Source organism: Reichenbachiella ulvae (assembly GCF_025833875.1).
GTDB lineage: Bacteria > Bacteroidota > Bacteroidia > Cytophagales > Cyclobacteriaceae > Reichenbachiella > Reichenbachiella ulvae.
This window is the reverse complement of the sequence record NZ_JAOYOD010000001.1, coordinates 5057501-5495834: the sequence shown is the minus strand read 5'-3', so window position 1 is coordinate 5495834 and position 438334 is coordinate 5057501. Positions and strand designations below refer to the sequence as shown.

Here is a 438334-nt window from a genome sequence, read left to right as displayed (position 1 = left end):
ACAGGTGCTAGTTCTATTGATAATATCACAATAGTCGTAAATCAAGCACCTGTCGCTCTAATAAGTAAAGAGACAGAAACAATTAAAACCGGGGAATCTGTAGAATTGGATGGTTCAGGATCTTCTGATCCAGATGGCACAATTACTTCATATGCGTGGACGATCAGTTCTGGACCTTCAATCCCAACTATTGATGATGCTGACAAGTCCAATGCCTCCGTCTCAATAGACACACCTGGTATATACACCATCACTCTGGAAGTCACTGACAATTTTGGACTAAGCTCCACTGACTTAATCACTATTACCGTTGAGAATAGAGCCCCCATTGCTCTCATTAGTAAAGAATCAGAATCTATCAATATAGGAGAGCAAGTGACTCTAGATGGTACAGGGTCTTCGGATCCTGATGGTACGGTCGCGTCCTATTTATGGACAGTTAGTTCTGGACCATCTACACCATCGATCCAAGATGCAGGTAATGCCTTAGCTTCTACTACCATTGATATCCCAGGTGAGTATGTTATTTCGCTGGAGGTAACCGATGATCTTGGAGCAAGTTCAATTGATTTAATCACCCTTATAGTCGGTAATAAGTCTCCAATTGCTATAATAAGCACGGATTCTCAAAACCTTCAAGTGGGAGAAACATTAACATTAGATGGATCGACCTCTTCTGATCCAGATGGCACCATATCCTCGTACCTATGGATTGTAAGTTCTGGACCTACTACCCCAACAATTGAAAATTCAGATAAAGCCACCGCTTCAGTAAAATTTGATCAAGTAGGAGAATATGTAATTACTTTAGAGATTATAGATAATTTAGGTTCGAGTGCTACTGACAACATCTCTATCTTAGTTGAAAACAGTGCTCCCATTGCTCTAATCAGCGAGGAAAAAGTAACAATGATGGCTGGTGAAACAATTGAACTAGACGGGTCTCAATCGACTGATTCTGATGGTTCTATTGCAGAGTATAAATGGAGTATCAGTTCAGGACCTGCCAAACCATATATTAAACAAGCTGATCAAGCCATTGCAACCATAAGCATAGACGTTCCGGGAGAATATGTGATTACTTTAGAAGTAACAGACAATACTGGAAACAGCTCGTCTGATGATATCCTTATTACTGTAGAAGCATTACCTATTCAACCTCTTTCTGTTGATGACCAAACTATTAATCCTCAGATCATCTTGAACCTCTATCCCAATCCTTCTATTCAGGGTATTGTCAACCTTAATTTGAATATTGAGACAGGAGAAACCGTAACTTTAGAGATTTTCACCCTAGATGGTAAAAGTGTTTTTTATCAGCAGCTTCAATATGAAGAAAATAATACCCATCTTGATTTATCAAAGGATATATCTAATATGAAATCTCAATTGGTCATTCTTTTGGTCAAAACCAATCAAGAGTATGATACAGAAAGATTAATAATAAAATAGAATAACTATTGTAGTGATATGTAGATATAAAAAAAGGAGCTCATGAGCTCCTTTTTTTATGTCTAATTCCTAATACTTTTTAAGCTCCTTTAATCCACCTGTTAACAAAGGTGGAATAAAGAGTTTTACTATTTGTTTCACTCTTTGCTTTCTAGCAAATTTATTCGCCTCTTCATCATCCTTACGATATTTAAAGATCGTTCTATGATCCTCTAACCCTTCTACTACTTCTCCATCAGGTCTACCGTTGGTATAGTAATACAGAGCAATCGACTGTCGTGTACGATCTTCTGGACAAGACAGTGGAGTTGGGTGTCCATGATAAGAAAAAGATGTTGTGGAAAACATAGCAATCCTATTAAATAAGGGCAATATCTTCTTTTCACATTTTTTCATTTCAGTGTCCCACAACTCAAAATGTCCTCCATATGATTCATCCCAATCTTTATTCAGATAAATCAAAAAGTTCAATCTTCTATCCAGTCCCAAATACCGATTTTTATTAAAGTCCGCATGCACTTTCAGCATTCCTCCTGGTTCAATTTGATGACAACCTGCTCCCTCAAAATAAGGATCAGGAATCAACTTATCAATACCCGAAACCTCGGCTAGAAAATTTAAAAATGGTTCCGAATTCAAATAATGCATAAACGCCTTGGTCTTAGGACCAAATCTACTTTCGCCTTTTGAGGCTAATTTCTTTTCGTTAGGGGTTTCAAACTTTAGATCAGGCTTTTTACGCATATCTGGAAATTCCTCTAATACCTCAGATAGCATTTTTTCATCAAAAAAATCATCAAGGTAAAAATTAGGAAAAGGTGACGCATTCTGATACAACTCCTTGCATTCAGCAGCAGTCTTTTTTAGATCTCGATATTTCTCACTTACATATTCCATTATATTCTTGATTTAATTTACATCTTCTAGATCCCTTCCTATCCACATCTCCAATTCTAATTTAGCGTTTTCCATCTCTGCTTTTGCGGCGAATAATTTTTCGACATCCAATTTATAGTTTTTAGCTACATTGTTATACAGTTCAAGTTCAATTTCACCGTTTGTAAATTTGTCTTCCATATTCATCAAAATTGCATAGGCCTCTTCCGCAATCTCTATTTTCAAATCGTATACCTCCTTATACATCAAATAATCATTATAGGAGGATAATACTTCCTTCTTCAGCATCATCCAGGACACTTCATGATTGTATAAACTAATCTGATGCATCTTTTTTGCAATTTTCGTGTGCGTAGGCTGCCTTACAAAAATTCCAACCGGGATTCTTACTCCAAAATTATATCTGGGGTAATAAACATTAGGCACCATATCAGAACTCGGTGGGTCTATTACAGACTCATTAATATTGGCGCTGACTGTTAGTTGATCCAACCATGCGTATTTCGATAATTTAACCTCTAACTCAGCAATTGCAACTTCCTCATCCTTGATAGAAAAACCAGGATAATTGAGATAAGCAAGATCTACCAATTTTTCACCAAATGCATCAATTCTCTCTTGCTCCTCAATGGAACGAATGTGATATTCCCTTGTTTGTGCCGAAAGTCCGCCGATCAATAAAATTGACTGAAAAGAGAGGAAAATTATGACTTTATTAATTTTCATTGTTAGGGTTCTGGTTTATTACTTCTTCTATTTTCAATTGAATTTTTCAGATATTAAACGTGACATTTTTGCCACACTAAAGTCCCATGAATTTGAAGATGCCATATCGATACGTTCTTTCATCAAGTACCTATCTGGCTCATCTAGAGCTCTCTCCACACTTGCGATAAACTCCTCATGTGTATCACCAGTATATACAAGTGAATCAAACTCAGGTAACTCGGAAAAATTTGACTTTACCACTGGTAAGGCCATTGCCAAATACTCATTAATCTTTAAAGGATAAATATTCTTGGTAAATACTGTTTTAAGAAATGGAATCAAACCAACATTAAATTTAGACAACTCTTTTGGCAACTTTTCATATTCTAATGCCCCAATCAGTTTGATATTTTCAACTCCCCGTATTTCTTCCAATAAATCTGGATAAACTACTCTACCAATTAACCTTACCTCAGCATCGGAAAACTGTTCAGCTATCTTTCTAATCAAGGCATAATCAATCCTTTCATCTAAACTACCTACATATCCAATTACAACTTTATCCGGCTCACGACTATATCCATTTTGTATGTAATAGTCATTGAAAAATTTAAAATCTACTCCATTTTGAATCAACTCACAATTTGGATTTGTTTTAGCCTTTGATTTCTGAAGGGTTCTAGAGGATACAAAAATCATATCAACCATCTTCATATAATCCAACTCTACTCCTGCGCCATATTTCTGAGCCCAAGGAGAACCGCTGATCTCATCATAACAATAATAGCAATGCAAGGCTTCATTGAGCTTTCCTACTGAATCCAAAGCAAAGAAGGGATTATAAGCACTTACAAAAGCTATTTTATCCCACTTCATTTTTTTAACAGCACTTTTGATTTTCCTTCGAATCAACCAACTATTCACTTTTAGTCCAAAACGAAAAATGCTTTCAGAATCAATCCAATTGATAGGAAAAACAGGCGGTAAGGAAAGCACATTCACATCAGTCCCTTGATCAGTTCTCTCAACTCTTAGGCTCTTTTTGGTACCGATTATTGGTCCCACATCAAGGTCACTTTTACCTAAAAATCTGTATAGTACATCCTTAAAGGTAAATTGATAATCCACATATATTATCTCATGGTTCCTCGCTAATCTATTGATCAACTGAGTGGTACTTTTAGCATAATTACCATTCCAAGGGGTAAATCCAAGACAAACAATTGGGGGATATATTATTTCTTCGCGATTTTGGTTAAGGTCCATTTAAACATTTGCGTGTAATAGTTAATCGTATATTTGAATACAGCACTGGTTGAAATGCCACCTACTTTTTGAAGAATTAACTGACATGATACAAACCCTATAACATATGAAATTAAGGTCGCAATAGCTCCGCCTAAGATACCAAACATACTAATCAATTGGTAGTTCAAACCTATGTTTAATAAGGCAATACATAAAACAAAGTAGAAGTTATAATGTGGCTTATTCAAAGTATTCATCACGGTCCCAAATTGCTTCAGAAAGGGCAAAATGATAATACCTAAAATAGTGACTCTAAGTATAGGAGTCGCTTCAATATAATCCGATCCTGCCAGCAGGTATATAATAAATTCTGGCACAAGCTGAACCACTATGATCACAGGGATCATCGGCACCAAGGTAGCAGCTACTGCCTTTTCATATAATGATTTCACAGCGTTGACCCCATCATCTTCATTGGCTCGAACAGTTTTAGGATATAATATATCAGCAACAGCTACTGAAGGAATTACAAACACATTCGTAATCCTAGCCGCTACATTGTGAATGGCGACTGAAGTAGATGACAGCAGCCCCCCTATTAATATATGGTCTGAGGTGGTAAGAGCCGAATTGCTTAAATTAGTATATAAACCATATTTCCCAAAAGAAAACAATTTAGAAATCCACTCTGATGATAAGCGCAGATTATACACCAAGTACTTCCTGGAAGTAATATAGGATGATACTGCGCCTAGAAAAACACTAATGGCCTGAAATAAAACCAATTGGATTAAACTAATATTTTGATCCAGAATTAATATCAGAAAACAGATAGTTGCAAAGAACCAACCTTGCTTTACGAAATAGCTGATAAATATCCCTTTGAAATTCAAATTTGCCTGTTGGACATATTCCAAATGAGAAAAGGGAATAAATAGCACAGCACTTATGGAATAGTACAAAATCATTTGACCAAGTTGATCTGATTCAAAAAAACCTGACAAATAACCACTGCTAACGACAAGCAATACCTGAACTATCGTTGTATAAATCAAATTGATATAGAATGCGCTGCTCAAAACCTCCTTCTTATGCTCATCTACAGCTTCAGTAAAAAACTTCACCATAGCAGCCTTGATCAAGCCATTTCTTCCAACCTCTATCGCCGTAGTGATACTCATAAAAAGAGCCCAAACCCCCATCTCCTCCTTCGTTAAACTTCGGATAATAATGAGAAAAGTACCTACACCAAAAAGTGGAATTGAAATACGCTGTGAAATCGCGAAAAAACCGGATTTAACCCAATAATTATTATTATTCTTGCCCAAATTTCATTCTTAAAAAGAGTCGTAAATATACAATGTCAGTAAGTAAAATCACCGGTATCAGTAAGAACAATATTGCCAGACTTGGCTGGATTGATTATGCCAAAGGAATCGCAATTATTTTGGTGGTGTATAGACATATTTTAATAGGTGTTGAACGCAGCGGATTAGAAGTAAGTAGCTGGCTTATTAACGCGAACGAAATCGTATACAGTTTTAGAATGCCACTTTTCTTTATGATCTCCGGCCTTTTCGTTTCCAAGAGTATTGCCAAAAGAAATACATTCAAAGCCTTTTTTGGATATAAAATCAACACGATTTATTACCCCTACTTGATCTGGGGTATCATCCAGATTAGCATTCAGATTCTTTTATCGAAGTTCACTAATGCAGAAAGAGGGTTAATTGACTTTGGTTTATTATTAGTTCACCCCCGTGCCATTGATCAACTTTGGTATCTTTATGCATTATTTAATGTGTCCATTCTATTCTTTTTTCTAAATACAACTCTAAAGATAAACGACAAGCTTCTTTTTTTTATTTCTTTGATAGCTTTGGGCTGCTCAACTTTTGTGAAAGAATACAGCCTCATTCATGATACCTTATACTTTTTGATATTCTTCGTAATTGGTCATTTACTTAGAAGTTTCGTTTTGGATGAATCGAAAAGTGAACTCTTTCAATCCTTTATACCTTTCTTAATCTTATTTCCATTCTTCTGGGGTACGCAATACTATTGGCTTACTCATCAGGACATGAATATCTACTTCTTTGCTTTGATAGCTGTTCTGGGCACACTATTCGTATTTTCCTTGTCTTTTATTCTGAATAAATATCAAATACTATCTTTTCTAAAAATCGTGGGAAGACATTCGCTCCAGGTATATCTGATGCACTTAATAATCGTATCAGCGGTTAGAATCATAATGGTCAAATTCCTGTCTATTGACTCTCCTATTGCCATTCTACTTACAGGATGGGTTTTGGGAGTATATATACCCATTTTAGCTTATCAATTATTAATACCATATGGATTTGGCTACTTTTTCAAATTCAAAAAGTAGTTTCTAGGCATCCATTTCCTTCATTTCCACATCATTAAGAACAGCGCCTAAATTTTTCTCTTTTAAGCTTTCTAAGAAATCAATCGATTCATAATCTGTTTGACTAAGTGAAGATTTTGCAGAAACCACTGTCAATACTCCATCTACAAAAGCTGACAATTCTCTTGAATCTGAGTTTTCATTTAAACATGCACCTTCCAGAAGTATGAGATCATAAGATCCCTTAACTACCTCAATAAATTTTTTGAATTGTTCTGGAGAACATAATTTCCAAAGGTGAGTAGTCTCCGCCTTTACATCCAATGATATCCACCTTTGGGAGTTTCGTTTTCTTTATCATATCGGCTTTCAAGACTCCTTTTGCGCCAATAGTTGACTCTAATTGATCTCCCCCTTCTAACACTTTGGTTAATGTGTTATTCGTAAAATTGGTGTCTACTATTAGCACTTTCATTTGACTTTGGCTGATAGAAACAGAAAGAGCTTGGATCAGATTTGATTTTCCTTCAGCATTCTTCATACTTGTCACCAAAATGGTCTTCTTTCGAGAACTTATAATGAAATATCTCAATTTCCTAAGCTGATCCCTAAATATCAACCGAGCCTTATGCTTAGCATTGAACTCTGGGTTGAAAATTGTGTATATATCCGCCTTTTTTAAATCAATATTATTAAGCAGTCCAACTAATTTGAGATCAACCAGCGTTGTAAAATTTTTACTATTCTTAATAGATGAATCCAAAAATTCAACAAGAACAATAGTCAGCACAATTAATACAAAAGTACTCATCCCCGATATTCCAGAAATAATAATTCTTTTTGAAGGTTCTGGCTCTGTCGCAGGTAAGCCTAGTAAAATTTGATTTATTGAATCTCCAGAAGCCATCGACACATTCAAAGCCTGGCTATACTTCTCTTGTGCGGCTTTGTAATCCTCACTTGCAAGATCTACCTCCCTTTCCAATGCATCTATCCTAGCTTCTTTAGAAGCAAACCCTCCCACATCGACATTAGCATTAGAAATATTCTCTTCCAAAGCCTTAATATTTTGTTCAGCGATTTGAAGATCTACTTCAAGCTCACGTTTAGTCGCCTGTAACTGCTCATAGCTGGTAACTTCATTCTCCTGAGAAACTATTCTTATATACCTCTGTTGTATATCCCTTAAAATAACTAATGAATCCTTCAAGTTTTTGTCGACATATCCACTGTTCCGATACCTCTCATTCATTTCGTTAATTTCACGTCGAATTTCGACAACATCTTGATTAGTTATTCTCTCTAAATCATTGACTCCTGAAAGTCTCCTTTTTACATCGCGAAGTTGCAATGAAATAGCCCTATGCTTTTTATTTTCCTCCGCAAGATCTAGCTCCAATTCTGAGATTCTAGAGATTTTATTTTCCCTTTCCATTTCAAAATTCACCATGCTATTGTAGCGTTTAAACTTCTGAAGATTGTCTGTCGCTAAATCAAGTTCTTTTCGTTTTTCCTGAACTAATTTGGCAAATGTCTCTACGGTATTGCTCTTTCTAGTATTGACAAGCCTAACATTAAAGCGAAGTAACTCCTTACATAAGGTGTTCACCATGTAAGCTGACAGCAATGGATTTTCTGTATATGCATCGATTGAAACATAGTCCGTACTTTTTACTCGTCCAACGTTTATATTTTCCTTCAATGTTTCAAAATCATACTCATATAATTCCATTAATTTCTGAGCCTCCTTCTCTTCTGGAATAAGGGTGTTTAGAATTAACATTGAATCCAATTTTTGATGGTAGAGGCCAATTAACTTCCCTTTATCAATTGAGTTGAGAAAAGCGATATCCTCCTCATCTTCTATATTCAATTTCGTAAATTTAGATTTCCCATCTACTTCCAAATCATGAATAATCAGGTTATAAGAAAGTAGAGATAAAACCCTAGAGGATTTCATAGTTTCAATTAGGTTATTGAATTTAACCTCAGAGTCATAAGGACTAAAACGCTCTGAAGTAATGTTCACCTCTTGAGAAATGGTGAAACCTGTAGAGAGCTGGGCCGTCGATCGATAGAGCTTTTTAAAATCAGAAGTTAGAAGAAAGGTCAGGATAACTGCCAAAACTGGCAACCCAATCAAATACCAAACTTTACGATAAAGAACTTTGAATATGGTTAATAACTCCATAAAAATTTAAAATCTAGAGATAGAATTGGATATAAATCACAATATTAAAATATGTATTCGAATTAATGTCTTAGCTAGAAATAATTGTGACGCTTATTTTGAACAAGTAACTTGCATGCCGATACTTAAACTTAATTTATTCAATGAAAAAGACCCTAGCCCTTTTTGATTTTGATGGTACAATTACCTCCAAAGACACCTTATTCGAAATAGCAAAATTTTCGACAAGTAAAACGTTATATTGGGTTAAAATCTTAAGTCTTCTTCCAATATTCTTTTTAATGAAGATTGGAATAATTCCTAAATCAAAAGGAAAAGAAACATTCCTATGGGTCTTTTTTCATGGTTTAAATGAAGAAACATTTAATGCGCTTTGTTTTGAATTTTGCTTGGAGAAACTTCCAATGCTATTACGTCCAAAGGCTATAAATAAAATTTCAGAACTACAGAAGAAAAATACAGACATCTACATTGTTAGTGCTTCACCTCAAAATTGGATTATCCCATGGGCCAAACAATTAAACATTAATGTTCTAAGCACGCAACTTGATTTTAGCAACTCTTCTTTTACAGGGAAAATAAAAAACGAAAATGTTAACTACGAAGAAAAGGTTAAGATTATCCAGAGAAACATTGATTTATCTCAATACAATGAAATTCTAGCATTTGGTGACACAAAAGGCGACATACCAATGTTAAACCTTGCATCTAGCTCCCATTTTAGGCCATTTGAATAACTCAGAGATTTTCCACAATTTCTAATCTTCTACCCAAGTCAGAATTTACTTTCCCTTTGGGGTTAACCTCTTTCACTATTTGTTCGAACTTTTTGGCATTGGGATAATTATCCTTAAAAATATTCGGTCGCATCCTAGCATCCTTCGACAGATAAATCCTTCCCCCATAAGAGGCAACTATTTCATCCAGCTCATCTAAAAATTCAAAAAGTCCAGGCTTAATTGGAAAATCCAGTGCTAAAGTATAGCCTTCCATCGGAAATGAAATAAAGCTTTCTTTATCACCAAACAGTTTTAATACAGCCAAAAAAGATCCCCATCCTTTCGCTCTTATCTTTCCAAGTATTTCAATCAAACCTTCCTCACTGTTCTCTAATGGTAAAACAAATTGATATTGAACAAACCCCTTTTTACCATACATTTTGTTCCAATGAAGGATTGAATCTAAGGGATAATAAAAACCATCATAGTGAACCACATTTTCCTGAACTTTCCTTATATTTTTATTATAATAAAGCCAATTAAATGCCTTTATCGATAGTTTATTTAGAACAAATCCAGGGAGATAAAATGGCATTGTCAGTTTACCCTTTAAACTAACTGCTAAAGGGTTTTTCCTAGTCTTTGAATCTAATTCATCAATTTTTGCATGTTCCCCACTGATAAAAATGCTACGCCCAAATGAATCACCTCCTTTTAAACAATCTATCCAAGCCATTGAATAGGTAGCATCCTTATTTTCTTCAAAAAGCCTAATAATCTCCTTTAGGTTAGAAGCTTTGATCTGTTTTTGCTTTATATAACTTGATTCGACTTTTATCAGCTTGAAAGAAACAGTATTGATAATACCTGTCAATCCCATACCGCCCCTTGTGGCTTCAAATACTTCTGAATTTGTACTAGGACTACAAATCATCTCCTCTCCCGAGCTTAAGATCAATGAAATTTCAGAAACATGGTCTCCAAAGCAGCCCATTACGTGATGGTTTTTACCATGTACGTCTGAAGCCAATGCACCTCCGACTGTTATATATTTGGTCCCTGGAGTTACTGGGAGAAACCATCCTTTTGGAACAAAGACATCCAACAAAGTCTCAAAAGACACTCCTGATTGACATACAATTTCTCCTGTTTCAGAATCAAAGGAAAGTATTAAATCATGTTTTAAAGTACTGTATACTAAATCCCCGATTGCAGCATCTCCATAACACCTTCCTAACCCACGTGCTATAAAAGTTTTATCCTCTGCCACTCCATCATTCTTCCAATCGACCAACTCTACTGATCTCTTTGGATAATTATTCCAGTTTGAAATTTCCTTCTTCATTTTTTGCGGAAATAAGTTTATTTTAGGTTGAATTGCTTGGGTACAAATATAAGAAATAGTACGGCCTATTTTTGGACTTTTTTAATATTAGCGAAGAATTCTTTTCATAAAAGATCTATAGAATTGTATTATCTTCACTACGCTGTATTAGTTTTGATTTTTAAACATTTCAAACCTTTCACCTAAATGGAAATATTGTTTTGGGCCATGATCGGCCTTGTAGTTTACACCTATGTAGGATATGGAATAGTGCTTTATATGCTGGTCAAGATCAAAGGCAGTTCTATTAAAGAAGAAATCTTTACCCAAACCTACGAAGTACCCATTACGCACATCATCGCTGCCTACAACGAAGAGGACTATATCGAAGAGAAAATCGAAAACGCTATTAACCTCAACTATCCTTCTGAACTCAATCAAGTTTGGGTAGTCACAGATGGTAGCTCGGATAGCACTCCCGAAAGAGTCAAGAAATTTCCCAATGTTAGACTGTTTCATTCTCCTGAAAGAAAAGGAAAAATTCATGCAGTCAACAGGGTCATGCCTGAGGTCACTACCCCCATAGTCGTCTACTCAGATGCCAATACTGTTTTGAATTCCATGGCCTTACACAACATTACCAGACATTACCTTGATCCAAAAGTGGGATGTGTATCTGGGGAAAAAAGAGTAAGACAGGAAGATTCGGATCAGGCATCCTCAGCAGGTGAAGGGATGTATTGGAAATATGAATCCTTTCTAAAGAAACTAGACTACCAACTTTACTCTGTAGTAGGTGCCGCTGGAGAACTCTTCTCCATACGTACAGATCTCTACGAAACCATCCATACAGACACACTAATAGAAGACTTCTACTTGTCGTTATCTATTGCCCAAAAGGGCTATAAAATCGCCTACGAACCAGACGCTTACGCACTAGAAAACAGCTCTGATTCAATCAAAGAGGAATCTAAAAGAAAAATAAGAATTGCAGCTGGTGGACATCAGGCGATTTGGAGATTGCGATCGTTGATGAATATTTTCAAATATGGCTGGCTCAGCTGGCAGTATGTTTCCCATCGTGTATTGAGGTGGACACTGACTCCTTTGGCTTTGCTTGGCGTACTGATTCTAAATTTTTACCTGGCACTGGATTCTGGCTTCTACCGAGTCGTGCTGGTTCTACAGATGGGGTTTTATTTCTTAGCTTTCTTAGGCTTTGTACTTCAGACTCAAAAGATCAAGGTAAAAGCACTTTTCGTCCCTTTCTATTTCACCTTCATGAATGTTTCCGTATTTCAGGGCTTTGCCAGAATCATCAGAGGGAGACAATCGGTACTATGGGAAAGAGCGGCAAGAAAGAAGTAATCAGTGCATTCTATCCGAGCGCACTTCTAAGTTTTTCATTATCTCGGCTTCTTTTTCTAAGAATTCACCCCACCTCTTCATGGTGTATTCTTCTCCTTTGTACTTTTTAGCCAGATCGAGGAAGGTATGATAATGACCCGCTTCTGAAACCATTAGCTCATAATAGAATTTGGACAAGTCCTCATCTTCGATATTTTGCCAAAGCAACTTGAAGCGCTCGCAGCTCCGTGCCTCTATCAAGGCATTGAGAAGTAGCTTCTCTACCAACTGCTCGTCTCTGCTACCACCGCTCTTCAGAATTTTAGAAATGGCAGCTACGTACTCGTCATTACGTTTGCGACCGAGCGAAATGCCTCGATTCTTCATTTTCTCCAGCACTCTTTCGAAATGCCCCCACTCTTCGGCAACCAAATCAGTCATGATCTCCACAAGGTCCTCTCTCTCTGGATAAGTAACGATCAAAGATATACCCGAAGATGCTGCTTTTTGCTCACAATAGGCATGATCAATCAATATCTCTGCTATATCCTTCTCAGCAATGTTAACCCATCTTGGATCTGTAGGCAGATTGAGTCCCAAAGTCGTCTTTTCCATTTCCTTAGTTGCTTATTAATATCCTTTAAACTCTTGATTTTTAATCAAAAAACATCCATCTCACCCCTAAATCAATAGCTCTCCGCTGTCCTGGATAATAGGGTGAAGCAAAGTAACCACTGTCTCTTTGCTGATTGATGTAAACCCAGTTGAAGAAGAAAGTCAGGTTATTCGCCTTCATCACGAAAAACAAGTCCGAGGTGAAATACATAGGCATTTTAAAGTCATTCTGAATATGGAATTGCTGAGTAATAGGATCATAAGCTTTGGCATAATAAGCTGTCTGCCATCGCAGGTCAAATCCAACTTCAAACTCCATGAAATCATTGAACACGATATTCTTATAGTACACCTTGCCATAGTAGTTCCAATCAGGCATTCTCATGGCAGCCGCTCCTCCTCCTGACAAATTGTTCCATACCAATCTATTATCAAGATGAATATGCTTACCTAGTGTAAGATTTGCCTTCACAGAATACTTGTTAATGAAAATCGGATCACTTTCCTGAGTAGGTTTCTTATCCAATCCAAAATACACATACTCATCTACACTAGATATATCAACAGATGGCTCTAGATACAGAAATGGCAACTCATAAAACAATGACCCCTGAATGGAATTGGCGATAGTAGAACCAAAAGAATTGTTCCATTCGTAATGATTACCAAAATATCTATCCGTCATAAATGCAGGTTTATACAAACTGCTGATATAGCTAGCCTTCAAGAAATTGTTGGTGAAATTTCCTTTGAAATAATAATTGCCATCTTGCATCACCTCTGCCTGACCAGACAGGGTATACTTGTCTGTTAGGTGAATTTTGATGTCGCCACCAAGATAATTTTCTGCCTCATTCTCAAATGGCGAAATGTACCTATACTCCATTTTCACATCCCTCCTCTTTACATAAGCAGAATAGAAAATACGACTAGCTACACGTCCCTTGATACCCGCTTCGATATTGGACTCTTTGTACAGAGAGGCATCCTCTGTAGAGTCTATTCGAATCAGATATTGATCATAATAACGGGCTTCTATCGATTGGGTCAATGGCGTATCTGTGTATTCATTTTTCACTTCCTTGTAGGTGACACTATTGTACACCTCAAAGAATGGCCTCAAAGAATACTCATGATATAAGAAAAATCGATTCCGTTTGTCAAAACTTTGGGCATTGCGCAAATAGATATTCGCATCTTCGTACTGATACAGATCATCCGCATCTTCGTAGACTACCTCCCCTCCTGTTTCTAATACCGTCTGATCATGCGAATAAGCATGAAACATCATATGGTACTTTAGATCTTTGGATCTATAAAAGGTATAAATATCGGCCGCAGTTAATTTGACTTGATTTTCCCTAACCGAAGAGGTGCCTATTTGTTTTTGAGAAGAAATGTGCAGGATGTCGAAACCCACATTCCACTGAGGATTGATATTTCTGGAGAAGTTAAAATCAACCATATTTCTACCCTTTCCACCGAAGTAGGCTCCCAGAGTTATGAAGGGCGACTTGCTGTCATAGTACCTAAAGTCTTCAACAGTTTTAACGTAAGGTTCATAGGCATGAAACCCCGTAGTTCTTCCTACCAATTCAGGAATAGCATAATATATAGGTTTCAGAGCGGTACCATTATTCCCCAGATCTTGATAGTCGATTTTAGCTCTTCGATGCACTTCAAAATTCTCTACATTGTGGATAGAAGTATCCATCACATGATATAAGGTATCACTATGCTTGAGATCACCCACGGTGATGTATCGGGTAGAAGTAGGTCCATAGACCAACTTGGTAGAATCATCTACAATCTGTGCGAGAGCTGCCAGAGTAACATTCAGAAATATGAAAAGTAATGAGATTTTTCTAACCAAAATTCCGAGCTATTTCGTTCCAAAAAGCGAATTTATAAACAAGCGGACAAAGGTATCACGATCCGTTGCAAATTCTGATCCATCTGGTGAATAATATACCTCCATTGTCTCCTGATTTATTGCGCTCGATTCCCGCACAAAGCATACCAAAGTTTCCTTTCCACAAAAGCTTCTCGCCTCTTGATCAATGGCTATTAAATCCGCTAACTCCTTATAAAAAATCAAACATACATCTATACAATGGAGTTGATTCAAAGGCTCCAGCCTGTTTCCCACTGGAGACATCGTTTCATTCCAAAAAAGCCGTTCCGAAGAAGTCAACAAAAGATTGGATTGTTGTCTGATTTCAAAATTCAGCTTTCTGGTTGGGACCAAGATGCTCTTCATATCGGAATACAAGGCAAAACACTCCGACACTGCCAGTACCATACTCTGACGATAGCCTATCACCTTTGAGTCTCCCTTCCGCAAGGTTGAATAATTTGCACCGTCTATGGGATCTAATGTTTCTCCTGCATTCAGAAGGGAAAGACGTGGTATAAATGAAATCGAACCTCCATCCATGAGATTATTGAGAAAAGGCAAATAAGTCAATAACTGCTGGGTTCGAAAATGATGCAGAACAGCAATCGTTGGCAATTCAAATTCCACCGATTTCCATCTTCCCGTCTTGAACATGATACGCCTCCAACGAGCCATTATTAAAGTAATCCATGTAAAAGGCAACAATAACATTTTCGCTATCCATTCCATCACCGCAAAACTAGGTGGATGCATCTGAAAAGTTTTAGATTTGAAGCGATACTTAATCACTGAAGCAAAATGAAAATCAGCGAAGTAATAGGAATACTAAATCAATGGGCACCTCCAGCCTATCAGGAATCTTATGACAATTCGAGATTGATCACGGGTGATCCCAATCAGGAACTAAAAGGCGTCCTCATCTCACTAGATTGTACAGAAGCAGTGGTCAGAGAAGCCATAGAACAAGGTTGCAACATGATAGTAGCCCATCACCCCATTGTTTTCAAAGGATTAAAAAGCCTGACAGGAAAAAACTATGTGGAACGTACTGTCATTCAGGCCATCAAAAATGACATTGCGATTTTCAGCATCCATACCAACTTGGACAATGTCCAGACAGGAGTCAATTATAAAATTGCCAAAAAAATAGGCCTGGAGCAATGTCAAATTTTGGCACCCAAAGGCGAAATTTTGACCAAACTGACCACATTCATACCCAAAGCACATACTGATGAAGTACTAAAAGCCATGCATCAGGCAGGGGCTGGAGAAATCGGCAACTACGACCACTGCAGCTTCTCGGTAGAAGGAACTGGAAGATTCAGAGCCAATGAATCAGCTAACCCACATGTAGGCAACAAAGGTGAGGTTCATCAGGAAAATGAAAACCGAGTAGAGGTAATCATCCCCTCCTATCTACAAAACAAAGTGTTGCGTGCGCTTAAAAAAGCACACCCATACGAAGAAGTGGCATATTACCTCAGCAACCTAAACAACCTCAATCAAGAAGTGGGCGCGGGAATGGTTGGAAAACTGCCTACACCTATCCCGACCAAAGAATTCCTTCAATTACTCAAGGATCGATTCAATCTCTCAGTAATCAAACATACCTTTATTCATACCGACACGATCGAAAAAGTAGCCCTATGTGGTGGAGCTGGCAGCTTTTTATTGGGGACAGCCAAATCCTCTGGGGCTGACATATTTATCACTGGGGATTTCAAGTATCACGAGTTCTTTGATGCCGAAGATTCCATCATTATTGCTGATATCGGACACTATGAAAGTGAAGTGTTTACAAAAGAATTGATATATGATTATTTGAAAGAAAAAATCGCTAATATTGCACTCAATTTCTCCAAGGAGAATACAAATCCGGTAAAATACTTTTAGAAAATTCATGGAAAGTACTGTAGCGCAAAAGCTTGAAGCTCTCACTAAATTACAATCAATAGATTCTGAACTTGACGAAATTAAAAAGGTTCGCGGTGCACTACCTGAAGAGGTAATGGACCTTGAGGATGAGGTTGCTGGTTACGAAACCAGAGTAGCCAATCACAACAGTGCTATTGAAGATTTAGAATTGTCCATCACGAACAACAAAACTGCCATCAAAGATGCAGAAAAGCTGATCCAGAAATACGAGGAGCAGCAAATGAACGTGAGAAACAATCGAGAGTATGATGCTATCACCAAAGAGGTGGAATTGCAACAACTCGAGATTCAGATCCTGGAGAAAAGAATCAAAGAAGCTCACGCCAAAATCGAAGCGAAAAACGAGGAAATCCTCGATACAAAAAACGCTTTAGAGGAAAGACAAAAAGATCTTGACAATAAGAAGGGCGAGCTAGACAACATCACCGCAGAGAGCGAGGAGGAAGAAAGCAAATTGATGAAAGATAGAGAGAAGGCTTCAACAAAAATTGAAGAGAGACTTCTCAATTCTTACAACAAAATCAGAGGAAACGTAAGAAATGGATTGGCCGTAGTTCCTGTTAAAAGAGGAGCTTGTGGCGGATGTTTCAACGTGGTACCTCCCCAAAAGCAAGCTGAGATCAGAGAGAAGAAAAAACTGATCGTATGTGAGCACTGTGGTCGAGTATTGGCAGATGTAGAAGAAGTAATCGAAGAGAAGAAACCTACTAAGGCCAGAAGAACTAAAAAGAAGGCATAATTTGAACCTTTTGGGTCGACATATTAAGAATTTAAAGGTGAGTTATGCTCACCTTTTTTTGTTTATTCTTTTGCTCCTTAGCCATTTTCCTACCTTTGGACAAAAGTCAATCGACTCCTATCCGCGCATTTACCAAGCCTACCAAAACATCCTCAAACTCAAGTTCGAGGCAGGCAGAGATCAGCTCAAGGCAATCATTCCAAGTCAAGAGGAACTTGGTCACTACCACTACACCATGAGCCTTGCAGACGCTATGGAAATCTTAATTTCTGAAGACGAGTCACTCTTTAAAAAATATGAAGACAGTGAAGATAATCATCTGGAAGGAGTTGAAGAATTAGATGATGATGATCCCTACAAAAAATTCTATTCTGCTGAGATAAAGATACACTGGGCCATAGTCAAAACACTATTTCAGGAAGAAATGAGAGCAGGCTGGGCACTAAAAAATGCCTACAGCGAAATCAAAGACAATATTGAAGAGCATCCGGACTTTAAACACAATTACAAATCTCTTGGTACACTTCATGTGCTTTTCGCCGTGGTGCCCGAAAGTTACTATTGGGTATTAAGGTATTTTGGACTTAGAGCCAATGTCATAGAGGGCTGGCAAGAATTAAGCGAGATCGATTTCAAAAACCCCTACTGGCTCGAGACCAGTTTGATCAAATGTCTGATCGCCATTAACATCGTCAACAAAGAAGAGGTCACCATGGATTTGCTTCAAGACATCCTGCAACACAACAAGGACAATCTTGCCGTAAATTACTTCTACAATCTCGCCCTGATCAAATATTCACACAGTGAAGATGCCCTTAGCTCTTTGACGAGACTAACCTACGTAGGGGGTGAGTATTATTCAATCTCTTATATTTTATATCATCTTGGAGAAATCTATCTGCAGAAACAAGAGTACGACATGGCCAGACTGTATTACTCCAGATTCCTGAATATGCACAAGGGCAAAAATTACATCAAGGATACCTGGTTCAAAATCTTCCTTTGCTACTGGTTAGAAGGACAGAAAAAAATAGCAGAGTTGCACTGGGAAAAGGCCCAAAAATCGGGACAGGAATTCGTAGCAGCAGACAAAAATGCGGCAGACTATCTATCCAGAGACAAATACCCGAACCCAGAGCTCTATAAAGCCAGATTGGCTACCGATGGTGGATACTTTGATATTGCGCATCGCACACTCAAAGGCATCAAACAGCAAAGTATAAAAAGCGAAAAAGAGGAGGTTGAATACTTTTATAGATATGGAAGACTCTACGACAAGGAAGGAGAAAAAGAAGAAGCCATCTTCCACTACCTAAACGCTATCAAAAAATCAGGGGATGAAAACTGGTATTTTGCTCCGTCGGCATGTTTATACACGGGCTATATCTACGAATCTCGAGGAGACTATGAAAAGGCAGCATACTACTTCAACAAGGTCTTTTCTTATAACAAGTACAAATACAAAGACGGTCTGGACTACAAGGCAAAAGCTGCCCTACTACTCATAAAGGATAAAAAATAAGAAAGGGAAGTCCTAGGACTTCCCTTTCTTATTCATGTTTTGAGCTATATTTAGTTGTAAGGTTCTTTCTCCATAAACTTCACTTCCTGGTCTACCAATTGATCATCAGCGCTCTGACCATTAAGAATTTCCAATATTTTTATATTTCCGTCAAAGCCTTTCTCTTTCGCATACTCTGATAAAGTAGAAGCCTCAGTTTCTTCAGCTCTCAACAGTTTTGTAAATACTCTGGCTCTTTCTTCTTCATTAATTAATCTAAATGAAGAGATTGACTGCTGAATTTTATTCAACTGCTCTTCACTAGATGTACTACCTACCAACTGTATCAAACCATTGACACCATCAAACTCGATCCATGTCACAACGGTCGTATTTGATTTTCCATCCTCTACCAACAATTCCACAGCATTAAAGCCCCCGATTTCCTTTTTCTTATCCACTGTCAACATGAGTCCTTTTTGTCCCTTTAGACTCTTTGCATAGGCCTTGTAGGCCGCTTTAGCAGACTCATTCTCTTCGTCCAGCCCCAGTCCCAAACCTGATCCAGACTTCCTATCAGTAGCAGTCAGAGACTCAGGAGTATTCTTCGACCCCCAGCCTTCTGGCAATTGAAAAGATATGTTCAAATCGGAATGCAAAAACAAATTATCCTCCAGGACAACACCATTCTTAGGGTTTTGTCCCAAAATCAATCCATCGATAGCGGGCAAAATTGATTTTTGCACATATCTATCTGACATACTCATGTCTGCTGTTAATTCCTTTAGGTTATCTACCCTCTTCTTGGTCAATGGATGGTCGTCAAAAAGATGAAAACTACTTTCTTCTTCTGTCAGGGTTTGCACAAAAAACTCGAGCTTGACCAGTGCTGAACTCAATGCCTTTGGATCAAAGCCAGCCGCAGCTGCCAATTCTACTCCACTCTTATCGGCATGGTTCTCCTGACTTCTGTCAAATGCAGAATTGACTGTCTTGGCCGTCACTTCTATGGGGTTATTCATCAAAGCGCCTAAAAGCTCACTGAACATAGACCCCACCAGATTACCTGGGATCTCCAGTACTTTAGGAAAAATTGTTCGACCAATTTTCTTCTCACTATGCTTAAGTAAGATATGACTAAATTCATGTCCAAGTACGCCAGCTAACTCATCCTCCGTGTCCAACAAGGCCAATAATCCGCGTGTGACATACACGTATCCTCCTGCCGTAGCAAAGGCATTTGGGTCCTCAGTATCTACTAAAAAATACTTGAATTGTTCGTCGTGCTCGGGCATTACCTCTTCCAATCGCCTACCTATATCCATGACATAGTCCAACAATTCCTCGTCTTCATAAATCCCCATGGATCTCTGCACTTCCGCAAAGGTGGCAGCCCCCATTTTATCGCTCAATGTGGAACCTTGACCAAAAACTGCAACACAGCTAAAAAGAAAAACTCCTGTTAAAATAAATCGGATCATTATAAGTTGATTTGGTTATTTTTTCTCGAAAGATAACAAGTCATTAATAGCTATCCATCGAACGGCCTCAAAAAAAGAAAAGGAACTACTAAAACTGGTGTGTAAAGGACGGATATGGAAAGGAAACAGGTTCAGCATCATGCTCCCAAATCGAAAATATCGAACTACCACTACCTGACATAGCAGCATAAATAGCACCTTCACCATACATTTTCTCTTTGATTTCCTCCAATTCCGGATGTGCTGCAAAAACTGGTTTTTCAAAATCATTGACCAGCTTATCTTTCCAGCTATCCACCGGCTTTATAACTACATCTTTTGGCCAATGAGTCGGGTCCTCTGGTGTTATGGACTGAAAAGCCTGACCCGTGTTAACATGAATCCCAGGAAAAACCACTTGCAACTGATACCCTTCTAAAGAGAGGTTAACAGACTCGAAAACCTCCCCTATACCTCCAACCAGTTTGGCTTTATTCTCAATAAAAAAAGGACAATCTGCCCCCAACTGAGTTGCGTACTTCTCCAACTCGGTGACAGGTAGTTTCAGATCAAATAAGTCATTCAAGATCTTCAAGGTAAAAGCAGCATCCGAAGAACCGCCACCCAATCCAGCTCCCATTGGAATTACTTTATGCAGATGAATACTGACTGGAGGCAAATCATAGTTACCTTTCAATAAATGATAGGCCTTGATGACAAGGTTAGTATTCTCATCCCCTGGGATGGGTATACCTGTTGACTGAAATTGAAATTGATCGGATTCAACAATTTCTAGTACATCACACCAGTCGATCGGAATAAAACAAGAACTAAGGTTATGATAACCATCCGGCCTACGAGAGAGGATATTGAGGCCTAAATTGATTTTGGCATTGGGAAAGGCAATCATTGTTGGATCAAGAGTCAACAGTCGGTAGACCAGAGTCCTATGAGAACTCTGGTCTACCGACTCCAGACTATTCTATTATTTTTTCAACTGCTCAACCAGACGATCTGTGATTCCCGAATAAGAGAATCCACCATCGTGCATCAAGTTTTGCATAGTCACCATTTTTGTAAAATCTGAGAACAAAGTCAGACAGTATTCTGCGCAAGCCTCAGCTGAGGCATTTCCTAATGGAGACATTTTATCTGCATAGTCCATGAATACGTCAAATCCACCCACACCAGAACCCGCAGTGGTCATGGTAGGAGACTGAGAGATTGTATTCACTCTTACATTTTTCAATCGGGCAAAACGCTCACCATAACTTCTTGCGATAGACTCTAACATAGCTTTAGCTTGAGCCATATCTGAGTAATCAGGGAAAGTTCTTTGTGCTGCGATATAAGTCAAGGCCAAAATAGAACCCCACTCATTCATTGCATCTTGCTTTTCAGCCACGGCCATTACTTTGTGAAAAGAGATAGCAGAAATATCCATGGTCTTGAGCATCCAGTCATAATTCAAGTCTCCATAGTCCTTTCCTTTTCTCACGTTAGGGCTCATTCCGATAGAGTGCAGCACAAAATCAAGCTTACCTCCTAAAACCTCTGTAGATTTCGAAAACAAAGCTTCTAAATCCTCTACTGAAGTAGCGTCAGCAGGAATAACTTCAGACCCACATTCTTCTGCTAATTGATTGATGGCTCCCATTCTGAGTGCTATCGGTGCGTTTGTCAACGTAAATGAAGCTCCTTGCTCTTTAGCCTTCTGGGCTACTTTCCATGCTATGGAATCTTCATTCAATGCACCAAAAATGATTCCTCTTTTTCCTTTTAAAAGATCACTAGCCATTTGATATTATTTTATTTGATTGTTCGTTTATTGCTATTTGAGAGGCAAAGATATGAGATTCTTTGACTTTCATTTTCTAATTTCTATCCTATTAACTCTCGTGCACTATTGATGGCCACTTCGGACGGATTATCCCCTCCTATCATCTTTGCAATGGCTTCCAGTCTAGACTGGTCGTCCAGCAATTTGATTGCACTTTGAGTCTTATCTGATTGGTTATCCTTGTAGACAAAATAATGTCGATCGCCTTTGGCTGCCACTTGCGGCAAATGACTGATGGAAATCAACTGGTGATTGGCTGACATCTTTTTCATCAACTGTGCTAACTTAATAGCAATCTCGCCTGACACTCCCGTATCTATCTCATCAAAAATGACCGTAGGCATGGCTGTCTTACTTGCCAGCACATATTTGACGCAAAACATCAGTCTGGAAAACTCCCCACCAGAAGCCACTTTTGACAAAGGCTCAGGTGATATCCCTTTGTTGGCAGTGAATAAGAACTCCACTTCATCAATACCCATCTTCCATGGATCTACCCGCTTGTAGGCCACTTCCAGATAGCCATCAGGCATTCCCAATTCCTTCAGCAATTCGGTAATTTGATTACAGAAAGTATCGATTTTGCTTCGTCGCAATTCTGAAAGCGATTCCGCCTCCTGCACCATTTTTTTCTTCAACTCGGACAATTCCGTTTTCAAGGACTCTAACTTCTCGTCCATATCCATCACTCCACTGGCCTCCTGCTCCAACTTAGTTTGGATATCCAACAAGGCACCTACCGAATTGACCTGGTGTTTTTGCTGAAGCTGAAAGATCAAATCTAATCGACTCTTCACTTCTGCAATACGCTCAGGGTTATGTTCTACGGTTTCCTGTACAGCATTAATCTCACCGATCACATCGACTATTTCTGTCACAGCAGAACTCAACCTCTCCCCTAAACCTTCAATTTCCTTCCCAAAAGAAGCCATTTTGTTCAGAGCACTTACAGCCTCCTTTAATCGATCATTGACTCCCATGTCCTGACCATCAAATTCGTTGTAAATCTGTGAAAGTTGAAGTTTAATTTCTTCGGCATTTTCCAACACCGACAACTCCTCTTCTAGCTCCTCTTGTTCACTAGACTGTAGATCTGCTTTGACTAGTTCATCTAACAGGAAGTTCTTGTAATCCGCATCTTGCTTGGCACTTTTCGTTTGCTCTAGCAAATCATTGAGTTCTCTTTCTACACGGTTGTATTGCCTAAATACTGACTGATAACCAATCAGTTGTTTCTTGCTTTGAGCAAAGTCATCTAAAACTTCCAGTTTCACCTCTTTCTTACTCAATTGGAGGCTTTCATTCTGAGAATGGATATCAATCAGTTTCAATCCCAGCTCCTTCAAAACATCCAAAGTCACTGGAACATCATTGATAAAAGCTCTTGATTTGCCCTTAGGACTGATCTCACGACGAATGATACTATGATCTTCATAGTCCAAATCCAGTTCTTCAAAGAGAGTGTTGAGGCCCAAGTCTTTGACTTCAAATTCTGCTTCAACTATGCACTTTTTTTCCTTATCCAGCAGCGCTTTGACATCTGCACGATTTCCTAATAGCAAGCCTACCGCTCCTAGCATAATAGACTTACCTGCACCAGTCTCGCCTGTGATCATATTCAAACCTTGGTGTGGTTCGATATTGAGCTCGCGGATGAGGGCGTAATTGCTTATAGAAAGATGCGTAATCATAAGGTTTTCAGACAGAAAATGATAGCCACGAAAGAAAAGCGAATCTAAAAAATAATCCGATCTAGTTGGTCAAAATCTTTTTGAATTCATCATCCCTGGATGGGTCAATTGTCTTCAAAATATCATATGCCTCCCGACGAACATTCATATTACCCTCAGAGAATACACTGACCAGCTCATCCGCTTTGGTATCCATAAAGGTGATCACCATGATCGATCGCGGTTTGGCTCGGTTTACCTGATTGATTTTTTTGATGGCTTCTAAAATATTAGCTCTTCCCTTCTCTGGATCCTCTGCCATAATATCGAGCCCTTGTCGGTGATAAAGGTACATGGCTTCCCTAAACCCTTTCATCACTTGATCCAGGGCATTTTCTGACCACCAATAGCGGTTTCGCACGCTACTGAATTGATCCCATCCACCATATCCACCCTGCTGAGCCAATCCAACCAATTGCCACGAATTTTCGAACAGTCGATCTCCTCCTAAATTCTCAAAGGTATCATAGTCATAAGCCAAAATCATATAGGCATAATAAGCCAGTAGTGAAGTGATATTGGTAGTATAGGCATTGTCCGAATAGTTGAGGGGCTGCGATTGGGTGTATTCAAAATTGAAATCACGATCCGCAAAATTGATAATGGAGGTTTCGTAATTGGTACCATAGACTGGCCGAATCGACAATACTTGAACACTTGCCTTAAAATTAGACACGTCGGGTTGGCTCTCCATATTGATCATGATCGCGCACTTGATCTTTTCATTATTCTGGAACTCACCTTCGGTCCACTTCCTGTCATTCAAAAACCGAGTGAACTCATCCTCCATTTCATCAAACACCCTACGTTCGGTGGTTTGGAGCTGCTGAGCATTGATTTGAACACGACAGTCCAGTTCCTGCGCTTTTAATGAAAAGCAGATAACCGTAACCAGAATTAAAAACAGAATTCTCTTAAAGCAAATCATAAATGGCATTCACAATATCCAGGGCCACTTCCTTCTTGCTTTTCACGCCGAATGGAATGGCTGTACCTTGGCGGTTGAAGATAGTAATTTTGTTGGTATCATGCGAAAATCCAGCCCCTTTGTCATTCAATGAATTTAAAACTATCAAATCAAAATTCTTCTTTTCTAATTTCTGCTGGGCATGAACTTGCTCATTTTCAGTCTCCAGAGCAAAACCTACATTGATTTGATTATCAGACTTTAGTTTGCCCATCTCAGCGGCTATATCCTTATTTTTTACCAACTCGATGGTCATGCTACCATCCGATTTCTTGATCTTTTGATCCGCAATCTTGGCCGGGCGATAATCAGCAACAGCAGCTGCAAAGATGGCAATGTCTGCTTGTCCATATTTTGAAGACACTTGCTCATACATTTGTTCGGCTGATTGAACCTGTGTCAAGAATACCTTCCCTGACTCAATAGGATATTTCCCAGGCCCAGCAACTAACTGAACTTCTGCTCCCTGATCTGCCAAAGCATGTGCAAGTGCCAGCCCCATCTTTCCTGAAGAGTGGTTTCCAATAAACCGAACAGGATCTAGCGCTTCATAGGTAGGACCAGCAGTAATCACTACCTTTTTATCCTTAAACCGTTGATTAGACTGAAACAGCTTTTCTACAAAAGCCAAAATATTTTCTGGTTCGGCCATGCGGCCAGTACCTGTCAAACCACTGGCCAACTCACCATGTTCGGCATCTATGATTTGGTTTCCAAAGGATTGGAGTTTTTGAATATTGGCAAGCGTGGATGGGTGTTGATACATGTCCAGGTCCATCGCGGGCGCGATAGCTACAGGACATCTTGCTGATAAATAGGTTGCGACCAGCAAGTTGTCGCAGATTCCATTGGCCATTTTGGCTATGGTGTGGGCACTAGCAGGAGCTACCAACATCAGGTCCGCCCAAAGACCCAAATCGACATGATTCTCCCATTCACCCGATTCATTTTTAACAAATTGGGTGGCCACTGGATGCTTAGATAGCGTGGCTAAGGTCAATGGAGTGATAAAAGACTGTGCAGATGGTGTCATCACCACCTTGACCTCTGCCCCTGCTTTGACCAGCAATCTGATCAGAAGAGCAGACTTGTATGCGGCGATACTACCGCATACAGCTACTAATATCTTTTTTCCCTCCATGAGGGTAATTTATACGTTGATTCCGCCTTCTTCGCTATCCGCGTCTCTGAACATTACCTTTTTCTCAAGGAATTCTTCGATAGCTACCTTACTTGGCTTAGGCATTCTTTCGTAAAACTTCGAAATTTCGATTTGCTCTCTGTTTTCGAAGATCTCTTCAAGGTTATCGACAGTAGATGCGAATTCTGCTAGCTTACCGTTCAACTCTTCTTTTACGTTAGAAGAAATTTGTCTTGCTCTCTTAGAAATCACAGAAATTGATTTGTAAACATTTCCTGTTTGCTCAGAAAGCTTAGCTACATCTCTTGTTTCGATTGAAGGATTAATTGCCATAATATGTATGATCTAAATTGATAATTTTTCTAATTCACGGACAGATTCGATATAGATCTTTTCTGCCTCCTTTATATACTTACTCTCAGGATATTCATCTACTAACTCCTGATAAAGCTCAATGGTTTTGTCGTAGCGCTCTTTTTGTTTAGCGCGTATACTTTGCTGGGCATAACTAAACTCCGCGTCCACAGCCAGATACTTCACATCTTCGTTCAATTTCGAATCTGGAAATTCCTTTTCGAATGTCTCGAAAGCCACTCTTGCAGCTTCCCATCTTTCCAGTTTATGATAGTGCTTAGCATTTTCATATGCCTTCTTCTCCAGCTTTTGCTGCATCTCATCTATCATTTTATTAGCATCCTCGGTATAGTCTGTATAAGGATTTCTATTCAAAAAAACCTGAAAAGCATTGATAGCTGCATAGGTACTTTGCTGATCCAAATTGTAATCCGGAGACTGGAGATATAAAGAATAGGCCTCCATATAAGAAGCCTCTACTGCCCATTCGCTTCGTGAATACACTCTTGCAAAATCACCGAAATAACTCGCACTTAGGATGTATTGTTTTTGGTGGTAATAAGAGTAGGCTCTATAAAAAGTAGCCTTTTCCCCATCAACTGTACCTTTGATCACAGGCAAAACCTGATCTAACAAGGTACCTGCCTTATAATATTCTTCTTCTTCGTAATATGCCAGAGCTGCCTGATACTTCGCATTCCAATCTGTACTTTTTTGAAGTTTCCTGAATTCGCTACAGGAAGTAGCCGCAATCAGCCCCAAAAACAGTACAAAAACCCCAAAAACTCTTGTTTTTCGCATAAGCCTGCAAATATAGTGTGCTTAATAGTAAAATCCTTATTTATTGAGTCCGATCCTATGTCCTCTTCGTACTAAAATGCAATTATCTTGACCTTCGTTGCATGGCCTCTTGCTTTATTGCTCTTTGTTGATCCGGAGGGACTTCCTTATCCAATTTCTTCTTCATCTTCTGGGCTGTGTCATTAAGATTTGGAATATCTGAAGGATCAGCAGGACGGATAGCTGTGTTTCTTTGAATTACATCCTCTTTGCTAGGTTTTTCATTCCCTCTCCATTCAAAGCCCTCTAAAAAATGCATGTCAGACATCAACTCAATGGGCGGAATAAACTGAGCCTCTGGTTGATTGTAAAAGGATATATTCTGCATGCTATTGTTTTCAAAACGAATACGCATCCTACTACAGAAAATTTTATTCATCCCAAGAAACAAACTATCTCCCTCCAATACAAAATAATGACTCTCTCCATTTCCATCTACATCCATGGTCTGAATCATCCCGAGTGAATCGAACTGGCCAATCATGTTGCGCCCCTTAATTTGATTGTATTGACCCATGGTATCCAAAGAAGAAAGAAAAGACTGTCGCGTCAAGTTCATCTTATAGATCAAATCATTCTTGAATGTAAGATCAATCGAGTCTGCCACCATTTGACTGTTTTCATTCCATAAAATCGGGTCTTTGTACATGTGTATGGTAGAATCCGAAAGAAAATAAGCCAGCGAATCACATCGCCCTTGCAATCCATCCTGATACATCAATATTTTGTAATAACCCAAAACCCTTTCTTTGTCTTTGTCTACATTCTCGACAGCCACCAGGGTATCTGCTGACATATACAAAGTATCTGCATCCTCCATGATCTTTTTCATCACAGGCTTACCGTAGACTTGGCTGATTCCCTCCTCCTTGTTGTAAAGAGCCTCATCGCCAAAAATGATAATATTATCCTTTTTGGATGTCATTACCACATTGCCCTTCGCTTTGTAAAACTTTTTAAGCTCGTCTATAAAGATATCATCTCCGACAATGATATAATTTCTCGTTTCAATTGTCCCTTTGGCAAAAGTCGTTTGCTCCTTGGTCGTAGCATAGGTTCCTCCTTTAGAATCGACCGTTGTTCCTTGCCTGTCGTCTATGTAAGTTGGGCCTTTTGAAATGGCCACCTTACTAAACGAAGAATACTCCAGACTATCTGTTCGAAGGTTAAAATCAGGAGATACCAACAATACATCATTGTAGAAATAAGCCTTCTGACTTTTGGAATAGTAGATACCATAACTACTTGTGAGGGTATTTTGTTCATCGACCAACTTACCATCATTTTTGAATTCGGCCACTTCCGTATTCATATGGTAATCCAGGAAATCTGTATAAAGTCGCTTTCTACCCTTTCTATAAACCACATCTTCACGTAGCAGCGCCTTTTCTGAATCCCCTTCATAAATCAATTTTTTGGCAGTGATCGTCACCGAATCACCTTGTTTGATCCTCACTCGACCATAGGCTTCCATCACATTTCTCTTCGTGAAGAAATAGGCCGAATCACAATAAACGATCGTCTCATTTTGGGTAAAAACCACTCGATCAATCAGTTTTTTGTAACGCTCGCCCTCGTCTGAACGTGCATTGGTAAGCTTTTCGGCTTTGTATCGAATTTTATCTTTGCGCTGAGCCTGTATGCTCTGAGCTGTTAGAAGGGATCCCAACAGGATTAATAAGAAAATTTTTCTGCGCATATTCTATTTAGTAGAAGGCAAAGCTAATTCGTATGAATAACGAAAAAAACCTAAGTTTGATCTAAAATTTAATAGGTGACAAATCTCAGCACACAATTTCAACAATTCATCCAAAAGCATCAGCTTTTTTCGAATACCGATTCTCTACTAGTGGCTGTCAGCGGAGGCGTAGACTCCATTGTCATTTGCCATCTGCTGCAAGAAATGAGCCAGAAATTCGCAATCGCACACTGCAATTTCCAGTTGAGAGGAGAAGAATCCGACAAAGATGAAGAACTGGTCAAATCCCTGGCAGATCAATACCAGGTTCCTTTTCATACGATCCGGTTCGAGACGGGGAGTGTAGCCGAACAAAAAAAAATCTCTACTCAAATGGCTGCAAGAGAATTGAGATATGACTGGTTCGAACAGCTGATGAATACGCATGCCTATGGCTATCTGGTGACCGCACATCACAGCAACGATCTCCTGGAAACGGCCCTATTCAATTTTACCAAAGGAACCGGAATCGCCGGACTCAGAGGAATAAAAAGGAAAAAAGACAAGGTGATTCGGCCACTCAGCTTTGCTAGCAAAAAAGAAATCCTCCATTATGCCAAGGCGCACAAGCTGATTTGGCGAGAAGACGCCTCCAATGAGAGCAACAAATACCACCGCAACAGGATTAGAAATTTAGTCATTCCTGAATTGAAAAAAATCAATCCAGGTTTGGAAAAAACCTACGCACAAAATCAAGAAAGATTCGAATCGCTAGAGCTCCTACTCAAGAGTCGTACTCAATCCATTTTGAAGAAATTCTCCTCGGTAAAAAACGATGTGCACAAGCTGGACATGAGCTGGATGGATGTTAAAAATGGTGGCTTGGTTATCTTAGAAGATATCCTCAGACCTTACGGTTTCAATCTGGATCAGTGTAAAGCCATCATCACAGCGCTCAGTAGTTATTCTGGCAAACGATTTACCTCTGAACAGTCAGAATTGATCGTCGACCGTGATCAACTGGTAATCACACCGATTGATCAGGAAAAAATCGAAAGTTGGATCCAGGCGGATGACCAAAAAATAGAAATTGGAGACCAACAGTTCAGCCTGACATACATTGATTTGGCTGCAGAATTCTCTACCGACCCTAATTTGGCTTACTTGGATGCTGACCTGCTCAAATTCCCCCTTAAAATAAGGAATTGGGAAGAAGGAGATCGATTTTACCCACTAGGGATGAAGCAACAAAAAAAGATTAGTGATTTTATGATTGATGCCAAAATTCCACTAAACTTGAAAAACAAAGTGCTATTATTCGAATCAAATAATGATATCATTTGGGTAGCAGGACATCGGATCGATGACCGCTACAAAATCACTGACTCCACAAAACGAACGCTCATCATAAAAATGGAAAGAAATGTATAACCCCTTCAAAAAAAGGTACAGTAAGAATGAATTGGAAATCTTTTCATTTCTCTCCAACATCAAGCAATTCGAAAAGCTGAATCACGACGAACTGGCTCTATTTCTCCCCTACATGTATCTGCGAAAATACAAGCAGAATGAAGTGGTGTTTTTCAGCGGAGACCCTAGCCATGCACTCTATATTGTAAAATCCGGTGTAATCTCCATGAACATCGACATCAAAGGGAATACCGAAGAATTAGCCAAAGTGTACGCAGGCAATTCTTTTGGCGACAATGCTTTTATTGAGGGTAGCAAGCGCATTTACAATACCCTCGTTATTTCTGAACAGGCGGATCTGTATGTGATCCCCCAAATCAATATTTTTGAGATCCTGGACAACCACCCTGAAATCAAAGGAAAAATCATGGCCTCCATCGCTGAATTGTACAATCAGTACACTGATAATGTGTTCAAAGAGTACAAATCTAATTTCGGCTTTTTCCAGCTAGGAAGCGTGTATCAGAATAATCCATGATTTTGCTCATAAAAGGGCTTTTAACTATCATAAAGGCATTTTTTTAACTACATTCGCTCCAGAAAACAATCACAAGAGAATCTTTTAATTCTAAATAAAAGCGAAATGAAAGTAACCGTAGTAGGAGCTGGTAATGTAGGAGCCAGCGTAGCTGAATACTGTGCCATGAAAGAATTGGCAGATGAAGTAGTTCTTCTAGATATCAAAGAAGGTTTTGCAGAAGGTAAAGCCATGGACCTTAACCAATGCGCCACGCTGAATGGTTTCAACACCAAGGTAGTAGGTACAACTGGTGACTACAGCAAAACTGCGGGTTCTAAAGTAGTAGTAATCACATCTGGTATCCCAAGAAAACCAGGAATGACTAGAGAAGAGCTAATCGGTACCAACGTAGGTATCGTTAAGACTGTAACCGAAAACCTGATCAAGCATTCTCCAGATGCTATTTTGGTTGTGATCTCCAACCCAATGGACACCATGACTTACTTGTCTGCTAAGTCTAGTGGACTACCTAAAAATAGAGTAATCGGAATGGGTGGAACTTTGGATAGCTCAAGATTTAGATACAGACTGGCTGAGGCCCTTGACTGTAACCCTAACGATGTACAAGGTGTTGTAATCGGCGGACATGGTGACACTACTATGATTCCTTTGACTCGCCTGGCTACTTACAACTCTACTCCGGTATCTAACTACCTGTCTGAAGAGAAATTAGAAGAAGTAGCTAAAGCTACTATGGTTGGTGGTGCTACATTGACTGGTCTATTAGGAACCTCTGCATGGTATGCACCAGGTGCTGCAGGTGCTGCAGTGGTAGAAGCGATCGTAAGAGATCAAAAGAAATTGATGTCTGCCTCTGTATACCTGGAAGGTGAATACGGACAGGAAGACATCTGTGTAGGTGTACCCGTAATCATCGGAAAAGATGGATGGGAAGAAGTAATTGACTTCAAATTGAATGATGAAGAAAAAGCGAAATTCGAAGCAAGTGCTGCTGCTGTTCGTAAAATGAATGATGCATTAGAGCTTTAATTCGAGTTTTACTCAAACAATACACAAAGCACTTAGGGTACCTAAGTGCTTTTTTTGTACCTCCTCAACCCTGCGTCTAGGTGATTTTACCTATAAGATTTTTTACTCAATCTGGTTCAAATTTCAGTCGACTTACTAATTGAAATAGTTGTTTATCAAATTTAATTTTGCATTAAACAACATTTAGCAGCTATGAGAATTTTAATAGTAGACGATTCGGTTTACAGTATCGGGTTGATCAGTTTGGTAATCCAAAAAATGGGACATCAAATCGTGGGTGAAGCAAAAAATGGAGAAGAAGCCGTAGAGATGATCCAAAATTTGAATCCTGATATTATCACTCTGGACAACACGCTCTTAGACATGAAAGGTATTGATGTTTTAAAGAACCTGGGTTCACAATTTGACAAATCCAATGTCATCCTAATCAGTGGTACGGATAACCCGGTCACGCTTGGAGCATATAGATTGATGGGGGTTACTGAGTTCCTGACAAAGCCATTTCAACCTACCCAATTGGCAGAAGCAATTGAGAATATTTCGACTAGTGTGGCATCCTAATCGATCACAATTGACTAACCATAGACTTCTTCTAACCCCTATTTTCTTAAACAATACTGCTTTGTAAACAAAGTGAATTGTGACTTATTATATGTATATACATTTATTTAGGCGTTTCACTGATTCAGCGCTTTAAAGTCCTAAACTTGAAATTAGGGCAGATTACCAATTGTCCCGGATAGGCTGTTGGCCCATTTTTGCCCAAAATAATCAATCAGTAAGGATGAGAGTATTAATAGTAGACGACTCGGTATATAGTATAGCGCTAATCGGGTTAATTGTGAAGAGAAAAGGTCATGAGGTTGTGGGCGAAACTAAAAATGGTGAAGAGGCAGCCGCCATGATCAAAGAGTTAAAGCCAGACATCGTCACCCTGGACAATATGTTGAATGACATAGATGGAACAGATGTATTGGCCAAATTGGAGGGAGACTTTAATCCCAACCAGTTTATTGTCATCAGCGGTTCGTACGAAGAAAGTGTCCTAGCAGAATATAAAAAATTCGGCATTACACGTTTCCTCAAAAAACCCTTTGAACCACAAGAGCTCGAAGAAGCTCTGGAAAAAGCAGCAGGGTCGTTATTGACAAAATAAAACTCAAAAAAACTCAAAAGGCAAGTAGCACTGTGAACCATGTTCCAGTGCTTTTTTTTATATCTACCCAATAAACTCACCCCAAAACGGATTTCACTCACGTTTCAGAAATTATTAGAATAATACAATTACAAAACGTGTAAATTCATATAATCAAAGCTTATCCAACCAAAACTAAGCTAGACCCACTAGGTACCGATTAGGCATTTTACCGACATACAAGGCCTTTAGAGCATCTAAAATTAGGCTAGTTTACGAATTGATTCTCTCGTTCAATCAAATCATTTTTGTATTAAACAGCAGAGAGTATGAGAATATTAATAGTAGACGATTCCGTTTACAGCATAGGCCTGATCAGCCTGGTTGTAAAAAAGATGGGGCACCAGGTAGTAGGTGAGGCAAAAAACGGAAAGGAAGCCATCAAATTGATCAAAGAGCAAAAGCCTGATATCATTACACTGGACAACATCCTGCACGACATGAAAGGCTTGGAAGTGCTGGCAGGAGCAGGACCGAACTTTGACAGCTCGAAGGTCATTGTAATTAGTGGCACCACGCAGGCAGACACCCTCAATAATTACAAAAACCTGGGGGTAACCGAATTTCTAAAAAAACCCTTCGAATTGCATGAATTAGAGGCACTAATCAATAAAGCTTCGGACTCAGTATATGCCTAGCTGGGACGTTTGACCAAAATCAAACTATGTTGCTTGCCCTTAAAATGATTGTATATCAATAGATGTTCTGTGCCGACATGTGCTCCTTGATAAAGAAGTACGGCAGGTACAGTATCTCTATTCAACAACTCGCTGGCAAGCCACAAAGCAAAACCAGCAGTGGTATGATATTCACCCACTAGGTGCTTAAAAGTATACACACTCTGATTGGAGAATCTTTCAGAGATCAGATCATGGTACCAATGGTCTGTTCGTATGTCTCCGTTTGCCCCAATCATGAGGCTTACATCTTTTGTAGACAATTGATGCTTTGACAACAGCTGATCAATGGATTCAATTAATTCCTTTTGATCGACATACTGAAGCTGAACCACATCCAGGACCTGGGCTTTGGCATCAGCTGCCTCTTGGCTCATGATGAACATGGAACTCCCTTCACCTTTTACAGTCCCCCCTGTTCCGGAACCCAATAAGTCTTCGGACTTGATAGATTCTGATTTGAAATAGCCTGCTTGAGCATCCATATTGTAATTATGGTCTGAGATCTCCTCAAATGCACCGACTAATAAGTGACGAGCTTTTCCTTCCTCAAAAAGCATCATCGCATCCAAAAGTGCAGACTCAAAGGCCAAACCATAATTGACATGAGTATTGTTATAGCCTGTATTTTTGGTCATAAGAGCCAGGCTACCCGCCACTGCATTTGGTGTGCTTTGCACAAAATTGGTAGGTGTCAGTGTCCCCTCCTCGTACTCCAATATCTGATGAAGGAACTTGAAACTATCATCAATCCCACCATTGGCCGTACCTAAAATAATGCCATCCATTTCGGGTTGATCCTTGAGAGTCATCAGACCAGATCCTACCCCCATGCGTACCGCTTTGTTCATCCTCCTAAGCAGTGCTCGTGGAATCATATCAGCATAACTTGGCTCGCTAGCATAGTATTTAGTCCCTTCATGCGCTAAGATTTCATTCTCAAACAACTTGAGATCAATCGAGTGTTGAGGTGATATCGCCTTGGCTGATTTGATATACATGATCAGGCTTTTTTGAAAAGTAATGAAGTACAATTCCCTCCAAACCCGAAAGAGTTGGACAATACTGTCTCTACCTTCTGATTGGAATGAAACTGAATAATTGGTAATTCGTTGATCGGCTCTATGGCTTTCGAGCAATTGAGGCTTGGGTATAGCTCTCCATATTTCATGGATAGTAAACTAAATACAGCCTCAATACCTCCTGCTGCTGCTAGCGTATGTCCAGTATAGCTTTTGGTTGAATTAAATGGTGGAATGGATTTGAATAATTTATCAAATCCAGTTACCTCTGTCAAGTCATTGTTACCCGTCGCTGTGCCGTGTGCATTGACATAATCGACTTCTGAAGCTAATACTCCTGCTTCCGCCAAAGCCCCTTCCATAGCGGCCAATACGCCGACTGCATCTTCGGACAAGGAGGAAGCGTGATAGGCATCGTTGCTATTCCCATAGCCAGCCACCTCCGCATATATTTTTTCAGTATCTGCTACTTCTTCTGATTCTAAAACCAGATAGGCTGCCCCTTCTCCCAGATTCAGTCCCTTTCGATTTTGATCAAAAGGCTGACAAAGCTCATCCGAAAGAATCTGAAGGGAATTGAATCCATTGACCGTGAATTTGGCCAGGCTATCAGCCCCACCGACGATCATCCTTTTGGCTCTACCGGACTTGATCAGACGAGCCCCCATCATGATGGCATTGGCTGATGAAGAACAAGCTGTATTGATCGTATTGGTTATTCCCTTGATTTTGAAATATTCTGTTAGCCTTAGCGTGTGTGAGCAATAGTCATAGGATTCTAAAAACTCTGTGGACTTGGCTCTCATATTGCTATCCTCGAACACCTGATCTGTGAGAACCATCCCTCCCACCGTACTACCAGAAATCAACCCGGTCTCTGAATGAGAGAGAAATTCTGAAGTCAACCCGGCATCCTGAATCGCTTCTTCAAATGCCTTGAATGCAATAAGGTCTGTACGCGTCAAGCCCGTCAGGTCTTTAACAGATATTGCCTTGGCGATCTCATCATTAGAAGCTTTGATTTCGCCAAAAGGGTGACTCTTGGTGTATTTAGAATTGAAATATTGGGAATCTCTGGCTAGCCCTGTTCTTCCGTTCACCAGACTTTCATGATTTTCCGCTACGTTGTTGCCAATCGCCGAAATCACTCCAATACCGGTCACATAGACTTTGGTCATATTTTAGGGGAATTCTCCAAAATGTAATCTGCCATCACATTGACATCTACGAGTATCTTTCTTCCCTCGGTAGGGTTATTAATCTTGATTCCGTATTCACGCTCCAGCAACACTACCAATTCGATAGAATCAATCGAATCCAGTCCCAGTTCTGGGCCAAAGAGCGGCTCGTCATCCTTGATATCTTCCGGTTTCATATCCATCAAATTTAAGTATTTGATGATCTTCTCCTTTAGCTCTACTTTCAGTGCTTCTTTGTCCATCTTGGTAATTTTAGAGTAATTTCTCTGTTCGCAATCGGCTCAGGGTGATGCCCTGACATACCAACACAAACACAGATATGTACGAAATTATAGGAAATAGTTCTTTCCAACTTCCTCCTTTTAAAAATAAAATATAGAATCCTTCCAGACACCAGTGAAGTGGTGACACCACAGTCAGGGCCTGCATATAATCTGGCATCACGAATGTCGGTACCCATATCCCTCCTATCGCTCCGAATATTATGACCGACACTGCACCAATACCGATGCATTGCTCCATGGTATTAGAGATTGTCCCGACCATTAGGGAAAAGCTGACAGCAGCCAGACTGCTCAGCACCACTACAGTCAAAAACGCGCCCATGGCCTCTGGCAAAACCAAAACTGGCAAACCCAGTCCGGGAAAAACCAGCATGCTGACACCAAAAATCAAAGCAATCTGCAAAATAGCCACAGTGACATATACCAACAGCTTTCCAAAAAGCACCATGGCAAAACTGGTAGGCATAGTTTTCAGTCTCATGAAGCTACCATTGATTCGTTCCTTCACCACATTAGCCCCCAGCGACACCACCATAAAAAACATGGCAAAGAGCGTCCATGCAGGGACATTGTGCTGAGTGGAATTGGGAAGAATGGTTTTTTCTGAATGAGAGGCTGTATGCTTTTCTATCTTTACTTTGTTGTTCAACATTTGACTCGCGAGCGCCTCTTCATTGAGCTCCTTTCCCATCAATTCATAGACAGATGCTATCATGAGTTTATTCTCTAATACGTCCAAATAAGAAGAGAGCATTCTGGAGATGGATTCCGAAAAATTTTCCTGTAAAACAGGGTCCTTATAAAAATGTAAGGTAGGAGCAACTGCTGTTTCTGAGGAGTCCTTTTCCATCAGCCCCAACTCAGACATCATCGTATTACTCACCTGACCAGCCTTGGCTTTGAGGCTTACACTAAAATCGCCTGGGATATAAAGAGCGGTAAGGATATCGTCATTCATCAGTGCCTTTTCCAGACTTGCAGAGTCAAGATCACTATTTTCTTCAATTACGAAAAAACCAGATACAGAAAGCAATTGAACCAGGGCCTCTCCCTGCTCGCCCTCATCCTGATTGGACACGATCATGCTCAACTTATTCTCATTGACGATCTTGTAGGCGCTATCCTGAATGATCGTAATGATAAATACCAGCAACATGGGCATCACAAACATGACTGTAAGCCCGAGCTTATCGCTGAGCAGCAGAATCAATTCTTTCTTTATCGAACTTCTGAATCGAAACATATCAGTTGCGGTACTCCTCTCCTGTTAAATGAATAAATAAGGTGTGTAAATCTTCCTCGCCATGGGTGGCTAATAAATTGGCGGTCGCTCCCTGAGCTACGACCTTGCCATGGTCGATCAATACCAATTCGTCACAAAACTCCTGCGCCTCATTCATATGATGCGAAGTATATATGATCGTGGCATTCTTTTGATTCAATTCGTTCAGAAAGCGAATGATGGCGTGCTTACTTTGTACATCTACGCCGACCGTAGGCTCATCCAAAAAGATGATCGAAGGGTTGTGAATGATTCCAATCGCCAGATTGACTCTTCGTTTCATTCCGCCCGAAAAGTTGGCTACCTTTTTATCGGCTACTTCATTCAACCCTAGAATATCCAGAAGCTCTACACTTCGCTCATGGATTACATCAGGTTTCATATTGTACAAGGCACCGAAATACTCCAGATTTTGCATAGGTGTCAATTCACCATACATGGCATACTCCTGAGGCACAAAACCAATGATGGATTTGAGTCCCTTTCCGACTATTTCCTCTCCTTCATTGGACAAATATTTTACTCCTCCGCTACTGGCTTCCAGAAAACCACAAAGAATGGAAATCATAGTCGTCTTGCCCGCCCCATTTGGCCCCAACAAACCAAATTTGGTACCTGCCTCGATCGTAATATTGATATCGCTAAGACTGTCCTGATGGGCGTTTTTGTAGCGTTTATAAAGATTCGATATTTCTATTCTCGAAATAACTGACATCAATTCAGCTTGATTTTGCTCAGTTTCTTGAAAGTTTCTTTTTCCTTTTCGTAGATCGCAATCATCATATCTGCAGTTTCATCAAAATCCTTCTGCTCTGTGATTCTCCCCTTGTACACTCCAGCCATCTGAACCGCAGTATTTCGCCACATATCTCCGGCCGCAGTGATGTCTTCCGAGACTTTCAGTAACTCATCTTTTCCCAAAATATCTGCAGCCTGCTCTAGAAATGCGCCATAGATAAAACGAAATCCACCTCCTCCGGTACCTATTTCTTCCTGCATCCTAACAATCTGACCTAGATATAACCCCGCACGACGAACGCCTAACTTCTCTCTCCATTTGCGAACCTTTCCTGCTGTGTATTTGATCCCTGACACTCCTGCAATACTGCCAGGAATTTTCAGCATATCTCTCACGTTCCTTTTGATCCCAGTTCTCACCGCTTTCTTCAAGGTCTCAGGATCTACTTCTTTGATATTCTCAGGATAATAAATATGCCCTTTAGGTGCTAAAGCTCCCTGAGCAAAACGCACTTTGGTCAGTTCTTCTTCAGTCAAGCGATTGGTTCCTTCCATCACTGGGTCGCTCACCAGATACTCTCCATTTTCATATCCATACACAATCAAATTGTGTGCATTGAAATGGAACCGATATTCTTTTGGGAAGTAGGGCAAATGAAAAACTCCAACCTGGCACCCGACAGGTATACCCTGATCGAGCATTTGCTTGAGGTAATCATTGGCCGCCTCTTCAGATCTGAATTTTTTCCTTTTGACCTTAATATCCAAGGCCTTAGCAGTACGCTGAAAAATAGCCCCAGGCATAGTGCGAAAAGACAAAGCAGGCCCACCATTCACCACCATAAAAGGAATGTGGATATAAAACAGACCCGATCCGATACCAAATGCCAATGGCTCATTGATGATATCAATGCCATGGTGCTTGAGCAAACTGGTAGTCACGCCATTTTCACAATGCGCGGCCTGAATATGATTAAAGTCGTTGATCACGATAAGTCAGGGGATTTAAGTTCTTCGATACTGATATCAAAAGCTTTGGCATAAATAGCCAGTTTTTTGTCACTCAATTTTTTGAATACGCTGGGTTTGAAATGTCTCTTGACGGTAAAGGACCAAAAACCTGTATAACCTGTAATTGTCGGCATATCCATCAAGGTCTTTTCTTTGAAATAATAAATGGGACTTTTCTCCCCATTGATTACGGCCTGTTTGGCTTCCTCTATTTTCTCATTGACGTCATCCCAGGCATTGTCCAAGGCTTCCTTCTTCACGTTCCAACCCTGGCTCAGAGAAGATACATATTTCCCATCTTCGCCTTTGGCATACACCACCTCTCGGGTGACATCTTTCAAAGCACTTTCATCTTGAGGAATATCTTTCTCTTTCATACGGGTGTGGTTTAGTGAATCATTTTAGCAAACGGTCAAGTAGGCAAACACATAAGAGAATCGAGAACTCTCAGGCACAGCCAAAAGAATTTTCTGCCCCTTCTCCAATTTGCCACTTTTGATCAGTTCGTCTACCATCAGGTAAATCGATCCTGCTCCTACATTCCCTTTTTGGGACAGATTGGTAAACCATTTTTCTTTTGGAATTCCCATCCCGTTGGATTCCAGGATATCTGCTATTTTATCTTCGAAGAAAAAGCTGGACAAATGAGGAAGGAAATAATCCACCTCATCTACTGACTGATTCTTTTTCTTTAAAATCTTAATCAAGTGATTGAAGCCCAGGCTTACAATGTTCTTATCAAGCAGTCTCGTATCCTGCTTGATACTTAGAATCGAGCCTTGCATAAGCTCCTCTGGCGCATAATCCATATAGCTCTTGAGCGTACCATCTTCCATTTTGTCTGAGGCCATATACATACATGGCTCTTCGCGGTTGGCATATGAGATACCATCTACCCAATCTACCCTAAGGTTGATTCCATCAGGATTAGGCTTGTCCTCTAACAAGAAACTAGCTGCTCCATCAGATAGCATCCATCTCAAAAAATCCTTTTGAAAAGCCACAATTGGATTTTGCTCCAACTCCTCCAAGCGCTTCACTTCATCCTCGAACTGCTCCGATCTTAGAATCCTCGAAACACGCTCAGAACCAGTAGTTACAGCCTTCGATTTGTCACCTATTTTGATGGCCATGTAAGCATACTTGAAAGCATGCATACCCGAACAGCAAACTCCCGATGGAGAAACCACCTCGATAGACTCCATCTCTGGCAACCACCCATGTACCATGACGCCATGCGACGGCATCATCTGGTCCGGGGTAGAAGTACCACAAGCCAATAGTTCAACCTCCTTGATCTCTTCAGGATTCGAGCTAAACAATTCTTTTATAGCCAGGGACACCATCTCCGAATTGGTATGTGTTGCCTTCCCTTCCTTGGTAATAGCATAGTGACGTCCCTTGATCTTATTATTTCTTAATACAATGGCTTTCGATCTCGACTTAGCACCATTGACATAGCCCAAATAATCCTCCATTTCTTCATTGCTGATCAGATCATTTGGTAAAAATCTTGACGTTCTCGTAATATAAACTTCCGGCATCTCTCTTGTCAATTTACCCCACAATAATAAGCTTTTTTCTTTTTAATAGACCTCAGGGTAAAGGGTCTTAAAAGTAAATTAAAAATTGTAAGTACAATCGGCGATACTATAAATAATGCAAATACCAAATAGTATTTAAACACCTTTAACCAACGCCTCCTTTTTGTCTCAGTTGTTCCTTTTTTCTTAATGATTCCTGCCCAAATCAAGAAGAGCCTTTTGGCTCTCTCTTCGATAAATAAAATATTGGTGGCAATGCTAATTTTATTTAGCCCCAAAATTTTAGTCTGTAGGTCTTCATACGACTTTTTATCCCATGCATCTTTGACCACTTGCCCCAGTTCGTCTGCCGAGGCAATATCCTCATCACTCACTCCTGGTTTAGGGAATATACCCCACTTCTTTTCTTTTTTACCGTTGAGCATCCAGTGCAGTATCGATATCGCACTGGTCAGGTTGTTGGATGTATCGATCAGGGGCACATTGCCTACCAATCGACCACCTGACTCCTGGATCAGCTTTTTGACCGCTTCCTGCGAGTTGAGCCACATATTTCGCGCACCAATGACGGTAACCACTGGCGTATCTTTCAGCACTGATTTGAATCGCTCATTTTTGAGTAAAGAGGTAGTAGGTATGGAGGGAGACAAAAACCAGGGCTGATAGCCCAAAATAATGAGATCGTATGATTCGTGAGCCAAATCGAAATTCTCAAGCTCCGCAGGCTCTTCCAAAACTGACTCAGGCATAGCATCAAAAAACACGTCACTCTGCCATGGAAAGGCAAACGGCTTTTTCATCTCAATCTTTACTCTGTCAATATTTTCAGATTCAAAAGGAATCAGAAATCGATCTAAGATTTGATCCAATTGACCCGTTTGAGAATAGTTGATTGCTAAAATTTTGTTCATTGAAGGCGGTTAGGCTTATTGTGGCAGGTCTTCTGGTTTTAGATATTTTGATCGCGTCGCAAATTGACTAATTTGTTTTTTGAGACGCCCATCGAGGGACGAATAATTTTCAATTATTTTCTGTTTGTCCTCCTCAATGTTATCTTGATACCCGAGAATAGCCGGGCTTTTTTCCTGAATGGCCAATCGTAAAAATCGAAATTCAACATTGTCTGGATAGGCCTTTATTTCCTCTTCCAGCATCATGGCTCCTTTCTTGAAGGCCTGGACTTTATCTGCCACGCCTTTCAGTTTATCTGCTTCTTTGGCGTAAAGGGCAGCTTTGTAGGCACGAATCAAGGGGCTATCTTCTTCCGAATTGAGTTTGCTCAATGCCACTTCTATATCTTCCAGCGAGCCACTGTATAGCGCCTTATACACCAGTTTGGAAAGGTCGACCGGAGCAGCCAATAGTACAAAAGATAATACTAAATAGATAGCAGTTTTCATTTGGGTTTTGATTTCTGAATGCGTTATTCTGACTTACTCAAGTCAAATTCGTGCCAATCCATGAAATTTTTGCAATATATGGATTGACTAACTAAAATTAAATTCGATTGATCATTATAGTTCAATTAAATTTAAGCCGAAAAGCAGATGTGCTGGTAAAAGTTGAAATATCTAACAAAAACAATAGACTATGAAGGAGCAGTATGATGTAATATTGATGGGTGGCGGATTGGCCGGACTGACCTTATCTCTACAATTGAGACAAGAAAACCCTGATATTTCTATCCTGATTTTAGAACAAAGAAAATCTGATGCTCCAACAGCCGCTCACAAAGTGGGCGAATCTACTGTAGAACTAGGCACCTACTACCTGCGTGAGGTATTGGGATTAAAAGACTATTTGGATGCTGAACAATTGCCCAAACACGGTTTGCGTTTCTTCTTTTCTCCTAAGCACAAGGACAATATTGAAAGAAGAGTGGAGCTAGGACCTAGAGAGAGACTACCTATCCCAAGCCATCAATTGGACAGAGGAAGTTTCGAAAACGAATTGATCCGAAGAAGCAAAGCATCTGGCAATGAATTCATATCAGGCGCAAGAGTGAAAGGTGTTGAATTTGGTGAGGAGTTCCATACGGTCAACTTCATGCACAATGGAGAAGCACACAACATCCAGGCTCGATGGACCATCGACTGTACAGGGCGCGGGGCAGTACTCAAGCGCCAGATGGACTTCCAAAAGCCAGTGGAACACAATATCAATGCTGTTTGGTTTAGAGTCAAAGGTGAAATAGATGTTCACGAATGGTCTTCTAACCAAAAATGGTCTGATTTCTTAAAACCAGGCTTGAGACGCTTAGGCACGGTTCATTTGATGGACACAGGATATTGGCTATGGTTTATCCCGCTATCTTCTGGCAATACCAGCGTCGGAATAGTAGCAGACCCTCGTTTCCATGAGTTCACGGACTTCAACACCAAAGAAAAAGCCTTCGAATGGATCAAGAAAAATGAACCACAAGCTTACGAAAAAATTGGCAGCAGGCAAGACGATGTCTTAGACTTCCTGTTCCTGAAACACTATTCGCACCACAGTGGAAAGATTTATTCAGAAGACCGCTGGGCGGTAACTGGTGATTCAGGCGTATTCCTAGATCCCCTTTACTCTCCAGGTACTGACTTCATCTCCATGAACAATACCTGGATCACTGATTTGGTCACTAGAGATTTGAAAGGAGAACCTATTTTCATTCATGCGGATGTATATGAAAAAACCCACTTCGGTATTTTCGAGCATTGGATCCCTACCTATCTGGACAAGTACCAACTGATGGGCAACACACAAATCATGGTCGCTAAAATATTCTGGGATTGGGCGGTATACTGGTCATTCTTCACACTGCTATTTACCAACAAAGGCTACACCAACTTGCGAGTATTGAAAAGTCTGTTTGCCAACAATGATGCACTTGGTAGAAAAGTGGGTGTATTGAACAAAAACGTGCAGGACATGTTCATCGCATGGAGACCTTATGACACAGCTGACATTACCGATAGATATGTAGATCCGTTCGATTTGAAATGTCTAAGAGACTTTCACCATGGTCTGGAAGTACAATATGATACAGCCGGTCTTTTAGACAAGGTACAAGAAAACATCAAGGTGGTAGAACGATTGGCTGCAGAACTATTCAGACAGGTTAGTCATCAAGTTCATGGCACACCATTAGACATGCCAGTTGATCCGTACACCATGGACCTGAACAACATCAACGAAAATCCTGAAAACGGCATATTACCAGATGAGGAAATGAGACAAGACTTGTCCTCCATGTGGTTTTATGATATGGCAGAAGCTTGATAGTGCATGAAGGTATACGCTATTAGTGGACTTGGAGCCGATGAACGAGTATTTCAAAATATTGATATTGGGTACGAGCTCATTCATCTCAATTGGATAGAGCCCCGCACCCATGAGTCTCTCTCCTCCTATGCCCAAAGGTTAGCTGAAAAAATCGATCAGGGTGAAGAATTCATTCTGATGGGCGTCAGCTTTGGTGGCATTCTGGCAGTCGAGATGGAGCAAATTTTGAATCCAAAAGTGACTATCATTATTTCTTCAGCTCAAATCAGAAAAGACTTGAACCCGGTGTTTCGATTGATTGGCAGAACTAGCCTGCTAAAGGTGCTGCCCACCGCAGCCTTTCAACCTCAACCCAAATATGTAGCCAAGCTATTTGGTACCAGGCCAGAGGACAGGGCGGTGTTAAATGCCATACTAGAAGATAGCGACAGTGCATTTGCCAAATGGGCTATGAATCAAATCTCCCAATGGCAAAACATGCATCGCTCAAAACGCGTAGTGATGATTCATGGCACCAAAGATAAAGTCATGAGTTGCCCAAGGAGAAGTGAAGTATTGAAAATAGAGGGAGGTGGACACTCAATGATTATGGATCGTGCCAGTGAAATCAATGAATTGATTCGAGGGATTCTTAATCAGCACATATGAAAATTTCACCCAGGCTTAAAAGGAGAGTTAAGAGAGCATTACTCATCTCAATTATTCTTTTTTCATTGCTTTTTATTTCATTAGCTTATTTCTTCATTGTCAATGAAGCGCCCATTCTGCAGGGCGAAGTAGAATATCATATACCTTATAAGAAGGATCAAAACCTGGACATCTATCTACCGATAGTAGATAAACATGAAAAGCGTCCTGTCATCATCTATTTCCATGGGGGCGCCTGGATTTCTGGTCGAAAAGAAGCCATCAACGTCAATCGATACAACGACGCGATCAACCAACTGAGACGGTCTGGGTACGCTATCATCACGCCTGAATATACGCTAGCCGATCAAAACACTTCGCCTTTTCCTGATTGCTTGCTAGATGCCAGCGATGCACTCGCCTGGGTGGTGGATCATGCAGATGAATACAATCTTGACATCCAAAATGTCGGAGTATTTGGCGAGTCAGCTGGTGCTCACATAGCCATGATGGCTGCCTTCGATAATCAACACACCTTCAATCTTCCACAGCCAAAGCCAAGGATTAATTATGTGATAGATATATACGGTCCAGCAGAAATGGAATCCCTGTATCATTCTCAAACCTACGACAGCATCAAAACCCTGCTAAACAAAGTCCCGGAACCTATCGCCAACAACCTGGATTTCACTTTAGACATTTTTGGATTTGACCCTATGGCAGACACTGCCCGCACCAAAGAATTCATGCAGCGATATTCGCCTATCCGCTACCTTCATGATAGCATCCCACCCCTACTCATTATCCATGGCACGATCGATAAAATCGTACCCTTAGATCAAAGTCAGCAATTGAAAAAAAGTCTGGACAGCTTACAACTGCAAAATGAATACCATGAACTAAGCGATATGGGGCATGCCTTCAGAAATGCCACGGATGCACAAAAGGACAGTACACAAAAATGGATTGTTGATTTCATCAAAAGGAACTATCAGGAGCACAAAAACTAACTCCTTCAATCCTTGAATGACTCACCACAGTCTTTGCATACCCAATGCATTTTTTGCTTTCCCGCTGGGATCAAAAACAAACCAATCATGATGGCATTCAGAATTGACTTGAAAGGCTGCTTGATCAATCTTAAATTGATAGATCCACAAGAAGGACACGAAGTTTTGGAATGAAACTCGCCTATGATTTCTTGTGCCTGGGCCAATTGTTCGGACATGACCATGACTCGGACTCCTCCTCCCAAAAATTGGTTGTGGTGCGGCAAAAGATTGTTAACGTTTTCATTGTGTAGAAAACAGGTGATCCCTTCGCTTTCCAATTTGGTTCTGACCAAATCGGCATCAATGTTATGTTCGCAGGTAGTCAGTAAGCTTAGGGCCATGTTTTAACAGAGCTTAACTCGAAGCAATCAGCAGAAGTACAAAGGCACCCACCATCACCCAAAACTTGTAGGAAGCCAGAAATGGAATGATGACCAAATTGAGTTGCATCAACACCATAAAAACGACCAAAATGATAGCGATAAGTTTAAGTGTAAATCTTGTTTGACTGCTCATATTACGCTGATTTTAATTTGGCTCAATATTACAGAAAAGATTCCAAAATCAAGATTTGAAACTTGAGATTTGGCTGGTGAGTTGTACGATTGATTCACTATTAGAACCAGGATTTAAAACACCATTAACTTATTCCATCTCGCAATAATGAGATTTTTGGATATCTTGCCCTCATGATTTTAGATGACAAGAAAACCATCAACGCCTGGTGTTCCTATGACTGGGCCAATTCCGTTTACAACCTAATCGTAACTACTGCCATTTTCCCGATCTACTACAATAGCGCTACCAAAGCTGCTTTTGGTGGGGATCAGGTGACCTTTTTCGGATTGGAAATCAACAGTTCTGTACTCTACTCTTACGCGATATCTTTTTCCTTCCTAATAGCGGTGATTCTCTACCCTATCTTGTCTGGGATAGCAGACTACCGTGGAGCCAAAAAATCTTACATGCGCTTCTTCACCTACCTGGGTTCGGCCGCCTGCATGGGACTATACTTTTTCAATGGCGCTAACATCGAACTAGGAATTTTACTTGCCATCACTGCTAGTTTGGGCTATGCCTCATCGGTCGTTTTCTACAATGCCTTCCTTCCAGAAATTGCTTCTGAGAGCCGAATGGACGCAGTAAGCGCCAGAGGTTTTTCGATGGGATACATAGGCAGTGTTTTATTACTGATCGTCAGTTTGGTCATGATCCAAATGCCTGAAACATTCGGGTTCGATGGAGCTGGTTCTGCCACCAAATTTGTATTCCTGATGGTTGGACTCTGGTGGTTCGGGTTTGCGCATATTGCTTTTGCCAAATTGGAGGACAGACCAACCAAAAACAAAATCACTTCTGAGGTATTAAGTTCAGGTTTTAGAGAACTGAAAAAAGTATTTCACAGCCTCAAAGAGAACATCCACGCCTTAAGATATTTATCCTCCTTCTTTTTCTACAGCATGGGAGTACAAACCGTAATGCTACTCGCTCCCTTGTTCGCCGCAGAAGAAATAGGAATGGAATCAGCAGAAATGATCATCGTTATTCTGATTATTCAAATGGTAGCGATTGGCGGAGCATACCTGTTCGCCTGGATTTCAGACAGAAAGGGCAACAAAACCTCTATCATGACCGCCATCTTCATTTGGATCTTAATCTGCGTGTTCTCTTACTTTGTCGAAGACAAAAATCTATTCTATGGTTTAGCCGGCTTGCTCGGATTGGTGATGGGTGGTATCCAGTCAATATCTCGATCGACCTATTCCAAAATGATTCCAGAAGGAACCAAGGATACTGCTTCCTACTTCAGCTTCTATGACGTCACTGAGAAAATTGCCATTGTAATCGGTACGCTCACCTATGGGACCATACTGAACCTAACCGGCACCATGCGCAACTCTATCTTGTTCATGGTCTTGTTCTTTGGAGCTGGGATTGTCATTTTGATGTTCACTAAGTTGAGAAGGAAAGAAGCATAAAGCAGACAGCCCTGATAGTCAGAGATAAATATTAGGCTCATACAATTCCTGTTTCAAGCTTGGCATCATTAATTCATATGCAAAATGGATTTGCTTTTAGCTATTGGAATGCAGATATTGTTTGAAGCATCTAAGAACTAAAAGGACAAAATTTGATTTACCAAATACTACGTTGGATCACTCAGCTGGCGATTCATATCTACTATCGACGCATAGAGATCAATCGACCAGAGCTGCTTGGAATCAAAGGGCCACTGATCATCATGTCCAACCACCCTAACACGCTGATGGATCCCCTCATACTGGCCGCCCTGTTCAAACACCAGGTGGGCTTTCTTGCTAATGCCTCGATATTTGTCAACTCCATGGTCAATCGTGTATTTCGCTACTTGCAAGTGATCCCGGTCTACCGCCAACAGGATCTAGCTCCTGGCCAGGTACTGGACAATACCAAAAGCTTCGGAGCCTGCTACCAACACCTCGAAAAAAATGGCTCCTTGATGATTTTTCCTGAAGGGTCCAGCATACACGAGCTGAAGCTTAGAAAAATAAAAACTGGAGGTATTCGCATTGCATTCGGTGCAGAGGATAGAAACGATTTTGACCTTGGCATTCAAATCTTGGCAGTGGGGCTTTATTACAGCAACCCTCTTAGATTTCGCAGTAAGGTCTATTTGAATTTCGGCGAGCCTTTTACACTCAAAAATTATCAAGAAAACTATCAAAAGGATGAAATCAACACTGTCCAGACCCTGACCGCTCAATTAAGAAAATCCATGGAGGAGTTGACCATTCATATCCCAGATGAGGGGCAGGAAAAATTATTCATCCAAATTAAAAAACTGTTCAAGAAAGAACTGACCAGGGACCTGCGAGCCGAGCAAAACCAAATTGCAGAATTCAACATCAACAGAGAAATTTCCTCAGGTATTCGTTTCATCAGCCAATACTATCCCGAAAGCTTCGACCAGCTCAAAGACAAAATCAATACACTGGATCAATTGGACGAACAATTGCACGTCAAGAGCAATTTTGAAAGAGGAAGATTGAAACAATGGATGCTTTCGTTCGTGAAAATACTAAGCATGTTGCTAGGCCTGCCTTTCTACCTCTTTGGGGTCATCCACAACTATATCCCCTATCGGATTCCGCGTATTCTTGCAGAAAAAATCACCCACGAAAAGGAATACCACGCCTCAGTCTCGATGGTGATCGGTATATTCATATTCCCACTATTTTATGGGATATACCTATGGAGTCTCACATGGATTTTCTCTCCACCCCCGCCAGACTTTGCATTGGCCTTATATTTCATATTGATGGCCATCACGGGGCTTTTCAGCTATTCCTATTATAGATTTGCCTTGCGCAATAGTTATTTTCTCAGGATAGTATTGAGCGCTTCAAAAAAGGATCGTCTGCAACACTTTCTGGATCTTAAAAAAGAAGTAAAGAGAGATTTGGATTGGGCCAAGACCCAATATGTAGAAAGAAACAAAAACGAAAAATGACTAAAATATATCACAACCCCAGATGTCAAAAAAGCCGACAAGCACTTAGCATTCTGGAAGAGAAAAAAGAAGAATTCGAAATCATAGAATACCTAAAAACACCGCCAAGTCAGGAAGAGCTCAAAGGACTCATCCAAATGCTGGGAATCACAGCTGAAGATTTGCTCAGAAAGGGAGAAAAAATCTTCAAAGAGGAATTCAAAGGCAAGGCGCTGAGTGAGGACGAATGGATAGAAGCTATGGTCAATAACCCCAAGCTGATCGAGCGCCCAATCGTAATCAAAGGCGACAAAGCAGTGATAGGACGTCCTCCAGAAAAGGTCATCGAAATTTTGTAAAACCTAAATCCAAGGGACTCAAAGCCTTAAAAATTAATCCGAAATTTTTAGGCTTATTTTCCTTTCTCACTTTGCAGTTCTCAAAATAGTTATACTATATTTGCATCTCGTTTTTGAGGGGTACGAAAGAGTACTCAGGAAATGAGGAGAATTTAGTCCCGGAGAGGTGGGTGAGTGGCTGAAACCACATGTTTGCTAAACATGCGAACGGGTTAAACCGTTCCGGGGGTTCGAATCCCCCTCTCTCCGCAATAAGTTCTGGTCTGCTAGCTCAACTGGATAGAGCAACTGCCTTCTAAGCAGTAGGTTTCAGGTTCGAGTCCTGAGCGGATCACCAGATTAAAAGTTCGGGATGTGGCGCAGTCCGGTAGCGCACCTGGTTTGGGACCAGGGGGTCCCAGGTTCGAATCCTGGTATCCCGACGAACTTTACAAAAGCTCAGCATGTTGCTGAGCTTTTTTGTTTTAAGGCTTTCCTTTCGTTCCAATGATCTCCATACATGAGTCAACATGATATAGCTCAGCTTTTTATGTAACAATTGTAACACATGGCAGTTAGTGGTGTTTCTAACTTTCTATAAAAGTTTTTCGCCATGTACAACCGTCGGGATTTCATCAAAATTACATCTCTTGGCCTGGGGAGTGCCGCACTTGCCACGACATTTTTTGATTCTACCACAGCCAGCATTTTTGCTTCTCAGATAGATAGCACTATCAAATTCTCCCAAACCCCTACCTACTGTGAAGTCTGCTTCTGGAAGTGTGCAGGTTGGGTTACCAAAAACGAAGAAGGAGAAATATGGAAAGTAGAAGGTCATAAAGATGATCCACACTGTAATGGGCGACTTTGCCCAAGAGGTACAGGTGGCGTAGGTATGTATCATGACGAGGATCGACTGAAGAAGCCGCTGATGCGGGTAGAAAAAGATGGCAAGCAGACTTACGTAGAGGTGAGCTGGGATGAAGCACTGGACTTCATCGCCAACAAAATGACCGAGATCAAGGAAAAGTACGGTCCTGAATCTATGGCTTTATTTACCCATGGTTCTGGTGGTAAATTTTTAGGTCATCTGATGAAATCCTATGGCTCTCCGCATATCACGGCACCTTCTTTTGCGCAGTGCAGAGGCCCAAGAGAAGTGGCTTTCTATTCTACTTTTGGGGAAGGGGTTTACTCACCGGAGCGTACGGATATCCGGGATACACGCTGCTTGGTTTTAATCGGGTCTCACATTGGTGAAAACATGCACAATGGTCAGGTGCAGGAAATGTCCGAAGCGATAGAAAAGGGCGCGACTATCATTACAGTTGATCCCCGTTTTTCTACCGCGGCTAGTAAGTCCAAACATTGGCTCCCAATCAAACCAGCGACAGATTTAGCTCTGTTATTGGCCTGGACTCACGTGATCATCAACGAGGGCTGGTATGACAAAGAATATGTAGAAAAGTACTGCTTTGGCTTTGATCAGCTTAAAGCGCACGTCCAACAATATACGCCAGAGTGGGCCTATGGGGTCACCACACTGGAACCAAAGCAAATCATAGAGACGGCCAGAGAGATGGCCAAGGCTGCTCCTGCTGTGATCGTTCATCCGGGTCGTCACGTTACCTGGTATGGTGATGATACGCAGCGCTTGCGTGCCGTGGCGATCTTGAATGCACTGCTTGGATCCTGGGGTCGCAGAGGAGGTTTTTACTTCCCAGATAAAATTTCCATCCCAAGCTATCCACACCCAGAATATCCAAAAGCGACAAAATCCTATTTGGATGCTATGAAAGGCAAGTACAACCTAGCCTCTGAAGTGATATCCAATGGTCTCTGCGAAGTGACTGTTCCTTCGCCAGAACGGGATTGGAATATCAAAGGCTGGATCGTGAACGGCACGAATCTAATTCACACCTTGCCTGATCAAAAGAAAACCATGGAAGCCATTCAGAGCCTTGAGCTGATGGTGGCCATCGATACCATGCCAATGGAGATCACTGGATATGCAGATGTGGTGCTGCCGGAGTGCACCTACCTGGAGCGCTATGATGCGATTAGGAATTCTCCTCATCGCGATCCGGTCATTTGCCTACGTATGCCTGCGGTCGAGCCAAAATATGATTCTAAGCCAGACTGGTGGATTGCCAAGGAGCTGGGGGAGAAGCTGGGTTTGAAAGAATACTTCCAATATAAGGACATCGAAGAGATGCTGGACTGGCAGCTCAAGAAAGTAGGCAGCTCGCTCAAAGAGATGCAAAAAATAGGCGTGAAGACCTTTAAAAGAAAATTTGATGATCTGTATCTGATCGACGGGCAGGATTTTGAATTCAATACCTCTACCGGTAAAATAGAACTCTACTCTACCGAACTCGCCGCAGAAGGTTTTGATCCACTACCGAGCTTTACAGAGCACAAACAACCGCCTGCCGGATTCTATAGACTCAACTATGGTCGGGCACCGGTGCACACCTTTAGCAGAACAGCTAATAATCCGAATCTCTCTGCCATTATGAAGGAGAATGACCTTTGGGTCAATCCTAAGGTTGCCAAGCAATGGGGCTTGAAAAATGGCCAGTATGTATGGCTGAAGAATCAGGATGATATCGTTTCTACCTTTTCTATTAAGGTGCGCGTAACGGAACGTATCCGCTGGGATTCTGTCTATATGGTTCATGGCTTTGGTCATTCGGAGAAGAATCTGAGCCGAGCTTTCGGCAAAGGAGCTAGTGATACCGAACTGATCAGCAATGTGAAGGTCGACCCGATCATGGGCGGGACTGGTATGCGTGAGAATTTTGTGACTTTTCTAACTGAGGACCCTAAACCAAAAGAAGAAGTATGAGATACGCTATGGCCATAGACACCAAGAAATGCGTGGGATGCAACGATTGTGTAGTCGCCTGTCAAATCGAAAACAAGGTACCGGAAGGATTCTGCCGGGATTGGGTGGTAGAGGCCGTGAGCGGAACCTACCCCAATCTGGAACTGGAATACAGATCTGAAAGGTGCCACCATTGTGCGAATGCACCCTGCGTACGCTGCTGTCCAACGGGCTCCAGCCATATTGTCGAAGGAGGTATAGTGCTAGTGGATCATGATAAGTGTATTGGTTGTGGTGCCTGCATCGCTTCCTGCCCATATGATGCCAGGTATCCGCACCCGGACGGCTATGTGGACAAGTGCACTTTCTGCATTCACAAAGTCAGGAAGGGGGAGCAACCGGCCTGCGTATCCGTGTGCCCAACGAACTGCTTGTACTTCGGAGATTTAGACGATCCGAATAGCGAAGTGTCCAAAAAAATCAAGGAAAGAAAATACAAAAGGCTGAAGACAGAAGCCGGAACTGACCCACAGTTGTACTTTTTAATTTAATGACATGGAAGAGGAACTTATCATCAGCGGCAGAATGAATGATCGGGTAGACCCGACGTTGAACATATGGCATTGGGAGATTCCTTTCTACCTATTCGTAGGAGGGTTAGCAGCCGGAATTCTTTTCTTCGCAGCTTTCTATTATCTCAATGGCAAGGAAAAGGACTATCCCACAGCTGTAAAGATCGCGCCAATGTTTACGCCCTTTTTGTTGATCTTAGGCTTGATCGCTTTGTTTCTGGATTTGAATCATAAGCTTTATTTCTGGCGCTTGTATACGACGATCCGCTTGGAGTCTCCCATGTCCTGGGGAGCCTGGACCCTCATGGTGGTGACGCCTTTGTCTTTCATTTGGTCTGCCATTCACCTCAAGGAGGTCTTCCCAAAGTGGGATTGGAAATTTGAGGTCATCAATAAACTGGAGCAGTTTTTTATCAATCACAAAAAGCATCTGGCCTGGCTGATGGCTGTTTTTGCAGTCTTGTTGGGGATTTATACCGGCGTATTGTTGAGAGCCTTCAATGCACGACCACTCTGGAACACTTCGATTTTGGGACCGCTGTTTCTGGCTTCTGGCTTATCGGCAGGCGCGGCAGTAGTCGTACTATTAACCAAAAATGAACTGGAGCGCAAGCTGTTTAGCAAAATAGACATCATCATCATCGTCGCAGAGCTGTTCTTTATCATCCACATGTTCATGGGCTTATTAGCGAGTACACAGGTACAAATAGAAGCTGCTCAGCTGTTTTTGGATGGTCCTTATACCTTGCCCTTCTGGATTTTTGTGGTGTTTCTTGGGATGCTGGTTCCGGCCTTGTTGGAGTTTTTGGAGTTGCGCGGACAAAGGATCCCGGCAGTCATTCCGGTTGCCTTGATTCTCATGGGTAATGTCATGCTGAGGTTTGTCATCGTGTATGCCGGACAGGCGAGTCGATACTTGTATTAAATAATTGAATGATGGAAAATCATAATTACATCACGCACAAAACCAAATATATGAACCCCTACATCGCGGGGTTGATCTTGGGATTTGTGTTGTTAGGTGCATTCTACCTGACTGGTCGAGGCTTGGGTGCCAGTGGCGCGATGAAAAGCGTAGTGGTCACCAGTGTAGAGACCGTATCACATGAAAAGGCTGAAAACTCAGCTTTCTATTCGAAGTATATCGCGGATGGCAAAAATCCGATGAGTAGCTGGCTGGTGTTTCAGGTACTGGGCGTGTTGGTTGGAGGCTTTTTGTCTGGAGCCTTATCTGGTCGATTGAAACTGACCAATGAGCATTCTCCTAATATTACTTCCCACAAGCGTATCGTCATGGCGGTATTGGGAGGCATGTTGTTCGGGTTTGGTTCCCAGCTGGGGCGAGGGTGTACGAGTGGAGCAGCACTGAGCGGGATGGCGACTCTTTCGCTGGCTGGGTTCGTGACGATGGTGGCCATCTTTGGTACTGCTTTTTTGTTTGCTTACTTCTTTAGAAAAAACTGGATTTGATATGGGACCTATTATTCCAATAAATGAAATTTCTCAGGAGCTGAATTTTCTTATCGCCTTTGTGATTGGGATAGGATTTGGTTTTGCTCTGGAGCAGGCCGGTTTTTCTTCCAGCCGCAAGTTAGCCGGTATGTTTTATGGCTATGACACTACCGTGCTGAAGGTGTTTTTTACCGCGGCGCTTGTTGGGCTGATTGGCCTGGGCTTGCTCAATCATTTTGAGATGATTGACATGAGCATCGTCTATATCAACGAATACTATATGAACTCTGCCATAATCGGCGGGGTGATTATGGGGATCGGCTTCATTGTGGGGGGATTCTGTCCTGGTACCAGTGTCTGTGCCGCCGCTATTGGCAAGATAGACGCGATGGCTTATCTGGGAGGCTCTTTGATTGGTATTTTCATTTTTGGAGAAACCTATCCTTTGTGGAAAGATCTGTATATCAAAAACTATCTGGGTGACATCAAGTTGTCCACTGCTTTGGGATTGTCTGATGGGCTGATGGTCTTTCTGGTGATCATTGCCGCGGTAGTCATGTTTTGGGTTGGAGAATGGGCCGAGAAGAAATTTAATCGTCCGGATATCACTAAAGAGATTTAATCATGAATGTGCGTCAAATATTATCGGTCTTGTTCCTGATGATAGGAACCATCGCTGCGATCCTACCGAATGAACCGACCAAATACAGGAAGTTCAGTATGGAAGAACTCGACCAGGAGATGAAAAAGGACATGTACTATTTTTCTACTGATGAGGTGGCTCATTTGATTATTTCTGGAGATCCTTCTTTTCAGCTGATAGACTTGAGGCAAAAGGCAGATAGTATGATCAATGGGGCGATCAATATTCCGGCAGATAGTGTGCTGAATGAAAAATACGAGGGCTTGCTTTACCAGTCTGCTCGTCAGACCATTTTGTATGGGGATGATGAAGCAAGGACAATTAGTGCGTGGAAGGATTTGAAGTTTCGAACTTACCCCAATGTCTATATGCTGAGAGGTGGGATTCAGGCCTGGAAAAGCGACATCCTGAATCCTGAACATCCAGGAATCAGCGCAGCGCAGGATGAGCTCGATATCTACGAGCGACGAACAGCGGCCAGACAGTATTTTACAGGAGCTAAGGCGATTAAAAAGGCGGATATTCAAATCGTATTGCCAGCAGGTGGTAGAAAGAAAAAGAAAGTGCAGGGAGGCTGTAGCTAAGGACTATCCAATAAAGTATGATGAGAGATTAAGGTTAAGAGGCTCGGTGTAAGTCGGGCTTCTTATTTTCTATAGCGATCGTGCAACCCTACTCCTGCCAAAATCAACGGCTTCATTTTTTCCAATCGAGCTTTCTTGGTTTCCACTCTTTTGGCATTGAGAATATGCTCGGCGAACTCTCTCTTTTTAGAATGCGAAAAGGCTTCAAATGCTTCATACAAAATCGCATCTTCATCCAGGGCGGCTTGCAACTCTTCAGGCATTACGATTTCCTTCTTCTGAGGTTTAATCATCTTTCCAGCCTTCTGGTTATCGATTGCTTCTTGAATGTAGGCAAGCACCAAATCCTCCTCTATCTCATCAAAGGAATTGAAACGCCACTGCCTCATGCCCTGTGCGGAACCATCTGCAGTCACCAACCTATTCTTCACATCCTTCAGAAAAACACCCTGAAAAAACCAAAGGCCAAAGTAGGACTTAAATGCTCCTAACCCAACAACATTTTTATTATCTAAGGTATACACCGGAAATCCCCATTTGATCGTTTCTTGCAATTCTGAAGTCGCAAGGAGTCCTCTCAGGTAGATCAATTCTTCTTGCCATTGTTTATTTCTGATGATGTACTCATCTACGGTTTTGCTCATGTCCATAGGCATAGATTTAGACGATCTTGACTATTTGCTGGAAGGCTTCCTTCCTGTTACTCACACCCATTTTGGAATAGCTGTTCCTCAAATGAAACTTTACCGTATTGACAGAGATAAAAAGCTTATCGGCAATCTCAGTATTGGACTTTCCCTCGACTCCCAACTTAAAAACCTCAAATTCCCGCTCAGTCAGGGGCGTATTCAGTTTATAATTAAGCTCAACCATATTCAACTCCATTGACAGCTCCGAAGGTCCTGCCTGTAGTTCCATGAACCGCTTTTTCAAGGCCTCATTTTGAAGCTCCTGTGCTTCTTTCTCAGCCTTCATTTTTTTGGCTCTAAGCGAGTAAAAAACCACAGTCAATACGACCAACAAAATCCCCACCGTGATGGCCCCATAGAGGCTCGTCTGAGCTTGGGCAAGATTAGCATCCTTCAACTCATTGGCAAGCGAAAGCCGTTCGATCTCGGCTTGCCTTTTTTCAGCCTGATACTTCTCCTGAAGTTCATTGATTTGCTTGGATTTTTCAGAATTGAAAACCTCCTCTTTGGCTGACTTTTCTTTCTTCAAGAAGGCCAGAGCAGCTTCGTAATCCCCTCTTTCCTCTGTGATACCCGTCAATAGTTCAAGTGCAAATATCTCATCCTGAACCAGGTGCTGTTCCCTTGCCAACTCTAACGCATCCATGGCAATAGTCTGAGCTGCTGCCAGCTGACCTGCAGCCAATTTATTCTCCGACATACTCAGCAGGGTATTCTGCACCCCTGACTTGGAATTCAGTCCTTTATACACTTTGAGCGCCTGGTCATAAAACTCATCAGCCCTGTCAAAATCTTCTAATTCGGTGTAAACCGTCCCGATATTCAAATAAGCATTACCCAGACCATAAGCATTACCAATCTTCTTAAAAACAGCCGCAGATTGCTCATAATAGGGCAACTCCTTTTCATGCTTACCTAGATAATTATAAATAATGCCAAGATTGTTAAGCGCATGACCCCAACGTATCGAATCTCCAAATATCCGAGACATAAATTCTACTTTCTTGAAATAATCGAAGGCCAAAACGTAGTTCTCCTGATACATGAAATCGATCCCTAAATTATTGAGACCATCGATCAGGGTCAGTGTGTCCTTGTATAGCTCTGCCTTTTTTATTGACTGAAAAGAATAATAATTGGAAGAATCATAAGAGGCTAAAAAACTGTATGAAGTGGCTATGGCTAAATAAGAACGGGCAGAAAGTGAATCCCACTCATTATCAGTGATTTCCTTGTGTGCTTTTTGAGATAAATACAATGCGGTATCTGGATCCAATTCGGCATATCGCTTAGCGAGATCTACAAGCAAATAGGCATGTTCCTGATCCCCTACTTCAAAATGTTCGAGCGCTCTACTCAAACTATCAATTTGATTTTGTGCCAGTACATGATGGCAAAAGAATAGTAGAAAGGCAGGTAATATAGTTCTCACAAGATGAAATTAACCATCTCATCGAGTAGTCCCAAATAAATAAAGAATTTTAGCAGCTTTGATCTAAGCTGCTTGAGGCTTATTCATTCGAACGGAGGCCATGATACCGGTTTGTAAGCTACGCCACCAATAACCTATGTCCAATTTAGATTTGTCTCTTACGAAAGCAATCGGGCCTTCTTTATAATTGATTTGGCCGGGTTGATTTTTCTTCTTTATCACGAATGCATTGGCGAGGAAACTGCTAAGGTTTTGATTCAGGTTCCGTGTCTCATTGCTATGATCCACAAACTGCAACGCCAAATCATCATAATGCATGTGAAGCAATCCCTTGGATTGATGTTCATCATATTGAAAATCGAAATCCAGATCGCTTAGCCATCCCGACTTGACTTTTACCCCAAACGAAGAAATGGTCATCTCATTCACCTTTTTCATATCCATAGCTGACAGGGTTCCATTAACTTTAGTCTGCCCTGGAGAGGGCTGAAACTCAAAATGTGCATTGAGCCTTCCCGCCTCTTGGAAACTGGCCTGGGCATCCATGATCACTGGCATATCAGGAGTCGTATTCAAATTATAAATACTCGCGTATAGACGGTCAAAATGCAAATTCCCCATTCTGTCTACCCCATGTTTCTCTCGATAAGAAACTGAAGCTTGAATGACTGTCACTGTATCCAAATGAATCAACAATGGTATTTCCTTTAACTGATCAATCAAAAGCTTCATATCTGATTTTTCACTTTCGGTCAAGGTCTTGTCCTTGTAGATTTTTATTTCTGCAGAGTCCAGAGAGACTCTCTCGCATTGAAAGCCATTGGCCTCCCACTCGGAAAGGTCCATACCATTCATTTTCAAACTAGGCAGCGCCAAATCCACCCAATCCCTCTGATGAGGAAACTGATCGACAAAAGCCGCCTGATCCAAAGAGCTTTTGTAATGAATCCCATTGGCCAGCAATTGTCCCAAATCCAGATCCACCCACAGAGAATCTAAAGTCACCAAAGTAGCGGCTTCCAACGATCTGTGCTGCAAATCGTGGAGCGTTAACAGGCCCTGGCTTACCCCTTCACCCATATCTCCTCTCAAAGCCTCCAACTTGAAAACAAACTGTGTACTATTGTCCTCACCTGTGTAATCAAATTGCCCATAGGCAATATCCAGACGATCTACACCAAAATGCTTACCTGACAATTGAAACATCTGCTTGGAGGTATCTGCTTCGATAGATTCCTGCTCTAATGCTATCAGCAAAGAATCCATACTGACGGATTCTGCTTTGAAACCAAAGGCAGGCAACATACTCAGTAGATTAATCTTCCTTACTTTTAAATCAACGAAAGAAATACTACCGTACTGATCAGAACTAAAGGTGATCTTGTCAAAGGCGACCGATCTGGAGAGCAAATCAAAATCGGCTCCTGTTGATTCCACTTGTATATCTTGCTTGCTAAGTCTGCGATCTATGAAATACCCTATGTTATCCTCAGCCAAAAAATAAAGGCCTGGGATCACCAGTAGGAAGTAAATAGAAAAGATAATTCTTGATCGCTTTTGATTCATAATTCGGTTTATGAGAGTGCTTTTGGTCTCAGTTGGTCAAGGATGACATGAGTATTACAAAAACTTTGCCGAAAATCTACCCGCCCTATGATGAGAGTAAATCAAATAGCTCCAAAACAAAAAAACACCATCCGTCCAGATGGTGTTTTGAGTAATCATGCTTAGTTATGATTTTGACATTTAGTCCATGGATTTGACCTCTTCATTTAGCTTTTCGATGGTAGCTTTCGCATCACCGAAGAGCATTTTGGTTTTATCATGGAAGAAAAGTGGGTTTTCAATTCCCGAATATCCTTTGTTCATACTTCTCTTGAGTACGATCACATTTTTACTTTTCAATATCTCTAATACTGGCATACCATAAATCGGGCTACCCGGATCATCCAATGCCGATGGATTCACTACGTCATTGGCACCTACTACCAGACACACATCCGTATCGCTGAGCATCGCATTTGCATCATCCAAGTCGATGAGTTTGTTGTATGGCACATCCGCCTCTGCCAATAACACATTCATGTGACCAGGCATACGTCCCGCTACAGGGTGTATCGCATAGTTCACATTCACACCACGCTCGGTCAAACTCTTATCCAGTTCCTTACATGCTTTCTGTGCCTGAGCTACCGCCATACCATATCCAGGAATCACCATTACATTAGTAGCATATCGCATCATGATACCTGTATCATTGGCAGTGGTTTCTTTCACCTCTCCTTCAGGACCGCCAGCAGCTGAGGCAGTAGAACCTCCGAACCCTCCTACGATCACGTTGATCAGAGAGCGGTTCATCGCCTGACACATGAGTACTGTCAGGATCGTACCTGAAGAGCCCACCAAAATCCCTCCTAAGAGCATCACCATATTGTCATAAACAATACCAGCCAAAGCAGCTGCAATACCCGTAAATGCATTGAGTAAGGAGATAACCACTGGCATATCCGCTCCACCAATAGGTAGTACGAAAGTAAATCCATAGATCAGAGAAACAGCCAGAATGATCAAAGGCAAGTATTCGATCTGCCCCATGGCCACTACTTCGTATCCAATCAATCCCAAACACAGCGCCAACCATATCAAGTTGAAGTAGGAAGAGATTCCGCTCCTCCAGTCATTGACCTTTCCACTGAGCTTGCCATAGGCAATCAACGAACCAGTGAAAGCTACGCCACCTATGAACAAGGCCATATAAGTGGTAGCTCTTGCGCCAATACTCGTAGCAGCATCAAAATTGTAAACCTCGATGATAGAAATGGCTACCGCACAGGCTCCACCAAAACCATTGAAAAGCGAAACCAATTCGGGAATGGCAGTCATAGCGACTTTCTTAGAAAAAACCAGACCCAAAACAGACCCAATTGCGAGAGTAATGATGATCAAGGCATAATTCCCCTGATCATTTTCGATGGGATCGAACATGGCTACCAAAATAGCCAATCCCATACCGCAAGCGGCAATAATATTTCCTTTTGCCGCTGTGGCTGGACTACTGAGGCGTCTCAGCCCGATGATCAAAAGGACAGTTGATAGTATATATAATAAGTTGATGTATTGCATTTTATTTCTTTTTGAACATTTCCAACATACGGTTGGTCACAGCGTGCCCCCCTACTACATTGATGGTGCCGAGGATGATTCCTAAACCACCGATAGCCAGAGACAAATAGTCGTCGCTAGCTGACTGTCTCACGAGGATAATCGCCCCGATGATCACAATGCCACTAATGGCATTAGATCCAGACATGAGTGGTGTATGCAATACAGTTGGGACCTTGGAAATCACTTCAAAGCCCAGGTATATCGTAATGATCCATAAGTTAATGGTCAATACATTATCTTTTAGATAATCTAAAATTTCTAACATTTCTTCAGGTGTTAAATATCAAATAAGACTAAGCTGAAACCGATTCTTCCTGCTCCACTTTGAGCAAAGTATTCTTGACGATTTCATTGTCATAAGGAATGTTGTCTTTCCCTTCCTTCAGTACAAAGGATAGAAAATTGTATATGTTGTTGCTGTATACAAAGCTAGACTGTGCTCCCATATGATTGTAGAGTTTAGTATCACCTATAATTTTGACACCTTCAATCTCTACTGTTTCATTGTCCTTTGACAAAGCGACATTACCTCCACTGGCAGTAGCCATATCGATGATCACTGAGCCTGCCTTCATGGCCTTGACTGTTTTTTCCTCGATCAATAGTGGTGCCTGTCTGCCCGGAATGTTTGCTGTCGTGATTACTATATCAGACTTCATGGCTGTCTGATGAATCAACTCCTTTTGCTTAGCGATGTATTCGTCTGACTGCTGGATGGCATATCCACCGGCATCTGCACTCTCCTGTGCTCCTTCTACTTCGATGAATTTGGCTCCCAAACTTTGAACCTCCTCTTTTACTGCAGAACGAACATCAAAAACCTCTATCATTGCACCCAGACGCTTGGCTGTAGCGATGGCTTGTAGACCGGCTACTCCTGCCCCCAGCACCATTACTTTAGCTGGCGGAATCGTACCTGCAGATGTAGTCATCATCGGTAGATATCCCCCGAAATTATCGGCACCCAACACGACTGCTTTGTATCCCGACAGAGAAGCCAAAGAGGACAGCACGTCCATTGATTGTGCTATGGTTGACCTTGGCAACAAGTCCAGACTGTATGCATTGGCCTCACATTGCTTGAGAGCTGTCAAAAGCTCAGATTCTACTCTACCGTTAAACTTACCTATGATCATGGCCTCTTTTTTGACCTGATCCAATTCGTCGATATTGATTCCAAACACTGTCAATAATATATCGGACTGGGCGAGCACCTCTTTTCTCGGTGCTACCTTTACTCCCAGCTCTTCATATTGATCATCTGGATAGTTCGAAGCAGCGCCGGCACCTGTTTCTATCATGATCTCAAAATCCCCTTTTTGGTATTTCGAAACCACCTTTGGCACCATGGCTACTAAGTTTTCTTCAGTACATTTTAATACCCCTATTATCATCACTGATTTTTTATGTTTTCAAAGACTTAGCTACTTGCTAAATATCAAGATGGGTGAGTGTTGTTGTTTAGTTTTTTGGTGTGGCGAAGATATGAGTTTGATGAAAAAACTACGTAGTAATTATGTTAATATATTAACACATGTTTTTAATTCTACACACAAAAGACCATGATTGATACATATTATTTCACTCTTCCAGTTGATTTCAGCAAATATCCCAAAATTCTGGTATTACATACTAAATATCAGCGCATTAACTTTTTCACTTTAAAAGTGAAAAGCGATGATTACAACCCTAACCATAATTGGACTTGGCCTGATAGGCTTCATTACACTGGACGTGATCCAAAGAAAAAAAAATAAAAAGAGCCTTGATACACTCCAGCAGGATATCAACAAATATCACATCTATGGCAAATTCCATCATCTGGAAGTTGAAACACTCAACGGTCTGATTAAATCCAACGATGAAGAGCGCAAAGTAGTGATCAACGAACTGCACGAAAACATTGGAAATAAGATCGCTGCTGCTAAAATGCAATTTGGTGCCATCCAAAATCAAGAATTGATAGAATCTAATTATTATCAAAGAGGACATGTCCTGCTAGATGAGGCTGTCAATGACACCAGACAGTTGGCTTACAACATGTCTGATCGGGAAATATCAGAGTTCAACATTATCAATTCGCTTAACAACATCAAGCAAACTATTGACAAAGAGGGACAAATTCATTTCGGGCTGTTTCACCATGGAGTCGATAAAAAATTGGGTAACGAACTTAGTCTGACACTTTTCAGAATGGTTCAGGAACTCATCACCAATGTTCTGGTTCATTCTAAAGCCAACCATGTCACATTGCAGTTAAGCAAGTATGCTGGAGAATTAATTCTCACTGTAGAAGACGATGGTATTGGATTTGATCCGCAAGCGCTTAACTTTATAGAAAGAAAAGGTTTAGGTCTGAAAGGAATCAAACAAAGTATCAATCGTCTCAGGGGACAGTTGTTCATAGATTCCACTCCGGGTCATGGAACCACAGTCACTATAGAGATACCAGTAGCAGCATGATAAAAGTATTGATAGCAGATGATCACGAAGTAATTGTAGAGGGTTTAAAAGCCCTGTTGAATACCAGTAAAGAATTAGAAATTTTAGGACATGCCAGCAATGGCCTGAAAGTGATGGAGTTTCTCAGATCCAAAAAAGTGGATGTGATCTTGCTCGACATCAACATGCCCGAAATGGATGGGATGGAAACAACCAAAGCCATCCGAAAAAACTACCCGGATGTAAAAATCCTAATCTTATCCATGTACAACAAAGCTGAGTTTATCAGAAACCTAGTCGAACTCGGCGCACATGGCTATGTACTAAAGAACACCCCACATGCAGAACTCGTGGCTGCCATTAAAAAAGTCCATTCAGGTCAGGAACATTTCAGCACAGAAGTACAAAACACCATTGAGGAAAGCCTAAAGGCTAATGGTAAAACTGGACCAGCCTACCTCACAGATAGAGAAAGAGACATCATCAAACTTTTGGCCGAAGGAAATACCACCAGCGAAATTGCCAAAAAACTCTACCTAAGCACTCATACCGTTGACACCCATCGCAAAAACCTGATGGCTAAATTGGGCCAAAAGAACATCGCTTCATTGGTTCGCTTTGCAGTGGAAAATGGATATGCGGGGGAGCAATTTTGAAACTACTTCCTCCTCTTCTTACTGAAGTTTTTCTTTTTGTTAAAAGGCCTTTTACCCTTAACCTTTGATTTAGCGCTATCGGTGAAAGGCTGCTTTTCCAACACATCCTGCACGATTTGTCGACTCAAGAGCTTTTCGGCTAAATCTCTGCGGCCTTTGTTCACCAGTTTGTCTTTGATGCGCTGCTGGTACTCCTTCTTGTGCCAAAAGAAGAACATGTGCTGAGCCCGTTTTTCCTTCTCTGATTTAGGCACGTACATTTTGTCCATCGTATAGGGATGGTAGCCTGAGTAGTAGATCACAGTAGCCACCGTCATCGGTGTAGGCGTAAAATCCTGCACTTGCTCCAGCATGAAGCCCATATCCTTCGTCTCTGCTGCGAGATTCGCCATATCCTCCTCCTTGCAGCCCGGGTGACTGGAGATAAAGTATGGAATCAAAGGCTGATTCAGATTGTGCTTTTTGTTGTAGTGATCGTATTTCTTTTTAAAATCATGAAAGTGCTTGAAAGAAGGCTTTCGCATCACTCGTAGCGTTTCGTCTGCCGTGTGCTCTGGGGCTACTTTCAATCGACCCGAAATGTGTCGAGTCACCACCTGCTCCATGTATTCGTTGATGCTGTCGTTGGCATTTTTGTTATAGCCCTCCACTAACAAATCGTATCGAATGCCACTGCCTACAAAGGCCTTTTTGACCTTAGGGTGTTTGTCTACTTCCCTGTATAGTTCGGTCATAGAGGAATGATCCGTATCCAGATTACTACAAATCACCGGGTGAATACAAGAAGGACTGACACATCGGTCGCAAATTTCCTGAACCTTTCCTTTCAGACCATACATATTGGCAGATGGACCGCCAAGATCCGAAATGTATCCTTTGAAGCCTTCCATCTCCGTCACCTGATCCACTTCTTTCATGATCGACTCTTTGGATCTACTCGCAATGAACTTGCCCTGATGAGCAGAAATGGTACAGAAACTACAGCCACCAAAACAACCACGGTGCATGTTGACCGAGAACTTAATCATTTCATAGGCCGGAATCGCTCCACGTTTCTTGTATTTCGGGTGTGGCAATCGTGTATAGGGCAAATCAAATGACTGATCAATTTCTGTCTCTGTCATCGTGTAGTAAGGTGGGTTGATCACCACCGTATGATCGCCTGCTGCCTGAATGATGCGATCAGCTTTCAACTTGTTGGACTCCTGCTCTACGTGTTTGAAGTTCGCCGCATAGGATTTTTTATCTCTAAGGCATTTTTCATGGCTACTCAGAGCGATAGTCTTCCACTGACTGTCTGGTACAGGTTCGTGTCGAGGTGCCAGATAACTCGTTTGAGCGATATTGGTCAACTGATCAAATGGCGCCCCTTTACCCAACAATCTCAATAGTTCACGTAAAGGCTGCTCACCCATGCCATAGACCAACATGTCTGCCCCACTGTCCACAAGGATGGAAGGCATCAGCTGATCCGACCAATAGTCATAGTGCGTTACACGTCGCAGGCTGGCTTCTACCCCACCGATCACCACGGGTACGTCAGGGTAGAGTTCTTTCAGTATTTTGGTATAGGTAATGGTTGCATAGTCAGGCCTAAAACCCGCTTCGCCTCCAGGCGTATAGGCATCATTGGATCTCCTTCTTTTGTTGGCCGTATAGTGATTGACCATCGAGTCCATACAACCAGAAGTCACCCCAAAAAACATTTTGGGCTTCCCGAATTTTTTAAAATCTCTCAAATCATCCTGCCAGTTGGGCTGTGGGATGATGCCTACTTTGTAGCCTTCGCTTTCTATGATTCGCCCGATCACAGCACCACCAAAGGCCGGGTGATCCACATATGCATCTCCGGAAATAATGATTACATCGAGTTCGTCCCATCCTCGTTCTAGCACTTCTTTTCTGGTTATGGGCAACCAATCCGTAATGGGCCTATTTGAGATCATAAAGCAAAGGTAGCTAAGTAATGCGGGATCAAATGATCACAGGCTTAAATATTCACTTTGCGTAAGCCAGCAAACAATTCACATTAAAATCATGACCCTATGACTTTCAACACATTAAGAAAAATACCTACAAATGGATTTAAGCGATTCCTGTATTTCCTTAGTCTCTCAAAATGAGGAAATTTGAGTAAGAATTAAAACTTGATAAAAGATGAAAATGTTAAAAAGGTCAATTTTGTTTTATACTATTTTATTGAAGACATTACCAGTAATGCTCTACTTGATCTTAGTATAATCAGCTTGTAGTTTCGACTCTATGAGCCAACCTTTACCCTCTTTTTCCCAAAGAGACGGCCGATTTATTCGGCTTTTTTTGTACCTAACCCATCATAAGAGTTGGCGTATTTTAGGTTTTCTTTTGTGACTACCTCCAGTGGCATGAACTGGTATTGCTTCACCTCTGTATTCACAATCAGTTTTTTGTAGATCGCTTGTATACCTTGTTGGCCTTGCAACTTGGGGTTCTGATCCAAAATAAAGTCAACACGTCCTGAATCCAGCGCTTCTGCATTTTCTCTAATCAAATCATAGCCTACAATCCTGAATTGTTTGTCACCGGCCTTCAAAGCAAGGCGCTTCGCAATCTGATGCGCACGTGAGTTCGGAACAAAAACCAGCGCCGAATCCTTATCAAAGATCTCATCCGGATCAAACTCCTTCTTTACATTGACTTCTTTGATCAGATCGGTTTTCCATTTCTTCTCCTTATAAAAGGACTTAAAACCTTCTAACCTTTCATCAATGGTTTTGTTAAGACTGTCAAAGTCAGCATATTTCAAAACGAAAACCTCCGGCCCTTCCCATAAACCATAAGTCAATAGCTTAGCTGCCAAATAGCCACTTTGTACCGAATCCTGCCCTATGAATGCCAGAGGAGAAAGTCTTTCCAGATTAGAATCAACAAAAACAAAAGGGATTTTCAATTTGCCCAACTGACTACAAATGTCCGTTGCCTCCTCCTCCATCAGGGGAGCCAATATCACCGCATCGGGTTGGTCCTCTATCGCCATAGCTGCTTTGGATAGAAAGGAGCCCTGATTGCTACGATCGAAAGGAAAGAACTTCAACTGCAAACCCAAAGACTCATATTCCTCAGCAGCTTCCTGGATTCCGCTTTGCTGAGTCTGCCAGTACTCATTGTCGAGCGGAAGGATAACGGCTATCTTGTGAACTTGATTCAGCTTTAAGCTCCGAGCGAAGACATTAGTCGTATAGTTTCCTTCCTTGGCTATCCGCAGTACTTCCTTCTTGGTAGCCTCTGCTACTTCTCCTCTGTTGTGGAGTACTCGATCTACCGTTCCTACAGATACACCCGCCCTTTTGGCGATTTCCTTGATGGTAATTCTTTTCATGAATTTATTTTTTGCAAGCAAGCCCTTGAGGCAGTTGCAAGTTTTGTCATTCTACCGAGTATTTCGGCAATAAATATCAGGCAGCGCCTGTTTCATTGGGCCAAAGATGAAAAAAAATGTCGAATATATTTGGAAGGCAGTACTTTAATATTACATTTGTACTCGTTCGTGTTCGTACACGCAACAATCACCCTTCACTGAAGGGCTTTTTTAGCAAAAACACCGTGAACGTACACGGGATTCGACAAAATAGAGAGATTATGAAAAAAGTAGTAACATTCGGAGAGATCATGCTCCGTTTAGCTCCCCAGGGTTTTTTAAGATTTTCACAGGCCAATTCATTCGACGTAGTTTACGGTGGTGGTGAATCCAACGTGGCAGTTTCATTGGCCAACTACGGTGTTCCTGTAGATTTCGTAACCCGTCTACCAAAAAACGATATCGGAGAGTGTGCGCTAATGGAAATGCGCAAAAGAGGTGTAAACACTGAAAACATTATCTTCGGTGGCGACAGACTAGGTATTTATTTTCTAGAAACCGGTGCTGTGAGCCGAGGTAGCAAAGTAGTATATGACCGTGCACACTCAGCCATGTCTGAGATCAAAGCTGGCATGGTAGATTGGAAGAAAGTGTTTGAAGGAGCGGGATGGTTCCACTGGACTGGGATCACTCCTGCTATTTCGCAAGGAGCTGCAGACGCTTGTCTGGAAGCAGTAAAAGTAGCAAGCGAAATGGGTATTACCATTTCTACTGACCTCAACTACAGAGCAAAACTTTGGAAATACTGTGACGATGCGAAGCGTGAAGAAATCATGACTGAGCTAACTGCCTACTGCGACGTAGTATTAGGAAATGAAGAAGATGCAGAAATGCACTTTGGAATTAAGCCAGAAGGCATCTCAGTACAAACTGAAGGACATAATGTGAAGGCTGAAGCTTTCTTATCAGTATGTCAGCAAATGATGGAGAAATTCCCTAAAGCGAAAAAAGTAATCACTACGTTGAGAGGGTCTATCTCTGCCTCGCACAACACATGGGCTGGAGTATTGTACGACGGTACTAAGATGTACGAAACTCGTCAGTACCAAATCACTGATATCGTAGACCGTGTAGGGGGTGGTGATTCATTCATGGGTGGATTGATCTACGGATTGTTGAAATACCCTGAGGATGACCAAAATGCATTGGATTTTGCTGTGGCCGCTTCTTGCTTGAAGCACACGATCAAAGGAGATGCGAACCTGGTAACAGTCTCTGAAGTAGAAAAACTAATGGGCGGCGATGCTTCTGGTAGAGTAGCCCGATAAACAATATCTCCTAGATGGGGGCTGGTGTTTGATTGCGAAGTACCCTGGTACAAAAATCCAGCCCCCCATTTTTTCCCTCACCCTCACTAAACCCTCATGACAAAAAAATCTGTAGCGATCATATGCGGTGGCGGTCCTGCTCCTGGCATCAATACAGTCGTCAGTACAGTAGCCAAATTATTTTTGAACGATGGCTATGAAGTATTAGGCGTCCACGAAGGATACAAAGGCCTTTTTTCACCCGATCCAAAAGTCATATCATTCGACTTTAGGTATGCGGATCGAATTTTCAGCAGAGGTGGTTCCTCCATCCTGATGAGTAGGCACAAACCAAAAGATCACGAGTTCAACAGTGATTTTTTCATAAAAAACAACGTAAAACTGCTGGTAACCATAGGCGGAGATGATACTGCCAGCACAGCCAATAGGATAGCCAAATTCCTAAAAAAGGAAAACCTGCCTATCTCTAATATTCACGTTCCGAAGACCATAGACAATGATCTACCGCTTCCGGATCGCAATCCTACCTTTGGTTTCCACTCCGCCAAGGACGAAGGTGTCAAAATCGGAAATACGATCTACGAAGATGCGATCACCAGCAACAACTGGTTCATTATGTCTGCTATGGGAAGATCTGCAGGGCATTTGGCATTTGGAATTGCCTCTGCCTGTCATTTCCCTATGTTGATCATCCCAGAGATGTTCAACAAAACCAAAGTCACCTTGAGTAAGGTGGTAGATCTCATTATTTCTTCTATGCTCAAAAGGAAGATTCTCGGGATCGACTATGGAGTAGCACTGGTCAGCGAAGGTGTCTTTCATATCATCGAAGAAGAGGAACTGAAAAACTCGGGCATCCTTTTCACCTACGACGACCATGGACACCCGGAATTGGGCAATGTCAGTAAGTCCAATATTTTCAATGTTTTAGTTCAGGAGCAGCTCAAAGAACTGAATATCAACATCAAAAGTCGTCCAATTGAATTGGGATACGAACTGAGATGCTGCCGACCAATTGGCTATGACCTCACCCTGTGCACGTTGCTGGCAAGTGGTGTAAAGAAACTGTTCGACGAAGGAGTTACAGGATGTATCGTCACCACTAACTCACGTGGGGACATCACACCGATGTACCTTTCAGAATTTGAAAACAGCGATGGAGTGATTCCTCCCCGACTTGTGGATATAGATGCTGAAATTTCTAAATTGAGCTTTAAGAATCTACATTTCATCGTTGAAAGTGATTATAAAAAATTGGGTCAGCTAATCCCTGATCCAGATAGATTTGATTTTAACAAAATATTAAATTGGTAATAAGATGGCAAGATTTACACGAATAGAGGTAGCATTAAAAATGAAGGAAACCGGAGTAGTTCCTGTTTTCTACCACAAAGATCTAGAGGTATGCAAGGAAATTTTAAAAGCCTGCTATGCCGGAGGTGCAAGAGTATTCGAATTCACTAATAGAGGAGACTATGCACATGAAGTTTTTGGTGAGCTGAACAAATTTGCAGCTAAAGAAACTCCTGAAATGATTCTAGGTATTGGATCGGTCATCGATGCAGGTACCACTTCCCTTTACATCCAATTAGGGGCCAATTTTGTAGTTTCTCCAATTTTGAATGCGGACATGGCGAAAGTTTGCAACCGTAGAAAAATCGCCTGGTCTCCAGGATGTGGTTCGTTAACAGAAATCTCCTATGCGGAAGAGCTAGGTGCTGAGGTAGTTAAAATATTCCCTGGATCTCAAGTCGGTGGCCCTTCATTCGTAGCAGCTGTCAAAGGTCCTTTCTCCTGGTCTAGCATCATGCCGACAGGCGGTGTAGAGCCAACAGAAGAAAACATGAAAGGCTGGTTCGATGCTGGCGTTCACTGTGTTGGCATGGGATCTAAACTTTTCTTAAAAGATTCCAATGGCAATTTCGATTATGCTGGTATCGAAACTAAAGTCAAAGAGACTTTAGCAATCGCTAAAAAACTAAGAAAGTAATAGGTTAGTTGAGTATATTTCATAGAAGACCTGCTGCCCTTACAGGTCGCGTCTAAAGCCTCTCCTTTGTGAGAGGCTTTTTTGTTACGATGTTTTTTTCCTCTCTTTATACTTAATCATCTCCAATCCCGTTCTACAAACAACTTAACTATCAGTAAGATACAGATTGACTTTCTAATGAAAGACCTGTAAATTCATAATTAAAATCCAAAACCTGTAGAACCAAAACCACTATGAAATCCACCCAAAAATTGCCAGCTTTAGTTCTGGTTATCGCCTTATCTATTGCCTTATTCAGATGCATCGAAAGTGGCTCTGACCCTATACCAGGAGCAGACGGACTCAGTGCATTAATAGAAATGACCAGTGAGCCTTCAGGTGCTAATTGCACTTCGGGAGGAACGAAAATCACCATAGGACAGGACCTCGATGAAGATGGGGTCTTAGATGCCGGTGAAATTAAAGCGACCAGTTTCATTTGTAATGGCAGTGCCGACAATTTAATGGCCGTCACTTCGGAGCTTGTGCCTGACGAAAATTGCGAAACTGGAGGAGTACTTGTTGAAATCGGAGCTGATCTGGATGGAAGCGAAAGCCTGGAACCCGAAGAAATCCAAACCTCTTATTTCATTTGCAATGGTAGCACTGGCGCGAATAGCTTAATGACTGTCAGTCCGGAGGCAGCAGGAAGCAACTGCAGTGCAGGAGGCACTAAAGTAGAAGTCGGACTAGATGCTAATGCCAATGGAACTCTCGATGTAGAAGAAGTTTCATCGACCTCCTATATCTGTAATGGTGAAAATGGCTTATCAGGCACCAATTCCCTGGTAAGAGTAGACACAGAACCTGCTGGCACCAATTGTAGCACTGGAGGGTTAGCTGTATTTGTAGGATTAGACAGCGACAATGATGGTGTGCTTAGTGACACTGAAATAATAGGAGCTGCCAACTACATCTGCAACGGTAGCGATGGCAACAACGGGGCAAATGGCAATGATGGGAGAAGCCCAATCGTGGTGAGTGCACCATCCAGTAGCTGTTCTAATGGAGGCACCGAATTGATTTTTGGCTATGACGACAATGGCGATGGCAGTCTGAACGCCACTGACGATACCATCTTAGAAACCCTGTCTGTATGCGATGGAATTGACGGTATCAATACGCTAATTAGCACCAGCACCTCAGGAATCAATTGCGAAAACGGAGGCGTGAGGATTGAATTCGGTCCAGATACCAATGGAAACAATGTACTAGATACTGAAGAAATCACAGCCAATCAGGAAATATGTAACGGTATCGACGGATCCAACAGTCTTGTAAAACTCACAACACTAAGTGTAGGCAATTCAAATTGCTCAGGTGGTGGAGTGCGAGTCGAAGTGGGTATAGATGCTGACGGAGATGGTGTGTTAGACCTATCCGAAATCGACAACACTCAAACCTCGTATGTCTGCAATGGCAGCAGTGATGGTATTTATGAATTTTATTTCACCCAAGGAGTAGATGGGTACACTGGTGTGGTTGAATGCACGATGGACAATTATGCCGCAGAGTTGACTACTGATAGTTTGATTGCCGGTTATTTTCCTAGTGCAGTCATAGGAGTAGCCAGTGGGCGTACAAACGCTTTCGCACTGCCAACTAACGCCAGTAGTTTTTTACCCTTGCTCAGGTTTGAAGGATTGGAAAGTATCGCTTCAGAAATTAGCGGAAGCTACCACGTTGTAGAAGCTACTTTGTATGTGTATGGCTCCCTAGCCAGTACTTATTCAGGTAATCGACTTGCTGTCAGTCACTTGAACTACCCTGCCGACAATATTTTATTCGGAACTGACGCTACGGTGGCACAAAAAACTGCTACACCAACAATAACCACATGGATCAATGGAAATTTTTCTATCGATGATCAAGGCCCTACCTATGACATGTTCGATATGCTGCAACGTGGAACCTCTGACACTACATTTGTAGGCTATATACCCTTGGCGCTAGACCGGTCCAGTGTAGACCAATGGATCGCAGGGCAAAACCATGGTGTAGCACTTGCCTTAATTGATGACATAATTGAAGGAAGTGAAATTCTGTTTATAGAGAATTCGAATGTTGCAAATTTATACCATAGGCCTACTCTTTATATTAAAGTAAAAGAACTAGCCACTGCGGGAAGGAGCAATCCAAAACCTGAAGATGAATACAAAAACTGGTGGTCTACATTGAGCTACGAAGAAAAATTAGGGCCACTCAAAAGAAGATGATTTCAACAACGAAAAGACCAACAGAAATCAGTTGGTCTTTTCTTTTTTTCAATTCATTGATCGAAAAATCCCAGCATTGAACGACTAGAGTTCTTTGCTGATCGATTCAGATTGCTGATCTTGGGTCCTTTCAGTAGTTTTACAGCTTAACCGAAAAAACAATACTTAGTTAACGAACCTGTTATGAAAGTTTCACCCATAAGATCAACCGTAGCAATCTTACTTTCAATTGTTCTCTTTCTTTCCAATTGTATAGAAGAAGGATCAGATCCCATACCTGGAGACAATGGAATCAACTCCATAGTAGATGTAGTGAATGAAGCTGCTGGCGACAACTGTAGCAGCGGTGGGATAAAAGTTACCGTAGGCCATGACTTGAATGCCAATGGACAATTAGAAGCAGAAGAAATCCTATCTACCAGTTTTGTTTGTAATGGCAATAGTGGTTCCGGAGGCACTGCCAGCCCATTGTTGGTCAACACCACCGCAGAACTACCTGGCACCAATTGTAGCAATGGAGGAACATTGGTAGAAATTGGTACTGATATCAACAACAACGAAACCTTAGAAAGCACTGAAGTTCAAAGTTCCTATTTTGTATGTAACGGAACTGATGGTGCGGACGGAACCAATGGAACTGATGGCACAGACGGAACCAGCGGGACCGATGGAGTAGATGGTGCTGATGGAGTGACCAGCTTGGTAAGAGCTACTGCCGAAACTGCTGGGAGCAATTGTACCACCGGTGGAATGAAACTTGAAATCGGTCTAGACACAAACGGAGACGGCACACTCAATACTGAAGAAGTTCAATCTACCTTCTATATCTGTAATGGTGCAGATGGCACTAACGGAACCAATGGTACGGATGGCGTAGATGGATCAGATGGCCTTAAATCACTAGTAAGAGTAGAAACAGAGCCAGCAGGTACGAATTGTGCCAATGGCGGAATCGTAGTGAGAGTAGGTCTGGATTCAGATGGCAATGGAATATTGGAAGAAGGAGAATACATGGGTACTCCACAGTATATCTGTAATGGTGCAGATGGAAGTGGATCTGGCACCAACGGTACGGATGGAGCTGATGGCAAAAGCCCAATAGTGGTGAGTAATACAGATGTCACCACCTGTGCCAATGGCGGAACAGAATTGATTTTTGGATATGATGAAGATGGAGATGGCAGTCTGGTAGACGGTGTAGATACCATCTTAGAAACCGTAACCATATGTAATGGTGCTGATGGAACAAATGGTACCGATGGCACGAATGGAACAGATGGAACCAACGGAACTGATGGCACTAATGGCCTCAATACCATTATTCAAACTACAGCGGATCCAGCAGGCTGCTCTAATGGTGGAGTGCTATTCAACATAGGTCTGGATGATGATGGCAATAATGTGCTGGATGCTGGAGAAATCGATGCTACCCACACCATCTGTAATGGAATAGACGGAACAAATGGTACAGATGGAACAAATGGTACGAATGGACTCAATACATTAATCAAAGTAACTGCTCTGGGAAGAGGTGAATCATGCGCTAACGGAGGTATTCAAATCGAATCAGGTCTAGACACTAGTGGTGATGGAATCCTTGATGCTGGAGAAATCACAGCGACTCAAACGGTATGTCATGGAACCGATGGAGTAAATGGAACCAATGGATTAAACACCATCATAGAATCCACTAATATAGGAGTTGATTGTCCAAACGGTGGAGTGAGTCTATCCATGGGAGTGGACGATAATTCTAATGGAGTACTTGACGCTGGAGAAGAAGATGCCTCTGAAACCATCTGTAATGGAACCAATGGTAGCCTTGTAGATATAGCTACATTTTCTGGCTCTGCGAACGGCTGTCCCAATGGTGGATTAATCATTAGATCAGGTGTCGACGATAGCGGCGATGGAGTTTTGGACGCTGGCGAAGTAGACGACACACAATATGTCTGTAACGGCACCAATGGAACTAACGGAACGGATGGCACATCAGATGGGGTATATGAATTCTTCTATGCACAGGGATTGAATAGTTATGCAGCTGCTCTTGATTGCACAATAGATGAAGTAAATGTGGATGTAGCAAACGGAACTAGTGCTACACTTAGCGTATCTGCTAACAACCCAGAAGCTAGTATTGATAATGTAAATGCACTATTGAAGTTTGATCAAATCTCAAAATTGGCAGAGAAATTAACAGGCACCTACTATGTAATGGAAGCCACTTTATTTGTTACTTACTATCAGGATGATAAATCTGGGCATACCACAGATGGTTACCTTGGAGTAAAAGCACTTAAACCTGTGACTCCAGACATTACAGAAGGAGCAACCTGGAATACCATGAATGGTACAGATTCTTGGTTTGACATTGAATTAGGCTTCACAGCTAGTGATGCGGATGAATTTTCGGACGTTTACTCAACTGTCGAAATGGTTGGATCTGGAACCATCCCACTTCAACTCGATAGATCTAGAGTTGAAGAATGGATTAAAGGAAAAAATGAAGGCCTATGTCTTGAGATTTATAATAATAAAACATTAACCTCAAATCAAAAGACGGCAGTTTCACTTTACAGTTCTGACTACAAAGATGCAGACGCTACTACTGAATATGAGCTATACAAGCGCCCTACACTTTACATTAAAGTAATGGATCAAAATGCTGCAGGTCGTATGATGAAAGAATCTGAATCTGATTACAAAGCAAGATGGGCTAGTATGAGCTATGAAGAAAAAATGGCTCCATTGAAGAGAAGATAATCTCAAGACCAAGGAGGTTTAAAATCTCTTTGACTTAGACAAAACAAAAAAGCCCTTGAATCGAAAGGTTCAAGGGCTTTTTCTATTTCAGAATCTCACTGTTTCAAATAATGAACATCTGATAGTTCTCTTAATCGCTGTGCAGCCGACTCTGCCGTTATATCTCTTTGTGGATTGGCGAACATCTCATAGCCCACCATAAACTTCTTGACCGTAGCAGATCGAAGTAAGGGCGGATAAAAAGACATGTGCCAATGCCATTCAGGATGCTCACGGTTGTCATAAGGCGCCTGATGAATACCTGCCGAATAAGGGAATGAAGTCTCGAACAAATTGTCATACTTGATCGTCAGGTGCTGATAGGCCTCCGCAAAAGCTTGTTTCTCTGCGTCGTTCATCCCGGTGATATAAGCCATTCTCTTTTTAGGCAAAATCATAGCTTCGAATGGCCAAACTGCCCAATAAGGAATCAAAACCACCATATGCTCATTCTCGAAAAGAACACGCTCTTTCGATTCTAGTTCCTGTTTGATATAATCCTCTAGTAGATCACCGCCATGATCCAACCTATACTTTTCCTGCTGAAACTGCTTTTTCATCGGCTCTACAGGAATGGACTCTTGCGCCCATATTTGGCCATGTGGATGGGGATTAGAACACCCCATCACACTGCCTTTGTTTTCAAATATCTGAATGTGATTGACATAATCCATTTTGCCAATCTCCTCACATTGCTCAACCCAAAGGTCAATCACTTTAGCAATCGCATCTACGTCCATCTCTGGAATGGTCAAATCGTGTCTTGGTGAAAAGCAAATTACTTTGCAGATCCCACGCTCACTTTTCGACTTCAATAGACCATTGTTTTCTCCCCCCGAAGGAATATCTCCCTGTAAGGCAGCAAAGTCATTAGTGAAAACGAAAGTATCCTTATAATCAGGATTTATCTCGCCTCCCACTCTTTCATTGCCTGCACACAAATAGCAGTTAGGATCATGAGCAGGTCTCCTTTCCTGTTCCAATTTCTCTACCTGGCCCTGCCATGGTCTTTTGGACCTGTGTGGAGAAACTTGTACCCATTCTCCTGTCAGAGCATTCCATCGTCTGTGAGAGTGTTCCTTTGAATCAAACATGATAATTTATATTCTTATTATTTTACCAGAACAAGGCATATAATATGGCTGTCAGTAGACAGATCACAAATGCCGAAATATTAAAAGTAGGACTCGTCTTAAATAGATCCTTGGTAATCTCGATGCCCTTTGGATCTTCTTGCCCTTTACCCGTGACCTGGCTAATGATCGCAATCACAATCATGGTACCGATGGCTGTCAAACCCATTTGGTTCATGAAAGGCATACCAGGTACAAATTTCAATGCCACTGCAATTGGAATAGACAAGATTGCACCCCAGATCGCAGCTGAGTTGGTCGTTTTCTTCCAGAATAGTCCTAGTAGGAATACCGCTAAAATACCCGGACTCACGATTCCTGTATACTCCTGAATGAATTGGAAAGCCTGGTCAATTCCACCCAACAATGGGGCCATAATACAAGCCACTACCAAAGCTATACCTGCTGTCAGACGTCCTGTGCTTACCATTTGTTTTTCAGAAGCATTCTTGTTGATGTACTCCTTATAAATATCCATGGTAAAAATCGTCGAAGTAGAGTTAAGCATAGAGGCCAAAGATGATACTACTGCAGCAGTCAAGGCAGCAAATGCAATTCCTTTCAGTCCTGAAGGCAGCAATTGAAGCAGCCATGGATAAGCTTTATCAGCCTGTCCCACTCCTGGTAAGTTCATCTGACCCGCATCTCCGATTCTAGCCATCATTTCAGGGTCGTTGATGATAACATAGGCAGCAATACCAGGTACTACTACAATAAATGGAATGATCAACTTCAAAAAGGCCGCCAACGCAATACCTTTTTGTGATTCTTCCAGTGACTTAGCAGCCAGGGTTCTTTGAATGATGTACTGGTTGAATCCCCAATAATAAATATTGGCAACCCACATACCACCTATCAATACCCAAATACCCGGAAGGTTCATGTATTGGTCATTTGATTCTTCTAAGATCATATGGAAACGATCTGGCGCTGCATCAATTAAGTGTTTGAATCCAGCCATCATACCTGCTCCATCAGAGACTACATCTAGTGCCAGATACGTGGTAATCAACCCTCCCAAAACCAGGAAGATAACCTGAATCACATCAGTCCAGGCTACAGCTGACAATCCACCATAAAGGGAATAAGCAGCAGCAAAAAGTGCCAGTCCTATCACTCCATACATCATCGGGATACCCATGATGGTTTCAAGAGCCAAAGACCCGAGATACAATACAGAACTTAAATTCACGAATACATAGAGTGCAATCCAGAAGATCGCCAAAATCGTCTTCAGATTCGTACTGAATCGTTTCTCTACGAATTCAGGAATGGTATAAAGTCCTTTTTCGATGAAAATAGGGAGAAAGTACTTTCCTACAATCAAAAGGGTAATGGCAGCCATCCATTCGTATGAAGCAATCGCCAATCCCAGAGCAAAACCAGAACCAGACATACCGATAAATTGCTCGGCTGAAATATTGGCTGCAATCAACGATGCACCAATCGCCCACCAGGGCAGTGACTTACCCGCTAAAAAATAATCCTCTGCACTCTTTTCGTGCCCTTTTTTGTCTCGAGAGACAAACAATCCTACTCCTAAAATCACGGCACAATAAGCACCGAAAATAATAAAATCTAACGTTGAAAAATTCATGTTGTAAATAGTAATTAGTTTTAAAGTTTAGTGGCTCCATCGCCAGGGGCGACAAGATAATATTTTAGATCCACATCGGTCAACGCTTTATACTTTTCGACTACTACTTCAATCGTTTTTTCTACTTCACTTGACTTTATCAGGTTGATGGTACAGCCTCCAAAGCCTCCGCCCATCATTCTGGCTCCAATTATATTTTCATTCTCTTGAGCTATGTCATAAAGGATATCCAGCTCTTTACAACTCACCTCATACTTCTTGCTGAGTCCCTCATGAGTGGCAAACATCAACTCTCCCAACTCATGAATGTCTCCATGTCTTAAAGCCTCAGCAGCCTTCAAGGTTCTTATGTATTCTTCGATCACATAGGCACATCGATCGTAGACCTTTGCATCTAGTTCGTCTTTCACCTGATTCAATTGCTCGAGATTGGCATCTCTCAAAGAATGAATTCCTGAAAAATGCGTTTGCAATGCTGCCACTCCCCTCTCGCACTGTTCCCGACGTACATTGTACTCCGAACTAGCCAAATTGTGTTTCACAGCTGTATCGAACAATACCAACTGATACTCTCCCAATTCGCAAGGGATGTATTGGTGTTCGAGTGAGCGACAATCCAAAAGCACGGCGTGATTGGCTCTACCAAGGCAACTGGCATACTGATCCATGATCCCACATTTGACCCCAGCAAAATTATGCTCAGCCTGCTGGCCCATGAGTGCCACATCGATCAATGACACCTCATGACCAAACAACTGACTCAATGCGTACCCAAAAGAACATTCCAAAGCCGCTGAAGAGGAAAGTCCTGCCCCCAATGGCACATCACTGGTAAAAACCATATGAAAGCCTTCCAGTTTCAATCCCTTTTTGTTGTATTGATCAATTACTCCCAGAAAATAATTGACCCAGCCTTGTTCCACAGGTGCTAGAGTGTCATGGATAGAAAATTCATAGCTCTCATCGATATCAAGCGCGATCAATTTGCACTGATCACTGCCACTCTTAGCGATAGACACATATGCTCCCTTGTCGATAGCAGCAGGCATCACAAAACCTTCGTTGTAATCTGTATGCTCTCCGATCAAATTGATCCGGCCTGGTGATTTCACCACAATTGGCTCTTCGCTAAAAAACTCTTTGTAACTAGCCAACAAGGCCTCTTTTTTTTCAATAGTCGCTTCCATTACCCCTACTTAATTTTGTTCTAACTTTTGCTGCCACTGCCATGCCGATGACATCATATCATCAAGACTCAGTTGAGCTTCCCAGCCCAATTCGCTTTTAGCGTAGCTATTATCAGCATATATCTTTTCAATATCACCAGCTCTACGATCGGCGATTTTATAATTCACTTTCACTCCATTCACCTTCTCGAAAGATTGAATGATTTCTAAAACGGAATAACCTGAGCCTGAACCCAGATTGAAAAATTCATAAGATTCTTTTTGCGTGCCATTCAATTGTCTCTCCACAGCTATCACATGAGCCTTAGCCAGATCTACTACATGGATATAGTCTCTTACTGCAGTACCATCGGGTGTATCATAGTCATCACCAAACACACTTAACACCTCTCTTTCACCAGTTGCGACTTGCATCAGATAAGGCATTAGATTGTTAGGCACTCCTTTGGGTCTCTCTCCTATCAATGAAGAACTGTGCGCTCCGATAGGATTGAAGTAACGCAAAGCGATGGCTTGAATTCCCTCATAAGCCCTGGCACTATCCCTGAGTATGTCCTCCCCTACTTTTTTGGTATTCCCATAGGGGGATTCTGCAGGTTTAATAGGTGTCTGCTCAGTAACTGGCAGCACATCTGGCTGACCATATACAGTACAAGAGGATGAAAACACGATGTTAGACACACCGTGTTTTTTCATTCCTGCAATCAAACTTACCATACCTAGAAGATTGTTGTGATAGTACAAGAGTGGGTTCTCAGCAGACTCCCCCACCGACTTAGAAGCAGCAAAATGAACAACCGCATCGAAACTTCCTTCAGCAATCAATGCTTCAACTGCCTGTTCATTTTTCAAATCTAACTCGGTGAACATCGGTCGGCTCCCCACGATCTGCTCTATCCGATCTAATACGTTCTCCTCGGCATTCGACAAATCATCAACGATATGAACTTCATACCCAGCCTCCATCAACTCCACCACTGTGTGAGAACCGATATAGCCTAAACCTCCTGTTACTAAAATCTTCTTTTTTGACATGGGTTACTAAACTTTAACTATTAAACGTAAATTTAACGTTTTTAATTTAAACGTACAATAAACGTTTAAATTATTATCTTTGACTTATGAGTGAAAATTCAGAAAATAAAGTTGCCCAGCACAATGAAACTTACAAAGACGGAAAGCCCATCCTTGTGGCAGTGGACAATGTAATCTTTGGATTTGATCCTGAAGAAGAAAAGCTAAAGGTACTGTTGTTTCAAAGACAAGTTGAACCCCAAGCTGGTAACTGGTCACTCATCGGTAGTTTTGTAGGACCAGACGAATCTGCTGAATTCGCCGCTCAGCGTATCTTGACCAAGTTCACCGGACTTAAAGATGTCTACCTGGAACATTTTCAATCTTATTCGGAAGTAGAACGAGATCCTGGAGCTAGAGTAATTTCCCTGGGCTATTACAGTCTGATTCGAATTGATGAGCAGAAAGATGAGCTGGTCAAATCTTTTAATGCCAAATGGTTTAATGTCGATGAAATACCCGATTTGGTCATCGATCACAATCAAATGGTAGAAGATGCACTTCACATCCTACAAGACGACTCCAGAAGAAAACCCATTGGCTTCAATCTATTGCCTGAAAAATTCACCATTCCGAAGTTGTTGAAACTGTATCAAGAAATACTACAAGTAGAACTTGATGACCGCAACTTCAGAAAGAAAATTCTATCTGCGGGCTATCTGGACCGACTGGATATTAAGGACAAATCCAGTTCAAAAAAAGGAGCTTACTTTTATCAATTCAATGTAGAAAAATATTTCGAACTCATCCAAAACGGCTACAACTTACTATTGCCATAATTCTTCCAGACTAAGAATTCAACAATATACACTCGTATTTACCAGCCCCATCCAAAAATACTCTCATCTAAAGAAAGAAAACCAAATATTATTCTGAATTAACGCCCTGATAGTGATAGAAATAGTTTTCAATTCGTTAACTTATAGAAAATTATTTTTTACCTAACCAATTAAGATTATGAATTACTTTAAATTATCCCTACTTGGGCTAGTAGGGCTCGTACTATTCTTTCCTGCCCAATCACAATTGATCACCATCTCCACTGCACACTGGTCTGCTGATACTACAGGATCTATTGAAGGGTGGTATGAGGTAGAAACTGAGATTCACGAAAAGACGGTCGTGCCCAATGAAAAAATCACAGGTGCATGGACACTTTATCACTATTACACAGATGACAATTCAGAAATCCTATTTGTGAACATGTACGAAGACTGGAATGCCATAGATGAAGCAGGAAAAATAGGTGGTGAGCTAGCAGAAAAAGCCTGGAAGAAAGAAGAGGATCGTCAAGCATTGGGCAAAAAGCGAAGCAAGTACTATTCGACCATGCACTCAGATGAAATCTATTCTGCATTACCCAACGCTAAACCATTGGCTCAGAAGCCAGATAGCGGCTTGATCGTGTACATGCAAAAATTCAGGATAGCACGAACTCCTGAAGGCGGCTCGACGGATGAAATCATGAAGCTTTCGGAAGAGTTTGACAAAAACGTAATTCACAAGAATGATATGATTTTGGGCTACTATCCCATGCGTCACTTCTATGGTGCAGACAGCCGAGACTTAATCAAAGTCTACATTTTGAAATCCTTGGCAGATGTTGAAAAAATGGCAGACAAGAATAGAGAGCTAGTCATGGCGTATTGGCCTGATGAAGAAAAAAGAAAGGCCTTCTTTAAAAAGTATAATGCATATACTGAATCCTGGCATGGGGATGCCATCTATTCGATGGAGGCAAAATTGTATAAGTAGATTGTCACAATTTTAATGAAAAACCTGAGCTGGTGACTCAGGTTTTTTTATGCCTTAAAGCTTATCCTCCATATCACTCAACTCGATATTGAGTGCCTTAGTAGAGATTTGAATTTCGATAAGGGAAAACACCAAAGAAAGTAGAAGTGCTACGAGCGCCGCACCAAAGAGGTAGTTGGCCACCTCATAACTTTTTTGAAAAAGGGCAATCATGCAAGTCACAGTCAGCAGAAAACTCAACACACCTAGTGCCTGCATTCTTCTAATCATCCCCAAGCGAGTTCTTAGGTTTTTGATCTGCTCAACTACGGGTTGATAATTTTGATCCTGATGATGGCGATTGTGCAAATCTCGGATAAGGGAAGCTAAACCTAAAAAACGATTGGTATAAGCCAGCAACAAAAGTGTAATGGCTGGAAATAATAAGGCCGGTGTAGATATATCTAGCTGCAAAAGGAATTATCCTTCTATGATAGAAATGAGTTCTTCAGCATCCCAGGGCTTGCCCATGCTACCGTCTAACCCGAATTGCTTGATTGCTTCACGAATGATTTCATCATTGACATACTCGGAAATCACGATTGTCTTCATTTCAGGATATTCATCTCTTACGATCTGAAGCATTTCTACTCCAGTCATACCAGGCATTCTGTGGTCACAGACGATGATGTCAAACTTTTCATTTTTCAGAAGTTCTAGCCCTTCTTCTGCACTACCTGCAGTCGTCACTTGGTATCTTCTCTTGAATGCTATTCTAAACACATTGAGGTTGGCCACCTCATCGTCGACATACAGTAATTTTTTTTTCTCCGCCATAAATTAACGTCTTTTTCCTGCTGGTTGACCGCAAAAATAAATAAATCAAATTTCAAAAGGCCTCTCGCACAGACAAATAAAAGGCAGATTGCCCATTGTCTGTAAAACCGACATCCAATCTAATGTTAAGTTTTCGATCTCGGATCGCCTGAAATCGTCCACCCAAACCATATACGAATCTAGTGTTTTTAGCATCAAAATCAGAAAAGCTGTTGAATACCTGCCCCATACCTGCGAACAAAACACCCCCAAGTCGCCAAAATAGCTCCTGTCTACCCTCTACCTGAAAATACATACTTTGTCTATCGGTGTACAATCTATTGTGCTCAATGCCGCGCAAGCGCTTTTCCCCTCCCATCATATTCAACTTGTAAAAGGGTACTTCATCACCCGAGATCATGTCTGTCCTGAATTGATAGGCAACTACATTTTTTGGACCTAGAAACTCGAAGTAATGGCGAAAATCCAGGGAGTATTTCATATGATTATATTCCCCGCCTAAAACCTGACCAAAATACGCGACAGAAGCATTGATCAACTGGCCCATTGTCGGGTAGATCGTACTATTTCTAGAGTCATAGGTGAATGCTGGACCTATCCCCATGTTCCAACCCCCGTTCGTCCCCGAAGGATTTTGTAGCTCAAGCAACCCTCCTGCTTCTGGTTCTATAGAGTTGTATTGCAGATCGTAGGTCAAGCCATAGAAAATGTTCGAGCTGTAAGGCTTCATTAATTTGCCCTCAAACTGGACAAAGCGATTACCATATCGCTCGAATACGTCAGGATCATTCTCATTGCCTATACCATAATAAGAATCAGGAAACTTGAACACACGCGCCTCTAGCCCCAGGTTCAATCCATTCTTGAAATAGAAATCAAATTCGGACTTGATCTGAATTTGCTTGTTGGTGGTGAATATAATGTAGGGAGTGATAGACGTGGGTCTGTGATATTCAGATTTTTCCGTCCCTTCCTTATCCAAAACAAAAAATGCGATCGCACCCAGATTGAGTTTACTCTCAGGAGAGTAACCCAGCACCGGATACACCGCATAGTTTTTTTTCTTTTTGGAAAGAAGGCTATCTGCTTCCTGTCCCTTGATCTCGAAAGACAGAAGGGCAATTATTACTAAAAGCAGATAGCACCTCACGCTTATTCGTTTGGCAATACATCTAATCCCAATTCTTCCAATTGATCTTTCGAGATCGGAGAAGGAGATTCAATCATTACGTCTCTTGCAGATGTGTTTTTAGGGAATGCGATAAAGTCGCGAATAGAATCTGATCCACCAAACATAGAACACAATCTATCGAAACCAAATGCAATACCGCCATGAGGAGGGGCACCATATTCGAATGCTTCCATCAAGAAGCCAAACTGCGCTTTGGCTTCCTCATCGCTGAACCCAAGATGCTTGAACATCAATGCCTGTGTTTCCTGATCGTGAATCCTGATCGATCCACCGCCAATCTCTACACCATTGATTACCAGGTCATATGCATTGGCTTTTACTGATCCTGGATCCGTGTCCAAAAGTGGGATTTGCTCCTCCTTAGGAGAAGTAAATGGGTGGTGCATCGCATGATAGCGCTGAGTCTCCTCGTCCCACTCCAGCAATGGAAAATCCAATACCCATAGCGGCTTGAAGTTCATTGGGTCTTTCAACTCCAACAAATCACCCATATGCAGCCTCAGTTCATTCATTTGCTTACGAGTAGCATTCTTATCACCAGACAGCACCAGGATCAAATCTCCTGGTTTAGCACCCGCCTTATCTGCCCATTCTTTCAGGTCTTCCTGAGAGTAAAATTTATCTACAGAGGATTTGAAGGTTCCGTCCTCATTACATTTTACATGTACCAATCCTTTGGCTCCTATCTGTGGTCGCTTCACGAAATCAGTCAAAGCATCTAATTGCTTTCTAGTCCAATCCGCACATCCTTCTGCACAGATTCCTACCACCAATTCAGCCTGATCGAAAACATTGAACCCTTTATTTTGAGCCACATCATTCAATTCGACGAACTGCATCCCGAAACGTACATCCGGCTTATCCGAACCGTACAATCTCATCGCATCGTCATACTGCATGTGCACAAACTCGCCAACCTCAACATTCAGGGCCTCTTTGAACAAGAATCTTGTCAAGCCTTCGAAGGTCTCAAGAATATCCTTCTGCGTCACAAAAGACATCTCACAGTCTATCTGAGTAAACTCCGGCTGTCTATCCGCTCTCAAATCTTCGTCTCTGAAACACTTCACGATCTGGAAATAACGATCAAATCCAGACACCATCAAAAGCTGTTTGAAAGTCTGTGGCGACTGAGGAAGGGCATAAAATTCGCCCTTATTCACTCGAGAAGGCACGACAAAGTCACGCGCTCCTTCTGGAGTGGACTTGATCAACACCGGTGTTTCCACTTCCATGAAGCTGGAATCAGAAAGGTACTTTCTAGTCGCCTGCAACATCTTGTGACGAAGCATCAACTTATCTCTCACCTCTCCTCTTCTCAGATCAAGGTATCGATACTTCATACGAAGATCTTCTCCTCCATCCGTATCATTATCAATAATGAATGGAGGTACCTTAGAGCGATTCAGTATTTCCAGATCAGAAACCTTAATTTCTATATCTCCAGTCGGGATCTTATCATTTTTCGCGTAGCGCTCCACTACTTCACCCGTAGCTTTCAGCACAAATTCGCGGCCTATTCCTTTCAGATTCTCCAATACTTTGGCATCCGTCTCCCCTTCATCAAAGATGAGTTGAGTCACGCCATATCTATCTCTGAGGTCTATCCAGACCATCCCTCCTTTGTCTCTTACTTTTTGTACCCAGCCGCACAATGTCACCTGGTTGCCGGCATTTTCGGCTCTTAATTCTCCACACGTGTGAGTTCTAAGCATGCTTCTTTTTCTTTGTCAGTAAAAATCGAGGCGCAAATTTAATCATTCACAGGTATTGGGCTTCATGGCCTACTACTTTAATTTTGGATTTTTACAGCTCAAGTCCTTTAGATTTAAGAGCTTTGGGATTAGAAAATCATGACATTTTTAAATCAGCACTCATGCAAGTACTATTCATTGCGACTCAGCTAATATTCGCTTCCTTTTTTCAAAATTTGACAGATACGCAGGTCACTGAAAACATCACCATGCCTATCCCTTCAGGTTTTCGTCCGATGACTGATGATGAAATCGTAAGCAAATATTTCACCACCAAGAAGCCTTTGGTGTTGTACACCGACGAATCACTACAGGTGGACCTGGGAGTCAATCAATCCGTGACGCAATGGGCTGAAAAGGATGTAGAGATCATGGCCAGCTTTCAGAAAAGCAATATTTATAATCTCTACGACGATGTGCAAGTCATCTCAGAGGGGATTAAGGAAGTCAATGGCAAGCAAGCCGCTTACATGGAATTCGTATCTACTATAAAGCCTGACGAAAACTCCTTCAGAGACGATGGTAGCATTGTCAAATACACCTACATTCAATACATCATAGTAGGACGACATGCATTGGTGTTTAATTTTACCTGTCCAGCAGCATACAAAAATGAGTGGCAAGAAACTGCCAAAAAAATCATGGACGGTGTATCCATTAAAGGCAAAATCAAATGATCCCTGGACTACATAGCGATGAGGCGTATATGAAAGAGGCCCTTAAGCAGGCTCAATATGCCTTTGAGGAAGGAGAGGTTCCTGTCGGAGCAGTGATCGTTTGCGAAAACAAAATCATCGCCCGAGCATACAATCAATCCGAAAGGCTGAATGACGTGACCGCTCATGCGGAAATGCTCGCCATCACTTCTGCTGCCAATTATCTTGGTGCCAAGTACCTGGCCAAATGTAGGTTGTATGTGACCCTGGAACCCTGCGTGATGTGCGCTGGGGCTACCTATTGGTCGCAACTCGATGAAGTGATTTTCGGCGCATATGACGAAAAAAGGGGTTTCTCTCAAGTGAGTGAAAAAATACTCCATCCCAAAGCCGAATGGAAAGGCGGAATTCTAGAGGCCGAATGTGGCCAACTAGTCAAAGACTTTTTCGCAAAACTAAGAAAGTAATTTCCTAACGAGAATTGAATCTTGTAGTGGCTCACTTCGTTGTATTGATTGAGACTATGAGGCGATCGAATAGAATGATGTTTTTTTCTTTCATTCTGTTGAATAACCTCTACTTTTACGATAAATAATTTTTGAACATAAAAACGAAACAATCATGGCTTTTGAATTACCATCATTACCATACGCACATGATGCATTGGAACCACATATCGATAAGGCAACTATGGAAATCCACCATGGTAAGCACCACAATGCATACGTAACGAAAGTAAACGATGCAATTGCAGGTACTGACATGGACTCTTTGTCTATCGAAGATTTGATCAAAAACCACAGCGACAATGCTGCTGTAAGAAACAATGGAGGTGGACACTTTAACCACACACTTTTTTGGTCGATCATGAGCCCAAATGGTGGCGGTAACCCTACAGGTGATGTAGCAGCAGCTATCGACGAGGCTTTCGGCTCTTACGATGCTTTCAAAGAAAAATTCGCTGCAGCTGCGGCCACTAGATTTGGTTCTGGTTGGGCTTGGTTGTGTGTAGTGGATGGCAAATTAGAAGTTTGCTCTTCTGCGAATCAGGACAACCCAATCATGCCAGGCGTAGGATGTGGTGGAACACCTATCTTGGGTCTAGATGTATGGGAGCACGCGTACTACTTGAACTACCAAAACAGAAGACCTGACTACATCTCTGCATTCTTCAATGTGATCAACTGGGATGAAGTCAACAAAAGATTTGCAGCTGCGAAATAATTTCGAAGTTGAACATAATAATTTCAAAACCTCTTTAGTTCTTACTGAAGAGGTTTTTTTATGCTTTGACGAAAAATACCAAATGCTATCGGAACCGATCCTTCCATTTTGGCGTTAGAATTGGGTAAATTGTAGAAACCCCAAATTTCACTGACTATCCAAGCTTTAAAACCTCAAAAAACAGAAGATAATTGTCTCGCAGTTTTGCGAGACAAATACATCAAAGTTCGCGCTCAGTCTGAAAAGCTGTGCCATCCGCTAAAGGCAGAAGACTACGTGGTACAGCCTATCGTAGATGTCAGCCCCCCCAAATGGCACTTGGGCCACACCACCTGGTTCTTCGAAAAAATGCTTTTAGAACCGTATCAAAAGGACTATCAGATTTACCATCCTGAATACAATTATGTATTCAATAGCTACTATGAAACAGTCGGAAAGAGAGTCCTGAGAACCAACAGAGGTAACCTGAGCCGCCCTACGGTCGACGAAGTATATGAGTATCGATCCTATATCGACGAGCAAATGGCAGTCTTCTTTACCACCAGAGCATCGCTCAGTCCAGAGGAGAAAAAAATCATCGAAATCGGCCTGCAGCACGAACAACAACATCAAGAGCTCCTTCTATACGATATCAAATACATCCTCGGCACCAATCCCCTTTTCCCATCCTATCTGGCTTCAACACCTTCTCTATCGACACCAACTCAAGCCTTAGATTTCCTTCCCATCAAAGAAGGGATTTACACGATTGGACATCAGGGAAATGACTTTTGCTTTGACAATGAATTGGGTCTACATCAGGTTTTTCTACATGACTATCAGATAGCCAACCGCCTCGTCACCAATGCAGAATATTTAGAATTCATAGAAGATGGAGGCTACCAAAATTTCCGTTTTTGGTATTCCGAAGCATGGGATTGGGTACAAAAGGAAAACAAAACTGCCCCCTTTCATTGGCATCAAATCGACGGTCAGTGGCACCAATACACCCTCCACGGATTGAAACCCATCGACCCAAATGAACCCGTAAGTCATGTCAGTCAATTTGAAGCAGCGGCTTTTGCCCAATGGAAAGACATGAGACTCCCTACTGAATTTGAATGGGAAGTGGCCTGCCGAAATTATCAACCCACGATACCTGATGCAGCCAATTTCGTCGAATCAGAAAACTACAAGCCGATGACAAAAAGCTCCGACAACTATCAGTTTTATGGAGACTTGTGGGAATGGACACAATCAGCCTACCACCCCTATCCCTATTACAAAACTGCTGAGGGAGCCCTTGGCGAATACAATGGAAAATTCATGATCAACCAAATGGTCTTGAGAGGCGGATCCTATGCCACTCCTAAAGATCACATCAGAGCTACTTACCGCAATTTTTTTCACCCTCACCTGAACTGGCTTTTTTCAGGTATCAGACTTGCAAAGCATGATTGACAGCATAGAAACAAAAATTGATTCTACATTTCTCGTAGATGTATTGGAAGGCTTGCGTTCCAACCCAAAAAGACTTTCCTCCAAATATTTTTATAATGAGGTGGGTGATCAACTTTTTCAAAAGATCATGAAGTTGGAGGAGTATTACCTTACTAATGCTGAGCATGAAATATTCCAATCCCGGAAAGAAGAAATTCTCAAGGCTTTTAGCCCCAATGGAGAAGCTTTCAATTTGGTAGAATTCGGAGCAGGCGATGGTTACAAAACCAAAGTACTATTAAAGCATTTCATAACTGAGAAGGCAGATTTTGAATACATGCCGATTGACATATCTGCTCATGCACTGGAGGGACTGGAGGAAAATTTAAAGTTGGAAATACCCGAACTAAAAATCTCACCGCTGCAAGGAGATTATTTTCAGGTTCTGGACGAATTGAGTCATTCGAGTAGCAAAAGAAATATCATTCTATTTCTTGGATCCAATATTGGTAATTTCACAACCAATCAAGCCATTAATTTTTTATCCCAAATTAGAAAAGACATCAATCCAAATGACCTTTTGTTCATAGGGATAGATCTCAAAAAAGATCCTGACACCATTTTAGCAGCATACAATGACAAAGAGGGTGTAACGGCAGAATTCAATTTAAACCTTCTCCGGAGGATCAATTGTGAACTAGATGCAGATTTTGATGTTTCCAAATTTCGCCACTACCCTCATTACAATGCGGATACAGGAGAGTGCAAAAGTTCTCTGATTAGCCTTGTAGATCAGGAAGTAACCATTGCCGGAGAACGCATTCATTTGAAACAATGGGAATCCATCCAAACCGAAATATCCAAAAAATATGACCTCCAGGAAATTGAATTTCTAGCCAAAAAATGTGGTTTTGTGGTGGATCAGCACCTCGAAGATGACAGAGGCTATTTCGTAGATTCGATATGGCGAGCAGTTTAATTTCAGAATGTGATGGAAAATTCATCATTAATTCTATTTTTGCAATCCCAATTCAAGCGCACGTGGTGAAACTGGTAGACACGCCATCTTGAGGGGGTGGTGGGCTTATGCCCGTGGAAGTTCGAATCTTCTCGTGCGCACAATTTTTTCAATAAAAATATGCACAAGGTTTAGGTTGCATTACGCCCGTGTAAAACAACCGTTGCTCCGATCGAGCTCTTTTTGTGCGCTCAATTTTTCTCTTATTAATGCATTCCTATTTCCCTTTTAGCATTTCCCAGGAAATAATGTGGGTTGATAGCCGACCATATAGAATGCTTCCATTTTATTTGTATCACTATGACATTTAATACGACACTACTCAAGCAAGTTTGTGAAATCGCAGGTGCGCCTGGTTTCGAATCCAGAATCAGAAATCTGATCATTGAAGAGATCAAAGACCATGTAGATTCCTACTCAATAGACAACATGGGCAACATCATTGCCATCAAGAAAGGGGAAACCGATAAAAAAGTGATGGTAGCTGCGCACATGGACGAAATTGGATTCATCGTGAGTCACATCGATGACAATGGTTTTGTTCGTTTTCAACCATTGGGTGGGTTTGACCCAAAGACTCTGACCGCACAACGTGTGATCATTCATGGCAAAGAAGACATTGTAGGTGTAATGGGAAGCAAGCCCATCCATGTCATGAGCCCGGAGGAGCGTCAAAAAGTGGCTAAACTGGAAGATTATTTTATCGATCTGGGCATGAGCAAAGAGGAAGTAGAGAAAGTCGTAGCAGTAGGTGACTCTATCACACGCGAAAGAGAATTGATCGAAATGGGAGACTGTGTCAATTGCAAGTCTATTGACAACCGCGTATCGGTCTTTATTCTGATCGAAACATTGAAAAAAATCAAGTCTCCTTCAGCGGATCTTTATGCTGTCTTTTCCGTGCAGGAAGAAGTCGGGTTGAGAGGGGCCAATGTAGCTGCACACAGCATCAACCCTGATTTTGGGATTGCGCTGGACACTACGATAGCCTACGACCTACCAGGCGCTCAACCACACGAGCATGTCACCAAGCTGGGTGGCGGGACAGCCATCAAAATATTAGATGCTATGACCATCTGTGACCAGCGCATGGTTCGTTTCTTGAGAGAAACTGCCGACGAAAAGAATATCAAATGGCAAAATGAAATCCTGGTTGCTGGCGGTACCGACACAGCAGGGATTCAGCAAAGAGGAAAAAATGGAGCCATTGCTGGTGCCATTTCCATCCCTACTAGACACTTGCATCAGGTAATAGAAATGGCGCACAAAGATGACATCACTGGCTCTACAGATCTATTAGTTGCAGCGCTAGAAAAAGTAGCCGATCACGATTGGAGCTGGTCTTAAGTTGAAAGTATAAAGTTCAAAGTTTGAAAGTTAGTTATCGAGTCTAGCTTTCTTTACGAAGGTTTTATATTGCGGCATAATCTAAGAGATCAAAAAATATCAAGTCATGGGATTTAGATCGATACTGAGTAAGCCTTTTGCCAAATACATCGTAGGCCAACAAAAAAAGTGGTCAATGGATGCTGTCAATACTCAGAATAAAATCCTTAAGTCTATAGTAGAAAAGGCCAGGCACACCCAATTCGGAGAGGATCATGGGTTTGATCAAATAAGTAACTATGAGGACTTCAAAAAAGCAGTACCGATCGTTGATTACGAAGGGCTGAAATACTACATAGAAAAAATCAAGCAAGGTGAAAAGGACGTGCTTTGGCCTGGGCTGCCGGCCTATTTTGCTAAAACTTCAGGCACTACGTCAGGCACCAAGTATATTCCAATCACCAAAGACTCGATCCCCAACCATATCAACAGTGCCAGAAACGCCCTGCTCACCTATGTGCACAATTCTGGCAAGAGCATATTCTTGGACAAGAAGTTAATCTTTCTTTCGGGCAGCCCCATATTGACACAGACCTCTGGCATCCACACTGGTCGACTTTCCGGTATCGTCAACCATCACGTGCCGGGCTATCTCCGCTCCAACCAAATGCCCAGCTACGAGACCAACTGCATGGAAGACTGGGAGGCAAAAGTGGACCAGATCGTAGAAGAAACTTTAAACGAAGACATGAGTTTGATCTCAGGCATTCCGCCATGGGTTCAGATGTACTTCGATCGGATCACAGAAAAGACAGGCAAAGCCATCAAAGACGTTTTCCCAAACTTCTCACTGTTTGTATATGGCGGGGTAAATTTCGAACCCTATAAAGCCAAGCTCTTTGATAGCATAGGCAAAAAGATTGATTCGGTAGAAACCTACCCAGCATCAGAGGGCTTCATCGCCTATCAGGATACATTGGATGAAAAAGGATTGCTCCTACTTATTGACTCTGGCATTTTCTTCGAGTTTGTTCCTGCTGATGAATATTTCAATGAGAACCCTACCAGATTGAGCATTGGTGAAGTTGAGTTGGGAGTGAACTATGCACTCATTATCAACAGCAATGCTGGCCTATGGGGCTACTCGATTGGTGATACGATTCAATTCGTATCCAAAGACCCCTACCGTATTTTAGTCACAGGGCGTATCAAGCATTTCATCTCTGCATTTGGAGAACATGTAATTGGTCAGGAAGTGGAAAAAGCCATGAACCATGCCGTTTCTCTTCACCCAGAGACAGAGTTGATAGAATTTACCGTAGCACCGCAAGTCACACCAGAAAGCGGTCTTCCAAGACACCAATGGCTGATAGAATTCAATCAACTACCTCAAGACATGGAGGCTTTTAGAAGCGTACTAGATCAAAAGCTAACAGAACTAAACAGCTACTACGACGACCTGATCACCGGCAACATACTCGAAAAACTAGAAATCGTCCCATTGAAGAAAAATGCCTTCATCGATTACATGAAATCTCAAGGCAAATTGGGAGGACAAAACAAAGTACCGAGGCTTTCGAATGATCGAAAAATTGCGGATGATTTGATAAAATTAAGATTGACTCAATAATACAACAGACCTTGAAAAAAACGATCTCAATACTTGGCTCCACTGGCTCCATTGGCACGCAGGCACTGGAGGTGATAGAAGCCAATCCTGACAATTTTGAACTGGAAGCCATTTCGGCCTACAACAATGCGGACCTACTGATATCACAAGCACTCAAATTCAAGCCCAACGTAGTAGTCATTGGCAATGAAGACAAATACGATCAGGTTTTTGATGCACTGGACAGCCATGACATCAAAGTATTTGCCGGGGAAGGCGGGCTTTGCCATATTGCTGAACTGGAAGCAGTAGATATTGTGCTTACAGCCTTGGTGGGGTATGCTGGTCTAAAACCAACTATCCATGCGGTAAAAGCTGGTAAAACCATTGCCCTAGCCAACAAAGAAACGCTGGTGGTAGCGGGCGAATTAATCACCCAATTAGCCCTAGAACATAAATCCGCCATCCTTCCAGTAGACTCAGAGCATTCAGCCATTTTTCAATGTCTGACTGGAGAAATTGGCAATCCGATTGAAAAAATCATCCTTACTGCCTCTGGAGGACCTTTCCGAGGTAAGGATAGAGCGTTTCTATCCACTGTAAAAAAGGAAGCCGCACTCAAGCACCCCAATTGGGACATGGGAGCCAAAATCACGATTGATTCTGCCTCGCTTATGAACAAGGGCCTGGAAGTAATTGAAGCGAAATGGTTGTTTGGGTTGACTCCCGAACAAATAGACGTAGTGGTTCACCCTCAGTCTATTATCCATAGCATGGTGCAATTCGAAGATGGATCGATCAAGGCGCAGATGGGACTGCCCGATATGAAACTCCCAATTCAATACGCCATGACTTTTCCTGACCGAATTAAAAGTACTTTTCCTAGGTTCAATTTTACAGAATACCCATCTTTGACATTCGAAAAACCGGACATGGATACTTTTAGGAATCTGGCGCTGTCTTTCGAAGCATTGAAAAAGGGCGGAAACCAACCCTGCGTCCTTAATGCAGCGAATGAAATCGCTGTATCGGAATTTTTGAAAGATCGTATAGGATTTATAGAAATGTCTGATTTGGTTGCCTCATGCATGCAAGAGGTAAGTTTTGTAGCCAAACCTAGTTTGGAAGACTACATAGAAACCGATCAGGAAACAAGAAGATTAGCTTTAGAAAAAATAACTGAATGGAAGGATTAATCATGGCAGCCCAACTGATGTTGGGACTTTCGATATTAGTGGGATTGCACGAACTGGGGCATTTGCTTGCAGCAAAGGCTTTCGGTATGAGAGTGGAAAAATATTCGATCGGCTTCCCTCCAAAAATCTTTGGATTCCAATTTGGAGAAACAGAATACTCATTTGGAGCTATTCCTTTGGGTGGATTTGTAAAGATCTCTGGAATGATCGACGAATCTCTGGACACAGAAACCATGTCTGCCGAACCTCAACCATGGGAATTTAGATCCAAGCCAGCTTGGCAAAGATTGATCGTAATGATGGGCGGTATCATTGTGAATGTGATCACTGGTATCGTGATTTTCATCTTTATGAATTATAGCCAGGGAGAATCTTACCTGACCAAGGAAGCGCTAAACCAGCACGGTATTGTTGCTTATCCTTTAGGCGAAGAAGTTGGATTCAAAACAGGTGATAAAGTCCTGGAGGTAAATGGAAGCGATTACAATCGTTTCTCTGACCTGATCAACAACGATGTGATTCTTAAGGAGAATTCAACTTTCAAAATTCAAAGAGAAGATTCCATTTTTACTTTGACCCTTCCAACTGGTTTTCTGGACAAGTATGCTGATAAAAAGAAGTATGACGGCAAGTTCATCGGTTTCCGCAAACCATTCGAGGTAAGACAAGTGATGGCAGGAAGTGCTGCCGCAGATGGAGGGCTGGAAGAAGGAGACCAATTCCTAACAGTCAATGACAAACCAGCAAAGTACTTTGAAGAGTTTCAAGCACTGTTAAAAGAAAACAAAGAAAAGAAAATAGCAGCCGTGGTTAAAGGCGCCAATGGTAGCGAAAGAACCTTGGCCTTGAATGTGACGGAAGACGGGACATTGGGCTTCTATCCTGAGTATAGACTTGACTTTGCTCATGATGAATATACTTTCGGAGAGTCAGTTGAAAAAGGAACGACTGAAGCTTTCAACGTGGTTTGGGTCAACATCAAAGCCTTCGGTAAAATATTCCGAGGCGAAGTATCAGCTTCTAAATCCCTGAGCGGCCCTATTGGTATCGCGCAGATGTTCGGCGGTACCTGGAACTGGAGCAAATTCTGGGGATTAACCGGTCTACTATCCATGGTACTCGCATTCATGAACTTCTTGCCAATTCCTGCATTGGACGGAGGGCATGTAGTGTTCTTGACTTATGAAATGATTTCAGGGCAAAAGCCATCAGACAAGTTCCTTGAAGGCGCTCAGAAGGTAGGAATGGTTTTGCTACTAGGCCTAATGGGCTTTGCTATCTTCAATGATGTCTTCAAGGCATTTTTCTAAAAAAAGGAAAGCACAAAAGAATTTGATAAGGGAAGCTGATAGCTTCCCTTTTTTGTTTATTCATACACCAATATAGCTTCCCCTTCTTCACAAACCACTCCTGTTGGTTGGGCTGGAACCGAACAGTCACTTCCAATTCCATTGGCTTCATTGTAAGCTGACTGTGCCGCAGTATATTTAGCTACCAAATCCAGAAAGACTTCCGTATCTATAGTCGTAGGATAAGCTATATAACCTACAGGTCCTCCACAGGCTTTGGACCCATAGCCTGTGTAAGCCCAGTCTGCAGGGTCAGTACAATCTACACTAGAAGCTATCGTCTGAATCTCATCCATCATTTCATTCAAATCCTTCAATTGCTCTTCCTGGATTGTCTCTTCTTCACAGGCTGACATAAACAGAAATATCAATGATAATACTAATACAACCTTTTGCATGCTCTTCTATTTTGGTATACCCTTAAGACACGAAGAAACAACCTTTAGTTGGACAAATCTTGAATCTTGAATTAATTTCTAACTCCCACTTCCTCCATCGCCTCAATAAACTCTCGAGTAATTTCAGCTTGCTGCAAATGTCTTCCTGCTTGTACTTTCCATTCTCCATCAACCATCGTACCCATCACGTTAGAAACATCTGTGCTATAAACCATCGTATTGCAGAGATGCTTAGCAGCTGATGCAGCAATCAAAGGGGCTTGCGCATCCATCACCACACAGTCCAAGGATTCCCCAACCCCAAAGAAATGATTCTGACTTGCTCCCATCGCTGCTCGCCCAGCCTTCCAGGCCATCTGGATCGCATTGAAACCACTGTCTCCACTGGTCTCGCTCACATAGGTTTCTCTACTGTGCGAACGAGTACGCTGACCATAATCTAATATCCTCAATTCCTCTAAAGGATTTAACCCTACATGGCTATCTGTGCCGATGCTCCATCGACCACCTTGCTTTTTGAAATCATCAAAGGAGAACAAACCATCTCCCAAATTGCCTTCTGTAGATGGACAAATCACTACATGTGCTCCGCTCTGAGCTATGCCCTCCACCTCGGCATCAGACAGATGTGTCGCATGCACCAGGTGATAATTTTTATTTACTGGGCAGTTATTCAATAGCCATTCCACCGGTCGCTGGCCATGATAATCCAGGCAGGCTTCTACTTCTTTTAATTGCTCAGAGATATGAATATGAAAAGGGAGCGTTGGATCCATCGATTGACCATATTGGATCACATCATGTTCAGCCACTGCACGCAGCGAATGAATCCCACTGCCCAAGCTCGCATGATCATATTGAGCCACCATAGCTCTTGTGCTTTCAAGCAAGGCTTGATAATCATCTATTGTTTTTGATAAAAAGCGCCTCTGCCCTTCGCCCGCTTCCTGACCAAAACCTCCTTTCTGATAAAACATCGGGACCAGAGTGATTCTAATTCCCGCCTTCTGCGCAGCGACTACTAATCGCTCTCCCATTTCACAGGGATTGTCATAAGACTTGCCGTTCTGATCGTGATGCAGATAGTGAAACTCTGCAACCGAAGTGTAGCCATGTCGCAGCATCTCAGCATAAAGCATGGTGGCAATCGCCTCCAGCTGATCTGGCGAAATACTAAGAGCCACTTTATACATGGAATTTCTCCAGGACCAGAAGTCATCGTTTCGTTGAGCTGGATCGTGCATCTCTGCCAGACCCGCCATCGCATACTGAAAAGCATGCGAATGTGCATTCTGAAAGCCAGGCAAGGCAAAACCATCAACATACTCTCCTTCTGATGAGTTGGATTCTATGGATCGTATTTTCCCTTTTTCATCCAGGGAAACTAATGCATCTTCCAGCCATCCTTCCTCTGTCAATAAGCCTTTGAATCGATACTGCCTTCCCATCAGCTATTCTCTTGGATTAATTTTCGCATCATGTCCATGCACTTGTCCAACTGCTCCACTGCCACAAATTCATTAGCGCGGTGGCCCTGATCCATCGAGCCTGGCCCACAAATGATAGATTGAAAACCGCCATCCGCATATTGCCCTGCCTCCGCAGCATAAGCCACGGTATGCAACTCATGATTACCCGTCAGGCGTTTCACTAAATCTACTACATCGGAATCAGCTGCTGTATCCAATGGTAACACCAATGGGTGATCTACAATTACGTCAATCTTGAAATCTGGAAACACCTTTCTTCTCTCCTCTTCTCTGGCCATACAATGCGCTCTGAATTCGCCTATAATTTCTTCAACATCATCTCCAGGAATCACACGCACATCCCAAAAGAATCGTACATCATCTGCTATGATATTGGGAGCGATACCGCCATGAATCTTCCCCACGTGGAGTGAGGAGTGGGGTGGATTGAATCGATCGTCCAAATGTCCCTTGGCGATTAAATCATTCATTTTATCTTCTAACCAAACCACCAAGCGTGCCGCCTCATGAATGGCACTTACTTCTTGCTTGATTCTGCTGCTATGACCAGCTGATCCATTGACGCGGGTTTCCATTACACAGATTCCTTTCTGACCCACGATCGGTTCCATAGAAGAAGGCTCCCCAATGATCGCATACTTTGGCTTTTCAGAATAGTACGCATTGATAGCCGCCACCAAATCCGGCCCGGCCAGACATCCAATTTCCTCATCATAGGAAAAGGCAAAGTAGATCGGAGTTTTCAAATCCGCCTTTACCATCTCCGGTAGCATAGCCAGACAGCAGGCCACAAAGCCTTTCATGTCACATGAACCACGCGCATATAAGCGATCGTCTCCCTTGCCGACCAATTCGAATGGATTGGTGTGCCAATCTTGTCCTTCTGTAGGCACCACATCCGTGTGTCCAGAAAGAATTGTGCCTCCATCTACAGCTGGGCCGATTCGGCAGTGAAGAGAAGATTTTGTACCTTCTTCGTTAGGAACCATGTGCGTTTCTACGCCATGGGACTCGATGTATTCCTTGATCCAGTGGATGATTTCGAGATTACTCATTCCTCCCAGTACAGGGAAAGAAACCAGTTTGGCTAAAATTTCTTTTACGTTCATATTCATGGGTTACTATTCAAAATTAGTTGTCATTTCGACGTAAGGAGAAATCCATTTGCGAAATGTATTTTATTACATGTTTAGTTCTCTCCTGCCGTCGAGATGACATAACATTCGAGTATATTCAATTATTTACCATGCTCTTCTAGCAGATATTTTGTGATCAAATCATGCAATACTGGGTTTCTATTTTCAAGACTCCAAATGGCATATAATGTCGTCTTGAAAGGCAGTTGGTTCAGTCGGATGAATTTCACTTTTGGGTTCTCCTGCATGAGCGATTCAGGCAAAATTGATACGCCTAGATGATGCTCCACCAATTTGTAGATGGTGCCTGCATGCACCGTGTTATGAGAAACAATTGGCTCGAATCCACTATAATAAAACAGCTCCATCATTTTATCATAATATGAAGGACTATAGGACTGCTCGAAAAGGATAAAATGTTCCATTTTGAATTGGGAAAGGCTCCGAAAAGAATCCTGATCCAAAGGATGGTCAACCGGCAAGACCAGCACAAATGACTCCTCCAGTACGGGGTGCATCTTCAGTCCAGCAGGTGCTCGCTCCAGACGAACAAATCCCAAATCAATTTTCTGAGAAAGAAGTGCATCCGCTTGTTTGAGGTTATCCATTTCTTGCAGATTGAATTGCACCTCGGCATTCTTATCGGAAAAGCGGGTAAGCAGATCAGGAATAATCTGTTGCATAGCCGAACCGACATAGCCTAAATTGATACTTCCCATCACTCCTTTCTCAATTAAACGTGCATGATCAATCGCGCCATCCACATTTCGAAGGATCAATTCGAACTCCTCTTGCAGGTAAGCACCTGCTGCCGTCAACTTCACCTTTTTACTGTCTCGAACGAAAAGCTGCACACCGATCTTCTCCTCCATCTGGTGAATCTGTCGACTCAAGCCAGGCTGAGACACATAGAGTTTCTCTGCGGCCTTTCTGAAGTGCAGATTCCTGGCTACCTCTAGAAAGTATCTGATATGTCTTAATTCGATCTGATAACTCATAAGCATCAACTGATAAACTAATTGATCTTGTTGGTTATCAAAGCTAAATCTAATTTTGGAAAAAAGAAAAGCATATGTTCCAGTACGGCATAGACCACCTGACAGTATCGAAAGCACTAGCCATCGCCAAAGGCGAATTGGAGGCCGCTTTGACGCCTACCTGCAAAGAAAAGGTAGAGCTGTCCTACCAATATGTGTTGGCTATCGCGCAAGACGAACCCGCGGTTTATGGCATAAATACGGGTTTCGGACCACTCTGTGACACCAAAATCAACAAGGAAGAAACCACCAAGCTGCAGAGAAATATACTATTGAGCCATAGTGTGGGAGTAGGTGATGCAATCGATCCTGAACTATCCAAGCTGATGCTGATTTTTAAGGTTCACGCCCTGGCACAGGGACACTCCGGGATATCTTTAGAGATATTGGAGCGACTGATCTGGCACATTGATCAGGATGTAATTCCTGTAGTACCAGAGCAGGGTTCTGTTGGAGCATCCGGTGATTTGGCTCCTCTTTCGCATTTGGTATTGCCGCTGATTGGGGAGGGTGAAGTTTTCCATCAGGGCAAGAGAATCAAAACCGTTGAGCTATTCAGTTCTACAGGGATGCAAAGCGTGGAACTGCACGCCAAGGCAGGTTTGGCCTTGATCAATGGCACGCAATTCATCCTCGCACATGCTACTCGACTGGTGGACGAGTTGTATGCAGGGTTGGCACATGCAGACATCATGGGCGCGTTGATGATCGAAGGTTTATTAGGATCGAAAGCTCCTTTCGATGACAGACTGCATGACCTCCGCCCTTATCCGGGTAACATTCACGTGGCAAATAGAATTTGGAAGTTCCTTGAGGGTTCAGAAATTTTGGATTCGCATAAAAACTGCGACAATGTGCAGGACCCTTACTCTTTGCGCTGCATGCCGCAGGTACACGGTAGCTCGCGTACGGCTTGGCTACACTTGAAAGAAGCCGTAGAAGTCGAACTGAATGCCGTGACTGACAACCCCGTCATTTTCTCCAAAGAAGACAGCATCAGCGGGGGCAACTTCCACGGACAGCCGCTGGCACTGCCGATTGATTACGCTTGTCTGGCTGCTTCGGAATTAGGAAACATATCGGATCGTCGCTCTTATCTCTCTTTGGAAGGAAAAAGAGATCGCACGCCCAAACTGCTGATGACAGAGACGGGAACCAATTCTGGTTTTATGATCGTGCAGTACACTACCGCTGCACTGGCCAGCGAAAACAAAGGACTTTGCTTCCCATCTAGTGCGGACAGCATTCCTACCTCTCTCGGACAGGAGGACCATGTGAGCATGGGCTCAATTGGAGCTCGAAAGGCCCTGAGAGTTTGCGAGAATCTGACGAAAATACTAGCTGGTGAATTGCTCTGCGCAGCGCAGGCTTTTGATTTCAAAAAACCTTTACGATCCAGTGCAGTATTGAATCATGTGCATGACCACATTCGTACGGTCATCTCACATGCTAAGGAAGATCGCATTTTCTCCGACGATCTCAACAAGGCCATTGAGTTGTTGAAAAGTCGTGAGCTGATCCAGATCACCAAGGATCATTTGGAAAGCTTCAGCAGCTACGACGAATTATTTGAGCAGTATTAGTTAATGGTTAATTGAAAAAAAGTAAATAGAGTCCTCCTAGATTTTTGCCGCTACGGCGGACCGCTACTTTTTATCAATGAAAAAGTAGGAACCTGTCCGCCTGCCTGCCGGCAAAGGCTGGGCTTGAGGACAAAAGGTTGAGTATACTGGAAAATCCATTTTTGAATTGGTTTCCACTATAACCACATAGAACTAAAGATGAAAGTTATGAATGAGTTTCACCAAGCTATATTACAAGGAATTCCAGAGCAATTACCTCCTCCGCATGTGCACCCGGAAGGGCTGAACCATGCGCCAAAGCGAAAGGACATTTTATCTCCCGAGGAGAAAAAGCTGGCGATACGAAATGCACTGCGATACTTCCCAGTCCAATGGCATCAGGAGTTGGCCACTGAATTCGCAGAGGAACTGAAAACCTACGGACGCATCTACATGTTCCGTTTCAAGCCGGATTATGAAATATATGCCCGACCCATCGAAAAGTACCCTGCTCAATCTCGACAGGCAGCAGCCATCATGCTCATGATTCAAAACAATCTGGATCCTAAGGTCGCACAGCACCCAGAGGAGTTGATCACCTACGGAGGTAATGGAGCGGTCTTTCAAAACTGGGCGCAGTATCTGCTGACCATGAAATACCTGGCCACCATGACCGACGAGCAGACCCTGCACATGTACTCAGGTCATCCCATGGGCCTATTTCCATCCGGCACTCACGCACCGCGTGTCGTGGTGACCAATGGCATGATGATTCCCAATCACTCTACGCAAGACGACTGGGAACGCTACAATGCCCTGGGTGTAACTCAGTATGGACAGATGACCGCCGGTTCCTTCATGTATATTGGACCACAGGGAATAGTTCACGGTACTACGATCACCGCCATTAATGCCTTCAGAAAAGTACTGGACAAGGGAGATACTCCGAAAGGAAAAATCTTTCTTACCTCAGGTCTGGGGGGTATGAGTGGTGCGCAACCCAAAGCGGGCAACATTACCGGATGCATCACAGTCTGCGCGGAGGTAAATCCGAAAGCGGCACACAAGCGACATGAGCAAGATTGGGTAGATGAAATCATTGAAGATTTAGCTGTTCTAGTAGAAAGAGTTAAAAAGGCTCAAACAAAAGAAGAAACTGTATCCATTGCCTTCGTAGGCAACGTGGTGGAAGTATGGGAATGTTTCGATCAAGAGGACATCTACGTGCACATCGGTTCGGATCAGACTTCCCTGCACAATCCATGGTCGGGTGGCTACTACCCTGCTGGATTGGGCTATGAGGAAGCCAACCGAATGATTGCCGAAGAACCAGAAGCTTTCAAAGTGAAGGTCAAAGAATCACTTGTACGTCATGTGGCAGCCATCAACCAACACACCGCCAAAGGCACTTACTTCTTCGACTATGGCAATGCCTTCCTTTTGGAAGCGTCCAAGGCAGGAGCAGATGTGATGGACGAGGCAGGACAGGATTTCCGTTATCCATCGTACGTTCAGGATATTTTAGGACCGATCTGTTTTGATTATGGATTTGGACCTTATCGCTGGGTTTGCACTTCGGGTAAGGCAAAGGATTTGGATAAGACAGATGCCATCGCACTTCGCGTGATGAAAGAAATCAAAGAGACAGCCCCTGAGAGCATCCAGATGCAGCTGCAGGACAACATCACCTGGATCGAAAATGCCAGAGCAAACCAACTAGTCGTTGGGTCGCAAGCGCGTATCTTGTATGCGGATTGTGAAGGCAGGACGAAGATTGCACTGGCGATGAACGAAGCAGTAAAAACCGGAGAGATCAGCGGACCGATTGTGATCGGAAGAGACCACCACGATGTAAGTGGCACGGATTCGCCTTATCGTGAAACCAGCAATATCCGGGACGGCAGTCGCTACACGGCAGACATGGCCGTGCACAACGTAATCGGCGACAGTTTTCGTGGTGCGACCTGGGTCTCCATCCACAACGGTGGTGGAGTCGGCTGGGGCGAAGTGATCAATGGTGGTTTCGGTATGGTGCTAGACGGCAGTGAAGCTGCTGCACAACGCATCGAGAGCATGCTCTTTTATGACGTCAACAACGGAATCGCTCGTCGTAGCTGGGCCAGAAACCCGGAAGCTATAGAAGCCATTCAGCGCGAACTGGATCGCTCTAAGAATCTAAAAGTCACCATTCCGCAGCTGGTAGACGACCAGTTGTTGGAAGGATTGTTTTAGCCAGGAACCAATTGCACGTCATTCCCCTTACTTGATAGGGGAATCTGCCTGCAAACAGATCGGGAGATGCCCCGGTCAAGCCGGAGCATGACGAATAAATCGAACGATAACAATTAGAATCCAAATGAAACTCATAGGCCCATTTACCCAAGTACTGACCATGAACCAGCTGCCGATCAAAGGCAGTCTGAAAGACGAACAATTGGAGATCATCTCCGATGGAGGCATCCTGGTTCAGGATGGGAAAATCCTATCCTTGGGATCATGGAAGGAGCTGAGAGCTTCGCATCCCAATGCAGAATTAGAGCAAGTCGAAGACCCAGCTGTGGCATTGCCAGGCTTCATCGATGCGCATACACACATCTGCTTTGGGGGGAGCCGAGCGATGGACTATGCCGCCCGCAACAACGGCAAGAGCTACCTCGAAATCCAAAAAGCCGGTGGCGGAATCTGGAGTACGGTGCAGCATACCCGTGCAGCCAGTCAGGAAGAACTGACCGCTTTGATGCAGCAAAGAATCCAGCGTCTTAATCAAAATGGCATCACTACTGTAGAGGTAAAAAGTGGCTATGGACTCAGCGTAGAAGAAGAACTCAAAATGCTCCGTAGCATCCAGTCCGCAAAGGACACAAATAGGGCTAACATGGACATCATCTCTACGTGTTTGGCTGCTCACATCAAGCCGAGAGATTTCGATGGAGATCACGCGGCTTACTTGCAGTACATTCTGGATCAACTGGCTCCCGTCGTAAAAGAAAAAAGACTGGCTCAGCGTTTTGACATTTTTGTGGAAGATGGAGCCTTCGATCCTGCTATCTCTAAACCTTACCTAGAACAACTAAAAGACATGGGATTCGAATTGACCATCCATGGAGATCAATTCACAACTGGCGGCAGTCAATTGGCAGTTGAAGTTGGTGCTCGAAGCGTGGATCATCTGGAAGCCAGTGGAGAAAAAGAAATCGAGCTTCTGTCTAAAAGCGAAGTGGTCCCGGTAGCATTACCTGGCGCATCTTTGGGACTAGGTTGCGGTTTCACTCCTGCCAGAAAATTACTAGATGCAGGCTGTAGTCTCGCAATCGCCTCAGACTGGAATCCGGGTTCTGCTCCACATGGAGAGCTACTGACTCAGGCCGCCCTCCTCGGTGCGCAACAAAAACTCAGCGCCGCAGAAGTTCTCTCCGGCATGACCTTCCGCGTAGCAAATGCACTAGGGCTAAATGATCGAGGTAGATTAACTGAAGGCAGCCTGGCAGATTTCATCACCTTCCCATGCGAAGACTATCGCGAGATTCTTTATCATCAGGGGAGTTTGAAGGTGGGTGAGGTTTGGAAGAGGGGGAAGATGTTGTAACAATACATATCCTACCTCCGTCCCCTTGTCATGGTGAGTTTATCGAACCATCAGACAAGCCGCTGCGAGATTTCGGCCTTCTACCAAACCAAAACGTGCTGAGAATAGCTGCTAGCAGGGCTATTTCGGAGCGGCCTGCCTATCCTTCGATGAACTCAGGATGACAGGGAATCAACAACTCATTTTCTTAATGATCTTCTAATAAATAATCAAGAAGAACTCAAGTGTCTTATGTTCATTATCTATTACTACACCCTTGCTGGCACCTTTGGAAACAACAATTTTTCGTTTATCTGGATATATCAATTCTTTCACTTCGCTAGAAAGAACATTAGTATTATACGTTTTAAGCAAATAGACCTCTAGATGTTTATTCCAATCATGCATTAATATTCCATTAGGCTCAAACACATTAGGAAATACCAATTTCGATGAATCACAAATAAATAGTCTTCCATTCCGAAAACAAGTATTCTCGACCTCCTTCAAATCAACCAAATTGTCATTCAGTCTAATTAACCTTTTAATGTCTTCAAATTCATTTGAAGACAAAACGCTAGTCCGCGCTGAATAACCTGCATATCCAGCTTTATTTAAAGCGACAGGAAACACGCGGATTGCTTGGTCAAATTTGTAATCTAAAATGCTTATTTCTTTACCCCATTTGAAATCAATGGAGACCAATTGATTATGATAATTAATAATATCAGCATGGCCATTATTACAAGAGGATAGAAAACTCAAACAATAGGCTATTACCACTAAACGATGAATACTCTTCATAATGCAGATTTACAAATTTCCTTACTGTCTCCCCTCGAAAAACTTCCTTATCCTACCAAAAGGAGGTAGAGAATAATAGTAAACTACTAAACACACGATTCCAATTAGAATCAAAAACCATCCGCTGTATCCGCTACCTTGCTGAGTTAAATAATCAATACCTATAACTACCTTTCCAGCAATTAACATAATTACACCCAGAATTAGGAAAACAACTCCCCAAAACAAGGCATATAATTCACCATATTTTTTGTGTTTCTTTTTGGTCACTGAAACCTATCAATTATAATCCAACCCAAATTAGCTTAGAATTAGTTGATTAAAAAAAACTCCTATATTCTCGCAGCATCTCCCCTTGTCATGCTGAGGCTCTCGAAGCATCAGACAAGCCGCTGCGAGGATTCGGCCTTCTACCAAACCAAAACGTGCTGACTTATGCTGCTAGCAGAACAACGTCGGAACTGCCTGCCTACCCTTCGAGAACCTCAGGGTGACAGGGAAACGTGGTGCAAGATGACAGAGAATAGAGCCAGGAAGAAGCCTGCAAGAGAGAACCGTCATTTCAGCATTTCCTAAAGAACACTTACCTTTCTCCTCTAACCAAACTGAATCAACCATGTACACCGTGTATATTTTACTCTGCAGTGATGGCAAATATTATACTGGGGTGACCAATGACATAGAACGCCGATTTTATGAGCATCAGTCTGGGTTTGATAAAAAGGCGTACACCTATTCTCGCAGACCAGTCAAGTTGGTATTTCAAGAACACTTTCAAGACATCCATCAAGCCATCGCATTCGAAAAACAAGTCAAAGGTTGGCGAATAGAAAAGAAGAAAGCACTCATCAACCTTGAATGGGAAAAGTTGCCGGAATTGGCAAAGAAGAAAAAAGAATAGAATCGCTCAATGCACCATCTTTCGAACTCCATGGACCTGTAGCGCCCCATCCTTGTCATGGTGAGTTTATCGCCCGCCTGCCGGATCGGGCAGGAACCATCAGACAAGCCGCTGCGAGGATTCGGCTTTCTACTAAACCAAAACGTGCTGAGAATAGCTGCTAGCAGATCATCCTCGGTGCTGCCTGCCTACCCTTCTAGAACCTCAGGGTGACAGGAAGTCGATGAACTCAGGATGACTGGGAATCAGAGTGCCTAATTATTTTCACTAATCCCTCATTTAAACGTCCAACAATCTCCCTCCTATCCTCACCCCCAAACTTCTGACTCACCTCGATCTCTATCCCGAGATAGGCCTCAACAGAGAAACGAGTTCGGAGATAAGTAGTCAAGCCATCATCCGCACCATGGTAGGGTTCATTGGGTATGGCTGTGTGATTACAGCTTGACTGCAGCTGCTCTAACCATCGCTCGCAGAAATGTTTTTCGGATGATCGCTGATCATCAAAGAGCAGACCTATCTCCACCTCTCTTTCTTTTCCTTTCCAAACTGGTGTAAAACTATGCATGCTCAGGTGGATGACCTGATATCCGTCTTGTATATGTTTCTCTATTTCTTCCTCGATGCGGTTTCGATAAGGCTGGTAGTAGTTAGCTACCAGCCATTGCTTTTCTTCCTCTGATAAATCAATCGAATATTCCGAAAACAGCTGAGGACTACCCAGCGAGCGATTGGGCTCTATGAGTAGTCGGGTATATGGATACAAATGAGGCTGCACTTCTAATCGTTCTGCAAGATCAAGCGTCATCTCTAGAGCACCGGGATCCCAGCCGCGATGTGACTGCAAAACCTCCTCTGCCCCTTCGAATAGCTTCTTATATTTCTCAGGCACATCATTAGTCGCATGTTCGCAGCTTACGACAAAACGAACTCCTTTCATGGCACGAAACAGCTGTTGCTCTCCAGACAATCCGCCAACTGATTATAAACCTTTTTCAGGTTGTCTTTCTCATAGTTGTCATTGACTGCCTTCATGATTCGCTCTGCCAGTGTACCCTGCTGAGCGATGACCTCCAAAGTAGCCCTCCAGGGCTCCATTTCTTTAGGATATTCTGCAAAGACCTTGTCCATGATTCCCCTCCAGAGCTCAGCGCAAGTTTTCTCTTCCTTATAGCCCAATGCTCTCAGGTAATTCATATGACTCACCTCCGTAGCTGAAGCATGCTTGATAGTCTGTTCGAAGATATCGTGTAGTTCCATTGTATTCAGAGACTGTTGGGTCTCGAAATTGATCCACTTAGCCTTCACCAACAACTTGAGTAAGTGTATCACCAGATTGACAATCGCAAGATCAGATTGCGGGCACTCCTGAATATCCATGATGCGGATTTCTATCGCACCTCGATCAAAGCGCGCAATTGCACCTCTGGAATTCAACCAAACCGGATCAAAAATTCCCTCCTGATCAAAAGGCTTGATGGCCTGAGTAATTCTATCATAGATATGCTTCTGATAGCCATATTTCGAATACACCAAATCAGGAATCACCTTTCCGGTCAGCACAGGGATTTTGGATTGGTTACTTTGATAGTAATACAGTCGCTTATCCATATACTTACTAAATTTCCCTCCCAGGATCGGCGAAGAGGCTGTCAAACCAGGAAGAATCGGCAATATGAACCTAATCGCCGTATGCAAACGAGAAAACTCCTCATCGTCATAAAATGGCAAGTTCAAGTGGGTACTTTGCAGGTTAGACCAGCCGTGCCCCTTGCAGTTGAAGATGCGATCGTAGGCATGATAGATGTCCTGATTCTCATGCTCCCAAATCTTCGTTTCCTCCGCAGGCACCATCCAGGGGTGAGCTGCAGAGGGCAACAACTTCGCTCCAGAAGCTGCCAACCGTTGATTGATTTGCTTCACATTATTATGCAGAGATTGACTCAGCTTCTGCAGATCTGCCGTAGGACCATTAGACTTGATTTCGATCACATGGCTGACCAATTCGTTGCTCCAGGCCACGTCATCAAATTCCATCTCTCCCTGAATATTCCCCTGCTCATCTCTGAGTACCGCATCAGCAATCGGACGCACATCCAGACTGTCCTGATCGACGATCATGTATTCCAGCTCCACTCCATATACCTGAAATAGATGCCAGCGTGATTTATGTTCCATTGTTAACCTGAATGAAATTCAGGAGTTATTTGTTATTCGTTAATTGCTATTTGTCCAGTTTATCGAAAGGTTAATACTAGCTAAAGTCCCGTTTCAGCCCATTCAAAACTTTTTTAGACTGACATCCCCCTCCCCCCGAATCGTCGAAACGCTTCAAAGTGGGATTATAGGAGCTTTGAATGGACTGAAACTTCCGGTCTAAGGAAAATTCTCCTATTAACTATTTATCTATTAACCTACTAGTCTATTCATCAGTTCCTGCATGATTGTTACATACAGTTGCTGCTTCAGTACCTGATCTTCCACCCCATGATCCAGGCTAGGGTTGTCATTCACTTCGATCACGTAGTACTTCTTGCCAACCTGCTTGATATCCACACCATAAAAACCGTTTCCAATGAGTGAAGTAGCCTTGATAGCCAGATCGACCAATGCTTTAGGTGCATCCTCTACCGCCAGAGTTTCCGAATCTCCCTCCTCCATCACACCCGTCTTCCAGTTCATGATCTGCCAGTGATTGGCTGCCATGTAATACTTGCAGACGAACAAGGCCTTGCCATTGAGTACACCTATACGCCAGTCAAACTCCGTCGGGATAAACTCCTGCGCAATGACCAGTTCGGAAGTCTGAAAAAAGTCCTTGAGGACACTTAAAAACTCCTCTTCGCTCTTGGCCTTTTTCACGCCTTTCGAGAAAGAACCATCAGGTTGCTTTAGGATAATCGGGTAGTCCAAATTGTATGACTTCAACTGGCTCAACTTGTCCTTTTTGATGATCCAATACTTAGGCGTGGGTACCTGATGCGCTCGTAGGAGTTCACTCAAATACACCTTGTTGGTACACTTCAGGATGGAATCCGGATCATCGATCACCACCAGTCCCTCAGAAGCCGCCTTCTTGGCAAACTTGAAGGTGTAATGGTTCACATTGGTGGTCTCTCTGATGAATAACGCATCGTACTGAATCAGCTTCGCAAAATCGTTTTTGGTAATCAGGTCAACATTAAAGCCCACCTTCTCTCCCGCCTTTTGAAAATTGCGAATGGCCTTTTGATTCGAAGGAGGGGTTTCCTCCTCGGGATTGACCAAAATCGCCAGATCGTACTTCTTTCGACTGTAGCTCTTTTGCAAGCGCTTCTTTCCTTGTAGATACTCCTCCAGAGAGGCTTTCAAATGATCAGAATGAATAGTCGGAAATTCATTCAAGTTCAATGGCTTCAATTGAGCCAGCACCCATTTATCCTTTTTGATGAAAACCGCTTTTAAGATCGGCACCTGAAAGAGATTGAACATAAGCGTACCGATCTTGTTGAACTCCGGCAGATGAGTCTTACCAAAACAGATCAATAGCTCCAGCTTATCCGTCTTTTCCTTTTTCAGTCCCTGCTGAATCAGTTCTTCAAAATCCTCCGCATCTTCTCGCACCAAAGAAGGAAAACGAAAATCCAGCAAAGTAGAAATCTCAGGCATCACCTTGTGCCTTCTGGCCTCTGCCAAAAGGGACACATAGTAGCCCAGACTATGATATTGAAAGGACTTACACAGGTTGATCACCCGATACTTTTTGGCCTTTTGAAAGGCCTCATCGGCGAAATATTCGCCAGGTGTAACCACATCGATGTCCAGCTGTAGGTTTTGCCAGTCAGCCGGAGTGTCGGTTACGATTATCTTAAGAGACATTTTTAATAATTAAAAGGTTAGCGTCGTAGGTGACGATTCCCAACAAAATAGCATTGATCAGTCGCTGCAGATTCACTGCATAGTACTGTTTATCACTCAAGGGGTTTTCACTTAGAGGATCAGCGATCTGAGCGGTTTTCTTCAGTTGATCATAACCATGGATCACCACAAAGTGACCTGCTGGAGTCCCCTTCACATCATCATACTCGTTGATCTCACCGATCTCACGCGCACAGTTGTAGAGATAGGTCGCACTCAGACCGGTCAGGATCGGAATGCCCTTATTCAGAATGTCGCGTATCAATTTCACATTCAACTCCTCAAACTTGATTTGTCCTCCTGCCTCTATGAATTTGAGGTAAGCATCAGTGGCCTGCAAAAACTTCTTCTTTTGCTTATGCTTTCGCTGCTCCAAAAGCTTCTCTTTGAGATCGACTCCATTTGTAAACCAGGTCGGGTCAAACATCATCAAGTTGTAAGTAAATAGCGTTACTTCATAGCCTCTGCTCAAGGCATGATTGCCCAGCATGACAGCCAAAGTCCCCCCGGTATTCAGGGTTTTGACTTGTTTGATCACATCGTTGAGGGAGAGCTCATCGTCATAGTATTGATAGACAGCCTGTAGGCAAGTGGGCCCGCAGGTTTCGTCATTGGGCTGTCGCTGAATTTTCAGCTCAAAGGACTTAAAGTCTAGTCCGGGTGTCGTTCGATTGACCATGATTTCCGCATAATTGGCTCTTCGTTAATTGATGAGTCAAGCGCATGATATACGCTTTCTATGTTCGAATAGTTGTTGTGAAATTCAATCTTTTTTAAAGAAATATTTCTACAAGAAAACCCGCTCGTAACTAACTGATTTAGAGAAACATTATCACAATACCTTTTATTCAAATAACAGGATAAATGAACTTCAAATATTTACAAACTTTCATTAAAAATACTACCCATCTTGAAGATGTAAGAAAACACCCTCCTGGAAAATTTGAATCTGACATTGGATATCCAAAGGAAAAGTAATTGTGATTAACAACCGAGGTACCGAACACCTCTCCGCCTTGGACGATTAGGATAGTTCTGTTAGCTTTAGCCTCCTTAAGCATGTAAGACTAAAATCTAAGACACTATTGACATTAAATCACCTGGGCACTTCCTAATAGTACTCGCAATCTTCTTGGCATCCTGTTCAACCAACAAAGAAGAAAGCAATTATTCTATCACCAAAACCAACGTATTAAACAGTATCAAGCAAGTCAACAACAAGTGGCAACAGGATCACAGGATAGAACCTTGGGCTTTTTGGCATCCAGCCACCTACCACATCGGTAACTTAGCAGCCTATGAAGTGACGGGTAACGATGATCATCTGAAATACACCCAGCAGTGGGCCGAAGCGAACGAATGGATGGGAGCTAAATCAGACAATCCAGAAGAATGGAAGTTTAGCCATGGCGAAAGTGACGAATATGTATTATTTGGTGACTGGCAGGCTTGTTTCCAAGTATATATCGACCTCAACACCATAGACCCAGCCCCTCACAAAGTGGCTCGTGCCAGAGAGGTAATGCAATACCAAATTAATACTGACGAAAGCAAATACTGGTGGTGGATCGATGGTTTGTTTATGGTTATGCCTGTGATGCCACGCATGTACGAACTGACTGGTGATAGTACCTATCTGAATAAACTGCACGAGTACTACAGCTACACGAAAAGCCTGACCTATGACGAGGAAGATGGGCTGTGGTATCGTGACAAGAAGTACATATACCCTGGTCATAAAACCAACAACGGCAAGAAGGACTTTTGGTCCCGAGGAAACGGCTGGGTGATCGCAGCTCATGCCCGTACATTAGATAAATTACCGAAGAGCGATCCACACTATGATGAGTATACCGAGGTGTTCACTCAAATGGCCAAAGCATTGAAAGCTTCACAGCAGGAAGAGGGATACTGGACACGTAGTTTGTTAGACGAACAACAAGCCATAGGCCCAGAAACCAGCGGCACAGCATTTTTCACCTACGGCATGCTATGGGGAATTAATCAAGGTATACTAGACAAGGGCAGTTATGGCCCAGTGGTAGAAAAAGCCTGGGAATACCTCGCCACCACTGCAATCCAAAGCGACGGTACGCTGGGATATGTACAACCTATAGGCGAGCGTGCTGTACCGGGTCAAATCGTAGACCAACGATCCACCAGCGATTTTGGTGTTGGAGCATTTTTACTCGCCGCTTCTGAAATGATTACTTACCTCGAAAACAAATAATTATGACGAGCAAAAAGAACATTCTGGGACTTCTCACCCTACTTTTTATTGGATTTCAGCCACTATCTCAGGATAGTGGATACTTGACAAAGGATGGCACCTGGTGCTGGTTTTCAGATCCTCGTGCCATCAAGGTAGATGACAATATCATCACCGGATGGGTAAAGGCTGATGGCAGTATAGAGGCCCGTAGGTTGAACATAGAGAATCAAGCAGTAGACAGCAGCGAACTCTATTTTATGCTCGAAAGAGACGATCATGACAACCCTGCCTTTACAACCACTGGTAATGGCGAAGTGATTACCCTATACACACGTCACATTCGTAAAGACCTTTTCATCAATCGTCTGACCGATCCCGCAGGAGAGTTTGAGTTTTCTAAACCTGAGTTTATCCACCCAATGGATCCCAAGGAAATCGAGAAATTCCCCAGACCTACGATGACATATGCAAACCCTTTCCGTCTGGAAAATGAAAATAATCGCATTTATTGCTTTGGTCGCTGGGTAGGTTTCAAACCCAACATGATATGGTCCGATGATGACGGAAAAACCTGGACCAAAAGCAAAGTTTTCATCACCAACTACCCATATAATGCCAATAACAGACCCTACGTCAAATACTATTCGGACGGAAAGTCAAGAATCCATATCACCTTTACAGATGGGCACCCGAGGGTAGAGCCTACCAATTCTGTATACTACGCCTACTATGAAAATGGCAGTTTCTACAATGCAAAAGGCGAGTCGATTAGCACGATGGATCAAATCCCCTTCGAACCAAAGGATGCATCGATAGTCTACACCTCCAATCCAGAGCAAGGTCGTGCCTGGGTAGCAGATATTGGGCAAGACAAAAAGGGTAAACCCGTAATTTTGTACACTAGAAGCCCAACGGAACAGAACCATGAGTACTGGTACGCCCGCTATACTAAGGATGGCTGGATCGACCAAAAAATCTGTGACTCAGGACCGTGGTTTCCGCAGACACCGGATGGCCGCAAAGAATGGGAGCCCCACTATTTCGGAGGCATGACCATTCACCCAGACAATGCCAATGTAGTATACCTCTCCCGTCAGATCGATGGCGTATTTGAGATCGAAAGGTGGGAAACCAAAGACATGGGAAAAACATGGTCTACAGAGACCATCACAGAGAATTCGGAGTTTGACAATGTCAGGCCTTATCTACCCAGAGGTCTAAAGGCCAAAGAAGACGAAGTAGTACTGTGGATGGAAAATCAGAAATATATCCACTACACAAACTACCATACTTCCATCAAATATTTGATCAGGAAATAGTCACCTGACATGGTAAAACAAATTAAAAAAACATCCATTCAGAATACTATCTGAATGGATGTTTCCATCATAGTGCATTTGCTTTTCTCTGGCATTTCTTTCATATTTAGACAATTACTAACCAAAGACTAAAGCGCTATGTCCACCGACCAAAAGCAAACCGAAGAGGAGTTGCAGGAGCAATTCATTGTAGAACTTCAGAACAACGAGAAAATCATCAAGCATTTTGCTGAATACGACGAGAAGGATGTAAATCAACTCCTCTCAGAATACAGCAGACAAAAAGCCCAGCTCAAAGTTCGGGGCAATTTTACTCGCATCCATCACGAAAGAGTGATGACAGAGTGGACCAACCGCTGCTGGTTTGCACTATGTGAGATTCAGGCCAAAAAATTATTAGATCTACAATGCCAATGGCGGGCCGAGCAAATTGAATTACCTGGCATGAAATGGACCTGGCAATTTCTATTTCCCAGCATGCCGTTGCTAGATTACGAAGGAGTGCCCGATGTGACACCAGAGGAAATCGAGGGGTATATTCGTTTTTTGGATACACCAGCGGGAATGGCTACTTACATGTATGGTTTTGATAACCGCCATCACTATGAAACGATCAAAGAGGCCCACCATGATGGATCTGGCGAAATGCCCGAATACTACAACTTCCACTATCAGACTACTGGAAATACCATGCTACTCAGCCTACCGGACATTCGTGGCAAAGAAGAAGACCGCCTACTTAAAATAATCCGAGAACACGACAAAGCCACCGAAAAAGCAAGCCCGGCAGCTAAAGTGACCGAAAGCAAACCACCTAAAAAACATCTTTTTCCCTACAACCACGAAGTGCAGCTATCTGTCGCTCAGCTTTTAGGAGAGAAAGACATGGCAGGATTCATCAAGGATCTAAAGAAATGGCAAAAGGAAAGGACAGAATCAGAAACAGAGTGGTGCTGGTACTATCTAAATTCCTGTTTTCCTGAAAATGTCCCCATACCGGCCGCCGATCGATATCAAGATGCAATAGAACAAGCTGCCCTCCAGCACATCACCAAAAAAACGCAAGAGTTTTTGCCCGTGATCTATGAGGAATATCTAATGAAAAAACAGTTGGGCTCTGCCATAGGCTACACATCCAGAGAAAACGAGAGAGAAAGTGACTTCCCAATAATCCATATGCTCGAAAAAGCAGCGAAATTAGATCGAGGCGAAGACCCTGATTCACTTCCTGACTAAGAGACCTATTCTATTTCTACCTTCAGCTTGCTATTTACTTATTAAACCTGCTTTATGCAGTAGTTAATAGTTATTAGGCTATTGGGATAATAGGAGTTGGTTTTGATGAAAAATGTTGTCAAGATTGCTGGTTCATAATCAGGATTAAATTTTAACGCTGATGTATATGCAGGCATCAGTAACGACCTGGATTGAATCGATGATAGAAACAACGTGGGTGGAAGGATAAAACGAATACCCCAATAGCACCCTTCCCCTACCTAAAAGACGACTCTACCCACCTCCGAAGCGAATCAATTCGTGTCGGAAGTGGGCTAGTTCACCAAAAACATGAACTCACTGAGCAAAAACATGAACCAATTCGCCTAAAACATGAACTAGTTCGGCTCAAAGGTGAACTGGTTCGGTTCTAAAGCGAACTAGTTTAGTAAAAAGATGAACCAGTTCATCTTTGAAGTGGCAGGGTGTACTTATATAAGTGGGTAGGGGGCATAGGTATGTGGGGGTACCCACTTCGGAGGTGGGGTATCTAGACCATAATGTCGTCAAGGTTTGGAACCTCGACGACCTTGATAGAGTCTACGCTCTTTGCTCTCCCGCAGGTTCTCAGAACCTGTGGGACCAATGAAACTTAGGACTCTGTCCGTATCACTTGTACTTCGCACTAGCCAACTTGCCACCATTCACGGGCACAGCTCCACCTACGGCGGACAGGCCTACGTCCCATAGTGATTACAGGTTCGGAGAACCTGCAATTGATTAGTTGAACCATATAAACAAGAACACTTCCCAAACCAAGCTCACCCTAATTAGGATTTTCATATAGACTCGGCATCAACTCTCCACCCCACTTGGCGCGTAGTATGGCATTGTTGCCATTATTAGTTGGATCATCATCCCAAAAACTAAAACCAAACTTTTCGCGGTGAAACCAGGGTCCTGTGTGACCACCCCAAAATCCTTCAGCCCCTACAGTCTGGGATATGACCCTGCAGATTTTTATTGACCATGGTATATTAGATTTAGCAGCCGAAAAGACTCCCTCAGAACCAGCAGGCGTTCCACAGATGGCATATCCATCTGGCAAGTAGGGAACTTGGTCCGCTTCATTAGGAACAAAGCTCGCTCCGCAGTGTGCATTATCCGAACCTTGACAGGGTCCATAAGCCGACCCGTTATCACCCGGATACTCGCTATCCCACATGGTAGTAAACTTTCTTTCGTCTCCCCACAAGGCACGTGCAAAGAGACAGTAGTCCTTCTTGATTTGACGGTCTTCGCTGGTATACCCCACAAGTGCTCTTAGGTGGTTGATCACAATTCTATGCCACTCGTCAACTTCAGCTTTAGTGGGGTTCTTGACATCTGCAAAAGGTTTATTTTCATAATAGAGGTCATAGATACCCAGGAGTATATCGCCAGATTCTGGAAACAAACAATTCTGAAATTCCGATCGAGTCAATTGAGTAGGATCACAGATGCTTTGACCGTCCCATTTAGAGTTTTCCCATTTATCCGCACTGATCCAAAATATGCCATCGGGATCATGAGAGGTATTACCTGCCTCTATTGGCTTGGAGGCGAATGTAGACCAATCCGCCTGATCCGGAGTATACTGCTCCAGATCACTATTGACTAAGTCCTCCTCGCTAAGCCCACTATCATCTGAGCAGGAGAATAAAATTACAGTTAAAACAATCAATGGAAAATATCTAAACTTTAGATTCATAGCTTCTTGGATGTATTCTAATTAAACGCCTTTAGAAAATAATATTACTGCAATTTAGAAAACATTATTTCCCTCTCGCAGGTTCTCTGAATCTGAAATAGTGAGTACCATACGAAAGAAAATAGAGTCATTTGCATTGGCAATTACATTACGATACTTTTATAGAAATTTGACACGCCCAGCCTACAAATAATAGTTGGTCGCCATATGCAATAAAGCCATGAGACAGATTATCTTAATATTCGCAGTTGCTACTTTTTATTCTTGCACAACTTCATCCAGCACTAACTCAGATAAAGTAGAAGCTACTGATATAAAAAATACTGCATCTGAACTAAAAGCACCCATATCTCTGTCGTATTCCACAATCGCCTTGAAATTCATTAATGCGTATGTTGATAATGCTAACAAAATGAGTCAGTCGGTTGAGATGCAAGATTGGGTGAATTCATCTGATCTCGTATCCAATGACTTCCGGGCAGAATTAGATAAAATCATTAAAGAAGCATTTGAAGAGGATCCTGAATATGGTTTGGGATTTGATCCTATTTTCGATGCTCAAGATTATCCAGAGGAAGGTTTAGTGCTTCTGAATTACGACTCAACTTCGAACATTGCAACTGTAAGAGGAAAACAATGGGAAGCGTTTTTATTGAACATTAGAATGACAAACCAAAACGGACAAGTGCTTGTAGACGGTTGTGGAGTTGTGAACATTCCCCTAGAACTAAGAGCTAAACGATGAAATAAAAAAACAGGGGGTGTAACTCGAGAGATTAATAGGTTGATCTTAACCAAATTGAACGATTAACGCCAGAGAAACAATTCACATTTTAGAACCGAATATGAAGTCGAATTGAAATAAAAATTGAGTATCAACTCGAATGAAAAACTTCCCTCCCGCAGGTTATCTGAATCTGCACTATGGAATTTGTAATCCCGAAACTATATCGAAGGTTTAGCCATACGAATGCTCATATCGGATTTTAAATCCCCTTTTCCAATCTATAATTCGATCTAGGGAGACACATAAATCACCACCGCACCGATTAGAATAATCACTCCTCCTAGCCAATCTGATTTTTCGAGCTCATACCCTTCGAACATCATGGCCCATCCCATGGAGGTCAACATAAATACCACACCATACACGACAAAGACTTTCGAAAAACCGACTGTATGTTGACTGGCTAGCCATCCGTATCCCACCAATAGGAAGGCTCCCAAAAGACCATACAAAAGACCTTTGTCCGATCGGACGAACTGCCAAATCAGGTAGCATCCACTTACTTCAAAAATGGACGCTACCACAAATAACAAAACGGTTTTAAGCATTCGTACCTGTCTTACAAGTACAATCTATATCACAAGAAGGACCGCAAGTCCCCGCCTGATGTTTCTTGCGATAATGATGAATGGCAAACAAAACTCCTGAGACCCCTAGTGCCACTATTCCTATTTTTTCTGCCATCATTCCAAAGGCAGTTAATGAACCAATTCCTGTGATAATACCAATCAGCGGCAATGCACAACATAAACCACAAAGGCCAATACCTGCCCAGGCAAACTTCTTAAACATAATTTCTTCTATTTAACGGTTATACATATTTCCAGGTCGCACCACCTTCGGGTTGGTTAGCAATTACAGGCTACTCTCAACCGACGATGGGCAACACAACAATTAACCCTCTCTGTTTTATTGATTTACAAGGGTTATATTGCAAGTATAAACCGTGGAGTATAGTCAACGGTCAAGGAAAAATTCGAAAAATTTATGCTAATAGGTGAAGTAGTCAAAAGAACAGGTCTATCAAAGGATACCATCAGATTCTATGAAAAGAAGAAACTGATCGAACTCTACAGAACCGATAGACGAAGCAACAACTACAAGGAATATTCGGAGGAGATGGTTCAGAGACTACTGTCTATAAAAAAGCTGAAGGCGCTCGGGTTTACCCTTAATGAAATCTCAGAGATTCTCACCATGATCGAAGAAAACGATGCTACCTGCGATAACATCAAGCACAGAATAACATCCAAAGTGGACCTGATAGATCAAAAAATAAGGCAATTAAAAGATCTCAAAAGTCAGCTTCTGACTGGAGCGGAAAATTGTGATAGCACCTGTATTACCCCCGAAGAGCTAAACTGCTCCATAGTAGCTTAGTTCTACATCGTCATTCTTGAGCCAATCACTTCCTCGTCAACCTCGGACGTTTCTTAACTGGTCGATCCGTATCGCTTTCTGGTGCAGGTTTAGGTTTTGGACTCGGTCTGGACTCGGGGTCTCTTCGAGAGCCATCATATAGCTCGTACTCCAGTAGTCTACAATCAATCTTCGCATTCTGAAACTCGGTGCGGCTTTTGGTTCTTAGACCGATCACTTTGGCCAGTTTGGAGTTTCCGGTGAAGATATACCCCATTTTGCCCTGACAGGACTGCTTGAAGAAATCACCAATGTCCTTATATACGGATTTAAGTAACACCTCCTCGCCCAATCGTTCGCCGTACTCGGGATTGAGTATGATCATACCCGGCCCCTCTGGTATCGGACTCTGCTCAAAAGGCATCTTCTCAAAATGAATCATATGATCCACGCCAGCCAGCTTGGCATTGATTCGGGCTGCTTCGATCGCGTCACCATTCCAGTCAGTAGCGATGATTTTAGATTTGATTTTATTCTTGATTTTGACCTTCGCTACTGCTTCTTCCCACATCTGAGGATCATAGGTATTGATGTGCATAAAGCCGAAGTTCTTCCTACGGTAACCAGGCGGTATTTCTGCCGCCATCATGGCTGCTTCGATCGCCAAAGTACCACTACCACACATGGGGTTGACAAAAGAACCTTTGTCGTCATTCCAGCCGGCAGATAATAGACAAGCACTCGCGAGCGCCTCGATCATAGGCGCTTTAAAAGGTATCTTTCTATAACCATGCTTGGCAATCGTCTCTCCTGATGTATCGATGTAGACCCATACCTTGTTGAGGTGCCAATAGAGATAAACCACGGTGCGGTCACGCTCCTTGCCAGAGTCAGGTCTTATGCCATTTTCTTCATGCATGCGATCGACGATCGCATCTTTCAACTTGAGATTGGCAAATCGGATGTCACGGATAAAGTCATTCTTCACATAAGACTGAATCGAAACATAGCCATCCTTAGGAATGATCTTGTGCCAGGGAATCTTCTTGGCCTCCTCATACAGCCGATCTGGATTAGTCGCCTCAAAGGATTTAATTAACCAAAGTACCCGGGAGGCGGTCCTCAGATTCATATTGAGATCGATCACTTCCTGCCAACCTCCTTCGATGGTCACTCCATTCTTTTCAGCTCGCAGAATTTTATAACCAAGATCTTCTACTTCCTTCTTCAAGAAAGGTGAAATACTTGGCTGACAGTTGATGACTAATTTGGATCGACGCATGAAAGAATAAGATTTAAAATTCCAGATTCAAAATTCAAAGTCACCTTGAACCTTGAATCTGAAACTTTGAACAAAGTTTATTTTTGTGCAAAATATTGGTGGAACCAGGTAATCGTCTCAATTCCCTTGTAGTAATTGAAAATACCATAGCTCTCGTTTGGTGAGTGGATCGCATCTTCGTCCAAGCCCATACCTAGCAGCACAGAGTCTACTTGCAGTTGGTCAGAAAACAAAGCCACAATCGGAATACTACCTCCATCTCTGGTTGGGATCGGCGCTTTGCCCCAGGCTTTTTCGATTGCCTTGGCAGCAGCTTGATACCCCGCTCCTTCAGTAGATGTCACCGCTGGATTACCCCCATGATGTGGAGTCACTTTCACTTTGACATAGTCTGGAGCGATCGATTCCAAATGATTTTTGATTAGCTCGGTGATCTCTTTATTATCCTGATCGGGTACCAGACGAGTAGAGATTTTAGCATAGGCTTTCGAGGGTAAAACTGTCTTAGCTCCTTCGCCAATGTATCCACCCCAGATGCCGTTGACATCCAACGTTGGGCGAATACCCACTCTCTCGAGTGTCGTGTATCCATCTTCGCCTTTCACCTCTTTGATACCAAGATCTTTTTTGTAATCATCCAGATTAAAAGGTGCCTTGTTCAGTTCGTCTCTTTGCTCCTGCGTCAGCTCTACCACCTTGTCATAGAATCCAGGAATCGTAATTCTACCCTTGTCATCCATCAACGAGGCAATCATATCACAAAGTGTATTGATCGGATTCGCAACGCCCCCGCCGTATACACCAGAGTGCAAATCGCGATTCGGACCTGTTACTTCTACTTGCAGGTAACTCAGTCCTTTCAGTCCTACTGTGATAGAAGGGTGCTCATTGCTGATGATACTTGTATCGGAGATCACGATCACATCAGACTTCAATTTCTCTCTATTTTCCGCAACGAAAACGCCAAGATTGTCAGACCCTACTTCTTCTTCCCCTTCGATCATAAACTTGACATTGCAAGGCAATTCGTCGCAGGCTACCATCGCCTCAAAAGCCTTGACATGCATATACATCTGACCTTTATCATCACAAGCACCACGGGCATAGATGCGCTCATCCTTCAGCACTGGCTCGAATGGAGGCGAATCCCACAGTTCGTAAGGATCAGCAGGCTGCACATCGTAGTGCCCATACACCAAAATGGTAGGCTTAGATGGATCGATGATTTTCTCGGCATATACAATAGGATGTCCCGCCGTCTCACAGATTTCAACATTGTCTGCTCCTATTTTTTCAAAATTGGCTTTCAGGAATTCCGCTGCTTTTCTCACATCACCTTTGAACTTAGAGTCCGCACTCACCGACGGTATGCGCAGCAACTCAAACAGCTCATCCAAAAACCTTTGCTTGTTTTCTTCTATGTATTTTATACTTTCCATATTCGGGAATATTTGTTGTTTCTAAATTGTCTAAATACTAGGTACTAAATACTCTGTACTAGAGTAGCCATTTCCCCCTGAAGCTTCTTCGCTTCTTCTCTCGCCTTCTCAGCAAAATCCTCACCATTGGAAGCATAAATGATCCCTCGGGTAGAATTGATCAAAAGCCCACATTCTGCGTTCATACCGTATTTGCATACCTCCTGCAAATCCCCCCCCTGAGCACCCACACCTGGCACTAGCAAAAAGTGATCTGGGATGGTCTTGCGTATATCGCTGAGGTATTCGGGTCGGGTAGCACCTACTACATACATCATATTGTCAGCGGTGCCCCATTCCTTAGATTTTGCCATCACATGTTGATACAGTGGCTTGCCATCCGCCTGCAAAAACTGAAAATCTTTACCTCCTTCGTTAGAGGTAACACCGAGCAGAATCACCCACTTTTCTTTGAAATCCAAAAAAGGTTTGACAGAGTCAGAACCCATGTATGGCGCTACGGTCACCGAATCAAAATCCATTTTCTCAAAGAAGGCTCTGGCGTAGAGCTTTGAGGTATTACCTATATCTCCACGTTTGGCATCTGCGATAGTAAAAATTTCTTTGGGAATATAATTGATGGTTTTCTCCAAAGAAACCCAGCCCTCTGCACCCATTGCTTCATAAAAAGCGATGTTAGGCTTGTAGGCCACTGCCAAATCCTTTGTAGCATCGATGATCTGCTTGTTGAACTCAAATACCGGATCCTCTGTATCCAATAGATGAGCGGGAATTTTATTCAAGTCTGTATCCAGTCCCACACATAAAAAGGACTGCTTTTTTTGTATCTGTTCGAATAGTTGTGCTCGGGTCATGCGGCAAAAATAAGGATACCAAATTCAAAAAACTTGAGATTAGACGTATCTAATTAAAATAAGTAATTTTGCCAGCAATGGACTCTATACTAATCAGGCCAAAAGACGAACAAGAACTCCGCTACATCCTGGAGTTGATGGATAATATCGGTGCGATTCACAAAACGATCAGTGAAGAAGCCACCGAGGAATTCGAAATGGCCATGATGATGAAAGAGGCGATCAGCACTACGGGAATTATCCGTACCGAAAGAGAGGCTAGCAAGTTGACTCCTAAGCAGTATCAGATGCTGTCTCGTAGCGAAGAGGACATCAGAGAAAAGCTGATCGTAACCGAAAAGAAGATCCAAAGCGAAGAAGAGGAATGGTTAAAGCGGTAATCTGGACACTCACTGCTCGCGTGGCTCGCCAGCAAATTTTAGAGAGTATTTATAAAAGAACAGGAGATAAGGTTGAGTGTAGAAAGTTCACCCTGCTATTGCGTCTGCATTTAAAATATATCGCCAAGTACAACTTTGCCGGAATAGAATCGAAGTATACAGGCATGCGCGAAACGACCTGTGGGGACTACAAAATTTTCTACAAAATTCGCTCAGGCTCCATCAACATCACCGGCCTTTTCGAATCAGATCCTAACTGATTTTGCGACTGGTTCACCATCCCATATTGTGCAACTACTACGTGACCTATCGCTGCAATGCGAAATGTGGATTTTGTGACATTTGGGAAAGGCCCTCTCCCTATGTAACCTATGAGCAAGTAGAACAAAACCTAAAGTCACTCAAAAAGCTCGGCGTTAAGGTCATTGACTTCACCGGTGGAGAACCATTGCTACATAGAGACATCGATCGCTTTGTGCATTTGGCCAAGGAGCTCGGCTTCATCACGACCCTCACCACCAACACCCTACTCTACCCCAAATACGCCGAAAAGCTGAAAGGAAACGTAGACATGCTGCATTTCAGCCTGGACACTGCCGATCAGGCTAAACATGATGAAATGCGCGGGGTTGCCTGCTACGATCACGTGATGCAATCCATCCAGATCGCCCAATCTCTGGACGAAAGACCCGACATATTGATGACGGTCTTTGAAGAAAACATCGGAGACATAGAAACGCTATATCAGCAAGTGTGCCTGCCCAACAATCTGGTCTTGATCCTAAATCCAGCTTTCGATTACAACGAAGTGGAAACCGGGCAGCAGCTGTCTCCCAAAAGCCTTGACATCTTAAAAAAGTGGGGAAAGAAAAAGAACATCTACATCAATGGAGGCTTTCTAAAACTGAGGAAAGAAGGTGGTAATCAAACCACCAACCCCATATGCAAAGCAGCCAGCACCACGATTGTCATCAGTCCAGAAAATGAATTGATCCTCCCCTGCTATCATTTGGGGCAGCAAAGCTTCCCAATCGAAGGCAAGCTCGAAGAAATCTATCAATCACAAGAAGCCCAAAAACTCATCGCACTTGAGGGCCGGTTGCCCGAGTGCCAGGGCTGCACCATCAACTGCTACATGCAACCCAGCTTCGCCGTGAATGTGAATAAGTATTTTTGGTCAGCACTACCCAGCACGCTCAAATACAACCGGATGAAAGGGACCTGGAAGGCACTTCTTTAATGGAAGAATCACCTCTTATAAGAGATCTGAAATATGTTCATATACATCCCAATAGAATACACGGTCTTTCTATGTCAAAATCATTTACCAAATGATTCTTGTTTCCTAACGACTTTTAGGTTTTAACCTTTAAGTATTACCTATTTATTCTCTTATATTTGTGCCCAGAAAAATTGAGACGGAAAATTTAATTTACAAACAATGTCCTTTATCATAATCACTTCAATAGTCGCCTTCACACTCGTGATTCTTCTATTGGTTTTTATACTTCTTTTTGCCCAGTCTAAGCTGGTGCAATCGGGTGATGTAAACATCGTAATCAATGGCGATGAAAGCAGCCCAGTCGTAGCTTCAGCGGGTTCTACGCTATTGAGCACGCTTTCAGCACAAAAAATATTCTTGCCTTCTGCCTGTGGTGGAGGGGGTACTTGCGCCATGTGTAAGTGTAAAGTACTAGACGGTGGCGGAGATGTACTACCTACTGAGGTAGGTCACCTGAACCGTACAGAACAAAAGGAAAACGTAAGATTGGCATGTCAGGTGAAAGTAAAGCAGGACATGAACATCGAAATACCTGAAGAAATCTTCGGTATCAAGAAGTGGGAATGCGAGGTAGTTTCTAACTACAACGTGGCAACCTTCATCAAGGCTTTCATCGTGAAGCTGCCAGAAGGCGAAACGCTTGATTTCGAAGCGGGTGGATACATCCAGGTAGATGTACCTCCTGTAGAAGTAGATTTCAGCAAGGACATTGACATCAAACCAGACCCAAGCGATCCAGCTGGTCCGGACAAGTTCAAAGAGGATTGGGATAAATTCGGTCTGTGGGACTTGAAAATGAAAAATGATGAGGAAGTATTCCGTGCTTACTCCATGGCCAACCACCCTGCAGAAGGGAACATCGTGATGTTGACCATTCGTATCGCAACTCCTCCTTGGGATAGAGAAAAGAATCAATGGATGGATGTGAATCCAGGTATCTGTTCTTCTTATGTATTCTCTAGAAAACCAGGAGACAAAGTAACTATCTCTGGTCCTTATGGTGAATTCTTCATCAAAGAGACTAACGCAGAAATGATCTACGTAGGTGGTGGTGCTGGTATGGCTCCAATGAGATCTCACCTTTTCCACCTATTCCACACCTTGAAGACTGGTAGAAAAGTAACTTACTGGTACGGTGGTAGATCTAAAAGAGAGTTGTTCTACATCGATGACTTCAGACAAATCGAAAAGGAATTCCCTAACTTCCAGTTCGAAGTAGTATTGTCTGATCCACTTCCAGAAGATAACTGGACAGAGAAAAAAGACATGGACGATACTGAAGGAGACGGTTTCTTAGGATTTGTTCACAATGCAGTAATTGAGCAGCAGTTGAAGAAGCATGATTCTCCAGAAGATATCGAATTCTACTTCTGTGGACCTCCAATGATGAACCAGGCGGTATTGAAAATGTGTGACGACTGGGGCGTGCCTCCAGAAAACGTATCATTTGACGATTTCGGTGGATAAATCATCGCGTGAAAGATTTTTAAAGCCCTGGCAATTCTGTCAGGGCTTTTTTTGTAGCTTTGGTTCAGCATCCATTTGCAGGAGCAAATGAATGAGTTAATAAAAAATAGTTGATTAGTTACTAGGGATTATCTTATCTCAAGACTCTTTTAGTTGACAGAAACTAGTCATCCATTTTTCATATATCAATTAACTATTTTCTCCTGAATTGGTAAATTCAGGTTGATTCAAAATTCATCTTATCTGAATGGACTTAAAACTCTTTTTCAATCCCATAGACGCCAGCCTCAATCCTGAAAATTTTGATAGCGACTCGTTGATTCAATCCATTTATATCAATGAAAACAAAATGCCGAGCCTGGAGGCCATCGACATTGCGATCATTGGACTTAGCGAGACAAGCGGCAGTGCCAACATCAACGATGCTGGCCTCAAATACATTCGCCAAAAACTCTACAGCCTGAAAAAAGGCGAAGGCATGTGCAACATCATCGACCTGGGAAACCTAAGGAATGGGCCTGAAAGAGAAGAAACATACAAGCGCATTCAGGCCGTCTGCCATCGATTGATGCAAAAACAGATTCTACCTATCCTAATCGGTGGTTCGCACGATCTGGATATGGGACAGTTCATGGCTTACGAAGAAGAGGAAAAGATGGTCAGCATCCTCAATGTTGATTCTCGATTTGACATTGTAAACAAGGCGCACTATGCCGCCAACCAAAGTCATCTACATAAGATCTTCACCCACGAACCCAATTACCTATTCAATTATACACAGCTCGGACATCAGTCTTATTTAGTCAATCCTGGAGCGCCCAAAGTATTGGACCAATTGGGCTTTAGCAGTTTGAGACTGGGAGCCATGAGAGAAAACTTCCGCCGCGTAGAGCCCTTAATCAGAGAAGCAGATATGCTCAGCTTCGACCTGTCCGCCGTACAAAAAATGTATTGCCCAGGGGCTGATCATGCCGAGGTATTTGGACTGACTGGAGAGGAAGCCTGCCAGATCATGTGGTACGCTGGCATGAATGACAAGCTTAGCTCTGTGGGTATATATGAATACAATCCAGAAAAAGATACGGAGGATCGCCAATCTGCGATGGTCATCGCTACGATGGTGTGGTATTTCATAGAAGGCTTCAAAAATCGTAAAAACGAAAAAGGCTTTCAAACCAATGACTATGTCAAATATGTTGTAGCACTGGATGTCAATCCTGAGTCTATCGTGTTTTACAAAAGTCGACTGTCAGACAAGTGGTGGATGGAAGTCCCTAACGTGAATCACACGGGTATTTATGACAGAAACTATATGGTCCCCTGTGATCACTCGGACTATATAGAAGCGACTAAAGGAGAAGTCCCCGAAAGATGGATTCAAACTTTTTCGAAGCTTTAAGAGTCCTGATTCAGGACTCCTTTTCTTCGAACTCTTCCTCCTCTATGTATTCCTCAGTGGAAGCTTGGTCATCATCTATTTTTTCAACGAGATTGACCAGTTTCATATCTCCTCGGAGGGTAAACTTAGCTACTCCATCCTTGAGCTGTTTCGAGACATCATTGAGCCAATTGGATTTCTCAATATAGTTATTCATCCCGGCCGATAGCTCTGTAGCTGAGCTAGACACCTCCTCAGTGCCCGCTGCAGTCTGTTCAGCAATCACTACTACTTCTTCTGTGATATTCACGACCTTACCGATATTATCAGACTGCATATTAGTCGCTTGAAGAATCGCTTCTGAGTAACCTAGAGTTTCAGTAGAAGCATTTTCAATTTCCTGGAAGACTATCTCAGCACGAGATGAGGCATCTACTGTAGACTTTACGATACCATTCATGGTATCAATCACGCCTGCAGCCTCCGCAGTATCTTTCTGTACATCTGCAATCAGTGTTTCAATTTCACTGGCAGATTTTCTTGATCCTTCAGCCAACTTACGAATCTCCTCTGCCACTACAGCAAATCCTCGACCTGCATCACCCGCTTGAGCCGCCTCTATCGCTGCATTCAGTGCTAACAAATTGGTCTGAGACGCAATATCCGTGATAACCCCCAACACTCTGGAAATTTCCTTAGAACGCTCAGTCAACACCTTCATAGATTCAGTGGTTTTATTGGAGTACTCAGAGATCTCTCCTACACTGTTCACCACATACTTGGCAATCTTTGCACCTTCTTCACTGCTGCTCACTCCTTTTTTGGCTGCACTGTTGATGGAATCTGTTTTTTCTCCCATTTCACGGGCATTGTTCATCATGACTTCTACAAGGGTCGAAGACTGATCTACACGCGACACTTGCGTCTGGGCACCATGACTCATCTGCTCAATAGCACTGGCAATCTCACGTGTATTCGTGTTCATTTCTTCACCAGAAGTCAACATTTCATAAGCAGACTCTCCAATCTCCTGTGCCCGGTTAGAAATAATTAACAAAATATCATTCAAATTGTCCAAAGCCCTATTCAAGCCATTCGTCATCTCATTGATCTGACCATTGGCCTCCAGCTCGTATCTCTGAGTCAAATCTCCCTGCGCCATCGCATTGACTACCCTATTCACTTCTAATACCGGTGTGGCAATTGAGGATAGCAATTGATTGACAGACAAAGTCAATTCTGCCCAAACCCCAGCTTTATTCGCCACGTCAATTTTGGCCTTCAGGTTGCCATTAGCACCTGCCTCCTTAACTACTTCATTGGTTTCTCTTACGACCTCACTCAACTTAGATTGAAGAGTGATCAAGGATTGACCTAAAACATCTCTGTCACTCAAAGCTTCAAATTTGACACCCAAATCTCCATTCCCCATGGATTGAGCAAAGGAAGAAGCCTCTCTAAGCTTTTCAGTAAACCCGTTTAAGGATTTGAAAAAACGACCTATTTCATCATTTCTCTTCAAATCTTTGTCAGACACATCCATGGACAAATCTCCCTGCCCCAGGGTATCAAAAGATTCATTGATCTTTTTCATCGGGAGCTCGACACTCCTACTCAATGCATAGAATGCTTTGAATATGGTGACCAAAGCTATTGGAACTAAGTACCATAAATGAACCAACCCAAAAAAACCAACCACACTCGAGTTGATGGAAATGGTAAACATGGATAGTATGATCCAATTAATTGGACCATAGATAAAAGACTTTCTAAAAAGGTACCAATTGGTTATATAAGAAAAAGGGACACAAACACACGCAATGATTGTTACGAAAATTAAAAAATCACTCATTTTAGCTTTTTTGGTTGATCACAAGAAATGCTCTCAACTGGTTGAATAATAATATTTCGGTCGGCCTTCATTCCAGAGTACAAAATAACAAATTCTGTCTAAGTTGATGTCCCCATTTTTAGGTATTCTTAAACAAAAATGATTTTTTTCATATTATTAACTTGACAATACAGTTATATGTAATTACCTTTTGCTAAGAATTTAATTTTTCAACCAGTAAACTTAGAAACCAGCTATAATCAAACCATGAAATCCAACCCTATTCCTAGCCATGCACGACAAGTGCATGCTCAATCACAATACCGTTATCTAAAAGAAGAATTTTTTCGGACACTTCCAAGTCCCGGAAGAGTAAATTTTTTCTATATCGGATAAGAAATGCCTGATGCGCTATCCGCATCTACCTATTTATATTTTTTCACCTTTATCCCCGAACTTCAATGCATAAAGAAGAAATTGCAATTGTAGGCATAGGATGCCAAACACCTGGACAGATCCATGGACCAGAATCATTCTACTCACAACTCATGAATGGAGTTGATGGAATCACGGATATCCCCAAGGACCGCTGGAATCACGAAGAATACTATGACCCCAACCCCAACAAAGCAGGAAAAATCAAAACGAAAAAAGGCGGTTTTTTGGATCGAGTGGACCTTTTCGACAATGAATTCTTTAAAATTTTCCCAAAAGAAGCAGAAAGAATAGATCCACAACAACGACTCTTACTGCAAACAACATTTGAATCCATCGAAGATTCAGGAGATACCCTCTCAAAAGTACGCGGCTCTAACATGGCAGTCTTCATGAGTGTATTCACCAATGACTACTGGGACATGCAAATCGAGCAGGACAGCAAATATGCCATCAGTCCTCATGTCGCCATGGGAGCCTCCCGAACCGCTATAAGCAATAGAATATCCTACTTCTATGATTTGAAAGGACCGAGCGTATCAGTCGATACTGCTTGTTCAGGTGCTTTGGTCGCTGTACACCTCGCCTGCCAGAGCATCTGGGATCAATCGGCTACTAGTGCCATGGCCGGAGGAGTCAATGTAATCATCAATCCAGAATCTACCATGATGATGTCCAAAGGAAACTTTTTGAGTCCTGATGGATATTGCAAATCCTTTGACGAACGAGCCAATGGATACGTGAGAGGAGAAGGTGTAGGAGTCGTATACCTGAAACCCCTTTCACAAGCCCTCAAGGACAAAAACAAAATCTACGGCTTGATCAAAGCGACGGCCTGCAACTCGGATGGAAATACGGTAGAGGGATTTACCGTACCAAGTGAAACTTCTCAAACAGCCATGCTGACCAAAGCCTATCAGATGGCGGGCGTTGATGTGGACAAACTGCAGTACATCGAGGCACATGGTACTGGTACTCCGGTAGGTGACCCTATCGAGACCAAATCATTCTCCAATGTCTTTGGAGGTAGATCAGCAGATAGCCCTTTGATGATCGGATCAGTCAAAACTAATATTGGACACCTCGAAGGTGCAGCAGGTGTGGCTGGTTTAATCAAGCTGGCCCTTTCGATGAAAAACAAGAAAATCCCGGGCAACCTCCACTTCCAGAAAGTCAATCCTAAGATTGATTTGGAGGGTTGGAAACTCAAAGTAGTGAGCGAAAACACGGAATGGCCTGAGCAAAAAGATGGTAGCCCCAGAATCGGTGGAGTCAACTCCTTCGGTGCTGGCGGAACCAATGCTCACCTCGTGCTACAAGAATATGTAGCAAAAGAGGAAGCGCCTTCTAAAACACCAGAAGAGAATATGTATCTCTTCAAAACCAGCGCCATGTCCCTCCCAGCCCTCAAGAATCTGCTATTGGAATACAAGCAGTTCATTGCCGAGGACAAATACTCCTTGAGAGACATTTGCTACAACGCAGGGGTCAGAAGATCTGATTTGAAACACCGAATCGCGATCGCCTTCCATGACAAAGCCGACATTCTGGACAAAATAGATGCCTATCTAGCGGGTAATGTATTGTCAGGCGTGACAGTTGCAGAGGTAGACGTAGCGGCCAAAAAACTGGGTTTTGTATTTACAGGTCAGGGCCCTCAATGGTACGCCATGGGACAAGAGCTAATCGCGAACGAACCCCTGTTCAAATCTACGATTCAGACCATCGAAGGCTACTTCAAAGAAATAGCCGGTTGGTCACTACTCGAGGAGATGAACAAGGATGAGGAGAACTCCAATATCAATGACACCCGAATCGCACAGCCAGCCATTATGGCCATTCAAATCGCTCTGGTTGAGCTCTGGAAAAAGCATGGCGTCACGCCAGAAGGTGTCGTCGGGCATTCGATAGGTGAGGTCGCAGCAGCATATACTTCGGGTGCACTCACCCTTGAGCAAGCTGTATCTGTTATCTTTCACAGAAGTCGCGGACAGCACGCTGCTACTGGAAAAGGCAAAATGCTGGCAGTAGGCTTGAAGCTAGCGGAGGCAGAAAAACTAATCGAAAAGGTAAATAACGTTGTTTCCATAGGTGCGGTCAACGGACCTGAAATGTGTGTACTCTCTGGAGATGAAGCGCCTTTGGTCAATATCTCAGAACAGCTGACCGAAAAGGATATTTTCAATAAGTTTCTACGAGTTACCGTTCCTTTTCACTCCCATCACATGGAGCCACTGAAGGATGAGTTGATTGATTCTCTGAAAAGTTTAGTTCCATCCAAAGCTAAAATCGACCTATACTCAACCGTAACGGGCAAGCAAGAAGATGGCAGCCATCTGGTAAGTGAATACTGGTACGACAATGTGCGTGAACCGGTCTATTTCGCATCAGCATTGGAACAAATGGTAGAGGATGGCTATGATTTCTTTATCGAAATTGGCCCTCACCCAGCCTTATCATCGGGCGCGGAACAAGTCTTTGAAATGAAGAACTCAAGTGCCGTCATCTTCCCTTCTATTAAAAGAAAGGAAAACGAAAAGCTTCGATTCTTGCAAACACTTGGAAGTCTATACACCCACGGAATCGAGTTGGATTGGGACGCCATCTATCCAACGTCTAACCTCATCTACGATCTACCCAATTATACCTGGGATCTAAAATCCTTCTGGCACGAACCTGCTAAACACAGAGCCAGAAGGCTGAACAAAAAACTTCACCCATTGATCAAAGAGTATAAAGAATCGGGGTTAGGAGAAAATGACTTCAGCTTTGAGGTGATGCTGGACAGAAGAACAGATCCCTACATCGACGATCACCGTGTCAATGATGCCATCATCTTTCCTGGAACCGGTCATTTAGAGATTGCCACTTCAGCAGCCATGATTGCCTTTGAGCAGGAGTTCGGATTTTTGGAGGACATCAATTTTGACAATGCACTGTTTCTACCGGAAGAAGGAGAACCAGCAGAAGTAAAAATAGAAGTATTCTCTGAGGAAGGCAGGTACTGCATCCTGACCAAGGATACTCAAAAAGAAGATGCGCAGTGGATTAAAAACTCGAACGGAAAAATGAACATGCTGGGAGATCAATTCATCTCCAAGCATGTGAAACTGAATGAAATCAAGCATCGAGTGAATGATCGATTGCCTGTCCAGCCCATGTATCTGGAACTCAAAAAATGTGGGCTTCAGTACGGACCCGCATTCAAACTCATCAAAAACCTGTGGGTAGTAGGACCAGAAATTCTGGCTAAAGTAGACCTGCATGAGTCATTGGAATATGGAGTAGAGGACTACAACCTCCACCCTGCAGTCCTGGATGCTTGTCTCCAAAGTATGTTCGCGGCTAAAATGAGTGATGATGACGAAGAGCGGGGCATTTACCTCCCCACTCACATCGATCGATACAAGTTTCATGCGAAACCCAAATCCAAATCTGTCTACAGCTACATTCAGGTGGAAGAAGCCAGCTCAGAGTTTCTAAGAGGAGACTTTTGGATCATGGATGAGGATGGCAGTTTGGTTGCCGAGATCCAAGGCATCGATTTCAAATACATCGAAGGGTCAAGAAAGCAGGAAGAAGATGTTTCTTATTCTGGCTGCTTCGAATTCGAGTGGGACGAAATCAAGCCTTCTGAATTCAAGCCTTCACACAATACGATTCTTGTCATACGTGAAGAAGATTTTGTGATCAAAAGCCTGAATAAAAAGTTGGTTGACAATAACACAACTTTGATTCACTCGATGATTACAGACTACTCTGACAGAGAAATGGTCCGCGCTGAGTTGAAGAAGGTCAAGGAAATGAACCCGACCTTGAACCGAGCAATAATCACTCTACCACTGACTGAAAAACAAGGGGATCTGAAGAATAATGCGGTAAACCTCAGCTGGAAAATCCTGAATATCTTCAATGCCATCATTCAGGAAGAACTACAGTTCTCCATCTGGATTGTCAATCAGAATGCTGAAAATGTACTGGAATCAGATCCTCAAATCAACCTGGCTCAGGCACCAACTTATGGACTATCCAGAGTTATGTTCAACGAATACCCGATGGTCACTTGTAAAGTCGCCGATCTATCGGATATCGAAAACGAAAAGGAAACTGCCAATCTGGCCAATATCATCTCTTCTCCATCCAATGGAGGAACAGAATCTGATTTGGCCTTTAGAGGCAAGCGAATATTCTCCAAGCGTCTGCAAGCAGTCAGCAAGGAAAAGGTTCAGGAAGAGTCTTCCTTGGAATTGGCCGCTTCTGGTTCTTACTACCAGACTGTCCTGAGAGAACAGGGCATGATCGATTCTATCGCTTTCCGTCAAACAGTTGCTCAACCTTTGTCAGATTCAGAAATTGAGATAGACATCAAAGCAGCAGGAATCAATCGCCGAGATTTATGGAACATCCAGGGATCTCTGAGCGAAGAAAGCCTGGCAGGCGGACTAGCCGGCAGTCAGATTGGACTCGAGTGTAGCGGAGTTGTTTCCAGAATTGGCAGCAAAGTATCCCATGTCAAACCTGGCGATGATGTTCTCGCCTATGCAGCAAATTCTTTTGCGGGCAAAACGATTAGTCAGTCTCACTGTGTAGTCAAAAAGCCGAATACGCTCTCCCATGAGGCTGCTGCTACTATCCCAGTCGCTTATCTCACTGCCTATTATTGCATGGTACAGCTTGGGCAGATCGAAAGCGGGGAACGCATTTTGATCCATCAGGCAACGGAAGATGCAGGCTTGGCAGCCATCTCCCTGGCCAAATGGAAAAAGGTAGAGATATATGCCACAGCTGACACAGATGACCAACGAAAGCTGTTGACAGAAATGGGCATCTCCTACGTCTACGACAGTCAATCTGCGACCTTCTACGATGAAGTCATGAAAGACTCCAATGGAGAAGGTGTAGACCTGGTACTCAATACCCTGAGTGGAAAGGCGATTGTTCAAAGCATCAAATGTCTTCGTGCCTTTGGTCGTTTCATTGAGTTGGGCAAGAAGGATATTTACCAGGATATTAGCCTGCACCTGAAACGATTCGGAAATAATCTGAGTTACTCCGCAGTGGATCTGGACAGACTCATGGCTCAGAAGCCTCAAAAAGCTGCGATCATGTTCAGAGAAGTCATGGAGCTGATAGAGAACAAATCTATCCAGCCGCTGACCCAACAGGTATTCAGCATCAATGATCTATCAGAAGCGCTTCAGTCTTTATCGAAAGAAGAATCAATTGGCAAAACGGTGGTAAGCATGGAAGGAGAAACAGTCCATGCCCTTCCTCTAGAGCAGATTCAATTCGCTCCTGACAAATCCTACATCATCACAGGTGGTGCCAGCGGATTTGGAATAGAGATAGCCAAATGGATGGCCGAAAAAGGTGCCAAGCACCTGGCTCTGGTCAGTAGAAGCGGTCCGAAAAACGACTATGATTACAGCTGGATCAACAAGATGAAACAGAGTGGCGTAGATATCATGATCGAAAACCTCGATTTGTCTCAAATCGAACAGGTCAAAAAGATGACGCAAAGAGTTCACGAACATGCACCGATTGGTGGAGTGATTCATGGTGCGGCTGTATTGCAAGATGCTACCATCTCCAGAATGGACAAAGCCCTCTTTGAGAAAGTCTTCGTACCAAAAGCCATGGGTGCCTGGAACCTACACCAGACTACCGAAGACTTAGATCTAGACTACTTCCTTTGCTTCTCATCTGTGTCGTCAGTGGTAGGCGTACCGGGTCAGTCCAACTATTCCTCGGCCAACAACTTCCTGGACAAGTTGGTGGACTACAGAAAGCAAAAAGGCCTCCATGCCCAAAGCATCAACCTGGGTGTACTGGGACAATATGCCGGTATGACCAAAGATGGAAACGGGGCTGTCTTGAATGTATTGGATAGTCAGGGCTGGATCCCATTGACACTGAAACAAATCCTGAGCAAACTGGAAAAGCTAATGCTAGAAGGCGATCGCATCCGTATGGCTACCAATGTAGACTGGTTGCGCTTCAGAGATTTTTTCCAGCACTTGAGAAAAGATGGAAAATTTGCTCACCTGTTGACGGACGAGGTGCTAAAAGTAGGTGCTTCAAAGAGCAATGGCGAAGGATTGCGTGAAACCATCATCGCAGCAGAAGATCAGGCCCCAGCGCTTCTTATCGAGCACTTGAAAGGTTCACTGGCCAGAATACTGGGTACTACGGCTGATAAGCTGAACGAAGGTAAATCCATCTCTGCCATTGGGTTGGACTCTCTGATGATGAACCAATTGAGAAACTGGATACTTCAAAAACTGGAAATCAACTATCCATTGATGAGACTGTCGAAAGGTCCGAGTATAGTGGAAATCGCTGACCATTTGCTGGAGAATCTAAAAAGCTCTGCCAACGAAAGCGTAGAGCAAGTCCTGGAGGATGAATCAGGTATCACTTCAGAAGAGGATATCGAGGTGATCAACGAATGGTTCGTTCACAAAAAGCGAGAGGCCAGTGAAACAGAAGGCAAAATCAAGCTCTTTATGTTTCACTCCATGGGAGCGGGTGCTTCGATGTTCGATCACTTTCTCTACAATGTACCTGATGGCACAGACGTCTATGCCGTGCAGATGCCAGGACGGGAAAACAGAAAGCACGAAGATCTCTACACGGATTTCACACTCCTATTGGATGATCTGGAAAACGAAATCCTGCCACTATTGGATGAACGCTTCGCTTTCTTTGGACACAGTTTTGGTGGTATGGTGGCCTTCGAGCTTTCCAGACGATTGCGTCGAAAGTATGGTAAAACACCGCTGCATTTCTTCTGCTCGGGGACGATGGCTCCTCAGATGACCATAACCTGGAAGAACCGCGATGTACTGAAACAGTCTGCCATCTCGAGCAATTCGGAACAGAAACTTTTGGGACTGATGAGCTATATCGATGATGTCAACTATGTCAAGAAAATCCTTCCGATTTTGAGACTAGATATGGCACTATTGACGAGCTACGAGTTTCAGGAAGAGGATCGATTCGATTTCCCCATCACGGTTTTCTCTGCGATAGAAGATGAGGTGACATTGCCTGAAGAGATGCGTCCATGGGAGGACCTCACGAACGCCAAATTCAAGCAGGAACTGGTGCATGGCGATCACTGGTTCGTTAGTCGCAACAAGGACTTCATCAGAGAGAAAATCAGCGATGATCTGAGAACGGCCTTGACCATCGACGAAGAAGTATTGATGCAAAAATAAATATCCACATCGGCTGTCTGAGCTTCAGGCAGTCGATGTTTTTACCCCCTAAAACCAGATTAATCTCAACTGATAATCATACAACCAGCTAATTATTAATGATTGACATTTTCTTGCCTGAAGAGGCTCGAGCTTGCTTTACCAACCAAAACTTAGGTGCTGAAGTATTACATGCTGAAGAGCTTTCCATTTATCAAAATTTCGAACCCACCAGACAATTGGATTTTTGCAGAGGGCGATACAGTGCCCACCAGTGCCTGGAGCATTTCGGAGCAGATGCCCCGATACTTAAAGACCAGGAAGGTGCACCCATCTGGCCTGAAGGATATTCAGGATCAATCAGCCATACGAATGGAATGGCAGGTGCTATGGTCACCAAAAATGTTTGGATTCGCTCTGTAGGTCTAGACCTGGAAAGAATAGGTAGAATCACCCGAGAGCTATGGCAACTGCTTTTTACTCCCAGGGAAATCAATCAACTGAATCAATGCTATCCAGAGAAAGCCGACTTCCTAAGTACTTTGTTCTTTTCTATAAAGGAAGCTTTTTACAAAATGCAATTTGCCATCAGCAGGCAATTCATGGGTTTCCATGACTGTGAGATCGTTTATACAAAAGAAAAATGTCATCTAAGCCCTTTGGTCAAGAGTACCGATGCACTCTATCAACCAAGCTTCTATGACATTCACTATCATCGTCACGATGATTTGATTATTTCCTATGTTTTACTCCGGCATGATAAACCAAAGCACGAGATAGATAATCACCCCTGGGAAACCAATCGACATGATGGTCATTAGCACATATGCCAAACGTACCAATGTATAGTCCCATCCCAGGTAATCAGCAATACCGCCCAATACCCCTCCAAAAACTTTGTCCTGTGATTTTTTCAATATTCGTGTCATCTTCTTATTGGTTTAGTTTGAAATATGTTTGAACGCCTCGGCTGATGTCCGTAAGCGAGATCAGCCTTGGTAACTCAACCTGTCCGATTGAGGCATGGTTGGCTTTCACCCAGCCGCGTTCCACAGACAGATCCGAAGCATTAGAAGAATACCCAATGATCACTGCGGCTATTACACCCAGCAAAATTATTAAGACTCTTTTATCGTTCCATTTCCATCCGCTTGACATGGCTCTTTTGGTTTTATTTATTTTGAGTTTTGACCTTTGACTCTATTATGCCAAAGCTTGTGCCAAAAAACTAAAACCGCCTAAACAGCTAGAAAACAAACATTTCAGAATATCACCATAAAATACATGTAACGATATCGGACACTCGGACAACAGGAATTGTCCGCTTTGATCAGGCCAACTCTGAGAGCTCGAGCCAGCGCATCTCTTTTTCGTCCAGCGAATCGTTGACTTCCTGCAGTTCCTGAGACCAGGTAGATAGCTTTTCATGATCCATTTCGCCCGAGTTCATCCACTCCTCCAGTTCAGCCTTTCGCTCGTTGAGCTTTTCTATCTCAGACTCCAGGGATTCAAACTCTCTTTTTTCGTTGTAGCTCAACTTGCGCTTCTCCTCAGTTCGCACCTTGGTGGTGTTGTCTGTTTTTGGCGCACTACTCTGAGCATGTTGGGCCTTCTTCTCCTCTTCCAGTTGGGTTCTGTAATCGGTATAGTTGCCCGGAAAGTCCTTAATGGTCGCGCTTTCGTCAAACACGAACAAATGATCCACCAGCCTGTCCATAAAACACCTATCGTGAGACACAATCATCAGGCAGCCCTGGAAATTGTCGAGATAGTCCTCCAGCACATTGAGCGTAACGATGTCCAGGTCGTTGGTAGGCTCATCGAGGATCAGGAAATTAGGATTGGAAATAAGGACCTTGAGCAACTGCAATCGACGCTTCTCTCCCCCACTCAATTTGGCCACAAAGTCATGTTGCGCCTTGGGAGGAAAAAGGAATTGGTTGAGCAATTGAGAGGCTGAAATCGTGCTGCCATCCTCCAGCTGAATCGCATCGGCGATCTCCGATATTACATCGATCACCTTTTTGCCCGGATCCTCCTCTATGGTCTGCTGATGGTAATAGCCAAAGACCGTATTCAGTCCCTGATCGATCTCTCCTGCATCTGAGGCTACACTACCGGTGAGCACATTCAAAAAAGTAGACTTTCCCGTTCCGTTCTGTCCGACGATACCGACTTTTTCTCCTCGGGTAAAAACATGGGAGAAATTAGAAAAGATGGGTTGATCCGCCCAGGATTTGGCCACATCCTTGAGTTCAAGGATTTTCTTACCCTGTCTACGGCCCGACAGCTTGATTTCCATCTGCTGCTTGCTCAGATCTACCTTCGCCTTCTTTTTCGTTTCGTGAAAAGCGTCTACACGATATTTTGCTTTGGTACCACGCGCCTTTGGTTGTCGGCGCATCCATTCCAGCTCCTTGCTAAGTAAGTTTTTGGCTTTGTCTTTTTCGACCTGTTGGATTTCTTCCTGTTCGGCTTTTTTCTCCAGGTAGTAGGCATAGTTGCCGTTGTATTTGTGAATCTGCCCTCGGTCGATCTCTACGATCTCGTTGCACACCCGATCCAGAAAATAGCGGTCGTGCGTCACCATCAGCAAGGACAGATTGGCGGTATCCAGATAATCTTCGAGCCATTCGATGATATCGAGATCCAAATGGTTAGTCGGCTCATCTAGAAGCAGAAAATCCGGCTGGTCAAGTAGGGCTTTGGCAAGCGCAATTCGCTTTTGCTGGCCCCCGGACATGCTGCTGATTTTTTGCCTTAGATCGTTGATGCCCAGCTTGCCCAGGATTTCTTTCAGGCGAAATTCGTAATCCCAGGCATTGATCGCATCTATTTCAGACACCAGCACCTCGATACGCGCCTGATCGGCATCCGTCGGCGCATCCTTCTCTACCAATTGCCAGTATTCTCCCAGCAGTCGGGATTCAGGATGTGTAGGATCAAAAATCGAATCCAATACGGTTTCGAAACCCGACAAATCAGGAGACTGAGCCAAATAGGAAACTTTCAAGTCCCGCTGAAAGGAAACCTCCCCTTCGTCTTGCGTATCCTTGCCAGAAATGATATTGAGCAAAGTCGTTTTACCACAACCATTTACTCCGACCAGGGCCACCTTCTGTCCCTGATCGATTCCGAAAGTGATGCCTTCGAAAAGCTGCTTTTCGTTATAACTCTTGCTTAATTTTTCTACAGAGACGGCAATTGGAGGCATACACTTCTTCTTTTGATTTGTGTCGCAAAACTAGCCGAACTTCGCGTCTGCCCCATGTCTCTGGGAGGATTAATTCTATTAAGATTTTTTCTTGAATGCCGCTTCGGCTGCCAGCTTGATTTCTTCTGCTGCTGAGGCCAGGTGATTTTTGATTTCCTCCCACTTGCCTTCGTTCTTGTTTTTGAACTCAGTATAGTCATCCTCCAGGTCTTCTTTCTTCTTTTTCAGCTCCTGGATTTTCTCTTCTACTTCATCACGGATTTCATCTTTGGCTCCTTTGGCTTCTTCTATCAAGTCGTCGATTCTACGACCCAGTTCGTTTAGGATTTGCTCTACTTGTCCTTTGTGTTTTTCACTCATTACAATTATGATTTAGATTGTTGGACTAAAGATAGAAACTTACAGGGAGTTAATGCGTCCTAGTCTGGTTTTATCCACAGAGGCGATTAATTTTGCAGCTTTAGTACCGAAAACAAACAACATTGAGCGATTCTAACTCTCCATACGTGGTAGGTATCTGTGGCGGAACAGCCTCAGGCAAAACCAAATTACTCTCAGACCTGCAAAACTCTTTCGAGCCAGACCAGATCAGCGTGCTGTCGCTGGACAATTACTACCGGGATATCGAGGAACAATACGTGGACGAAGGAGGAGTGGAAGATTTTGATCGTCCCAGCTCGATCGACCTTCTGGCCTTTGCAGAGGATCTGAAAAAGCTGAAAAATGGAGAGAGCGTCCGTCGCAAAGAATACACATTCAACAATCCTGATGCGGAGATCAAATACGTCGAAACGAAAGCAGCCCCCATTATCATTGTAGAGGGGATTTTCATCTTTCATGAGGCGGAAATCAGAAACCAAATCGATCTGAAGGTATTTGTAGAGACCCAAATACATCTGGCCATGAAACGTCGCATCAAGCGAGATGCCATCGAACGCAATTATGACCTGGATGATGTCTTATACCGCTTTGAGCATCATGTCATGCCTGCCTATCAGCAGTACATCGAGCCTTACAAAACCATGGTCGACCTGATCGTGCCCAACAATGGCAGCAACTTTGATACGGCCAAAAACGTGATCCAGAGTTTCTTGAGAACCCGACTGAAATGATCCCCAATATCCAAAAAGTGGCAAAGACCGACTATCCCGAAATAGTCGAGGTTTGGGAAGCTTCTGTCCGAGCCACACATGACTTCCTGAAGGAAGAAGACATCCAATATTTCAAGCCATTGATCCTGAACACCTACCTGGATGCCGTTGAACTGCGCTGTGTAAAAAATGAATATGGCAACATCATCGGCTTTTTGGGTGTAGCGGATGGCAATTTGGAGATGCTCTTCATTCACCCCGACTTCAGAGGAAAAGCCATCGGCAAAGGGCTATTGAACTACAGTGTCGATCATCTGAATGTAAGCAAAGTGGATGTCAATGAGCAAAACCAACAGGCAATCGGTTTCTACCTTCATTCGGGTTTCGAATCTGTCGATCGCTCCGAACTGGACGCTACGGGCAAGCCCTACCCCATCCTCCACATGGAGTTGAAATCGAAAAATTAAGTTTGGAATACATTAGATTCTCAGCGCTATTTCACGGCTCACCGAATCTAACCCATTGGTCTGACGGAATTCAAGTGATTGCCTGGGACAAAGAAGTAGTCTAAGCACAGCTGCCAGTCTGATGACAGTTATCTAGATTTTTCCTATTTTTAAAATTCAGGATATAAGCTTACTGGAAAAAGAGACTGAAGTTGAGTCCTACAAAACACCAACAAATTAACTCCAATGAACTGCCCAAACTGTAATCAAGTCATTGAGCAAAAATATTGCTCTAACTGTGGTCAACCTGCACAACTTCCCAGAATAGATTTTCAATACATCAAAAGAGAAATAGCAAGTGTCTTGAGTCTGGACAAAGGGATATTGTTAACTATCCGAGAACTTATACTCCGTCCTGGTGAAAACATCCGATCATTCTTGCAAGAGGATCGAAACAGACTGGTCAAACCTGTTATTTTCTTGATTCTATGCTCATTGGTCTACTCAATAGCTCAAGGAATCCTCAAGTTTGAAGATGGCTATATCAATGTGCATTCTGATGAAAGCACATCTAGTGTGATGATGATATTTAACTGGGTGCAGGGAAATTACGGTTATGCCAACATTATGATGTCCTTCCTCTTTGCTCTGTGGGTCAAATTATTCTTTCGGAAAAACAATTACAATTTCTTCGAAATATTGGTTCTCATGTTTTTCGTGATGGGCATCGGCATGCTTATCTATGCCGTCTTCGGAATTGCAGAAAATATTACTTCTCTTAAAATCCTTCACCTCGGTGGGATGTTAGGGCTGATATACGTTTCCTGGGCCATCGGCCAGTTTTTCCAACCCCACAAAGCAATCATTTATGTTAAAAGTTTTCTTGCCTATCTCCTTGGGATGGTAAGTTTTGTAATTACTCTAGTTTCAATTGGCATCTTATTGGATTGGTGGCTTCAGTAGCCGACTTAAGTAATGGATTCTCAATTACCCCAATAGATTTGAATATTGGCTGTTGATATATTTCCTCAATAGCCGGAATCAAAAGATAGATACGGGCCTGTATTTTCAAATTGGCAAGGTGATTACGAAAAGTAAGACCATCCCCCTCTGGCTTGATAGTAAGAGGAAACAATATCTCTTCGAAATAAGTTTAAGAATATAAGCTTTTGGATAAAAGAACAAGCTTATAGAAATTCAAAGTGTTCATGTAATCCTGCATTCAGGATAAAAACAATTCCTTCTCACCCATACACCTCCCTTGGATAGCGCTGTGTTTTGAAGCCTGGCTTGCTAAACTCTCTGAGGGCATCCCTGGCGATCCAATGGGCAGACTTGTGGTCCTGCTGGAGGAGAGATTCACAACAGGCAATGGCTCGTTCGGTTAAGTCATCGTTGCGCTTGCCTATGGTTCTCAGCGCCCAACTTAAGGCCTTCTTGACGAAATTGCGTCCATCAAAGGCATACGTTTCGATCAAAGGAAGGAAGGCTTCAAAATCCGAATTAGGCGCTTTCTTATGACCGAAATGATAGCCTATCATCAGCGCTATACCTGCACGTCTTTCGAACTCACTTTCACGATCAATCCATTCGGAAACCTTCGCATAGGCATAGGGCGTCTGTCCCAAAAAACTCATGCAAAAGTGATCACAGATCTCCCAGGATTCAAACTGCGTCACCCATTGGTCCATCAATTCTGGCGTCACCATTTTAGGGCTAAACAATAGGGGCAACAGCATTCGAGCTTCGTAGACACCCGTCTCGAATAACCCAAGTGCCAGTTCATTGTCCTTTTCGATTCCTCGGGCTATCTCTTTCAACTCCTTTATGGTCAGTCCCAGTGAATCATTGGCTGTGATGCCAAACTTACTGGCGCGCTGCTCCCTGACTTCAGCGTTGGATTGGGCTTCTAGTAGCTTCATCACCTCAGGGACGGTGAGAGACTGTTTTTGCTTGCTCATTTTAAGAAATACTACATGCTATATTATCTCAATGATAAGTATTCCTTCCTGATTATCTCATTCAAGCAGAGGGTTTTAACACAAAAATAATTGTGAGAAAACGACCCAATAACATAGCTAATCCACTTTTGTAAATAAACGATCATGAACTACTCTCCTTCCTTCCCCGCATTCAAAGTGAAATCCCACCCTTCCAAAAGAAGCAAGCTCATCTACCTATTCAGGTGGCTGCAAGAATTCCTCTTTTCACTGGTAGCGCAGTTCATCAACCCACTGCGGTCACCGCTAAAGTCCAACTAGATGAAAAACAAAAGAAACGTAGACATACTGGTGCTCTCCGATATCCATCTGGGCACCTATGGGTGTCGAGCCAAAGAACTCCTGGCCTACCTCAAGAGCATCGCACCTCAAAAGGTGATCCTCAATGGAGACATCATCGACATCTGGCAATTTAGCAAGCGCTACTGGCCCAAAAGCCACATGAAAGTGGTGAGCCAGATATTCAAATGGATCTCAAAAGGCATCCCTGTCACCTACATCACGGGTAACCATGACGAGATGCTCAGAAAGTTTGAAGGCTTCTCGGTGGGATCTTTCGAGCTACAGAACAAACTGGTATTGGAGCTGAAGGGCGAAAAAGCCTGGGTATTTCATGGGGACGTATTTGATGTGACCATGCAGCACTCGCGCTGGGTGGCCAAACTGGGCGCCATTGGGTACGATTCGCTGATCTGGATCAACCAGGTGGTCAACTTCGTTTCGGAGTTCATCGGTCAGGGTAGGATTTCGCTATCCAAAAAAGTAAAGAACAGCGTGAAAAGCGCCGTGAAATTCATCAATCAATTCGAACAAACTGCCACGGAGATCGCGGCAGACAATGATTTCAAATATGTAATCTGCGGTCATATCCACCACCCTGAAATGCGGGAATATGTAACCGAAAAAGGTACGGTGATGTACCTCAACTCTGGCGACTGGATCGAAAACCTAACTGCCCTGGAATATAGCGAAGGAGAATGGAGCGTCTTTCAGTTCAGAGACGAGGACTTCCCAGAATTGGGCCATAAGAAAAAAGACGAGCTAGAAATGGATCTCGAAGAGCTGGCAGACCTCTCCCAAAAGTCCCCAAAGGAACTCTATGGAAAGATGCTGCAAGAAATGCTGAAAAACTAAAGAATGAAAATACTATACGCGATACAAGGTACTGGCAATGGCCACCTGAGCCGAGCACTGGATGTGATCCCCGCCCTGTCCCGAAGAGTGACTGTGGATGTCCTGATCAGTGGCATACAGGCCGACCTCAAACTTCCCTTTCCAGTCAAATACCGATACGAAGGCCTCAGCTTTATCTTCGGCAAAAACGGTGGAGTTGATATCATTGAGACTTTCCGCAAAGCCCATACAAGAAAACTCCTTTCAGAGATCAAATCCTGCCCGGTAGAAGAATACGATCTCGTGATCAACGATTTTGAACCCATATCCGCCTGGGCCTGCCGCATCAAAGGCATCAAATGTATCGCGCTCAGTCACCAAAGTGCCTTGAGATCGAAGCTCGTTCCCAAACCCAAACACCGAGACTGGTTTGGCTCCTGGATCTTGAAAAACTATGCCCCCGCGCACGAATACTACAGCTTTCATTTTCGCAAATACGACAATCAAATATTCACTCCCATCATCCGCAATGACATCCGAAATCAGGAAATCAGCGACGAAGGACACTACACGGTTTATCTTCCAGCCTATGGTGACAAAAAGCTGATCAAACACCTGAATAAGATCAAGAATGCGAAATGGGAGGTCTTCTCCAAGCATACCCTAAAAAGCTATCACAAGGGCAATGTGCATATCCAACCCATCGATGGGGTCAGTTTTGTTCAGAGTATGGCTGGTAGTGCAGGAGTGCTCTGTGGTGCGGGGTTCGAGACACCCGCCGAAGCACTTTACCTCGGCAAAAAACTGATGGTAATACCCATGAAGCGCCAATACGAACAGCACTTCAATGCAGAAAGTTTGAAAGAACTAGGCGTACCCATCATGCCCAAGTTGGGCAAAAAACGAATAGCTGATTTACAAAAATGGGTAGACGATGGCAGGGTGGTTCCTGTTTACTTTCCTGAGCAAACCCAGTTTATCATCGACAAGGTGCTGCAAGAGTACATCTCGGCACCCGAAAAGGAGGTCAAGAAAGCTCCCCTATTTTCTCTACCGAAATTGAAGATTCAACATTAAATGATATTTACTAAAGATGATTTTGGTCCTGATTTTCATTGGGGCGTGAGTACGGCTGCCTATCAGATAGAAGGTGCACATAACCAGGATGGCAAAGGCCCCTCGATCTGGGATCAATTCGTAAAGAAAAAGGGCAAGGTGCAGGATGGTAGCACAGGTGATCATGCCTGCAACCACTACCATCAGTACGAAGAAGATGTGCAGCTGATCCGGTCGCTCAATATCCCCAATTATCGCTTTTCTATCGCCTGGTCCCGGATCTTCCCCGAAGGGACCGGCCCCATCAACCCTGACGGAGTAGACTACTACAACAGACTCATTGATGCCTGCCTTGCTGTGGGTATTACCCCCTGGATCACGCTATACCATTGGGACCTGCCGCTGGCACTGGAGAAAAAAGGCGGCTGGGTCAACCGCGAAATCCTCAACTGGTTCGAACATTACGTCAGTACATGTGTGCGTTTGTTTGGGGATCGGGTCAAACACTGGATGGTGCTCAACGAACCGATGGTTTTTACCGGAGCGGGTTACTTCCTCGGCTATCACGCTCCTGGCAAAAAAGGGATCAACAAATTCCTGCCTGCCATGCACCATGCTACCCTGTGCCAAAGCCTCGGTGGGCGAATCATTCGGGATTTCGATCCTGAAGCCACCATCGGCACGACCTTTTCCTGCTCCCATATCGATCCGGCCTCCGAAGACAGCAAAGACATCAAGGCAGCCCAAAGATTCGACGCACTCCTAAACCGACTGTTCATCGAACCTGCTATGGGCATGGGCTACCCCATCCAGGAACTCCCCATTGCCAAACGAGTAGAGGACTACCTGAAGGCTGACGATGAAAAAAACATGGCTTTCGATTTCGACTTTGTAGGACTACAAAACTATACGCGCGAGGTGGTCAAATACAACTGGTATATGCCCTACCTACAGGGACAAATCGTAAAGGCAGAAGAGCGAAATGTAGACCTGACGACTATGGGATGGGAAGTCTACCCTCAGGGCATCTACAAAATGCTGAAGCGATTCCAAGCCTACGAAAACGTACGATCCATTATCGTCACAGAAAATGGAGTGGCCTTCGAAGATCAGTGTGAGGATGGCCAGGTCAAAGACATCAAACGCGTCCGCTTCCTGCAATCCTACATCCGAGAAGTACTCCGAGCCAAGAAGAATGGCGTGAAGGTGGATGGCTATTTTGTTTGGTCACTGATGGACAACTTCGAGTGGGCCGAGGGTTATGAGCCGCGCTTCGGTCTCATCTACAATGATTTTCAGCTACAAAAGCGCATCGTCAAAGAATCGGGCTACTGGTACTCACGGTTTCTGAAATCATCCAAGGTGATGCTGACTGATGAGCCGCAAAAGTCTGAGTTCTGAGCGATTTTAGTGTTTTTCAGCCCAAATAGCAGAAACATGGATGTTTCGACCCTTCCGACATTCCGGAAACACTGAAACACGGATGTTTCGACCTTTCCGACATTCCGGAAATGCTGAAACACGGATGTTTTGACCTTTCCGACGTTCCGGAAACCCTGAAACATGGATGTTTCGACCCTTCCGACGTTCCGGAAGAGCTGAAACATGCGTGCGCCAGCCATCACTGTGAGGCCTAATTCTGGGGCAAGGTGCATTTTATTAAATGCAAACAATCAATTACCTGAAAAATCCCATAATAAATTTAAATACATGGTAAATAATGACACCCTAACAATTTTTCATTTCAACGGGACAAATAGAGCCAGTTACCGAATAGTTGAGGACAAATATTTTGAAAATTCAGAAACAAAAGAGATTTATGTGCTGAGGAAAGAATTTGACCAATCACCTGATATTGCGGTCTATTATAACCAGAAATATTATTGGATAGACACGCCTGAAACTTCGAATGGAATAGTAACAAAGGATGGAAAAAAGAATAGAAAACTTAGCCGAGTTTTGAACAAAATGGATACATCAATGTTTGAAGTGAAAATTTATAAAAACTATGAAGCGTTTAAAAAACACGGCCATAAATATGTTTTCGGAATAGTCGAAATAATCGACAAAAAAGGAGGCTAATATGGTCTCCCTCCCGCAGTTTCTCCCTGTCCTCCGGAAGGAGGGCGAACCTGTGGACACCATGACCCCAAGGACTCTGTCCGTTTCCCAACCATTGATGACGCACTACTTTTACTAAAATACACGGGCAAAGGCTCAGCCTAAATCAAACAGGTAATGCCAGCAATCCGATTACTTCGAGTAATCGGATTACTCAAGGACGCCTCACATGCAGCCCGAAGAGATGTCTATGTAGATTACGAGAGCTATGTGCAGAGCAAAGGCTTAAGGCAACAGCACTTCTTGCAGCTTCTTGTCATCAGCTTTTACTGCTTTGGATAGGACAATCTCTCCATTTTCGTCCAAAACAAAATAGCGAGGAATCCAATCCAGCACGATATAATCGGTCAACGGGCTGTGCCATCCGGTGCTTATCAAATAGTGATCCCCAACCAGGTTATACTTTTCGATGGCCTGCTTCCATTTGGTCTCTTCTCGATCCACCGATAGGAAGACAAAGGCAACCTCCTCACCCTCGGCCTGAGCCTGCAGCTTCTTGAGATTGGGCATACCTGCCACACAATCCTTGCACCAGGAGGCCCATATATCTACAAAAACCTTTTTACCCTTCACCCCCTCTAGTATCTGAGCAAATGTGGCTTCTTCTCCCCCTACAGACTGGAAAGTCATCTGAAGAACCGAATCAGGAAAATTCTGATTCATGAGATATTGAGGAGCTGGATCGTTTTGGGCTTGTAACTGGAGAGCGATCAGACTAAGGAAAAAGGATAATGCAAGTACTGTTCTTTTCATATTTGATTGATTTTTAACTCCAAGTTAAACCATCCCATCGAAAAATGGGTTCCACTGCTAGCACTCATTTCCTCAGTTTTTCCATATCTGCTATGATTCCTTTCAATTTGTCGAAGGTTCGCCCGTAGATCAACTTGACATCCAGCTTGTAAATCGGTCGAGCAAAGATTCCAAAAATCAAAGCATAGCCCCAAATCGCCCCTAGCCAGATAACTGGTAGTCCCATAAAAAGATAAGGTTCATAGCCCCCGTTGATGCTGTAGACCCATGGTTGCTCATAAAATGGCCTGGGTTGCATAAAGAGCATTCCACTCAACCCAATCCCAATCAAAAGCGGATACAAGAATCTATAGATCTTGATGTATCGCTCAAAGCAGAGTTGAATCCAGTCATCGTATGCCTTGAGATAGTGATAACTATCCTGGCTTTGATCGAGATTTTCTAATTCGGTGGACATTTTCATGCTGATATAAACCAACCAATATAAAAGGCCGGCAACTCCGATTCCTGACCATACGATTTGTGCCCAAATCGAAAAAATCAGGTAAAGGCCAGCAAAAATTGCGATTGACCATAAATTGATCTTGTACATGCGTCCTAGCTTCTCTATGATCTGCTGGGACTTCTGGCTATACAGGTTATTGATCTTAGGAGCGACGAGCGCCTCGTCCCGCAAAAAACCCTCCTTCCAGATTGATTCAATTGACTTTTCCATCTAATATTTTCTTTAAGCGTTCTTTGATCCGTGAGATGCGCACCCCGATATTATTCGGGTTGGTACCGATGATCTCGGCTATATCCTGGTAGCTCTTTTCTTCCAAATAGAGCAGAATTACCGCTCTGTCCACCTCAGATAGTTGTCGAATGGCCTTGTACAGTTCATTAAGGGACTCGTCTGCAAAGGCACCACTATCTTCGCTCAGCTCAGGAATATAATCAGAGACAAACTGCTTGCGCTTGTTTCTCTTAAGCAAGGTGAGGCAAACATTGAGAGACAGGCGATAGATATAGGTAGACCACTCGGACTGGCCCTGAAAGCGCTCCCTCGATCGCCATATCTGCAGACAGACCTCCTGATAGTAGTCCTCAAAGTCCTCCTGACAGTTGGTATATGCCCGGCAAATCTTGATGATAATTGCCGCATAGGGCAGTATGGAAGATTGATAAAAATCGCTACTCACGGAATCTTTTTACTTGTTTAGTGGCTGATCCAAAGAATCATTACACCCAAAGTAAAAGTTTTTCAATTGCCAATGGGACGAAAGGTCAATCCCACTCCATTTTGATAGGAAAAGTCATGATGAAGGATGTACCCTTACCAAGCTCACTTTCGACTTCAATACGACCTCTGAGTTTTTCTACCAGGGCCTTAACGATAGACAAGCCCAAACCACTCGAACTTTCTCCCTCGGTAGGTTTAGCGGAGAGTTTTTGGAACATCTCGAACATTTTCTCCTTGTCTTCTTCACTGATTCCCGGGCCTTGATCGGTAATGGTGATCGAATATTCCTCCACCCCAGGATTAATTCCCATGTGAATGAGCTTTCCCCTTTCAGAAAACTTCATCGCATTCGTAAAAATATTGTCCAGAATCCTGCGCAATACATCCTTATCTGATTCTACCATTAGGCCTGCCAAAGGAAAATCCAAATCCAAAATCTGCTCCTTTTTCTCAAGATCGGTCTTGTAGTTATCCAACCAATCACCTATGTATTCCTTGATATCAAAAGACTCAATATTTAGCTTGATATCAAATTGTTTCATCCCACTGACATAGAGCAAATCGCTGATCAGCAAAGTACCCTGATCTATCAATTGGTTAATCAGTTTGTAGTACTTCTGCTCTTCTTCCTCATCATTAGATTTCTTCAATAGATTGACAAGTCCTTTGATGTTATTGAGTGGAGATCTAAGGTCATGAGCCACGATCCCGATCATACCGTCCTTTTGCCTGTGAAGATCCTTCAGCAATTCGTTTTTAGACAAGATATCCTGATTGTACTGCTGCAGCATTTGCGCCTGGTGTTGCAGTGCTTCTTTTTGCTCTACCACTTCGGCAGTTCGATTTTTCACTTCTTCTTCGAGTGCTCTCTTTTGATTATAGATGAATTTCATACGCACCTGATAGGCAAAATAAATCACCGTGATTACAGCCAGGGTCATATAGACTCTAAACCACCAAGTCATCCACCAGGGGGGATTGATAACAATTCTTAGATAGGTAATCTGGTCCATCCAGACCCCTTCTGTATCAGTGGCCTTGATACTCAACATATACTCTCCCGCAGGAATATTAGTATAGGTCACAAACCTACGATTGGAGTTAGTCACGATCCATTCCTTTTCGAAATTGTACAGACGATAGGCGTAATTCACCTGCTCAGAAGCGATGTAATTGAGCGCAGAAAACTCAAAGCTGAATACCGACTCTGTATGCTTTAATTCTAAGGTAGGAATCGAGTCCATGCTTTCTATCATGTAGTCTGCCATATTCTCAGATTGATTGAATACCTGAAAATCAGTAATAGCCACTTTTGATTCTTGTCTGATATCAACGATGCTGTCAGGATGAAAGGAGTTAAACCCATTAGTACCTCCAAAGTACATATAACCATCCTCCGTTCGAATACACGACTCCAGATTGAATTGATTGTTTTTAAGCCCCGTACTGAAGTTCCTGATTTCATAGGTTTCAGTATTGATTTTACTAATCCCTTCATTTGTACTTACCCATAGGTTTCCGTTTTTATCTTCCAGAATACCTGCAATATTTTCACTGGACAACCCATCTTTCTTGCTGATAGACTCAAATTCACCCGTCTTTCTATTGAGACGATTGAGTCCTCCCCCCTGAGTCCCTATCCAAATCCTGTTTTTCGAATCTTTGTACAAGGCCTGAACCGTATTGTTTTGAAGGCTGGTGCTATCTGATGGATCATACAAGTAGCGTTTAAAGATACCAGTTTCACGATTGAGTATATTCAAGCCCTGATTGGTCCCTACCCAAACCAGGCTGTCTCCATCCAACAGCAGCGACCAAACATTCTCATGACTCAAGGCAGTCGTGTCGTTAAAATCCCACCCAAAGTTGCTAAATGTATCTGTAGCCCTATCATACAAATTCAATCCACCTCCGATGGTTCCAATCCAAAGGTTGCCCTCCGAATCTTCTTCTATCGCCCATACATTTCCATTGTTCAGCATCCCTTTGTGTGCAGGGTTGGCCGGGTACTTCTTGATTATCCCAGTTTTCGGATCCAGTCGATTCAAGCCATGATAGTAGATACCCGTCCATACATAGCCTTCCGAATCCTGAAACACCTCCATGACCGACGAACTGCTCAATCCATACTCGCCATTTCCATTGGGTCTATAGTGGGTGATTTTATTCTTTTTTCGATCCCAATAGTCCAGCCCAGAGTGATCTATGGCAATCCATAAATTCCCTTCTGGACTTTCAGAAAATCCTGTTATGTTATTGCCTTGTATGCCTTGCTTATTCAAGGGGTTGTAGGTGACATGAGCAAAAGAAGTATAGCTCGGATGAAAATAACTGACTCCACCACTGTAAGTTCCTATCCAGATGTTGCCTTGATTGTCCTCCTCGATGCACCAGGCCTCATCACTGCTAATCGTCATGATATCAATCTCATCATGAAGATAATGGGAGAACCGGTCATGTTTGGGATCATAGAGATTCAGACCAAACTGCGTTCCAACCCAAAGGTTGTTGTTGCTATCAAAACATATAGCACGTATCTGCCCCTCAGTAATGGTCGTAGAGTCTGCCTCATCATAGACGAAATTTCTAATCTGCTCCTGTTCTGGATCATACCTGCTTAAGCCCGTTTCTGTACCCAGCCACAATCTACCCGTATTGTCCTCTTCTATCTTCCAAACACTGTTGTTGATATGAGAGTCATCAGCAAGTAATATTCTATCAAAGTGATTTCTTTCAGGGACATAACGATTGAGATAGTTGCCGACAGTCCCTATCCATATTCTTCCCTTGTTATCTTCATAGATGTCCATCACCCAGTTTTGTGACAGACTCTTGGGATTATCTGATGCATTTTCAAAATGAGTAATCTGAACATTAGGGAAGTCTTCCGGGTTCTCAATTCTGTTCAATCCTCCGCCAAAAGTTCCAGCCCATATGCGACCCTTGTTGTCCTGCATAAGTGACCATACCGAGTTATGACTAATGGTATTTCGATCACCAGGCCTATGAGTTAAATTGGAAAAGCGCTTCGTTTTCTTATCAAAACGGCTGATGCCATTAGTAGTAGAGACCCACAAATAGCCATCCTTGTCCTCAATAATATCTGTAATCAAATTAGAAACCAAAGTAGTAGAGTCACCAAACTGGCTGCTGTAGGTGGTCACACGATATCCATCATATTTGCACAAACCATCGAAGGTAGCTATCCAGATGAAACCTTCACTGTCTTGGAGAATCGCATTCACATTGGCATGTGTCAATCCTTCTTCAATCGACAAATGATTGAACCAAAGACTGGGCTGTGCGTCTATCTGAATAGGCAATAAGTATATCGCCCAACACAATAGACTAATGCGGAGGTTTAGTATGTTGTTTATGTTTGAAGCCATCCTAATACATCTCTTCAGCATTCATAGAACCACCAAAGAAACTTTATCAAGACAATACAGGAAGAGTGATTTTACGGGTTAATAATTAATAAATGTTGTTAATTGTTGTTTTCGGGATATGGTAAATATAATACATCATTATATAAGTCATTTTATATTTGATAGGATTATTTATTCATAATTGAACGAAATAACCTTAAATTAATGTTGATACATCAAAACAGACTTTGCTATGAATAGTTCATATATGACTTGCCTAAAAACTTTCAAACTGCAAAAAACACCATTGAAGTGGGCGTTACCCGTCCTGCTACTATCCTTCATTCTGCTCTCTTGCGATGATGGAGATGAAAAGTCTGAAGAAGAAGTCGCCGATGAGGCTTATATTCAAGAACTACTAGACCAACACAACACCTACCGCAGCGATGTTGGGGTTTCAGATATTCAATGGTCGGAAGAACTGGCCCAATCGGCTCAGGCCTGGGCAGATGAATTAGCCAAAACTTGTGTCCTGGCACATTCCAGTACAGAAAATGGTGAGAATATCTGGAAAGGCACCAGTGGCTTCTTCACAGCCAAAGATGTGGTGAATACCTGGGGGTCAGAAAATTCTTTTTACAACTATTCTGACAACAGCTGCGACGATGGCCAGGATTGCGGACACTACACGCAAATCATCTGGGCAAAATCTACAGAGCTAGGTTGTGGGATGAGCACCTGCGATGGCAATGACATCTGGGTCTGTCAGTACAGCCCTGCAGGCAATGTCATAGGTGAGAAACCCTATTGATGAAGTGTATATCTCAAGCCCAGAAATCCACGAATACCCTGATTAGGAGCATATACATAAGAAGGATCGAAGGTTAAGGCATTGGGGTTTTCTGGTGTACTCAATACATTTCCATTCGTATCAAATTGTACATTTTCATCAAAAGGATCATGCGCTCTGGCAATGCTATTGGCCGGCGGAGTAAAATTCAGCAGGTTTTTGACCCCTCCATAGATCTCCAGGCCATTGACAAACTTTTTAGTAACCTGAATATTCTGAATGCTAAACCAGGGCGAATAATCACTTCGATCATCCAGCTCGCCCAATAAGGGCAATCGCATGGGGCCATAGAGATTGCCCGTATAATCGACCGATATCAAACTCGCTCCGAAGGTGTATCCCACATTCCATACCCCAGATACCTGTTCAGTCAGCAGTTGCCTTTTGCTCTCTCCATTTTCGTCTAATCGTACATCCATTACAGTAGCGCCTACCAGGGCATTGAGTCCATTTTGCCAGGAAAGATCGAGGTTGAGCGAAACTCCTTTAGAAACTGCCGACCCATCCAGATTGCCATATCGTATCTCGTTAGGATCGCTTTCATAATCCGGCACGATACGGTTGTCGAAATAGGTGTAAAAAGCGGTCGCATCTACACCTATGAAAGTCTGATTGCTGGTCGTCATTTTTTTCACAAAGTTGAGGTTGGTGTTCCAAGATCGCTCAGGATCCAACTCCTCCTCGAATACCACATCTCTGGCTCCTGTCAGGGCAGCATGATCTTCAGTAAAGACATTGGCGACCCGATAACCATTGCCAATACTCAGGCGTATCGTATTCTTTTTGTCCATACTAGTCCATTTATAATTTAGGCGAGGAGATAATATTTCTCCATGAATGGAATTGTAATCGAATCGCATTCCCGCCAAAAGTTTATGCTGCGAATTGATTTCAAATTCGTCCTGCACAAACAATCCAGGCAAATAGGTCAGGTGCTCATCCTCTGTAGCGACGGTATTGTCATTGTAGTAAGTGACCCGATAGGCCGCACCTACCAGTAGGTTGTGTCGCTCAATACTCTTATGCCAGGTCAATTGATTGAAATAAATGTTCTGCTGTGCTTGATAGGACAAGTCGCCGTAGTACGAATCCTGGTTGTGACCATTGGCGCTAAACTGAAAATTGATGGTCTCACGAAAGGGCAATTGATAGACACCGAAAACCTCCCATCTACGGGTATAAATACTTTCTCCATAGACATCCGTTCCCCCACGATTCTCGGGAGTCCATTGCATTTCGCCTCCCCAGCGATCCTCATAGACATAGCGCCCCGCTATCGAAAACTGCCTGCCTTGCTTTCTTTTCATCGTCCATTTATTGAAAACTGAAATACGATCCTGCAGCGTCAGATCAGTAAAATTATCTCCGTTGTTATCGATAGGGTTTTGGTAATAGAAGTAGTTCAAACCTACAATTGACTGAAGGTTTTTCCCCACATTGAATTTATAACCAAGATCGGAATTGATCTCTCCCCAGCTCGTAGCAAAAACATCTGCAGAAACCTTAGGAGCACGATCTGCTGTTTTGGTAATCAGGTTCAGCAAACCACCGACTGCCTCCGAGCCATAAAGGGTCGATGCAGGCCCCTTTACCACCTCTACCCTTTCAATCAAGGCCTGAGGAATACCCGTCAAACCATATACAGTAGACAGGCCACTCACAATCGGCATACCATCGATCAATATCATCGTGTATGGTCCTTCTAAGCCATTGATATGAATATCTCCCGTATTACATACATTACAATTGATCTGCGGGCGCACCCCATTTACATTTTGCATGGATTCGAATACTGAGGGGTTAGGATTGGCTTTGAAAAACTTAGGCGAGTAAACATCAACCGATACAGCACTTTCCATTTTACTAATCTCAGTCATCGTGCCTGATATCACCACCTCATCTAGCGCCGTACTTTCCTCTTCCATTATCAGCTCGATGGCCAGTTTTGACTGATCCAAAACAATAGATTGCTTGATTGACTTATATCCAACCATTCTCACTAAAAGTTGATATTCTCCATAAGGCACTTTAGGTATTGATATCCTACCTGATTCCTCCGTCGAACCACCGTAGTGCGTGCCTTGCAACCCCACACTCACAAACTCTAACGGCCCGGTTTTATTAGAAACTTTTACATCCAGTTGACCAAAATCCTGAGCTCTCAAGATCCAAGGGAACAAGAATAAAACAATAAATACCGCTTGTAGCAACTTCATAAACAACAGATTGTGATAATTATTTAGATATGCAAACTTAATTATTTAGTCTAACCTAAAAAACTAATTGGTATTTTTAAAAAATATTATTAGCAACACTTGATTATTACACTTAAAGATTTGATCTCATTTTGTTAACACATCTAAAGCGACTTTTTGATTCATCCTGAATTGATTTGCGGCTTATTTCACAATACTATGAGTATCAATCAAGCCATGAGAAAAATTCAAATCCTATCTCTGTTCATTTTACTATTCTCTTCTTGTAGCCCTGGCAAACAAGAAAAAGCTACCCTTAGAATAAAAGGCAGTGAATCAATGCATGAAACATTTATTGCCTTAAAAAAAGATTTTGAAAAGCTCCAGGATACACTGGCTATAGAAATCGAAGGAGGAGGAAGTAAAACGGGTTTGATGGCCATACATGATCAATCGGTAGATATTGGACTGTCTTCCTATGCCTTTGATCTGGATTCAGTACTGGGGTCCAGTCATGGCGTGGCTGAAAAGGTGGTAGCCCATGATGGAATCGTTATCATCAACAACGACAACAACCCCATCGGGCAACTCACAAAAGAACAAATTGGTAAAATCTATCGAGGAGAAATCAAAGACTGGAGCGAACTGGGAGGCAAACCGGGTGAGATACTTCCGCTCGTGAGAGATGGCAACTCCGGTACACAAAAGTACTTTTCAGAGTACTTCGGATTGGATAAAACTTCTGAGCGCGTAGAAGTGGCAGAGGACAACAAGGAAATCGTTCAAAAAGTCTACCAAGATGATCGCAGAATTGGCTTCATCGGATTTGCCTATGTCACCTTGCATGTACAAGACCTGCAACTGCCTTCCAACATAGAAAAAGACACTTTCTTTATTTCTCCTTCGTTCAATTCTATCAGAAAAGGTGAGTACCCTTTGAAGCGTGATTTGAGAATATACTATCAAAAGGAAGGGAACAGTCGAGTCAATTCGTTTATGACCTACCTGGCCTCCGAAAGAGCCCAAAACATCATCGAAAGAAATGGGTTGGTACCCAGCCAATCAGAAAACTATTTAAGCGAACTGACCCCATAAAATAGGAAGGGCCGGAGCGCAATGCCCCGACCCTAAATCCAAACCACCTAACCTACTCTTTACTCACATGGTGAGTCCTGAATGTTGCAAACTACGTTTTGCTGTATTCAGCTTATTTCTTTCTTGCCAGGTAGTGAAGGCAAGTCGACTTATTTGAGTCTATAGTTGAGGCCAATGCCATACATGGCGCCAATCTGACTCAAGGTTGCGTTTCTTATGTTGTCTGTATCTGCAATCATCCCAGTATTACTGATATCGTTACCGAATGCATAAACTGACAACTTATCTTCTACAAATTTCTTTTCAACTCTCAAGTTGATGATTGTTCTACTGCTGTTTTCAGCCACCGTAGCTCCATCATATCCAGGGAATACTACATTCTCGATCAATGATGCATATCGCTCTGAATCATAGATGTAACTAGATTCAGTTCTAAATTCAGAAGTCTGAATCAAACTGGCGACCACATTGAAACCCTGACCAAATGAATAATCCACTTTGAACCTGAATATGTGTTCAGGAATAAAAGCTGGGTCTGGTGTAGGATCGTCCGTAACCGTAGCTATATCAAAATCGCTATTCTCTTGATATTCCCATTCCGTTTGGTTCCAGGCATGAGAGGCTTCCATCACCAAGCCAGCAATTGGGAAAAACTTCAAAATGGTTTCTGAACCCACTGACTGACCTTTCACATAATTGCCATAAAGATAGTAATCGGTGATTCGATCATCTGTGATCGAGACTTGATCAAATTCAATTGCATCTGCACTCTCACTGATACCATCTGCAATGTTGTTCAAGTAGAGACTCGTATTGAACTGAAACTTATCTCCAATATTCGATTTCAAACCAATCTCCCAGGTTTGAAATTGTGTAGGCACTGTTTCGGACCCATTCTTTGCTGCGATGTTGGGCGCGCTCTGAGTTTGAACCAACCCTGATATATCTTGTTGACCTTGAGCTGAGTTAACATAACCATTAGCTTGAGCTTGTGCTGTAGCATCATCTGCTCCTCCCTGGATCGCATTTTCATAAACTTGCTGATAAACTGCATTTGTAAAAATACCCGTCCATGTCGCTTGATCTGGGGTTTGAAAAAGGAACAAGTTTACGTTGGTACTATTGAAACCGGGTGTGGTATACGACTGAGTAAACCCTCCCCACAGGGTTATGTGTTTGCTTGCAATGAAAGAGGCTTTGGCCATGGGAGACAAATAATACTTGTCGTTTACCAGCGAGTAATTTTCCGCTTTTACACCGAGAGTAAAGTTCAATTTACCATCCAGCAGCTTCACCTTATCCTGAATAAAAACTCCTTTTAAGCTTTCATTTGCTTGAGGGTCTACATAGTTGATGTAGTCGGTTGAGTTGATGTTATGAATATCAAAGTTGACAAATCGATAGTTGGCACCTATACTCAAATCATTAAACTCACCTAACGAAAAGTTATCCTGAATTTCCAAATCAAAAATTGAATTGGAAATATTCATTCCTCCTCCAACTTGATAAAAATCATTCTCGATGTTGGTAGATGCTCTGACGAACAAACTATGACTTTCACTAAAATCGTGATCGAACCTAATGTTGGCCACTGTACGGTTGGCATTCACCTCATTGAGATAAGAAATATCATCTTGCGAAATCAAATAATCTGTGCCATAAACGCTGGTGTAGACATTTTGATTGTAGGCATTGAAATGTATTCTGGCTGAAAACTTTGATCGATCAGTCAAATTATAGTTCAACTTAGCACCTGCACTGTAATAATTAGATGTTTCATAGTCCTCCTCAAAGTCAGACGCCGTTACATTCGGATTGTCATCACCATTTTCATATTTACCCGCCAAAGATTCCCAACCAGAGAAATATCTGTACTTGGCATATGCTGAAATCGCTAAATCCTCAGTCACCTTTCCTCCTGCCCTTACGGACACAGCTGCATATCCTGGAGCGGCTCCTTCTGCCTTTACATTGATGCCATCGTACTTCTCTGGGTTTTTGGTAAAGATATTGACCACACCAGTAGCCGAATTGGCTCCATATATTGTCCCGCCAGACCCTTTGATCACTTCGATACGATCAATCTCATCTAGTGGAATGTCAAAATTGTGAAAGTTAAAAACTGACCCCATTACATCCTGAATAGGAGTCCCGTCTAACAAATAAAGCACTGTACCCGGATCAGTGTTGACCGGTGTTGAATTCCTCACTGATGAGAATACATGGGAATATGAGCTTTGCATTCCCCAGTATCCTGGTACATTTCTTAATACTTCGTGCAGGTTGGTCGCACCAGACTTGCTGATATCTTCTGAAGTCACTACATAGATGGCAGACGCTACGTCCTGCAATCTTTCGGCTTTTTTGGACACAGAGGTAATCTCCATGTTCATCAGTTCCTCAAGAGATAAATCCAATATCTCCTCGTCACTTTGAGCGTTTGCCTTAGTAAAAATTAGGCATAGCAAAGCCAGGCTCAATAAAATTGAGTTCAAATACTTCATTAAAAAATTGATTTTAGTTTATCTAGAAAATGTTGTTAACTGCTTAGTTAATACTTTCTCCAAGGGCCAATAGTTTGGAACTAGGCACCATCTTTTTGGATTCTATGTTTTGCTTATCGATTTTGAATCTCAGCTTTCCTCCTTCCAAAAAGAAGCCAATATCCGCACCGTTGCCTACTTTGGAACTGTTGTCAGATACGAGCAGAATGCTCTTCTTAGCAATGAAATTGGTGTACAAGCTAAGGTTTTTATCTTCTGAAGAAGGCACATATAGCATGTGACATTTCGCTGCATCAGATGCAGAATTGATAGAGATTACTTCTATCCCTCCTTTGGTTGCGGCAAAGCTCGCCAACTTCTCTTTCACGTCGGTAGATCCTACGATCCCTACTGTCAAAGTACCTGGATTGGTTGGCCACTGCACGTACTCAGAAAATTTATATATAAACAAGGCCTTAAACTTACTCTCCTGTGCAAACGCCTGCTGAGATACACAAACTGCCGAGAGTAGGAAAGTTATGATTATTAATGTCTTTTTCATTTTATCGAATTATAAAGTTTTACCAGTTGATGATTGATGTCTATTGTCTAAGGATAAATTGTCCTGCAAACTCCTTCAAAGATGCTGCCACTTTTGTCAGCTCTTCTGATTTTTCGTTATAGTTGTTCATTCCAGAAGAAAGTTCTGTGGCCGAACTCGCCACTTCTTCGGTACCTGCAGCTGTTTGTTCTGCGATGACTACTACCGATTCGGTAATGGTTACTACCTGATTGATACTCTCCCCCTGTTCTTTAGTCGCATTCATGATATCCTCTGACAAGGCCAGAGAGGCATTAGTCGACTCTGCGATTTCGTTAAAGGCGGCTGAAGCCTCAGTGGTAGCAGACGAACCCGTACTAACACTCTTGTTCATCGTCTCCATGACACTTGAGGCTTGTTGCGTATCCTTCTGTACATCTTCTACCAGCTTTTCGATTTCCTGGGCTGAATTTCTCGAATCCTCCGCCAGCTTTCTAATCTCCTCTGCTACTACTGCAAACCCACGACCTGCTTCACCGGCCTGAGCTGCCTCGATCGCAGCATTCAATGCCAACAAGTTCGTCTGAGAAGCAATGTCCGTGATCACACCCAATACTCTGGTGATCTCAGCAGAACGCTGGGTCAATACATTAATTGACTCATAAGTTTCTTTGGCATAGGTAGCAATCTCTTGCATCGCACTACCGATATTATCGATCATGGTTCTACCACGCTCACTCTTAGCCACACTGGCTTTCGCCGCCTGATTGATAGACTCGGCCTTGCTACGCATTTCATTGGATGAGTTCAGGATGCTTTCTACCAGATTAGAAGACTCATCTACTTTGACCACCTGATTCTGAGCGCCAGAGCTCATCTGAGCAATAGCCGAAGCGATTTCGTCGGTGTTCGAATTCATCTCCACACTCGCATTCAGCATCTCTAAGGATGATTCATCCACAATCGCCGCATTCTTCACGATGTTAGCAATCAAGGTATTTAGGTTATCAGATGCGGTATTCAAACTGTCGATCAACAATCTGATTTCCCCTTTGCCTTCGCCATTGTAGTGAGGTCTCAAATCCCCTTCTGCCATGGCTGCAATAATTCTTTTCACTTCAACAATCGGAGTAGCAAATGAATGCAATAGATCATTGACTGCAGAAGCCAAATCTTTCCAGGCCCCGTCTTTATCATCCACGTTTACTCTGGCCTCCAACATACCTTCTTGTCCAGCCAACTTCACCACTTCGTTGGTTTCTTCGATTACTCTGATCAGGTTGTTTCTCATGGCGAGCAATGCATTTCCTAATGCATCTTCACTGCTCAATGAAGTAAAATCCGCGTTCAGGTTTCCTTTGCCAATCTGCTCTGCAAATTCGGAAGAAGATCTAAATCCTTCGATCACCGAATTGATCCCTTCACTCATGGCGCCAATTTCGTCTCTGTTCTTGATTGTGATTTTTTCAGGGATCTTACCAATTTGAATTTGGCTTATCGTTTCTTGTAGATATTTAATTGGGGAAGTAATGTTTCTAGACAGCCAGTTGGAGATCAAAAAGGCAAATACTGCTGCCACAACACCTAAGAAAATAATCGTGGTAGTAAGGCTGCTGAAAGAAGACTGCATGGTCTCTTTCAATTCTTCAGAATGTTGGTTTTTAATTTCTATAGTAGCATTTAACCTCTCGATCAAATCATCACTTTGCGGCACAATGTTACTTTCGATCAGATCTTCACAGATGAACACTGTCATAGGATCTTCATAGTCCATTCCTGTTTGAAGACTTTCCATGACTGTTTTCTGATCAGCCAGAATCTTTTCGTAAGAATCAATAATCGACGTTAATTCCTCCTTTTCTTCTGCCAACTCCATCTTGTCGACCATTGATAATACCTTCTCCTTTTGAGCGGGATATAGGGTATTATGGATTTCCGTCAGTTTTTCTTTGTCTTTCTGATAGGTGCTGATATAAACCCAGTTGGTACTGTAGGTTTTGCTCTCAGAGATCAAGTTGTTGAAATCTCTTAACGTCTCCAGCGTAGGATTCACTTCGTCCGAAATGGTATTGAGCACGCCAATACTGGTGTTCAGGGTCAGTGAGGTATATACGACGTTGAACAATATGACTAGAATCAAAACCAAAAAACTGGTTCGTATCTTCTTGCCTATAGTCACGTTCATGTTTTGAAAAAATGACTTTACCTTCATGAGAAAGTTGGTGTTTTGGACATTCATTATATTCAGTAGATGTTTATGGTTAATAAACTAGGTTTTGGTGTTATCTACCGTGCAATGCTTCCCGTTTGGAATCAAATACAAGGCAAAATTGGCTGAAAGGGATGTCTAAAACAATCCGTCAATTCTCATAAATTTCGCCTCGGTATTTTTGCCTAGACTTTCTATAGGTAAGCTTCAGGCACATATAGGACACAATGTCCTCCTTGTGAGCGAGTTAGAAATGCTGCGAATACTGTTTTATTTTCCCTTTTGCTGCCTGAGACCAAAATAAATATCTGGTCACATTCAATTTACAAAATAATATTCTAAAATTAATTCAAGCTGTTGAACTCAAACATAGAACAGCCACAAATTTTAGAAATGAAAAGATAGGGGCTTTTATACTTTAATATTCTAAGTAAATCCCCTAAAAATTGTGATTTCATTGAAAACAAACAGATTTTTCGCAGAAGATTATTTCTGCTTCCTTTCCAGATTTGAATATTTTGGTCCCATCAGCAAGCCAACAACCGGACCGATGGCCAAAAGTGGTAGTAGATATGGAAGTGCATAGGAACTCTTCAAGAAATCCAACAATTGGATACTGAAGATGGTAAGAGCAAACCCCAGACAGTTGACTAAGGTCAAGGCGCTACCTTTCAGCTCAGGGATGGCTGAAGAGGCTACCAACTTAGAAAACATAGGTGAATCGGCGATAACAAAAGTTCCCCAAACCGCTAAAAACAAATAACCAATAAATGTAGGTGCATAGAGCAGCACGAATGGTGAAACCAAACAGCACAATGCAGAGACCATCAGGCTCAAACGCGCCACATTACCACTGCCCCATCTCTGTGAACTTAATCCTGCGAGTACGCAAGCTCCAGCTCCTATGGCAATGATGACAAACGATAGAATAGAAACCTGATAAGGTTCAACCCTTTGCATGGCAAGAATTGCCGGCACCAAAGCCCAAAAAGTATACAACTCCCACATATGCCCAAAGTACCCAATGGCTGCCTCTCGGAATGCGGGGATTTTAAAAACCCGCAAGGTATGTTGAAAATTAACTCCAGATCCTGGTCGACGAAAAGGCCCGTCTGGCACAAAAACCAGAATCAACAAACCACCAATTAGGCAAAGAACTGAGGTTGACACAAATACTGCTTGCCAGGGGAGTTCAATCAATAAAGATCGGAGCAAATGGGGCAATGCAGTTCCTAATACCAGAGCCCCAACCAAAAAACCCAAAGACCTACCTAAGCCTTTCTCGAAATAGTCAGCGGCAATTTTCATCCCGACTGGATAGATCCCTGCGAGGAAAAACCCAACGAAAAATCGGAATACTGTAAAAAGAACAATTTCTGGAGATAATAATAGAACAGCGGAATTGCTAAGTGCAGCCAGTAGGGCACTCACAAAAAACACTCGCGAAGGAGAATGGCGATCTGCTAAATTGAAAAATGCGTAGAATAAGGTGCCGCAAATAAATCCCAATTGCACTGCAGAAGTCAGCCAACCCATCGCCTGATCCGGAAAACTATAGGCCGCCATCAAGGCTGGCATTACGGAATTGCTCGCAAACCACACCGAAGTGCAGAAAAACTGAGCCAAAACGATAAAGATTAATACTTTGGTCTGATTCACATGTTTCGATTATGTGCCTTCAACCCTATTTCAGCTCAGACAGTTCCCTGTTTCTATTTTTCGCTAATTTGAATACCGGCCATTTTCAGGTGATCCCAGTATTCAGGGTAGGACTTTACGACTACTTCTGGTTCGTTGATGATCACATCATAGTGCATACACACGGGCGCCAAAGCCATCGCCATCCGGTGATCGTCATAGCTATCAAAAGTGATCGGCTGACTCACCTCCTGACCTGCTGGCATTGGAGTCAGTTCCCAAACGCCTGCTGAAGTCTCTTCTAGTTTAGCTCCCAGCTTAGCTAGCTCAGTAGCCATAGCCGCTGTACGATCTGTTTCTTTGATTCTCAGACTTTCCAACCCAGTCATTTTCAGGCTCACTCCTTTCACTGCTGCACATACAAATACGGTCTGAGCCAGATCTGGACAGGATTTGAAATCAATATCCAAATGAGATTGAATCTCACATGGGGTCAAACGCACACTGTCACCATCGAATTCTGATTTGACGCCTAAACCTTCCATGATCTGCACGATGGCACTGTCGCCCTGATTGGATTTTTCTCTCAATCCTTTTAGTGTGATATCGGCATCAGAGGCCAATGCCGCAATGCTGTACCAGTAACTCGCTCCTGACCAATCTGATTCGATGGTATAGCTATTGCCCTGGTAGGCCTGTGGTTTTACGCTTATGGTTTTTCCTTCGAAGCTACTTTCTATACCAAAGTGCTTCATTAGGTTCAATGTCATTTCGATATACGGTCGACTGTAGATTTCCCCTTCTAGTTGTAAGGTCAATCCTTTTGGTAAAGTAGGTGCGATCATCAGCAGCGCCGAGATATACTGGCTACTGATATTGCCAGGTATAGTTAACTCTTCAGTCTTTTGCGTCCCAAATGGTTCGAACTGCAAGGGTGGATATCCTTCCTCTCCCAGGTAGCTGATGTTGGCTCCTAAATCGTTCAATGCCTCTGCCAATATTTTGATGGGACGTTTACACATGCGCGGCGTACCAGTGATCTTACGTGACTGAGAACCAGTTGCCAAATAGGCTGTCATAAAACGCATCACCGTACCGGCATCCAATACATCCAGCATTTCCTCATCAGAAGACAACAATCTTTTCATGGTAACTGTATCTCTGGCTGTGGATAGATTGTCCAAAGCAGCCTGATCATGTCCCAGTTTTTGTATGAGTAAGGCCCTATTGCTTTCGCTCTTAGAAGAGGTCAGGGGCACTGTCAATTCCACTTTTGGGTCATGTTTTTTGAGAAGTATCGCGTCACTCATGTTTACTCGTCTATAATTTGAACGGCAATATTAATCCGAAAATCAGAGAGGCGCTACTCCGATGACGGGATTTACCCCTTGTTCAAAAAAATATTTTAGGAATATTGAAGTAGAGATAAACTGAAACAAATACTTTTTCGTTAAAGAATCATCCCGACATGGCAATGTTTTTGCTATTACAGAGATAAATAAAGTGTGAGATGAAAAAGAAGAACAAAAAGGAAAGAAACAGCTTCTTCCCCACATTGATTGCAGGGTTGACAGCTACAGCAATTGGATTTGCTACCTACACGATGATCAAAGGCGACAAGCCCCCCAAGCGAGTAGAGCGATATGATTCAAAGAAAAAAGAGGAGCGGTTATTTATATAACCGCTATTTTTTTGTCTCTTCTTTACGTACTTAATAAGTTTCGATCACTCTTCTTTTGAAGATAAAATCACCTCCTTCGTCTCCTGTATTTCTAATCTCACCAAACTGAGGCGTATTAGGACTGTTGTTCAGTACCGCAGGCTTTAATTGGTAAAACAATTGTTCTGAAGCCAAGTACTTCTCCTCATTTCTTTCCAGGTTTTTCAAAAGGTATTTCATGAAGACACTTTTATCTGGCACTTCAGTAAGTGTACCGCTGGTCATGGCCTTTCTACTAGGGATTTCATACAGTTTATTGATTCCCATACTGGCGTCTTTAAATGCCTTTCTGGTTTTGAAGATCGATCCTCCAAAACAAGCATCTGTAATCAGCAAAGTATGTTTAGAGTTGATTTCACGAATGTACTCTGTCACTGCACTGTTACGCATCCAATCCCTTTTTTTATCCTCTTCTGCATCTCTTGGCAACCAATATCCATTTTGTGCCTGCTCATCCCAGTAGCCATGTCCCGCATAAAAAATGAGCAAATTATCATCTCTGGTAACCTTGGAGCTCAACAGGTCCAAATTATCATAGATTTCATCACGTGTCGGGTTTTTAAGCAAAGTTGCGTTCTCTGGATCAAAGGTATACTCCTCGGTCAACATGGTATAGAGGGCCATAGCATCGCTGATCGGATTGTCCAAATCTGTAATAGCTGGATCGTCATAATCCTGAATCCCTATAATCAAAGCATAGTATTTTCCCTCTGCCTCCATAGTTGGTGGTGGGGGTGGCAACTCTCTTTCCATCTGATAAGTACGAGAGAAGGTATTCCCTTTTACATCCACTGCCTCAAAACTTAGGGTATTCATGCCCATCTCCAAAGGCACCTGAGCAACAAAACGTCCTGTCTCCTGAGAGGGAATTACAGCCGAATTGTTAATCCAAAGTCCCTGAACACCATCCTCATCCGTGATGATTCCTTCTACCTCCACGTATTCTACCATGACTTTTTGAATGAAGCCTCGGCTCTTGTTCTCCTCAGTCAGGTATTCTGGACTAATGATGTCCAGGTACATGGGTGAATTAGTCACATAGTTCAGTGACACCTTTGCACTTTTTCCTGATACAGTCTGACTGTATCCGGCCGTAATGGCCAAAAAAGTGATTGCAATGAATAAAAAGACCTTTTTCATAATTGATTCATTATCTAATATAAACTACGCGCTTATTAAATACTTTTCTATACGAAGCTGTTACCACCTCTACTCTCACCAGGTAGGTTCCTGATCTAAAATCTACAGCCGCACCTTGTCCTGGATTCACATTGAACTCATGGAAACCCTGACCGAGATCACTATGAGTTTGCAATAGTATCTCCCTGCCTGAAAGATCCAGGAGCGTGATGTTCAAATCAGTGTTTTCAGACTGAGTCGCTACAGGTATTACAAAGTCATCATTAAATGGATTTGGATAAGGACTGCTCATCAAATCCGCATTCAAATTAATCTTGGACAGCAACTCATCTTTTCGTCCATAGTACAATTCAAAACTCGTACTTACTCCTGATGACTTAAATGTATAACCAGTAGTCTGAGACAAGTCAACTAGCTCTTGATTATCAACATCCCATAGTAATAATCCATATGTATTCCCCTGAAGAACCATATTGTCCCAAGATAGAGTCACCTTACCTCCAGTGGTTGAGTTCACGTCAAACTCCCATTTGTGGTAGTCACCAGAAGAAACTATCTCCTTAGTCAGGTTCTCGGCAAATTCGATATCCAAATACTCCGGCAACCTAGGAAGCACATGGGCATCATTTTTGTCGAATCCAGCTTTAGAGTCCTGATTCATACCTATCTGAGTCACATTGTAGCTCAACTGAGCATCTTGAACTTTCAATCCAAAAGACCAATTATCAGAACCCAAGATCCCTTCGTTCACCGTAACGCTGCTTCTAGATTGGATTCTGGCAGAATTAATAGCTGTGACTGGTATCATCAATGAAGAAAGCCCATCTACATTTTCGAAGAACCCTCCTTCAAAAACATTAAGTGTTGATGAATTACCCCAACCCCCTTCATATACAAAAAGTGATGAAGCAATACCATTTGCTGCTAAAACCTCATTCCAGTCTATCGCATATGGATATGGGTTACCGATTTGGTTCCATCCAGTATTTAGAGTGATTTCGAAGGGGGTATCAAAACTGGCCGATACCGTTTCCCCAGTAGGTATAGAGAAACTCGTTTGCTGCGTATTCAGGAACCAGTACCCTTTACCCGCTTCTAAATTGGAAGTAGAACTTAATTCAGTATTACTAGTCCCATTGTATCTCAGCAATCTCCATACATCTTTTCCTTGTCCACTCAGATCACTGAACACATCTGAAACGCTTACTGACTTCAATGGAATACTTATGATTCTATAATTTGAGGACAAAGATCCAGTCGAAACATTGACATTACCCACAGAAGAATTGTCAGAGGAAATAGATGTAGAGATCGAATAAACTTCTGAAGAAGTAGTAGACCCTGAAAAATCAGTTACATTAATAAAGAAAGTTAATCCCAAAAGATCAAAACCAGAGGTTGGGATACTGAATTCGTAAACTCCATTATTCAAAACCCCATCTACAAATCCAATAAAATCAGGATTGAAATTGAGGAGTACTTCTTTATCTGTAGAACCAAAATAACCAATTGATGCACTTTCAATACCTAGACCATCAGGGTCAAAGGCACCTGCAGAGACCATGACCGTAGAAGTCGTAGACAAGTCGACAGATGAAGGAAAATTCACTTGCTCAATAATTGGGAATTCCTCTATATTTTCAATCGAAATAGTGAAATCCTGCTCAATTACCGAACCTCCATTATTGTAACTCACAGTGATATCATAGCTCGATTGAGCCTCAAAATCAAAAGATCTGGCTGATACCAAACTGGTCCCGCTAATGCTGAAATCAGAAGAGCCAGATACCAAAGTATAGGTTCCTTCCTCTGAGAACACTCCGATTTCAGTTCCAGATTCAAGGTTCTCAGCTATAGTTGAATTTGATAAATCAAAACCAGACGAAGTTCTTTCGGATTTATAAATATCTACAATTTCTGAAGTTGTTAAAGACCTTCCATAAATCCTAATATCATCAACTACTCCATTAAATGTATTTGCTACACCAGATTCGGACCCACCGATAGATGTCAAGTTTGAAACTGTAGTTGGACTATGGGCAGTTTGTGTGGCATCCAAATAACCATTAATGAAGAATGAAATTTGATCGCCTGTTCTGGTAAATGCAATTAAAGACCATTTACCTGCAGATAATGCACTTGAACTAAACACAGTAGAGTTATTAGTTCCTTCTTTATAATTATAAGCCAATCTTCCGTCTGACCAGATTATGAAATCTCCATACTCACTTCCAGAATCCCATGTAATACGACCATTTGACCCAATCTCATTAGGGTTAACCCACAAAACAACAGACATATTACCTGAAATATTTATTCCTGAACCATTGTTGATGGACAAATAATCATCCACGCCATCAAAGCTATATGCACCCGAATTATTCTCATACCTATCAACAGCAAGCGACGGATTCAGACCCGTTGACGATCCATCCCCAAGGGCAACATCATTCCCATTCAATGACTCATCAACCAAACTCCCTCCAGTAAATGGATAATAAGCTACCAATCCAGCTTCCTGAGTTACATTTAAGATCCAGGTTTGTGTGGTAAAACCATTTTCTGCTATGACATCAATCGCTACTGAAGAGGTAAAATCGACCGGAGATACCGCACTCTCAAGTGCCACTCCATTCAATTCCGCACTAGCACCTGTTGACAGTGAATAAGTCACTACCTGATTGGTGATGTCTCCAGCAGATGCAATGTTATGCTCGATTGTTTTTGTATCAGGATCTATCAGCGCCACACCAATTTGATTCGTCAATTGGAAGCTTAAGAATTCCGTTTCGTTAGAAAGTCCTTCCCATCCTTGTTGATAAAGATTGGAAGCTTGTGTGGGTGTAATCAGGTCAGAATAAATTCTAATATCATCCAAATCGCCAATAAAGAAATTATTCAAATTGGTATTGCCTGCATCAGAAGCTACCCCAATCAGCAAGTCTTCAATAGTATCAGGATTAATACCATTGCTCAAGGTGGTGCTTTGCTCTGAAAGCATACCATCTATATATATATTGATACCATTGTCACGATCAATGCTGATGGCATAATGGTGCCAATGACCATCATTCATTCCTGTTCGGCTAGTGGTCAAAGAGGCATTGCCTACCCCATCCTGAACCATAAAGAATTGAAGTGATCCATCACTCAACAACAAGGTCAAATAACCTGTCGCTCCGTTAGATTTATCGAAGAGAACACTTTGAGCAGCATTGCTGGATTTGAACCACCCAGAGAATGAGAAGTCCGTACTTGTTCCAACATCGAAGGCTGAATTGCCGTCAACCACTATATAATCGCCTCCATCAAAGGTATAAGCAGAACTAGCATTACTCAACCTATCAGCGACAGCCACTGGCATGGTCGATATATCAGCCCCATCTCCTAACTGGCCGTTAAAACCATTACCACTCTCGTCATTTGCATTGGCATTGAATGGATAATAGGCAGTCAATAAACTGGCTGTCTGCACAGAATTATAGGCAGCCACTGATTGTGTTGTTCCTGCTACTGCGACTAACTCGACAAAATAAATCGTCTCAGAATTAAGTCCTGTGGCAGTAAAGCTAAAGGTAGCAGCATCCAGTGATTCACTGAATTCTGGAGAGTCGAACACATCGCTATCGTCTATCACCAATTGATATCCCTCAGCATCTACCACCTCTTCCCAGTTGACTGTAAAAGAAGAACTGGTGATACCTGTAGTAGAGGTGAAGACTGGCAATGCCAACTCTACATCTACACCCGCATCATTTGGATTGAAAATTAAATCTTTTGCACTGCTGGTAAGATCAGGAACAGAGAATGATCCATCGCCTAAATCCGTGGTAGTATTGAACTGCCAATAGCCCACCAATCCGGTTTCAGTACCCACCAATTCATTTTGAAGGTTATTAGAAATCTCAGTTTGTGTTCTGGCTATATTCCAGAATCTAAGCTCGTCGATCTTGGCATCCATATTTGGCACCACATCCAATCGCGAAACATTACCTCCATTCAACCATTCAAAAGCCTCTTCCTTTACTAAAAATCCATTCATATAAATGTATTTCATCCCATTCGAGTAAACGAAAGCAAAATGATACCATTTGCCTGGATCAAAACCTCCTAGTTCAGTATCATTCACAGCAGTCCAGCTATCCACAGAACCTGCCTCACCATCTCCTGTATGAAACTCTACATTCCTAAATGTCTGAGCTTCATCTTCGATATACTGAATATTTGTATTTTGTAGTTGCACAAACTGCCCATAAACTCCAGCAGCAGGAAACTGATCTACATTCACTAAAAACTCGATGGTCATTTCCGTGGATACCTGATCAGAAAAATCATCTGCTCCAAATCCACCTATACCATCTGCATCACCAAACTTAGATAGTGGCTCCAAAACATCCGAAAAGATGGTATAATATGCTTCCCAGCCTTGTGATACCACCAATTGATCCGATTCGAATACCACCAACATGGTATTGCCAGTTGAGGTAAGCTCACTAGGAATAGATTGTCCTGAGAATCTACCTAAAACAGGAGCACCCGTATCGCTACCGTCATAAATGGTTACAAAATCATAATCTAATTCAGTATCAAATGAGTTAAAACCAAGGGTGATCTTTTGTCCTGTACTTCCCTCTATCAACCATGAACAGCTAAAACCATTTTGATATTCATATTCATTACTGCCATCATTAAAGGTGCCTTGACTAGCTGTCAATACCTCGTTTTGACAGATGATTTCAGGAATGACCTCTAGTTGAACTTGAGTTGTGTCACTTAATCCCAAGGCATCTTCTACGGCCAATCGAATATTTAATATCGGATTTACATCAAAATCCAAAGCGGTCTCTAATATCAATTCATTCTCGGTAATACTAAAGAATGCATTGTGAGTATCTCCAGTACCGGCAACCAAAGTGAAGGTATGGGTGTCTCCCGGGTCATCCTCTGTACTCAAGTTAGCCACGGTTGTACCTACTTCATGAAAGTCAAAAACAGAGCTAGTGGAAAGATTAACCCCTACAGGAGCCGCATTCACACCATCACTAACCAAATAATTGGCACGACTGATAATCAAATTGGGTGCTGCGGTATTGGTCATTCTCACTGTGTAGGCACCTTCTAAGCCATCGGCCATTACAAAAGAATAATCTATCGCAGTAGCTCCAGGAATCGTGTCGTTGTTATAGAACCATTGGTAGACAGTACCTGCGTATGATTCCGTCGTACTCAAGTTGGCAGTGACTCCATTGGCCACCTCTATCAACTCCTCCTGCTCTATGAGCTGAGGATGATAGACATAGGTGTTCCCAGCATTGGCTATCCCCATATTGGCAACTATATCCGCAAAACCTATTTTATTGTAACGGACATAAAGTCCTTTTTCTACAGTAAACGGAAGAGCACTCAAATCAGGGATAGAAGTAAATTCGTTATTATTTAGATAGAGCCCTTCAAGATTGGTCAAATTAGCAAGTTCCGCTGGAACTGCTCCCGTTAGGTTATTGAACGAAATGGCTATATCCGCTGCGTTTGTCAGATTACCTAGCTCTACTGGTATGGTTCCAGTAAGCTGATTTCTATACAAGTACAATAAATTCAAATTAGAAAGCTGACCTAAACTAGCTGGTATGGTTCCTGTTAAGTTGTTATTGTTAAGGTAGATTTCAATCAAATTGCTCAAATTCCCAATCTCAGCTGGAATGCTACCTTCAAACTCATTGAGACTGATGCTCAAAATTTCCAGCTTAGAAAGATTTCCAATCTCTGTTGGGATCGTTCCCGCTATCGAATTAGAATGAATCGACAGATTTCTTAACTCAGTAAGATCCCCAATTTCAGCGGGTAAAGAACCAGAGAGATTATTATCTGGCAAAATCAAATCCGTGACTCTTCTATTGGCATCCAAAGTGACTCCATACCAGGTATCCATTGGCTGGGAAACATTCCAACCATTGACCCATGCTTCTCCAGCGGTACTACCATAGAATGTAACGAGGGCCGCTGAATCTGTCGAAGAGCTATAGTTCGTGGTAAGCGCCTCAACGGTGTTAGAATAGGCTGAAGTATTAACGCCATCTGTTGCATTGACTCTGGCGAAGTAACTCGTACCTTGAGTCAATCCTGTGGCAGTAAAGGTCGTTTCGGTCACTGCCTGATCGATCACTGGTGAGGTAAAAACATCATCCGTGGCTACCTGTACATTGTATCCTGTTGCATCAGTAACTGCACCCCATGACAAATCAAAAGTAGTATTGGTCAAATTGAAAGGTGCATCGACCACCGGAGCAACAATAGAAGGTAAAGACCCTCCTTCACTGACAAACACATCTTGAATGGCATTCACCCCGATGAACTCATCGTAAATTCTAACATTGTCAATGGCTCCAGTATAGAAAGTATTTTTAACACTGGATATATCCTGACCAGAGCCTATCAAAAACTCACGTGTATCGGTAAAATTATAAATGTTAGTTGCCAATGCATTTCCCGCATCAAACGCGCCATCTAAATAGATGGCCATCCCTTGATCTCTATCGAGTACTACAGCCACATGGTGCCAGGTACCATCATTCAGTCCTGTGGTATTACTGGTTAGGAATTCTCCGCCATATAAATTGATTGTCCCAGTGGCATCAATGGCTACTATTAAACCATTCGTTCCGTCTTCTTTGAAGATCAAATCACCATAAGTCGTAGAGGTAGTATTGAACCAACACATGGCAGTCACATCCACATCTGTTCCCCAATTGAATCCTGCATCATGAGGCACAGCTATATAATCTCCTCCATCGAATGAAAAAGCCTGACTGGCTACACCATCTCTATCTGCAGTTAAGGTTGGGAAGGTTGTAGCTGTCACTCCATCTCCCAGGTCCCCTGTTCTGCCATTACCACTGTCGTCAGTAGCATCTCCAGCATCGAATGAATAGTAAGCCAATAAACCATCTGCCACTGTCACTGTAACCGTATAATCTTGCGTCACATTGCCATTGTTGGAAGTGACCGTGTATACTACTGAGTTTGTAAAATCATTCGCTGTTGTTCCGCTGGTTTGAGCGACACCTCCGATATCTACCGGACCTCCTCCAGTAGTCTCAAAACTAGCCACCAGGGCAGTTACATCTGTTCCAAATGCTACCTCTATATCTACTGTATTGCTACCGATGGTTGCTGTACCTGTTTGCTCTGGGAAGGAAAATGAACTCAATGTCGCATCCTCATCTATACCATAGTAGCTAGATACTTCCCAAGCTTGAGTAGTTACTCCATCTTGAGCCGTGATTGTATAAGTAACCGGAGAACTGTAGTCATCTGATACCCCGCTGGTACGGCTCAATCCATCCACAGTAGCAGTAGCGCCAGTGGAAAGTGTAAAATCAAAAGTCAAATCAGCAGGATCAGCCAATGCATCCAATTCTATCCGAATAGTATGTAAGTCTGTGTCTATCGTCGTGCTGTATACATAGTCAGAGTTGTTAGCTGCTGCAGTTGCAGTAAAAGTCAGAAAGTCTGTTTCTGTACTGGCTGCTACTCCATACAAATCTGTAACCTCGCTAGCAGTAAGTGCCTTGGTATAAACAGCTATGTCATCCAGGCTACCGTTAAAGAAAAAATCCAAACCAGTATTATCCACACCGCCTGCTACACCAATCAAAAAGTCCTCTACACCATCTGGGTTGATCACATTAGTTAAGGAAGAATTACTGGTACTCAATGCCCCATCGATGTAAATCTGCATTCCGGCATCTCTGTCAGCAATCACAGTGTAGTGATGCCAGGCATCATCAGCAAATCCGGTGGCGCTTGTCAGACTGAAGCTTGTCGCTCCATTGACCATGTACCAGTAGATTGAGCCATCTGACTGAACCATTGCAAAATAACCTACTGTTCCATCAGACTTATCAAACAGCACTCCCTGGGTAGTAGTTTTGAACCAACCTGATACAGAAATATCGGTAGCCGTCCCAATGGAAAACGAACCAGAAGTCGGCACAGCGATATAGTCACCTCCATCGAAGGAGTAGGCCGCACCTGCAGTAGCATCTCTATCTGTAGTTAATGTCGGGAAGGTAGTAGCTGTAACACCATCACCAAGTGCTCCATTATTGTTATAGCCCGTAGCATCATTGGCATTTCCTGTGAAGGAATAATCGGCTATTAGTTCAGTAGGCGCTTCATCATTGTATAGATTAGTAACCTCCGAGGCTGTTAATGCGTAGTTATAGATTTTAACTTCATCCATCGCCCCAGAAAAAAACGCATGCGTTAAAGCATCTCCGAGTGTTATTGGAAGGGTAGAGTTAAAAGCATCGGCAGTATTGGTAGTATTGAGTACTCCTACCTCTGTACCATTTAGGTAGGTTTTAACACCCGTTCCAGATTTCCAGGTCATCACTACATGACTCCAAGCGTTCAAAGCTGGAAGCCCTCCAAAAAGAAAACCTCCTCCGAAAACCTCTACTTTGAGTTCATTGGCCTGAGTACCTCCATTACTAGAAAGTAGAAAATCAAAACCACTGGTATTATCATAATTGGATGCGATAGTTGTCTCACCTTCCGGGAAGCTACTTGGTTTGATCCAGGCAGAAACAGTAATACTACCATCTGTAGAAGGCATAGAAGTACTTCCTGACAATTCCACAAAATCATCTACCCCATCAAACTGGTATGCCTGATCAGCTAATCCAAACCGATCTGCTGTACCAACCATTGTTCCGTTCAAAACACCGTCATAGCCGTTACCAGTCGCGTCAGTAGCATTTCCTGAGAAAGGGTAGCTAGCTAGCAATTTATCCTCTAAGGTTAGGGTATATATGTCTACAGTCGAAGTGTATGTAGAACTACCTATTTCTCCTCCGGCAAAAAACACTTGATCCCCAACACTTGCAGCCCCAAACCAGGCGCGCGCTTCAGATAAAGCCGCACTACTCCAAGTATTCGTAAGATTATCATAAATATCTATATTAGATGACCATACAGACCCAGCTGTTTTACCACCAGCAAAAAAGGCCTTACTTCCAAGATTTACAGCAGTCAATTGATCACGTGCTACAGAAAGAGATGTTGTACTCCATGTATCAGTACTATTATTGTAAATATCGACGGTAGCTAATCTAACAGATGCATTCCACCCACCAGCAAATATGGCCTTATCACCAACTGTTGTTGCACTCAAAAAATACCGCGCTTCAGAAAGTGTTGAAGTAGTCCAAGTTCCTGTACTATTGTCATAAATATCGACCCTAGAAGATGGTCCTGACCCTCCTGCAAAAAAAGCCTTGTTCCCAACTGTAGTTGCACTCAATTGCTCACGAGCAACCGAAAGTGTGGCTGTAGACCAAATTCCTGTACTATTATCATAAATATCGACTACTGCCGAAGAAGCACCATTATAACCACCTGCAAAAATAGCTTTGTCTCCTACAGTAGTTGCACACAAAAGCCTGCGAGCTTCCGTAAGAGATGCTGTGCTCCAAGTATCGGTACTATTATCATAAATATCGACTACTGCTGAGTTCGTTGCTGAAGTTGAATTATAACCTCCAGCAAAAATCACCTTATCTCCTACAGTAGTTGCACTCAACAGCTGCCTATCCTGTGATAAGGTAGCTGTAGTCCAAGCATCGGTACTACTATCATAAATATCGACTACCGCTGAGGTAGATGCAGCATTAATCCCCCCCGCAAACAATACTTTAGTTCCAACACTTGCTGCTGCCATATGTGACCGTGCCTCTGAAAGCGTGGCAGTACTCCACTGACCATAAACTGAACTTGAGATCAAAGTAGATACTATCGTTATCAAAAGCATCAAGTGGAAGGTGGGCTTTATATTTTTTGTCATTATTTTCATAATTAAGACGAATTCTTTCCTTTTAATAGTACTGATTGAATGGGTTAAGGCAATGCTGGTGGATCTGGTAATGAATTGACATCACCTCCGCCTCCACCACCAGGCTCACCACCCTGCATACCAAACACATAATAGGCCGCTGCACCAGCAGCTAGTACAGGAAGTACTTTGACAATAAAAGGAACTCGTGCTTTCACCTTGAACTCTGGACTCAACACCCTGTTCAAAGAATTCTTTTCTGATTGTATGGCGATTTTATAATTGCCCTTTTTCTGTTTTTTAGGCATCATCCAGCTGTAGCTACCGAATTCATTGTTTTGATCAAGGGTTTGCATCTTCACCCCGTCTTTGTATAGGTCTACATTGAAAGTTTCATTTTCAATCCCTCCATGCCACTTGACCTGTACCATGCTACCTCGCTTGTACTTTTCTGATTGATAAGGTCTGTCTATGACTATAGGTGCGTATACCATAGTTGCCACTATCTGGAAATCAACCTCGCCTTTGAACTCGGCAAAGTTTTCCATACCATCCAGCACATAGACCATTCGTCTATTGATGGCAGGCACGTCTTTCAACTGTCCCTCCTTGACAGTAAGTGGCTTTGAATAATTATCCCTGGAAGAATAAATCTCAATGTCATATTTCTCCTGAATACTAGATTTATAGCCCAGATCAAAAGAAACATTGATATTGTCCCCATCTACTTCTACCTGTACATTTTCGATGCTTTGTGCTTGTACTTCGGAAAGTACAAAAAACAAAGAACCAAAAAACAGCATCAAAATTCTTCGTTGGTAAGCGTATGCCATATAGTTAATTAGTTAGTACCTAAAATAATATTTTGTCAAAGCGAACAAATAGTTCATCCATTTTAACAAAAAACAGAACGTTCAAAAATATCAATTTATATACTGAAAAGGATATATCCTGCTAACTATTTGACTTCTATCAATATAGAGCAAAGTATTATTAAAATAATACAATTTCACCCTACCCCAAATGAGGTATATCGCTTGCGGTAAGTCTCTTGAATCAAAAACGAGGAGATGCATACAGGTGTACCCAGCAGTCTATCAGAATTTGGGCATGGCAAAACGCATCTAAGCAACCAATAACTATACGATTCTGCCACCTATTTTTTAGCAGAGCGAATGCTCTCTATGATCACGGTTGCGAGAATGATAGCCCCTCCTATCAGCACTCTACCCTGAGGGATTTCTGAAAGGAATATGATGCCTAAAACAATACCGAACAATGGAGTCAAACTGCTAATGATACTAATAGCAGTAATAGAAAAATACCTGAAACTTAAGACAAACAAGGTATGACCTGTAGCGGTAGTCAAAACCCCAAGCAACAAGAGAGATTTCCAGCTATCCAAGACTCCATCCCAGTTTGAACCAAAATCCCCCATGTACATGACGGGAAACAAAACCAGGCTTAGCACGGACAACTGATAAAACATCAAAGTCACGCCAGAATGCTCTCCTACATTTTTCTTCATCAGAATGTTGCGTAGGGAGTAGCACAAGGCGGATACCACTCCACAAGCAATCCCAATCGTCACCTGATTACCGAGGCTATATTCTGGCACGAGGAAAAACACTCCACTAAAAGCAAATAAGGCAATCAACACATCCGTCCATTGGTGCTTATACCCCAGCATCAGAGGTTCCAGCAAAGCCGTGATCACAGGATAAGTAAAAAGTGACAGCATCCCGATCGCTACCGAGGTATATTGCAAAGCATAAAAATAAGTCACCCAATGACCGCCTAAAAACAAAGCGCCAATCACCACACGACGAAAGGTTCTCCCCCAGCCAATAGAAACTGGCGTATTTCGTACTTTCAAAACGAGAAGCAGGGTAAGCGCTCCGATGACACATCTGACCCAGATTGTTTGCTCCGGAGGGATACCGATATAGCGTCCCAAAGTCCCCGAAGAACTCATGATCAATATGGCCAGACCTAATTGTAGAAATTGAAATATCTTCTTGTCCAAAGTGCTTTTCTCGAAATGAAGTTCAATATTAGAAAATATCAGAGGATTATCCTTGGCAATCGCCGGCAATCAATTCACTCCGTTGTTTAATTTTTTCAACAAAAAAACCTTAGATTTAATCACCATAATTAAAATAAACAGCAATGCCCGATAACAATTTCCCCCACTTACTGCTTCGTACGGCCTTTTCTTTTATGACTTGCGATGGCCATATCGACAAGAAAGAAATCGTTTCAATTATGAAAATGGCCCAGGAAAAATACCTTTTTGGTCAGGTTGAAGTCGATAAGGAGTTAGAAGAAATGCTGGGAAAAATCAATCGAATAGGAACAGAGTATCTCAAAGATTTTTTCCGAAAGGTTCACCGCGCACACCTCAGCGACGAAGAGCAATTGCAAATGATACAAGTAGCTGTCGATATCATTTATGCTGATTTGGAGGTAAAAGAAGACGAGGTGAAATTCTTACGTGTGCTTCGTACCATGTTGGACGTCTCGGACAGTGCGATACTCAACAACTTCCCACAATTGGCCAAGGATTTCATGTGGGAGGACGACTTTACAGATGCCTATGTCAAGCAGCTTTATGCCAATTACTTCAAAGACAAGAAAATGCCGGTCTTCGATGTATCTGATGTAATGGACATTACGCAAGAAGTATTAGAAGAATTAAAGTAAGTATTATAACCCAAATTGCTTTCATGAAGCATTGAAAATCCAGGCATTCTTGGATATTTAATCTGCTCCTTCCTAGATTTGATTATGTTTGAAAAATCCGATCCCACTCCACTCGTTGCTATCGAGGATGAATTGCTCCAAGAGAAGAATCTCAAGCTGTATATAAAGCGTGAAGATTTGATTGATCCCGAAATATCCGGGAACAAATGGAGAAAGCTCAAATACAACCTGATCAAGGCAAAAGAGCAGGGCAAGGAAATCGTTTTGACTTTTGGGGGAGCCTATTCTAACCACATAGCTGCTACTGCTGCTGCAGCCAAACGTTTTGGCTTTCATGCGATCGGGGTGATCCGTGGTGAGGAGCTCAACGAAAACTCCAACCCAACCCTAAGGAAGGCTCACGAAAACGGCATGCAATTGCTATTCGTCAGTAGACCAGACTACATGTTCAGAACCAGTCCTCACTGGCTCAGCATGCATCAGCAAGAATACAGCGCGTTCATCATTCCAGAAGGCGGCAGCAATCACCTGGCGATCCAGGGGGTAAAAGAGATTCTGAACGAAATAGAAATCGACTTTGACTACATCACCTGTCCGGTGGGTACTGGCGGTACTTTAGCAGGTCTAGCCTCGGGCCTTCACCCACACCAGAAGGCACTGGGTTTTGCTTCCTTGAGCGGGGAAGGTTATTTAGAAAAAGAAGTCGGACAATTGCTGTCTCCAGAGTTCCATTCCCGAAAGGAGATCATTCATGACTATGACTTTGGCGGCTATGCCAAGCATGATCCCAAATTGATCGAGTTCATACAGGAATTTTACAACAAACACCAGATCGCCTTAGACCCGATCTACACAGGCAAAATGATGTATGGTCTGTATGACCGAATCAAAAAAGACAAGTTCGAATCAGGCAAAACTATCATAGCAGTACACACCGGCGGACTGCAGGGGATTGCTGGATTCAATGAAAAATATGGGCTGGAATTGAAAGCTTAATTCGCTTATCGACTGACCTAAAGTGTAGTCGGATCCAATATCATAAAACTGAGCCAAACAAACAGCTGTGCTACCATGAACACATCATGATACAGTTTGTTTTTAAAATCAGCGAAAATAAATATCAGGTAAACGCCAGCATAGATAAATAAGGGAATCTCCTCAATTAAGGTGTATCCAGAAAAGTACATGTTCTGCGCTATGCTGATCAGAATGGTAATAACAAAAAGCGTATAAATCCATCGATAGTTCTGATAGAAATAAACATCCATATCCAATTCCTGACTTCTTGTTCCCGTCGGGAACAATAGCCTCACTTCAAGAAACAGAATAATTGGGAAAGACAAAATCGCCATTAAAGTAGGAAAAGTCCACACTTCGATATGTTTGGAATATTGGTAGCTGTACCACCAATCCTGTAGTGTAACCATAAACAATATGACTATCATCACAGTATGAGAAAAGCTAAATTTGATACGGCTATAGTTAGAGACCATATCTGCTATTCCATTCAGAATCTGAGCCATTGCCAGACCCAGTATCAAAGAAGTCATTGCAACGACGTACTCAAAAGGTTCCATAGTTTGTTTTTTGATTCGGTGGATGAAACATCAAAGGCAAAAAGATAATTCCCTAGAACAGAAAAAAACTAGTACCCCCCGCTATACTTTCTTCCTCCCCACTCAAGTGAGGCCAGAGAAAGCACCAAAATCAAGGCCCACAACAAATTGATAACAGGAAAGGTCTGGTCTTGATAGTGGATTCTACTCTTGTAGTCCAGCTGCCCCAAATCCGACCAAAGAGGAGCCAAACTGTCGAAAGCATAAAAATGCCCTTGATTCTCACTCGCCAGCTGTCGAAGTAAGGTAAAATCTGCTACCTGGTCCAACTGTTCCAGCTGTTCGTCCTTCACCACAAAAGTGCCGGAAGCTGTATGGCGCTTTCCATTGAGCTGCGTCTCGGCCCTGTACTGATAGCTACCAGCAGCCAGCGAGGTAATCTCCAGCTCAGAATATTGAGAAGATGGGGTGAAACTAAATTCTTTCTCAGGCATCTCGTCTGACTGTATAGTAATCACCACCTCTGAGCCATAGACTCGCTCATAAATCTCGTTGTACAATTCTGCCTGAAATGAAACACTCTGATTGGTGACAAACTCATTTTCGACTGGGTAGCAACGAAATTTCCTTTTGTCTACTTTGGTACTGAGGTACTGGATCAACTTAAGAAACAAATCGTCAAAGGTCTCGGTATCTTCATATAGGGCATATTCTTGCAATCTCCATTGCCAAATCCCATCTGCCAGCAAAACCGCCATCTTGCTGCGGTCCAGCTCCTGAACAAACATCAAAGGCTTGTCGATCGTCACTGACCCCACCTTCTGATTCAAGAGCACCTGAGCCTTGGCAGGGGCTTGAATATCTCCATAGGGTACCGAGACGGGCACAAACTCTGCCCATCGCTCGTTGGTCTCATCACTCAAAGTGAAAAGCCCAAAGCCCTGGTTCAATTGCCCTACTACCTGATCTCTCTGGTTTCGTTTCTGATCAATAGTTAGTCCTGGGACATACTTATTGAGTGCATTCAAGTTGGATCTGGGACCGAGAATGTAAAACATAGGGACAGATTGGGCCAACAACTCGTCTAGCTCCTTTTGTGTGCGGTTGTATCTATCAAATGCCTGATGAACTATCGCCAGATCAAACTTCTCCTTTGGCAAAGGCTTTTGCCCCGGGAGGAAAGTGTGTACTTCAAAATTTTTGTTCTGTTCAATCACAGTCCTGAGTGCTTTCAAATCCGGATGAGGGGCAGGCGCAATCAATGCAATTTTCTGCTTGCCATCGATCACATCGATGTATATGTTTCGACGGTTGTTTTCGATCACCGCCTCTCCTGATAGCGCTACCAATTCGATTGTATAGCGTTGCAATCCTTTTGCACTTGCTTCGACCTCCAGCTCGACTCTACTAAGCGATTCTTTGGATTGGAGACGGATCGTTTCAGTCTTAAGCACTTTCGAGTTTTTCTTCACCCTAATTTGAGTCTCCTCACCAGCAAAACCATAATTATACACTTCTGCGATGATTGGAAAGCGATTGCCCTGATAAGCCACCTTATTATAGCGAAGGGTCCTTAGCTCCAGATCCAGCTTTTGTATGGTATCCCCTACTCCGATGGTATGGAGGTCAAATTGCTGCGTCTGATAGATGGGCGAACTGCCGCGATTGAATTTACCATCCGAAACCAGAAATACAGAAGCCAGATTGGTGTTTTCATATCGGGCCTGAATCTCTTGCAGCATGGCTCCCAGATCCGTATTTTCTTCTGTGAATTGCAGGCTGTTTTTGTCTAAGGATTGATTATCCAATCCCACCCAATCCACCTGATAATTTTTCTCTTCGAGCTGGGATTGTAAGGATCCCAGATCCGATTGCAACTGAACGAGCTGCAGACTATCTACCCCATTGGTCATAGAGCTGGAATTGTCGATAGCCAATACAACAGTCGGTTTTTCTACCTGCTCGAGATATTGGTTGACCAGCGGATTGAGCAACAGGACAGCCAGCCAGGTCAGCAATAGCAATCTGACAGCAAATAATACACGCTGAGTGGTTTTGCTCCATGGCCCTTGTTTGGAATACAGCAAAAAAGTCAAGCCCAAAGCCAGTAGAAAATAGAGTGGCAATAGCCAGAGCGAATATTCGAATTGGATAATCGGCAATGCGTTTCTTATTAAGGATCTATTTTAGAAAGAACGAAAGATAGACATAAAAAAACTGTCTCAAAAAACTCCTTGCCCCCATAAAATGAAGAAAGTAGATTTTGAGACAGTCCTTGATATATTTTGATAAGTGCGACGACTTATGTCAACATCGCACCACAGATATTCAATACTTGTCCAGACACATAGGTCGACATGTCTGATCCTAAGAACACACATACGTCAGCCACCTCTTCTGGCTTTCCTCCACGCTTCATTGGGATAGCGTCTCTCCAGCTTTGTACTACTTTTTCGTCTAGCACATCAGTCATCTCAGTCTCGATAAAACCCGGAGCGATGGCATTGCATCGGATGTTTCTAGAACCTAACTCCAAAGCCACCGATTTGGTAAAACCAATGATACCCGCTTTAGAGGCTGCATAGTTGGACTGTCCCGCATTTCCTTTCACCCCCACTACAGAAGACACGTTGATGATCGATCCCGCTTTCTGCTTCATGAAAGTACGAGTAGCCGCCTTTACTGTATTGAAACAAGACTTCAGATTCACGTTGATCACGTCATCCCAAGCCTCTTCAGTTATTCTCATCAGAAGGTTGTCTTTGGTGATCCCGGCATTGTTGACCAAGATGTCCAGCTGACCAAAGTCCTCCACTACACCAGCGATCAACTGCTCTGCTGCATCGAATTTAGACGCATCAGATCGGTAACCTTTCGCCTTCACGCCAAAAGCTTCCAGTTCAGCTACCAAAGCCTCTCCTTTTTCTACACTTGACAAATAAGTAAAAGCCACGTTAGCACCTTGTTCTGCATATTTCAACGCGATAGCTCTACCGATACCTTTAGAAGCACCTGTAACCAATGCAGTTTTTCCTTCCAATAATTTCATTTGATGTATGATTGTTTGATTCCTCGTCAAAAAATTTTGTCCAAAAATACATTCTTTAGACATATACCCGACGATTTTGCACAAAAATTCCCCTCAGCCCTTCTCTATCAAAAGGTGCAAGCGCCATTCCTAGCTGACCGAAAGGCAAAAGCACTCCATCCATTCACACCTACGGACATTAAACACGCATTTCAATGCCTAATAATTGCAAACCCCGTCCTTGCTATCACATTTGAAGGGCTTGAAATCATTCCCACCATAGATAAAGACTCATCCTATCCAGTAGTTATTCCATTTCATTCTACCGCTAAGGCATATACCATAGGTAGACTAACAGCTACCAGGGTAGGTACGACATCTACCAGTCTTGAACTGACAACTACCCCTGTGGAATCACATCTACCGACCTAAAAGCCGCATCTACCGTGAAAAAATCACATCTACGGGCCTGGACATGACAGCTACCGCAGGGAAACTCACATCTACCTGGTAGTTATCATTTTTCTAGTGGTATGCCCCATATATTATTTGATTAGGCATTAGATCAGTCTCGCTTATCCATGGGCTATTTTGTCCTGGCCGACCGATGGGATTTTAAATAACAAAGTGCTATCGATTTGAACTTCAGCTCCCTATCCGAACAAGAATGAAGATTGCCTCTGACAATAAAATTCACTCACTCGAAGAACAATAACCGGGTAAAATCGTATCGTGAAGGTACACGGAGTAAAACAAAAAGCTTTGCATGGAATGGGAATAAGTTTTTTTCTCCCGGCAAAGCGATTAAATTTGTGCGACTTTTAAGCGCCTCGGTATTATCAAGGCCTCATCATCTTATTCAGTAAAAAGAATTATGGCAAACAAATATGACGTAATAGTGATAGGTAGCGGTCCTGGCGGATACGTTGCAGCTATCAGAGCCTCTCAGTTAGGAAAAAAAGTAGCAGTAGTAGAGAAAGCAGAGATCGGCGGTATCTGTCTCAACTGGGGATGTATCCCTACCAAAGCGCTGCTTAAAAGTGCGAGTGTATTCGAATACATTTCTCACGCAGAGAACTATGGCATCACTGTAGGAGATTCTAAAGTGGATTTCGGCGGTATGATCAAAAGAAGCCGTGGAGTGGCCGACACCATGTCCAAAGGGATCCAGTTCCTACTGAAGAAAAACAAAATCGACCAACTGTTAGGTTTCGGAAAAATCGCCCCTAACAAAACTGTAACTGTAACCGACGCAGACAACAAAACGGAAAGCTACACTGCCGACAGCATCATCATCGCGACTGGTGGTAGATCTAGAGAGCTTCCTAACTTACCAATCGACGGCAAAAAAATCATCGGCTATAGAGAGGCGATGAGCATGTCAAAGCAGCCTAAGAAAATGGTAATCGTAGGTTCTGGCGCGATTGGAGTAGAGTTCGCTTACTTCTACAACTCAATCGGTACAGATGTGACGATCGTAGAGTACCTACCGAACATCGTACCGGTAGAGGACGAGGATGTGTCTAAGCAACTGGCTCGTTCGTTCAAAAAGCAAGGCATGGAAATCATGACCAGCGCCGAAGTAACTAACGTCGACACGGCAGGAAAAGGCTGTAAAGTAACAGTAAAGACCAAAAAAGGTGAAGAGCAAATCGAATGTGATGTAGTACTATCTGCAGTAGGTGTATCTACCAACATCGAAGGTATCGGACTGGAAGAAGTGGGTGTAATGACCGACAAAGGAAAAGTAATCGTAGACGACTACTACAAAACCAACATCCCAGGCATCTATGCGATCGGCGATATTGTACACGGTCCAGCATTGGCTCACGTATCATCTGCTGAGGCGATCATCTGTGTAGAAAAAATCTGTGGTGAGTCTCCAGAGCCTTTGGATTACGAAAACATCCCTGGGTGTACTTACTGTACTCCAGAAATCGCTTCTGTAGGTATGACTGAAAAGCAAGCCAAAGAAGCAGGATACGAAATCAAAGTAGGTAAATTCCCATTCTCTGCTTCTGGTAAAGCACAGGCTGGTGGAAATGCTGAAGGTTTTGTAAAAGTAATCTTTGACGCGAAATATGGCGAGTGGTTAGGTTGTCACCTGATCGGTGCTGGCGTGACTGACATGATCGCTGAAGCTGTAGTAGCTAGAAAACTAGAAACTACCGGACACGAAATCATGAAGGCAGTTCACCCTCACCCAACTATGTCTGAGGCTATCAAAGACGCAGTAGAGGATGCTTACGGTGAAGCAGTTCACTTGTAAGAACCACTTCGAACAAAAAACTAAAGCCGATTCTATGTAGAATCGGCTTTTTTTTTATTTCTTAGGGTAAAAGGGCGCTAATCTAAAGATCAGGTCAACTCCCACTGCATGATATAGCTGGCTGTGCTTCCCTCTTCGCAGAGTTCCATACTCGTGGAGTACTCTCCCTTGTTGTTATCTACAAAAAACTTGAAGGTCCCAAGATGGTCATTGAAGGTGAGGTAATCAAAATCCCAAAGCTCCAGCTCATTCCAGCCATCCTGAACTTCCAGATCAATATTTACAACGACTTTGTCTCCTGTATCTATTCGGAAATACCAATCTCCCACTGGCCAAATTTTCTTACCGTCATACTTGAGAAACATCTCATCTTTGTCGATCTCGTCAGGAACTGTACATTGCACAGACTTTATATGAATTTTAGGCATGGTTTTTCATTGCTTATTTCAGCAACAAATAAAATCAATTAATGAATATGATCCATATTTTCAATAAAGTATATGATCCATTAAAAATCATCAATCAAAACCTCCCTATCCTTAAACAATTAAAACCCATAATTAAGAATCTTTGAATCATCTGTAAAAATGAGCTACAAACACCAAATTATCTTCTTCAAAAGACCTCCGTTTGTACAAAATATTCTAGATTGCCGACACTGTAATTGACAGCTCAACAACTGTCACACCCAACAGTATGAGGATTCTACTTATTCAGAAAAGCCCAGATTTAACATCCGGGCTTTTCTTTTTATATACTATTAATATTTACTTGATGTAGCGGAAATCATGACCTTCCTTCAGCTGTACCAAAAACTCGTACATCAGGTCAATCACATTTTGAACATCCTCTAAATGTGCCGTTTCTACCGTGGTATGCATGTACTTGATCGGCAGAGAGATCAGGGAAGAAGCAATCCCCTCCCCACTGTAGGCAAAGGCATCGGTATCAGTCCCTGTAGATCGAGAAGCAGCGGCTCTTTGATATGGAATCTTTTTATTGTCAGCCGTCTCCATGATCATTTTCAGCAGGTTGTTTTGCACAGCTGGACCGAATGACAACACAGGCCCTTTTCCAGCCTTTTGGTCTCCATCCTTCTTTTTGTCATACATAGGCGAGTGCGTATCGTGACATACATCCGTGATGATCGCCACATTGGGCTTGATACGAGCTGCCATCATTTCAGCGCCACGCAATCCGATTTCCTCCTGCACGGCATTTACGATATATAGTCCAAATGGCAACTTGACATTATTCTCAGCCAGCTTGCGAGCCACCTCAGCGATCATAAATCCACCGATACGATTGTCAAGTGCACGCCCGCATAGATATTTCCCATTGAGCTCCATCAGTTCATCGTCGAAGGTGATCACATTGCCTACCTGAATACCCAGTTCCTCAACCTCTTTTTTGGATTCGCATCCCACATCGATGAAGATGTTGTCAAGACCAGGTGCCTTTTCTGATTTGGCATCACGCACATGAATAGCCGGCCAACCGAAGACTCCTTTCACGATTCCCTTGTCGGTGGCGATATTTACGCGCTTCGATGGAGCGATCTGATGATCCGAACCTCCATTGCGAACCACATAGATATAACCTTCATCAGATATGTAGTTCACAAACCATGAAATCTCATCTGCATGTGCTTCTATCACTACTTTGTACTCCGCTTCAGGGTTGATGATCGCAGCTACTGACCCATAGGTGTCCGTGATGTATTCATCCGTAAAGGCTTTGATATATTCTAACCAAATCTTTTGTCCCGAAGACTCAAATCCAGTCGGTGATGCATTGTCTAAATATTCGTAAAGAAACTTTTTGCTCTTTTCATTCATAATTATAATGGAATATTACTGTGTTTTTTACGTGGCAAATTAGCCACTTTATTTTCTAACATACGCAGGCCACTGATCAATTTCAAGCGAGTATTGTGGGGCATTATCACCTCGTCGACAAAGCCACGGCTCGCTGCGGCATAGGGGTTGGCAAATTTTTCGGTGTACTCCTCTACCTTCTCATCCAACTTCTTTTTCGGATCATTAGCCGCTTTGATTTCGGATTTAAAAATGATCTCAGCAGCGCCCTTAGCCCCCATCACGGCGATCTCTGCAGTCGGCCAGGCAAAGTTAAGATCCGCCCCTATGTGCTTGGAATTCATTACATCATAAGCCCCTCCATAGGCCTTGCGGGTAATCACGGTGATTCTCGGCACGGTAGCCTCACTGAAGGCAAAGAGCAGTTTAGCCCCATTCGAAATGATACCGTTCCACTCCTGATCAGTGCCTGGCAAGAAGCCCGGCACGTCCTCAAACACTACCAGTGGAATATTGAAGCAATCACAAAAGCGTACAAAACGAGCAGCCTTCTTACTGGCATCTATATCCAGTACGCCTGCCAGACTCTGCGGCTGGTTGGCCACTATGCCGATACTTTTACCTCCTATCCGAGCAAATCCTACGACGATATTGTCCGCATAGTTTTGATGTACTTCGAAAAAGTCCTGCGCATCTACTACCTCTTTGATTACCTCCTTGATGTCATAGGGCTGATTGGGGTTCTCTGGTATGATGCTATCCAGTTTGTCTCTGGTTTCGTCCTTGGGATCGAAAAGCAGATCCATGGGTTTCTCTTCGCAGTTTTGTGGAATGAAACTCAGCAGTCGCTTTATGTCTCGGATACACTCCACTTCATTGACTGAGGCGAAATGAGTCACGCCACTCTTGCTGCTGTGTGTAGAGGCACCACCGAGCTCCTCTGAGGTCACCTCCTCGTTGGTTACAGTCTTCACCACATTGGGTCCGGTCACAAACATGTAGGAAGTATTCTCCACCATAAAGATAAAATCCGTAATGGCTGGAGAATAAACCGCCCCACCTGCACAAGGTCCCATGATAGCCGATATCTGCGGCACCACACCAGAGGCCAGTGTATTGCGATAGAAGATATCCGCATAGCCACCTAGCGAAACAACCCCTTCCTGAATCCGGGCTCCACCACTGTCATTGAGCCCAATGAGCGGCGCACCATTTTGCATGGCCAGATCCATGATCTTCACGATCTTTTCGGCATGTGTCTCTGACAGGGATCCTCCAAATACCGTAAAGTCCTGGCTATATACATAGATCAGTCGGCCATCCACATTGCCATAGCCCGTGACGACCCCATCGCCCAGAAACTTCTTCTTATCCAACCCAAAATCCGTAGCGCGATGAACCACCAGCTTTCCAATTTCCTGAAAGGTTCCTTTGTCCAGTAGAAGCTCGATTCGCTCTCTGGCACTCAACTTGCCTTTGTCATGCTGGGCAGCGATTCTTTTTTCTCCTCCCCCCAGCTCAGCTTCCTTATTCAGTTGGGCCAGATGCTCAATCTTCTCTTTTTCAGTCTTTAAAGTCATATCATTTACGGGCTTTGTGTTTGATCAAATATAGTCCATTACACCTACAATCTGGCCGCAATGCAAACAGTCCTCGCCTAGCCTCACAGAAGATCAATTAATTTCATAAATTAGCCGGAATTTTGACGAATATGAGAGAAGGCATCATCGACATTGGCACCAATACATTTCACCTCCTGATCGTAGACCGTGCTGCCGATAACGAAGTATTACACAAAGAAAAAGTAGCAGTTCGCATAGGAAAGAACGGCATCAGCAAGGGCTTTATCTCCGACGATGCAGTCGAACGTGCTATAGAAACTCTCACACGTTTTCGTGCCAAAATCAAAGAATACGAGGTAGAAAAAGTAACAGCTACTGCCACCAGTGCCGTTCGCAACGCGGAGAACAAACAAGAGTTTGTAGATGCGATCAGAGAGACTACGGGCATTGAAATCAACATCCTTTCTGGTCACGACGAGGCTTTCCTGATCTATCAGGGAGTCAAAGAATTTTTGACCATAGAAGATCCCGCTTTGATCATGGATATTGGTGGAGGCAGCATCGAATTCATATTGGCAGATGGTGACCATATCATTTGGCTCAGAAGCTATGAGATCGGCGGTCAGCGCTTGATCGATCAATTTCACAAATCTGATCCCATCGCTACCAATGAAATAAATGATCTCAACCAATTCCTGAACGAAACACTGACTGAAGTATTCGAAAAGTGCGAACAATATGGTGCGCAATATCTGATCGGTTCGTCTGGTTCTTTTGACACCTTCTGGGACATGTACAGTGCCAAGGTCAATGCCAGCATCAACGAATCTCCTATCCTAACCCAAGACAGTTTTCAAGAAATATACGATGACCTGATTTCAAAAAACAAGGAAGAACGTCTGGTGATACCCGGCATGGTTCGCATGCGAGTAGACATGATCGTAGGTGCTGCCGTAGTGACCAAAAACGTCATGGACAACTGCGGTTTCAGCCAGATCAAAGTCTCACCCTTCGCCCTCAAAGAAGGCGTCTTGTTTCATGGTCTCCCCAAATCCAATTAAAATGAATTACACTTACGAGCAGCTCCACAGCTTTGCAAAGAAAATATTCATGGCCATCGGCCACAACGAAGAATTGGCTACCGGTGCCGCAGATGTACTCATCAGCGCAGACCTGAGGGGAGTCGACTCTCACGGGATCGCCCGACTGAAAGGATACGTACGTCTATGGGAAGTAGAGCGCATCAACGCCCAACCAGACATCAAAATCGTACATGAAACACCCTCCACTGCAACCATAGATGCAGATGCTGCACTTGGACTGATCGCAGGACCCAAAGCCATGCAAGTCGCCATCGACAAAGCCAAACAAGTAGGCACCGGATGGGTCAGCGTCAAGAATTCGAATCACTACGGAATCGCGGGATTCCACTCCATGATGGCTCTGGAAGAGGACATGATCGGCATCTCTATGACCAACGCCAGTCCGCTGGTGGCCCCTACATTTGGCAAAGAACGGATGCTGGGCACCAATCCTATCTCTGTGGCCATCCCTACCTTGAACGAAACTCCTTTCATAGCAGACATGGCGACTACTACAGCTGCCAATGGTAAGCTGGAGGTATTGCAAAGAAAGAAACTCGATGCGCCACTCGGATGGGTACAAGATCAGGAAGGCCACCCTACTACCAATGCCAATGGTGTGAAAGAAGGCGGTGCACTACTCCCGCTTGGTGGAGATCGTGAGCATGCCTCTCACAAGGGCTACATTCTAGGATCTATTGTGGATATTTTCTCCGCAGTACTTTCGGGCGCCAATTACGGCCCCTGGGTTCCTCCATTTGTGAGCTTTATCGATCCGGTAGCCAACCCTGTCGGGGAAGGCCTGGGACATTTCTTTGGTGCAATGCGAGTGGATGCTTTTCGTCCCAAGGAAGAATTCCTGCAACATATGGACCAATGGGTCGCTCGCTTCCGGGAGACTGAAGCAGTCGATGCAGACAATCCTGTGCAGATTCCAGGGGATTTCGAAAGAGGCATGGAAGCCGAGAGAAGCAAAAATGGCATCCCGGTCCTACAAGCCGTATTGGATGACCTGAAGGAGCTGGGAGACAAGTTTGAGGTGGAACTCTAGATACTCGTAGCTAGACTACTATTTCTAGTCAGTTGTTCTTATGTATTATCGCTGGATAAGTGGTTTCGGTTTGATTTACTGAACCGTCAGGGTAAAAAAGCGATCGCTTGAATCAGTGATTTCCCAAAGCAGAACATCATTGTACCAAAGTGAATTCATAATAAGACTTGATCCCGTATTGCTCAATTCTGTTTTGAATATTCCTTCCTCAACTTCAGGCAAAATCAGTTTGGTCTCAGAAATATTATCAGCCACAATTTCTTCACTGGCAAAAAAACGAAGACAGTTCTCGCTTTCTCGTTCAATGATCATCAAATTGTTAGTGCTGATTTCCCAGCCATCTTCCAGGTGATGGTAAACCTGAATATCTCCTGTAGTCCAAGCCTGATCTCCCTCTAACAGGTTGTGGCCATCCGCATCTTGCAAACGCAGATCTATATAAGTATCAATATTGACGCAGCAGTCAATAGATTCATCTTTGTCGCAGGCGAGTAGACCGATCAACAGTAGTCCCAGTAAGATTTTGGTTTTCATATCAAGTGGATTTAGATCTAAAAATACAAAACATAAGACCCCTTATCAATTAGAATAGTTGGAAGGGTATTTACTTTTTTTCAATCCTCACCTTTACAGATTTACTAATCGGCGTATGGCTCTTGTCTGCGTATTGGTCGTGCGGGATCAACACGTTGGTTTCTGGAAAGTAAGCCGCCAAATTGCCTTGAGGGATATTGTAAGGAACGATCAAAAAATCTTCGGCTCTCCGCTCCACCCCATCATAGCAGCTGACGAGATCTACTTTGTCCAACTTCTGTAATCCCAGCTTTTTGGCATCCGACTCGTGGATCAAAACGACCCTTCGTTCGTTGTATATACCACGATAGCGATCATCCAGGCCATAGATCGTCGTATTGAACTGATCATGGGACCGAATAGTCATGAGCAGAAACTCCTCCTCGTCTAACTCATGACGAGGCAGTCCACACACACTAAAACGAGCTCGCCCCTCAGGCATCTTGCTAAAATCTCCTTGCCTCGCATGATTGGGCAGGTCAAACCCTGATTGACCAGACCTTTGGCTGTAATCTTCAAATCCAGAAAACACCTCAGCTATCTTCTCTCGAATCAAACCATAATCGGTCCCAAACTGCTGCCAGTCGACCGGAGAATCCTTCTTGAAATAAGCACTGGCCAATTGCGCTATGATCTCTGGCTCGCTCATCAACTGATCCGAAGCGGGATCCAACCGACCATGAGACTGATGTACGCGACCCATACTGTTTTCGACGGTCACGTATCTGTTCTCACCATTCTTATGATCCTTTTCGGTTCTGCCCAATGTAGGCAAGATCAGAGCCGTTTTGCCCGTAACCAAATGAGTTCTATTCAGTTTGGTGCTGATAGAAACCGTCATCTCACAGCGCTGAAGGGCCTCTGCAGTATAGTGGGTATCCGAAGCGGCTGACAAGAAATTGCCACCCAATGCCACAAACACCTTTGCTTTCCCTTCATGCATGGCTTTGATGGCATGAACGGTGTCCAGGCCTTCCTTATTGGGAGGTTGAAAACCAAAAGCCTTTTCGATGGAGGCATTGAGTTTGGGGGAGACGTGATGCATGATTCCTACCGTTCGATCGCCCTGCACATTGCTGTGTCCTCGTACGGGACAAGTTCCGCCTCCTATGATCCCTATACTGCCTTTTAGTAACAGCAGGTTCACGCATTCCTTGATATTGTCCACACCATTTTTGTGCTGGGTCAACCCCATGGCCCAGCAGATGATGATTCTTTTCTTCTGAGCCAAAAGCACTATCACCTCGTCCAGCTTCTGCTTTGAAACTCCAGAAAGCGCCAAAAGCTCTTCTTCACTGTAGCGATCCAAATCTGAAAGGACTTCTTCCACTCCTTGTGTTTTGGCTCGGATAAAGTCCCAATCGAATACACCACCATGCTGATTCTCCAGAGTAGCCAGACCTTTCATAATCAACTTTAGCAACGCCACGTCCTGATTGATTTTGACCTGAAGATGAACATCGGTAAGGGCCGTGCCTTTTAGCACTCCGGACAATTCTTGCGGGTTTTTGAAGCGGACGAGACCGGCTTCTTCTAGCGGATTAATTGAAATAACCTTTCCTCCTCGCTCCTTGCATTTTTGCAAAGCAGAGAGCATTCTAGGGTGATTGGTGCCGGGGTTTTGTCCGATGACCATCACCACCTCTGCATCCTCAAAATCCTCCAGCGTAACCGACCCCTTCCCTATACCCAGGGTCTCTCCGAGTGCTGCCCCACTGGACTCGTGGCACATATTGGAGCAATCGGGCATGTTGTTGGTGCCATAAGCTCGGATGAACAAACCATATAGAAAAGCCGCCTCATTGCTGGATCGGCCTGAGGTATAAAACACCGCTTCATTAGGATCATCCAGATCATGTAGTTGCCTGGCAATTAGTTCGAATGCCTCCCGCCATTCTATCGGTTCGTAGTGGATGCTACCCGGACGCAGGATCATGGGATGTGTGAGTCTGCCACTCTTGCCAATTTGATAATCAGTCCATCGGGACATCTCGATTACAGAGTGTTCTTCGAAAAACTTGGGGGTGACTCGCTGGGTAGTCGCCTCTTCGGCGATGGCCTTAACGCCATTTTCGCAAAACTCGCCAAGAGAAGATCGCTTCTTTGGATCGGGCCAGGCACAGCCCGGGCAGTCGATTCCTTCTACCTGATTGAGCTTAGAAAGTGTCGCGACCGACCGAGCCAATCCCATTTCTTTCATGGCATGGTCCAGGGCAACCTTGACAGCAGGCAATCCCGCAGCATAGCTAGGTGCTGCCGCTAGTCGAATTCCTGTAAATGCTTTCGATCCCTCCACTGCCACATCACGTCGGTCTTGCTTACTCATGCCTTTAGTTTTTTTTCAATTGGAGTAAAAATAGGGAAAGAAATTGGAGTTAAGTCTGCCAGTGTCGTAGAGGTTTTGAACCTCGATGACCTTCCAAAGACAACTAGTTGGCTAGGCTGATTTGCAATGGAAATGCAACTGACTTACATGGTTGGATTAAGGAATGAGACATTGAATATGGCTATTAGGTCCTGTTTAAATTCTGGGATGACCATCCTTTAATTTTAAATCACTAATTTTGGGAAAGCAATCCTAAAATTTAAAAAAATGGCTTTTGATAAGAATATACTGGCAGGTAGAATAGTTGATGATAATACTTGGTGGGAAGATGATAGGATTCCCTTTTATGACGAATTTAGTAAAAGAAGATATTATCACGGATTTTTTGAATTAGTATCTCAAAAATTTCCACACAGGGCTGTGGTTTTGATGGGCCCAAGAAGAATTGGTAAAACTGTGATAATGTATCAAGCTATTCAGGATTTGATTGATCAAGGGGTCAATCCAAAAAATATCTTTTATTTCAGCTTGGACACACCAATATACACAAATGTTCCATTAGAAGAATTAATAAGTTATGGACTTGAAATTAATAAAGTTTCTATTGAAGAGTCCTACATATTTTTCGATGAGATTCAGTATTTGAAAAATTGGGAAATTCATTTAAAATCACTCGTAGATAGAAACAGAAAATCAAAGTTTATCGCAAGTGGTAGCGCAGCGGCAGCATTACGGATGAAAAGCATTGAAAGTGGTGCGGGTAGATTTACAGACTACTTTTTACCCCCATTAACATTTGCTGAATACATTGATTTGAATGGATATGATGATTTGTTATCTGAAACTGAAGTCGATTTCGGTGGACCTAGAAGGTTTTACGAGTGTTCTGATATTGAAAGGTTTAACAATCATTTCATCGACTATATTAATTTTGGCGGTTTTCCAGAAATTGCTCTAAACTCAGACAAGGTTAAAAACCCTGAAAGGGTAATCCAAAAGGATATAACTGATAAGGTAATCATGAAAGATTTACCAGGATTATTTGGTATCGAAAACACCTTGGAATTACAACAATTTTTTAATGTATTATCATATCGTACGGGTGAGATTTTGGATTATAAAAAAGTGTCCCAAGAAACTAAAACTGATAACAAGACAATAAAAAAATACATCAAATATTTAGAGGCCGCATTTTTAATTAAAGTACTGCATAGAGTAGACCTAACTGCAAAGCGATTTAAGAACATAACTCAATTTAAAATTTATCTTACCAACCCAAGTTTGTTTACGGGATTGTTTGGTCGAGTAACAGATGGTGACGAAAGATTTCCTCATTTGGTTGAAACAGCTGTTTACGCTCAATATCTACATAGAGAACATGAATTCTTAAGGTATGCCAATTGGAAAACAGGAAAGGATGAAGGTGAAGTAGATTTAATACAAATCAGCAACAACTATCAAGATGTACATTGGGCAGTTGAAATTAAATGGTCAGACAATCCTAAAGCTGGTAAACTAAAACAATTTATGTCCAAAAATAATTTGACAAAAGGAGTTATTACCAGTAAAACAAAGTTTGAAGATTTCGAAGACCTTCTAATTGTTCCCAACAGTATTTATGCGTATGTAGTAAGTAAAAACGCCTTGAGAAAATTGGATGATGAAATTTTTTAATGAACAAACTGTGTATGAAGTGGATAACAAACTGCCCTCCAAGTCCAACTCACCTGGAAAAATTGATTTTTCTACTTTTTCCATCTTGCAGAAACCAGAAAAATGTGTTTTTCTCCATTCCCCAATTTGCAGAGAGCCCACAAATTGATTTTTCTTGATTCTGTAACTCGCGGAAGCTCCAAAAATTGGTTTTTCTGCATTCTCAAGTCTGCAGAAAGCCCAAAAATTGATTTTTCTGCTTTCCGCAGCTTCGCGAAGCTCCAAAAATGCGTTTTTTCAATACTTGATTAAACAGGAAAGACTTTGAATAGCTGTTTATTGGGAACCTTCAGTAAGATTGGGCTTTGCTCTATGTAAATCTTAAGACACCGGAGAGCATAAAAAAAGAGGCTGTCTCAAAAGTAAGAGGCAGCCTTTTGTTCATTTCAGCTTTGCATCATCAACTCTTTGAACTTCTTTTCTCTCATCCGGTATAGATTTTTGTAATGATCCATTCTGGCTTTGCCTTCCTTGTAGAAATCCTGAGCATAAAGAAAATCCTCTTCTTCTATCATGAATTGCTTAACTTTTTGATAACAGGAAATGATAGCTTCGATCGGAAAAGCTTCGATAATATATTCCCTTTTTCCTGGAACAGCCCAGGGGGCTAGCAGCTTAATCATCATCTTTTCGATCAACTCTGCTTGCCAAAAATGGTCCCAGTGATCATGGTGTTCCACCTGAAAACGCTGCCCTTTGTGCTCCTTGTTGTAGTAGCGATACCTAAGACTCCACCGTCTGGATATTCCAAATTTACTCACCCCATTTTCAAGTTTCAACACATAAAAGAAACCAGGCATTTCTAATCTCTCGATCTTCATAATAGTATTAGTTAGAATTAAAAATTTGTTTGTTCACCCGGGAGACGACAAACAATTTTTAAGGCTAACTGATACCCTGCCTTTCAATTGCCCTTCAAACTACTGATAGTACTATTTTTATATTCATGAATGCAACAGTATGGCGCATAAACCGAATCTTTAGAGAGGTAGATGATATTTGGGTACCCAAATATCCGACTCGCTTTTTTTTTAAATATAAATCATGGTATAGAATCAATCAATTGAGACTTATATAGTGATTTTAATACATATTGTATTTTTCAAAGAAAGCAAGTCAAGTCATTTAATGTTTGGGTACCCAAATATCCGACTCGCTTTTCTTTTTCCTCATTCATGTTCTGAAGAATTAGATTCAAGGTCAATCATTACATTTCCAAGAATCAAATGGCTTATTGGGTATTAAAAATTCACTTAGAAGTGATTGATATGAGGTATGGTTAATGAGGCTATAAAAGTATATATCTATATTCTTATACTTCTATATTTATATATTGAGTAAAGGCTATTATTATAAGTCTTATACTCTTATACTCTTATACTCTTATACTCTTATATTATAATAATATGTGAATATAGAAGTATAAGAATATAAAAATATAGAATAGAATCTCAGAAATTGGACTGTCACATTTGCTTATATCTATGCCAAAATATTAAATAAAAAGTGATGCACTTAATCCAAAAAGACATAAAAAAACCGATGATAGCAACAGCCATCATCGGTTCATATTTCATTAATGGAGGGACCTCTTAAAATTTCATTTGGGTTCCTCTATTCTTCTTGTTCTGCATTCTCTGATCCAACTCGTATTGCTTAATTCCCCCATACAGGCCTCTGCCATATTCCGAGTCAGTTCTTAAATTTTTGATCAGTTCTTTTGCTATCTGGGGTTGCAGTTCCATCAGCAAATAGCCCTTGTTAAATCCATCTTGATATTTCATAATTCTTCTGGTTAAAATGTTTCTCTTGCGTTAGCTTCCAAATACTGCTCGATAGACTCACGATCATACAATATGATCTTCCTCTCTGGCTGTGAAAAACGAATACTCCCAGCATCTCGAAGCTTCTGCAGTGTTGATTTTGATTTGATGTTTAGAAGGCTCATTGTCTCTTCATGATTGAGCCACCTTTTGTTGAGATTGTCTAGACGTTCTTTCGCTTCATCCAGAACTTTTGTGATTAGCAAATCCAGTGCTCTGGACTGCAAACATATTACCTCCATATACCGCTGATTTTAAAGTGTTTATAAATAAAAAATTTTAATTAATTGAAATAAAAATTTTAACCCAGTAAAATTTATCTATCTGATCCTCAATTAATTATGATTAATCTAGCAATATATAAAGAAAAGTGAGAAGCAAATAAGGAGACGTGAAATACTCATGAACTTCTCACAAGGAAAAGCCAGCTCCAATATTGACGCTGGCTTAAATTCATGTCTTGTCCTGTAGTATCTTGACTTAATTCGGATCAAATTAAGACTGATTTTTACAGAACTACTTCAAACAAATTACACTCTTTAATAACAAAGTTTCACTCTTCTCAATAACTCATCATGAATACGCTGAGACCAGAATGCAAACCGTTCTTGATTGGCTTTTTCCATGTCTGGAAAATTGGCACCGTTCGATTTGATATCTGAGAGTGAAACACCCCAGTCTCCTAACAAAACCCAATAAGTAGCTGCATCTGAGTGATCCACTCCATTGTGTACATACTTCCCCTCAACGAACATTCTACCAAGGCTACTACTTTTGAACTGTTCGAAATATTCCATGCCTTTTGGGCCTCCACTCACAATTCCATGTTGGCCAATAGCTCCACATTCGTAATACTCGATATGACCATTAAGGGCCATTTCCTTCAAGAATGCGCAAGCAGTGGCATCTTCACGGCAATTGGCCACATGCTCTGGATGCTCGGGAGTTCCTTGATGAAGGCTAGAGTTGGTCCAATGAGCAATAAATTTGAGTTGATTAAATAAATGCACTTGTTTCGTCTGTATAAGATGCTTTACCAATATTGCAGGCTCAGTCAAAGAACCCCAGCAAAGCACATGGATCACTTGATCAGTTGTAAGCATCGAGTCCAGTAGCATCCGTACCGTTGGGTATTTGTCCAATGATTGATAATCGCCTTTGAGATCAAACCTCTCTGCTGTGACTTTGATGGATGACTCGGTAAATTGTATATTCGTCGGGTAACCACCGATATTTTCATTAAGTCCATTAACATCCTTTCGATAGGCATCCCCATAATAACGGTTAGCCCACTCTCCCTGGTCAGGAGTATGAGCATGCTCTTCGCGATGTGTACTGGCAACTATTATTCCTTTAGTATCAAACATATTAGCCATGAGCAAATAACCCGCCATGGCCGAAACATCATCTGGATCATTGATGGTACCCATATGATTATTTCCCGGGAGACTCGGATCAGTAGTATCTGTATAAATCCATACAGAAGGCTTTTGAGCTAATACAATTTGCACTGCAAAAAGGAATGCAAGGGTAAAACTGGCTAATCTCATTTGATACTAATGTTTTGAGTAAACTCTTCATCAACTATGAACTGGTCTCTTTTAAAAGATTGAACAACCTGACCATCAATCATAATATTTTCAAATTGGATATCATGAATGGGATGATACTCATCGTGCCCCATGATCAGACTGGGAATTTGCTGAGATCCGAAATAAGTAATATTCTTAAAATGAAAGTCACTCAAGGAACCTTTGTCAGGATTCCACTTTCCCCATCGATTAGGTCTGGTGACTAGATGAAACATACGCCACTTTGAATTGTATATGCGAATGTCTTCGATCAAGAAATTGCTTATATCTGCCTGCCCTCCATGCACAGCACAAAACACCGCCAAATTTTCGTTGTCCCAGTGATGCTCCACTCGTATGACATCAATATCATACACATGACAATCCCCAAAGTCTGACCTACCATTCCAACTGATCATAAATGGCGCACCATTCTCCATTTGCCAAATCACACATTTCCTAACAGTTGTGTTGCTTTTATACAGTTTGATAGCGTCATCATTGACTTTGAAGAAGCAGTTCTCAATCAAAGTATTTGTGCCAGCTGAGATTCCGTCTGTACTGAACCACCAACCCATCATTTTAATATTGTTGAAGTAGTGATCGTCCCCATTAATGGCAATCATGTATCTGGGCGAATGAATCATAGTGATCCCTTCTACCTTCAGTTGATTTGCATTTCGCATTCGTATCATATGCTCATGCGTCCGTGGCATATAATCCTCTCCGGATATTATGCCTCTCCCACTGATTTTTACATTCTCTACATCTTCAGCATAGATCTGCCCCTTGACATACGCACCTCCCGCCAAATATAAATGCTGCCCGCTTTTGAGCTCTAATCTATCTCCAATCTTATGAAAACCCGGACCGAAATAAACGACATGTTCATCGCTTTTGTCAGGCACCATTTCTTCCAACGGATTGGCAAAAATCAACAGTGGATGCTTAATGATAGATCCTTGTTCAAATTCGACAGAATATTGTCCAGGTTCAGTGATCAGGAATTCTATTTTACCTGCACTCAAAATTGCTGGCTCTACTTCCTTATTGAGCGGTTGAATTTGTGCAAAATCGATTTTTGACTGCAAACATTCCACCGTGACCTTTACCTTTCCCTCGAAAGAGAAATTAACCCAGGAGGTAGTTTCACTATAATTGGTAGTATGCATACTGCTCATGCAATACACGAAATCCTGAATGACCCTATCGTCCTGCTCCAAAGTCACTATGTACTGTTCAGAAGGATAGATATTGGGGTTTTCCCTTGTAATGTTTTCAGCAGGAGGATAAGTCACGAGTTGAGCCCGCGCCTGTCCGACCAAGTAGAGCATAGCAATATATAAAACAATTCTTTTCATTCTTTGACCGATGTTTGATTCTCACTTTTGGGATTCCAAATTACAAGGCTATCTGACACGATACTTGTTGGTTCGATACAGAGATAAGGTTCAGAATATTTTTCTGAGCTGTGATAGGCGATATAATACTGACCATCCAAACCTTTGAATAATTGATTACTAAACACAACTTGGGTAGGCGGTGCGAAACCGTGTGACTCAGGATACTCCATCTTTACTTCCAGATCCGCCTCAGCTTCCAAAAAAGTATATATAGGATCATTATTGGCCATAATCCAGGGGCCCATGGCATCATTAGCAATCATATGAAAAACTCTGATCACATAACCTCCATAAAACTGACTGAAAAGCATATGATAATCATCCTCAACTCTGGTGATTTGAGGAGCATCTAGATATTTGTAGACATCCCCTAATGAATCTGGCCCAAGAATCTCCTTTGGCTCTGAAAGCAATTGAGCTGCGGCCACATCTACTGCAGCGATGTAGAATCGACCGTCCATATCATAGTAGAGATAATGACTCCCATCCTTGGCTTCTACTATTGTACCATGGTTAGTCCAGGCCAACGGTGCGGACTTGTTGATTACTTCATACGGTCCCTCCAGCTTATCCGAAATTGCAAGCCCAAAGCCATACTTCTTGTAAGGTCTGAGGGTATTATTTCTACTATTGAATGTGAGATAATATTTATTCTGAATCCGGATGATTTCTGGCATGCGCCACTCGTCTCTGTACCAGGCTGTATCAGCAATATGATCATGATCGATCAAGGCTTTTCCCTTTTCCCATTGGGCAAAATTCTTTGCGCTATATAGGTATGGTCCTTTCGTTTGCTCATCAAATGGATCTGAATATTCAGAGCCGACTAGATAATATGCATCCTCTTCTGACCACACAAAGAAATCTTTCATTCCATATGGATTAATTCCATCCAAAATCGGATTCTGCCAAGTCTGAAAATACTGATTTCCATCCTTCGTCGGAATACAAGAACTCACAAGAAAAGCAAACCCAAAAATCATCTTCCATCTCATAGCTTCAAAAATGACCATTCAGTATCAAATCAAATTGTTTTTATCTCCATTTGACTTGCTCTATTATCCCAACCACCAAGACTTTAATAGAATGAATGATACATCCAAAAGGAAGTCTTAGAGAGCAAAACGAATGTTATTAGCCCCTTTAGATTTGATGAGAGTAAATATGAAAAGAATGAAGAAGATAAGTGTACTATTACTCGCAGCAGCGAGCCTCCTATGGAACAACTGTAGCTCAGTATCGAGCATGCAGACCGAAACACAACCTGACCGCCCCAATGTTTTATGGATATATGTAGAAGATTTGAATCCATTTTTCAGTAGCTATGGTGTAGATATCAACCCTACTCCTGTAATCGATGGGCTGGCAGAAAACGGTGTGCTATTCAAGAAAGCCTTCACCCCTGCTCCTGTATGTTCGTCTGCCCGATCAGCTATAATCACTGGCACCATGCCTACCACTTTTGGGACGCACAATCACCATTCCTCAAGAACCATGGAAGACGCTATTTTTCTTCCTGAAGGAGTAAAAACCATACCCGAAATTTTCAAGAAAGCTGGATATTATACTTTCAATCATGGTAAGGACGATTACAACTTTGTTTATAACCGAAAGGAATTATACAATGACCCCATCAAAGTAGACTATTGGTACACCTTTGCTGGTAAGGGCAACTATTTGGATTCCCTAACCAGCGACAAACCCTTCTTTGGTCAAGTGCAACTTAATGGTGGAAAGCTTTCACTAGTTCAGGCCTATGACAACAATCTGAAAAAAATGGGCATCGAACCCATCGATAGAAATCTGGTTGAACTACCACCGTATTACCCCAACCTTCCCTCTGTACATGAAGACTGGGCTAGACATTACGATGCGGCCAGGATGACAGATATCGAAGTAAGTGGCATCATGGAGGAGTTAAAAGCCAAAGGACTCCTGAATAACACATATGTATTTTTCTTTACCGATCATGGATATAAGGGCATCAGACACAAACAGTTTGTTTATGATGGGGGAATTCACATTCCTTTAATTGTGGCCTACTATGGTGAAGGTGGGAAGATCAAAAAAGGTGAGATCAGAGAAGATCTGGTCAATGGAATCGATATTGGTACTACTAGCTTAAAACTTGCTGGATTAGACATCCCCGCGTACATGGAAGGAATGGATATGTTTGCCTCAGACTTCAATCGGGAATACATCGTTGCAGCCAGAGACCGCTGTGATTTTAGCATCGATAGAATAAGAGCCATTCGTACGGATCAGTTCAAATACATCAAAAACTATATGCCTCACAGATCCTATACCCAACCGGCGTACAGGGACAGAAGAGCCGAATATGTAGACATTAAAAAAGCCTATGAGGCTGGAGAGTTGAATGAAGTCCAAGCTAAATACTGGAAACCCACAAAGCCTGTAGAGGAGCTTTTCGATCTAGAAAACGACCCACACGAGATTAATAACCTGGCTGAAGATCCTGCATATGCAAAAGTGCTACAAGAGCATCGTGATATACTGACCGAATGGACAAATACTTACGGAGACAAAGGAGCTGAACCTCAAAACATTTTCTCTCTTAAACACATGATCTCCCGCTGGGGCGATAGATGCATCAATGAAGAATTTGAGAATGCCAGAAACTATCGAATCAGCAATACACCCAGAGTGAGCCTAAAATAATAAGAACCAGGCCGCTTCAAAAAGATTCATTTAAGCTCTTCAAGTTCCCTGACCGACCTTATGCCGGCTGGTCAGGGAATGTAACTTTAAAAGAAATTAGTTAGGTTACGACTTGGTTTCATTTTACTTATTCACCTACTAGTTTGACTTTAGAGAACTTTTAAAACAGTCTCCTTTTATTCATTTTAGTATGACCAAAGAGTGCTAATTTTAGCATTGTTCAAACATTTACTATCAGATGAAAAGCAGACACAAAAGAATCCCAGTAACCTTTTTTTTCGATTTAGGTAATGGGAATACTTTTTCTAATCAAGTCTCTAATTTATTTTCCATGTTCAGAAATGTACGATAGTACAATCAATCAAAAGTCAGCTGATTTATGCATAAAACTACTTAGATAGACTATTGAGAGAAGATAAACACTCCTTTATTCTATTTCATTTTAATAGGCTGACAGCATCGAAAATTAACAAAAACTGTACATCACACTAGGAAAAAGTAATACCCACCATAATCTTTACTATCACGATTGACTCATAACTCTAAAACCTAAAGTAAAAAACCAATAAATGAAATAATTGTTCAAATCATAGACAATTACTCTTTTACAAAGCGAAAAACTTGTCCTTGGGTTCGAAAAAGATAAATACCACTTTTAAGGTGTTGCACATCGACCTTCTTGCCTTGACCTTTTAAGATCAATTGACCTGAGGTAGTCCATACTTGATAATTAGTATCAGATTCTGCTTCATCGTAATTTATCAATTGTGTGGTAGGATTGGGATAGAGTATATATTTATATCCCTTAGTATTAATAAGAGATAAAATTTCTTCCTCTTTTTCGGCCTCCCCTTCTTCAAAAGAGATATTCCTGGTAGTCTCAGGATCAATAGTAAAATAATCATCTTTATTGTCTTCAGTAAGGAGCACCCCATCGATCACTACATTTTTGAAAAGAATTTCCTCAAAATAATAGACATCTCCATTACTCAATTGGGTTCCTTCTATCAGACTCAAACTAGGACTAATTTCTTGTTCATACGCATCTCCAATAAACTGTAGCTGTCCACCTGTGACTGTGATATTTTCAAGATGCAAGCCTGAAACATTCCCTACTGTACCCGTATAATCTGTCCCCAACTCATAAACACCTTCAGTTGTCTTTCGAGTGTTATTTTTCAAATTAACCAATGCTGTAATATTGCCATCTACATGCAGGTTTTTGATAGTGACATTTGTGCCATTCATATCGTAATCGATTTGGGACATCAAGATCCCATGATTATTCCCAATTTTCCTCCATTCAGGGTATATCACGTAATTGTCTATCAGCGTAGAGTTTTCCGTATGGTATTTCCCGTCCCAGCCCATACAAAGAATAGATCCATTGAATCCTGGCCAAAAAACAGTTTCTGTCACAGTCAGGCCTTTGTTGTACAAAGCATCGTCGCAGCTACGAAAGAAACATTGATCAATCTTATTGTCCGTACCCCAAGGACGAGCGCCATCATTATTAGGATGCCAGCCCCAATATTTCAAATTTTGATAGGTGGCATGATGACCTAAATTGACTCCATGTCCAGCGCCATCACACACAATGATACCTTCTACGGTATTGTAACCTCCATTATTGTAGCCCACTCCAATGTGTGCCTGATTGGGAGCAAAGGTTTCTTTCCAAATGTATTCACGACCAGTCAAAACACCTCGTCCGTAGATCTTCACATTTTCACCACTAACACCTGTGATACGTCCATGTACATAAGCACCTCCCTCGAAATACACTTGCTTTCCTACTTTGTTTATTGCAGGTCCAAGATTACCAAAATCATCCATTACATCCCGTAGATCGTGGAATCCAACAGGAAAATAAATCACATTGGCATCTTGTAACTGAGCCAATGTAGAACTGGCGCTGTAGACATGAACCGCAGGACTGTTCTTATCTGGGACTATGGTTTCTTCCATTTCGGCAAAGACCATCATCATATGCTTGATCACACCATCACTCGTATGCTTATTATCATCTGAAAGAAAATTGACCGAGACATATCGAGGCTGATCCAACACAAACTCTACCTTCAAGCCATCATTAGATAGTATGGGTTCTACTTCAAAGGGAGAAGGAAAAACTTCTACCTCACTTGCCGCTTCACCAAATAATTTCTCAACAGTGATTGTAAGTGGGCTCGAAAAATTATAGGAAAACATTGTCCAATTAAAAGTACGATCTCCCTTAAACTGAGAAGCCCAATCCCCAATATCTTCATCCCTACCTTCTGAATAAATCACTTTAGAATCAATTACAATTCCATTTTGTGATAGAGTCACCTTGTAGTTCTTGGACAGATATGCTTCTCCTTCTTGCGTGGGCCAGTCATAGACAGCCAAACCATCTATGGACTGTGCCTTCGCAATCAGACTAAACATAACTAAAAAAACTGTTGTATATATTCCTTTCATTTCCTTCACAATACTTACTAAAACTGTTGAACCTCTTCCTTTCCAGGGTACCCATAATCTGGATCTTTAGGTCTGATGATCACTTCACCATTTTCCATTTTGATCTCCATAGGCACCAGAGTTAAGCCTTGTTTATTGATGGTATAGGCAGTGTCACTTTGGTCTCCAGTTTTTGCCTCCTGAGGGCTAATTGGTGGTTTGTTGGCATTGTAGAATGCCGTACACCACCAGCGGTCCTGCTTATCTAGAAACAAAGTACCATGTCCAAGAAAACGACCGGCAAACTTCCTCTCACCATAGGGACCCATTAGATTGTCAGATGTGCAGTAGTATAGATTATAAGTACCATGACGCATTTCGTCAGTCGACCATGCTGTACCGAATAGCACATACTTTCCTTTGTATTTGATAATGAATGCACCCTCATGTCCCATTTTTCGGTTCGAAGGACCGATTTGTACAGGCTCTCCATCAGTACCTGATAGGTCATCTTTCAACTTCACTATCTCTGTGCATTTATAGACCAGATATTTGCTTCCATCATCGTCCTGAAATAAAAAAGGGTCATGCTTTCGCCGAAAATTGCTCCCCCATTGGCTTTTTAGCTCAAACAAATCTGTACCTTTTGTCTGGATCAAATTGCCTAAACCTGTATTGGAGGTATGGATGTAGACCCAGTGATCATCTACCCAGTGCATTTCGGGTGCCCATAGTCTCATAGGCATGGGGTCGTCACGTTCTTCGTTCTTCTCAGCTAGTCTTGCCTCAAACTCCTCTGCATTGCTAGCCTTTCTGATGGAATAGGGAAATCCTATTTTCTCCCAATTCCAAAGGTCATCACTTACGTATACTGGCATCAAATCATCACCTTCCTCATTCTTTTGCTGAGTCATGGTCATATAGTAACGACTATCTGGACCCAGAGTGATAAAAGGATCTCTCATCCAATCATCAATTGGATGAATAGCTTTTTTGTGTTGCATCACCTCAACGGGTAGCTGCTCAACATCTTTTTTTTCCTTTGATTGAATATTGGGATGGCATGCCATCAGTGACACAGCCATTATTCCTATAGTTGTTCTTAATCTATTTCTCATCTCCAACATATTTTTCTTTCATTCTGTCTTTGGTATAAGTAGATTGATTGGCCTTAGTTACTCTTTCCTTGTCAAGTTTAATCTCCTTGCGGTCATAGGTATAAATCCCATTCATTTCGTTTTCGACATCTGTCCATTGGGTATAAACCGCGGCACTCAGGCCTTCCTCCTGAAATTCCAGGATCATATCAATAAATCGTTCGTACTCCATAGTAGCAGCCTCTTTCCCTTCATAGTTGTGATGTACCCAGGGTCCATCTGTATCCCAGATGTGACCTTTGATTTTGTAACCGATAGCACCATACTCACCATTCACTACCGCTCTTAGGTCATTGCCGAAAGGGACAGATGGCGGACGATAGCTATGATTATCCTTGATGTGCCCAACTACATAATCCACGTCAGGCTTTCCGGCATCAATTCCACTATTACCAGTTACGAGTCGCGTTGGATCCAGCTTCATCACATTCTCGGTATTGCGCACCACATCATAAGCACCCCAGTGCTCATTGAACACCACCCAATTGATGATTGAGGGGTGATTCCAATGGGTCTTGATCATTCGCTGAAGCTCCAATTCGAAGATTTCCTTGTCTTGCTCACTACGCTTCTTGAATGTGCTTGGCATATCTTGCCAAACCAGTATGCCCATCTTATCGCACCAGTAGTACCAGCGCTGTGGCTCTACTTTGATGTGCTTACGGATCATGTTGTATCCAAACTCCTTCGTCTTTTCGATATCCCATTTCAAAGCTTCATCTGTAGGCGCAGTATAGATGCCATCAGGCCAATAGCCCTGATCCAATGGTCCCATCTGAAAAACAAACTCATCATTGAGCATAATGCGCTGCATGTTCATGAATTTTGACATACTGATCTTGCGCATCCCCACATAGCTCTTTACTTCATCAATGGATTTTTCTTCTCTAATCAATTCAATTTTCACATCATAGAGAAAAGGACTATCTGGAGACCATAGCTTAGGATCAGGTACAGAGACATAAAATGGCAAGTTCAATTTGCCCAGACTACTACCGATCTCTTTATCTCCATCCAAAACGGTAATTTTAGCCATGGCTCCATCATCTATCTGAGAGGAAGCATTGACAGTCACCTCTATCATCTCACTTTCGACATCAGGAGTCGTGTGAATATCCTCAATGTAAATTTGCGGCACAGCCTCAAGCCAAACCGTCTGCCAGATCCCTGATGCAGGCGAGTATGCATAACGTTGTGGATCGTCGAATCGCTGATTATTCTGCTTTCCAACTGTAACAGCTTCGTCTGTTCCCGGATCGAATACTTGCACGATCACCTCTTGCTCACCATCCTCCAAAGCGGCCGTGATATCGAAGTAAAAAGCATCAAAACCTCCCTGATGAGTACCAACAAATCGTCCATTGATATAGACCGTAGCTTCCCAATCCACTGCGCCAAAGTGCATTAGAACTCTTTGCCCTTTCCATTTTTCGGGAACACTAAAAGTTCTTCTGTACCAGGCACGCTGTGATTCCAGTTGACGTCTGATACCTGATAGTGCAGACTCCCAGGGGTAAGGAACCAAAATGGTCTCCGAAAGATTTTGATCATATGGGATGCGATCGGTTTCATTTGCTTCTTGAAACTCCCAAAGACCATTGAGATTTTGCCAGGCCTCTCGCTCCATGATCGGACGAGGATACTCTGGTAATGGATTTTTGGAATCGACATCCTCAGCCCATGAAGTGACCAATGGCGCATCGGCCATCTGCCACTTCTGTCCAAATCCAGTGACTGATATCAGACAAAGGATCAATAATATATTTAGTCTTTTCATCTTTCAAGCTGATTATAATTTCTGCGGTGCGCCGGCAAAAAACCTGAGGTCGCTTAGCGTCTCTTTCTTGGCCCCTTCGATGGTGATATATACATCATGCTTACCTTCTGCTTCCCTCAGCATGGTGGTATTCTCAAGTTCTGAAAGTATGATCGTTCCCACTGTATAGCCTGATTGGACATCGTCTAAACGAATGGAAACCTTAACCCCCTCTTTCACTTGATGTGTCAGATCGAAGTAGTAATATCCCGATCCAAAATCCACATCCTTCAATTTGATAGTTGTCGCATTTTTAGTAATCGAGAGCTCCTGTCCTTTCAATTTTGCTCCTGATATCTCGGCTTTGGTCAAATCAACTTTGATTTCAAATGGTTGATCGACTTTCACAGGTACTACGCCAGATACAGTCTGCTGGACAGGTCTGACCGAACCGTCTTCGTTGTAGCGGATTTCATCGACGCAGACAGAGCGCTGTGTCCAAGTGCCTTCTTCAACGAAGCAATCTTGTCTCCAAGAAGAAAGTGCTGAGGTATGATAAAACAAATAGTCCTTACCATGATAGGTTACCACTCCTCCATGATTGGATTGAGTGAGTCTCCAGGGAACATAGTCATAGTCCATGTATTTAGGTCCCTCATTCACACCATAGCCTAATTCATAGTTCAGTATCCCGCCATAGCTCAACGGCCCCATCGGGCTATCACCCCAGCTGTAGTCCAATCGGGATTTTTCTCTGTCTATATTATCTGGATTCTCCTTTGATACGGGCTTACCATACTTCGTGTGATAGTTGAAATAGTACTTTCCTTTCCTCTTGTGCATCCAGGGTGCTTCCATGAAGTTTTTCTCCCCGTATTCCAACTTTACGGGCTCGGTGGCTAATTCGAACATATTGTCTTTGAGCTTGGCTACCCAGTGGCTGCCCCAGTAGAGATAAACTTCATCATCGTCATCTACGAAGATAGATGGATCAATTCCGCGCGTGCCTTCGATCTTGTCCTTGAGCACTGTGAATTTTTGGTCAGGGGAATTACTCACTGCCACTGCGATGTAAGTAGTCACTTTTGGTCTGCCATTGTCTTGCAAATCCTGACGATGACGGATGTGCACAGGATAGTAGAGATAGTACTTTCCATTGCGATAAACCATATCGGGAGCCCATAGGGCATAGTCATCCACCTTCGGATTCTCATTTGGTGCTATATCTTCTATACTAAAAACCTCTCCATGATCCGTCCAGTTGCGCATATCAGCCGAACTAAAGGTGTGATAACTATGCATGGTGCTGTATCCACCACCCTCATCCAGATCCACGGAAGTGACCATCCACACACGACCATCAGGCATCACATGTGGTGATGCATCTGCTGTGTACATGTGCTTGATCACAGGATTACCGAATGGATATGGTTCAGTATTACTATTCTCTTTTTGTGCAAAAACCTGAATGGACATAGCCATCAGCAATAGCCCTATACTCACTTTCATCTTCATAATGCTACTTATCTAACTTTTTTGGAAATACATGATTCTCGTGTGCCCATGCTTCCCATTTATTATTTAATTCCTTATCAATTCTTGATTTAGGTCAGTATATCCATGGATTTTAACCACTTATCAAGAGGGGATAAACCAATGAAACTTATTTTCCACCATAATCTTTAGTAATTCAGAAATTAAAGCTAGACAAAGCAAGCTGAGGAACTAAATACCAATAGAAGGTTTAAACCAATAAGCAAAACGTGTGGACATATGAGCAAATCCAATTTTGCTCATTTAATCAGTTGTTTGATCGAAATGTCCATAAGAATTCACCTTAATAGGCATTGAAGTGGGCAACTAATAAATTGAGCACTCAAAATAATACATGCGTGATGACTAAAAATTTAATATTAATTTTAGGTGCTTTGATTGGACTCAGCGCCTGCTCAAATCCTAAAAAGAACAAGATTGAAAGCACAAATACATTCAGCTATCAAAATCCAATTTCTTCTGGTATTGATCCCAATGGCCTGCGTGACTGCCAGGTACTGCGCGATGGAGACTGGTGGTATATGACCGGAACTTCCTATCCTCACTGGCTTAGACAAGAAAAAGACGGAAACCTCAACAAAGGAGTCGCATTATATAAATCCAAAGACCTGCTCAACTGGGAGTTTGTGGATTATATCGTCAAACAAGGTGGTCCTGACAAATGGTACTACCGTAGGTTCTGGGCACCGGAGATTCAGAAAATCGGAGGAAAGTATTACGCACTTTTCAATGCCCGAAATGATGAGATGGGCTACAAAGGGCAGCATCCTGGATATGCGGTAGCGGATCAAATCGAGGGGCCATACACGATGGTGACAGAAGACAAACCACTTTGCAATGGAAATGATCTGACCTTCTTCGAAGATGATGACCAAAAAGTATATGCTTTTTGGAATAGAGGCCGTGAATTTGGGATTGGCTTTGCTCAGATTGATTTAGAGACTGCCACATTCTTATCAGAACCAACTTCTGCGATTCAACCCGCTCAGGTGGATTATGAAAAAGATGATACTGGAGAAATCGTGATGGAAGCCAACTATGATGGTACAGCTCTCAGACCAAAAGTCGCCAAATACTACGACTGGGACGCCATCGGTATAGAAGGAGCCTATGTGATCAAAGAAAAGGACAAATATTACCTCTTCTACTCCAGCTGGACTCGTGGCTATGAGATTGGCTATGCGACAGCAGACCAAATCACAGGACCGTGGACGAAGTATGAAAAAAACCCATTTTATGGTGCTCAAAGCAAAGCCACTTGTGAGAAAAACGGCCTTGATTTTACCGGAGATCCCAACACTCCATTTGTAGCAGTGGGACATAACGAAATATTCACCGGACCTGATGGACGCAGGTGGTTGTCCTGTCACGGTATCGTAGAAGGTCAGCAACCGATGCTAGTCATCGATCCTATATGGTTTGACAAACAAGGTAATGTACAATCTGATGGACCAACTTACACCGAGCAATCAATAGAGTGGTAACTAATAATCGAAAAGAATAAAAAAAGGGATGAACAATTGGTGTTCATCCCTTTTTTGTGGTTTTCAATTAAGACTATTCTACCCAAAGTTTCTTGCTTATGATATTACCGTCCTCAGTGTAGAGTTTAAGAATATTTAATCCAGGTCGAAGATCAATGTCTAGCACAGTTGATTTACCCTTCAGCACTCCTTTGCTCAAAATTCTACCATCTATATCAATCAATTCATACGTATTGAGCTGATTAGATCCCTCAACTATCAAATGTAATTGCGAACCTGATTGTACGGGGTTTGGATAAACAACTACAGACAGTTCATTGTCCCAATCTGTCCTTAATACCACAGATTCTATAGTCAAAGGCTCAGTAGAACCCAAAGAAGCGTCTACATCGAAGGATTCAACATAGTATGTGTAGCTTTTTCCCGCGTCGGTTTCAATATCCATGTAACTCATCGCATCAGGGGCTAAGCTGGCAATTTCTATATATTCACCAGCATCTTCTTTGCGCCACACCTTTATTTCAGACTCTTGATTCGAGTTATCAAACCACGACAGATGAATCACTCCTTGCTCAGACACTCCTTTCAGATCACTTACCCCACCCGAAGGGCCAAAATAATCATCACCTTCTTCAAACTCCACCGCAAAAGAATGATTATCTGTCACATCCTGAAAATAGATAACTTGAGAACGATCACTTGAAGATGATGTTCCATATAAGAATTGCTCCACTCCATCCACAACTATTCGCTTAATTCTAAAACCTTCATCTGGAACTACTGTCACGGATTGATCTCTCTCGCCGATACAGGTTATCTCTCCATCCAAACCTGAAGGATGAATTTGCCCACCAACACCCACAGACGAAGACAGTTGAAACAAGTCTCCCTCAGTGTCGAAAGTAACATTTTGAACAAAATTATCAGCATCCTCATTAATTCCGTTTGTCCCTTCTAGGTTTATATTGAAATAGTCCGAGTGATTATCGAAGGTCACCAATACACCATCAACAATCAAATTAGTGAAAGTCCATCCTGACAACCAATTATCAGTCAAGCCATTCATTCGCTGCAAGGCAGTCACGCCATTGGTAAACTGAAACGGGTATTCCGTGGTTATATTCCTAAAAGTAAAATCGTTAAGATATCCTGGGTTCAATTCGTCCTTGAGTGTATAGGTAGCGTTCACCAGATAGGCATGTTCGTCTTCTATGTAGAGGTCTGAGAGGTAATTTTCTCTTAGTTTCATCCCATCTTTGGCTTGTGAACCTATGATTCCAGTATTGTTGTTAACGTTTCGTGTTTCACTGTTGATATAGGCATTATTTATATACTCAGCATAACCACTCCCCAAATCATTCCACCCTAACATCCCCACTGCTCCATTGTGTGTGGGCCAGAAAACTGAATTTTTCACCACATGAGGATCTCTCGCATAGTCATAATCATCATTGGTCTTGATAAAAATCTGATCTGCCACACTATCGCCACCAGGACGTATACCATCTTGATTGTACGACCAACCAATAATTTTCAAATTTTTGATACTAGTACGCTTGCTCGAAGGTATAGTGTGGTGTGTAGGGTTCTCTACGATTACACCTTCTATCTCTACATCCTCACAGCCAATAAAATTGATAAAAGGATCTTTCTTGTCATTTTCGTCTCTGAACCAGTGGAAGCTATAATTCTGGCCAGTAATTATTCCTCTGCCCCTCAATTTGATTTGATCATATCCATGCCCGTGAAAGGCACCACGAACAAATGCCCCTGGTTCCAGATAGATAATCTGGCCGTTTTTCGTGTAAGGCATTTGCCCCTCTTGGCCAAAAACTGAATGGTAATAATCAATCAAACGATAATCACCCTTTCGAAAGTAGATTACATTAGCATCTTCTAAATTATCATCCTCTCCAAACACAGCAACACTTGGACTTAAAGGGTCTGGTACATTGGTCTCAGGCTTATCAGCAAGAATCATGAGACTATTGAGAATATGTTCACCTTGCGGATTAGATGCTGCCTCATCTCTATTATCAGGAGAAACAAAATCTACGCTGATATACTTCGCTATTTCACTCATATCATGAGATATTTTGAATCGTACTCGATAACCATCAAAATATGTGGGGTTTATACCAAAAGCCTTTGGAGCAATCTCTACTCGTCTAGCGGGAGAACCAAACTTCTTTGTTACTTCGATCCAAACCTCTCCTTCAAAGGCAAAAGTTCCAAAGGTCATACTTCGATCGAGTAAATAATTAGCTATTCCATTGTCAGGAGACCGATCTGTCGGTGTGATCAATTCATCCTCGTCATTTGGGGTAGATAAATGTGGGTGGATATCATAAACTTTCCCACCTTGTATTACCTTAATTTCATAAAAATCTGATTTTGGTATTGAACTCGGCCACTCATAATTATGAACTTGACCAAAGGCCAAATGAGTAGATATCCAAAGAATAAAAACCAGACCTATTGCTTTTCTCATCATGCCAGAATATTTTTATAATGATAAATTCCTTCAAATAAACAATAGAATAAACCCATTGGCATTGTTGTGAATTCATGCTTTTTGCTCTATTGTTCTTCATCCAGTCAAAAGCTCACTCAGTTTCATTTTAAACCAGCAACAATATCACAAACCTGTACAATCCAACAAGCATTTAGCCTATATAGACAAGACATTCGTGTCCGTTGATATTAATATTGTTCTAACAAAATTTAGTCTTAATAGTTAGTTTGAACCTGACTACCCATTAGTCGGGTTCAATTTTCAGAATACTTATGAGAAACAATCTTTTTTTATGCATTACTATTTTTCTGCTAGCCTGTAGTTCAGAAAATAAAGATGCCAACCCAGAAATCACTGTTCAGTTCATTGTTACAGCTACTGCAATGAGCGAAGCAAATGAAAATAAACAAATCACATTGAATCTATCCAATACTGTTGGTTCGAATGAAGAAATAGTAGTTAGCGTCAATAGTAATGATGCAACTATAAATTCAGATTACACACTAGATCCCATCTCACTGGATCAAAAAATATTGTTACCTGTAGATTCAGGTTCTGAAGAAGTCAGTTTTCAGATCTCAACGATTGACAATGAAACAATAGAAGAAGACAAATACCTTGAATTTGAAATATCATCAGTATCCGATGGCTTGATTATTGGCAATAGGGATAAACTCACCCTTAGAATTGAAAATGATGACAGGGAAGAAACTACAGGTGAACCAGATGACCTAAGTGCCTTTCAAGATTTAGAATTGCCAGCCGGTATCCAATACCTCAATCAATTCGAATGGCAATCTGCTGAAGGAAAATTAACCCTATTAGAATCTTTAAATTTCAGCGATCAAAGTGATCAGGACAATGATCAGGAAGGGTTCTATTGGACTTTACCATCAAAAATCAAGGAAGTAGTCATTGCAGCAAATGTGACCATCACCGGTGGATTTAGAACCCAGGCTGAGGTAATCATCCGAGGAGAGGATCGTGAGACCAGCCGCATCTTTGGTACCGATTCGAAAAACTGGGCACTGGGTCCCAATGGTGAAACAGATTCCAGCTGCGGCAATCGTGCCGGAGACGACCGTGCGCACGACTGTGAAAAATGGCAGTATGGAGCTGTAAGCCCTACGGTGTTTGGCTCTACCTACCCCATCCACGTCCAAAGCCTGACGATCGAAAATGCCCGCACTTATGCCATCACTGCTTTTAACAATCCCGTCATGGTGGACAATGTTCACATTATCAACACTAGACCAGCTAAAACGGATGGTAATGACTATCGCTCCAACAGCGACGGCATAGGTGGTGGAGAAGGATCTGTGGTCACCAATACGCTGATTGACACCTGGGATGACGGCATCAAACTATACAAGGACTTCACAGTCAAAAATGTCACCATCATCCACAATGCCAATGGAGCCCCACTACAACTTGGCTGGGGTGCCAAAGACCCAACCATACACACCATCGAAAATGTGAAAATCATCCCTGCAGACAGTGGGCCAGCCAAACACAATCTGGCGATGATCTCCGCCTCTCTCACCAGCGGATCAGTAGATGCCACGCTTAACATCAAAGGAGCAGGTCTCTTTGCCGATTACAGCGGTAGAACCGGATTACAAATTCGCACCGGAGATCCATTGCCCTATGTTTGGCTAAAAAGTGCTGATGCCAAGGTGAAGCTCGTACTAGATACCGATGCAAACGCTGAACTAAAAGCACCCGCAACTGTCATGGGAGAAGGTAGTGCTACACTGCAAGACTTTTGCGAAGGAAATAACAACTGGGCCTTTGAAATGAAATGTGGGACAGAGGTAGCAACTGGAGCAGGGTTCTAAAATATTAAAAGCCGGCCAAATGGCCGGCTTTTTTATTCAACAGCTCGTTTTGACCTCAAACTATCTAATTACCAATCTAGATATCCAAACTCGATCTTCACTGGTCACTTTAGCAATCATTACTCCTTTCAGATTCAATTGAGTGGCTGACAACAGAGTTTCTCCTCCACTTTGCCAATCGCTATAAATTCTGGAACCAGATAGATTGATCAACTCCAGATGATAAGGTCCCTCTATTCCCTTAACTCGAATGTGAAACACATCAGATGCAGGGTTTGGGTATATCATCATCTCTGCTGGCTCTGAGGGTGATCCACTCCCATCCATAACCCGAGCACCACCATTCTGACTGAAAGAAATCCAGTCCAAATCATAGATATCAGTGCTTCCTACAAAGACTACATATACATCTTGTAATCCGCTGGCGTTCAAGTTGGCAGTAAAGTCTGTGTAGCTGCACCAGCCACCTGTATTCGTCACTTCCACCGATCCTGCCAAAGTGCCAGAAGGAGAATCTAATCTGATTTCGACATAGGAACCAGGACGTTCGTATCCGGCCGTAGCATGTACGGTAAAGGACGCAGAACCAGAACCGAAGTTCAGCTGATCAAATCGAATCCATTCACCTCCATCGATTTGTCCAATATGGGGTTGGCACCAGGTAGAAGTAGTCAGTCCTCCTGAATCAGCATCACTACTTTCTGCTTGCCAGGTTTGATAGGCATTCGTTCCAGCTCCTATCGATGGATCTTCAAAAACCCATAAGGTACTGCTACTCGCATCACTGGTCGGAGCTTGTTCTGCATTAGAACCTTCCGTAGCAGATACAAATCTCAAATGCTTGCCTGTGAATTTGTTGACCAGACGAAAACGGTCATTGCCTTCATTCACCAAAGCCCATTGTGTCCAGTTCCCTGTCCAATTGCTCTTACCTAATTGAATGCTTGAGCCATTATTCGTGTTTTCAGGCCGCATTCTTTTGGCTGCTTCTACATGCTTGAATCGATAGTATGTGCCGGTTTTTTCGACCTCCCATTCTGCAGAGCTATTTGGACTATTGGTACCTGATACCACTGCAAAATCTGCTGTACTTTGGGTATTCAGATATAATCCAGTTGCTACATTTTTGATCCAAACTGTAGATCCTGCTACTGGTGCATTGCCTGAACTAACTCCAGTAAATGTAGCCGTAATGCTGTGATTGGAATTCACGTTGCTAAAATTGTAACTACTCACCGCTCCCACTGAACTACCATCGACTAATACATCGCTCACCTGATATCCACTATTAGGAGTAATACTAAAACTCTGTGAACTTCCCTGACTAACTGTTACAGTACCTGGAGCAACGTTACCATTAGCAGTTTGCGTCACGGAGATGGTATAATTACTAACGCTACCACAACTGCCACTGATCGAAACACTACCAGATCCTCTTGCACTCACATTGCTTTGATCCATGCAGTTACCGTCTCGATATACATTTTCAAAAGTCACATTCGAGAAATGTCCAGAAGCCGCACCCACATAGCTTGGTGTATCATCATCCTCCTCTCCGAAAGAGACATTTTTTATGGTCATATTTAGACTACCAGCTCCACCGCCGCCCATCTGTCCATCCATTGCAATGGCGAGTAGGCGGATGAAACCTATATCATCCGGCATGTCCTGGTTGTTGATCCCGTCGATGACGATGTTGTCCCTCAGATCCATAGGATCATCTGGCGAAGGAAAATGTTTGAGCCAACTGATGATAGATTGGTTGGCCCAGAAACCTTCATTGAAATACCCGGCACGATACATGTCACAAGCTAACAAATAGGTGTTTTTTACGAGAATATCATCCCCTTCTTCCTTATCCCAGCCAAGCATCATAGCGGCACCATTCATCTGATGCCAGATGTAATTATTCTCGAACAAGCAGTCGTCCTGATAGAGCTTGAGCGCATCATCATTCACCTTCATGAAATTGTTTCGAACTACGGAATTCGCTTCTACACCTATTCCATCAGTCGTCTGATGATAGGCAAACATTTTGCAGTTACGCACCAATGCTCCAGTTCCTACCTGGATATTATATTTCCTTGGTAAAATACTAGTAATTCCGTCCACCGTTTGATTCATGTCAGGAATGAAAATACTGGCCTGATCCTTATAAGCCGCCATATTGATAGCCGAACTCAGAATCTGTGATGAGAAGTAATCACCACTGGAATAACCATAGGTATCTTCTCCCTCCAGAATTCCCCGACCATTAATGATCAAGTTTTCTGCTCTGGTGGCTCGGATATTGCCATGCACGATGGCCTCTCCATGAATATAAATCTGTTCAATTTGGTTCCCTTCGATCCGATTGCCATTATTGGCGCAAACGAAGAATGCTTGGTTTCCACTCTGAGGAGTATAACCATGAGTATCAGACTCATTGATAAAATGTTCTCCAGGGCCGAAATATACAATCTTCTTACTTCCAATATCCCTAATGGTCAGTGGATTATTCAAAGAGCTACTACCACCGGCAACAAAATACACGTCAGCTCCACTTGGATTAGGTACTTGCGTCTCTGCAGGATCACAAAAAATAAAGATGGGGTGATTCATGTTTCCATTGATTATCACCGAAACATACTTATTAGATGCAATTTTGAAATTGAGTTTATTTCCTGATTGAACCACCTGACTTACATGAGTGGGGCGGAACTCATAACTGTTGATATTGCCATTATTAAAGGTAATTTCCACCTCTACCAGTCCAGCTCCTCCATAGGAAAATGTGGACCAATGGCTATCCGTCATATTACTACTGGTAGACACCAGATGATGCACATGACTATTCTGAAAAGCACCTGAAGCTTCTTTGACCCTGACATCATAGCGGCTAGAGCTATACCCTGTGAATCCAGGAATCGGGCCGTAGGTGGTCAACTGAGCAGCTACCCAATGGGCAACCAACATCATAAGGAAGGCCATACAAACCGCCTTCCCATTCATTGTTAATTGTTTCATGTTTTAATCTTTCATATTGCTATTATTATATTATACATACCTCTTTTATTTAAAGTCAAAAGAGTACCACTACCTGATGAGGCATACCTTGACATGACTTGACCAGAAGCAAGTACATGTCTGCTAATTGAAACAGATTCAGAAATCCGAATGATTAAAAAAGAATTGCTGTCATCGAGCTGTTGTTATTCTCCATGAATGTCCCAACTACACAGGGCTGCCCACTCGACAATCAATAGAAATGGTGATTATAAAATCAGACCTATTGAAAGCATCAATAATGATCCTTGATCTGAAAATACCGACGTGCCCAAGATCTGACACGCCGGATTAAAATTTTAGATAATCATGACTTAGTTGCCATAACCATCATTTTGATTCAGGTTTTTATTCGCATTGAGTGCAAATTCTGGGATTGGCCACACAGTAGTGGTAGAGGCATCATTGTACTCAGCATCTCCAGCAAAATCACCGATGTCCCACTTATCAAATCTAATTTGATCCATGCGACGATGACCTTCTGTATAAAGCTCAAAACCTCTTTCATCAAAAACGTCATCCAAAGTCACATTGCTCAAAGGCATATCAGGTTCAAAAGCCCTTGCTCTTACCTGATTGACATATGCATCCGCCGCTGCAGACGTTCCATTGACACGCAGCTCACACTCAGCAGCCATTAGCAAAAGATCAGCATGTCTGATGATAGGCCAGCCATTGTGCATGCGATTGTTGATCGCAGTAGGATCTGTCTCCCACTTCGCAATGCGACCACCTGCATTCGCTGGAGCATTTCTGAGTGGAAAAACCGGATTCAAATCCAATTGCACGGGAGATGCTGCATTGGGATCTTCGTACAAAGGAGACCCGTCATCAAAGCTCTGAGGTCCAACAAGAATTCCTTCCCTTCTTTGATCATTGGCATCAAAACTTTGATAAAAATGGTTTTCGATAGAAATCCCACCCCAGGGTCCACCTGCCATCGAATACTTTTGAGTCAAGGCTCCATGAAAGCTGAAGTGAGGCCAAAAATTGCCATAGTTTGTTGACATATCAGTTGGTGATAAGTCTGCATAGAAGACAAATTCATCCGTCCTGTTTTCATTATTCACTCCAAACAAATCGAAATAATTTCCTCCATAAAGTGCGCTTTCCTGATCTGTATTCAGTATTTCCTCCAACAAGTCTAAGGTTTCGGCATATCGCTCAGTGCCTGTATACACACCAGCATTGATCAGGATTTTAGCCTTGATGGCTTTGGCTGTTGTTTTCGTGACCCTTGGGAACCAGCTAGGATTACTCACATAGCCCTCTGGTATATCCTGACCCAATACCCAATCCAACTCTTCTAATAAGAATTGTACAGTCTCTGACCGAGGTGTATTCCCCATTGGATCGTTGGCATCCTGAGCCTCCAATACCAACGGGATATCACCGTACAAATCGATGGCCAACCAATAGAAATAAGCCCTAAGTGTACGCATCTCTGCCAAATATTTAGACTTAACTGTTTCATCCGCCGAAGCAGCACTCAAACCATTGATGGAGGAGTTAATCACGGCAATGGCACTCATCATGTTGTTCCACACGCCATTGATAGGCCAACCTTGTTCGGGTTGAACATCGTGTAACTCCATATTTCTGTGAGTACCACCATCGTCCCATCCTCCACCTTCTCTAGAAGGAGTACAGGTTTCATCAGAATTTTGCGAAGTGGTGAACCAATAACCAAACCAACTCAAGGTTTGTAACTGACCATAACAAGCAGCTGTGGCCTGTTCAAAATCAGACTCTGTTTGGAAAAAGTTCTCCGAAGCAATCTTGTCCTTAAATACGGGGTTCAAATCCGTACAGGCTGCCATAAACCAAATGGATAGCAGGCCAATCGATATCTTATATATTTTATTTTTCATTTTGATTTTGTGTTTGGATTAAAATGAGATTTGTGCACCTAGAGTAATGGTTCTAGACTTAGGATAAATGTTGTAATCGTAGCTTTGACTTTGAATACCAGAGGCAAAACTTGGGTCGATTGCAAACACCTCTGGATCAGGCCCAGAGTATCCGGAAATTAAAAAGACGTTTTGAGCCTGAGCATAAACTCTCGCACGGGTCAGCCATGGCAAACTCTCGGTATTGAGAGTATAACCCAAAGTCAAATTATCCATTCTGAAAAATGAACCATCCTCGATGTATCTATTGGAAACCTGTCTCAGAGCTGATGTCAACTCTTCCCCCTCTCCCATAGTTCCTGACAATGCATTTTGTCCGCCATCACCTAATGTCATTGATGGCTGGCTATTGATCAGATTAGTGATATTGAACACATCATTGCCTTGACTACCTCTAAATAGCATTGAGAAATCGAAACGCTTATAATTACCAGAAAGGGTGAGTCCATAAGTAAATTTAGCTGCTGCCTGACCTGTGATGATCTTGTCAGCATCAGTGAGATCCCCGCTTGACACTTCGATACCTTCGGCATTTCGGAAATACTCAACTCCATTGCGTACCTCTACAAAATCATAGCCCCAGAAAGAAGTCAATGCCTCTCCTGGCATCACGACCATTCCATTGACCAAACTATATCCTGGAGCTCTAAATGGCCCATAAGGGATGAAGCTATCTTCGTTATCAAGAGCTACCACCTCATTTTTGTTGCTAGCAAATACTAGACCCAGATTCAGATTAAAATCACTGCCTTGTACGGCCGCAGCATTCAATGATAGCTCAATCCCCTTATTTGAAATTTCGCCAATATTGTCCATCACCGTATTACTAATCGCCGGTGCGATGGTACCACGCTCCATTAACAGATCCTCTGTTGTTTTGCTGTACAAGTCAATACTACCAGTGATTTTGTCATCAAGAATACCAAAATCCAAACCGACATTTGTGGTAGTGGTGGTTTCCCATTTCAAATCTTCTGATATTTCTCTTGTGGGTTGGATGCCACCCACGCGATTGCCATTACCCATCAGCGTATTCCAACCATTTGGACTATAGGTGTAGACATTTCGGTAAGAAGGAATATCCTGATTACCTATCGTACCATAGCCAGCTCGCAGTTTCAAATCAGAGAACAAACTTTGGCCTTGTAAGAAACTCTCGTTGATCAGATTCCAGCCCACTGAAAAGGATGGAAATAATCCCCATCGATAGTCTTCGGCTACTTTGTCTGTGCCGTCCGCCCTCATATTGACAGTCAAGATGTATTTATTGTCAAAACTGTAATTGATTCTACCTAAAAAGGATGCCAGTTTATTTTCATTGTAGTAACCATTCTTACTCACGAGACTACTCGCGCCTCCGATATCATAAAAACCTGTCAAATCACTAGAGTATCCCTGCAGAACAAAATTAGTCCCTTGTCCATGATTCTTTTGGTACTCATGACCTATCATCACGCTCAGATTGTGTCGCTCAGCAAATGTGTTCTTATAGGTCGCCCGAATGTTGAAAATATTGTTACCTCCCTGGGCAATGTTGTCACCACCCTGACCACCTAGATCATCTGTCTCACCTATAGTGGAGGGATAATAAGTCTGACGAATCGTATTGTATCTTGTAGCTCCATAGTCCACATTGACAAATAAGTGATCTGACACATCAAATTGAGCAGTGAAGTTTCCTATAAAGTTCGACTTGGTTGTTTCATCTTGTACTTCCTGAAGTAGTCTTACAGGATTCACCGTATTGAAACTAATCAACTGAGTATTCCAATCCCCATTCTCATCTTTTACTCCTACAGATGGATTCATCAACAAAGCATAGCGCATTGCATCTTGAGTCGGTCTATTGTCATATTGGGTATTAGAATACATAATATTCATTCCCAAAGTCAGTCGATTATTAATCGCAGACTGAGTCAAATTTAGTCGGGACACCAGCTGATCCATACCAGTACCCAGCATAGCACCTTCCTGATCCTTGTACAAAACGGAGGCTCTATAGGTAGTGGTTTCGGTTCCACCAGACAAACTTAAACTATGGCTCTGTGACACTGTATTTCTCAATATCTCGTCTTGCCAATCGGTATTTTCATTACCCACGTTGTCCGTAGGTAATCCATAATGATTCAATGCTTCTTCATATTCATCAGCATCCATCACATCATACTTACCAATTGGTGATCCTAATTGAATGTTGCCATCATAGTCCACTCTCATACTACCTGCCTTGCCCTTTTTGGTGGTAATGATGATCACGCCATTGGCAGCTCGTGCACCGTAGATCGCTGAAGCCGAGGCATCCTTGAGTACAGTGATAGATTCAATATCCGCAGGATTGAGATAATCGATGGGAGAAGTCGCAAATTTGCCAAAATCATTTCCTGTTCCAGATTCGCCTCCGAGTCCTACCTGCACCCCATCTATTACATATAGGGGTTCATTTGACGCACCGAAGGACGATCCTCCACGAATTCTAATTCTGGTACCCTGACCTGGTTGACCACCTGGAGTGGCAATGTTCAAACCTGCTACCTTACCCTGCATGATCTGTTCAGCCGAATTCACATTGGTCCCATTAAAATCCTTGGCACTGATTTTTCCAATCGAACCCGTGAGATCCTTCTTTTCAGAAGCTCCGTATCCAACCACTACGATTTCCTCTAACTGTTCTGCATCCAGAGGGAGTTCAACATCGATAGCCGAACGACCGTTGACAGGGATTTCGAGGCTTTTATATCCCACGTAGGAAACCAACAATATGGCATTGCTGGCATCCGAGACTTGCAAGCGGTACTTGCCAGATTCATCCGTAATGGTACCATTAGTGGTGCCTTTGATGAGTACACTGGCACCAATTAAATCATCGCCATCTGAACCTCTCACAGTTCCTTGTATTTCGGTCTGCGCCCAAGCCACGGACCAAATACTCATGGCGATCATGAGTAAAAATGTAATTTTTGCTTTCATATCATATGTTTAATAGTAATAATCACGCCTAGCCACAGCAGCTAAACTCTTATGAATTTCAAGCGATTTCAACTACACTTGTTGTTAAAACATCCTGATGCGTAGTGAAAATGTCCAATTAAGAAAAAACAACAACCAGACGCTCCAATCACATTTTTTCATTGGAAATATTATTTTGACTTGATTGAAATTGAACAAATTAACAAGGTAAACCCTCCCTTTATCCAGAGTATTTGAACAAGATTAAGAAATGGAATTTGTGGAAATCAATAAATCGTTGAATCACCCCCTTTTCTTCAACTCTGCCACAAAATCAGAAGGGGTTTTACCAAACTTCTTTTTGAATACTTTAGTAAAGTTCGAACTACTTTGAATACCTACCCGATACATCACGTCTATGATAGGAAGATCTTCATTGACTAACATCTGAGCTGCCTTGTTGAGACGAGTATTTCTGACCAATTCTCCCAAAGCCTGTCCGGTGATGTCCTTTGTTTTGTTGTAGAGTTTGGTTCTTGACATGCCTATCATTTTAGCAATGAAATCGACTCCAAATTCAGGATTGGACAGGTTGTCCTGTATGATTTGATTGAGCTGATCCATGAATTCTTGCTCACGTTCGTTGAGTGCCAGCGTTTTGGCTTCAGTAAATGCATCATTTACATACAACTCTCTCAATCTCTTTCTCGAATTGACAAAATTATCAATAGTAAGCTCCAGCAGCTGAATGGTAAATGGTTTGGTCAAATAGGCATCAGCTCCAGCTTGGGTGCCAGATATTTTGCTCTCCTCTGATGTCTTAGCTGTCAGCATGATGAAAGGAATATGACTATACTCCAAATCCTCCTTCAAGGATTCACACAATTGTGCTCCATCCATGACCGGCATAGAATAATCACTCACCACGACATCCGGTCTAAAATCCCTGATGGATTCTAATGCCTCTTTACCATTAGCTGCCTCCCTAACCTCATATTTCGCACCCAGGCTTTCCCTGATAAACATCCTCAGCTCAGCTTCATCTTCCACAATCAATATCTTTTCGCGATGCACCTGATGATCAGACCTGGATACCTGACTTTCTTGTGATATGACTTCTAATTCATGTTTGATAATAGGAGAAGTGTTGGTCTTAACCTCCGAACCATCAACTAAAATCTCGTCTTGGTTCAAATGCTCATTTCCCTTTAAGAACCCAACCAAAAACTCAGTGCCCTTGCCTTTTTCACTAAACACCTTGATCACCCCATTGTTCAGCAACACCAAACTTTTGACCAATGCCAATCCAAGACCTGAGCCCGGCTCCTTGCCCACAGCAGCTTCTGACACTCGGTAGTAGCGATCAAATATCTGATCCAACACGGATTTGGACATTCCCATGCCATTGTCTATGACATTGATCCAGATATAATCTTCAAATTTCAGATCCGTATTCAGTCCATAATCATGGATAAAAGATGGCTTGAAACTTTTCAAATTGTCAAATACCTTCACTTGCACCCGTCCACCATTTTCAGTGTACTTCAGCGCATTGACCAATAAGTTAGACAGGATTTTTTCGAACATGCTCCTATCCAGCCAGAGAGTTTGTAGACGATTGCCCAGCTGAATGTATAGGTCTATATCTTTGATCATCGCATGATCGATAAAACTACTAGCGATGTCTTCTACTAATTCACCGACATTCAATTCTGTTACCTGCCGCTTCATCACCCCTGACTCCACTTTTCTGAAATACATGAGTTCATCTATTAGATTCAACAGCTTCTTGGCATTCTTATTCATCATCTGATAAAAACGATTGAGCTGTGCTCCTTCGACCGCTCCATTCATAATCTGTTCCAATGGACTGACTATCAGTGTCAGTGGAGTTTTGAATTCATGGGAAATGTTCGTAAAAAACTGCATCCTTAGATTATGAATCTCCTCAGACTTCTTTTCTTCGAACTGGGCCATCTCATAGGCTTTTTCGAGCCTGAGGGATCGCATACGCAAATAGTAGATAAAAGCAATTACCATAAAGGCCATCGTCGCATAGATCAACTTCGCCACCCAACTCCCCCACCAAGGAGCATGAACTTCTACAGTTATGGTCGCGGGTCTATCTCCCCATACGCCATCATTGTTGGTAGCAAATACTTCAAAAAAGTATTCCCCTGGTTCCAGATTTGAAAAAGTAGCCTTTCTGCTGGCTGCATTGGTATAGAGCCATTGATCATCATGGCCTTTCAACCTGTATTTGAATCTACATTTTTGTGCATTGGCATTATGCAAAGGGCTGAAATGAATCTCGAATACTTTCTGATCATGTGCCAAATCAATTTTATCACTGAAATACAAAGGATGCCTCAAAATGGCATTGTCGTGATTTCCAATTTCAGCATTTTGATAGTTGATCGTCAGGTTAGTCAGTACCACATCCGGCTTCATCTGATTGAGCATGATACTGTCCGGATAGAAGTAATTGAGGCCTGCTATCCCGCCAAAATAAAAGCGTCCACTCGCTCCCCTATGTGCCGCTCCTACCTTGAAGCTGTTGCTCTGCAGCCCGTCATTAACATCAAAATTCCTAATCTCCTGATCCTCCACCTGAAAGTAAGTCAGGCCTTTGCCTCCCAACCATAGGTTCTCATTGTCAATCAATATACTCTCGACATCATTGGATGGCAAACCGTCGGCCATGGTAAAAGCTTTGGCCTTGTACCCCTCTTTATCTTTCGGGTAATAAGTGATCCGGTTGAGTCCACCGCCTAGTGTCCCTACCCATAGCGTCGAATCATTCAATTTGGCGATTGGCCAAATAAAATTGGAGGTAATGGAATGGGGGTTGTTCTCTGAGGATCGATAGACCTTGATTTTTTCTATGTCACCCTTCTGATCCAAATAAATATGGTTCAGTCCATTTTTTGTACTCACAAATATTTCGGGCTCATCAGGGTCTGCCAGCACAAACGAAATTTGATCAGAGCTCAAAAAATGAGGCATGGTTTTACTATCCCACCAGCTGACTTCATGATCTCCTTTGCCACGATACCTGATACGATTCAGCCCACTCCCCCAAGATCCAGCCCAGACTTGACCAAAAACATCTATGTCAATACTGAAAATTACATCATTGGAAAGGCTGGTACCTGGTGACTCAGGATTTCGCCTGATATGGTCAAACTGACGTCTGTTTTTGTCCAGAATGTCTACCCCTCCATGAGTCCCCACCCAAAGCCGCTGCTGATCATCCATGGCCAGCGCTCGAACTTCATTTCTACTTAATCCATTTGGATTGTTATTATCATGTCGATAATGAATAAAGCGATTGGATTCAAAGTCAAAATAATCCAGACCGTTGTCTTGCGAACCTACCCAAATATTGCCATCCTCTTGCTCATATATGGCCCTCACATAGTCACCAGATAGACTATGCTCTGCATCATGAGCATCATGAGCAATCAAATGAAATTGCTTGCGATTCAAATCCGTATAGTTGACCCCACCTCCATAAGTACCTGCCCATAGTACATTGCTGCGATCTATCAAGAGGCAATTGATGCTTTGCGAAGACAGGTCATTTTTCTGATCAGATGGAGAACTATTGTATAAAGTGTAACGATTAGGAGCTTTGAAATTTTCCAAATGCAATACACCGTAATTGGATCCTAACCATAAACCACCTCGATCATCCACTTCTATATCCCTAAAAAGTGCGACTTGATTGGCTGGCACAGAGAGCTGCCGTGACATCATGGCTTGATCAAATTTATAGCCATTAACATCTATTCTTCGTTGGTTGCGGGTGAGTTGATTGGGATAGACAAAAATACCTTCATTCGATACGGCTATCAACTCATCTTTGTCATTGAAACCTATTCTCGCATATTCGAGGTTCTGCGTCTCCCCCTTACTCAATACATTGAGCTGAACAAACTGATTTACCTCGTGGTGCTTCACATAGAGATGGGTTCCTGCCATGACCCATACGTTCCCCAATTGGTCTATTTGAATATCATGACAGAAGAATTTGGTCAGCTCATCTGGGATTCTGATTTCTGATGGATAAAGCTTCTTTTCACCGCTATCAAATCGGTAGATCGTCAATCCACTAGCAGTACCCAGATACAATTCATTCTCACTTTCGGCTACTTTTAGGATAGAAGCACCAAAATGTGAATCCAGTGATATAGATGATTTGTCCAAAACCAGATAATCATCCAGTTTGATATCAAACACCTCTAATCCTCCTTCTGAACCAATCCAGATCTTATTGTCGGCAATGCAGAGATCATTGACTCGGTTGATGTAGCCTGTGCGCTGCTTACTATAGTTGTTGAAATAGTTCTTGCTCTCATAGCCGTCAAATCGATCCAGCCCTGCAAATGAGCCAATCCAAATGAACCCGATTGAATCCTGTGCTATCGCCAAAACATCTGTATGAGAAAGCCCCTGATCAATGGTAAACTGACGAAACTGGAACAAATTGTGCTGAGCTTGAGAAGTGACCACCAAGCCCACCATCATTACTACCTGCCCTATCCATTTCGTCAGTATTTTCATTTTCTAGTTAGTTTCATGCATCAATCGGCCTGTTCTGGCACACCACCTTTAGGAATGAACTTGGATAATTTAGCCATAATTGAGGCATATTGTTCATCATTGGCTAGATTCTTATATTCTCTAGGATCTACCAAATGGTCATAGAGTTCCTCTGACCCATCTTTATACTTGATATAATTCCACTGGTCTAATTTAACCCCGATGCTGCCTTTGGGATAGGTGACTACTGCAGGTATTTCCCATTGCATATCAGGTTGATTCATCAAAGGCATCAAGCTTTCCCCTTCCAATGGCAAATCATTCTCCACTCCCAATATTTCTAAAAGAGTTGGGTAGATACTCAGATAGGAAACAGGCTGCTTCACCTCCTTTCCAGGATTTTCCATACCCGGATATTTTATGATAAGCGGCGCATTGGTGCCTTGATTCCAAAGAGAGAACTTTTCCCATCTCCATTTGTGTCCCAGTTGCCAACCGTGATCTGACCATAGCACCACTATAGTATTGTCTTTGTATGGGCTATTATCTAATGCGTCCAGAATATTGCCAACACAGTCATCAGCAAACGTCATAGATGCCAAATAAGCCTGTACCGCTTTCTTCCATTCTCCTTTTTCTCTCATCGCCTTTACCATAGGAGTAGAAAAGTTTTCTTTAGCAATTTGAGGGATATCACCCATATCATCCTCAGGTACTTCAGGCAATTCGATAGCATCTAAAGGATACATATCAAAATACTTTTGTGGGGCTAGCAAAGGCGCATGTGGTCTAAAAATCCCTCCTGCCAGGAAGAAAGGTTTGTCATGCTTCTGTTGAAGAAATTCAGCGCAAAATTGCGACATCTTCCAGTCTCCGGTTTCTTCTTTGGTCTCAGGTGTAGTACCCCAGACAGCAAATTTCCCTAAATAGCCATCGATCTCACCATCATGCCATTTGGCAAAACCATTTTCATCCAGATACTGATCTCTGCCTTCGGTACCAATGTTCCCTACCCACTGATAATCCCAGGAGGCTGTATCCGAAAGCAAATCTGCACTTTCGCCACTTCCTCTTGGGTGATGAAAAATCTTGCCGGCAGCAGCAGTTTCATACCCCTGTTGGCTTAAGAACTGAGCGATGGTCACTCTATCGATACCACCTGGACGATTCCTAAAATTACCACTGTTTTGGTACTGGCCGGTAGTCTCTGGACGCTGACCGGTCATGAGTGCCACGCGAGAAGCATTGCAAGCAGGCACCACACAATGCGCATTGGAGAATAGCATGCCCTGCCCTGCCAATCGATCGATGTTTGGGGTTTTCGCCTTGCCTTCCATCGCTCCTACCCAATTGTTCATATCATCAATAGCGATGAAAAGCACATTGTAAGGTATATTCTTCTCTTCATGGTTATTATTTGGGCTACATGCGACCATTGTCAAGCCGACAAGCACGATGCTAACTATTCTATTCATCCTGTTATATTCCTTCTTTTTTGATTTTCTTGCTTCAAATATGCTTCGGGATATTTCTTTCGTATTTCTCTATCATCCTTAATTTTTGATCAGAGATCCATTGCCTTAGGCAAAAACTCATGATATGTGCGATAAAGAAAAAACTGTCTCTCAAACACCCGACCAAATAGGAGGTAGATATTAAGGGACAGTTCATGTTAACTCTTAAGGTTTTTAATTACAAATCGAGGCTTGTGTAGAGCGCATTTTCACGTTATCCAGATACCAGGCCATCTCTCCTGTACCTCCATAGGAGTTGAATACCCATTCAATTTTGGTCACCTCAGATGGTTTAATATTATTGCTCCAATGACTCCTGGATTCCCATTTACCCTTGTTGGCATCCGATGCTGCAATCCCCGCTGTGAAATACTGTTTTTTACTCGCATCTCCGTCGATTACAAAATAAGTTTCCACCGTACGATCACCTGACGCACTAGGATCAAAATATAGATCGAAAGACATGTTGTAAATATAGTCGGTAGCATCTGGGTAGCACTTGATCACATCGGTGATGTCCACTTTGATACCGAAATAGTTATTACTTGAGTTTTTCAGTTCTACTGCTCCATTGCTAGAGTTAGTCACTGTCGATTGTACCGCAGCTACCTCCTCAATAGTCAAACCATTATTACCAAAATCAACCACTTCCCAGGCACATAAATCAGCAACCTCAAATGCCTGATCTACGATGACCATAGGATCTAGCTCTCCTCCACATGGAATCGATACATTCACCTGAGTAGTGATCACACGATCTTCATCCAAATCAGCAGTTGAAAGAATAATACTACCTGAGATATCCTGAGACTTAGTCACACCATCTGAGTCTCCCTTAGCAAACAAAGTGATCATCCCATCACTGAATTCAGAAATCGGAATAGTCAAATTACTGCTGTAAGTACCATTTTCAGCTTTGGACAAGACGATTTGATCAGTTGCCGTTACTTCTATATCGGAGTTGATATCGATGATATTGACATCAAAGCTCATGACTCCTGAATACTGATCCTCCGCAGTATTGATTGCACCAAAATCAATAGACGATACAGAAGCTGTCATCCCTGCGTCTTCATTGATCACTTCGATCTGCACCGCATTCATTTCTCCTTTTTCTAGACCAGTAGTCGCGCCTTGTATTTCAAAAGAAATGAATTTACTCGCTTCTGCTACGTCATTATCCTTAGGATTCATCACAAAGCTAGCCGTATTCGAACCTGAGGCCAGTTCCAGGAAAATCACCCCATCAATCGCCTCTGGCGTAGTGGTATAATCCTCTCCATAAACGAGAGATTCAGACTGGGCCATAACAGTCACCATTCCGGTTTCTGAAACCGCACTGCTAGTTTCTAATGCTATCTCGAGACCCTCTGTGGAATTTTCCATCACCTGAGTTTCTCCTTCTATAAAATCAACTGATTGTTTTTTCGCAATTGTTTTGGTCTGGCTTCCCTCTTCTTCACATCCGGAAAAAATGGTTCCCAAAATCACAGCCATACCACACAGTGGCAAGACTGTTTTTTTCATTATTTCTAGTCTTTTCATAAGTGATATGTTCTTTAGTTAATAGGGTTTACTACTATGGTGATCTCCTGAAGTTTGCGTCTGGTGGCATACTCATCGTAGGTCAAAGCATCCGCTCTATTGCCATCATAGCCCGAGTTATCTGGACGGCCCACATTGGTTGTGACCAGCGTCACCGTGTAGATACCTGGAGTAGTATAGATATATTCGAATTCCCTGGCCTGCTTGTATTCGACACGCGACATTGCAAAACCAGTAGCGAAATCGATCGGGTCACCCGTATTTGCATCTATCTTTCTAAAGTCATACAACTCCAGCGCCATCATCGTGATAGGTCCACGAATGGTATCCTGTCCTGTGATTACTTGCTCTCCTTCGGGAATAGTCACGTCTTCATAGGCCGAATCTGGCAGCACCTCGTACACGCTTTCGCTGTATTCGTGTCCAGCATCTCCAGTATAAATACTGTACAAATCAGCACCAGAAGATGCAGTAAACAAAACAGTATCCCCTGCTGTAATGGTCGTTTCGGATGCAGAAAAATTCACATCTGGAAACTCCAGAGATTCTTCGCAGGAGCTAAAGAACACCCCGGCCAATAGACCGAGGATTAAGTATGATTTATTGATTAATTTCTTCATTTTCTTTTCGTTTTTGGATTAATAACCCGGGTTTTGCTTCAAGTTTGGATTCTTGTCCAACTCATCTGCTGGAATTGGCATTAACAAATGGTGAGGCTGTACATTCATTCCAGGACCTTGATTATTACTCCACCATGGCTCTTCCTGTCCACCCGTCAAAGGGTTATCGAAAGTATTCAGGTATTGAATTTTCTCAACCAAAATCCCTCTTCTGACCAAATCAAACCATCTCATACAACCCTGCTCACCTCCAAGTTCTCTGGCTCTCTCGTCCAGGATATTATCTCTGAACTCCGTGTAAGACAACCCGCTCCAATCAGGCACTGCAGATGCCTGAACATCAATATCTGGATTGGTTAAGCCCTCAATCAGATAATCAATCCCATCAGCTGGGTAGTTTCTGGCTCTTGCTCTCACCTCATTGACGGCATCATAGGCTGCTGCCGAAGGTCCATTATTCACTTCATTCAATGCCTCTGCATAGATCAATAGCACCTCTGCATATCTGATGATTGGATCATCGATATTGAAAGCCTGATGATTAAAGAATCCTTGCTCTGCACTGGACAATGGCCATCTTCTGAATTTCGCCACTCGTGTTGGCTCCCAGGTAGGCCAGGTTTGATCCCCACCATTAAAGAAGTAAGTAGTCGCATCACGATTCTTGGATTCCAAAAGGTTAGCAAAGTATCTTGGGTTTTCATAAGAAGTCATCGCAATTTCTCCATTGATGATTTCCAATGAAGCCTTGGTCACTGTCCACTTTCTTCTTACTAGATCAGTATCATCATAAAGCGTATAGTAATATTGAGTCCCCAGGATATTGTTCCATGATCCTCCATCATTTTGCTGCTTTGAGATGCCAGTAGCACATCCTACACATCCACCTAGATCCTCACCAGGCATGTACTGGATGACAAAGATATTTTCGTTATGCCCTTTATTATTCCTGTTGAATACATCGGGAAAATAGGACACTAAACCATATTCATTTGAATCAATTACGGACTTAGCATTGTCTACTGCACCTTGATAATCTGCAGCCGCATCTCCATCCAACTGACCCAGGTCAATCATATTCGCTCTGGTCAGGTACACCTTTGATAGCAATGCTTGAGCCGCTCCTTTGCTGACGCGTCCATAATCTGACTGCTCAGAAGCCAATAGACAATTGTTGGATGCGAAAGTCAAATCTTCGATGATTTGTTCATACACCAATCCACGATCTGTTCTACCCATCGGTTCATCATCTGGCTGAATCGTATTGACGATCAAAGGCACATCACCAAACAACTGCACCAGGTTGAAATAGTACAGCGCACGGATGAATCGAACTTCACCTATTTGATCGCTTACATCTAAATCCGCAGGCACATGCTTTTCGATCTCTTCCAACACATTATTGGCTTTGGCGATCCCCTGATACATTCCCTGCCAAATATTAGTCAGAGCTGCATTGGACGCAGAATGAGTATAGGTACCTAAACCACCCTGGCTATTGAATTGTGCGGTACGTTGAATATCAGAGGTAATGGCATTTTGTCCGATACCATTGCTAAACAGTCCTCCTCGTTTCAGAGAGACATACACATCATTTACCATCAAAGACACGTTGGCCGGATCATTGAAAAAGTTCTCTGACACGTATCTATCTTCTACTGGCACATCAAGGAATTCCTCGCATCCAGTAGATAGAACAACCATCATCAACAGGCTCAAGATGGCCTGGGTTATCCTTGATCTATTTTTATTAAATACTTTCATTTTTTAGTCTTTTTTAGAATCCGAAGTTGATACCTACTCTAAATACTCTAGCTCTTGGGTATGCTCCCTGGTCTTTTCCAAAGCCTACTTTAGAAGCTGTACCCCATGTCGAGTTCACCTCTGGATCGAACCATGAATATTTGGTCCAAACAAAAAGGTTGTTGCCCGCTACATACACTTTCAGGTTTCTCAATCCAGCCTTGTCCAAAAACTTCGAATCAAAACTGTAACTCAAAGTCACATTCTCGAGACGAACAAATGACCCATCTTCGATGAACTCACTCCTCACATACTGTCTTACATCATTGATACCTACTGCCTGGTAGTTGCCATCATAATTGACATCACTCAGGTAGTGGCCGCTCAATTCTGATAGAGAGTTGTTGCCATACTGACCAGTCGTAGCAAATACGATATTGGCATTAACCACTTCATTGCCATAGGAGCTATTGAAGAAGGTGTAAAGCTCCCAATTCCTATATCTGAATGTGTTGGTGAAACTGGCTGTAAAATCTGGTGCAGTGTAGGCTAATGGAATTTGATCATTGGCATCTACGACACCATTGCCATCCAAATCAGCGAGATTGAATGCTCCTACGCCTGCGGTAACGCCTGTGATTACTGGGTTATTGGCTTCTTCAGCAGCTGTGTTTTTGACATCACCTTGTACATATCCATAATAGATACCCACTGGATCACCTACTCTCAACATGACATCCTTAGTCGCAGATCGGTTGATGTTGTTGTTACCATTACCACTGCTAAAGAGGATTCTGTCCTGACCACCTAAATCCAAAACTTTCGATTGGTTTCTGGAGAATACAATGCCCGCATCCCACGAAAAATCCTCTTTTTCCGCTATGACACCATTCAAAGTCAATTCAAAACCTTTGTTCTCCAATTCACCCACATTGGCTACTCTGGAGTTGAAAAGGCTACCTCCAGGCAATGGCTGATCTAATAAGAGGTCTTCAGTTTTCTTATAATAATAATCGGCCGTAGCGGTCAGTCTATTTTGAAAGAATCCAAACTCCAATCCAAAATCATAAGAAGAAGTCGTTTCCCAAGTCAAATCCTCTGTAGCAAAATTGTCGTACTGCTTAGAGTTGACAACATTGTTACCAAAGTTGTAAGGATTACCATCACCTACTACAGCGATGTTTTGGAAAGGTATGATCTGCTGATTACCAGATACACCGTAACTGGCTCTTACTCTCAAGTCCGAAAAAACGCCTAAGTTTTGTATAAACTCTTCATCTCCAGCATTCCATGCAGCGGCTACTGATGGGAAATATCCCCATTTGTAACCGTCAGCGAATTTAGATGAACCGTCCGCTCTGAAAGTACCAGTCAAAATGTACTTGCCTTTGAAAGTGTAAACCAATCGACCCAGGTAAGAATGTAAAGCATCATCAACAGGCCGCTCCTGAGTAGGTCTGCTCAAGGTACCGTTCTTCAGGCCATATAAGCCAAGTGCCTCATCAGCCTCTTGCAGATTGGTGGCTGTTAAAAACAGTGATTCTCTGGATCTCCTTGTCATCTCCATCACTGCAGTAGCATTGACACTATGCTCACCGAATTTCTTGTTGTAACTCAGTCTATTCTCCCACACCCAATCCTGAAGCACGTCATCTTTCAATTCTACATAGCCATTGTTATTCCTACCTACTCTAGTACTAGTAGGGAAGAAGTAATCCTGATTCCAGAGCTGATAATTGGCACCATAACTCATATGGTATCTCAATCCTTTGGCTATATCAATATTCATATAGGCTTTCCCAAAAATTCTCTTGAAGTTTTTGGTGACCTCAGGATCCATCACCTCATTGATAGGATTAGATTGGTCAAAAAATGCACCCAAGGCGTCATCTGAAATATCAGTTACGTTTTCGAAATCCTTTGGAATAAACGGATTGGTAAAGAGTGCCTGATTGATCAGGTTACCATCTCTCCAATCATTGATAATTCCTGTATAGTCAGAATTACTATAGGAACTATTCAAACCCAAAGACAACCAGTTATTGACTTTTTGATCCAAATTCAATCGAGCACTAAACCTCTTGAAGTTTGAATTCTCCAAAATCCCATCCTCATCATTGTAGCCAATAGATACGCCATATTTAGTATCTTCAGTACCACCTGATACTGACAGGTTCGCCTGATGCCCAATCGCATCTCTGGTGATCTCATCTAACCAGTTCGTATACTGAACTGTGTCGGCTGTCCACCATTCTCTTTCTAATCTGGCTAACCAGATGGAGTCCTGGCCTTGACCACTCTGAATGGCTCTTAGATATTGCAGTTGTGTATATTCTTCAGCGTCCATCATTTCAGGAATACGCTCAGCTGGAATACTTGACACACTAGTATTATAGCTCACATCAACTTTTACCTTCCCTGCTTTACCTTTCTTGGTGGTAATCAGAATCACACCATTAGATCCTCTCGATCCATAGATAGCTGTAGCAGAGGCATCTTTCAACACTTCAAGAGACGCAATATCATTTGGGTTGATCGTGGACAGAGGATTAAATGGGTCTCCACCATCAGATCCTGAGACCTGCTCGATTGGATATCCATCGATCACGTACAGTGGCTGTGACCCTGCTGTCAAGGTATTAGAACCACGGATTTTGATAGAGATACCAGAACCTGGCGCTCCATCATTCGAGCTCACCTGTACACCTGCCACTCGACCTTGCAATGCTTGTTGAATAGAAGTAGGTGTTACCTTTTCGATTGTCTCACTTTTCAAAGAACCGACGGCACCTGTCATGTCACTCCTCTTGACCTCACCATATCCGATCACGACCACTTCTTCCAAAGTCTCTGAATCTTCTATGAGGTTGATGGTAATAGTACTGCGTCCCGCGACCAGTATCTCTTGAGTTTCGAACCCAATAAAGCTAACCACCAGAGTGGCATCATCCGGAGCAGAAATAGAAAAGTTTCCATCCAGATCTGTCACTGTTCCTTCACTGGTGTTTTTGACGATCACGTTGGCACCTGGCAATCCGGTACCATCTACATCTGAGACGACTGTCCCGCTGATCTGATTTTGAGCCCTCAGACCTAGCGACGCAACCAGCATCACACTCAGACATGCAATAGTAAATAGTTGTTTCATACGCTTAAAAAGTTTCATTTCATGTAACTGTGATTGTCCATTCGAACAATATCACAATACTAAATTGGGGTTTCGCAGGCTCTGAGGCTTGTTTATTTGTCTATTTGACTAGTTAATTCATCCCAGCAGGGACAAATACACAAATCAACAAAGCAATCAAACAACTGAGCGCTTTCCCAACAACTTTCCAAGGCTTAATACAGACGGATTTCGAAGGTAGGAATGGGTTAATATTCTTACAAATACAAAAATACTTCATGGAAGGGTATCAAAAAATAGAGGCCATCCATTGGACGGCCTCTTCTCTCTAAAACTAAGACTAAAGACTACTTAATCTTATCCTTCAGTGCGATATGATCGCCCTTATCTTTGATCTCAAAAAGCTGGGCTCTTTCCAATTTCCCTGAATTGGGTTGGTGAAAAGAAAGCATCAACTGACCTTCGAATGTTTTGAAAATCATACCATGACCACCATGCGCTTTGAACAATGGTTTTTCAATTTGTCTCCATGGACCATGAATTTTCCCACTGTCACTTACGGCTTGAATCAATGCGTACCCCTCTGGCCCAAAGGATGACCAAATCATGATCAATTTTCCATTCTTGGTTTCATAAATGAAATTTCCATCTGTGACATAACCATGATGTTTGTATCCTGTATCTGCCAGACTTCTCACCCATGGAATGCTAGTAGCAGAAAACAAAACTTGAGAATCACTAACTGCCTTAGCCAGATCATCACTCAACTCGATCACATCGATGGTTCCATCCTCTATCTGCGCCCATTCATGACAAAAAACCATGTATGGGGTTTCTTCTTCTACCCAAAGAGAACCATCCAGACACATCCATTCGGGAGGTGTCTGCGAATCCTTCGAAATCAATTCGAACGGCCCCTCAGGGTGCGAAGCTCGGAGGATTTGTGTACCTCTTTTCCACTGCGGTGCGGTCGATTGCCCTGGAGTATCCAGCGTATCATAAGAGGTAAATGTAACGAAGAGATAATAGCTACCCTTATATTCGTGAACCTCTGGCGCCCAGACCATTTGTCGTCCCCAAAAGCCCTCAGGAGCTTGAAAAACCGATTTTGGACCTACCCAGGTTTTTAAGTCCTTGCTGCGATACACTTCTACTCCTACCTCATCTTCTATTGCATCTAACCTGTTCTGTTTTTGAGCATAGAGATAATAAGTCTGAGTAGGTTCGTAGGCCACAATGTATGGATCTCGAACCCTGATTTCATCTAAAGTCAATTCCTGACTCCAGGAATTAAAGCCCCAAATCAGTAAGCATAAATTCAATGTTATCCTAGTCATATATTGGTAAAGGGGTCTGATCTCAAGAGTGATTTATTTTAACGTTACCAATGAAAAAAACAAATTGATTAGTCCATGACCAACTACTCCGAAGGATCAGACTTCCCTATTTTTTTGTTAATAAAAGAGTCCAATCCTGATCATCATCCTTCTTTGGTCCTGTCAACTCCACCGAACTCCCTCCTTTTACTTTGATTGTTTTCTTCAAGTAGTCCCCTGATCTTGGATTAAACCAACGGCCTTCAAGTTCTCCTTGAGCGGCTGATAGATCGAGTTTTGACTTTTCACCTGTTTTGAAATAGACCACATAAATCTCTCCTGGCTTAGCGAAAACATAGTTGCCATTATCTATCAGTTGATCAGCAGGCTGCATTTCCCAAAAGGGAAGAGAATTAAAGAAGTCAAGAGCTATGACGCATTGGTCCCAAAAAGCATCTCTCGATCGGTAATCTTCGCATGTCAAATCCGAATGATCATGCTTGTATCCAAAATACCACTCCAAACCCCAGGCACCTGCCATCATTCCTCCCCATAAGGCATTCTTTCTGGCGACATCATGTGAAGGGTCATCCTTATCTGGCATTAAAGAGTGCTGAGCATCTCCAGGTTCATCAACAGCTATGGCCCATGGCTTTCCTGCCTCTACTGATTTGTTTCTCCATTCGATCACCCAGGGATGCACCAAATGAAAATCTTCGTGATGGGTCTGAATAGATAACCCTGTGTACATAGAATTTGACCCTAATATATCTTCGAACATGTTGCCATTATGAATCACAATGTGGTGCTGATATGGATCGTGATCATGAAAGTATCCAGCCATCGATAGTCGTTCATATTTGAATTGAGGAGGCGTTTTATGATTTTTCACCCAATCACCGTTTTCCTCGCACATATTCCAATTCAGCGCCAGATGATGACTATACCTGGCAATCAATTCTCTATAATATAGCTTGGTATAAGCACCTACACCCCCATGATCCAAAAGCCCCTGATTCTCCATTTCCATAGTTTTGAAATGAAGGAATAGACCCAACCGATCCGCATGTTCAAACAATATTTCCCACTGATCCAACTTAGAAACATCAAAGCGATCGTAAGTATCATAATCCACATAAGGAAATACATTTTGATCATCTCCTACTATATTCATTGTCAGAAAAGAAACAGAATTCAATTTCTTTTCCGCTAGATAGTTCATCGCTCCAATGATCGCTTTTCCTTTTCCACCTTGCCACGTTGGATCACCCTCTTTCCAGTCAACCAAATGTGCTTCCCATTTTTTTACTAGATGATCTTTGTGACCATCATTATGAAAGGTTCCATCAAAATCCACGTAGGACAAGAAATTTTCTGGCGCATCTGGCCCCTGTTTCAGGAAGTAATCCTTTGTCTCCTGAAATTGCAAATATTGTCCTCCAACATAGTCAAGTCGACCTTTGGCTCTAAAGTCACGTCCTGTTTTGTCTGATGCTTCAATCATGAATTGTCCTTTAGCACCATCCATGAATTCACCTGAGACTCCAGGAGTGTCCCGATCACTAACTGCCACCCACTTTCCTTTTCTGAATTGAACCTCATATGCCCATACTCCAACCTCATCCGGAGCAAAATGAACGCGCCAAACCTGACCGCTGGTAGCAGAAGAATTGGCTGCATCACCATCAGCTGCAAAGTACCCAGGTACCATATAACTCTTGCCACTTTCAGAATGAGTGAAATTTACATTGAGTCGATAATTGAAGAAAGGGTTAAATTCGTCTGACTCTGAAACCTCTGGTCCCACAAAGTCCAGCGTCACTTTATGCCATTTTTTCAATTCACCCGAAATCGTCGCTTGCTCTTGAGCCTTGAGCCCTAAAAAAGAAAAAAGCAAACCAAAAAATATTATCCTTTTCATAAGTAGTAATTGTCTTTCTAAAAGCTAAGGAAGCCAGCTAACAATTTGAAACCAAATCCCGACAAGGCTAAAAGAGGTAAAAACACCATTGGGCAAAAAAACTGAACGTACAGAGCAAAAGCTTCTGTGTCAATTACGATTCTGCCTCTACCTGAAGAATGATTTCCTTGTCCAAAATCTGCAAAAGAGAATCTCTCACCTTCGAATAATCAGTCTGATCCGCCACATTATGTTGCTCCATTGGGTCTACTTCAAAATCATACAATTCCACTCCATGCAAAGTATTCTTTCCCCATTTGGTCAACCTGTACCTTTTTGTTCTGATCGTATAACCACGGACATGTTTCTTAGCTATTCCGTACTGATCGAATGTATTAAATGCATGTGTCTTAACAGATACTTCCGGCTGCTCAAATACCGGAAGCAAACTTTCCCCTTCCAGGTAATCAGGCACAGGAAGTCCCCACATTTCCTTCAACGTTGGCAGTAGATCTAGCAGCTCCACTATTCCCTCATGCTTTGCACTAGCGACACCCGGAACCTTGATCATCATAGGTACGCGCAAGACCTCATCGAAAACGGAGTACTTGCTCCAAAGTCCATGCTCACCCAGATGAAAGCCATGATCAGTCATAAATACTACTATCGTATTCTCAGCCAATCCAGTCTCTTCGAGTATATCCAACAAATAGCCTAGTTGTGCATCTATGAAGGTAGATGAAGCCAAATAAGAAGCCACTGCCTTTTGCTGTCTTTCTGGCGTTTCTCTCAATTGCGGAAATTCTTCATCAAACCATCCGGTAAACAAATCAGCCCCAGCACCAAATCGCTTGGATGCAGGCAACATTCCACTATCTAATTCTGGCTGTTTGGATGTCAAACGCGTCTCAGACACCTCATACATATCCATGTATTTTTTAGGCGCTCTGATAGGCGTATGTGGCTTTGAGAAGCCCACCGACAAAAAGAATTGCTGTCCGTCAGCGGCTTTTTGCCTCAATAACTCCCCTGCTAACCTGGCCTTCTTATAATCTTCGTCGCACTCTTCTGGCACTCCAGAATCTCCCAGTAGCTGAAATTGCATACCTATATAAGGAATCCCCACATCGAACCACCAATTCTCAGCAGTCATAGGGATTTCCTTGTTTTTTTGCTCGTAGATTTTCTGTCTCTTGATCAATTCATTTTCCAAAACAGAATCTGGAGAATAAATGAATCTTCTCTTAGAACAACTTTCGTCTTCAGCAATCACCTCTCCCTTAAAGTCCTTCGGAAACTTGCAATAAGCGAGTAGATCAAAATCATCATATCGAATATGCTTTTCCCTCCCGTGATAGAGTTTGCCAATATTGGCCAAAAAAGCACCCTTGTCCTTGAGTTCAGAAGCAATCCCCAAAATCTGATTTGGGGAAGACTCGTTCATCAAGTCCTGATTAGTGAAAACATTGATATTTTCCGGTCTAAGACCAGTCAAAAATGAAGCACGAGAGGCATTACACATGGGTGCCTGGCAAATCGCATTGTTAAATAATATACTCTGGTCCGCCAAGCGATCAAGATTGGGAGTGATGGCATCTTCATTGCCATAGGCACCCACAGCGCGAATGGACAAATCTTCATCATTGATGAATAATATATTCATCTTCTTGGTCCTTTCCTGAATCTGGCCTTTTTCAACCTCAGCCCTCTGTAAACCTTGCTTGCATGAAACTATCAGTATCAAGAGTAGCAAGTCAGCATAGTATTTAAATACTCTCATATCTTCTTTAAATCAATAATTACTCGAATAAAGAAGAAAGTGAAAGCCTCCACTAGCGCATAAGTGCTAAAGAGGCGCTCATTCTTCCAAAACACCTTCAAATCCCTAGATTTTAATCAAATGTACAAATGAGCGCTTTTCTAATATGGACGGACATCCCACTTGATCCCAGTCACTTTACCTTGGTGATTGGATTTAATATAATAATGAAGCTAAAATGAAAAGACTATATATAGCCAGTCTGGTACTTGCAACTGCCAGCTATGGATTGTTCTCCTGCGAGAGCAAGCGTGAAGTCAAGGAAGAAAAAGTTGTTCAAACAGAAGCCAAGCAAAAAACTACAGTAGAAAGAATATCTGCCAGAAGCTACCCTTCTATCTTTCAGGCATGGTATGGAATAGACATGCCAGAGCAGTACCCTACCGAAACTTTGGAGCAGAGATTGGATGCAGCTGCCAAACATGACCTCCTTTGGGAAGAACCCTTGAGTCAACTGGGAGAAGGTGTTGATTTAGTCTTGGGGCTGGAATGGGCTGGAACACACGATGGTCTTTCTGACACCTTTGATCCTGAAAGCCTGGCAAAGGCAAAAGCCAATAAAGCTCGATTGCTGGAAAAGAACCCTAATATGGTACTGCTTTTTGAGGTCAGATGGAGGGATGCACCTAGCAGTTTCTTACCCAAAGACAGTCCATGGTGGCTCAGGAACAAAAATGGAGAAATTGAAAAAGGCTGGCTAGGAGGCTGGGAGCCATTTTACTTGCTCAACTATGACAATCCCGAATTTCAAGACAATGTCGCCAGACAATGCAAACTAGCTCTGGAATCAGGAGTCTATGATGGCGTCATGTTTGACTGGAGCGGGCACCTTGACATCATCAAAAAAACACGAGCTGCTATTGGTCAGGAAGGGCTGATCATAGTCAACATCCACGATGATATCGAAGATGGGGAAAAATATGCGCCCTACATTAATGGCTCTTTTATGGAGCTGAACCCTATTGATGACAAATCCCTAGAGGTGAAAGGCATTTTGGGAGGTGACACGAACCGTAACGGAAGAAAATGGAAAAAAATGAGAGAGGCACTCACCTTCTTCGAAAGCCATTTTCAAGCACCAGTGATCAACTGCCTGGAAACATGGGGCAACAGAGACGACCTGTCTCGAATGCGAGCAGTCACAACGCTGGGCCTCACCCATTCCGATGGATATACCCTATATGCAGATCCTAATCCATTGAAAACACCCGACCACTATCATGATTGGTATCCCTTTTGGGACGTAGAATTGGGTAATCCGCTTACGAAAGTTACCACCAGAGAGGATGGTGCATTCCAGCGTGAATACACAAAGGGCACCGTCATCTACAACGAATGGCAAAATGGCCCAGTCACCATCCAATTCGAACAAAAAAGAAAAAGAGCATCTGACGGTTCTGTGGACCAAACCTTTGAACTAGATGATCGCGATGGTGACATCTTTCTTTCACTCAACTAAGAATAAATAGACTATGGAAATCACATCATTCGAACTACACTTTGCAGACTATGTGGCCTTTTTTGGTTATTTCATATTGTTGAGCCTTATTGGCTATATCAGTGGCAAGAAGAAAAGTACTGATGCCGCAGACTACTTCCTTGCTGGAAAAACCTTACCATGGTATGTCGTAGGTAGCTCTTACATTGCTGCCAATATCAGTACTGAACATTTTATTGGTCTGATAGGTGCGGCTGTAATCTATGGTATCTCAGTTGCCACGGGCGAATGGAGCACCGTGATAGCCTTCACTTTTTTGATCTGGATATTCATACCATTTCTACTGTCCTCGAATGTTTACACAGCTCCTGAGTTCCTCGAAAAGCGCTTTAGCAAGAAATTGAGACACTTTTTCGCCATCTTATCAATCATTGCCAATGTAGTGGCCTTCATGGGGCCTGTGATCTATGGAGGATCTCTGATTCTCAACAATTTCTTTGGGATGGACAAAGTATTGAGCTGTTTCATCATTGGTATCACTGCAGGTATCTGGGCCATCATCGGAGGTCTAAAATCGGTGGCTTTTATGGACGTGCTCACCATTATCATCATGGTTGGTGGTGGACTGGCGGTTACTTTTCTGGGACTGTCAGCTTTGGGTGATGGAGAAGGGATGATTGCCGGATTCCAAAACATGATAGACATCAATGCAGGCAAAGTAGCTTGGGTCCAAGACTGGATCGACCAAAATGTGGTCAACATCCTCAAAGGCTCTGAGCCAGGTGACAACTACGAACGATTATCTGTATTACAACCTCTCAACCACTATACAAATCCCTGGACGCATTGGGTCTTCAGCTTCTTTTACATTGGTCTATGGTACACCGTGATCAATCAGCACATGATCCAGAAGGTATTTGCCGCTAAGGACATGTATCATGCCCGTATGGGGATGGTCTTTGCTTCTTTCCTAAAGTTGCTACTCCCCTTCATCGTGGTGATCCCTGGCATGATCTACTTTGCGATGAAGCCTGAATTCCTTCTGAGTGGGGACTGGGGTTTGATGAGTGATGAAGCCAACAACACCTATATTGTGATGATTGGCCAATTGGTACCGACATTCCTTAGGGGAGTTTTGTTAGCAGCCTTGTTCGGAGCTATCCAAAGTACTGTTAGCTCTGTGCTGAACAGTACCTCTACCATGTATGTCATGGATATTCATAAAGAAATGATCAACCCTCAGCTGGACGATCAAGGACAGGTCAGATTAGGAAAAGTAATGGGAATCGTCATCTTATTTGCCTCCATTGGGATTGCAATTGTTTTGGCTGTTGCTACTAAGGTCAATCTTTTTGTTTTCATTCAAGCCTTATACAATTTCATCGCGCCACCTTTCTCCGCAATCTTCTTACTGGGAATGCTCTGGAGAAAAGTAAGTGGAAAAGATGCCATGAATACGGTATTGATCTCTTTTGCATTCTCTGCAGTGCTGAAGATTTTAGAATTCACTGTATTTGCTGGAGAGGAACTGAGTGCAAATGCTACATTTTGGAAAGGCATCCTGGTACCATTCGCCAATCAAGCCTTGCTGTCATGGATCGTATCGATGGCAGTATGTAGTATCTCTGCGGTGTTAACAGCAGCTCCTGCACCCGAGCAAGTATCAGATGATCTGACTTTCAACTTCAAAACCAAAAATTTCGGTGGTGGACTGGGCAACAAATGGTACACTGGCGTACCACTATGGTCAGGTCTCAGCATCTTTCTGATGCTGTTTATGGTTTTGCTATTCTCCGTCATTCTCTAATAGTAAATAATAAATAGTGCTAAAAAGGCACTCATTAAAAAATATCGACAACAATTATGAGTAATACAACACTTCACAATATCGCCCCAACCCCTCCTATGGGATGGAATAGCTGGGATTGTTTTTCGGTGACTGTCACCGAAAAAGAAGTAAAACAAAATGCAGACTTCATTGCCAAGAACTTAAAGCCCTATGGCTGGGAATATGTGATCGTAGATCTGGCCTGGTTTGCTCCAGGGGCCACCCACGAGACTTACAAAAACGTGAACATTGATCAACTGATCGACGGATATGGTCGATTGATTCCTGACCCTGAGAAATTCCCTTCCTCCGCTGGTGGAAAAGGATTCAAGCCTTTGGCAGATTACATCCATGGCCTGGGATTGAAATTTGGCATCCATATCATGCGCGGGATTCCTGTGCAAGCTGTGCAGCAAAACACGCCCATCAAAGGAACTGAATTCAAAGCTCAAGACATCTCCTATGACAAAGAGAAATGTCCATGGTACAATAGCTTACGAACGCTAAATTTTGCTCACGAAGGTGCTCAAAAATACTATGACTCCATTTTCGAGCTATATGCCTCATGGGATGTAGACTACATCAAAGCAGATGACGTCAATGCCTGGCACGAGGTAGAAAATAGTGATGGATCACCCACAGGAGTAGGCAGTCCCTACCGCATAGACGATATCGAAGGGATCAGAAAAGCCATAGATGGCTGTGGACATCCCATGGTACTAAGCATCTCTCCAGGAGGGCCAGAGACAACCATCATCAATCACCTCCGCAACCATGCCAACCTCTGGAGAATCTCAGCTGACTTTTGGGATCACTGGGGATCATTGCTCAAGCAAATGGAAAGATGTGCCAATTGGGCTCCTTTCGTGACCGAAAACCACTGGCCAGATGCAGATATGCTACCTCTAGGCTATATGCCTCGCGGTGAATCTGGTGGCCAAAACCGAAGCACCAACTTTACTCAAGAGGAGCAAATCACTCTAATGACACTTTGGTGTATATTCCGATCTCCACTGATGTTTGGTGGCAACTTACCAGAATGTGATGATTTCACTATCGAATTGATCTCCAATGGAGAAGTACTAGAAGTCAATCAAAAAAGTAAGGGGGGAAAACAGGTATGGAAAGATGAGAAGAAAATCGTCTGGACAGCAACACTGGATGGAGACACCGTACTAGCCGTATTCAACATCAGTGATTCCGACCAAAGCTTTCATGTTAATATAGCTGAGCTAGGAATCGATTCGTTCAATGCTATTCGAGACCTTTGGAAGAAAGAAGATCTGATAACCAACAGGAACTCATTACAATTGGACATTCCTGCTCATGGAGCCATGATGCTTAGAATAAGATAAATGTACTTTATTTTAGTAATGATTAAGGGCACTAATGTAACAGTGCCCTTTCTTCAATTGCAATGAAAAAAGAACTAATTAACAGTTTCTCCTTCCTTCTCCACCGAATTTTTATATTGGGCTGGTGTCACCCCAAACTCTTTCTTAAAAGTTTTGGTGAAATAGGATTGACTTTGAATCCCAACCTTTACCATTACTTCGGATACTGATATTTGTTCTTTAAGTAGGATTTCAGCAGACTTTTTCATCCTCATTCTTCTGATAAATTCCCCTACAGACAAACCAGTCAAACTCTTGATTTTGTTATAGAGTTTGGTTCGGCTATTACCCATTTCGAGACATAAGTGATCAATATCAAAGGCTGGATCATTCATCTTGACGTTAACAATCTCAATCAATTGATCCATAAACTCCTGATCCTTCTTGTTACTGACCATCTCTCGCTCCTCAATGAACGTATCGTTTCGATATCGATCTTTTAGTTTGTTACGATTATCTAAGATGTTTTCTACTGTTTTCTGGAGCAGGGTTAAATTGAACGGTTTCGTTAAATAAGCATCTGCACCCGTTTCCACCCCTTTTATCTTGCTCTCATCAGCAGACTTTGCCGTTAACAAGACGACTGGAATGTGAGAATAATTAATATCTGACTTGAGTGTTTGGCAAAAGGTCAAACCATCCATGACCGGCATCATGATATCGCTAATGATAATATCAGGTGCTGTTTCGTGTACTTTACCTAAGGCCTCTTCCCCATTAGAAGCACTCATTATATGATATGTTTCATTGAAACAATCCTTGAGAAAGGACAGCAACTCTTGATTGTCTTCTACTAGGAGCACTCTAGTTTTGCTTTCATCAATCCCATTTTCATCCTCATATTGGTCCTCTTCCTGAAAATCGATGGATTCTTCTCGAGTTATGACATGATCTAATTTTTTAACTAGACTACTATCGATGATCTCTTCGGTGCTATATGGTTCTTTACCTAATGGTAGGCAAACTACAAATTCACTCCCTACTCTTCGTTCACTCCTCACAATCACATCTCCTTTATGAAGTAAAACCAAGCTTCTAACCAATGCTAGACCAACACCTGACCCCAAATGCTGACTATTATCATCAGAAATCCTAAAATATCGATCAAAAATATTCTTGATGGAGGCATTAGTAATTCCAATACCAGTATCACTGACTTTAATATAAAGATACTCGTTAAATCTCTCTTCCGACTGGACTGCAAAATGATTCTGTAGCGTACTTTGGATCATTAGAGGATCAGTACCTGCCTCGATTGATATGCTTCCATTTTCCGTATATCTAAAAGCATTGGAGATCAGGTTAAGTACAATTTTTTCTATCACTCCCTGGTCGAACCAAAAATCATCAACCTCCGCCAATCGAATTCTTGTTTGATAGTTAATATTTTTCTTATCAGCTAGGTTATCAAAACCAGAGGTAATATTGTTCAATACTGCATGGATGTCATCATTAGCCACTTTGATCTCTTGAGCACCGGTTTCCGCTTTCCTGAAATCCATCAGCTCATTAATTAGGCTCAAAAGTCGATTGGCATTATTGAATATCGTTTTATGCAACTTATCCATAGTCTCATTTTGCACGGACTTGGACATTAGCATTTCAATTGGATTCAGAATCAACGTCAAGGGAGTTCGAAATTCATGAGAAATATTAGTAAAGAATTTCATTCTCATTTTATGAATCTCTTCCATCTTTTGTTCTTCAAGTATAGTAAACTCCAAATCCCGTTTTAGTTTTAGCCATCTCCTCTGGGAGTAAAACACAAATACCAATGCACCTGTAATAATTATAAAATAGATGACTTTAGCCCAAAACGTCTTCCAAATGGGAGGAGTAACTTCAATTAAAACCGATGAAACCTTCTCGCCCCAGACTCCATCTCCATTTGATCCTACTACCGCAAATTCATAACTTCCATGATCCAAGTTTTGATAAGCTGCAGTATTTTCACCTGCATTTTGTGTAATGTTCCAATCCCTATCGACACCCTTTAGCATGTACTTATACCTTGACTTTTGAGGGTTAGAATATTGCATGGAAGAAAATGAAATACTCACATTGTTCTGATCATAATTCAATATCAGCTTATCTGTTAAATAGATATTTTTAGATAATAATGTATTTTCATTCAAAGAATCATTAGGAGCAATCTTCTGTCCATTGATATAGAGATCTGTAAAAACTACTTCTGGTGCAAAACTGCTTTTAGTGATACTATCTGGATTGAAATAACTTACACCATTGATTCCTCCAAAATATAACGTACCATCTGGTGCAGCATAAGATGATCCTATTTTGAAGCTATTGCCTTGCAGTCCATCATTGTAATCATAATTAGTAAAGGTCTCTGTCTCTGGATTGAACTTGGAAAGCCCTTTAGTACCTAACCAAAGATTCCCATTTTTATCTAACTCCAGAGACTCAATATCACTAGAAGGGGCTCCTTCATCCGGCCCAAAATGTTTAGCTCTATACCTACCGTCACCTTTGATGATCAGCTTATTGAGCCCACCACCTAGGGTTCCAACCCATAATGTAGAATCATTGGTCTTAACTATTGGCCAAACAAAATTAGAGCTCAAAGACGTCCTATCCCCTTCATACCCCTTGTATTGAAAGACACTCTTCACTTGGCCATCATCATTTAACAAAATGTGATTCATACCTTGATTCGTCCCAATAAAAACTTGAGGGTAGTTAGGGTCTGCATAGATATAGGTAATTTTATCTGAACAAATGCTGCTATTAGAGGTATTGAAAACCTCAACCTTTAATGCCTTTTCATTGATATAGTTAATTCTATTCAATCCTTTTCCATTCCAACTTCCAGCCCATACCTGTCCAAAATAATCAACCCCTAAGCAGTAAAAAGATGACCCTTGTATGTCGGAATTACTATAGTTGATAGGAATAAAATCATCAACATAGGGTCGTTTCACATAAAGTCCCTGATTAGTACCTACCCATAAGCGGCCTTCATGATCAATTTCAAGTGCTCTGATTTTGTCTTGTGAAAAGTCCTTACTCTCCTTGGAATAGAGTGTATAAGTATTGGTCTTCGGATTGTACTTATTTAGCCCCTTGGACCAGGTTCCAAGCCACATATTCCCCGCAGCATCGCTTGTAATAGCGCGTACAAAATTTTCAGCCAAAGTATTTTCTAATTGAGAAGGATCCCTATTCAATATGGAAAATTGTTTCTGATTAAGATTAATAAAATTAACTCCACCGCTGAAGGTAGTAATCCAAAGATGATCCATATCGTCTATCCAAAGTGAATTGATATGATTGGAGGTGAGTGAATTTTTATCATATTCCGAATTTTGATAATAAGACTCTTGATATTCTCCGTTAACACTCTTGACAGAAATTAAACCTTCATTGGTACCAATCCAATACTCATTTTTGTCATAGCAAATAATCTTTGTCACATCAATATACTGGCCGGTAGATGGATCCAGAGATAATTTGTGATAATTACCCAAAATCTTACCATTACCAAAAGACTGGGCCAGGTTTACCTCAATAAACCCGTTATTACAACCAAAAAGCAAAGTGCTATCATCTACTTGTGTAATGGAATGAAATGCAAAAAAACTCTTTTCAGTTCGTCTATCACTTAACTCTATTTTTACTGCTCCATTTCGCTCATTTAGACGATTCTTCTTAACCATCAAAACGCCCGAAGTATGAACAACCCACAAATCCCCGTTTACTTCAATAATCTCTCCTATATAGGATTGTCTCAAATCAATATTATACAATGGGGTGAATGTTTTTAACACATCGCCTTGAATACTCATGCGATAAAGTCCAGATTCTAACAATGCATAAATTGCCCCATCCGTCCCTTGCACAATATCCCTACACGAACTGGAAAGCAGGTCGCTGGCAGCCCTGCCATTTGATTTAAGTCTAATAAATTGATTGATTTTTGTATCAAATAATTTAACCCCACCTTCTGTGGACAACCACAGCAAATCATTCTCACCAAGATGAAGTCCTTTGATACGATTATTAAAGACGGCATTTAATTGATTTTCATCATTCCAAAACAATTGCAGGCCATTACCATCATATCGCTGCAAGCCACCGAAGGTAGCAATCCAAACAAACCCAAACCTGTCCTGAACTAAATCAGTTGCATCCGTATGAGCCAACCCATCTTCGGCGGTGATGTGTCTAAAATAATAATTGATATCCTTTGCCTCAGAATGAATCAGAGGCAATAATCCTAGTATAAATATTGTAAGTAGTCTTTTCATTTTAGTCTTTCCAAAAATACAAAATCCAACCCATAGAGAGAGTGGGTTGGATTTTTCAATTCACTGTTATTTCATTTCGGACACCCTCAACAAGGTACCTTCATGCGGACCAAGCTCGACCTTAATTCGATCCTTGACTAATTGAATGTCTTTATTCGTCCACAAATCCTTGACTTCAAACTTTCCTCGTATCATTTCCCATTCCAGATCAAAGAAAACATCCTGTACTTTATCTGAGACATTAAAAAGAGCGATAAACTTGTCGTTACTTTTCTGATCATCCGCAACCCAAACGATCTGATCCCCTTCATTTCTAGCTTGATGACCGTTTTCACTATATTGATTCACGTACATCACGTCTTCGTTTTGATAAAATGCTAATATAGAATCGGGAGTTGAGAGTAAATCTGAACCTATCATCATAGGAGATCTGGCAATGGCCCAAAGGGACATTAATGTATAATGCTCGTTTTGAGTAAACATTGACATACGCTCTGGCCCATGAGGTCTATCATCAATCGATATTTTTCCAAAAGGAATCATATCTGCATCTGGCCAGCTTCCAGGTCCTGTATGAGCTGACCAGCTATTAAGTAAATCGAAACTATGTCTAAGATGATCCCATTCATCCCAGAAGTCTGCAGAAATACGCCACATATTGGCATGATCCTTTAAGAAATTGGCTTCTCCTAAGAGAGCCTCACCTGGAGACAAACTCAACACCATTGGTCTTCCACAATTCTCAATTGCATTTTTTATCAAGGCCACTTCTCCCCCATGAAAATCAGGATAGGCAATATCATCAACCTTCACATAATCGACGCCCCATTGAGCATACAACTCAAACAAAGAATTGTAGTATTCCTGAGCACCCGGCTTAGTAGCATCAACACCATACATGTGATTGTTCCATCTACAAGTATCCCAAGGTTCAGCTATCTGATCCATAGTATACTCTGTACCCTTGATTTTTAATTTCTGATTGACGGCACCAATGTGTACCCCGCGCATAATGTGAATACCAAATTTCAACCCTTTATCATGAACATAATCAGCTACATCCTTGAATCCCTTGCCTCCATCAGCACTTGGAAAACGTTCTACTGCCGGAATCAATCGGCCAAATTCATCCATTCTCGTGTTGTCAGGATTTAAAAGAGAGCCGTCCTCTTTGAACCTAATATTAGGATGACCGATTCTTCGATAATGATTTTCAGCCGTATTCCAGTGGCCCGGATTTGGGTGCCACCAGATATAATCAATCACGGCGTATTCCCAGCCAAAAGGTTTCAATTTTTCATACATTACATCGACCGTCTCTTTGAAAGTTGACTCATCGATTCGACAATCCCAAGCATCGAAGCTATTCCATCCCAAGGGAGGTTTAGGGGCCAATTCATTGATAGAAAACCCTCGTTTTTCATCTTTTGCCTCTCCTTCGGAACCATTCGCCTGATCACATTGGCTGAATACTGCTATGGCTATCAAGAGAACCATACTTTGCATAAAAATCTTTTTCATCTGCTTATTTTCAAATAATCTTATATTCGTTAGTTAAAAAGGAGTATCTGCACTCACATCCATTTGGAACAAGGACATAAAATCAAGGGGCTGGTGGGACTCTTCCATGTATTGAGCCATTTCCTGCACCATTTCTGGATATTGAGCAGCAACATCATTTTGTTCTCCCGGATCTTTGCTCAAATCAAACAATTGAATGGCCTTTGGACTATCTGTTCTAACATCCAACTTTACTGCTTTGAAATTATCCTTCAGCACAGCCTGCTTACCTCCAAACTCATAAAACTCCCAGTACAAGTATTCGTGATTTTCTTGAGACGCATCGTCTCCTAACAGTGTAGGCATGAAGGAAATTCCATCCGTGGTAGACGCATCTATAGAGCTACCGGCCAATCCGGCAAACGTGGGTAAGAAATCCCAAAATGCGGCTTTGTGATCTGAACTGCTGTTGGGTTTAATTTTACCCGGCCATTTAGCAATCAAAGGCGTCTTGATACCCCCATCATAGAAGTCTCTTTTCATCCCTCTCAATTCGCCATTGCTGTTGAAAAACTCCATCTCGTGATGCCCTTCTTGATGAGGTCCATTGTCACTACAGAAAATCACGATTGTGTTTTCATCCAAACCCAGATCTATCAACTTTTGGTTGACTCTTCCTACTGTACTATCTACCATTTGCATCATTCTGGCAAAACCTTTTTCTGGTTCAGGCCAGCCACGATCCTCGAATTGTCCATAGCCAGGTACCTCCATCCCGTTGGTGGGGTGTTCATTGTTGGCATGAGGCATATTCAGAGCTAGATATAGGAAGAAATTATCATCTTTGTTCTCCTCAATAAATCGCAAGGCATCATTCTCGAACAGCTCATGGGTATGCTGCCCCTTGACCTCTGCTACTCCAGTACCTTCAGGTTTATCTGCAGCCCATTTACGCTTTCCTTGCTCATCTCTAGCCAGCTTGTTTTCAGGAATCATTTCCTTTTGACCATTTCGGTACAAGAACTCAGGATAGAAATTGTGCGCATGCCACATATTAATGTAGCCATAAGCATAATCAAACCCATTTCTTTTTGGGTCACTAGGGGCAGGTGGGTGTCCGATACCCCACTTTCCAATTACACCAGTTTTATATCCTTGATTTTTTAGAACTGATGCGATGGTCTCATTTTCTGTAAGTAATTGATCTGGCTGATTTCCTCTTACAGAAACATGCCCTGTGTGTAATCCAGTAAGCAGAGAAGCTCTAGATGGCGCGCAAACTGTAGAACCAGTATAGAGATTATTGAACCTCATACCTTCTGATGCCATAGCATCTATATTAGGTGTCGATAAGGTAGACTGGCCATAACAACTAAGATCTCCAAAACCCATATCATCAGCCAAAATCAAAACAATGTTTGGCTTCACTTTTTCTTTCTCTATTACTTCAGAGACGTGCTCTGGTTTCGTTTTTTGGCAGCTCGATAGTGCTATCACACCACCCACAATCATGCTTAAATATTTCCGTGTCATTTGAATTCTTTTTTCCGAATCCAAACATAGCGGAAGGAACTAGGAGTGATTTGCTCTCCATTTTTTGTTCTTTGCTCTATTGTACACATCGTACATAACATGCCTTAAATGGACATTTTGAAAAGGCTTGTGTACAATAGAGCCATGCGTGAACGAACACAACCCCTACCTACTGAAGTAAATACAGCGCTGATCCATGCTGGTTCAGTTGAACAACGAGTTGAGATGAAACAGTACCTGAATCTTGACGCTTCCATAAATCCCGAACCGAATATTCTCCAACCAACCCAAGCCCTACCAAGTCAATCTTATACTTTTGATCTTCATCCGAAATATTGAAACATGCCAAATTGATCCCCCCATCGGCAGCTTCAGACTTCCATATTACCAATTGACCATCATTGTAAACCTCCTTTGGATTATTCCCTTTTTGATTGACTTTGATTACCTCCTCATTGGTTAATAGCGCTAGCACAAAATCCGAATTCATTGGCATATCCCCTCCCATCATCAATGGTGATCTGGCAATGGACCAAAGCGACATGTGTGTGATTTGCTCATCTTTTGTAAACCTGCTATCCCTTTCTTCTTCTTTAGGACCTCTTCTAGAGATCCTTCCCAGTTGTAGCATATCTGCATCAGGCCAACTGTTTGGTCCACTCATAGAAGACCATTTGGCGGTTAGGTCAAATTGATCACGTAGCAATCTCCATTCATCCCAAAAATCTTTTGAGATTCGCCACATATCACCTTGCTTTTGTACATGATCTCTATTCATGTATTTCATATTTAGGGACAGACTAAGCACCATGGGTCTATCCCCCTGGTCTATTGCCTCTCTAAACGCTTCAGCTTCATCCTTACGGTATGGGTACCCTTCTTTGAGATCAATATCATCTACTTTGATAAAGTCCACTCCCCATTCAGAATATAGGTCGATCAGAGAATTGTGATATGCCTGAGCCCCCATTTTAGTCATATCGACACCATACATCTGATTGAGCCATGGGCAAGTTGATGTAGTGTCAGCGATCTGCCCTGCGGTCACATCAGTGCCTTTAATAGGACTATCTGCCCAGACTGCTTGCCTGGGAATTCCTCTCATGACGTGAATCCCGAACTTCAAACCTAAAGAATGTATGTAATCCGCCAGGGGTTTAAATCCCTTGCCTCCAACTGATGATGGAAACTTCCTTGAATCCGGTAGCAACCTACCATATTCATCCATAGCCAACCATGGCACAGGTGCATTGTCCTTTTTCAACCTAAATTGTGGAGGGTTGCTCTGAATACTGCCCGGTGGATGAGGATAGGACCAGCAGTAATCAACCACGATATACTCCCACCCCTTGTCTTTCATATGCTTAGCCATATACTCTGCATTGGCACGTACTTCTTTTTCTGTCACAGCTGCCCCCCAAGAGTTATAACTATTCCATCCCATGGGCGGTGTTTGAGCCACCAGTTCAGACTGAACGGCACTTTCCTCCACTTCTTTTTTCGAATCAGTGACCGATTGAGAGCATGCTGCCATTAAGCATACTATAGCCAATAGTCGGCATTTATAATTTACCCTTGCCATTATTTGTATCATTTTAATTCTGGTATTTCATAATTCTGATTTAATCCCCATTGGTCCATCTCGAACCCATCCTCGCGCATAGAAAAAGAAATGATATGCTCTCCCGGTTCATGAATGTCCAGATAGATCAGTTTCTCCACTCCACAATGCACTTCCTTGGTGCGTTGTTTACTATCCCAGGTCCATTGCTTTTTACCCTTGCACCACTGCATTCTTTGGCCACTTTCTGGCCATTCGCCATCCAAACCGACATGTACACCATTGTCTTCTGTACCATGTGAATAGGCCTTGACCCAAACGTAGTATCTACCAGGTGTTTTGATTTTAACTTTGTAATCAACTATCGCAATTCCCGGATGATTGGAGAAATTGATCCCTGGAACCAGCTTATCAGCATGAGTCACTCTGCTATCTGGTAGCAGTTCGAGATAACTCCCTCCACTGGCACCTTCCAAATGACTCTCTACCTCAGGCTTCAACTTCGCTTCCGTGCCCGAGTTAATAATATACCATTGTCTGTTCTGATTGTTTGTTTGGGAGAAATAGTCTTCTGCCTCCACTACTAGATTTCCATCCACTTCCTCTGCAAACTGTTTTTCTTGAGGCAAATATTCGAACCAATCAAAAGCAGCTGTGTTTCTACTTTTCTCTCCATTAGAAGATGCGTACATCCCCACATATGGTCCTGTAAAACCTCCAGCAACATTAGAGGCTAAAACTCTGGCATCCTGATTCTCTCCAATTAGACGGAGGTTTTCCTCTGTTTCACCGAACCAAAACTTGATATTCAATCTGTTCTGAACGACACGAAACACAATTTCATCACCCTTGTATGGTTCTTGAGCCACGACTTCCTCTTTCAATTCTTTTCTTTTTTTGCTGTATGCTTTAATCAATTTCACATACTGGTTATTTCCTTCCATCGTCAAAATCAATCGATAGTTGAAGCGATCGTTTTGTATAGCGACAATTCCTGCCTCCTCATTACTTGATGGAGAAAACTTTAATCGAGTCGTTGCTTGATACTTGTAATGTTCGATTCGTCTGGCGACCAATGAAGGATTACTAGCTTCAGTCAACTTTTCGGGTCGAACTTTTAAGTAGAGATTTCCTTTCTTGATCGAGTGCAAGGCTTCTTGTGGGGTACGAAGAAAATTCCAATTAAAGGACAACCTCTCTTCGTTAAATTCATCTCGGCTAGCTTGTTTCTCCCATGGAGTCCAAGGTAAAGCTGGTCGAATTTCTTCTTCCAAAACCTTGCCCTTACCTACATTGAATACTGGTTGAATGCCCTCGAATTTGACAGGAGTCAAAAAGGTTTCCCTTCCGAGAATATTGTATCCATCAACAGGTCTCACCCCTAGCAATAAGGACCACCACTGGCCGTTTTGATCCTCCACCAGATCGGCATGACCTATGGTCGTAATTGAGTAGTTCTCTCCAAGATGTCTATGGGTAATCGCAGGATTGATGGCGGTAGGCTCATATGGTCCCAAAATACTATCACTTACGAATGTGGTGATGGCATGATTGTGCCAGGTTCCTCCTTCTGATATCAGTAAAAGATATTTACCGTTGACCTTATATAGATGGGGCCCTTCAGCAGCAAAAGCATTGGTGGCATGCCCATAAGTAAGATGAGTCGACTCGCCTAAAAGCTTTCCATTTTCTAAGTCCAGTTCTTGAATAAATATCTGATGTTGACCAGGATCGCTCTGTCCAGCAAACCGGTGTCTATTCCCAATATAATACACCTTATCATCCTCGAAATACAATGTAGGATCGATACTATGCTGGCTTCCATCTATCCAGACCGGATCAGACCACGGACCAGCTGGATTCTCAGCTGTGACATAAAAATTATCCCCACAGTTGCAATCATTCTTACACTGTTTGCATGTAACAGACACATAGAACATACCCTCATGATACCTTATCGTAGGTGCCCAAATGCCTGACGAAGATCGATTACCAGACATATCTAACTGTGAAGGACGGTCAAGTACATACCCAATTTGCTCCCAGTTGACCAAATCCTTGCTGTGAAATATTGGAATACCCGGAAACCATTCGAATGAGGAGTTAACTAGGTAGTAGTCATCCCCCACCCTGACAACAGATGGGTCTGGATGAAACCCTGAGAGCACAGGGTTATCAAATATTTCTAATTGAGCAATCGCGAGTTGACAAAATAAAGTCAACACCAATACCCCATATATCTTCTTATTCATGCTTTAATTAGTCTTTTTACTTTTCATTCTGAATATCCTCCCATCTACCAGGCAATTGTGTCCTCCACATTTCCGGTATTTGCTTACTCAATTCGGCTATTATCTCGTCATATTGATCAGTCTTCTCAAATAGTAGGTTTTCGAATTCAAAAGGATCATATTCTAAATCGTACAGTTCCTGTTTTCCATTGGGGTAACGTATGTAATGGTAGCGTTCCCCTCGGACGGAAGAATAATTGACACCATATGTAGTAAAGGAAGGACGATCCCAATTCGCATCTGGATTCATGAGCAAAGGCACCATGCTTTTCCCATCCAATTCATGCGACGGTTCGCTCAAACTACAGTATTCGACAAGCGTTGGATACAAGTCAAGCAGACTTACCGTTCGGGTCGAAATCGCTTTCGATTTGTCTGGCATTCGTATCATCAAAGGAGTATGGGCTGAAAAGTCCCACATGGTCCCCTTCTGCCAGCGCAATTTTTCTCCCATATGGTATCCATTATCAGAGCAAACAATCACAATGGTATTGTCAGCATAGGCGCTCTTGTCCAGGGCATCTACTACCCTGCCCATATTCCAGTCGGCGAAGGAAGTAGTAGCTGCATAGCCCCAGAGAAATTTCTTCCAGGTAGTCGTATCTATCTCCCCGGTTTCATTGCATCTGGTCATATTCAGCGAATCAACCAGCAAACGCCCCATCATTGGCACATCAGACAAATCACCTTTCAAATAACCCTCTGGTATCGGCATATTCTCCTGTTGGTAGAGGTCAAAAAAACGTTTCGGAGCTGTGTATGGAGTATGTGGCCTCCATAGTCCATAAAATAAGAAAAAAGGATCTTCATGATCCTCCTCCAAAAAGGCAATAGCATCATCTGCATTGACGACATCAGGGAACTCACTATCTGGATTGGTCCAGGGTTGTACGGATTTGAACGGCGAATTACACTCCTGATGCGCATCATCTCCAAATGGACCGAATCCTCCTCCCCAATATTGATTATCGAACATCACATTGGCTCGATCTCCCTCCATTTTAGCATGAAATATCTTCCCCTTGCCCCAGGTAGTATAGCCATTAGCCTTAAAATGCTCCGGAAGAGTGGTTACCTCTCTCAGTATGTCAGATGCACGCCAAGGGTCCGAACCATTGTGATAGGCACCCGACTTTTCTGGTGCAATTCCACTTAAGAATGAGGCTCTACTCGGTACACAAACAGGGGTGGAACATGTCGAATTGACAAAATTGATTGCTTGATTTTTAAAACTATCCAAAAATGGTGTTTGAATGATTGGATACTCGTCTCTTGTCTTGTAGCCATTGAGATCATCTGCAATGATAAAAACCACATTTGGCTTTTCATCTTGCTTTTGAGCACATAAATCAGAACCGAGCCAACAGACCAAAATGAGCAGAAAATAACATCTTTTCATGTTGCTTATTTGAAAAATTGATTTGCTGGAACAAACTGATCAAACTCTCTGATTTCCAGATTCCGATAGTAGATCTCTGCGGTTTCTGACTGTAGACCTATCACTCCTTCTTTCTGATCAAAATCGGTGGCATAATTCACAATTTCACCATTGAGTTTATGAATGGAATATTGATCTGCCATCACGATCACCTCACACTGATTCCATTCGCCATCGAGAGCATGATGGACTTTGGGGATTTTGGCTAGATGCTCTCCTCCTTTGATCTCTTGAGTTACCCCTCCATTTTTGGGTAAAGCAGCTCTACCATTTTCATCGGCATACCATTGCATCTGAACCGTACTCGCCCAGTAGTCACCAGTATGGTTTTCATTCTTGGTATGATCATAGCGTATCTGGTATTCTAAACCAAACGGCCAGATCTTGTCGTTGTACACATGGTAGTAAAGTCCAGCATCATATTGAAACTGGTCGAAATTATTCATGATTTTGTCCCCCCATTTATACTCGAAGCGAAAACTATACATGCTGTATTTCTTTTCAGTATAGAAGAGACCATGGGTCTTGTTATTACCTTGATTGAGGTTAAAACTATCTGGATGATTTTTGAATACGTGGATCATCCCATCCTCAATGGCAAAGACTCGATTGGCTTCCTCTGGATCACCACTTCTGATTTTCAGATACCAACCATCCCAATTCTCGCCATTGAAAAGAGGGGTGTATTCTTCTTTAGAAAGCACTTGCTGCCCATAAGACTGAAGAGCCATGAGAAGCCAGGCACAGGCTATTAGTTTTTTCATTTAGTCTATCATTTAATAAAACTAAAGTAGCTTTCATCGCTTCTTTTGCTTAGCTCAATTCATCTTAATAGTTGTTCTATTGTACTTAGACCATTACGTGATTGACTTAATGAGTTATCAATTTTACCTTGAAACAATAAATTGATGATTATGAAAAACAGAAGAGCATTTATTAGTAAAGCAATCATGGCAGCTGGAGGTCTGACTATTTCTCCTTCGGTAATTGCTAATACTTTAGATTCAGAAACAAGCCTTGAATTACCCTCACTGAAGGGAAGAAAAGTTCTTTTCATCTATGGTGGATGGGAAGGTCATGAACCCGAAAAATTCAGAGACTATATGACACCCTGGCTCCAAGAAGAAGGGGCTACTGTAGAAGTCTTCAATAATCTAGAACCATATACAGATGAGACATTGATGTCATCCATAGACTTGATCATTCAGATACATACGATGTCCAAGATCACCAAAGAACAGGAGAAAGGACTATTGAAAGCCGTAAAAGAAGGCGCCGGAATGGCCGGATGGCATGGAGGCATGTGCGATGCCTTCCGAAACAGCGTGGCCTACCAGTACATGACGGGTGGTCAATGGGTGGCACACCCTGGTGGAGTCATAGACTACAGCGTCCAGATCAAAAATAAAAAAGATGCAATATCAAAAGGGTTAAGCAACTTTGAAATGAATAGTGAACAATACTACATGCATGTGGATCCCAATGTAAAAGTATTGGCGACTACTACTTTTGATGCTCGATTCAACGAGTGGATTGACGGATGTGTCATGCCGGTAGTTTGGAAAAAAATGTTCGGTAAGGGAAGAATATTTTATACCTCCTTGGGGCACAATCTAGCCCATGTTACAGAAGTACCAGAAGCCATCACAATGATCAAACGTGGTATCCAATGGGCCAGTGCCAGCAAGTACGAGGCCCCAGAGAAATGGCTGAGTCCGGTCTATGGGTAAGCACTCATTCATCCATATCCTTTGTTATACTGTACTGATCTAGAGTTCACTATTTGATCTACAAATACAAGAAGGGAAATTGTAAACTGTATCAAAATCACGATTAATGAAACAATTTATTTTTTTCCTTTCACTATTTATTATGCCATCGCTGATGTTGGCAGATGTTAGCATCGAATCTGCTTACGGATATCAGAATTGCATCAAAATCAGCAATAAAACCACTGTCGTAATTATAAATCCTACCGTAGGGGCTCGGGTTTTGGAGTACAGTATCAATGGCCAAAACATCATTCAAGTTGACTCTGCACAGTTTGGATGGACCTACCAGGGAACTCCTCCACCAAATCAACATCTCAGTGGTGGAAGATTGGATATCGGGCCATCAAAATTCCGAGCCAATTCCCGACTCCATTGGTTCGCTCGATGGAACTATGAAATCAAGGATGATTTCACTGTCAAACTAACTAGCCCTGAAGACACGATTCATGGCGTTCAACTCTCAAGAATTTTCCAATTGGACAAACGATCCTCTCAGCTAATCATCACTCAAAAGATCAAAAACATATCTTCAGAAAAGGCACGATGGGCACATTGGAGTAGAACCTTCGTCAAATCTGGTGGCACAGCCATCATGCCCATCAATCCTAATTCAAAATATCCCAAAGGATTTGCCATCTATGGCACAAACAAGCAGGTATTCTTCAACCCCAAAGAGGAAGAAAATGTTAAAATCATCAATGGCAACTTACACGTAACAGGGCCATTTTCACAGAAGAAAATTGACATGGATTTGTCAATGGGAAGGGTCGAGTATCAAGTGGATGACCTCATGTTTAGAAAGCGATTTGATGTCAATCCAGATTGGGTGTATGGAGATATCACGGGCGCCAATTTTTCGCTCTGGTACAACGGTATGGACATGGTAGAGATCGAGCCCATAGGCCCTTGGGAATGGGTCGATCCACAAAGAGAAATAAGCTACAAAGAAGAATGGACACTGGTTCAACTACCAGCTACTGCCAAAAACAAAAGTAAGACTATACCTGCCGAGGCTTTTTCTTATCCAGTCGAAGGATACGCTCCAGCCTATTACGACAAAGGAAGGCAAGCCTTAGCAGTAAACTCGATCAAGTACCCCGATACCCCTGCTGCTGCCAAGTGGATATTTACTCAATCTACAGGTAAGTATGACCTATCCCTCACTACACTGCTAGAAACTGATGGTGAATCAGAATATGAACTTTGGGTTAATAATCGATTGATAGGCAAAGTAAAAAACAAGGAAAGCAAAACAGACTACCAACCCTACGAAACCAGATGGGAAGACATCGAGCTAGAATACGGAGACAACATTCGTGTCACCTTCCTTGCGAACACTAATGGAAAAATTCCTGAAGGAGAAGGTGCGGCCCTTTCAAGAGGAAGGTGGACTCAAGTTACTATCACATCATATAAATGGTCAACTCTCTTTAAGGGTCACTGAAACAAGAAAAAGCCACTCAAGATGTTTGAGTGGCTTTAGTTGTTGTGTGATTAATTTTCTTTTGACTAGTTCTGTTTGATGAATTTTCTAGTTAGGGTCAAATTTTCATTTTCAATTCTAACCATATAGATTCCAGCTTGAATGCTATTCAGATCAAGTTGTTGTTGAGTCCCCATAACTTTAAAGTTTCTCACCAATTTTCCAGATAGATTCGTGATCGAAATCTGCGCTCCAATCATCTCCTTGCTTAGAACAAGATTTAGTTGGCCAGCAGTTGGATTTGGATACACAAGAAGATCATTCTTATTAATCACCTCAGAAGCCAAAACATTGCTCAAGTCTAACTGAATTGTAATATTAGCTGTAGCAGTATTATCTACTTCTCTACTATCATCCACTTGTACCACCAAAATGTATTCATTGTATGTCCAAAGTGCATCTTCATCTACTACCGTTACTACACCCGAGTTTTCGTCTATCGCAAAAGCACCTGTATTGTTACCAGCCAATATAGAATAAGTCAAAACGTCACCTGCATTTTGATCTGAGGCTATGACCCTTCCTATCTCTGTTCCTACTGGAGCACCTGCCTCAACCATAAAATTTTGATCGCTGATACTAGGAGTAAAATTAAACTCTATGACATCAATGGTAATATCAGCTGAAGAGGATGAATTGTTGACATTTCCATCGTCAACAGTGACTGTAATAACATATTGACTTTGATCCGCATAGACCAACTCAGCCTTTGCAATGGTCAATATTCCTGAAGCTGCATCTATAGCAAAAATTCCGGCTTCATTACCTGCGGCAATAGAATAAGTCAAAATTTCTCCATCTTCATCACTAGCTATTACTGTTCCCAATTCATCACCTACTTCTTCATCTTCAATGATAGAAAAAGTCTGAGCTGCGATGGTAGGTGCATTATTGCCCGCCTCGATAGTGATGATCGCATTAGAGCTAGCCATACCATCACTGGCAGCTACAGTCAACTCATATAAATCAGATGCTGGTAAATTGGTTCGATCAGCAATAGTCAACTCACCAGTAGAGGCATCAATAGCGAAAATTCCTGCATCGTTACCAGCTTCAATACTAAATGTAATAGGGTCTTCATTGATATCAGTAGCAACTACTGTACCCACCACAGTCCCATTAGGAACCGTTTTCTTCACTGTAAAAGACTGAGGATTAATATTTGGTGCTACTTGAGGTAAATCAAACTCAGATTTATCCAATGCCAAGCTCCCTAAGAAGCTATTAGCATTCACAACATCTTCATGGATTCTAAACTCCATGACGTACTCTCCTGCTGATGGAATTGATAAACCGTCCAAAACCTTGAACCAAGCCGTCTCAGGACCGCCATCTATAAGATCCGTTGACGTCTCCATTATACCAACGTTAGACACAACCCCTCCCTTACCTGCAGTTTCAAAATCGGTAAATGTTTTACTGGTCATATCTACCGAAATCGACGAAATCACATTGGAGATATCTGCCTTTTCTAAGATTTTCACATCAAATTTGGTTCCTGAAATTCTACTACCAGCGGTACCTCCACGATATATAAAATACCAATCACCAGCACTGGAAAAATTAACGGTAAACCTTCTCCACGCATTATTTCCTCTATCGCCATTAATCCCTCCATTATATCTTAGACCCGCATATTGATAAATTTCGTTGTCGGTGTACAAATCAGCATTTTTCGTATCATAACCTCTTTGGTTTCCTCCACCGGTATCAGTTACTGTAGTTTCCAGAACTCCCATACAACCTGCCTCTAAGTCACTGTTCAAATCAGGAGCAGACCCCGCAATATCATATTCATATACCTCCAAAACACCATCCCTATCTTTTGCAGTTCTGTCTCCTGGGTCAGTAGATAGAATATAAAGATCCTCAGCCGGAGTATATACTCGGCCAGCGGCTTGATTATAATAACCTTTGTTCGTCCATTCTTGCGCATTAGATTCTATGGACGCTCCAATTAGAACCAGTCCCAAAACCAATCCAATTTTCAACTTTTTATGTAAATAATTTTCCTTCATAATTCTAGGGTTTTTATTGCCATTGCCTTCATATGGCTAAATTTTAAAAATAGGATTCCCGTTAACCTCAATTTTGAGGCTTATAAGAATTGCTGAGCAGCATCACACTGCTCAGCTAAGCATGAATATTTGATTAAGGAGTAACTTCTATTTCGAATTCCTCAAAAACTAAATTATCGTTTCTATACACCAAGGTATCAGACACATGATGATAATGTGTGATGGCTGCATCGTCTGGATCTACAAATTCATATTCATAATCTAAAACCATTGTTTGTCTCTTGATACCTCCCCAAGCACGGGCCCCTTCATCTGTTGAAGGAAGGAACTTTCCAGTTCCATTAACTGTGTATTCGGATCCAGCTGCAGAGCTTACTACAATATCACCGGCATCATCAACCGAAACCATCAGTTGACCACTGAACCTACCAACATTGTTGACATAAGAATCAGTCAATGATGCAGTTTCTACATCTGTCAATAGGTTATCTTCCATAAATTCTTCAGAAAAAGTCGAATAGACAGAATCAACCGCACCTCCTGGTCCCACTAAAGCCTCATCAATACCGGCATGTAAATACGTGCCATCAAATTTATTTTGATATTTCACGGCAAAGAGGGTATAATCCTTCGGAGCTATCGACCAATCAGAACTGATTCTTCTATCTGGATCAGTAATAATCTCAGAGGCCACCCCACGCAGGATTCCGATATTATCATCAGCACCCGTAATAACCAGCGGAATCACATAATTAACTCCAATGGCCAAAGGATCATTGAAGAAATCATCTGTTAATTCCACTCTAATTGTGCCAGAAAACTGTCCTTTTGGTATCACAATCTGATCAGCAGATGAAAGGGTATAGTAGGATGCGGGCATCAATTCTATCGCCGCACCACTTACAGTCACATTATTCAGTAGTTCTGGTGCTAAAGCAATATCCACGACTCTTTCCTGATCATTAGAGTATAAGCCTCCAATGGCAGCTCCTATACTAAAGGCATGCTCCAAATCAATGCTGTTATCAATTCTACTTTCTTCATTAAGAGACAAAGTTCTGACAGGATATTGGATCGGAAAATAAACATTCTGCTCCTCATAGTCATCAAACACACGCTCCTGGTTCGAACATGCTGATAGGAACAATCCTATCAGCATTATATATATTAAGTTCTTTTTCATTTTCTTACATTTTCCGTTCATCATTACCAACCTGCATTCTGCTGGATATCATACTTCAAAATCTCATTGAAGGGAATAGGACCATAGACCTGATAGGTCTTATAGTTTCGCTCGGCCAAATCAAAGATCTCATAAGTAGATTGATCAGCAGAAATTCTCATTCCCTTAACATCAGTTGTTATTTCATCCAATTCTTCCCATCTTCTAATATCCCAAAAACGATGTCCCTCGAAACTCAATTCGATTCTTCGCTCATTGTGAATAACATCTCTCATCTCAGCTCTTGTTGTCACTCCATCGATGTAAGTTGTATTGGTGATTCCAGCTCTGGCTCGAAGATCATTAATGATTTGTCTCGGAGTAAATCCTCCAATTGACTGATCTGGACCACCCAATTCATTAGCAGCTTCAGCCAGATTCAGATAAGCCTCTGTCATCCTTGCATAAGTATAGTAATGCTCCGTTCCAACATTATTGGTAGGGTCCAATACTACATTCTCATCCATAAACTTCTTTAGGTAATATCCACTCACAGTAGCGATATTATTTGAAGCGCCAATTCCATCTGCTCCTCCATTCACATAGGTTCTGATAATAGAACCTTTAAAATCCATACCATTGTAAATCACATAAGTAGACAATCTTGGGTCTCTATTTGCATATGGATTGCTTGGATCAAATGTTGAAGCTGGATGTCCAATAGGCAGACCATCAGCCATTGGAAAAGCCTCAACAAAATCCTGTGTAGGGTTCGTTAAGCCTTCACCATACAGAGATGGAGGGAAATTATCTGCTTCCCAGTTGTTAGCATTGTTTCTCTTGGATGCACCCCAAGCCACCTCAGCAGAATTGAAATCCAAATAGTAAGTGATGTCGCTAGGATCTAACACCATACCCCCATTTGCTTGCACCGCTTCTAGCGCATAGTCAGCTGCAATTTGCCATGTTGCAGCAGCTGCATCGTCATATGCCGGGCTCGCCGCATACAGTGCCAGACGAGATTTTAAAATCTTAATAGCCAAACCATTGATTCTATTCTCGTTGCGAAGACCAAACACATGATTATAATCAGCATCCCCAGTATCTTCCCATTTATCTGGAAGACCAGCCAAAGCTGCGTCACAATCCTGAATAATGTAATCAACACATTCTGCAAAAGTTGATCGCTGAATGTTGATATCATCTTCAGCTGTCAAAACAGAAGTTACAATTGGAAATCCTAAAAGTTCACCACTATTAGCTTTACCTGCGTGTGCTTGTAGGAGCTGAAAACCATACCAAGCTCTGAGAGCATGAGCTTCAGCTTTTAGTCTGGTTCTGTAATATTGATCTCGATCTTCACTAGTCCAAGACCATTCGATATCATCTACATAAGATATGAACGTGTTTAGATAAAGATTCATCTCATACGCTTTTGACCAAATCCCAAAAGGGTTGTCATTGGCCGCCCATCCTCCTGAGTTCATACGCCTCGATGCTGCATTTGGATTGTTCAATTCAGCATCATCTGAACTGGCATCTGTATTAAAATTATAATTATTCGGAAGACCTTTATAGGCCTTCAAAAGCCACCCTTCTGCTAAAATCGGGTTTTCTAAAACCTGTTCTTCTGTCAACCTGTTGTCTGGCTTTGGCTCCAAAAAGTCATTACAGCCTACTAACAGTGACAAACAAAGAAGAAATAAGCCTTGATATATATTCTTTATTTTCATAATGCTATGCTTTAAAATATGGCAGAAACACCTATTGAATAACCTTGCGAAACGGGTTCTCTTCCTATTCTGAGGTCACTCAAATCTCCATTCTTATTTATTCTAACCAAATTGTTTCCTTTCAAGAAAACAGTCATTTGCTCGAATCCTTTACTTTCCTTAGGCTCAAATGTGTAAGACAATTGGATCACAGGAACGGTAAAACTGTTGTTTTCATACATCCAGTAAGTCGAATTACGATAGTTGTTATTATTTTGGGTAGAAGACAACCGAGGCATCGTGGCATTCACATCTTTGTTTGATGGACCATAGGCCTCATTGACAGCAGCGCTATATTTTCTATTGCCATATACCCAGTGATAGCTTGAGTTTCTATACTGATCTTGTCCTGTTTGTCCTACGCCTAGAGCATAAAGACCGAAACCTTTATAGGTCATATTAAGGATGACACTATATTGGAAATCTGGTCTATAACTTCCTATCAACTTTTGATCATCCACATTGATCACTCCGTCATTATTAAGATCTTCATATTTGATATCCCCTGGCTGAACTGATCCAAAAGTAGGAGTCGGTAAGCTTGAACTTAGTTCACCTGCACCATTAAAATCAGATTCAGCATACAATCCATCCGCTACATAACCGTATCGACCATAGATGGTATTACCAATTGCACTTCTATAGGAGCTATTCTCCTTGTATAATGGCTCATCTATCTCAAGTACCTCTGACTGAATACCGATCATTCTAGTTCCTAAATTAAACTGAAAATCACCAAAAGACTTTCTATAATTAGCAGCCAACTCAATACCCTGAACCTGATCACTGTTATAGTTTTCGTAGAAGGAATAACCTACAATATCAGGAGTAGTATTAGACATAAGTGTTACATTGTCATACCCGCGGCTATTAAAGTAACTTGCTTCAATTGTTAGTGCATTGTCCAACAAGGCTGCATCGAATCCGGCATTAAATTCCATTCGCTTTTGCCATCCTATATTGGCGCTTACATTGTCAATGTTCAATTCACGATTTCTGGATCCACCATTTTCGTAATCATACCATCCACCAGTACTATAAAAAGTTTCCTGAAGGAAATAATCATTCCAATTATCGTTTTTAAGCAATCCAAAAGTTCCTCTCAACTTGAGGTAATCAAATAGTCCCCCAGTCATAAATCCTTCGTTACTAACTATCCATCCCAGTCCAAAAGAGGGCGAGAATGTATATCTATCATCAGATAATCGCTGAGTTCCTTGATATGCTCCAGAAAATTCAGCTACATATCTATTGTCATACATGTAATTGGCTCTGATACCGTAGTGCATATTTTTCTGATCTTGACTTTGTCCGATCAGTACTCGAGTATCCTGATAAGCCAGAGCAGTCATATCAATAGCATGAACTCCAATTTTCTTCGTATAATCCAGAGTTCCATAGAGTCCTACTCTCCTTTGGAAAAATGCACCATCAGCCTGTGGAACTTCCTCACCGTTCGGTTGATCCTCATTGAATTTTACTACTGCCAAACTATCTGCTCCTGATTGATCAATTAGAAAATCAGGAGAATAAACTGCATAGGTATTTGAAGTCTCAGAGGCGAATTGATTGAAAAAATCAAAACTAATGGCCCCAGAAGCAGAAAGACCTTCAGTAACCGCACTCAAATCCCAATCTAAACCTGTATTGACTTGAAGCATGCGATTAAGTGTTTTTCTATCTCCAGACCTTTCTAGTTCACCATAAATATTCTCATCAAAATTGGACGTTCCGCCTAATAGATACTGTCCTTTATAAAGGTTAGCACCATCTACTGCAGATGGATCTGTCAAACTATTGACCGGAATCAACGGTACTATGGATGTCGGTAGATTGTTCTCTACCATACTCCAATAATCACCATTTGGTTGTTCGCCTTGATCAAAAACAGCCACTGCATCCAAGTTCATTTTAAGCGTAGGGAACAATTGGAAATCTGTATTAGCTCTTACATTAAATACATTTCGTTGTTCCATCGTACCTAGATTGTTCCACCCTTCCGAATGGTTCATACCCAAATTGACAAAGTAGGTTGCGAATTCGTTTCCTCCAGCTGCATCAGCATTGAAGTTGAAAAAGTTCTTACTATCTCTTAAAAATTCTTCATCCATGTAATCCAAATCGGGATACAATAAAGGATCTGATCCTGCACGGGTTCCATCAATTTGCGTCTGTGTATACAAGGCAGGTTTTCCATCATTGATATTAGCTTGATTGTAAGCTTCCATATAATCAGCACCATTCAAATATTCTGGCAATTGCACGGCAGTCTGAACACCATATTCACCTCTCACTCGAATTTCATTCTTTTGTGCAGATCCTCTTTTGGTAGTTATCAAAATGACACCTTGATCTGCTTGGGCTCCATACATCATTCTAGACACTGGGTCTTTCAGGATAGAAATACTTTCAACCTCTGTAAGATTATAGTATCCAACATCCCTAGGTATCCCATCAATAACATAGATCGCATTACCAGGCAAACCTAAGATGTTGTCGCTACCGAAAACACCCGAAACCTTGCCATTAAGGGCAGAACCAATACTGGTTCTTTGATCGATGAGCAATTCCTGACTTGCATCTATAGTAGATACAGATCCAACGATTCGGTTTTTTTCCAACTGACCAAATGGCAAAGTCACCTTTGGTACAACAGGAACGATGACCTCTTCTTTTTCATCGAAATGATAGTCATAAACTCCTTCTTTCAGGATTACCTCCATTTCAGACCGTCCATCAAGGCTCATACTAATCTGAACACCTTCTTGTAGACTCAATTCGAATCTACCTTCCGCATCCGTGATTGTTGATACTTTCCCATCACTACTGGTAACATGAACTCCGGCCATTGGCTGATTGCTCTCGTCCAGTACTCTTCCTTTAAATGTCCCTGTGCGACCTGCTATCGCCGATAATGTCATCAGCATTACCAAGGTCATAATCAGGGCTCTATTTATATATTTTATCATTATTTTCTGATTTATAAATATTACTTAGACCCTTATTCCCAGCCTGGATTTTGTTCGAATCCTTCATAGGTCAAAGTCAACTCTCTTGGAAATGGCAACCACCAGTTTCGATCTGTAAAAATAAATGGCTGAATAGCTGTTCGAGTAGCATAAGAGTATGCCTGATCATAATCCAATCTGTAAAGCGTTTCATCTGGCTTCACTTTCCATCTTCTCAAATCATACCAATAGCTTCCTTCAAAACACAGCTCTACATGTCGCTCATTTCGAACCAGCTTCCTAAAATCCCCACCATATGCTGTAGTATTAGCAGTGGTAGGCATACCGGCACGCGTTCTCACTTCATCCACCGCTTCTGCAGCTGTCATACCATAGTTTGAAGAAGATGCATCCTGATTACCAGTCGCCTCAAACAATGCCTCTGCGTAGATCAGATAAACATCTGCCAATCTAATATTGGGAGTATTATAAGTAAATTGATCCCAATCACCGTCGACCTTATTTACACCAATCGGCCAATATTTGTGCACTATATATGGACTTAATGTATTGGCGTTGTTCATATTACCACCTACATATAAATTCATTAAAGTCTGATCTGTATATCCGCAGTTGTCCCCGTCTACATAAATAGCCTTTCTGAATCTCGGGTCACGATTATCCCAACGATTAGCTACATCATTGTCATATGGACTTGCCACACTTGCGTCAGTATTGAAATGATCTTTGTACAAAGTGCCATCCGCCATTTCGAATAGGTCAACATAGTTTTGAGTTACCGCTTCGGTGATACCATTTCCTCCTAGCAAGTTATTGTTTGGCATAAATAGCCTACCGAGAAATACATTCACTTCACCAGATCCCATACTATTATCTGTTTTTTGAAAAATACTTTCAGAAGTGATCGGTCTGGTCCCATCTTTTCTCGCGAACATGTCCTGATAATCAGCAAAATCGACTAAATCATAAACTCCCCTATCTGCCAGCTTCAATACTTCTGCCGCCGCCTCAGCAGCACGTGTCATGTATTCGGTATCGAAAGTGGCAGAATTGCCAGAAAATTCATTGAACAATGGACTCCCTGCATAAAGCAAAGTTCTTGCTTTAAGAGCCAAGGCGGCACCTTTTGTCGCACGACCAGCGTCTTTAGCATAGTTTTCCCAAACATCAGGCAGCAACGAAGCAGCCATTTCAAAATCCCGAACTATTGCCTCTGCCACGGCCTGGCAATCCTTCTTACCAGTCTCTTCATCAGTCCAGTGTCTTGGCAATTCGAAGTTATCTACCAAAATTTCATCCACATAAGGGATGGTACCAAAGGCTCTCATGATTTCGAAATGAAAAATGGCTCTAAAGAAATACGCCTGTCCTAAAAGCAAGGCACGGTCTTCTTCAGACCCCTGAAATAGATCTATTTTCTCAATTGCGTGATTGGCAATCCGAATGGCCTCCCAGCCAGCCGTCCACCAACCTGTCTTACCATCGCCATTTCCATAATCATTAAATGGAGATCGACCATTAATCAAATTCCAGTAATTACCCGTTGAGGCAGCCTGCGAAGTGTTCCAACCCTGTACAGCGATGGTTTCTCCGGCTAATTGAATACCACAAGTGATTTTAGCTTTATTATTATCCACCAGGTACCGGTAGTCTTGATCCAAAAACCCCTGAAAGGTCACATAAGAAGTAAATACCTCCTCTTCAGTAATCTGAGATGCGGGTGGTACTTCCAGATACTCTTCACAAGAAGAGATAAGGAATAGCATCCCCAACATTGCTATATATTTATTTATATTCTTCATAATAATCATACTAAGTGCTTAGAAAGAAATACTTACACCAAAATTGATCTGCTTGGTTACAGGATAATTCTTCACATCGTAATCCTTACCTTCAAGATCTACTTGCATATCTGACCACAGAATAAGATTGTTTCCATTGACAAAAACTCTTGCATTACTCAATCCTGCTTTGCTGATCAAAGCTGAAGGTAGGCTATATGCCAATTCTGCAGTTTTCAATCTTAAGAATGAAGCGTCAACTTTGTTGTATTGACCATCAGCCGACCCCTTGGCAAAACTTAAGGCTCGCAAGCTTGGATCTTGATTTCCATACTCAGGAGACCAGGTATCATCTAATTGGCTTTGATAAATTGAACTACTATTGAAAGCAAACTCATCCAATCGAATATTAGTTGTAATGTTATAAGCACCATAGAATGTTACTGTCAAGGACACCCCTTTATAAGATGCTCCTGCGGTAAGATTATATGTATTCTGCGGTCTATTCGGATAACCATACAAGGTATTATCGTTACCGTTGATAACACCATCTCCATTATAATCCAACAACCTGTAATCTCCAGGTAGTAAGAAATCATTATTCTCTCCCACTACTCCTGTATAAAGTTCATCCCAGCTATCTATAATTCCTGTAGAAATGCTTGATGTAGTCTGACCGATTTGGTAACCTTCTCTTTTCTGGTAATCTGGAGTCAGTTCTGGATCTTCTCTAGCGATAGTTTCATCGATTACATGAGCATAATTAAATGAGGCCCAGTAGGCAAAATCACCATGATTGTTATTGTAATTGATCGTGAATTCATAACCTTGAGATTTTGTTTCTCCTAAGTTTGCTGCTGGCGCGTCATTTCCAAAAAAGATGGGAACAGAACGTTGATTTCCCTGCATCAGGATATTGGTTCTGTGTTCTTTGAACAAATCCACATTCGCGGTTATTATATTGTTAAAAAAACCTGTTTCAATTCCTAAATTTTGCTTGCGAGCTGTCTCCCATTGAACAAAGGGGTTGCCTGGAGTTCCTTCTCTATAATAGGTAGGCCCTGCTTGTGATGTTGGGTAACCAAATGCCCAATTGCTATTGTTACCATAAGTAGGGTTTCCTCCTTGCTCCCAGTTGGTGTTATACAACCATCTTGCATTTCCAGCAACCTTATCATTACCTACTATACCATCAGAATACCTGAATTTCAACAAGCTGAACCATTCGAGGTTTTCTTTGAAGAATTTCTCATTAGATGCAGTCCATGCCACCGCTACAGATGGGAAAAAGTCAAACTTCTTACCATCACCGAACTGATCCGAGCCATTATATGCCCCATTAAATTCAACATTGTATCGCTTATCATAACCATAAGTCAACCTTCCAACCCAATCCTCACGTTTGGTAGGCCAGCCATCTCTGTTAAAATTAACTCCCGATTCTCTTTGAAAAAGAGCTAAACCTGTAACTGTATGCTTATCAAAGCTTCTATTATAGTTCAAATTCACTCTATATGTCATGTTTCTCTTAGACTTACCTAAAGAGTTGCCATTAACATATTCCGGAGAATATTGTAGTGGTTGATCATAAAAATCGAACCCGTGACTGCTATTGCTATAATCGTTTGTAAAAAAGTAAGTCGTATAATCTTCTATGTCTGCATTCTCTTGAAGATAGTAAGCAGGATCGACATATTTCGTAGCTACTCCATCGTCATTGATACTAGAACCTATAGTCTGGAAGTAATTATCGAATGAAAATTGTCCTCCCAACTTTAATCCTTCAATAAACATCCCAAGATCTTGCTCCAACTTAAAATCAGAAAGCACTTCCGATCTTATATCCCTTTTCAGACCGTTGAAGTTTAGCTGAACATATTCATTTTCTCCAAACCTCTCATATTGTACACCCTCACCATAGGTACCATCTTCGTACTGTAATACAGGGTGATCATTCGGGTGAGCATATACACCATACCAAAAACTATGAATGGAGCCACCAGTCCGTTGCTGATTGCCCAGATAACCTGACAAGTTCACAGTGAACTTTGTGCTCTCTGTCAAACTGAAATCAAAGTTAGATCTAAAGTTGAAGCGTTCATATTTAAACTCAGGGTTGTATCCTTGACCGACATTTTCAGTCTGAAGAATATCACCATCATTCAGGTAACCCAATGAACCGTAATACTTTACAAAATCAGTACCACCAGAAACTCCCAAATTCACCTTATAAGATTTACCATAATCTTTAAGCATCTGATCTGCCCAATCTGTATCATTGAAGCCATCAGGATACTGTTGAGATCTATATAGCTCAAGTTCATGCTGTGGAGTATAAAAATCCCAGGAAGTTGGGTTTGTTCCTAATTCATTAACGATGGCGGCATTTCTCGCTTCCAAACCTTCGTATGACCCTAAAGTTCTTGGGATTCGAGACACTGATTTGAATGCCATATTAGCGTCTATTTTTAAAGTAGGCTTACCAATTTGACCTCTTTTGGTAGTAATCAAAATCACACCATTGGCACCTTTCACACCATATACCGCAGTAGCAGATGCATCCTTCAAAACTGTAAGAGTGGCCACATCATTTGGATCCACATCATTCATGTTTCTTTCGATCCCATCAACCAAAACCAGCGGACTTGAATTGTTCCAGGTATTCTTACCACGAATCAAAATTTCATTTCCTCCGTATCCATCACCCTGATCACCACCAGGTATACCTGAACTGGTAAGTACAGTAACTCCAGGAATTGAACCACTCAATGATTCAGTCAGATTGGCCATCGGGCCTCTTTGCATCAAGATATCACCTTCCACTTGAGATATCGCACCTGTTACGGCCTCCTTCTTTTGAGAACCATATCCTACCACTACCACTTCTTCGAGTTCTGCAGCGTCTAATGATAGTGAGACATCAATGGTTTTTTGAGCACCTACTGGCACTTCTTGTTTGATATAACCAATAAAGCTGACTACTAAAGTTGCATCCGCAGGAGCAGATAGGATATAATTACCATCTATATCGGTAACTGTACCAGTTGTAGTACCTTTCACTACAACTGTAGCTCCCGGTAATGGGTCTCCCCCATCGTCTCCGAGTACTGTTCCGGACACCGTGATATTTTGTCCGAAAGATTCCATGAGCACACAACACATGATGCCCATCATAGTAAAGAGTCTTTTCATAAATTAATAGTTTAGATAAACAATCGTCTAAAACAATGCGTATCTACCGAGAAAACAGGGAGGGGATTTGAGTTACAAAACTAACCAAAAATCTCCCAGTCATCCATGCATTTACGAATTGCATAAATCAAAAGTAGATTTATAGTTGAGGAACGGCTTGCTGTATTGTTTTTGCTTTTTGCTCTATAGGGTATAAGCCGAAAAACGGCCTAATTATCGTCTATTCTATGGTTTTTATGATAATTCACTGACAATAAAAAAATCAAAAAACTCAATTGAACAACCACCGAAGTGCCCAAAACAAAAAAAGCGCTCGATACTTCGAACGCTTTTCCTTGAAATTCCAAGTGGCTAATTCAATAATATTGGTATCGCACTTTCATAGCCCTCTAATCTGAGCCAATACCTTCCTGCGGCATTAGAATTCATATCCAGGAGACCTCCTGTCCCTTGTATCAATTCCACACCATTAGCCCCAAAAACCTGATAAGATGCTTCCCAATATTGGTTCTGTTTCAGAATGTGCAAAATGCCATCGCTCGGATTAGGATAGATGAGAATATCATTCTCCTGATACTCCATATTAATACCAAGTTTAATTCCTTCAGAAGTCTGACTATCTCGAACCACGACTGATTCGCATTGCTCAAATGGAGACTCTTCGAATTCCTTCATTTGATTCAGTGCCTCAGCCATTTGCTGTTTTTGATCGGCCAAATCTGAGTGATTGGCCAGATTCTCCCACTCCCATGGATCATTTTTATGATCATACAATTCTTCTTCGCCATTGTTATACAAAGTGTACCTAAACTGATTGCTTCGAATGGAATGACCGGTAGAGTACGAAGTTAAAGCAGCACCACACCAATCCTCACGATCTGGGTCTTCAAGCAAAGGTGTCAAGTCCCTTCCCCTCACTTCAAAATCAGGCTGTTCTATTCCTGCAAGCGACACCAAAGTAGGATACAAATCCTGAAGAGAAACCGGATAGAAGCTGTTACCGCTCCCTTTACTCGGATCATATATGATCAAAGGAGTCTTGATAGCTCTTTCCCACAAAGTGAATTTTTGAAAGTGCTCCTTTTCGCCTAGGTGCCAGCCGTGATCTCCCCAGAGTACAACAATCGTATTATCAGCATACTGACTATCATCCAATGCATCAATCAAATGGCCCAAATTGGCATCTGCAAATGCAATACAAGCCAGGTAAGCCCGGATCACCTCTTTCCATTTACCGGCAGCCTGTACTTCAGACAGCTTGTTATTAGACCCTCGACTGTAAGCATCTTGCAGATCATTGGCTTTGTATCCTGCTGGGATATTCAAAGTATCCGGATCAAATAGATCAAAAAACTCCTTGGGAGCTCGAAAGGGCAAATGAGGTCTAAACAATCCGATCGCCAAGAAAAATGGTTTATCATGATTCTTCGCTAGATACTGTGCCCCATAATCAGCACTTTTCCAATCTCCTGTTTCTTCCAGCTTTTCGTTGGGAGAATAGCCCCACGAGATTCCTGCCACTTCGTCATTGACACCTCCTGCTGCTCCCTGCCCTCCAGGTCCCAAAACATCCCAAACTTCAGGATTAGAATCATGCTTATGAAAAATCTTGCCCTGAGCCACACTCTCATATCCCTGACTGCTAAAATATTCGGGCATGGTAATCAATTCACGTACCCACTGTTGGTCATCCTCTCTAAAATTCCTCCCTCCGTCATTGTTGACCAGGCCAGTTGCATGAGGTCGTCTTCCAGTCAAGATAGCTGTCCTCGACGGGTTACACACCGGTGAAGCACAGTAGGCATTCTGAAAGGCAACTCCCTTGTTGGCCAATGCATCGAGGTTCGGTGTGATGCTTTGCGGATTACCTCCAAATGCCCCCGTCCAATCATTGAGATCGTCTATGGCAATAAATAATACGTTCTTCTTTTGTGCATGAGATAAGGTACTGCATAAAATACAGACCATAAGAAGTAAAATTCTTTTCATGACTATCGCTTTAAAAATCTAAAGGTTTGTTTGGTATCTGTGATCAAATAATAGAAGCCATTAGGCAAACTCCTGATATCTATCACAGGGTCCTGGCCTTCAATTAGTTTCTTCCCAGATCCATCGACAATCACGTATTGCCCATACACCAATCCTTTCAGCATAAGGGTATCTTCCACTGGGTTAGGGTAAAGGATGATTTTTTCGTGATCCAATCCCTGATTTGCTAAAATGGGTTCTGGTTCCTTGTATTCTTCCGTCTCACGAACAAACTCATATTGATAAAATGAACCAGTATTTGAATAATAATCTTCACCTTCCTCGAATACTACCTCAATGGTATGATTCATCATCACCTCAGGAAAAAGCACATTCTGAATTCTACCCTTGGATTCACCATCTACCAGCACCTCTTTAATTTTGTATCCTTCGTCTGCATTGATTTTAAAATTCTGATCCAATCCACCGAGCATTTGCACAATACTACCGCTACCATTTGGATAGATGCTCCCACCAGTACCTACATTCAACTGCGCTTCATACAAGTCTCCTTGACTATTAAAAGTTACATTCTTGACAAACTTCGAAGCATCTTCATTGGCTCCATTACTGCCAGTCAAATCCAAATCGAAATATTCCTGATAATTGTCCCAAGTAACAAGCACTCCTCCCACAATCAAATTGGTAAATGTGAATCCTTCTAGCCAGTTGTTCTCTAACCCTCTCATCAATTGCTTGACTATCTTACCATTTGGCAATGCAAAATTTTGATCCGCTATCATATTCTTAAAAGTAAAATCTCGAAGATAACCAGACTCTAAACTTCCTTTCTCCTCCAGCGTAGCATTGATCAGGTAGGCAGTAGGTCCTTCTATCTGATAATTCTCCAGAATATTTTGCTCTAGCTTCATACCATCATCGGCAACAGACCCAATGATGCCTGTATTTTTCTTATTCTCCGAAGACCATTCTGAATTGATCACATAGTTGTTTCTATACTCAGCATAGCCAGTACCTAGATTGTTCCATCCCAACATTCCCACGGCACCATTCACTCCTGGCCAGAATACGGAATTCTTTACTTCATGTGGACTTCTGGCATAATCATAGTCATCACTTGTCTTGATAAAAATATGATCCACCATACTATCGCCTCCTGGTCTGATTCCATCATTGTTAGAGCAGAACCCCAATATCTTAATCCTTTTGATATCACTGTTGTTGCCACTGGGACAGGTGTGATGATAAGCCTCCGTCAATACTACGCCATGAAGTTTGGCTCTGTCTACACCTATGAAGTCCACAAAGGCTTCCTTGCCCTGCGTGTTCAATATGTACTCCCCATTAGCTGTAGGCTTGATGATCTCGTGCATCCAGTGATCTTTGCCAGACACGACTCCTCGGCCATATAACCAGCTATCATTGTGTCCATGAGCATGAAAGGCCCCTCTGACATAAGCCCCACCTGCTATGTAGATCCTTTGGGTCTTTTTGAGCCGAAGTTGACCATGGTACAAAGGCTCATTGAGCATTGTCTCCTGCACATAGATATCCTCCTGGGTATTATCCTTGTGATCCTTCATTTTATGATCTCCTGGAGGGAAATAAATCACATTGGCTAGGCGAATGGTCTCAATATCCAAATCATTGTTCCATACTACCACACCTGCATCACCAATTTGGGGCACAGAATAATCCCCCGTCATCTCTTCAGGAGGATCAGAAAATATCATCATACCATGCTTTATATTCATCCCACCAAAACGATCGTCATCCTGATTATCCGAACTTACAAAATTGATACTCAGATACTCTGGTTTGTCCATGATGAACTTGACCTTCTCTCCATCAAAATAATGAGGTATTACTCCAAAACCTGAAGGGAGGATTTCCACCCGTGAAGCCTTTTCACCATAAGCTTTAAAGACTTCTACCTCGATGACTCCATCGAAGGAAAACTGAACATAAGACATACTTCTATCCTCCAAAAATTCAGTGGATGCGTCCCCACCATAAACAGGATGATCGTCATAGTTTCTAGGCAAACTGATCAGCGTTGTGATATTCACCCAATCCAGGGTGTCTTGACCCTGTATCTCTCTTGCTCTGACTCCATATTTGTCCGAAACGATGTCTTCGGTTTTAGGCCAATTATAATTAACCAACTGCCCTAGGGCCAATTGACTCCAAAGTAGGATGACCAGGATTAGTAATTCTTTCTTCATATTCGACTTATTTGATTCTAAATAGATGAAGGCCCTCTCTGCAATAGCTCCTGCACGAGCCATCACAACGAGAACCTTCTCAAATCTAGAAATCACCACACCTTTGGCTTTGTCCTAAAGTGCTTTCATTTGTTCTCTCCATTCAATTGATTCCAGCCGCTGTTCCAATTGGAACTGATTCACCATTCGATTGAGTCGCTCAACGGTTTCGGATACATTCATCACCTTATACGTGTAGCCCTCCATCCCAACCGACAGTTGGGAAGCCGAACTGGCCAATTCTTCAGTGCCCGCAGCTGTCTCCTCGGCAATCACCACGACACCTTCTGTGGTTTCAACTATTCTTCCCAAATCGCTCGCCTGTTGTTTGGTAGAATCTAAAATCTTCCTGGACATCTCCAGTGTCTCTGCGTATGAAGTCGTAATCTCCTCAAAAGCCAAAGATGCCTTTTGTGTGGAATCTCCTCCACCTTTGACCGTCTCATTCATCTCATGAATCAGCTTAGTCGTACGCTCTGTCTGCCCCAACACATCAGTCACGATTTGATCTATTTCTTTGGCAGAATTTTTAGAGCCTTCTGCCAATTTTCTGATCTCCTCAGCAACTACCGCAAATCCTCTTCCTGCATCACCTGCCTGTGCTGCCTCAATAGCAGCATTCAATGCCAATAGATTCGTTTGAGAAGCAATCTCTTTGATGATATTGAGTACTCTTACAATGTCGTTGGCCTTAGCACTCAAGGTATTGATAGAGTCAATAGAACCGGCAGAATGTTGCGAAATCCGCCCCATGTCCTCATTGAGATTTTGAATAATTTTCATACCATTCTCACTCTTTTCTACCCCAAGAACTGCACTGGTATTAATAACCTCCGCCTGTTGTCCTGTCTCTTCGGCGAACTTCATCACACCTTCCAGCAAAGTGGACGACTGATCAATCTTGGCCACTTGCTCTTGTGCTCCTCTGCTCATTTCGCCTATAGTTGAGGCTATCTCATTGGTACTAGTCGAAATCTCCTTGCTCGTATTTAACATCTCCTGAGCAGATTCACCGATACCATTGACCTCTCCGGTCACTTCCTGCAGCAAAGCAGAAAGGTTATTCAGTCCGCTATTCAGATTTTGAGCCAAATAGAGCACATCTCCCTTCACATCTTCTTCGAACCGTTTGCTCAGATCACCCTTGGCCATTGCGTCGACAATTTTATTAATCGCATTGAACGGTTTAACAATGGTCTCGAACAGTTGATTGATAGATTGTGCTAGATTCAACCATTCGCCTTCCTTGCCCGCCAGCTTTATACGTGATTGAAAATTCCCAGATTCTACAGCCTCTCTGATTACTTCGTTGGTTTCTTCTACTGCCGATTTCAATTGGGCACTTTGTTCTTGAAGTATCGCATTTTGCCCTTCAACTTTCTCAGTAGCTTCCTTGATTTTCTGATGCAACTTGGCTTTTTCTATTCTTCTCAACTTAGCTCGATACCTATTGATCCAAACAGTTGACACAATAATCAAAAGCGCCATAGCGGTTCTAAACCACCAAGTTTCCCACCAAGGTGGGGTGATGGTAATGGTTATAGTTTTTACATCCTTGCTCCACAAACCATCATTATTCGCTCCTTTCACTTTGAAGATATAATTTCCCGGATCGATATTGGTATAAGAGGCTATATTCTCATTCCCACTTTCTATCCATTCTTCATCAAAACCCTCAAGCTGATAAGCATAATGGTTACGAGTAGAAGTACTGTAGTTCAAGGCCACAAATTCAAAAGCAAAAGTATTTTGCGAATAGTCCAATTCAACTTCTTCTACTTGATTGATCGGACGATCTAATAGATCTGAATGAGAAAAATCAATATATTCATTAAACAGCCTGAAATGAGACATGGCAATTTGTGGTTCATGTGAATTGGACTTAATTTGCTTCGGATCAAAAAAAATGATCCCATCATAGCCTCCAAAGTAAAGAATACCCTTTTCGTCAGCATCGGCTGCCTTGATTCCAAACTGACTACTCATCAATCCATCATCCTTAAAGTAATTTTTAAAACCAACAGTTTGTGGATTAAATTGGGCCAAACCAAATGCAGTACTCAACCAGAGATCTTTGTTATTAGCCACTAAAATATCCAGAATACTGTTATTGCACAATCCTGAGCTGCTATCGAACTGCTTTACCTCTTGCTTAGATTCATTATAGGCAATCAGGCCGTGAGAGCTTGTGGCCAAATAAAGCACTTCATCTAGCTGAACCATATCATTGATAACACACTCTCCTAAGATTGGCAATTCCATATCTGAGAACAATTCCGCCTGCCTTTGTTGGGCATCAAAAGACACCAATCCAAGGGAAGTCCCCAACCAATGTCTTCCTTCTTGATCCTGAAAGATATCCTGAATGGTTCCTCTATAATTAGGTAGATGAAACTGTTCGACTAAATATGGTTCCTGACCATTTATATTTTCAATTTTGTAAAGGATTTGAGCACTACTAACCCAGAAGGTTCCTTCTCTATCTTTGTACATATCCAAAAACAAAAATTTCCGTTCCGAAGGACTTTCAAACTCAAATACAATTTCTTCATTGATATAATCATAAATAAACAAACGGGTGGGCTCAGAAACCAGCACCTCACTATTGGATAGTCCTTCTATCAATTTAATATTCTTGCCTTTATTGGAAATAGCACCTTCCATCAGATGATAACTCACCCGATCAGTGGACTTATCATAGACACACATGCCTCCATTGTCAATTCCTATGAATACTTTGTTTCCCTCGGCATAAATACATCGTGCCATATCACCAGTGAGGCCTGTACCGTCAGGAGACTCCAAAATTCTATTGAACTTTTTACCGTTTTTATCAACAAATAAAATACCATTGTGCCAGGTTCCTATCCATATATTACCTGTTCGGTCGAGACATAGCTCATTTAGTACTGAAGTGTTAAAATTGATATTTTTGTTTTTCAGAAAATGTTCCGTTTTTCCTGAACGAACGTCATGAATCAACATGCCGTTATCGCTGGATAGAATCAAATTCCCTTCCTTGTTCAATACCATCCCTCTAGCTCTTAAAGTCTGATCCGTATGTATCAATTCCTCCAAAATCATGGTGGACATATCGAGCGTATGCACTCCGTTGACCATACTGATATACAGCTTATTATTATTTGCATTGTATCTTGTGATGAAGGTACTCTTGAGTTGCATCAATACAGATAAATGTTCTCCTGTCACAATGCTGTCCAACTCTGGATGATATAGCTTCACCCCATCTGTCGATGATACAGCCATCCAACCATCTTTGATAGGTTCTGAATGATAAAGTACACCAAGAGCGATTCTTTTAAACTCATCCTGAAAACCTGACTCCGTTCGTTCTCCCTGAACTAGCTGATAAAGGCCGTTGGTTGCAGACACCCAAATCTTACCTCCCTCATCGACCCTTATGTCCCGGACTATAAAATGATTTTCGTTTTTATATTGCTCATTGATATTGATATAAGGTATGAAAGACTCGGAGGTCATTTCATATTTATACAGCCCTTTCTCTTTGATCATCAATATCAAATCTCCCTCTGGGGTTAGTCCAATCGCCTCAATAATGTTGCCCGGAATCGTGCTGGGATCAGAAGGGTCATTACTATGATTCTTGAATTTAATCCCATCATATCGGGACAGTCCCCCTTCAGTAGCAACCCACATAAAGCCCTGATGGTCTTGGACCATATCGAGGACACGGTTGTTGCTAAGTCCATTATTAATGGTATAATTGGTAACTTGAATGTCTCGCTTACCGGCCCATGACAAATGAACCATCAATAATAGGATCAGTACTTTTGTTAATCTTGTTTTCATAATAATAGTCTTTCATTAATCTTTCGTTTTAGGGAGAGAAGATGGAGTAATCTATGATCAGGTTGGAATGGGTTCTCTTTTTTTAACATTAGTTAAGGTTAGGGTATCATTGAGCTTGATGATTCTTTCATCTAGAGCCTCTGCTGCACCCTTGATCGCAGAAATGAGTTCTTTTTGATCCTGGGCATTTTCAGTTTTTTCTAAAAGCATCGCCAACGCAACAATATTGGCCACTGGCTGCCTGATCTCATGAGAATTGGTAAATGCATATTTGGCTAAAATTCTGTCACGTAACCTCAAAGCTCTTTTAGCTGCATAGACTTCAAACTGTAGGCGCTTATCATCTCCAATTCCCCCTTCGATTACTATAGGTGCTGACTTGAGTGACTCACTCAGTTTCGATTTCTCCTCACTTTTTGCTTTCCATTCCTTACCGTACAGCAACACCAGGAAAAAAAGAGAGAACATAACAAATGAACTACTTAGGTTGGTAACCAAGGAAGGAGGCAATTCTACCCATTGTTTAGTTTCGAATAGATATGCCATTAGGGCAAAACATAGCCAAAGTATGAAATACAAAACACCCCTGCTATCGATTTTTTTAAAATAATTCCTCATGCCTCATCACGGTTAGAATTCAAGCCTCGGTTGGTCGGCTGGTAATGGATGGTGTAGGTGGAGATGATAACTGAGATCATAGGACACCAGAATAAATGCTAGATAAAGCTACAGATTATAAAAACAGACAGGCTGTACAAATGTGCTAAGGAATTGCTCTTTTGTACATTTCAAACGTACAGAAACCTTTAGAAATGAATATTAAGGTAATTGGGCGCTTTCGATGCTAGATAGTTCGGGTCCTCCACCCCTATTGCCCGAACCTGAAGCTATGTAAAGAGAATTCGCGATGCAAACCAGAGAGGTTCCATGCCTACCTTGGTTCAATTTTGCAACAATTGTCCATTGGTCTGATTTTGGATCTAAAACCTGAACTTCATCATGGGCCTCCTTTTGATCACTTTCTCCTCCGGTATAATAGATATGATTATTCGCATGTATAGCTGTACCACCAGCACTTGCAACTGGCAGAGGATTTTGCATGGTTTCCCATTTCATCGATTTCAGATCCAACTTATCCACAGCAGGTTGAGCTGTATCAAAGAAAGCAGTAAAACGACCCTCCTCATGATAATCTGTCGTACGACCACCTAATACATAAATGCACTTCCCATCAGATGCAGCCACCACGTGATCTCTGCGGTGAGGTGCATCAGTCAACATTTTCCACTCTCCCGTCTCCAGATTCAAACGATCTACCCAAGCTACTGTACCACTGGTATGCCCTAACTGAATTCCGCCAATCAGATACAATTCATCCTGGATCAAAACACAGGCAGCCCCACCTCTTCGTCTACTTTCTGGAATCTCCGGACCTTTGCTCCATTGATCAGTAGTTGGATCATAAATCCAAATATGAGGGATAGGTGATTCTTTAGGGTATCCACCTGTAAATGCTCCTACTATGTAAACTCTGTTCTTATAAACTATGGGTTGAAAATGGTGCATCTCCTGAGGCACCTTTGATAAGGAATCCCAAACATTAGTTTTAGGATCAAACACATCTACAGCCTGAATTCTCCTACCTCCCAGTAAGTACAGTTTACCATTGACCGCTACAGCCCCAGCCTCATGTCGCACATGAGGTTGACCTTCACAATCCAGGGTATTGAATTGCTGAGCAAAGCCTTTAATTTGTAGAATACAGCAACAAAGAAGAAGCAATGATGATTTATACATAGTGATAAATATAGTTATTATTCATGTTGCCATTTCACTGCCCATGGATCGCTGGTTTCTACCTGGAATTTTCTCAACTTTTGTTGAAGCAATTGTAGTGTCTCCCTATGTTGAGGAAGACCTACCAAATTATTTGTTTCCCGAGGGTCTTTCTTCAAGTTGTACAATTGAAACCGTGGACGATAGGTGTAAGAATCTATGGATTTAATTCCAAACATTTGATTTTCATATCAACAAAGAAACCACTAAAAACCCACCCAATAGCTGCTCATTTATCCCACTTTTTTGTCGAAACATCCTAAGATATTCACCAACTACTTATCCTAAAAAGTCATCAACTAGATTAGCTATTCGACATTTATTAAACTTATTATGAAAGCACTCAGTATTTGTTTTGGACTCCTATTTTATTCATGGTTTTCCATATGTCAATTCATACAAACTAGCAGTATTGATGAATTAAAATCAGCCTATTCTGGTACAATCATGTGGGATGAAGACAATTGTATCCTAACCTTTGTCAGCAGCGGGCAGATCAATTTCCCCAAACGTGACCATTTCAAAGACATTTACTGGAAGGTTCCTTCCATAGTTCGTAAAATAATCATTGGCAAAGAGGTAACTGTAGTCGGCCATTTCCATGTATCCCATACCATAACGATAGAAGGTGAGGATAGAAAAAGCTCCAAGGTCTACGGCACACCTATTTCAGGTTTACTCAGACTTCACAACTTGGATGCGGGTGGTGGAACAGTCCCTTACTCTGCTTTCTTTGGATCAGGAGATTTTGAATTTCATATCCGAAATCTTACTTCCATCAATCCAATTGGTTTTCATTTTACTGGTAAAAATGGCTGTATCATTCATCTTGATAGCGTAGATGCAATTGACAATCGCGGGGGACATCATAATCATAGCGACGGAATATCTGCAGCCAATGGCTCTACTGTCAAAAACTGCTTTTTTTCCAGCGGAGACGATATCATCAAGGTGTACAATGATATCTATGTTGAGAACACCACCATTGAATTAATTCAAAATGCGGTACCCATCCAGTTTGGTTGGGGTAATTATGGATCTGGAGCCACTGGAACGTTCAAGAATCTTAAGGTCTATGGAAATTTCGGTAGGCGTAACACAGGCAATGCAGTCATAGACGCTAGAAAAGGCTACTACGACAAAAATCTCATATTTGATGGACTAACCATCGACGCTCCCAATTCTTATTTGTTCAATTTTTGGAACGAAAGTGCAAATGGCAAACAAGGAGGAGGTCATGCCAACATCACCGCCAAAAATGTCAATATCAAAGCCATGGGCTTTATCAAAAGATCTAATATGGAAGCCGATATCGAAATATGTGAACAACATTTTGATCAAAACACAAATCAAACCGAATTCCAATGCGATTAATTCTTTTATCAATTCTTCTGACTATATCTTCACTTTGCCACGGTCAAACCAAAGACTGGACTCCTCTATGGAATGGAAAAAACCTGAACGGTTGGCAATCCTATCTAGATGCGCCCGATTCGAGCACTCCCTGCTCGGCTTGCAAAAAAGACTCTGAAGGCAACTACATACCCTTCGGAACGGGAAACGATCCACTGCAGGTCTACAGCGTAGTAGAACTAGATGGAGAAAAAGTAATCCGTGTGAGTGGCCAGGCCTTCGGCACTTTAGAAACCACCAAAATCTATGGTAACTATCATTTAAAACTCAAGTTCAAATGGGGTGAAGATACTCATGCGCCCAGATTAGGCAAACCACGTGATAGCGGACTACTTTACCATGCCTTTGGTGAGGGAGGCAGTTCCAATGGCAAATGGCCTCATAGTCAGGAGATGCAAATACAGCAAGGAGATGTAGGAGACTACTGGAGTATTGGCAGAGTTCAAATAGATATACCAGGATATAAAAACGAGCAGGTAGGTTATCATTATTTTGAACAAGGATCTCCTCTCCAAACTATCACACACACCGATAAACCCTATCATACCTGGAGATGCATCAAAGCCTTCGACAATGAAAACAAACATGGCGAATGGAATGAAATCGAACTGCTCTGTCTAGAGGATCAATCCATCTATGTGGTCAATGGCCGTGTAGTGATGCGACTGTTCAATTCGAAAATGATCGATGAAGAAGGAAATTTACTTCCACTAGAGAAAGGAAAAATCATTTTACAATCGGAAGGAGCCGAGATTTTTTACAAAGACATCGAGATCAAATCGATAGAAAATTGGCCTTCAGCCTATAAATGAACAATAGTGCTAGAGATTAGGATGATAAGGCGAAGCGGATATCATCATGTAATTTTTCTTTGTTGAAAAAATAAATTCGACATCAATGAGAAAAATACTAATTGCAATTCTATCCGCCTTAACCTCCCAATTCTGCCTCGCCCAATCGACTCTTTCGGGTAGATTGGTTGACGATTCTGAACAAGCGCCCATAGAGTTTGCTAGCGTCATTCTTTACGAATCTAATACTCAGTCCTTTGTCAAAGGGGTAGTTTCGGATATGAATGGTGCCTTCTCTTTGAATGATCTGAAAGCAGGCAATTATACACTTACCATTCAGTTCATGGGTTTTGAAGACAAAACGATCGATGGTATATCTATTGACAAAAAACAAGCATTGGACCTTGGAGCAATTGCCCTGTCTCCCAATGAACAACTCCTCCAAGAACTGGTCGTATCTGGTCAAAAAGTAACCACCATGCATCAGCTGGATCGCCAGGTCTTCGAAGCAGACCAGTTCCAAAATAGCCAGGGAGGCACTGCCACTGACGTGCTTCGCAACATGCCCTCAGTTAGCATCAATGCAGAAGGAAATATGTCTGTGCGTGGCAGTACAGGTTTTGTAGTCCTTCTCAATGGCCAACCCATACAGTCTGACCCAGCACTTTTGTTAAACCAACTCCCCGCCAACTCCATTAAGAACATAGAAATCATCACTGCACCATCTGCCAAGTATGACTCAGAAGGAAAAGCTGGAATTATCAACATCATTACCACACAAAATGCCACAGATGGGCTGTTTGCTCAGGTCAACGTCAAGGTCGGTCTACCCAGCATCGAACCTTATGACAACAAAGAGGCCGCTCAGCGATATGGAGCTGACTTTACTCTCAATTACCGAAAGGACAAATGGGATCTCGCATTAGGCGGCAGCTATCTTAGAAACGACAAATCTGGTCGAAGAGAAGGTGATGTCTGGACCGAAATCGGAGACAAACGTACCGAGTTCCCTTCTGATGGAGAGAGAAGTTTTGACGAAACCAACTACTCAGGTCGCATGGCTGTGGGTTTCCACCCAAATGAGAGAAATGACTTTAATATCAGCATATATGGAGGAAAAAGATCAAAAGACCGAACGGCTGACATCTACTATGACAACAAAACCTATCAGTTGCCAGACGGAGGTCAGATCAGCGCATTCGATTACTACAATGAAAACCTCCGCATTCGTACTGGTGATTTTGCCCTTGGTAGCTTTGATTACAGTCACCGATTCTCCAATGAATCTAAGCTAAGTCTTTCCGCTTTGTACGAATACACCCTCCTAGGAGGCCCTACCACGAATAGAAACCTCGCTACCAATTGGCGTCAGGATCAAAGCATCTATAATGACGAGTATAATACCAATGACAATCCACTTTATGGTACACGTTTCAATTTAGACTATGATTTAGCCCCCACCCTATTGGGACAATGGACAGTAGGGTATCAATTCAGACACCTTGATCATCAGGGAGACTTTTTGTACGAGGCTTATGATTTTGATTCTGACTCCTGGAATATTGTACCCGAGTATTCAAGCAATCTCAACCTAAAAAGAAGCATACACTCTGCCTACATCAATCTGGATGGAGAAGGTGCCCAATGGAACTATGGAATTGGATTGAGAACTGAACTAATGGATCGAAAACTAGACTACATCGGTCGGAGCATTGGAGACCAAAGACAGGTACTGAATTACGATTATTTTAGATTTTTCCCATCAGCTAGTCTACAATATGCCGTAAGCGAAGATTTTAAAATCAAATCCGCTTATAGTAAAAGAGTAGAACGGACTACTACCTTCAAAATGAATCCTTTTAAAGAAAAGGAGCATTCAGAAACACTAGAGCAAGGAGATGCCAATTTATTACCAGAATTCATAGACTTAGTCGAATTGGGGATAATTAAAGACTTTGAGAATCAATCATTTTTTGCAACTACCTATTTCAGAAACACAGAAAACGTCATCAACAGAGTGAATACAGTGGATAGTGATACAGTACTGAATAGAATCTACACCAACGTGGGTCGAGGCAAAGCTTTTGGATTGGAAATCGGTACAGAAATGAACCTAACCAAATGGTGGACACTCTATGCTGGAACCAACATCTACCACTATCAAATTGACGGGGAGTTTAACCAAACCAAAATTAACCCCAAAGCCTGGCAATATTTAGCCAATATCAACACCACATTTGCTCTATCGCCTACGATGGATCTACAATGGTCACTTAATTACCTATCTGAAAGGATCACTGCACAAGGCAAAGACTCTCGTTTCTATTCACCTAATTTGACTTTGAGCAAATCATTTCTGGATGAAAGACTTTCCACTACTCTACAATGGCTCAATATGGACATGGGGCTACTTGATACCAATGAGCAGCGCATAAGCACATCTGGTGACTATATCGATCCAGCAGATGGAGTACGCAAGGCCTTCTATACCACGACCAATTACGTTTATGAGGTAGATATTATCATGATCAATGTCAGCTACAAATTCAATAAGCTAAAAAACAAGGCGAAATTTGCAGAGAGTGAGTTTGGGAATAAAGAGTTTTAAGAATTCAGACAGATTCAATAAAAAAGAGGCTGATTCATTAAATGAATCAGCCTCTTTTTTTTACTTTTCCCAAGGTAACTTTTGGATACTATTGGGTCGAATGACAGGTAGTATCTGATTTGTTTCAAGGGCCAATTGCTTCTTGGCATCATATTCTATCCTGTTCTCCCATGGGTCCCAGTACCACTGAGATGGGGTATGGCTATCATTGAGTACATGAGTGAGCTCTTGAACTACTTTTGGGTAATCATTGGCCAGATTGTTTTGACTATAGCTATCATTCGCTATATCATATAATTCAACATCATGATCCGGAGTCTTTCGGTAAGCTTTCCATTTTCCTTTTCGGACAGCCTGTTCCCTACCTCTAGAAAAATATAAGGCTCTGTCTTGTAAAAGAGTTTCTTGCATACTCCAGGTTGCTTGTAGATCTGCACCATCATTGATAGGTACCGAGTCAGCTGCACTCAGCTGCGCAAAAGTAGCAAACCAGTCTGGTAACCAAACAGGAGTCTGAGACACTTGTGGCTCGATCTTACCTGCCCAATGCGCAAACATGGGGACTCTGCACCCTCCCTCTAGCACTGAAAACTTACCCCCTCTGAATGGACCCTTGTTATCCAACCAGGGATCATTTTCCCAATCAGGCGCATTACCCCTGCCCATGTATCCAGCCATGGAGTAACCGTTATCAGACGAAAATACGATCAGGGTATTTTCATAGACTCCTTTTTCCTTCAGTTTGGCTACTAACTGACCGGTAAAGTAATCCAGACGCTGAACCATTGCCGCCCATTCTCTTTGCTTAAGTGGTAGATCTTTTCGATTGTTCATGTCCGCGCCTAAACTATCAATGATGACAGGCCCGTGGGGTAACTGAGTAGCATAGTAGAGGAAGAACGGTTGTTCCGCATTTTGATCCACAAATGACAAAGCCTTCTTCTCCATTTCCGCTTCAGAAAAAACAGCTCCATTTGGATCAGCTACCTCACTGAGAACCAATTTCCCTTCTGCTGTATACTCATTGAGTACTTCTGGGCCCGGTTCACGAACGTTGCTATCATAGCGTTTCTGCATATTAAAGCCCTGATTGGCTCGGTACTCGATCTTTTGGTCATTTTCCCAGAGGAAATTTGGAAAGTAAGTATGCGCTCGCACCTGATCATAAAATCCAAAAGAGTAATCGAACCCTTGTTTGTATGGGACTCCCTCCGTACCCGGCTGGCCTATCCCCCATTTACCCACAAAGGCAGTCTGATAGCCTGCTGACTTCAGCACTTCGGCGATAGTGATGTCCTCATCCCTTAAATGATCCTGTCCTCTGACACTACTGTTTTGACGTATCGGAGCATGCCCTGTATGAAGACCTGTCAAAAGTGTTCCTCTGGAGGGGGCACATTCTCCAGCCGCCGCATAGGCCTGATCATAGCGAATGCCCTGATTACAAAGCGCATCCAAATTAGGCGTTTGATACTGAGATTGACCAAAAACACTTAAATCTTTATAACTTAAATCGTCAGCTAGTATATAGATAATATTAGGCTTGGATACAGTTACAACTTCTTCCTTTATTTTGTGTTCGCAAGCAAGCAACCCTGCAATTATGAATGAATAAAACCACCTACTTTGTATGTTAATCATTGTCTTTCCCTTGGTATATAAAATAATCGAAATAGGCTTTGGATTTTGATTTTTGTCCGTCGCTGGTGGTGTACATGCCGATGTACGGGCCATTGAAGCCACCTGCTACTTCGTCTGACAGCAAAGTCAGTTCTTCATCCCATTCGATGCGTTTTCCATCCTCTTCTTTGAAAGAAAAGACAGCTTTCACTCCTGAGCTCTCAACTCCTAATACCAATTTGTTAGATTTCACTTTTTGCCTTTTTACAACGTTCTGCTTACCTCTGATGGTTTTTATCAATTGCACCTCATCTCCTTTTTTGACCAACTGAAAATGGTTTTGGCTATTGCGATAGAGAACCAGTCCCGCACTTTCATTGCTCTTTTTTGACGAAAAAGATACCTGAGTCTCAGCCTTAAAATTATGATCCTCTATTCTCTGAGCAATGAAGGATGGATTTTCGAAATTTTCAATTTTCTCGGCGCGGGTATTTAGGATCAATTGTCCCTTATGCAAGCCATGCCAGGTGGTCATTGGTGATCTCAGGAAATTCCATTTCAAATCCAATATCTTACCGTCAAAATCATCTTTAAGCTCTTTTGAATCAAAAGGTGTCCAGAGCAAATCAGGACGCTTTTGCTCGACGGACAAATGCCCCACTCCGGGATTGAAAACGGGTGTCGGATAACCTTCTCGTTCTTCAAATTTAACAGGAGTCAAAAAAGTCTCACGCGCCAAAAGCGTGCTACCATCAACCTTTCGCTTGCCCAATCCAACAAACCACCACTCCCCTGACGGGAGCTGCACCAAGTCTCCATGCCCTACCGAGTGTACCGGATAATCTGCACCCAGATGTCTATGTGTTAGCACTGGATTTGAATGATCGGGGATATACGGCCCCCACAAGCTATCGCTATGATGCACCGTGATCGCATGGTGAAAGCCAGTCCCTCCTTCTGCCACCAGGAGCATATACTTACCGTTGATTTTATAAATATGAGGCCCTTCAGTCCACCGGGCATTTTTGGCATGACCGTGAGTGAGCTGCTTTCTTTCTCCAACTACTTTGCCTTCGACCAAATCCAACTTCTGCATCCATGCACCATTTTTATCGGGCCAGTCATTCACTCCTGTGATATTGGCATGGCCTACATAATAGGCCTGCCCGTCATCATCCCAAAAGATCTCCGGGTCGATCCCTCGCGTACCCAACCAAACTGGCTCAGACCATGGGCCGGCCGGATCAGTAGCTGTGATATAAAAATTACCCTCGCACTTCACGCAAGTATTGATGATATAAAACAATCCCTCGTGATAGCGGATTGTAGGAGCGTACACACCACGTGAATCAGGTAGCCCCTCTGGCAAAGGCACTTGGTTGGGTCGGTGTATTCCATAGCCAATCAACTCCCAGTTGACCAAGTCTCTACTGTGATAAACTGGCAACCCAGGGTACCACTCGAAACTCGAGTTGACTAGGTAATAGTCTTCCCCTACTCGGCAGATCGACGGGTCAGGGTGAAACCCTGTTAGTATAGGGTTTTTGAAAGTTTCTGGTTGATCTTGTCCAAATACATTTGATCCCAGCGTAAGAATTAAAAGAATAAGAAGTTTGGAGGGCGAAAAAATTCTTTTCATCATGGTCTTGTCTTTAACATTTCGTTGAGTTGTTGATATAAAGAGTTTAGTAGCTCTTGATGCTTTTCAGATTTTGCAAGATTAATTTCCTCGAAAGGATCTTTTTCCAAATCATAAAGCTCCTGATCTCCATTCCTAAATCGAATGTATCTGAAGCCATCTGTACGCAGGGCGTGATTATCCTTCCCATTGGTGTTCAATACCGGTTGTCCACGCTCTTCTTTACTATTCTTTAGGATCAATGATAAATCTACTCCATGCACATGCTCTGGTTTATCTAAATCTGCCAAAGAGACTACTGTAGGATACAAGTCCTGCAAGCTCACTGGTGTCTCCGCTCTTTTTCCTTCTGTACTTTCTTTGATTCGAGGATCTCGAATAATCAAATTACAATGATTGGCCGCCTCCCATAGTGTCACTTTCCCTGATCGGTTCTTATCTCCGACGTGATAGCCGTGATCACTCCAGAGCATCACTACTGTGTTGTCCTTCTGTGGGTTTTGTTCTATGGCATCAACCAATACACCGATATTTCTGTCTGAATAAGCAATCGTCGCTAAATAAGCCTGCAGGTAGGCTTTCCAGGCATTCATATCCCCTCCCTTTCCATCCAACTCTATTCCAAAACGACGAAGCTCATCCATGTGGGTATTTCTAGTCTTGTTTTGACCATAAGCAGATAAGTCCTTTAAATCGCTTTCTATCCAATCCAACAAGTCTTGATCGATAGCCATTTCGTCAATCGGAAACATATCCAGATACTCTTGTGGAACCACCCATGGCAAATGAGGAGCAAATAATCCACAAGCCAGAAAGAAAGGTTTGTCTTGAGGAAGAGTCAAGTTTCGTTCTTTGCCATGAAGATCCTGACGAATGGCTTCACCTTTCACAATCAAATCCGCGATGAATTGAGCATTGAGATAATCATTCGCCTTTTCTCTTGGGACTGATGTCGATCCAAATCGAGTGTAATTATGACTCCTTTTACCATCACTTTCCCAATATCTGGAAGGAGTTTCGGATTTATCAAATTCATAATCAGGTCCTGCTGCAGTTCCAGAATGCACCTCTACCCATTCTGACCAGGAGTAAAGCTGATCCGGCCAGTCACTAAACACTCCTCTGTCTAGATAGCTTCTACCTTTGTGAAAGACCTTCCCGATCCCTACCGTATAATATCCGTTATTCTTTAGATGTTGAGGTAGAGTTACAACATTAGTTAAAGAACTATATCCTCTGAAATGCTGGTCATGTTGATAATATCCTGACACATGTGGAGGTGTACCTGTCAGCAGAGCCGTTCTCGAAGGGCCACACAGTGGAGCTGCACTAAAAGCTCGATTAAAAATCATGGATTGCTGCCCTAATCGATCCAGGTTAGGTGTCAAGCGTTGAATCACCTCACTTCTCTTCATTTTACTCGGATAGATTTTCTCAAGAAAATTTCCCGGATAGTTACCCATTGGGCTGTTGTAGATATTGAGGTCATCCACAGCGATAAATAGAAAATTAGGTGGCTTTTCCTTCTCTTGAGAGAAACCAGAAAAAGAACTGAGTACAATGCCCAGCAATAGAATCCATCTTCGCATAGTCAAGCTTATTGAGTTTATATCAACCCAAAGCTAGAAAACTAACTATTTCAACTTTGCTCTCATTGTTTATTTGATTTGCTCGATTGTGCAAACCATTCAAAAATCAAGAGAATAATAGCGGGATTGGAAACGCAAATTGAATAATAGACCCTTGAATCAAAAATGATGTATCAACCTTAAATTTGTTTAACCTAATTTTAACAATGGGAATAAAAAAAGCAGCTGCTTTTAGGAAACAACCTGAATTTATGAGTGTTTACAGCAAGACTCAAACCAGAGACCTTTGGTTTATGATACCTACGAGCTACCAACTGCCCCATCGCAAGATATGTAAATCAACTACTTCTTCTGGGATCTATGCTGTATTTGCATTGAAGTAAAACGATTGCAAACAATTACGATTTGTAAAAAAGCACGCAAAAAGCACGCAAGGACATAAAAAAAGCAGTTACAAATTAATGTAACTGCTTCGTTTTCAACGGGTGGAAGATCGGGCTCGAACCGACGACCTCCTGAACCACAATCAGGCGTTCTAACCAACTGAACTACAACCACCGTATATCCCTTTCGTTAAGGGAGTGCAAAAATAGAAAAGTGAATCACACTTTTCAAAACATATTTCAGATTTATTTTCTATCAAATTTTAAGCGCATTCCTTTCTGCTCTTCATTGAACTTTCCATTCTCATAGGCGAGATGTCCAGACACAAAGGTATGCGTGATTTTAGATCGAAACTTATATCCTTCAAATGGGCTCCAACCGCATTTTGACAATACATTTCCTTTGTCTACCAACCATACATCATGACTATCTACCAATACCAAATCGGCGTAGTATCCCTCCCTGATATATCCTCTCTTCTCTACCTCGAAAAGGATCGCAGGATTGTGACACATTTTTTCTACCATCCGCTCGATAGATATTTTTCCGTTTAGATAATGCTCCATCATAGCTGGCAAAGCATGCTGCACCAACGGCCCTCCCGAAGGACAATTCAAATAGCCATTATTCTTCTCCTCTATCGTATGAGGCGCATGATCTGTCGCGATGATATCGATCTTGTCCTCCAGCATCGCCTGAAAAACCATATCTCTATCATAAGCGGTCTTCACAGCAGGGTTCCATTTGATATTTCCTCCCTTTGTCAGATAGTCCTCATCATTGAACCACATATGATGGATACAAGCTTCGGATGTAATCAACTTATCCTTCAACGGGATGTCGTTATCAAATAGATCCGTTTCTTTGGCCGTCGAGATGTGAAGTACATGAAATTTGGTTTTGTTCTTACGCGCCAGAGCCACAGCCTTAGAGGATGACAAATAACAAGCCTCCTCGCTTCTGATCAACGGATGTGCTGTAAACGGAATATCATCTCCATACTTCTCTTTATATAGCTCCATATTCGCACGTATGGTTCCTTCGTCCTCACAATGTGCTGCTACGATCAGTTCCGCTCTTGAGAAAAGTCGCTCCAGAGTTTCCTCATTGTCCACCAGCATATTGCCAGTCGACGATCCCATAAAAACCTTGATCCCACAGACATCTTGTCGATTCGTTTTCAATACCTCCTCTAGGTTGTCATTGGACGCACCCATGAAAAAAGAATAATTCGCCAATGATCGCTCAGCGGCTATATCGTATTTGTCTTGCAGCAGCTCCTGAGTCAAAGTATTAGGCACCGTATTCGGCATCTCCATAAAAGAAGTAATCCCACCAGCTACAGCAGCTTTGGCTTCCGTATAGATCTCTGCCTTGTGTGTTAGCCCCGGCTCCCTAAAATGCACCTGATCATCTATGATCCCCGGAATCAGGAATTTACCTTCTGCATCCAGCACAGTTGCCGTCTCGTGACTCAAGTCATAACCGACCTTTTCGATCATCTGATCTTTGATCAATACATCATGAGCAAGAATTTCACCTTCGTTTACCAGTTTCGCATTTTTAATCAGGGTGTATTTAGCCATTTGTCCGTCCTTTTTATTTCCTAAATTGCAGAGCAAAAGTAGCAGATCAAGCATCTAATATCATATCCATGTCCAATAACATCGAAAGTTTTTCAGATCTAAAATTGAATAAGCAGATTCTCAATGCGATTTCAGAGGCTGGTTATGAAACTCCAACCCCTATTCAGCAGCAGGCCATACCGCTCATTCAAGCTGGGCATGATGTACTGGGGATCGCCCAAACAGGAACAGGCAAGACGGCAGCCTTTGTACTTCCGCTATTGATGAAGCTAAAATATGCACAAGGAGATGACCCTAGAGCCTTAATTCTCGCTCCTACCCGTGAGCTGGCCATTCAGATTGAATCAAATATCAAGAAATACTGCACTTATCTGGACTTGCGCCACACTGCGGTTTTTGGGGGATCAGGATCGAAACTTCAAATAGAATCTTTCGAAAATGGAATGGATATCCTAGTCGCCACACCCGGTCGTTTTATGGACCTGTACAAAAAATATGTGTTTGGCACTAAACAGATCAAAACACTGGTCATCGATGAGGCGGACAAAATGATGGACATGGGATTCATGCCTCAGATCAGACAGATATTGGAGGTAATCCCTGTCAAGAGACAAAACCTGTTATTCTCTGCCACCATGCCCGAAAGCGTGATTACGCTATCAGAAGAGTTCCTGGAATTCCCCGAAAAAGTGGAAGTAACTCCTCAGGCCTCCACAGTAGACACCATCGAGCAGCAGCTTTACCACATCCCCAACTTCAAATCAAAAATCAATATGCTGGGGCATTTGTTGGAGAACGAAGATTTCAATCGAGTCATCATTTTCGTGAAATCCAAAGCCAATGCGGACAATATCTATAAATTCATCGATAGAAAAATCACCAAATCCGTCAAGGTGATTCATGGCAATAAGGCACAAAACACCAGAATGAACTCCATAGATTCATTTAGAAGTGGTGAAACTCGTATTCTGGTAGCGACTGACGTAGCGGCTAGAGGAATCGACGTTACGCTGGTATCTCATGTCATCAATTTTGACGTACCCCTAATTTACGAGGATTATGTACACCGCATCGGCCGAACCGGTCGCGCCAACAATGCCGGCATAGCCATCACCTTCTCCAATGATGCGGAACAATACCACATCAAAAAAATCGAAGCATTGATTGATAAAACAATTCCAGTTTCAACCTTGCCTGAGGCTGTTGCTATCGAAAAAACACCATTCGAGGAAAAACAAAAGATGCTACGCGAGTTGGACTACCTAAAAAAGAAGGAAAACCCTGATTATAAGGGTGCTTTCCATGAAAAAAAACGCAAAAAAGCAGGAAGTAAAAAGAAACCCAGAAGGCGTTAAATATCATTCGTCTATGAATTCATCTTATTCATCGAAAATAACCGCCTCTTCGTCCAAATAAATACCAGTTGAAGAAGGAAGGATTTATAATTGTAACAGAAAGATGGATTAAAAGTCTTTCTTTCCATAGCTGGTTGAAAAGATCTTGTGGGGAATAGGTACAACGGTACCTAATCCCACAAGTATCGACTCCCTCCCCTTCTCATTTTTACATCACATTTTCTTCTTAAGTCTCAATCAATCAAAGCAAAAGATTTGTCTATTCTTATGCCTTTTATTTAGTGGAATTCAAGCTAAATTTGCGCCCATTACTTTTTTGAGAATTAAAGGATTAAGCCCAAGATGATAGCGAATTTAAACGAGAGAACTCACTTCCAAAACCGACACAATGGCCCTTCAGAAAATGAAATCGAGCAGATGTTGGAAACCGTTGGTGCAGATTCTTTAGATCAACTCATTGACCAAACCGTACCTGCCAATATTAGAAGAAAAGGCAAACTGAACCTACCACCTGCCCTGGATGAGTTCAGCTACTTTCATGCGATGAAGGAAACAGCCTCTCAAAATAAGGTTTTCAAATCTTTCATCGGAATGGGCTACTACGGAACAGTGACTCCAGCAGTCATCCAACGCAACATTCTAGAAAACCCAGGGTGGTATACCGCCTACACACCATATCAGGCTGAAATAGCCCAAGGCAGACTAGAAGCCTTGATCAACTTCCAAACCATGATCAGCGACTTGACCGGAATGGAAATTGCAAATGCTTCGTTGCTAGACGAAGGGACTGCTGCTGCTGAAGCCATGACCATGCTTCATTCCTTGAGGAAAAAAGATAAAAAGAACGCCAACAAGTATTTCGTTGATCAGCATATTTTCCCTCAAACTTTAGACGTTCTCCAAACAAGAGCAACTCCACTAGGAATCGAATTAGTCATTGGTGACTACAAGGAAGTTGACCTAAGAGACTCTGACTACTATGGCATCATGGTTCAATATCCCAATGCCAATGGAAGCGTAGAGGATTACAAAGACTTATTCCAGCAGGCTGAAAACAATCAGGTTAAAATAGTTGCAGCTGCTGACCTATTGAGCTTGACGTTATTGACACCTCCTGGTGAATGGGGAGCGGATGTAGTGGTAGGCACTACACAGCGATTCGGTGTTCCTATGGGATTTGGGGGACCTCACGCCGGCTACTTTGCGACTAGAGAAGACTTCAAAAGGCAGCTGCCTGGTAGAATCATTGGCGTTTCTGTAGATAAGCATGGCAAAAAGGCCTATAGAATGGCGCTGCAAACGAGAGAGCAGCACATCCGAAGAGAAAAAGCCACTTCTAATATCTGTACTGCTCAAGTATTGCTTGGCGTGATGGCCGGTGCATATGCAGTATACCACGGTCCAGAAGGACTGACCAGAATAGCAAAAAGAATTCATGGCTTGGCTCAATTGGCCAGCAATTACATTCAAAAACTAGGATTTAAACAAAACAATCAGACCTTTTTCGATACTTTGGATTTCGAAATTGACCCAGGTCTTGTCGAAAAAATTAGAGTTGAAGCAGAAGCCAAAAAAGTCAACTTCAACTATTTCGTGGAAAACCACATCCAAATCGCTTTTGACGAAACGCATACACCATCTGATATGATTGAAATCATAGGTGTATTCCAGAAATATAGCGAATCTGAAATCAACCCAGAGGAGATCATCAAAGCAGCGGATCATGTGGAAATCAAATTTGATTCTGTCTTCGCAAGACATTCAGATTTCATGACTCATGAAGTATTTCACAAGCACCGATCAGAACACGAAATGCTGAGATACCTCAAACATCTCGAAAACAAGGATTTGTCACTGGCCCACTCGATGATTTCGTTGGGATCATGTACAATGAAACTGAATGCAACTTCGGAGATGGTACCGATTACATGGCCTGAATTTGCCATGATCCATCCATTCGCCCCTTCTTTTCAGACAAGAGGCTACATGGACATCATCGATGATCTGACTAAATGGTTGGCTGAAATCACAGACTTCCATACGGTTTCGCTCCAACCAAATTCTGGCGCGCAAGGCGAATATGCTGGGCTTTTGGTTATCAAGGCCTATCAAGAATCGATTGGCCAGGGACACAGAGACATTACAATCATCCCTTCGTCTGCACATGGCACCAACCCTGCTAGTGCTGTGATGGCGGGCAACAAGGTGATCATCGTACAATGCGACGAACAAGGAAACATCGATGTATCGGATCTTAAAGCCAAAGCGGAACAGCATAAAGAAAATCTTTCATCTCTCATGATCACCTACCCATCTACTCACGGAGTATTTGAGGAGAGCGTGATGGAAATCTGTGAAATCATTCATTCGAATGGCGGACAGGTCTACATGGATGGGGCGAACATGAATGCCCAGGTTGGGTTGACTAGTCCAGGTATTATTGGAGCTGACGTATGTCACCTCAATCTACACAAGACTTTTGCCATCCCCCACGGTGGAGGTGGACCCGGGATCGGACCAATTGGTGTTGCCGAACATCTTGCTCCATTCCTACCAGGCAATCCTCTTGTTCACATGGCAGAAGATGAAGCTATCGGTGCAGTATCTAGTGCGCCATGGGGTAGTGCCGGTGTGCTAGCTATCTCCTATGCCTATATCGCTATGATGGGGGCAGACGGATTAGAAAATGCCACCAAACTCGCAATTCTGAATGCCAATTACATCAAAGCCCGATTGGAAAAAGAATTCAACATTCTGTACAGCGGAAAAAATGGAAGATGTGCGCACGAAATGATCGTCGATTGTCGTTCATTCAAAGAGGCTGGTATAGAAGTAGAAGATATTGCCAAGCGATTGATGGATTATGGTTTCCATGCTCCTACTGTTTCATTCCCTGTTGCAGGAACACTAATGATCGAACCGACAGAGTCCGAATCAAAAGAAGAACTAGACAGATTCTGTGATGCACTTTTGAGCATCAGAGAGGAAATACGTGAGGTGGAAAATGGAACTGCAGACAAAGAGGACAATGTATTGAAAAATGCACCTCATACTGCTGACCATAGTTTGTCAGACGAATGGAACCACAGTTATAGCCGCAGTGCCGCTGTTTACCCAATCGAATACGTCAGAGCTAACAAATTCTGGCCATCTGTGGGACGTGTCGACAATGCATATGGAGATAGAAACCTCTACTGCAGTTGCATCCCGACAGAGGCATATGAATTGGAGGAAGCAGAAGTTTGAAAATAAAAGCAACGATGACAAGCATTTTCTCATTTATACATAAACTATGGAACAGAATTTGCTTGTTATTGTATCAAAAGTCAACCTCTGATTTATGAAAAAGAACTACTTACTTATTGCCCTTCTTTTCACTCTATCCTTTGCACCCATTGCACAAGATTTGGTTGACGACAAGGAAAATGCTCTGGATTACTCTCGTAAGATCGAAAACCGATTGAATTATAAGGAATCTATTTCTCCTGATAAATTGGACTACCACCTGGAGCCTTTAGAAAATGGAAAGTTCAAGTTAATATTCGTCAACAGACCATCAGACTATGTCAACATCAAAATTTATGACATCATTGGCAACCTCGTACTGACGGAAGAAAAAAAGTACATGTTGAATTCAGAAATTGAATACAACTTCAATGAAACCAATTCCAAAATCTATGTGGTGAAGGTAGAATCAGGAGATGAAAACCTTACTAAAAAGGTGAATTTCTAAATTCACCTTCCCCCTCATTATTTATCTCTCCCATTCCCGTCATTTAGAATAAAAGTTTAGCTAAATTATGTCCGGTTTCGAGACACTTTTTTGTTCGATATAGGGCGTATTTTAACTCTCGGTTTTTCAAAAACCTTCTTTATTGAACATCAAGTTGGATTCTCGATTTTGGCACAAATAGTGAACTACAAAAAGAAAATTCGATATGATGGAAAAAGAGCTTGGCAAAATATTAATTATAGATGATGACGAAGACGTATTGTTTGCAGCTAAAATGCTGCTCAAAAAATATGCACAGGAAGTTATCATAGAAAAGAATCCAAAAAAGATTCCTTTCTTGATGAACAACGATACCTATGATGTCATCATGCTAGATATGAATTTCAGCAAAGACATCACCAGCGGTAAGGAAGGTTTTTATTGGCTGGATCAAATTCTAGAAAGAGACCCACAAGCTGTCGTAGTACTAATCACCGCGTTTGGCGATGTAGAAATGGCCGTCAAAGCTCTAAAAGAAGGTGCTACTGATTTCGTACTGAAGCCATGGCAGAACGAAAAACTTTTGGCCACCCTATCCACTGCAGTCAAACTAAAAAAGTCATATAATCAGGTAGACCAACTCAAAAGCGAAAAAAAACAGCTAGAGGAGGAAATCAATCAACCTTTCAAGGATATTATCGGGGACAGTGAGGCCATCAAGTCAGTTTTTAAGATCATCGACAAAGTAGCTCAAACTGACGCCAACATCCTGATTTTAGGTGAAAACGGTACGGGTAAGGAACTGATCTCTCGTGCCATTCACATGAAATCTATGCGTAAAGACAATGTTTTCGTAGGGGTCGACATGGGAGCCATCACTGAGACACTCTTTGAAAGCGAACTATTTGGTCATAAAAAAGGTGCATTTACTGACGCCAAAGAAGACCGCAAAGGCCGATTTGAAATTGCTAATAAGGGTACTTTGTTTCTAGATGAGATCGGCAACCTAAGCATGCCACTGCAGTCCAAACTCCTGACAGCTATTCAAAACAGACAAGTCACTCCAATTGGTTCTAACAAAATCCAAAATATTGACATACGCCTGATCTGCGCTACCAACATGCCGCTCTACGAGATGGTAGAAGATTCTACGTTCAGACAAGATTTGCTATACAGAATCAACACCGTGGAATTGAGACTGCCTGCTTTGAGGGAGAGAATCGAAGACATCCCTCTACTGGCAGACCACTTCATCAAAACCTATAGCAAGAAATACAGAAAGAGTGGTAAAAAGATTTCCTCAGCTGCCATCAAAAAACTACAGAAATACCATTGGCCAGGCAACATCCGAGAATTACAGCACGCCATAGAGCGAGCAGTGATCATGAGTGATGAAAACTCTCTCATGCCTGAGGATTTCTTCTTTTTAAACCATAAGACAGGAGAGGATGGCAATATCCTGGAGGAGACATTCAACCTGGATGAAGTTGAAAAAAACATCATTCAAAAAGCCATAGACCGAAACCAGGGAAATATTTCCAGAGCAGCAAAAGAGCTAGGTCTTACCAGAGCCTCTCTCTACAGAAGACTAGAGAAACATGGACTTTAAGAATTTCAAAGTATCAATAGCACTTCGAGTTGGTTTTGTGCTCTTGACCTGTATTCTACTGGTCAATTCCTTCTATTCGGATTCATATAACCTTACTCGATTGCTCTTATTGATCGCTTTAGTTGTTCAGGGCTATTCTCTGGTGAAATACCTCGACAAGTCCAATGTAGAATTTGCCAATTTTCTGGATTCTATTAAATATGATGACTTCACACAGACCTACACGACCAAACGCACAGGCACTTCGCAGGATTTGCTATACGACCGGTTCAACCTGGTGATCAAAAAGTTCAGGGAGATCCGGGCAGAAAAAGAAGCACAATACCAGTATCTACGCACGATTGTTCAGCACGTAGGCATTGGGATCATCACCTTCAATAAGAAAGGGCAAATCCAGATCATCAATGCAGCAGCTAAATCTCTTCTAGACATAGAGAACATTAGCAGCGTTGAAGATTTGGCCGATCTCAACCCCGAATTGGTCAGCAGTTTGAAAGATCTACAGACTGGCGGCAGAGACTTGATCAAAATCGATCGAAAAGGTGAAGAAGTTCAGCTATCCATCTATGCCATTCAGTTGGTCAGACGTGAAGAGGAATTCAAGTTGGTGTCCATCCAAAATATCAAAAGCGAACTAGACGAAAAGGAAATGGACGCATGGCAAAACTTGATTCGTGTTTTGACACATGAGATCATGAACTCTGTCACGCCGATTTCATCCCTTGCAGCCACTGTCGAGTCAAATTTGGAAGATGTAGTGGACGATGATTTCAACATCAAAAACATCAGCAAAGAAGATATTGAAGACTTTCACATGGCTGTTCAGACCATCCATAAACGGAGTGAAAGCTTAATCAAATTCGTGAGTGACTTTAGAAACCTTACTAGAATCCCAATTCCTAACAAAACGAAAATCTGTCTCGAAGAGCTATTCAATACGACACTCACCCTCCTCAGACACGACATTCAGGTTCACGAAATTCATGTCAATCTAGAAATAGAGCCTAAAGACATTTGTATAGAGGCAGACCGTGAGCAGATCGATCAAGTCATTATTAATTTACTCAAGAATGCCATTCAAGCCTTGGAAGAAAACCCTGAAAATAATAAGGACAAGGTTATTACCATTAGTGCTGGATATGATGGCTATCAAAGAGTATTTATCAACATCAAGGACAATGGCACAGGTATAGACGAGGATGCCTTAAAGAAAATTTTTATTCCATTCTTCACGACTAAAAAATCAGGATCAGGAATTGGCCTCAGTCTATCCAAACAGATCATCAGAAAGCACAATGGCAGTATCAGCGTGACAAGTGTAATTGATGAGGGGACAGAGTTTTCTCTTGTATTTAACAATTAGATGCCCAAAGTTTACTATTCTAGCATAGAATTTCAGCCCCCTTATTATCATGGCATTGATTAGTAAAAAGAAAATTGTCTATCCAGTTGGCCAACGCCTCCAGAGGTATCTAAAAAAATATCAAAGAGCCATATCCGCCAACATCGAATACCAAGATCTATTGCGATTTGACAATGCCATTCCTCTTTACGACAAAAATGGGCACGACACACTTTGGCAAACAGTATTCTATCCACAGTCTGACATGCAGACGATCTACCAAAGCCTAAAAAAGATCTATGCTATCATCAAGTCTGATGGAGATCTTAGCGTGATGGATCACCTCGTTATCGACAGGTTAGACATCTGTGAATACGGGAATACCAAACCATTTCGTGTCCGAGTAGTCAACCAAATCAATGACAATTTCGACTACTTCTACATCAAAATCGCAGATGCTTCTCGAATCTACGGCCTGGAGTTAGAACATTTACTCTCTCCTAACAGAATTGGCTATGGCGTTTACCAGCAAACTCTCATTGAAGAGCATATAGCCGGCATTCCCTGTGACCAATTCATCAAAAACAACCTTAAAGACAAGGGGTTGAACGAGATTCGACTAGCAAAGGAATTTGTAAAGTTCAATGAAAGATGTTTCGTACAGCTACTGGGAGACATGCATTCTAGCAACTTTGTTGTCAATATCACCCCTGATTTTGAAGAGGTTTCTTATCGATTGAGAGCCATTGATTTTGATCAACAGTGCTACGAAGGCAGAAGAAGTGTGTATCTACCTCAGTACTTCAAGCAGAACAACCCTTTAATTGAAATTGGCCTGAAACATATGACTCCAGAGACGGTGAGACAGTACCAAAAGGAAGAACGAGCACTGATAGCCAATCGTCTAAAAGTGGAACGATACAGAGTAGCAGACCTTCTCCGTGTAATGGTAACAGACGAGATCTCTACCGAAGAAAACATTAAAACACTGAAAAACGATCTGTCAGAATTCTATGACGAAAAGAAATTCCTATCTTGTAATAATATGGGTGACATAGTTAAAGTAAGCCTCTGGATGCTAATCAAAAAGCCGGATTTATATAATCTCTAAATCAACAAAACCATTGAAGCCATGAAAACCCACTACATCATTCCTATTTTGTTGATTATCTCGGTATCGAGTTGCAGCAAAAAAGAAAACAAAAACTCAGAACCAGAGATTCAAACTACGACCATTAGCGACATCAACGCCCCCATAGAGGGCTTCAACATCGAAAAATCAGATCCATCAGCCATTTATCTAGCTGACAAAATCATGGAGGCAATTGGTGGCCGCATGGCGTGGGACAAAATCAAATATTTAGAATGGGAGATTGACGGCAGAAAGTATTACTGGAATCGAACAGAAGATATAGTGAGATTAGATCTTTTGGCTGATACTCTATCAATGATCTTTAATATTGACAAACAAACGATAAAAGTAAAAAAGAACGGAATAAGCATAGAAAGTCCCGACTCCTTGGCAACATATTTGCAATCAGCCAACGATATGTGGAAAATGGATTCCAGGTTATTAACAATTCCATTTGAAATAAAGGGAGACGGAGTGACATTGTATTACATTGGCGAGGATCAAGTACAGGATAGTTTAGAAGCGCATAGAATTCAAATGGCCTTTGAACAAAGTAGCACTCCTTTTCTATATGATCTTTGGTTTAACCCCGAAACGAACTTGATTACCCAATGGGCCTATTACCCTGACCATTCTCATACCGAACCTCAATTCAAAGAAAAATGGGGAGGGTATAATAAATACGGAAACGTATTATTCTCAACAAAACGTGGAGAAAGAAATATTGAAAACATTGTAGCTTCAGAACATTTAGATCAGAAGCTTTTTACATTAGACTAAACGTAATTTACAATCATGAAATTCCTTCATATCGTATTGATTATCCTGATTCAGTCAGCTACAGTATTTGCTGACACTGGGATTGTAATTGTTTCAAAATCCACAGACCTCAGCAATCAGAAAGTTACGACATCTAAAATGTATCTTAACGACACACACCTGTCGATTCAAAACTCAGGCGCAGACAATAGCAGCCTCATCTTTGATGCGTCTAAACAAATATTCACATTTATAGATCATAGCAAAAGGGAATACTACCAGTTTGATGAGCCGACCTTGCAGCAATTGAAGGATCAATTAAGAATGATGGTTCAGATGATGAAACAATTTTCATCGCAAATGCCTAAAGAGCAACAAGAAAAACTTGATCAACTTCTTTCTCCAAAAAACAATGCCTTGGTTGAATACAAAAACAATGGAAACACAAAAGTGAGTTCCTGGAATACCACACTTTATACTGGGATCAGTGCTAACAAAAAAGTGATAGAGACCAATATAGCCTCTTATCAAGAATTGGGGATTCTAGAATCAAAATTCCATGTTCTTAATAGTTTAATGACCTTCTTCAAAGAAAATCTCGAAGAGGTAGCCTCATTGTTACCCACTCCTCAATCCTTGCAGGCGATAAAAATAGATGAGAACAGTCCTATTTTAGAAAAAGGATTACCCGTAAAAACAATCACTTTCAATGAGAAAGGGGTTGCCAGCAGCAACAGCTTAGTCCAAAGCATTTCAGAATCAGAAATTAACCCAAGCCTCTTCAGAATACCTTCTGGCTATTCTAGAAAAACCATCAATTTGCAGCAGCAATTTCAGAGATAAAAAAAGCCCTGACATTTATGCCAGGGCTTTTTCTACATGTTACTCATTATCATCAATGAGCTATCATTTTCTCTTTTCTCTTTTTTAATTGTCTTCGAAGTGATTCAATCACCTCATCTGCACCCGCTTCAAAAGATTTTGACTGTCTTTTGGCAAACAGCTGAGCACCAGGAATATTGATTTTAATCTCAATAACTTTATTATCCCTCGAATCAACATTTTCCACCTTCATGATAACTTCACCGTCAATTATTCGGTCGTAAAAGGTCTCTAATTTGTCTGCCTTTTTCTGGATGAAATTTACCAACTTTTGATCTGCGTCAAAATGAATGGAATGCATCTGTAGTTTCATAAGATTAAAATTTAAATTAAACAATTATTTAGGCTTTTGGATGAGCTTGATCAAATACTGTTTTCAGCTTCTCCAAAGAATTATGGGTATAGACCTGCGTAGCTGCTAAACTCGCATGACCGAGTAAATCTTTAACAGCATTGAGATCTGCCCCATTATCAAGCATATGGGTTGCGAATGTATGACGCAACACATGAGGACTTTTCTTATCTATATTGGAAATATACCCCAGATATTTTTTGACGATTCTATTTATCATCATGGGATAGGATTGTTTGCCTTGGTTAGTTACTAGCATAAATGGACTTTCAAAACCCGCATTGTTCTTACTAGATATATACGATTTCAACAAGGCCACGTTGCTTTTAGCAAGGGGAATGATTCGCTCTTTATTTCTTTTTCCAAGAACCTTGATCGTACCATTAAACAAATCAACATCCTCCTCTTTTAAACCAATCAATTCCGCTCTTCGGATACCTGTGCTATAAAGCAATTCCATTATTACGCGATCTCTATGCCCTTCAAAATCATCAGAGAAAACAGAATGATCTAAAAGATTATTCATCTCAGATTTTTGAACGAACTGAGGAAGTTGCTTGGCTGTTTTTAATGGTTTGAGATTGAGAGCGGGATTCTTTTTTATCAGTTCCCGTTTTAGCAAAAACTTATAGTAAGTTCTGAGAGATGCAATTTTTCTATTGACAGACCGGGGGCTTTTACCCTCTTCTATCAAGGATACTATCCAAGCCCTCAACATCTTTGTGGAGGCTTGATCTAAATCAGCATCTAAATCTTCTAGGAAAGACTGAAATTGAAGGAGATCAATTTCATATGAGCCTACAGTATGAACACTGTAACGCTTCTCATTAAGGAGGTATTTCAAAAAGGGTTTTATCATTAGCATTACCTAAAAGAGGTAATACTAACTTATCAAAAACCCAGCAGAAAAACTACTAGTATTAGTAGTTTTCTTCTGCGTACATTTTTTGCTTATAAGCAGCTCTGATTTTCTCTGCTCTTTTAGTAACAGACTTCTTCTCAAAGTGAGTTCTTGATCTCAACTCTCTCAAAACGCCAGTTTTCTCGAACTTCTTCTTGAAGCGTTTCAAAGCCTTATCAATAGATTCGTTTTCTTTTACGTTTATAATTAACATAGTCTCTTATTTCTGATTCTTTTGGGAGCGCAAATTTAAAATGACTATATCTCTTATACAAGAGACAATCAATTAATTTACAGATTATTAAAAAGAGTTCTTGAAATAACCAGTTTTTGAATCTCGGATGTACCCTCTCCTATGGTACAAAGTTTCGCATCTCTGTAATACTTCTCAACTGGAAAATCCTTGACATAGCCATATCCACCGAATATCTGAACTGCGTCATTCGCCACAGAAACAGCAGTCTCTGAAGAATGGAGCTTAGCCATCGCAGATTCTTGGTTCACAGATTTTCCTTGATTTTTTAGTTCTGCCGCCTCTTTAATTAATAGCCGAGAGGCCATGACCTGAGTAGCCATATCAGCTATTTTGAAAGATATGCCTTGAAATTTGGCTATTTCTTGATTGAACTGCTTCCTTTCCTGAGCATAGGCAATTGCCGCATCCAATGCGCCTTGAGCTATTCCTAAACCAAGCGCAGCAATTGATATCCTTCCTCCATCTAATATCTTCAATGCCTGGACAAAGCCTTCACCTACTTCCCCAAGGATGTTTTCAGCAGGCACGCGACAATCTTCGAAAATCATTTCGGCAGTCTCAGAGGCTCTCATACCCAATTTGTTTTCCTTCTTACCACCTTTGAAGCCAGGAGTTCCTCTTTCAACCACAAATGCCGTCATACCATGAGAATCACCAGGCTCTCCCGTTCTCGTCATCACCACCGCAACATCTCCTGAAATACCATGAGTAATGAAATTTTTAGTCCCGTTAATAACCCAGTGACCCCCTTCTTGTTTAGCAACTGTTTTCATATTCCCTGCATCAGAACCAGTATTAGGTTCCGTCAACCCCCAGGCACCAATCCATTCCCCAGAAGCGAGCTTTGGCAACCATCTACTCTTCTGATCATCATTGCCAAATTGCAAAATATGACCTGTACATAGCGAATTATGTGCTGCCACAGATAAACCGATGGAACCATCAACTTTTGCCAATTCAGAAACCACTTTCACATATTCATGATAACCAAATCCAGCCCCACCATATTCCTGAGGAACCAAAACTCCCATAAGCCCCAACTCTCCCATCTTACGAAAAAGTTCAACCGGAAATACCTGATTTTCATCCCATTCCATCATAAAAGGCCTAATTTCTTTTTCGCAAAAGCCCTTTATCATATCAGCCACCATCCTACAGTTCTCAAACGCAACCTGCGTATTTTCGCTATTTTTTATCATCTTAAATTATTGATTTCTAATGTTTAACAATCAATTCTAAACTTTTTTTCGCAATAATAAAAACTTGAAAAGATTAATCAATTAGTATAAAAAAACTGACAAAAAGCAGGTCTGAACAATTTCACCCTATTTACTCCTTAATTACTATTGTAAATCTTAGATTTGCAACACTTCAAATGAACCTTTAGAATTATGAAAATAGCTGTAGTTGGAACTGGTTATGTAGGATTAGTAACCGGAACTTGCTTTGCCGAAACTGGCAACCATGTAACCTGCATCGACATTGATGAAAAGAAAGTCGAGAAACTAAAAAACAAAGTAATACCTATCTATGAACCCGGTCTAGATGTATTATTCGATAGAAATATCAAACAAGGGAGATTAGACTTTACCACTAATCTTAAAGAAGGTATAAAAGGAGCCAAAATAATCTTCCTGGCCTTGCCTACACCTCCGGGCGAAGATGGATCTGCGGATTTAAGCTACATACTTAAAGTTGCTGATGATCTAGGACCTATTTTAGAAGATTACACTGTTATTGTTGACAAGAGTACAGTACCCGTAGGTACTGCCGACAAGGTAACTGCTGCCATTGCTGCCAATGCAAAAGTGGAATTCAGTGTCGTGTCTAATCCTGAATTCTTACGAGAAGGAGTAGCTGTAGAAGATTTCATGAAACCTGATCGTGTAGTAATAGGAACTAGCTCGAAAAAGGCTCAAAAAATCATGGAAGAACTTTATGCTCCATTGGTAAGACAAGGAAACCCTGTAATCACAATGGATGAAAAGTCTGCTGAGCTTACTAAATATGCTGCTAATTCTTTCCTTGCGACCAAAATCACTTTCATGAACGAAATCGCCAACATGTGTGAGCTTGTAGGTGCAGATGTAGACATGGTGAGAAAAGGGGTTGGTACTGATTCAAGAATTGGAAAAAGATTCCTTTTCGCGGGTATTGGATACGGAGGTAGCTGCTTCCCTAAGGATGTTCAGGCTTTAGCAAAGTCTGCTAAAGAAGTCAATTATGACTTTGAAATTCTCAATGCAGTAATGTCCAAAAACGAAACACAAAAAACTAAGTTGATCGATAGAATCAAAGATCATTTTGGTGATATCAAAGGTAAAACTTTCTCAGTGTGGGGACTTGCATTTAAACCTTATACAGACGATATCAGAGAAGCTCCAGCTTTGGTTAACATCAAAGCTCTATTAGACGCAGGTGCAAAAGTGAAAACTTACGACCCTGAGGCAATGGAGAATGTAAAAGGTCAACTCGGTGATTCAATCGAGTTCTGTGAAGATGAATATGCTGCAGCAGAAGGTGCTGACGCACTCCTAATTATGACAGAGTGGCCTGTATTTAGAACTCCAGAGTTCGACAAGATCAAAACACTTCTTAAGGAGAATGTAATCTTTGATGGTCGTAACCTTTACAACACAGAAACAATGGCTGAATTAGGTTTTACCTACTACAGTATCGGTAGAGCCGCTGTTAAAAATTAAATATGAAGAACATATTAGTGACCGGAGGTATGGGATACATAGGATCCCATACCTGCGTGGCACTTTGTGAAGCTGGATTTCTACCTATTATTGTTGACAACCTAGACAACTCAGAAATCTGGATCAAAGACCGCCTAAACCAAATAACAAATCAAGAAATCCCATTTTATCAAGGAGATTGCTCTGACAAATCTCTTCTTCAACGAATATTTGAAGAGAATAAAATAGCAGGGATTATTCATTTTGCTGCAAACAAGGCTGTTGGAGAATCGGTTCAGAATCCGATGAAGTATTATCACAACAACCTCAATAGTCTTCTTTCAGTTCTTGAAGTATCCCAAAAAAATGACTGTAACAATCTTGTCTTCTCCTCCTCATGTACAGTTTATGGAGAACCTGACAAGCTTCCTGTTGATGAGTCTGCTGAAATAAAGCAAGCCGAATCTCCTTATGGCTCAACCAAAATTTTTTGTGAGAGAATAATTCAGGATTTTGTAAATGCGAGTAACAATTACAAAAGTGTATTATTAAGGTACTTCAATCCAATAGGTGCGCATTCGAGTTCTCTTATAGGAGAATTACCTTTAGGAGTCCCTAGCAACTTGGTACCCTTCATCACGCAAACTGCTGCAGGACTAAGAGAAAAACTAACAGTTTTTGGAAACACATATAATACCCCTGACGGTAGCTGTATAAGAGACTTTATTCACGTAGTGGACCTGGCTGACGCACATGTTAAGGCATTTGAATATTTGTTCGCACAAGAAAGCAAAATATGCGAATCTGTAAACGTCGGAACAGGCAAAGGAGCTAGCGTGTTAGAACTAATCCATTCATTTGAATCATCGACTGGCGTCAAACTCAATTATGAAATAGGCGAGCGAAGAAGTGGCGATGTAGAAGCTGTGTATGCAGCTCCCAAAAAAGCAAAAACACTGCTGAACTGGGAAGCTAAACTTAGTATGTCCGATGCGCTAAAAGACGCATGGAATTGGCAAAAAACTTTATCTAAATGAAAAAATCAATCCTAATCACAGGTGGTGCTGGATTCATCGGATCACATGTAGTGAGGTATTTCTCAAATCAATACACTGATTATCAAATAATCAATCTGGATAAACTTACTTACGCAGGCAATAAAGAGAATATCTCAGATATTGTTAACAGCAATTATGAGTTCATACAAGGTGATATTTGTGATGCCACATTTATTGATGCATTATTCAAGGATAAGCAAATCACAGACGTAATTCACCTTGCAGCAGAATCTCATGTAGATAGATCTATTGAGGATCCTCTGGCATTTGTAAACACAAATGTAATAGGGACCGTGAATTTATTAAATGCGGCCAAATCATATTGGGCAGATGATTTAGATGCTCATCTATTCTATCATGTATCCACTGATGAAGTATATGGATCTTTAAAAGACGGCGAATTCTTTCTGGAAACCACATCTTACGATCCTCAGTCGCCCTATTCAGCATCTAAAGCAAGCTCAGACCACTTCGTTAGAGCCTATGCCAATACCTACAAATTGCCGATAGTAGTATCTAACTGCTCCAACAATTACGGCCCTAATCAATTTCCAGAGAAGCTAATCCCGGTATGTATTCAAAACATTCTAGATGAGAAGCCGCTTCCAATATACGGAGAGGGGGTCAACGTGCGAGATTGGCTTTTTGTTCACGACCATGTGACAGCTATTGACGCAATTTTTCACAAGGGAAAAAGAGGCGACACCTACAATATAGGCGGCTTCAATGAGTGGAAGAATATTGATCTGGTAAAAACACTTTGCAAAGTGATGGATGAGAAACTAGGCAGAGAAAAAGGACACTCTGAGAAGCTCATCACCTTTGTAAAAGACAGGGCTGGGCATGATATGAGATATGCCATTGATTCTACCAAAATCTCCAAAGAATTAGACTGGAAACCATCTGTTCAATTCGAAGAAGGTCTGGCCAAAACAGTAGATTGGTATCTTGAAAATGGTCAGTGGATGGAAAACATTCGAACTGGAGAATACAGAAAATAATCTTTCGGCTATCTTCGTGAAAATTAATTACGAATTATGGTCATTTCTTCTGAAGTACAACTCAGCCAACTGGTCATTCACAAAATTGCCGATGAAGGTTTAATTACATCTACAGGGAGCATAGACTCCCTAGATGATGATTTGAATCAACTATTAGTAAAATATTTCTTCAAATCGTTCAAAGAAGAGGAGCGCTATCAATTCCTAACTGAAAAAGAGGAAGAAGAGAATGAAGTATATCGATTAGTCGGGGAGATTTTCGACAATCCAGAAAGACTCTATGACCATTCTATCAGGCTGGCATCTTTTCTATCTGCACAATCACAGCATCAAAACATCAAAGAGGGTGACTTTTTGGTTTGTCACTTTGAGGATTGTGTAATTGATGATGAAGTGACTGATGTCATCGGCATGTTCAAGGTTGAAAATAAAGAGACCTATATCAAAATCATGGGCCAGGGCAATGATTTCAACATTATTTCGGATGAAGGAATCAGCATCAACAAACTGGACAAAGGAGTATTGATTTTTAATACCGAAAAGGAAAGCGGCTATAGAGTGCTAATGGTTGACATCACCAACAAAAAGAGCAGTGCCCAATATTGGCAAAACGACTTCTTGGGGCTTGAGAAAATCAGAGACGAATACTTTCACACTCAAAACCTAATCAACAACATCCAGGAATTTGCGCAAGAGGCTTTTGAACCTCAGGAAAAGCCAGATAAGCTATCCTTTGTAAATGAATCTATCGACTACCTAAAGGAAAACAACTTCTTCAATCAACAGGATTTTGAGGAAAAAGTGCTCCAAAGCCCCGAGCTAATCGATCGTTTTGAGAATTTTCAGGAAAGAAAAGTAGAAGAAAATCCAGACATGGATGCTGATCAATTCGACATCTCCAAGCCTGCCATCAAAAACACAAAAAGATTCATTCGCTCAGTCATCAAGCTTGACAAGAATTTTCACGTTTATGTACATGGCAATCGTGAAAAGATCATCAAAGGCTTTGATCCTGAAAAGAAGCTAAACTATTACACCCTGTACTTTCACGAAGAGAGTTAAACAAATATCTCTGCTAACTTCTCATTAGTGATAGGCTTACTGACAAAAGAAATAATATTTTCATTGTCGTTTGCCTTATCAATATCAGACTGGATTACTGAGGAAGTAACCATGTAAAGCTTGATTTTAGATCGCATTTCTGAAGGCAGGGTTTGATAATCCTGCAAGAAATCCCATCCGTTCTTCACGGGCATATTCACATCCAACATCACTAACTCTGGCAGTGCTTCTTCATTCCCAACATTCTGTTGAAAAAAATCAAAAGCCTCCTGACCATTGAAAAAGCTAAGAATCTCACACTCGAAATTGTTCATTTCGATCTGCTTCTTGATAATCAATTGAAATACCTGATCATCATCTATTACTGCTACCTTCTTTAATTTACCCATAATGTGATTCTAATATAAATTAATGGTCTGTACTTATCAACTTAATGTCCCAAAATCAATAATAAACTTAGTCCCCTTCCCTACTTGACTTTCCACTTTAATACCACCTCCCAAGGATTCGATTTGAGCTTTAGTAATAAACAATCCAACACCCCTCGCATCAGAATTAGCATGAAATGTCCTTCTCAACCCAAATAGTTTAGAACCATGCATATCCAAATCAATCCCAAGCCCATTATCCTCGATTGAAAGATAACCTCGTCCATTCTTTTCCCAAGTGTTTATCTTAATCACAGCATTTCTTTTTGGATCACGATACTTGATGGCATTGGTCACCAAATTCTGCAGAATACTCTCCAGATATATCTTTGGGTAAAAGATCGCAGACAAAGTAAAGTCAATTACAAACTCCGCATTGGCCTTTGCGATTTGGTCGACAATATTATTAAGAATTCGCTCAAGAACCTCTTGAAAATGCAATTCTTTCCTCTGTTTATCCAGTTCCCAGGAAGTCTTGACTACATCGTTTAATTCTATGATCGTTTCATCCAGATTTCTCACGGTTTTACCCAGATTGTCCCACACAAATTCCTGAGTCGCTAGACTTGGGTCTACCTCCCTGATTTTGATCAGGGAAAGCATATTGGTAATTGGAGCTCGCAGATTGTGAGAGGCGATATGTGCAAATTCTTCCAATTGATTGTTCTGCCGTGCCAAACTTTCATTCAGCCTTTCTAACTCTTTATCCCTTTCGAGAATCCTCCTTTCAGCATTCTTCCTATCCGAAATATCATAAAAGGCAATTTGCACAGACGGTTTCCCCTCATAATCAATCAGAGTACCCATGGCCTCCACCTCGATTACAGAACCGTCCACACACAAAAACTTTTGCTCGTTACGATGTGGGCTTTTGGTTTGGTAGATCTTGTCAATCCGTTCTTGAGCCACAGCTTTGGACTCTGGATGTACAAAACTTAAAGCTTTTTTGCCAATGAAATCATAAATGCTATTACCTCTGGCCAGGCGAATGGTTTCCGCATTGACATGTTTGATGATGCCGTCTGTATGTATGATGATCCCAACTGGTGAGTTATCAAATAAGGACTGGTATCGGTTGGCAGCATGAATGACTCGCTCCTCACTTTTCCGAAGTTCTCTTTCCACCCTTCGCAGATGAGTCACATCGTTGAGATTCATGATGTTTTTGACAAACCTTCCTCGATCGTCACGAATAGTAGTGGCAGACATCATCATCTCCATGATCTGTCCATTCTTCTTCACAAACTCCAAGGCGACATCTTTGCAATATCCCCTCTTTATAAACTTTGGAAGTATCTTGAGACCAACCTTTTGAGACTGTGGAGTCAAAAACTCAATGGCCTTTCTGCCAATCACTTCGCGCCGGATATATCCGGTTTTCTCCAGAAAATAGTCTCCTACTTCAATCACAACTCCTACTTTGTTAGTAGAACTGAAAAATGCCGGCGTATTGTTATAGAGTGCCTTGAATCTATTTTCACTATACTCTAATTTCTTCTGGCCTTCTACTCTTTCGAGCTCTGCAGCAGCTCGTGCTGAGAAAATCTGAAGAATCTTTTCATTGTGTTTACCAAGTACCAGAGCTTGCTCATACAGGGCGAACATAAATCCAATCGGCTCACCAAACATATGATTGTAATAAAGCGGTACACCGATGAAGCCGTTAAAAATATGTCCCTTGTTCAATTCGAACTCTGGGAATTTATTTTTGAATCCTTGCTTGATCTCCAAATAAGAATGTTCCAAAACCTGCTCGAAGGGAGAATCTTCCAAATCCCAAACCACATTATCAACCTTGCTGCCAGCAAAATTGATGGATACGGTTTCAAGCAGGTCCTTTCTGGTATCAATTAGGCAGATAGCCGTATAGTCAGCTTTTAATGCCTTAGATAGCTGATGAGTAAGCTGGTCGAGATAATCCGTACCAGTAGTAGTGGCTGTGCCTTCATAGATATTCTGAAGCAGGTCATAATACTCTATGAGTTCATTTTCTCTTTGCTTCTTTTTTGTGATCTCCTTGACAATGGCCAGGACCTCATCTTCATCATGCTGCTCTATGAGAACTTCATAGTGCTTTCTGCTGCCCAAGTGGGTCAATGTAAAATAAGCAGACTGAGACTCACCAGTCTCCAGACAGACCTCCACGGCCTCCATCATCTCTTCTAGGAAAAAATGCTCTGACAATTTCTTTTCCCCAAAATCCAAAGCAATCAATGCAGGATCTCCATTTTCATGAAAATGAAATTCCAGCACCTCCCCATCACGGGCTATCCGCAAGATGGGATCCTTTACAATCTTTAAAAGACTATATTTCGCGTCCACTGGAGTCATCTGTACATATCAAGAATCACATTTTAAATAGCCTTGTTGGAAGGGAAAAAACCAATTAAACCAACTATCGCTGATTAACTTTTATCTCGTAGAATTAAACGTTGCCTGTGCTATTTAAAAAATTGTTATAAGACTAAGCCATAAATGCTAGATTCACAATTTTAGACTGAAATATTTTATCCATCTAAATCATCCCACTGTAGCTCAATTCTTTGCTTAATATCAGGGCTTCTTCTAAATTTGCGCCTCATAGAAATCAATATATCATGCAGAGAGATCTTGAGGTATTCAACCTAATCGAAAAAGAAAGAGAAAGACAAGAAAGCGGTATCGAACTTATCGCTTCAGAAAACTTTGTTTCGCCACAGGTAATGGAAGCGGCTGGCACGGTTCTGACCAACAAATATGCCGAAGGACTCCCTGGTAAAAGATACTATGGTGGATGCGAAGTGGTCGATACGATCGAAGATATAGCAAGAGAAAGAGCGAAAGAACTATTCGGTGCTGCATGGGTCAACGTACAACCTCACTCTGGGGCTCAAGCCAATGCAGCTGTGTTTTTGGCTTGCCTTAAGCCTGGTGATGCTGTTTTAGGATTTGACCTGTCTCATGGTGGTCACCTATCTCACGGCTCGCCTGTGAATATTTCTGGCAAGTACTTCAATGCCAACTTCTACGGTGTAGAAAAAGAAACTGGCCTAATCGACATGGACAAAGTCGAAGCAAAAGCCAAAGAAGTACAACCTAAACTGATCATCTGTGGAGCTTCGGCTTACTCAAGAGATTGGGACTATAAGAGATTCAGAGAAATCGCTGACTCAGTGGACGCTTTGCTATTAGCAGATATCTCCCACCCATCTGGGTTGATCGCGAGAGGTCTACTTGCTGACCCAATGCCACACTGCCACATCGTGACTACTACGACTCACAAGACGCTAAGAGGCCCTAGAGGCGGCATGATCTTGATGGGCGAAGATTTTGAGAACCCATGGGGATTGAAAACTCCAAAAGGAGTAGTTAGAATGATGTCATCAATCCTGGATTCAGGCGTATTCCCAGGTACTCAAGGTGGACCTTTGGAACATATCATTGCAGCTAAAGCTATTGCTTTCGGCGAGGCGCTTTCTGATGAATACATGGACTATGTACTGCAAGTGAAGAAAAACGCTTCTGTAATGGCTGAAGCCTTCGTTAAGAGAGGCTACAACCTCATCTCTGGTGGTACAGACAACCACTTGATGCTGATCGATCTAGGATCAAAAGGAATCACTGGTAAAGATGCTGAAAACGGCTTAGTTAAAGCTGAGATTACTGTGAACAAAAACATGGTTCCATTCGACGAGCGTTCTCCATTCGTTACTTCAGGTATCCGCGTAGGTACAGCTGCGATCACTTCTAGAGGTATGAAAGAAACTGAAATGGATCGCGTGGTAGAGTTGATCGATACGGTATTGATGAACCTGGATAATGAAGACAAAATCACTGAAGTAAAGGCAGAGGTAAACAACTGGATGAAAGAATTCCCTCTTTACACTCAGTTGGCTTCTTTGGTATAAAACATGTCAAACCTCCCATTGGATCAAAGGAATGAAGATGATGAGAAGGATGTGATAGAAATGTCCTTCCTCGATCATCTCGAAGAGTTGCGTTGGCACATCATCCGGGCTTTTGTAGCCATTGCGATATTTACCATCGCAGCTTTTCTATCTAAAGAGGTCGTCTTCGGTATGATCATACTAGGACCATCCAGAGTGGATTTCTGGACTTATCAGTGGCTTTGTCAACTCGGAGAACTTCTGGATACCCAGGCGATATGCATAGACGAGCTTCCTTTTATTCTACAGAGTAGACAGATGACTGGTCAGTTCACCATGCACATCGTCTCCTCTTTTGCGGTAGGGATAGTTTTTGCTTTCCCTTACGCCTTTTGGGAGATCTGGCGATTTATCAGTCCCGGTTTATACATCAATGAGAAAAAAGTCGCCAGAGGGGCTGTATTTTGGGTGAGTTTGCTATTTATGATTGGAGTAACCTTCGGGTATTTGATCCTGACCCCCCTTAGTGTCAATTTCTTATCCAATTACCAAATTGACCCTAGTATCCTCAACGAGTTTGATATCGTATCTTATGTGTCAACCGTCACCACTTTGGTATTGGCTTGCGGATTGCTATTTCAGCTACCTATGGTGGTAATGTTTTTGACTAAATCGGGAATTATCACTCCTCAACTCATGAAGACCTATAGAAAACATGGAGTAGTAGTGATATTTTTCCTTGGAGCGTTATTGACACCCCCTGATCCTTTCAGTCAGGTCTTGATCGCGATACCGCTGATAGGTTTGTACCAAATCAGCATCGCAGTATCTAAAAGAGCGTATAAGAAGAGAGAAAAAGAATTGTTCGGAGCATAAAGAAAGATAAAATGAAAATTGCAATTGGCGGTGATCACGCCGGATTTGAATATAAGGGAGACCTGGTAAAGCATCTACAGGAGCTTGGTCATGAAGTACAGGATTTTGGTCCTAACTCACCAGACTCTGTAGATTACCCAGATCAAGTACACCCATTGGCAGAGTCTATCGAGGGAGGCAAAAACGAATATGGCATTCTCATCTGTGGCAGTGCCAACGGAGTAGCCATCACGGCCAACAAACACCAGGGCATCCGTGCTGGACTATGCTGGGAAGTGGAAGTAGCAGAACTGATCCGTTTGCACAATGATGCCAACATCATCTGTATTCCTGCACGATTCGTTTCTCTCGAAAAAGCTACCGCTATGATCGACACTTTCCTTACTACCGAATTCGAAGGAGGAAGGCACCAAACCAGAGTCAACAAGATCAGCTGTTCTTAATTAGCGGCAAGATTCCATAAAAGAGACATTAGAAAAGCGCGACAGATTGTTGCGCTTTTTTGTTACCGACTTTTGAAGTAAGTTTTAATTGAGTGAGTTTGGTTATCTTTATTAAAAACTATTAACAATGAATCTTGAGTCAGAAAAAGAATTCATAAAATCTGAAATTGATAAACTGGATGATGCCCAACTAGTTGAAGCTATCAAAAATCTTCTGTCGCTAGGAAAAGCCAAAACTTATGAGAATAAGTTAAGACCATTCACAAAAGAGGAGTTTCTTAAGCGCAACAGCTACTCACAAGAAGCCATAAGAGATAATCAATTAATCACTCAAGAAGAAGCTCAGGAGTATTTCAAAAGTAAACATGCCCAATCATAGGCTTTCTATAAAATGGACTCCATTTGCTTTAGGCTGTCTTGATGAAATTTATGAGTACATCTCATTCAGAGAAAAATCCAGTTCTCCGGCAATTAAATTAGTTGACGATATTTTCAAAAGAGTCAATCAACTTCTAGATTTTCCTGAATCTGGTCAAATAGAACCCCTTCTTTTAGAAATTGGACAAGAAAGTAGATATCTTATTATAGCCAGTTACAAACTAATTTACGAATACCACTCAGATAGTAATTTCATCATTATCACTGATGTATTTCATACTAGTCAAGATCCTAAAAAGTTAGAAGACAGAAAAAAATAAATTAAGCCGCTCTCCCCACTTCTTTGATCAGCCAACGTTTGGCAATCGGCAAAACCGTCTCTTCGATAGGGAAATTCCACTTGCTCGTAAAGAGATAAGTCGCAGGATTGGGCAGCTCTTGCACCTGCTCGATCAACTTTAGTTTGATTTTATTGACTGTATTGGTGATCGACTTGATCTCCGTGGCGATGAAAGTCGTATCCACCCGCGTCCAGTTTTCCTTTTCACGCTCGATCAGCGAGACTTTGTAGCGAAAGACCTTGAGTTGTCTATTGTCCTCCTCTGTCAATAGCATGTAGCCCTCGTGTCGATAGATCGGCATCAGACCGACATCACTGATGATAAGGTTCTCCTCCACGAAATCATAAAGCTCCCTTCCATACTGAATTGTTCGGTCAATATTGGGTAAAGAAAACTCGATAATGTCTGACAGCTCCTTCATCAACTCATCATCATCAACCAGTTTCTGATAGTTGATACTGAGGTTTTCTAAATCCACGTGGGTGGGTAGTTTAGGAAACTGATCATAGATGATCGATTTGTTTTCCTTAATGCGAAGCAAATTTCTGTAATGAAAAATCAACTCTCCTAACTGAGGATAAAGCAGCTGATGATGAAACTTTTCCTTCACTGATTTGAGATAAGCCAGCAAGGTATATTTCTTGTATTCAAAATCAATCAGGTGTTCTGTTAACCAATTCGGATCTAACTTTTCCATAGACTATAGCTTTGATTCTAGATAAAAGTTAGAAAAAAACGATCAATGAAAAAAGAAGAGCCCTATGGCTTAATGCAGCAATTGGATTGAATTGTCGCAGAATGGGCCTTTTATTCTCGCCTCAGATAGACTCCTTTGAAGCTTGGATGAGCCCGATAATGAGCGCCTATTGTCGGCATTCGTTCAAAAAGTGTAGGCACTACCTCCTTTTGATCGATTATCACCTCTGGCATATCTTTCTTGAAATTCAGATAGACTTGTTCGTTGTTATCAAAGTAATTGAGGTGATCTAAAAGCAAACTAGACAATTGCCAATCCAAATAAGGAGTAGCCAACGAGGCACCCTGATAGTGGTCGAGATCATCGCCAATCACGAGCACCCGTTTGTCATTCACCAAAGCCGAATAAGGACTTTCCTTCACTACTAGCTGATCCTGACGAACAAGCTCATTGATATAGAGCCAGTTGTTGAACGGAAACAGTAGGTTCATCAGCACCAGCATCAACACCAGAGCAGTGGTAGCCTCCGCTAAAATCCAGTTTTTGACCACTAACAAATGATGACTAACAAAAAAGGCAAAAACGGGAACCAGATATATCATTTGATAAACTACTTTTTCCTTCATCAAGAAAAAAGCCAAGAATCCAGACAACAAAAACATCAACATCACACTTTGGATTTTACTCTGAAAATTGATGTACTTCCCCTGCGTATAGGTCCTATAGATACTGAAAAACAATATCGCGAAAGGCAACAGCAGCGCCAGTCCCAAGCCTTGTCCATCCATCCACCAGGTAGCATCTACCACCCAAAGAGATTTGAAGAAATGATGGTTGTAGACCAAAAAGCCATCATGCCAGAAGTAATACAACCCACTCAGAAAAAAGACCAAAAGCAGTCCGTATATCATCAACATGATCCTCCTAAAAATAGAACCCGTATAGAGGATCAAAGCCAGAAAGGTGACTACTACATACATGATCATCGGCAAGAAAAACATAACTGCAATCCCCAGAAATATTCCAGTGAATACAAACAATTCATCTTGCGTCTGGTTATCCATGCGCTTGAACAAATTGTTGAGCGCAAGCAAAACGAATGTCATGCTCATCAGTACTGGAGACAAGGTCAGAAAATCATAGCTCATATTCATCCCGATCACATAGACCAGAGCTGGCACGTAGCTGGGAGAAGGGTAAGCTTTGTTTTTAATCATCAGACGATTAAAAATAGCGGCTTGAAAAATCACCAAAAGCGTAGAAAGTAGCTGATGCACCAGTCGTGAAGGACCAAATACAAAATCAACAGATTTGTACACCGTCGCTGCTAGCGGGCCAGTGTAGTCCCAGAGATCTTTGTACATCACCAGACCACCATCACCCAATCGGTCCCCAATCAGTAGCCATTTCAGCTCTGGGCCGATCAATGGCACACCACTTACTAAAATCGGGACACGAATGATCAGCAATAGAATAAATGCGCCGAGAAGTCGATAAGGGTCATTGGCTTTGAAATAGGAAAGCAATTCAGTAGCTGTTTAATCTGTGATCCATCGAAAAAAACGAAATTACCGCATTAATTAAATATATGTTAAACTTAATCGGGATATTTGCACTCAAGATATGAGTAGTACGAGACAACTAAAATATGCAGGTCTGATACAAAAAGACCTCAGTGAGATTTTTCAGCGCGATAGCCGACACTGGTTTGGCAATGCCTTCATTACGATTACAGAGGTCAAGGTCAGCCCTGACTTGAGCTTTGCCAAAGTATATGTGAGTCTGATGATGGTGGATGACCCAGCAGGATTCATCGAACTGATGAAGGAGAAAAAACCAGAAATTCGTAAAGCCCTGGGATTGAAAATAGGCAAACAAGTCCGCATCGTACCAGAATTACACTTTGTATTGGACGAGACCCAGGAGCATGCGCAAAAAATAGAAAGCATCCTCTCTCGTCTCAACATTCCAAAAGATCCAGACCAAGACAAAAACGAAGATCAATAGGTACGGTCAGGTTAGTTCTGGAAGATTTTAACCTAGCGATATTACTTCGTTTAAATTCAAATCTCTAACTTCCCTTTTAGTGCCTAAAGACTGCCGATTTTGCCAAAGATGAAATTACCGCTGTTCATATCCCGTCGCTATTTCTTCTCCAAAAAGAAGAAAAACTTCATCAATATCATTGCCATCATTTCCATGCTGGTAGTGTCTATTGGGACAGCTGCGTTAATCATTGTGCTTTCGGTATTCAACGGCATGGAGGACCTATTGCGGTCTATTTATGGGGAATTTGATGCACCCATACAGATCACGCTCAAAGAAGGAAAATCATTCGAGCTCACAGACGACCTCAAATATAAAATCAATTCGATAGATGGGGTAATGGGAATCACTGAGGTGATTGAGGACATCGCACTGCTCAAATACCATGATGCTCAAATGATCGTACGAATCAAAGGCTTGAGTGACGATTTCATCAAAGAAAAAAGAATGGAAGGTGCAGTCCGACAGGGTAAATTGGCCTTCTATGACGGTGACAGACCACTTGCCATCGTGGGCAGAGGCATTCAGTTCAAGCTGGGTATATCTTTGAGAAATGAATTCGCCTTCATGGAGTTTTACTACCCCAAGAATGTGAGACCCGGCACCATAGACCCTTCCAAATATTACACTCATTCCATCCTATTGCCCGGAGGTGTCTTTGCTCTAGAGCAGCACTATGACGACAACTATGTATTTGTCCCTATCGCTTTTGCCGAAAACCTTCTCGATTACAAAGGCAAACGTACTGCTCTGGAACTTTCAATAGAGGACCCAGAACGAATCCCGGAAATTCAAAACCAACTAAAAGCAGCCATTGGGGATCGATTCAATATTAGAAATGCTGACCAACAGCATGAGGATCTTTACAAAACCTTGAAGATTGAAAAGCTCTTCGTATTCATCACTTTGTCTCTAGTAGTAGCCATAGCCTCTATCAACATCTTTTTCTCTCTTTCTATGCTGGTTACCGAGAAAAAGCCGGACATCAGTTTGCTATTCGCCATGGGAGCTACTCCATCATTGATTCGAAAGATCTTTTTGACGGAAGGCACCCTCATCGCCCTAATTGGGGCTGGCAGTGGATTGCTGCTAGGGTTCCTCGTAGTTTGGGTGCAGGCCAATTTTGGTTTGGTTAAGATGGGAGTAGCATCCGCAGTAATGCAATCCTACCCAGTCAAAATCGTTCCAAGCGATTTTCTTTTCAGTGCCATCAGCATTATTCTGATCACTTTTCTGGCCTCCATCCAGCCCTCTATCCGAGCGGCTCGTCAGTCTCGCTCGCTTAGAATCAAATAAAGATTTCATTTCCCTGCGTTTCTGTCTAATTTTCCGACATGAAGAAAGCGATTACTACAATCGATCGGTTCACTGATCTGAGCGGCCGTGCTGTTTCATATCTCAGTTTGGCTCTCGTTTTACTTATCGGTGTGGACGTGGCGCTGCGGTATCTATTCAATTGGACCAGCTCTGCTAATCAGGAATTAGAATGGCATCTGTTTGCGGCTTTGTTCCTACTAGGAGCAGCCTACACACTCCGTCACGACAAGCATGTCCGGGTAGACCTGTTCTATTCGCAGTTTTCTGAATCGCAAAAAGGCTGGGTCAATTTCATAGGCACTGTAATCTTTCTCATTCCCTTTTGTCTGGTCATCATCTGGACCTCAATCCCATTCGTCATAGATGCATGGCAAATATCCGAGTCCAGCGCTGAACCGGGAGGGCTTCCGCATAGATTTCTGGTAAAATCTACCATCCCAATTGGCGCAATTCTTTTACTCATTCAAGCCATCTCATTGACACTATTTTCCCTCTCTCAAATCCTGAAAAAGCACTCATGATCAGCGACTACCTACCACTACTCCTATTTGCGCTTGTTTTTGTACTGATCCTTTTTGGCTACCCCGTGGCTTTCACGCTTGGTGGGCTTTCCGTGCTAGCAGGTGTCATTATCTATGATTTGGACTTCTTTTACCTGCTATCTCTTCGAATCTACGGCACCATGCACAATTTTGTACTGGTGGCAGTCCCGCTGTTTGTATTCATGGGCATCATGCTGGAAAAGTCCGGGCTGGCAGAAAGCCTTTTGGAAACCATGTCGCATCTATTCGGGAGATTAAAAGGTGGATTGGCTATCTCCGTAGTGATCGTTGGAGGCATGCTGGCCGCCTCGACGGGGATCGTCGGCGCGACCGTCATCACCATGGGTCTGATCAGCTTGCCTACGATGCTGAAGAAAGGGTATTCTCCTGAACTAGCCACTGGCACCATTGCCTCCAGCGGGACTCTTGGTCAAATTATCCCTCCTTCGGTAGTGCTGGTTTTGCTGGGTAGCGTTCTCAATGTTTCAGTCGGTGATTTATTTACCGCAGCATTGATCCCAGGCATATTACTAGTGGTGATGTATATTCTCTACATCGTAATCAAGGCCCAACTCAACCCAAAATCTGCACCCGGCATCACACAGGAAGAAAGTGATCACTTTTGGTCAGAAGGGGCTTGGAAAAGAATCATTCATGCTTTCGTTCTGCCCTTTGCACTGATCCTGCTGGTATTGGGATCCATCTTCACAGGTATAGCTTCCCCTACCGAAGCTGCTGCTGTGGGTGCATTGGGAGCCATAGGACTGACGGCACTTCAGAAAAAATTGAACTTTGGGATTGTGAAAGAGGTCATGAGAGACACGACTTTCCTGACTTGTATGGTTTTCATGATCCTGGTAGGCGCTACTTCTTTTTCTTTGGTATTTCGAGCCATGGGGGGAGACAAAATATTGGCAGACATGATCACTCAGGCTGGCCTGTCGCCTAATATGTTTTTGATCGTAGTGTTGTTGGTTGTTTTTGTCGCAGGCTTCTTCATCGATTTTATCGAAATCATCTTTATCATCGTACCAGTAGCCGCCCCGATATTTTCGGCCATGGGTATCGATTTGGTATGGATAGGCATATTGATTGCACTTAATCTACAGACCTCATTTCTCACTCCACCCTTTGGCTTTGCGCTATTCTATCTCAAGGGGGTCGCTCCGCCAGAGATCAAAACCAGCCAATTGTACAGAGGAATTGTGCCCTTTGTTATAATTCAAGTAATTTTATTGATAATGGTCATCGTCTTTCCGGAGATTGTCTCATTTCTCCCAAATTTGAACAACTAAACACTTAATCCTATGTGGTACGAAGAAGAAAACAAACTAGTCAAGATATTCACCTTCAAAAACTTTACAGAGGCTTTTGGCTTCATGACCAAAGTCGCTATTGTTGCAGAAAAGATGGATCACCATCCAGAATGGAGCAATGTCTACAACAAAGTCACGATCAAACTCAGCACGCATGACGCTGGAGATGTGATCACAGACAAGGATCGGGCATTGGCTGATGCCATCGATGAATTATAGCCTCTTATGAATCTGGAATCTTCGCTTTATCTCGTCCCCACTCCTATCGGCAATTTGCAGGACATCACCCTCAGGGCCCTGGAGACCCTCAAAAGTGTGGACGTGATTTTGGCAGAAGACACACGCACCTCCGGTGTGCTTTTGAAGCATTTTGAGATCAAAAAACCGCTCAAAAGCTACCACATTCATAACGAGCACAAACTGATCGAGCAACTGACCGACAGCATGAAACAAGGACAGAAAATGGCCTTGATTTCAGACGCAGGAACACCCGCCATTAGCGACCCGGGATTCCTATTGGTTCGTGCATGCATACAAGAGGATCTGAAAGTAGAATGCCTTCCTGGCGCAACTGCTTTTGTTCCCGCTCTGGTCAATTCGGGTCTTCCCTCGGACAAGTTTACCTTCGAGGGTTTTTTACCACAGAAAAAAGGCCGAAAAACCCGACTCGAGTCACTCGAAGAAGAAAGTAGAACCATGATCTTTTATGAATCTCCGCATCGTCTTGTCAAGGCATTGGGGCAATTTGCAGAGCATTTTGGAGCCGACCGTCAGGCATCAGTCAGTAGAGAGATATCTAAGTTGCATGAAGAAACAGCCAGAGGTTCACTAGAAGAACTCATCGCTCATTTTGGAGACAGGAAAATCAAAGGAGAAATCGTAGTAGTAGTAGCAGGAAAATGAATTTAGCACACATCACAGAAGAGGTAGTCAAACTATCCATCCAGGTAGGAGAATTCATCAGAACAGAAAGTAGAAGCTTTGACAGTGAGAGAATAGAACACAAAGGAAAAAATGACCTGGTGAGCTATGTCGACAAAGAATCTGAAAGAAGAATTGTAGAAGGGCTAAAAAAGATATTGCCAGAAGCCGGTTTCATCACCGAAGAAAACACGGTGGCTGAAGAGGAAGACAAAGAACTCAAATGGATCATAGACCCACTTGACGGCACCACCAATTTCATCCACGGCCTTCCCAGCTATTCTACCAGTATTGCACTGGCCAAAGGAGAAGTACTTTTAGTAGGAGTGGTCTTCGATATCAATCACTACGACTGCTTCCATGCCTATTTGGGTGGAGGTGCCTACTGCAACGACAAGAAAATAGAAATATCAAAGGCCAGGACGATCTCAGAAAGTTTAATTGCAACCGGTTTCCCCTATACCAATTTTGATAAAATGGATGCCTACCTGGCAGCACTTAAAGATTTGATGAAAGAATCCCATGGACTCAGACGAATGGGAAGTGCAGCCGTGGATTTGGTGTATACTGCAATGGGGCGCTACGAAGGGTTTTTCGAATACGACTTGAAGCCATATGACGTAGCTGCCGGAGCACTCATCGTACAGGAAGCTGGCGGAACTGTCACCAATTTTTCAGGCGGAAAAGATTTTCTTTTCAAAAGAGAAATAGTCGCCGCAGGACACATCCATGCAGAGTTTTTGGACGTAATCAAAAAGTATTGGTAATTGCATTATGATTCAGAATATCCTTGTCATTCTATTATTTTTGGCCGCCATAGGCTACATCGCCAGAAGGTATCTTTTCAAATCACCTAAGGATACAGGCTGTGCCAAAGGCTGTAACAACTGCGGAGAAGCACAACAACAATAAATCACTTGAAATATGGTCGCGTGTGCTTACTTTTGCGGCTGGTAAAAACAATTCATTATGTTCGGATTATTCAAAAAGAAGAAAAAAAACACTATTGATTCTACTAACCTTCAGCTCACTATCAAAGAAGTGGTGAAAGAGACAGATGATGCAGTGAGTATTGTTTTTGAAGAACCCGAATCTGGACCGATTCAGTATCAGCCAGGACAATACTTGACTTTGATCGACACGATCGATGGCAAGAAAGTAAGACGTGCCTACTCACTGAGCAGTAGCCCTGCTTTACAGGAAAACCCTACAGTAACCGTCAAACGTGTCGAAAACGGCCTGATGTCCAACCATGTCAACACCAACTTTGAGGCCGGCAAGACAATTGAAGTCATGGCGCCTATGGGCTCCTTTGTGATCGAGATCAAACCTGAAATCAAAAAGCATCTATACCTTTTTGGAGGAGGTAGTGGTATCACTCCTTTGATGTCTATCACTAAAACCGTCCTAAAAACTGAAGCAGAAAGTAAAGTCACCTTACTCTATGCCAATCGTGATGAAAAATCGATCATATTCAAATCCAAGTTAGAAGAATTGCAATCAGAATTTGGTGAGAGATTAGAAGTCATCCATTTCCTGGAAAATGCACCTGCAGATTGGTCTGGCTACACGGGTTACATGACTTATGATGCGATCAAAGAATCGCTTGACAAGACAAAAGATGAGACGTTTTCTACTGTCCATTACATGACCTGTGGTCCTGAGCCGATGATGAACATTGTCACAGAGACTTTAGAGTCTTTGAGCATCAACATGGATCACTTTCATAAAGAAAGTTTCACCCCTACTAATACAACAGAACCTGCCGCTGCTTCAGATGCATCGAGTGATCAAACTGTAAAAATTAATTTGGATGGCGAAACACATGAAGTTCTTGTACCTGCAGGCACTCCTATTTTAGAAGCGGGTCTGGATGCAGGAATCGACATGCCGTATTCTTGCCAAAGCGGACTATGTACTGCCTGTAGAGCAAAAGTAGTAAGCGGAGAAGTCGAAAATGAAAATGCAGATGGACTGACTGATGGAGAAAAGGCACAGGGATATGTTCTGCTCTGTGTAGGTCATGCAGCATCCGAAGGAATCGAAGTTGAAGTGGGTTAACCCGCGATTGCGCTCCTACTAGCAATCTCCATTTCGGCTGCCAAATATCCAAAAGCCTGCCAATATGGGCTTTCTAACATTTTGTTAAAGGTTTGTAGCGCTTTGTCTTTAGAACCATTGTTGTAATACCAGCTACCTACTCCATATCCGAGTGTCAACTGATTAACTGACCCATCTGTAGTAGATTCATCATAAAGTTCAGTGGGTTTCAGCAGTCCTTTGTAGAGTAATAGCAGTTTGTGATACTGAAAATTCTCAATCACATTCATTTTTTCTTCTATGGGTGCTAGCAAATTTTCAGCAGCGTCAACATTACCAATCTTATGATAGGTAATGTATAACCAATGCGTAACTGACACCAACATATCATGATTATTTGCCAGTGACAGGCATTTCTTATAGGCAGAAACGGCTTTATCAAAATTCCCTTTGATATAGTATGACAGGCCCAAATGATACCAGACATTGAATTGAATTGAACTTCTGGGTACATTTCGGGAGTTTGGAATAGAAGGCTCTTCAATTTCCACAGGTTCGTTTCTCATGTAAAAGGCGGCCTTTTCCAGATCATCTATAGCATGATCCACTTGACGAATGGTCAAATACCTATGACCTCTATGCCGATATAGCTCAAATGAATCAGGAAACTTTTTCAACCCCTCGGTAAAAACCTGAATAGATGCGTGATAACGGTATAAATGCGAAAGTCTTCGTCCATACCAGGCAATCACTTCCAAACTATCTGGATATTGCTGATAGTCAGTGTAGGCCTCTTCCAGTTTCTCTTCAAACTTCAGCTTAGTCCAACGATCCATATCTGGGGCATCTAACATCTTACCCGTTAAAGACACGATCTTATTTGAGTCTGCCGAAACAGCCTCTGTATCACTTAAAAACTCATTTGAATTATCGGAATCACCACTATCCGCACTTTCAATCTTGAGACAAGATTGGAAGACAATCATAATTAAGAACAGATATGTAGTAACTTTTTTCATTATTAAAAATTCATTAGTTGGTGTCAATCGTAATATAGTTTAGGTTTTGAAACCTGAAAAGTTTAATCAAGTCTCGTGTCGGTACAAATATATGATATGACCTAAATTAACCCTTGTGACTAGACAATCAACCAAAGGCCGAAATCATATATAAACGGAGATTTTTAGAGTATTGGTTCTACTATAACGTAATCTCTCATATATTTATTCCTAAGTGACTGAAACAAAAAGACAAATAACCAAAAAAATCTAAACCATGAGCGAAGGCTTAATCAACTTTATCACCGAATGGCAAAAGATCATGTTCATTTTAGCCCCTTCATCGGTAGGGCTAGGCATTCTCATTTACATTTTTTACAAAATAATATTAGGCGCAAAAAAAAGCCTTAAGGCTAAGCATGATTTTGTAAGCAAATTAGAATTTAAAATCCTCTTCTTAACACACAGTCTAATTGCTTTAGGAGTTTTTTTTATTGCCAACACCTATAAACAGGAAGCTGTTTTACTCAGTTTCGTTTGGTTTTTTATCCGCTTCTTTATTTCCATATGTCTGGGAGTGTTATATGGATACATTGCTTTTCTCATGCTCAAGTACTATTACCCGAGTGTTCAAGCCAAAAGGCTGAAAAAGTATCGCTACACTCCACGCACCAATCCTGAAACTGGTAATGAAATGAAGCTACTCAGCGAAGAAGAGGAAGATGTATATCTAGATGAAGGGATGCAAGCTGAGGAAGATGTTTTTTCGGTCGATTACGACGTATGGATCGACGTAGAGACTGGATATACCCAAATAGAAAAGTACGAAGGCAGACTCAGCGCCATGCAGTGTGACCGCTGTGGTTTCCAGACACTTAAACTAGAAAAAGAAGAAATAACCAAAGAGGTCAAAGACACCGAAGATGGAGAATTGATCAAGCACTACAAATGCTCCTATTGCAAACGCATCAAAAGAAAAACAGTTAAAATCTCTGCTAAGAAAACAGAGCAGGATTTTCAAGTGAATGAAAACACTCGCTTCGTTGATCTAAAAGGGAACAAACGAGTGGTCTTTGTAAAAATCGATATTCACAGCAGTGAGGGAGATATTAAAAAATATGAATTCCAAAATCTACAAGAAGCTCAAAAATTCTTAAAAGAATTCAGCTTTCAGAAGCTGGAAGAAAAGCATTAACCTTCGAAATGATAGGAAACACAAAAAGGCCGACCAGAATATCTGATCGGCCTTTTTGATATATACTACTCAGGATTAAGCCTCAGCAGTCACTACAGATACGTAAGATCTGTTTTGTCTTCCTTTTTTGAATTCCACTACACCGTCACTCAGTGCAAACAAAGTATGGTCTTTACCCATCCCTACGTTTTCACCTGGGTGGTGCTTGGTTCCTCTTTGTCTTACGATGATGTTACCTGCTACGATTTTCTCACCGCCAAAGATCTTAACTCCAAGTCGTTTACTATGCGACTCTCTTCCGTTTTTAGAACTACCTGCTCCTTTCTTATGTGCCATGGTATATTATTATTTAATCGTCTCTATCAATACTTTGGTCAAAGGCTGTCTGTGACCATTTTTCTTCTTATATCCTTTTCTTCTCTTCTTTTTGAAAACGATCACTTTATCGTCTTTCTCCTGAGAAAGGATTTTACCTGTTACTTTCGCACCCTTTACAGTTGGGGTACCTACTTTGACCTTGCCATCGTTATCCACTAACAATACATTGTCAAACTCTACGGAAGCGCCCTCTTCGCCCTCCAAACCTGGAGCGTAGACGAATTGGTCTTGCGTTACTTTGAACTGCTTTCCTGCTATCTCTACTATTGCGTACATAATGTATTAAATATGCCTTATAAAAAATTGGAGTGCAAAACTAACATTATATAGACTTAAAGCCAAGCCAGACAATAGCAATTTCACCGAATAAAAAAAATTATTTTTTTTTCACTTTTTTCGACCCCTCCAAAACGCCCGTTTTAAGGTAAAGTGATTATTAAAAAACACCCTTAATCACACTGCCTATCAGACAGTTAAAGAAATTTTCAAGACATCCCATTTTAGGGTCTCGGACACCTTCACAACATTGATTTTTTGAGGCGTTTTTTTCATATTTGTACCGCTTGATCAAAGGACTACTCATACCAATAGATCAGGTCACCCTTTAGAAAAGTATACAGTCACCAACTATTCATTTACCGATCCATAAGAATGGGCCGGAAAATGCTTTAGTTTGTTTTGATTCTAGGGAGCTAGTTTTAAACAACAAAAAAAGAGAGAGCAAGAAAAGAGTAATGGCAAATCAAAACATTGAAAACGAACCTATCTTAAAAGAAAATAAGGATCGCTTTGTTCTTTTCCCAATTGAAAAGAATGACATCTGGCAGTTCTATAAAAAGGCAGAAGCTAGTTTTTGGACAGCAGAGGAAATCGATCTAAGTCAAGACCTCAAAGACTGGAACAACCTAAATGATGGGGAAAGGCATTTTATCACACATGTGTTGGCCTTTTTTGCAGCAAGTGATGGGATCGTCAATGAAAATTTGGCGGAAAACTTCGTTTCTGAGGTACAATATACAGAAGCCAAATTTTTCTACGGTTTTCAAATCGCAATTGAAAACATTCACTCTGAAACGTATTCTTTACTTATCGACACTTATGTAAAGGATGCAAAAGAAAAAGATAAATTATTCCATGCTGTCGAAACCATCCCTTGCGTAGGCAAGAAAGCTGATTGGGCACTTAGATGGATTGATAATGGATCATTTGCTGAAAGATTAATTGCTTTTGCTGCTGTAGAAGGGATTTTCTTCTCTGGTAGTTTCTGCTCTATTTTCTGGTTAAAGAAAAGAGGCCTGATGCCAGGACTGACATTCTCCAACGAATTGATCTCAAGAGACGAAGGTCTTCACTGTGATTTCGCATGCCTGCTTTACAACAATCATTTGGTTAATAAACTATCAGAAGAAACTGTACAGGAGATCATCTGCGATGCGGTGACTATTGAAAAAGAATTTGTAACTGACGCTATCCCGGTAAAATTGATCGGTATGAATGCAGAGTTGATGTGTCAGTACATAGAGTTTGTTGCAGACCGATTGCTCATGGAGCTGGGGTGCGACAAAGTATATAATGCAGAAAACCCGTTTGATTTTATGGAGATGATTTCTCTCCAAGGCAAAACAAACTTCTTTGAGAAGAGAGTGGCCGAATATCAGAAAGCGGGCGTCATGAATGAGAAAAATGACGATTCACCGAAGTTTAGTTTAGATGAAGATTTTTAATTATTAGATAACCCCTTATTCCCTATCGCCCTATGTTAGTAATGAAAAGAGATGGTCGCCGCGAATCCGTGAAATTCGACAAAGTGACCGCCCGTATCGAAAAACTCTGCTATGGTCTCAACACTTCGTTTATCGAACCTATTGACATTGCCAAAAAGGTAATCAATGGTATCTATGATGGAGTAACAACCGTAGAGTTGGACAACCTGGCTGCTGAAACTGCAGCTTCAATGACAACCATTCACCCAGATTTTGCTAAGCTAGCTGCTAGAATTGCAATATCTAACCTACACAAGACAACAAGCAAGTCCTTCTCTAATACGATGAAGAGACTGTATACCTACATCGATCCTAAAACTGGAGAGAACGCTTCTCTCATCGCTAAGGACGTATATGGTATCATTAAAGAAAACGCTGCATTACTGGACTCATCTATCATTTATGATAGAGATTTCGGATATGACTATTTCGGATTCAAAACACTGGAGAGATCCTATTTGATGAGACTAGATGGTCAGATCGTAGAAAGACCACAGCACATGCTCATGAGAGTAGCTGTTGGTATTCATAAAGAAGACATCAAGTCAGCCATTCAAACTTATAACCTTCTATCTGAAAGATGGTTTACACACGCGACACCTACATTATTCAATGCAGGTACGCCAAAACCACAGCTTTCTTCATGCTTCCTACTCACAATGAAGGATGATAGTATAGACGGGATATATGACACACTGAAGCAAACTGCTAAAATTTCACAATCTGCAGGGGGAATAGGATTGAGCATTCACAATGTAAGAGCGACAGGGTCATACATCAAAGGAACTAACGGAGTATCTAATGGAATCGTGCCAATGTTGAGAAACTTTGACATGACTGCCAGATACGTAGATCAAGGAGGGGGAAAAAGAAAGGGAAGCTTCGCGATCTACCTTGAGCCATGGCATGCCGACATATTTGACTTCTTGGATTTGAAAAAGAATCATGGTAAGGAAGAGCTAAGAGCAAGAGACTTGTTCTATGCGCTTTGGACTCCTGACCTTTTCATGCAAAGAGTAAAAGAAAATGGCGATTGGACGCTCATGTGTCCAAACGAATGCCCTGGTCTTGCTGAAGTACATGGCGAAGAATTCGAAAAGCTATATACTAAGTATGAGTCTGAAGGAAGAGGAAGAAAAACCGTAAAGGCTCAAGACCTTTGGTTTGAAATCCTTGAATCTCAAATCGAGACGGGTACGCCATATATGCTGTTCAAGGATTCTGCTAACAAAAAATCAAATCAGAAGAACCTGGGTACTATTAAATCTAGTAACCTATGTACTGAGATTATTGAGTATACGTCTCCAGACGAAGTGGCTGTTTGTAACTTGGCCTCTATTGCACTGCCGATGTATATCGATGAAGAAACTAATGAATTTGATCATCAGAAGCTTTATGATATCACCTATGTGATCACTAAGAACCTGAACAAAGTAATTGACATCAATTACTACCCAATACCAGAGGCGAAAAACTCAAACATGAGACACAGACCAATCGGTATTGGAGTACAGGGCTTGGCTGATACTTTCATGAAGTTGAGAATGCCATTCGACTCTCCAGAAGCAAGAAAATTGAACAAAGAGATCTTCGAAACGATCTACTTTGCATCTATGACTGCTTCGAAAGATTTGGCTAAAGTGGATGGACCATACGAAACTTTCAAAGGTTCTCCAGTATCTAAGGGAATATTCCAATATGACATGTGGAATGTGACTCCAACAGATCGTTGGGATTGGACATCATTGAAGCAAGAGGTAAAGAAACACGGGGTAAGAAACTCTCTCTTATTGGCTCCAATGCCTACCGCTTCTACTTCTCAAATCCTTGGAAACAATGAATGTTTCGAGCCTTATACTTCCAACATGTATTTGAGAAGAGTATTGTCTGGAGAGTTCACTGTAGTGAATAAGCATTTGATGAAAGATTTGATCGAATTAAATCTTTGGGATGACAGCATGAAAAACAGAATCATGGAAGCCAATGGTTCTATTCAAAACATCGCTGAGATACCACAAGAGATCAAAGAAATCTACAAGACGGTTTGGGAAATCTCTCAGAAGGCAATCATTGACATGTCTGCAGATAGAGGTGCATTCATCTGCCAAAGCCAGAGTTTGAACATTCACCTGCAAGAGCCTAACTTCGGAAAAATGACCTCTATGCACTTCTATGCATGGGAAAAAGGTCTGAAAACGGGGATGTATTACCTGAGAACGAAGGCAGCCGCAGACGCGATTAAGTTCACTGTAAAGAAAGATTCGAACAAAGTATCTGAAGCAGCTGCGCTTACTGATAGAGAAGGTCAAGCCAATTCAGATTTCGAATGTGTTGGATGCGGTAGTTAATCGCAGTACTACATAAAAAGACCAAAGCCTCTGACCATTAACTGGTTAGAGGCTTTTTTTATAGCTTTAAATCAACAAGCTCTGTAAAATCTCGTATATTTACAAAGCATAAATATACAGTTATGACGACTTTTACATCCTCATTACCTTCTGCTCTTTTGGATCGTTTGAACGATACAGCTCAAAAATTGAAGCTTCCAAAAAACAAGTTGATAGAAAGAGCATTAGACCTCTATCTTGATCAAATCAACCGAGCAGAATATACTAAGTCATACAAGCTAGCAGGTCAGGATGAGGACATCATGATGATCGCAGAAGAAGGTATGGTGGACTATTTATCGAATCTATCCGACTCAAATGCACCAGGGTGAAATATGGGAGCTGTATCTTGATCCAACTAAGGGAAGTAAACAATCAGGTAGAAGACCAGCGGTCATCATTAGTGGTAATCTACTCAACCAACATCTACAAGTGGTTATCGTATGCCCATTGACTACTCAAGTCAAAAACTATAAAGGGAATGTGGTTTTAGAACCGAATGAACAAAATGGGCTAACCACACAATCCGAAATATTAACTTTTCACATTCGGTCTGTATCCAAAACGAGACTAAAAAAGAAAATCGGCAAAATTGAAAATGATCAAATCAACCAAGTTAAAAGATGTCTCGATGACATACTCAGATATTGATCATGCATAAGGCTTAAAAACCATCAGCTTATCTCCTTCTATATTTTGAGTGGAAATTTGATTTCCGATTAATCTCGGTGCAGGGATACCAACTCTAAATTCATTCTCCGAAATAAATATTCTAGCCTCATCCCATAATCGTGAATCAATCACATCATGAAGGATTGCACTCCCGCCTTCGACCAATACAGATTGAACTTTTCTTCTAAATAAATCCTCTAACAAAGATTTCATAAAGTCAATTTTGGGCAATTTGACATACTCCAAATTATCTAAAGTCTCCGACTTTTTAAGATTGTAGCAAATCGTAGGTAGCGCTCCGTCCTTCAGCTTCAACTCATTAGGCAGTTCCAGATTCCTGTCGATAAAGACACGTAAAGGATGGTCTCCTTCCCATCCACGAACAGTCAGCGCTGGATCATCATATTTGACAGTATTTTTGCCTACCAAAATGGCATCTTCCTCCGCCCTCCATTTGTGCACAAGTTTTCTAGAGTATGCGTTACTGATCCATTTGGAATCGTAATTTTCGCGTGCCACATAGCCATCTGCGGTTTGTGCCCACTTCAAAACCACAAATGGCCTCCTCTTTTTTTGAACATGAAAAAATCGCCTATTCAGATTTAGCCCATCCTTATTTTGGGGACCTATCTGTACTTCGATACCGGCAGCTTTGAGTTTTTCTATTCCTCCTCCATTGACCAATGGAAAAGGGTCTTCATTGGCAATCACCACTTTCTTGACTTTATGCTCCACTAATAAGTCTGCACATGGCGGTGTTTTACCATGATGAGCACAGGGCTCAAGGGTAACATAAACGGTAGACTCTGACAACAAGGATTGATCTTCAACACTAGCAACAGCATTGACTTCTGCATGTGGACCTCCATATTTCTGATGCCAGCCCTCACCTATTATCTTCCCATTATGCACTATTACACAGCCCACCATGGGGTTAGGACTAGCGTCCTTCGAACCAATAGAAGCCAGCTCCAGGGCACGGCGCATGTAAGTCAAATCTGTCGGATGATCCATGAGATAAAGATAGTTTTCTTTCCATATTTTTGTCCCCATGACTCAAGTATTTCCCAAAAGTGCTCTGGAAAAGCTATCCTCCCAACTACAATCTATTTATGATCAAAATGAAGCGGAAGCCATTGCTAAAATAGCCCTAGAGCACCTATTTGAATGGAATACGACTAGCTACATTATCAATCGCTCAACTACTATCGATTCCGATAAGCTAAAAGACCTCAATGACTATGAAAACCGCCTGCTTAAACACGAACCCATACAATACATAATAGGTGAGTCAGATTTTTATGGCCGCAAATTCAAAGTGAATCAAGAGGTACTAATACCTCGCCAGGAAACCGAGTCATTGATCCAGTTGATCAAAGAAACCCAGCCATGGAATCAAGTCACCCTTGCCGATGTAGGGACAGGCTCAGGCTGCATTCCCTGCACGCTCTACCATGAAATCGACACTGCCCAGGTATTGGCCTTCGATATTAGCAAGGGGGCTTTAGAAGTTGCACAAAGCAATGCTTCACGACTTAACTGTAAGATTGAATTTCGACAATTAAATATTTTGATTGAATCCTTACCGCTTGATTACTTCGACATCATCGTAAGTAACCCACCTTATGTTTTAGATTCAGAAAAAGAAGCCATGCATTCAAATGTTTTAGAATTCGAACCTCATCTGGCCCTTTTTGTTGAAGACAAACACCCTTTACTTTTTTATGAAGTCATTGCCCAAAAGGCCAAGAATAGCTTAAAAAAGCAAGGGTATCTTTTCTTTGAAATCAATGAGCAATATGGCAAAGCCACTGCTGACCTATTGACCGAACTCGGGTACCAGCATGTCACAATTCATCAAGACCTTAATCAAAAAGACCGTTTTGCTTCTGCACAGTTGATTTAAGAGGTGTAAGCTTTGAGATGCTCTATACTTTTCAGAAACTTATCGTAAGTCTGTTTCAATTGCTCTGAACGATTGAATGCAGCATTGCGCTGATAGATATCCCATTCATAGCGAAAGCGACCAAAAGCCAACAAAGACAGGGGTGATGCAATTAAAGCACCTAAGGCATATTGCCACATAGACGTCTGACTATAGGCAATGCCTGCATAAATCAACCAAAGAGTGGGAAAACCTACCAGTCCTACACCAAAATAGATCGTATCGACAAATACCTTGTCTTTGATCCCTTTCATGATCTTCCATGGCACAAATAAAATGGGAAGATTGAGGATGAACCCCACCAATGCCAATGGACTCAATAAAGCTGCAAAAAGCGCATTCAAAATTGGAGACTTCCTTTTAGGAAACGGAAATTTCAACCCTCCCTTTTCCAATTCTTTTGATAAGGTCAGAATTTCTTGCTTTTCTTCATCGGTGGCTCGCTCATCTATGATTCGCGACTGTTCATTGATCGTCTGGTAGTCTTCTATCAGTGTCTTTCCGTCCTGATTATGAAAAAACACTTTCTCTAAGTAATCATAGCCTTTTTCGGGCAATGCCGCGTGATAGTGCTTGAGTGATGACTCAAATTGATTTTTCAGTCGATCTATATTTTCTGCAATCTCCTCCTGCTTTTCCACTTTGATGGGCTCGCCATAGTGCAGCACCATAGACGACCTAAAGCTCTTCATTCCTGAATAAGTCAATCCGATAGGTACTATGTAAAGCTCCTTTACAGAATCTGGCTGGCTCAGACCTCCAAGTGCTATTCTTGCGATTCCTTTCTTCATGGGTTTCTCTACCCATCGATCATCATGTGTACCTTCTGGAAAAAGCATCAAAGACTCCCCTACCTTAAAAGCATCAAAGCAAGCTTTAAATATCTGCTGGTTTGCCTTGATAGAATTCACCCCATCGCGCGCACGATAGACTGGCATCAGGTTTAGAGAATTCAGGAAACGTCTAACGATGGGATTCTTAAACACATCTGCCCTTACCAGGTAATGCGTCATTTGATAAATATGTGTAGTCATCAGCAGTGGATCCACCAAAGCATTTTGATGATTCGCTCCAAAAATGATGGGCACTCCTTTGGGCACCTTGTCGTACCCAACTACTTTAATTCTCTTATAATAAAAATGAAGACAGGTACGAACGTATAACCAAAAGGAGTAGTACCATAGATACCTAAATATTTGCATTAGTCAACAGTATTAACATAGTTCTCCCATTTTTCAATCACTGACTGAAAATCGGAAGGCAATTCAGAATCAAATTGAACAAATTCTTTAGTGGCGGGATGTACAAAGCCAAGTGATTTGGCGTGTAGTGCCTGCCGAGGAATTATCTTAAAGCAATTATCGACAAATTGTTTGTATTTTGTAAAGGTTGTCCCTTTGATAATTCGATCTCCGCCATAGGTAGCATCATTAAACAAGGGATGCCCCAAATATTTGAGATGCGCACGAATCTGATGGGTTCTTCCCGTTTCCAGATTGCACTTGATCAAAGAAACATAGCGCAGGTTCTTCAGCACCTCGTAATGTGTAATAGCGGTTCTACCAAAATCCCCCTCTGGAAAAGGGGCTGTAACTCTTCGGTCCTTCAGGCTTCTACCCAGATTCACATTGATCGTTCCTTTTTCTTCTTCTGGTTCTCCCCAAACCAACGCATAATAGGTTCGCTCGATGCTGTGATCAAAAAACTGCTTGGCCAGGCTATTCATAGCTAGTTCTGTTTTGGCAATCACTAGCAGTCCCGATGTATCCTTATCGATTCGATGAACCAACCCAGGTCGGCCATCATTGTCAGGCATGGTTGGTAAATTCTGGAAATGCCAGGTCAGGGCATTGACCAGTGTGCCCGACCAATTCTGATGAGCAGGGTGGACAACCATACCGGCCTCCTTATTGACTACCAGCAGATGCTCGTCCTCATATACGATATTCAAAGGAATCTCTTCTGGTACTACTTCCGTATCTCTCGGGGGTTCCGGCAGCTCCACCAAAACCACATCCTCCGGATGGACTTTATAGTTCGGCTTAACTTTAGCCTCATTCACCTTTACAAAACCATCCTTGATTAACTCTTGCAGTTTGTTTCGGGTAATATTGGGCAGTTTATCCATGAGAAACTTGTCCAAACGAAGCAAATCCTGTTTCGGATCTACCACAATTCGGTAGTGTTCATGCAATTCTCCTTCTTCGTACACTTCTTCCATTGCCGGCAAATTTAACTTTTCCAATCTTTAATTGATGTATTTTTTGTTTATAGTGTTCCTCTATTAAAATATGATGGTCAACGGTGGGGATGTTTAATTCATCGAATTATTTTTGAATATGGTGCCTTTGCATCTATCTTGGAACCATTAAATAATGCTTTAAATCAAAATATCATGAAAACTAGAAACCTATCTCTTTTAAGCCTGCTATTTGCATGCCTTATTGTATTTTCCGCAGAAGCACAGCAGGACAAAAAAGACATAAAAGCCCTAAAAAAAGAGCTAAAAGACAAAGCAATCAAAGATGCTAGAAAAGAAGCGAAAAGAATTGAAAAAGATGACTGGTATACACAGCCAGGCACGATGCCTTTAGACAAACAAATCGAAAGAGCATGGATGAAAGAAGCAGAAGTAGACGACTATGGTTTCCCTGCATACTTTGTGGGATCAGGTAGTGCCCTGGCAGGAACACAGTCAGCTGCCAAGCTACAAGCTTCGACTATCGCTAAGCAAGACCTGGCAGGTAGAATTAGCTCGAGCATCGCTTCTTTGATAGAGACAAATATCTCTACAGAGCAATTAAGTGCTGAAGATGCTGCTACTATCCAGCAAACTGTTTCTGCTTCTACTGAAGTAATCTCTCAGAAATTGGCAAGAGTAATTCCTTTGACTGAACTGTACAGAAAGCAAGACAAAAACTACGAATGTCAAATCAGAGTGGCTTATAGCCAGGAATTGGCAAAGCAAGCTGCCAAAGAAGTGATTCAGCAAGAGCTAGAAGACAAAACCAACGTAACCAGAGAAAAACTGGATAAGTTGATGAACTTCTAAAAAGATCAAACCGAAGACCTTAATATCAATCGAGGGGAAAACGGGTGTTTTCCCCTCCTTTTTAAATTGCTCAAGATGAAAACCCATTTTATTACTATTTCTTTCATACTACTGCCACTATTCGTTGCATTAGGACAAGCACCTGCCTGGACTAATTTTGTATACAGAAATGCCAATTACCCCCAATCAGAATACCTCATTGGGTTTATGTCCGAACGCAACTTAAACGAAGAACCTGAAGCCGATCTACTCAATAGACTGAAGGGATATAGTCAGGACCAATTGGTAGAAAGTATTTTGGTTGATATTCAAAGTATCAGCACACTTAACATTCATAATGTAAATGCCAATACTCATGAAGATTTCAAACGAAGCAGCACCTCAGTAAGTAATGCGAGTATTGCTGGGATGAAATTTGAAACCTTCTATGACAAAAGAAAAAAGGTAGGTTATGCATTTGCCTATGCTAAGAAAGATGACGTGATCAATCAGTACAGCAATGAGACGAACCAGTACTTCGATCAGGTCAATACCAAATTTGCCATCATTCAAAACCAACTAAACAGTGGTGAAAAAGACAAAGCGCTGAAAGGCCTTTACGAAATGCAAACCACACTAAAAAACATTGAGCAAAACATCACCATGCTCATCACATTGACTGGAGACTATAATCACCCAGCAGTAAAACGTGACTTGTTCAACAGACACAAGGTCAACATAGATAAGGAATTAAGTGAACTCAGAAGCACTGAACAAAGCAGTATTGATGATGCAGCGTTTGCCATTGCTCACTCGTTGAAACTCACCATTGGTGAGGTAGACAAAATCATTCGCATCAACAACTTCACTTTTGAAGATACCCCAATGACTAGTCCATTCTCCAGAAGAATGACTTCCAGTCTTCAGCAAAAACTAATTCAGCAAGGATTCAAAGTAGCTACAGAAGGAAGCCAGGATCAAGATGCTTTGATTCTGAACGGAACCTACTGGGAAGAACCAGGAAAGCTAAAAATCAGTACGCTTACAAGAGAGCAAAAAAACTCTGTGGCAGTCGCAAGTGCTGAATGCTATCTATCCACACAAGCCCTCGACGATCTACAAGTTGCCTATAAGCCGGAAAACTATGAAGATGCGCTGGTGAGCATGAAGCAGTTTGCCAAAAATGAAATCACAGGTGGCGGACTGAAAGTAGAAGTATTCACCAACAAAGGAAAAGACAACCTCATCTACACAGAAGGAGAAGAATTGAAGCTATTCATCAAGGCGAACAAGGAATGCTACATCAGGTTCATCTATCACCTGGCAGATGGCAGTAAAGTTTTGTTGCTTGATGATTATTACCTGGGTCGTGAGTATGTCAATAAAGCCTACCAGCTGCCAGAAATATTCGAATGTACGCAACCCTTTGGGTTCGAAATCTTGCAACTCAATGCTCAAAGCGAGCCTTTCCCTCCACTAGCTACTAAAGAACAATATGGATATAAGTTTATCCAGGAAGATGCAGAAGCTATCATTCAAAAAACAAGAGGCTTCAAAGTATCTCGAAAAACTGAAGAGTTAAAAGCAGAAGCTCGGCTCAACATCACTACCATGAGTAGGTAATTCCAAAAACTACAATACTAGAACTTATGAGAATCTTACTGACTGTAATTACACTTACGTGTTTCTTGACTCAAGCCAATGCACAACAATTAAGCATCGACAATCAAGGGCACGCAGGTTTGATTCACGATTTAGAATTTATTGAGAATGGCCAAAAATTACTTTCTGTATCTGAAGACAAAACGGTTAGAGTTTGGGATGTAGCCAGTGGTACACTGGCCAAAACCTACCGATTCGAAACTGAAGGAGGAGTGAATGGTAGGATCTATGCTGCTGCTCTTTCTAAGGACCAGCATTACTTGTTTTTGGGTGGTTATTTCGATCACGAAAATGGAGAGGGAGAAAAAATTGGAGAGATCAGAGTATTGGATTTGATCAACGAAAAATTAATTACTCCATTCAAGGGGCATTCTAATGTAGTTCTGGACATGGTAGTCTCCAAAGATGGTTCTAAGCTCATCAGTGTAGCTGCTGACCAATCCATTATCGTTTGGGACATCACCTCGCCACGAGCACCTTCTAAAATCAAAACCATCAGCGGTATTCCATCTATAGTCAGTGCCATTGATATCAGCGAAAATGGAGCCAATATTGCTGCAGGCGATGTGGATGGATATATTAGAACCTGGGCCACAAGTGGCAGTGCATCCAGCAAATTCAAAGTACACTCGGATGCGATTCGAGATGTATGTTATGTCGGTGGCAATCTTTACTCTGCAGGTGAGGATGGTCAGATCATCAAATGGACCGAAGAAGGCAAATTCATGGGGGCATTTGATGAATTACCTGGAGCGGTCAATGTACTGGAGGGATCTGCCGATGGTCAATACCTGACTGCCATGGGCCGAGTTGGTCTGGTCTATAGCCTGAGCACACAAAGCCCAATTTCTAAATTTGATTACCACACCAATGCAGTCAGTGCGATCACCAGTGCTTCATTCGCCCAATTCGAAGGAAAGCAAGGAAATTATGTAGCTTCTGCAGGTGGCGATGATAAGAATATATTAATCTGGGAAACCAAATCCGGGACGCTCGAAAGAAACTTAGTAGGTAAAGGAAAAAGTGTATTTGGAATCGGTGTGAATGAAGCAAGCAATGAAATTGCCTTCAGTCAAAGTAACCTAACAGGTTTATTAGATGATGTCAAATTAGAAAAGGTATTTGATCTTGATGAACTTCTTCTGAATCAAACGCCTGAATCCTTAACCGAGTTTCACACAGCCACTCTGTCAAAAGGGGGCATGACTTTGGAAAAATCCTCCTCTTCTTCCCTATTAGCTGGAGGTAGAACGATCAATTTGGATGAACAAAAAGATGGTGATCTTAGAAGCTTCACTTACCTCAATGATGGTCAGGCTATTGCCATAGGTTCAACCTATTCCTTGAAAAAATTTAAAACTGATGGAAGTTTACTTGGTTCTTTTGATGGTCATGAAGGAGAAGTTTGGGCATTAACTGATTTCGCATCAGAGAACCTACTGCTATCCGCAAGCAACGATCAGACCATCAAAATATGGAACAATCAGACTGGAGAAAATCTGGTTACTCTTTTTGTTGCATCAGACAACGAATGGGTAATTTGGACTCCACAGGGTTTTTATGAAGCATCTGCCGGAGGAGAAAAATACATAGGCTGGCACATCAACATGGGGCGAAATTCCCTTGCAGAATTTCACGATGTATCTGCCTTCAGCACCTTTTATCATAGGCCGGATGTAATCAAGGCTATTTTGGATTTAAAGTCATATGATGCAGTTGCTTCTCAATTGAACCTTACGGACAAACCAGCCGAGAAAATCGATCCACCCGTCATCAAATGGATTACAGAACCTAACCTGATCGTAAAAGGAAATAAAACTTCTGTCTCTTTCACTATTCAATCCCACTCTCCTGTAAGCCAATTGAAGCTTTTGGCAGACGGTAGACCTATCTATCACGAATCTGATTTGTCTATTTCCGGAGATGGCTATGCGGAAAAAATTGAATTGGATGTAGAGCTTCCAGAAGGAACAAATCAAAGCTACGCCTTTACTGTGTTTGCAGTGGACGAACAGTCCAAAGTACTATCTGGGGAGAGAATGATTGCTTTTGAGAGTATTGAAGAAGATCAGGGAGAAAAAACTTCAGAAGTAGAAGAAACGGAAGTAGAAACCTATGAGGAGCCTGCCGAGGAGCCAGCAGAAACTTACGTTCCAAGCTATGCGGGCAACAGGGACAATACCACCCTCACTTTAGATCCGGTCGAAACTAAAGTTAAAAAGAGTAATCTCTATATGGTATCGATCGGTGTTTCTGAATTTGCCGATTCCAGTTTGGACCTTAGATATGCCGATGATGATGCCGATGCGATTGATGAACTTTTCAAAGGTCAAAAGGACAAAATGTTCAGTGGTGTCACTAGTTTGAAGCTGACTAACGAGAATGCCACGAGAGCAAAAATCCTAAAAACCTTCCAGCGCCTGGAAGAGTATACGACAGTCGACGATTTCGTGATCATATTCATTGCCACACATGGCATGAATGTAGAAGACAACTTCTACATAGTACCCCACGATGGTGATGCACGTAACCCAAGAATATCCTGCATCGACTGGAGAGACTTCTCTGATCTGGTAGGCAACATGTCTGCGCGAGTAGTTTTGTTCATAGATACTTGTCATAGTGGCCAACTAGGCAACAACATGGGACAAAAAAGCCTAAGCAACACAGAAGCAGTTCGTGAATTGTCTGGCAAAGAGTATGGAGTAGTGATTATGGCTGCTGCTACGGGCTATGAATACTCTCTTGAGCATCCAGATTGGGGCCATGGTGCTTTTACTCTATCACTCATAGAAGGGCTTCAAGAAGGAAAAGCCGATGTGAAAAAAGACGGAATCATCTACCTTCGCGAATTGGATTACTATCTATCCGAACGAGTACAAGAACTGACTGGAGGAAGACAGCATCCGACTACTCAAAAGCCAAGTTCAATCAGCAGATTGTCACTGGCAAAGGTCAAATAATATTCATTATTTGTTAAATTGAACTAATTCGACCAAATACCAAGATAAGAGCATGACAAATCAATCAATCCCCACCGAATTCCAAAGACTTTTGCTTCAAACAGTATTCGCATTCATGATATGCGATACACATATTTCTCAAGACGAAGTAGCCTTGATCAAGGAAAACGCAAGTGACAAACTTTTTGGAGACCTAAACATTGAAGATGAATTAGCCGAGTTAATCGATCACGTCAACAGACGTGGAATCGATTTTTTTGATGACTATTTCAAGCGAGTAAAAAGAATTGAAATGGACGAAGAGCAAGAACTTCTACTTCTTGAATCAGCCATTAAAACAGTGCAAGCTGATGATTCCATCAAGCCTGAAGAAGTAAACTTCTTAAAAATCCTTAGGGTGTTACTCAAACTTACAAATGATAAAATTTTAGAAAAATTCCCCGTTGTAGGCCCTCAGTTCATTGACAAAGATCGCTTCACAGATATCTATTTCAAGGAGCTCTATGCCAACTATGCCAAGCTCACAGAGATGCCTGTCTTTGATGTGAGCGATGTGCAGGACATCACAGATACGGTAAAAGACAAAATGAAGTAAATAAAGGCGGCTTGATACGAGTCCAAAAAAGTCTCAAAATATAGAAAAGCATCTGGTAAAACCAGATGCTTTTTTTATGCCCAACTTAATTTGATAATATCATTACAGTCGTTGTATTTTCACGCTCGTTGAAAATCGACTGCTATGTATATCTACCTACTCATTTATGTTGTCTTTATCATTGGATTGTCCCTCTACCTTTCCCGTTCTTCTAATCAGGAAGACTATCTAATAGGTGGACGTGATCGCGGCAGTTGGACCATTCTTTTCTCCAAATTCGCTGGAGCCATAGGGGTCAGCACACTCATTAGCTATACCGGCTATGCCTACAAATTTGGACCGGGCATGTTCGGACTACTGTTAGGAGCAGTGATCGGCTACCTCCTCTTTGCCCTCTGGGCCTCTCCTCGAATCCTTCGAATGTCGACCATTGGAAAATTTTATACGCAAGGGGATCTGCCAGCCCATACCACGGGTTCTGTCCAAACCGCCTGGCTAACCAATGGCATCACTACGGCAGTTCAGTTCTTCTGGATACTCCTTTCACTGGCCGGCGGAGCTAAAGTCATTTCCTACTTCCAATTATTCTCGTACGAAGTAGCCTTGCTGATTACCTCAGGAGTAGTCCTCGCCTATGTCCTGGCTTCCGGATACAAAGCCGTGGTACTCACTGATGTAGTTCAAGCCATCATCATACTATTCTTTTTAGGGCTACTGGTCTATGGAATCGTTCAGGGACAAGGGCACGAACTGATCAACACCACTACCAGCGAAAAAGTGAGCATCGGCAGCATCATCGGACTGATGCTCTATGGTGGGCTTTCTGTATTTGGACTGGCGGATCGCTACCAGCTGTGCTATGCTGCCAAAGACGAGCGCTCACTGAAACGTGGTATGGGTTTGGCCATAGTACCCGTTTTATTGATTGCCTTTCTGCTCTTACTACTTGGTCTGTATGTCTATCGGCAAGACAGCACTTTGGACCCAGATATGGTCTTTGTCTATGCGGCTCAGCATATCATGGAAGCCAGCTGGATCCCTCTTTTACTTGTTTTATTCTTCGCAGGGCTCATGAGCACCGCCGACAGTGCCATCTTTGCGGTGGCTTCTCATACCAGCATATCAATAGCTCCTGATCAGAAAGTGAAAGGTGTCAGAATCGCCACAGTGCTTACAGTGCTTCTGGCTTTTGTGGTGACTTATTTCTGGAGAAGTATTGTGGATATCACCATCGTCGGAGGAGCCCTCCGAATGACAATGGCTGTTGCCATGATCTATGTAATCAAGGGCAATAAAAACAAAGGGCGATTCATCGGAAGTGCCCTTGGTGGAGTGGCTGGCCTGGTCATCGGGCTTATTATCTTTGGGGCAAAGCCTACGCTGGCCATTCTAGTATTAGTGGGGTCGCTATTGGGTTTGTTTTACCGAACGAAAAAGGAGGTATCAATAGACAACTGATTTGGAAAGCTTTTGCCCCTTCCTCCTATTCCCAAATAAATATTGTAATTTCCGATCATGACACGATTGATCCGAACGATTCTGCAAATTCTTCCATGGTTGCTACTCTTGCTTATCCTATCGTGGATGGTAGTGGAAGAAAAATTCTTTAGTGATAACAGTGAGGCGGTTCAGGAAACACGTGTATCTACCCTGCTGAGTCAAGTGGAACAAATGGGTAAAATTGAACTGACCCGTTACAATTTCCAGGAAGTCACTGAGATTAAAAATGTGGTGGAAAGTATCGATCTGGGCCTCTTCAAATACAAACCTGTGCCCGATTCAAAGGCCGTATTGATCTCCCAGGGAGAAGCGGTTGGCTGCATCGACCTTACTCTGGTAACGGAAAAAGATATTGTATACAGGGAGGATACCATTTTCATTCGCCTACCAAAACCCGAGCTGTGCTACTTCAAACTAGATCTGAAAAACTCCCGTATCTACGACTTGCAGATCGACTACATGAATCGTGAAGACAGAAAAGCATTTATGGAGCGGCTTTACAAGGAGGCCGAAAGCAACATCAAAGATTCAGCCTTAAAAATGGGCATCCTCGTTCAGACTGAAGACAATGCCCACCGCATCCTCACTCCTCTATTTCAAAGTGTGGCCCAGCAGCCCATTGTATTCATCTTCGATCGACTGTCTGGTATCCAGATTTCTCCTGCCACCGACTGATTACCATGTGTTATACTCCATAAAAAAACTTTGAACTTTATATAACAAAAAAACCGCCTTCCTCTCGGAAAGCGGTTATATGCTGTTTTTGACTCCTAACCCATCGTGCAGGATCAGTAGTTTCTGTAATAAGTCCTACGACCATAAGATGCCGTTCTAGTTGGTCTATATTGTCTTCGGTGCGTCTCGTTGTATCGCTGTGGCCACTCAGTCTGTGTATCCAATACTACCTGGGTACTAGATTCGATGTGCATCCTGCGAAGTGGCAAAGGCAAACGAGCACTCACTCTCCATCCTCCTCGATCTACATAGATGTACACTTCTTTTTGCGTGTCATAGTATACATCATGTTCAGGATAGTAAATGTGTCTATGCTGGTTGACCTGTGCTCGGTGACCATGAGCAGGTGCCCACGATGGTGGCCCGCAGTACTTCACTTTTTTAGGTCGGTCACAATGGTGCTTACATTTATGATGATGCTTCTGTGCCATTGCAGGAGCGACTGCCAAAAGGGTGATCATCATACTCGCGATAAATAGTTTTGTCTTGTGTACCATCATAGCTCTAATAATTTGGTTCTAACCCGAATCTTCCAATCATTGTGCCAAAAATGAAAAGATTCACAAGCATTCATTCGGAAACAAACAAGCTAAAACAGACTAAGCCACTGATAATTAACACAATAAATCCCTTGATTTTTTTCATCACCCATTCTCTCTCTCTCCTATTCTTAGGTAAAAATTAAATGTCTCCACATGAAATAGATAGAACTAATGAGCCTACTTATACTATTCTATAGTAGAATTAGAAAGGAAAGAATAAGAAACAGGTACTGGTAATCAAAAACCAAACATGAAGTTCATACCATAATATAGAGGAGAGCTGTAACCACTTTCTTGATCAAACTCATCATAGAGTACATTGTACAGTACAAAGATACTGACCACCCCATTGCTGCCTATGCTTTGATTGTACGAACCACCTAAAAACAGTCCATCATAGGAGAACTTATCTCCAATACTGCTCTTCAAAAAATTGTATTCATAAAGCGCCATAGCATTGATGGGCCCATAGATTCGATATTGTGCAAATAACTGGGGAGAATATATATTATAATGGAAATCAGGGTTCTTAAACCCGTGATAATAATACCCCATACTAACACCTGTAATGAATCGCTCAGACCATCTATATCCACCGTTTACAGCAAATCCAAAAACAGTTTCGTTTTGATTAAAATACAATCCACTGATTCCTCCTCCCAGAAAGAAATTTTCAGTCCAATCCGTGTCTACATTTTTGGAATTTCTTTTTTTTCCCTCCCCTTCTATGGTATAGCCATGCTCAGACTGAGCAAAAGACAATAGGGACACTAAAACAAAGGACAAACACAGGCTTAACTTTTTCATATGGGATTATTCTTCTACCACGACGAATACCTCTTCGCCATCTTTTTTCATATAATATTTCTCACGGGCAAATTTTTCGAGGAGTTCCGCATCGTTGAGCAAGGCTTCTCGATCTGCCTCGGTGTCTTTGATCTTGTCTTGATAGTAAGCTTTTTGATCTTCTAATTCCTCCACCTTGTTTTTCAACTGGTACTGGGAGTAAAAATCATTAGAATCAAAAAACAGCATCCAGATCAAAAATACTACGGTAGCAATGAAGTAGAAGTTTTTGGTAAATTTGATTGACTGCCTCATAGGGATGTGTTTTACCTCTCAAAGGTAAAAAAAGCGAATGGGATTTCCACCACAGAAACTACAATAGTCCTGATGTCGGTAACCCCATGACAATATCTGATTCAACCCAATTTATTCTGCTTTCTAAAAATTCATGCCTGATTGAATAGAACCGAAAACAGGGCAAAAGCTCTAGATTAGTTCAATATTTTTGAAAGAAAAAATGATCCGATTAGAACAAGATCAACTCGAACCAATAGATAAACATCAATACAATCGCCAATGAAAGTTGCGTATCCAGATTGCGTGTAATGAAGTAAAGAAGTACGCCAAGAAACACGAGTTTCATCATAAAACTGAAAAAGCCTGCTAGCGAGTATCTATCATAGGCAGTGTGTTTCTTACCACTCTTTTGGGTATAGTGTAGATACACAGGAGTAGCAAAGATAGGAGTCGAACTGACTACTACTGGCTGCCCCACATCAAACTCCTTGATCAATCCCTGATCAAATTTCATTTCGAATTCAGCAAACTCCACATAATCATGATAGCCGCGGTTGCGATGATACTCAAACTCCTCATAAGGTGCTTCGTCCATAGGTAGATAACGATCCAGCTCTAACAGAATGTTAAATCCCAACATGACAAAAGTGGCATAATTGAAAAATCGCAAGAGATTTTTGATCAGTTCGTTTTGCCGACGAATGGCGTCTCTTTGCTTTTGTCTGGCATAGGCCTTGGCTTTTTCTCTCCACTGTCGGTAGGCTTCCACATCTGGATCATATCCATAGTCTGGTTCAGATTGATGAATGGTCTGAGGACGCGGCCCCACATCCATCAGGAATTTGTAAGCCTCAGTGATCTCAATAAACCTTTGCTGTGCATCCTCGCTCTTATTCAAGTCCGGGTGGTAGACTTTAGACAGTCTTCTATAAGCCTTCTTTACTTCAGCTTTACTGGCTCCTTCGTGAAGCTCTAGTACATCCAGATAATGATTGTGCACCGGGTTGGGAATTTTGATTGATCTAAACCGGGAAATTAAATATTCTATCTCACAATATCCGAATGAGCAGGATAGCTTATTTATTTTATATAAATTCAATCGCAATGGATATTAGAATATCAGAAGACAGAAACATCAACAAGGACTCCATCGTCGACTTGTATCGAGCCAATGGCTGGAGTGCAGCTGACAAACCGGATCTACTGTACAAAGCGCTGATGAATTCACATGCCTTGGTATCGGCCTGGGCTGATGATCGATTGGTTGGGATAGGCAATGCGATCTCAGATGGTTACCTGATGGTGTACTATCCCCACCTCCTGGTACATCCGGACTATCAGGGACAGGGTATTGGTCAGCAGATCATGGACAAAATGCAAGAGCACTATGCCGACTTTCACATGCAGATGCTTACGGCAGATGGCAAAGCCATCGACTTCTACAAGAAAGTAGGATTCGAACGTGCCGGCCAGACCGAACCTATGTGGATTTATCAGGGAGGTGAACACTAATGCTTCATTCTCTCGTATGAGGATTAGATCATTCATTTGAAGCATGGACACAGAAAAACTCTGGCAACAATACAAAAATTCTATCAATCAATTCATCTTGAGTAAAGTGAATGATCACGAAGATGCTGCTGATATTCTACAAGAGGTGGGATTAAAACTGGCCCTAGCTCGTGACAGAACCATCCACAATCCAAAGGCCTGGTTGTATCAAGTGACAAGAAACACGATAGCAGACTACTATCGCAAAATAAATCGAACAGTCGAAACATGGAGCTCCAACAGTTCTCCATCAGCCTGCGCTTGTGATTTGGTAGGGTTTGTGATCCAGCATTATTTACCTGATACATATGCACAAGCCCTCTACCTCAGCGATGTAGAGAATATACCTCAACAACAAGTGGCGGATCGCCTACAGCTAAGCCTAAGTGCTACCAAATCAAGGATTAAAAGGGCTCGAAAAAAACTCAGAGCCATGATCAGTGACTGTGTAGATATTAATTATAATTCAAGTGGTCAGATAGTAGAATATGAGCTAAAAACGGACTGTGAATTGCCCGTCGATCTACAAAAGGAAATGAAAAAACTGAACTTTTCTCTGTAATTGTGACTCCTTTCCTTAGGTCATTCGACTATAAAGGTAAAATGAAAAACAACTTTACAATTAAAGCAGCCATTCCTCTGGGGCTGATCGTCGCAGGTGCCATGGCATCACTTTCTATTGATCAGAATTGGAACTTAACTCTAGTCTCTTTTATCATATTTGTCAGTACAGCCGGCTACATATTCTTATTAGAACGCCTGATCCCTAAAAAGTTGGAATGGAAAAGCACACGATCCTCATTATCTATAGACCTCAAATATTTTGCCTCCACTGCCATTTTTGATAGCCTGGGTCGAGCACTGGCCTTAACATTGATACTCAATATTCAATCTTTCTTTGATCTCAACCAAACATGGAATCAACATCTACCTTTTTGGATCAACTTTGCATTGGCCAACCTGATCGGCGAGCTGCTCCCCTACTTTTACCATCGCGTCAGTCATGTTGGCAACAGCAGGTCTTTAATCAGCTTAGCTCTTTGGAAAATTCATTCCATTCACCACTTACCTACCGGTCTCAATTGGTTCAAAACCAATTGGATGCACCCTGTCAACATGCTACTCAATACTTTCCTCAAAATTGTCCCGCTGCTTTTATTAGGATTCCATGAGGATGTGATTTTTGGAGTAGGGGTGCTACATGTGGTCATCGCCTATCTCTCACACGCCAATATACTGACGAGAAGAAGCCTCTTAGATTACCTGATTGTCACTCCACATCTACACCACTTTCATCACAGTGTCATTTTAGATGAGGCCAAAAATTTTGGAAACATATTACCATTTTGGGATCTGGTCTTCGGTAGCTATTTCAACAGCGACACTTCGGTCAAAGAGGTGGGAGTGGTGAAAGAATCTAATTTCATCTACCCTTCAGAAGATGAATATTTAAAACAATTGCGTTTTCCGGCAACAATAGTCAAAGGATGCTGTAAAGATTAAAAAAAGTAACATCTTAGTAAAACCATACCAACAACTATCAAACCAATGAACCAAAACCATATCACTGATATCCCGGCTGTATATCCTAAGCTGGAAGCTAAATGCAAAGAAATTGGCTTCTCCATGCCTTCAGACCTATTTATCGGCACCTTGCTCAAATCTTTGATAGCCTCTAAACCTGCAGGCAACTTTCTCGAACTAGGGACAGGCATGAGTCTTTCACTTGCCTGGATGATTGATGGCATGGATAGTCAATCCCAGCTAATCAGCATCGACAATGACCCGCAATTGACCGAAATCGCTAAGGGCTTTTTCAGTACAGATGATCGCATATCACTGATCTGCGCAGACGGAACTCCATGGATAAAGGAATACAAGGGAGAGTCTTTTGATTTGATCTTTGCAGATGCATGGCCAGGCAAATACAGTGCGCTGGACGAAACACTCGCACTACTGAAAGTCGGCGGTCTATATGTCATCGATGACATGACTCCCCAACCCAATTGGCCTGAGGGACACGCCGAAAAAGCCACCGCACTGATTGACTACCTGCAATCCCGTGAAGACCTCACCATGACAAAAATGGAGTGGTCTACAGGAGTGATTATTTGTAGTAAAAAGTAATAAATTAACTTAAATAAAAAAGGGGGACTTCTCCCCCTTTTATACTACTTAAAAAAAAGCATGATTAATGCAATTTCATAATTCAAACATTAATCAAAATTTAAAAGAGGGTGTTGAATACACCCTCTCAACTATTGAAAAACTTTATTAAGCCTCTGGAACAAATACCCAGGTCCAGCCTGTAGCCCACTCTGCATCAGGAACAAAAAGAACCATTCTGTCAGCAGTCAATTCTACAATTTGGTATACACCAGCATTTCCTCCACCAGATCCAGGAATGGTTCCTAATAGATTGGTGCCTCCACCAATGGTCAGTTTAGTATAATCAGAATTAAAAGTAAACGTACCTCCAGTAACTGGGTCTCCAGCAGCATCTGCATAGTAGATAAAATTAGCGGCTCTATCTAGATCGAAAACCATTTTACCTGCTGCATCTGCAGGAGGACAACAATCACCTGCTGCATTCCACCAAATCCCCCATGGGTTTCCTGGATCTGACATGAACCACCACTGTCTGCCATCTGCAGCAGGCCCACCATCAAATACCCAAGTCTTACCTCCTAAATCTTGTCCTACCAAAGCATAATAAGCCTCTGGCAAAGGTTGATCTAGAACTTCAATGTTAACAGTAACTGATTTCTCAATATACTCTGTTTCCCCTGGATCACCATTGGGCATATATGCTGTAGCCACACTATATGTAAAGGTTTGCTCTCCTGGAATTGGATAGTTCACCTTTACTTCATCTGTATACGCTGTATTGATATTATAATCCCAAAAGCCAATGACCCCTGGTGTATTCATCTTCAGCGTCAACCCATTACCACCTGGAGTGGATTGTACCACTTCAAGTTCTATATTGTCAGGGTCAAAACTATTGCTTAGCGTATCTCTATCTTCGATCGGCTCGCACGCACTGACTAATACTGCAGCACCCAAAGCCATCAATTTAATATTTCTAAATAATTTCATCTTTCTTCGATTTTCTTTCACAATCAATTTTACCATCCAGGGTTTTGCTCATATAATCCATCTGAAAGTCTAATCTCAGATTCAGGAATAGAAACCAGACCTTTGGTTTCTGGACGGTAGGTAACACTGTATGTGGTTGCACTGCCTGAATTTCTTACATCTATTTCATTGTCAAAGTAATTCATGGACGCATTATTTACATCCCCCCAACGAACTAGATCAAACCAACGAAGTCCTTCGAATGCCAATTCATACATTCTTTCCTGTTTTAAGGCTTCTGGAGAATAAGCAATATCAGCTAAGCCTGCTCGATTCCTTACTTGGTTCATATAAGTAGCGTCTTCTGTAAGCTCCGAAAGCATCAGCAATACATCTGCAAATCTCATATAATAGAAATCCTGTGCATGACGTAGCTGCATGTCCGTATTAGGCCAAGAATAGATATGATTGAATAGTCCCTGCATACCAGAGCCACCATCATATTCCAGATGAATGTACTTTTTGTTGAAGAGACCTGTTTCGTGATCTCCTTTATCGCCCTGGTAACCATCAGTACCCTCTGCAGCTAACCCTACTTGCAGGACAGACCCTAACTTCCTTTCATCGGCATTATCCCATGAATTGAAGAAACTAGTATGAACAGGACCCCAGCCCCAGCCTTCTCCGAATGGAGTCAAACCTGAATTACCTCTTAGCGCAAAAAACAAACAAGCTCTGTTGGTAGTTCTTTGACCTTTGACCCAGCTCCAATCTGCAAATGAGTACCGAAGAGAAAACATTACCTCAGAATTACCAGTTCCAATAGTACTACCGAATCCATCTTGACCAGCCCATGATAAGTTTTCGGTATCAGCCCAAGGGTAAACCACAGAACCTGCTTGCTGATTCATATACGAATAAGGCCACAAATTTCTGAAATCACTTACCAAAGCATAACCACTATTCTGAACACAGTCGGTCAGTTCATCAATCACATCTTGCCTGGTAATAGTACCGCCATCTGGCAAGGTTAACGCATCAGTACTTTGCTCCTCAATATTGGTCATATACCCTGTGTAAAAAAGGTATACTCGAGCTAGATAAGCCTGTGCAATCCAATGATTGGCATGTCCATAATCTTCAGCAGGAATGGCAGCAGGGTCGATTTCGGGAAGTAACTCTATACCTTGCTGAAAATCAGAGGCAATTTGTCCAAAGGTCTCAGTGAACGAAGCACGAGGCACATCGATAGGTGTAGTAGAAGAAACCATAAGTGGCATACCTCCGAAAAATTTAGCTGCTCTGAAAAGTAGAAAACCTCTCATGAAATACATCTCCCCTAAAACCTGATTTTTGTAGCTTTCTTGCTCCGCAGCGCTAGAAAAATCTTCTGACAAATCAGCTTCTACAATCTTCTCTATCACATTATTTGCTCTGAAAATCCCATTATAGGTTTCTCTCCAAAGATCCCTATATGTATCATCATTAGGATCAGTAAAAGCATCTACATTTTTAGCTCCCTGATCATCAGGGCCTCCACCGCCCAGCATCAAATCACTAAGTAGCATCGAAGTAATGTGCTCCTCGCCGAAGACATTGCCTCCTTCGAGATATAAACTGTAGTATACACCACCTAGAGCAGCATCAAAATCTGCTTTGGTTTTGTAAAAAGTATCCGTATTCGAGCCAAACTTGTTAGATGTATCAAGAAATTCATCGTTACAACTCGTTAGGCCTATGACCAATGGTGTTATTAAGACCATTGTTGCTATTGTATAAAAATATTTTTTCATCATTTTCATCATCATGTCTTTTAGAAAGTGAGATTCACACCTACCATTACTGTTCGTGCCAATGGGTACAATCCTAGGTCAATACCTGAGGCCCATGGTGCATATCCAGGACTATTTGGATCATCATTTCCTGAAAAGGAAACTTCAGGATCCATACCTTCATATTTAGTAAAGGTGTGTAAGTTGTTTACTGTCACATATACTTGTGCAGCACTAAACCAGCCAGCATTTTGTGCCATGCTACCAAAATCATATCCAACCGTCAGGTTATTGATTCGTAGATAATCCGCATCATACATGTAAACATCAGAAATGTATTGCTGATTTCTGTGTGAAACACTGCTAAGTCGAGGGATTCGGTCTGAAGTGCCCTCACCGTGCCATCTACCGAAAACCTCGGTGGTATAGTTCTGATCAAAATTGTCCGCGAATGAACGATAAGATCTCATCACCTGGTGGCCAAATTTCCCTGCCAAAGTCATATTAGCATAAACGCCTTTCCATGACGCATTGAGCTGAATACCCAATTCGAAATCTGGAATTGGATTTCCTAGATTAACCTTATCATTTTCATCAATTACACCATCATTATTCTGATCTACAAATCTCAAATCGCCAGGAATTACACCATATTCTTCAGGGAAAGACATTGGGTTGCCTTCTGGCCCGACATAAGCGTCTACTTCAGCTTGATTCTGTAATATGCCATCCGTCTCAAATCCATAGAAGAATCCAATAGGCTCTCCCACTTCTACTCTAGATACATAAGAAGTACCCTGAGACAATACATCAGAAGGTCCGATGATGAATTTTTCAGCATTCGCTAATCGAGTCACTTCGTTCTTCAAAGTAGCTCCGCTAAGCGTAAGACCATATTTGAAGTCACCTAATTCATCTTTCCAGCTTAGTACCATTTCGATACCCGTATTTTCTACGTCCCCGCCATTGATCCATGGTGCAGCAGCACCAGTAGTTCCTAATACTGGAGCCCGAACCAACCAATCTTTAGTTATTTTTTTATACCAATCAAAATTGAGGGCCAAACGCGAATTCATAAAAGTTGCATCTAAACCTATATCAATTTGTTCTGAAGTTTCCCAACCCACATTTGGGTTCGGTGCATTTTCCGGTACATATGTGGTAGATGAAGCGAGTTTATTTGCTCCGAAATAATACCCCTGGGCTACAGGTATAATATTGGTTTGGAACCTAAAAGCCCCAATGTCCTGATTACCATTTTGTCCCCAACTCGCACGTAACTTACCGTCATCGATAAAGTTCAGATTAGAAAATATTGACTCTTGAGTGAAATTCCAAGCTGCGGAAACGGAGTGGAAGTTACCATATCGATTTCCTTCACTAAAATTGGATGAACCATCACGACGGAAGGTATAATCAACAATGTATTTTTCTTGGAAGTTATATGATAAACGCCCCATGTATGAAAATATACCACCGCCATTGGCAGCAACATCTCGACCCCAAACGCCTAAATCGGCTGTAGAAGCAGCAGGCGCTGTATTATCCAGATAAGCATAATCTGGATCGGAGTACAAAGGATTTCTCCTGTTGCCTCCTACATTAAAGTTCAATATGTCATATCTGATTTGCTCATTACCAACCAACACAGCGATATTATGAAGACCAAAATCCATCTCATAAGAGGCAGTAGTAGTCCATGTAGAATTTGCACCATGATACATATCTTGCTGAATAGATTCAGCAGATTCCAACCTTTGATATAAAGAAGCTAGGCCGTAAGCTGGTGAATAAGATCTACTATGACCAAACCATGAGTTAATACCATAAGAAGAACGGATTTTTAGTTTTTCAATTGGCTCCAATTCTGCATATACATTACCTACTATATTGTTACCCTTTCCATAATTAAAATTATGACGGTAAAACATAGTTGCAATTGGGTTAGTCTGACCAAGGCTAATTCCCTCTAGAGTTGGAGCAAAACCATACTCATTATGAGGACCTTGCCAGTAAGCCGGCATCAGCGGATTGGTTACAATCGCATCGTGCAGGTCATTCCAGTAGATATTTCCTGTACCAGTACTTCTATTTTCCGTATTGGTATAAGTCAGGTTCTCTCCTACTTTCAGAATTTTTCTTCCTCCAAACTCAAGCAGTTTAAATTCAGTATTTAATCTGGCATTCAACCTTTTGTATCCAGCATCGATGATTTCACCGCCGATAATCCCTGTTTGATCAAAATAAGAAAACCCTGCTGAATAAGACATATCTTCAGATGCCCCAGTTACATTAATGGAATGGCTTTGAATAGGCGCATCCTCTTGAGAGATTTCATCTACCCAATCAGTTCCTTCCCAACCATTCTGAAGTCTATTCCAAACATATTCTCCATATTCAACCCCTTGCCCAGGGTAAGTTTCTTCTAACCAACCGTTGTACTGGGTACTACCATCATTAGGGTCAATTGAAGTATTTTTTATTACAGCTTCCCAATCAGTAGGCTCCTTTCCATCATTTGTTCTTCCTTCATCAATTATGAACATGTACTCCTGTGCATTCAGCGCTGGAGGCTTGCGATACATATTTTGGACACCATAATATCCATTATAAGTAATCTGAGCTTTCGCACCTTTTTTACCTTTTCTCGTTGTTACGAGAACCACACCATTTGCACCACGAGAACCATATATAGCTGCTGAAGCTGCATCCTTCAATACATCAATGGACTCAATATCTGCTGGTGCCAAATAGTCGATATTATTTCCTACAGGCACACCATCTACTACATATAGAGGATTAGAGTTGGCAATAGTTCCTACCCCACGAATTCTTACCTTAGTACCGGCACCAGGTTGACCACTTGTTCTGGAAATACTTACCCCAGGAGTTATACCTTGCAAGGCCTCCATGGGTTGTCCAGTATTCAAAGCACGAAGAGTTTCGCCATCCTGACGAATATTAGCCCCTGTTACTAAGGCTTTTTTCTTTGTGCCATACCCTACTACTACTACTTCTTCTAGAGCAGTTACATCATCCTCCATCACTACATCAATCACAGATCGCCCTCCTACGGCAACCTCCTGCGCTTTCATCCCTATAAAAGAGAAAACCAAAACTTGATCGTCTGAAGAAACTGAAATTGAAAAGTTACCATCGATATCGGTAACTGTACCGGTAGTCGTACCCTTCAGCAATACGCTGACTCCCGGTAGCGACTCACCCACTGTTGAGGTCACCTGACCTTTCACAACTGTGTCCTGAGCTTTTAAGTTGAAGCTCCATAGCATTAGTAATGCTAAGGACAGTGCCATCAGACCCATAGGCCTAATGTCCATTAGTCTACATTTAATCATACTTAAATATTTAGTTTAGTAATATTTCATGCTGAGAGTTTGTCTCTCTCTGCGGTTATACATCATATAACCTGTCACAATTATGATAAACATGCAGACACTCTCTAAATAAGGGGTATACACAATACTACATCATTGCATTTCACCAAATACATCAAAAACTCATCAAACGACGAGAATTATTAGGTTTTACGGTCATTAAAGGACATATTTAGCAAGGGTTAATTAAAATTAATTTTCCAACTATGACGAGAAAGACTACATCAATTGTATTAGGACTTATATTTTTACTATCCCTTTTTGATACATTTACCATCACCGCACGCAACTATAAAGGAATACCTTTTATTAGAACATTTTTACCTCGTGAGTATAATGCGGGTATGCAAAATCACACTCTTACCCAAGATCAAAGAGGCATCATATACATCGGAAATAATTATGGCCTTTTAGAGTATGATGGATCCTCTTGGAGACTCTATCCAGTAATAAATGGCACAAAAGTGAGGGCCGTTTCTCAACACCCTAATGGCAGAATTTATATCGGTGCGCAAGGCCAGTTTGGCTATTACTTTCCTGATAAAAAAGGTGAATTAACTTATCACTCTTTATCTGACATGCTACCAGAGTCACAAGGAAACATTGCTGAGGTCTGGAATTGTTTTGTTAGAGGAGATGATGTTTACTTCCTTACAGAGAGAGAAATATTCCTATATAATGGTACGGATGTGAAAAGAATTGCTAGCGACCTTGCTATCAAATCAAGTTTCATGGTACGAAACCAACTTTATGTACAATTAGAAGAACAAGGACTCATCTTTGTTGAAAGAAACCACATTATACCAGTTTTTGGGAGTCAAAAATTAAATGACAAATTAATCATTGGACTGATTCCATACTCTAATGATCGCCTCATTGCCTTCACACAATCAAACGGAGTTTACATCTATAACAACAATCAATTTAAAGAATGGGAAGTATCTGCCAATTCATATTTAAAGAATCTAACCTTGAGAACCTCGACCCTGTTGAGCAATCATCAAATTGTACTGGGAACTAGCAATAACGGAATTGTATTCATCGATACTGATGGTCAAATAACTGACGAACTGAATAAAGACAGAGGATTTAATAACAAGGAGGTTTTTAGAATCATTGAAGATAGATATGGCAACCTATGGGTGGGACAAAATAACGGATTAGCAAAAATTGAATATTCATCCCCCTTTACCTATATCAATGAACAGTACGGTGTAGAGGGTGCTGGGTACTGTAGTTATGCAGATCAAAGCGGTTTATTTTTAGGGACAAACAGCGGACTGTTTTTTCTTTCTAAGGAGGGAGGGAATGGAAGAAAAATGAAAAAACTGGAAGAGGGACAAGTATATTCTATCCAAAGTTTAGAAGACAAAATACTTCTAGGACATACACAAGGAGCGACATTGCTTGACCCCAAACATAGCATGAAGCCCCAAATAATGTCCAATGTACTTGGGGCATGGGATTTTATCATTCCGAGAAATCATCCAGAATTACTTTTAGAGGGTAGCTACCTTGGGCTCCAGGTCTACAAAAAAAACGGGGACAGCTGGGAGGGCAGCGGTCTACTCGAAGGTCTTAGAGAATCGACCAGAGTTTTTAAAGAGGATATGGACGGATCAATTTGGATGTCTCATGGATACAAAGGAGTGTTCAGAATATATCCATCCAAGCATTATGATCAAGTAGACTCTGTTAAATTTTATGGTACAGACGAAGGTTTTAGCACAACTCATCTGATCAATCTTTTTTCAATTAATAACGAATACCTGTTTTGTTCTGAACAAGGCATTTATCAGTATGATAAAAAAAATGATCAATTCGAACTAAGTACATATTTCACTGAAATATTTGGAGATAGTATTCATATAAGAGAAATGGCTCAGGCTCCTAACGGAGATATTTATTTCATCAGTGGAGACTCAACCGGAATGATAAGAAAAGGGAAATTCGAAAGCCATAGTACGTATACGAAGATTTTTAACAAAATCCACGGAAGACTGAATGATGATCTTGAAAACATCAGTATCCTTGATTACGACAATATCATGTTCGGGGCTCATGAGGGATTTATACATTACAACCCAAGTAAGGCGTCTAATCTTTTAAAACCAATCAATGTCATGATCCGAAGGGTCATTTCGACTAACAATAAAAGAACTGTTTTTTCAGGGAATTTTGTAAAAAATGGAGAAATCATTCAAAAACAACCTTCTTCTAGCATTCCTGTTTTCCCTTATGAAGAGAACTCCTTACTCTTCCAGTTCAGTTCTACCTTTTCAGATGATGATCAAAAAACACAATTCAGTTATTATTTAAAAGGTAACGATTCAGATTGGTCTCTATGGTCACAAAATACAGAAAAGGAATACACCAACCTAAGAGAAGGCTCTTATGAGCTACAAGTCAAAGCCAAAAACATCTATAATATAGAAAGCCCCATTGCTAGCTATAAATTTTCGGTCACTGCCCCATGGTACAGGACCAACCTGGCCTTCAGTTTATATTTTCTGGGCATGATAGGCACGGTACTCGCTATCGTCTTTAGACAAAGTGTGAGACACAAAAAAGAAAAGAAAGTACTCACGCTTAACCAAAAGCGAGAACTGATCAAAAAAGACAATGAGCTTGAAGAACAGACTCAAAAATCTAAGGCTGAAATCATGAAACTGAAAAATGAGAAGCTTGAATTTGAAATAAACACAAAAAACAAGGAGCTGGCTAGTTCAACCATGAACCTGATAGATAAGAATCAGCTGTTATCTGGACTTAAAAATGACATCCAACAAATCCTAAGTCAGGATAAAAAGAGCGGAAACACCAAAGCTCTGAAAGACATGATGAAAAAGATAGACAAGAGCATCACGCACGATGAGGAATGGGAACATTTCCAGCAATATTTTGATCAGGTCCATGGGGATTTCACCCAAAGATTAAGAAACAAATACAAAAACCTAACTCCACAAGAGGTCAAACTCTCAAACTATCTTAGAATGAATCTCTCTACAAAGGAGATTGCTCAACTAATGAACATTACAAATCGTGGAGTTGAAATTGCACGCTATCGACTAAGAAAAAAACTGGATCTTCAGAGAGAAATAAACTTAACAGAATTCATTGGGCGTTTCTAACTTATAGAACTTCATTGATGTATTAGACAATTCTTGAATTAATGATACAGCAGACGTGACAAAACAGCTATAAAAGAACATAAAGGCACTTTTAAAGGCAATATGTAGTGTTTTTGATGTGCCCCTGTAAAGTACTTTGATGTATTAATGATGTGGCTCTTTATTAAGAGTTCAGACAATTCATCATCACTATTGTATTCTAATTGGACTTACCTGAAACTATTCAGGCAAACGGCACTAAATACAATAAGCATGAGGACATCAAAAGACACTAGACTGTTCATACCATCCACCCTACTATTTCTATTAATTATTTTCATACAATCCTGTGGTTCTACACAGGTAGAGGTCTCGGAGGAAGATCGATTTGTTAATGAACTACTTTCCAAAATGACTTTGGAAGAAAAAGTAGGTCAATTGCATCAAATCACCAGCCAATGGAACATGACAGGCCCCGCACCTAACAATGAGTATGCTAAAGCTCATGAAGAAAACTTAAAATCCGGAAGAGTTGGCTCCATGCTCAATGTAATTGGTGCAGAAGCTACTCTGAATGCTCAAAAGCTTGTTGTAGAAAACAGCCGCTTAGGTATTCCGTTGATTTTTGGCTATGATGTGATACATGGTTATCAAACCATGTTTCCGGTTCCTTTAGGGGAAGCCGCTTCCTGGGACCCCGGGCTTTTAGAGCTCTCAGCATCCATCGCAGCTGTAGAATCAGCTGCCGCAGGGCTTCACTGGACATTTGCACCTATGATGGACGTAGGTAGAGATGCACGATGGGGTCGTGTCATGGAAGGCGCTGGCGAGGATCCTTATTTAAGTAGTGTCCTTTCTGCTGCCAGAGTGCGTGGCTTTCAGGGTGAGGATTTGTCAGACAAAAACACCATTGCTGCATGTGCCAAGCACTTTGCAGGCTATGCTTTTGCCGAATCGGGAAAAGACTACAACACGGTAGATGTGAGCAACAGCACCCTACACAACGTGATCCTACCTCCATTTAAAGCGGCTACAGAAGCAGGAGCAGCTACCTATATGAATTCATTTAACATCATACAAGGGGTGCCAGCTACAGCGAACAGCTACATTCAAAGAGACCTGCTTAAGGACAAGTGGGGCTTTGAAGGGTTTGTGGTATCGGACTGGAATAGTATCGGTGAGATGATTGACCATGGAGCAGCTCAAGACCTTAAAGAAGCCGCTTCCAAGGCCTTCGCTGCGGGAAATGACATGGATATGGAGGGATATGCTTACGCCAATCACTTGCAGCAAATGATAGAATCAGGAGAGGCAGACACGGGCTATTTAGACGAAGCTGTATCACGCGTTTTACGTATCAAATATCGCTTAGGACTGTTCGAAGATCCTTACAAGTACTCAGACACACTTAGAGAGAAAAACACTCTCCTAAGCCCAGGCAACAGGGCTGCCGCATTGAAAGTTGCTAGAGAATCTATCGTGCTGCTCAAAAACGAAAACAGCATCCTACCCTTGAAGAAGGATTTGAAATCCATCGCAGTTATTGGTCCCTTGGCAGATGACAAAGATGCTCCCCTTGGTAACTGGCGAGCTTCCGCAATCAGCAACTCCGCGGTTTCATTACTGGAAGGAATCAAAGCGAAGATTGGTGATAACACTCAAATCAACTATGCTAAAGGCTGTGATTTAGTTACAAGTGAAAGAGGTTTTGCAGGTGAAATTAGTTTCAATACAGAAGATCGTTCCGGTTTCCCAGAAGCAATAGCTGCAGCAAAAAAGTCAGAAATCGTACTTTTAGCCATTGGGGAAGATTGCTACCAGTCTGGAGAAGGTAGAAGTCAAGCCAATATTGGACTTAGAGGTCTTCAACTTGAGCTCTTTGAGGCAGTTAAAAAAGCGAATCCAAATGTTGTCATCGTTTTGATGAACGGACGTCCGTTGGCTATACCTGAGCTGGATGAAGAGGCTACTGCAATTTTAGAAACGTGGTTCTTAGGTAGTGAATCTGGGCATGCCATAGCAGATGTATTGTATGGAGATCACAACCCTTCTGGCAAGCTCCCAATGACCTTCCCCAGAAGCAACGGACAAGTCCCGATCTACTACAACTACCTTAGCACAGGTCGACCAGGCCCAAAAAACGAGGTGTTTTGGTCACACTATACGGATGAAACCAATGATCCACTCTACCCATTTGGATATGGCCTTAGCTACACGACTTTTTCATATGACAAGATCACTGTTAACCCAAATGACAATGGTATGATCGTAAGCGCCATGGTAACTAACACAGGTGAGGTTCAGGGAACTGAAGTAGTTCAACTTTATATCAGAGATCTGGTTGCAAGTCTTCCAAGGCCGGTTAAAGAATTGAAAGGATTCAAAAAGGTTCAATTGATTCCAGGTGAGTCTAAAATGGTAGAATTCACCTTATCAGAAGAGAATCTGGGTTATTATGACAATGACGGCAACTATGTAGTAGAACCCGGTTTGTTCAGTGTAATGATCGGTGGAAACTCTCGAGATTTGATTAAAACCAACTTTGAATGGAATAAAGCTCCAAACCTATAAAAACTAAAAGCCATTCTATCCATTCGGGTAGAATGGCTATCTTTCCTTATCCCCACCTCCTTTACTCTGACCATTTATCTATTGCATTTGGGAGATTCACAGTGGCCAAAGTGAGTCTTCACATTTTAGTTTTGAAATAATAAAATCAGTTGCATGGTTTCATCTAGACTAAAATGAAAAAAACTACCGCTCTTTTCTCTATTCTATTACTTTTGGTTTTCACCTCCTGTAGTACACAGACAGACGAAGAACCCAAAACACAAACCGATCAAGAAAAAACACCTTCGGAAGAAGAAGACAATACTACTAACGAAAAAGACCCAAACGCTACTCCTATTGAAAGACACGGCGCACTACAAGTCAAAGGCAATCGCCTCACAGACAAGGATGGTGATGTAGTTCAACTGAGAGGAATGTCTTTGTTTTGGAGTCAGTGGCAAGGCAAGTATTTCAACAATAACACCATAAGTTGGCTAACAGAGGAATGGGGAATCGACATCATCCGAGCAGCCATGGGAGTAGATCATGGTGGATACATCGAAAACCCAGAAACAGAAATAGCCAAGGTAGAAAATGCAGTCCAGTCAGCCATTGACAATGGCATCTACGTCATCATCGACTATCATTCACATGAAGCCAGTAAAGACCCGCAATCCGCTGTAGCTTTCTTTGGCTTGATGGCCGAAAAATACGCTGACGTCCCAAATGTCATTTACGAGATTTACAACGAGCCCCTGGCGGACGACTGGAAAACCGTACTTTTTCCATACAGCGAAAAAGTTATTGCCGCCATCCGAGCTCATGATCCTGACAATTTGATCCTGTGTGGTACCAGAACCTGGTCTCAAAGAGTAGATGAAGTAGTAGAAAAGCCCTTAAATGATCCTAATGTTGCGTATGTTTTACATTTCTATGCAGGCACTCACACAGCTGACCTAAGAAAAATAGCAGACAAAGCAATGGTAAATAACTTATGCTTATTTGTATCAGAGTTCGGGGTGATCAATGCCGATGGCGATGGAGACATTGATTATGAAGAGACCAAATTATGGATGAAATGGATGGATGACAATCAGCTATCCTGGTGCAACTGGGCCGTCTCTGACAAAGACGAAGGAGCCTCTATATTCAAACCGGGTACTTCAGCAGAAGTAAAACCACTAGAAAGTGATCTGACAGAATCTGGCCTGTATCTAAGAAACATCCTACTAAACAGGAACTACGACAAACCATAAAACACAAAAAAACCGCTAGCAGTACGCCAGCGGTCATGTAATCAATTTCAATTTTCTCAGAGATTAACCTCCGATAGAGATTCGTTTGAACTCTGTTACAGTCAATCCTTTGCTAACACCATCAAGGTATTGAGCGATAGACTTTTTGTTATCTTTCACGAAATCCTGGCTCAACAAAGTATTCTCTTTGTAGAATTTGTTCAATTTACCAAGCGCGATTTTCTCAAGCATAGCCTCAGGCTTACCTTCTTGTCTTGCTTGATCTTTTCCGATTTCGATTTCTTTCTCTACTACAGTAGCATCTACACCTTCTTTATCAACAGCGATTGGGTTCATAGCTGCAATCTGCATAGCTACATCCTTACCTGCTTCAGTTACGTCTGCACCGTTAGCATTTTTCAATGAAACCAAAACACCAAGCTTACCACCCATGTGTACGTAAGGAACGATGGCTTCACCTTCCATCACTTCGTAAGCTACGATTTCCATTTTCTCACCGATCTTACCTACCATTTCGATGATTTTCTCGTCGAAAGTAAGGTCTCCAGCTTTCAATGCCTTCAAAGCAGCAATATCAGCAGGTTTGTTTTCGAAAGCAGCAGTAGCGATTGCATCACCCAAAGCGATGAACTCATCATTTTTAGCCACAAAGTCAGTTTCGCAAGTGAAAGCGACGATTACACCAGTAGTAGCATCTTCGTTAGTTTTCACGAAAACCACACCTTCGTTAGTCTCTCTATCAGCTCTTGAAGCAGATACTTTCTGTCCTTTTTTTCTAAGCAATTCGATTGCCTTGTCAAAATCACCTTCAGCTTCTGTCAAAGCTTTTTTACAATCCATCATACCAGCTCCAGTCATCTGACGCAGCTTGTTTACTTCTTGTGCAGTAATTGCCATCTTTAAATATTATTTTATGTTTTTACTTCTATTCTAATTTACCCATCTGATTCTTGAGAGAAACTTAGATGAGCGAGTCCTCCTTCGAGGAAGGACCTGCCAGCCGAACAGGCGGGCCTGCCTACCGGACAGGCAGGCTTAAACAAAAATTGAATCCCAGAACACCGGGATTCAATTTCTATATTTTCAAGACTATTTCAATCTAAGTAGGATTACTCGCCCTTCTCGTCAGCCTTAGCTTTTTCAGCTATTGCTTCTTTTTCCTTAGCATCTTCCTTGTCCTTCTTTCTTTCAGCTAGCGCCTCTTCCAACTCTTTACCAATATGATTGATAATTAATTGAATAGATTTGAAAGCATCATCGTTTGCAGGAATCGGGAAGTCAACCTGATTAGGATCAGAGTTAGTATCCACCATAGCGAACACAGGGATGTTCAATTTTTGAGCTTCTTTGATCGCGATATGTTCTCTCTTGATGTCCACTACGAATAGTGCTGCTGGAAGTCTTGTCAAATCAGAAATACCTCCTAAGATTCTTTCCAATTTCACTTTTTCCCTGCTGATCATCAACTTCTCTCTTTTCGCAAGATTCTTGAAAGCATCATCTTTCAACATCTTATCCATTGAAGACATTTTCTTCAAAGATTTTCTGATTGTAGCGAAGTTAGTCAACATACCACCTAGCCATCTGTCAGTAACATATGGCATTCTTAATTTTTGCGCTTCTTCAGATACGATTTCTCTCGCCTGCTTTTTAGTAGCGACGAACATTACTTTACGTCCTGATTTCACGATCTGCTTGAGTGCATTTGATGCTTCTTCGAGGCATTCAAGCGATTTATGTAGATCAATAATATGGATACCATTCTTCTCCATGAAGATGTATGGCGCCATTTTAGGATCCCACTTTCTCGTCAAGTGTCCGAAGTGGACACCAGCATCAAGTAAGTCTTTGTGCTGTAGTTTAGCCATTAAAAAATTTACTTATATAATAAAATATTGTATTAACGCTTACTGAACTGGAACGCTCTTCTCGCTTTTCTTCTACCTGGCTTCTTACGTTCAACCATTCTTGGGTCTCTTGTCAACCATCCTTCTTTCTTCAAAGGAGGTCTGTGCTCAGGATTGATGTCGCAAAGTGCGCGAGAAATAGCCAAACGAATTGCTTCTGCCTGACCTTTGTATCCGCCTCCAGATACATTTACTTTTAGATCAAAATTCCCATCTTCCTCAAGCAAAACCAATGGCTGCTTAACGATAGTTTGATAAATTTCGAAAGGGAAATACTCTTTGATGTCCCTGTTATTGATTTTCAAATCACCTTTACCAGGAGTGATATACAGCCTAGCAACAGATGTCTTTCTTCTACCAATGGTGTTTACTACTTCCATTCAGATTAAAGTTTTACCTCTTTAGGAGTTTGCGCTTCGTGCTTGTGCTCAGCTCCTTCGTATACATATAAATTGTTAAACAAAGCTCTACCTAATCTATTCTTAGGAAGCATGCCTCTTACAGCTCTCTCTACTAGGATAGTAGATGACTTTGCTTTCACTTCATTAGGAGTTTGAACTCTCTGACCTCCAGGATACCCAGTGTGAGACACATACTTCTTGTCTGTCCACTTTTTCCCTGTCATTTTTACCTTATCAGAGTTAACCACGATAACATTGTCACCGCAATCCACATTAGGTGTGTAACCTGGCTTGTGCTTACCTCTGATCATTTTGGCAACTTCACTTGCCAATCTTCCCAATACTTTTCCTTCAGCATCTACCACGACCCACTGCTTGTCCGCTGTGGCTTTATTGGTCATCGCTGTTTTATAACTTATTGAATCCACTGTTTTTCTATGATTTTTATAGTCAAAATCCTACTGCCCTCAAAAAGGGACACAAAAATAGAGGTTTACTTTTGAAAAAGCAAAGAGGATCAGGAAAATAGTCCGAATCACCCAAACTTCTCTATCTTATTCATTATCATATCCATATCCTTTGGATAATCGCATGTCACTGAGAGCGTTTTTCCAGCCCCGTCGACCAACTCTAAACTATACGCATGAAGTGCCACACGATCAAATAGCGGCCTTTCTTCTCTACCTTCTGCCAGTTTATAGTTCTTTTTCATTGCCGAAAGAAAGATCGGCTTTCCACTATAATAGGTATCCCCACAAATCGGGAATCCCAAATATCCCAAATGCACCCGGATCTGGTGTCTACGACCCGATACAGGTTTAGCCTCTACCAAAGTGTAGTTGCCCATATATTTTTTAGGACGAAAAAGTGTCACTGCTTCTTTGCCTTTGCGAGGATCAGTTTTTACCCGACCCGAACCGGCAATCCTCAGCGGCATATCTACCTGAATCGTCTCGTCCATAAATTTCCCTTCTACAAGTGCGTGATAAACCTTATCCACCTTTCTCTCCTCAAACTGAATCGCAGCATGCCTATAAGATTCCTCGTCTTTGGCCAGCAATAGTGCTCCACTGGTCTCTTTATCCAATCGGTGACACACAAAAACATCTGAATACTGCTCCTTAAATAAGGAAAGTATGTTTTGTGGATCACTCCTATCCTCCAAGGTGGATATAAAAGCAGGTTTGTTGATCACTATATAATGATCATCTTCATAGACTTTGATATCCTCGATATTGATGTTTTTAGACGCCTTGCTCATTGGAGCGCAAAGAAAGCCAATTACTACGACTTCCCACTATTGAGGCTTATACTTATCCAATCTAAAACTGAAGGTAGAACCTTGTCCTGGCGAACTCACCACCTTAATCTCACTCTTATGTGCCTCTACGATATGCTTTACAATAGACAGTCCAAGACCTGTACCCCCAATGGCTTTTGACCTACTCTTGTCTACTCGATAGAATCGCTCGAATATTCGGTTGAGATGTTCAGACGGGATCCCAATTCCATTATCCTTGACTCGAATATCCAGTTTAGAACCTGCCTCATTGAGAGAAACTTCAACTCTCCCACCTTCATCGGAGTATTTCACAGCATTTGTGATCAGGTTGAGCAGCACTTGATAGATGCGCTGAGGATCTGCTATGACCTTAATCTCTTCATAGCGCGGCTCATTCATTTTGAGGGTAATATTATGCTTCTCCGCATTGTCTTCCATCTGATCAAAAATCTCGTAGATCATTTCACAGATATCCACGGGCTCTTTTTGCATGGTGATGTCTCCTGCCTCCATGTGCGACACGGTGAGCAGATCCTGTACAAGCATATCCAAACCATCCAGGTTTTTAGCCGCCCGTTTCAAAAACTTCATGCGGTTCTTCTTGTCATCTATCGCACCATCCAGCAAAGTATGAACAAAGCCTTGGGCAGCGAAAATGGGAGTTTTTAATTCGTGAGACACATCTGCCAGGAATTGGCGTCTGAATTTGGCCAATTGCTTCAACTCTTCGATCTCACTTTGCTTGCCATGGGCATAATCGTAAATCTCCTGATGGATTTGATTGATCGAACTGTGACCGAATTTTTTATTAGGCTCTAGCTGGGAGAGATCATTGGCACGAATCTGTTCAAACATCTTATAGATGCTCCTCAACTCACGAAAGAAAAGAAACTCCAATACGACGTTGATCAGAATGTATCCCGTACCAAAAGACACAAAGAACACCAACCAATACGCATAGACCGGAATATCAGGCAACAGCAACAAACTACCTAATGCAATAGCAGCTATACAGCCTGACAGGATTATCGCAAGACCTCTGGAATTTAAAAGCATATCAGGATTTCAGAATCAGTCGAAATCGAACTTGTATCCGACCCCTTTGATAGTGGCAATATAGCCATCTCCGATCTTCTCTCTTACTTTTCTGACATGAACATCTACCGTTCGGGCCAATACATAGACATCCGTACCCCATATATTATATAGGAGTTCGTCGCGGCTAAAAACTTTACCCGGATGCTGAGCAAGAAAATACAATAGCTCAAATTCCTTCTTCGGTAATGAGAATTCTTCAGCACCTCTTTTTACAGTGTAGCTGTCTTTGTCTATTTCCAGATCTCCGGCAGAAACTTTCTCTACTTGATCTACTTCTTTCTTGGACCTCCTGAAAACCGCATTGATTCGGCTCATTAGGGCTCTTGGCTTGATCGGTTTAGTCAGATAGTCGTCAGCTCCATTCTCAAAAGCCGCTACCTCAGAGTACTCCTCCACCCTGGCAGTTAAAAAGATGATAAAACTATTAGCCAGTTCTTTGAATTCTCTCAACTGTCTACAAGTCTCCACTCCATCCTGTCCTGGCATCATGATATCTAATAGGACAAGATCAGGGACGAACTTCTTAGCCAGCTTCACAGCTTCCATCCCGTTTTCAGCTACTTCTACCTGATACCCCTCTTTTTCAAGGTTGTATTTCAATAGGTCAAGAATATCAACCTCATCATCTACAACCAATATTTTCTTATTTCCTGACATTTGTGTTTCTCACTAAATCCTTTGGATTAACCAAAGCTTAATAAATCCCTCAAAACTCACAATTTTTATTCAAATAATGAGCCGAATAAATAAGCGGTAACAAAATAGTAACATTAGGGAAATATAACGAAGCTATACCACTGACTATCAACTAGATTACTAATCCAATATCAGTAATACTAATTTTTTTAGCATATAATTTCGATTTATGTCTAAAACACTCTATAATTGCTAAAATATTTACCTTTTCAAATCTCTGAGATAAGAAAAAAATTGTGAAATTAGCTATAAATTACGTCTTCATTTCCACAACAAAACGACATCACAATGAGCGAAAACGCTGAAAAACAAAAAGCACTTCAACTCACCCTAGATAAATTAGAAAAGACCTACGGGAAAGGCACGATCATGAAGCTTTCTGATGAAAGCGTGGTTGATATCCCCGCCATCCCCACAGGATCAGTTAGCCTTGATATTGCATTGGGGATCGGCGGCATTCCGAAAGGTCGTATAGTTGAAATATACGGACCAGAATCTTCGGGTAAAACGACCTTGAGCATGCACTGTATTGCAGAAGCTCAAAAACAAGGGGGCATGGCTGCTTTTATCGATGCAGAACATGCTTTTGATAAATCCTATGCCGAGAAACTTGGGATTGACACTGAGAACCTATTGATCTCCCAACCAGACAACGGTGAGCAAGCACTAGAGATCGCTGAGCACCTAATCAGATCAGGTGCCATAGACATCATAGTGATTGACTCTGTAGCTGCCCTGGTACCCAAGGCAGAACTAGAAGGCGAAATGGGAGAAAGTAAAATGGGTCTACAAGCCCGACTGATGTCTCAGGCCTTAAGAAAACTAACCGGAGCTATCCACAAGACAGGTTGTTCATGTATATTCATTAACCAGCTGCGTGAAAAAATTGGTGTGATGTTCGGAAATCCAGAAACCACTACAGGGGGTAACGCTCTTAAATTTTACGCTTCTGTTCGACTAGACATCAGAAGAATCGGACAGATCAAGGAAAGTGCCGACAACATATTAGGTAACCGCGCCAGAGTGAAAGTGGTAAAGAACAAGGTTGCTCCTCCATTCAAAGTCGTAGAATTCGACATCATGTATGGAGAAGGTATCTCCAAAGTGGGCGAAATCATAGATATTGGAGTAGAGATGAACATTGTCAACAAGGCCGGTTCGTGGTTCTCTTACAAAGGAAACAAACTGGGTCAAGGTAGAGATGCGGTAAAAAATCTACTGCTAGACAATCCAGAATTGATGGAAGAATTAGAAATCGCCATCAAAAACAAAATAAGTGGAAAGACAGAAGAAGTCGCTGAGGCCTAAAGTCTCAACAACCACCACCATTCTAAGAGCAAGGCCTTCCGCCTTGCTCTTTTCATTTGAGGCCTACCAATAATATTCCTTGACGATGCTCATCGGGAGAAGCGAATTTTTATAATTTTGCGATTCAATTTTTTAAATCAAAAAAGGCATGTCAATATCTGCAAAGTATGACCCTTCGGAGGTAGAAGGAAAAAGATACCAAGAATGGCTGGAAAAGGGCTTTTTTAGTTCTAAACCTAATCCAGACAAGGAACCATACACCATTCTCATCCCCCCTCCTAACGTCACAGGTGTCTTGCACATGGGACACATGCTCAACAACACCATTCAGGATGTACTGATACGAAAGGCCAGAATGGAAGGAAAAGAGGCCTGCTGGGTACCGGGTACAGATCACGCATCTATCGCCACTGAAGCCAAAGTAGTGAACCTTTTGAGAGAAAAAGGCATCACAAAAGCAGATCTCACCAGAGAGGAATTTCTGGAGCATGCCTTTGAATGGAAAGAAAAATATGGAGGCATCATCCTCAACCAACTGCAAAGATTGGGAGCCTCATGCGATTGGGATCGCACCTTCTTCACAATGGATGAGAAGAACTCTAAGGCAGTCGTAGATGTATTCATCAGCTACTTCAAAAAAGGCTATGTATACCGCGACTACAAAATGGTAAACTGGGACCCCAAAGCCCAAACTACCATTTCGAACGAAGAGGTAATATATAAAGATGTAGACGCGGCGCTCTACTATGTAGAGTATGCGATCGAGGGCAGTGATAAAAAGGTAACCATTGCTACCACTCGTCCTGAAACTATATTAGGCGATACGGCTATCTGTATCAACCCGGAAGATGAGCGATATGCCCATCTGAGAGGAAAACGTGCGATCGTTCCTTTGGTCAATCGTAGTATTCCGATCATTGAGGACGAATATGTAGACATCGAATTTGGTACCGGTTGCTTGAAAGTAACTCCTGCTCATGATACCAATGACTATGACCTGGGTCAAAAACATAATTTGGAAACCATCGACATCCTAAATGATGATGGAACCATAGCAGATCAGGCTGGATTTTTCGTAGGACAGAGCAGAGAGGAAGCCAGAAAAAACATGTCTATCTGGCTAAAGGACAATGGCTACATGGCCAAGACCGAAAGCATGCGTCACAAAGTTGGGTTCTCGGAAAGAAACCCCGACACTGTAATTGAGCCTAAACTTTCGCTTCAATGGTTTGTGGATATGCAGAAGCTGGTGGGACCAGCCCTGGACAATGTATTGAATGACAACATTCAATTCTTCCCGGACAAATTCAAAAACACTTACAAGCACTGGTTAGAAAACATCAAGGATTGGCCTATTTCTCGTCAACTATGGTGGGGGCAACAAATCCCTGCTTACTACTATGGTGAAGATGGCGTGGCAGTTGGCAAGACCAAAGAAGAAGCTCTGGAGATGGCCATCAAAGACAGCGGCAATACTTCGCTCACTTTGGATGATCTAAAACAGGACGAAGATGTAGTAGACACCTGGTTCAGTTCGGCACTACTTCCTATATCAGTATTCGATGGTTTTGAAAATCCGAACAATGAAGAATTCAATTACTACTACCCTACACAGGTATTAGTCACAGGATGGGACATCATCTTCTTCTGGGTGGCCAGAATGATTATTTCGGGATATGAATTTGGGGATGACAAGCCATTCGAAAAGGTGTATTTCACCGGTATGGTTCGTGACCTTAAGAGACGCAAAATGTCTAAATCATTGGGCAACTCACCAGATGCCTTGGGTCTATTGGATCAATATGGGGCTGATGGCGTTCGGGTAGGAATGCTTTTGAGTTCCGCTGCTGGAAACGACCTGCTTTTTGATGAGAAGCTGTGCGAACAAGGTAGAAACTTCTCTAATAAAATCTGGAATGCCTTCCGTCTGATCAAATCATGGGAGATCAAAGATCAACCACAAGAAGCATCTGCTGCCATAGCCAACGAATGGTTTGGCAACCGAATCGATCAGGTATTGGTTGAGTTAGATGATCTCTTCGGTAAATTCAGATTGTCAGAAGCCCTGATGAGCACTTACAAGTTGGTTTGGGATGACTTCTGTTCGTGGTATCTAGAAATGATCAAGCCTGCCTACGGTGAGCCAGTAGATCAAAAAACTTATGACCAGGCCATTGCTTACATCGAAAAACTAATGAGAATCATTCATCCTTTCATGCCATTCTTGTCGGAAGAAATCTGGCAAAACCTGAAAGAAAGAGAGGAGAATGATTACCTGATAGTGGCAGAATGGCCAACAGCCAACGCTTTTGATGAGGCTATGATCAAGGCGACTACAGATAGTTTCGAAGCAGTATCTAATGTAAGAAACGCTAGAAACAGCTACGGCATCTCACCTAAGGAAGCGCTAGAGTTGAAAATTAAAGCGGTAGACTACAGTGCTCTTGAGAAGTTCTTTCCTGTAATCGAGAAGCTAGGAAATGTATCTACTATCTCTGAGACCAAAGACAAAGTAGACAACTCCGAAGGATTCATAATCGATCGAGACGAGTATTTCGTATTGCTAGGAGAGCATGCGAGTGCAGATGACCAAAAGGAGGAAGTAGAAGCTGAGATCAAACGACTCAAGGGCTTCCTCATAGGCATTGACAAAAAACTGAGCAATGAAAAATTCGTTAACAACGCTCCTGAGAAAGTCATAGCCATGGAGAAAAAGAAGAAAGAGGATACTGAAGCAAAAATCGCGATATTAGAAGCAAAGCTTTGATTTCAATATTCCACTCAAAAAAAGCCATTTCGAATGATCGAAATGGCTTTTTTTAAATTACTCCTATATCATATCTAACCTTATCAAAACCGACTCTTCGACTTTGAATTTATCAGGTCCTATCTTCTTTGCGATTTCACGAATTATAGAAGCTATCATTTTTTTACGTCCTAACTTCAGTCTAAATTCAGAACCGTCATTTACCTGAATACTTAATACCAACCTTTGTATAACAATTTGGCTAATTACCCACCCTCCAAAAGCTATTGATAAAAGACTCATCCCGAGCACAAAAGCGCCTCCTCTCCCTCTCATCATATTGTCAAGAATCTGCAGACCTCCTTCTTCAAAAAGCCTAACATTTAGAAGAAAAGGAACTATTAAAAATGGTAATGACATCAATAATGCCGGAACAGAATTCTTTACTAAGCTCCTTTTGGTTATCGAAACCATATTCACTTCTGAAAACGGAATGACCCTTGTCCCTTTTGGTCCGCTATAAATGTGAAAACCGGATTGAATTACACTAAAATTTTTAGACCTAAAGTCCGGCATAAACTTAAAACCTTGCCGCCATCAAAAGATTCAAATCCTTGAACCTGAGCCCAAATTTTTTGGATAAGTGATAATTGGTAATAAAACCTTTATAGGCATAAACCCCTTTCATGAACCACTTGTTTTCGAAAATCATCTCGTCAACTCCTCCGTGATTGGACATCCCCAGAAGGATGGGAGTAAATATATTACTCAACGCCTTTGTTGACGTTCTAGGGTATTTTGAGGCAATATTAGGCACGCAGTAGTGAATCACCCCATGCTTAGTGAAGGTGGGCTTATTTAGATTAGTTGGCCTGGAGGTCTCCACACATCCTCCTTCGTCGATACTTACATCTACGATGACCGAACCTTTTTTCATTCCTTTGACCATCTCTTCTGAGATGATCTTATCTAAATGTCCCTTCTCATTACGAACCGCACCGATCACTACATCCGCTTCTGTCAGTGCTTTTCTGAGCGCCACCTGATCGATGGTAGAAGTAAACACAGAAGCAGACAAAATATGCTTCAAACGATGCAGTTTGTACAGATGCCTATCAAATATCTTAACCGAGGCACCAAGCGCAATAGCTGTTCTAGCGGCATATTCAGTCACTGTGCCCGCACCAATAATCACCACATTGGTGGGCGGCACTCCTGTAATCCCTCCTAAAATAATTCCAGCTCCTTTGTTGTCCGTAGACATATACTCAGCGGCAATAGATATCACAGAAACACCTGCTATTTCGCTCATCGCACGAACGATCGGCAATCCACCAGCTTTATCTTCTATGAATTCGTAACCTACCGCAATGGCCTTCTTTTCGTTCAATAATTCAAGTCGGCTTTTGATGTCTTTTTCCTCTGCATGAATCGTCGAGATGATGGTCTGTCGATTGTGCATCCAGCTGATTTCCTTCACAGTGGGGAATTCCACCTTTACAATCATATCAGATTGGAACACCTCTTTAGTTCCAGTGGCCAGGTTAGCTCCAGCCTCAGTATATTCCTCATCCGAAAAATTGGCAGCCTCTCCCGTACCTGGCTCCACTATGACCTTATGCCCCTTGGCAGTCAGAGCTCCAACAGCTTTGGGTGTAAGAGGGACTCGATTTTCGTAGGTTGAGTTTTCTTTGGGTATACCTATGTTAAGTTTCTTTGCACCTTTTTTTATTTGTGCTAGTTTCTCTTGAGGATAGAGTTTAGATTCCTCTATCAGGGAAGTCATACTTTCGTGCATTTGCTCAGTCATCTGTGCTTAGGCTGATTGTTCTGCTATTATCTGAACCCAATTTAATATTTATTTTCAGGTTTTGATCAGGTAGCAAGCGAGGGATTTTCTCCCCCCACTCGATAAAACAATGTTTGCCAGAGTAAAAGTACTCATCTGCTCCAATATCAAATGCTTCATTTTCATCTTTGAGACGGTAAAAATCAAAGTGATAATACTCTTCACCTTTGTCATCTATGTAAACATTGACGAGCGAAAAAGTGGGACTACTCGTTTCGTCTATTACTCCCAGCTCTCTACAAATCTCTCTAATCAGGGTCGTTTTACCTGCGCCCATCTGGCCTTCAAACAACCACACTCTTCTATCTCCAGCGTATTCGATTACCTTTTGAGCCACCAACGGCAGCTCTGCCAGACTATTTAAAGCTATTTCCATCAATTCTTCGGTCTTAAATGAATCAGTGGTACAATCATCTCCTCCAGGGATATCCCTCCATGCTGAAAAGTATCCTTATAGTAGTTGACATAGTAATTAAAATTATTAGGGTAGGCCAAAAAATCATTCTTCTTTGCAAACACATAAGAACTCGATACATTAGGACGAGGCAGATGTAGATCATCTGGGTTTTTACAATTGAATACCTCTTTTGTATTTACATTCAGATTCTTTCCTACTTTATATCTCAGATTAGTATTGGTGTTTCGATCACCCACGATCTTTAGTGGCTTTTTTACACGGATGGTACCATGATCTGTAGTGATCACTACTTTCACCTTTTTGTCAGACAATATCCTTAGCAATTCCAGCAAAGTAGAGTGCTGAAACCAGGACATAGTCAGGGATCGGTAGGCTGATTCGTCTGGTGCCAATTCACGAATCATCTTCATATCTGTACGGGCATGAGACAGTACATCTACAAAGTTGTAAACAATGGCATTCAGATCATTGTTCATCAAGTTGTTAAAGTTGGACACCAATTGACGCCCCTGATTCTTTTGCAAGATCTTATTATATGAAAACGAAACATTGAGACCACTTCTCTTAAGATTTCGCTCCAGGAATTCCTTTTCATTATTGTTTTTACCTTCGTCTTCCTCTTCACCTACCCACAAGTCACTGTGCTTAGCGGCCATTTCGTCTGGCAACATCCCGCTAAAGATGGCATTTCTGGCATAGGCGGTTGTAGTCGGTAAAATCGAGTAAAAGGGAACCTCGCTTTCTATATTGTAAAATTCTGAAATCATTGGTTCCATCAGGTTCCATTGATCGTAGCGTAGGTTGTCAATTATAAATAAGAAAACCGGCTCACCCTGCCCTACTAAAGGAAACACCTGCTCTTTTAAAACTCGGTGAGACAAAAGTGGTTTTTCGATATTTGGATCATTGAGCCATGACTCATAGCTATCCAGAATAAACTCACTGAACTCACTATTGGCCTCATCCTTTTGCATATTCAGCACTTCGGCCATGTCTTTTTCCTCCGTCTCATCGATCCTTAGCTCCCAGTAGACCATCTTTTTGTAGATATCAATCCACTCTTGAAAATCCAGCTGATCATTGATATCCATACTAATGGTCCTGAACTCCTGCTGATAACTCATATTGGTCTGTTCAGAAACCAATCGCTTGTTGTCCAGGATTTTCTTTACTGATAGTAAAATCTGATTGGGGTTGAGGGGTTTGATCAAGTAGTCAGCGATTTTAGCTCCGATCGCCTCCTCCATGATGTGCTCTTCCTCACTTTTGGTAATCATTACCACAGGTATACTCGGGTAGTTCTCCTTGATCTGAGAGAGGGTTTCCAGCCCCGTCAACCCCGGCATGTTTTCATCCAAAAACACAATATCAAATGTATCATTTGACAAAGTGTCAAGCGCATCCGAACCACTATTGACAGGAGTTACTTCATAGCCTTTGTTGTTAAGAAAAATAATATGCGGTTTCAATAAATCGATTTCGTCATCGGCCCACAATATTTTATAATTACGCATAATATTTATTTACTTTTGATCGACTATTCAGTCTAGAGTTAAGAAATTCAAAATAAGAAAAATAGCGTCACTCTACCTATTAATCCCAGAGCATTTTGACTACCAATAAAAACAAAATCATCAACGATCCGGTTTACGGTTTCATTACCATTCCTAATGACCTAATTTTTGAGATCATTGAGCACGCTTACTTTCAGCGATTGCGACGCATCAAACAACTGGGATTGACCAACTTGGTATACCCTGGTGCGCTGCATACACGGTTTCATCATGCCATCGGCTCGATGTATCTGATGCAGCAGACCCTCCACAATCTTCGCACCAAAGGCGTGGAGATTTCGGAAAAAGAAATGGAAGGGTGTTTGATCGCCATCCTACTGCATGACATTGGGCATGGTCCCTTTTCTCATACCCTGGAGTTTAATCTGATGGATGGAGTCAAACACGAGGAGATTTCTTTGTTGTTTTTTGATCGTCTCAACCAACAGTTCAACGGCGCATTGCAGTTGGGGTTAGAAATATTTTCTGGACGCTACCCGCGCAAGTTCTTCCACCAGTTGGTCTCCAGTCAATTGGACATTGATAGACTGGACTATCTGAAACGTGACAGTTTCTTCACTGGTGTATCGGAAGGCAGCATTGGTTCCGAACGCATCATCAACATGGTGAACGTGCGAAACGATGAAATAGTGGTAGAAGAAAAGGGTATCTATAGCATCGAGAATTTCCTAAGTGCCCGAAGACTGATGTACTGGCAGGTATACTTGCACAAGACAGCTGTCAGTGCAGAAGAGATGCTGATCCAACTGATCCGCAGAGCCAAATACCTGACACAGCAGGGAGAAAAAGTCATAGCAACGCCAGCACTTCAGTTTTTTCTCGAAAGAAACATCGTGAGAAATGACTTCAATGAAGATCCTGAACTATTGGAACTGTTTGCCCTATTAGATGATAGTGACATATGGGGATCGATGAAATTTTGGAGAGATCATAAAGATTTTGCACTTTCTCATCTTAGCAAGCAATTGCTGGACAGAAAAATCTTCAAGATCATCCTGGACAATGAAAAGCCAGAAGATGAATTCATTCACAAAGTAAAGACTGAAACACAAAACAAAACAGGCATGAGCGACGAAGAAATGAGTTTCTTTTTGTCCTCTGGCAAAATCAGCAACTCGGCATACATCAATAGTGATCAAAAGATCAAAATCCTGAACAAAAAGGAACAATTAGAAGACATTGAGATCGCCACTGACCTACCTAATATCAAGGCGATGAGTAAAATTGTGACGAAACACTACTTCTGTTGGGCTCCCTCTGATAATTTCAGTTAGGCCAATTGGTCATTTTTTAATCTCATATTCATGCGCTTTATCAAAAAAGGCTAAATTTGCCGACTTAGAATCTTACAACCTAAGTATAAAATTTATTCAGAGAATGGAGAAGGAAACATCTACCGTACCAGCATACGACCCAAGTTTACCACCAGTATATGACATCAATGGTATCACAAAGATATTACCTCACAGGTATCCCTTTTTGTTAATTGACAAGATCTATCACTTGGATGACGTTCATGTGGCGGGAATCAAAAATGTGACCTTTAATGAACCTTTCTTTCAGGGACACTTTCCTGAGAACCCAGTAATGCCCGGTGTACTTCAGATCGAAGCGATGGCTCAAATCGGTGGTATTTTGGTATTGAACTCTGTGCCAGATCCAGAAAACTACTGGACCTACTTCTTAGGTGTAGAAGGATTCAAATTCAGAAAGATGGTACTTCCAGGAGACACATTGGACATCAAATGTGAGTTGCTTCAGCCTATTAAAAGAGGTATCGCCAAAATGAAAGGAACGGCTCATGTGAATGGTAAATTGGCTTCTGAAGGAAGCATGACTGCCAGCATCGTTCGCAAAGATCAATAATCGCGACTCCATTCTTTGATGGACGTCATCCTCCAAAATATCGGCAAGCGATACGCCAACAAAGAATGGATCTTTAAAGACCTCAACTATCATTTTTGCTCCGGTGAGAGAATTGCACTCACCGGCAACAACGGTAGCGGCAAATCAACCCTACTCAAAACCATAGGAGGCATGGTTCTCCCTTCTAAAGGGGAAATAGCATACAAGCTCGATGAGAATACCATTGCAGCAGACCAACTCCTTCATCACATTGCATTTGCCAGTCCTTATCTGGAACTAATAGAAGATTTTACCCTTCTTGAAATGGTCACTTTTCATTTCAAATTCAAAAAATCCAGAAACCAACTTTCATCTGAAGATCTGATCCAAAAGATGTATCTGGAAGGAAATGAAAACAAACACATCAAGAATTTCTCAAGTGGCATGAAGCAACGTCTCAAGCTGGGTCTTTGTTTCTACACAGAGGCGTCTCTAATACTACTAGACGAACCATGTTCTAACCTGGATCGAAGAGGATACGACTGGTACCACGAGCAAATAGAGAACCTACCAAAGGCCCCATTGGTGATCATTGCCTCCAATCAAGAAGAAGAATACCAATTCTGCAAGGAAATAATTCGACTCGGTTAACGTTCCAAAATTGATCTTCACTTCTCACTAAAAAATATTAGGTAGAGAAGGGAAAAAAATATATTTTTGGTACTGATCAAATAATTATTTCTAATTTTTAATCAACAACAACAACATGAAGAAGTATTTTAATTTTTTAACAGCAGCCCTATTCATAGGACTAACTGTATTATCTAGTTGCGGAAGCGACGATGGTGGTGGAAATGGAGAAAAGGAACTCGATTACTCCCTCCTCAATGGAACTTACAATGCCATAGCTCCAATCACAGTTCCATCTGGATCATCTAGTACAGCTGATGACTGGGCGGATTTCACAATTACGGTAACTGGTTCTTCAGCTACAGGTGGTAGCTTTACTACTACCGGTGGACCTACTGATACTGCATTTGATGTAGTTTGGCCTGCGCAGGATTCTTACAGTATCAAAACAGCTGCTTTGCCTTCAATTGTTTTCGTAAGAGAAAGCGATGGAGTAGAAATGGCGATCGAAGTAGATGCTAACGACAGAATCGGAGAAATCTCATTTGCCGTATCTGGATCAAGTAATGCTAGAACGAACGTAGTAGACGGTAGCTATGTATTCACAGTAGAGCCAGCTCAATAAGCGAATAAAGACAACTTTTTATAATTGATTACGAAAACCTCGAGGGTAGTGCCTTGAGGTTTTTTTATGCTCTTCTCAAAAGAGAAAAAGAAAGCCGCTGAATCAATGATCCAGCGGCTTTCTTTCTTTAATTTCTATTCTTATTAGTAGGCCCTTACAGTCACTCCTTTCATGAAATTCATAAAGGCTTTGTTTACCACCTTGTTACCTCCAGGAGTAGGATAGTTACCTGTGAAGTACCAGTCACCTTCATGATTGGGACATGCTACATGCAGATTATCAACCGTTTGGAACAAAACTTCCAGATCTGCCTTCATCCCTTTAGGCTTCACAATCTCCGTGACTTTTGCAGATATCTCCTCTTGCGTAAATGGATCATACAAAGCCTGTACATAGTTAGGCGCTCCTATTTTGTGCCCATCTCGCTCGCAATTGGCCAATGCTTCGTCCAGCAAATAGGACTGCCCTGTCTCCTCCAGCAATGCAAGTACCGCACGGAATGCCACAAAATCCTTCATTCTACTCATATCGATACCATAGCAATCAGGGTATCTAATCTGAGGAGCGGATGAAACAATCACCACTTTCTTAGGATCTAGTTTATCCAGCAAAGTCAAAATACTTTTTTCCAGAGTTGTTCCTCGCACGATCGAGTCATCGATGATTACCAGATTATCCTTGCCCTTGTTTACTACCTCGTAGGTGGTATCATAGACATTGGCAACCAGGTCATTTCTCTCTGAATCTCCAGTGATGAAAGTCCTCAACTTAGCATCCTTTATCACTAGTTTTTCTACTCTTGGACGGAAAGACAACAGATCATCCAAATCATCTGTACTAGGCTTTCCTTCCAGGATAATTTCTTTTCTTTTCTTGATCAGATATTCATCGATCCCATTCATCAGACCGAGATAAGAAGTCTCAGCTGAATTAGGAATGTAGGAGAATATGGTATTCTTTAGATCGAAATTGACTGCCTTCAACACCTTAGGTACTAACAGCTCTCCTAATTTCTTCCTTTCTCTATAAATATCCGGATCTGAACTTCGCGAAAAATAAATCCTCTCAAAAGTACAGGACTTCTTTGGAAGAAGCTTTTCGACAAACTGCTTCTCAGAAAACTCCCCATCCTTCTCAATGATCAAAGCATGACCAGGCTTGATCTCCTGTATATCATTGTAGTTACAGTTGATCGCAGTTTTAATCGCTGGCTTTTCCGAAGCGACTATCACTACTTCATCATCCGCATAATAGTAGGCCGGACGAATCCCTGCTGGGTCGCGCGCGACAAACGAGGCACCATGCCCCATGATCCCGCACATCGCATATCCCCCATCGAAATCCTTGAAGGATTTTTTCAGAATATTGATTACCTGTAGCTCATCTTCGATCTTTTGAGTAATCTCCAGGTTATTGTATTGATCTTTGAAGTGATCGAACAGAATTTGGTTCTCTTCATCAAGGAAGTGACCGATCTTCTCCATCACCGTCACGGTATCTGTCTTTTCTTTTGGATTCTGACCCAAATTGACGAGAATATCGAAAAGCTCGTCTACGTTGGTCATGTTGAAGTTACCCGCTACGACCAGGTTTCTACTGCGCCAGTTGTTTTGTCTTAGGAATGGATGGCAGCTTTCTAAGCCATTCTTTCCATGTGTACCATATCGAAGGTGACCCAACCATACTTCGCCTGTGAAACCGTAATTTCTTTTCAACCAGTCCTCGGAGTGATACTCTTCTTCACTCCCCTCTTTTCGAGCCTTACCGAATTTCTTCCCTACTTTCTCAAAAATCTTATTGAGGGGATTGGGATCAATGGATCGGTAGCGACTGATATATCGGTAGCCAGGCTCTAGCCCCAACTTAATGTTGGCGATACCCGCACCATCTTGCCCACGGTTCTGCATCTTTTTCATCAGCAGAAGGAGCTTGTTGGCGCCATAAAGGGGCGTACCATACTTGTCGATGTAAAATTGGAGAGGTTTTCTTAGTCGAATGTGGGCTATGCCACATTCATGCTTGATAGGATCACTCATTGCTCTGTTTCAAAATACAAAGTTACATGGATTCCATGTTAATATTCAATTATGATAGCTTAAATCAGGTAAGGTCCTTTTGTCATCTAAATACAATGATGAGTCAAAGTTAAACGCTTCGTCCAAGACAAGAAACCAATCAAGTCATAGATTCAATCCACTAATACCCACAATTTCAGCAGTAGAAGCCTGATTTACATGCTTCAACATGTATGTAGAAACACAAAAGCCATTGAGTTAGTTCTCAATGGCCCTCAATTCTTTTCAGTTTTCGAATTAATTACTTTGCTGGGGTCTCCAAAACTTTTTGCCCTTCCAGGTATCCAACCATTACATCTCCTGATTCGATTTTAGCGACACCACTTGCAGGTGTACCTGACAGAATAATATCACCTGGCTCCAAAGTCATAAATGAAGAAACCACTTCTATCACTTCGCCAAGCGAATAGATCATCAAAGAAGAATTCCCCTTTTGTCTCTCCTCCCCATTGACCTCCAGGCTAAAATTGATATTGGATATGTCTGGAAAGCCATCTAACGATTTGAAGTCAGCAATAGGAGTAGCTCCATCAAAGCCCTTAGCCAGTGCCCATGGACCCTTTCCCTCCCGACTTGCCGCCAATACATCTTTAGCAGTCAAATCATTGGCCAGCGTGATACCATCGATGTATTCAATCGCATCTTCCTTTTTGACATCCTTGCATGTTTTACCTATACGAAAAGCCAGTTCTATTTCATACCATACATTGTCCGACACTTTAGGCAAATGCAAAGTCTCCCCACTAGGGAGCAACGAAGATTCTGGCTTAGTGAATATGACAGGCATACCCTTTTCCTTAGGCATCTCTGAAGCGTCATTCACATAGTTTTTTCCTATTCCTACTATTTTCATAATCGTGTATTTCTAATTGCATTGCAATATAAAACAAGTACCGTTATCGAACACGGAGATTGTCAGAAATGAGATCAACTGAAATTTGAATTCTTAATATCTTTAGTGTTTAATAATTGATAGTTCGCCAGTACAGCTATCCACCTTAACCCATGACACAGCAACAAGAAGAGTACTTAGAAGATTACCTAAAGCAATACAGCCATTCTAGTCAGGAAGAGCTCGATTACATTCGACCACATCTTAGTTTTCAGGAATTAAAAAAAGGAGAGTTCTATCTTCAACGAGGAGAAACCCAAACCCAGATGGGATTTGTGAGTTTTGGTCTTCTTAGGAGATATTATGTCAATGAAAAAGCCAATGAGATCACTACCGGATTTGTAAAAGAAAATGAGTTTGTGACAGACTACCCGGCCTTTATCAGACAAATCCCCAGCAATCAAAATCTGCAGTGTCTCGAGCCCACGTTGATCATCAATTTGCCTTACTCTATCATCCAAGAGTGCTACGATAAGTTCAAAAACAGTGAGAGGAATGGTCGATTGATTGCTGAAAAAGTACTGACTATCCTCAGCGACCGTGTCGAAGGCTTTCTGTTCAATACTGCAGAAGAAAGATACCTGCAATTCCTAAAGGATCATCCCGATCTGATGAACCGGGTCAGCCTGACACACCTCTCTTCCTTTTTAGGCATAGAAAGGCAATCGCTCAGTCGAATCAGAAAAAATCTCACGCAGCGATAGCTTTGTCACATATGTGTCAGGTACAATTAACCCAACCCTTTCATTTTTGTCTCATGAAGAATTACAGAAACCTAAAACATCCAATCGCCCTGATAAAATGGAGCGCTGTAGTCTGCTTTCTATTGATGGGAACAATTAGTAAAAGTCAAACCCATGCAACCAGAGGCATTCATGATGCGATTCAGATACAAACGAACGCGATCTTCGATAGCCTGGTAGCGGTAAGACACCATCTGCATCGCCACCCCGAATTGAGCACCAAGGAAAAAGAAACTTCCGCATACATCGAGCAATATTTGCTTGATCTGGGACTAGAGGTGCATTCGGGCATTGGTGGACATGGAGTCGTTGGTATCCTCAAAGGAGCCAACCCTGGAAAGAAAATTGCCTGGCGTGCAGACATAGATGCACTGCCTATTCAGGAAAATAACAACCTGGATTTCGCCTCTGTCAATGAAGGTGTAAGTCATCAGTGCGGGCACGATGTGCACACCACCATCGCCCTGGGGATGGCTCAAGTACTCACCAGCCAAAAAGAGCAGATCAACGGCAGTATCTATTTTATCTTTCAACCTTCGGAAGAGAACTTTATGGGAGCCAAAGCCATGCTCAAAGATGGCCTGATGGACCTGATCTCACCAGAAGAATGCTATGCAGCACATATATCCCCTATGCCAACCGGAACCATTGCTTCTAAACCCAACTACCTCTATGCCGATTACAAACAAATCAATGTGACTTTTAAATCCAGTGATGAAAATGAAGAGATCATCGCTTACACAAAAGAGCTAATCAGTGGAATCCAAAATATAGAACCCGACAGCAAATTTTGGGACATCCGAAACCTGATGGATCCCAACATAGGGATAGGCAATCCCAATACGATTTTCAAAAATTTCATCACGACAGAAAAACAATTTAATGTTAAAGAAAAAGAGGGAAAGTTGATCATAAGTGAAATCGTGAGTGCCAGTAACAGCGAACTGATCCAGCCTCTCCCCTCTCAACTACAGAGATTGATCTCTGATTCACCCTTTGCGGATCAGTTGATAGACATCTCCTATGGTTCTGAACAAATATCTATATCCAACGACCGGGGCAATATTGATAACCATCCCGCACTGACAAGACAAGCCATCCAATCTATTGCCAATATCTATGGACCCATGAGTGCCATTCCACTATATGGTGTGATCCCTGACAACCGAGGAGATGATTTTGCTTACATGCAGCGTGAGGTACCTGGCACCTACTTCCTAATGGGCGGCTCCAATTTTGAAAAAGGCATCATTGCCATGCCACACAGCCCCAATTTTCGAGTAGACGAAGAATGCATTCGCATGGGTGTGCAATATTTCTCCTCCCTGATGGTAGAACGTCTCAAGGATGAAAACAACACCCCTAAACCATGAAAACTAAACCATTACTCTTTTTGATCCTTGCAGTATTTCTAAGTTTCTCACCAATTTTTCAGAGGCTTCATGGCCATCAGTCAAAACCTCTTTGGTGGTCAAGCTCAGTCATTTGCTCAATTGGATAGTCTACCGAATCCCTCCTATTATTATGTGGCCTCCGGGAGTAGTGATGCTACGCCTCGTTTAGAATCGGGTATGTTGCTGGACAGTCTCTTCCGAAGGTCCATCCGATATATCAAGCAGTTGATGAAAGATCATCCAGGTCAATCGCTTGGTCTCAATTATATGCTGGGAAAAATAGCCACTGAGAGCGGAATAGAAACTAGCGCAGGATCAAAAGCACTCCAGTATTGCATCGACAATTATTCCCCAAATCGAGTATTTGATCTAAGCGAGGCACAAGAGCAGCTCCAATTAGCATTGCAAAACAAATAAGCAGCAGATAACCATTTCATACTTACACTTTCTAGTTTAGACACGTATCTAAAACAAAAAACATAACTATAAAAATCTCTTTAGATACGTATCTCCTGACAAAAACATAGTGATAAGATTTTACTTAGATACGTATCTAAGTAAAATTTCATAGGCATTAGATTAGAAATCTATAGGGATAGTTCCTCAACTTGACCTCAGCCTTCCTTTATCAGACAAACTGAATGGCAATAGCTATCGCAATACCAAACAAAGCAATCGCAGCGCCTATGGCAACAAACACATATTTGTCCGGAAACTGGTTCCCATGGAGAGCTCTTTCAGCTTCTTTGTAGACGGAAGACGAACCTAATAATAGACTGTTGGACAGCACAATTTCTTCCTTGCTCTTTGGGTTTTCTGAGCCTGTGGATTCTGGCTTTATAGTCCTTTGTTCAGATAGTGTATTTCTCATTCGTTGAAGTCAGATTAGCTATAGAATATAGCTGCAATGCTCGCCAAAATAAGAGATAAAAAAACGCCAATGGATAACTCCCCATTGGCGCTTTCATTACATTGAATTCTCCTAATCATTTCAGCAGTCTCACCTCAACGATCTTGGTCATCCATAGTTTCTCCTTGCTTTGAATCTTAAGTTGCAAAGTGCTCTCTTTTTGTAAATCAGCTGGAATATCGACAATCAGCTCGTTCAATTGCTCCTCGCTTTTTGCATCGAGATCCAGTTCAGATACTTTCTGATCATTGAGATAAATTTCAGTTCCCCTCCTATGATCAACATCCAAATATTTCACGTATAATTTTTTCGCTTCCCGGGATGGATTTCGCATTTTGTAGCTGAACCAACCACTCCCTTCACGATAGTGCTCGTCGAACAGATAACCTATCCAGGTATCCTTATTCTTAATAAAATGATCCGATTCTGGCTGTTGCTGCCCACATAATACAACATCCACAGACTGATCATCCAGTTTCTTTCTTGCCTCCTCTTCTGCTTCTATTTGCGCCATTCTTTCGGCTAGTTCCTTCTCATTAGCCTGAGGGAAATAAATCATGTATCTCGCTTCGTGCAGATCATAAAATGGCATCAATTCCAAAGACTCGAAACCATCGGCATGCAATCCCTCTATCTTGAATCGAAGGGCCTCTCCTTCAACTGGGCTTACTTTGGCCTCTACTTGATCAGCCTCACTTACCAAAACCGGCACATCCTTCATAGGGATGATTTTACCTTGAGCGATATGTCCTCCACGGCTATCGTCCGCAAAAAGCCCAGGCATATCATCAGTCCCAGTTTTAGCCGCTAAAACCACCGGACCAAAGGTGAAGGCATAGTAATTCGAACCATCAGGCAACTGCTCTGCATTCAGCTCCATCGGCATTTCCATCTTGATGATGTCTCCAGCACTCCAATCTCTAGACAAAGTGAAATATGAATCTATCACTTCCCCCTCCACAGGCTCTCCATTAACAGATACGGATACATCTCCTCCCGCAACCCATTTAGGTATTCGCAGCTTCAAAGTGAATGTAGACGCCTTCTCGATAGTCAACTGAGTAGATGCCTCCTCTGGGAAGTTGTTTTCCTGAACAATCGTTACTCCATTTTCTTCCCAGTTGAGTCGAGAAGGAATAAACAAATTGACATATAACGCATCGCCTTTAGAGGCATATATCATCTCTCCATATTTTGCATGGTTTTCAATCCCAGAACCTACACAACACCAAAAACTCGTTTCAGGTTGAGAATAAACGCGGTAATGTCCCGGTCTCATCTGAGTAAAATACACCAGACCACCTGTCTCTGGATGCTGAGAAGAAAGAATGTGATTGTACAGGGCTCTCTCGTAATAGTCTACATAGTTCACATCTTCAGAATCCTGGTAAAGCATCTTGCTGAGGCGAAGCATATTGTAGGTGTTGCAAGTCTCAGGCCCCTGTGTTCCCTGCATCATGCGAGAGAAATCATCGGATGGATGAAAATGCTCGTAAGCACTATTTCCCCCGATCACAACACTGCGTTGCTCCACCACTTTGTCCCAGAAATAAGCCGCCGCGTTGGTCCAGCTCGAATCTCCATTGATCTCTGCCACGCGCTGAAAACCAATCACCTTTGGAATCTGTGTGTTGGCATGCATACCCGTCAGATGATCCTCTCCTTTCAAAAGCGGATCGAGCACCACCTGATGAGAAAATTGTTTGGCAAGGGTCAAATACTTTTCATCGCCAGTGATAGCCGCTACGTCAGCAAAAGTTTCATTCAAGCCACCATGCTCGCTGCGCAGCATATCCTGTATTTGCTCTTTACTCAATTGAGACACAATTCCGATCATCCAATCGGTCAACTTAACCAGCATAAGTTTGGCTTCTTCACTGCCAGCAAACAAATAAGCATCTCTCAACCCGGCATAGGTTTTATGAATGTTGTAGAGCGGTACCCATCTATCATTGAGACTAAATCCACCCGCTCTGATGTCTCCGCTTGCCACTTCGTCCCATGCCTTTTCTCCATCCGGAACCCCACCAATGTATCCATTGCCATTGGCATCCTGACATCTCTTCAACTCACTGAGCATGTAGTCCAGGCGAGCTTTGATATCGGCATCTCCAGTGGAAGCATACATCATGGCCAAAGCAGACAAATAATGGCCGCCAATGTGTCCATCCAGTCCCGTATTCTCCCAGTTGGTATAGCTTTCAGCCTTAGGCTCTAGACCAGCTTCTCGTAGGAAAGGAGCCAGCAATCGATCCGCCTCCAGATCTAACAGGTACTTTTTATCCAACTGCTGGGCATTTTTGAATGGGCTGTCCAACAGCTCAACTTCATCCAAATCAAAATATTGAAGAGATTGCGAGGTTTTTTCAGCTTGCTCGCAGGCCACCAGCCAAATAGCCAGCGACAGGGTATTCAATAGTAGCTTTTTCATGTCTTTCAAGTTCTTTTTTGTGGTAGAACCCACAATATACTCTTAGAGATCCGCCCTCCTCAATTGTCAAACGATTTGGACACCTCATTTTAAGTGTAAGTTATACACTTTAATAGAATTGTTCAAAATCCTACATTAGGCTTTGAAAGGAAGCAGAAAAATCAAGAAGAAATAATGAGGGATAAAAACAAAAAACCCTTGACATCTTGCGATACAAGGGTTTAGTGTGCCAGAGGCGGAAGTTCCTTACTTCTTAAGTGTTTTTGCACTAGCTGGAAATGTCTTAAATTTAGCCTAGTATCAGTCCTTGAAGCACTTTCAATTAACTGAAACCAGCTTTAATAATTTTTTCGACACCAATTTCGACACCAACTAGTTCAAAATGCTAAATCACTTCTTCTATCTTCAAACCCAAAAGAAGGATAAAAACGACAAAATCCCAGTATATATTGACCTTTCATTTGATGGTCAACGAATCAGAAAAGCTGTCAAAAAAATAAAGATCAAATCGGCTGATTGGAACCCGTCTAAACAACGAGTTCGAAAGCCAAGTAGAAATGGAGAGTACAACAATTATGAAGAGTACAATGAAATATTGGAGGACCTGACCGAGGCTGTCCATAGAATCAATAAGGTTTCCCTAAAATTCAATATAACCCTCAGCAAACAATACGTATTAGAAAAACTTGAGAACCCAAGGTCAATAGAACTTGAAGAAAGGTCTTTTTTTAAAGTTTTTGATGAATACCTGGAGACAAGTAGATCCACCAAAGCTGAGTGGACAATCAAGGGCCACCGAACTGCACAAAGGTTTCTAGAGAATTTTGAAAAGAAGACTAAGTACAAAATCACTTTTGAGAATATAGATCTTAGTTTCTTTGAGACGCTCAGAAAGTATGCCTATCAAGAAAAAGGAATAGCAAACAACTACTTTGCACGAATCATAGCAGCTCTAAAAGCATTTATGACCTGGTCCTTTGACAAAGGCTATCATATCAACTTGGAGTACAAAAAATTCAAAGCTCCAGAAATAGAAAAGGAAGTAATCTACCTAACCGTAGATGAACTAATGAAATTTTACAAGCATGACTTCAAATCAAGAAAACTAGAACATGTAAGAGACACCTATTGCTTTGGCTGTTTTACTGGACTCAGATTTTCAGACATACGATCACTCAACATGTCTCACATCAGAGATGGATACATAGTAAAGTCAATCCAAAAAACTGGTGAAGTCAACAACCGAATTCCACTTAACAAATATGCACTAGAAATATTGAAGAAATATGAAGGTTCGATCCACGAGCCTCTACCTATTATTTCTGTCCAGAAGTTCAATAAATATCTAAAGGATTGTGCCGAAGAAGCAGATATTAATTCTCCTACTGCAGTAGTAAGACAATCCGGCGGTAAGCGCATCGAAACTGTTGTACCCAAACACCAACTAATCACCAGTCACACGGCCAGGAAAACATTCGTGACAAATTCATTGATTCTAGGAATGAAAGAGATGGTGGTTAGAAATATTACCGGCCACAAGAAAGAAGAAAACTTTAGGCGGTACGTGAAGATTGCTGAAGAATTCAAGAAATCTGAAATGGATAATACATGGGATAAAATTTGAACAATACTTTATGACATTAAAAAACAAAAGTCAATTAATACTTCTCAAGAAAGCGGCTGAAAAAATTGAAAAGAAAGACATATTTCCAACCCGAGAATGTCGAATAAAACGATTTAAAAAAGGTGTTCATGTTGAAAAACCTAAGAAACTAGAATTAATAATTGAGTTCCTTATTCAAAATGGAATTTTAAACTTAAACATCAAACATATCCCCTGGTTAATCAACAGTATAGATGATAAAAGAAAAGACACCTATTCAGTACAGGAATTAAGGAAAAGAAGTTATAATTTTATAGAATTGCTGAGAATCAAAACCAAAATTATCCCTGAAAGGACCTTCTTTCGGACCTCAGATGACGTGAAGGATTTTAAGAATGTTTTAATGTTCTGTCTATTCTATAACATTATCAGCATCAAACAATCCTCGCAATTGTCATTTGGCAAATTGATTAACGAATTGTTTGCACAAAACACCTCAGGCCTCTCGTCCAGAAACATTAGAGAAAGCATAACTAAGATGAATTCCTATAGAGAAAAGAAAATAAAATCTGGCCATATCAAATCCGTAGACTATAATTTCACCTTTAATAAGGAGGAAGTCAAATGGAAAATGCTCAAAAAATTGATATGACACATGCCAATCAAAAAAAAAATAGTAGTCAATATAACCTCGTAACACATTGACAAACTGAACCTTAATTCGCCAACAAAAAACAGCCTATTTCAATTGATCATACCCCAATAGTTAGGACAGGGATTGTTCGGTTTTAAGTTCTACAATAGTGTTTAATAATCCTTTCATTAACAATAAAACCCAAAAATAATCTACTCATTAGGCGGCCTGTTTTTGGGTGGTTTGATAGAGATCAATCGGTCTCTGATTCTCGATACTTGTATGCCTTCTTTCCATGTTGTAGTAGTTGAAGTACTCTGCCACTAGTAGGTACAGATCCATACCGTCCTTAGGTGGATTGAGGTACAGTTTTTCATACTTTACACTTCTCCACAACCGCTCAATAAAGGCATTGTCAATAGCCCTTCCTTTTCCGTCCATACTCAATTTGATGTCTTGACTCAAGACGAAGTTGGCGAAGACTTCTGATGTAAACTGTGAGCCTTGATCGGTATTGAGGATCTCTGGCTTTCCATGTGTTTCTATAGCCTCTTCTAGGCAGTTTAGGCACCAGTCCGCATCCATTGAGTTAGATACTGACCAATTGACTACATACCTGCTGTAGAGGTCAATAATGGCTATCAAATACATAAAACCCTTCTTCATTGGGATGTAGGTGATGTCTATTGCCCAGACCTGATTGGGACGTTTCACGGTCAGATTACGAAGCAGATAAGGGTACACTTTATGAGCCTTGTGCCGTCTGGAAGTATGTTTTCCAGGCTGGGTAGCTCTAAGCCCCATCACCCGATAGTAGAGTCGTTCAACCCGATTTTTGCTCACCTGCAGTCCCTTGTCTTTGGTCAGCCAGGTATGCATGCTGCGTGCCCCCTTAAAAGAATGGTGGAGATAATGCTCGTCCATCATACGCATGAGTTTTAAGTTCAATTCAGATTCTCCTCTGGGCTTATAATATATTCCCGAACGGTGTAGGGAAAGTAGTTTGCACTGCTTTGCCATACTCAATTGACCCTTGCTTATCAATGATCGCCGTTCAGCAAGAGGTCTTACCGCAAGGCGTCGTTTAAAAAATCATTCTCAACTTTAAGTTGCCCAATTACCTTAAGCAGCTGATCACGTTCATCTTCAATTTGGGACTTCTTGCTCTTGCCTTTTTTCTCAAAAACACCCTCTGCATTGGCCAAAAACTCTCTTTTCCAGAGGTTGATTTGCTGAGGGGCTAGTTCATATTTCTGTGCTAGTTCTGCTACACTTGATTGCTCTTTGATGGCCTCTAATACCACCTTCGTCTTGAATTTTGATGTGTACTTCTTGCGTGTCATATCAGTAAATTTAATCGTCATTTCTGAACTAAACCCACTGTCCCATTTTTTGGGGTATGATCAAATATCGGTAATTACTATTCTCATTTGTGTCATTAAAGCAGATTTAAATAAATATCAATGGAGAAGACGATATTGTTAAGCCTTTCAAGAAAAGAGTTAAAAAATATAATCCTTGAGACTCTTTTAGAGGCAAATGAAGAAAGGAATTATACATCTCCAAGTTCAGAAGAAAGAATGAACCAAAAGGAGGCCGCAGAATATTTAGGAATCTCACAGGTTACTCTTATTTCATGGAAAAAGAAAAAAAAGGTTCCAGTGGAACAAATACCTGGAAGTAACAAGGTCTGGTACTACAAATCACAGCTAAAAAAAGTCCTGCAACAAAACCCAACGCTTCTACAACCAAGTAGAAAATAAAAAACCGGGAAAGTCCCGGTCTAGTGTATTCTGTGAATTGAAGCCTCACATTCGAATGTACTAGGTTTATTCCTATAATCAAAATAAGCCAAATGACACACACATATTAAGCACCCCCGAACAATTCTTAATTTCATAGGATTAATCCGTTTTTTTTATACACAAAAACGTCATATGCAATAAAATGACATAGGATACCTATGTCCATTTTTTTTACCTCCAAGTAAACGTTTTCCGTTTATCGTTCACTCAGCAGTTAAGAAAAATGCGTTTCAAAAGTTTTCACAAAAAGTTTACAAATCGTACTAAACGTTAGGACAATGAGCAAATTATATAAAGAAAGAGCTTGGGATTCAGTTGAAAGCACATATCGACAAGAAATATACCTTGTGAATGGGTATCGGTTCCTTGGTTACAGCAAGAGAGTTGGTATGCCTGAAGTAAAGGACAAACAAATTCTACTACAAAACTGGATTCTGAGAATGTACAAAGCAGGCTATCTAGATGAATCAAATGATAGATGTCATGATGCTGAGAAAATAGAGTATTATTGGAAAGATAATGTTAAAAGAAACTATAAGCTTGCATTCACACTGTATCAAGACTGTTTTGAGTGGAATGAAGCACCTTATAGACCACCAATCGATGAATTTCTAAAATCATTCTACAAGATTAAAGCAAAAGGGCTTGATCCTCACGAGTTACTCTACACTCACAAAAAAGCATCTCCATCTGACCCTCTTGACTTATCAAAGAAGCGATTTTATGATAAAGAAGTTCTTCAAAGATTCTGTATGAAACTAATTAGAAGTAATGCTCAAGAGCTTGGGGCGGTTAAAGCTTTTTACATCAATTATTGCGACAAGCACTTAGACGGCTATAACCAAAGGGCAGATGAGTGGTTCTTTCGAACTATTCATTTTGGGTAACATGCTATCTCTGATAACAATGTTATCACTATTAACAGAGGTAAGAGTATTACCTCTGTTAATCAACTTCATCAATGTTAACATTCATAATACACTTAACAATGTCAATAATCATATCAATAGCCAATGAAAAAGGCGGAGTAGCGAAAACTACGAGCACTGGATCAATAGGGAGTATACTTTCAAGACTCAACTATAAAGTAATTCTTGTTGATCTTGACCCTCAAGCAGACCTCACCATTTCACTTGACGTTGAAGCTGAAGATCGAAATATATTTGATTGTCTGTTTCATCATAAGAAGATAGTAGCCAACAAGGTCAATGAGAACCTGATTCTTGTAGGAGGCGACCCTAGATTAACCCCACTAGATTTTATGGACTCGATCAAAAATGACAAAGACTTTCAAATTGAAGATCCAAGACTGATTCTAAAATCTCTATTAAAGCAGGTGACAGACAAAGCGGACTTCATTTTGATGGATTGTCCTCCGAATAGGGAAATAATTACGCAGAATGCTCTTGCGGCAAGTGATTATGTACTAATCCCATCTGAGGCGCATAACTTCTCTGTTAATGGTATCAATAATATAATAGAGAATTTAGATGCAATTGTGTCTGCTAAACTAAATACAGACTTAAAACTGTTGGGCCTTTTTGTAACTAGGTACAGGAAGAATACCGCAATACATTCTGACATGGTAGAATGGTTCGAAACCAACTATCATAAGGATCTATTTAAAACTAAGATCAACGAGAATATCACCATCCAAGAAGCCACGCAAATGGGTAGAGAATTGTCAACTCATGATGACATCAAAAGATCTTCTCAACTGGTAAAGAAAAGTTCACCATTTAAGGGGTTGGCAGACTATAGAGAACTAGTCAATGAAATTCTAAACCGTATTCAAAATGAGCCGAGAAAAGTTTAAAGCACAGGCTAAAAGGCCCCAAAGTAAAACTGTTGATGTTGACTTATTTTCAACAGCTCCAAAGAAGGCTATTGAAAATAGATTTGATGCAATAGAAAGAAAGCCATTATCTACTCCTTGTATAAGAAAGAACTTTCTGATTAGAAATTTGAATTTGGAGACAATCGAAACAATCAAAAATTTGACCTGGACAGAAAACTGCAAGAATGAGGATTCCAGCTACAGTCAAATTATTGAAAAGGCAATTGAAGTTTTTGTTCAGCAATATGATTCAGAATTAATAGAACGACCGGAATTTATCAAGAAGCAAGAGCAGTCCAAAGGTCGCAAAAAGTAAACAACAAAAATGTTTTTAACTCCTCTTCAAAAAGGTCCCTTGACCGATTTGATGAGGAGAGCGAGCAATGTAATTGTAATACAAAACTATGTTTCGAATTACAATTACGCTCGCTTTTTCTACACTCCGTTTGAAAAAGTAAAATGGCAAGACCTAGAATCAACAAAGAAAAACTAAGATCAAAAGTGCTGACTTTTCGATGCTCTGACATTGATGCTAAGGAGATAAGAAAATATTGTGACTTGCATAAAATAGGACTTCTAGATTTGATCTTGATAGGGATTAAAAGATCAAAACCTAGCCATATCTCTTACCCAATCATGAAGGGAATAAAATCTGACTTATACAGAATAGGAAATAATCTGAACCAAATAAGTAAGGCTTTAAACTCAGGCAGCAATACCGCCAGATTTGCAGCAATAGCTCGAATAAAAGAATTACGGGAACTAAAAGATCAACTGGATCGAATCAATCAACAAATCAAATGATAGCCAAGGTTAAAGTCGGAACTAATTTCACTAAGCTAATGAAATATTTAGTTCATGAAAGAGAATATAAAAACCTTGGTGACAATATGGGCGACATTGAAGTCGAAGACCAAATAGAAGCTTTTAAATGTGTCTCTGATCAAAACAAAAGGCTTAAAAACAAGGTCTTTCATGGTAGTCTAAGCCTGCCAATAGATGAAAGTCTAACCAGTCAGCAATGGAGAGAATGTGCTGATATATTCATGAGTGACATGGGGTTTTCAAACGCTCCATATTCAATCATTCGGCACTTTGACAAGGAGTATGAACACATTCATATTTGTGCTTCAAGAGTCGATTATGATGGTAATACTATTTCAGATTCCAAATCATACACAAGAGCAATGGAGTCTGTCCGCAGAATAGAGAGACTATATTCTTTAGGTGAAGTCAAATTCGAAAAGAAAGATAAAACTAACAACCAAAAAACCGCTCAAGAAATACACGCTGAGAGAAGAGGACAAAAGCTCATTAAAACTAAAATTAAAGACGCCATCCATGCAAGTATCAAACAGGGGTCTGGTAAAAAACTTGAAACATTCGTTTCCTCAGTTTTTGATCAATTAAGAAAACAAGGGATCAAGGTTGTTAGACATAAACATAAAAACGGCAATGTCTATGGTTTATCTTTTGAAATGGACGGTAAAGTTTTCAAATCATCTAAACTTGGAAAGAAATATCAACTCAAACCTTTATTTCAAACCATGAATGTAGCATTCAAAAGACATTTGTTAACCATTGAAAAACAGCAACACAAAAAGACCTTCAACAAGCCAAATATTGGACTTACTAAATCCGTGAACCAATTGAGTAATCACTTGAAGCAACAAAGCTATGAGGCTGAATTGGAAGAAGATGAAATCACAGGAAATAGAAGAAAAAGAGATCTAGGAATGTAACTTTAGGATACAGCCAATTGCCATGGGCAATTGGGGAAAAATAATTACCAACAATATTGCTTATGAAATTTCAGTACGCCAGTGACCTTCACTTAGAGTTTGAAAATAATTATTACTATTTGACCGAGGTTCAAAACCTAAAACCAGTCGCTCCATACTTGATATTAGCAGGGGATATAGATAACATAGTTAACCGGCAAGTAACGCGAGACAGCTATTTTAAATGGCTATCAGAAAATTGGAAGCAGGTATATATAATCCCTGGAAATCATGAATGGTATTCAAACGAAGACGTCTCTCGGGCATTTGATATTGATCTGAAGATCTATCCCAATGTCCGATACCTCAATCATAAAAAAATTCATATCGAAGGAGTCGATTTTTACTTTACCACACTTTGGTCATTGGTTAGAAATCAAATAATCAAAAATTACATTCCTGATTTTCGCAATTGCAATTATGCTGGTGAGCGCTATACTTATAAGCATCATGATGAGCTTCATCAAAAGGCTGTGAAATGGCTCAGTACTGAGCTGAATAAGGAAAAAACACATCCTAGAGTGGTGGTATCTCATTTTGTTCCCTGTACACAAACTGATGGCTATCCAAAGAGTTCCGATCCACTCCTAGGTCCTATCATTAAAAGATACTTTACAGCGGAACTGTCTGAAAGAATCGATGGGTGGGATATAGACTACTGGATCTATGGTCACAACCACTGGGACAAGAATGTTGATACCTTGGGGGTCAAATTTAGATCCAATCAGTTTGGCTATGTATCCCATCTTGAGCATCAAGGATTTGACTTTGCTAAAACCATTGAGATATGAAAATTCAAATTGCCTCTGATCTACACACCGAGTTTGAAGAAAACCGAGCTTTTCTAAACCTCTATCCCATCAAACCAGTTGCTCCGATTTTGATTCTAGCTGGTGATATTAAAATTTTAAATCATCATTCAGATGATCATTATGACTTTTTGAAATACGTATCTGATCACTGGGAGCAAACATACATTGTTCCAGGCAACCACGAATTCTATCATTTTGGTGACCTATCCACTGCTTTTGACTTAGATCTAGAGCTGTATTCAAATGTGAAATATCTCAATCATCAGAGAATTGAATTAGATCATTTTGAAGTGTTCTTTTCAACACTTTGGTCAAAAGCAGAACCTTTGGTTGAAAGTATGATAAGCGATTTTAAAAACTGTAAATATGGGTCAGAGGATTATACCATAGCCCATCACAATCACTTGCATGTCGAGGCAGTCAAATGGCTCAACCAAGAGCTCTCAAAGCCTAAAACCAAACCTAGAGTTGTTGCTAGTCACTTTGTACCATGTTGGGCTGCAGACGCCTTCCCAAAAGGCTTCAATGAACGAGGGATAGCAATGAAGGACTACTATACTGCAAAGTTGGATGATCAAATACAGAAATGGGATGTGGACTTTTGGATCTATGGGCACAATCATTACAATCGAGATAGCAAACTTGGAAACACTCAATTTGTGTCTAATATGTTAGGCTATGTTTTTAGAGATAACCCAGATAGTTTTAGAGGGGATAAGGTTATAGAGGTTTAATTTATATATACAGATCTACCCTTCGCTTTGCTGCCTTTTCATTACCTCAAATTCTGCATCAAGTTTTTCATCCATATATTCTTCCAGCTTCCCAGCTATGTCAAAAACCTGCTCTTTTGGCACATATTGAGATATAAAATGATTCATTAGAAAGTTATAATGAGTGATTCGAACGTTTATACTTGATAGGTCATAAGTCTTCTTTTCTTCTATTATTGCACTGGCTAGGGCTCTATTAAAATCTGAAAAAGCAATACACTTTCCTCTCACGTAAGACATCAATTCCTCATTGCTCTTTAGTTCCTCAATAGTCATAATTTCTTTTTGATTTAAATATAAACAACTGTTGCCAATTGGCAGTGGTGATAAGTTGCCAACTGGCATACTTTTATTCCTTTCTAAAGGGATAATGCTTAAAGATCAATTTGCCAATGTGATAAGAGACCTAAGAATGGAAAGAGGACTTTCTCAGGAGAAGTTGGGATTTCTTGCAGGGCTTGATCGCACTTATATCTGGCGCATTGAAAATGCCAAAAGAGTGCCTTCAATTGAAGTATTATTTATGCTGGCCAAAGGATTAGAAATAAATCCAAGTGAGATAATATTAAAAGTTGAAAACTCGATTTCTGCAGTCTAAGAGGTGATGTTATAAAAAAAATCTACATTATGATACAATTCCGGTTTCTAATGATTGCAACCTTGAGGTATTTATGAACAATGGTCTATTAAGTGCAAAAGAGTGCATTTACTTTAAGGCAAACAACATTCATTGCTGACATCTAATTGTTGTATGGCATTATGGGAACGCGAGAGAAACAACTAAAAAAACATCTAGTATAAGAATTAGGCACGAACTCATCTACCATACTATGCCAAATATGTGAGAAAATTCACCATTTATCTAATCCTTCAATGAAGGAACTAGGATTACCAGCCAGCATATATTAAGTGAAACACAGAAAACACAATACATCTAATTCCTTTTGAAAATTGTAGTAGTATTGTTGAATTCAAAAGCCCTTTTTTAATTCCCATTCATCATTGCATGATAACAAATCGAAAATAAATGAGAGCTGTAATAAAAAATGCAACCGAAACTCATTATGGAAACCTAATTTGGATGCCTCCATATCTATATCCCAAATACGAACTCGAAAAAGCCATAAAGGCAATGGAAACAATGGGATACTATATAAGCTGCTTTCCTGAAGGAGATGGATTATGCTTTAAACATGAAACAAAACCTGAAAAAGAAATATTTAATGATTTTAAAGTGAATTTCCGATGGATGGTTATTAAAGAGTATTCCAGAGGTGAAGAATTTAATTTTCAGAAAGACATCCTAGATTATCAAATAATAATTATGCCAATTTCTCGATTACGTTGCGAGAATATAATTCATGCAGGAAAATATAGTATATATCCAAATGATGAATTTCCATTTAACACGATTAATATTAAGGCATCAAAAAATCCACTTCGAGATCATGTAACGTCACTTACACAAGTTTCTGTAGATACCTATAGGTCCCATCCTATTATAGTATTTACAACTAAATTAATAGACCATGATTCTTACAATTCGATGGATCAGACACAAGATGAAGGTTTAATAAAAAAACTATCACAAGAGACAGATTTGATAATGGATTTAGTCAAGTATTATCATGGAGAATATTTTCACCCTGAGTATATGGTAGCAAATACTGGCCTTTGGGCTGAAAAATACTCAACGGCGATGATATATTTTCCAAAACAAAATGTAGCCCATATTCAGGCTAGGGAAGTTGAAGTCAAAACATTTATTAAAAGTTTAGGTATTGACCTTATACATAATGACTTTATAGAGATTAACCCCATGCTTAATTTCGAGATTAACGAAACAGGAAATATCGCTAAGCATGCACTTAGATTAAATAGCACCATATTGGAGACTGATGACTTAACAATGAAATTTAGTATGATAATGACATTATTTGAGCACATGGCAAACCCCTATGAATACGAAAAGTTTCAAATAGTAAAAGGTAAAATTGGTCTTCATGCTACATCAAACAAGACCAACTATCATAAATTAATGCAGAGGTTTGAAGAATTGACTGCAGGCTTGAAAAAAAATGATGGATCAAAAGACCGAATATTAGGAGTGCGGACATCTATCATTCATCTTGGAAAAAGAATAGAAGATCTTATACCAATTAAAGAGAATCAAAAAAAACTATTTGAAGAACTACAATCATATACAAAATCAGTAATTGACGATATGATTTCGTTTAGTCACTTAACTTGGGATGAATTCGAACTAGAAAGGGAAAAACTGAAATTGAATTTAAAAATATAAAGCGTATAACAATTAGCATAGGGTTACCCAGTCGTGATTATGGCATTACCAGAAATTAATTTACACTAGCATCGAGGATAAAAAAAATCATTACTGATCATCAACTAATTCTATCATTGACTCTGCATATGGAACAAAATCACCTTCAGGTGCCCCATCAAAATGAACTTTCAACTCGCCTCTTGAGGCATACAAAACATTATCACCTTTGTTATTGATATAATAATCCTCATCAAAAACACCAACCACGGTTCCAATTCTTTCACTAGGTGGATTTAGAACCCTTACTCTGCTATACATTTTTACACTCATAACTTTTTAAATAAACTAACGCTAGCACATAAATTAAAGTTCGATTTTTAAAAAAACAACAAATCTGCATTTCTGGAGAATCTTAGAGCAACAGTATGAATTATTGTCGAGGATTTATCTCTTATTAATTTCCCACCTCCATTATTCCATTTTATAAAAAATCACCGGATTAAATAAAAACAGGCTCTATCTATCAGTCGTCGCAAACAGTTTTCCCTATAATGATATTATCACCAAACCAACGAATTAAAGGTTAAAAAAACAATTGATATACAAAAGGTATCTAGAACAGATAATTCCAATATTATTGTATGCTAAAAATAAGTGCCATATTAAATGGAACATCCTATCTTCACAGATATCTCTAATTGGGAGAAAATTGCCTATTCAAACACTGGTGGTACCAGAAGCAAAAAAATCTACATTCACCCAACTGAAGAAGTTCAATATTTTTTTAAGGGCTCTAAAAAGTTAAAAGATGGGAGCTTTAAGTATCCAAATGAATTCTGGTCAGAGATTGCTTCTTCAAAAATTGGACAAATGTTAGGCTTTCATGTTCTAGATTATAATATTGGATATGACAAAAATGATGAGCAAAAAATAGGATGTTTATCAAAAAGTATGATATCCAATGACAAAAACAAGTTAGCTGAGGGGATTGATTATCTAAGAGGTTTTTCACCAAACTACAATCCAAAAACAGATGAGTACCAGTATACATTCGAATTCATTATTAATGCTCTTGATTTTTACGGATTGAAATCGACTTCTTATAAAAAAATTATCGAGATGGTGTTTCTTGATGCTATAATAGGCAATTCTGATAGGCATCACGAGAATTGGGCATTTATCACAAATTTTTCTGAATCTTTGGAAGAATATGATCGTAAAATCGAGAAATCTAAAGGGTTAAGAGATAAGCTTAGTTGGGGTTTTTTAAAATATTTAATTGGATTGCTTTTAAAAAGTGATCTAAATCCAGCTTTAAAGGGACTGTTGGTTCCAACAACTTTTTCTCCAATATATGACAGTGGTTGCAGCCTTGGTAGAGAGAACACAGATGATAGAATTGATAAAATGTTAAGTAATCCTCAAATGATGGATGCCTACATTTCGAGGAAGGGTAAATCTGAAATAAGAATTAAGGAGGGCAATAAACCAAATCATTTTGAATTATTAAATTTCATTAAAATAAACTACATAAGTGAGTTTAATGATGTGAAAAATATGATTGTTCAAAATTTTAATATTGACAAACTCAAAAATCTTATTGAAAATATAGATTATAATTTACCACGTGAACAAAGTGAGTTTTCCTTATCAAACAGACGCAAAGAATTAATGTATAAGATCGTAACTTTGAGAATTCAAAAGATAAAAGAACTTTGAGAGATATCGGTAACATATTTCTGGTTTGGAGAAAAGGGGTCGGTGACAGGCGTATTGTTGTTGGTGAATTAAAAACAAACAGTACCACTGGGACACGTTTCAGATACATAACTGACAATGTCGCTATTGCTGAAAAGCATGGGTTTACTCCGTATACTGGTTTTCCATATATTGAAAAAGAATATAATACGAATGTATTGGAAGTGTTTTCTCAAAGACTCATGAAGTCAGAAAGAAATGACCTTGCTGACTTTTATGATTTTTGGAAAGTAGATTCATCAAGAAGGTTTGATCCATATTACATGTTGGCTCAAACGCAAGGTCTTTTACCAATCGACAACTTTGAGTTCCTTGCGGAATTCTATCCAATAAAAGGCTTATTGTTTATCTCTGAAATTTCAGGCCTAAGCCATCTGAAATTAAAAAGTGATGAATTAAGCATTGGTGATGTTCTTAATTACGAACTTGACCCAAAGAATCCAAAAGATGAAATGGCTGTTAAATTGATGAAAGGTCAAAAAGAAGTCGGGTATGTTAAGGTTATTCATTCAAGAGTATTTCATCGATCTAAGGCAAGAGTTAAGGTTACAATCCATCATCTTGAAAAGAATGGAAATATTAAAAGAGCTTTTTTAAAAATTGAAATTTAAAACAATTGCCTTTCTAAATATGATAATTATAGCTCTGTTTGATGCAGCTCATGAGGTAGTCTAAATCAGTATCTGGATTAACCACTGCCTCATAGTCGCCAACTCCGAAAGTGCCTATGTTGGAAACGTCTCGGAAAAATAGTTTAGGATCGTCTAAAGTCCCTTGTTTTAGATTTACTCTGAGTTTTAATTTGGTTTTTTGAACATCAAAATCGGTAACAACCCGCTTATTAAGTTTAAATCCAATGTAATGCTTGACAGGGCTGACCTCAACACCTTCTAGTTCCAATATGCGATCTTTGAGTTGAGCAGCGAGCTCCTGAATATTCTCATTCCCTTTCTTTAATTGGTCCTCCTCGCTATAAACCTTAATCTCCTTATTGACCTGTTCTGTTCGATCATCTTTAGTCTCAATAGTGTTGATACTAACTTTGCTGGAGGACTTGTGTTGATTGAGTATGATTGTATCGTTAGAATATCTTTTAATCTCCCAAAGCTCGAAAGGCAAATCTTTGAATTCGATGCTCTGCTTTTGATAGGTGGTGAATTGAGGTGAAATAAAGATCACTCTGGACTGACTCCAGTCAATTTCTTCCCTTCTAAGTGCTTTTCCGGTTTGTTCTTGGTATTCTAGAATGAAATCAGCCTTATTGTTTAGCATTAAAGATAAATACGAGTAACCCTGGTCAATTACAGAAAAAGTCTTTGTCTTTTTATACTCTATGATTACAAAGGAATTGAATTGCTGATCAAAACCTAATGTGTCTATTCTTAAGTTATTCAGTTGAAATTCACTTTTAACGAAGTCTAGTCCATAAAGTGTTTGCAGATTTTCTTCCACAAGGTTTTGGATATCCTTTTCGAGTTTGAAAGGAATGTTTTTGACTTCATCTAATTTGGTTTTATTGAGCTTATAAAGATTCATATTTTAATCCCCTGATAAAACTGTTTTATATAAGAATCAGGCACACATCCCCAGGTACTGATTGATTCTTGAAAGATATTTTCTAACCAAACAGCTCCCGTCTCACTTAATTTTATATCTGCTTGCTGCCTTAGAGCCATTGTTGGTATTATATTCCCCTTTTTACGGTTATAATTATCCAATGTACTTTGAAAACTCTCATACCCTAAAATATTCATTAGATCATTCAATTTTGGACAATTCTCCATGCTAGAATCAATAAACTCTGTTGAATGCACTCTTACCAAGATTGGCCAACTACTTATCCATTCGACATGCTCCGCATCCTTTTCATCTGCAACATCTCTTAAATCATTATGTGCGTAAGTAATTCCCCTTCCAAAAATGGCATAGTCGTTACCATGTATCATTTTAGCCATAAAAACTACATCTCCGTCTCTATATCTCCTCGGCCTTCCTCTTTTATCCGAAAAGGAAAGTGCATAATGTGGACACCCATTTTCAATTTCTCTTCTCGTCTCGTATTTAAGATCTTCACGATGTTCATTTTTTCCGAAAAACTTTACAAAATACCGTCTTCCTTTGATAGTTTGCTCCAAACTAGAAGCTCCATAATCTGCTAAAACTCTAACAGATTTGTGCATATCCGTTTTAGATTTTTTTACGGTTTCTAACCAATCATTTAGTGTTTCAATAGTCAACAAATTGGCATCCAACTTCCATAACCCATCAAAATATAATTGTGCTTCATTGACAACATGTTCATGATCGGTAAGAACACCAAACTCCTTATTAACAAAAAAACCACCACTGGTAAAATTAGCAGAGGTTATTAGAACAGAGTTCATATCGAATTGGTACATTTTACTATGTAAGCCTTTTACACCTTTAATTTCTACTCCAGCTTCAAGAAGCCTTCTTAATGCTCTTATGCTAGAAACACCAAGCCTAAAATCATTTAGGTTATACCTAGTAATTAATTGTACTTGATTTCCAGTAAAATTCCTTAAAAGATGACTCACCATATTCTCCTTAATAAATGGAGAAATGATTTTCAAAATTTTGGTACCCTTGAGCTCTTGATTGAATACTTCTAACCAATGGTTGTGGATCGTTTTAATCATGTTAATTGTTTACCTCAATATCCCCAAACCAAGTAGATCCTTTCTTTGACAAGTAATACCCTTCCTCAATTTGTTGAACGTCTACTTTTTTAGAAATCTTACCGAAGAATAGTCTCATATGGTCTGTTGGTTTATGTCATTTTTTGTCAATTCTCTCTCCTTCCATTCAAAACAGGTTTTTGCTTTTAGTTCTGCTTCATTTTGCAAAATTGATTGACCTGCATCTTCATAACGATGTATAATTCGGTTCTTAAAAGCCGTAAACGGGTCTAATCCAATCCTTTTAGTCAAATTGAAAGGTATATTCTTTATTAGCTTAAAGTCCAGAAAATAACTGAGGGGAAGCCCCTCTTCATTCTTGAGTCCCAGCTCATCATCCCACCATACTTTGTGTGGAGAAAAGGTGTTGTAATAAATCAAAAGTTGCTCATGATTAGAGAGTTGCGCACGTAGTAACTTAATATATTCGTATCGATCATTAAACGAAAGTTCAACCTTATCATAGCTGGCTACAAACTTTACCGTCTGATACAGATGTCTAAAATAGTGACCTAATCTTGAGGCATGACCTCCAAATGGAAAGAAATCAGTATCATGCCTTATGCCTTCTTGAAGTATTAAAACGGCAGGTCGTTTTCCTTGATTGAATTGGATTCTTGCATTTGACTTCATCATTTTAAGAAATTTCAAAGTGTCTTTTTCGTAGACTTGAAGTTTCTTATCAGATGAAACTGATTCCATACTGTCATCAACCCCATAGAAAAAATGATGAAATGCTATGTTACTTGACCATTCATGAGAATGATCAGCATTGGTTTTTTTATCTAAAACTTGATAAATGAATCTAAACTCCTTGAACATTTCAACAAATGCTTTTCTACCTCGATGCTTTCCTGCTATTTCCATTTCTTCGACATTTGAACGATGAAGCCTTAGCATCTCATAGAATTTAGTTTCAAAACGTTCAAGGGCTATATCCTGTCTCTGTTGTTCATTCGCTTTAAGCTGAACCCAGAATGCGAAAAAAGTAAGGATTGCCGCACCAATGGCAATGAAAGGACCCAACACACCTCCAATTGTATCCCCAATTTCTCCTGAATCCTTGAAATCAAATTCGACCCATGACATCTGGGTGAACCAATATGGAAAGAAGAGAATTAAGCCAATGAAGAATAGAAATGGAATGAAAATTTTCCAGAATCTAGAATCGAATGTTTTAACTTCAACCTTGGCCAAAACAACCTCCCTTCTCAATAATTGAAGACTTAATTTTGACTGGCATGGAGTTCATTTCATTGTAAATCATAACTTAGAATTTCTCAGTTTTACTTTGTTCGGTTCTATGAACTTGAATAGATGGGCATATTGTTTTCCAGCTTTTGTGTTTGGATGGGTGCGTAATCGGATTTGGCCTGGAGGGGCTATATCACCGGACTTTTGTCTGTAGAGATGACGAACCGCTATTTCTTTGCTGATTTCTTCTATTGTGGCTGTTCTATCTTCCTTATTGAGTAGTACTACTGCGATAGCTTCATGTAATTTTAGGATATTCATGTTTTGATCATTTTAAGCAGCAAAGCCACTGATGAAGGTGTCAATAAAGTCTTTCATTTTGGTGATGATGCGCTCGGCTGTTTTGCCGCGCTCTTTGAGACTGGGACGAGTATGAAGTAGGCCAATGACATCATCTCTCAAAGGCACTTTTTCTGTAAAGAGATAGTCTCCTATTACAGTCTCTAGTTTGGCAGCATCCAGGTCCTCTTCCAAGCTGATCGTTTTCAGGGCATCCTTTCGTTCTGTGTCCCAAAACTGCTCGAATGCTTCTGGCACATCTTCAGAGTCTTCAATCAATGGCAGGTGCTCCCGGATAAATTTGTCTATGAGTTCACGTTTGCTGCGAAGCTGAGCTTCTCCGGCTACTAAATCGACTATTGCAGCCGCTTGTTTTTCTTGCTCCTCTATTGGTGCGTCTTTCAACTTGGCCAATAACTTTAGGATATAGGAAACATTGACTTCATCTCTATGGATCAATTCTAATTCGAAATCTATGTCCTGTAATATGGATACTTTCTCCTTTTGCTGCTGACTCTTAACCTTGTCGTATAAGTCCAGATACTTGCTTTTGTAATCTTCGAATGACTGCTCTCCCATGGAGAGATCATCAAAGCTGAATTCAGTGAATGTAGCCAGTACATTCTTGATTCGCATCAGTTCACGAAAGGCCTTGATGAATTCAAATTCCTCTTCCTCGCTTGGCAGATCATTCACACTATTGACCGTAGGGGCAATAGTCAATAGTTGAATGAATGCCTGGTTGAACTTGGCCACATACTCTTCATAAGGCTGCATGATGATTTCGTCCTTGGCCTCTATATTGGAGAAGAGGGTGATGGCTTCATCCGTTGCCTTTTTTAGGTTTCTGAAGCTGACTATGTTTCCTTGCGACTTGAGTTCATTCAAGATCCGGTTGGTCCTGGAATAAGCTTGAATTAGACCATGGTACTTTAGGTTCTTGTCTACATACAGCGTATTGAGCGCTTTGCTATCAAAGCCAGTGAGGAACATATTCACAACCAGGAGTACATCGATTTGTTTGTGTTTGACACGCTTGGCAATGTCGTTGTAATAATTGTAGAAAGATTGGCTGTCCTTGGTCGTGTAATTGGTAGAAAATTGCTGGTTGTAATGACCAATAAACTCCTCCAGGCTATCTCTGCTATGTTGGGTATTGTATTCTGGTATGGGTTCAGCTGCTTGTAAGAATTCCTCATCCTCTACAATGCCTCCAGCATCTTTATCCTCCTCATTGGCCTGATAACTAAAGATGGTTGCCACTTTCAGATTATGTTCTCCTCTTACTTTCTTCTCATGAAAAAGGCGGTAGTATTCCACTAATACAGGGACACTGGACACACAGAACATGGCAGTAAACTCGCGGTTATGAGTTTTTCGTGGATGGTTTGCTATGATATAGTCCACTACATGTTCTAATCTCTGTGGGGCATTCATCACCTCTGCCTCATCGATGGCCTCTACATCAATATCCAGAATGTGCTCTTTTTTCTTGAATGTACTGATGTACTCAATGGAAAACTTAAGCACGTTTTCGTCCCGAATAGCATCCGTAATCACATATTTGTGCAGACACTTGCCAAAAAGCATGGTTGTCGTGCGTTTGCCATATTCATTGCTACCCGCATTTTCTTCGAATATAGGAGTACCTGTAAAGCCAAACATCTGACTCGCCTGAAAGAAATTCTTGATGTCTTCGTGGGTTTTGCCAAACTGGCTCCTGTGGCATTCGTCGAATATGAAAACCACACGTTCCTTCTTTAGTCTCTCCATTTGGCCGAGGTAGCGGGTCTTACTGATGGCAGTATTGAGCTTTTGAATCGTGGTAACAATCAGCTTATTATCACCAGCCAACTGCTGAACCAAAGTATGAGTATTGTTGGTGATATCTATACTGCCTTTGCTGAAGCTGTTGAATTCTTTGGAGGTTTGGTAGTCCAGGTCTTTGCGATCCACTACAAAGACTACTTTATGCACCTCAGGCAGGTTTGTCAATATCTGTGCTGCCTTGAAGGAGGTCAGTGTTTTGCCCGAACCTGTAGTATGCCATATGTATCCATAATCTGTGGTACTCTTGACCCGATCCACGATGGCCTCTACCGCATAGAACTGGTAGGGACGTAAGATCATCAGGATCTTCTGAGACTCGTTGAGTACGATGTACTTGGTGATCATCTTGGAGAGATGGCAAGGCTCTAGAAAAACCTCCGTAAAGTCAGCCAACTGTGTAACCAGCTTGTTTTTGATATCCGACCAATAGAAGGTCTGTTTGAAAGACCGGGCTTTGATCGGGCTATTGGCGTAGTACTTGGTATTGACACCATTGCTGATCACGAAGAGTTGGATGAATTGAAACAGACCGTGGCCTGCGCCATATGAATGTCTCTCGTAACGGTTGGTTTGGTTGAAGGCTTCTTTCAGTTCAAGGCCTCTTCTCTTGAGCTCTACTTGTACCAAAGGCAATCCATTGATGAGTATGGTGACATCATATCGATTTTTGTACTTACCCGCTATGGTGACCTGCTGAGTCACCTGGAATTCGTTTTGACACCAATGAATTTGATTGATCAGTTCTACGGTTTTGTTTTCTCCCTGGTCATTGATGTAGGGCACTCTGTCTCGGAGTATTTTGGCACGTTCGAAGATGTTGCCTTTGTTGATGAAGTTGAGGATCTGGTTGAAATCACTATCGCTGAGGCTGACTTTGTTGTGAATTTCTAATTGCTGTCTGAGGTTGCTGAGTAGTGCAGCTTCGTCCGGAATGGAAACATGGGAATATCCCAATTTGGTCAGTTGGGTGATGAGGTTGTTTTCTAAAAGTTCTTCTGGTTGGGAGGTCATTCAGTATTAAAAATTATCGAAGAGTTTCATTGAAATTCTAATATACAACAGGAATTCCTATTTGCACTCTTACTGGTTTTTATTAAGCCAGGGACGTTCACCATTCTTCCAGTTTTCATCGCCACAAATCTTGTTGATTCCAATCATTCAAAAAGCCAAATTTATAAACTGGGATGGATGGATTGGTTCGAATCAGCTCTTTGATCTTCTGTTTGATTTGATGCCCGGGCGTCACTTTGTTGCAGATGTATAGCATACAAGATATGATCAAGAACACTTTCTTTTGTTGCTGTGAAGTCAGCTGATTATTTAACCAGGCCGCCTGTGGATTCCTAATGTTGAGCATGGGTCTTTTGACCATGTCGCGACTGTAGAGTCTGGAGTGATGGGCGACTATGTTTCTGACATAAGTAATGGCCTCTAGCCAACTAGAGAGTTCAGTGTGCAGGTTCAGCCCCAAGCCTTTCGCAATGGCGGACTTGGCTGGGAGATTGTGCTGGAGGAGTTTATAAAACTTGGACAAGGTGCCCATAGATACGATCTCCATTATTTTCCAGGCATCTGGATCGGCATTACCGTGTCTGTTTTTGTGATCCTTGATGAATATCTCCTGACTATAACCAAACTCTCTCATTAGGCTGGTCAGGTTATTGGCATGTTTGACAGGATCCGAAAATAAGTTAGCATCTAAATACCAAAGCGACCCATGTGCAAGAGATAGGTGATATATCATCTGCGTACGCAATGCCACTTCTATACGCTCTATCGCATCGAACAAAATAAGTCTGAGGTGACGGTCAAAATTGTAGCGCTCAATGATGTCCTCAAAGAATATATTGTCCTGAAAGGTATGTGCCACACGATCGCTTTGTGTGTCCCACCAGTAGCCCTTGAGGCGATAATAACTGATGTACTGAAGAAAGTGAGGAGCCTCTGCTTCATTTCTGAAACGCATTCCTCGGGATTTGAGGAGGGTAATTTGTTGCGCTATGTCTCTGGCTGGCTTATTTACCATAGCTATATAAAAAAAATGACCCGAGAGCAGTTCTAACGGTATGCATCTCAGGTTCTGTTATTGCAAAGTAACACCACCCATTTGACTTTTCAAAATTATTGTAGTCACCCATTATACAAACATCTTTTGTAACAAGCCTTTTTTGAAGTGCTCGGTCTGGGTGATCTGATCTGTTACATGACTAATTGCGTCATCTATGGCAGAGAGGAAAGAGGCGATTTTTTGTTGTTCTGCCTGACATGGAATAAGAACAGTCAATTTTTCAATAGTGGCTTTTGATAAACTAGGCACTCCTGATGCCTCATTATGCTTTTTCCAATTTATCATCTGGAATAGCAAATACACAAAATAAGGTATTACCTGATTGAAAGAATGAGTATAAAATAGGGTATCAACAGTCCAAAATTTCCCACTAATGAACATAGGGTGATCTATGGTTCCTTTTCGGCCAATACATACACTTTCACCTTCATAGAGGAAGTCATTTACATAAATCATTACACCACCAGTTCCCAAAACTGGTATTTCGCCTTCATTTAAATGTTTATAATCCTTACCACTTCCAACTTTTAATATTTCCCCCAACCTCTTCTCCTCCCAGTCGGGGTAGTTGTTTTCTTTTTTACCCTCGCTAGCAGGATGATCAGGTTTGAATCTGAGCTCTTGTGAAAAGAGCTGCTGCATGATGCCCTTTTTGTATTGCTGGAGCTGGGCTTTTTTGTCTCGCAGCAGGCGGATGCGCTCGTCTATGGAGGTAAGGAAGGAGGCTATTTTTTGTTGTTCGGGGAGTTTAGGTATACAAAAGTTAAAATTTCTTAGCTTGGTAAGAGTGATTCTAGTTATTGCCTGTCCTGCAATTGACCTTAAAATTTCTTTTTGACCTTCAGGAGATAAAAGCAATTGATAAATGAAGAAGTTGGTAGAAACTTTGTCATTGGCTCTAATAAATGCCACACTAGACAATAAACTAAATTCCTCCTTCAAATAATTAATACATAAATTTCCGGTGCCAGCACCATCCTTAGTCAGCAATACGTCAGAATACTTGACATTACATCGTGAATAAATTTTTTCATGAGCCTCCTGACTAATGTAATCTAACTCACTTAAGTCAAGAATCCCGTTTCTAATATTCTTGGAGGTTATATATTTTCGAGTCCCATTTGGAATTAGTTCAGGAGAAAAATGGGTTCCATCCTGAATTTTTTCTGTAAAACTATCAAGCTGTTTGTATTGCCAATCTCCTTCGAATTCGACAAACCTTAATTCTGGAATCACTAATTTTTCACTCATCATTAAAAAGGCGTTTCGATTCCTAGCTCCTTGCAGTATTGAGCGATGGTTTGGTTGGTTTCTTGAAGCTTGTCGTCTATCGTCTTTAGATTTTCAGCTACTGCTTTGATGTCCACTGGTTCCTCTTCCTCGAAGGTATCGACATAGCGAGGGATATTCAAGTTGTAGTCATTTTCTGCTACTTCCTCCAGCTTGGCTATGTAGCTGTATTTGTCCAGACCTTCACGCTTGCGGTAGGTCTCTACTATGAGTTCCACATCTTCTTCTCGGAGTGCATTTTGATTTCCTTCTTTCTTGAAATGTTCGTTTCCGCTGGCATCTATGAATACTATGTTATCATCTGCCTTGCGACACTTCTTAAGGACCAGGATGCAAGTAGGGATTGAGGTGCCATAGAAGATATTCGCAGGGAGCCCGATGACCGCATCCAGCCAGTTCTTTTCTTTGATGATGTATTCACGAATGACTCCCTCGGCCGCTCCTCTGAAAAGTACACCATGAGGAAAGACACTGGCCATGATGCCATTGTCTGACAGGTGATGGAGCATGTGCGTCAGGAAGGCATAATCTGCTTTGGTGTTAGGTGCTAGTCTCCCATACTGACTGAAGCGCTCGTCGCTATCGTTGAGCGGATTTTTATTTCCCTTCCAGTGTGCAGAAAACGGGGGATTTGCCACGACAGCCTCAAAGCGTTTGTCCAGGTGTTGGGGATGCTCCAGGGTGTCTTCCTGTTGAATATCAAATCGACGATAGTGCACATCGTGCAGAATCATATTCATTCGAGCCAGGTTGTATGTGGTTCGGTTAAGTTCTTGCCCATAGAACTCGCTGACCTCTGCTTCTTTGGCTACACGAAGAAGCAATGAGCCGGATCCGCACGTGGGATCATAGGCGGATTTGAGCTTGCTCTTGTCCGTGGTTACGATCTTGGCTAGGATCTTAGACACTTGCTGAGGGGTATAAAACTCTCCAGCTTTCTTACCCGCACCTGCCGCAAAACGCGCAATCATGTATTCGTACACATCTCCCAGCACGTCTGACTCGACTTCTCCGAGTTTAAAATCGATCCCATTCAGGAAGTTGAGTATCTCTACGATTACATCATTTCTTGCGCCTACTGTTCTACCAATCTTAGTGGAAGACAAATCCAGGTCTTCGAAGAGTCCAGTGAACTCCTCCTCGGATTCCTCCCCCATGGTGCTTTGCTCGATATGGTTAAGGATGGCCTGAAGGTCTTCCAGTATGTAATTGTCCTCATTAGACTTGTCTTGTCCTCGAGCCACTAATGCGGAGAATAGTTCAGCTGGCTGTAAATAGTAGCCTAGTTTGATGATGGATTCTTCACGAATAGCCTTCAATGTTTCCTCATCTTTGACCTTAGTGTATTCAGTTTCTTCCTCTCCCTCCAGTAATTGGTTCGCATATAGATGCTGTTTCTCAGAGAGGTATTTGTAGAAGATAAAACCGAGTATATAATCCCGATAGTCATCTGCACTGATTTTGCCTCTAAGGAGATTGGCTATTCCCCAGAGTTGGGATTCGAGTTGGCGTTTTTGATCTTCAGACATTCAATGATTGATTTGTTAGAATTGACAACAAAAGCACGAGGCTCACATTAATCATAGCTCGAATATATTTCATGCGTGGTTGGATTGAAAATATATTTTTCGAGACCTACCAATTCCCTATGAGAATACCAAATATCTAATGCTATTGATTATTGTTTTTGCTACTTTTGAATTGATGAGGAGATCATCACCGCCCAGCTGCTGCGGTACTGGGATTGAAGCCCTGGTTGAGAGATTGGGGCTTTTATTAGCATTATTGTATTCAATTTATAATGCTACTGCTATCGAACTTATGGAAAAGAGTCACTGAGAAGACTAGTATGATCTTTTTAAAAATAATTTCGACACCAAAACCGACACCTAAAAAACAAAAAACCCTTGATAATCAGATGATTACAAGGGTTTAGTGTGCCAGAGGCGGGACTTGAACCCGCACGGCCCGAAAGCCATCAGATTTTAAGTCTGACGTGTCTACCAATTCCACCACTCCGGCGATAGCCTTTATTTGAAGATGAATGTGTTTTTGATTAACTCCAGAATGACCCAGACACAAAAAAAGTGTATGCGCGATGCTATTGCACCTTCTCACTCACATACACTCTCACACTCAATTGAGCGAAAGACGGGGTTCGAACCCGCGACCTCCACCTTGGCAAGGTGGCGCTCTACCAACTGAGCTACTTTCGCTTGTCCTCAGTCCGTATGACTGAATTGGACTGCAAAGATAGATACCGGTTTCAATTTTTCAACACTTTGCAAATAAATATTTTTAAGAATTTTCTAATCGATTGAAAATCTGAAATTTCCGTCCAAAATTATTTTTTCTCAATCCCCAATCGTCGAAAAACATGCGTTCTAGTGAGCAGCTTATCAACAAGAAAAAGAGCCAATAGCCCCTCTACTGCAAGTAGAAACTCCATAGAGATTCCGTCCAATATCGCAAATGGTTCTTCAGGCCACCAGGTTTTGTATTCGGGCAAATAATCCATTTCGAAACTCAACTCGATACCCAATGCGAAAAAAACGCATATGCTCATACCCAAGAGCAAGAATCCCAAAACCCAATAAATCAATCGCTGATTGGCCTGCCGCTTTTTTAATAATGCCGCATTGGAAACAATGCGCATAGTAAAATCCTGGTTTGCTTCCTCCATCGGAAGTTCCTCCATGAACTGATCCAACCATTCGATATCCTTGTCGCTATGATTCATTCCCTGATTATTCATTTCATTCCTCATTAATGTATTACCGATTCTAATTCACGAGATTTTTGAAGAATCTGTCCTAACCGCTTCCTGGCTCGAAACAATTTCACCTTCAAATTATTTTTATCAAATCCACTGATCTCTGACAATTCTTCCATATCCAGCTCTTCCAGATAGTAAAGAGAGATCAACATGCGATCATCTTCGCTCAATTGGCGCATGGCATCCTGTATCAATTGTGAGCGATCTCTGGCATCAAACTTCTCCTGACTACTATTGTCTGCTCCTGCATAGTTCGACTGATCGATATCTATGGTACTCAACTTCTTTTTCCTGACTCTTGAGATGGCCATATTCACCACTATGCGATAAAACCATGTAGTAAATTTAGCATCCTGCTTGAACTGATGCAAAGAAGAATAAGCCTTAATAAAAGCATCATGAGCAACTTCCTCAGCCTCCTCTCTCACCAAAGTGATGCGAGTTGCAATGGTCAGTGCATAGTTTTTGTGTCGATTTACCAATAGGGTAAAACTAGCCGTATCTCCTTTCTTTATTTTTTCGATCAGTTCGCGATCAGTTATTGGGTCACTCACGATTCTTGGACGCCTGCTACTTTCTTCAAGTTACACACAAAAAAATATTTTATTAGTTGTAACCAGCAGACACTCCCCCCTGTCATATGGGTAAATCAAAAATTCAAAACAATGAACAACGCTGCAGAAATTATCATCCCAGTAGTCTTATTTGTCTCAGTAGCCGTCGTACTGATCGTCATTCGCAAATTCATGAACGACGAAAGACTGGCCCTCATAGAGAAAGGAAGTGACGCAAACATTTTCAGTAGAAAAGGAGTCACCTTTCCGGCCATCAAAATCGGCCTACTACTCATAGGTGCAGGTATCGGGATTCTAGTGGGCAATATGATCAGTGCTGCCGGACTCGTCAGTGATGAAGTAGGAGTATTTTCTTGCCTGATGATATTCGGAGGGTTAGGACTTTTCCTCTCTCACTTTGTAGAACAAAAACTCAAAAACAAAGCAGAATAAAAACAACTAGAGGCACATTCGACTGATTAAGTCTTTCGAGTGTGCCTCTATCCTACTTTTAGGATTTAAAAACATTCGCGCCCGAATCTTGACTGCTATCATAGACTCGTATGGCGATCACCTCAGCCTCAGCAGTTTTCTCTCCCAGCGAGTAAAAACCACAGTGCATGACAGTTTTCTTCCCTTTTACTTCAGTCACTTTGGCTCTTAGCTCTACCGGATCATTGTTAGAGGTGGGTTTCAAGTATTTCACATTGAGTGTGCCGGTGGCATATCGATACTCAGGCATAGTATTGAGCGCTCGGCCTTCCAACTTGTATGCATGAGCCATGGCCGTGCACATGCAGTGACAATCGATCAAAGTAGCCATTACCCCGCCGTTCATCAGGTTAGACCAGCCGTGGTATTTTTCTTCGGACTCCCATACACAGACAGACTCCTCTCCATCCCATTCACTTTTGATGTGCAAGCCCTGATCATTGTGGATACCACAGCCGAAACACACATTCTCATTCATGTAGTCCTGAAAGTACTTTTTATCATTTTGTTCATTCATATTCATGTCGGGTTAACAGTTTTTGCTAATTTAACCGAATTATGCAAGTGAGTACTAGTGATTAAATCTTATCATTGGCTGCTTCATTTTCTAATCTGACAACAACATCCCGCCTGATAGCAAGAAGATAATCGTGAAGAAAGACATCAAGATGCAATTCAAAAAATACTACATCCTTAGCTGTTTGTTAATGCTAACCATTTTTGCCTCGGCTCAAGAAGAGGTGATCGATGAGGAAGACTACAATGCCAGTATGCAATACGCCAATAATGGATGGGATCTGATAGGTCGCGAACAGTTTCGGGAGGCAGTTAGTGCATTTAATCAATCCATAAACCTGTATGATGGCAATGCCGATGCTTTTGTAGGACGAGCCAATGCTTTGCTTAGGATAGAAAAATTCGAAGAAGCGCAAAAAGACATCGAAAAGGCGCTGGCTTTATCACCAGGACAGGCCGATATGTTTTATCTGGCAGGCAACATTTATTTCAAAATGGAATATTATGAACTGGCCAGTCGCAACTACTCCAAAGCAATCAGTAGCAATGACGAATCGGATGTACCAGTAGATCTACTCAATTGCTACTACAATCGCGGCAATGCATACTTTCACGCAGGTATGTATCGGTCTGCGATCAATGATTTCACCAGAGTAATCGAAGAAAAAGAAGACAACTACAATGCATACCACAACCGGGCTCTTGCGTATAAGAACAGAGAGGATTATGAAAACGCCTGTCTGGACTTTCAAAAAGCCAAAGAGCTAGGTAGCAACATGTCTGACAGATACATCGAAAGGTACTGCAAATGAGTAAAAAGAAACAAAAGCCGGAAGAGAAGCCAAAAGAACTAGAAAACAAAAGCAAAGAGCAGCAAGAAGAACTTGATCAAGACCAAAAGCCAGGACTTCCTGACATAGACCTGAAAAAGTTCATGGGATGCGGCGGTTGATCAGCCTGAGATATAGGTTCTCTTCACCCTCTGACTGATGTTGGTCAGTATCTCATAAGGGATCGTATGTATCCAGCTAGCCAGATCATGGATACTTGGGTTCTCTCCAAAAATCACAACCTCTTCGCCTGATCTCACCTCCATATCCGTCACGTCCAGCATGGTCATATCCATGCAGATATTTCCTACGGTTGGCACCAACTTACCACCAACGTTCATTTTACCCACACCATTACCAAATGCACGAAGGTAGCCATCAGCATACCCGATGGGCACAGTCGCAATCTTCATATCACGCTGTGCAAACCCCAAACGACCATAACCTACGGTCTCTCCTTTGTTGATCGCCTTCACCTGCGACACATGGGTTTTCAATGTCCCTACTGTGCTCAACTTCTTTTCTTCATCCATCACGGGATCGAAACCATAAAGGCCTATACCCAGACGAACCATATCATAGTGATAGTTAGGATAATTATCTATCCCCGCAGTATTACAGAGATGCCTAAGCGGCTTGTACCAAAGCACTTTAAAAATCTCCTCGCTCATAGATTCAAACTTTTGAGCCTGCTGTTTAGTATAATCTTCATGTCTTGGATCTTCACTTCCCGCAAGATGGCTAAATACACTTCGCACTTTCAGCTTCTTGTTCAGGGTCAGGATTTCTGTCAGGCGCTTGAGTTCATTGGCCTTGAAACCTAGCCGGTTCATTCCTGTCTCTAATTTGATATGAATGGGTGGCATATGATCTTCTGCCTCGAAAAAGTCCATGAAGTCCAACAGTTGATCCAGAGAATATATCTCCGGCTCAAGGTTATATTCTTTCAGCAATCGAAAAGAATCTGAAGAAGGGTTCATCACCATGATCGGAATGTGTATCCCACCTCTTCGCAGCTCCACCGCTTCATCTGCATAGGCTACTCCCAGATAATCCACCTTGTGAAATTGCAGCAAATTGGCGATCTCAAAATTACCCCCACCATAAGCGAATGCCTTGACCATCACCATCAATTTCACCTCTGGTCTCAGTTTTGCCCGATAATAATTCAGATTATTGGTCAGACTCTCCATGTTGATTTCCAATATGGTGCCGTGAGCCTTATACTCCAGTTTTTGAACCACTCTTTCAAACTGAAAATCTCTGGCCCCCTTGACCAACACAATTTCATCCTGAATAGAAAAATCCGAGGACAAGAAATCATCGGTACTATCATAAAACTCCGCCTTGGTGTGAAACAACCCTCGAGCTTTGGATATTTCCATACCCACTCCGATGAAGCGAGAAATTTGTTGATTCCGCATCAAATCATCGATTCGCGCATAGAGCGCCTCCCCACTCAAACCTGTCTGATAGAGATCTGAGAGTATCACGGTCTTTTTCTTTTTTTGATTCTGTCGATGCAAAAAATCCAGTGCCACTTCCAAACCGTGTAGGTCGTTGTTGTAAGTATCGTCGATCACATAGGAGCGATTCACCGCCTGCTTCATTTCCAAACGCATCTTCACCGAATTCAGCGTGTCTACTCTCGACTGAATCACATCCATCCCAAACCCCAAAACATACAGCATTACCACACAATGAATGGCATTTTCAACTGATGCTGGATCACTAAACTTCAACTTCAGTACAAGTTCAGTTTCACCCACCAACACCTTGAATTGATGACCTTCAAGTTTCTCAAAGGACCAGGCAATCAATTCAGTCTCCTCCGAAACGGTGGCCTCCAAAGCACGACGGATTTCTGGATACTCAGAACTAAAAATCACCTTTTGACATGAGGCAAATAATTTAGCTTTTTCGTCGGCCTTTTGCTGTAGGGATTCAAATCCCGCATTGTGTGCCTCACCGATATTGGTAAAAATCCCAAGTGTAGGCTGAATGATCCGTTCGAGACGTTCCATCTCGGATCGCTCTGAGATTCCTGCTTCGAATATTCCCAGATTGTGTTGAGCGGTCATCTGCCAAACGGATAGCGGCACTCCCAATTGCGAATTATAACTCTTCGGACTTTTTACAATGCTGTATTTATAATCCAGCAATTGCGTCAACCATTCCTTAACGATGGTCTTACCATTACTCCCAGTCACACCTATTACCGGATAATCAAACTGTAATCTGTGCGCACGTGCAATCATCTGCAGTGCCAGTAAAGACTGACGAACCTCCAGTACATTGGCATCATCTGGCAGACTAACTTCTCGCTCGACCACAAAGCATCTGGCGCCTTTCTCATAAGCCTCCGTCACAAATTCGTGCCCATCATGATTGATTCCCTCTATCGCAAAAAACAACAAACCTGCTCGGATTGAAATGTTTCTGGTGTCTGTTACCAGTTCCTTAATTTCGGCTTCATTGGCCTGTTGTTGGATTTTTCCTTTGCAAAGTTTTTCCAGTTCGCTAAACTTCATTTCGATGGATAGAGTATAAGTAAAAATGATCTTGAATTCTCGTCCCAATTTAATGCGAAAACTTTAAATCCAAATTTGTCATTGGAACTTTGTAATGAGAGGATAAGTCACGAAAAATCAGGGGGTTTTGCGAGTGAGACGTAGCATCGCTACGGTGAATGAACAAAATTTAGCGAGGCGAATGAATTGAAGTGAGTTATTCTCGTAATAGATTTTCTAATGACAATTTTGGGTTAAATCCAACACTTCCACTTTTTAGCAGTTTTTGCTTTTGGATTTCGCATTTTGGGTTAAATTGCAAGATTGATCCGTATAGGATTTTGTAAAAAATTAATTGCGATTGCCGGTAGATGAAAGTCTCTCCAAACAAACCATTTCAACTAATATATACCCTCTTTGAGCACCAGTATCTGGGGTATCTTTTCGAATCTTTTGTGATACAAAAAGATGACGAGGGTCGTCTTACCTTTTCGCATCAGAACATCTCTGCGCAAAACGCTTCTGAATTTGATTCAGGACTGGATGAGGCCGACTATGAATTGATCAAAGTAATGGACTCTATGCAGCCCGATATTGTGATCAAAAGCTTTGAGAAGAAGCGCATCAAACCGGAAGATTTCTTCCTAAAGGTTTTCGATCCAAAAGTAGGTGACCCTGTAAAGCAGGAGCAAATCATCGCACATGTAGAACGTAGACGTGCGAAAATTATGCCTCTGCTGAAAGGCAAGCGACTCTTCGAAATGGGCAATGATGGTGAACCAGCCTGGAAAGAAATAGAGGTGCTGGAGGAAGAGGCAACCGTACTGTTTCATTTTAGAAGAAATGAAGACAATACGCACTACTTCCCGACAATCAAGCACAAAGGAGAAAAGATAGATTTTCAATACAAAGGGGCTTACATTCTCTGTAATGATCCTGCTTTCATCGTGATTGAAAATAAGCTATACAGTTTCCAGAAAAACGTAGATGCTAACAAAATCAAACCTTTCCTCAACAAGAAATTCATTGCCGTACCTCGTAAAATCGAGGATAACTACTACCGCAAATTTGTAGCACCCCTAGTAGCTTCTTTTGATGTCTATGCCAAAGGCTTTGATATCAAAACAGAAAAATACGATCTGGAACCCACTTTGTACTTCTCCGAACTGGCCAGCACCAATGGTCAATCGATGGATCTTTTTGGGCAGAATGGAAATAATGACACGGCAACTTTAAAGGAAAGTAAAATTCTATTTGAGCTAAAATTCCAATACGGTCAGCATAGATACAAAGCGGATCATTTCAATGAAGTGAATGTGCACGTGGAAGAGGAAAACGATGAGTACACCTTCCACAGGATTTGCCGGGATATCGAAAAGGAAAAGAAATATGTGCAGTTCCTTCATGACTCTGGATTAGCCCTGCGTTCTTCGCAAGCTACCGTTCCGTTAGGGGAAGCCTTCACCTGGATAGAGGACACGCGCAAGTACCTCAAGGATGCAGGAATCAGTCTAATCCAAAATGGAAAGAGCGAGAAAAAATATTTCATCGGAAAATCGGAGATGACCCTGGAAATCCGCGAAAACATCGACTGGTTCGACATACACGCGGTGGTCAAATTCGGCGATTATGAGATCCCATTCAAAGTCATCCGAAATTACATCCTGAAAAACACCAAAGAAATTGAATTGCCTAATGGCGAGATAGCTGTTATTCCAGAAGCCTGGTTCGAGCAATATGCGGACCTGATGGCTTTTAGTGATGAAGGCAATACGGAAGAGCTACAACTGCAAAAACATCATGTCTCTTTGGTCAAAGAACTGACTGAGTCTAATCTGGCTCAGATGAACCTAAAAGGCAAACTTCAGAAATTGCAGGATTTTGACAAGATCGAGGACTTTGAAATGCCAGCAGGCTTTAAAGGTGATCTTCGTCCATATCAGAAGGCTGGATACAATTGGATGCGTTTCCTTCGTACGTACAATCTGGGTGGCTGCCTCGCAGATGACATGGGTCTGGGTAAGACTGTTCAAACACTCGCCCTGTTGCAATCCGTTCATCAGGACAAAGATGCGGGCTGCAGTCTACTAGTGATGCCGACTTCCCTGATCTACAACTGGGAAAAGGAAGCAGAAAAGTTTACTCCGAAACTAAAAATACTCAACTATACAGGAGTAAAACGAAATAAGGATGTGAAGCGCTTTGCCAAATATGACCTGGTACTAACCTCCTACGGAATTGTACGACAGGACATTGACTTGCTGGCTGCTTACCATTTCAACTACATCATACTGGACGAATCTCAGGTAATCAAAAACCCCGATTCTATTATTTCTAAGTGTGTGAGAGACCTACACTCTTCTAGTAAATTGATCTTGACAGGTACACCGATAGAGAATACCACGATGGACCTTTGGTCTCCAAATGACCTTTGTCAACCCTGGACTATTAGGAGCAAAATCTTTCTTTAAGAAGCAATACCAGATGCCAATCGAAAAGAAGAAAGACGAGAACCAAACCCAGAAACTGTATACGATTATCAAGCCTTTCCTTCTGCGCAGGAACAAATCTCAAGTAGCAACTGACCTACCAGAAAAGATCGAGAATGTGCGCTACAGCACCATGAGCCCTGAGCAGGAAGAAGCCTACGAAAAAGTGAAGTCGGCCTACCGAGACAAGATCATGAAGGAGATCGAAACCGGAGGTATGGGCAAATCTCAGTTCATGATTTTGCAAGGGCTAACCAAGCTGCGACAGATCGCCAACCACCCTTTACTGGCCGATGAAAGCTACGAAGGCGAGTCTGGCAAGTTAGAAGACATTAGCTTCATGCTAGAGAATGCCATCAAGAAGAATCAAAAAATCCTGGTATTCTCTCAATTCGTGAAGCATTTGAAAATAGTATCCAAGTATCTGGATGGTCAAAAAATCAAATATGCTTATCTGGATGGCACGACAAAGGATCGCCAGCAGCAAGTTGAAAAATTCCAAAACGATCCAGAGATTCAAGTCTTCTTGATCTCACTGAAAGCGGGTGGATTGGGTCTCAACCTAACTCAGGCAGAATATGTATTCTTGCTGGATCCATGGTGGAACCCAGCTATTGAAGCTCAGGCAATTGATAGAGCACACCGTATTGGCCAAAAGAACAAAGTGTTCACCTATCGATTCATTACCAAAAACACGGTAGAAGAAAAGATCATGCAGTTGCAGCAAAGCAAGAAAAAACTGGCGTCTGAATTAATCACCACCGAGGAAAGCTTTGTAAAGAATCTCACCAAGGATGATTTGGCTGGTTTGCTAGATTAAACCTGGAATTAGTTGGAGAATGCAGCCGCGAAAATGAAAGAACTGGCGTTCTTGATTCGCTTGGAAGGATAAATTCCCTGTGCTACGATGATGTACTTATAAGCCTTTCTGTAATTCTCTGCATTGAAGGCTTTCAAACTTTGATTGTAGTAATGCAGCCCGGCCAATTCTTTCAACCCAACTCTATTTTCAATCACGGTAACTCTTCCTGTAGAAACAGTAGTGCTAAAATCACTCGCTACCCCGGCCATGGCGAGCTCTTCATTGATGCGCTTTGCATCTTCCCTAACGATGGCCACTCTCTCATTGATCTCTTTTTCATCTGCAGAAAAACCATTGAGTGGATCTGTGGTTTCCATCAAAAACTCACGGTCACCTGCCTTCACCAATAAGTAAACGTGATAATCGGTTTCTACCACATCGTAGGCATAGCCCAAGTCGTCTAAAAACAAGGCATAAAGAGCAGAGGCGGTCACACAATCATACTTACCCTCCGGTTTCAATATTTCGCTAAACAAGACCTGTTGCTCGTATTGCTTCAAGAACTTACGATGCACCTTGTAGTACATATAGGCAAGGAAACCTTCATCACTGCGAAACGCCTCTTTTTTGACTTGCAATTTTTGAAGCATTTCGTCATATCTCAACTCAAAAGCCAACAGCTCTTCGCTACTCACTTTTTCAAAATCGTCTCTAACAAAAAGCTCAAGCTTGGATAATTCACCTGGACCAGCAGCCATAACCAACCCCATCACCATGGTGAACAGAATTGTGAATGCGATATGTCTTTTGAGAAAAATCAATTTCTTGTCCTTGTGTGATCTAAAGATAATTAATTATTACGCTATTGTTAAGGCAATGTTAACAAATCAAAACTGGTAATTCCATAAGCATATCTCTTAAAAGGGGCTTCATTGGACTGTTTTGACAGTTTTAACATATGATTTTTATCATCCTCACTATATTGCATCCAACAGCAACCCATTAGACTATGTTAGACACCCTTGATCAACTATTTGAGCAACAAAAGGAAAAGGCGCTTCAAATGAGGTCTGCCCCGATAGCGGCAAGAAAAAAGAACTTGAAAGTACTCTTGCGCTGGCTTGACGAAAACAAACAAAGAATTCGGGACGCGGTATATCAAGACCTTCACAAACCCGAAACAGATATTGACATCTCAGAGATCTTCCCTATTAGTAATGAAATCAAGCATGCCCTAAGACACCTTAATGCATGGACAAGACCAAAGGCAGTAAGCCCTGGACTGACCTATCTGGGCACCAAAAGTCACATCCAATATGAACCAAAGGGACGCTGCCTGATCATCGCTCCCTGGAACTTCCCCTTTCAATTGCTTTGCAGTCCTCTGGTTTCCTGCTTAGCGGCTGGCAATACTGCTATACTCAAGCCTTCAGAACATACTCCTCATACAGCTGCACTGATAGAAGACATGATCAAAGAATTGTTTGATCCTTCGTTTGTAACAGTCGTTCAAGGTGGGATTCCAGAAACCCAAGCATTGCTTAAGCTACCGTTTGATCACATCTTCTTTACTGGGAGTACTCCTGTTGGGAAAATTGTCATGGAGGCAGCTGCCAAAAACCTTAGCTCTGTGACATTGGAATTGGGAGGAAAATCTCCTGTGATCATTGACCAAACTGCAAACCTGGAGGATGCAGCCAAAAAAATAGTTTGGGGCAAATTCACCAATAATGGCCAGACCTGTATTGCTCCTGATTATGTCTTTGTGGCTGAAGGAAGAGAATCAGCCTTTATAGCTACGCTCAAAAAACATATGGAACGGATGTTCGACTCAGAATCCAAAGGCTTTCAAAACTCTTCAGAATACTCTCGCATTGTACATCAAAACCACACGCAGAAACAGATAGACATGATGCAAGAAGCGCAATCCAAAGGAGCGCAGGTTGTGGCAGGCGGATCATACGATATCAAGGAAAGATTTCTAGAGCCTACTCTTATGACATCAATTCCTGAAGACTGTCAACTCTGGAAAGAAGAGATATTCGGACCTATCATCCCTATCAAAACTTATTCTGATATTTCAGAGGTCATTGATCACATCAATGAGAATGATAAACCTCTGTCCCTCTATCTATTCTCAAAAGACAAAAAACTGCAAAAAAAGATCACGAAAGAAACCTCTGCAGGCACGATGGTCATCAACGATGTGGTACTCCAATATGCGCATCCTAATTTACCCTTCGGAGGAGTCAATCATAGCGGTATCGGAAAATCTCATGGCTATTATGGCTTCATGGAATTCACCAATCAAAAATCGGTGCTGAGACAAAGGGTTGGACTAACCAACGCCTCGCTTTTTTACCCACCATTCACTTCGTTCAAAAAGAAGCTAGTGAACTGGTTAATTAAGTATTTGTGATCATTTAGAACGATCGTAGATGAGCTTTCCTCTTTCGTCCCACTCCCTGATGATGTAAGGTTTGAATTCTTCATCGAAAGGATCTTTGGAGTACATGATCTCTCTTTTTCTTCTGTTGCGGATATCGTAATATTCGCGCCAGATGCCTACACGATGATCAAACTGAAATTCGCCATAAGCCGCAAGGTTTCCACTCGGATGAAAAGCATAGTAATTCCCCTCCCTTTCTCCATAGTGGATCGGAATTATCTCCATCAATTGACGTTCTTCGCGGTTGTGATAGGCAACCTTAGACTCCTTCGGCCACCCCTTGTAATATTTCTCCTTGCTTTGAAGAATATCATGACGATTCCAGGTAGTCCATCGACCATGTTTTACTCCCATATAGAAGATCCCCTCTTCGATCACCTGATCTCCAAGCAACTTTTTGTACGGGCCGTGTAGGATACCTGCATTCTCCTTATCGATTTTCCTTGACTTGACTATTGAGCGTCGACTGAAATCGTACCAGTATACATCCCGAACGTAGGGCACTGGCTCTTCATATTTTTTAAGATAAGAAAACAGCTCTGTCACTTCTCTCTTGCCAAATCCCGTCCGAGTAAAACCTCTTCTGGTCTTTTTCCCATAGTAAACATTGCGTTTGGGCTTTTTCTTCTTGAGCTCAATCTGTCTTTCTTCCTCTTCGGCATCCATATCTACAGTGAGAGGCACTTCGTATTGTGTCTCGAGCAAGTCCTCATCACTCACATATTCTTGTGCTCTGGCTGAAAATACCGCGCTCAATGACAGCAGTATTCCTACTCCGATAGCCTTCATATTGATCTCCTTTTTTCGCACAATGCTATATTAATAAAAAAAGCTCTGAGCGAACCCAGAGCTTTTATATTTTCCACTATTTCTGTCCTTATTCAGCAGAAATCTCGATCGAACGATTGATAAACTGCGTCAATGCCTGACCTTCTAGCAAGCCTTGAGAAAGAAGGGCCAAATCATAGGCTTGTCTGGCAAGCTTCTCTTTGTTTTCTTCCTTCTTCGCTTTCAATACTTTTGATACCAATGGGTGATTGGCATTGATCGATACGTTGTATTGATCAGGCATATCGCCCATCATCATCATACCGCCACCACCTTGACGCTGCATATCCTTCATTCTTCTCATGAACTCCGGCATGGTCACGATCACAGGCATTTCATCGGATGCCAGGGATTCAACCGACACAGTCGAGTTCGCATCACTGATAGCTTTCTCGAATATCTCCTTAGCCTTCTCCTTATCACCATCTGACAGTACCGATTCTATCTTCTCATCTTTATTGATCAGCTTATCTACTGTCTCTGCATCTACACGCTTCAACTGAGTTTTTTCCAACTTATGCTCTAGCGTACCTATGAAGTGTGCGTCCAATGGACCATCTAATTTTAAGACATCATAAGACTTCTTCTTGATCGATTCGATAAAGGCATGCTGCTGAGCTGGGTTGGTTGAGTAGAGGTAAACCAGATTGTCATCCTTATCCTTCTGCAGCGCTTCCGTTTTGGTTTTATACTCTTCAAAATTGAAGAACTCCCCGTCCACGTTTTCTAGCAATGCAAAATCCTTTGCCTTGTCATAAAACTTCTCATCACTCAACATTCCGTACTTCACAAACAATCCGATATCAGACCATTTCTGCTCGTACTCTTTTCTATCCTTCTTGTAAAGCTCGTTCAGCTTATCAGCCACTTTCTTAGTGATGTAAGTGTTGATTTTCTTCACATTGCTATCCGCCTGCAAGAAACTACGAGATACGTTCAATGGAATATCCGGAGAATCGATCACACCATGTAGCAACATCAAGAATTCAGGGACCACATCCTTCACTTCATCAGTAATGAATACCTGACGAGAGTAGAGCTGAATCTTATTTCTCTGAAGCTCGATATCATTCTTCACTTTCGGGAAGTAAAGGATACCGGTCAGGTTGAATGGATAATCTACATTGAGGTGAATCCAGAACAATGGCTCCTCAGACATCGGATATAGCTCACGATAGAAAGCCAGGTAATCCTCATCAGTTAGATCAGATGGAGACTTTGTCCATAGCGGTGATGGATTGTTGACGATATTGTCTTTTTTGACTGTCTTGTATTGCGGCTTGCCATCTTTGTCCTCACCATCTTTTTCGCTCACTTCTTTCTCGCCAAATCTCACTTCGATCGGCAAGAACTTACAGTATTTATCCAGGATACCCTGAAGCCTTCCTTGATTCAAGAACTCCAATGATTCCTCATTGACATGCAAGATGATATCTGTACCGCGTTCTTTTCTGTCTCCCTCGCTGATTTCAAACTCTGTAGAGCCATCACAGATCCAACGTGCAGGTTCAGCACCTTCAGCGTGAGACAAAGAGTTGATTTCCACTTTGTCTGCAACCATAAAGGCAGAATAGAATCCAAGACCAAAGTGACCAATGATCTGCTGCTCATCTCCCTTGTCCTTGTATTTTTCTACAAATTCTGTAGCACCACTAAATGCAATTTGATTGATGTATTTTTTGATCTCCTCTGCAGTCATACCAATACCTCGGTCGCTAACAGTGATGGTTTTCGCTTTCTCATCAAAGCTCACATCTACTTTCAAGTCTCCCAGCTCACCAGTATATTCTCCCAGACCTGATAGTTGCTTCAATTTTTGCGTCGCATCGACAGCATTCGAAACCAACTCTCTTAAAAAGATTTCATGATCGGAGTATAAAAACTTCTTGATAATCGGGAAGATATTCTCGGTGTGAATCGAAATATTACCTTTCTCTTGCATGATGTATTTATGTTTTGCTATTTGATTAAATTTTAAAATCTACCCGGCCTGTGGCAAATCCCATTCCAATTCAAAAAACATGTCTGTTCGACCAGATGTGACTGTCAATCCGTGACAGGATGACAGATGTGTGCAGAAGGTGTGGCAGGGATTGCTTTTTTGATGGTAAAAATTTGGTTCAATCAAAGGGCTAGCAGCCGGGTGGCTGATAAATGCGTGTAATTTTCCACTCACCCTTTATCCTTTCAACAGTAATACATCGATCCCATACCTCACCAGCAAAGTCCTCAATCACATAGCCGACTTGATCATTGTCCAACTCTATTTCGTACCACCACTTTCCATCGATATAGGTATCAACTTTAAGAGGTGTAGAGCCAGTAAGACTGTGTTTTTTAAAGACCTCATAAGAAGCCTTTCGTAAAATCCGAGACCCTATATCAGGTTTCTCACGAATATTAACATTGAAACCTAATATCAAAATTTGATCACTTAGTGTTTCATCGTTCCCAGGGTCATTCTTCAAGTGGGTAATGTAGGATGGAGCTTCGAAATAATACCCTACTTCATTCTTATTGATAGAAAAGCCAAACTTCAGTGCCCCATAGATTTCATCCCAATAATAATCACTACTCTCAAATGACTCACGCAAGTAGCGCTTCACACACTCAGACTCAATACATGGAGGATCATTAGACAACCATACACTATCAGCAAACATGGAAAAAAGCAACTCAGAATCCTGATTTAAGACTGCCTCAGTTAGCTTAATCTTCAATCTTAAAAAAGTCTTATCCGAAAATGACTCATCTCGCACCAAGACCTGTGAATGAGCTGCTCGAAAGTTTATCAGCAGTATTAAACTAAATAAAACGTTCTTTGCAGTCATTACCTACTTCTTCTTTTTCTTCTTCTTTTTAGGCGCTTTCTCTTCACGATCTAGCAAACCTTTCCAATCCTCGTCATGATTAGCGCTGAGGTCAATCGTATCCTCATATTCATGGAAATCTATATCCAAAACTTTGATAGGCTTAGAGACAAATTGCTCGATCTCTTCCAGCAACTCCTTCTCCGAACTACTACAGAATGAAACCGCTTTGCCTTTATGCTTACCACGACCTGTACGTCCCACTCGGTGAACATAAAACTCAGGATCATCCGGCAAATCATAATTCACCACATAGTCCACGTTAGGTATGTCGATACCTCTGGCAGTAACATCGGTAGCTATCAACAGATGACTCTTTCCAGAGCGGAATTTAGACATCACATCGTTCCTTTCCGACTGCTCCTTATCACTATGAATAGTTAGAGCTTCTATTTGCACACGCTCCATCGCAGCTTTAACCCTTTCAGCTCTCACCTTAGTTCGCACAAAAACGAGTATTTTGATTTCAGGATTTTCCTTGACCAGTCTCTCCAGAAAAAATCGCTTGTCATCCATCTCGACATGAGCCACAGAATGATCTACATTTTTAGAGACAGGATCTTTTGGAGATACTTGGATGCGAATAGGTTTATTGACCAGAGAGTAAGCCAGTTTCTTGATCTTTTCATCGATCGTCGCTGAAAAGAAAAGCGTCTGTCGGTATTTAGGAAGTTTTTTGATTAGGTCCTGAATATCCTTGATAAAACCCAAAGCCAGCATATGATCTGCCTCGTCCAGCACCAATTGATCCACTCGATCAAATCGGATAAAACCTTGGCTATACAAATCAAACATTCTACCAGGAGTAGACACCAACACATCGACCTGCTTGGATAACTTCTCAATTTGGGCATCCTGTTCTACGCCACCATATAAACCAAATACCTTTACTTTGGTTCCTTTGGCCATATTCTGAAAAGCTTCTGAAATTTGAATGGCCAATTCGCGTGTAGGCACCATCACCACGCATCGAATTCCATCTTCTCGCTTTTTCAGCTTTCCTTTATGGATTTTTTCAATGATAGGAATAGCAAAGGCAGCTGTTTTGCCAGTACCTGTCTGGGCAATAGCCAAAACATCTTCTCCCTTGAGGATGGCCGGAATAGATTTGTATTGAATATCTGTGGGGCGTTTTAGCCCCATCTTAGCCAGGTTCTCTTTTATTTCTTCCGATATTCTATAATCCTCAAATTTCATTTCAGTAGTAAATCTTGAAATGCAAATCTAAGGATAATAAACCCGTTATTATTCAATCAATCTTAGTGATTCAATCGGTTTTCATGGATGGTATTCAAAGCAGTCTGCAACTCCCTCTTTAGCTTCACTTGTGTCTCGCGAGCACGATCCTTATGATCCTTCAACTCTTGATCAAGGCTAGCCAATGCGCTCCTCGATTCCGCAGTGACTTTGTTGCTTCTCATATACATCAGGTAGATCACTATCACTGCTACGATCAATCCAGCTATTATCACCCAAACCATAATATTATAGGCTGATTTGCTCATTGGAATTCCAATAAAACTGATAGTATCGTTTAGTTTTTCGCTTTCCGCCAACATCTGTTCCGTTTCAGAAAGCTTGCTTTGTAGAGATGATATTTTATTATCCAGAGTGGCTATCTGAGATTTGAGAGAAGCAATCTCTTCCCTTTTAATTTTAACAGTATCGCTAGCTATTTTCCAGAATTCTTGAAGTCTAGGAACTTTCACCAATTTAAATTCCTGCCAACTCGAAGTTTCATTCTTATAAAATTCCTGAAACTGCTCATCTATCGTCTGTTGAGCAATTGAAAATTGACTTGAAAAAACCAACAACATTCCTATAACTGCAATTCTTCGAATCATACCTAAATAGCTAATTTTATTAATTGATGCTCCAAAATTAATGCAATAAATTCTATCTCAATTACCATTCAGAGATTTAAAAGGACTTAATAATCCGAATCCGACTTTGTTTATCTGATCTAAACAAAACCTTAACATAATTTAACAGTTTATACAACTACACCAAATAAAGAAACCTTGGATCCAATTAGCGTTGTATGGTTGAGACGAGATCTACGTCTCTTTGATAATAAAGCAATACTTAAAGCGAAAGAGTTTAACCTCCCCATCATCCTTCTATTCATTTTTGATGATGACATCATCAACGAATTGAAAAAAGATGATCCAAGAATCACTTTTATCTACCAGCAACTCAAAAAAATAAATGATCAACTTAATAAAAACGGCTCCTCTATTTTAATAAAAAAAGGTAAGCCTCTTGAGGTATGGAATGAACTCAAAAAATCATTCAACATCATAAATATCACTTGTGCCAGAGACTATGAACCATACGCACAATCAAGAGATAAAGCCATCTTTGAATGGGCCAAACAACATGGTATTAACTTTATAGGAGTTAAAGATCAAGTAATTTTTGAGAAGAACGAAGTCTTGAAGAAAGATGGAAAACCATATACGGTTTATACACCTTACAAGAACAAATGGTTAGAACAATTCCAACAAACCAAAATTGAGGTAATTGAAAACATCAATTATGAGCTGATATCAAAATCACAATTCGACTTTCCTACACTAGAAATACTACAGCTTCAAAAAAGCAAAATTAATGTCCTGGACTATGATATAAGTGTCATGGAAGATTATGGAGAATTTAGAGACATCCCTCATAAAGACAGAACCAGTTATTTGAGTCCACATTTACGATTTGGGACAGTCAGTATACGCCAGTTGGTGTTGCTGGCAAAAAACAAGAATGAAACATTCCTAAGCGAATTGATTTGGAGGGAATTCTTCATGCAGATACTTTATCATTTTCCACATGTGATAGACAAAAGCTTCAAAGAGAAATACGATCGAATCCCCTGGATCAACAATGAAGAGGACTTTGAGAAATGGTGTGAAGGGAAAACGGGCTATCCACTTGTAGATGCTGGCATGCGCCAACTCAACCAAACGGGATATATGCATAATAGAGTGAGAATGGTCGTTGCAAGTTTTTTATGCAAGCATCTCTTAATAGACTGGAGATGGGGAGAAGCGTATTTTGCTGAAAAACTCTTAGACTATGAACTATCTTCTAACAATGGCAACTGGCAATGGGCTGCTGGATCCGGTTGCGATGCAGCTCCTTACTTTAGAGTCTTCAACCCCACTTCTCAATTAGACAAGTTCGACAAAGAACTCAAATATGTTAAAAAATGGGTGCCAGAATACGACACTCCTAAATATCCAAACCCATTAGTTGAACATCGCTTTGCAAGACAAAGAGCATTAGATACTTATAAATCAGCCTTGGGTTAACACCCCCTCAAAATCAAATATTATATATCGGAAGGGGATTATTGGCTGTCATAATGCTAGGGGATTGGACATAAAAAAACCTTGCCAGCACTGCTAACAAGGTTTATCCACCTAAGGTGGGATTTGATAAAAACTGGCAACGACCTACTCTCCCGGATTTTACTCAAGTACCATCGGCGCTGAGGGGCTTAACTTCTCTGTTCGGAATGGGAAGAGGTGGACACCCTCGCAATAGTCACCATAATATCTTATGTGTTTCATATAGAGTATTGCGTGCTCTATACTGAGACCTACTGTCTCACACTTAATATTTTAAAGTCCAATACTTAGTACTAGGTACTAAATACTCCCGCTTAGCGGGACTTGACATTGCGTCATGAAAGAAAAAACACTTGCACTGTTATAAAAAGCTTACAGGTAATTAGTACTGCTCAGCTTTGACATTACTGCCTTTACACCTGCAGCCTATCAACGTTATCGTCTATAACGACCTTTAAAAGAAATCTCATCTTGAGGAGGGTTTCGCACTTAGATGCTTTCAGCGCTTATCCTCACCGAACGTAGCTACCCGGCGGTGCAGTTGGCACCACAACCGGTACACTAGAGGTTCGTCCAACTCGGTCCTCTCGTACTAAAGTCAGAGCCTCTCAAATTTCTTACGCCCACAACAGATAGGGACCGAACTGTCTCACGACGTTCTGAACCCAGCTCGCGTGCCACTTTAATGGGCGAACAGCCCAACCCTTGGGACCTTCTCCAGCCCCAGGATGTGACGAGCCGACATCGAGGTGCCAAACCTCCCCGTCGATATGAGCTCTTGGGGGAGATCAGCCTGTTATCCCCAG

356 protein-coding genes, 7 tRNA genes, 2 rRNA genes and 1 pseudogene (1 of these 366 only partly in view) are annotated in these 438334 nt (G+C 41.7%); 167 read left to right on the top strand and 199 right to left on the bottom strand.

Translation table 11 applies throughout. The features are described 5' to 3' along the window. Positions 1-1452, top strand: a 1452-nt coding sequence (locus tag N7U62_RS22630) for a PKD domain-containing protein (RefSeq protein ID WP_264140395.1), incomplete at its 5' end; no start/stop codon positions are given. Between the two features lie 69 nt (positions 1453-1521). Here N7U62_RS22630 and N7U62_RS22625 read toward each other — a convergent pair. Genes N7U62_RS22625 through N7U62_RS22610 form a run of 4 tightly spaced genes read right to left on the bottom strand, consistent with a single transcriptional unit; the run spans position 1522 to position 5633 of the window. Next, a complete protein-coding gene (locus N7U62_RS22625; RefSeq protein ID WP_264140394.1) occupies positions 1522-2349 on the bottom strand; it encodes a 2OG-Fe(II) oxygenase in 828 nt (275 codons plus the stop codon). Positions 2350-2361: 12 nt separating this feature from the next. After that, positions 2362-3075 carry a TolC family protein gene (locus N7U62_RS22620; RefSeq protein ID WP_264140393.1) on the bottom strand — a complete coding sequence of 238 codons (714 nt, stop codon included), beginning with the start codon at positions 3073-3075 and terminating at the stop codon, positions 2362-2364. A gap of 33 nt (positions 3076-3108) precedes the next feature. Further along, on the bottom strand, positions 3109-4323 hold the full coding sequence (locus tag N7U62_RS22615) for a glycosyltransferase (protein ID WP_264140392.1): 1215 nt from the start codon (positions 4321-4323) through the stop codon (positions 3109-3111). Next, complete coding sequence (locus N7U62_RS22610; protein ID WP_264140391.1) at positions 4293-5633, bottom strand: flippase; 1341 nt, start codon at positions 5631-5633, stop codon at positions 4293-4295. Before N7U62_RS22610 ends, N7U62_RS22615 begins: the two co-directional genes overlap by 31 nt. Before the next feature lie 32 nt (positions 5634-5665). On the opposite strand from N7U62_RS22610, the gene N7U62_RS22605 reads away from it, so the two are divergent. Next, positions 5666-6694 carry an acyltransferase family protein gene (locus N7U62_RS22605; protein WP_264140390.1) on the top strand — a complete coding sequence of 343 codons (1029 nt, stop codon included), beginning with the start codon at positions 5666-5668 and terminating at the stop codon, positions 6692-6694. Between the two features lie 3 nt (positions 6695-6697). Here N7U62_RS22605 and N7U62_RS22600 read toward each other — a convergent pair whose 3' ends face one another. Beyond that, entirely contained in the window at positions 6698-6853 is a 156-nt protein-coding gene (locus N7U62_RS22600; RefSeq protein WP_264140389.1) for a hypothetical protein, read from the bottom strand. 73 nt (positions 6854-6926) lie between these two features. After that, positions 6927-8864: a hypothetical protein gene (locus N7U62_RS22595; protein ID WP_264140388.1), complete on the bottom strand. Its 1938-nt coding sequence runs from the start codon at positions 8862-8864 to the stop codon at positions 6927-6929. 143 nt (positions 8865-9007) lie between these two features. Between N7U62_RS22595 and N7U62_RS22590 the strand changes: the two genes are divergently transcribed. Continuing rightward, complete coding sequence (locus N7U62_RS22590) at positions 9008-9601, top strand: HAD family hydrolase (RefSeq protein ID WP_264140387.1); 594 nt, start codon at positions 9008-9010, stop codon at positions 9599-9601. A 1-nt stretch (position 9602) separates the two neighbouring features. On the opposite strand, the gene N7U62_RS22585 is transcribed toward N7U62_RS22590, so the two are convergent. After that, positions 9603-10928: an FAD-binding oxidoreductase gene (locus N7U62_RS22585; protein WP_264140386.1), complete on the bottom strand. Its 1326-nt coding sequence runs from the start codon at positions 10926-10928 to the stop codon at positions 9603-9605. 186 nt (positions 10929-11114) lie between these two features. On the opposite strand from N7U62_RS22585, the gene N7U62_RS22580 reads away from it, so the two are divergent. Continuing rightward, positions 11115-12275 carry a glycosyltransferase family 2 protein gene (locus N7U62_RS22580; RefSeq protein ID WP_264140385.1) on the top strand — a complete coding sequence of 387 codons (1161 nt, stop codon included), beginning with the start codon at positions 11115-11117 and terminating at the stop codon, positions 12273-12275. Here N7U62_RS22580 and N7U62_RS22575 read toward each other — a convergent pair whose 3' ends face one another. From N7U62_RS22575 to N7U62_RS22565, 3 genes are read right to left on the bottom strand one after another with little or no spacing between them, the layout of a single operon-like run. Further along, on the bottom strand, positions 12276-12869 hold the full coding sequence (locus tag N7U62_RS22575; RefSeq protein WP_264140384.1) for a MiaE family protein: 594 nt from the start codon (positions 12867-12869) through the stop codon (positions 12276-12278). Between the two features lie 40 nt (positions 12870-12909). After that, a complete protein-coding gene (locus tag N7U62_RS22570) occupies positions 12910-14742 on the bottom strand; it encodes a putative porin (protein ID WP_264140383.1) in 1833 nt (610 codons plus the stop codon). Between the two features lie 9 nt (positions 14743-14751). Continuing rightward, positions 14752-15519 carry a hypothetical protein gene (locus tag N7U62_RS22565; RefSeq protein ID WP_264140382.1) on the bottom strand — a complete coding sequence of 256 codons (768 nt, stop codon included), beginning with the start codon at positions 15517-15519 and terminating at the stop codon, positions 14752-14754. Positions 15520-15564: 45 nt separating this feature from the next. Here N7U62_RS22565 and N7U62_RS22560 point away from each other — a divergent pair, with 45 nt between their 5' ends. The 3 genes from N7U62_RS22560 to N7U62_RS22550 are packed head-to-tail and all read left to right on the top strand — an operon-like array spanning position 15565 to position 18962. Then, positions 15565-16659 carry a Nif3-like dinuclear metal center hexameric protein gene (locus tag N7U62_RS22560; RefSeq protein WP_264140381.1) on the top strand — a complete coding sequence of 365 codons (1095 nt, stop codon included), beginning with the start codon at positions 15565-15567 and terminating at the stop codon, positions 16657-16659. 7 nt (positions 16660-16666) lie between these two features. Continuing rightward, complete coding sequence (locus tag N7U62_RS22555; RefSeq protein ID WP_264140380.1) at positions 16667-17440, top strand: zinc ribbon domain-containing protein; 774 nt, start codon at positions 16667-16669, stop codon at positions 17438-17440. 37 nt (positions 17441-17477) lie between these two features. After that, on the top strand, positions 17478-18962 hold the full coding sequence (locus tag N7U62_RS22550) for a tetratricopeptide repeat protein (RefSeq protein ID WP_264140379.1): 1485 nt from the start codon (positions 17478-17480) through the stop codon (positions 18960-18962). Between the two features lie 50 nt (positions 18963-19012). Here the strand turns inward: N7U62_RS22550 and N7U62_RS22545 are convergent, their stop codons facing one another. The 9 genes from N7U62_RS22545 to N7U62_RS22505 all read right to left on the bottom strand — a co-directional run bounded on the left by N7U62_RS22545 (position 19013) and on the right by N7U62_RS22505 (position 28972). Next, positions 19013-20422 carry a M48 family metalloprotease gene (locus tag N7U62_RS22545; RefSeq protein ID WP_264140378.1) on the bottom strand — a complete coding sequence of 470 codons (1410 nt, stop codon included), beginning with the start codon at positions 20420-20422 and terminating at the stop codon, positions 19013-19015. Positions 20423-20510: 88 nt separating this feature from the next. Next, on the bottom strand, positions 20511-21311 hold the full coding sequence (gene ispE / locus N7U62_RS22540; RefSeq protein WP_264140377.1) for a 4-(cytidine 5'-diphospho)-2-C-methyl-D-erythritol kinase: 801 nt from the start codon (positions 21309-21311) through the stop codon (positions 20511-20513). Between the two features lie 75 nt (positions 21312-21386). Further along, positions 21387-22199, bottom strand: a complete 813-nt coding sequence (locus N7U62_RS22535; RefSeq protein WP_264140376.1) for an enoyl-ACP reductase FabI — start codon at positions 22197-22199, stop codon at positions 21387-21389. Positions 22200-22282: 83 nt separating this feature from the next. Then, a complete protein-coding gene (gene recN / locus N7U62_RS22530; RefSeq protein WP_264140375.1) occupies positions 22283-23932 on the bottom strand; it encodes a DNA repair protein RecN in 1650 nt (549 codons plus the stop codon). Positions 23933-23993: 61 nt separating this feature from the next. Next, entirely contained in the window at positions 23994-24899 is a 906-nt protein-coding gene (gene porD, locus N7U62_RS22525) for a type IX secretion system protein PorD (protein WP_264140374.1), read from the bottom strand. Continuing rightward, positions 24886-26079: a bifunctional phosphopantothenoylcysteine decarboxylase/phosphopantothenate--cysteine ligase CoaBC gene (gene coaBC, locus N7U62_RS22520; protein ID WP_264140373.1), complete on the bottom strand. Its 1194-nt coding sequence runs from the start codon at positions 26077-26079 to the stop codon at positions 24886-24888. The genes porD and coaBC overlap by 14 nt, the downstream gene beginning before the upstream one ends. Before the next feature lie 9 nt (positions 26080-26088). Beyond that, the gene (locus tag N7U62_RS22515; RefSeq protein WP_264140372.1) at positions 26089-26412 is read right to left on the bottom strand and encodes a DNA-directed RNA polymerase subunit omega; all 324 of its coding nucleotides are present in this window, start codon (positions 26410-26412) and stop codon (positions 26089-26091) included. Positions 26413-26424: 12 nt separating this feature from the next. Continuing rightward, positions 26425-27234, bottom strand: a complete 810-nt coding sequence (locus N7U62_RS22510) for an outer membrane protein assembly factor BamD (protein ID WP_264140371.1) — start codon at positions 27232-27234, stop codon at positions 26425-26427. An 82-nt stretch (positions 27235-27316) separates the two neighbouring features. Continuing rightward, positions 27317-28972, bottom strand: a complete 1656-nt coding sequence (locus tag N7U62_RS22505) for an OstA-like protein (RefSeq protein ID WP_264140370.1) — start codon at positions 28970-28972, stop codon at positions 27317-27319. Between the two features lie 75 nt (positions 28973-29047). On the opposite strand from N7U62_RS22505, the gene tilS reads away from it, so the two are divergent. From tilS to N7U62_RS22475, 6 genes are all read left to right on the top strand, one after another. Then, positions 29048-30382: a tRNA lysidine(34) synthetase TilS gene (tilS, locus tag N7U62_RS22500; RefSeq protein WP_264140369.1), complete on the top strand. Its 1335-nt coding sequence runs from the start codon at positions 29048-29050 to the stop codon at positions 30380-30382. After that, positions 30375-30899 carry a Crp/Fnr family transcriptional regulator gene (locus N7U62_RS22495; protein WP_264140368.1) on the top strand — a complete coding sequence of 175 codons (525 nt, stop codon included), beginning with the start codon at positions 30375-30377 and terminating at the stop codon, positions 30897-30899. The genes tilS and N7U62_RS22495 overlap by 8 nt, the downstream gene beginning before the upstream one ends. A 105-nt stretch (positions 30900-31004) precedes the next feature. Next, a complete protein-coding gene (gene mdh / locus N7U62_RS22490; protein ID WP_264140367.1) occupies positions 31005-31931 on the top strand; it encodes a malate dehydrogenase in 927 nt (308 codons plus the stop codon). 192 nt (positions 31932-32123) lie between these two features. After that, positions 32124-32492 (top strand): response regulator, encoded by a 369-nt coding sequence (locus N7U62_RS22485; RefSeq protein ID WP_264140366.1) that lies wholly within the window; start codon positions 32124-32126, stop codon positions 32490-32492. 223 nt (positions 32493-32715) lie between these two features. Continuing rightward, positions 32716-33087, top strand: a complete 372-nt coding sequence (locus N7U62_RS22480; protein ID WP_264140365.1) for a response regulator — start codon at positions 32716-32718, stop codon at positions 33085-33087. Between the two features lie 308 nt (positions 33088-33395). Further along, positions 33396-33764 (top strand): response regulator, encoded by a 369-nt coding sequence (locus N7U62_RS22475; protein ID WP_264140364.1) that lies wholly within the window; start codon positions 33396-33398, stop codon positions 33762-33764. On the opposite strand, the gene N7U62_RS22470 is transcribed toward N7U62_RS22475, so the two are convergent. From N7U62_RS22470 to N7U62_RS22425, 10 genes are read right to left on the bottom strand one after another with little or no spacing between them, the layout of a single operon-like run. Beyond that, positions 33761-34804 (bottom strand): beta-ketoacyl synthase chain length factor, encoded by a 1044-nt coding sequence (locus N7U62_RS22470; RefSeq protein ID WP_264140363.1) that lies wholly within the window; start codon positions 34802-34804, stop codon positions 33761-33763. The genes N7U62_RS22475 and N7U62_RS22470 overlap by 4 nt on opposite strands. Before the next feature lie 2 nt (positions 34805-34806). Continuing rightward, on the bottom strand, positions 34807-36003 hold the full coding sequence (locus N7U62_RS22465) for a beta-ketoacyl-[acyl-carrier-protein] synthase family protein (protein ID WP_264140362.1): 1197 nt from the start codon (positions 36001-36003) through the stop codon (positions 34807-34809). Next, the gene (locus N7U62_RS22460; protein WP_264140361.1) at positions 36000-36266 is read right to left on the bottom strand and encodes a phosphopantetheine-binding protein; all 267 of its coding nucleotides are present in this window, start codon (positions 36264-36266) and stop codon (positions 36000-36002) included. The genes N7U62_RS22465 and N7U62_RS22460 overlap by 4 nt, the downstream gene beginning before the upstream one ends. A 10-nt stretch (positions 36267-36276) precedes the next feature. After that, a complete protein-coding gene (locus N7U62_RS22455; protein WP_264140360.1) occupies positions 36277-37551 on the bottom strand; it encodes an ABC transporter permease in 1275 nt (424 codons plus the stop codon). Between the two features lies 1 nt (position 37552). Beyond that, positions 37553-38305, bottom strand: a complete 753-nt coding sequence (locus tag N7U62_RS22450) for an ABC transporter ATP-binding protein (protein ID WP_264140359.1) — start codon at positions 38303-38305, stop codon at positions 37553-37555. Beyond that, on the bottom strand, positions 38305-39318 hold the full coding sequence (gene darH / locus N7U62_RS22445; protein WP_264140358.1) for a BtrH-related acyltransferase DarH: 1014 nt from the start codon (positions 39316-39318) through the stop codon (positions 38305-38307). The genes N7U62_RS22450 and darH overlap by 1 nt, the downstream gene beginning before the upstream one ends. Continuing rightward, the gene (gene DarG, locus N7U62_RS22440) at positions 39315-39716 is read right to left on the bottom strand and encodes a flexirubin biosynthesis protein DarG (protein ID WP_264140357.1); all 402 of its coding nucleotides are present in this window, start codon (positions 39714-39716) and stop codon (positions 39315-39317) included. The genes darH and DarG overlap by 4 nt, the downstream gene beginning before the upstream one ends. Positions 39717-39740: 24 nt before the next feature. After that, the gene (darB, locus tag N7U62_RS22435) at positions 39741-40883 is read right to left on the bottom strand and encodes a dialkylresorcinol biosynthesis protein DarB (RefSeq protein ID WP_264140356.1); all 1143 of its coding nucleotides are present in this window, start codon (positions 40881-40883) and stop codon (positions 39741-39743) included. Between the two features lie 8 nt (positions 40884-40891). Further along, a complete protein-coding gene (locus tag N7U62_RS22430) occupies positions 40892-41794 on the bottom strand; it encodes a hypothetical protein (protein ID WP_264140355.1) in 903 nt (300 codons plus the stop codon). A 15-nt stretch (positions 41795-41809) separates the two neighbouring features. Then, entirely contained in the window at positions 41810-42283 is a 474-nt protein-coding gene (locus N7U62_RS22425; protein WP_264140354.1) for a hypothetical protein, read from the bottom strand. 190 nt (positions 42284-42473) lie between these two features. Between N7U62_RS22425 and N7U62_RS22420 the strand changes: the two genes are divergently transcribed. The 3 genes from N7U62_RS22420 to N7U62_RS22410 are packed head-to-tail and all read left to right on the top strand — an operon-like array spanning position 42474 to position 45784. Further along, positions 42474-44144, top strand: a complete 1671-nt coding sequence (locus N7U62_RS22420; protein WP_264140353.1) for an NAD(P)/FAD-dependent oxidoreductase — start codon at positions 42474-42476, stop codon at positions 44142-44144. A gap of 6 nt (positions 44145-44150) precedes the next feature. Next, positions 44151-44795, top strand: a complete 645-nt coding sequence (locus N7U62_RS22415; protein WP_264140352.1) for an alpha/beta hydrolase — start codon at positions 44151-44153, stop codon at positions 44793-44795. After that, the gene (locus N7U62_RS22410; protein WP_264140351.1) at positions 44792-45784 is read left to right on the top strand and encodes an alpha/beta hydrolase; all 993 of its coding nucleotides are present in this window, start codon (positions 44792-44794) and stop codon (positions 45782-45784) included. The genes N7U62_RS22415 and N7U62_RS22410 overlap by 4 nt, the downstream gene beginning before the upstream one ends. Before the next feature lie 5 nt (positions 45785-45789). On the opposite strand, the gene N7U62_RS22405 is transcribed toward N7U62_RS22410, so the two are convergent. After that, a complete protein-coding gene (locus N7U62_RS22405; protein WP_264140350.1) occupies positions 45790-46167 on the bottom strand; it encodes a putative signal transducing protein in 378 nt (125 codons plus the stop codon). Between the two features lie 13 nt (positions 46168-46180). After that, entirely contained in the window at positions 46181-46342 is a 162-nt protein-coding gene (locus N7U62_RS22400) for a hypothetical protein (RefSeq protein WP_264140349.1), read from the bottom strand. A gap of 173 nt (positions 46343-46515) precedes the next feature. On the opposite strand from N7U62_RS22400, the gene N7U62_RS22395 reads away from it, so the two are divergent. The 12 genes from N7U62_RS22395 (at position 46516) to N7U62_RS22340 (ending at position 55711) form a co-directional block, all read left to right on the top strand. Beyond that, positions 46516-47805, top strand: a complete 1290-nt coding sequence (locus N7U62_RS22395) for an MFS transporter (RefSeq protein WP_264140348.1) — start codon at positions 46516-46518, stop codon at positions 47803-47805. Positions 47806-47957: 152 nt separating this feature from the next. Next, a complete protein-coding gene (locus N7U62_RS22390; protein WP_264140347.1) occupies positions 47958-49316 on the top strand; it encodes a 1-acyl-sn-glycerol-3-phosphate acyltransferase in 1359 nt (452 codons plus the stop codon). Further along, positions 49313-49654: an arsenate reductase (glutaredoxin) gene (arsC, locus tag N7U62_RS22385; RefSeq protein WP_264140346.1), complete on the top strand. Its 342-nt coding sequence runs from the start codon at positions 49313-49315 to the stop codon at positions 49652-49654. Before N7U62_RS22390 ends, arsC begins: the two co-directional genes overlap by 4 nt. Positions 49655-49814: 160 nt before the next feature. Continuing rightward, positions 49815-49903 (top strand) — tRNA-Ser (locus tag N7U62_RS22380). Positions 49904-49914: 11 nt separating this feature from the next. Continuing rightward, positions 49915-49991 (top strand) — tRNA-Arg (locus tag N7U62_RS22375). An 11-nt stretch (positions 49992-50002) separates the two neighbouring features. Then, positions 50003-50076, top strand: a tRNA-Pro gene (locus tag N7U62_RS22370). Between the two features lie 170 nt (positions 50077-50246). Further along, complete coding sequence (locus N7U62_RS22365; RefSeq protein WP_264140345.1) at positions 50247-52481, top strand: molybdopterin-containing oxidoreductase family protein; 2235 nt, start codon at positions 50247-50249, stop codon at positions 52479-52481. After that, entirely contained in the window at positions 52478-53011 is a 534-nt protein-coding gene (locus N7U62_RS22360; RefSeq protein ID WP_264140344.1) for a 4Fe-4S dicluster domain-containing protein, read from the top strand. Before N7U62_RS22365 ends, N7U62_RS22360 begins: the two co-directional genes overlap by 4 nt. A 4-nt stretch (positions 53012-53015) precedes the next feature. After that, complete coding sequence (gene nrfD, locus N7U62_RS22355; RefSeq protein ID WP_264140343.1) at positions 53016-53957, top strand: NrfD/PsrC family molybdoenzyme membrane anchor subunit; 942 nt, start codon at positions 53016-53018, stop codon at positions 53955-53957. Positions 53958-53968: 11 nt separating this feature from the next. Next, the gene (locus tag N7U62_RS22350; RefSeq protein ID WP_264140342.1) at positions 53969-54502 is read left to right on the top strand and encodes a YeeE/YedE thiosulfate transporter family protein; all 534 of its coding nucleotides are present in this window, start codon (positions 53969-53971) and stop codon (positions 54500-54502) included. Between the two features lies 1 nt (position 54503). Next, on the top strand, positions 54504-55106 hold the full coding sequence (locus tag N7U62_RS22345) for a YeeE/YedE thiosulfate transporter family protein (RefSeq protein WP_264140341.1): 603 nt from the start codon (positions 54504-54506) through the stop codon (positions 55104-55106). A 2-nt stretch (positions 55107-55108) separates the two neighbouring features. Then, positions 55109-55711 carry a rhodanese-like domain-containing protein gene (locus tag N7U62_RS22340; protein WP_264140340.1) on the top strand — a complete coding sequence of 201 codons (603 nt, stop codon included), beginning with the start codon at positions 55109-55111 and terminating at the stop codon, positions 55709-55711. 62 nt (positions 55712-55773) lie between these two features. On the opposite strand, the gene N7U62_RS22335 is transcribed toward N7U62_RS22340, so the two are convergent. The 6 genes from N7U62_RS22335 to N7U62_RS22310 all read right to left on the bottom strand — a co-directional run bounded on the left by N7U62_RS22335 (position 55774) and on the right by N7U62_RS22310 (position 62391). After that, positions 55774-56355, bottom strand: coding sequence for a YdeI/OmpD-associated family protein (locus N7U62_RS22335; RefSeq protein WP_264140339.1), 582 nt, complete (start codon positions 56353-56355; stop codon positions 55774-55776). A 16-nt stretch (positions 56356-56371) separates the two neighbouring features. Then, the gene (locus tag N7U62_RS22330; RefSeq protein ID WP_264140338.1) at positions 56372-57832 is read right to left on the bottom strand and encodes a tetratricopeptide repeat protein; all 1461 of its coding nucleotides are present in this window, start codon (positions 57830-57832) and stop codon (positions 56372-56374) included. Between the two features lie 63 nt (positions 57833-57895). Then, the gene (locus N7U62_RS22325) at positions 57896-59398 is read right to left on the bottom strand and encodes a DUF748 domain-containing protein (RefSeq protein WP_264140337.1); all 1503 of its coding nucleotides are present in this window, start codon (positions 59396-59398) and stop codon (positions 57896-57898) included. Between the two features lie 180 nt (positions 59399-59578). Next, the gene (locus tag N7U62_RS22320; RefSeq protein ID WP_264140336.1) at positions 59579-60955 is read right to left on the bottom strand and encodes an NAD(P)(+) transhydrogenase (Re/Si-specific) subunit beta; all 1377 of its coding nucleotides are present in this window, start codon (positions 60953-60955) and stop codon (positions 59579-59581) included. A gap of 1 nt (position 60956) precedes the next feature. After that, on the bottom strand, positions 60957-61262 hold the full coding sequence (locus N7U62_RS22315) for an NAD(P) transhydrogenase subunit alpha part 2 (RefSeq protein WP_264140335.1): 306 nt from the start codon (positions 61260-61262) through the stop codon (positions 60957-60959). A gap of 28 nt (positions 61263-61290) precedes the next feature. After that, positions 61291-62391: an NAD(P) transhydrogenase subunit alpha gene (locus N7U62_RS22310; protein ID WP_264140334.1), complete on the bottom strand. Its 1101-nt coding sequence runs from the start codon at positions 62389-62391 to the stop codon at positions 61291-61293. Positions 62392-62674: 283 nt separating this feature from the next. On the opposite strand from N7U62_RS22310, the gene N7U62_RS22305 reads away from it, so the two are divergent. Both N7U62_RS22305 and N7U62_RS22300 read left to right on the top strand, forming a co-directional pair. After that, positions 62675-63460 (top strand): sensor histidine kinase, encoded by a 786-nt coding sequence (locus tag N7U62_RS22305; RefSeq protein WP_264140333.1) that lies wholly within the window; start codon positions 62675-62677, stop codon positions 63458-63460. Further along, positions 63457-64095, top strand: coding sequence for a response regulator (locus N7U62_RS22300; RefSeq protein WP_264140332.1), 639 nt, complete (start codon positions 63457-63459; stop codon positions 64093-64095). The genes N7U62_RS22305 and N7U62_RS22300 overlap by 4 nt, the downstream gene beginning before the upstream one ends. A 2-nt stretch (positions 64096-64097) precedes the next feature. Here N7U62_RS22300 and N7U62_RS22295 read toward each other — a convergent pair whose 3' ends face one another. Together N7U62_RS22295 and N7U62_RS22290 are read right to left on the bottom strand one after the other, a co-directional pair. After that, positions 64098-66038, bottom strand: coding sequence for a YgiQ family radical SAM protein (locus N7U62_RS22295; RefSeq protein WP_264140458.1), 1941 nt, complete (start codon positions 66036-66038; stop codon positions 64098-64100). 362 nt (positions 66039-66400) lie between these two features. Continuing rightward, the gene (locus N7U62_RS22290) at positions 66401-67453 is read right to left on the bottom strand and encodes a LacI family DNA-binding transcriptional regulator (protein ID WP_264140331.1); all 1053 of its coding nucleotides are present in this window, start codon (positions 67451-67453) and stop codon (positions 66401-66403) included. Between the two features lie 260 nt (positions 67454-67713). Between N7U62_RS22290 and N7U62_RS22285 the strand changes: the two genes are divergently transcribed. From N7U62_RS22285 to N7U62_RS22265, 5 genes are all read left to right on the top strand, one after another. Continuing rightward, a complete protein-coding gene (locus N7U62_RS22285) occupies positions 67714-68760 on the top strand; it encodes a sugar kinase (RefSeq protein ID WP_264140330.1) in 1047 nt (348 codons plus the stop codon). A gap of 96 nt (positions 68761-68856) precedes the next feature. Continuing rightward, the gene (locus N7U62_RS22280; protein ID WP_264140329.1) at positions 68857-70074 is read left to right on the top strand and encodes a 6-phosphofructokinase; all 1218 of its coding nucleotides are present in this window, start codon (positions 68857-68859) and stop codon (positions 70072-70074) included. A 4-nt stretch (positions 70075-70078) separates the two neighbouring features. Further along, on the top strand, positions 70079-70750 hold the full coding sequence (locus tag N7U62_RS22275; RefSeq protein WP_264140328.1) for a bifunctional 4-hydroxy-2-oxoglutarate aldolase/2-dehydro-3-deoxy-phosphogluconate aldolase: 672 nt from the start codon (positions 70079-70081) through the stop codon (positions 70748-70750). 233 nt (positions 70751-70983) lie between these two features. Then, entirely contained in the window at positions 70984-73005 is a 2022-nt protein-coding gene (locus tag N7U62_RS22270; protein WP_264140327.1) for a DUF7151 family protein, read from the top strand. Positions 73006-73188: 183 nt separating this feature from the next. Next, positions 73189-75771, top strand: a complete 2583-nt coding sequence (locus N7U62_RS22265) for a DUF7151 family protein (RefSeq protein ID WP_264140326.1) — start codon at positions 73189-73191, stop codon at positions 75769-75771. 95 nt (positions 75772-75866) lie between these two features. On the opposite strand, the gene N7U62_RS22260 is transcribed toward N7U62_RS22265, so the two are convergent. Genes N7U62_RS22260 through galE (N7U62_RS22245) form a run of 4 tightly spaced genes read right to left on the bottom strand, consistent with a single transcriptional unit; the run spans position 75867 to position 80762 of the window. Beyond that, positions 75867-76904, bottom strand: a complete 1038-nt coding sequence (locus N7U62_RS22260) for a UDP-glucose--hexose-1-phosphate uridylyltransferase (protein ID WP_318840746.1) — start codon at positions 76902-76904, stop codon at positions 75867-75869. 22 nt (positions 76905-76926) lie between these two features. Then, a complete protein-coding gene (locus tag N7U62_RS22255; protein ID WP_264140325.1) occupies positions 76927-78540 on the bottom strand; it encodes a sodium/sugar symporter in 1614 nt (537 codons plus the stop codon). A 20-nt stretch (positions 78541-78560) separates the two neighbouring features. Further along, on the bottom strand, positions 78561-79727 hold the full coding sequence (gene galK / locus N7U62_RS22250) for a galactokinase (protein ID WP_264140324.1): 1167 nt from the start codon (positions 79725-79727) through the stop codon (positions 78561-78563). 9 nt (positions 79728-79736) lie between these two features. Then, the gene (gene galE / locus N7U62_RS22245; RefSeq protein WP_264140323.1) at positions 79737-80762 is read right to left on the bottom strand and encodes a UDP-glucose 4-epimerase GalE; all 1026 of its coding nucleotides are present in this window, start codon (positions 80760-80762) and stop codon (positions 79737-79739) included. Positions 80763-80848: 86 nt separating this feature from the next. On the opposite strand from galE (N7U62_RS22245), the gene N7U62_RS22240 reads away from it, so the two are divergent. Continuing rightward, positions 80849-81580, top strand: coding sequence for an NUDIX hydrolase (locus N7U62_RS22240; RefSeq protein WP_264140322.1), 732 nt, complete (start codon positions 80849-80851; stop codon positions 81578-81580). A gap of 178 nt (positions 81581-81758) precedes the next feature. Then, the gene (locus N7U62_RS22235; RefSeq protein ID WP_264140321.1) at positions 81759-82556 is read left to right on the top strand and encodes a hypothetical protein; all 798 of its coding nucleotides are present in this window, start codon (positions 81759-81761) and stop codon (positions 82554-82556) included. Between the two features lie 54 nt (positions 82557-82610). Here N7U62_RS22235 and N7U62_RS22230 read toward each other — a convergent pair whose 3' ends face one another. Genes N7U62_RS22230 through aspS form a run of 4 tightly spaced genes read right to left on the bottom strand, consistent with a single transcriptional unit; the run spans position 82611 to position 86279 of the window. Next, positions 82611-83009, bottom strand: a complete 399-nt coding sequence (locus N7U62_RS22230; protein ID WP_264140320.1) for a DUF2721 domain-containing protein — start codon at positions 83007-83009, stop codon at positions 82611-82613. Between the two features lie 6 nt (positions 83010-83015). Continuing rightward, positions 83016-83372, bottom strand: coding sequence for a response regulator (locus N7U62_RS22225; RefSeq protein WP_264140319.1), 357 nt, complete (start codon positions 83370-83372; stop codon positions 83016-83018). Positions 83373-83424: 52 nt separating this feature from the next. Next, on the bottom strand, positions 83425-84522 hold the full coding sequence (locus N7U62_RS22220) for a BamA/TamA family outer membrane protein (RefSeq protein ID WP_264140318.1): 1098 nt from the start codon (positions 84520-84522) through the stop codon (positions 83425-83427). 2 nt (positions 84523-84524) lie between these two features. Beyond that, on the bottom strand, positions 84525-86279 hold the full coding sequence (gene aspS, locus N7U62_RS22215; protein WP_264140317.1) for an aspartate--tRNA ligase: 1755 nt from the start codon (positions 86277-86279) through the stop codon (positions 84525-84527). Between the two features lie 161 nt (positions 86280-86440). On the opposite strand from aspS, the gene N7U62_RS22210 reads away from it, so the two are divergent. The 10 genes from N7U62_RS22210 to rseP all read left to right on the top strand — a co-directional run bounded on the left by N7U62_RS22210 (position 86441) and on the right by rseP (position 96076). Further along, on the top strand, positions 86441-86995 hold the full coding sequence (locus N7U62_RS22210) for a DUF1795 domain-containing protein (RefSeq protein WP_264140316.1): 555 nt from the start codon (positions 86441-86443) through the stop codon (positions 86993-86995). Continuing rightward, positions 86992-87441 carry a nucleoside deaminase gene (locus N7U62_RS22205; protein ID WP_264140315.1) on the top strand — a complete coding sequence of 150 codons (450 nt, stop codon included), beginning with the start codon at positions 86992-86994 and terminating at the stop codon, positions 87439-87441. The genes N7U62_RS22210 and N7U62_RS22205 overlap by 4 nt, the downstream gene beginning before the upstream one ends. Positions 87442-87595: 154 nt before the next feature. Beyond that, positions 87596-88198: a superoxide dismutase gene (locus N7U62_RS22200; RefSeq protein ID WP_264140314.1), complete on the top strand. Its 603-nt coding sequence runs from the start codon at positions 87596-87598 to the stop codon at positions 88196-88198. 204 nt (positions 88199-88402) lie between these two features. Further along, the gene (gene egtB / locus N7U62_RS22195; protein ID WP_264140313.1) at positions 88403-89638 is read left to right on the top strand and encodes an ergothioneine biosynthesis protein EgtB; all 1236 of its coding nucleotides are present in this window, start codon (positions 88403-88405) and stop codon (positions 89636-89638) included. Further along, positions 89631-90596: an L-histidine N(alpha)-methyltransferase gene (egtD, locus tag N7U62_RS22190; RefSeq protein WP_264140312.1), complete on the top strand. Its 966-nt coding sequence runs from the start codon at positions 89631-89633 to the stop codon at positions 90594-90596. The genes egtB and egtD overlap by 8 nt, the downstream gene beginning before the upstream one ends. Positions 90597-90652: 56 nt before the next feature. Then, positions 90653-90736: transfer RNA gene (locus tag N7U62_RS22185), tRNA-Leu, on the top strand. A 199-nt stretch (positions 90737-90935) separates the two neighbouring features. Next, complete coding sequence (locus N7U62_RS22180) at positions 90936-91982, top strand: M42 family metallopeptidase (protein ID WP_264140311.1); 1047 nt, start codon at positions 90936-90938, stop codon at positions 91980-91982. 106 nt (positions 91983-92088) lie between these two features. After that, positions 92089-93591: a GH3 auxin-responsive promoter family protein gene (locus N7U62_RS22175; protein WP_264140310.1), complete on the top strand. Its 1503-nt coding sequence runs from the start codon at positions 92089-92091 to the stop codon at positions 93589-93591. Then, positions 93591-94766: a 1-deoxy-D-xylulose-5-phosphate reductoisomerase gene (locus N7U62_RS22170; RefSeq protein WP_404818042.1), complete on the top strand. Its 1176-nt coding sequence runs from the start codon at positions 93591-93593 to the stop codon at positions 94764-94766. The genes N7U62_RS22175 and N7U62_RS22170 overlap by 1 nt, the downstream gene beginning before the upstream one ends. Beyond that, positions 94754-96076, top strand: coding sequence for an RIP metalloprotease RseP (rseP, locus tag N7U62_RS22165; protein ID WP_264140308.1), 1323 nt, complete (start codon positions 94754-94756; stop codon positions 96074-96076). The genes N7U62_RS22170 and rseP overlap by 13 nt, the downstream gene beginning before the upstream one ends. 56 nt (positions 96077-96132) lie before the next feature. Here the strand turns inward: rseP and N7U62_RS22160 are convergent, their stop codons facing one another. The 4 genes from N7U62_RS22160 to N7U62_RS22145 form a co-directional block, all read right to left on the bottom strand. Then, on the bottom strand, positions 96133-96513 hold the full coding sequence (locus tag N7U62_RS22160; RefSeq protein ID WP_264140307.1) for a hypothetical protein: 381 nt from the start codon (positions 96511-96513) through the stop codon (positions 96133-96135). Positions 96514-96584: 71 nt separating this feature from the next. Then, positions 96585-97961, bottom strand: coding sequence for a formimidoylglutamate deiminase (gene hutF, locus N7U62_RS22155; protein WP_264140306.1), 1377 nt, complete (start codon positions 97959-97961; stop codon positions 96585-96587). Further along, entirely contained in the window at positions 97961-99112 is a 1152-nt protein-coding gene (argE, locus tag N7U62_RS22150; protein WP_264140305.1) for an acetylornithine deacetylase, read from the bottom strand. The genes hutF and argE overlap by 1 nt, the downstream gene beginning before the upstream one ends. A gap of 128 nt (positions 99113-99240) precedes the next feature. Next, positions 99241-100137 (bottom strand): LysR family transcriptional regulator, encoded by an 897-nt coding sequence (locus N7U62_RS22145; protein WP_264140304.1) that lies wholly within the window; start codon positions 100135-100137, stop codon positions 99241-99243. Between the two features lie 74 nt (positions 100138-100211). On the opposite strand from N7U62_RS22145, the gene hutH reads away from it, so the two are divergent. The 3 genes from hutH (at position 100212) to hutI (ending at position 105324) form a co-directional block, all read left to right on the top strand. Continuing rightward, positions 100212-101759: a histidine ammonia-lyase gene (hutH, locus tag N7U62_RS22140; protein WP_264140303.1), complete on the top strand. Its 1548-nt coding sequence runs from the start codon at positions 100212-100214 to the stop codon at positions 101757-101759. A gap of 207 nt (positions 101760-101966) precedes the next feature. Then, positions 101967-103970 carry a urocanate hydratase gene (gene hutU / locus N7U62_RS22135; RefSeq protein WP_264140302.1) on the top strand — a complete coding sequence of 668 codons (2004 nt, stop codon included), beginning with the start codon at positions 101967-101969 and terminating at the stop codon, positions 103968-103970. Between the two features lie 124 nt (positions 103971-104094). Next, a complete protein-coding gene (gene hutI, locus N7U62_RS22130; RefSeq protein ID WP_264140301.1) occupies positions 104095-105324 on the top strand; it encodes an imidazolonepropionase in 1230 nt (409 codons plus the stop codon). Positions 105325-105522: 198 nt separating this feature from the next. Here hutI and N7U62_RS22125 read toward each other — a convergent pair whose 3' ends face one another. Next, entirely contained in the window at positions 105523-106107 is a 585-nt protein-coding gene (locus tag N7U62_RS22125; RefSeq protein ID WP_264140300.1) for a hypothetical protein, read from the bottom strand. 616 nt (positions 106108-106723) lie between these two features. Here N7U62_RS22125 and N7U62_RS22120 point away from each other — a divergent pair. Beyond that, complete coding sequence (locus tag N7U62_RS22120) at positions 106724-107008, top strand: GIY-YIG nuclease family protein (protein WP_264140299.1); 285 nt, start codon at positions 106724-106726, stop codon at positions 107006-107008. Further along, a complete protein-coding gene (locus N7U62_RS22115) occupies positions 106966-107172 on the top strand; it encodes a hypothetical protein (RefSeq protein WP_264140462.1) in 207 nt (68 codons plus the stop codon). Before N7U62_RS22120 ends, N7U62_RS22115 begins: the two co-directional genes overlap by 43 nt. A 65-nt stretch (positions 107173-107237) precedes the next feature. Here the strand turns inward: N7U62_RS22115 and N7U62_RS22110 are convergent, their stop codons facing one another. From N7U62_RS22110 to N7U62_RS22095, 4 genes are all read right to left on the bottom strand, one after another. After that, positions 107238-107948, bottom strand: coding sequence for an N-formylglutamate amidohydrolase (locus tag N7U62_RS22110; RefSeq protein ID WP_264140298.1), 711 nt, complete (start codon positions 107946-107948; stop codon positions 107238-107240). Beyond that, positions 107945-109186, bottom strand: coding sequence for a carboxylate-amine ligase (locus N7U62_RS22105; RefSeq protein WP_264140297.1), 1242 nt, complete (start codon positions 109184-109186; stop codon positions 107945-107947). Before N7U62_RS22105 ends, N7U62_RS22110 begins: the two co-directional genes overlap by 4 nt. 231 nt (positions 109187-109417) lie before the next feature. Continuing rightward, complete coding sequence (locus N7U62_RS22100) at positions 109418-110866, bottom strand: RimK family ATP-grasp domain-containing protein (RefSeq protein WP_264140296.1); 1449 nt, start codon at positions 110864-110866, stop codon at positions 109418-109420. After that, positions 110856-111584, bottom strand: a complete 729-nt coding sequence (locus N7U62_RS22095; protein ID WP_264140295.1) for a C39 family peptidase — start codon at positions 111582-111584, stop codon at positions 110856-110858. Before N7U62_RS22095 ends, N7U62_RS22100 begins: the two co-directional genes overlap by 11 nt. Before the next feature lie 453 nt (positions 111585-112037). Here N7U62_RS22095 and N7U62_RS22090 point away from each other — a divergent pair, with 453 nt between their 5' ends. The 3 genes from N7U62_RS22090 to N7U62_RS22080 all read left to right on the top strand — a co-directional run bounded on the left by N7U62_RS22090 (position 112038) and on the right by N7U62_RS22080 (position 115672). Continuing rightward, entirely contained in the window at positions 112038-113135 is a 1098-nt protein-coding gene (locus N7U62_RS22090) for a glycoside hydrolase family 88/105 protein (RefSeq protein ID WP_264140294.1), read from the top strand. 2 nt (positions 113136-113137) lie between these two features. Next, positions 113138-114436: a BNR-4 repeat-containing protein gene (locus N7U62_RS22085; RefSeq protein WP_264140293.1), complete on the top strand. Its 1299-nt coding sequence runs from the start codon at positions 113138-113140 to the stop codon at positions 114434-114436. A gap of 138 nt (positions 114437-114574) precedes the next feature. Continuing rightward, positions 114575-115672 carry a hypothetical protein gene (locus tag N7U62_RS22080; RefSeq protein WP_264140292.1) on the top strand — a complete coding sequence of 366 codons (1098 nt, stop codon included), beginning with the start codon at positions 114575-114577 and terminating at the stop codon, positions 115670-115672. An 805-nt stretch (positions 115673-116477) separates the two neighbouring features. Here the strand turns inward: N7U62_RS22080 and N7U62_RS22075 are convergent. After that, positions 116478-117401, bottom strand: a complete 924-nt coding sequence (locus N7U62_RS22075; protein ID WP_264140291.1) for a hypothetical protein — start codon at positions 117399-117401, stop codon at positions 116478-116480. Between the two features lie 220 nt (positions 117402-117621). Here N7U62_RS22075 and N7U62_RS22070 point away from each other — a divergent pair, with 220 nt between their 5' ends. Further along, a complete protein-coding gene (locus N7U62_RS22070; protein ID WP_264140290.1) occupies positions 117622-118146 on the top strand; it encodes a hypothetical protein in 525 nt (174 codons plus the stop codon). A gap of 272 nt (positions 118147-118418) precedes the next feature. Here N7U62_RS22070 and N7U62_RS22065 read toward each other — a convergent pair whose 3' ends face one another. Both N7U62_RS22065 and N7U62_RS22060 read right to left on the bottom strand, forming a co-directional pair. After that, positions 118419-118736 (bottom strand): YnfA family protein, encoded by a 318-nt coding sequence (locus N7U62_RS22065; RefSeq protein WP_264140289.1) that lies wholly within the window; start codon positions 118734-118736, stop codon positions 118419-118421. Further along, on the bottom strand, positions 118729-118980 hold the full coding sequence (locus N7U62_RS22060) for a hypothetical protein (protein WP_264140288.1): 252 nt from the start codon (positions 118978-118980) through the stop codon (positions 118729-118731). Before N7U62_RS22060 ends, N7U62_RS22065 begins: the two co-directional genes overlap by 8 nt. A gap of 195 nt (positions 118981-119175) precedes the next feature. Here N7U62_RS22060 and N7U62_RS22055 point away from each other — a divergent pair, with 195 nt between their 5' ends. Continuing rightward, positions 119176-119568: a MerR family transcriptional regulator gene (locus N7U62_RS22055; RefSeq protein ID WP_264140287.1), complete on the top strand. Its 393-nt coding sequence runs from the start codon at positions 119176-119178 to the stop codon at positions 119566-119568. 25 nt (positions 119569-119593) lie between these two features. Here N7U62_RS22055 and N7U62_RS22050 read toward each other — a convergent pair whose 3' ends face one another. The 3 genes from N7U62_RS22050 to pyrF all read right to left on the bottom strand — a co-directional run bounded on the left by N7U62_RS22050 (position 119594) and on the right by pyrF (position 123122). Then, complete coding sequence (locus tag N7U62_RS22050) at positions 119594-120829, bottom strand: THUMP domain-containing class I SAM-dependent RNA methyltransferase (RefSeq protein WP_264140286.1); 1236 nt, start codon at positions 120827-120829, stop codon at positions 119594-119596. 77 nt (positions 120830-120906) lie between these two features. Continuing rightward, positions 120907-122268: a dipeptidase gene (locus N7U62_RS22045; protein ID WP_264140285.1), complete on the bottom strand. Its 1362-nt coding sequence runs from the start codon at positions 122266-122268 to the stop codon at positions 120907-120909. Positions 122269-122312: 44 nt separating this feature from the next. Then, positions 122313-123122: an orotidine-5'-phosphate decarboxylase gene (gene pyrF / locus N7U62_RS22040; protein WP_264140284.1), complete on the bottom strand. Its 810-nt coding sequence runs from the start codon at positions 123120-123122 to the stop codon at positions 122313-122315. A gap of 77 nt (positions 123123-123199) precedes the next feature. Here pyrF and N7U62_RS22035 point away from each other — a divergent pair, with 77 nt between their 5' ends. The 5 genes from N7U62_RS22035 (at position 123200) to N7U62_RS22015 (ending at position 127650) form a co-directional block, all read left to right on the top strand. Continuing rightward, on the top strand, positions 123200-123502 hold the full coding sequence (locus tag N7U62_RS22035) for a hypothetical protein (protein WP_264140283.1): 303 nt from the start codon (positions 123200-123202) through the stop codon (positions 123500-123502). Continuing rightward, complete coding sequence (locus N7U62_RS22030; protein WP_264140282.1) at positions 123487-123762, top strand: hypothetical protein; 276 nt, start codon at positions 123487-123489, stop codon at positions 123760-123762. The genes N7U62_RS22035 and N7U62_RS22030 overlap by 16 nt, the downstream gene beginning before the upstream one ends. A 2-nt stretch (positions 123763-123764) precedes the next feature. Then, positions 123765-124742 carry a radical SAM protein gene (locus tag N7U62_RS22025; protein WP_264140281.1) on the top strand — a complete coding sequence of 326 codons (978 nt, stop codon included), beginning with the start codon at positions 123765-123767 and terminating at the stop codon, positions 124740-124742. A gap of 201 nt (positions 124743-124943) precedes the next feature. Next, a complete protein-coding gene (gene nqrF, locus N7U62_RS22020; RefSeq protein ID WP_264140280.1) occupies positions 124944-126251 on the top strand; it encodes an NADH:ubiquinone reductase (Na(+)-transporting) subunit F in 1308 nt (435 codons plus the stop codon). Positions 126252-126498: 247 nt separating this feature from the next. Beyond that, complete coding sequence (locus tag N7U62_RS22015) at positions 126499-127650, top strand: formimidoylglutamase (protein ID WP_264140279.1); 1152 nt, start codon at positions 126499-126501, stop codon at positions 127648-127650. A gap of 10 nt (positions 127651-127660) precedes the next feature. Here the strand turns inward: N7U62_RS22015 and N7U62_RS22010 are convergent, their stop codons facing one another. Next, positions 127661-129481, bottom strand: a complete 1821-nt coding sequence (locus N7U62_RS22010) for a methyl-accepting chemotaxis protein (RefSeq protein ID WP_264140278.1) — start codon at positions 129479-129481, stop codon at positions 127661-127663. Positions 129482-129921: 440 nt separating this feature from the next. Between N7U62_RS22010 and N7U62_RS22005 the strand changes: the two genes are divergently transcribed. Both N7U62_RS22005 and N7U62_RS22000 read left to right on the top strand, forming a co-directional pair. Beyond that, positions 129922-137115 (top strand): type I polyketide synthase, encoded by a 7194-nt coding sequence (locus N7U62_RS22005; protein ID WP_264140277.1) that lies wholly within the window; start codon positions 129922-129924, stop codon positions 137113-137115. A gap of 98 nt (positions 137116-137213) precedes the next feature. Beyond that, positions 137214-137915: a 4'-phosphopantetheinyl transferase family protein gene (locus N7U62_RS22000; protein ID WP_264140276.1), complete on the top strand. Its 702-nt coding sequence runs from the start codon at positions 137214-137216 to the stop codon at positions 137913-137915. Here the strand turns inward: N7U62_RS22000 and N7U62_RS21995 are convergent. From N7U62_RS21995 to N7U62_RS21980, 4 genes are all read right to left on the bottom strand, one after another. Continuing rightward, positions 137841-138023: a PspC domain-containing protein gene (locus N7U62_RS21995; RefSeq protein ID WP_264140275.1), complete on the bottom strand. Its 183-nt coding sequence runs from the start codon at positions 138021-138023 to the stop codon at positions 137841-137843. The genes N7U62_RS22000 and N7U62_RS21995 overlap by 75 nt on opposite strands. Before the next feature lie 4 nt (positions 138024-138027). After that, the gene (locus tag N7U62_RS21990; RefSeq protein ID WP_264140274.1) at positions 138028-138252 is read right to left on the bottom strand and encodes a hypothetical protein; all 225 of its coding nucleotides are present in this window, start codon (positions 138250-138252) and stop codon (positions 138028-138030) included. 172 nt (positions 138253-138424) lie between these two features. Next, positions 138425-140308, bottom strand: coding sequence for an ABC-F family ATP-binding cassette domain-containing protein (locus N7U62_RS21985; protein WP_264140273.1), 1884 nt, complete (start codon positions 140306-140308; stop codon positions 138425-138427). Between the two features lie 78 nt (positions 140309-140386). Further along, positions 140387-140668, bottom strand: coding sequence for a sll1863 family stress response protein (locus N7U62_RS21980; protein WP_264140272.1), 282 nt, complete (start codon positions 140666-140668; stop codon positions 140387-140389). A 122-nt stretch (positions 140669-140790) separates the two neighbouring features. On the opposite strand from N7U62_RS21980, the gene N7U62_RS21975 reads away from it, so the two are divergent. From N7U62_RS21975 to N7U62_RS21965, 3 genes are all read left to right on the top strand, one after another. Further along, on the top strand, positions 140791-141420 hold the full coding sequence (locus N7U62_RS21975) for a uridine kinase family protein (protein ID WP_264140271.1): 630 nt from the start codon (positions 140791-140793) through the stop codon (positions 141418-141420). Beyond that, entirely contained in the window at positions 141417-141866 is a 450-nt protein-coding gene (locus N7U62_RS21970; RefSeq protein WP_264140270.1) for a GNAT family N-acetyltransferase, read from the top strand. The genes N7U62_RS21975 and N7U62_RS21970 overlap by 4 nt, the downstream gene beginning before the upstream one ends. Before the next feature lie 225 nt (positions 141867-142091). Beyond that, positions 142092-142808, top strand: a complete 717-nt coding sequence (locus N7U62_RS21965; protein ID WP_264140269.1) for a DUF3667 domain-containing protein — start codon at positions 142092-142094, stop codon at positions 142806-142808. 281 nt (positions 142809-143089) lie between these two features. Here N7U62_RS21965 and N7U62_RS21960 read toward each other — a convergent pair whose 3' ends face one another. Continuing rightward, positions 143090-143806 carry a DNA alkylation repair protein gene (locus N7U62_RS21960; RefSeq protein WP_264140268.1) on the bottom strand — a complete coding sequence of 239 codons (717 nt, stop codon included), beginning with the start codon at positions 143804-143806 and terminating at the stop codon, positions 143090-143092. Positions 143807-144106: 300 nt separating this feature from the next. Between N7U62_RS21960 and N7U62_RS21955 the strand changes: the two genes are divergently transcribed. The 4 genes from N7U62_RS21955 to N7U62_RS21940 all read left to right on the top strand — a co-directional run bounded on the left by N7U62_RS21955 (position 144107) and on the right by N7U62_RS21940 (position 148096). After that, positions 144107-144979, top strand: a complete 873-nt coding sequence (locus N7U62_RS21955; RefSeq protein ID WP_264140267.1) for a UDP-2,3-diacylglucosamine diphosphatase — start codon at positions 144107-144109, stop codon at positions 144977-144979. Between the two features lie 3 nt (positions 144980-144982). Further along, positions 144983-146035 (top strand): glycosyltransferase family protein, encoded by a 1053-nt coding sequence (locus N7U62_RS21950; protein WP_264140266.1) that lies wholly within the window; start codon positions 144983-144985, stop codon positions 146033-146035. Then, on the top strand, positions 146036-147415 hold the full coding sequence (locus tag N7U62_RS21945) for a GH1 family beta-glucosidase (protein ID WP_264140265.1): 1380 nt from the start codon (positions 146036-146038) through the stop codon (positions 147413-147415). It begins immediately after the preceding gene. 204 nt (positions 147416-147619) lie between these two features. Further along, positions 147620-148096: a hypothetical protein gene (locus tag N7U62_RS21940; RefSeq protein WP_264140264.1), complete on the top strand. Its 477-nt coding sequence runs from the start codon at positions 147620-147622 to the stop codon at positions 148094-148096. 264 nt (positions 148097-148360) lie between these two features. On the opposite strand, the gene N7U62_RS21935 is transcribed toward N7U62_RS21940, so the two are convergent. The 4 genes from N7U62_RS21935 to N7U62_RS21920 all read right to left on the bottom strand — a co-directional run bounded on the left by N7U62_RS21935 (position 148361) and on the right by N7U62_RS21920 (position 153499). After that, entirely contained in the window at positions 148361-148888 is a 528-nt protein-coding gene (locus N7U62_RS21935; protein ID WP_264140263.1) for a TlpA family protein disulfide reductase, read from the bottom strand. 64 nt (positions 148889-148952) lie between these two features. Beyond that, complete coding sequence (locus N7U62_RS21930; protein ID WP_264140262.1) at positions 148953-149603, bottom strand: hypothetical protein; 651 nt, start codon at positions 149601-149603, stop codon at positions 148953-148955. Beyond that, positions 149587-150069: an RNA polymerase sigma factor gene (locus N7U62_RS21925; protein WP_264140261.1), complete on the bottom strand. Its 483-nt coding sequence runs from the start codon at positions 150067-150069 to the stop codon at positions 149587-149589. Before N7U62_RS21925 ends, N7U62_RS21930 begins: the two co-directional genes overlap by 17 nt. A gap of 85 nt (positions 150070-150154) precedes the next feature. Continuing rightward, positions 150155-153499, bottom strand: a complete 3345-nt coding sequence (locus N7U62_RS21920; RefSeq protein WP_264140260.1) for a ligand-binding sensor domain-containing protein — start codon at positions 153497-153499, stop codon at positions 150155-150157. 232 nt (positions 153500-153731) lie between these two features. Here N7U62_RS21920 and N7U62_RS21915 point away from each other — a divergent pair, with 232 nt between their 5' ends. Then, entirely contained in the window at positions 153732-154289 is a 558-nt protein-coding gene (locus tag N7U62_RS21915; RefSeq protein ID WP_264140259.1) for a CAP domain-containing protein, read from the top strand. Here N7U62_RS21915 and N7U62_RS21910 read toward each other — a convergent pair. Further along, positions 154283-156544, bottom strand: coding sequence for a TonB-dependent receptor (locus N7U62_RS21910; RefSeq protein ID WP_264140258.1), 2262 nt, complete (start codon positions 156542-156544; stop codon positions 154283-154285). The two genes, N7U62_RS21915 and N7U62_RS21910, sit on opposite strands and share 7 nt — an antisense overlap. 216 nt (positions 156545-156760) lie before the next feature. On the opposite strand from N7U62_RS21910, the gene N7U62_RS21905 reads away from it, so the two are divergent. Further along, the gene (locus N7U62_RS21905) at positions 156761-157618 is read left to right on the top strand and encodes a PstS family phosphate ABC transporter substrate-binding protein (RefSeq protein ID WP_264140257.1); all 858 of its coding nucleotides are present in this window, start codon (positions 156761-156763) and stop codon (positions 157616-157618) included. A 149-nt stretch (positions 157619-157767) separates the two neighbouring features. Here N7U62_RS21905 and N7U62_RS21900 read toward each other — a convergent pair whose 3' ends face one another. From N7U62_RS21900 to N7U62_RS21880, 5 genes are all read right to left on the bottom strand, one after another. Continuing rightward, positions 157768-160122: a TonB-dependent receptor plug domain-containing protein gene (locus N7U62_RS21900; RefSeq protein WP_264140256.1), complete on the bottom strand. Its 2355-nt coding sequence runs from the start codon at positions 160120-160122 to the stop codon at positions 157768-157770. Between the two features lie 43 nt (positions 160123-160165). Further along, positions 160166-160663, bottom strand: a complete 498-nt coding sequence (locus N7U62_RS21895; protein ID WP_264140255.1) for a YfiR family protein — start codon at positions 160661-160663, stop codon at positions 160166-160168. Positions 160664-160703: 40 nt separating this feature from the next. Next, a complete protein-coding gene (locus tag N7U62_RS21890) occupies positions 160704-162854 on the bottom strand; it encodes a HAMP domain-containing methyl-accepting chemotaxis protein (RefSeq protein WP_264140254.1) in 2151 nt (716 codons plus the stop codon). Positions 162855-163337: 483 nt separating this feature from the next. Next, complete coding sequence (locus tag N7U62_RS21885; protein WP_264140253.1) at positions 163338-164510, bottom strand: MFS transporter; 1173 nt, start codon at positions 164508-164510, stop codon at positions 163338-163340. A 53-nt stretch (positions 164511-164563) separates the two neighbouring features. Beyond that, on the bottom strand, positions 164564-165799 hold the full coding sequence (locus N7U62_RS21880; RefSeq protein WP_264140252.1) for a 3-phosphoshikimate 1-carboxyvinyltransferase: 1236 nt from the start codon (positions 165797-165799) through the stop codon (positions 164564-164566). 200 nt (positions 165800-165999) lie between these two features. On the opposite strand from N7U62_RS21880, the gene N7U62_RS21875 reads away from it, so the two are divergent. Continuing rightward, a complete protein-coding gene (locus N7U62_RS21875) occupies positions 166000-166170 on the top strand; it encodes a hypothetical protein (protein ID WP_264140251.1) in 171 nt (56 codons plus the stop codon). Between the two features lie 30 nt (positions 166171-166200). On the opposite strand, the gene N7U62_RS21870 is transcribed toward N7U62_RS21875, so the two are convergent. The 4 genes from N7U62_RS21870 to N7U62_RS21855 form a co-directional block, all read right to left on the bottom strand. Beyond that, entirely contained in the window at positions 166201-167349 is a 1149-nt protein-coding gene (locus N7U62_RS21870; RefSeq protein ID WP_264140250.1) for a caspase family protein, read from the bottom strand. Positions 167350-167359: 10 nt separating this feature from the next. Next, a complete protein-coding gene (locus N7U62_RS21865) occupies positions 167360-177193 on the bottom strand; it encodes a LamG-like jellyroll fold domain-containing protein (protein ID WP_264140249.1) in 9834 nt (3277 codons plus the stop codon). A gap of 53 nt (positions 177194-177246) precedes the next feature. Next, positions 177247-178014 carry a hypothetical protein gene (locus N7U62_RS21860; RefSeq protein WP_264140248.1) on the bottom strand — a complete coding sequence of 256 codons (768 nt, stop codon included), beginning with the start codon at positions 178012-178014 and terminating at the stop codon, positions 177247-177249. 323 nt (positions 178015-178337) lie between these two features. Beyond that, complete coding sequence (locus N7U62_RS21855; RefSeq protein ID WP_264140247.1) at positions 178338-179207, bottom strand: DMT family transporter; 870 nt, start codon at positions 179205-179207, stop codon at positions 178338-178340. Between the two features lie 143 nt (positions 179208-179350). On the opposite strand from N7U62_RS21855, the gene N7U62_RS21850 reads away from it, so the two are divergent. Both N7U62_RS21850 and N7U62_RS21845 read left to right on the top strand, forming a co-directional pair. Then, a complete protein-coding gene (locus tag N7U62_RS21850; protein WP_264140246.1) occupies positions 179351-179884 on the top strand; it encodes a tellurite resistance TerB family protein in 534 nt (177 codons plus the stop codon). 84 nt (positions 179885-179968) lie between these two features. Next, the gene (locus tag N7U62_RS21845) at positions 179969-180880 is read left to right on the top strand and encodes a 1-aminocyclopropane-1-carboxylate deaminase/D-cysteine desulfhydrase (RefSeq protein ID WP_264140245.1); all 912 of its coding nucleotides are present in this window, start codon (positions 179969-179971) and stop codon (positions 180878-180880) included. 17 nt (positions 180881-180897) lie between these two features. Here the strand turns inward: N7U62_RS21845 and N7U62_RS21840 are convergent, their stop codons facing one another. From N7U62_RS21840 to fabG, 3 genes are all read right to left on the bottom strand, one after another. After that, positions 180898-181461 carry a hypothetical protein gene (locus N7U62_RS21840; protein WP_264140244.1) on the bottom strand — a complete coding sequence of 188 codons (564 nt, stop codon included), beginning with the start codon at positions 181459-181461 and terminating at the stop codon, positions 180898-180900. A 68-nt stretch (positions 181462-181529) separates the two neighbouring features. Further along, positions 181530-183602, bottom strand: coding sequence for a vWA domain-containing protein (locus tag N7U62_RS21835; RefSeq protein ID WP_264140243.1), 2073 nt, complete (start codon positions 183600-183602; stop codon positions 181530-181532). 140 nt (positions 183603-183742) lie between these two features. After that, positions 183743-184489 (bottom strand): 3-oxoacyl-[acyl-carrier-protein] reductase, encoded by a 747-nt coding sequence (fabG, locus tag N7U62_RS21830; RefSeq protein ID WP_264140242.1) that lies wholly within the window; start codon positions 184487-184489, stop codon positions 183743-183745. 853 nt (positions 184490-185342) lie between these two features. On the opposite strand from fabG, the gene lpdA reads away from it, so the two are divergent. Next, complete coding sequence (gene lpdA, locus N7U62_RS21825; RefSeq protein ID WP_264140241.1) at positions 185343-186737, top strand: dihydrolipoyl dehydrogenase; 1395 nt, start codon at positions 185343-185345, stop codon at positions 186735-186737. A gap of 89 nt (positions 186738-186826) precedes the next feature. Here lpdA and N7U62_RS21820 read toward each other — a convergent pair whose 3' ends face one another. From N7U62_RS21820 to N7U62_RS21810, 3 genes are all read right to left on the bottom strand, one after another. Beyond that, positions 186827-187165 (bottom strand): hypothetical protein, encoded by a 339-nt coding sequence (locus N7U62_RS21820; RefSeq protein WP_264140240.1) that lies wholly within the window; start codon positions 187163-187165, stop codon positions 186827-186829. Positions 187166-187504: 339 nt separating this feature from the next. Next, positions 187505-188575 carry a M42 family metallopeptidase gene (locus N7U62_RS21815; RefSeq protein WP_264140239.1) on the bottom strand — a complete coding sequence of 357 codons (1071 nt, stop codon included), beginning with the start codon at positions 188573-188575 and terminating at the stop codon, positions 187505-187507. 2 nt (positions 188576-188577) lie between these two features. After that, positions 188578-190134, bottom strand: a complete 1557-nt coding sequence (locus tag N7U62_RS21810) for an acyl-CoA carboxylase subunit beta (protein ID WP_264140238.1) — start codon at positions 190132-190134, stop codon at positions 188578-188580. A 131-nt stretch (positions 190135-190265) separates the two neighbouring features. On the opposite strand from N7U62_RS21810, the gene N7U62_RS21805 reads away from it, so the two are divergent. Further along, a complete protein-coding gene (locus tag N7U62_RS21805; RefSeq protein WP_264140237.1) occupies positions 190266-191177 on the top strand; it encodes a Ppx/GppA phosphatase family protein in 912 nt (303 codons plus the stop codon). A gap of 1 nt (position 191178) precedes the next feature. After that, complete coding sequence (locus N7U62_RS21800; RefSeq protein WP_264140236.1) at positions 191179-192249, top strand: Ldh family oxidoreductase; 1071 nt, start codon at positions 191179-191181, stop codon at positions 192247-192249. 75 nt (positions 192250-192324) lie between these two features. On the opposite strand, the gene N7U62_RS21795 is transcribed toward N7U62_RS21800, so the two are convergent. Continuing rightward, positions 192325-192783 carry a hypothetical protein gene (locus N7U62_RS21795; protein ID WP_264140235.1) on the bottom strand — a complete coding sequence of 153 codons (459 nt, stop codon included), beginning with the start codon at positions 192781-192783 and terminating at the stop codon, positions 192325-192327. A gap of 70 nt (positions 192784-192853) precedes the next feature. Further along, positions 192854-195148, bottom strand: coding sequence for an FdhF/YdeP family oxidoreductase (locus N7U62_RS21790; protein WP_264140234.1), 2295 nt, complete (start codon positions 195146-195148; stop codon positions 192854-192856). 267 nt (positions 195149-195415) lie between these two features. On the opposite strand from N7U62_RS21790, the gene N7U62_RS21785 reads away from it, so the two are divergent. Beyond that, positions 195416-196822: an ATP-binding protein gene (locus N7U62_RS21785; RefSeq protein ID WP_264140233.1), complete on the top strand. Its 1407-nt coding sequence runs from the start codon at positions 195416-195418 to the stop codon at positions 196820-196822. Between the two features lie 425 nt (positions 196823-197247). Here the strand turns inward: N7U62_RS21785 and N7U62_RS21780 are convergent, their stop codons facing one another. From N7U62_RS21780 to N7U62_RS21755, 6 genes are all read right to left on the bottom strand, one after another. After that, a complete protein-coding gene (locus tag N7U62_RS21780; protein ID WP_264140232.1) occupies positions 197248-197682 on the bottom strand; it encodes a hypothetical protein in 435 nt (144 codons plus the stop codon). 771 nt (positions 197683-198453) lie between these two features. Continuing rightward, positions 198454-198645, bottom strand: coding sequence for a hypothetical protein (locus N7U62_RS21775; RefSeq protein ID WP_264136073.1), 192 nt, complete (start codon positions 198643-198645; stop codon positions 198454-198456). Positions 198646-198656: 11 nt separating this feature from the next. Continuing rightward, positions 198657-198926 carry a helix-turn-helix domain-containing protein gene (locus tag N7U62_RS21770; protein ID WP_264136072.1) on the bottom strand — a complete coding sequence of 90 codons (270 nt, stop codon included), beginning with the start codon at positions 198924-198926 and terminating at the stop codon, positions 198657-198659. Between the two features lie 297 nt (positions 198927-199223). Beyond that, a complete protein-coding gene (locus N7U62_RS21765) occupies positions 199224-200234 on the bottom strand; it encodes a nucleoside hydrolase-like domain-containing protein (protein ID WP_264140231.1) in 1011 nt (336 codons plus the stop codon). Then, positions 200231-201616, bottom strand: a complete 1386-nt coding sequence (locus N7U62_RS21760; protein WP_264140230.1) for a glycoside hydrolase family protein — start codon at positions 201614-201616, stop codon at positions 200231-200233. Before N7U62_RS21760 ends, N7U62_RS21765 begins: the two co-directional genes overlap by 4 nt. Continuing rightward, positions 201613-202671, bottom strand: a complete 1059-nt coding sequence (locus N7U62_RS21755; protein WP_264140229.1) for a family 43 glycosylhydrolase — start codon at positions 202669-202671, stop codon at positions 201613-201615. The genes N7U62_RS21760 and N7U62_RS21755 overlap by 4 nt, the downstream gene beginning before the upstream one ends. A 160-nt stretch (positions 202672-202831) precedes the next feature. Between N7U62_RS21755 and N7U62_RS21750 the strand changes: the two genes are divergently transcribed. Further along, positions 202832-204337: a sulfatase family protein gene (locus N7U62_RS21750; protein ID WP_264140228.1), complete on the top strand. Its 1506-nt coding sequence runs from the start codon at positions 202832-202834 to the stop codon at positions 204335-204337. 597 nt (positions 204338-204934) lie between these two features. Here the strand turns inward: N7U62_RS21750 and N7U62_RS21745 are convergent. Genes N7U62_RS21745 through N7U62_RS21730 form a run of 4 tightly spaced genes read right to left on the bottom strand, consistent with a single transcriptional unit; the run spans position 204935 to position 211201 of the window. Beyond that, positions 204935-206767: a T9SS type A sorting domain-containing protein gene (locus N7U62_RS21745; protein WP_264140227.1), complete on the bottom strand. Its 1833-nt coding sequence runs from the start codon at positions 206765-206767 to the stop codon at positions 204935-204937. Positions 206768-206817: 50 nt separating this feature from the next. Then, positions 206818-207864: a family 43 glycosylhydrolase gene (locus tag N7U62_RS21740; RefSeq protein ID WP_264140226.1), complete on the bottom strand. Its 1047-nt coding sequence runs from the start codon at positions 207862-207864 to the stop codon at positions 206818-206820. Between the two features lie 22 nt (positions 207865-207886). Continuing rightward, positions 207887-209713: a sugar-binding domain-containing protein gene (locus N7U62_RS21735; protein WP_264140225.1), complete on the bottom strand. Its 1827-nt coding sequence runs from the start codon at positions 209711-209713 to the stop codon at positions 207887-207889. 12 nt (positions 209714-209725) lie between these two features. Then, the gene (locus N7U62_RS21730) at positions 209726-211201 is read right to left on the bottom strand and encodes a family 43 glycosylhydrolase (protein ID WP_264140224.1); all 1476 of its coding nucleotides are present in this window, start codon (positions 211199-211201) and stop codon (positions 209726-209728) included. Positions 211202-211587: 386 nt separating this feature from the next. Between N7U62_RS21730 and N7U62_RS21725 the strand changes: the two genes are divergently transcribed. Then, complete coding sequence (locus tag N7U62_RS21725; protein ID WP_264140223.1) at positions 211588-212730, top strand: glycoside hydrolase family 43 protein; 1143 nt, start codon at positions 211588-211590, stop codon at positions 212728-212730. 73 nt (positions 212731-212803) lie between these two features. Here N7U62_RS21725 and N7U62_RS21720 read toward each other — a convergent pair whose 3' ends face one another. Beyond that, positions 212804-215224, bottom strand: coding sequence for a T9SS type A sorting domain-containing protein (locus N7U62_RS21720; protein ID WP_264140222.1), 2421 nt, complete (start codon positions 215222-215224; stop codon positions 212804-212806). A gap of 293 nt (positions 215225-215517) precedes the next feature. On the opposite strand from N7U62_RS21720, the gene N7U62_RS21715 reads away from it, so the two are divergent. Continuing rightward, on the top strand, positions 215518-217083 hold the full coding sequence (locus tag N7U62_RS21715) for a DUF916 domain-containing protein (protein ID WP_264140221.1): 1566 nt from the start codon (positions 215518-215520) through the stop codon (positions 217081-217083). A gap of 60 nt (positions 217084-217143) precedes the next feature. Here N7U62_RS21715 and N7U62_RS21710 read toward each other — a convergent pair whose 3' ends face one another. The 12 genes from N7U62_RS21710 to N7U62_RS21655 form a co-directional block, all read right to left on the bottom strand. Further along, entirely contained in the window at positions 217144-220089 is a 2946-nt protein-coding gene (locus N7U62_RS21710; RefSeq protein ID WP_264140220.1) for a carbohydrate-binding protein, read from the bottom strand. 353 nt (positions 220090-220442) lie between these two features. Beyond that, positions 220443-221999 (bottom strand): RagB/SusD family nutrient uptake outer membrane protein, encoded by a 1557-nt coding sequence (locus N7U62_RS21705; protein WP_264140219.1) that lies wholly within the window; start codon positions 221997-221999, stop codon positions 220443-220445. Positions 222000-222017: 18 nt separating this feature from the next. Continuing rightward, entirely contained in the window at positions 222018-225005 is a 2988-nt protein-coding gene (locus N7U62_RS21700) for a SusC/RagA family TonB-linked outer membrane protein (RefSeq protein ID WP_264140218.1), read from the bottom strand. 282 nt (positions 225006-225287) lie between these two features. Continuing rightward, positions 225288-229550: a hybrid sensor histidine kinase/response regulator transcription factor gene (locus N7U62_RS21695; RefSeq protein WP_264140217.1), complete on the bottom strand. Its 4263-nt coding sequence runs from the start codon at positions 229548-229550 to the stop codon at positions 225288-225290. 20 nt (positions 229551-229570) lie between these two features. Then, the gene (locus N7U62_RS21690) at positions 229571-231004 is read right to left on the bottom strand and encodes a sulfatase (protein WP_264140216.1); all 1434 of its coding nucleotides are present in this window, start codon (positions 231002-231004) and stop codon (positions 229571-229573) included. A 213-nt stretch (positions 231005-231217) separates the two neighbouring features. Continuing rightward, complete coding sequence (locus N7U62_RS21685; RefSeq protein WP_264140215.1) at positions 231218-232588, bottom strand: hypothetical protein; 1371 nt, start codon at positions 232586-232588, stop codon at positions 231218-231220. Between the two features lie 14 nt (positions 232589-232602). Then, positions 232603-233208, bottom strand: coding sequence for a DUF5017 domain-containing protein (locus tag N7U62_RS21680; RefSeq protein WP_264140214.1), 606 nt, complete (start codon positions 233206-233208; stop codon positions 232603-232605). An 18-nt stretch (positions 233209-233226) separates the two neighbouring features. Continuing rightward, entirely contained in the window at positions 233227-234972 is a 1746-nt protein-coding gene (locus N7U62_RS21675) for a RagB/SusD family nutrient uptake outer membrane protein (RefSeq protein ID WP_264140213.1), read from the bottom strand. 13 nt (positions 234973-234985) lie between these two features. Then, a complete protein-coding gene (locus N7U62_RS21670) occupies positions 234986-238099 on the bottom strand; it encodes a SusC/RagA family TonB-linked outer membrane protein (protein WP_264140212.1) in 3114 nt (1037 codons plus the stop codon). A 326-nt stretch (positions 238100-238425) separates the two neighbouring features. Beyond that, positions 238426-239400: a glycoside hydrolase family 43 protein gene (locus N7U62_RS21665; protein WP_264140211.1), complete on the bottom strand. Its 975-nt coding sequence runs from the start codon at positions 239398-239400 to the stop codon at positions 238426-238428. A 121-nt stretch (positions 239401-239521) separates the two neighbouring features. After that, positions 239522-241315 (bottom strand): DUF5060 domain-containing protein, encoded by a 1794-nt coding sequence (locus N7U62_RS21660; RefSeq protein WP_264140210.1) that lies wholly within the window; start codon positions 241313-241315, stop codon positions 239522-239524. Between the two features lie 133 nt (positions 241316-241448). Next, entirely contained in the window at positions 241449-243074 is a 1626-nt protein-coding gene (locus N7U62_RS21655; protein ID WP_264140209.1) for a sulfatase, read from the bottom strand. 217 nt (positions 243075-243291) lie between these two features. On the opposite strand from N7U62_RS21655, the gene N7U62_RS21650 reads away from it, so the two are divergent. From N7U62_RS21650 to N7U62_RS21640, 3 genes are read left to right on the top strand one after another with little or no spacing between them, the layout of a single operon-like run. Continuing rightward, a complete protein-coding gene (locus N7U62_RS21650; RefSeq protein WP_264140208.1) occupies positions 243292-244572 on the top strand; it encodes an alpha-amylase family protein in 1281 nt (426 codons plus the stop codon). A 13-nt stretch (positions 244573-244585) separates the two neighbouring features. Beyond that, the gene (locus N7U62_RS21645; RefSeq protein ID WP_264140207.1) at positions 244586-246358 is read left to right on the top strand and encodes an SLC5 family protein; all 1773 of its coding nucleotides are present in this window, start codon (positions 244586-244588) and stop codon (positions 246356-246358) included. 56 nt (positions 246359-246414) lie between these two features. Further along, positions 246415-247734 carry a glycoside hydrolase family 27 protein gene (locus tag N7U62_RS21640; RefSeq protein ID WP_264140206.1) on the top strand — a complete coding sequence of 440 codons (1320 nt, stop codon included), beginning with the start codon at positions 246415-246417 and terminating at the stop codon, positions 247732-247734. Positions 247735-247808: 74 nt separating this feature from the next. On the opposite strand, the gene N7U62_RS21635 is transcribed toward N7U62_RS21640, so the two are convergent. The 7 genes from N7U62_RS21635 to N7U62_RS21605 form a co-directional block, all read right to left on the bottom strand. Next, positions 247809-252041 (bottom strand): hybrid sensor histidine kinase/response regulator transcription factor, encoded by a 4233-nt coding sequence (locus tag N7U62_RS21635; RefSeq protein ID WP_264140205.1) that lies wholly within the window; start codon positions 252039-252041, stop codon positions 247809-247811. Positions 252042-252107: 66 nt separating this feature from the next. Next, positions 252108-253562 (bottom strand): glycoside hydrolase family 27 protein, encoded by a 1455-nt coding sequence (locus tag N7U62_RS21630; RefSeq protein ID WP_264140204.1) that lies wholly within the window; start codon positions 253560-253562, stop codon positions 252108-252110. Positions 253563-253595: 33 nt separating this feature from the next. Next, the gene (locus N7U62_RS21625; protein ID WP_264140203.1) at positions 253596-255074 is read right to left on the bottom strand and encodes an arylsulfatase; all 1479 of its coding nucleotides are present in this window, start codon (positions 255072-255074) and stop codon (positions 253596-253598) included. A 169-nt stretch (positions 255075-255243) separates the two neighbouring features. Next, complete coding sequence (locus tag N7U62_RS21620; RefSeq protein ID WP_264140202.1) at positions 255244-256608, bottom strand: glycoside hydrolase family 27 protein; 1365 nt, start codon at positions 256606-256608, stop codon at positions 255244-255246. Between the two features lie 56 nt (positions 256609-256664). After that, positions 256665-258887, bottom strand: a complete 2223-nt coding sequence (locus N7U62_RS21615) for a glycoside hydrolase family 43 protein (protein WP_264140201.1) — start codon at positions 258885-258887, stop codon at positions 256665-256667. 16 nt (positions 258888-258903) lie between these two features. Beyond that, a complete protein-coding gene (locus tag N7U62_RS21610; protein WP_264140200.1) occupies positions 258904-260325 on the bottom strand; it encodes a sulfatase in 1422 nt (473 codons plus the stop codon). Between the two features lie 5 nt (positions 260326-260330). Next, positions 260331-261128: a 3-keto-disaccharide hydrolase gene (locus N7U62_RS21605; protein ID WP_264140199.1), complete on the bottom strand. Its 798-nt coding sequence runs from the start codon at positions 261126-261128 to the stop codon at positions 260331-260333. Positions 261129-261278: 150 nt separating this feature from the next. Between N7U62_RS21605 and N7U62_RS21600 the strand changes: the two genes are divergently transcribed. Both N7U62_RS21600 and N7U62_RS21595 read left to right on the top strand, forming a co-directional pair. Continuing rightward, entirely contained in the window at positions 261279-262094 is an 816-nt protein-coding gene (locus tag N7U62_RS21600) for a ThuA domain-containing protein (protein ID WP_264140198.1), read from the top strand. A 106-nt stretch (positions 262095-262200) separates the two neighbouring features. Further along, positions 262201-263580 (top strand): hypothetical protein, encoded by a 1380-nt coding sequence (locus N7U62_RS21595; protein WP_264140197.1) that lies wholly within the window; start codon positions 262201-262203, stop codon positions 263578-263580. A gap of 65 nt (positions 263581-263645) precedes the next feature. Here the strand turns inward: N7U62_RS21595 and N7U62_RS21590 are convergent, their stop codons facing one another. The 12 genes from N7U62_RS21590 to N7U62_RS21535 form a co-directional block, all read right to left on the bottom strand. After that, positions 263646-265637, bottom strand: a complete 1992-nt coding sequence (locus tag N7U62_RS21590; protein ID WP_264140196.1) for a cadherin domain-containing protein — start codon at positions 265635-265637, stop codon at positions 263646-263648. A 133-nt stretch (positions 265638-265770) separates the two neighbouring features. Continuing rightward, positions 265771-266820 carry a BT_3987 domain-containing protein gene (locus N7U62_RS21585; RefSeq protein ID WP_264140195.1) on the bottom strand — a complete coding sequence of 350 codons (1050 nt, stop codon included), beginning with the start codon at positions 266818-266820 and terminating at the stop codon, positions 265771-265773. 23 nt (positions 266821-266843) lie between these two features. Beyond that, the gene (locus N7U62_RS21580) at positions 266844-268532 is read right to left on the bottom strand and encodes a RagB/SusD family nutrient uptake outer membrane protein (RefSeq protein WP_264140194.1); all 1689 of its coding nucleotides are present in this window, start codon (positions 268530-268532) and stop codon (positions 266844-266846) included. An 11-nt stretch (positions 268533-268543) separates the two neighbouring features. Continuing rightward, positions 268544-271540 carry a SusC/RagA family TonB-linked outer membrane protein gene (locus tag N7U62_RS21575; RefSeq protein ID WP_264140193.1) on the bottom strand — a complete coding sequence of 999 codons (2997 nt, stop codon included), beginning with the start codon at positions 271538-271540 and terminating at the stop codon, positions 268544-268546. 32 nt (positions 271541-271572) lie between these two features. Beyond that, positions 271573-273342: a RagB/SusD family nutrient uptake outer membrane protein gene (locus N7U62_RS21570; RefSeq protein WP_264140192.1), complete on the bottom strand. Its 1770-nt coding sequence runs from the start codon at positions 273340-273342 to the stop codon at positions 271573-271575. Positions 273343-273360: 18 nt separating this feature from the next. Continuing rightward, positions 273361-276513, bottom strand: coding sequence for a SusC/RagA family TonB-linked outer membrane protein (locus tag N7U62_RS21565; protein WP_264140191.1), 3153 nt, complete (start codon positions 276511-276513; stop codon positions 273361-273363). 351 nt (positions 276514-276864) lie between these two features. Continuing rightward, positions 276865-278502, bottom strand: coding sequence for a sulfatase-like hydrolase/transferase (locus N7U62_RS21560; RefSeq protein ID WP_264140190.1), 1638 nt, complete (start codon positions 278500-278502; stop codon positions 276865-276867). A gap of 2 nt (positions 278503-278504) precedes the next feature. After that, positions 278505-280727 (bottom strand): T9SS type A sorting domain-containing protein, encoded by a 2223-nt coding sequence (locus N7U62_RS21555; protein WP_264140189.1) that lies wholly within the window; start codon positions 280725-280727, stop codon positions 278505-278507. 114 nt (positions 280728-280841) lie between these two features. Continuing rightward, complete coding sequence (locus N7U62_RS21550) at positions 280842-284597, bottom strand: methyl-accepting chemotaxis protein (protein WP_264140188.1); 3756 nt, start codon at positions 284595-284597, stop codon at positions 280842-280844. Between the two features lie 57 nt (positions 284598-284654). Continuing rightward, positions 284655-285215: a histidine kinase dimerization/phospho-acceptor domain-containing protein gene (locus N7U62_RS21545; RefSeq protein ID WP_264140187.1), complete on the bottom strand. Its 561-nt coding sequence runs from the start codon at positions 285213-285215 to the stop codon at positions 284655-284657. A 201-nt stretch (positions 285216-285416) separates the two neighbouring features. Next, on the bottom strand, positions 285417-286394 hold the full coding sequence (locus tag N7U62_RS21540) for a Kelch repeat-containing protein (protein ID WP_264140186.1): 978 nt from the start codon (positions 286392-286394) through the stop codon (positions 285417-285419). Positions 286395-286411: 17 nt separating this feature from the next. Continuing rightward, the gene (locus tag N7U62_RS21535; protein ID WP_264140185.1) at positions 286412-286612 is read right to left on the bottom strand and encodes a sulfatase/phosphatase domain-containing protein; all 201 of its coding nucleotides are present in this window, start codon (positions 286610-286612) and stop codon (positions 286412-286414) included. A 154-nt stretch (positions 286613-286766) separates the two neighbouring features. Between N7U62_RS21535 and N7U62_RS21530 the strand changes: the two genes are divergently transcribed. The 3 genes from N7U62_RS21530 (at position 286767) to N7U62_RS21520 (ending at position 291245) form a co-directional block, all read left to right on the top strand. Then, positions 286767-287807: a hypothetical protein gene (locus N7U62_RS21530; protein ID WP_264140184.1), complete on the top strand. Its 1041-nt coding sequence runs from the start codon at positions 286767-286769 to the stop codon at positions 287805-287807. Continuing rightward, on the top strand, positions 287798-288658 hold the full coding sequence (locus N7U62_RS21525) for a 3-keto-disaccharide hydrolase (RefSeq protein WP_264140183.1): 861 nt from the start codon (positions 287798-287800) through the stop codon (positions 288656-288658). The genes N7U62_RS21530 and N7U62_RS21525 overlap by 10 nt, the downstream gene beginning before the upstream one ends. A gap of 85 nt (positions 288659-288743) precedes the next feature. Continuing rightward, complete coding sequence (locus N7U62_RS21520; RefSeq protein WP_264140182.1) at positions 288744-291245, top strand: TonB-dependent receptor; 2502 nt, start codon at positions 288744-288746, stop codon at positions 291243-291245. Positions 291246-291305: 60 nt separating this feature from the next. Here the strand turns inward: N7U62_RS21520 and N7U62_RS21515 are convergent, their stop codons facing one another. Genes N7U62_RS21515 through N7U62_RS21505 form a run of 3 tightly spaced genes read right to left on the bottom strand, consistent with a single transcriptional unit; the run spans position 291306 to position 296093 of the window. Then, complete coding sequence (locus N7U62_RS21515) at positions 291306-292886, bottom strand: arylsulfatase (RefSeq protein ID WP_264140181.1); 1581 nt, start codon at positions 292884-292886, stop codon at positions 291306-291308. Continuing rightward, entirely contained in the window at positions 292879-294507 is a 1629-nt protein-coding gene (locus tag N7U62_RS21510; RefSeq protein WP_264140180.1) for a glycoside hydrolase family 43 protein, read from the bottom strand. Before N7U62_RS21510 ends, N7U62_RS21515 begins: the two co-directional genes overlap by 8 nt. Next, the gene (locus N7U62_RS21505) at positions 294504-296093 is read right to left on the bottom strand and encodes a sulfatase (RefSeq protein ID WP_264140179.1); all 1590 of its coding nucleotides are present in this window, start codon (positions 296091-296093) and stop codon (positions 294504-294506) included. The genes N7U62_RS21510 and N7U62_RS21505 overlap by 4 nt, the downstream gene beginning before the upstream one ends. Positions 296094-296299: 206 nt before the next feature. On the opposite strand from N7U62_RS21505, the gene N7U62_RS21500 reads away from it, so the two are divergent. Then, positions 296300-296476, top strand: coding sequence for a hypothetical protein (locus N7U62_RS21500; protein WP_264140178.1), 177 nt, complete (start codon positions 296300-296302; stop codon positions 296474-296476). A gap of 100 nt (positions 296477-296576) precedes the next feature. Here N7U62_RS21500 and N7U62_RS21495 read toward each other — a convergent pair. Together N7U62_RS21495 and N7U62_RS21490 are read right to left on the bottom strand one after the other, a co-directional pair. Beyond that, positions 296577-296652 (bottom strand) — tRNA-His (locus tag N7U62_RS21495). 70 nt (positions 296653-296722) lie between these two features. Further along, positions 296723-298063 carry a dihydroorotase gene (locus N7U62_RS21490; RefSeq protein ID WP_264140177.1) on the bottom strand — a complete coding sequence of 447 codons (1341 nt, stop codon included), beginning with the start codon at positions 298061-298063 and terminating at the stop codon, positions 296723-296725. A gap of 68 nt (positions 298064-298131) precedes the next feature. Between N7U62_RS21490 and N7U62_RS21485 the strand changes: the two genes are divergently transcribed. The 8 genes from N7U62_RS21485 (at position 298132) to N7U62_RS21450 (ending at position 308815) form a co-directional block, all read left to right on the top strand. Next, positions 298132-299418 (top strand): DEAD/DEAH box helicase, encoded by a 1287-nt coding sequence (locus N7U62_RS21485; protein ID WP_264140176.1) that lies wholly within the window; start codon positions 298132-298134, stop codon positions 299416-299418. A gap of 342 nt (positions 299419-299760) precedes the next feature. After that, complete coding sequence (gcvP, locus tag N7U62_RS21480; RefSeq protein WP_264140175.1) at positions 299761-302664, top strand: aminomethyl-transferring glycine dehydrogenase; 2904 nt, start codon at positions 299761-299763, stop codon at positions 302662-302664. Between the two features lie 94 nt (positions 302665-302758). Further along, the gene (locus tag N7U62_RS21475) at positions 302759-303151 is read left to right on the top strand and encodes a T9SS type A sorting domain-containing protein (protein ID WP_264140174.1); all 393 of its coding nucleotides are present in this window, start codon (positions 302759-302761) and stop codon (positions 303149-303151) included. Positions 303152-303356: 205 nt separating this feature from the next. After that, positions 303357-304739 (top strand): sigma-54-dependent transcriptional regulator, encoded by a 1383-nt coding sequence (locus N7U62_RS21470; RefSeq protein WP_264140173.1) that lies wholly within the window; start codon positions 303357-303359, stop codon positions 304737-304739. Then, a complete protein-coding gene (locus N7U62_RS21465; RefSeq protein WP_264140172.1) occupies positions 304729-306102 on the top strand; it encodes a sensor histidine kinase in 1374 nt (457 codons plus the stop codon). The genes N7U62_RS21470 and N7U62_RS21465 overlap by 11 nt, the downstream gene beginning before the upstream one ends. Positions 306103-306151: 49 nt before the next feature. Next, entirely contained in the window at positions 306152-307192 is a 1041-nt protein-coding gene (locus tag N7U62_RS21460) for a hypothetical protein (RefSeq protein WP_264140171.1), read from the top strand. A 21-nt stretch (positions 307193-307213) separates the two neighbouring features. Next, complete coding sequence (locus N7U62_RS21455) at positions 307214-307993, top strand: hypothetical protein (protein WP_264140170.1); 780 nt, start codon at positions 307214-307216, stop codon at positions 307991-307993. A gap of 15 nt (positions 307994-308008) precedes the next feature. Further along, complete coding sequence (locus N7U62_RS21450) at positions 308009-308815, top strand: hypothetical protein (RefSeq protein ID WP_264140169.1); 807 nt, start codon at positions 308009-308011, stop codon at positions 308813-308815. A 52-nt stretch (positions 308816-308867) separates the two neighbouring features. On the opposite strand, the gene hpf is transcribed toward N7U62_RS21450, so the two are convergent. The 4 genes from hpf to N7U62_RS21430 all read right to left on the bottom strand — a co-directional run bounded on the left by hpf (position 308868) and on the right by N7U62_RS21430 (position 311562). Then, entirely contained in the window at positions 308868-309167 is a 300-nt protein-coding gene (hpf, locus tag N7U62_RS21445) for a ribosome hibernation-promoting factor, HPF/YfiA family (RefSeq protein WP_264140168.1), read from the bottom strand. A gap of 28 nt (positions 309168-309195) precedes the next feature. Further along, the gene (locus N7U62_RS21440) at positions 309196-310050 is read right to left on the bottom strand and encodes a tyrosine-type recombinase/integrase (RefSeq protein WP_318840740.1); all 855 of its coding nucleotides are present in this window, start codon (positions 310048-310050) and stop codon (positions 309196-309198) included. A 76-nt stretch (positions 310051-310126) separates the two neighbouring features. Then, complete coding sequence (gene rpsU / locus N7U62_RS21435) at positions 310127-310321, bottom strand: 30S ribosomal protein S21 (RefSeq protein WP_264140166.1); 195 nt, start codon at positions 310319-310321, stop codon at positions 310127-310129. Between the two features lie 77 nt (positions 310322-310398). After that, the gene (locus N7U62_RS21430; protein ID WP_264140165.1) at positions 310399-311562 is read right to left on the bottom strand and encodes an acyl-CoA dehydrogenase family protein; all 1164 of its coding nucleotides are present in this window, start codon (positions 311560-311562) and stop codon (positions 310399-310401) included. Positions 311563-311754: 192 nt separating this feature from the next. Here N7U62_RS21430 and N7U62_RS21425 point away from each other — a divergent pair, with 192 nt between their 5' ends. From N7U62_RS21425 to N7U62_RS21410, 4 genes are read left to right on the top strand one after another with little or no spacing between them, the layout of a single operon-like run. Further along, complete coding sequence (locus N7U62_RS21425) at positions 311755-313065, top strand: UDP-glucose dehydrogenase family protein (RefSeq protein ID WP_264140164.1); 1311 nt, start codon at positions 311755-311757, stop codon at positions 313063-313065. A gap of 2 nt (positions 313066-313067) precedes the next feature. Further along, a complete protein-coding gene (gene galE / locus N7U62_RS21420) occupies positions 313068-314081 on the top strand; it encodes a UDP-glucose 4-epimerase GalE (protein WP_264140163.1) in 1014 nt (337 codons plus the stop codon). After that, the gene (gene rfbB / locus N7U62_RS21415) at positions 314078-315103 is read left to right on the top strand and encodes a dTDP-glucose 4,6-dehydratase (RefSeq protein WP_264140162.1); all 1026 of its coding nucleotides are present in this window, start codon (positions 314078-314080) and stop codon (positions 315101-315103) included. The genes galE (N7U62_RS21420) and rfbB overlap by 4 nt, the downstream gene beginning before the upstream one ends. A 36-nt stretch (positions 315104-315139) precedes the next feature. Then, positions 315140-316165, top strand: a complete 1026-nt coding sequence (locus N7U62_RS21410) for a nucleoid-associated protein (RefSeq protein WP_264140161.1) — start codon at positions 315140-315142, stop codon at positions 316163-316165. On the opposite strand, the gene N7U62_RS21405 is transcribed toward N7U62_RS21410, so the two are convergent. Beyond that, positions 316162-316554, bottom strand: a complete 393-nt coding sequence (locus N7U62_RS21405; protein WP_264140160.1) for a response regulator — start codon at positions 316552-316554, stop codon at positions 316162-316164. The genes N7U62_RS21410 and N7U62_RS21405 overlap by 4 nt on opposite strands. Positions 316555-316590: 36 nt before the next feature. Then, positions 316591-318870: a PAS domain-containing sensor histidine kinase gene (locus N7U62_RS21400; RefSeq protein WP_264140159.1), complete on the bottom strand. Its 2280-nt coding sequence runs from the start codon at positions 318868-318870 to the stop codon at positions 316591-316593. 320 nt (positions 318871-319190) lie between these two features. Between N7U62_RS21400 and glyA the strand changes: the two genes are divergently transcribed. The 5 genes from glyA to N7U62_RS21375 all read left to right on the top strand — a co-directional run bounded on the left by glyA (position 319191) and on the right by N7U62_RS21375 (position 322476). After that, the gene (gene glyA / locus N7U62_RS21395) at positions 319191-320480 is read left to right on the top strand and encodes a serine hydroxymethyltransferase (RefSeq protein ID WP_264140158.1); all 1290 of its coding nucleotides are present in this window, start codon (positions 319191-319193) and stop codon (positions 320478-320480) included. A 3-nt stretch (positions 320481-320483) separates the two neighbouring features. Then, positions 320484-321335, top strand: a complete 852-nt coding sequence (gene tatC, locus N7U62_RS21390) for a twin-arginine translocase subunit TatC (protein ID WP_264140157.1) — start codon at positions 320484-320486, stop codon at positions 321333-321335. Positions 321336-321346: 11 nt separating this feature from the next. Beyond that, on the top strand, positions 321347-321778 hold the full coding sequence (rpiB, locus tag N7U62_RS21385; RefSeq protein ID WP_264140156.1) for a ribose 5-phosphate isomerase B: 432 nt from the start codon (positions 321347-321349) through the stop codon (positions 321776-321778). 127 nt (positions 321779-321905) lie between these two features. After that, positions 321906-322157 carry a hypothetical protein gene (locus N7U62_RS21380; RefSeq protein WP_264140155.1) on the top strand — a complete coding sequence of 84 codons (252 nt, stop codon included), beginning with the start codon at positions 321906-321908 and terminating at the stop codon, positions 322155-322157. Then, positions 322144-322476 (top strand): type II toxin-antitoxin system RelE/ParE family toxin, encoded by a 333-nt coding sequence (locus N7U62_RS21375; RefSeq protein ID WP_264140154.1) that lies wholly within the window; start codon positions 322144-322146, stop codon positions 322474-322476. Before N7U62_RS21380 ends, N7U62_RS21375 begins: the two co-directional genes overlap by 14 nt. Position 322477: 1 nt before the next feature. Here N7U62_RS21375 and N7U62_RS21370 read toward each other — a convergent pair whose 3' ends face one another. Then, positions 322478-323194 (bottom strand): hypothetical protein, encoded by a 717-nt coding sequence (locus N7U62_RS21370; RefSeq protein ID WP_264140153.1) that lies wholly within the window; start codon positions 323192-323194, stop codon positions 322478-322480. A 110-nt stretch (positions 323195-323304) separates the two neighbouring features. Then, positions 323305-324720, bottom strand: a complete 1416-nt coding sequence (locus N7U62_RS21365; protein WP_264140152.1) for a hypothetical protein — start codon at positions 324718-324720, stop codon at positions 323305-323307. Between the two features lie 97 nt (positions 324721-324817). On the opposite strand from N7U62_RS21365, the gene rbfA reads away from it, so the two are divergent. The 9 genes from rbfA to N7U62_RS21320 all read left to right on the top strand — a co-directional run bounded on the left by rbfA (position 324818) and on the right by N7U62_RS21320 (position 331397). Continuing rightward, positions 324818-325201 carry a 30S ribosome-binding factor RbfA gene (gene rbfA / locus N7U62_RS21360; RefSeq protein ID WP_264140151.1) on the top strand — a complete coding sequence of 128 codons (384 nt, stop codon included), beginning with the start codon at positions 324818-324820 and terminating at the stop codon, positions 325199-325201. Positions 325202-325309: 108 nt separating this feature from the next. Continuing rightward, positions 325310-326536, top strand: a complete 1227-nt coding sequence (locus N7U62_RS21355; protein WP_264140150.1) for an ABC transporter permease — start codon at positions 325310-325312, stop codon at positions 326534-326536. A 38-nt stretch (positions 326537-326574) separates the two neighbouring features. Further along, positions 326575-327078: a TRAP transporter small permease subunit gene (locus N7U62_RS21350; protein ID WP_264140149.1), complete on the top strand. Its 504-nt coding sequence runs from the start codon at positions 326575-326577 to the stop codon at positions 327076-327078. After that, the gene (locus tag N7U62_RS21345) at positions 327075-328394 is read left to right on the top strand and encodes a TRAP transporter large permease (protein WP_264140148.1); all 1320 of its coding nucleotides are present in this window, start codon (positions 327075-327077) and stop codon (positions 328392-328394) included. The genes N7U62_RS21350 and N7U62_RS21345 overlap by 4 nt, the downstream gene beginning before the upstream one ends. Before the next feature lie 12 nt (positions 328395-328406). Continuing rightward, on the top strand, positions 328407-328634 hold the full coding sequence (locus N7U62_RS21340) for a 4a-hydroxytetrahydrobiopterin dehydratase (RefSeq protein ID WP_264140147.1): 228 nt from the start codon (positions 328407-328409) through the stop codon (positions 328632-328634). 6 nt (positions 328635-328640) lie between these two features. Beyond that, positions 328641-329318, top strand: coding sequence for a 16S rRNA (cytidine(1402)-2'-O)-methyltransferase (gene rsmI / locus N7U62_RS21335; RefSeq protein ID WP_264140146.1), 678 nt, complete (start codon positions 328641-328643; stop codon positions 329316-329318). Beyond that, positions 329315-330103 carry an inositol monophosphatase family protein gene (locus tag N7U62_RS21330; protein ID WP_264140145.1) on the top strand — a complete coding sequence of 263 codons (789 nt, stop codon included), beginning with the start codon at positions 329315-329317 and terminating at the stop codon, positions 330101-330103. Before rsmI ends, N7U62_RS21330 begins: the two co-directional genes overlap by 4 nt. Positions 330104-330110: 7 nt before the next feature. Further along, entirely contained in the window at positions 330111-330248 is a 138-nt protein-coding gene (locus N7U62_RS21325; RefSeq protein WP_264140144.1) for a FeoB-associated Cys-rich membrane protein, read from the top strand. Between the two features lie 57 nt (positions 330249-330305). Beyond that, positions 330306-331397, top strand: coding sequence for a ferredoxin--NADP reductase (locus N7U62_RS21320; RefSeq protein WP_264140143.1), 1092 nt, complete (start codon positions 330306-330308; stop codon positions 331395-331397). Here N7U62_RS21320 and N7U62_RS21315 read toward each other — a convergent pair. Then, positions 331394-332395 carry a tetratricopeptide repeat protein gene (locus tag N7U62_RS21315; protein ID WP_264140142.1) on the bottom strand — a complete coding sequence of 334 codons (1002 nt, stop codon included), beginning with the start codon at positions 332393-332395 and terminating at the stop codon, positions 331394-331396. The genes N7U62_RS21320 and N7U62_RS21315 overlap by 4 nt on opposite strands. A gap of 256 nt (positions 332396-332651) precedes the next feature. Between N7U62_RS21315 and N7U62_RS21310 the strand changes: the two genes are divergently transcribed. Then, on the top strand, positions 332652-333569 hold the full coding sequence (locus tag N7U62_RS21310; RefSeq protein WP_264140141.1) for a hypothetical protein: 918 nt from the start codon (positions 332652-332654) through the stop codon (positions 333567-333569). 75 nt (positions 333570-333644) lie between these two features. Here N7U62_RS21310 and rpmA read toward each other — a convergent pair whose 3' ends face one another. Continuing rightward, positions 333645-333905, bottom strand: coding sequence for a 50S ribosomal protein L27 (gene rpmA / locus N7U62_RS21305; RefSeq protein WP_264140140.1), 261 nt, complete (start codon positions 333903-333905; stop codon positions 333645-333647). Positions 333906-333914: 9 nt separating this feature from the next. Next, positions 333915-334223, bottom strand: coding sequence for a 50S ribosomal protein L21 (gene rplU, locus N7U62_RS21300; protein WP_264140139.1), 309 nt, complete (start codon positions 334221-334223; stop codon positions 333915-333917). 458 nt (positions 334224-334681) lie between these two features. On the opposite strand from rplU, the gene N7U62_RS21295 reads away from it, so the two are divergent. The 4 genes from N7U62_RS21295 to N7U62_RS21280 all read left to right on the top strand — a co-directional run bounded on the left by N7U62_RS21295 (position 334682) and on the right by N7U62_RS21280 (position 338748). Beyond that, complete coding sequence (locus N7U62_RS21295) at positions 334682-335671, top strand: ribonucleoside-diphosphate reductase small subunit (protein WP_264140137.1); 990 nt, start codon at positions 334682-334684, stop codon at positions 335669-335671. A 32-nt stretch (positions 335672-335703) separates the two neighbouring features. Further along, positions 335704-338058, top strand: coding sequence for a ribonucleoside-diphosphate reductase subunit alpha (locus N7U62_RS21290; RefSeq protein WP_264140135.1), 2355 nt, complete (start codon positions 335704-335706; stop codon positions 338056-338058). Between the two features lie 122 nt (positions 338059-338180). Continuing rightward, on the top strand, positions 338181-338429 hold the full coding sequence (locus N7U62_RS21285; protein WP_264140134.1) for a ribbon-helix-helix domain-containing protein: 249 nt from the start codon (positions 338181-338183) through the stop codon (positions 338427-338429). Then, complete coding sequence (locus tag N7U62_RS21280) at positions 338416-338748, top strand: type II toxin-antitoxin system PemK/MazF family toxin (RefSeq protein ID WP_264140133.1); 333 nt, start codon at positions 338416-338418, stop codon at positions 338746-338748. Before N7U62_RS21285 ends, N7U62_RS21280 begins: the two co-directional genes overlap by 14 nt. Here the strand turns inward: N7U62_RS21280 and ribD are convergent, their stop codons facing one another. Beyond that, complete coding sequence (gene ribD / locus N7U62_RS21275; RefSeq protein ID WP_264140132.1) at positions 338749-339822, bottom strand: bifunctional diaminohydroxyphosphoribosylaminopyrimidine deaminase/5-amino-6-(5-phosphoribosylamino)uracil reductase RibD; 1074 nt, start codon at positions 339820-339822, stop codon at positions 338749-338751. It abuts the gene before it with no gap. Here ribD and prmC point away from each other — a divergent pair. Beyond that, the gene (gene prmC / locus N7U62_RS21270) at positions 339821-340675 is read left to right on the top strand and encodes a peptide chain release factor N(5)-glutamine methyltransferase (RefSeq protein WP_264140131.1); all 855 of its coding nucleotides are present in this window, start codon (positions 339821-339823) and stop codon (positions 340673-340675) included. The genes ribD and prmC overlap by 2 nt on opposite strands. Here prmC and N7U62_RS21265 read toward each other — a convergent pair. Together N7U62_RS21265 and N7U62_RS21260 are read right to left on the bottom strand one after the other, a co-directional pair. Continuing rightward, positions 340672-341916, bottom strand: coding sequence for a lysophospholipid acyltransferase family protein (locus N7U62_RS21265; protein ID WP_264140130.1), 1245 nt, complete (start codon positions 341914-341916; stop codon positions 340672-340674). The genes prmC and N7U62_RS21265 overlap by 4 nt on opposite strands. After that, positions 341916-342935, bottom strand: coding sequence for an RluA family pseudouridine synthase (locus N7U62_RS21260; protein WP_264140456.1), 1020 nt, complete (start codon positions 342933-342935; stop codon positions 341916-341918). The genes N7U62_RS21265 and N7U62_RS21260 overlap by 1 nt, the downstream gene beginning before the upstream one ends. Before the next feature lie 174 nt (positions 342936-343109). Here N7U62_RS21260 and N7U62_RS21255 point away from each other — a divergent pair, with 174 nt between their 5' ends. From N7U62_RS21255 to N7U62_RS21230, 6 genes are all read left to right on the top strand, one after another. Continuing rightward, positions 343110-343766 (top strand): hypothetical protein, encoded by a 657-nt coding sequence (locus N7U62_RS21255; RefSeq protein ID WP_264140129.1) that lies wholly within the window; start codon positions 343110-343112, stop codon positions 343764-343766. A gap of 75 nt (positions 343767-343841) precedes the next feature. Continuing rightward, the gene (locus N7U62_RS21250; protein ID WP_264140128.1) at positions 343842-345368 is read left to right on the top strand and encodes a DUF4384 domain-containing protein; all 1527 of its coding nucleotides are present in this window, start codon (positions 343842-343844) and stop codon (positions 345366-345368) included. Positions 345369-345394: 26 nt separating this feature from the next. Further along, positions 345395-348370 (top strand): caspase family protein, encoded by a 2976-nt coding sequence (locus tag N7U62_RS21245; protein WP_264140127.1) that lies wholly within the window; start codon positions 345395-345397, stop codon positions 348368-348370. Positions 348371-348422: 52 nt separating this feature from the next. Continuing rightward, complete coding sequence (locus N7U62_RS21240; protein ID WP_264140126.1) at positions 348423-348965, top strand: TerB family tellurite resistance protein; 543 nt, start codon at positions 348423-348425, stop codon at positions 348963-348965. 144 nt (positions 348966-349109) lie between these two features. Continuing rightward, on the top strand, positions 349110-350423 hold the full coding sequence (locus N7U62_RS21235) for a sodium:solute symporter family protein (protein WP_264140125.1): 1314 nt from the start codon (positions 349110-349112) through the stop codon (positions 350421-350423). Positions 350424-350480: 57 nt separating this feature from the next. Then, the gene (locus tag N7U62_RS21230) at positions 350481-351140 is read left to right on the top strand and encodes a DUF4230 domain-containing protein (protein ID WP_264140124.1); all 660 of its coding nucleotides are present in this window, start codon (positions 350481-350483) and stop codon (positions 351138-351140) included. Between the two features lie 113 nt (positions 351141-351253). Here N7U62_RS21230 and N7U62_RS21225 read toward each other — a convergent pair whose 3' ends face one another. The 4 genes from N7U62_RS21225 to N7U62_RS21210 all read right to left on the bottom strand — a co-directional run bounded on the left by N7U62_RS21225 (position 351254) and on the right by N7U62_RS21210 (position 353825). Further along, positions 351254-351700, bottom strand: a complete 447-nt coding sequence (locus tag N7U62_RS21225; RefSeq protein WP_264140123.1) for a hypothetical protein — start codon at positions 351698-351700, stop codon at positions 351254-351256. A 279-nt stretch (positions 351701-351979) separates the two neighbouring features. After that, positions 351980-352549 (bottom strand): hypothetical protein, encoded by a 570-nt coding sequence (locus tag N7U62_RS21220; protein WP_264140122.1) that lies wholly within the window; start codon positions 352547-352549, stop codon positions 351980-351982. A gap of 6 nt (positions 352550-352555) precedes the next feature. Next, positions 352556-352843 carry an FtsB family cell division protein gene (locus N7U62_RS21215; RefSeq protein ID WP_264140121.1) on the bottom strand — a complete coding sequence of 96 codons (288 nt, stop codon included), beginning with the start codon at positions 352841-352843 and terminating at the stop codon, positions 352556-352558. Between the two features lie 211 nt (positions 352844-353054). Then, a complete protein-coding gene (locus tag N7U62_RS21210; RefSeq protein ID WP_264140120.1) occupies positions 353055-353825 on the bottom strand; it encodes a DnaJ domain-containing protein in 771 nt (256 codons plus the stop codon). A gap of 104 nt (positions 353826-353929) precedes the next feature. Here N7U62_RS21210 and N7U62_RS21205 point away from each other — a divergent pair, with 104 nt between their 5' ends. The 4 genes from N7U62_RS21205 to N7U62_RS21190 are packed head-to-tail and all read left to right on the top strand — an operon-like array spanning position 353930 to position 356503. Next, positions 353930-354337 (top strand): GNAT family N-acetyltransferase, encoded by a 408-nt coding sequence (locus N7U62_RS21205; RefSeq protein ID WP_264140119.1) that lies wholly within the window; start codon positions 353930-353932, stop codon positions 354335-354337. 43 nt (positions 354338-354380) lie between these two features. Further along, on the top strand, positions 354381-354938 hold the full coding sequence (locus N7U62_RS21200) for a sigma factor (protein ID WP_264140118.1): 558 nt from the start codon (positions 354381-354383) through the stop codon (positions 354936-354938). Between the two features lie 41 nt (positions 354939-354979). Next, positions 354980-355879: a sterol desaturase family protein gene (locus tag N7U62_RS21195; RefSeq protein WP_264140117.1), complete on the top strand. Its 900-nt coding sequence runs from the start codon at positions 354980-354982 to the stop codon at positions 355877-355879. Between the two features lie 45 nt (positions 355880-355924). Then, entirely contained in the window at positions 355925-356503 is a 579-nt protein-coding gene (locus N7U62_RS21190) for an O-methyltransferase (RefSeq protein ID WP_264140116.1), read from the top strand. A gap of 147 nt (positions 356504-356650) precedes the next feature. Here N7U62_RS21190 and N7U62_RS21185 read toward each other — a convergent pair whose 3' ends face one another. From N7U62_RS21185 to N7U62_RS21175, 3 genes are read right to left on the bottom strand one after another with little or no spacing between them, the layout of a single operon-like run. Continuing rightward, positions 356651-357475, bottom strand: a complete 825-nt coding sequence (locus N7U62_RS21185; RefSeq protein ID WP_264140115.1) for a hypothetical protein — start codon at positions 357473-357475, stop codon at positions 356651-356653. A 29-nt stretch (positions 357476-357504) separates the two neighbouring features. Further along, a complete protein-coding gene (locus N7U62_RS21180) occupies positions 357505-359217 on the bottom strand; it encodes a RagB/SusD family nutrient uptake outer membrane protein (protein WP_264140114.1) in 1713 nt (570 codons plus the stop codon). A 50-nt stretch (positions 359218-359267) separates the two neighbouring features. Then, entirely contained in the window at positions 359268-362582 is a 3315-nt protein-coding gene (locus N7U62_RS21175; RefSeq protein ID WP_264140113.1) for a SusC/RagA family TonB-linked outer membrane protein, read from the bottom strand. A 245-nt stretch (positions 362583-362827) separates the two neighbouring features. Between N7U62_RS21175 and N7U62_RS21170 the strand changes: the two genes are divergently transcribed. From N7U62_RS21170 to N7U62_RS21160, 3 genes are all read left to right on the top strand, one after another. Continuing rightward, complete coding sequence (locus tag N7U62_RS21170; RefSeq protein ID WP_264140112.1) at positions 362828-365752, top strand: triple tyrosine motif-containing protein; 2925 nt, start codon at positions 362828-362830, stop codon at positions 365750-365752. A 252-nt stretch (positions 365753-366004) separates the two neighbouring features. Beyond that, positions 366005-368302, top strand: coding sequence for a beta-glucosidase BglX (gene bglX, locus N7U62_RS21165; protein WP_264140111.1), 2298 nt, complete (start codon positions 366005-366007; stop codon positions 368300-368302). 173 nt (positions 368303-368475) lie between these two features. Beyond that, positions 368476-369537, top strand: coding sequence for a glycoside hydrolase family 5 protein (locus N7U62_RS21160; protein WP_264140110.1), 1062 nt, complete (start codon positions 368476-368478; stop codon positions 369535-369537). Positions 369538-369600: 63 nt separating this feature from the next. Here the strand turns inward: N7U62_RS21160 and tsf are convergent, their stop codons facing one another. From tsf to N7U62_RS21125, 7 genes are all read right to left on the bottom strand, one after another. Continuing rightward, the gene (gene tsf, locus N7U62_RS21155) at positions 369601-370434 is read right to left on the bottom strand and encodes a translation elongation factor Ts (protein ID WP_264140109.1); all 834 of its coding nucleotides are present in this window, start codon (positions 370432-370434) and stop codon (positions 369601-369603) included. 212 nt (positions 370435-370646) lie between these two features. After that, entirely contained in the window at positions 370647-371405 is a 759-nt protein-coding gene (gene rpsB / locus N7U62_RS21150) for a 30S ribosomal protein S2 (protein ID WP_264140108.1), read from the bottom strand. A 32-nt stretch (positions 371406-371437) separates the two neighbouring features. Next, positions 371438-371824, bottom strand: coding sequence for a 30S ribosomal protein S9 (rpsI, locus tag N7U62_RS21145; protein ID WP_264140107.1), 387 nt, complete (start codon positions 371822-371824; stop codon positions 371438-371440). Positions 371825-371829: 5 nt separating this feature from the next. After that, the gene (gene rplM / locus N7U62_RS21140; protein ID WP_264140106.1) at positions 371830-372273 is read right to left on the bottom strand and encodes a 50S ribosomal protein L13; all 444 of its coding nucleotides are present in this window, start codon (positions 372271-372273) and stop codon (positions 371830-371832) included. Positions 372274-372380: 107 nt separating this feature from the next. After that, positions 372381-373106: an RluA family pseudouridine synthase gene (locus tag N7U62_RS21135; RefSeq protein ID WP_264140105.1), complete on the bottom strand. Its 726-nt coding sequence runs from the start codon at positions 373104-373106 to the stop codon at positions 372381-372383. 36 nt (positions 373107-373142) lie between these two features. Next, entirely contained in the window at positions 373143-374183 is a 1041-nt protein-coding gene (locus tag N7U62_RS21130) for a sensor histidine kinase (protein WP_264140104.1), read from the bottom strand. 15 nt (positions 374184-374198) lie between these two features. Then, positions 374199-374882: a response regulator gene (locus tag N7U62_RS21125; RefSeq protein WP_264140103.1), complete on the bottom strand. Its 684-nt coding sequence runs from the start codon at positions 374880-374882 to the stop codon at positions 374199-374201. A gap of 327 nt (positions 374883-375209) precedes the next feature. Here N7U62_RS21125 and recA point away from each other — a divergent pair, with 327 nt between their 5' ends. After that, positions 375210-376229, top strand: a complete 1020-nt coding sequence (gene recA, locus N7U62_RS21120; RefSeq protein WP_264140102.1) for a recombinase RecA — start codon at positions 375210-375212, stop codon at positions 376227-376229. A gap of 148 nt (positions 376230-376377) precedes the next feature. Continuing rightward, positions 376378-378996, top strand: coding sequence for a valine--tRNA ligase (locus N7U62_RS21115; RefSeq protein WP_264140101.1), 2619 nt, complete (start codon positions 376378-376380; stop codon positions 378994-378996). A 63-nt stretch (positions 378997-379059) separates the two neighbouring features. Here N7U62_RS21115 and N7U62_RS21110 read toward each other — a convergent pair whose 3' ends face one another. The 4 genes from N7U62_RS21110 to porX all read right to left on the bottom strand — a co-directional run bounded on the left by N7U62_RS21110 (position 379060) and on the right by porX (position 382756). Beyond that, positions 379060-379449 carry a hypothetical protein gene (locus tag N7U62_RS21110; RefSeq protein WP_264140100.1) on the bottom strand — a complete coding sequence of 130 codons (390 nt, stop codon included), beginning with the start codon at positions 379447-379449 and terminating at the stop codon, positions 379060-379062. A 106-nt stretch (positions 379450-379555) separates the two neighbouring features. Next, positions 379556-380785, bottom strand: a complete 1230-nt coding sequence (locus N7U62_RS21105; RefSeq protein WP_264140099.1) for an alanine dehydrogenase — start codon at positions 380783-380785, stop codon at positions 379556-379558. Further along, positions 380778-381200 (bottom strand): tRNA (adenosine(37)-N6)-threonylcarbamoyltransferase complex ATPase subunit type 1 TsaE, encoded by a 423-nt coding sequence (gene tsaE / locus N7U62_RS21100; protein ID WP_264140098.1) that lies wholly within the window; start codon positions 381198-381200, stop codon positions 380778-380780. The genes N7U62_RS21105 and tsaE overlap by 8 nt, the downstream gene beginning before the upstream one ends. Then, complete coding sequence (porX, locus tag N7U62_RS21095; RefSeq protein ID WP_264140097.1) at positions 381200-382756, bottom strand: T9SS response regulator signal transducer PorX; 1557 nt, start codon at positions 382754-382756, stop codon at positions 381200-381202. The genes tsaE and porX overlap by 1 nt, the downstream gene beginning before the upstream one ends. Before the next feature lie 95 nt (positions 382757-382851). Here porX and N7U62_RS21090 point away from each other — a divergent pair, with 95 nt between their 5' ends. From N7U62_RS21090 to N7U62_RS21075, 4 genes and pseudogenes are all read left to right on the top strand, one after another. Next, positions 382852-384090 (top strand): HD domain-containing protein, encoded by a 1239-nt coding sequence (locus tag N7U62_RS21090; RefSeq protein ID WP_264140096.1) that lies wholly within the window; start codon positions 382852-382854, stop codon positions 384088-384090. Beyond that, positions 384062-384682 (top strand): annotated as a pseudogene (gene fabZ / locus N7U62_RS21085) (3-hydroxyacyl-ACP dehydratase FabZ); the annotation flags it as partial. The gene N7U62_RS21090 and the pseudogene fabZ, both read left to right, overlap by 29 nt. 18 nt (positions 384683-384700) lie before the next feature. After that, the gene (locus N7U62_RS21080) at positions 384701-385312 is read left to right on the top strand and encodes an ABC transporter ATP-binding protein (protein ID WP_264140095.1); all 612 of its coding nucleotides are present in this window, start codon (positions 384701-384703) and stop codon (positions 385310-385312) included. 115 nt (positions 385313-385427) lie between these two features. Continuing rightward, positions 385428-385916 (top strand): hypothetical protein, encoded by a 489-nt coding sequence (locus N7U62_RS21075; RefSeq protein WP_264140094.1) that lies wholly within the window; start codon positions 385428-385430, stop codon positions 385914-385916. Between the two features lie 143 nt (positions 385917-386059). On the opposite strand, the gene N7U62_RS21070 is transcribed toward N7U62_RS21075, so the two are convergent. Both N7U62_RS21070 and N7U62_RS21065 read right to left on the bottom strand, forming a co-directional pair. Continuing rightward, a complete protein-coding gene (locus tag N7U62_RS21070) occupies positions 386060-387952 on the bottom strand; it encodes an amidophosphoribosyltransferase (protein WP_264140093.1) in 1893 nt (630 codons plus the stop codon). Positions 387953-388232: 280 nt separating this feature from the next. Further along, a complete protein-coding gene (locus N7U62_RS21065; RefSeq protein WP_264140092.1) occupies positions 388233-388844 on the bottom strand; it encodes a fumarylacetoacetate hydrolase family protein in 612 nt (203 codons plus the stop codon). Between the two features lie 152 nt (positions 388845-388996). Between N7U62_RS21065 and N7U62_RS21060 the strand changes: the two genes are divergently transcribed. The 3 genes from N7U62_RS21060 to N7U62_RS21050 all read left to right on the top strand — a co-directional run bounded on the left by N7U62_RS21060 (position 388997) and on the right by N7U62_RS21050 (position 391437). Further along, positions 388997-389587 carry a Crp/Fnr family transcriptional regulator gene (locus N7U62_RS21060; RefSeq protein WP_264140091.1) on the top strand — a complete coding sequence of 197 codons (591 nt, stop codon included), beginning with the start codon at positions 388997-388999 and terminating at the stop codon, positions 389585-389587. Positions 389588-389640: 53 nt separating this feature from the next. Then, the gene (locus tag N7U62_RS21055) at positions 389641-390999 is read left to right on the top strand and encodes a M20 metallopeptidase family protein (RefSeq protein WP_264140090.1); all 1359 of its coding nucleotides are present in this window, start codon (positions 389641-389643) and stop codon (positions 390997-390999) included. 69 nt (positions 391000-391068) lie between these two features. Then, on the top strand, positions 391069-391437 hold the full coding sequence (locus tag N7U62_RS21050) for a hypothetical protein (protein WP_264140089.1): 369 nt from the start codon (positions 391069-391071) through the stop codon (positions 391435-391437). A gap of 211 nt (positions 391438-391648) precedes the next feature. Here the strand turns inward: N7U62_RS21050 and N7U62_RS21045 are convergent, their stop codons facing one another. Together N7U62_RS21045 and N7U62_RS21040 are read right to left on the bottom strand one after the other, a co-directional pair. Beyond that, positions 391649-391891, bottom strand: coding sequence for a hypothetical protein (locus N7U62_RS21045; RefSeq protein WP_264140088.1), 243 nt, complete (start codon positions 391889-391891; stop codon positions 391649-391651). A 115-nt stretch (positions 391892-392006) separates the two neighbouring features. Beyond that, positions 392007-394361 carry a glycoside hydrolase family 127 protein gene (locus tag N7U62_RS21040; protein ID WP_264140087.1) on the bottom strand — a complete coding sequence of 785 codons (2355 nt, stop codon included), beginning with the start codon at positions 394359-394361 and terminating at the stop codon, positions 392007-392009. Positions 394362-394743: 382 nt separating this feature from the next. Here N7U62_RS21040 and N7U62_RS21035 point away from each other — a divergent pair, with 382 nt between their 5' ends. Beyond that, the gene (locus tag N7U62_RS21035; RefSeq protein WP_264140086.1) at positions 394744-395985 is read left to right on the top strand and encodes a site-specific integrase; all 1242 of its coding nucleotides are present in this window, start codon (positions 394744-394746) and stop codon (positions 395983-395985) included. Positions 395986-395995: 10 nt separating this feature from the next. Beyond that, positions 395996-396616, top strand: a complete 621-nt coding sequence (locus N7U62_RS21030) for a hypothetical protein (RefSeq protein ID WP_264140085.1) — start codon at positions 395996-395998, stop codon at positions 396614-396616. A gap of 201 nt (positions 396617-396817) precedes the next feature. Here the strand turns inward: N7U62_RS21030 and N7U62_RS21025 are convergent, their stop codons facing one another. Both N7U62_RS21025 and N7U62_RS21020 read right to left on the bottom strand, forming a co-directional pair. Beyond that, positions 396818-397624, bottom strand: a complete 807-nt coding sequence (locus N7U62_RS21025) for an IS3 family transposase (protein WP_264136082.1) — start codon at positions 397622-397624, stop codon at positions 396818-396820. Between the two features lie 41 nt (positions 397625-397665). Further along, entirely contained in the window at positions 397666-397941 is a 276-nt protein-coding gene (locus N7U62_RS21020; RefSeq protein ID WP_264136081.1) for a transposase, read from the bottom strand. A 120-nt stretch (positions 397942-398061) separates the two neighbouring features. On the opposite strand from N7U62_RS21020, the gene N7U62_RS21015 reads away from it, so the two are divergent. The 8 genes from N7U62_RS21015 (at position 398062) to N7U62_RS20980 (ending at position 403567) form a co-directional block, all read left to right on the top strand. Beyond that, on the top strand, positions 398062-398361 hold the full coding sequence (locus tag N7U62_RS21015; protein WP_264140084.1) for a MerR family transcriptional regulator: 300 nt from the start codon (positions 398062-398064) through the stop codon (positions 398359-398361). A gap of 320 nt (positions 398362-398681) precedes the next feature. After that, positions 398682-399290, top strand: coding sequence for a hypothetical protein (locus N7U62_RS21010; RefSeq protein WP_264140082.1), 609 nt, complete (start codon positions 398682-398684; stop codon positions 399288-399290). Between the two features lie 101 nt (positions 399291-399391). Continuing rightward, positions 399392-400219, top strand: coding sequence for a ParA family protein (locus N7U62_RS21005; RefSeq protein WP_264140081.1), 828 nt, complete (start codon positions 399392-399394; stop codon positions 400217-400219). Further along, the gene (locus N7U62_RS21000; protein WP_264140080.1) at positions 400200-400556 is read left to right on the top strand and encodes a hypothetical protein; all 357 of its coding nucleotides are present in this window, start codon (positions 400200-400202) and stop codon (positions 400554-400556) included. Before N7U62_RS21005 ends, N7U62_RS21000 begins: the two co-directional genes overlap by 20 nt. A gap of 143 nt (positions 400557-400699) precedes the next feature. Continuing rightward, positions 400700-401044 carry a plasmid mobilization relaxosome protein MobC gene (gene mobC, locus N7U62_RS20995; RefSeq protein ID WP_264140079.1) on the top strand — a complete coding sequence of 115 codons (345 nt, stop codon included), beginning with the start codon at positions 400700-400702 and terminating at the stop codon, positions 401042-401044. Then, on the top strand, positions 401041-401982 hold the full coding sequence (locus N7U62_RS20990) for a relaxase/mobilization nuclease domain-containing protein (protein WP_264140078.1): 942 nt from the start codon (positions 401041-401043) through the stop codon (positions 401980-401982). The genes mobC and N7U62_RS20990 overlap by 4 nt, the downstream gene beginning before the upstream one ends. 62 nt (positions 401983-402044) lie before the next feature. Beyond that, positions 402045-402812 (top strand): metallophosphoesterase, encoded by a 768-nt coding sequence (locus tag N7U62_RS20985; protein ID WP_264140077.1) that lies wholly within the window; start codon positions 402045-402047, stop codon positions 402810-402812. Continuing rightward, positions 402809-403567 carry a metallophosphoesterase gene (locus N7U62_RS20980; RefSeq protein ID WP_264140076.1) on the top strand — a complete coding sequence of 253 codons (759 nt, stop codon included), beginning with the start codon at positions 402809-402811 and terminating at the stop codon, positions 403565-403567. Before N7U62_RS20985 ends, N7U62_RS20980 begins: the two co-directional genes overlap by 4 nt. Positions 403568-403582: 15 nt before the next feature. Here N7U62_RS20980 and N7U62_RS20975 read toward each other — a convergent pair whose 3' ends face one another. Further along, the gene (locus tag N7U62_RS20975; protein WP_264140075.1) at positions 403583-403951 is read right to left on the bottom strand and encodes a hypothetical protein; all 369 of its coding nucleotides are present in this window, start codon (positions 403949-403951) and stop codon (positions 403583-403585) included. Positions 403952-403976: 25 nt separating this feature from the next. On the opposite strand from N7U62_RS20975, the gene N7U62_RS20970 reads away from it, so the two are divergent. Both N7U62_RS20970 and N7U62_RS20965 read left to right on the top strand, forming a co-directional pair. After that, complete coding sequence (locus N7U62_RS20970; protein ID WP_264140074.1) at positions 403977-404204, top strand: helix-turn-helix domain-containing protein; 228 nt, start codon at positions 403977-403979, stop codon at positions 404202-404204. A 429-nt stretch (positions 404205-404633) separates the two neighbouring features. Then, complete coding sequence (locus N7U62_RS20965) at positions 404634-405908, top strand: hypothetical protein (protein WP_264140073.1); 1275 nt, start codon at positions 404634-404636, stop codon at positions 405906-405908. Positions 405909-405998: 90 nt separating this feature from the next. Here the strand turns inward: N7U62_RS20965 and N7U62_RS20960 are convergent, their stop codons facing one another. After that, entirely contained in the window at positions 405999-406220 is a 222-nt protein-coding gene (locus N7U62_RS20960; RefSeq protein ID WP_264140072.1) for a hypothetical protein, read from the bottom strand. A gap of 336 nt (positions 406221-406556) precedes the next feature. Between N7U62_RS20960 and N7U62_RS20955 the strand changes: the two genes are divergently transcribed. Together N7U62_RS20955 and N7U62_RS20950 are read left to right on the top strand one after the other, a co-directional pair. Beyond that, positions 406557-407609, top strand: a complete 1053-nt coding sequence (locus N7U62_RS20955) for a HipA domain-containing protein (protein ID WP_264140071.1) — start codon at positions 406557-406559, stop codon at positions 407607-407609. Next, positions 407606-408259, top strand: a complete 654-nt coding sequence (locus N7U62_RS20950; protein ID WP_264140070.1) for a hypothetical protein — start codon at positions 407606-407608, stop codon at positions 408257-408259. The genes N7U62_RS20955 and N7U62_RS20950 overlap by 4 nt, the downstream gene beginning before the upstream one ends. 13 nt (positions 408260-408272) lie before the next feature. Here N7U62_RS20950 and N7U62_RS20945 read toward each other — a convergent pair whose 3' ends face one another. From N7U62_RS20945 to N7U62_RS20890, 12 genes are all read right to left on the bottom strand, one after another. Continuing rightward, positions 408273-409184: a DUF5655 domain-containing protein gene (locus N7U62_RS20945; RefSeq protein WP_264140069.1), complete on the bottom strand. Its 912-nt coding sequence runs from the start codon at positions 409182-409184 to the stop codon at positions 408273-408275. Continuing rightward, a complete protein-coding gene (locus N7U62_RS20940; RefSeq protein WP_264140068.1) occupies positions 409181-410308 on the bottom strand; it encodes a phospholipase D family protein in 1128 nt (375 codons plus the stop codon). Before N7U62_RS20940 ends, N7U62_RS20945 begins: the two co-directional genes overlap by 4 nt. A 114-nt stretch (positions 410309-410422) precedes the next feature. Further along, positions 410423-411544, bottom strand: coding sequence for a putative phage abortive infection protein (locus tag N7U62_RS20935; protein WP_264140067.1), 1122 nt, complete (start codon positions 411542-411544; stop codon positions 410423-410425). Positions 411545-411610: 66 nt separating this feature from the next. Continuing rightward, positions 411611-411862, bottom strand: a complete 252-nt coding sequence (locus tag N7U62_RS20930; protein WP_264140065.1) for a hypothetical protein — start codon at positions 411860-411862, stop codon at positions 411611-411613. A gap of 12 nt (positions 411863-411874) precedes the next feature. Further along, a complete protein-coding gene (locus N7U62_RS20925; protein WP_264140064.1) occupies positions 411875-414721 on the bottom strand; it encodes a type I restriction endonuclease subunit R in 2847 nt (948 codons plus the stop codon). 115 nt (positions 414722-414836) lie between these two features. Further along, positions 414837-415676 carry an Abi family protein gene (locus N7U62_RS20920; protein WP_264140063.1) on the bottom strand — a complete coding sequence of 280 codons (840 nt, stop codon included), beginning with the start codon at positions 415674-415676 and terminating at the stop codon, positions 414837-414839. Positions 415677-415847: 171 nt separating this feature from the next. Beyond that, positions 415848-417029 carry a restriction endonuclease subunit S gene (locus N7U62_RS20915; protein ID WP_264140062.1) on the bottom strand — a complete coding sequence of 394 codons (1182 nt, stop codon included), beginning with the start codon at positions 417027-417029 and terminating at the stop codon, positions 415848-415850. A gap of 2 nt (positions 417030-417031) precedes the next feature. Beyond that, on the bottom strand, positions 417032-418597 hold the full coding sequence (locus tag N7U62_RS20910; protein ID WP_264140061.1) for a type I restriction-modification system subunit M: 1566 nt from the start codon (positions 418595-418597) through the stop codon (positions 417032-417034). A gap of 409 nt (positions 418598-419006) precedes the next feature. Further along, positions 419007-419090: transfer RNA gene (locus N7U62_RS20905), tRNA-Leu, on the bottom strand. Between the two features lie 121 nt (positions 419091-419211). Next, positions 419212-419284: transfer RNA gene (locus N7U62_RS20900), tRNA-Gly, on the bottom strand. A 128-nt stretch (positions 419285-419412) separates the two neighbouring features. Then, positions 419413-419823 carry a hypothetical protein gene (locus tag N7U62_RS20895; RefSeq protein WP_264140060.1) on the bottom strand — a complete coding sequence of 137 codons (411 nt, stop codon included), beginning with the start codon at positions 419821-419823 and terminating at the stop codon, positions 419413-419415. An 11-nt stretch (positions 419824-419834) separates the two neighbouring features. Next, positions 419835-420398 carry an RNA polymerase sigma factor gene (locus N7U62_RS20890; protein WP_264140058.1) on the bottom strand — a complete coding sequence of 188 codons (564 nt, stop codon included), beginning with the start codon at positions 420396-420398 and terminating at the stop codon, positions 419835-419837. Positions 420399-420509: 111 nt separating this feature from the next. Between N7U62_RS20890 and N7U62_RS20885 the strand changes: the two genes are divergently transcribed. Beyond that, the gene (locus N7U62_RS20885; RefSeq protein ID WP_264140057.1) at positions 420510-420851 is read left to right on the top strand and encodes a DUF6249 domain-containing protein; all 342 of its coding nucleotides are present in this window, start codon (positions 420510-420512) and stop codon (positions 420849-420851) included. Positions 420852-420909: 58 nt separating this feature from the next. Here the strand turns inward: N7U62_RS20885 and N7U62_RS20880 are convergent, their stop codons facing one another. Next, positions 420910-421407, bottom strand: coding sequence for a PaaI family thioesterase (locus tag N7U62_RS20880; protein WP_264140056.1), 498 nt, complete (start codon positions 421405-421407; stop codon positions 420910-420912). Between the two features lie 133 nt (positions 421408-421540). On the opposite strand from N7U62_RS20880, the gene N7U62_RS20875 reads away from it, so the two are divergent. After that, a complete protein-coding gene (locus N7U62_RS20875) occupies positions 421541-422218 on the top strand; it encodes a tetratricopeptide repeat protein (protein WP_264140055.1) in 678 nt (225 codons plus the stop codon). After that, positions 422215-422358: a hypothetical protein gene (locus tag N7U62_RS20870; protein ID WP_264140054.1), complete on the top strand. Its 144-nt coding sequence runs from the start codon at positions 422215-422217 to the stop codon at positions 422356-422358. Before N7U62_RS20875 ends, N7U62_RS20870 begins: the two co-directional genes overlap by 4 nt. Here N7U62_RS20870 and N7U62_RS20865 read toward each other — a convergent pair whose 3' ends face one another. Further along, the gene (locus N7U62_RS20865) at positions 422359-424815 is read right to left on the bottom strand and encodes a bifunctional UDP-N-acetylmuramoyl-tripeptide:D-alanyl-D-alanine ligase/alanine racemase (protein WP_318840737.1); all 2457 of its coding nucleotides are present in this window, start codon (positions 424813-424815) and stop codon (positions 422359-422361) included. It lies immediately after the preceding gene. Positions 424816-425117: 302 nt separating this feature from the next. On the opposite strand from N7U62_RS20865, the gene N7U62_RS20860 reads away from it, so the two are divergent. Continuing rightward, entirely contained in the window at positions 425118-427217 is a 2100-nt protein-coding gene (locus tag N7U62_RS20860; RefSeq protein ID WP_318840736.1) for a DEAD/DEAH box helicase, read from the top strand. Continuing rightward, on the top strand, positions 427171-428055 hold the full coding sequence (locus tag N7U62_RS23120) for a DEAD/DEAH box helicase (RefSeq protein WP_318840735.1): 885 nt from the start codon (positions 427171-427173) through the stop codon (positions 428053-428055). Before N7U62_RS20860 ends, N7U62_RS23120 begins: the two co-directional genes overlap by 47 nt. Before the next feature lie 8 nt (positions 428056-428063). Here N7U62_RS23120 and N7U62_RS20855 read toward each other — a convergent pair whose 3' ends face one another. Next, positions 428064-428858 carry a hypothetical protein gene (locus N7U62_RS20855; protein WP_264140053.1) on the bottom strand — a complete coding sequence of 265 codons (795 nt, stop codon included), beginning with the start codon at positions 428856-428858 and terminating at the stop codon, positions 428064-428066. A 188-nt stretch (positions 428859-429046) separates the two neighbouring features. Here N7U62_RS20855 and N7U62_RS20850 point away from each other — a divergent pair, with 188 nt between their 5' ends. Continuing rightward, entirely contained in the window at positions 429047-430456 is a 1410-nt protein-coding gene (locus N7U62_RS20850) for an aldehyde dehydrogenase family protein (protein WP_264140052.1), read from the top strand. Here N7U62_RS20850 and N7U62_RS20845 read toward each other — a convergent pair whose 3' ends face one another. The 5 genes from N7U62_RS20845 to N7U62_RS20825 all read right to left on the bottom strand — a co-directional run bounded on the left by N7U62_RS20845 (position 430457) and on the right by N7U62_RS20825 (position 436028). Continuing rightward, entirely contained in the window at positions 430457-431275 is an 819-nt protein-coding gene (locus N7U62_RS20845) for a toxin-antitoxin system YwqK family antitoxin (RefSeq protein WP_264140050.1), read from the bottom strand. Between the two features lie 88 nt (positions 431276-431363). Beyond that, a complete protein-coding gene (gene htpG / locus N7U62_RS20840) occupies positions 431364-433256 on the bottom strand; it encodes a molecular chaperone HtpG (RefSeq protein WP_264140049.1) in 1893 nt (630 codons plus the stop codon). Positions 433257-433446: 190 nt separating this feature from the next. Beyond that, a complete protein-coding gene (locus tag N7U62_RS20835) occupies positions 433447-434034 on the bottom strand; it encodes an SH3 domain-containing protein (RefSeq protein WP_264140048.1) in 588 nt (195 codons plus the stop codon). 114 nt (positions 434035-434148) lie between these two features. Next, the gene (locus N7U62_RS20830) at positions 434149-435381 is read right to left on the bottom strand and encodes a DEAD/DEAH box helicase (RefSeq protein ID WP_264140047.1); all 1233 of its coding nucleotides are present in this window, start codon (positions 435379-435381) and stop codon (positions 434149-434151) included. 62 nt (positions 435382-435443) lie between these two features. Then, positions 435444-436028, bottom strand: a complete 585-nt coding sequence (locus N7U62_RS20825) for a hypothetical protein (RefSeq protein WP_264140046.1) — start codon at positions 436026-436028, stop codon at positions 435444-435446. Between the two features lie 201 nt (positions 436029-436229). Here N7U62_RS20825 and N7U62_RS20820 point away from each other — a divergent pair, with 201 nt between their 5' ends. Then, positions 436230-437489: a cryptochrome/photolyase family protein gene (locus tag N7U62_RS20820; protein WP_318840734.1), complete on the top strand. Its 1260-nt coding sequence runs from the start codon at positions 436230-436232 to the stop codon at positions 437487-437489. A gap of 131 nt (positions 437490-437620) precedes the next feature. Here N7U62_RS20820 and rrf read toward each other — a convergent pair. Together rrf and N7U62_RS20810 are read right to left on the bottom strand one after the other, a co-directional pair. Further along, a 5S ribosomal RNA gene (gene rrf / locus N7U62_RS20815) occupies positions 437621-437732 on the bottom strand. Positions 437733-437890: 158 nt separating this feature from the next. Next, positions 437891-438334: ribosomal RNA gene (locus N7U62_RS20810) — 23S ribosomal RNA — on the bottom strand; it runs 2429 nt beyond the window's last position.

Excerpts from the sequence above, each read along its gene's own strand:
- hutH (WP_264140303.1), top strand. The coding sequence starts at position 100,212 with ATGTTCCAGTACGGCATAGACCACCTGACAGTATCGAAAGCACTAGCC.
- N7U62_RS21345 (WP_264140148.1), top strand. The coding sequence starts at position 327,075 with ATGATCAGCGACTACCTACCACTACTCCTATTTGCGCTTGTTTTTGTA.
- N7U62_RS21910 (WP_264140258.1), bottom strand. The coding sequence starts at position 156,544 with ATGAAGTTGCTACAAGCGGTATTTATTGTTTTATTCTTGTTCCCTTGG.
- N7U62_RS20970 (WP_264140074.1), top strand. The coding sequence starts at position 403,977 with ATGCTTAAAGATCAATTTGCCAATGTGATAAGAGACCTAAGAATGGAA.
- N7U62_RS21750 (WP_264140228.1), top strand. The coding sequence starts at position 202,832 with ATGAAGAAGATAAGTGTACTATTACTCGCAGCAGCGAGCCTCCTATGG.
- egtD (WP_264140312.1), top strand. The coding sequence starts at position 89,631 with ATGATTGACAGCATAGAAACAAAAATTGATTCTACATTTCTCGTAGAT.
- N7U62_RS22620 (WP_264140393.1), bottom strand. The coding sequence starts at position 3,075 with ATGAAAATTAATAAAGTCATAATTTTCCTCTCTTTTCAGTCAATTTTA.
- N7U62_RS21720 (WP_264140222.1), bottom strand. The coding sequence starts at position 215,224 with ATGATGAGAAAAGCAATAGGTCTGGTTTTTATTCTTTGGATATCTACT.
- N7U62_RS21965 (WP_264140269.1), top strand. The coding sequence starts at position 142,092 with ATGAACTGCCCAAACTGTAATCAAGTCATTGAGCAAAAATATTGCTCT.
- N7U62_RS21680 (WP_264140214.1), bottom strand. The coding sequence starts at position 233,208 with ATGAAGAAATTAATCAATAAATCATACTTAATCCTCGGTCTATTGGCC.
- N7U62_RS22285 (WP_264140330.1), top strand. The coding sequence starts at position 67,714 with ATGAAAAAAGTAGTAACATTCGGAGAGATCATGCTCCGTTTAGCTCCC.
- N7U62_RS21475 (WP_264140174.1), top strand. The coding sequence starts at position 302,759 with ATGAAAAAGAACTACTTACTTATTGCCCTTCTTTTCACTCTATCCTTT.
- N7U62_RS21990 (WP_264140274.1), bottom strand. The coding sequence starts at position 138,252 with ATGTCAAGCGGATGGAAATGGAACGATAAAAGAGTCTTAATAATTTTG.
- N7U62_RS21650 (WP_264140208.1), top strand. The coding sequence starts at position 243,292 with ATGAAAAGACTATATATAGCCAGTCTGGTACTTGCAACTGCCAGCTAT.
- N7U62_RS21425 (WP_264140164.1), top strand. The coding sequence starts at position 311,755 with ATGAAAATAGCTGTAGTTGGAACTGGTTATGTAGGATTAGTAACCGGA.
- N7U62_RS22495 (WP_264140368.1), top strand. The coding sequence starts at position 30,375 with ATGTATAACCCCTTCAAAAAAAGGTACAGTAAGAATGAATTGGAAATC.
- tsf (WP_264140109.1), bottom strand. The coding sequence starts at position 370,434 with ATGGCAATTACTGCACAAGAAGTAAACAAGCTGCGTCAGATGACTGGA.
- N7U62_RS21550 (WP_264140188.1), bottom strand. The coding sequence starts at position 284,597 with ATGAAAACAAGATTAACAAAAGTACTGATCCTATTATTGATGGTTCAT.
- N7U62_RS21580 (WP_264140194.1), bottom strand. The coding sequence starts at position 268,532 with ATGAAAATAAAGAATATATATCAAGGCTTATTTCTTCTTTGTTTGTCA.
- ispE (WP_264140377.1), bottom strand. The coding sequence starts at position 21,311 with ATGATTGCCTTTCCCAATGCCAAAATCAATTTAGGCCTCAATATCCTC.
- N7U62_RS22575 (WP_264140384.1), bottom strand. The coding sequence starts at position 12,869 with ATGGAAAAGACGACTTTGGGACTCAATCTGCCTACAGATCCAAGATGG.
- N7U62_RS21525 (WP_264140183.1), top strand. The coding sequence starts at position 287,798 with ATGCGATTAATTCTTTTATCAATTCTTCTGACTATATCTTCACTTTGC.
- N7U62_RS22055 (WP_264140287.1), top strand. The coding sequence starts at position 119,176 with ATGCTAATAGGTGAAGTAGTCAAAAGAACAGGTCTATCAAAGGATACC.
- N7U62_RS21510 (WP_264140180.1), bottom strand. The coding sequence starts at position 294,507 with ATGATGAAAAGAATTTTTTCGCCCTCCAAACTTCTTATTCTTTTAATT.
- N7U62_RS20960 (WP_264140072.1), bottom strand. The coding sequence starts at position 406,220 with ATGAGTGTAAAAATGTATAGCAGAGTAAGGGTTCTAAATCCACCTAGT.
- N7U62_RS21895 (WP_264140255.1), bottom strand. The coding sequence starts at position 160,663 with ATGAAAAAGACATTAATAATCATAACTTTCCTACTCTCGGCAGTTTGT.
- N7U62_RS20830 (WP_264140047.1), bottom strand. The coding sequence starts at position 435,381 with ATGAAATTTGAGGATTATAGAATATCGGAAGAAATAAAAGAGAACCTG.
- N7U62_RS21410 (WP_264140161.1), top strand. The coding sequence starts at position 315,140 with ATGGTCATTTCTTCTGAAGTACAACTCAGCCAACTGGTCATTCACAAA.
- mdh (WP_264140367.1), top strand. The coding sequence starts at position 31,005 with ATGAAAGTAACCGTAGTAGGAGCTGGTAATGTAGGAGCCAGCGTAGCT.
- N7U62_RS21860 (WP_264140248.1), bottom strand. The coding sequence starts at position 178,014 with ATGGCATACGCTTACCAACGAAGAATTTTGATGCTGTTTTTTGGTTCT.
- N7U62_RS22110 (WP_264140298.1), bottom strand. The coding sequence starts at position 107,948 with ATGAAAGGAGTTCGTTTTGTCGTAAGCTGCGAACATGCGACTAATGAT.
- N7U62_RS21200 (WP_264140118.1), top strand. The coding sequence starts at position 354,381 with ATGGACACAGAAAAACTCTGGCAACAATACAAAAATTCTATCAATCAA.
- N7U62_RS22105 (WP_264140297.1), bottom strand. The coding sequence starts at position 109,186 with ATGGAACATAAATCACGCTGGCATCTATTTCAGGTATATGGAGTGGAG.
- N7U62_RS20880 (WP_264140056.1), bottom strand. The coding sequence starts at position 421,407 with ATGAATGAACAAAATGATAAAAAGTACTTTCAGGACTACATGAATGAG.
- N7U62_RS21105 (WP_264140099.1), bottom strand. The coding sequence starts at position 380,785 with ATGACTGAGCAAATGCACGAAAGTATGACTTCCCTGATAGAGGAATCT.
- N7U62_RS22030 (WP_264140282.1), top strand. The coding sequence starts at position 123,487 with ATGGTTAAAGCGGTAATCTGGACACTCACTGCTCGCGTGGCTCGCCAG.
- N7U62_RS21020 (WP_264136081.1), bottom strand. The coding sequence starts at position 397,941 with ATGACACGCAAGAAGTACACATCAAAATTCAAGACGAAGGTGGTATTA.
- N7U62_RS21595 (WP_264140197.1), top strand. The coding sequence starts at position 262,201 with ATGAAACAATTTATTTTTTTCCTTTCACTATTTATTATGCCATCGCTG.
- N7U62_RS21930 (WP_264140262.1), bottom strand. The coding sequence starts at position 149,603 with ATGGAAAAGTCAATTGAATCAATCTGGAAGGAGGGTTTTTTGCGGGAC.
- N7U62_RS20980 (WP_264140076.1), top strand. The coding sequence starts at position 402,809 with ATGAAAATTCAAATTGCCTCTGATCTACACACCGAGTTTGAAGAAAAC.
- N7U62_RS20845 (WP_264140050.1), bottom strand. The coding sequence starts at position 431,275 with ATGAAGGCTATCGGAGTAGGAATACTGCTGTCATTGAGCGCGGTATTT.
- N7U62_RS22270 (WP_264140327.1), top strand. The coding sequence starts at position 70,984 with ATGAAATCCACCCAAAAATTGCCAGCTTTAGTTCTGGTTATCGCCTTA.
- N7U62_RS21170 (WP_264140112.1), top strand. The coding sequence starts at position 362,828 with ATGACGAGAAAGACTACATCAATTGTATTAGGACTTATATTTTTACTA.
- N7U62_RS22200 (WP_264140314.1), top strand. The coding sequence starts at position 87,596 with ATGGCTTTTGAATTACCATCATTACCATACGCACATGATGCATTGGAA.
- N7U62_RS21490 (WP_264140177.1), bottom strand. The coding sequence starts at position 298,063 with ATGGCTAAATACACCCTGATTAAAAATGCGAAACTGGTAAACGAAGGT.
- rpmA (WP_264140140.1), bottom strand. The coding sequence starts at position 333,905 with ATGGCACATAAGAAAGGAGCAGGTAGTTCTAAAAACGGAAGAGAGTCG.
- N7U62_RS22015 (WP_264140279.1), top strand. The coding sequence starts at position 126,499 with ATGGACTTAAAACTCTTTTTCAATCCCATAGACGCCAGCCTCAATCCT.
- N7U62_RS21725 (WP_264140223.1), top strand. The coding sequence starts at position 211,588 with ATGACTAAAAATTTAATATTAATTTTAGGTGCTTTGATTGGACTCAGC.
- hpf (WP_264140168.1), bottom strand. The coding sequence starts at position 309,167 with ATGAAACTACAGATGCATTCCATTCATTTTGACGCAGATCAAAAGTTG.
- N7U62_RS21710 (WP_264140220.1), bottom strand. The coding sequence starts at position 220,089 with ATGAAACAATTAACAATGAATGGGAAGGCGGTTTGTATGGCCTTCCTT.
- N7U62_RS22035 (WP_264140283.1), top strand. The coding sequence starts at position 123,200 with ATGGACTCTATACTAATCAGGCCAAAAGACGAACAAGAACTCCGCTAC.
- lpdA (WP_264140241.1), top strand. The coding sequence starts at position 185,343 with ATGGCAAACAAATATGACGTAATAGTGATAGGTAGCGGTCCTGGCGGA.
- N7U62_RS21115 (WP_264140101.1), top strand. The coding sequence starts at position 376,378 with ATGTCAATATCTGCAAAGTATGACCCTTCGGAGGTAGAAGGAAAAAGA.
- N7U62_RS21785 (WP_264140233.1), top strand. The coding sequence starts at position 195,416 with ATGGCTTTTGATAAGAATATACTGGCAGGTAGAATAGTTGATGATAAT.
- N7U62_RS21160 (WP_264140110.1), top strand. The coding sequence starts at position 368,476 with ATGAAAAAAACTACCGCTCTTTTCTCTATTCTATTACTTTTGGTTTTC.
- rseP (WP_264140308.1), top strand. The coding sequence starts at position 94,754 with ATGGAAGGATTAATCATGGCAGCCCAACTGATGTTGGGACTTTCGATA.
- N7U62_RS21705 (WP_264140219.1), bottom strand. The coding sequence starts at position 221,999 with ATGAAAAATAAAATATATAAGATATCGATTGGCCTGCTATCCATTTGG.
- N7U62_RS22005 (WP_264140277.1), top strand. The coding sequence starts at position 129,922 with ATGCATAAAGAAGAAATTGCAATTGTAGGCATAGGATGCCAAACACCT.
- nqrF (WP_264140280.1), top strand. The coding sequence starts at position 124,944 with ATGTCCTTTATCATAATCACTTCAATAGTCGCCTTCACACTCGTGATT.
- N7U62_RS21535 (WP_264140185.1), bottom strand. The coding sequence starts at position 286,612 with ATGTTTGGAATTAAATCCATAGATTCTTACACCTATCGTCCACGGTTT.
- N7U62_RS21660 (WP_264140210.1), bottom strand. The coding sequence starts at position 241,315 with ATGAAAAGGATAATATTTTTTGGTTTGCTTTTTTCTTTTTTAGGGCTC.
- N7U62_RS22395 (WP_264140348.1), top strand. The coding sequence starts at position 46,516 with ATGATTTTAGATGACAAGAAAACCATCAACGCCTGGTGTTCCTATGAC.
- N7U62_RS21955 (WP_264140267.1), top strand. The coding sequence starts at position 144,107 with ATGAAAAACAAAAGAAACGTAGACATACTGGTGCTCTCCGATATCCAT.
- darB (WP_264140356.1), bottom strand. The coding sequence starts at position 40,883 with ATGCCGGAAGTTTATATTACGAGAACGTCAAGATTTTTACCAAATGAT.
- N7U62_RS21810 (WP_264140238.1), bottom strand. The coding sequence starts at position 190,134 with ATGACTTTAAAGACTGAAAAAGAGAAGATTGAGCATCTGGCCCAACTG.
- N7U62_RS22205 (WP_264140315.1), top strand. The coding sequence starts at position 86,992 with ATGATCCCTGGACTACATAGCGATGAGGCGTATATGAAAGAGGCCCTT.
- N7U62_RS21380 (WP_264140155.1), top strand. The coding sequence starts at position 321,906 with ATGAATCTTGAGTCAGAAAAAGAATTCATAAAATCTGAAATTGATAAA.
- N7U62_RS22535 (WP_264140376.1), bottom strand. The coding sequence starts at position 22,199 with ATGGCTAGTGATCTTTTAAAAGGAAAAAGAGGAATCATTTTTGGTGCA.
- N7U62_RS22235 (WP_264140321.1), top strand. The coding sequence starts at position 81,759 with ATGAATTACTTTAAATTATCCCTACTTGGGCTAGTAGGGCTCGTACTA.
- N7U62_RS22545 (WP_264140378.1), bottom strand. The coding sequence starts at position 20,422 with ATGATCCGATTTATTTTAACAGGAGTTTTTCTTTTTAGCTGTGTTGCA.
- N7U62_RS21265 (WP_264140130.1), bottom strand. The coding sequence starts at position 341,916 with ATGCAAATATTTAGGTATCTATGGTACTACTCCTTTTGGTTATACGTT.
- N7U62_RS21970 (WP_264140270.1), top strand. The coding sequence starts at position 141,417 with ATGATCCCCAATATCCAAAAAGTGGCAAAGACCGACTATCCCGAAATA.
- N7U62_RS21690 (WP_264140216.1), bottom strand. The coding sequence starts at position 231,004 with ATGAATAGAATAGTTAGCATCGTGCTTGTCGGCTTGACAATGGTCGCA.
- N7U62_RS21685 (WP_264140215.1), bottom strand. The coding sequence starts at position 232,588 with ATGAAAAGACTAGAAATAATGAAAAAAACAGTCTTGCCACTGTGTGGT.
- N7U62_RS21675 (WP_264140213.1), bottom strand. The coding sequence starts at position 234,972 with ATGAAAGTATTTAATAAAAATAGATCAAGGATAACCCAGGCCATCTTG.
- N7U62_RS22115 (WP_264140462.1), top strand. The coding sequence starts at position 106,966 with ATGGGAAAAGTTGCCGGAATTGGCAAAGAAGAAAAAAGAATAGAATCG.
- N7U62_RS22420 (WP_264140353.1), top strand. The coding sequence starts at position 42,474 with ATGAAGGAGCAGTATGATGTAATATTGATGGGTGGCGGATTGGCCGGA.
- N7U62_RS20870 (WP_264140054.1), top strand. The coding sequence starts at position 422,215 with ATGAGTAAAAAGAAACAAAAGCCGGAAGAGAAGCCAAAAGAACTAGAA.
- N7U62_RS21350 (WP_264140149.1), top strand. The coding sequence starts at position 326,575 with ATGAAGAAAGCGATTACTACAATCGATCGGTTCACTGATCTGAGCGGC.
- N7U62_RS21240 (WP_264140126.1), top strand. The coding sequence starts at position 348,423 with ATGACAAATCAATCAATCCCCACCGAATTCCAAAGACTTTTGCTTCAA.
- N7U62_RS21795 (WP_264140235.1), bottom strand. The coding sequence starts at position 192,783 with ATGAAAACCAAAATCTTACTGGGACTACTGTTGATCGGTCTACTCGCC.
- N7U62_RS21780 (WP_264140232.1), bottom strand. The coding sequence starts at position 197,682 with ATGAAGATCGAGAGATTAGAAATGCCTGGTTTCTTTTATGTGTTGAAA.
- N7U62_RS20975 (WP_264140075.1), bottom strand. The coding sequence starts at position 403,951 with ATGCCAGTTGGCAACTTATCACCACTGCCAATTGGCAACAGTTGTTTA.
- pyrF (WP_264140284.1), bottom strand. The coding sequence starts at position 123,122 with ATGACCCGAGCACAACTATTCGAACAGATACAAAAAAAGCAGTCCTTT.
- N7U62_RS21310 (WP_264140141.1), top strand. The coding sequence starts at position 332,652 with ATGAGCGAAGGCTTAATCAACTTTATCACCGAATGGCAAAAGATCATG.
- N7U62_RS21245 (WP_264140127.1), top strand. The coding sequence starts at position 345,395 with ATGAGAATCTTACTGACTGTAATTACACTTACGTGTTTCTTGACTCAA.
- N7U62_RS20910 (WP_264140061.1), bottom strand. The coding sequence starts at position 418,597 with ATGTCTGAAGATCAAAAACGCCAACTCGAATCCCAACTCTGGGGAATA.
- N7U62_RS21700 (WP_264140218.1), bottom strand. The coding sequence starts at position 225,005 with ATGAAAGCAAAAATTACATTTTTACTCATGATCGCCATGAGTATTTGG.
- N7U62_RS21630 (WP_264140204.1), bottom strand. The coding sequence starts at position 253,562 with ATGAAAAAGATTTTTATGCAAAGTATGGTTCTCTTGATAGCCATAGCA.
- N7U62_RS21805 (WP_264140237.1), top strand. The coding sequence starts at position 190,266 with ATGAGAGAAGGCATCATCGACATTGGCACCAATACATTTCACCTCCTG.
- N7U62_RS21075 (WP_264140094.1), top strand. The coding sequence starts at position 385,428 with ATGAAGAAGTATTTTAATTTTTTAACAGCAGCCCTATTCATAGGACTA.
- N7U62_RS21225 (WP_264140123.1), bottom strand. The coding sequence starts at position 351,700 with ATGATGGTACACAAGACAAAACTATTTATCGCGAGTATGATGATCACC.
- N7U62_RS22505 (WP_264140370.1), bottom strand. The coding sequence starts at position 28,972 with ATGCGCAGAAAAATTTTCTTATTAATCCTGTTGGGATCCCTTCTAACA.
- N7U62_RS21470 (WP_264140173.1), top strand. The coding sequence starts at position 303,357 with ATGATGGAAAAAGAGCTTGGCAAAATATTAATTATAGATGATGACGAA.
- N7U62_RS21935 (WP_264140263.1), bottom strand. The coding sequence starts at position 148,888 with ATGAAAAGAACAGTACTTGCATTATCCTTTTTCCTTAGTCTGATCGCT.
- N7U62_RS21845 (WP_264140245.1), top strand. The coding sequence starts at position 179,969 with ATGTTTGAAAAATCCGATCCCACTCCACTCGTTGCTATCGAGGATGAA.
- N7U62_RS21950 (WP_264140266.1), top strand. The coding sequence starts at position 144,983 with ATGAAAATACTATACGCGATACAAGGTACTGGCAATGGCCACCTGAGC.
- N7U62_RS21605 (WP_264140199.1), bottom strand. The coding sequence starts at position 261,128 with ATGAAAAAACTAATAGCCTGTGCCTGGCTTCTCATGGCTCTTCAGTCT.
- N7U62_RS20915 (WP_264140062.1), bottom strand. The coding sequence starts at position 417,029 with ATGAGTGAAAAATTAGTGATTCCAGAATTAAGGTTTGTCGAATTCGAA.
- N7U62_RS21110 (WP_264140100.1), bottom strand. The coding sequence starts at position 379,449 with ATGGTTTCGATAACCAAAAGGAGCTTAGTAAAGAATTCTGTTCCGGCA.
- N7U62_RS21820 (WP_264140240.1), bottom strand. The coding sequence starts at position 187,165 with ATGCCTAAAATTCATATAAAGTCTGTGCAATGTACAGTTCCTGACGAG.
- rplU (WP_264140139.1), bottom strand. The coding sequence starts at position 334,223 with ATGTACGCAATAGTAGAGATAGCAGGAAAGCAGTTCAAAGTAACGCAA.
- recN (WP_264140375.1), bottom strand. The coding sequence starts at position 23,932 with ATGATTACGCATCTTTCTATAAGCAATTACGCCCTCATCCGCGAGCTC.
- DarG (WP_264140357.1), bottom strand. The coding sequence starts at position 39,716 with ATGAAAGAGAAAGATATTCCTCAAGATGAAAGTGCTTTGAAAGATGTC.
- N7U62_RS22450 (WP_264140359.1), bottom strand. The coding sequence starts at position 38,305 with ATGTCAGTTATTTCGAGAATAGAAATATCGAATCTTTATAAACGCTAC.
- coaBC (WP_264140373.1), bottom strand. The coding sequence starts at position 26,079 with ATGGAGGGAAAAAAGATATTAGTAGCTGTATGCGGTAGTATCGCCGCA.
- N7U62_RS21890 (WP_264140254.1), bottom strand. The coding sequence starts at position 162,854 with ATGAAGGTAAAGTCATTTTTTCAAAACATGAACGTGACTATAGGCAAG.
- N7U62_RS20985 (WP_264140077.1), top strand. The coding sequence starts at position 402,045 with ATGAAATTTCAGTACGCCAGTGACCTTCACTTAGAGTTTGAAAATAAT.
- N7U62_RS22240 (WP_264140322.1), top strand. The coding sequence starts at position 80,849 with ATGAGTGAAAATTCAGAAAATAAAGTTGCCCAGCACAATGAAACTTAC.
- N7U62_RS21635 (WP_264140205.1), bottom strand. The coding sequence starts at position 252,041 with ATGAAAAGACTACTTACAATATTTATACTAGGATTATTGCCTCTGATT.
- N7U62_RS21545 (WP_264140187.1), bottom strand. The coding sequence starts at position 285,215 with ATGAGGAATTATTTTAAAAAAATCGATAGCAGGGGTGTTTTGTATTTC.
- N7U62_RS21340 (WP_264140147.1), top strand. The coding sequence starts at position 328,407 with ATGTGGTACGAAGAAGAAAACAAACTAGTCAAGATATTCACCTTCAAA.
- N7U62_RS21455 (WP_264140170.1), top strand. The coding sequence starts at position 307,214 with ATGAAAACCCACTACATCATTCCTATTTTGTTGATTATCTCGGTATCG.
- N7U62_RS22410 (WP_264140351.1), top strand. The coding sequence starts at position 44,792 with ATGAAAATTTCACCCAGGCTTAAAAGGAGAGTTAAGAGAGCATTACTC.
- N7U62_RS21040 (WP_264140087.1), bottom strand. The coding sequence starts at position 394,361 with ATGAAAAAGCTACTATTGAATACCCTGTCGCTGGCTATTTGGCTGGTG.
- N7U62_RS22065 (WP_264140289.1), bottom strand. The coding sequence starts at position 118,736 with ATGCTTAAAACCGTTTTGTTATTTGTGGTAGCGTCCATTTTTGAAGTA.
- N7U62_RS21840 (WP_264140244.1), bottom strand. The coding sequence starts at position 181,461 with ATGGAACCTTTTGAGTACGTCGTTGCAATGACTTCTTTGATACTGGGT.
- N7U62_RS21290 (WP_264140135.1), top strand. The coding sequence starts at position 335,704 with ATGTTAGTAATGAAAAGAGATGGTCGCCGCGAATCCGTGAAATTCGAC.
- N7U62_RS21500 (WP_264140178.1), top strand. The coding sequence starts at position 296,300 with ATGGGAATAAAAAAAGCAGCTGCTTTTAGGAAACAACCTGAATTTATG.
- N7U62_RS20895 (WP_264140060.1), bottom strand. The coding sequence starts at position 419,823 with ATGAATAATCAGGGAATGAATCATAGCGACAAGGATATCGAATGGTTG.
- N7U62_RS21960 (WP_264140268.1), bottom strand. The coding sequence starts at position 143,806 with ATGAGCAAGCAAAAACAGTCTCTCACCGTCCCTGAGGTGATGAAGCTA.
- N7U62_RS22565 (WP_264140382.1), bottom strand. The coding sequence starts at position 15,519 with ATGCATCCACCTAGTTTTGCGGTGATGGAATGGATAGCGAAAATGTTA.
- N7U62_RS21370 (WP_264140153.1), bottom strand. The coding sequence starts at position 323,194 with ATGGAAAAGTTAGATCCGAATTGGTTAACAGAACACCTGATTGATTTT.
- N7U62_RS21875 (WP_264140251.1), top strand. The coding sequence starts at position 166,000 with ATGAAAAAGAAGAACAAAAAGGAAAGAAACAGCTTCTTCCCCACATTG.
- N7U62_RS21740 (WP_264140226.1), bottom strand. The coding sequence starts at position 207,864 with ATGGCTGTGTCACTGATGGCATGCCATCCCAATATTCAATCAAAGGAA.
- N7U62_RS21715 (WP_264140221.1), top strand. The coding sequence starts at position 215,518 with ATGAGAAACAATCTTTTTTTATGCATTACTATTTTTCTGCTAGCCTGT.
- N7U62_RS22175 (WP_264140310.1), top strand. The coding sequence starts at position 92,089 with ATGGGATTTAGATCGATACTGAGTAAGCCTTTTGCCAAATACATCGTA.
- N7U62_RS21815 (WP_264140239.1), bottom strand. The coding sequence starts at position 188,575 with ATGAATGAAAAGAGCAAAAAGTTTCTTTACGAATATTTAGACAATGCA.
- N7U62_RS21905 (WP_264140257.1), top strand. The coding sequence starts at position 156,761 with ATGAGAAAAATTCAAATCCTATCTCTGTTCATTTTACTATTCTCTTCT.
- argE (WP_264140305.1), bottom strand. The coding sequence starts at position 99,112 with ATGAACGTAAAAGAAATTTTAGCCAAACTGGTTTCTTTCCCTGTACTG.
- N7U62_RS21000 (WP_264140080.1), top strand. The coding sequence starts at position 400,200 with ATGAGCCGAGAAAAGTTTAAAGCACAGGCTAAAAGGCCCCAAAGTAAA.
- N7U62_RS22585 (WP_264140386.1), bottom strand. The coding sequence starts at position 10,928 with ATGAAGAAGGAAATTTCAAACTGGAATAATTATCCAAAGAGATCAGTA.
- N7U62_RS21730 (WP_264140224.1), bottom strand. The coding sequence starts at position 211,201 with ATGAAAGTGAGTATAGGGCTATTGCTGATGGCTATGTCCATTCAGGTT.
- N7U62_RS21220 (WP_264140122.1), bottom strand. The coding sequence starts at position 352,549 with ATGAAAAAGTTAAGCCTGTGTTTGTCCTTTGTTTTAGTGTCCCTATTG.
- galE (WP_264140323.1), bottom strand. The coding sequence starts at position 80,762 with ATGTCAAAAAAGAAGATTTTAGTAACAGGAGGTTTAGGCTATATCGGT.
- N7U62_RS22625 (WP_264140394.1), bottom strand. The coding sequence starts at position 2,349 with ATGGAATATGTAAGTGAGAAATATCGAGATCTAAAAAAGACTGCTGCT.
- N7U62_RS22485 (WP_264140366.1), top strand. The coding sequence starts at position 32,124 with ATGAGAATTTTAATAGTAGACGATTCGGTTTACAGTATCGGGTTGATC.
- N7U62_RS22010 (WP_264140278.1), bottom strand. The coding sequence starts at position 129,481 with ATGAGTGATTTTTTAATTTTCGTAACAATCATTGCGTGTGTTTGTGTC.
- N7U62_RS22590 (WP_264140387.1), top strand. The coding sequence starts at position 9,008 with ATGAAAAAGACCCTAGCCCTTTTTGATTTTGATGGTACAATTACCTCC.
- N7U62_RS21460 (WP_264140171.1), top strand. The coding sequence starts at position 306,152 with ATGGCATTGATTAGTAAAAAGAAAATTGTCTATCCAGTTGGCCAACGC.
- N7U62_RS21695 (WP_264140217.1), bottom strand. The coding sequence starts at position 229,550 with ATGAAAATACTGACGAAATGGATAGGGCAGGTAGTAATGATGGTGGGC.
- N7U62_RS21755 (WP_264140229.1), bottom strand. The coding sequence starts at position 202,671 with ATGGTCATTTTTGAAGCTATGAGATGGAAGATGATTTTTGGGTTTGCT.
- N7U62_RS21570 (WP_264140192.1), bottom strand. The coding sequence starts at position 273,342 with ATGAAGAATATAAATAAATATATAGCAATGTTGGGGATGCTATTCCTT.
- N7U62_RS21745 (WP_264140227.1), bottom strand. The coding sequence starts at position 206,767 with ATGTTTAGTCTGATTGCGAAGGCACAGTCCATAGATGGTTTGGCTGTC.
- N7U62_RS21920 (WP_264140260.1), bottom strand. The coding sequence starts at position 153,499 with ATGGCTTCAAACATAAACAACATACTAAACCTCCGCATTAGTCTATTG.
- N7U62_RS22210 (WP_264140316.1), top strand. The coding sequence starts at position 86,441 with ATGCAAGTACTATTCATTGCGACTCAGCTAATATTCGCTTCCTTTTTT.
- N7U62_RS21560 (WP_264140190.1), bottom strand. The coding sequence starts at position 278,502 with ATGAAAAGAATTTTACTTCTTATGGTCTGTATTTTATGCAGTACCTTA.
- N7U62_RS21430 (WP_264140165.1), bottom strand. The coding sequence starts at position 311,562 with ATGATAAAAAATAGCGAAAATACGCAGGTTGCGTTTGAGAACTGTAGG.
- N7U62_RS21035 (WP_264140086.1), top strand. The coding sequence starts at position 394,744 with ATGCTAAATCACTTCTTCTATCTTCAAACCCAAAAGAAGGATAAAAAC.
- N7U62_RS21615 (WP_264140201.1), bottom strand. The coding sequence starts at position 258,887 with ATGAATAAGAAGATATATGGGGTATTGGTGTTGACTTTATTTTGTCAA.
- N7U62_RS22050 (WP_264140286.1), bottom strand. The coding sequence starts at position 120,829 with ATGCGTCGATCCAAATTAGTCATCAACTGTCAGCCAAGTATTTCACCT.
- N7U62_RS21790 (WP_264140234.1), bottom strand. The coding sequence starts at position 195,148 with ATGAGTAAGCAAGACCGACGTGATGTGGCAGTGGAGGGATCGAAAGCA.
- N7U62_RS22180 (WP_264140311.1), top strand. The coding sequence starts at position 90,936 with ATGACATTTAATACGACACTACTCAAGCAAGTTTGTGAAATCGCAGGT.
- rfbB (WP_264140162.1), top strand. The coding sequence starts at position 314,078 with ATGAAAAAATCAATCCTAATCACAGGTGGTGCTGGATTCATCGGATCA.
- N7U62_RS20825 (WP_264140046.1), bottom strand. The coding sequence starts at position 436,028 with ATGATTCGAAGAATTGCAGTTATAGGAATGTTGTTGGTTTTTTCAAGT.
- N7U62_RS21130 (WP_264140104.1), bottom strand. The coding sequence starts at position 374,183 with ATGCTTTTAAATTCCAGAGGTCTTGCGATAATCCTGTCAGGCTGTATA.
- N7U62_RS21295 (WP_264140137.1), top strand. The coding sequence starts at position 334,682 with ATGGCAAATCAAAACATTGAAAACGAACCTATCTTAAAAGAAAATAAG.
- N7U62_RS21575 (WP_264140193.1), bottom strand. The coding sequence starts at position 271,540 with ATGATAAAATATATAAATAGAGCCCTGATTATGACCTTGGTAATGCTG.
- N7U62_RS21505 (WP_264140179.1), bottom strand. The coding sequence starts at position 296,093 with ATGCGAAGATGGATTCTATTGCTGGGCATTGTACTCAGTTCTTTTTCT.
- N7U62_RS21530 (WP_264140184.1), top strand. The coding sequence starts at position 286,767 with ATGAAAGCACTCAGTATTTGTTTTGGACTCCTATTTTATTCATGGTTT.
- N7U62_RS20920 (WP_264140063.1), bottom strand. The coding sequence starts at position 415,676 with ATGCGTTTCAGAAATGAAGCAGAGGCTCCTCACTTTCTTCAGTACATC.
- N7U62_RS22325 (WP_264140337.1), bottom strand. The coding sequence starts at position 59,398 with ATGAATCAAAAGCGATCAAGAATTATCTTTTCTATTTACTTCCTACTG.
- N7U62_RS22605 (WP_264140390.1), top strand. The coding sequence starts at position 5,666 with ATGTCAGTAAGTAAAATCACCGGTATCAGTAAGAACAATATTGCCAGA.
- N7U62_RS20885 (WP_264140057.1), top strand. The coding sequence starts at position 420,510 with ATGAACAACGCTGCAGAAATTATCATCCCAGTAGTCTTATTTGTCTCA.
- N7U62_RS22345 (WP_264140341.1), top strand. The coding sequence starts at position 54,504 with ATGGGACCTATTATTCCAATAAATGAAATTTCTCAGGAGCTGAATTTT.
- N7U62_RS21945 (WP_264140265.1), top strand. The coding sequence starts at position 146,036 with ATGATATTTACTAAAGATGATTTTGGTCCTGATTTTCATTGGGGCGTG.
- N7U62_RS21865 (WP_264140249.1), bottom strand. The coding sequence starts at position 177,193 with ATGACAAAAAATATAAAGCCCACCTTCCACTTGATGCTTTTGATAACG.
- N7U62_RS21180 (WP_264140114.1), bottom strand. The coding sequence starts at position 359,217 with ATGGTCTTAATAACACCATTGGTCATAGGCCTAACGAGTTGTAACGAT.
- N7U62_RS21320 (WP_264140143.1), top strand. The coding sequence starts at position 330,306 with ATGTTCGGATTATTCAAAAAGAAGAAAAAAAACACTATTGATTCTACT.
- nrfD (WP_264140343.1), top strand. The coding sequence starts at position 53,016 with ATGGAAGAGGAACTTATCATCAGCGGCAGAATGAATGATCGGGTAGAC.
- N7U62_RS22125 (WP_264140300.1), bottom strand. The coding sequence starts at position 106,107 with ATGAAGAGTATTCATCGTTTAGTGGTAATAGCCTATTGTTTGAGTTTT.
- N7U62_RS21045 (WP_264140088.1), bottom strand. The coding sequence starts at position 391,891 with ATGAGAAATACACTATCTGAACAAAGGACTATAAAGCCAGAATCCACA.
- rpiB (WP_264140156.1), top strand. The coding sequence starts at position 321,347 with ATGAAAATTGCAATTGGCGGTGATCACGCCGGATTTGAATATAAGGGA.
- N7U62_RS21555 (WP_264140189.1), bottom strand. The coding sequence starts at position 280,727 with ATGAAGAAAGAATTACTAATCCTGGTCATCCTACTTTGGAGTCAATTG.
- porX (WP_264140097.1), bottom strand. The coding sequence starts at position 382,756 with ATGCGTAATTATAAAATATTGTGGGCCGATGACGAAATCGATTTATTG.
- N7U62_RS22430 (WP_264140355.1), bottom strand. The coding sequence starts at position 41,794 with ATGAACAAAATTTTAGCAATCAACTATTCTCAAACGGGTCAATTGGAT.
- N7U62_RS21770 (WP_264136072.1), bottom strand. The coding sequence starts at position 198,926 with ATGGAGGTAATATGTTTGCAGTCCAGAGCACTGGATTTGCTAATCACA.
- N7U62_RS22580 (WP_264140385.1), top strand. The coding sequence starts at position 11,115 with ATGGAAATATTGTTTTGGGCCATGATCGGCCTTGTAGTTTACACCTAT.
- N7U62_RS22510 (WP_264140371.1), bottom strand. The coding sequence starts at position 27,234 with ATGCGAAAAACAAGAGTTTTTGGGGTTTTTGTACTGTTTTTGGGGCTG.
- N7U62_RS22360 (WP_264140344.1), top strand. The coding sequence starts at position 52,478 with ATGAGATACGCTATGGCCATAGACACCAAGAAATGCGTGGGATGCAAC.
- N7U62_RS22290 (WP_264140331.1), bottom strand. The coding sequence starts at position 67,453 with ATGAAAAGAATTACCATCAAGGAAATCGCCAAAAGGGCGGGTGTATCT.
- N7U62_RS21005 (WP_264140081.1), top strand. The coding sequence starts at position 399,392 with ATGTCAATAATCATATCAATAGCCAATGAAAAAGGCGGAGTAGCGAAA.
- tatC (WP_264140157.1), top strand. The coding sequence starts at position 320,484 with ATGTCAAACCTCCCATTGGATCAAAGGAATGAAGATGATGAGAAGGAT.
- N7U62_RS22425 (WP_264140354.1), bottom strand. The coding sequence starts at position 42,283 with ATGAAAACTGCTATCTATTTAGTATTATCTTTTGTACTATTGGCTGCT.
- htpG (WP_264140049.1), bottom strand. The coding sequence starts at position 433,256 with ATGCAAGAGAAAGGTAATATTTCGATTCACACCGAGAATATCTTCCCG.
- N7U62_RS20965 (WP_264140073.1), top strand. The coding sequence starts at position 404,634 with ATGAGAGCTGTAATAAAAAATGCAACCGAAACTCATTATGGAAACCTA.
- N7U62_RS22595 (WP_264140388.1), bottom strand. The coding sequence starts at position 8,864 with ATGGAGTTATTAACCATATTCAAAGTTCTTTATCGTAAAGTTTGGTAT.
- N7U62_RS21850 (WP_264140246.1), top strand. The coding sequence starts at position 179,351 with ATGCCCGATAACAATTTCCCCCACTTACTGCTTCGTACGGCCTTTTCT.
- N7U62_RS21880 (WP_264140252.1), bottom strand. The coding sequence starts at position 165,799 with ATGAGTGACGCGATACTTCTCAAAAAACATGACCCAAAAGTGGAATTG.
- N7U62_RS20930 (WP_264140065.1), bottom strand. The coding sequence starts at position 411,862 with ATGAATATCCTAAAATTACATGAAGCTATCGCAGTAGTACTACTCAAT.
- N7U62_RS22255 (WP_264140325.1), bottom strand. The coding sequence starts at position 78,540 with ATGAATTTTTCAACGTTAGATTTTATTATTTTCGGTGCTTATTGTGCC.
- N7U62_RS22000 (WP_264140276.1), top strand. The coding sequence starts at position 137,214 with ATGATTGACATTTTCTTGCCTGAAGAGGCTCGAGCTTGCTTTACCAAC.
- N7U62_RS21585 (WP_264140195.1), bottom strand. The coding sequence starts at position 266,820 with ATGAAAAAGAACTTAATATATATAATGCTGATAGGATTGTTCCTATCA.
- N7U62_RS21215 (WP_264140121.1), bottom strand. The coding sequence starts at position 352,843 with ATGAGGCAGTCAATCAAATTTACCAAAAACTTCTACTTCATTGCTACC.
- N7U62_RS22465 (WP_264140362.1), bottom strand. The coding sequence starts at position 36,003 with ATGACCAAAGTCTATGTGACCGGTATTGGAGTGATTTCGGCGATTGGC.
- N7U62_RS21765 (WP_264140231.1), bottom strand. The coding sequence starts at position 200,234 with ATGAGATTAGCCAGTTTTACCCTTGCATTCCTTTTTGCAGTGCAAATT.
- N7U62_RS21540 (WP_264140186.1), bottom strand. The coding sequence starts at position 286,394 with ATGTATAAATCATCATTGCTTCTTCTTTGTTGCTGTATTCTACAAATT.
- N7U62_RS21600 (WP_264140198.1), top strand. The coding sequence starts at position 261,279 with ATGAAAAACAGAAGAGCATTTATTAGTAAAGCAATCATGGCAGCTGGA.
- N7U62_RS21565 (WP_264140191.1), bottom strand. The coding sequence starts at position 276,513 with ATGAAAAGACTCTTTACTATGATGGGCATCATGTGTTGTGTGCTCATG.
- N7U62_RS21940 (WP_264140264.1), top strand. The coding sequence starts at position 147,620 with ATGCGTGCGCCAGCCATCACTGTGAGGCCTAATTCTGGGGCAAGGTGC.
- N7U62_RS22455 (WP_264140360.1), bottom strand. The coding sequence starts at position 37,551 with ATGTTTCGATTCAGAAGTTCGATAAAGAAAGAATTGATTCTGCTGCTC.
- N7U62_RS21260 (WP_264140456.1), bottom strand. The coding sequence starts at position 342,935 with ATGGAAGAAGTGTACGAAGAAGGAGAATTGCATGAACACTACCGAATT.
- N7U62_RS22515 (WP_264140372.1), bottom strand. The coding sequence starts at position 26,412 with ATGGCAATTAATCCTTCAATCGAAACAAGAGATGTAGCTAAGCTTTCT.
- N7U62_RS21610 (WP_264140200.1), bottom strand. The coding sequence starts at position 260,325 with ATGAAAAGATGTTATTTTCTGCTCATTTTGGTCTGTTGGCTCGGTTCT.
- N7U62_RS21640 (WP_264140206.1), top strand. The coding sequence starts at position 246,415 with ATGAGTAATACAACACTTCACAATATCGCCCCAACCCCTCCTATGGGA.
- N7U62_RS21125 (WP_264140103.1), bottom strand. The coding sequence starts at position 374,882 with ATGTCAGGAAATAAGAAAATATTGGTTGTAGATGATGAGGTTGATATT.
- N7U62_RS21645 (WP_264140207.1), top strand. The coding sequence starts at position 244,586 with ATGGAAATCACATCATTCGAACTACACTTTGCAGACTATGTGGCCTTT.
- N7U62_RS21325 (WP_264140144.1), top strand. The coding sequence starts at position 330,111 with ATGATTCAGAATATCCTTGTCATTCTATTATTTTTGGCCGCCATAGGC.
- N7U62_RS21980 (WP_264140272.1), bottom strand. The coding sequence starts at position 140,668 with ATGAGTGAAAAACACAAAGGACAAGTAGAGCAAATCCTAAACGAACTG.
- tsaE (WP_264140098.1), bottom strand. The coding sequence starts at position 381,200 with ATGGAAATAGCTTTAAATAGTCTGGCAGAGCTGCCGTTGGTGGCTCAA.
- aspS (WP_264140317.1), bottom strand. The coding sequence starts at position 86,279 with ATGCTTAGAACTCACACGTGTGGAGAATTAAGAGCCGAAAATGCCGGC.
- N7U62_RS21330 (WP_264140145.1), top strand. The coding sequence starts at position 329,315 with ATGAATTTAGCACACATCACAGAAGAGGTAGTCAAACTATCCATCCAG.
- N7U62_RS21450 (WP_264140169.1), top strand. The coding sequence starts at position 308,009 with ATGAAATTCCTTCATATCGTATTGATTATCCTGATTCAGTCAGCTACA.
- N7U62_RS22320 (WP_264140336.1), bottom strand. The coding sequence starts at position 60,955 with ATGCAATACATCAACTTATTATATATACTATCAACTGTCCTTTTGATC.
- N7U62_RS22305 (WP_264140333.1), top strand. The coding sequence starts at position 62,675 with ATGATTACAACCCTAACCATAATTGGACTTGGCCTGATAGGCTTCATT.
- recA (WP_264140102.1), top strand. The coding sequence starts at position 375,210 with ATGAGCGAAAACGCTGAAAAACAAAAAGCACTTCAACTCACCCTAGAT.
- mobC (WP_264140079.1), top strand. The coding sequence starts at position 400,700 with ATGGCAAGACCTAGAATCAACAAAGAAAAACTAAGATCAAAAGTGCTG.
- N7U62_RS22060 (WP_264140288.1), bottom strand. The coding sequence starts at position 118,980 with ATGTTTAAGAAGTTTGCCTGGGCAGGTATTGGCCTTTGTGGTTTATGT.
- N7U62_RS21190 (WP_264140116.1), top strand. The coding sequence starts at position 355,925 with ATGAACCAAAACCATATCACTGATATCCCGGCTGTATATCCTAAGCTG.
- N7U62_RS23120 (WP_318840735.1), top strand. The coding sequence starts at position 427,171 with ATGACCTTTGTCAACCCTGGACTATTAGGAGCAAAATCTTTCTTTAAG.
- rpsU (WP_264140166.1), bottom strand. The coding sequence starts at position 310,321 with ATGTTAATTATAAACGTAAAAGAAAACGAATCTATTGATAAGGCTTTG.
- N7U62_RS22400 (WP_264140349.1), bottom strand. The coding sequence starts at position 46,342 with ATGAGCAGTCAAACAAGATTTACACTTAAACTTATCGCTATCATTTTG.
- N7U62_RS21915 (WP_264140259.1), top strand. The coding sequence starts at position 153,732 with ATGAATAGTTCATATATGACTTGCCTAAAAACTTTCAAACTGCAAAAA.
- N7U62_RS22480 (WP_264140365.1), top strand. The coding sequence starts at position 32,716 with ATGAGAGTATTAATAGTAGACGACTCGGTATATAGTATAGCGCTAATC.
- N7U62_RS21010 (WP_264140082.1), top strand. The coding sequence starts at position 398,682 with ATGAGCAAATTATATAAAGAAAGAGCTTGGGATTCAGTTGAAAGCACA.
- N7U62_RS21735 (WP_264140225.1), bottom strand. The coding sequence starts at position 209,713 with ATGAAAAGACTAAATATATTATTGATCCTTTGTCTGATATCAGTCACT.
- N7U62_RS21800 (WP_264140236.1), top strand. The coding sequence starts at position 191,179 with ATGAATTACACTTACGAGCAGCTCCACAGCTTTGCAAAGAAAATATTC.
- N7U62_RS22070 (WP_264140290.1), top strand. The coding sequence starts at position 117,622 with ATGAGACAGATTATCTTAATATTCGCAGTTGCTACTTTTTATTCTTGC.
- N7U62_RS21050 (WP_264140089.1), top strand. The coding sequence starts at position 391,069 with ATGGCCATCAGTCAAAACCTCTTTGGTGGTCAAGCTCAGTCATTTGCT.
- N7U62_RS22085 (WP_264140293.1), top strand. The coding sequence starts at position 113,138 with ATGACGAGCAAAAAGAACATTCTGGGACTTCTCACCCTACTTTTTATT.
- N7U62_RS21230 (WP_264140124.1), top strand. The coding sequence starts at position 350,481 with ATGACACGATTGATCCGAACGATTCTGCAAATTCTTCCATGGTTGCTA.
- N7U62_RS22145 (WP_264140304.1), bottom strand. The coding sequence starts at position 100,137 with ATGAGTTATCAGATCGAATTAAGACATATCAGATACTTTCTAGAGGTA.
- galE (WP_264140163.1), top strand. The coding sequence starts at position 313,068 with ATGAAGAACATATTAGTGACCGGAGGTATGGGATACATAGGATCCCAT.
- N7U62_RS21620 (WP_264140202.1), bottom strand. The coding sequence starts at position 256,608 with ATGGCAGCATGCTCTCAATCGGTCACTGATTCGAAAAAAGAAGTGGAG.
- galK (WP_264140324.1), bottom strand. The coding sequence starts at position 79,727 with ATGGAAGCGACTATTGAAAAAAAAGAGGCCTTGTTGGCTAGTTACAAA.
- N7U62_RS21775 (WP_264136073.1), bottom strand. The coding sequence starts at position 198,645 with ATGAAATATCAAGATGGATTTAACAAGGGCTATTTGCTGATGGAACTG.
- N7U62_RS22260 (WP_318840746.1), bottom strand. The coding sequence starts at position 76,904 with ATGTTTGATTCAAAGGAACACTCTCACAGACGATGGAATGCTCTGACA.
- N7U62_RS22460 (WP_264140361.1), bottom strand. The coding sequence starts at position 36,266 with ATGGACAAAGAAGCACTGAAAGTAGAGCTAAAGGAGAAGATCATCAAA.
- prmC (WP_264140131.1), top strand. The coding sequence starts at position 339,821 with ATGACTCAAGTATTTCCCAAAAGTGCTCTGGAAAAGCTATCCTCCCAA.
- N7U62_RS21465 (WP_264140172.1), top strand. The coding sequence starts at position 304,729 with ATGGACTTTAAGAATTTCAAAGTATCAATAGCACTTCGAGTTGGTTTT.
- N7U62_RS22300 (WP_264140332.1), top strand. The coding sequence starts at position 63,457 with ATGATAAAAGTATTGATAGCAGATGATCACGAAGTAATTGTAGAGGGT.
- rsmI (WP_264140146.1), top strand. The coding sequence starts at position 328,641 with ATGAATCTGGAATCTTCGCTTTATCTCGTCCCCACTCCTATCGGCAAT.
- N7U62_RS21870 (WP_264140250.1), bottom strand. The coding sequence starts at position 167,349 with ATGAAAAAGGTCTTTTTATTCATTGCAATCACTTTTTTGGCCATTACG.
- N7U62_RS21375 (WP_264140154.1), top strand. The coding sequence starts at position 322,144 with ATGCCCAATCATAGGCTTTCTATAAAATGGACTCCATTTGCTTTAGGC.
- arsC (WP_264140346.1), top strand. The coding sequence starts at position 49,313 with ATGACTAAAATATATCACAACCCCAGATGTCAAAAAAGCCGACAAGCA.
- N7U62_RS22615 (WP_264140392.1), bottom strand. The coding sequence starts at position 4,323 with ATGGACCTTAACCAAAATCGCGAAGAAATAATATATCCCCCAATTGTT.
- N7U62_RS22475 (WP_264140364.1), top strand. The coding sequence starts at position 33,396 with ATGAGAATATTAATAGTAGACGATTCCGTTTACAGCATAGGCCTGATC.
- gcvP (WP_264140175.1), top strand. The coding sequence starts at position 299,761 with ATGATAGCGAATTTAAACGAGAGAACTCACTTCCAAAACCGACACAAT.
- N7U62_RS22265 (WP_264140326.1), top strand. The coding sequence starts at position 73,189 with ATGAAAGTTTCACCCATAAGATCAACCGTAGCAATCTTACTTTCAATT.
- N7U62_RS21625 (WP_264140203.1), bottom strand. The coding sequence starts at position 255,074 with ATGACACGGAAATATTTAAGCATGATTGTGGGTGGTGTGATAGCACTA.
- porD (WP_264140374.1), bottom strand. The coding sequence starts at position 24,899 with ATGATTTGCTTTAAGAGAATTCTGTTTTTAATTCTGGTTACGGTTATC.
- N7U62_RS20860 (WP_318840736.1), top strand. The coding sequence starts at position 425,118 with ATGAAAGTCTCTCCAAACAAACCATTTCAACTAATATATACCCTCTTT.
- N7U62_RS22095 (WP_264140295.1), bottom strand. The coding sequence starts at position 111,584 with ATGGTCAATCGAACGACACCCGGACTAGACTTTAAGTCCTTTGAGCTG.
- N7U62_RS22350 (WP_264140342.1), top strand. The coding sequence starts at position 53,969 with ATGGAAAATCATAATTACATCACGCACAAAACCAAATATATGAACCCC.
- N7U62_RS20945 (WP_264140069.1), bottom strand. The coding sequence starts at position 409,184 with ATGAATCTTTATAAGCTCAATAAAACCAAATTAGATGAAGTCAAAAAC.
- N7U62_RS20990 (WP_264140078.1), top strand. The coding sequence starts at position 401,041 with ATGATAGCCAAGGTTAAAGTCGGAACTAATTTCACTAAGCTAATGAAA.
- N7U62_RS21070 (WP_264140093.1), bottom strand. The coding sequence starts at position 387,952 with ATGAGTGATCCTATCAAGCATGAATGTGGCATAGCCCACATTCGACTA.
- bglX (WP_264140111.1), top strand. The coding sequence starts at position 366,005 with ATGAGGACATCAAAAGACACTAGACTGTTCATACCATCCACCCTACTA.
- N7U62_RS21285 (WP_264140134.1), top strand. The coding sequence starts at position 338,181 with ATGACGACTTTTACATCCTCATTACCTTCTGCTCTTTTGGATCGTTTG.
- rpsB (WP_264140108.1), bottom strand. The coding sequence starts at position 371,405 with ATGGCTAAACTACAGCACAAAGACTTACTTGATGCTGGTGTCCACTTC.
- N7U62_RS21175 (WP_264140113.1), bottom strand. The coding sequence starts at position 362,582 with ATGATTAAATGTAGACTAATGGACATTAGGCCTATGGGTCTGATGGCA.
- N7U62_RS20955 (WP_264140071.1), top strand. The coding sequence starts at position 406,557 with ATGGAACATCCTATCTTCACAGATATCTCTAATTGGGAGAAAATTGCC.
- N7U62_RS21515 (WP_264140181.1), bottom strand. The coding sequence starts at position 292,886 with ATGATTAACATACAAAGTAGGTGGTTTTATTCATTCATAATTGCAGGG.
- N7U62_RS22120 (WP_264140299.1), top strand. The coding sequence starts at position 106,724 with ATGTACACCGTGTATATTTTACTCTGCAGTGATGGCAAATATTATACT.
- N7U62_RS22415 (WP_264140352.1), top strand. The coding sequence starts at position 44,151 with ATGAAGGTATACGCTATTAGTGGACTTGGAGCCGATGAACGAGTATTT.
- N7U62_RS21280 (WP_264140133.1), top strand. The coding sequence starts at position 338,416 with ATGCACCAGGGTGAAATATGGGAGCTGTATCTTGATCCAACTAAGGGA.
- N7U62_RS21670 (WP_264140212.1), bottom strand. The coding sequence starts at position 238,099 with ATGAAACAACTATTTACTATTGCATGTCTGAGTGTGATGCTGGTTGCG.
- N7U62_RS22160 (WP_264140307.1), bottom strand. The coding sequence starts at position 96,513 with ATGCAAAAGGTTGTATTAGTATTATCATTGATATTTCTGTTTATGTCA.
- N7U62_RS22310 (WP_264140334.1), bottom strand. The coding sequence starts at position 62,391 with ATGATAATAGGGGTATTAAAATGTACTGAAGAAAACTTAGTAGCCATG.
- N7U62_RS21995 (WP_264140275.1), bottom strand. The coding sequence starts at position 138,023 with ATGACACGAATATTGAAAAAATCACAGGACAAAGTTTTTGGAGGGGTA.
- ribD (WP_264140132.1), bottom strand. The coding sequence starts at position 339,822 with ATGGGGACAAAAATATGGAAAGAAAACTATCTTTATCTCATGGATCAT.
- hutF (WP_264140306.1), bottom strand. The coding sequence starts at position 97,961 with ATGGGAAGGCAGTATCGATTCAAAGGCTTATTGACAGAGGAAGGATGG.
- N7U62_RS21355 (WP_264140150.1), top strand. The coding sequence starts at position 325,310 with ATGAAATTACCGCTGTTCATATCCCGTCGCTATTTCTTCTCCAAAAAG.
- N7U62_RS21255 (WP_264140129.1), top strand. The coding sequence starts at position 343,110 with ATGAAAACTAGAAACCTATCTCTTTTAAGCCTGCTATTTGCATGCCTT.
- N7U62_RS21315 (WP_264140142.1), bottom strand. The coding sequence starts at position 332,395 with ATGAAAAAAGTTACTACATATCTGTTCTTAATTATGATTGTCTTCCAA.
- N7U62_RS21590 (WP_264140196.1), bottom strand. The coding sequence starts at position 265,637 with ATGAAGGAAAATTATTTACATAAAAAGTTGAAAATTGGATTGGTTTTG.
- N7U62_RS21655 (WP_264140209.1), bottom strand. The coding sequence starts at position 243,074 with ATGAGAGTATTTAAATACTATGCTGACTTGCTACTCTTGATACTGATA.
- hutU (WP_264140302.1), top strand. The coding sequence starts at position 101,967 with ATGAATGAGTTTCACCAAGCTATATTACAAGGAATTCCAGAGCAATTA.
- N7U62_RS21030 (WP_264140085.1), top strand. The coding sequence starts at position 395,996 with ATGACATTAAAAAACAAAAGTCAATTAATACTTCTCAAGAAAGCGGCT.
- N7U62_RS21080 (WP_264140095.1), top strand. The coding sequence starts at position 384,701 with ATGGACGTCATCCTCCAAAATATCGGCAAGCGATACGCCAACAAAGAA.
- glyA (WP_264140158.1), top strand. The coding sequence starts at position 319,191 with ATGCAGAGAGATCTTGAGGTATTCAACCTAATCGAAAAAGAAAGAGAA.
- N7U62_RS21060 (WP_264140091.1), top strand. The coding sequence starts at position 388,997 with ATGACACAGCAACAAGAAGAGTACTTAGAAGATTACCTAAAGCAATAC.
- N7U62_RS21185 (WP_264140115.1), bottom strand. The coding sequence starts at position 357,475 with ATGAAATTATTTAGAAATATTAAATTGATGGCTTTGGGTGCTGCAGTA.
- fabG (WP_264140242.1), bottom strand. The coding sequence starts at position 184,489 with ATGAAATTATTGGAAGGAAAAACTGCATTGGTTACAGGTGCTTCTAAA.
- N7U62_RS22560 (WP_264140381.1), top strand. The coding sequence starts at position 15,565 with ATGAAAATCAGCGAAGTAATAGGAATACTAAATCAATGGGCACCTCCA.
- N7U62_RS20940 (WP_264140068.1), bottom strand. The coding sequence starts at position 410,308 with ATGATTAAAACGATCCACAACCATTGGTTAGAAGTATTCAATCAAGAG.
- N7U62_RS21760 (WP_264140230.1), bottom strand. The coding sequence starts at position 201,616 with ATGAAAAGAATTGTTTTATATATTGCTATGCTCTACTTGGTCGGACAG.
- N7U62_RS21065 (WP_264140092.1), bottom strand. The coding sequence starts at position 388,844 with ATGAAAATAGTAGGAATAGGAAAAAACTATGTGAATGACGCTTCAGAG.
- N7U62_RS20850 (WP_264140052.1), top strand. The coding sequence starts at position 429,047 with ATGTTAGACACCCTTGATCAACTATTTGAGCAACAAAAGGAAAAGGCG.
- N7U62_RS22335 (WP_264140339.1), bottom strand. The coding sequence starts at position 56,355 with ATGAGCAAAACCGTAGATGAGTACATCATCAGAAATAAACAATGGCAA.
- N7U62_RS21135 (WP_264140105.1), bottom strand. The coding sequence starts at position 373,106 with ATGAGCAAGGCGTCTAAAAACATCAATATCGAGGATATCAAAGTCTAT.
- N7U62_RS22470 (WP_264140363.1), bottom strand. The coding sequence starts at position 34,804 with ATGTATATCAAATCAGCCAAGGCGATATCACCTCAACACTCGATTGAT.
- N7U62_RS21015 (WP_264140084.1), top strand. The coding sequence starts at position 398,062 with ATGGAGAAGACGATATTGTTAAGCCTTTCAAGAAAAGAGTTAAAAAAT.
- N7U62_RS21405 (WP_264140160.1), bottom strand. The coding sequence starts at position 316,554 with ATGGGTAAATTAAAGAAGGTAGCAGTAATAGATGATGATCAGGTATTT.
- N7U62_RS21485 (WP_264140176.1), top strand. The coding sequence starts at position 298,132 with ATGTCCAATAACATCGAAAGTTTTTCAGATCTAAAATTGAATAAGCAG.
- N7U62_RS22555 (WP_264140380.1), top strand. The coding sequence starts at position 16,667 with ATGGAAAGTACTGTAGCGCAAAAGCTTGAAGCTCTCACTAAATTACAA.
- N7U62_RS22315 (WP_264140335.1), bottom strand. The coding sequence starts at position 61,262 with ATGTTAGAAATTTTAGATTATCTAAAAGATAATGTATTGACCATTAAC.
- N7U62_RS21520 (WP_264140182.1), top strand. The coding sequence starts at position 288,744 with ATGAGAAAAATACTAATTGCAATTCTATCCGCCTTAACCTCCCAATTC.
- N7U62_RS21055 (WP_264140090.1), top strand. The coding sequence starts at position 389,641 with ATGAAGAATTACAGAAACCTAAAACATCCAATCGCCCTGATAAAATGG.
- N7U62_RS21900 (WP_264140256.1), bottom strand. The coding sequence starts at position 160,122 with ATGAAGTATTTGAACTCAATTTTATTGAGCCTGGCTTTGCTATGCCTA.
- N7U62_RS20925 (WP_264140064.1), bottom strand. The coding sequence starts at position 414,721 with ATGACCTCCCAACCAGAAGAACTTTTAGAAAACAACCTCATCACCCAA.
- N7U62_RS22080 (WP_264140292.1), top strand. The coding sequence starts at position 114,575 with ATGTCCACCGACCAAAAGCAAACCGAAGAGGAGTTGCAGGAGCAATTC.
- N7U62_RS21985 (WP_264140273.1), bottom strand. The coding sequence starts at position 140,308 with ATGCCTCCAATTGCCGTCTCTGTAGAAAAATTAAGCAAGAGTTATAAC.
- N7U62_RS22075 (WP_264140291.1), bottom strand. The coding sequence starts at position 117,401 with ATGAATCTAAAGTTTAGATATTTTCCATTGATTGTTTTAACTGTAATT.
- N7U62_RS22100 (WP_264140296.1), bottom strand. The coding sequence starts at position 110,866 with ATGTCTCTTAAGATAATCGTAACCGACACTCCGGCTGACTGGCAAAAC.
- N7U62_RS22225 (WP_264140319.1), bottom strand. The coding sequence starts at position 83,372 with ATGGCGGAGAAAAAAAAATTACTGTATGTCGACGATGAGGTGGCCAAC.
- N7U62_RS21205 (WP_264140119.1), top strand. The coding sequence starts at position 353,930 with ATGGATATTAGAATATCAGAAGACAGAAACATCAACAAGGACTCCATC.
- N7U62_RS22045 (WP_264140285.1), bottom strand. The coding sequence starts at position 122,268 with ATGGAAAGTATAAAATACATAGAAGAAAACAAGCAAAGGTTTTTGGAT.
- rbfA (WP_264140151.1), top strand. The coding sequence starts at position 324,818 with ATGAGTAGTACGAGACAACTAAAATATGCAGGTCTGATACAAAAAGAC.
- N7U62_RS22405 (WP_264140350.1), bottom strand. The coding sequence starts at position 46,167 with ATGGCCCTAAGCTTACTGACTACCTGCGAACATAACATTGATGCCGAT.
- N7U62_RS21195 (WP_264140117.1), top strand. The coding sequence starts at position 354,980 with ATGAAAAACAACTTTACAATTAAAGCAGCCATTCCTCTGGGGCTGATC.
- N7U62_RS22275 (WP_264140328.1), top strand. The coding sequence starts at position 70,079 with ATGGCAAGATTTACACGAATAGAGGTAGCATTAAAAATGAAGGAAACC.
- N7U62_RS22280 (WP_264140329.1), top strand. The coding sequence starts at position 68,857 with ATGACAAAAAAATCTGTAGCGATCATATGCGGTGGCGGTCCTGCTCCT.
- rpsI (WP_264140107.1), bottom strand. The coding sequence starts at position 371,824 with ATGGAAGTAGTAAACACCATTGGTAGAAGAAAGACATCTGTTGCTAGG.
- N7U62_RS21235 (WP_264140125.1), top strand. The coding sequence starts at position 349,110 with ATGTATATCTACCTACTCATTTATGTTGTCTTTATCATTGGATTGTCC.
- N7U62_RS22340 (WP_264140340.1), top strand. The coding sequence starts at position 55,109 with ATGAATGTGCGTCAAATATTATCGGTCTTGTTCCTGATGATAGGAACC.
- N7U62_RS21250 (WP_264140128.1), top strand. The coding sequence starts at position 343,842 with ATGAAAACCCATTTTATTACTATTTCTTTCATACTACTGCCACTATTC.
- hutI (WP_264140301.1), top strand. The coding sequence starts at position 104,095 with ATGAAACTCATAGGCCCATTTACCCAAGTACTGACCATGAACCAGCTG.
- N7U62_RS22365 (WP_264140345.1), top strand. The coding sequence starts at position 50,247 with ATGTACAACCGTCGGGATTTCATCAAAATTACATCTCTTGGCCTGGGG.